The sequence below is a fragment of the Mesorhizobium sp. C264A genome (assembly GCF_040324515.1).
In the GTDB taxonomy this organism is placed as follows: domain Bacteria; phylum Pseudomonadota; class Alphaproteobacteria; order Rhizobiales; family Rhizobiaceae; genus Mesorhizobium.
Genome location: NZ_JAMYVY010000001.1, coordinates 3,151,795 through 3,609,595, shown reverse-complemented (window position 1 = coordinate 3,609,595; position 457,801 = coordinate 3,151,795). Strand labels below are relative to the sequence as shown.

Sequence of the window (457,801 nt, the reverse complement as noted above, 5' to 3'; positions counted from 1 at the left end):
ATGCCGGCCAGCATCTCGAACACCGTCGATACGAATTTCGGCGAAAGGCCGGCCGACGGTTCGTCGAGTACCAGCACCTTGGGATGGACGATCAGGGCGCGCGCGACGGCAAGCATCTGCCGCTGTCCGCCCGACAGATTGCCGGCGGCGGTGCGGCGCTGGCGGACGAGGTCGGGGAAGGCCGTGTACATTTCCTCGATGCGGGCAGGGATTTCGCGTCGTTCGAGGATGCCGCAGGCGACTTTCAGATTGTCCTCGACCGACATCAGCGGGAAGATGTTCTCCGTCTGCGGTACGAAGGCCAGGCCGAGCCGAACCATGGTGTGGGCGGGAGCAGCGGTTATGTCCTTGCCGTCCAGGAACACCGCGCCGCCGGTGATCGGGACAAGGCCGGCGATCGCCTTGATGAAGCTCGACTTGCCGGCGCCGTTGGGACCGAGCACGACGACGATCTCGCCCTTGCCGACGGTGATCGAGGCGCCGCGCACGATCGGCACGTCGGGCTCGTAGCCGGCTTCGAGGTTGCGCACGTCGAGGACCGTCTCACTCATGCTGGGCCTCCGAGATAGGCCTCGATGACGCGCGGGTCGCGGGCGACCTCTTCCGCAGTGCCTTTGCTGAGCAACTGGCCGCTCGCCATGACCAGCACGCGGTGGCAGAGCCGCGTCACCATGTCGATATTGTGCTCGATCAGCAGAAAGGTGATGCCGTGCGCGTTGATGTCGCGGATGCGGTCGATGATGATCTCGAGCAGCGTCGCGTTGACGCCGGCGGCCGGTTCGTCGAGCAGGATGATCGCCGGGTCGGCCATCATGACGCGGGCGAGTTCGAGCAGCTTGCGCTGGCCGCCGGAAAGCACGCGTGCCGGCTCGTGCGCGAGATGGGTGAGAGTGACCAACTCCAGCAGCTCGAGCGCCTTTGTCCTGGCAGCCCTTTCTTGTGCTGCGACCCGCCAAGGCGTGACGAAGTTGGCGAGCAATTTTTCGCCGGCTTGGCCCTGTGCCGCCAGCATGATGTTTTCGATCAACGTCAGATTGGGCAGCGGGCGTGGGATCTGGAAGGTGCGTCCAAGACCACGGCCGATACGCAGATGAGCGGCTTCGCCGGAGACGCGCGTGCCATTGAGCAGGATATCGCCGCTGGTTGGCAATATGCTGCCGGCGAGCAGGTCGAACATGGTCGTCTTGCCGGCTCCATTGGGTCCGATCAGGCCGAGGATTTCGCCCGCTTTGACATCAAACGAGACATCGCTGACGGCGACAAGACCGCCAAAACGCCTGACGACGTTTCGCGCCGTCAGTACCGGCGCACGGGTCTCCTGCCTTTGGCGCTGCGCTGCATCGCTCATCAAACCCTCTGGCCGAAGACGATCGTTGTCGCCTCCTGATTTTTGATTTGTGATCACACTTGCGTTGATCACGCTATTCGGCTTTAATTTCATTCGCAAGCCGAAAACGGGGCAAATGCCGGTAATGCAGAAGGCTGCCATCGACAAGAACAATGGGACGATCGCAGCCCAGCTTACGCCGGTCGGCCGCGAGACGGTGCAGGATCGCGTCTATTCCGAGTTGCGCCGTGCCCTGATCGGTGGCCTTTTCGAGCCGAACCAGGTGCTGACCATCCGCGGTCTTGCCGATGCGCTGGTCACCTCGACCATGCCGGTACGCGAAGCGCTCGGCCGGCTGATCACGGAAAAGGCACTGGAGGCGCTGCCCAACCGTTCCGTGCGCGTGCCGCCGATCACGCTGGAGCGCATCGACGACCTCCTGCGTGCCCGCTCACTCATCGAAGGCGAAGCGATCGCGCTTGCCGCCAGGCGCATGAGCCCGCGCCAGATCGCGTCGATCGAAGCCATGCTGGGCGAATGGGACGAGATGCGGGCCCTGAAGCACAAGAAGGATATCGATCGCGAAGCGACGCTCAACCAGAGCTTCCATTTTGAGATCTACCGCTGCTGCGGCTCGGCTGTGCTGATCCCGATGATCGAAAGCCTCTGGCTTCAATCGGGACCCTGCATCCGCGTCGCCATCTATGCCTTCTCCGAGGCCGGCGAGGTCGATACCGCGCACTATCACCGCGGCATTGTCGCGGCACTTGCCAAACAGGATGCGCAAGCGGCGCGCGAGGCGCTGGTAGCCGACATCAGCCGCCCCTTCGCCTTCCTGCGCGACAAACTTCAATCGGCGAAGGACTGACATGCCCAAGCCCGCCATCGGCATCACAGAACCACGCTCGAAGCTTTCCGTGACGGCGCTGCTATTGCCCGAAAAGGCGCCGGAGAATGCCGCCTTCCTGCTGGCGTATCTGGCGCAGCCACGCATCATCCCAGGCATCCATGCGATGTGGACAGGACCGGAAATCTCGTGCCCGGTTCCGTCAGCCGATCTCCACGGCCAGGCCTATGCCCAGTCTTTGCCACCGGAGAATGCAACGCTGACGCCGCAGCCCGGCGATATCGTGCTGTCCTATGTGCCGCCACGCGTGTGGGGCGGCAATCCCAATGCCATCTTCGATATCGGCCTGTACTACGGGCAGGGGGCGCGGCTGCTGTTCCCGATCGGCTGGCTGGCCGGCAGCGTGGTCGCGCAAGTGCTTGCCGGAGAGCGCGATCAGTTTGCCGCCGCCTGCGGCGTTATCCGCCGCAACGGCGCCTGTGACATCACCTTCAGCCTGGTGGAGGCCTGAATGGCCGACGACAGTTTCGAGCTCTTCGATCTGCGCGTCGAAGCGGTCATTCCCGAAGGCAAGCCGGTCTATTGCGGCGCCAGGGCCGGCGACTATTTCGAACTGAAGGGCGAAATGCTCTCGCTGCCGGCAGGGCAGGGTTTTTCGATCTATTCGATCTCGGCCGTGTTGCCGCTCCTGGCGGCAAAGCAGCGCCCGACGCATGCAAATGACTGGATGACCTCGGATGCCGAGATCGCCTGTCCCGATCCCAATTGCGCCAGCCGGCTCCGCATCGTCAGGCTTGCCAAGCGGCGGTTCAGCCATGCCGAAACCACGGCCGTGCCGCTGCCGAAGGAGACCGACAAGGGATGACCGCCAGGACCATCGAACTCAGCCCCGGCTATGCGATCTCGCGAGTCATCCGCGGTGGCTGGCAGCTTGCCGGCGGGCATGGCGCCGTCGACCGCAGCCAGGCGGTGACCGACCTCATCGCCACTTTCGATGCCGGCATCTGGACCTATGACTGCGCCGACATCTACACCGGCGTCGAGGAACTGATCGGCGCCGCGCGCCTGCGGCTGGCCGGCGAGCGCGGTCTCGATGTTGCGGCCAGGATGAAGGTGCACACCAAGCTGGTGCCGGACCTCGAACGACTGGCAGGCATCAGCCGCGACTACATCAGGGGCATCGTCGATCAGTCGCTTCGCAGGCTCAAGACCGAGCGGATCGACCTCGTGCAGTTTCACTGGTGGGATTATGACCAGCCTCGTTACGTCGAGGCGATGGGTTGGCTCGACGAGCTTCGGCTGGAAGGCAAGGTGCGCAATCTCGGCACCACCAATTTCGATACGCCGAGGCTAGCCGAAATCCTCTCCGCGGGCATCCCGCTGGTCAGCCAGCAACTGCAATATTCAGTGCTCGACCAGCGGCCGGCAAACAGCCTTGCGGGCCTTGCCGCTAAGAACGGTGTCCGCTTCCTCTGCTACGGCTCGGTGGCGGGCGGCTTCCTCAGCGACAAATGGCTTGGCGTGGCCGAGCCCTCCACGCCGCTCGAAAACCGCTCGCTGGTCAAATACAAGCTGATCATCGACGACTTCGGCGGCTGGGAGCTGTTCCAGTCCCTGCTCAAGGCGCTGAAAGCGGTCGGCGATCGCCACGGCGTCGACATCGCCACCATCGCCTCGGCATGGGTGCTCGAGCAGCCGCAGGTCGCGGCCGTCATTGTGGGTGCGCGCAACCAGGCACATGCGCTGGCCAATACGAAAATCATGGACGTCGCGCTCGACGCCGACGATCGCGCGCGGATTGCTGCCGCCATCGCACAAGGCACCGGCCTCGCGGGCGATGTCTACGCGCTGGAGCGCGACCGTCATGGCCGCCACGGCTCGATCATGCATTACAACCTCAATGCGGGGAAGAAATGAGCGGAGAGCCTTCCCTTTTTTCGCGTGCCAGCGCTGAAATCATCGACCTGCATCGCTTCTTCGTCGACTGGTTTGTCGCCGCGCGAGCCGACGCTGTGGAGTTCGGCCGCTTCGAGGCTGTCATGGGCGAAGGCCTCACCATGGTGGCGCCGAATGGCCAGATCCTCGATCGCGACGCGGTCGTAGATCATGTCCGGACAAGCCGCGCCACTTGCGACGACGGTTTTGCCATATCGATCGAGGACATCAGGCCGGGTTGGCAGGACGCGGACACGATCGTCATCTTCTACATCGAGGCGCAACTGCGCGCCGGCAAACACAGTCGCCGGCAGTCCAGTGCGGTCTTCACCACGAGTTCATCGGCACCAAACGGCGTCGAATGGCGGCATCTGCATGAGACCTGGCTGCAGGCGCCGGAAGGCTGAACAGGCAAAAGTTCAAACAAGAAAAGGGGAACGGCAATGAAGAAGACGATGCTTCAAATCACCACAGCACTGGCTCTCGTGACGATGGCCGGCGCCGCACACGCAGCGGACTGCAAGATCACCGTCGGCCTGGTCATGGAGCTCACCGGTCCGGCCGGCGAATACGGCCAGGCCGGGGCGAAGTCCGTCGAAATGGCCTTCCGCGACATCAATGAAGCCGGTGGCGTACGCGGCTGCGATCTCGCAACCGACACGCGCGACAGCCAGAGCCAGGGCAATATCGCGGTCGATGCCGCGACCCAGCTGGTACAGGTCAAGAAGGTGCCAGTGATCATCGGCGGCATCATCTCCTCCGTGTCGATCCCGATTTTGACCTCGGTCACCGGGCCGGCCAAGATCGTGCAGGTGTCGCCGGCTTCATCCTCGCCGACGCTGACCGCCCTTGGCCGCGACGGCAAGACCAACGGCATCTTCTTCCGCACCATCACGTCGGATGCGCTGCAAGGCGTGGCCGCCGCCAAATACGCCATCGACAAGGGTTTTAAGAAACTGTCGATCATCCACGTCAACAACGACTTCGGCGTCAACATGGTGGCGGAATTCTCGCGCGCCTACAAAGCGCTCGGCGGCACCATCGTCTCCGACACGCCCTACAACGAAAAGCAGTCGAGCTATGCCTCGGAGGTCACGGCGGCGATGGGAGGCGAACCGGACGGGCTTTACCTCGTCAGCACGCCGGTCGACGGCGCAACGGTTGCCCGCACCTGGATCTCGCAGGGCGGCGTGCAAAAATTCCTGCTCAATGACGGCATGAACAGCCCGGACTTCATCGAATCCGTCGGCGCCGATTATCTCAAGGATGCTTATGGCACCTCTTCCGGCACCAGCCCGACGGCCTCCACCGACTACTTCCTCAAAACTACAAGGAGTTTTCGGGTATCGAGCCGTCGAACCCGGCAGCCGACCGTTCCTATGATGCCGGCGCCATTGTCGGCCTCGCCATTGCCATTGCCGGCTCCGAGGATCCAGCCAAGATCAAGGATGCCATGTACAAGGCGGTCGATCCTGCCGGCACACCGATCTATGCCGGCAAGGACGAGTTCGCCAAGGCGCTCGGCCTGATCAAGGACGGCAAGCCGATCCGCTATGAAGGCGTCATCGGTCCGGTCAGCTTCGACAAATATGGCGACATCACCGGTCCGTTCCGGCTGTGGAAGATCGTCGACGGCAAGGTGACGACCGACGGTGAAATGACAACCGACGACGTCAACGCGCTGCAGGCGAAATTGCAGTAGGCGCCGGTACATTGTCCGGCGCGATCTCCGTTCGATCTCTGGGAGATCGACGCCGGACAAGCAGTCCAACATCGGCGCTAGTTACGCGGTCAAGCGCGAAATCAGCCGGGTCAATATAACGACAGGCGGCTGGCCGGGCATGAAGACCTGCGGATTGGAGAGGGCGCCGACGATATGACCCACATAGTCTGATTTGTCGTAGCCGATTGACGATATCGGGTAGGCGTCGAAATTGGTCAGGGACACATTGTCGAAGCCATAGAGGCGGAAGCGGCTGGGCCGGTTGTCGGGGAAATCCGCCCGGCAGACATCCAGAACAGCCATGGCCATCGCGTCGGACGTACAAAAGACCGCATCGGGACAGCCGCGTCCCGTCAGGCCGGCGGCTGCCGCATAGCCCGACTCGTAGGAATAGTCTCCCTGGACCGTCTGCAGCAGTTCAATTCCATGATGCCGGAACGCTTCGAGGTAGTGGCCGATGCGCAGCTGTTCGACCCGCGAGGACGAACGGCCGGTCAGCAGGCTGGCCGTGCGCGCGCGCTTGGCCGCCGCATCCGCCACGGCCTCGGCGATGCCGACGCCTTCATCGGGAATGATTGTGGGTGACAGATCGTCATGCAGTCCGTTCAGCATGATGACCAGGTCCGAGCGAAACATGCGCCGCACCGTCGCTGCATCGGCAAAGTCGGAGAACACCACGGCGGCATCGACATGATAGGCAACGCCGTTGCGCAGAAAATCCTCGACCCCTTCCGCCGAGCCGATGCGGATGAGGATGACCTGCTTGCCGATCGACTGGATTGCGTCGAGCAGACGGTCGAACAGGTCGAGATCTGAAAGGTCGTGAATGTGGTTGACCACGACGGCAACCAGATTGACGGTCTTGGTGGTCAGGCTTTGCGCCAGGAGATTGGGTTTGTAGCCGAGCTGCGCGGCGGCCTGCACGACACGTTCGCGTTTGTCCGCCGAGACCGGTCGCGGTCCGCTCGACAGCGCACGGCTGGCCGCGGCACGCGACACGCCTGCCAGCCGCGCGACATCGGCGATCGTTGCGACGGCGCCTCGAGTGTGCGCCGATCGGTTACCGGTAGTGGGTGTCACCACAGCGGGTTGAGCGCCGGAGGGTTGGAGTCCGGCCCCCACCACTTCTTGTAGGTCGTCTCATAGGTGCCCGACTGGATGAAGTCGGACACGAACATGTCGAGCCAGCGGACGAATTCGGGATCGCCCTTGGCGACCGCGATGCCGATCGGATCGTTGGAATAGAGGCCAGGCAGCGTCACCAGGCTCGGTGTCTTGGTCGCGAGGTAATCGAGCAGCGAGGAATCCTCGATCGCCGCATCGACGCGCTTCTGTTGCAGCTGCAGAACCCCGTCGGGCGCGAACTGGTCGACATAGACGAGCTCTGCTTCCGGCACGGCCGCCCTGAGGAAGGTTTCGCCCGTGGTGCCGCGGCCGACGACAACCTTCTTGCCGGCGAGCCCCTTGAGATCGGTTATCCCGGCATCCTTCTGGACGATGACGCGCAGCCCGGCCCGGTTGTAGGGGATGGTGAAGTTGACGGTCTTGGCCCGCTCGAGCGTTGCCGAGGTGTTTGCGACCGCGACATCGATCTGTCCCGACACCAGCATGGAAATACGGGCATCGCCCGAGACGTCGACGAACTCGACCGGCACCCCGAGCTTTTGCGCCAGAAGCGTCGCGACATCGACATCGTAGCCGACAGGGTTGTTTTGTGCATCGCGAAAGCCGATCGGCTCGCCGCCGAGCGATACGCCGATGCGAATGGTGCCGCGTGAGCGGATGTCGTCAATCATGCCGGCAAGGGCCGGAAAAGCCGAACCGGCCACGATGGCCAGCGCGGCGAAGGCACGCAGTACGGTTTTCATGGTTCCTCTCCTTATTTTCTAGTGACACGTCTTGCTGCCCGCAATTCGGGTGCGGGCATGGAATCCTTCCAGAGCCAGTAGCGGACCTCGCCCTCGCATCTGAAATTCACCACCTCGTGGTTCTGCTCGGCGTCGACGGCGTGGATGACCACTCCGGCCAGGAAGCCGGTGTCGAGTTCAGCCAGTTCCTCGACCGCCAGCGCGACCGCATCCGACAGGGATCGGCCAAGCTTCATGGCCAGCACGACGGTCCGTGCGGTGGCGCAGCGCATCGTCATCTCGCCGGTATGGGTGCACGCCGCCGCGCCATAGCGGCTGTCGGCGTAAAAGCCTGCGCCGGGAATGGGAGAATCGCCGAGCCGGCCCGGATATTTCCACGCCCAGCCCGAGGTCGAAGTCGCGGCATGGATGCCGCGCCGCGCATCCGCCGACAGGAAGACGGTGGTGTCGCGGACGCGCTCGGGATCGGTTATAGTACGGCTGAGCGGCGCCAGATCGATATCGGGGAATTTCGCCAGCTGTTGCGGTGTGAGTTCCTGTTGCAGCCGCTCCCACCAGACGCGCTTAGAGTCCTCGAACAAGACTTCGTCTTCGGCAAAACCGATTCCGCTGGCAAAGCGCCGCGCCCCTTCGCCGGTCAGCATCACATGCGGCAGGCGCTTCATCACCTGGTGCGCCAGGGCAGCGACCGCCAAGGTCCTTGGCACGGCGCCGACTGAACCGACCTCTCTTGTATTGCCGTCCATGACGCCGGCGTCGAACTCCATCTCGCCCAGCATGTTCGGCCAGCCGCCATAACCGACGCTGCGAACCTTGACCTCTTTCTCCACCATGCCGATGCCGGCAACCATCGCGTCCAGGCTGACGGCGCCATCGCGCAGCATTTGCACCGAGGTTTCGAATCCCGGCCATGCTTCGTTGTTGGCTAACAGCAGCATTCCTAGTCCTTGCGCATCTTGGAGAGAAACTGCGCAACCCGCGGCTGCGCCCGGCCGCCGTCCGCGGCGAAGAAACGATCCGTTGGCAGATCGACCACCAGCCTGCCCTTGTCGAGGAAGACGATGCGGTTGGAAATCTCGCGCGCGAATTCGATCTCGTGGGTGACGAACAGCATCGTCGTGCCTTGCGCGGCGAGCTTTGCCAGGATGGCCAGCACCTCGGAAGTCATTTCCGGGTCGAGCGCGCTGGTCACTTCATCGAGCAGCAGATAGCGCGGCTGCATGGCGAGCGCCCGGCAGATGCCGACACGCTGGCGCTGCCCGCCCGACAACTGCGCCGGGTAGGCGTTGGCCCGATCGGCGAGGCCGACGGACTCGAGCAGCTTGCGCGCCAGCGCCTCGGCCTCAGGGCGCGGCATCTTCAGCACCTCGATCGGGGCGAGCGTAATGTTCTGAAGCGCGCTCATATGCGGATAGAGGTTGAACAGCTGGAAGACGGTGCCTGAGCGCTTGCGCGCCTCGGCCAGCTCCTTCGGCTTGCTGACATCGAAATCGTCGACCGTGATGCGGCCCGACTTCAGCTTTTCGAGGCCGTTGATGCAACGGATCAGTGTCGACTTGCCGGACCCCGACGACCCGAGGATCGAGACCACTTCGCCGGGCGCGATCGTCAGGTCGACGCCGTCCAGCACAGTGACCTCGCCGAACGCTTTGTGCACGTTTTCGATCTTGAGCATGTTAAAGCCCCCGCCAGGCGCTGTGCGCCCGCAGGCGGTTTTCAAGACGCTCGCCAAGCAGGGCGACCAGCTTTGCCGCGCCATAGTAGAGCAGCCCGACGACGGTCCAGACCACGAACGGCTTCAAGGTTCGCATGTTGAGGATGTGGCCAATCTTGGTCAGGTCGACGACGCCGATGACAGAAATCAGCGACGTCACCTGAAGCTGGTTGACCAGCAGCGCGACGAGCGGGCCGACCGCGAAGGCGGCAGCCTGGGGCGAAACGATATGGCGCAGGACCTGCCACCGAGTCAGGCCGAAGACACGCGCGGCCTCGACCTGTTCGCGTTCGATCGACTCGATCGCCGAGACCGCGATGACATAGACGAATGCCGCGGTGTTCGCCGACAGAGTGATGGTCGCTGCGGTGACCGGCGTCACCCTTATATGCAACAGCGCCGGCAGGCCGAAGAACACCAGGAACAGCTGCACCAACACCGGCGAGTTCTTCAACAGCTCCGACAGGAAGGTGACGACCTGGGCCAGAACCGGCACACGGTAGAACCGCACCAACGCCCAGCTCAGGCCAATCAGCAGTCCGATCAGAGAGGTGACGAGAAACAGCGCGATGTTGGTGCCGAGACCTTGCGCCAGCAGGATCAGGTCGTAGGAGGTGAAGTCGCTGAACCGCATCAGTCGACCGCCTCCATCATGTCCCGATTGAGATTGCGGTGGAGCAGGGTGACGCCCAGCGAGACCAGATAGGTCAGGGCCGCGTAGGCGCAAAGCAGCACCACATAGACCTCGAAGGGCCGATAGGTCTGCGAGACGACGATCTGGGCTGAGCCGGTGAGCTCGTTCAGCGTGATGGTCGAAAGGATCGAGGATGTCAGGATCATGTTGATGAGCACGGATCCGAGCGGTCGCACGGAGGTGCGCAGCGCAATCGGCAGCACGATGCGGGTGAAGATCTTGCGCCTGGACAGGCCGCTCACTTCAGCGGCGTCGATGATGCCTTGGTCTATGGCGAGGATGCCGGCGCGAATGATGTCGGAGGCATAGGCGCCGCCGGCAATGGAAAGCGCCACGACGCCGGTGGTGAAGGCATCGATGTAAATGCCGAGCTCGGGCAGGCCGTAATAGAAGAAGAACAGCTGGACGATGAACGGCACATTGCGGAAGAGATCGACATAGACGAAGGCGATCCGTCGAAGCAGTGCCGAGGCGGAGGTGCGTGCGATCGCCACCAACGCGCCCATGACGACGCTTCCCACCAGCGACAGCGCGCAAGCCGCCGCCGTAAGTTCGGCGCCGCGCGCCAGAAAACCCAGATGCGGGAGCAGAATGGACAGATCGAAATGCACCGGCGGTCCCCAGTGAAACCGGTTTCACTCTTTTGGCTTTCGCCTCGTCTGTCAAGATGCAGGGTCTGGTTGCCGGCCTGTGGCTTGCATTCGTTGCGGTGATTCCGGTTCGCCCTCATGCGCGCTATGTCTCAAGCGCCGACAATTCGCCGCCGGCTTTCAACTCGACGACGCCGCCTATGCCAGCCGCGCGTCGCTGCGATGGCGGCTGGGGCGGCGCCCTCGGTTTTGCCGATCCCGGCGCCGGTGTCGGATTCGGCTACGTCACCGACCGCATGCTGGGTTTCGACGACATCGATCCACGCCGCAAGGTGTTGATGATGCCGTTTACGACGCGCTCTGACGTAGGGGCGTTATGTGCGGATATTCGGGTTCCACATGGCGTCCGGCACGATCACCAGCTTGCCGACGAAATCCTTGGCGATGAAGTCGGCCTGCGCCTTGTGGAAATCGGACAGTTTGTAGACGCCGCCAACCAAAGGCCGGATTTTCTTCGCTTCGATGTATCCAACGATGCGGCGGAAGTCGGCGCGCGTCCCCTGGCTCGATCCGTGCAGTTGCAGCTGCTTCAGATACATGGTCCGGAGATCGAGCTGCACAACCGGACCGGCAATCGCGCCGGCGGTGGTGTAGCGGCCTTCGGGCCTCAGGATGCGCAAGAGCTCGTTGAAGATCGCGCCGCCGACGAGATCGGCGACCACATCGATCGGCTGGCCGCCAGTGGCTTCATTCACGGCGGCGGGAAGATCGGCAACCCCACGGGTAATAACCGCTTCGGCGCCGATGTCGCGCACCGCCTGCTCCTTGCCCTTGCCGACGACGGCGTAGGGAATGGCGCCGCGCGCCCGCGCCAGCTGCACGATGCCGGAACCGACGCCGCCTGAGGCGCCCGTGACCAGCACGCGCTCGCCGGCTTTCAGCCCGGCGCGTTCCAGCATCTGCTCGCCGGTGAGGTAGGCGCAGCAGAAGGTGGCGAGTTCGACATCGCTCATCTTAGTATCGACGACATGCGCATTCTCGCCCGGCACCGTCTGGTATTCGGCGTACCCGCCATCGCGGCCGTGGCCCATATAGTCGATGTCGGCGAGGGAATCGTCGTCGCGGTTGTAGATCGAAAAATCGACCATCACCCGCTCGCCGATGCGATCGGGCGAGACGCCTTTGCCGACAGCAGCGATGGTGCCGACTGTGTCGGTGCCCTGGATACGCGGGAAGGTAAGCGTGTTGCCTTGCCGCCGCCATGTCGACACGGCGGCAGCGTCCTCCTCGGTTCCGTATGCGCCCTGGCGCACCCAGACATCGGTGTTGTTCATACCGCAGGCGCTGACCTTGACCAGCACTTCGCCGGCGGCAGGCACAGGCACTTTCACATCGGTGCGATAGACGATCTTTTCCGGTCCGCCATGCCCGGTGAGCAGCACGGCGGCCATGGTGGCGGGGAGGGTCTTGGTCATGGCATTCATGGTCGATCTCAGAGATTGGAAAACACGCTGTTGACGGCATCGGCGGTTTTCGAAACGACGATGTCGGCTTCCTCACGCGTCAGGCAGAGCGGCGGCGCGAAGCCAAGGATGTCGCCCTGCGGCATGGCGCGGCCGATGACACCGCTGGCGGCAAGTGCTGTCGCCAGTTGCGGCCCGATCTTGAGCGAGGCGTCGAAGAACACCCGGTCGTCCTTGTCGGCGACAAATTCGACCGCCGCCAGCATGCCATCGCCGCGCACGTCGCCGACGTGTCTGTGGCCGCCGACAGCCTTGGCGAGTTCGGCGCGGAAATAGGCGCCGGTCTCGTGGGCATTTGTCACCAGGTCCATCTCGTCGATCAGTTCGAGATTGGCGACGCCGGCGGCAACGCAGATCGGGTGCGCCGCATAGGTCCAGCCATGGCCGAGCGAGCCAAGCTTGTCGGAGCCCTGCACCAGCACCTGCCACATCTTGTCGGCAACGATGACGCCCGACAGCGGTGCATAGGCCGAGGTCAGGCCCTTGGCGATGGTGATCAGGTCCGGCTTGATGCCGTAATGGTCGGAGCCGAACATGGTGCCCAGACGGCCGAAGCCCGTCACCACCTCGTCGGCGACCAGCAGCACGTCATACTTCTTCAGCACCGCCTGGATCTTCTCCCAGTAGCCGGCCGGCGGCGGCACGATGCCGCCAGTACCGAGGATCGGCTCGCCGATGAAGGCGGCGACGGTTTCGGGACCTTCGGCCAGGATCGTCTCTTCAAGCTTGTCGGCGCAATGCTGCGAGAACTGCTCCTCGCTCATCGAGCGGTCGGCGCGGCGGAAATAGTAGGGCGCTTCGGTGTGCAGGACCGGCGCGCGCGGCAGGTCGAAGGCGTTGTGGAACAGGTCGAGCCCGGTCAGTGATCCCGTCATCACGCCCGAGCCGTGATAGCCGCGCCAGCGCGAGATGATCTTCTTCTTCTCCGGCCGTCCCAGCACATTGTTGTAGTACCAGATCAGCTTGATGTTGGTCTCGTTGGCATCCGAACCCGAGAGGCCGAAATAGACCCGCGACATGCCCTTCGGCGCGCGGTCGATGATCATCTTGGCCAGTGTGATCGAAGCCTCGGTGCCGTGGCCGACATAGGCGTGGTAATAGGCGAGGTTTTTCGCCTGGGTGGCGATCGCGTCCGCGATCTTCTGGCGGCCATAGCCGACATTAACGCAATAGAGGCCGGCAAAGGCATCGATGCTCTTCCTGCCATTGTTGTCCCATACCGTGACGCCCTCGCCGCCGGCCATGATGCGGGTCGGCGATTCACCCCGCGCATGAGTGCCCATATGGGTCGAGGGATGGAAGAAGTGGTCGCGATCCCAGGCGTTGAGTTCGTTGGATTGGTCGAGCATTTTTTTTACTCCTTGAGAGATGGCCGGACGGACTATGCGACGTCCAGACAGAGGTACTTCAGATCGGTGAAAGCTTCGAGCCCGTGGCGCGAGCCTTCGCGGCCTATGCCGGATTGCTTGACGCCGCCGAAGGGGATCGGCGCTCCGGTGATCTTGACGCGGTTGATGGCGACCATGCCGTAGTCGAGCGCGCGGCCCATACGTTGCTGGCGGGCGCCATTCTCGGTAACGACATAGGCGACGAGGCCATATTCTGTGGCGTTGGCACGGGCGATCACCTCGTCCTCACTGTCGAACGGCGTGACTGCGGCGACCGGCCCAAAGGTTTCCTCGCGCATGATCAGCGCTTCGTCGCTGACATCGGCCAGCAACGTCGGCTGGTAGAACAGCGGCCCGGCCTGATGCCGCTTGCCGCCGGTGAGGCAGCGCGCGCCATGGGCGACGGCATCGGCGACCTGTTCCTCGACCTTGGTCACGGCGCGCTCATGCATCAGCGGTCCGATATCGATCTTTTCGACAAGCCCATTGCCGGTCCGCAGCGCCTCGATGCGCGCGGCAAAGGCGGCGCAGAAGCGATCGTAGATCGGGCGCTGGACATAGATGCGGTTGGCGGCAAGGCAGTCCTGGCCTGACGTTGCAAACTTGGCATCGATGGCAATGCTCACTGCGTTGTCGACATCGGCGTCGGCAAAGACGATCAGCGGCGCATGGCCGCCAAGCTCCATCACCAGCCGCTTCATCGTCGGAGCACACTGTGCGGCGATCAACCGGCCGATCTCCGTCGAGCCGGTAAAACTCATGGCGCGGACGCGCGGGTCTTCGCACATGCGCCCGACGATCGTCGCTGCCTTGCCGGTGATGACGTTGAAGACACCGGCGGGCAGGCCGGCGCGCTCGCCGAGTTCAGCCAGCGCCAGCGCCGACAGCGGCGTCTCCGAGGATGGGTGTGCGACGATGGTGCAGCCGGCGGCGAGTGCGGCGGCCGCCTTGCGGGTCAGCATCGCCGCCGGAAAATTCCAGGGCGTGACGACGCCGACAACGACGAGCGGCTCGCGCCTCACCATCATCTCGGCATTCGGCAGATGGCTGGTGACGCTCTCGGCGTTAGGGCGCTTTGCCTCTTCGGCATACCATTCGACGAAGGAGGCGGCGTAGTCGATTTCGCCGAGCGATTCCTGCAGCGGCTTGCCCTGTTCCAGTGTCATCAGCAGGGCCAGATCATCCTTGGCTGCAATGATCAGCTCGAACCATTTTCGCAGAATTTTGGACCGCTCCTGCGGCAGCAACGAACGCCAAGCCGGAAAGGCACGTGCGGCGGCGTCGATTGCTTTGGTCGTCTGCCCGGCATCGAGCGCCGCGACAAATGCGACAGTGGTGCCGGTCGCCGGATCGGTAACCTCGAAACTCTTCGCCGCTCCGCTTGCCGTCCAGTGACCGTCGACATAGGCGAGCTCGCGCAGCAGCCGGCGGTCGGCGAGGAGATCAAGCGCTTCGTGGCGATGCGAGCGGGCGAAATGCGCGGACATGGTCGAGGCCTCCCGGTTCGGACTGATGCGGGAAGACTATCGGCCAGAAGCAGACAGAGAGGCTGTTTGCATGGCTTGAAGGAGAGAGAGTCTCTCTATTGTGCCGTCCCGACAGACATTCTCTCCGGGCTTATGCCGACGCCGGCAGCAGGTCGGCTATCGGCAGCACGATTTCGTCCTTCACCGTCTTGGTGACGATGTAGGTGAAGTAGCGGTCGATGCCGATCTCGCGCTCCAGCAGGTCGTCGACCAGCCGCTGATAGGCGTCGATGTCGCGCGTCATCACCTTGACCACATAGTCGACGCCGCCGCCCACCGACCAGCAGGCGACGATTTCGGGGATGTCGCGGATGACGCGTTCGAAGCGGTCGAAATCGGCCTGGCGATGGCTGGCCAGCGTCACCTCCATCAACACGGTGGCGACCGGCGCCACCACGCGCATGGCGATCCTGGCGTGGTAGCCCGAGACGATGCCTGCCTTCTCCAGCTTGCGCAGCCGCATCCAGCACGGCGTCGGCGACAGCCCGACCTGTTCGGCCAGCGCCAGCTTGGTGATGCGCCCGTCGCGCTGGATGGCGTCGAGTATCCTGAGGTCGACCGCGTCGAGTTTCGATGTCATCGGCGTCCGCTTTTTGTCGGCATCACCATGACGGCGCATTATTTCGATTGTCAATTGCACTGATTTCGATCTCTATTAAGTCATGACATCATGGCAACCCGACCCTGCGCTCATCCGCCGGCCAGCCTATCAAACGCTGGCCGACCAGTTCGCCCGCGCCATTCATGACGGGCGGCTGGCCAACGGCGCGCGGCTTCCAACGCATCGAAGGCTGGCAGACGATTTAAAACTGTCGGTGCAGACGGTCAGCCGCGCCTACGAAGAACTGATCCGGCGCGGCCTGATTTCGGGCGAGATCGGCCGTGGCAGCTTTGTCCAGACGCAGCGCCGCGACCCGGAGCCGCCCTATCTGCCGGAGCGCCTCGGCGAGGTCATCGATCTGTCAATCCTGAAGCCGGTCTGCGAGCCGATGCATTTGGAGCGGCTGAAGCAGGCGCTGGGCTGGCTGGCCGAAAACCTGCCATCCAGTTCGGCGTTGTCGTTCCGGCCCAACATGGTGTTCCCGCGTCACCGCGCGGTGGCTGTCGAATGGCTGAAACTGTGTGGGCTCGACACCTCCGCACAGAATATCAGCCTGACCAATGGCGCGACCGCCGGGATGACCGTGGCGCTGATGAGCGTTGCGCCGCCGGGATCGACTGTCGCCACCGAGGCCATCGGCCACCACACGCTGGTGCCGCTGGCGCGCTATCTCGGCTTCAACCTGGAAGGCCTGCCGATCGACGGCAATGGCCTGATCCCGGAGGCGTTGGACGAGGTCTGCCGGCTCACCGACATTCGCGCGGTATTCGTGCAACCGTCGGTGATCAACCCGACGGCGACGCTGATGGACGCTCGGCGGCGCGAAGAGATCGCCGCGGTCGCGCGCAAGCACGACATCGCCATCATCGAGAACGATGTGCTGGGTCCGCTGATCGAGGACCGGCCGCCGCCGGTCGCCGCCTTTGCGCCGGAGCGCACGCTCTACGTCACTTCCTTCACCAAGATCACCGTACCTGGCCTGCGCATCGGCTATCTCGCGGCGCCCGACCGCTATGTCGCCGCCGTTGCCAACCGGCATCTGGTGTCGAACTGGATGGCGACGCCGCTGGTGGCCGAGATCGCCACCAAATGGGTGACCGACGGCACGGCGATGGAACTCGTTCGCTGGCAGCGCGCGGCATTGCGCCGCCGCCAGGACATCGCAGCCGAGGTGCTGGGCGGGGTTGGTTATCGCGCCAGGCGCGACGGGCTGCATGTCTGGTTGCAACTGCCCGCGGACCGTGCCGAGGAAAGCTTCGTCGCCCAGGCCCGCCTGCAAGGCGTGGCGATCGCGCCCGGCACCTCCTTCCGCATCTCGGATGCGCCCTGGCATCCGGCGGTGCGCATCTCGCTCGGCTCGACCACCGAGGGGGAACTGCGCGCCGGCCTCGGCGTTGTCACCAAGTTGCTGCTTGGCGATCCGGAGCATCTGCTGCTCGCAATCTAAGCGGGAATTGCTCTGGAATCATGCAGTGCCGGAAATATTGTCATGATTTTATTTTCCCAATTGACATGATTTGGCGCGTTCCGCATCGTTAAGGGCACAGGCTTCTCCAGCAGGGGAAATTCATTTGTCCTCACCCATCATCAAGGTCGACGCCATTTCGAAGAGCTTCGGCTCGTTCAAGGTACTGGACGGCCTGTCGATGCAGGTCATGCCCGGCGAGAAGCTGGCGCTGATCGGCCCGTCCGGCTCGGGCAAGACGACGATCCTGCGAATCCTGATGACGCTGGAGAAGATCGACGGCGGCCATATCCAGATCGATGGCGAGCAGCTCTATCACATGGAGCGCAACGGCCAGCTGCTGCCCGCCGACGAGCGGCACCTGACCAAGATGCGGCAGAAGATCGGCATGGTCTTCCAGCTGTTCAATCTGTTTCCGCACAAATGCGTCATGGATAACGTCACGCTGGCGCCGATGCTGACCAAGGGCACGCCTCGCGCCGCCGCTGAAAAGCGGGCCATGGAACTGCTCGACATGGTCGGCATGGCCGACAAGGCGAAGTCGATGCCGGCGCAGCTGTCCGGCGGCCAGAAGCAGCGCGTGGCGATTGCCCGTGCGCTGGCATTGTCGCCGAAGATCATGCTGTTCGACGAGGTGACGTCGGCCCTCGATCCGGAGCTGGTCGAGGAGGTGATGAATGTCATGCGCAAGCTCGCCGCAGAGACCGACATGACCATGCTGCTGGTCACCCACGAGATGGGCTTTGCCCACGACTTCGCCGACCGCGTGCTGTTCTTCGACCGCGGCAAGATCGTCGAAGAGGGCAAACCAGACGAGATTTTCCGCCATCCAAAGCAGGAGCGCACGCAAGGCTTCCTGAAGAAGATCATCGCAGCCGGACATCGTGTCTGACCGCTTTGCGGGGCGGAAGACCGCCCCAGACAAAACCAAGAAGACAACAAGGAGTTGGGAACAATGAAGAAACTTGGCATTCTGGCCGGCGTCGCCGGTCTCGCACTGACGGCGGTGCTCGGCGCGTCGAGCACCGGTTCGGCCGATGACAGCAAGCTCGAGCAATTGAAGGCGCAGGGCTTTGCCCGCGTCGCGATCGCCAACGAGCCGCCCTATACGGCGGTCGCCGCCGACGGCAAAGTTTCGGGTGCGGCGCCCGACGTGGCGCGCGAGGTCTTCAGGCGTCTCGGTGTTGCCGACATCGTCGCTTCGATCTCCGAATATGGCGCGATGATCCCCGGCCTGCAGGCCGGCCGCTTCGACGTCGTCACCGCCGGCCTGTTCATGAAGCCGGAGCGTTGCGCGGCGGTCGTCTATTCCGAGCCGGTGCTGTGCGACGCCGAGGCGATGCTGGTGAAGAAGGGCAATCCGAAGGGCTTCAAGAGCTACGAGGACGTCGCCAAGGACACGTCAGCCACCATCGGCGCGCCCGGTGGCGGCACCGAGGAGAAGCTGGCGCTCAACGCCGGCGTGCCGCGCGAGCGCGTCATCGTCGTGCCGGACGGCCAGAGCGGCCTGAAGATGCTGCAGGACGGCCGCATCGACGCCTATTCGCTGCCCGTCCTGTCGATCAACGACCTCGTCAAGAAAGCCAACGATCCGAACCTCGAAGTCATCGCCCCGGTGGTCGGCGCCCCGGTCTATTGCGACGGCGCCGCCTTCAAGAAAGGCGATGAGGCCCTGCGCGATGCCTTCGATGTCGAGCTCGCCAAGCTGAAGAAATCCGGCGAGTTCGCCAAGATCATCGAGCCCTACGGCTTCTCGGCCGCAGCCGCGATGTCGACCACGCGGGACAAGCTCTGCGCGGCGAAATAGGGCCGTTTTGCCTTCTCCCCTTTCACGGGGAGAAGGTGGCCCGAAGGGCCGGATGATGGGCGGCGCCAGGTTCTGAGAATTTAGCGCTGCCCCTCATCTGCCTGCCCGTCCTCCGCAGCAGCTGCGCTGCAGCTACGGAGGGTAGACTGGCATCTTCTCTCCGTGAACGGGGAGAAGGAAGCTAACCGCCAACGTTGGAACCCGAATGACCCAGTGGTCCGGCTACCTCGGCCTGATATTGCAGGGAGCGCTTGTCACCATCGAGCTGACGCTGATGGGGTCGGTGCTCGCCCTGATCATGGCCTTCCTCGCCGGCATGGGCCGCGTGTCGCGCTTCTTTGCTCTGCGCTGGCTGGCAACCGTCTATATAGAATTCTTCCGCGGCACCTCGATCTTCGTGCAGCTGTTCTTTGCCTATTTCGTGTTGCCGTTGATCGGCCTCGAACTGACCCCGCTGCAGGCGGGTGTGCTGGCGCTGGGCCTCAATGTCGGCGCCTATGCGGCCGAGGTGGTACGCGGCGCCATCCAGTCGGTCGGCCGCGAACAATATGAGGCCTGCATCGCGCTCAACCTCGGCCGCTGGCAAGGCATGCGCCATGTCATCCTGCCGCAGGCGCTGCTGATCATGCTGCCGACCTTCGGCAACAATGCCATCGAACTGCTCAAGGCGACCTCCGTGGTGTCGCTGATCTCGCTCGCCGATCTCACCTTTCAGGCGCAGGTCGTGCGCTCGCAGACCGGTAACACGCTGGCGCCGTTCACCACCATCCTGATCATCTATTTCGCCCTGGCGCTGATCATCTCCTGGGGCGTGCGTTCATTGGAACGCCGCATGGCGCGCGGCCTCGACGGGGTGCGCGTCTGATGGATTGGGACTGGAACTTCGTCTGGGAGATCCTGCCGACGCTGATCCAGGGCGTGAAGATCACCATCCTGGCAACGCTGCTCGGCTCCGTGCTGGCCGCTGTCGTGGGTCTGGGCATCGCGCTAGCACGACGCTCGCCCAACAAGGCGCTGTCGCGCACCGTTGGTTGGGCGGCCGAATTCATCCGCGGCACGCCGCTTCTGGTGCAGCTCTATTTCATCTTCTACGTGCTGCCGGATTTCGGCATCCTGTTGCCGCCGCTGGTCGCCGGCGTTATCGGGCTCGGCCTGCACTACGGCACCTACACGGCGGAAGTCTATCGCGCCGGCATCGACAACGTGCCGCGCGGCCAGTGGGAGGCGGCCAAGGCCTGCAATCTGAGCGCCACGCAGACCTGGACCAACATCATCATTCCGCAAGCGATCCCACCGATGATCCCGGCGCTGGCCAATTATTTCATCGCGATGTTCAAGGAGACACCGCTGCTATCGGCAATCACCGTGCTGGAGCTGATGAACCAGGCAAAGAGCGTCGCCAACACCTACTATCGCTACATTGAGCCGATCACGCTGGTCGGCGCTTTCTTCCTCGTCATCAGCCTCTTCTCGGTCGTGCTGCTGCGCTGGCTGGAACATCGCTACGGCAAGATCGAAAGGTAATTCTCAAGATGAAACCGCTGCCCGAAATCAGGCTGATGCCGACAAGGCCGGCGCTCGATGCGCGCCCGCTGGAAAAGCGCGTCGGCCTGATCATCCTTGCCACCGACCACACCAGCGAACCGGATTTCCGCCGCATGGTGGCGAGCGAGCGCATCGGCGTCTATGTCGCGCGCATTCCCTACAAGAATCCGACGACGCCGGAAAACCTTCGCAAGATGCAGCCGGAGCTGGCGGCGGGCGCCGCGCTGATCCTGCCAGACGAGCCGCTCGACGCGATCTGCTACTCCTGCACCTCGGCCTCGGTGGTGATTGGCGACGCCGAGATCGAGGCGGCGATCCAGTCTGCCAAGCCGGGTGTTCCTGTGGTCACGCCGCCCATGGCAGGCGTGCGCGGGCTGAAGGCGCTGGGTGCCAAGAAGATCAGCATCCTCACCCCTTACACCGTAGAAACCTCCAGACCGATGGCGACGTATTTCGCCGAGCGCGGCTTTGAGATCGTCAGCTTCACCTGCCTCGGCTTCGAGGACGATCGCGAGATGGCGCGCATTGCGCCGGCAGCGATCGCCGACCTGGCTCGTGAGGCGACGAATGCGCAGGCCGATGCACTGTTCGTGTCCTGCACCGCATTGCGCGGAGCGCTCGCGGTTCCCGGGATGGAACAGGCGATCGACCGCCCGGTCGTCACCAGCAATCAGGCCAGCGCCTGGAATTGTTTGCGGTTGTGTGGCGACGGGACGTCGCATCCCGAATTTGGCCGTCTGATGACGCTGCCTTTGCCGCGCGATTGACGATCATGACGACAGTCACCCTTAACGATATTCGTGCCGCCCGGGAGCGAATTGCCGGCAAAATCGAACGCACGCCGACAGGGTTATCTCACAGCCTTTCCGAACGACTGGGCGTCCCTGTCCACCTCAAGCTTGAACACCGCCAGACCACCGGCAGCTTCAAGCTGCGCGGCGCCTCGAATGCCGTTGCTTCGCTGAGCACCGAGGAGAAGGCGCGCGGCGTGGTCGCGGCGTCGACCGGCAATCATGGCCGTGCGCTGGCCCATGCCGCGAAGCTGGAAGGCATGCGTGCGGTGATCTGCATGTCGCGGCTGGTGCCGGGCAACAAGCTCGACGAAATCCGTCGGCTTGGCGCGGATGTCCGCATCATCGGCAACAGCCAGGACGAGGCGCAGCAGGAGGTCGAGCGGCTGGTGGGGCAAGAGGGGCTGGTGATGTTGCCGCCCTTCGACCATCCCGCCATCGTCGCCGGGCAAGGCACGCTTGGACTGGAGATGATCGAGCAGGTCCCGGATGCCGCTCTCGTCCTGGTGCAGCTCTCCGGTGGTGGACTCGCCTCGGGCATCGCCGCCGCCGTCAAGGGCGTCAGCCCCGGGACAAAAATCATCGGCGTTTCGATGGCGCGCGGCGCGGCGATGAAGGCCAGCCTCGATGCCGGCCGTCCGGTCGAGGTCGAGGAGTTGCCGACACTGGCGGATTCGCTCGGCGGCGGCATCGGTCTCGACAACCGGCTGACCTTCGCCATGTGCCGCGATCTGCTCGACGACGTCATCCTGCTCAGCGAGGACGAGATCGCCGCCGGCATCCGCCATGCCTATGAACAAGAGCGCGAGATCGTCGAAGGCGCCAGTGCGGTCGGCATCGCTGCGCTACTCGCCGGCAAGGTCAGGGCGACCGGGCCGGTGGTCGTTCTTCTCTCGGGCCGCAATATCGACATGAACACGCATCGCAAGATCGTCTGCGGTGACGCAATCGCGGAGCGCGCGGCATGAAAACTCTCCCACGCCGAATTCCCGCCCACCCCCCTCTGTCCTGCCGGACATCTCCCCCGCAAGGGGGGAGATCGGCAGCTTCGATGCGGTCGCTGTTCTTGCTGCGCTGGAGATTGGCGAAGGCAGGAGTGCAGTCCAATCTCCCCCCTTGCGGGGGAGATGGCCGGCAGGCCAGAGGGGGGTGTGACGGAACACTATCCTTCGCAGTGCGCGCCTTCGCGGAGCGCGTCGCATGAGCCGGATGACGATCCTCACCGAGAAGGAACTGCGCACAATCGTGACGCTCGATCTCGACGCGGTCGCCTGCGTCGAAAACGCTTTCCGCGCGCTCGCCACATTGCCGGTGGCGATGCCGCCGATTCTGCGGTTGGACATTCACGAGCAGCGCGGCGAGGTGGATGTGAAGTCCGCCTATGTGCCAGGAATAGACGGTTTCGCCGTCAAGATAAGCTCGGGCTTCTTCCACAATCCGAAGCTCGGTCTGCCCAGCGGGGGCGGCATGATGGTGTTGCTCTCGGCAAGAACCGGTGTGGTCGAGGCGCTGCTGCTCGACAATGGCTATCTCACAGATGTCCGCACCGCTGCTGCCGGCGCCGTCGCGGCGAAGCATCTGTCGCGGCCGGATTCGTCCGTCGCCGCAATCTTCGGCGCCGGCGTGCAAGCCGGGCTGCAACTCGAAGCGCTCATGTTGGTGCGGCCGATCGCCGAGGCACGTATCTGGGCGCGCGATGCGGTCAAGGCGGAGACGGCCGCAGGCGCGCTGCGCGAAAAGCTCGGCATTCTCGTGCGCGCCGAGCCGGATGCAGCCAAAGCAACCATCGGCGCCGACATCATCGTCACCACCACGCCGTCGACCGAGCCGCTGATCAAGGCCGGCTTTGTCGTTGCCGGGCAGCACATCACCGCCATGGGCTCGGATGCCGAACACAAGAACGAGATCGCGCCGGCGATCCTGCGCATGGCCGATCTCTATGTCGCCGACAGCGCCAAGCAGACACGGCGTCTGGGAGAACTGCATCACGCCATCGCATCGGGCGTGATGGGAGCCGATGCCGCGGTCACCGAACTCGGCCAGATCATCGCCGGCGAACGGCACGGAAGGCGCTCACCCACCGACATCACCATGGCCGACCTCACCGGCACCGGCGTGCAGGATACGGCGATCGCCACGCTCGCTCGCAACCGGGCGCGGGCGGCCAATGCCGGAACCATTTTTGAAAGCTGATGCTGGCCAAAGCGTGATCCGGAAGTGCAACCCGGTTTTTCCCAGAGATCACGTTCAAACAAGAACGACGAGCCTGTTTCCAACAAAGTTGAAACAGGCTCCAGGCCCAACAAACGAGGACCAAGAACAATGCAGCCGAACCTAAAATTCTCGCGTGGCGAATTTGCGGATCGCCTCGCCAAGACGCGAAAAGCCATGGAGGGGAAAGGCGTCGATCTGCTTGTTGTCAGCGACCCATCCAACATGGCCTGGCTGACCGGCTATGATGGCTGGTCGTTCTATGTGCATCAGGCGGTGATCGTGCCACCATCGGGCGAGCCGGTCTGGTACGGCCGCGGCCAGGATGCCAATGGCGCCAAGCGCACCGCCTATCTCGCGCATGACAACATCGTCGGCTATGCCGACCACTACGTGCAGTCGACCGAGCGCCACCCGATGGATTTTTTGGCCAGAGTGCTCAGTGATCGCGGCTGGAGCAAGCTGACCATCGGCGTCGAGATGGACAATTACTGGTTCTCGGCTGCCGCCTTCGCCGCGTTGCAGAAGCACCTGCCCAACGCCCGCTTCGTCGACGCGACAGCGCTGGTCAATTGGCAGCGCGCGGTGAAGAGCCCGACTGAAATCGACTATATGCGCAAGGCGGCCCGCATCGTCGAAGCCATGCACCAGCGCATCGTCGACAAGATCCAGGTCGGCATGCGCAAATGCGATCTGGTCGCCGAGATCTACGATGCCGGCACGCGCGGCGTCGACGGCATCGGCGGCGACTATCCGGCGATCGTGCCGCTGCTGCCGTCGGGCGCCGACGCCTCGGCGCCGCATCTCACCTGGGACGACCAGCCGATGAAGTCGGGCGAGGGCACCTTCTTCGAGATCGCCGGCTGCTACAACCGCTACCATTGCCCGCTGTCGCGCACCGTCTTTCTCGGCAAGCCGACACAGGAATTCCTCGATGCCGAGAAGGCGACACTGGAAGGCATGGAGGCGGGGCTGGCGGCGGCAAAGCCCGGCAATGCCTGTGAGGACATCGCCAACGCCTTTTTCGCCGTGTTGAAGAAATATGGCATCGTCAAGGACAACCGCACCGGCTATTCCATCGGTCTCTCCTATCCGCCGGATTGGGGCGAACGCACCATGAGCCTGCGCCCCGGCGACCGCACCGAACTCAAGCCTGGCATGACCTTCCATTTCATGACCGGTCTCTGGCTGGAGACCATGGGACTGGAAATCACCGAATCCATCCTGATCACCGAAACCGGTGTAGAGTGCCTCGCCAATGTACCGCGCAAACTGGTGGTGAAGAATTGAGCCCGATGCCTAGCCTCCGCCCTTCCCCGATCGCCCCGACCGTCGATTTCGACAAGGACGGCGTGCAACATGGTTTCCTGCGCCTGCCCTACAGCCGCGACGACTCGGCGTGGGGCTCGGTGATGATCCCGATCTGCGTCATCCGCAACGGCAAGGGGCCGGCCGCGCTGCTCACCGGCGGCAACCATGGCGACGAGTATGAGGGGCCGCTGGCGCTCTACGATCTCGCCCGCACGCTCGATCCCAAACAGGTCAGCGGCACGGTGATCATCGTGCCGGCGATGAACTATCCGGCCTTCCGCGCCGGCACGCGGACGTCGCCGATCGACAAGGGCAATATGAACCGCAGCTTTCCCGGCCGTCCCGACGGCACGGTGACGGAAAAGATCGCCGACTATTTCCAGCGCGAATTGCTGCCCCGCGCCGACCTCGTCTTCGATTTCCACTCCGGCGGCAGGACGCTGGATTTCGTGCCCTTCTGTGCCGCCCACACGGTGCCCGACAAGGCGCTGGAGCAGAAAGCCTTCGACGCGGTCGCCGCGTTCTCGGCCCCGTTCTCGATGCGCATGATCGAGATTGACTCCGTCGGCATGTATGACACGGCGGCCGAGGAAATGGGCAAGGTCTTCGTCAGCACCGAGCTTGGCGGCGGCGGCACCTCGCGTGCCCAGACCGTGCGGATCGCGCGGCGCGGCATCAGCAATGTGCTGCGCCATGCCGGCATTGTTGATGGTGCGGTCGAGAAGGGCAGAACTCAGTGGCTCGACATGCCGTCAGGCGATTGTTTCTCCTTCGCCGAGGACGACGGCATGATCGAGACCATGGTCGATCTCGGCGAGCCTGTGAAAGAAGGCTCGGTGCTGGCGCGCATCCATTCCACTGGCCGCACCGGCATCGCTCCGCAGGAGATCAAGGCAAAAATGTCCGGCATTCTGGCGGCGCGGCATTTCCCCGGCCTGGTCAAAGCCGGTGACTGCGCCGCCGTCCTGGCCGTTGTGGTTTCATCGTGATTTCGCAGAGTACGCCGCGCGAATATCAGTCGGTCTGGATCCAGACCGACTTGGTCTCCAGATACTCGTGCAGATGCTCGATGCCGCCCTCGCGGCCATAACCCGACATCTTCATGCCGCCGAACGGCACCGCCGGGTCGATGGCATGGTACATGTTGACCCAGACCGAGCCGGCCTTGACCCGGCGCGCAAGCTTGTGCGCGGTGCCCAGATGCGTGGTGAAGATGCCGGCGGCCAGGCCATAGGGCGTCGCATTGGCACGCGCCACCGCTTCGTCGAGCGTGTCGAAGGGCATCGCCGAAATGACCGGGCCGAAAATCTCCTCGCGCGCGATGGTCATCTGGTCCGACACGGCGCCGAAGACCGTCGGCGCAATGAAGTTGCCGCCATCGTAGAGCTCGCCGGTCAGCCGCGAGCCACCGGCGACCAGTTCGGCGCCTTCGTCGCTGCCGGCCCTGATATAGCCCTCCACCTTGGCTGCCTGCCTGGCATTGATGAGCGGTCCGATTTCCGTCTCGGCCTCGATGCCATGGCCGATCCGCAGTCTGCCGGCGAAATCGGCGAGCCGTCGGACGAACTCGTCATGGATTTCGCGCGCCACGAACAGCCGCGAGCCTGCAATGCAGATCTGGCCCGAATGCACGAACACCGCCATCGCCGCGATCGGAACAGCCTTGTCGATGTCGGCGTCGCGGCAGACGATGATCGGCGACTTGCCGCCGAGTTCCAGCGAAACGCGCTTGAGGTTGGCCACGGTTGCCCGCGCGATGGCCTGGCCGGTCAGCGTCGATCCGGTGAAAACGATCTTGTTGACGTCTGGATGTTCGGCGAGCCGCGCACCGGCTTCGGCCCCGGTGCCGGTGACGACGTTGACGACGCCGTCGGGCACGCCGGCTTCCTGCATCAGTTGCGCGATCAGCAGCGGCGTCAGCGACGCATCCTCGGACGGTTTCAGCACGATGGTGCAGCCCGTCGCCAGCGCCGGCGCGATCTTCCAGATCGAGGCGGCGGTCGGCGCGTTCCAGGGAATGATCGCACCAACGACGCCCACCGGCTCGCGCCGGGTGAAGGTGACGATCTCGCCGGGAATCGAATTGTCGATCGTCTCGCCATGCAGCGCCGTCGCCATGCCGGCATAGAAGCGCAGCATGCCGATGACGCGGCGCCGGTTAGCGAGCGTGCGCGTGATCGGCAGCCCCATATCCAGCGTGTCGGAAACGCTGAGCTCTTCCCAATGCGTCTCGAAGAGATCGGCGATCCTGAGCAGCACGCACTGCCGCTCGTAGGGCGAGAATTTGGACCATGGGCCTTCGAAGGCCGCGCGCGCGGCGGCCACCGCCGAGTCGATATCGGCAGCCCCGCCGCGCGGCACTGTCGCCAGCACCTCGCCTGTTGCCGGATTGAGTGCCTGCATGCCGTGGCCGGACTGCGCCGCGACCCACTTGCCGCCAATGAACATCGGTCGGAATTCGCCATGGTACAACGCCGTGGCCTTCGCCTTCGGGTCGAAGTTCAGCGTCATCTCTTCCTCCTCGCAATTCCGTGGCGACTATTACTCCCGCCGCCGACCTCAAACAAGGAAAGCTAAAGGGCGCTCGGACAATCAGATTGCGCGGACTTCCCGATCACGCCAGCCGCTAGAGCGTGATCCAGAAAAGTGGGAAACGGTTTCGGAAAAGATCATGCTTCGACAAACGGCATCTAGAAAATCACCGGCATCTAGAAAAATCATCGCGAGTTGTCGGAGCGCGTCGCTGAAAGCTCAAGGAGGCAAGCCGATCATTGCCCACGGCGACCGCGATGCCGGCATTGCAGACGAGAGCGCAACAGGTAGTCGCCAGCCGCCACCCAGCGCTCACCCGTGGCCGGATCGATCGTGGCCGTTCCAGCCGGCTTCACCGTGACAGAGGTTTCGCGCGCCGCTTCGCTGCAATCGCTGTTGGATGACTGCACGCGGAAGCAAGATCGGTCGAGCGGCCTCGCGACTTGCAAACGTTGACAGATTGAGCCGCAACCGACGGTGCCTGGCATTCGATCGAGCACGCCGGTCCGTCACTCCGGAAAGCCGGCCTTTCGGAAGCCATCGACGAAATGGTCGAGCGTGGCCGTGTCGCGGAACGGCTCCGTCTCGACCCAGTGGCTGGTGGTGAAATGTGGGTTCGCGACAAGGAACAGGTCGACCTCGGCGCGCGCCTCATCGATCCGGCCGAGTTGCGCAAGGCTTGCCGCAAGGAAACGGCGCGAGCTTGTCCGATACGTCTCGTCCCGGCGCGTCGTCTCGACGGCGGCTTCATAGTCGCGCGCCGCATATTGCGCCTGGCCGAGCGTCAGGTAGTACCAGCTTGCCGGAAACGGGTTCAGCCGGAACGCCTTGCCGATATAGTCGAGGCCGTCCTCGACGCGCCCGGCCAGGACCGCGATGTCGGACAATGTCGCCCAGGCATCGGCCTCGTTCGGGTCGAGTTCGAACGCCTTGGCAAATCCCACATCCGCTTCGTCGAATCTGCGCTCATAGGCAAGCAGGTTGGCAAGCACCCAGTGGCAGCCGGCATCGTTGGGATCGATCGCCACAGCCTTGCGCGCCAGTTCCAGGGCAAGGCCGCGGGCAGGCTCAATGGGCTCTCCCCAATGCACCCATCCCATCCAGTGGTTCATGGCAAGCCAGCGATAGGCTTCGGCATAGTCCGGATCGAGCGCAAGCGCGCGCGTCAGCAACAGATGCGCTTCGCGCGCCGTCTCCGGCGAGACGTCGATCAGGTTGCGGGCCCGCACGCACAGATCGTAGGCCTCGAGATTTCGGGGCCGATTGCGCGGCAGCGGCGCGCGCAGCCGGCCAAGCAGCGCCTCGACGATCTTGGCCGTCACCTCGTCCTGAACGGCAAAGATATCTTCCAGGCCGCGATCGAAGCGGTCTGCCCATAAGTGCTCGCCGCTCAGCGCGTCGACCAGCTGGGCGTTGATGCGCACGCGCCCGGCGGCGCGTCTGGCGCTGCCCTCCAACAGATAGCGCACGCCAAGTTCCCTGGCGACCTCGCGCACATCCACCGCCTTGCCCTTGTAGGCAAAGGTCGAGTTGCGCGCGATGACGAACAGGCCGCCGATCCTCGACAGGTCGGTGATCAGGTCTTCGCTCAACCCGTCGGCAAAGGCTTCCTGCTCGGGGTCGTTGCTGAAATTGGCAAAGGGCAGCACGGCTATCGACGGTTTGGCGGGCAGCGGCAAAGCCTGTCGCTTCTCGTCGCCGAGCTGTTCGATGGCGCCGGCGAAGCGATAGCCGACGCGCGGAACGGTCGATATCCATTCTCCGCCGTTCGTGGCCGGACCCAGCAGCTTGCGCAATTGCGCAATCTGGACGGTGAGGTTGCCTTCCTCAACGGCGGTGCCTGGCCATGCCGCATCCATCAACTCGGCCTTGGCCACGATCTCGCCGGGCCGGGCGACGAGCGCCGCCAGCAGCTGCAGTCCGCGGTGGCCGGCGGCGACGGGAACTTGGTCCCGAAGGAGCGTTCCCGCACCCGGATCGAGCACGAACGGACCAAAGGCAAAGCGCGATCCCTGCATAACGCGCATCTATAGAGCAATTCCAGGAAAGGTGTGAAGGCGGTTTTCCCACGGGAAAGCGCAGAGCGCTTCACGGACGTATGGCGTCAAAACAAAGAGTTGAGCACCTCGTCGTTTCGATGAATCGGCGAGGTGCTCTAACTGCTTTGGAACTTTTGAGAACTATTTGGCCGCGCTTAATTACGGCGCCGTCCGCATGCGGCAGAATTCAACCTCTTTCAAGCCGAGGGCTGTCGCCCCTCAAACCGAATGGAGGTTGCCATGAACGATACCCTTGCTTCTGCTCGTGCAGCCTTGCCGGAAAAGGCGGTGTCATCGGGCCGGCGTCCGACGGGCCCGCGGGGCATGATCGCGGCCTGGCGCGAGCGGATACGCTTTCGCTGGGACCTCAAGCAGATGGCGGAGACCAATCCGCACCTGATCGACGATATCGGTCTGACCAGACGCCAGGTCGAGGCCGAAATCGTCAAACGCTTCTGGCAAGTGTGAGCTGATGTCGCGGATAAGACCCGCCCGCCTGTTTGGGCGTACCGCGGCGTTTTGCCGGCATTTGCACTTGCCGGAACGTGCCGATCCTGCTTCGAAGTCGGCATGAGCGCCGAAGACGCGACGTCACCGCCGGAGAACCACATCGCATGGGCCGCGATGGCCGGCATCATCGCGACAGTTACGGTGTTCGCCATAGCACAGGGGCTGACGTATCCGCTGCTCAGCTTCATCCTGGAACGGCAAGGGACGACACCGGGCCTTATCGGCCTCTCGGCCGCGATGACGCCTCTGGGTTTCATTATATCGTCGCTCTTCACGCCGGCGCTGGTCCGGCGGGTGGGCGCGGCGCGCTTTGCGGTTGTGTGTTCGATCCTGGCAGCAACCGTCCTGATCGCGATTGCCTGGACGCAGGATGTATGGGCCTGGATGCCGTTGCGCTTCCTGCTCGGCTTCTTTGCCAATCCGCTTTACGTGATCAGTGAAACCTGGCTGGTCTCGATCACACCCGCCGCACGCCGAGGCCGCATCATGGGCCTATACTCCTCCATCGTTTCCGCCGGCTTTGGCCTCGGCCCGCTGTCGCTAGGCTTGGTCGGCACGCAAGGATGGCCACCCTTCATCATCGGCAGCGCGGCCTTCCTTGTCTGCGGCCTGATCGTGCTTGCCGTCGCGCCACGCCTGCCCGACATGCCGCGTGAGGGCGAAGCGGTGTCGGTCGGCGGCTTCTTCGCGCTGGCGCCGCTGCTCTTGTTCGCAGTCTTCACGGCTGCCGCCTTCGAGCAAGTCCTGCTTTCGCTGTTCGCGGTCTATGGTGCCGCGCTCGGCAGCACTGAGCAGCGCATCGCTTCGCTCATCACCTGTTTCATCGCCGGCAATGCCGTGCTGCAGGTCGTGCTTGGGCGCGCCGCCGAACGGTTTGGCTCGAAGCCGATGATGCTGTTCTGTGTCCTGGCTTGCCTGGCCGGTTGTTTGCTGTTGCCCTTGCTCTTCGCTACATGGCTTGTCTGGCCGCTCTTCTTCGTCTGGGGCGGGGTCTCGTTCGGGATCTACACGCTGTCGCTGATCCAGCTCGGCGAGCGTTTCACCGGTCAAACCTTGATCGCCGGCAATGCCGCCTTCGCGTTCGTATGGGGGGTAGGCGGCATCGTCGGCTCACCCGTGGCCGGGCTGGCGATGCAACTGACCGGACATCAGGGACTGCCATTGTCGCTTGGCCTGCTGTGCTGCGTGCTGGTGGTGTTTCTGCTGGCGGAGTTACGGCGGGTTGACCGCGTTCAGGCGTAAGGCGTGCCTGCCATTGCGGCCTTCAGGCCGATGCTGCCCTTGACCCGCCTCGTCGCCGTCCTGGGTTTCTCGAAGCGTCCGATCCGCCTCGATGAACGCCACGGCCGCCAGGCGGGTGTCGGGGTCTGCAGCTTACGCCCGCCGCCTTCGGATAGTGCCACCATTAGGATATCCCAGCTCGTCGCGTTCGCTCTCGCTCGCGCCGACGCCGGCCCAGTCCGGACCAGCAATGTCTTCAGCTGCCATGTCTTCAAACCTCGATGTCAGGCGAAAACGCGGCCGCCGTAGAAACTCGGCGGCCGCCAATGGCGACGCTATATTCGCCCGAGAACAACCAGAATGATCACGATGATCAGCACCAGCCCGAGGCCACCGCCGCCATAGTAACCAGTGCCGTAGAACGGGCCGCCGCCGAGGCCGCTGAAGCCGCCGAGCAACGCGATGATCAGGATGATAATAAGAATGGTACCCAGGCCCATATGCCGTCTCCTTCGCTGCCGCGCCGTTCACGGCGCGGCTCGAAGAACTAAACTCCCAGCAAGCCTTCCTGTTCCCCGGCGATTTTCATCCGACGGCTAAGGAACGAAAGCCATCATGACGGCGTTTGCTGAGGTTCAGGCGCAAGCTGCGCGTGCATCGCGCGCCAGGCGGCGCGTAGAATTCAGAATTTACGCGGGATTGCCCTTTAGGCGGCCGGCCGCTCCTCCACCTGAACGCGCGGCAGGCGTGACGCCGGGCTTACGCTGGAAGGCGAGCTGAAACGTGTCGTCATCTGAAGCCGAATTGGTCGACGACGAGTTTTGGCCCCGCACCATTCCCAGTCGAGCTGAACCGGCAGCAGCTCACGTCGCCTTGCCGGCCGGCGCGCCTATGTCTTCCTCGGCAATATCGTCGAACGATGCGTAGTTCATGTTGTAGAGCCTGGCATAGAGGCCCTTGGCCGCCATCAGCTGCTCGTGATTTCCGCTCTCGACGATCTCGCCGTTCTGTAAGACGATGATGCGGTCGGCGCCGCGTATGGTCGCCAGCCGGTGCGCGATGACCAGCCCGGTGCGGCCTTCCAGCAGCGTGACCAGTGCCTTCTGGATCAGCATCTCGGTGTAGGAATCGATGCTCGCCGTCGCCTCGTCCAGCACCAGGATTTTCGCATCCGCCACCAGTGCGCGTGCAAAGCTGATCAGCTGGCGCTGGCCGAGGGACAGATTGCCGCCGCGCTGTTCGAGCTCGGTGTCGTAGCCGTCAGGCAAATGCTCGATGAAGTCGTGCGCGCCAACGGCTTGCGCGGCGCGCACAACCTCTTCGCTGGTAGCCGATGTCTTGTGGTAGCGGATGTTCTCCAGCACCGTGCCGGAAAACAGGAACGGCTCCTGCAGCACCATCGCCACCTGATCGCCGAGCGAATCCTGCGTCACGTCGCGCACATCGTGGCCGCCGACCCGCACCTCGCCCGACCAGACATCATAGAAGCGGTGCACCAGCGCCATGCAGCTCGACTTGCCCGAACCGGTGGGGCCGACAAGCGCAACCGTCTCGCCCGGATTGACGCGGAAGGAGATGTTTTTCAGCACCGGCTGGTTCTGCCGGTAGCCGAAGGTGACGTTCCTGAACTCGACCGAACCGTCCATGTCGCGCGTCAGCGTCACCGCGCCCTGTCTGTCGCTGACGTCGACCGGTACGTCGAGCACTTCGGAGATGCGTTGGCCCGACGCCATGGCGCGCTGCATGACCGAGTACTGCATGGTGAGCGAGCGGATCGGGTCGAAGAAGCGCTGGATATAGAACAGGAACGCCACCATGACGCCGATGTCGAGGCTGTGCGACAGCACCATCGAGCCGCCGACGACGATCACGGTTGCCATCGCAATGCCGGTCAGCGTGTCGACGATCGGCACCATCACCTGCGCATATTTGGCCGAGGTCAGGTGAGCCCTGAGATTGGCCAGCACCTTCTCGTCATAAAGGTCGAAATTGACGTGCTGGCGCTCCAGGCTCTGCACCGTGCGAACGCCATGGATGCCTTCGGCCAGCGCGCCATTGGCGATCGAGTTGGTCTCATGCGCGGCCATGAAGGCGATCTTGGCGCGCGGCAGCCAGAACAGGCGCACGATGAACAACGCCGGCATGGTCGACAGCGTCAGCAGACCGAGCCGGAAATCGAGCCACAACAGAACGCTGACGATGCCGAACAGCAGCACGATGTCGCCCACCGACATGACCGAGGTCTCGAGGAATTCCTGCATGGAATTGACGTCGCCCTGCAGGCGCGACATCAGCCGGCCCACCTCGGTCTTGTCCATGAAGCTCAGCGAGACGCGCTGCAGATGGCTGAACATGGCGCGGCGCAAATCCGACAGCACATTCTCGGCCACCTTGCCGACGACGCTTTCCTGGACATAGCTGGCGGCATAGTTGATCAGGATGATCAGGGCGAAGGCACCGATCGCCCAGTTCATGACGGAGCTGTCGGCCTTGCCCGCCGCCATGCCGTGGTCGATGGCGTAACGGATGACCAGCGGGATCGCCAATTGCGTCAGAGTGAACACCAAAACGGCGGCCACCGAGATGAAGATCCGGCCCTGGTACGGTCTCACGAAGCTCCAGATGCGGCGCACGATGCGCGGATCGTAGACCTTGCCGAAGACCTCTTCCTCGTCGCGGTGCGAACCGACGACGGCCCTGGTGGGCCGCCGGCTGGTGTCTTCTTTTTCGTCGTGACCCGGTGTCGACATTATGCGGCTCCCACCGCCACCGGCAAATCGTCGTCCGGCCGCAGCTGCAGGTCGTAAAGCGCGCGGTAGCGACCACCCAGCGCCAGCAATTCCTGGTGCGTGCCGCGCTCGGCGATGCGGCCATTCTCGATGAACAGGATCTGGTCGGCATGCATCAGCGAACTCAGCCGGTGCGAGATGATCAGCGTCACGCGGTCCTTGGCGAAGCGCTTCATCGCGGTGCGGATTCGCTGCTCGGTGCCGGCGTCGACAGCCGCGGTGGAATCGTCGAAGACCAGCACCGAAGGCCGCAGCATCAGGGTGCGGGCGATGGTCAGGCGCTGCCGCTGGCCCCCGGAAAGCGATGACCCGCGCTCGCCCACGACCGTGGTGTAGCCGGCCGGAAGCCCGATGATGTAATTGTGCAGCTGGGCGTATTCAGCCGCCTGCCCGATGCGGGTCTCGCGCGCCCACGGATTGCCATAGGCGATGTTGTTTTCGATCGAGGTGGTGAACAGGAAAGCGTCCTGCTGCACGACGCCGACCGCCTTGCGCAACGATTGCAGCGTGACCTCGCGTATATCCTGCCCGTCGATGGTGATCGCGCCTGACGTCACATCGTAGAAGCGCGGGATCAGATGCGCGATGGTCGACTTGCCGCTGCCCGGCGGGCCGACAATGCCGACGGTCTCGCCGGACCTGGCCTCGAAGGAAATGCCCGACAGCGCCGGCCGGCCGCCGGCGCCCGCGTAGCGGAAGCCGACATTGTCGAAGCGCAGCAAGCCTTCGGTGACCACGAGATCCTTGGCATCAGGCGCATCCTGAATGTCGAGTTCGGCGTCGAGCAGTTCGAACAGCCTTGTGCCGCAGGTCGAGGCGCGGGCGAACGAGTTGACCATCAGCCCGAGCTGGCGCACCGGCATCTGCAGGATGGTCATGAAGGTGAGGAACTGCGCCAGCGTGCCGACGCTGATCTGGCCCGCGATCACCTTCTGGCCACCGAACCACAGCACCAGGCCCATGGCCGCCAGGAAGGAAAAATTCATGGCGCTGGTGTTAGAGACGCGGATGTCGACGCGCTGGTCGGCAAGCTCCAGCGCCGACTTCTTGGCGCGGTCGAATTTTTCCAGCTCATGCCGCTGCGCCGCAAAGGCGCGCACGACGCGGATTCCGCCGAGGTTCTCGTCCATCACCCGGCTCAGCACTGACAGCCGCTCCTGCAGCGTCAGCCAGGTGCTGCGCAGCCTGAGCTGTGTGACCGAGGAGCGCCAGGCGACGAACGGCACGAAACTCAGACTGAGCAGCCCGAGCTCGAGATCGGTGCTGATCAGGAGATAGGAGCCGACGCCGATCAGCACGCCGAGCAGCACCACGCGCAATATGCCGGTGGAAAAGAACATGCGCACGCCGTCGAGGTCGAGCAGGCCAAGCGTAATCAGGTCGCCGGTATGCACCCGGTCATGGAAGGAGAAGCTCAGCCGCTGGATCTTCTCGTAGAAGGCCAGGCGCAGCTCATAGCCGGTGCGGTGGCCAACGGCCTCGCCATAATAATTCTGCGCCATGGTGAAGAGGCCGCGCAGAATGCTGACGACGAGCAAGGTGATCGCCGTCGTCCACAGCGCCTGCTCAGCCGCCGCGCCGCCGCCTCCAGCCATCACGCCTTGCGCCTGGTCGATGGCGTGGCCGAGCAGGCGCGGGATGAACAGCTGCAGCGTCGCGGCAATGAAGGTCGAGGCGATGGTGATCGCAACTTGCCAAGGATGGCGCAGCGTCATGCGCACGATGCGCAGCAGCGTGCTGAGGCCCTTGCCCCAGGACGCCTCCGCCACATGGGCAAACGATTTGCCGCGCATCGCTGCGCCGCGGGTTGCATCCATTGCCAAGGAAAATACCCAATCCGATCCGGACATTAGCCCAGACGAATGAAAACAGACTCAGTTTCAGATACCGCGATGGTACGCCTCCATTTTGACCGTTCAAGGGCCAATGGCGGTATCGCACTGTGCCTGAAATGAAAGTGAATACTCGGCATCGGCCCAGCTGGATTTGCCTGTGGGGTAGTCATGCCTTCACCAGGCTGATCGCACGTTTGGCTGCTCCATGCTCTACTCGCGACTCTCAGGTGGTTGATAGCAGTCCTTCAATTTTCCCCGATTTCTTCGCTATTTCTTCTTCGTATACTTTCCCCGCATGACGATGTGTGTCAGTATTTATTGTCGCTGGGGGGCGATAACGTGTCACGCATTTTCATCAGCCATTCGAGCCGCAACAATGCCGAGGCGCGTGCCATACGCGACTGGCTGATTTCCAATGGCTGGGACGACTATTTCCTCGATCTGGACCCGGAGTGCGGCATTGTCGCCGGCCAGCGCTGGGAGCGCGCACTGCACGAGGCGGCCAATCGCTGCCAGGCGGTGCTGTTCCTGGTCAGCGCGGCATGGTTGAAATCTGAATGGTGCGAGAAGGAGTTGATGCTCGCCCACAAGCTCGACAAGCCGATGTTCGGCGTCATTATCGATGACAAGGTGTCGATCGCCTCGCTGCCGCCCAAGCTGAAGGATTTTTGGCAGGCCAATGAGAATTGGTATAAAATTGCCTCCGACGATCTCGGTCGGTAGTAATCCGGCGTGCCAACGGAGGTGTTGGGGAGGTTGGAACGGGTTTTATAATGAAAGGCTCTGATGTCATTGAGGGCTATGGTTCGGGGATTGTTATTGTAACGTGCGCTCACGTTGTTAAGCAGTTGAATTAGTTGATGCATACTTTCCAAGCGTAGATGAAAGTAATGATGTAAAAATCGAAAGTATAGTTTTTCAGTCTCCGGCAAGTGATCTAGATATATCAATTTTACCTATAGAGCATGGCTTGCTGTTTGGAGCCGTAGCCATAGATGATGTAACGCCAGACAGAGAAGCTTCAGTTTCATTCGCGCCGGCAATGGACACTGATGGAAATTCGTAAAAAACGTCTCTGGCCATGGCCGGATATTGTGGGTGTTGAGCCTTCCATCGGATTCCAGCTTTCCATTATGCAGCCGCTTAAAAGTACTGCGATAGAAAGAAAATTGGGAGTCGACTTTCATCCACTATAGGTAGCCGACTTTGGTACACCTATGCTTCGGGCCCTGGCGCAAGTGGATCTCCCGTACGTAGCGACTACCCACCAGAATGGAGGCAAGGATATGGTCCATGACATACCCCTCAACTTAACCCGGGACGATTTCTCCGGAAGCCGTGTTGCCGCGAACCAGCTGCGAGCAAGCGCAGTGCCGGCAGGAGACGTACTGCGCTGCTTCAGATCGAGGGATATCTCGCAGCCCCTATGATTTCATTGCGGCTGACGGGCCGGCGGCGGACCGAATGACACAGGCAAGAGAGCCGTAGGGACGGGGAACAAGACAATGGACGACTACAAGGAACTCATCGAACAGGCAATTTCGGCCAATCGCAGGTATGATCTGAGGGAACTGCGAGAACTCTGCGAGCGGCTGGGGATGGCCCTGCCGGAGCCTTCGGACAGCGCGGGGGCGCTTGGCGCGGCGCTGATGAAAGAACTTCGGCGCAACCGCAGGTACGACCAGATACAGATGCTGGGCGAGGCGTTCATCAAGGCCGGTTACTGCACGCCGCGTATCTGGACCATCTATGCGCAAGCCCTGGTCGACCGCGGCAATCAGGTGGCCGCAATCGGCATTCTGGGAAATCTTGCTTTGGAGGCCTCGGCCGAGGAGTTCGCCAAGGAAGCGTCGGAGATTCACGGCATACGCGGGAGGGCATGGAAGGACATTGCCTATGAAGCGATAGGACAAAAGCGCCTCGATGTAGCAAAGAGAGCATTAAAGAGCTCCTACGAGTGCTACTCGAAAGGATTGGAAACCAATCCCGACGATGTCGGAATGCTGGCATGGCACGGGACGCAGATCGTTGCCGTGGCACACCTCGCTGAAAGCCACGAGCTGCGCCATGATTTCGGCTCGAAGACCGAGCTTGCCAAAGATATTCTGAAACGCATGGCAGCTGACTATCGCGGCGACGGCAACGATGACCCGTGGATCCCCACAGCGGCAGGCGAGATGTGCGTAGCGCTTCAGGACTATGCAGGGGCGCGTGATTGGTATCAAAAGGCGATCGGGTCCGAGCGCACCGACAATTTTACCCTTGCCAGCGCGCATCGGCAGCTTTCGCAAATATGGCGCATTGGCGAGATCGAGGAAGGCGCCATAATCGGAGGCCTCGTTCTGGACGCTCTCGTGGAGATGGGGGGAGGCTTCCATTTGACGAAAGGCAATGCCGACCAGCTTCAGGCCCTGATCGGCACAACGCCCCCGGTCTCACTCGTGGCGCTACGATTTGCGATGAAGTCGGCTGAATCGATCGCGATGATTCGTTCCGGCTTTGCCCCCCTTGGCACGGGCTTCCTCGTCTCCGCGGCCGACATTGGGCTCGACCCCGCAATCGGGCAGGTCGTGATAACCAACGCTCACGTGGTCAGCGATCCATCGCAGAGCGGGGCCGCATTGCCGGGAGATGTTCAGGTCACGTTCCAGCTTCAGCCCGGCAACAAGGTTTACACGGTGGCAAAGATTGTGAAGTGTCTTTCCGTAGGAACTCACGATTGCAGCGTGTTGAAGCTTAACAAAGACGTATCCGACATTGATCCCTTGGAAGTGGCGGACTTGCCATTGGTGATGCCGCCCGACCCGACCGCGGTCGTCATTGGCCATCCTTTGGGGCAGGAAATTTCTTTCTCGTTCCTCGACGGCCGGCTTGTGGCGTTCGAGCCCCTGGCGGAAGCAAAGCCGCAGCGCATGCACTATCGATCGCCGACTGACAATGGCAGCTCAGGCAGCCCGGTGTTCAATCGCAATTGGAAAGTCGTGGGCATCCATCACAAATATGTCGAGAACGCATCGCCGCTCGATGGCGAGGCGGGGGTTTATTCTGCAAATGAAGGCATCTCGATGGGATCGATTCGCCGGGCTTTGAAAGCCGGCCTGGGATAAGCGATCCGGTTGTCAGTTACGCGTATCCTGCCTTCCCCATTGTGGGGAAGCAAAACGGCCTTCACTCGACACGTTGCTTCACGAAATCGGGACTTCACGAAATCGGGACGGGCGTTGGCTGTCGTGGCGCTGGATCGGCGGCGGTTCGACACTGTGCTGAGCCTCAGCCGCGGCCAATGTGGTCGGCTGCGGGACCGAGCGCCGTGAGCAGCGCCTTGCCGCTTTCCAGCGTCGCATTCTCATGCGGCGCGCGGAGGTTGAGCCAGCGTTTGTCGCCGGAGCGCACCGCCAGCACGGCCTTCATTGCCGGGATCAGGCCTGCATCCTGGATCACCTTGCGGAACGCCCTGATCGCGGCGTCCGCTTCCGTGACGTCTTGGCCAGCGATCGTCGCGTCGTAGAGGGCGCGGATGGCCGCAGCGTTGAGATTGACGGTCGCGGAGATACAGCCCGCAGCACCACTGGCGAGCCCCTTGGTCAGTTGCGCCTCCGAGCTGGGGAACACCGCGACGTCGGGTGCGGCGGCAATCACCGCCGCCGTGTTGTTCCAGTCGCCGGCGCTATCCTTGTAGGCGACGACCGTCTCTGGAAACACCGCGCTCAACCGGGCGGTCAGGGCAGGGCTTACCGGCACGCCGGAGTTCTGCGGGATGTGGTAGAGAATCATCTTCAGCGCCGGGTTGGCCACCCGTTCGATCAGCTCGCTGTAGTAGCGCGCCTGGCCTTCATCCCCGGCGGCCGTGTAGAAGAATGATGGCAGCACCATCACGGCGGCGCAGCCGAGGCCGACCGCGTGCTTCGACAGTTCGACGGTTTCGGGCAGTGCGGTGACGCCGGTGCCGGGCATCATGCGCCCCGGCGAAATGCCTGATGCAACCAGCCATTCCAGCGCCTGCATGCGCTCGTCGAGCGAGAGCGACAGTGCCTCGCCCGTGGTGCCGAACGGCGACAGCAAATGGGCGCCCTGGCCCAGCACCCATTTGGCATGTGAGATCCACAGGTCACGGGCAATGCGGCCATCGTTCTCGAACGGCGTCAGGATCGGGGCGATGGTTCCTTGCGGGCGGGGCATGTCGGTCCTTCCATCGGTGCTGGAAATCAGCTTGGCATAGAGCATACGTGCGATGCGATCTGCCAGAGGCGATCTCTTGGGCCACCGCGCCGGCCGTGGGAAAACTTGCGGGTCATTGCCGCGAAATTCTGGCCCTTCGGTCTGCCGCAACCAGATGACGCCGGCGTCAATGGGTTGCAAATGGACCGGGGTTGCAAATGGACCAGGGTTGCAAGTGGACCAGCCAAGCCCGAAATGTCGAACAGAGACAGATCCGGAAACGGCATGCACCCACGATTGCTCAAGACCTTCCTCGCCGTGGCGCGGCACCGTAATATCACCCGTGCAGCGCGGGAGGTTCATCTGGCGCAGTCGAGCGTCAGCGACCAGATCCAGTCGCTGGAAAGCGAACTTGGCGTCGTCCTCTTCATCCGCTCGCGCCACGGCCTCGACCTGACGACGGCCGGCGACGCGCTGAAACCTTATGCGGAAGAGATTCTGCAACTGGCGGAGGAGGCGCGTATTGCGGTCGAGGCAACGACGGGAATGACCGCCGGAACGGTTACGGTCGGCGCGCTGGAGACGATTGCCACTGTCAAACTTCCGCAATGGCTGGCGGCCTTTCGAGGCGACCACCCGGAGATCGGTCTGCGGCTCAAAATCGCCGGCAGCGATGCCCTGCTGCGGCAGCTCGAAGAAGGCGAGATCGACGTCGCCTTCTGTTTCGACAAAGGCGGTCTGGACGAACGCCTGGCCCGGCGCACGATATCGGCCGAGCCGCTGGTCCTTGTCGCCTCACCCGAACATGCGCCCGCATCGGGGCAGAGCGACCTGGCCGCGCTCGCCGCGATGCGTTTCGTGGTGACGGAAAACCGGATGCGTCTACCGGCATCTGTTCGACACTGCCTTTGCCGAGATGGCAGCGCCAGAACTTGCCGCCGAAGTCGGCAGCATCGGCGCCATTGCGGGCCTGGTGGCGACTGGTGTCGGCATGGGCCTGGTGCCGCGGCTGGCCGTTGCCGACGCGCTCGATCGCGGCGAGATCGTCGAATTGCCGTGGCCGGGGTCGGCCCGCACGGCGTCGCTGGTCATGATCTGGCGCCGCCGGCGGGTTCAGCCGCCGGCGCTGAAACTGCTGGCGGCCGCGGCCAGGAATTTCGCTGCGCTCAGATCAGCCGGTGACCGCCCTCGACATGCAGAACCGTCCCTGTCGTAAAACCGTTGCCCATCAGAAAGGCGATGGCATCGGCAATGTCGTCCGGCTGTCCGACGCGGCCGACCGGCAGGCGCCTGGCCATTGCATCGAGCGTCTCGTCCTTCTTGTCGCCGGCCACAAAACTCCAGATCGGCGTGTCGACCCAGCCCGGCGAGACGGCGTTGACACGGACCGGCGCCAGCTCGACCGCCAGCGCCCGCACCAACCCTTCCAGCGCAGCGTTGACAGCGGCAACGACCGAGCCGCGCGCCGCCGGCCGGTAGGCGGCGATGCCTGAGGTGAAGGTGATGGAGCCGTTGGCCGAAAGCTGCGGCGCGCCATGCTTGGCGAGCAGCAGCGGCCCGTAGAATTTGCTTTCGACGACTCTCTGCGCCGCCTTCAGGTCGATCGCAGGCAATAACTCATAGGCGCCTTCGATATCGGCGGCGGTGCTGACGATATGGTCGAGCCGGCCAATCCGCCTGAACAGGTCAGCGACCTGATCCTCCCTTGCAATATCGGCCGCGACGGCGCTCAGACCGGCATGGTTCCGCAGCGCCTCGCCGGCACGCTTGAGCCTGGCTTCACTGCGGCCGACGATGATGACTTCGGCGCCTGAGTCCAGGCACCGCCTTGCCAACGCGAGCCCCATTCCGGAGCTGCCGCCGACGATAGCGATTTTCGATTTTGAGATGTCTGTGTCTGCCATGTTTCCGTTCCTGTCCTGAACCGCTCCGGAAGAGAGTTCGCAGGCCGGCGGCAGGAGTGGAAACGGAAGAAAGCGATAGTGCCATCGGAGACTCCGATGGCACTATCGTCGATAGGAACCGACGCGGGCCACTCCGTCGAGTGGCCCACCTGTCAATAGAAGTGCGCTCAATAGCCGACCGTAAAGCGCTGCTTGATATGCGCCGGCTTTTCGATCTCGTCGGCCATGACGATGGCGTAGTCCTCGAAGGAAATGCTGCTGCCCTTGTCGGACGTCAGCAGCGTGTCCTTGCCGATGCGGTATTTGCCGGTCCGCTCGCCGGCGACGAACAGCGCCGAAGGCGACAGCAAGGTCCAGTCGAGATCGTCGACCGTCCGCAGCGTGTCGAGGAAGTCGGCGCCCTTCTGCGCCTCGGCCTTGTAGATATCAGGGAAGGTCGGCGTGTCGACCAGGCGCTTGCCGGGCGCAACCTCAAGGCTGCCGGCGCCGCCGACGACGAGGTAGCGTTTGACGCCGGAAGCACGCACGGCTGCGATAAGCGTATCGGGATCGCTGTCGAGGAAATGAACCGAGGAGATCACCGCGTCATGACCCTTGATCAGGGCGGCAAGGCCATCCTTGTCGAAGACGTCGCCCTTCTTGGCAGTCACGCCCGGAAGTGCCGCGATCTTGTCTGGATGCCGGGCAATGGCGGTGATGCTGTGCCCGCGATCGGAGAGTTCCTTAAGCAGGCGGGAGCCGACCTGGCCGGACGCGCCGATAAGTGCGATTTTCATGGGGATTTTCCTTTCGTCTGGGGAGAATTTCATCTGGGGAGAATTTCTGGGACTACGCCGCCTCGATGTGAGCGACGAGATTGTCGTAGCTGCCGAACAGCGCGTTGGCGCCGATCAGGCGCGGCGCCGTTTGGCCGATCACCGCCAGCGCGGGAACGCCATTGGCATGCAGCCGATGGAACAACATCCGCCCGCGGCTGACCAGGTCGTGATGCTTCGCCAGAAACGGCTGCGTCGGCGCTTTCAAGAGCTTTGCCGCGTCGCTCATGCCGGCGTCGGTCAGTACCGCGGCGACGCCGTCAACCGTCACAATATCGCGGCCGTCGACATAGCGCGCATGCTGGATCGCCTTCAGTGCCGCAAGTTCCTTGCGCCAGTCGTCCAGCCCGGCGGCGTTGATGCCCATGGTGGCAGCGGAAGAATCGAGCAAGGTGCCGCTGACATTGAGCACATTGTCGAGATAGGCCTGGCTGAAGCGCTGTCCGCTCAGCCGCGCGATGCGCTGGTCATTGTCCCAGGCGTGGGCGGCAAAACCTGCATCCAGCGGCCGCGCGCCGGCACCGGAGAAAAGCCCCACCGGCAGCAGTTGGAGCGCGGTCCCGCCGGCGGCCAGTCGATCCAGCATCGGCGTGGCGCCATAGCACCAACCGCAGAGCGGGTCGAAAAGATAGGTTAGGGTTGCATTGGTCATGGCGGCCTCATTCTGTTGCCCGATAGATGACAGCTGGACCGCTTGCGAAAAATAGCGATCAATCATACAAACTGTCTGATAAAATCAGACAATGAGCGGCCTGTGACCGAACTCCTCAATCTCAATCGGCTCGTCTACTTCGCCACCGTGGTGGAGACCGGCTCGTTCACGGCCGCTGCCGACCGTCTCGATGTTGCCAAGGCTGTGGTCAGCCATCAGGTCGGCAAGCTCGAAGAAGAGCTTGGCGCTACGCTGTTGCGGCGCACGACCCGGCGCGTGACGGCGACCGAAGAGGGTCGTCTGTTCTATGACCGGACCGCGATCATCCTGCGCGAGGCGGAGGCAGCCTATGGCGACATTTCGCAGCGAGCGGCGCAGCCGACGGGGACGCTGCGGCTGACGGCGCCGCTCGATTATGGCGAGAAGGTCGTGGCGCCGACCATCGCCGCCTACATCAGAAAATACCCGAAAATGCGGGTCGAGACGATCTTCGACGATGCGGTCAGCAACCTGGTCGACGAGCAGATCGATCTTGGCATCCGCGTCGGCTGGCTTGCCGATTCCAGCAATCTGGCGCGGCGGCTGGGCAGCCTGCAGCAATTCGTCGTCGCCAGCCCGGAACTGGCCGCCAGGCTGCCTGGGGAAGCCAGCCCCAGGCAGGCGAAGTCGCTGCCCTGGGTCGGCAACGCCCAGTTGCGCGGGGTCGGCCAATGGCTGTTCTCGAGGGGCACGGAAACGGTGCTGGCCGAACTCAACCCCGTCGTCAGCTGCGACAAGACACCAGGCGTGCTGTCCTGCGTGCTGGCCGGCATCGGCCTCGGCATCTTTCCGGATTACAGTGTCGCCGACGACATTGCGCGCGGCCGGCTGGTGCGGGTGTTCGCGGACTGGACCTTGCCGTCCGGTGGCATCCATGCCGTCTTCCCGCCGGCGCGCTTCAGGCCGGCCAAGGTGCGCGCTTTCGTCGACCTCCTGGTTGCAGCCGAACGGCGGCGCGCGCGCAGTGCGGGCTGATTTCGGCACCGGCCGGCAATGCCGGCGAGGGAACCTTTGTTCGGCAGGCGCTTTTGGATATGCTGCGATTCCGAACCGTCAGAAGGGGTACTGCCGATGACCACCAAGATCTTTGCGACCTGCATGCTCGCTCTCGCTGTCGGCTGCAGCCTGTCCACAGCGGGTGTCGCCAAGGACAAGCATCGCCATCGTCAGCCAGAACCCGAACGCTACGTCCCCGCCATCGCGACCTCTTCTATGCCCTGTTCGGCGGCCCGCGCTACTATGATAAGATGCTGGTCACCACGGCTGCCGGCCCCTGCTCCTACGACAGGGTCGGGCCGGACGCGAATGCGCTGAACAAGGTCAACGATCACCATTGCGGGAAGTAGAACGGCCCCAAAGGCGGGGCTGTCCTGCGCCTGTCGCGGGTTCTACCGGATGCCGGCCACCGCGAACTCGATAGAGATAGCCGATGACCGTCGAAAAATGGTCTCCGTCCGAAAAGAAAGTCGCCCGCACTGCCTATGACGCAGCGCTGAAGGTGGCGCTCGACAAGACGTTGGCTGAACTCAAGAGCAGGGCCCACGTTGCGGCAACGCCTTCCGAAATATGGGATGTCGAAGACTTTCTGCGGCAGCAGCGACGGAAGATCGACCAGATGTTCGACTATCGCTATTCACAGCTAATACAGGTCTTCGCCAATCTCATCCGGCAAGGCTATCTCGAGGAGAATCTCCTTGTTGGCTTGTCGGAAGACAAGCGGCAAACGATCCGAAAATACGCCAGCTGGAATCGCGAAGGGTAGGGGTCCTCTTCGGGGGCCTTGGCGCTGCATTCAAACTGGACCATTCACCATCTTCGCGCGCGCCGCGCAGCTCGAGTTCAGCCATGGCGTGCCTCCGTGGCATCGGCGGTCGCGCCTCTGTCCTTGTCGTCCTGCGCCATCGCCAGCGGCGCACCCGGTTCGCCTTCCCACAGGATCAGGCTGGCGGCGCCGATCAGCCCGGCGCGGTCGCCGAGTTCAGCCTGCACGATCGGCACGTCGCGATAGGCCGGCATCGCCCGCTGCTGGATGACCGCTCTGATCGACGGTGCCAGAAGGTCGAACCCGTTGGAAAGGCCGCCACCCATGACAATCAGATCGGGCGAATAGAGATGCAAGAGATTGGTGAAGCCGATGCCCAGCCATTGTGCTTCCGCCTCGATCAGGTCGAGAGCGTTGGCGTCGCCGGCCTTGGCAGCCTCTACGACATGCCTGGCCGAGACGTCGCCGTCATTTGACAGCCGTCGTAAGAGCGAGCCGTCGCCCGGCGCGGTCAGTCGCGTGGCGCGGCGGCCGAGCGCGGTTCCGGAGGCAACGGCCTCGAAGCAGCCGATGGCGCCGCAAAAGCAGCGGTCGCCTTCACCGGTGATGGTCATGTGGCCGATCTCGGCCGCCAGTCCGCGCCTGCCGTGATAGATGTGGCCATCGGCGACGACGCCGCCGCCAATGCCGGTGGACACAGTCACGAACACCAGCGATCCGCTGCCACGTCCGGCGCCAAAACGCCATTCGCCGAGCGCCGCCGCATTGGCGTCGTTTTCCAGCCGCACCGGCAGCCCGAAATGCCGCCCCAGAATGTCGATCAGCGGCACATCATGCCAGCCGGCCAGCGTCGGCGGCGCAATGACGATCCCCGCCTTGGGGTCGAGCGGTCCCGGCGCACCGACGCCGATGCCGGCGACGTTTGCCTGCGGGTGTTCCTTAAGCAGCGTGCCTGCCAAAGCGACGATCTGGCCGATCACCGCCTCCGATCCCGCACCGGCAAGCGTCGGCGCCGAAGCATGAGCGACGATACGGCCATCGCTCTCGACCAGCGCACCGCGCAGCGCCGTGCCACCGAGATCGAAGGCGAGCGCAAGCTTGGTCATCAGGCGGCGACCTCCAGCCCGTGCAGCCAGGCCATGCGCCGGGCAAGGTCGGGATCGCCGAAGGCCAGCGAGCCCAGCACCACGGTCTCCGCACCTGCGGCGCGCAGCAGCGGCACGGTCTCGTGGCGGATGCCGCCATCGACGGCAAGCACGATGTCGGCCTCGCGGCCGGCTTTGCGCATCAGCGCGCGCGCCTCGATCAGGCGCGGACACGCCTGCTCCGACAGGCTCTGGCCCTTGACGCCGATGGAGGTGCCGAGCAGCGTCACGAACGCCACTTCCGCCAGGAAGGGCGTGACGGCCGCGACCGGTGTTTCCAGCCGCAGTACCACGCCGGCCTCGGCCCCGAGTTCATGCGCCAGTTTCACGGCGCGCAGGCCGGTCTCGCCGTTTTCGGCGTGCACGCTGATCAGGTCGGCGCCGGCCTCGATGAACTGGCGCGTCTGTTCTTCGACGATCTCGGCTTCGACCATCAAATGGACATGGATCGGCTTCGCGGTGAGCTTGGCGATGCGCGCCACCAGGTCCGGGAAGAACAGGAAGCCAGGGGTGAAGCGGGCGTCGGCGACGTCGATATGATGGACATCGGCATGGGTCTCGATGCGCTTCAAATCGCGCTCCATGTTGGCGAGGTCGGCCGACCACAGCGAGAACTCGCCGATCAGCCGGTTGCGCGGCAGGGCAGCGATCGCGGCGGGGCCGGACAGGGGCTTGTTCGTCGTCATCGTCTCAGGCTCCGTAGCTGCGCATGGTCTGGCGGTTGGTCTTGACCGCGCCGGCAGGGTCGGCGGCAGCGGTCTCGGACTCTTCCTCCAGCACCAGCCAGCCGTTGAAATGGGGCGCGGCACCAGCGATCTCGATCACCTTCGCCGCATCGCAGACACCCTTGCCAAGCATCGCCCATGTGCCATTCGCGTCGACATCCTTCAGATGCACATAGCGGATGCGATCGCGATAGGTGGTGAGCGTATCCGCCATGTCCTGGCCGCCGCGCAAGATGTGGCCGGTGTCCGGCACCCAGCCGACGAGCGAGGCGTCGACCAGCCCGAAGATGCGATCATAGTCGGCGCGGTCGAACAGCAGCGTGTTGTGATGCGAGCTTGGATGCACCGCGACCTGGACGCCGGCCTCGCGCCCGAGCTCGCCGGCTTTGTTGTAGACCTCGGCCGTGATGGCAAACTTGTCGTCGCGCGGCCCGTCGGAAACCATCGTGGCCGAGCCCATCGACACCAGCGCGCCGGGAAAGGCGGCGGCGAAGTCGATCCAGCGTTTGGCGGTCTCCAGGTCGGCGCCGATCTCATCCCTGAGCGTGAAACCGCTCTTGGAGCCGAAGGCGAAGGAGACGAGCGTCAGCCCGGATGACTTCAGCGCGGCGGCGAACTCCGTTGGCTTGCCGGCATAGCGGCCGATCATCGTGTCGGTGATCTCGATGCCGGCATAGCCGCCATCGGCGATCGCCTTGAGCAGATCGTCCGGGCCGCCGGCGAAGCGGTCGCCCAGCATTTCCCAGGTAAAGGTCTGGCAGCCGACTTTCAGGTCTTTCACGGTCATCCTTTCATTCCTTGATTCCACCTCGTTGGAGGGACATCCTACTTGACTGAGCCTGCGGTCATGCCGGCGAGGAAGAATCTCTGGGCAACCAGGTAGATGACCAGGAGCGGCAGCGAGCCGAGCACGCTCATCGCCATCATCTGGTTCCATTCGAAGGCGTGTTGCCCCATCAACAACTGGATGCCGATCGGGACGGTGCGCATGGACGTCGACTTCGTCAGTGTCAGCGCAAAGAGAAATTCGTTCCAGCACAACAGGAAGGTGTAGACCGACGTCGCCACGATACCAGGCAGTGAAATCGGGACGATCACCCGCCACAGTGCGGTCCAACTGGTGCCGCCGTCGACAGCCACCGCTTCATCGAGGTCGCGCGGCAAGGTGTTCAGATATCCCGTCATCAGCAGGATCGCATAGGGCAGCGTGAACACCAGGTAAGTCAGGATCAGCGCGACATAGGTGTCGAAGATGCCATACGAGACGACCAGCCCGAAGAACGGGATCAAAAGCGTGATCGGCGGGATCGTCTGCGTGCTGATGATGAGCGTGTTGAGGCTGCCCTTGCCGCGGAAATTGAAACGGCTGAACCCATAGGCTGCCAGCAAGGCGATCAGCACCGTCAGCACGGTCACCGCTCCGGCGACGAAGTAGCTGTTGAAGAAGAAGCGCAGCTTTACCGGATCACCAAGGATGGCCGCATACGCTTCCAGCGTGAAGGCCTTCGGCAGGACGGTTGGCGGCAGGGCGAAGATTTCGGTATTCGACTTGAACGAGCTGCTCAGCATCCAGTAGATCGGGAAGGCCGCGAACAAGAGGCCTGCGGCAAGCGCGACATGGAGCGCGGCGGTGATCAGCCTGTCTTTGGGCGTGTGCATTTTCCTCATGTGACTACCGAGCCTTTTGATAGCGGATGTAGAACAGCGTCAGGCCGAGAGAGATCAGCAGGATGACCACGGCGCTCGCCGAGGCCTGCGACAGGTTGTAGCTCGAAAACGCCAGCTTGTACGTGTAGGTGCTGAGGACCTCGGTCGAGTAGATCGGACCGCCACCCGTCGTTATCCAGATCAATGGAAAGACCTGCATGGTCCAGATGAAGTCGAGCAGCGAGATGCTGATGATGATCGGCATCAGCTGCGGAATGGTGATGAAGATCAGCTTCTGGTAGGCCTTCGCGCCGTCGATATCGGCGGCCTCGTAGAAATCCTTGGGAATGCCCTGCAAGCCTGCGAGCAGGCTGACCATGAAAAGCGGGTAGCCCGCCCAGATGTTGGCGAAGGTGACGGCGTGCAGCGCGGTCGCGGGCGAGGAAAACCACTCGACCTTGGAACCGATGATGCCGATCTGCATGAGAACACTGTTCACGACACCATTCGGCTCAAGCAGAAGGCGCCAGATCACCGCGATAATCACCGCGGTGAACAGCCAGGGCAGTATGTAGAGCACGCGCAGGATGTTGCGCAGCGTCGGATTGATGCGGTCGCTGTTCAGCATGAGTGCGAAGAGCATGCCGATGGTCATATGGAAGACGACACTCATGCAGGTGAAGTAGAGCGTGTGCCACAGCGAGGCCCAGAACACCGGATCGGCAAAGATCGCCTGGTAGTGTTTCAGTCCGGCAAAGGACGGGTCGCGACGCAGCACCGCGCTGTTCTGGAACGAATAGCCAATCACCGTCACCATCGGCAGCAGCATCAGAAGGCCGATTATGAGGAGCGATGGTGACAGATAGAGATAGGGTGCGACCGCTCGTTTCAGTCGATGGTGGGAGCGCTTCTGCCCGGTCATGTGCGACCCCTGGGATGTGCCTTCAAGAGGAAGGTGCGCTTCAAAAACAGGTCCATCTCAAATTGCCGATCCGTTGTTGACGGGTGGCCTGGCCGAGGCCGGGCCACCCGGTGGAAGATAGCAAACGGGCAATGGCCGCTCAGAATTTCGCCATCCAGCCCTTTTGAGCGTTGGTTGCGGCTTGTTCCGGAGACTGCTCGCCGGCAAGCATCTTCTGAGCCTCCACGTCGAACTGGGTCATCAGGTCTTCAGCCACCGGCAGGCCCGTGAACTCGTTGGCGAGATAGCCGGTCTTGAAGATTTCGAAAGCCTTGGCGAAAGCCTTGTCCGAGGTCACGAAATCGGGCTTGGCGTTGACGTTGCCCGGGAAGGCGTTTGCAAGCGACACGAGCTTGGCATTCACCTTCTCGCTCATCAGATATTGGACGAGCTTCCAGGCTTCATCCTGATGTTTCGAGGCGGCGGAGATGCCGATGCCCCAGGAGGCGTAGGGAAGGCCGCGCTTGCCGCTGTAGTCCGCCACGACCGGGACCGGGATCAGGTCGAAGTTCAGCTTGGGATTGCGTTTGCGGATGAGGTTCACATGCGCAAGCGAGTCGATCATCATTCCGACCCGATCGTTGACGAATTCCTCGACCTTCTCCTGCTCGGTCTTGGTGGCAATGCCGGGCGAGATGACGCCGGCGTCGTTCAGCGATTTGACGAAGGTGAGCATATCGACGACCGGCTTGCCCTCGAGAGCCGGCTTGCCTTCAACCATCATCGATTGACCCGAGGCCCAGACCCACGACATCAGGTCGTTCTGGACACCGGACGGCGTTTGCAGCGACAGCGGCAGCACCCAGCCATACTGGTTCTTGTCGGCATGGGTCATCTTCTTGGCGGCTTCGAGAAACTCCGCGCGGGTCGACGGCAGCTTGGTGACGCCTGCCTGGGCGGCGAGGTCCAGATTGACGAAGACCGGATAGACGAACGAAGCCACGGGAAACATCACCGCCTTGCCGTCCACCTTGATGATATCCGCGACCTGGGTCTTGTCGAACCCGCTCGCATCCATCATCGGGTTCATGTCGGCTAGCGCACCCTGCGCGTTCAGATTGTTCACCCAGGCGCCGTCGAGACCGACGACGTCGCTAAGCGTTCCGGTTGCGGCGCCGACCGAGATCTGGTCTCGCGTGGTCGCATAGGGACCGCTGACCAGCGTCACCTTGATGCCGGGGTTTGCAGCCTCGAAGTCGTTCATGATTGCCCTGAGCGATCCCGCCGGCAATTCGGGCTCCCACCATTGGGTGAATTCCAGCGTCGTGTCCGCCATGGCGCCGGTTGCACCAAGCAACCATGCGGCCGCGGCTATTTTCAGCATCGCGGGTCGTATCCGAAACATCATTTTCTCCTCCTTCTTCAAGATCGGCCGCACAATGCGGACGGTCGTCTGTTCATTCAGAAGCCTTCTTGTGTCTTCCGCAGGCACCTCGCTCCCGCCCGCGGTCTTCCGCAGATCTTCAGATCGCCAGATGCGTTTCGGGATCGAAGAAATGGAACTTGGCATCATCCACGGCCAACCGGATTTCCGAGCCGGAGCGGACGGCGCTGATCGGCTCGAACCTCGCCACCGCGTTCGACGCCAGGCCGAAATCGTCCACCGCATCCGGATCGCCGGAGTCCACCCGGACCGCGTCGATGTTCATGTGGACGATCTGTTCGGAGCCGAGTTCCTCGATCGAGGTCACCCTGGCCGGTATCGTCTGATACTTGCGACCGGATTCAAGGCTGCTGTCATAAAGATCCTCCGGTCTGATCCCGAACACGACCTTGCGCCCCGCATACGACCTCAAGGCCGGCCTGCGCACGAAGGCTGCATCCTGCAGCCGGACGGCGAAGTCGCGAAAAGCGAGCTCGCCGCCCTTCAGGGTCGCCTCGAAAAGGTTCATCGAAGGAGAGCCGATGAAGCCGGCAACGAAGGCGTTAACCGGCGATTCATAGAGCCTCTTGGGGGTGTCGACCTGCTGCAGCACACCGCCTTTCAGCACCGCGACCCTGTCGCCCATCGTCATCGCTTCGATCTGATCGTGGGTCACGTAAATGGTCGTGACGCCGAGCTGCTTTTGCAGGCTGGTGATTTCGGCGCGCATTTGCACACGCAGTTTCGCATCCAGATTGGAAAGCGGCTCGTCCATGAGAAAGGCGGCCGGCTCGCGCACCATGGCGCGGCCCATGGCAACCCGTTGACGCTGCCCGCCTGACAGGTTCGCGGGTTTGCTGTCCAGCAAAGACGTCAGCTGAAGAGTTTTGGCGATCTCGTCCACGCGCTTCTTGCGCTCGGCCTTCGGCTTGCCTGCCAGCCGCATCGAAAAGGCGATGTTTTCGGATACCGTCATATGCGGGTAGAGCGCGTAGCTCTGAAACACCATCGCGATGTCGCGGTCCTTGGGCGGCATGTCGACGACGTCGACCCCGCCGATCCGAAGGCTGCCGCTGGTGATGTCTTCCAACCCCGCGATCATTCGCAACGCCGTGGATTTGCCGCAGCCGGAAGGCCCGACGAGGATCAAGAACTCGCCGTCCTTGACCGACAGGTTCAACTGGTCGATTGCGCGAAAACTGTTCCCGTAGGTTTTGCAGATCTTCTCAAGAGTGACTTCTGCCATATTCCTCCCTCCACAAGTATAAGCCCTGATTTTTATGATTCTCCTGGGCCTGTGTTCGCCTGCGAAACGTTCGTCGGATCGTTTCAGGTCATGCTCCAGCATCCACATGCGCATTTTTCAGGTCGACTGCTGACGGCGCGTTCGCCGATGCCAGGAGTTGCGTGACCTGGTCCTCGGTCGGAAGCGCCTCGCGCCCGCCACGCCCCGTTATCGAAACGGCCGCCGCCGCGGCCGCGAATGCGATCCGGCCCGCGGTGTCGGCTCCTCGCGTCAACGCATGGGCATAGGCGCCATGAAAGCAGTCACCCGCGCCTGTGGAGTCGACGACCGCAACCCGGTGCGGGGGCAGGTGCCAGAGACCTGTCTCTTCACGGCCGCGATAGTACACACCCCTGCCCCCATCGGTCAGAACCACGGCGGATCGCGATGGCAACCACAAGGCATCGAGCATCTCGGCAGGCGATCGGCGCCCCGTGGCAGTCCGTGCAAAGCTAAGTGGAAGAATGAGATGGTCGCAGAGCGCGATCAGCCGCTCCGTGGCGGGGCCGCTGCTCCATTCGATATCGCCGAGGATCGCAAGGCCGAGATCGCGAGCCCGAGCCACGACATCCAGCGACCCGGTCGCATAGCTATCGACGATCAGGACGGTTGCGCGGCTGAGGATATCGTCCGGAAAGTCCGGAGCGGTGCCCAGCATCGCATCGTCGTCATACGCGATGAACCTTTCCCCGTCCGAGCCGACGGTGATCCGCGAGTGCACCGGGCGCGCGTCGGGATGGCGCGGCGCGAATGCGGTTTCAATACCGCTCGCCACGAGATCGAGCTGCACCGCGTCGTCCGCGGCACTGGCCAGCCATCCGACGAACCCGGCGGTTCCGCCGAGCCGCGCGACGGCGGCCAGCGCCGTCGCGACATTTCCCCCGAAGGCGCGGGTACTTTGCAGAACCTTACCCTTGCCCGCCGACAATGGCTGATCGACGTAGACTATGTCGTCGATCGCAATAGCGCCGAAGCCGAGGATCGAGGGGATGGTGGGCATCGTTCAGGCACCCGCCTTCGCCAGGGCGTCTTGCGCCGAAAGGCCGTCATGGATGACGCCGCGAAAGGCAAGCGCTGCCTTCTCCGGATCGCCGTGCCCCCAGAGATTGCGGCCGACCACGGCGCCGTGCGCGCCGGCACGGATGGCGTCCGCCGTCTGCTGAAGCGCGCCGAGCAGCGTATCGGTCTTTGGACCGCCCGCGATGACAACCGGCACCGGGCAGGTCCGGACGGTCTCCCGGAACGACTCGAAATCGCCGGTGTAGCCGATTTTGATCACGTCGACGCCGGACTCGTAACCGATGCGCGCCGCATAGGCGATCTCGTCGGGGGTGAAGACGATCTTTGCTCCGTCGGTGAAATTGCGAGGGTAGATATGCGCCACCACAGGCATGCCGTAGCGGGCCGCCGCATTCACCGAATCGGTCAGCCAGCGTATGTATTTGCCCTCCGTCGCGCCGCGCACCGGAATGGCCACAGCCAACGCATCGGCCCCCGCGCGCACCGCGTCCTCGGGCGTTGCGATCAACTCGCTGATGCGATCGTCCGCAGTGAAGCAGCCCGCCTGAATCACCAGGGAAGCTTTGCCCGCATATTGCGGCCACAGATGGCGCGCGGTGCCAGGCTGAATGCTGACATAGTCGGGTTTGCCCGCCATGACGCGTGCGAGCGCACCCGGCAGGTCGGCAAGGCCGCCTTTGCGCACGTCGCCATAGCCGACGAAGTGGTCGACCGCGCCGCCAAAGAGGTTCCCCGATGGATGCGAGAAGAGGCGCGCGAGACGCACCTTGGTTCCTAGGCTCATGAGTGCAAAATTCCCTGATCGGTTGATTTAAAAATGCTCAATCCAGTGTTTCCGAAAGAAAAAAGAAAAACAATCTTTCGAAAGCTTTCGAATCTGCATATTTCTCGGTAAGGTGAGCCAAGGCCAGGGCGATTGCCTGGCGCGGGAAGGCAAGGCAGGGCAATGTTGTCGGAGCAGAGACGCCAATCGATCCTGGGCGAGGTGCAACGCAGCGGACAGGTTCGCATCAAGGACCTGTCGGACGGGTTTGGCGTGTCGGAGGTCACCGTGCGCTCCGACCTCGAAATACTGGACCGCAAGGGACTGCTGACCAAGACCCGTGGAGGGGCGGTGACCCGGACCACCGATTCGACGACGGCCGCGTTCGCCCGCCGGATGCAAACGAACCTCGACGCAAAGAAGCGCATCGCCCGGGCGGCGCTGGACCTGTTCGAGGACAACCAATCGGTCATCTTCGACGGCGGCTCAACCTTGATGCAACTTGCCATGCAGTTACCGCCGCTCAGCAATGTCGTGGTCGCGGCCACGGCCATGAATATCGTGCAGCATCTTATGCATCGTCCTGGGCTCGACGTTCATATGATCGGCGGCCGGGTCTATCCCGACACGGTGAGCACGCTGATCACCGATGCCGATACGGCTCTCGGCGGCCTGGTAGCGCATCAGGTATTTGTTGGAGCGCATGCGATAGACTCGTCACTGGATGTGGTCGACGTGAACGAAGACATGGCGCGAACGAAGCGGAACCTCGTTCGCATGGCCCGGCGCGTTGTCCTGCTCGCCGATTCGAGCAAATGGGGCGTCAGCGGGACGTCCAAGGCATTTTCGCTGTCGGCCGTCGATGTGGTGATCACCGACGATGGCCTGCCCGGTCCAATACGCGGTGAGCTTGATAGGGTCGGGGCCAAGGTGATCTATGCCTGAAGCCGTCCCGGTCTCTGATGCGCGACGGAAGACGCGCATGACCCACGGGCTTCGCAGCGGCCGTCGGCCGTTTTTCATGCCGGTCATGTTCTCCTCCTCGCGCTGGCGGCCTCCCAATGCGCGCCAGAATTATCATAAGCTCTATAAAAATTTTACGCGCGTCAACATTTAAAATCCTGTATAGCGGATTGCGGGGGGGCGTGGGAACTGCAACGGTTCGTACAGCATGCCCTTGGCTTCGGAGGAAAGCTGGAAATGCACGGAAAGTCAGAGACAAAGCTCGGCATCGGTGTCATCGGCTGCGGCAACATCTCGATGACCTATCTGCGCAATGCAGCTCTCTTCGGTGGTGTCGAGCTACGCGCCTGCTCCGACATTTCCGCTGACATGGCCGAGCTACGCGCCAGCGAATACGGCATCCGAGCGATTGGCGTCGACACGCTGCTCGCCGACCCCGACATCGACCTCGTGCTGAACCTGACCATCCCGGCGGCGCATTTCGACATTTCGTTGTCAGCGCTCTCGGCGGGCAAGCATGTCTTCACCGAAAAGCCGCTGGCAACCTCTGCCGCCGACGGCCGCCGGCTTGTCGCCGAGGCGGCCAAGCGCGGCCTGCTGATCGGCTCGGCGCCGGACACATTCCTGGGTGCAGCCGGCCGCCGCGCGCGCCGGCTGATGGATGCCGGCGCCATCGGCAAGCCGGTGACCGGCACCGCTTTCATGATGGGGCGCGGCATGGAGCATTGGCATCCCAATCCGCAATTCTATTATCAGCCCGGCGGCGGTCCGGTGTTCGACATGGGTCCCTATTACCTGACCGTGCTGGTCAATCTGCTCGGGCCGGTCGAGCGCGTCATGGCGATGGCGACGCGCGGCCAGGAGGAGAGGCTGATCACGGCCGACGGGCCGTTCAAGAACACGACATTCAAGGTCGGCACGCCGACCAACATAATGTCGCTGCTCGAATTCCGCTCGGGCGCCACCGTCACCTTCGGCGCCTCATGGGATGTGTTCAAACACTCCAACCATCCGATCGAACTGCACGGGACCGAAGGCTCGCTCAGGCTGCCCGATCCCGACACGTTCGGCGGCACGGTCTCGCTGTCGGAACGTGGCGCCGACTGGGCCGATTTCGCCAGCGAGAGCGAACTCTACGGCGCCCGCAACTGGCCCTATTCCGCGCCCGACCGCGCCAATTACCGCATGCTCGGCGTCGCCGATCTGGCGCGCGCGCTGGCCGCGGGCAGAAAGCCGCGCGCCTCCGGTGAGCTGGCGCTGCATGTGCTTGAGATCATGGAGGCGATCCTGGCTTCGGGCGAAAGCCGTGGCTCGGTTGCCGTCAACGGCACGGTCGACCAGCCGCCGCTGCTTGGCGAAGAGGAAGCGGCAACCCTGCTTGCCTGACGGGAGGTTCGTCCGTGACATCGCCACCGTCCCTGCCGACACTCGATCCGGAGGCCCGGCATGTGCTCGAGCTCGGCAGCCAAGCCGGTGCGCCGCCGTTCGAAACGGGAACGCCAGAACAGGCGCGCCGTGCCTACAATGAAGGCTTCCCAAACCTGCAAGGCGAGCGTGAACCGGTCGCAGCACTCAGCGAGCGCATCATCGCCGGACCCGGCGATCCGCTGAGGCTCAGGATCTATCGCGGGCAGGGCGCGCCTTCGGCAGGCGCTCCGGCGCTGCTCTATCTCCATGGCGGCGGCTGGGTGATCGGCAATCTCGACTCGCATGACGAGATCTGCCGCTGGTTCGCCAACGAGGCAGGCGCTGTCGTCGTTTCCGTCGACTACCGGCTGGCGCCGGAACACAAATTCCCGGCGGCAATAGAGGATTGCCGAGCGGCACTTGCCTTCATGCAAAGCGCCGCGGACGAACTCGGCATCGACGCTGCCCGCATCGCGGTTGCCGGCGACAGCGCGGGCGGCAATCTCGCCACGGTGCTCGGCCTGCTCACGCGGGGGGACAAAAATCCGCCGGCAGCGCAGCTGCTGTTTTATCCCAACACCGATGCCGGGCAGACGACGGACAGCTATCGCCGCTTCGCCATAGGCTTTGGCCTGACCGCCTCGACCATGGCCTGGTTCCGCGACCATTATGTCCGCAATGCCGCCGACATCGGCGACTGGCGTACCTCACCGCTGAAGGCGGAAAGCCTCGCCGGTGCGCCGCCCACCTTCATCGCCATCGCCGGTCACGACATCCTCGCCGACGAAGGCGAGGCCTATGCCAGGCGTCTGCAGCAGGCCGGCGTGCCGGTCGTGCTGGAACACTGGCCCGGTCAGATCCACGGCTTCGTCTCGATGGGCCGTCACGGCCCGGCAGCGAGACAGGCGGTTGCCGCCGCCATTGCCGCGTGGCGCAGCTTCGATCCTGCCTTTGGAAAGGTTCAAGCGGACTGACGCATCACCAGGGCCGCGTCGAGGCTGACCTTTGGCGCGACGTTTGCCCTATCCTCGTTGAGCAAAGCGAGCAATGTCTCGACGCTGCGCCCCGCCATGGCGGCAAAATCCTGCGCGATGGTGGTCAGTGCGGGGCAGGTGTAGCGGCTCAGCGGATGGTCGTCATGGGCGGCGATACGCAGGTCGCAATCGGCCTTGCGGCCGATCTTCAGCCCTTTCGCGAAGGCTGCCGCCATCACGCCGAAAGCCAGGCGGTCATTCGCACACAGTATGGTCTTGCCGGGCAGACCCCCGGTCTTGCCCGGCAGGCCGCTGGCCCCGAGCATCTGTTCCATCTGCTCGTAGCCGATGCGCTCGAAATCCCATGTGTAGTCTCGGGTGTTGCCGATAACCACCGGCTCCTGGCCAAGCTGATGCATGGCGTCGACATAGCTGCTCAGCCGCTCCGGCGAATTGTGATTGACATGCGGGATATCGAAATAGACCGGGGCGTCGCCGGAGCGGCAGAGATAGTCGACGATGGTCGAGACACTCTGGGCATTGTTGTTGCCGACAAAGGGCGTGCCGCCTTCGAGATAGGTATCGAAATAGACGACCGGCATTGTCTGGGTCAGCTTCTCCAGCGTGCGCCGGTCCGAGCGCAAGCCGAGCGGCGCGATCAGCGCGCCCGAAACTTTCAGCGACAGGATGGTACGTGTCGCCTCCATTTCGAGCTCGGTCGAGCCATGCGAGGAGATGACGATCGGCCAGTAGCCCTCGTCGCGCAGCCGAAGTTCGATGCGGCTGACCATTTCGGAATAGAAGGGGTCGGTGACCGTCGGTACGACAATGCCGATGGCGCGGGTGCGCTTGCGGTTGAGGTTGCGGGCAAACAGATTGGGCTGGTAGTCGGATGAGCGCAACGCCTCTTCGATGCGCTTGCGCGTTGCCGGCTTGACGCTGGTCGGATCGTCGAAATATTTCGACAGCGTCGGCCTGGAGACGCCGCAGGAGCGGGCGAAATCCTCCATCGTCTTGTGCGTCATCGGCATTCAATCCCTCGTCTGGCACGCGCCAGAACCTCGGTCATCCCTTGACGCTGCCCAGGGTCCTGCAGCCGGCGCGTCCGCCACGCAACGGCGGACGAAATTTACAGGAAACGTCAGTGGGTTCAACGCGCAATGACAGATTATACCGTGCGTAAATTTGTTCAATTGACGCGAAAATTGTCCCGCATCAAAGTCTCGGTCACAAAGAGCGCTGAAACAGTCCAGGCACCATGACACAACAGATCGATCGGCTTCTTTCCCAGCTTTATCGTCGGCTCGATGCCGCCGCGATTGTGATCGGCGATGCTATCGATCCGCGCTACAGCGACGACCTCTCCGGCAAGGGCGGCGGCCAGCCCGAACTGGTCTTGCGTCCGCGCAACGCCGCCGACGTCGCCGAAATCCTGCGCATATGCAGTGGTATCGGCCAGAAGCTGGTCGTCCATGGCGGCCGCACCGGGCTGGCCGGCGGCGCGCGCGTGCAGCCGGGCGAAGCGGTGCTGTCGCTGGAGCGCATGACCGCGGTCGAAGCGCCCGACCGCGCCGCGGCAACCATCATCGCGGAAGCCGGCGCGCCGCTGCAAATGGTGCAGGAAGCGGCCGATGCGTCCGGCCTGATGTTCGGCGTCGATATCGGCGCGCGCGGCACGGCGACGGTCGGCGGCAACATCGCCACCAATGCTGGCGGCATTCGCGTGCTGCGCTACGGCATGTACCGCGCCCAGGTGCTGGGGCTGGAGGCCGTGCTTGCCGACGGCTCGATCCTGACTTCGTTGCGTGGCCTGGCCAAGGACAATTCGGGATACGATCTCAACCAGCTTTTCATTGGCAGCGAAGGCACGCTGGGCGTGGTTACTCGCGCCTGCCTGCGGCTGCATCCCAAGCCCGCCACCGAGGTTGCCGCCTTTTGCGCCCTTGGCTCGCTGGAGGCGGCGATTGCGTTGCTGGGGTTGCTCAAGCAGCGGCTCGGGCCCTTGCTTTCGGCCTATGAGGTAAACTTCTCGCCGCTCTACGGCGCCATGATTGCCGGCATGGCCGCGCCGGCGCCGCTGCCTGTCGGCGCGCCCGTCTATGTGCTGGCCGAGATCCAGGGCAGCCAGGCCGAGCTGGACGGCGAGCGTTTCGCTTCGGTGCTGATGCAGGCGGTCGAGGACGGCATCGTCGACGACGTGGTCGTCTCGCAGTCGCCACGCGAATTCCGTGCGCTATGGGATGTGCGCGAAGAGGCTAACCGATTCCTGTTTGCGATCGAGGGAATGCTCGGCGTCGACATTAGCATCCCGTTGGCGGCCATGGCGGATTTCCTGCGCAACGCCGAAGCCGCGATCCACGCCGTCGACAGCAGCGCCGAGATCTACGTCTTCGGCCATCTCGGCGACGGCAATCTGCACTATCAGGTCGACACCACGGAACCGGCGGCCGCCTATGAGATTATCTATCGCGGCGTGGCGGCATGCGGTGGCGCCGTCTCGGCCGAGCACGGCATCGGCCTCGACAAGAAGAAATGGCTGAACCTCGTGCGCAGCGACGCCGAGATATCGGCCATGCGCCGGCTGAAGGCGGCGTTCGATCCGCACAACATCCTCAATCCCGGGCGGATTTTCGATATCGTTCGATCGCCAGGAGGGATCTAACTTGCAGCTGGCGAGAGCAGCGCGTGGAAGTCGACCGTTCTCATCTGCTCGATGCCGTCCAGAGTCATATTTCCCGCGACATAGACGATGATCGCCAGACCGAGCCAGCCGATCCAGCGATACCTGGCAAGCAGCGCCGCCACCAGCGTCGAGGCGACCGCCATCAGAACCACCGACAGGATGAGACCGAACACCAGCGCATTCATGTCGTGGGCGGCGGCGCCCGCCACGGCCAGCACATTGTCCAGCGACATCGAGACATCGGCGACTACGATCTGCAGGATCGCGGTGCGCAGCGCCTTGGCCGGCCGCGCCGTCGCAAGTGCTGCGGCTTCAGTGTCGACGTCCTCGCCGTCGCCGGCCGAGCGCAACTCCTGGAACATGTTCCAGCACACCCAGAACAAAAGCATGCCGCCGACCAGCATGATGCCCGGAATTTCAAGCAGCTGCACCGCGATCACCGCAAAGACGATGCGGATCACCGCCGCCGCGGCAATGCCGGCGACGATCGCCTTCTGCCGCAACGCCTTGGCAAGGCCTGCGGCCGCCATGCCGATCACCACGACATTGTCGCCAGACAGCACAAGGTTGATGGTGATGACTTCCAGATAAGCGGCGACAGTCGTCTGGTCGAAACTCATAGAGCGGTCTCCCCGGAAGGCTCCGGCTGGTTGCGGCGGATCGGACCGATGTCTGCGCAAACGCGAAGACAGCTGATTTGAGTGCAGCCCGGCATTGAAACAAGACGCCAGCGCGGCCAATCGGTCCTCATCCACGGAATTCATCGCCGGGTCGTGATTTCCGACCAGAAATGCCCGCCCCAGAATGCCCATCATGGAAGGGAAGACAAAAGCGTTCCGCTTGCCTATCAATATTGCCGACCAAAGGAGAGACGAGCATGAGCAAGACGGCACTGATTTTCTGGGGCGGATGGGAGGGTCACACGCCGGCCCGCAGCGCCGCTGTCGTCAGCGAGATATTGACCGGGCATGGCTTCGAGGTGCGGATAGAAGAGGGCACATCCGCGCTCGCCGATCCGCAGCTCCCGGTCATCGATCTGATCGTGCCGGTGATCACCATGTCGACGATCGAGAAACCGGAGCTGCAAAACCTCACCGCCGCCGTCAGCGGCGGAACCGGCCTTGCCGGCTTCCACGGCACAATGGGCGACAGTTTTCGCAACGAGCCGAACTATCAGTTCATGACCGGCGGCCAATGGGTCGCGCACCCCGGCGACATCATCGACTACCGTGTCGACATCATCAGCGACGATCCGATCGTCAGGGGTATCGAGGGTTTCGCCTACCATTCCGAGCAGTATTACATGCATGTCGACCCGAGCAACGAGGTGCTGGCGACGACGACGTTCAGCGGTGAGCATCTCGACTTCATCGACGGCGTCGTCATGCCCGTGGTCTGGAAGCGCCGCTACGGCAAGGGCCGCGTCTTCTTCAGCGCGCTCGGCCACACCGCGGATGAGTTTTCCGTCCCGCAAATGCGCACCATCTTCGAGCGTGGGGTGCTGTGGGCCAGCCGGTAACCGGGGCCTGTCCGAGCAAGCAACGGCGATATCACGACTCCGCTACTCGCTAAGCCGCGGCTAACGCTCTATGCTGGCTGAGGTCACGGCGTTCGACCGCCGTCATCGCAACTGAAATGTGTTGTCACGGGGACATGCATGTTCGGGGTCGTCGGATTAGTAAGGCATGGAAAGCCGTCGCAGCGCTGGCGTCCGCCCGCTCTGGTGGTCGTGGTGTTCGGTCTGTTGCTGCTTGCGCCGCACGCGGCCAACGCGCAGCTGAACTGGACGCTCGATCCGGCGAATTCGACGCTCACCTATCAATCGGTGAAGAAGAACACCATTGTCGAAACCAACAAGATCAGGAACCTCTCGGGCACGCTGACATCGGATGGCGCCGCCAAGGTCACGTTCGACCTCAACTCGGTCGACACCGGTATCGACCTTCGCAATGTCCGCATGCGCTTCCTGTTCTTCGAAACCTTCAAATTCCCGACGGCGGAAGTGACGGCGAAAGTCGATCCCGCCGCTTTTGCCGATCTCGCCACCAAACGGCGCATGAGCGCGCATATCCCGTTTCGCCTGAGCCTGCACGGCGTCGACAAGGACCTTGAGGCCAATGTCGTGGTCACCATGATCACCGACAGCATGGTGTCGATCGCCTCGGAGGCGCCGGTCGCCGTGCATGTCGAGGATTTCGGCCTGTTGCCCAACATCGAAAAACTCCAGCAGGCGGCCAATGTCAGCAGCATCGTCCCGACGGCTTCGGTGTCGTTCGACTTCGTCTTCACCGCTGATGGCGCCAAGCCTGCGGCCACGCCTGCCGTCGCGGCCGCAGCCCCAGCCGACGCCGGGCCGGTCGCCACAGATGCAGGCAAGACGTCCTTCAGCGACGATGAATGCCTGAACAGGTTCGAGGTGCTGTCGCGCACCGGCGCCGTCTATTTTCGCCCAGCCAGCGCTCGGCTCGATGAAAAGAGCCGCCCACTGCTGGCCGAGGTGGTCGGCGTCGTCGGCAAATGTCCGAAACTGAAGGTCGAGGTTTCGGGCCATACCGATTCCGACGGCTCGCCGACGGCCAACAAGAACCTGTCGGAACGGCGCGCCAAGGCGGTCGCCGACGCGATCATCGCTGCGGGCATTCCATCGGCGCAGATCACGGCTTCCGGCTATGGCGAGGAAAAGCCGGTGGCGCCGAACGATACGCCGAAGAACAAGGCGCTGAACCGGCGGATCGAGTTCTCCGCCACGCCGCTCTCCAACTGAGCCGGTCCTTAACTGAGAAGGCCCGTCAACCGAAAAGGAACCCGGTGCGTTTGGACATCATTGCAAGTTGCGGCAACTTCATGCGCGGCATCGGCCTCGCCGTGCTGGCGCTTGCGTTGACCATGACCATTACCATGACCGCGGCCAGTGCCGAACGCCGCATCGCCCTGGTGCTCGGCAATTCCCATTACCGGAACGCGCCGGTGCTGCCCAATCCGGTGAACGATGCGCAGGCAATGTCCGATCGCCTGAAGGGGCTGGGCTTCGAAATCGTCTCCGGCCTCGATCTCACCAAGGCGCAGACGCAGGAAAAGATCGCGCAATTCGCGCGGCAGGTGCGTGGCGCCGATATCGCGCTGTTCTTCTATGCCGGTCATGGCCTGCAGGTCTCGGGCAGGAATTACCTGCTGCCTGTCGATGCGGCGCTGGAAGACGAGACCTCGCTCGACTTCGAAGCCGTGCAGGTGGACTTCATCCTGCGGCAGATGTCGCGCGAGACCAGCATCAGGCTGGTGTTCCTCGACGCCTGCCGCGACAACCCGCTCGCCGATGTGCTTGCCAAGGAGACTGGCGGCGACAGCACGGCAAGCAGCGGCCTTGCCGAAATACCGATCGAGAATGGCGGCGCCGGCACGCTGGTCGCCTTCGCTGCCAGTCCCAACCAGCTCGCCTATGACGGACCGGGCGAGCACTCGCCATTTTCGGCGGCGCTGCTTGCCCATATCGGCGAGGTCAACGTCTCGATCACCGAAGCGATGAACCGGGTTACGTCGGATGTGTTCAAGGCCACAGCCGGACGCCAGCAGCCCTGGGTCAACGTTTCGCTGACCACCGATGTCGTGCTTCACAAGGTCGATCTCAAGGCGCCGCTGATCGTCGGCGATTCCGGCGCGGCTGCGCCCGAAGGCGATACGCAGGCGCGCACCGGCGCGGCCGCCAATCCGCCGGGTACGGACGCCGGCGAGCAGGCGGTGGAACAGCTGCGTGAGGAAATTCCGAAGCTGGGCTCGGACGCGCCAGTCCTTTTCGACGTTCCGGTCAATTTCGGCGACCCGGCGATCGACGGCAAGAGCATCGCCCAACTCATCCAGGGCAAGCCGCACTTCAGTCCGGTCGAGGGCCTGGAAAAGTCCGTCTGGGACAACCAGTGCAGCAACTGTCATCAATGGACCGAGGAGCGGCTGTGCGACCAGGCCAAGACCTACGTCACCAATGACGTCTCGGTGTTGCGCCTGCAACACCCGCTGGGCACGCGCTTCAAGGTGGCACTCGGCAAATGGGCGCAAAACGGCTGCAAATGAGACCGCCAACAATGGGTTGGATCAGATTTCAATGAAATCTCATCACGATCCAGAGCAATCAGGCTCGGCGCAGCGCCTCGGTTTCGGCCAGATGGATGCCCATCTCGACAAAGGCGGTGAGCACGGAGAAACGGTCCGCCACCGCAACCCGCGCCAGTCCGGCCAGTATGCCGGCATTGACGGCATGCGCAGCCGGCAGCGGCCGCAGCCTCGACCCGTTGGCCTGCTCCGCCAGGCCATTGATATGCCGTTGCGCCGCGAGCGCGATCCAGCCGGCAGGCGTGTGCTGCTGCGTCATCGCCGCCCCGGCGACAGCCTCCCGGCGGCTTGCATTGTTGGGTTCGCCGACCCAGTCCTGGATCAGTGCCAGCGTTTCGAGGTCCTGCTCTTCGAGCAGTTCGGTCAGATGCCCCAGGCACTCATGGCCCCACCAGATTGCGGCCCGGTCAGGCAGGAGATAGGCGCAAAAGGTAATCGCTTCCTCGGGGATGCGCCCGGCCATCAGCCGGCGGCAGAACTCGATCGAGGGTTGGTCGGTCGGAACGGCCGTCATGTCCCGGGCGACAGCCGTGTTCGCGGCGAAGAGATCGCGTGCGGTCTGGAATCGAAGCCCGTTGACCATCGCTGCTGTTATCCTCCCCCAGCCCTCACTCAACCCGCCTGCGAGGCGCGGGTCAAGTCTGTCGACCACCACATGTCCATGACGTTGTTCACAGACAAACGCCTCACGGTTTGGTATATTCCACAGCCGACCGTGATCTCGACAGATCATTGTCGAACAGGAAGAGTTGGCCCGGATCCATGGATCGGGCCTGAGTGAAAATCGGATGCTCGAAACGGGAGTAACCGTTATGCAGCGGCACATTTCAGTCTTGGCATTGGCGACCGTGCTTTTCTCGACTCACGTCTATGCCGACCCACTTCAGAAATCGGAAGACATTGTGAAGTTCTTTGCCGGCACGATCGATCACGGCGCGGCACGCGGGATTTGTGTCGGCACCGAGGACGAGTGCAAGAGCAAGACCGGCCAGAAAGAAAAGCCTCCGGAGAAGACCGGCCTCGATATGCTGATCAATTTCAGCCTGGATTCGTCCGAGCTCGACGCCAAGGCGCGCAGCGAACTCGACGAATTCGCCAAGGCGCTGAAGGACGATCGGCTGAGCAAGCTGTCCTTCGTCGTCGAAGGGTATACCGACGCATCCGGCTCGGCGACCTACAATGAGGGGCTGTCGCAGCGCAGAGCGCAGTCGGTGACGGCCTTCCTCGAATCCAACGGCATTGAAGGCACCCGCATCAAGGCGGTCGGTCTCGGCGAGGCCAATCCCCGCAACCCCGACCCCTACGATCCCGTCAATCGCCGGGTCGAGATGCGGATCAAGGCGCAGTAGCGTCTTTCGACGCACGCCTCTCTGTAGATTTACCAACAACGCCGCGCGTCCAACGGACACGCGGCGTTGTTGTTGTTCGATGTGATCGATCAGTTCTTGAGCACGCCGCCGACCGCTACGCCGGTGCCGAAGATCAGCGCCTTGGTCAGGAAATCATTATTGTCCCGCGGCGGCGGCTCATCCTCGCGCACGACCTCGCGGTTGCGCCTTTTCTGCACGAACTGCTGTTGTCGGCGCGGCTTCTGGGCGTACTGCTTCTTGCGTGGCTTTTCCGCCACCGGCTTGAGCGTGCGGGCCTTCTGCACCACCTGTTTTCTCGGCTTGTCCACGCCGGCCTGGTCGGCCTCATGCTTGGCACGCACGGCCTCCATCATCGGATCCGTCTGGATAACCAGGAACGCCAGTTGCTCGCGCGTCAGGAAGGTGGTCGGAGGCAGCCCGTTCCCCTCTTGCCAGTCGCCGATCGCTTGCCTTGTCTTGGCGCCGATATTGCCGTCGACGCGGCCAAGCTCGTTGCCCAGCGCCTCGACGCGCAATTGCAGGTCGATGCGGCCCTGGCGATCGAGACCGATCGCGTTCTCCGTCGCCTCGGTGCCCAGCACCTTCTTCATGTCCTCCGAAATGCCGACCGAGGTGCGCACGGCAGAACCCGAGTTCGCTTCGTCGGCATCGAGCGCTGCCACCTGCCGTTCCTGGGCTTTCGGATCGTTCAGCGCATCGATGTTGAGCCGCGCCACCGTGGCGAAGCGGCCATTCGGGAACTGTTCGAGATAGGCTTCGTAGAATGGCGCGGTGTTGCGCTTCGAGGCCTCGTCCCACAGGCGCTGCTCGACTTCCCATGAAGGCGGTTCGCTGGTGACGAGAGCGGGGGCGGGCGCTGCCGCGGCGTTCGCGTCATCGGCGGCCGGTTTTGCCACCGGCACGGCTTCGGCGGCCGGTTTGCCAAGGAAAACCTCGCGGCCCAGCGATGCGTTGTGCCATGGCCGCTGGCGGCCTTGCGTGGTCTCGGCCACTTCGCCGCGCACCCGCGTCAGCGCGCTCTGGATCTCGACGCCGGGTTCGGTCAGGTGCCTGGCGAGCGCGGTCGAGTAGGGGCTGTCGACGCCGTTGCCGTCAAAGGCGATGGCGCCCGGGTCGGTGGCATAGGCAATCAGGATGCCGCCGGTGCCGACGCCCTCTGATTTAGGGTCGATCGGCGCCAGGCCGGTGCCCAGCGCGGTGGAGCGGGTCTTCGGCATCGCGGCCGCCAGCGTGCGTGCCAGCGGATTGTCGCGGCAGGCATCGAGGATGATGACGCCGACCGCCGGGTCGGGCGGCAATGCGGCCATGAAGTCGTCGATCTGGACGGTGCGGGTCTTGAGATAGGCAGGTGACGTCAGTTCGGCGTCGACCGGGATCAAAAAGTTCTTGCCGTCGACCTGCATGCCGTGGCCGGCATAGAAGATGACGGCGAGGTCGGCATCGTAGGACTGCTCGGTGAATTTGCTGATCAGGCTGTGCATGCCGGCATTGTCCTGGTCGACGCCCTCGATCACCTCGAAGCCGGCATTGCGCAGCGTCGATGCGATGAGATGCGCGTCATTGGCCGGATTGGGCAACTCGACGGAATGGACGTATTTGCTGTTGCCGATGACCAGCGCGACGCGTTTGACGCCACCGGCATCCGGCGCCGCCGCCTGGACGGTGCCAAGCGCGGTCAGCATTAACAGAAAAAATCCGCTCAAAAGGACGGCAAACGCTTTCATGGGATCGGCCCTCCGCCCCAATGGGGCGCGTTATTGATGGCTGTGCATGCTAAATTTCACCAGCGACTGTATCGCTTCTGCCAAAATGGCTGTTGGGCGTATGTGATCCCAGCCACAGTTTTGGTTCACAAGGACCCAAAAACCTTCCCAAATATCCGCAAACATACCATTCGCCGGCCTCAGAACCAATCGGCTTGGCGAAAGCCGGGGCGAACTGCCAGCTCTAGCCCGGCTCAAGAGTATTTTGGATCGAGCCGACCAGTGCCGTTATCGCCTGCTTGTATTTTTCGAACTCCGGCGATGTCTGGCGGACTTCCGTCGTCGTCTGCTGGCCCGCATCGGTGGTGGCGGGCGTCGGCAATTTGCGGCCCATCTTCCGTTCCGCCCAGTCGACGACGTAGCTGGCGGTCTTGCCGGCAAGAAACGGGTTGGCCTGGATAACGGACGAGCCGAGCACGGCGCTCAACTGCGCCGATCCCGGCGACGCCAGCACCTGATGGGCGCCTTCCATACCGAGGAAATGGCAGAGATAGAGCCGGCCGGCGGTGATCTGGTGGCCACGCGCCTTGAGATAGGCTTCGCCCTCGCGCGCCAGATTGCGCACCATCTCACGCGAGATGGTGGCGTCGTAGCGCAAAGCGAGCAGGTCTGCGGTCGACAGCGAGCGCGCCAGTTCGGGACGATAGGTGTTCATCATCCGGATCCAGGTCTTGGATATGAACTGGCCGGCGCCTGTCGCCGAAGACAGCGGGTTCTTGGCCCGCGCGCTACCGCCCGATTCGACGTGGACGATACGGTCGGTCAGCGTTTCGACGGCGGGATCGCTGGAAGTGACGGCGATTGCAGCGGTCACTGTTCCGAGCGGATCGATCGCCTGACCGCTCTGATAGAGTTCGAAATGCAAATGTGGCCCGGTCGACAGGCCGGTGGTGCCGATATAGCCGATAATGTCGCCGGCCTTCACCTTGGTGCCGACACCGCTGGCAATGGCGAATTTCGACATATGCGCGTAGCGCGTCTCGCGGCCGCCGCCATGGGCGATCTTGACCACATTGCCGTAGCCGCCGCCGTCGCCCTGGAAGATGATCTCGCCGTCGAAGGCTGCTGCGATCGGGGTCCCCACGGGTGCTGCCCAGTCGACGCCCTTGTGGATGCGAACAACGCCCAGGATCGGATGCTTGCGCGGCCCGAAGGTCGACGTCATGACACCGTTGACCGGCGTCACCATGCCGTTGGCCACCGTCAGCGAGCGCACCTGGTCATCGCCCGAGACGCAGGAAAACTGGCCGTTGCCCTGCTGGAAAACGAAACAATCCAAGCTCTTTTGCGTGCCTTGGATACCGACATAGAGCACCCGTCCGTCGGTCTCGTTCTTGCCGCGCGGCGTCTGCGAATAGATCAGCACAAGGCGCTGGTCCTCGCTGGCGAAAGCATCCAGATCCTGTCCGCGCGACAGATACATGATGGCTTCGCCGATGATGCCGCTCGGCACATTGTTGCGGGCCGCCGTCGAGTAGATCGCGTCGAGCAGGCGGTATTGCCGTTTCTGCGTGCCTTCGGTCTCGGCGCCCGAATAATTGAACAGGTCCTCGCGCACCCACGGGTCGACGCCCGACACGAAGGCGCCCGCCGCGTTGCGTGTCAGCGTGCCGACAAAGACGTTCCTGGCGTAGATCGAAACCTGCATCAGCGACATCGTCGTGGTCTCGCGCGTCGGCCTGAAGCCGCGCATCGCCACGACATAACCAGGCTGCAGGCCGTCCTTGTCGAACAGCGCCTTCAGCGCCTCGCCGGCAAGCTTTGCGTCGTCGGCGGAAAAATGCGCATCGAGCGCCACGCTGTCCAGGCTGCGGTCGTTGAGGATTTTCACGAAAATGTCCTCGGTCGCCTCGAAGCGCTGATATTCCGAGCTGACGCTGGCAACGCTGGTGTTGTTTTCGACCGGTGTCTTCTGAAAGGCGGGGAGTGCTGCTTCGCCCTCATCGATGGTCTCGCCCCAGCCGGCCTCGGGGTCATCGGCCGCCGTCGATGCACCCGGAGCGACCTGCGGGTCAGGAGCTGGGCCGGAGGCCGCCGGAGCCCCGTCCGCGCCGGGCGATGGCTTCAGATCGTTCTGCAGGTCATTCTGCGGATCGCTGGTTTCGGCGGGTGGCGCGACCGCGGTCTTCCGCTGCGCCTGGAAGAAGGCGAAATCCTCCTGCGTCGAGGGGATCGTCGTCATGAATTTTTCGCTGGCGCTCAGCATCACGTCGGAGAGAACCATGATCTGAGGGGAGATGCCGGCCTGGTCGAGCTCCGTCGGGCGCGGCATCCCGCGGCTCTTGGCGGCGCCCGCCTCCGGCGCCAGTGTGATCCACATCGGGTCGCCGGCAAGGTCGATGATGGCCGGCACGTAGACCGATGCGTCGGCCGGCACGTCGTCCGAGCCTTCGACGGCGTGCAGTTCCTCGTCTTCGTCGCCGAACGACCAGTAGTCGGCGGTAAGATAAAAGCCGGTGGCAATCGCGGCGAGGACGATTGTCGCCAGGCCAGCCGCCAGCCCGATCCAGATCCTGCGCCTGCGCAGCGCGGCGCGCGCCTGCTTCTTTGCCTTGAAGCTGGTGTCGATGCTGTGCGTCACGGTGCGCTTCCGGTCAGGAAGAAGGTCCAGCGCACCTGTTCCTGCGTGTCGACTTCGAGAAACTTCGCGGCGATATGGCCGCGCTGCCAGCATTCATCGATGCCGCGGATCGAAAACCGCCGCCGCTCGATGCACATGTCGGTGGAGCCTGCCAGAATGGCGTGGCCGAAGACATCCGTCGCGTAGATGTAGATGTAGCGGTTGGTCAGCTCCTCGCGGATGACGTTGACGCATTGATTGGCGCCGATGGTCCACCAGCCATCGGTCTGGTCGGCATCGTCGACCTTCTGGCCGACGGCAAGATTGACGACGTCGAGCGTCTGGTTGCAGACGGTGAATTCGGCGCGCGCCTGCCCGGTGGAAAGAAGCGCCAGCAACAGCGTCGCGACCGCGCTCGCGGCGAGCTTCACCCGCACGTTCCGGGCAAGCAGGACGGGATCACGGCGACGGCGTTGCATCGGCGTCGGTGCTACCCGCCGAGGCGGAAATATTTGGCGGTCGCCGAAAATGCCGAACTCCTGGCGCCGATCTCGTCGAGTATCCTGGGCAACAGCACCGAGGCCGGCGTCGGCGTTGTGAAGTCCGCCGCCTTAATGTCCTGCGGCCCGGTGATCACCATGATGATCTGCGGCAACGCCTTGCCTGCCGCCTTGTCGGCGGCGCCGAGCCCGATCGGGATCGAGAAGGTCGCCTTGTCGGCTTGTACGACAACATGGTCGTCGAGGTTGAAGGCGATGCCCCTGTGGTCGATCAGGAACACGCTCGACACCAGCCCGCCATGCGTCACCAGCGTGCCGTCGATCGGCGAGCCGTCCGGCACCGATGTCTGGTCGAGGACAAGCTGCGGCCTGTCGGCCGTGCTCGCGCCCATGAAACGCAGGAAGCCGGTGATCCCGCATTGCGGGGGCTGGATAAGGCGGACGCTGATATCCGGCTCGACATGAAACTTCGCCTGGAATTCCCCAAGCAACTGTTCGAAGGGTGGCACCGACGTGCCGAAGCCCTCGATCGCGACACCCTTGTCGGTGGCCGACGTCACCGTCGCATAAAAACAGTCACCACCATTGAAGGCGCGTACCCAGGTGGCCCGCTCCGCGGCCGCATCGGCCGGTGGCGGCACCTCCGGCTTGGGCACGTTCATGGCAATTTCGGGCTCTGCCGGCTTGTCGGCCTGCTCACCGCTGGCGATATCGGGCTGGCTTGGCTTGGGCTCCGCGGTCGGTTCAGGCGCCTGCGTGTCCGGCTTGGGCGCCTGCGCGGCCGGTTCAGGGGCCTGCGCCTTGGGCTCGGGCGCTTGAGCGGTGGGTTCCGGCGCCGGTGCTGTGGGCGTGGGTGCCTCGGCCATTGGTTCAGGTGTTTGCGTGGCAGGCGCTGTCGCCTTGGGCTCTACCGGCGGACTGACAGGCTCGGGGTTCTTCGCGGCATCGGACTGTGACGGGCCGGATGGCGGTTGCAGCGCGACGGTCTTGTCGGTTGGTGCGGCCGGCAGCGGGGCCGTAGCGCTCGACGCGACTGGCGGCGTCGGCTGCGGCTCGACCGGCGCTTTGGCCTGATCTTCAGCCGGAGTCTCCGCTGGTTGCGGCTTTGGCACCGTCTTCTCGACCGGCGCAGTGTCCGGAACGGGCTTGTCAGCGACGATCGGCTTTGTCAGTTCGGGTTGGAGCGGCTTGCCGGTGTCGGTGACGCGAGGCCGGTCTCCGAATCCCACGATACCCGATGCATAGAGCCCTCCAAGCGATACCACGGCCACCGCCGACAGCACCGCGATCGTCAGATTTCTGCCTGTAGTAGCACGCTTCGGTGGTGTGCTTGCTCGCTTGGGAGTTTCAGCAGCCGGTTTCGGCTGCGACAGGTGCGCCGGGCGCACGTGCGGCACGAAAGACGGCTCCGCCGTGCCGCTTGGCGGGGCCGAACCGAAGCCTTGGGCCGGCGAGTCCCCGATCTTCGAAACAGGCCCGGCGGTTTGCCCGGTTCGCGGCAGGCCGGGCCGGGGCGCAAGCGAGGCCGGCGGCAAGGTCGCGTCGCTGTCGTCGCGCGTCAACCGGGCGATTTCGGCCATGCTGGCCGGTCGATCATCCGGGTCAGGCTGCAGCATCGCTTCGACAATGTCCCTGAAATCGGCATCGATGCCGGAGAGATCAGGCACGGTCCGCCGTTTTTCGACGATCTCGTATTGCGAGCCGCCCATATCGATCGGCTTGCCGCGCAGCGCCGCCGCCAGCACCAGCCCTAGGCTGTAGATGTCGGACTGTTCGCTGACCTCGCCGCCATAGAGCCCGAGCTGCTCGGGGGAGACGTAATTGTATTTTCCGGCAAACTTGCCGCCGATCAGCGTCTCGCCACCGACCGCGGCCGATCGCGCAATGCCGAAATCGATGATCTTTGCCCGCTCGACCCGGCCGCCCGGCAGGATGATGTTGTCGGGCGACAGATCGCGGTGGATGGCGCCGGCCTGGTGCACGGCGCTCAGGCCCGAGGCCAGCCGGTGGCACAGTTTGCGCACATCCGGAGTCGCCATCGCCCCGCCGCGCATGACGTCGTACAGCGACTGGCCGTCGACGAATTCCATCGCCAGATAGGGCCGCCCGATGCCGGGATCTATGGTGAAGACGTGGTAGCGCACGACCGCGTCATGCGACAGATGGTTGAGGATCGAGGCTTCCTTGCGAAACAGCGACAGGATCGTCTGATCGCGGGCGAATTCCGGCAGCACGATCTTGATCGCGACATGATCGCCGGTCTGGATGTTGTGGCCGCGATAGACTTCGCCCATGCCGCCCGACGCGATGCGTTCGTCGAGCTCGTAGATGCCGCTGAGCTGCGTGCCGACGCTGGTATCCGCCATGTTGGGCAATAGCCGGGTCTTGTCGTCGGAGCTCATCGGTCGTGGCCTCCTGCTCGGGACAGGCCATTGCCTTTGTCTCTGATCTTGACCAGAACGATGGTGACGTTGTCGGTGCCGCCGCGCTCAAGCACCATGGAAAGCAGCTTTTCGCAGGCAGCCTGCGGCGCTGCCGAGAGCACTGCTGCCGCAATTTCCGCGTCGCTGACATGCGCCGTCAGCCCGTCCGTGCTGAGGATGAAGATGTCGCCGGCAAGGGTCTCTCCCTGCTGGAAGTCGATGGCGATTTCGTCGTTGACGCCGATGGCGCGGGTGATGACGTTGCGGCGCGGCCAGTTCTCCGCTTCGGCTGCGCTGATCGCGCCGCTGTCGAGCAGTTCCTGCACCTCGGTGTGGTCGCGCGAAATCTGCGAGATCGCGGCGTTGCGCACGAGATAGACGCGGCTGTCGCCCGACCACAGGCAGGCGAACCTGCCGTCCATGGCCAGCAGTGCGGCAACAGTGGAGCCGATGGTCACGCCGCGTGAGCGCGAAATCCGGCGGATCTCGGCATGCGCCCGGTTCAGCCGATCCTCGAAGCGGGCGCGCAGATCCGGCGCCGAACTGGCGATGCCGATCGTCGCCAGATGCTCGACAATGCTTGCCGAAGCGACTTCTCCGGCCTCGTGCCCGCCCATGCCGTCGGCCACCACCCAGAGGCCGATCCGCGGCTCGACCAGGAAGCTGTCCTCATTGTGGTCGCGCACGCAGCCCTTGTGGCTCACGCCGTAGCTCTCAAAGGCGGCATCGTTCACTTGCCTACGCTCCGCAACGCCTTGGCTGACGTGCCTGGCCAGTCTGCCACAGCCCCATTCATTAGAGTATCGAAATCTAAGCCGCTGATGACGGACCGTGTGGTGCCGCCGCTGTCTCTGCGTCCTGCAATCGCTGGTCCTGCCATGCAATTCCCCATCAGAAAGCCTTCGGACAGCTGAACGCGGAGAGCGCCGGCAGCGTGAACGGATTACCGTCCTCCCCGGTCTTGATCGTGTAGGCGACATCGCGCCCGCCGATGAGGAAATGCGCTTCGAGACTGTCGCCATTGGCGGTGACCTGCCCCTTGTCCAGCAATCGTTTCAACGCCCAGGGACCGTCGAACTTGATTGCGGACTCGCGGCCGGGCAGCTCCGGCGTCAGGCTGAGACTGGCCGAACCGGTCTTGCCCGGCCACGGAATCAGGCCCGGCGTGTTGCCGGCCTGGGTGGCCTGCAGCACCTGGCCGTCGATATTGAGCAGCGCCATGTCGGCATCGCCATGCAGCGACAGCGGCGTGAAGGTGATGTTGATCGACGGCACCGGCCCGCCGAGCGGAAAGAAAGCCGCGCGGATTTGTGCCGCGAGCTGAAAGTTCTTCAGCGTCGATTTCGCCAGATTGCGGCCGAACCTGGTGTCCTGCTTCCAGTCCCAGTCCTGGCCGCTCATGTCGACCAGCGACGCCAGGTTCTGCGCGAAGAACCGGTCGAGAACCCCGCCTGGAGAAAACAATCTGGCAAAATCCGCCATGGCGACATCGTCGGTACCGGCGGGGGCGAATGGAAAGCGCCTGGCAATCATCTCTTCGCACGGACGGCCGACGGTCTCCTCCAGCATCTCGTTGAGACGCGTGGTCGATGTTTCGGCGACGGTGCCCTCGAAATCGTCCGCCGCCGCGCTCACCATCCTGGCCAGCGCCTTCGGCAGCCGCGAGGCGTTGGCGCGTAGAGTCGATATCTGCAGCTGCAGATTGGCGTTGGCCTGGTCCGTCTGGGCGGGGACATCGGCGGCCAGCCGCACGCTCTGATAGATTTCGCGGAAATTCTGGGTCAGGGCGTCGAGCGGCCGCTGCCCCGGCGCCCCGGCCACCAAAGCCTGGAAAGACCGGAACTGGGCTTCGATGTTGGCGCCGGGATCCTTGTTCTGGGTGCTGACAAAGGCGGTCCCGGCCCTGCTCTGCGATTTGCGCGCCGCAATCTCGATGCCGATGCGGGCGAGGCCCTTGGCGCGCGCGGCGGTTTCCTGGTCGCTGTCTTGAGACGGCGCAGCCGGATTGCGCTCTTGCGTCAAAGCTGTTTCGCGCGCGATCGCCTCGAACAGCTGCATCAGCGGCGAACTCGGTGATCCCGCTGCGGACAGCGCCAGATATTGCGGTTTGTCGGCGGCCATTGCCTTGAACTTCAACCTGTCGAGCACCTCGTTCCACGCCGCCGCAAAGCCCTTGCCATAGCGATCGAGCAGCTCCGGGCCGAGCTTGAGCAATTCCTGGTCGAAACCGCCTTGCTCGCCGCTCGAGCCGATCACCCATTGATCGTCGACCAGCGCCTGCGCGCTCCTGGCAAGTTGCGCCAGATAGAAGTCGAAGCCGGCATGGGTGTAGAGACCGGGGACGCGAAGGCCGGCGAGATCGTTTCCGTCATTGCGCTCGAACAGCATCGGCGCTTCCGGGCCGGCTTGCGAGGCCACCGAAAAATCGTCCAGCGCCGCCGCATAGGTGGCCGACTGGATGAGAGCGGTGGCGCGATCGGCAAGGCTCATGCGGCCGAGCGAGCGCTGGGCGGATTCGACCAGCGTGCGGTTGAGTTCGAACGAGGGATCCTGGTCGTTGTCGAGCGCCAGCATGGCGCGCAAATGCTTCTCCAATTGCGCCCGGCCGTCGCGATTGTGGGCGCCGGGATAGCGGTTCTGTTCCCAGTCCCGTTTCAGCCAGGTGACGACCAGCTCGTCATCCACTTTCGGCGCCTTGCCGCCCAGCATCAGGTAAATCTTCAGCGGCTCGTACAGCGCCATCGGATCGGCCATCCTGGCCTCGATCGTGCGTTCGAGCTGGAACAGCAGGCGCGAGCGGAACATGCGCTCCAGCCCTTGCCGGTAGGCAGTCTCGGAAGCCGAAAGGATACGCTCGCGCTGGCTGAGGCCGAACGTCGCCGTGGCCGGCGTCGGCTGATCCTTGGTGTCATAGCCGGCTGGTAGGCCGCGCAGCGCATCTAGCGCACCGATGACGGTTTCGAGGTCGGCATCCGACACCGTCGTGCTGGCCAGCAGCGGCGCGGCTGTCGCGCGGTATTGGCCTGCCGCCTGGCCGGTCGCGGCGACCAGCGATTTGTTGGTCGTAAAGCTCAGGCCGAGAACGCCAAGCGCGGCGATCGCTATGGCCGCGATCGCTGTCAGGCCGGCGTAGCGGGCGATCGCAACGCGCCTGTCGGCCGCCCTGTCATAGGACACCCAGCCGGACTCGGCGAAAATGACGCGGCTCAACAGATCGTGCAGGAAGAAGCTTTTGCCGGTGCCGGAAAGATGCGCCTGGGCACTCCTGCCGAAACTGCGGCCTATGCTGCCCAGCAACTGGTCGATCGGCGTGCCTTCCTGCGTGCCGGAAGAAAAATACAGGCCGCGCAGGGGGGCGTTCAGCTGCTTGCGCGTCGGCTCGAAAACGCCCTCGAGGAAATGCACGATCCGGCCTTTCAGCGCGCCGAGCTGCGCGGCGAAGCCGAAAATGGCGATGCGCGCGACCGGATCGGTCTCCGCCTGCAGCCGCTCGCTCATCTCTTCGGTCAGGCGCTTCACCAGCGCGTCGAATTCGGCTGGCGCTTCCGCGACCATGTTCAGGCCGCGCTCGGCGGTCTGGAAGGTCGCGCCCCACACCTTGCGCCGGCGTGCTTCGTCGAAACCGCCGAAATATTCCATGAATCCGGAGACCAGGTCGGCCTTGGTGAACAGCACATAGACGGGAAAGCGGACCTTCAGGACCTCGTGGATTTCCTGCAGGCGGCTGCGGATCTCGGCGACACGGGCCGCCTGCTCGCCGTCCGGCATCAGATCGGCAAGGCTGATCGCCAGGATGACGCCATTGATCGGCTGACGCGTCCGGTGCCGCTTGAGCAGCGACAGGAACGCCAGCCAGCTTTTGCTGTCGGTCCGTGCATGGGAATCCTGCGTCGTGTAGCGCCCGGCCGTGTCGATCAGCACCGCCTCGTCGGTGAACCACCAGTCGCAATTGCGCGTACCGCCGACACCCGCCACCGGCTGCGCCTGGCCCGACCCGGCAAGCGGAAAGTTCAGGCCGGAATTGACCAGCGCGGTGGTCTTGCCGGCGCCCGGCGGGCCGATGACGATGTACCAGGGCACGTCGTAGAGGAAGTTGCGCTTGCCGCTCGATTGCCTGAGCGTCGCGACCGCTTCATTCATGCGAGCTTCCAGCACCTTTGCATCGCTGCCGTCATCCTCGGCGCTGGCCATGGCAGCCTCCAGCGCCTTCTGCGCCTTGCGCCTGCGCCAGAACCGGATTGCATAGATGATCGCCACCGTTCCGACGACGATGCCGATGATCGCTGCCCGCAGCCAGATGGGATCCAACGGCCGGGCGCCGGCAAAGCGGATTAACGGGCCGGCGTACCAGACCGCGGCGGCAAAGCCGGCGAGCGCGAGCGCGCTGAAGATGCGCAGCAGCCAGCCGGTCACAGCATCTCCTCCCGCGGGATCATTACATCGACACGGCGGTTTTTGGCGCGGCCCTCCGGCGTTGCATTGTCGGCGATGGGCTCGTCCTCGCCCTTGCCCTCGACCTTTGTCCGCGACGGATCGCTGAAATGCGCTGCGATCATCTTTTCCACCGACTGGGCACGTGCGACGGAGAGGTCGAAATTCGATTTGAAGGCGCTGGTCTTCTTCGGTTTGACGTTGTCGGTGTGGCCGACGATCCGGATCGGCCCGCGCTCCGCGTCGAGAGCCGCCGCGATGCTGGCGGCCACCGGCTCGAACTCCGGCTTGACCTCGGCTCGTCCCGACTGGAACAGCAGGGCGTTGCTGATTTCCACGATGATGAAATCACCCTTAGTGCCGACGCTGACGCCGCCGCCTTCGATCTCCTTGGCCAAGGCAGTGCGGATGCGATCGACCTGCGCAATCGTCGTTGGCGCTGCGACGACTTTCACCTCCTCGGTCAGCGGCACGAAACCGGTGCGCTCGATGGTGACCGGCGTCGCCGGATTGAGCGCCAGCAACTCGCCGGCAACAGCCTCGCCATCATGGGTGATGAGCACGCGCAGCGTGAAAAAGGCTGCGGTCAAAACTGCCGCGGTTGCAGCGGCTATGGCCCAGAGCGGAACCCGCCTGGAGCCTTGCGCCGATGTGACCGACAAGCCTTGCCAGCGCGGCGAGATGTCGTCGTCACCGAGGACGCGGAAATAGGCTGATGTCTCGTAGGCGTCGCGGCGGACCCGTTCGAGGCTCTCGCGCGGCTGGCCGCGATACTGGCCTTCGAAGCCAAGCGACAGGCAGACATGCATCAGCTCGATGAGATTGCGATGAGGTTCCGGCGTCGCCAGCACCGTGTTCAGCGCCTGGAAAAAACCGGCGCCGGTGGGTTTGACCTGGAAGAAGCGCTGCAGCATGGCGTGCTGCGCCCACGCATCCCGGCTGGAACCGGGCAGATTGGCGACGATATCGTCGGCGGTTTCGCAAAGCACATAGCTGGCGATGCGCGCATCCTCTTCCGAGGTATCGGTCCTGGCGATCTTGCGGTCGAAATCCTCGATCAGGCCGGCGACATGCTGCGCCAGCGGCTCGGCCGGTCTTTCGACAGCCATCAGCCGCAGATGCCCAAGCAGTATCAGCAAGGGCGCCGCGGCAGCGACGATCGGGTTGGCCGCGCCATAATCGACGGCATCGCTGGCGCCGAGCAGCGCATCCCATGGCGTTTTCCCCGCCGTCCCGGCTGAGCCGTGAACGGGCGGATCGGCCGGCGCGTTGGCGAAGGGCGTTCCCTGATAGATCACCGTCCCCGTGACGTCGGACGGCGGCTGGCGGCCGGCGTTGGGATCGAAAACCGTGGGTTCCGGGACGCTGGCAGGGGCGATCACCGTACTGCCGGGGGCCGGCGCATCGCGGGCGAGAACCGTCTTTTGCTTGCGGCCGGGATTGGGGCGGCTGGGGCGGATGACGGTTTTGCCGGTCGGATCGAAAGGATCATCCTTCGAGCTCATCGCCGATCCCTGCCTCTACGCCCGCGCGCCGCGACGCACAGCGCCATGTCCGCGCGAACGCGGACCGCAGGACGCTATCTCGCCGTGACATGACATGTGCCGCAGACCCCCGAGGTCGACCAACCGTACCCGCGTGCTCAATCGTCGTATGTGATCGTAGTCTCAGAAGGTTGCGATGGAAACCCGGCGCAATTTTGGTGGCCGGCCCGTGCTCGGGTCGCCTTCACGGTGTCTTCAGCGGTGCGCGGGCTTAGCCCTTGCCAGTCTTCTGCTTGGCGGCCTTGGCATAGGCTTCGCTGAAATAGGTGAGGAATATGTCCAGCATGCCGTTCTCGTGCGCTTCCTCCTTGGCCCGCCAGGTCGCGACCAGTGCGTCCCAGGCGCGCGTCTTCTTCGAGGCAAAGGAGGATGGCGGCAGTTTTTTCGCAATCGCCTCGGGCGACAGATCGTCAAGCAACCGCGACAGCGCTGCCTGCATGGCGGCGAAGGTGGCGAATTCATGCGTTTTGAGGTCGTGGAAAGCGTCTTCGATGCTATGCCGGGCATCGAGATAGCCGGCCCTGCGCCGCGCGAACATGATGTCGAGGATTTCGTCTGTCCCGGGCACGAACTTCAGCGGATTGTTGTCGGCGGAATTGATCATGGTGCGGTCGCTGGTCTTGGCCAGGACTTTCGCGGCGGCGCGCGCCTTCAACAGCAGCACCAGTTCGTCGACGACGATGCGCAGCACCGCGCCGATCTCGCCGGCCACCTCCTGCGGCTGGCGCAGCAAAAGCACCTCTGGCGGAATGCCGGCGCCGGCGGCAATCGCGCGCAGGATCTCGTCGGCTTGCTGCGGCCGGCTGGAGAGCGAAGCGGGCGGCGCGGTCGGTGACCGTGGCGATGCGGCATGGTCTGGAAAGGATCCAACGGGCATCTGCCGTTGCGTCGAACCATGGCCACCGAAGGCTGGGTTCCCGTCATCGATCGATACCGAGACGATATAGCGGCCGATCCGGAGCCGGTCACCTTGCGCCAACCGGTGCGGGTCGGTCAGGCGCTGGCTCGACCCGTTGACGAATGTGCCGTTGCGCGAGACGTCGTGGAGAAAAAAAGCGCCGCCTTCGTAGCGGATTTCGCAATGCCGGCCGGAGATGAACTTGTCCGGATCGGGCAAGGTCCAGGCACAGTTCTCCCGCCCAATCTCGAAGCCGCGGTCGCGCGATGCGTATCCGGGCGGCAGCCCGGCAGGCAGGACATCGACATTGCTGATCTGCAGACTGATGAACATGCGCTATGGACCGTCGACCGCTGCCGTTTCCATTGATCCGATGTGCCACAGTCTAGCAGCTTGCGGGCACAGCGGGAGAGCGGCGTTTCACACTGGCGAAAGCGGCGCAAACAGCAACGGCCTGCCGCTTGTCCTCTTTGGTCTGCCATAGAACATGTGGTAGGCTCAACATGGCTTGGGTGGCAAGTTGCGAAATATCCCTGAACGTGAGGTCGTTAACACAAGAAGGGCTTCGAACCTGCCACACTAGCGCTCAGGAGGGGCACGACCCATGCCGAGTGAACAACGCGCCGCGCTTGTGCAGACGCCGGTCGGCGCCGAGCTGTTGACCTTTACGCATCTCGTCGGCCGCGACGAGATCAGCCGCTGCCTTGCCTACACCGTTGGATTTGTCTCGACCAATGCCGATGTCGACCCGCTGAAGATGCTGGGCGGCACCGTTTCGATCGAAGGGGAGGCCGACCCCAAGCGCTGGTTCAGCGGCCTCATCGCCGAGTTTCGCCTTACCCGCATCGAAGATCGGCTGGCTCACTATGAGGCGGTCGTCAGGCCGTGGCTGTGGTTCCTCGGCAATACCACCGACTGCCGCATCTTCCAGGACAAGACTGCCGTCGAGATCGTGGAGGAGATTTTCTCCAAATATGGCGGCATCGCCAAGTTCGAGAAGCGCTTGCAGGGCTCCTATCCGCCGCGCGAATATTGCGTGCAGTACGACGAGAGCGACCTCGATTTCGTGCAGCGGCTGCTCGAGCATGAAGGCATAATGTACTTCTTCGAGCATGCCGAGGGTGAGCACACACTGATCCTGGCCGACGCCATGAGCAAGCTGAAGCCAGCGCCGGGCTATGAGACGGTGCTCTATCAGTTCGAAGGGCAGGGCTCGCGCCGCGACGTCGAGTACATCACCGACTGGATTCCAGGCAGCGCGGTGCGCCCCGGCGCCTATGCCCACACCGACTATGATTTCGAGAAGCCCGCCGCCGATTTGATGGCGAAGTCGGCACAGCCCTTCGGCCACAAGCAGGCTGCCGGCGAGAACTATCGCCACCCCGGCGCGCATCTGGAAGTCGGCCGCGGCGACAGCCTGGCGGCGATCAGGCGCGAAGAAATCCAGGCGGCGCATATGCGCATTGCCGCCGTCGGCACCGTGCGCGGCCTGTTCTCCGGCTGCACCTTCAAGCTCGACGGCTTTCCGCGCAAAGACCAGAACAAGGAGTATCTGGTCGTCAGCGCCGAATACCGGCTGTTCGATCCGGGCTACCGCGCCGGCGTCGACACCGATGGCGAGAATTTCAAGGTCGTGCTCGGCGTGGCGCCGACTTCAGTCGCCTATCGGCCACCGCGCATCACGACGCGGCCGATCATGCGCGGGCCACAGACGGCGACGGTCGTCGGTCCGTCCGGCGAGGAAATCTTCACCGACAAATATGCCAGGGTGAAGGTGCAGTTCCACTGGGACCGCCTGGGCAAGAAGGACCAGAAGAGCTCCTGCTTCGTGCGCGTGTCGCAGACCTGGGCCGGCAGCGGCTGGGGCTTCATCCAGATTCCCCGCATCGGCCAGGAAGTGATCGTCGATTTCATCGAAGGCAATCCGGATCTGCCGATCATCACCGGCCGGGTCTACAACGCCTCGCAGATGCCGCCCTACGGGCTGCCCGGCAACGCCACGCAGTCGGGCTGGAAATCCAACTCGTCGAAGGGCGGTGGCGGCTACAACGAGCTGATGTTCGAGGACAAGGCCGGCTCCGAACTGGTCAATTTCCAGGCGCAGAAGGACCATCACCTTCTGATCAAGAATGATCGCCAGAAGCTGGTCCAGCACGACCAGTCCGACCGCATAGACCACGACGCCAAGCACTCCGTCGGTCACAACCTCGACGAGGACGTCGGCAACAACAAGACGGTCAAGGTCGGTGTCGACCAGACCACCAATATCGGGTCGAACGACACCGAGACGGTGGGCAAGAACCGCTCACTGACGGTGGGGGTCGATGAGACGATCAACATCGGCTCGAACTCGACCGAGACGATCGGCGCCAATCACACGCAGACCGTGGCGATTGTGCAGACGGTGACTGTTGGCGCGGCGCGGGTCGATTCGGTCGGAGCATCCGAGACCCGAACTGTGGGCGGTCCGCAGACGAACACGATCGGTGCGACGCGGTCGGTCACCGTAGGTGCTGCGCAGAGCCACGATATCGGCGCGGCTGATAGCTGGAACATCGCGGCGGCGCAAAGCGTCAATGTTGGCGCCGATCAGAGTTTCACCATCGGCGGGGCACAGTCGTCGCAGATCGGCAAGGGCAGGTCGGCAAAAATCGCTGCGGACGACGCAACCGATGTCGGCGGCGGGCACGCGCTCAAGGTCGGCAAAGGCAGCGGAATCCAGATAGCCGAAGACAGTGTGATCAAGGTCGGCAAGAATCTGATGATCGAGGCGGCCGACTCGATCACGCTCAAATGCGGTTCGGCCTCGATCACGATGAAAAAGGATGGCACCATTGTCGCTGATGGGAAGGATATTACCCTCAAGGGCAGCGGCAAGATCACCGTCAAGGCCGACGGCGAGGTGATCGTTAAGGGCAGCACGATCAACAACAATTGAGGGCATCATCATGGAAGTGCTGGAGCGTATCGACGGCGTCGTGATCGGCCTGCTGATCGGCTTCCAAGGCGGGGCGCCGCTGGTTGTCTTCGTCGGCAATCCGCGCGAGACCGCGATAGCGGCGCGCAGCCTGACGGAGCTGGACGTTTCGGCCGTCGGATCCGAACTGGCTTTGCTCTTCGAGGGCGGCGACCCGGCGCGGCCGCTGGTGGTCGGGCGCATCGTCGATCCTGCGCCCCGCGGCAGGAGCCTCGAAGTCGTCCGCGACGGCGAACGTGTCGTCATCAACGGCGATGAGCGCATTGAACTGCGCTGCGGCCTGGCATCGATCATTCTGGAGAAGAATGGACGCGTGACCATTCGTGGCACCCAGTTGACCAGCCAGGCCAGTGGCACCAACCGCATCCGCGGCGGGGCCGTGCATCTTAACTGAGGCATTGCCGATGCACAGCATCGCGACCATTGCGGCGATCGTGGACCAACACGCCGAGGACGCGGCGTTCCTGTGGCTTCGACGTCGTCTGGAGATCGACGGTCCAATCCTCGACGAGACCGATATCGGCCGCATCGACCAGCGTCTCGAAGCCAATCTCGAAGGGCTCATGGCAGCCGGCAAGGCCGGTTGGGAAGCTGCTCAAGCGCGCTTCGCCGACTACGCCGAACCGGGCGAGATTTTCGTGCTTGGCACTCTGGCAATGCGTTGGAGCGATGCCAAATTGGTGACCTCTGCAATCGACGCGGGCGCAAGCCTAGGTGACGCCGGCATATCGAGCCTGTCTGCCGCGATCGCGCGCACGCCGGGCGAAAACCTGCGCCCGTTCGTGGCGCAGTGGCTGGACACGCGCGACGCGCGGCTGCGCTGTCTTGGGCTATCTGCGCTCTGGCATCATCGCGTCGATCCGGGACAGCGCCTGCATGATCTGGCCAGCCATTCCAATGCGAACGTGCGTTGGCGCGCCGTCCGGCTCGCCGGCGTGCTCAGGCGGCGCGACCTGCTTCCGGAAGTCCTGGCTGGGCTTGACGGCGAGACAACGAAAGAACGTCTTGCGGCCGCCTTCGCTGCTTGCCTGCTTGGCGAGGCTCGGTCCGCGCACTCGGTGATCGACAAGATCGTGCTGACGGAGACGGACCATGCGCAGGCGGCGATCGAGTTGCGCCTGCTGATGACGCCGCCGAAGGCCGGCAAGGCCTGGCTGCAATCACGTCTCGGACAGCCTGTCTTGCGCATCGCGGCCACGGCATCGATCGGGCTGCTCGGCGACCAAGCGGTGGTGCCGTGGCTGATCGAGAAGATGCGCGAGCCGGAACTGGCATCCGCAGCGGGTGCAGCACTTCGCGATCTGTTCGAGGTGGACTTCGGCGACACCGACCTTTTCGTTGCCGATCCAGCTGTTCTTGGCGAGGGCTTTGCCCAACTCGACGACAGCTCGCTGCCGGCCGCCGATCGCGTCGAAGCATGGTGGGACGAAGGGCGCGGCGGGCGCAACCATCGTCTGTTCCGTTCGATGCGCAGGCTCAGGGTGGATGCGTTGCGCGCGGCAATCGCCACGCCCGAGGCGCCGCTGGCAGACTGGCGCAGGACACGCAAGTTCCCGGCGTGGATGTGATCGCTTTCGCCGAGGGAAGGCTTGTCCCTCCGTTCAGCGTTGGCGGAGGTCGGTAAGCGCGATCGCCGACCGGTTGCCACCCTCGGATGCAAGCTCGCAGGCTGCGACGCGGCCCGGCGCGTAACCGCTTATAAAACTGTCGGCCGCCAGCATCAGAACAAGTGCCGCACTAGCGGCTCCAATGTCGCCGACCGTCATCGCAGGGTAGGCTGTCGGGAATATCTCGCGGTGCGTGCGGTAGAAGCGCGAGCGACCGACCAGTTGTTCGAGCCCGCTGTACCGTTCCCCGTTTCCATTGCTGACAAGGAACTCGATATCGGGTTCCTTGGGTCCGGACCCGCTGAAGGCAGCAAGCAGCGAAGCCACCATCGCACGGCCTTGACTCTGGCGTTCGGAAAGAACGCTGTCGATCTCTTGAGCCAGGCCCGCCCCGCAAATCATTGCAGCCGGCCCGCTCCCCGGCGCTCGCGTCAGGCGCACGAAGACAGCGCCCTCGCCAGGGACTGCCCCTTGAGCATTGTTTTCGGATTTCAGACGATTGGCTCGCATCAAGCGCGCAATGTCGGTCCCGTTGACGAGGCTGTCCACACCACCCAGCAGCACCTGCGCGACGGTCCCGGATTCTAGCATGTCGCCGGCATAGTCGAGCAGTCCGGCGCTGGCTGCGGCACCGCCGTCAAATACGCGCGAGCCGGCATTGAAGCGCAGGCCGCATCGCTCGAAAATGGCATTCAAAAGGCGCCCCCGCTCGACCTCTTCATACGCCGGATGGTCGCGGAAACTCTCCGGCAGCGCGAGCAGAACAGCGGTCTGGTCCGGCGTTGCCTTGTTGTCGAGCATCGCCTCCTTGAGAGCGCGGGCGCCCATGCTGGCGAGCCATACCCCGTCATTGCGTCGCAGGCCCGCCTTGGCTGGAATGCGTGCCACGATCTGTGTGGTGGGAAACGGCTCTGAAAGAGGCACCTCCTGAAATGCTGACAGGTTGGCGCGAATGGCTGAGATGGTCTGGCGCGCGTTCAATCCAGCAGGCGTGACGGCGCCACCAACCGAGATGTAGAGCGGCCGCTTCACGGCTGCCACGCCGAGCGATCGCGCAGGGCCCCGTCGCCGCCGAGAAGATTGAGATAGAGTTTTCGCTTGCGGCGCGCATTGATCCAAACAGGAGAAATGTGGCCGAAGGCGATTTCCCGCAGCGCCGGCACGTTGCGCCGGATTACCACTGCCAAACGAGCCTTAAGGGTCACGCGCTTCAAGTCAGGCTCGATGAGCACGGTGTCAGGCTTGAACGCGTTTTCTTCTACACGATCGTCATAAATGAGCCGAAGCGGGGCCGTGATGCGCGGCAGGCGGAAATCCCATCTGCCCGAAGCCGTCATGCCGATCACCGTGATATCCTCGCCGTTGCCGATGCCGGCCATCTGCTGATCGGCTGGGGCGCACATATAATGCCGCGTGTCGAAGTCTTTGGGAGCGAGCGGCCATTGGGATTCGAGCCAAGCCTTGTCGTAGGTTCCGGCGAAAGCCAGGCGCGGTTGCCAGCCCCGGCCAATCGTCCCGAATCCCGCCGGCCTCAGGGATTCCCCAGGTCGGGCTTGCGCTTCGCCCGGATACATGACGTTGGGCGCCTCGGTTCTGACCGCAGGATCTGCAGACCGGGCGTTATGGTACCCCACGCCGACTGGATTGCGCTGGTCCGTGCGCAAGTCTTCCAAAGTGCCGCCATAGGTGCGTTCATAGACGATCGGCATGGTCCGGAAAGGCGCCGGTGCGCTGTAGCCGCCGGAGTCGTAGATCCGGTCCCCGACGACCTGCAATACCTTGCGGATCGAGTTACCGACACGCAGGCCAACCTGCATCTCGCGTACCGGCCTTCCATCCGGCGCGTGCGCGACGCCATTCACGATCACCTCGGCGCCAGGCTTGACGGGCGCGATGTCCGCTTCGTAGCGGGTCGATGAAAGGGCCGGATCGCCAAAAGGCTCATCGCCAAAGATCACCGGCACCTGTTCGGCCGCTGGCTGGAATTCCTTTCCTTCATCCGTCGCCGTGAAACTTGCCGACAGCATAACAATCAGAGTTTCTTGGCCGTCAGCATTCAATTGGACGTGCGTCGCGGCGGCGAAGGGTGTCCTGTTTTCCAGCCAGACATCGAAGGCCATCGTTCAGCACCACCGGCCGTTTTCATCAAGCCCGATCGGCCAATAGGGCATGGCCGTCAGCAGTTCTACATATTCCTTGTTGCCTTCATCGACGACCCATTGCAGCAGGAACACCTCAGGCGCGAGGCGGTCGGCCGCGGGCAGCGTTTCCCCCACCGCAACGCATCGCAGCCAGTATTCCCGCACGAGCCACACCACCGCCGGATGATTCGCCGGGCCGGCCGCTGCATCATCCAGCTGGGCCGTGATCGCTTGATTGACGGTCAGGCCGCCATCGACCAGTTCGTCGAGGCCAGCTTCCCAGATCTCGGAAGCCACCTCGAACGTCTCCTGCAAGTCAGCGAGGTAGGCCTTGAACAGGGACCTATAGGCAGCAGAGGCCTCGCGGCGCGAAAGGCGGATTCCATGATCGGGACCGACAACGTCCTGGGGTGCGTTGAGAAGCCGGTTCAGGCCGAGTTCGACACTATGATCAATCCGCATTGCCATCTTCTTCTAGCCTCAGCACATTTCGAGAGATGGATCCTCGCCGATCGGGACATAGACGAAGTACTTGAAGTACTTGAATAGTTCCGTGTCGTATTCGGACATCATTTCGACCAGCAGCAGATTGGGCGGCACGGGACCGCTGGCGTCCGCTTCGTCGCCATCCTCACCCCAGTTCGATTCATCGTCCTCGTCGTCATCATCGGTCTGTCGGGCGTACCGTTCAAGGTTCAGGCCGTGAACCTTGAAGTAGTGCTTGCGGTAGATCGCCAGAATCCGTGGATGGGCCACCAGCCCGGCGGGCCAATGCAGATTGGCTATGTTCTCACCGGAGGCGTTCAGGCGCTGCTGCAGTGCGCCCCACCATTCCTCGATCGCCGGCATGACGGCGTGGAGCTCTGCGGTCCACGCATCGATTATCGCCGTATAGTCAGCGTCGAGATCGGCAAAACCCGTTGCACTCATCGCCTAGATCCCCCGAGCGTTCATGAACTTCCTAATCGCCTTGTTGTCCACCTTCGACTGCCGGCCCGGCTGGCTGTTGCTGTGGCTGGAGCAATGCGGCCTGACGTAAAGCGCTTTCATCGCATCCTTGAAGCCTTGTGGGACGATCTCTATATTGCATCCACCCGCGTACCACGCTGCCTTCTGCGTCGGCTGGTGATCGGCGATCAGCGGGGCTTCCTTCCCCGAAATTTGCCGGTTGACCTTCGCCTCCAGTCGCTTGATCGCGGTCTTGTTCTTGCCGGTCGTGCGTTTCTTCAACCTGTCAAGGTTACGTTTGCATTCCCAGCATGGCCGGTTCTGAACCTTGGCTTTCTGCGGGCCTGTTGGCTGGGTGTAATGATCGTCGTAGCAATAATCGGTCGTGCATTTCTTCTTCTCTTTCACCAGAAGAGCATTGCGGAAGTTGACCAAGGCGGCGGTATCGATGGTGTTCGGGAGTGGACTTGCCGTGTTCTGCTCCATGGTGTCGCCATGGCGGCAGACACCCTTACCCTCCACCTTGACGACGAACGACCAGAGCTTGAACACTCCCTTGCCCTTGATCTTGTGCGTTATGACCCCCGCGCCGAGGCCTTGGGTGGCCGGCTCGTTGCCGGTGCTGGTTGCAACCTCCGACGAGCTTTCGAGCGCGGTCGGATTGCCTTCGATCTTGACGCTCTTACTGCCTTTGGTGAGATCGCTGGAAGACAGCATGTTGACGTATGGAACCGGAACCGGGCCTGCCGGCGGGGAAGGCGGGCTCAAGCACACATCTCCCGGCGCCACGCCCTTGCCGCCGCTTCCTTTGTGGAAGAAGCCCATGCCTTCAGCAAAGACTGTGCTGCCCATCAGAGCTATTCCGTCTCAGGGCGCGGGGCGCGCATTTTCGGCAGGGCGTTGGCCGCCAGGTCGTGAATATCCGAGAACGCGAACTCATGCACCGACCAGTCGTCGAGCCAGAAGCCAATCCGGTTCGGATCGCCATGGCTGTTGCTGGGCGCGGCAAGGTTGGCCAAGCCTTCGGCTATCCAGGACTGCGTCCTCTGCAATTCGACCGCTTCATCAACGATTGACGCAACGCCGTCGAACCATGCATCGTCAGGTGCCGGTGTAGCCCCAATCCCGATGATCGCGAACGGATAGCGGCGTCCCACGCGGTCCTCGCTCATGCGCCATGCGCCGGCACAGGGCCGGTCGCCGAAAATGCCGCTCTTGACGATGAAGCGCCAAACACGCGAATCCAATTCCCCCTCGTCGGGCCTCTCACGCAACTCCATCGACATCCAGCGGTCCCAGCGGTCGATGAAGGTCCGCGGCAGGTTTACGGCGACGAAATCTCCGGTCGCCGGAATCTTGCCGAAGAAGCCGGTGTTCATATCTGCGGCGGACATGAGAATTTCTTGAACATCTGGAGGTTGTAGGGATTTTCGACGCTCGCCGCCTTGAGCTTGAAATCGGCGTACATGCCTTTCGTCCCCAGCCGCAGGCTGTAGACATCGGACAGCGACGTCCCGGTGAAGCGGCCGCCGCGCAGCATCCTCAGCCACGCCCAGCTTCCCGTCTCGTTGAGCATGATTTCGGGCGAGCCGTCGATCGGCTGGAAGGCGAGCGAGATAACGCCGGTGCCGTCCTTGCCGGGCCAGGTCATCGGCTGCGGCCGCGTCGCATTGTTGAAATAGACCAGGTTCTGGCCATCGAGGTTGAGCGTGACGCGGGTCACGTTGGGCGACAGGTCGGTCGGCTCCAGCGTGAACGCCATCACCGGGCCCTGACCGCCGGGAAAGAGATCGTCGCGGATGCGCCGCGCCTGCTCGAAGGCGGCGAGCGCCGATGGGTCGAGGCCGAAATCGGCACGCCATTTCCAAGGCTGCGCCGAGGTGTCCACATAGCTGATCAGATGGTCGTTGATGAAGCCGTCGATCATCCCTGCCGGTCCGAACAGGCGGGCGAAGTCGCGCACATTGACGTCGACGGCGCTGTCTGGGCTGAACGGATAGCGGTCGTTGAGCGCGGCCTGGCAGAAGGGCAGGATATCGGCGCGCCAGATGGCGTTGAGCTCGGAGGCCACGGCCTTCTGCGTCAACCCGCTGGTGTCGCCGGCAATGCCGCTCAGCCAGGTGTTGACCGGGTCGGGCAGGATCTGTGCCTGGCGGGCGACGGCGCCGGTCAGTTCGGCCAGCCCGCCCTGTTTCTTGATCGCGTCCTGCGGGTCGGGATTGGCGGTCACTGTTTGCAGCACATTGGACAGCGCCGTCAGCGCAACGACCGCGGCATCGAGCGCCGGCGGCTGGCCGTCGACCTCGGCAATCGTGCTCTTGAGCGGCTTGAAGTGTTCGGCCACCAGCGTGCCGGTCAGGTCGACTTCGCTGGCCGATCCTGCGCGCGGCAGCAGCTTGGCGCCAGTCTTGACGATCTTGCCCAGTTTGCCGAGTTTGCCCAGCAGTTTCGAGCCGCCCTTCGCCGCCGCCTTGTCGTCGGTCGGCGCCTCGTCCGAGCGGGTGAGGTCGACCTCCTGGACCACCGCCGTCAGCAGCCGCTTCAGCGCGGAATCGGCGCTGGAAAGGTCTTTCAGATTCTCGCTGGCAATGTTGAGGTCGCTGAGCGGCGCCAGCCGCATGTCGCGCAAAAAACTGTCCCACTGCGCGATGTAATCGTCATAGTAGAGCTTCAGGATATCTTCCGACAGCGCCGACACCGAGGTCTCGGAATTTTCCGAGCAACCGCCGGCAAACACCGCGCGGTCGAGTGCCGCCTGGGCGGCCACATCCTCGACCCGGTCGAGGATCGCGTCGTGGAAGCCGTCATAGGTGAAGGCGCCTGATATGCCGACGCGCAGCGTCTTGTCGGAGCGTCGCGAAAACACCTTGGCGCCGTTCGGCCCGGCGAAATTGGCGGGGATCCATTCCTTCAATCCGGCCACCGCCGGATCGGCCAGCAATTGCTTGTAGGCCCGCGCCGGCAGCGAGATCGTGCAGACCGTTTTCAGCGCTTCGGCGACCAGCGCCTGGTCGGGCGCGATGTAGCTGTCGTCGACCGCCATGCGCCGGATCGCGGCCAACTGGTGTTCTTCCGCATCGGCGGTCGGGAAGGGCGCGGCCGGCGCGAATTCGGGCAGGTCGTTCACCCACCAATTCTCGACGAAGTCGGAGTCCATCTGAGACAGGCCGATCATCATGCGGTAGGTCTTGAGCGCCCCCAGCATGAAGTCCGGATCGCGGATCTGCCGCCACATGGTCGCTTCGAGCAACGCCACCATCCGCGGCTCCAGCACGTTGCGCAGAGCGTGGTCATAGGTGTCGGTCTGCGCCCGCATCATCTCGGCCGAAGCCGATGGTCCGAGCAGGTCCTGTGCCTTGTTGGGAGGCGCAGTCCTGGCATTGGCGACTTCGTCCATGGCGGTCAGGGCAACGTCCATAGCCGGCTGCAGCACCGAGGCGGGCGTCGCGGCGGTCGACGTCAGCGGCGCCTGCAGTGCTTCGAACTGGCCGGCTTGCGCGGCGATGGCGTTGCGATTGTCGTAGTAGGACCAGGTGAACAGGCCGCCGGCGAGTATGGCCGCAGCCGCGCTGGCAGCGGCGGCACCGCGCCAGATCCAGCTGCGGCGGCGCTGCGCCAGCGGATCGAAGGTGCCGAGCCCGGCCTCCTTGAAGATCACCTCGGTCAAAAGGTTCTTGAGGAAGAAGCTGCGCTTCTCGAAGCGCTGCGTCGGCATCGTGCGTCGTGCCGGCAGGCCGAAGGAGGAGGCGAGCGCCGCGGTCAGCCGGTCGATCGGCGCGCCTTCCTGGGTCGCCGAGGTGAGATAGAGGCCGCGCAGCCAGGCTGCCTCCTCGTAGCGGCTCTCGCCGAACATCGCCTCGACCAGCACCTGGATCGGCTCGGACAGGCTTTGCAGCTGTGCGGGAAAGCGGAAGATCTCGGCCCGTTCGGCCAGCTTGTCCTCATCCTCCAGCCGCGGCACCAGCCGCTTTTCCAGCTCCCTCGACAGCGTCGTGATTTCGCCCGCGATCGCCTTGGCATCGACGCGCGCGTCGAGCGGGAAGGTCGTCCCCCATACCTGTTCGCGCGCCGCCGTCGACAGGCCGCCGAAGAAAGCCTCGAAGCCTCTGATCAGATCGGCCTTGGTCAGCATGAGATAGACCGGCAAGCGGATTTCCAGCCGCTCTTCGAGCTCGGCCAAGCGCCTGCGGATCTTGCGGCCATGCGCCTTGACGGCTTCGTCGCCCTCGGACAGCGCGTCGATCCCAAGCGCAACGATGACGCCGTTGAGCGCACGACGGCCACGATGCTTCTTCAACAGATCGAGGAAGCCCAGCCATTCCACGGCGTCGACATCGGGCTGGCTTTCCTGCTGGACATAGCGGCCAGCGGTGTCGATCATCACTGCGTTTTCGGAGAAGAACCAGTCGCAGTTACGGGTACCGCCGATGCCCTGCAGATCGTCGGTGAGGTCGATCGGAAAGTTGAGGCCGGATTGGCGCAAGGCCGTCGTCTTGCCGGTCGCCGGGGGGCCGACGATCACATACCACGGCATCTCGCGCAGGAACTTGCGGCCGCCGAGCTTGCGGCGCTTCAACTCGACCATGACGTCCTGGAACTTGGCGCCGACCGCGGCGACGTTTTCCTCGCCCGGGCTGAGCCGCTTTTCCTCGACCGGGGCGGAAATCTCGGCGACGAACATGCGGTTGGCGCGGATCGCGCGGCGCTGCGCGACGATCAGCCAAATCAGCCAGAAGATCACCAGAAGAGCGATGATGACGATGCGCACCGTCTGCGACGCCATCGGCACATAGTCGCCGACCCGTACGATCGGGCCGAATACCCAGATGATCAGCGACAGCAGCGCCAGGCCGATCAGCGTCCACAGGAAACGCGAAGTCAGGACCGCCCAGAGGAAGCGCAGGATGAACATGTCACAGCCTCTTTTCGACCAGCACTTCGACGCGGCGGTTCAAGGCCCGGCCTTCGCGTGTGCCGTCGTCGGCCACCGGATCGGTGGCGGCCCGGCCTTCGGAGCGCACGCGCTCCTTCGGCACGCCGTTCTGAATCAGAATATCGGCAATTTCCGCGGCGCGGGCTTCCGACAGCCGCTGGTTGGTGGACAGTGGGTTGGTCTTTTGCAAGGGAACGCCGTCGGTGTGGCCGACCACGGTGATATCGCCGATCAGCTCCTGGTTCTCGAGGATCACCCTGGCGACCGAGGCGATGAGCGGATCGAAGCCGTCTGTCAGCTGCGCGCGCGACGACTGGAAGAGTTCGGGATTGGAGGCCTGGATGACCAGCCGCGCCAGCGACACGCTCTCCGTGCCGCTCAGCGCTCTCTTGAGCTCGTCCGGCGCCGCCGCCTGGAATTCCGGCAGCAGCGCGAAATCCACGGCCACCGGCGGCGGCGCGTCGACCTTCGGCGAAGCGCGGGTGACATCCGTACGCGTCGGCGGCGGCAGTGCGCGCACCAGCGCCGAAAGCTCGACCGCCTGGCTGCTCAGGCTCATCGACAGGCCGATATGGATGGCTGTCGCGATCACCGCCGCTGCCGCAACCATCACCCAGATCGGCACGATGAAGCGCTGCGGTTCGTCGGAGGCGATCACGCCTTTCCAGTTGGGCGACAGCGGTGCGCCTTCGCCGTCGCTGTCGCGCAGGAAACGCGCGGCCGCCACACGCACGGCATTGAGCGAACGGTCGCCCGAGCGGCCCGGCACGCGATATTTGCCGCGGAAGCCGAGCGCCATGCAGTGATATTGCAGCTCCAGCATTTCGCGGTCGCGGTTGGGGTGGCGCTCCAGCTCTTCAAGACGGGCGAAGAATTGCGCGCCGGCGTCGACGTCGCCGCGCAGCATCACCACCAGCGGCTGGCGCGGCCAGGCGCTGGCCCCGCCCCACGGCGTATTCAGCGCCAGATCATCGAGCAACGCAGCCACCAGCCACGCCGCCTGGTCGGCTCGTTCGAGCGACGACCCTTGCGCCATCGTGGCGTCGCGGCAGCGCACGAGTTCTTCCAGCAGCCTGGTGCGCAGGGCTTCCGGGTTCTCCGGCGGCTGCGCGTTTTCGAGTTCGGGTGCAAATTCCAGCAGCGGCGAGAACGCGTTGACGAGCACGTTCGGATGCGCGCGCGCGGAGCGCTTCGCGGTGACGCCCGACGCCGGCAGCGGCATGGCGCGCGGCGTCGGCGCTCCGCTCAGCCGGATGCGCGTCCGCTCCCGATCCTCGGACAGTCCGAACGGATCGTCCCTGCTCATCATCTCACCTGTTGACCGAGTAGCAGTCGACCTGCGGTTCGCTGGGCAGCACGCCCGAAACGCCGATCACAAAACCCGGCGCTTCGAGCAGCGAGGCCCAGTGCTCGCTTTTCTGGTCCAGTTCGAGACACAGCCGGTCGCCGTCATAGGGAATTTCGCGCGGCTGCGAATGAAGGGGCTTCAGCGGAATGCCGGGCAGGCGTGATTTCCACAGCCCTTCGAATTCGCTGGCCGAGCCGACCGTCGCCTGGTTGACGAAAATCTTGCGCAAGGCATCCTCCGACAGTTCGGAGCCGATCCGCACCACGATGCGGCTCGCCACCAGAAGTTTCGGGTTGTCGATGCGGATCTTCCACACATTGGTGGCATGGCGCATGACCGGCAGGGCGCGCGATTTCGGCTCGATGTAGCGCAGGCTGAGGATCAGCGAACGCAGCGCATCGGCCAGCGCCGAATAGGCGGGTCCGGGCGCCATGTGGTCGTAGACAGGCAGTTCGCCGAGCCGCCTTGCGCTCGAACCGTAGGTCGCCATCGAGCCGGCAAGGCCGGCAAGTTCCATGTAGACCTCAGCCGGATGGAAAACGTCCTGCGCCAGCATGTGCGCCAGCCGCGGCCGCGCGGCGTTGACCAAATTGAGGATCAGAAGATCCTCGACGCTGCGGCCGGGGCCGCCCAGCACCATCTTGCCATGCGCCTCGGCGATCTGGTCGAGGCCGGTGACCACTTCCTGCAGCAGGCGGCTGTACCAGGACGCCGCGCCGATGACCAAGGTCGGCGGCAGGAAGGTGTCGTCCAGGGCCACGCCGCCATCGGCGCGCACGCCCTTGAGTTCGGCCACCGGCAGCGCGGTGTAGCCGCCGACGGCCGTGCCCGGCGCCAGCAACAGCGCCTGCGGCCGTGCGATCTCGATTTCCTCGGGATCGGAGCCGCCATGCACGGCGTCGCGCACCGACACGATCCGGCCGCGATAGCGCGCGCCGGACGGCTCGGCGTGAGCGGGGTCGAAGCCGACGCCGCCTGGCGGCTCGAGCGGCAGCGCTATCAGCACCGGTCCAGCGCCCATCTCCGGCGTCACCGCCAGCGGCCGCGGCGCATCCATCGTCTCGGGGATCGCGAACGGCGTCCCGTCTGGAAAGATGCCGCGTGCCGAGAGCACCGAGATCTGGCCGGCATCGAGCTGTGCCTGATCGAGCGTCAGCGTTCGAAAGCCGAACGTATGCAGATGCCCGGCCTGCAAGGCGCCGCGCACCGTCGCTTCGAAGAAGCGGTCCTGTTGCTGGAAATGCTGGGTGCGGAGGAACAGTCCCTCCGACCACAGCACCCTGTTTGCATCGCTCATGCCGGCACTCTCTGCTTCCTGCTCATCGTGTTGCGCGGCTTGCGGACTTTTGCCGCCAATGCATGTCGCTCAAAAGTGGTCACGGTTTTGAGAGAACGATGCATAAAAACAAAGACCTAAAGCGCGTCGCCTGGATCCGTTCAAACGCGACGCTCTCTAGGCGGAAATCCCGCTGCTGCCGAGCTTCACATTGACGGTGAACTTCGATCCCGGCGAAACCGATTTGGTCGTGCGCCAGTTGCGTCCGCCGGGTTCCCTGATCAGCGCGACGAAGCCGAGTGCTGCCACTTCCGGCTCGACCGTGATGGTCTTCGATGCGGTCTTGCCGGGTCCGACGGAAATCGTGTCGGAGCCGATGAGATCGCCGCCAAGTGCCGCGCCGGCGCCGCCCTGCAGGGCGAAGTAATCGGCCGAATTGAAAGCGCCGGTGCTTTTCAGCCGCAGGATCATTACAGTCACCGGCCTGTCGCCGCCGCCCGGTCCCGGGTTCATACCGGCGCCGCCGGCGAGGTTTACGGTGATGACGGATGGTTTGGGCGGGCCGCTCTGACACGCCGTCAGCAGTCCCGTCGCCCCGATGGCAAGGATAAATTCGCGTCTGTCGATCATGTCTCAGTCCTCCTCATATGCATCACGAAAATCAGCGCCGATTTCGCCCAGAAAACGCGTCTCGGCGCTGTGAGCGATTTCACGGTGGCGTTTCTGGTACAATTCCCAGAGCTTGGCGCCGCGCCCGCCGGTCAGCAGATTGCCGATCGCCGAACTCGACTTCAGTTCCTGCTCGATCGCCGCCGGATCGAAGCGGTCGATCATGCGCTTGAGCGCGCCCTGCACGCCGCGCCAGGCGCGAACGTGATGCTGCGCCAGATCGCGCACCGCATCCTGGATCGCCGCGTCGGCACCGAGGAAACCGGGGCTGCGCTCGGCCAGCATGGTCACCAGCGCATCGTCGACCGAGGGCAGGAATTTGAGCGGGTTGACCTCGGACGCGCCAACCACGGTCTGGGCGACGCGGGCGTTGCCCTTCTCTTCGGCGCGCTTGCGCAAAAGCTGCATCAACCCTTCCATCATCAGCCGGTATTCGCGGCCGAATTTTTCCATGTCGGCCACCGGATCGCCGCCGGGAAAATCGGCCTCGTCCATGCCCATGCCGCGCAGGAAAGCGGCGCGCAATTCCGCGTCCGACGGTCCGGCTGACGGCCGCGCCGCGGATTGGCGGACAGGAGCGCGTGGTGGCGGGGGAGGCGGTGGCTGCGGTGGCGATGGCTCGACCGCGCAGACTGGCAGATCCCAGGGCGCTGCAGAGGGGGCAGGCGAGGGCGCATCGGTTGCACCGCCATCCGTCACGCCGGCGTAGAGGCTGGTGGACCCGGCAGGGCCGAAACCAAACCCGTCATCGTAGGCCGGCAGCTTCTCAGGATTGGATCTGCTCGGCTCTCTCGACAGCGGCGCGGAGTCGAGGCCGAAGGGATCGTCGAACGATGGCTTGGCGCCGTTTCTGTCAGTGGGCTCGGCCACCGGCGTTGCCACAGGGTCGAGGCTGAACGGATCGTCGAACGCCTGCGAGCTGCGTTCATCGGACCGCGCACGCGCGAATGCGCCGGGCACCGGCTTTTCGAATGGATCGGGCAGGTTGGCAGGGCGTGGCCGTCCCGGCTCTTCTTCCGTGGTGGACGAAAAGAAATCGTCGCCGCCGAGGCTGACCGGCGCCCGCGACGCCGCCGGCTTACTGGCAGGCGCTGAAGGCCTGGAGGCCGGCGCCTCGGTCTTCGCTGTCTGCAAATCGACCCACACCACATAGTCGCCCAGTCGCAGTCGCATGCCGCTTTGCAGGCGCGCGGTATTTCCCGCGCCGAGCGGGCTGGCGGCATCGTCGATGAACAACCCGCTGCTGGAGGTATCGGTGACGAAATAGCCGCCCTGCTTGCTGGTGATCTTGCAGTGGGCGCGCGAGACGAACATGTCGGGATCGTTGATCTGCCAGTCGGCGTCGGCGCTGCGGCCGATTACCAGCTCGCCCTCGTCCAGCCGCGCCTGCCGCGTGACTTGCGCGCGTGGTCCCTGTTCGAGAGTCAGAAGCAGGCTCATGCCGCCACCTCTTCCCGCCAGCCGACGATGGTCCGCAACCGCATGTCGTCGGCGTCCCCCTTTTCGACCGGTCGCGCCAGCCAGGTGGTGCGGGCAAGCTGGACGGTGCCGAGCTTCGCCGGCGGCACTGCCTTTGCCGCAAGCACGATCCTGAGATCGACATCGATGGTCTCGCCGATCAGGTCGCGCACCGCCTGCTTCAACAGCTTCAGCCGCTCACCGCCCGGCAGGAAGGCCTTGTAATCGATATAGCTGAGCGCGCCGATGCGCAGCTCGATGCGGCTCTGCCGGCTGAAGCTGCGCGGGCCGATGGTGGCGCTGCGGCCGAGCGTGGCATAGCTGCCGGCAAGCCGCGTCTGCAGCGCCTTGGGGATGGTCATCCAGGCCGCGACGAACTCCTTCAGCACCACCGGCACTTTGAAGGCTTCGGCCAGGAACAGCGTCAGTCGCTCGGGGCCGTCGACTTGGGCAGCGAGCGAGGCGGCCTGGCGAAGTTTTACTGTATCGAGTTCGGCATCCTGCGTGCCCGGCAGCCCGATGCCGGCCATTGCTTCCAGCATGGAACGGACGCGGCCGCCGACACCGCGTTCGACCTGCACAGCCGGATGCGCATCCGCCCAGGCCCGATAGTAGAGCGCGATCATCCTGTGCTGCAGGATATTGACGAAATCGACGAAGGTCGTGTCGCTCGTCTGCCGCGCCTCGGCGCCGGCATACCAGCGTTGCGACAGGCGATCGAGCACCCAGCGCGTCAGATGCAGTGGCATCGGCCCTTCGGGTCCGAGCAGGCCGAGATTGTTGACCGTGACGCGTGCCGGCGACTTGTCCGTCGGCTCGCGGAAATCCACCACGTCCTGCACTGCGAAGGACAGCCGCACATTCTGGCCGAGCCTTGCCGGCTCGCGGTCCGGCCGGCCGGAATGGCCGAACAGGCCGCCTTGCCGTTCGAGCCGGCGCAGCAGTTCGAAAAAGTCGAAACTCTCGGACAGGGTTGCGGCTCGCTCTAGATCAGGTAGCGATTGCCGGGCGTCATCGGCCATGGCACATCCTCCTGTTTCTGGAGCAACCGCGTGCGCGTGCGCACGAACCCGTTAATGCCGGCATGGCGGGCAAACAGCCGCGACAGCAGGCCCGACAGCAGCAGAGTGCTCTGTCCCGCCAGCACCGACTGGTCGACATGCAGCGTCACTTCCGTGCCGCGGCCGAAGCACATCGGCCCTTCGATCGCCAGCCTTTCGATCACCGCGCGCGAGTCGATGCGCACGATCGAGCGCACATTGCGGGCGAGCCCGGGGTCGCCGCGCTCGGCATAGAGATCGAGCAGCGCGTGCAGCGGATCGACGCCGCGGCCTTCCTTGGCCAGACTGAGGAAGTTGAGCGCCAGCTGTGACACCAGCCGCCAGGCCAGGTCGTCGGCGCGCGACTCGCCGTCGGCGCCGTGCGGCAGCGCTGCCGGGATCGCCGGCTGCGGCGAACGCAGCGCGCCGAGCAGCCTGACCGATTCCACCGGGTCGCCCGCTTCCAGCGTCAGCGTTGGCGTGTCGTCGAGGATGGCAAGATCGCGGTTTGTGCACAGTGCCACGACGTCGACGCGCTTGAGCGGCCGGTTGGCCTGACTGTTGACTGGGCGCGAAACCGCCAGGAAGACGTCGTCGCCGGCATAGGAGGTCCGCGTCACGCCCTGGCGCCGCTCGTCCTCGGTCGGCCGGCGCGGCCGCCGCTCCGTCGAATAGACCCAGCCGCTGCCGCGATTTTGCCCAAGGCTGAAGAGTTCCGGTATCTCCGCGTCGGGTCCCTCGGCATCGGCGTCTTCGACGCGGATGACGCGGTAGATTTCAAAGTCGCGCGCCCGCGTGCGGTCGGCATGCAGCACCTGGCGCGTCTTGCGCTGGTCGAGCTCGACGATGTTGCACTCGCGCTCGAAGAGATTGATGATCGGGGTGGCGAAGAGATCGAAATCCGCCGGCGTCAGATCGGCGAGTTCGGGCACCGGACGCCGGAACAGGAAGATGATTTCGAGCCCGGCCTGGCATTTGCGCACGACCGGCAGCAAGCCGGTGACGCGCCCATAATGGAAGCGCTCGGGCATCATGAAATATTCGCGCAGCAGGCGGTAGCCTTCGAAGGTCGGCCGCGTGCGCGGCATCAGCGCCTCGGCATCGGCAATGCCGACCATCTCCGGCGGCGGTAGCGGCGACAATGGATTGGTCTTGCCTTCCGGTCGAGCGCCGACACCAGAGCAGACTCCGAAGATGGCGTCGAAGATCAGCGGCGCCTTGGTGCGGTTGGCGAAATAGAAGTCGAGCCGGTCGAGCGCCAGTTCGTCGAGCTTGCCTTTGCCGGTCCGCGCCAGCGTGATGCGAAGTGCCGCTTCGCCGGCCTTGCCGGCGATCGGGCCGATGCCGGCGGCGGCAAGCGCGCTGCGGTCCTGGAAATAGCCGACCGAACTGATCGCGATCGGAAACAGCGTCATGTCCTGCGCGGTGGTGAAGGTGCAGCGCGTCGACAGGCCGGCCTGCAGGCTGGAGACCAGCCGCGTGCCGCGCTTGACGACGTGGCCGGCAAGCATTGTCTGCACCTGCTGGCCGGGCTTCAGCACCACCATGGCGGTTGCCGGCGCCGGCGTGACGAGATCGGGATAAAGCACGTCGAGGATGCTGCGCGAAAACCGCGAGCGCTCGGCATCCACCTTCAGGCGCGTGCGCGCGGCGAGGAAGGCGACGCCGTCGAGCAGCCGCTCGACGTAGGGGTCGGGACACGGCACCGTATCCAGCGACAAATTGCGGGCAACCGCCGGATGCATGTCGGCGAACTCCGCCGCCAGCCCGCGTATGTGGGACAGTTCCTCCTCGTAATATTCTACGAAGACCCGGTCCATCTCTCAGGCTTCCCTGAACTCGGTGCGCGCCAGTCCGTTGTCGAGATTGATCGTCGTGCGCAGGCGCATGCGCTCGGGCGTCGGCGTCATGATCAGCACGGCGTCGATCTCGATCTTCAGGCCGGTCTTGTCGCCGAGGTTGACCGTGACTTTCGTCGCGCTCTCCTTCAGCCGCGGCTCGAATGCGGCGAGCACGGCGCGGATCACGCGTGCCAGAACATCGCGATCGAAGTCGCGCGACGACCGGCCGGAGAAGGACGGCACGCCATAATTGACAACGCTGCGGCGCACCTCCGGAAAGTCGGCCAGCGATGTCGGACGGTCGGTCATCTGCTCGGCCTCGAGATCGGATAGCAGCGGCGCGGATTCGAAACGCTCGGTGTTGAACAGCGCCTCGATGTCGCGCCGCACGGCCTCGCGCAGCACATCGGGCGACACCACGATGCCTCGGCTTTCAAGCTCGCCACGGTGCCGGTTCTGAAACGCCAGCCGGTGCAGCCGGCGCTTCTGATCGGGGTTCAATGCGTCATCGGCGTCGATGCGCCTCGGTCCGTCTGCCAGCAGCTCGTCCAGGCGCTCTGCGCCAAGCTCCTCCTGCAGAGCCTGCCTGAGCCCGTCTATCTCCGAGCTCAGGCCCGGCAGGTCGTTGACGAGGCGGTCCCACAGCGAAGGCTGTACCGCCTCGCGCTTGGCCCGTGAACCGCCCGCCTGTACCTTGTCGGCGGCAGGGCGCTTTGCTCGCCCCTCACTTGCCGACATAGACATCCATTTCGGCTTCGTCATTGTCGTCATAGACGAACTTGATCTTCTTGTAGGCGAAGGAGACTTCCTCCTGGATCAGGTCGGCTTCATCATCGGCCTGCGACATGTCGTATTCCATGATCGAGGCGTCGGTCAGGGTAACGACCAGATAGTCCTTGCTCTCGCCGTCGATGGTCCGCCGAGCGGAGAATTTGACCTCGTCCAGCGCCTTGTTTTCGAACAGGGCCTTGGCCAGATAGGGTGAGGCCTTGTCATAGTGCTTGGTGAACTTGATCATGCCCATCGACACGCGGCCTCGGCGCGAGAGGGAATTGGGGTCGTAGGGCGCGACCATCTTGTAATCGACGCCATGGATTTCGATCTCGTCGTCATGGCCGTCGCGTGTGCTGGGCCCCTTGATATCCGGAACTTTCAGAAAACCGTCGATCTTCATTGTGGGCATTTTCGTTCTCCACCGCTTTCAAACAAAGGTTTGGTTGCTGCAATCAGGTCTTCACGGACGGCAATTCCGACACCAGCCTAAGCGAGGCGTTGATGCCCTCCAGCTGGTAGTGCGGGCGCAGATAGAAGCGGGCGTTGTAGTAGCCCGGCCGGCCCTCCACGCTGTCGACCTGCACCTCGGCGGCGGCAAGCGGACGCTTGGCGCGCGCCTTGTCGTCGGCGAAGGCCGGGTTGGCCAGCACGTACCGGTTGATCCATTCGGTCAACCAGATCTGCATGTCGGTGCGTTCCTTGAACGAGCCGACCTTGTCGCGCGCAATCGCCTTGAGGTAGTGGGCGAAGCGCGAGACCGGGAACAGATAGGGCAGGTTGGCGGAGAGCCGCTCGTTGGACTGGGCGTCGGGGTCGACCAGGCGGCCCGCCCGCGTCTCGTCATCCTGCAGCGAATGGGCGCCGATAAAGGCCGCGAGATCGGTGTTCTTGCGGTGCAGGATCGGCATCAGCCCGAGCTTGGCCAGTTCCGCCTCGCGCCGGTCGTCGATGGCGACTTCCGTCGGGCATTTCATCGCGATCGAGCCGTCATCGGTCGGGAAGGAGTGCACCGGCAGGTTAAGCACAGTGCCGCCATTTTCGACGCCGCGGATCTGGGTGCCCCAGCCATAGAGCTTGTGGCTGCGGTTGATGTTGACGCCCATCGGGAAGGCAGCGTTCATCCAGACATATTTGTTGTGATCGCCCTGCACTTCCTCCTCGAAGGAGAAGCCCTTGACCGGGACTGTCTCCGAGCCGTAGGGCAGCCGCGCCAGCACGCGCGGCATGGTCAGCCCGATATAGCGCGCATCCTCGCTCTCGCGCAGCGATTGCCACGAGGCGTAGGCCGGGTTGGAGACGATCTGCTGCAGGTCCTGCGGGTTGGGCAGTTCCTGCCAGCTGTCCATGCGGAACAGCCGTGGCGAGGCGGCGGCGATGAACGGCGTGTGCGCCGAGGCGCAGATGCCGGAGATGTTGCGCAACAGGCCGACGTCGCGCGGGTGGTTGGAGAACTCGTAGGCGCCGATGACGCAGCCGATCGGTTCGCCGCCGAGCATCGAATACTCGTCGGTGTAGACTTTCTTGAAGATCGGGCTCTGGTCCCACATCTGGCCTTCATAGTCTTCGAGCGTATCGGCCAGCTGCTCCTTGGAAATGTTCATCACCCGGATCTTCAGCTTCTGATCCGTCTCGGTGTTGTTGATGAGGTACCAGAGGCCGCGCCAGGTGCCTTCCATCTGCCGCACTTCCGGCGCGTGCAGGATTTCGTTGACCTGGGTCGTCAGCATCTTGTCGATGCCGGCGATCAACGACTTGATCGACTTGATCGAGTTGGACGAAATCGTCGTCGTCTCGGAGCGCGACTGCGCCGCCAGAGCCAGGTTGCGAACCAGCTGCTGCAGCTTCTCGCTGTCGTCCTTCTTGACCTTGAAGTCCTTCTCCAAGAGCTGGCTGAATTCGCCGAGATCGACGGCCTCGGCCTCGGCGACGGATGCTGCGGTCTTTTGCTGTTCGGCCATGATCTATTCCTCACCCTTGTCGTCGGACAGCGCCTGGGCGGCGATCTGGCCAAGCAGCGGCTGGTTGTTCAGCAATTGGGCGATGCGCTTTTCGGCATCGACGCGGCCGTCCATGAAGCCGAGCAGCTCCTCGAGCTGGCGCCGCATCTTCAGGATTTCGGCCAGTTGCGGGACCTGTTCGGCGATCTTGTCGGGGGCGAAATCGCCCATCTTGGTGAAGGTCAGGTCGAGCGCCAGTTCTTCGTCGCGCTCCTGTCCCTCGGCCTGCGGCAGCGTGTTCTTCACCCGCGCCTTGACCCTGGGCCCCAGCGCTTCCATGAATTTGGGGAAGCGGTTGGCATCGGTCTCGACAAAGGAACGGTCGAGCACCGTCTTGGACGCTTCCCTGGTCTGCGATGCGCCCGACAGGTCGGCCATCACGCCCATGACGAACGGCAGTTCGATCGTCGTCGGGCTGCCGTAGGTTTCGACATCGTAGGCGATCTGCACGCGCGGGGCGCGATTTCGCTCGATGACCTTCGCTTTGCTTTCGGCTGGCATGTGTTGCTACCTTTCATCCTTCTGGGCAGTCTTCTTGGCGTCGGGAACGCCGGCGAGCAGCCGGAATTCCTTGAGCCCCGACGGGGCGAGGTCTTCCATCAGTTCAACGAAATCCATGTGCACCATCCTGCGCACCCGGCGGGCGAGATGCGGGATCGGACTCGACGGCTCGGTGCGGTCGTAGAACGCGACCACAAGGTCGAGGCACTTCACCACATCGTCGCGCGAGGAAATCCTGTCCGGGAGCCCCGCACCGGTCTCCGCGTAGCTTGCCATCGTCTCGGCTCCATGACCGTTTCTGACCGGCGCGGCCGGGCTTGCCGGGGGAGCAGCCGGGCTGGCCGCCCCCTTCGTCGCTGCCTCTTCCGTGGTCTCGACCGCCGTATTGCGTTCCAGCGTCGTCAGCACGCGCTGCAAAAACCGCTTCAGGTCCGGGACGGCAGCCCCGTTGCTGTCGAGGCGGGCATTCAGCGCCGCATCGACTGCGTCGAGCGCCTCGATCGCTGCGTGCGCCCCGGCGATGAGCGCCGTCATCTGTTCACCGGCATGGTCCTGATAGGCGGCACAACCGCTGCCCACCCGGTTCAGGAGCTGTCCGTGCGCGCTGACCAGCGCTGCCTTCTCCGTGGCATTCAATCCCGACGCCGCTTCCTGAAGCATGACGCGATCGTCGAGCGCACCCTGTTCGAGATCGCGTCCACTGATCGGCCCGATGGGACGCGGCGCGAAGAAGACCATCTGCCTGAGGTTCGCCAGCAGGCCTTCCTGGCCGTTCTGCAGGTCGGCCAGCGCGTTGAGGCGGCGCAGGGCGGCCTCGCGTGGTTGGGGGCTGGCCCGCAGCGCCGGGTGCATCGTCTCCCAATGCGTCTCGAAGGTCCTTGCAATCAGGGTCAGGCCCTGTGCCAGTCCGGCCAATCCCTCTTCATTGGCCAGCGCCCGGGCGACAATGACGAGCAGGCGCAGGTCGCGGCCATGCGAACGCAACTCCTCGGCCTTGCCGAGCACGGCAGGCCAGTCGACCGGAATGGTCGATTGCGCGGCTGGCTTGTTGCGCCCGTCATGGACGACCTTGACCTGCGGCTCCGTGAGCCGCTCCAGCTCATGAAAAGCCGGATCGTTGCGCAAGTCTTCGCCTGACGGATTTTCACCGTCCAGCGGAGCAAGCCAGAGTGCGAGATCGATCACAGATACCCCGGCGACCGGCTCTAAAACCGTACGTGACCCAACGTTAGCACACGGTTGCATATTCCCACAATTCGCCATCCGCTCAAAAGTTAACGAGCGCTAATGAATGTCGGTGCAACTGCGTCTCGGATGGCGCAATTCATGGCGTGCTTGGCCAACCTCGTATGTGAAGCGCATCGCATAGGATTAGAAAAATCGTGGTTGTCTGCATTTGGCGGCGCGGGACTCTCCACAAAGGGAAAAGGCCGGCTGCATCAAGCGCTTTGTCAAGCGGCTGCTTATGTGGCAGGCTGTCGACGGGGCAGATTGCAGGAGCACGTTCGATGGAACAGCGCCGGTCGTCGCAGGGGTTCAAACGCAAGGAACTGGTTGGCAAGCTCAATCCGGTCTGCCTGCGCGCCTTCAAGGCCGCCGCCGACAGCGCCAAGCTGCGCGGCAATCCTTACGTCGAACTCGTCCATTTCATAGAACAACTGGTGCTGTCCGAGCGTTCGGATGTGCAGATGATCATTGCCGATGCCGGCGTCGATGCCAGCCGGCTTACCAGCGACATGACCCGCGCCGTCGACAAGCTGCCCTACGGCGCCACCTCGATCGAGGAATTTTCCGACCACATCTTCCACGCCATCCAGGAGGCCTGGAACCTGGCGACGCTGGAATTCGGCATGGAGGAGGTCCGCAGCGCCCATATCGTGCTCGCCTGCCTGAAGACGCCGGTGCTGGAAGGCCTGGTGGCGAAGATCAGCGGCGAATTCGACAAGATCGACGCCGACGGGGTCATCGCCCGCTTTGCCGAGGTGGTGGACGGTTCGCTCGAAGCCGGCGCCACGGCAGCAGTGGCTCCCACCGCGGAGGCGCCGCGGCGAGCTCCGGGCGGGGACTCCGCGCTGGCCAAATACGCCACAGACCTCACCCAGCGCGCCCATGACGGCAAGATCGACCCGGTCGTCGGCAGAGACCCGGAGATCCGGCAGATCATTGATATCCTGATGCGGCGCCGGCAGAACAACCCGATCCTGACCGGCGAGGCCGGTGTCGGCAAGACCGCGGTGGTCGAGGGCTTTGCCCTGCGCATCGCCCAGGGCGACGTGCCGCCGCCGCTGCAAGGCATCAGCGTGCGCATGCTCGACGTCGGCCTGATGCAGGCCGGGGCCAGCGTCAAGGGCGAGTTCGAGAAGCGCCTGACGGCGGTCATCGACGAGGTCCAATCCTCCGAGACGCCGGTCATCCTGTTCATCGACGAGGCGCACACGCTGATCGGCGCCGGTGGTGCCGCCGGAACCGGCGACGCCGCCAATCTCTTGAAGCCGGCGCTGGCGCGCGGCGAATTGCGCACCATCGCCGCAACCACCTGGGCCGAATACAAGCAGCACATCGAAAAGGACCCGGCGCTGACCCGCCGTTTCCAGGTGGTCAAGATCGACGAGCCGTCGGAAGCGGTCGCCGTGCTCATGCTGCGCGGTGTAGCCGGCGTGCTCGAACAGCATCACGAAGTGCAGATCCTGGACGAGGCGATCGAGGCGGCGGTCGGCCTGTCGCATCGCTACATCCCGGCGCGGCAATTGCCCGACAAGGCGGTCAGCCTGCTCGACACCGCTTGCGCCAGGGTGGCGATCTCGCAGCATGCGACGCCGGCCGAGGTCGAGGACATTTTGCGGCGCCGCCAGGCGCTGGAAGTCGAAAGCGGCATCATCGGCCGCGAGGCAGCGATCGGCATCGAAGTAACTGACCGGCAGGCGCGGGTCGAGGCCGGGCTCACTGAGGCCGGGACCATGCTCGCCGCCGCCGAGGAGCGCTGGGAGCGCGAAAAGGCGCTGGTTGCCGAGATCCTCGAACTGCGCGCGCGGCTGCGCGGCGACGGCGTGCCGCTCGATGCGGTGGCGACAACCGAGGCCGATGCCGAACCGGCAGCGCCGGACGAAGAAAAGACCAAGGTGCCCAAGGCCGAGACGCCCAAGGCCGAAGCGTTCGAGACCGAAGCGCCGGCTGCCGAAGCTGCGCCAGATCCTGCCGCCGATCTGGCGCGGCTGCGTGAACTCATGGCCGAGCTTGCCACCGCGCAAGGCGAGACGCCGCTGATCCTGCCGTCGGTCGACCGCAATGCGGTCGCTGCCGTGGTCCAGGACTGGACCGGCATCCCGACGGGACGGATGCTGTCCAGCCAGACCGAAAAGGCGCTCAAGCTCGCCGACACTTTGTCCGAACGAGTCGTCGGCCAGGATCACGCCATGGAGATGATCGCCAAGCGCGTGCAGACCAGCCGCGCCGGGCTCGGAGCGCCGGAAAAGCCGGTCGGCGTGTTCCTGCTCTGCGGCCCCTCCGGTGTGGGCAAGACCGAGACGGCCCTGGCGCTGGCCGAGACGCTCTATGGCGGCGAGCAGAACCTGATCTCGATCAACATGTCCGAATTCCAGGAGGCGCACACCGTCTCGACGCTCAAGGGCGCACCGCCCGGCTATGTCGGCTACGGCAAGGGTGGCATTCTCACCGAGGCCGTGCGCCGAAAACCCTATTCGGTGATCCTGCTCGACGAGGTCGAGAAGGCGCATCCCGACGTCCACGAGATCTTTTTCCAGGTCTTCGACAAGGGCATGATGGATGACAGTGAGGGAAGGCGCATCGACTTCAAGAACACGCTGATCCTGCTGACGTCCAATGTCGGCTTCGAAGTCATCATGGAGCGGACCGGCAACGGCACGGTGAGGGCAGGGCTCGACGGCCTCGATGCTGCCCTGCGCGCTCCACTGCTGAAGGTGTTTCCAGCGGCCTTCCTCGGCCGCGTCGTGACCATCCCTTACTATCCGCTTTCGGATTCGATGATCGAGGCCATCACCCGCCATCAGTTCGGCAAGATCGCGCGGCGGCTGCGCGCCAGCCACGACGCCGAACTGGTGATCGGCGACGGCGTCATGGCGCTGGTCAAGGCGCGCTGCACCGAAATCGAGTCCGGTGGCCGCATGATCGACGCCATCCTCACCAACACGCTGTTGCCGGAACTCAGCCGCGGCGTGCTGAACCGGTCGCTCGACGGCCAGAAGATGACCAAGGTGACCGTCAGCGCTTCCACTGACGGGTTTGCCTATTCGTTCGAATAGTCAGGCCTGACTGCTCGGCTCCGTCTCGGCGGATCAGCTTGATGTCGGCGCCGGCTGCCCAGGCGCCGATATCCTCGCGCCGCAACGCCGCCGCCATCATGTCGGGAAACAGGTCCGGCGTGCAGGCGAAGACCGGTATGCCAAGTGCCGCGACCGAAGCCGACATCGCCGGATCATAGCCCGGCCGGCCCTGATCGGTCAGCGCCAACAGCACGATGACATTGACGCCGGACCGGACCAGCGCCGCAAGCCGCCGCAGCAAGTCCTGGCCGTTGCCGCCCTCATAGAGGTCGGTGATCAGCACGAAGTGGGATTTGGTCGGCCGCTCGATGCGGTCGGCGCAATAGGCGACCGCCTGGTTGATGTCGGTGCCGCCGCCGAGCTGCACGCCAAACAGCACCTCGACCGGGTCGCTGAGCTCTTCGGTCAGGTCGACGATGGCCGTGTCGAAACAGACCAGCTTGGTGCGCACGACCGGCAGCGACGCCATCACCGCGGCGAAAATCGAGGCGTAGATCACCGAACTCGCCATCGAGCCGGACTGGTCGACGCACAGCACCACTTCGTCGAGATCGACTAGCCGGCGTTGCTTGCGCATGAAGCCGACCAGTTTTTCCGGCACGACGGTTTTGTGCTCAGGCTGGTAGTGGCGAAGATTGGCCGAGATGGTGCGCGGCCAGTCGATGTCGCGTTGGCGCGGCCGGTTGGTGCGTCGCGACTTGTCGAGCGCGCCACGGATCGCCTCGGCGGTCTTCTGCTCCAGCCGCTGCATCAGCTTGGCAACGATGTCGGCGATAATGGTGCGGGCGATGTCCTTGGTCTTGGCCGGCATCACCGAACGCAGCGAGATCAGGTCGGCGACGAGGTTGACGTCGGCCTCGATCGCCTTGAGGAATTCCGGCTCCATCAGCATCTGCTTCAGGTTCAGCCGCTCGAAGGCATCCTTCTGGACGATCTGGACCACCTGGGCGGGAAAGAAGGAGCGGATATCGCCCATCCATTGCGCCACGCGTGGCGCCGAGCGGCCGAGCCCGCCGCGCCGCTTGCGCGGGTCGGCATCGGCATTGGCGCCGTCGCCGTAAAGCGCATCGAGCGCCGAAGACAGTTTTTTGTCATCACTGGAAAGGGCGGAGGAAGCCTCGTCATCGGCGCCGATCGCCAGCCGCCAGCGGCGCTCGCGCCCGCTATCGGAGGATGCTGGGCCGGGTTCGGGCACTTCGGCTTCGTCATCCATTGTCACACTCCGCCCGCCAGCAATGGCCCAAGCCGCTCCAGGTGACGGCGCCAGCCTTCGCCGCCATCCGGCGCCGGCGTCAGGCCGGCCGGCAACCTTGCGGTGCGGCCGAGCACGGCCTCGATCAACCGCTGCCGCTCCATCGAGTCCAGATTGGAGAAGACGCGGCGCAGCAATGGCAGATGCGCGATGAAAGCGTCCTCGTCGAGCGATTTCAGCCACCCATCGACGGCGCCGCGCAGGCCCTCGTCGTAGATCAGCCGCTGGCCGGCAGTGCTGAAGAAACCTTCGAAGAACCCCGCTGCCTGGGCGACCGGCGTCCCCGGCGACAGCCTGCGTCCGAGCAGCCCGGCGGCGTCCTCTGCCGACAGTTGGCCGGCTTCATAGAGCAGATGCGCGGCGCAGCCGGCGAGCAGCGCCGTCGAGCCCGGACCTTCCAGCACGCCGGTCAGGCCGTTGCGCCATGCATCGAGCACGCCTTCGCCGGGCTCGACCAGCCGGATGGCCGTGTCGGCCTTGCGCACAGCACCGACCAGCGTGGTGGCGGCCTGCTCGTCCAGGTCGCGCACCGCATAGGGCAGCGCGATCGCGCCTTCGACGATCAACCGTTCCAACAAACCGGACAGCCGGTTGGTTTCGGTCTTGCGCGCCTCGCCGTAACGGATGATGTCGGCAAGCGGCGGCACCGAGGCCAGCATCTCCAGGCATTCGCTGCTGTGCGCTGCGCGCGCCTCCAACGCTACAAGGCCGGCGCTCGCGGCCTCCGACAGATCCGCCGTAATGGCGCTCTGGACAAGGGCGGCAAGCGTGTCGAGGCTCGCGGCCGCACCGAGCATCTGGATCAGGCGGCCATTGGCGGCCTTTTCGATAGTCGGGCCGTAGATCAGGTTCTCGACCAGGCGCACGGCATATTCCGGCTCCCAGGCCAGCGTCCATTTTTCGCGAAAGGTGCCGCGGCTGCGGCCGGCGTCGGCCAGCCTGCCCCATTGCACGCCAAGCACGTCCAGCCGGTGCAGCAATGTCGAACGAAACAGTCCGCTTTCGCTGCGCAGATCGACCGACAGCTCGCGTTCCAGCGCCTCCGGCTTCAGCCGCGCCGCCTTCTGGTTGCGCTGCAGGTCCTCGATCAGCGGCGCCAGCGGCGTGTCGGGCGGAATCTCGCCGACATCCGCGCCCAAAAGCAGCTCGGCCTCGACCAGCGCCCACAGCACCGCTTCGCCGTTGAACAGCGCCGCGATCGCGGCATCGCGCAATTCCTCGAAGCCGGGCTTCGGCCGCTCGCGAATGGCAGCCAGTGTGCGCGCAAGCCGCTCGGCCTCGATCAGCGACGCGGTCGACACCAGATGGCCCTTCGCCCGCAGCACCGCCGCGATCGTCGCCAGCCACAGCGTCGCGGCGTCGCGCCGCCCTCGTGTGCGCCACAGATGCTTGCACCAGCCGGGCGCGACGACGCCAGCGCCATAACCATAGCCCAGCGCAAGACGCGGCCCGGTCCATGGCGCCCATGTCATGATGCTTTTGCGCCGGGCAATTCCCTTGATCAGCGCCTGGTCGTTCTTCTGCGTGTGCGCGGCCTGCAGGGCCGGCACATGCCATGCGCCGCAGACGACGGCGATCGGTCCGGCGAATTCCTTGCGCGCGGCGGCGATTTCCAATCGCATATGCGCTTCACGCTTGGCCTCGAACGGCGCGATCGCACCTTCGCCGTCGCGCAGCGTCGTCATCGCATCGGTGATGGCAGCGAAGATTGGACCCGGCTGCGGATTCTGCTCGATAATGTCGGCCCACCAGCTTTCGCCATCTTCATAGCCGGCGGCCGCAGCCAGCGTGCCGATCGGGTCGCGATGCGATGCGGGCTCGCCATCCTCACCGGTTTCGTCCTTGGGTTCGGGCTTGTCGGCGTCAGCCGTTTTGTCGGTGTCGTCGGTTGCCGGTGCCGCGAACCGTGCCGATGACGGCAGGTCGATGAACCGCAATGCCGCCTTGTTCTCCACCGCCCACACCGCCGCCTGGTATTCCGGCGAGAACTCGGCGAACGGCCAGAAACTTGTCGCGGCCGGATCGTCCTCGGGGTAGCAGAGCAGCGCCACCGGCGGCTGCATCTGCGGGCGCGCCAGCAATGGCAGCAGGGCGGACGCGTCGCTCGGCCCTTCGATCAGCACCGCGACCGGCTGCAAGTCCCGCAGCGCCTGCACCAGGCTGTCGGCGGAGCCCGGCCCGTGATGGCGGATGCCGAAATAGGCGACGTCGCTCATGACCTCAGATCGCTGCGTTCAGCGCCGCGTAATAGCCGGCATAGTCCGGCCGCTTCTTGAGCACCGTTTCGAGATATTCCTCCAGCACCACCTTGTCCTGCACCGGGTCCTTGACGATGGCGCCGACAAGGCTGGCGGCGAGGCCTTCGGCGCCGAGCTTGCCGCTGTCGAACCACGCCGCCTGGCTGAGGCCGCCGACCATGGTGGCGATCGCCTCGGCGGTCGAGAGCGAACCCGAAGGCGTCTTCAGCGTCACCTTGCCGTCGGCGGTTGCGCCCGAGCGCAGCTCGCGGAAAATGGTCAGCACGCGCGCAATCTCCTCGCCGACATTCTTCGGCACCGGCAGGTCGAGGCCGCCGGCCATCTCGTCGACCCGCTTGGAGACGATCGCCACCTCTTCGGCCATGTCTTCGGGCAGCGGCAGAACCACCACATTGAAGCGGCGTTTCAGCGCCGAGGACAGTTCGTTGACGCCCTTGTCGCGATTGTTGGCGGTGGCGATGATGTTGAAGCCGCGCTGGGCATAGAGCGAGGTGTTGAGCTCCGGGATCGGCATCATCTTTTCCGACAGCACGGTGATCAGCGTGTCCTGCACGTCCGAGCCCATGCGCGTCAGTTCCTCTAGCCGGCATAGCTTGCCGCTCTCCATGGCGCGGTAGAGCGGCGTCGGCACCAGCGCCTCCTGGCTCGGCCCTTTGGCCAAAAGCTGCGCATAGTTCCAGCCGTAGCGGATCTGGTTCTCGTCGGTGCCGGCCGTGCACTGCACGATCAGCGTCGAGTTGCCCATGATGGCGGCGGCGAGATGTTCCGACACCCAGGACTTGGCGGTGCCGGGAACGCCGAGCAACAGCAGCGCGCGGTCGGTAGCGAGTGTCGCCACCGCGGTTTCCATCAGCCGGCGGCGACCAACATATTTCGGCGATATCACGGTGCCGTCGCTTGCCTTGCCGCCGAGCAGATAGGTCAGCACGGCCTTCGGCGACAAGCTCCATCCGGCCGGCTTCTGGCGTTCGTCATTGCGCGCCAGCGCCTGCAGTTCAGCGGCATAGGCCTGCTCGACAGGGAGGCGGATGGCTGCGTTCATGGTGCTGTTCTCCGGATTGTCATGTTTTGGTTCCCGTCATTGCCGCGTTGAGGCGCAGGAAAACGAGCGAGGCTGCCGCCGGCAGCATGCCGGCCGCAACAATGTCGCCGATCAACCGTTCAGCGGTCTCCGCTGTGGCAAGAAAGCCTATCGTTTCCAGGGCGTGGTCCGCGCTTCGCTTCGCGGGCTCGTCGTTTCCCGCAACCATGGTGCGCAGTGCCGACAGCGCCTTGCCATTTGTCAAATCGTCCCATTCAAGCCAACTCGCTTCGGCGCCTTCGACCAGGTTGAGCGCTTCAAGATTTTGAGCGTCCTTCAGGATCTGCCTGATCAGGTTCCGCTTCCTGCCGCTGTCCAAACGCAACATGAGGTGGAAGACAAACAATGCCGACTTGCCACCTTCGGCGACAAGCGTATCCGCCAACAGCGCCACCGTGGCATCGCTGCCGGACACGGCGACCATCCGAACGAGAGACAGATCCGCTCTGTCATCGGCACCGAATTGCCATGCCCCGATGAAATCGGACTCTGTTTTGCCGAAATGCGCCGCAAGATCGACCAGGTAACAGCTTGCGAACAGGTCGACGCGACGACTTTCTTGCGCAGCCGATTTGAGTTTTGCCGGCGTGTATGTGGTGCGGCGGCGGATGAAGCCGGATTTGCCTTCTGTGATGAAGGCGGCGAGTTCGGCAACGGGGTCGTCGGCTCCGTCGTTGCCCGGCCGGCCATGCTCGCCCAGCCTTGCCAGCAGCCGGCCCGCCAGCTCCCGCACCTTGCCGGAGCGGTCGGTGGCCAGGCTTTTCAGGAATGGCGCGTCCGTGGGCGTCAGGTTGAAATGCATGAGTTCGATGAGCGCCAGCCGGACTTCAGCCGGCTCGCCCGTCGCCTTGGCTTCCATCAGGCTGCGGGCCGTGGCCGGATCGCGACGGCGCATCTCGGCCAACGCGATACGGCGCGCGGCGGGGTAAAAGTCATCCCAGTTCTGCGCCGTCAGCTGCTCCTGCGGGGCAATCTTCAGCCCCTCGACGCTGGCCTGCCAGTCGATCCACGGCGCATAGATGTCAGGGCTGTTCTGGTCTGATGCCGAAGGCATCCAGTCCATCGGATGCAGCACGTAGCCGCGGCTGGCGACGAGCGTCGCGACACGCGACTTGCGCTGCGCATCGGCGGCGTTCTTCAGGGCCGCCCGCAACAGCGGCCGCAACCGCTCCGGCAGCAGCGGCAGGCCAAGCCTCGGCAGCGGCGGGCGCCGCTTCAGCGACTTCGGCGCGGCTGGCCTTAAGCCCACATCGAGCGCCTGCGCCGCGATCGCCAGCAGACGTCGCTCCCGTTCGTCCGGGCTTGCGCCACCCGCGATCTCCTTCCATGCGGTTGGCGCCAGATCGAACGCGGTTCCGCCGGTGATCCAGCAGTCGCGCATCGTCGCCAGGCCGGTTAGTTCGAACTCGTTCATGACAGATCGAGCCTCCCGAAGCCGCTTTGCGCGGCCAGCAGATCGAGCCGCGCGCCGTTCCAAAGCGCTGCCGTGGCCCCGAGGTCGAGGCCAAGCACGGTCTGATCGACGGTCCCGCTAACAGGCAGGGCGATCCCTTGCGGGTCGTGCGCCGCTTGCCACCAGGCGGTGCCGCGCTCATCGAGCAGGATCGCGCCGGCAGGCAGCATCAGCGGGCTATCGGTCGACCAGGGCGCTGCGTCCTGGTGCGCCGCATGCGCCGCGAGCGGGTCCTTGACAGCGTCGAGGCCGAAATCCGGCCAGGCGCCCGACACGACGTCGCCCTTGCGCTCCGCCACCAAGGCCCGCAGTGGCTGGCGCGACGGGTAGAATACCAGGCGGGCGTGGAACCGGTCACCGGGCGTGAACGCCGCCGAGCGGCGGCCGGCCGAAGCCGGAAAGAAATCGAGCAGCAGCCCAAACTGCGGCGTCGGGCTTTTCAGATCGAGCAGCCAGGCCGAATGGCTGACGAGACCGTCGCGGCGGGTCTCGATCTTCTCGCCGACGACCTCCCAATGGCTGTCGACCTGCTTCGCGTCGGGACTGGACAGAACCTGGTCGCGGGTTTCGGACGCCGACACCAGTCGCTTCAGCTCGGGATCGTCGGGCGCCGAGCGCCAGGCTTTGGCCAGCAGCACCAGCTTGCCGAGTTCGCGGATCGCCGCGTCCGGCCGTTCCTCGCTGCGCAGCGCCATTAGCCGGGCCGGGATTTCGTCGATGCGTCCGGCAAGCGCCGTCGCCTTCATGTCGACAAGCCGCGCGGCAATGCGGCGGCAGCGCTCGCTGCTGGCGTCGGCAAAGGCGGAAAGGCCGAGCCGCAGCTGGTCGGCAATCCACTGGTCGAGTTCGTCCAGCGCGCCTGCCACCGCGGTGCGCGTATCTTCCGCCCGCTTGCGCTGCGCCGTCTCGCGGCGCTCCGTCGCGGCGGCGTCATCGACGGTGCTTTCCTCCGCCTGCGAGGCCTCGCCAATGCTCTTGCCAGACGCGCCCCTGCCAGGCTTTGCGTCGACCGGCGGGGGCGCAGTCTTCCTGCGCCGGCCAAGCCAGTCATTGACCCATTCCGGCGTTGTTTCGGCTGATGTGAAGCTGGCCGGCGCCGTGGCGGCGATCCACATCAGCGCCAGCGTGTGCTTGCAGGGAAATTTTCGCGACGGGCAGGTGCATTTGTAGCCGTGGTCGCCGGTGTCGACGACGGTGCGATAGGGGTTGGATCCCGAGCCCTGGCATTCGCCCCAGATCAGCGCCTGCTGCTCGTTCTTCTCCAGCCGCGGCCAGTTCGAGCGCTTGGTGAGCTTCGAGGCGGCGCTTAGCGACGCCTGATCGGGGGCCAGCGCCTCGATGGTTTTCAGTTCGAATTCCAAGCCGCGCCTCTCGTCACCCCAAATCAATGCCTGGCATCAATATAGGGTGCCGTTTGTGAAGGATTGTTGTGGCCCCGGCAAGACGAAGATAGCGCAGATCAGTACAGCGGCGTGGCCATATGCCGGGGCGTCGGCCATTGCGCCGTGATCTCGGGCTGCACAGGGCGCTCGAGATAGGTCGACAGCACGACATAGCTTCGCGTCGAGGTGACGCCGGGCGTTTCGTAGAGACGCGCCAGCAGGCCTTCGAGCGCCCTGGTGTCCTCGGTGCGGACCTTGAGCAGCATGCAGGTGTCGCCGGCCACCGAATGGATTTCCTCGACCTCAGGATATTGGGAGACGGCCATCAGCTCCGGTGTCTTGCCCCAGCCCTTGGTATCGATATGCACGAAGGTGAGCAGCGGCTTCTTCACCGCCTTCGGGTCGATGATCACAGCGGTGCCGCGGATGGCGCCGCTGCGCCGCAGGCGCTTGACCCGCTCATGCGCCGCAGGCGGCGAAAGGCAGACGCGTTCGCCAAGTTCGGCGTAGCTGATCGTCGCATCCTCGACCAGCACGCCTAATATTTTTCGGTCGATTGCGTCGAGCTCGCGGGGAGCTACCTTGTTCTGCAGAACCCCATCTGTTTCTTCGTCCATATCGAAATTCCTTGTTGTCGCGGAATTCAGTTCGGCCATTATGACCCGATGACGAACGCGCATCAAGCTGCAACGCTCCATCAGCCGATCCCGGCGCTGGCCTACCTCCTGACAGGCTGCATCGCCGTCATCGGCTCGAACTCGCTGGTCCTGGGTCCAATTGCTCCGGCAGTCGCCGCATCCTTCGGCACCAGCGTGCCGGCGGTGATGGCCGCGTCGGCTGCCTTCGGTCTCGGCACTTCCGCCAGCGCTTTGTTCCTCGCCCGCTATATCGACGGCGTCGGCGCCCGCCGCATGCTGCAGGGCGCTCTGCTGTTGCTGGCGGTCGGGCTTCTCGCCAGCGCGCTGGCGCCGACGGTGATCATGCTGGTCGCGGCCCAGGCCGTCGCCGGCATCGCTGCGGGCGTCGCCATGCCGGCCATCTATACCAGTGCAGCGGCAATTGCGCCGCCCGGCCGTGAAAGCGGCACGATCGGCGTCGTGCTGACCGGCTGGACGGTCTCCATGGTGGCCGGCGTGTCGCTGTCGGCCGTGCTTGCCGATCTCGTGCACTGGCGCGCCGTCTTCGCCGCCGTCGCGGTGCTTTCCGCCATTGCGCTTGCTGCCTTGTCGATGACCTCGCTCAGCGACGTCAGGAAGGGCGGCCCGGCGCCGTCGCCGTTCGTTGCGCTGGCCATTCCGGGGATCGTGCCGCTGCTCATCGCCTGCACCGCCTTCATGACCGCTTTTTACGGCGTCTACGGCTATCTCGGCGATCATCTGCACCAGGATCTGGGCGAGCCCGTCAGCGCCAATGCGCTGGCCGCGCTCGCCTATGGCGCCGGCTTCGGCGCCGCGGCCTTCCTCGACGGCGTCATCGACCGCATCGGCGCACGGCGCGTCATGCCTTTCGCCTATCTGCTGGTCGCCGTCGTCTATGTCGCGATCGCGCTCGCAAGCAGCAATTTCGTGCTGATCCTGGCTATGATCGCCATCTGGGGCCTTGCCAATCATTTCGGCCTGAACGTGCTGGTGATGCGCCTTACCGCGCTCGATCCGTCGCGCCGCGGCACCATCATGGGCCTGAACAGCTCGGTCACCTACCTCGCCGTCTTCATCGGCACCACCAGCTTCGGGCCGCTTTATTCGACATTCGGCTTTGCCATCTGCGCGATCGTTGCCGCCGTGCTGATGCTGGTTGCGGCAGCAGCGGGGTCATGGCGGTCGCCGCCGCCCATCAAGCCGTAAAGCTTGCGTCCTCATCCCGTCCTTCGCTAGAGCTTGGCTTGCCATGCGAGCCCCGCCCGGATGAAGACGACGCTTGAAACCACTGCCGACCCCTCGTCAGACGACCTCGCCTTCCTGGCCGAGCGGCTGACGGCGTTCAATGACGGCGATGTCGGCCCCTCCGGCCGCAAGCCGATCGCGGTCTTCGTTCGTGACGAGCACGGCGCTGTTGTCGCCGGCATTTCGGGATACACCGCCTGGGGCTGGCTCTATGTGCAATGGCTGTGGGTCGACGAACGCCTGCGCGGCCGGCATATGGCCGGCGACATGCTGGACGCTGCCGAGCGCGAAGCAGTCGCCCGGGGCTGCCAGAACGCCTGGATCGACACGTTCAATCCGACAGCGGCCAAAGTCTATGAGCGGCAAGGCTACCGGCGCTTCGGCGAACTGCCTGACTTCCCCATCGGCCGCAGCCGCATCTTCCTGCAGAAGAAGCTCTAACCTGCCAGCCGCCCGCCTTGCATCGGCCGCGGCACGCCGGTGGTGCTGGGAAAGCTGATCGGCAGGCCGCGCAGCACGCGCACGGCAAGGAAGGCAAAGCATTCGGCCTCCACCGCATCGCCTTTCCAGCCCAGTGTCTCGGCCTGCACCACCTCGACGTTGGCGCGCCTCGCCAGCATCGCCATCATCGTCGGGTTGCGGCGGCCGCCGCCACTGACCGCCAGCCGCTTCGGCCGGCGCGGCAACAAATCGAGCGCCTTGCCGACGGCCGAGACGGTGAAGGCCGTCAGCGTCGCCGCCCCATCCTCTGCGCTGAGGCCGTCGGCCATGGCGGCGCCGAAGTCGAAACGGTCGAGCGATTTCGGATAGGGCTTGGTCAGATACGGATGCTGGAGCAATTTGGCCAGCCGCACTTCATCGACGGTGCCGGCCGCGCCCAGTGCGCCGTCGCGGTCCATCTCGCCGAGGCCGTTTGCCTTGATGAAATCGTTGAGCGGTGCGTTGGCCGGGCCAGTGTCGAAGGCGACGATGTTGTCCTTGCCGTCCCACCAGGTGACGTTGCCGACACCGCCGAGATTGAGCACCGCCGTGTCGCCGCTGGCGTCGGCTTCCCTCAAAAGCGCCGCGTGGTAGGCAGCCGCCAGTGGTGCGCCCTGGCCGCCAGCGCGCACATCGTCCGAGCGGAAATCATAGGCGACCTTGGCGCCCAAAATGGAATGCATCAGCGCGCCATCGCCCAACTGGCGCGTATCGCCGCGCCGCCCGGGTTGCGGGGCACGATGCAGCACGGTTTGGCCGTGAAAACCGACCACGCCGATATCGCCCATGGTCAGGCCGTAGCTTTCGACAAGGTCCTTCACCGCCGCCGACTGCGCCCGCGTCAGCGCCTCCTCGGCTTCGGCAAAGATCGCCGGCTCCGGCCCGTCGAAATTCCACACCCGGGCCTGACGCAGCGTCTCCTCCAGCAAGGCACGGATCGCTGCGGGGTAGGGGGCCAGCGTATAGGTGCCGAAATCGGCGATCCGCTCGCCATCGGTCTTGATCAGCGCCACGTCGATATTGCCGTCAAGCACGGTGCCGGTCATCAGGCCGACGGCCCAGATTGGTTCCACGGTCGACTCCCTTGCGACACCGTTTGCGATTCCAACGCAATCACCTGTCGGACGGATTGTCTCGCCAGGCAAGACCCTGGCCGCGGTCGATTGCTCCGAACCTGCCGGCAGAGTTTTTCACCGAACAGCGAAAATCGAGCAACGCCGTTCTTGCGTCTCGCCGCTCAAGACGCCAGCTATGAGACGAACACGTCATCGCCAAGGAGAAACGACATGGCATCCGAAGTCGCAGTGATCGCCGGCGCGGGTGCGGGCCTGAGCGCCTCTTTGGCACGCCTTCTCACCACGGAAGGCTATCGTGTGGTGCTGGCCGCCCGCAACACGGCCAAACTCGCGGCGCTGGTCGGGGAAACCGGCGCGCTGGCCGTCGAAACCGACGTCGCCGATCCGGCCTCCGTCGCCGGCCTGTTTGACGCCGCCGACAAGCAAGGCCCGCTGGCCCTTGCCGTCTTCAATGCCAGCGGCCGCACGCGCGGCCCGATCGCCGAGGTCGATCCCGATGCGGTCAAACAAGCCTTGCTTGTCGGCGCCTATGGCGGCTTCCTGGTAGGCCAGCAAGCGGCGCGGCGGCTGCTTGCGCGCGGCTCCGGTTCGATTCTTTTCACCGGCGCCTCCGCCAGCATCAAGGGCTTTCCCAACTCCGCCGGCTTTGCCATGCCGAAATTCGGCCTGCGCGGTCTGGCTCAGTCGATGGCGCGCGAACTCTTCCCGAAGAACATCCATGTCGCCCATTTCATTATCGACGGCCAGATCGAGCCGGTCGGGACGAAGTCCGAGCGACCGGACAGCCAGCTGTCGCCCGATGCGATCGCGCAGACCTATCTCGCGACCCATCGCCAGCATCGCAGCGCCTGGAGCTTCGAGGTCGAGCTGCGGCCCTTTGTCGAGACATTCTGACCGGTCCGGCGTGACCGTTCTCGCAATTGCGAAATCTTTGAGAGAATATTCCCGGCTTCGTGTTTGAGAAGAAATGCGGTTCTTTGATCCGGCAAGCAGCATTGCCGATGATGTCGTCAAGGCTTGGTATTCCACCTCGCCGCAATGACTTCAGGATTACGAGGGATCGACAATGTCCGAACGCGGAAACGCTTCCAGCTCTCTTCTTTTTTCAGCCATCAGCCGGCGAGCTGCCCTTGCGGCACTTTTTACCTCGGCCGTCACGCTTGTCGGTCTGGCTCAGCCGACGCCGTCCTTCGCCGAGGACAAGAAGTCTATCAAGGTCGGCATCATCAGCGGCGAGGATGAGGATGTCTGGCGCGTCGTCGTCGCCCAGGCCGCCGAAAAAGGCCTGACCGTCGAGACCGTGGTGTTCAACGACTACACCCAGCCCAACGAGGCGCTCGAGCGCGGCGAGATCGACGCCAACGCCTTCCAGCACCAGCCCTATCTCGACAACCAGATCAAGACCCAAGGGTACCACATCGTGCGCGTCGGCTACACCGGCGTCTGGCCGATCGGCCTCTACTCCAAGAAATACACCAAGGTTGCCGACCTGCCCGAAGGCGCCGTCATCGGCCTGCCCAACGACCCCTCGAATGAGGGTCGCGCGTTGCGCGTTCTGCAGAACGAAGGCGTGATCAAGCTGAAGGACGGCACCGGCATCCTGGCGACCACCGCCGACATTGCCGAGAACCCTAAGAAGGTCGTCATCAAGGAACTGGACGCCGGCATTGTCGGGCGTTCGGTCGAGGATCTCGATGCGGCCGTCGTCAACACCGACTGGGCGCTGAAGAGCGGTCTCGGCCCGGATAACCGCATCGCCCAGGAGCCGGTGGCCGACAACCCCTACCGCAACTTCATCGCCGTGAAATCCGGCAACGAGAACGAGGGCTGGGTAAAGACGCTGGTCGCGTCCTACCAGAACGAGAAGGTCAAGGCCGAGTTCGACAAGGTCTACAAGGGCACCGGGATCAGCGCCTATTGATCGGCGCCTGGTTGTCAGGAGCAGGCGGCCCGCTGTTGAGCGGGCCGCCGTCGCATTTGTCGAGCGTCGAAACGGACAGTGAGATGAACCAGCACGTCACGGCCGAAGCATCCGGTCCGGTCAATATATCGGCCGGGCAGGAAGATGTCGTACGCCTGGTCGACCTCAAGCGCCGCTTCGGCGCGACGCCTGCGCTCGACGGCGTCTCGCTGACGGTGCGCAAGGGCGAGATCCTCGGCATCATCGGCCGCAGCGGCGCCGGCAAGTCGACGCTGATCCGCTGCCTCAACGGGCTGGAGCGGCCGGACTCCGGCGACGTCTTCATCGAGGGCCGCGAGATCGGCCGGCTCGGCGAGCGTGAATTGCAGCCGCTGCGGCGTCGCATCGGCATGATCTTCCAGCACTTCAATCTGCTGTCGGCCAAGACCGTGGAGGACAATGTCGCGCTGCCGCTGAAGATCGAGGGCCGCCCAAAGGCCGAACGGCTGGCGCGCGCCGCCGAATTGCTCGACCTCGTCGGCCTGTCGGAGAAGGCGAAGGCCTATCCGTCCTCGCTGTCGGGCGGCCAGAAGCAGCGCGTCGGCATCGCCAGGGCGCTGGCCGCGCGGCCGGCGCTGCTGCTGTCCGACGAGGCGACCTCAGCGCTCGATCCGGAGACGACGCGCTCCATCCTGGCCTTGCTGAAAGACATCAACCGGCAGCTCGGCCTCACCATCCTGCTCATCACCCACGAGATGGAGGTGATCCGCTCGATCGCCGACCGCGTCGCGGTGATCGATGCCGGCCGCATCGTCGAACAAGGCCCAGTGTGGTCGGTCTTTGCCGAGCCGCGTTCCGAAATCACCAGGAGCCTGCTCGGCGGCATCCGCCCGCAACTGCCGGCCGAGATTGCCGGCCGGCTTGCTCCCGGAGGCGGCGCCGAGCTCATCCTCAGGGTCGACGTCGCAGGTGAGGCCGCGCGCGGTCCGCTGCTGTCCGATCTTGCGGTGGCGGTGCCGGGGCGGTTCCGCCTCGTCCATGGTGGCATCGACCATGTCCAGCAGCAGCCGGTCGGCACGCTGTTCCTTGCGGTCGCGGGCAATGATCCGAAACATCTGTCGAAAGTAATCGCATTCCTGAAGGCCCGCGACGCGCGGGTGGAGGTGCTTGGCCATGTCGCCGGTTCTGTTTGAACTTCTGCTGCGTTCGATCTGGGAGACGGTCCTGATGACGGCGGCATCGGGCCTCATCTCGCTCGTCTTCGGGCTGCCGCTCGGCCTGGCATTGATTGCCACCGAGCGCGGCGGCATTGCCGAAAGCCTGTGGGTGAACCGCGCGCTCGGCGCCGTCATCAACGGCTTCCGCTCGGTGCCTTTCATCATCCTTCTGGTGGCGCTGATCCCGGTGACGCGGCTGATCGTCGGCACCTCGATCGGCACCTGGGCGGCGATCGTGCCGTTGTCGATTGCGGCGACGCCTTACTATGCCCGCATCGCCGAAGTGTCGCTGCGCGAGGTCGATCGCGGCCTGATCGAGGCGGCGCGCGCCATGGGCGGCAACCGCTGGACCATCATCCGCGAGGTGCTGGTGCCCGAAGCATTGCCCGGCATCGTCGCCGGTTTCACGGTGACGCTGGTAACGCTGATCGGTGCCTCGGCCATGGCCGGCGCCATCGGTGCCGGCGGGCTTGGCGACCTCGCCATCCGCTATGGCTACCAGCGTTTTGAGACCAGCGTCATGGTCGCCGTGGTCATTGTGCTGATCATCCTCGTTTGCGGCATCCAGTGGGTCGGTGACCGGCTGGTCGCCAGGCTGGACCGGCGCGGATGAGCGCCACGAACGTTATTTGCCGGCAGGCTGCCAAACGCAGCGCCGGCTTTCTCTATCGGCGCCGAGATTGGATTGCGCGTTGCTTTGATCGGACCGGCCTGCGTGCCACCGTGACAGCGGAACAAGGAGCTTGACCATGCCCAGGATCGTACCCGTGCTTGATCTCGGCCGTCTCGAACAGGGCGCTTCCGAGCGGCGAACGTTTCTCTTCGACCTGCGCACGGCCGCGCGCGATGTCGGCTTCTTCTATTTGACCGGCCACGGCATATCGGCTGCGGATACCGCAGAAGTGCTCGACGCCTCGCGCCGGTTCTTTGCCTTGCCGGAAGCCGACAAACTGGCGATCGAAATGGTGAAGTCCTCGCAGTTCCGCGGCTATACGCGCGCCGGCGGCGAGCTGACCAAAGGCAAGGCCGACTGGCGCGAACAGCTCGACATCGGCGTAGAACGCCCGGCCATCGAACAAGGCCCCGGCGTGCCCGCCTGGACGCGGCTGCAAGGGCCCAACCAGTGGCCGGCCACGCTGCCCGAGCTGAAGCCGGCGCTACTCGCATGGCAGGCCAAGGCGACGGCGGTGGCGATCCGGCTGCTCCGGGCCTTCGCTTTGTCGCTCGATCAGGCCGAGGACGCCTTCGATCCCGTCTACCGGGCCGAGCCCAACCATCGCATGAAGATCGTGCGCTACCCCGGCCGCGACGCCACCGGCGACAACCAGGGCGTCGGCGCGCACAAGGATGGCGGTTTCCTGACGCTTCTGTTGCAGGACGAGAGCAAGGGGCTGCAGGTCGAATATGACGGTGCCTGGGTCGACGTCGATCCGCTGCCCGACACGCTGGTGGTCAACATCGGCGAACTGCTCGAACTGGCGTCGAACGGCTATCTCCGGGCGACAGTCCACCGTGTGGTGACACCGCCGGCCGGCGTCGAGCGCGTCTCGGTCCCGTTCTTCTTCAGCGCCCGGCTCGACGCCACGATTCCGCTGCTCGACCTGCCCGAGGAACTGGCGGCCGAGGCGCGGGGCCCGGCCAGCGATCCCGACAATCCGCTGTTTCGCAATGTCGGCACCAATGTGCTGAAGAGCCGCCTGCGCTCGCATCCCGACGTGGCGCGCCGGCACTACGCCGATCTCCTGGAAACCGGCGCCTCACCGGCTGAAATCTTTCAAAACGAGATCGAAATTTCCGAATCTCGCGTTGTTTTAGAAAGCCGTTCGTCGCCATCTGCCGCGAATACGCGCATATAGGAATTATCGTTCGGCGGTTTCCTCCCATTCCACCGAGCGGTGTTCCCCTCTGAAGGTTCTTGACCTTCTTTTGGCCGGGCCGCTTTCGCGCCCGGCCTTTTTTATGTCAATAGCTCTTCTTTCTTCCCACAAGGGGAGAAGGAAGAGGCGCCAGGGACTTCACCCAAACTTCGGATCAAGGCTGCCCGACTTGTACCGCTTGGCCATCTCAGCTACCGGCAGCGGCTTGATCTTCTGGGCATTGCCGGCGGTGCCGAACTGCTCGAAGCGCTGCTTGCACAGCTTGCGCATCGCCCCCATCGCCGGCGTCAGATATTTGCGCGGATCGAACTCGCTCGGGTTTTCGGTCAGCACCTTGCGGATGGCGCCGGTCAGCGCCATGCGGTTGTCGGTGTCGATGTTGATCTTGCGCACGCCGTGCTTGATGCCGCGCTGGATCTCTTCCACCGGCACGCCCCAGGTCGGCTTCATCTGGCCGCCATATTTGTTGATGATCTCCTGCAGGTCCTCGGGCACCGAGGACGAGCCGTGCATGACCAGATGCATGTTGGGCAGGCGGCGGTGGATTTCCTCGATGACATTCATCGCCAGCACCGCGCCGTCCGGCTTGCGCGAGAATTTGTAGGCGCCGTGGCTGGTGCCCATGGCGACAGCCAGCGCATCGACATGGGTGTCCTTGACGAATTCGACCGCCTGCACTGGGTCGGTCAAGAGCTGGTCGTGGCTGATGGCGCCTTCGACGCCGTGGCCGTCTTCCTGCTCGCCGCCGCCGCTCTCAAGCGAACCGAGCACACCGATCTCGCCTTCCACCGACACGCCGCCCCAATGCGCCATGTCGACGACGCGCCGGGTGATTCCGGAATTGTAGGCATAGTCGGCCGGCGTCTTGCCGTCCTCTTTCAGCGAGCCGTCCATCATCACCGAGGTGAAGCCGTACTGGATGGCGGTGACGCAGGTGGCTTCGTTGTTGCCATGGTCGAGATGCATGCAGACCGGGATGTCGGGGTGGATTTCGACCAGCGCGTCGATCAGCTTGGCCAGCACCACATCATTGGCGTAGGCGCGGGCGCCGCGGCTTGCCTGCAGGATGACCGGCGACTTGGTCTCCTCGGCCGCCTCCATGATGGCGAGGCCCTGTTCCATATTGTTCATGTTGAAAGCGGGTACGCCGTAGCCGTACTCGGCGGCGTGGTCGAGCAATTGTCTCAGTGTTATGCGAGCCACCCAATAGTCTCCCGTATCTGGTTTCAAGCGCAACGTCGCGGGCCGGCCGATTGCCGGCCTAGATGCTTCTGGCCGGATTTCGCCAGAACCGCAACCGTCAGCGGCCATCGAGGCCGCAATTCTTGTTGCAGGGCTGAAATCCGGTAGCCAGCCGGTGAGGCGCTAATCTCCCCCATTGAGGGGGAGATGGCCGGCAGGTCAGAGGGGGTCGGTTCGACTGGAGCGCTAGCATCATCTGTCGGTGCTGGGAGGTCGCGTCAGGACGCGCCGACCCCCTCTGTCGCCTTTGGCGACATCTCCCCCTCAAGGGGGGAGATTATCCGCGTTCGGGGAACATCGCCTTCAAGCCTTCGCGCGAAGCCTTGGCCACACCGCGCTCGGTGATCAGCCCCGTCACCAGCCGTGCCGGCGTCACATCGAACGCCGGATTGGCCGCCGGCGTCGCTTCGGGCGAAACCCGAACCTGCGCGATCTTGCCGTCCGCCGTCTTGCCCCAGACCAGCGACACCTCGTCACCGGAGCGTTCCTCGATCGGGATTTCGGTGAGGCCATCACCCACCGTCCAGTCGATGGTCGGCGAGGGCAGAGCGACGTAGAAGGGCACCTCATTATCGGAGGCGGCGAGCGCCTTGAGATAGGTGCCGATCTTGTTGCAGACGTCGCCATTGGCCGTGGTGCGGTCGGTGCCCACGATCACCATGTCGACCGCGCCACGCTGCATCAGATGGCCGCCGGCATTGTCGACGATCAGCGTGTGCGGCACGCCGTGGCCGGCCATCTCCCAGGCGGTCAGCTGGGCGCCCTGGTTGCGCGGGCGCGTCTCGTCGACATAGACATGGACCGGAATGCCGGCCTCGACGGCGAGATAGATCGGCGACGTGGCGGTGCCGTAATCGACCGTCGCCAGCCAACCGGCGTTGCAGTGGGTGAGGATGTTGACCGGCTCGCCCGGCTTCTTGCGTGCCGCGATCTCCTTGATGATGGCAAGCCCGTTCTCGCCGATGGCGCGATTGAGATCGACATCCTCGTCGGCGATTTCGGCAGCGCGCTTATAGGCCGCCTCCGCGCGCTGTCCCAATACGATCGGCCTTAGGAACCGCCGCATCTCGTCCAGCGCCCAGCGTAGATTGATCGCAGTCGGCCGCGTCTTGTGCAGTGTCTCCCAGACCGCGTCGAGCGCTTCGTCAGACGGATCGTCCGCCATCTGGATGGCGACGCCGTAGGCCGCGGTGACGCCGATCAGCGGCGCGCCACGAACCCACATGTCACGGATCGCGGTGGCGATGCCGGCAACGCTCCCGATCGTCTCGACCCGGAACTCGTGCGGCAGCCAGCGCTGGTCGATGATCTCGACCGAACGCTGGTCGTCGCTCAGCCAGATGGTGCGGTAGTGGCGCTCGCCGACGTTCAAATCCTGCTCTCCCGTTCGATCAAAGCGGCCAGATTATTAACCTCGTCCATGCCGTGAATCTGGCGCCGGTTGACGGCGATGTGACGGCCGAATTTCAGCGCCTTGGCCTCGCAGGAGGCTCGCAGATCCTCGTCCTCGATGGTCTCGAAATCGGCATTGTGGGCGAGGCCGAGGATGCGCCGGTGCACCTCGATGCCGGCAAAGCCCAAGAGGTCGGTCCAGATCTGGTGCAGCACATGGTCGAGCGCCTGCTCCGAGGCGAGAATGTCGCCCTGATCCTCGAACAGGCTCTTCTGGTAAAGCATGCCGGTGCGCTCGGTGCGCCATAGATGCGAGAACTCGGCGCGGAACACCGTCCAGGTGTCGTTGGTCACCCCGAGCAGATAGGCACGCATGGCGTCACGCTTGCCCTTCTGTTCATGGCCGCGCTGCGAGAAGTAGGACATCCAGAAATTGGCGAGCAGCATGCCTACATCGAAGGCCATCGGACCGTAGAAGGCGAACTCCGGATCGATCATCCGCGTCTCGGTGTCGGTGACCATGATCGAGCCCGAATGCAGGTCGCCATGCAGCAGCGTCTCGGCGTTGGCGGCGAAGATATGCTTCAGCCGCTGCGCTTCGACCTTGAGGTCGCGGTCGGCGCGCAGTTCGGCAACCAGGCCGTCGAGCTGCGGCGAGGTGTGCCGGTTCAGCTTGGCATCGAAATATGGGTCGGAAAACACCAGGTCTTCGGTGATGCCGCAGAGCTCGACATTGTCGGCAAACAGCGCCAGGTCGGCCTTGCGGTCCTTGGTGGGCATGGAGAGATCAGAGCCGCGGAACAAAGTGCGGGCCATGAACAGGCCGATGTCGCGGGCGATATTTGGCAACTCGCGGCCGTCGATCAGGGCACGGCGCAGGATGATGTGCGGCGGCGCCAGATATTCCATGATGATCAGCGCCTGGGCTTCGTCAAAATGGAGGATCGCCGGCACCGAGCCCGGCGCGCGCGCCTCTTGCCGCGTCAGCGCGTGATACTCGAAGAAGGAGCGTTTGAGCGGCAACGGCCAGCTGTCGCCGACGAGGCGAACATAGGGCAGGGCCTGCTTGACCACGGCCGCACCCGAGCCGCCTTCGACGATGAAGACGAGGTTCAGATTGCCGTCGCCGACCTCGCGCACCTTCCAAGGGCCCTTGCCGATTTTGGCGCACAGCGCTTCGTTCGTACCGAGGCGCGTTGCAAGCGTCTCCACCGACAGTGCTTCAAACGGCAATTTCGCAGTCATTCCTCACCCTCCCGCTTGCTCGCTCCAATCATAGTGGAGCGATGGCGGTGAGGCCAAGCTAGGAAGCTGACTGGCAATTGTCAATCGAGTTGACAATTGATGACGTAGCCCATAGCGTCATCTTCAGGGAGGAACGAATGGGCAATGATGCCGTGTTCCGCGTGGACGGGCTGAGGAAATCCTTCGGCCATATCGAGGTGCTTGGCGGCGTCTCGCTCGAACTGCATGCCGGTGAGATCACCGTGCTGATGGGCGCCAACGGCGCCGGCAAGTCCACCCTCGTCAAGATCATCAGCGGCGTCTACGACCATGACGGCGGCATCATGCACCTCGCTGGCGGCAACTTTGTGCCGAACACGCCGGCAGAGGCGATCCGCGCCGGTGTCGTTACCGTGCACCAAAACATCAATGACGGCGTCGTCGCCGATCTCGATGTCGCCACCAATCTGACGCTCGACCGGCTGAGCGGCAAGGGCGCGCCGCTGCTGTTCAACCCCGGCCGGGTGCGCCGCGAAGCCAAAGCGGTGGCCGACCGCATGGGGCTCGCCATTGACCTCAAGGCCCGCATCAGCGACCTGTCGCTGGCCGATCGCCAGATGGTGGCCATCGCGCGCGCCATGGCGCACCAGCCGAAAGTGCTGATCCTCGACGAGCCGACCTCGTCGCTGTCCAGCGCCGAGGCCGACCGGCTGTTTGCGCTGCTCGACCGCTTGCGCGAGCAGGGCGTCGCCATCCTCTACATCTCGCATCGCATGTCGGATATCAGGCGGCTGGCCGACCGCATCGTCTCGATGCGCGATGGCGTCATCTCAGGCGTCTTCGACAGCAAGCCTCTCGACTATGAGGGCGCCGTTAACGCCATGCTCGGCCGCAAGATCCATCTTGACCGCATCGAAGCCAGGAGTTCTGCCGAGCCGATCCTGACCGTCGATGCCTTCCGCATCGCCCCTGGTGCCCGGCCATTCTCGCTGACTCTCGGCGACGGCGAGGTCGTTGCCATTACCGGCCTCGTCGGCGTCGGCAAGACCGCGCTCGCCGAGACGCTGTTCGGCTTGCGCAAACCGCTGTCCGGCACGATGACTTTATATGGCAAGCCCTATGCGCCCGCGTCGACCGGCGAAGCCATCGCCGCCGGCGTGTTTCTGGTCGCCAAGGACCGTGGCGAAAACGGCATCGTCGGCGGCTTCAACATCCAGGAAAACATCAGCCTGCCCTTCCACAAGCGCATGTCGCGCTTTTCAGTTCTCAAACGCGGCCTTGAACGCACTATTGCCCGCCGGCAGATCGAGGATCTCGGCATCGTCTGCCGCTCGGAGAAGGACGAGATGACCACTCTGTCGGGCGGCAACCAGCAGAAGGTGATGGTGGCCCGCTGGATGGCGCAGGACGCCCGATTGTTCATTCTCGACGAACCGTTCCAGGGCGTCGATATCTCCGCCAGGCGCGACATCGCCGCCAAGCTGAGGGCCAGCGCCAATGGCCGCGCCACGCTGCTGTTCGTCACCGAACTCGACGAGGCACTGGAGACGGCCGATCGCATATTGGTGATGTCCGAGCAGACCATCGTCGGCGAACACCGCAACGCCGATGTCGATCTCGACCGTCTGCTGGCCGAAGTCGCGGGCGGGCCGTTGCACAGTGCGGCCTGAGCCACGATGATTGAAGAACTGAAGGTTGGAATGGAGTGCACGGGTTTGAGTTGGGTATTGACGGCGGGCGCTGAATGACGCTGCGCGATTACGCCATCCGCTATGGGTTCATCGTGCTTCTGTTCGGGCTGATCGCGTATTTCGCCATCGCCGCCGACGGGTTCGTCTCGCCGCAAAGTGCCGTCTTCATTTTCCAGTCGGTCGCCATCACCGGCGTGCTGGCGCTGGGCGTCACCGCCACACTGGTTGTCGGCGGCTTCGATCTCTCGATCGGCTCGGTTGCCACATCGGCCATGATGGCGGCTGCCTATGTCATGGTGGTGCTGGAGCAGAACGTGGTCGTCGCTGTCCTCATCTGCCTGCTCATCGGCGCCCTTGTCGGCCTCATCAATGGCTGGCTGATCGTCTATATGCGCGTGCCCGATCTGCTGGCGACGCTCGGCATGATGTTCCTGCTCGTCGGCCTCCAGCGCATCCCGACTGAAGGACGCTCCATCGCCACCGGTATGACAATGCCGGACGGCTCGGTCGCCAACGGCAAATTCTCCGACGCCTTCCTGGCGCTCGGCCGCCACCGCTTCGACTTCTTCATCCCGAACCTCATTCCGGTCTCGGTGGTCGTGCTGATCGTGCTCGCCGTGCTGATCTGGTTCTTCCTCGAATACACACGCTTCGGCCGCATGATGTATGCCGTGGGCAGCAATGAACGGGCCGCCGAACTCGCCGGCGCGCCTGTCAAGGCATACAAAATCTGGGCCTACGTCATTTCAGGAGTTTTTGCCTCGATCGGCGGGATTTTGCTGGCCGCACGGCTTGGACGCGGTGACATCGCGTCGGGTAATAATCTGCTGCTCGATGCGGTTGCCGCGGCGCTGATCGGCTACGCGGTGCTCGGCGCCGCCAAGCCGAACGCCTTCGGCACCGCCATCGGCGCGCTGTTCGTCGGCATCCTGCTGCAAGGCCTGACGATGATGAACGCGCCTTACTACACGCAGGATTTCGTCAAGGGCGTGGTTCTCGTCGTCGCCCTTGTCTTTACCTTCGCCCTTTCCGGCCGGGGCAGGAGATAGAATGGCTGCCGGGACAGTTTTGGGTTCAACAAACGGAGGAAAGAACGTGAACATCACAAGACGACTTTTGGGGAAGGTCGCGCTCGGATTGGCCGGCGCAACAATGCTGATGCAGGTCCCGGCCTTTGCCGCCGACAAGCCGGCGCCGTTCGACAAGCCCGGCGTCAAGATCGCGCTGGTGCGCTATCTCTCGACCGGCGATTTCTTCCAGGCCTATCTCTCCGGCGTCGAGTCCCAGTCCAAGGCGCTCGGCATCGATCTGCGCGTGCTCGACAGCCGCCAGGACGCCGCCCTTCAATCCGACATGGTCGACCAGGCCATCGCACTCGGCGTGCAGGGCATCATCATCCAGCACGGCCTGACGGAATCGATGAAGGACGCCGCCCAGCGCGCGGTCGATGCCGGCATCAAGGTCGTCGCCTTCGACGTCAATGTCGAAAACCCCAAGATCCCGCAGATCGAACAGTCCGACAAGGACCTTGCGCGCCTGGCGCTCGAGCAGGCGGTCAAGGACAATGGCGAGAGCTGGAACGCCGGCTATGTCTATGTCGCTGGCATCGCGCCGCTCGACCGCCGCAACGAGACCTGGGTCGACGTGAAGAAGAAACATGCCGGCATCAAGGAAGTCGCGATGTTCGGCACGCTCGACAACCCGATCGCCAACTCGGTCGCCAACCAGGCGCGCTCGGTGCTGCAGGCGCATCCCGACATCAATGTGATGTTCGCGCCCTATGACGAGTTCGCCAAGGGTGTGAAGATCGCCGTCGACGAGGCGGGGCTGAACAAGAAGATCAAGATCTACTCCGCCGACATCTCTACCTCGGACATCGCGGCCATGCGCGAGACCGACAGCGCCTGGGCCGCCACCGCCGCCACCAACCCTGCCGTCGTCGGCCAGGTCTCGGTGCGCGCGCTGGCGCAGCTGCTCGCAGGTGAAGATCCCGGCCACAACGTCATCGTGCCGCCGACGCTGATCACCCAGAAGGACCTGATCGACAAGGACATCAAGAACATGGAGGACCTGTCGGCCAAGCTGCCGCAATTCGCCCATGCCGATGTCGCCATGCCGGCCTGGATGCCGAACCCGAACGCGAAGTAGGATCGGTCGTCTGATAGATGCGAAGGGCGGCTATTGGCCGCTCTTTTCATATTGATGGTAAGCCTGCCGGCCTACAACCAATGGTCTGGATCGCGCATCCCGAGGACAATCGCCACAGCGATAACACCATCGGGCTGCGGCTCGTAGATGATGATATAGCGGTCTTCGACGAGCACGCGGGCCGTTGCGCTTAACTCGGGCCGTGCGCTGCCCATCTTGGGGTGCTGCGCCGCCAGCTCCAGTCTTTCGAAAATGCGCATCAACAGTCTGTCTGCTGCCTTTTCATTGTCGGCGGCGATGGTGTGCCAGATGTCTCGCAAATCCTGCGAAGCGCGCGGTGTGAGCCGATGGCTAGCCACGGGCGCGGCGTTCTGCCTTCAGGCTGCGAATGAACTCGGTGTGGTCGACAGCCACTGGCTTGCCGCTGCCCATCCCGTCGGCATAGGCCCGCTTCAAGTGCTGGAGTTCGAGCGTGCGCAATTCCTCGCGCTGCTCCCATAAGCGCAGGGCGTCGCGGACAATCTCGCTGTTGGAAGCATAACCGCCACCTTCGATAGCGCTTTGCAGGCGAGCTATCTGCTGCGCGGTAAGGGATATGGTGAGGGTGCGCATAGGTTCGTTTTTCATACCCACATTATAATGCAGCCAACAAGATCTAACAATATCTGTTAGGAATCTGCCCCTGCATCATGACCGCCCGACGCGCACCAGCCACCGCGCCGTCCTCGCCATGCAGGCGTGCAGCACCGGAACACCATATTCGATGGCAGGCAGGTCATGCGGCGCCCTTGGCGGGATCGCCAGCATCCGCCATGCCCGCCCGGCGGCAGGCAAAGCTGCGTCCCATCAGAAGGTGTCGCCAGCGCGCCGTCCTTGAAATCGCTCAGCAGCCATTGGCCTTCGCGGGTGACGAAGGTGGGAACGGAGTCGTATTTCGCCGATCCAGAGTACGCATGACATGGTTGCCGAAAGCAGCGAAACCTCATGCTCGGCGGAGCGCCCGCCGAACAGCACGCCGACACGAAGTCTCTTCGCAGCCATCGACAACTCCACCAAGGATCAGGGTCGGAGCTCGCATGCGAAACACAAGGCGCGCCCTAAAGTGGTCGAGCAATAGGCCAAGGATTGGAGTGGATTTTGACCAGTTCGAGCAGTTTTTCAGCACGACCTGCAAAAGCAGTTCTCCGCCTGGAGTCCTTCAGGTGGGAGAGCGGTTCGTCGTTTTGGTGAACGATGAACCGCTCCAGGTCTATGTCTAGCGCAGCGCTGCGGCGATGTTGCCACCGTCGACCGTCGTCACATCGGCGGTGGTGCGTTCGGCCAATGCTTGGTGCAGGAAGGCCTGCGCCACGTCTTCTGCCGTCACCTCCTGTCCGAGCAGATTGCCCGACATGTATTCCTTCTCCGACACTCCGCGCGCGCCGGAACGGCTGGCGATCATGGCGTCGGTCAACAGGCCGGAGCGGATGCGGTCGGCGTTGACCGCATTGGAGCGGATGCCGTGCGCGCCGTAGTCGAGCGCATATTGCCGGGACAGGAATAGCGTCGCCGCCTTCGGCACACCATAGGCGCCGAATTTCGGACCCGGGTTGACCGCCTGCTTGGAGGTGTTGAACAACAACACACCGCCGGTGCCCTGTTCCAGCATGATGCGCACCGCGTTCTGCGCCGCCGACTGGTGGGCGAAGAAGTTGAGCTCGAAACTCTTGCGCAGCAGGGCATCGTCGAGCTCGCCGATGCGGCCTTCCCAGGCGGCACCGGCGTTGGAGACCAGAATGTCGACGCCGCCATAGACAGCGACAGCTTTGTCGAAGGCGGCGCGCATCTCGGCCGGGCTGGTGATGTCGGCGCCGACGCCGATCGAATTGTTGCCGGCTGCCTTTGCCGCCTCGGCCGCCCTGACCGCATCGAGATCGACGACGACGGCATGCGCGCCATTGGCGGCGAACAGTTTTGCCGTCGCTGCACCGATCGCGCCGGCGCCGCCGGTGATCAGCACCACCTGGCCGGTCAGCGGCTTCGGCTTGTTGGAGGCGAGCTTGGCCTGCTCAAGCGACCAGTACTCCAGCGGGAAGAGATCGGCCTTCGATAGAGGATGGAAACTGCCGACGGCCTCGGCGCCGCGCACCGCCTCGATCCACATCTCGCCGACGTCAGATGCGATCTTCGCATCCTTCAGCGTGCGGCCATGGCCGAACATGCCGAGGCCCGGCACCAGCGTCAGCCGCGGCATCGGGTCGAGCATGGTGCGCTCGACGTCGTCCAGCGCGTCATTGGTTTCGAAATAGGCGCGGTAGTCGTTGGCGAAGGCGTCGACATGGCTCTTGATGACGGCCTTGTAGTCGCCGGCCTTGTCGGCGTCTGGCGCCGGAACCGCCATCGGTCCGGTCTTGATGCGGATCGACAGATCGGGCGTCGACACGCCGCGTCCGGCATAGTCTGCAATGCCGGCTGAGTTGATGAAATCGACGATGGCGTCCGAAGTGCGGAAATCGCTGATCATGCGATCGAAGCGGCCTTCGCCACGCGATACCGCCACCGCGCCGCGCAGCATGGGCGCGATTGCCGCGGGCGTCGCCAGCTTTGCCGGCAGCGTGACCTTGGCCGGCTGCGGCTTGCCGTGCTTGGCGACATAGTCCTCGGCCACGTTCACATAGTGGATCATCCGGTCGTAAGCCTGCCTGGCATCGTCGCCGAAGGTGAAGATGCCATGCTTGTCGAGGATCAGGCCTTCGACGCTGGGGTCGGCGTCGTAGACATCGGCGGCCACCTTGGCGAGGTCGAAGCCGGGCTTGATATAGGGCACGTATCCCATCTTGTCGCCGAACATGGTCTTGATCAGCGGCTTGCTGTCCGCCTGGTCGACGATGGCGAGGATCGCGGTCGAATGCGTGTGGTCGACGAATTTATGCGGCAGGAAGGCGTGCAGCAGCGTCTCGACCGACGGATTGGGGGAGGCGGGGTCGATGAGGTTCGCCCGCTGCAGCGCCACCATGTCCTCGTCGGCGAGGCTGGCCAGCGCACGCGCCTTCAAAAGCGGGCCTAGCTTGACCGCCGGCAGGCCTTGCGGCTCGATCACACCCATGTCCCAGCCGCTGCCCTTGACGCACAGCACATCCCATTCGTCGCCGACGAAATCGGTGGCCTTGGTCTTGCAGGAGGTGTTGCCGCCGCCATGCAGCACCAGCCGCGGCTCGCCGCCGAGCAGCCGGGTCGTGTAGACGCGCAGCGCGAGGTCGCGGGCAACGCCCTTTTTCGCATAGTCGGCAACAAGTCTTTCCGCGTCGTCGTCATTCCAAAGGTTCTTCATGTCGCTATGTCCGCTTTGCTGTCTTGATGTTGCTGTGAACAGGAGTGCCGCGACGCCTTGATGACAATGCGCCGCTGCAAGGATTTCGTTTGTCAGGAAGCCTTTTTTGCCCCCGCGCTGGCTCCGGCATATTCGAGCAGCCGCCGCGCCATGCCGGCGCCGACGACCAGATGCGTGCAGAGTCCGCCGGCGAGTGCTGCGAGCAGCGGTTCGAACTTGCTGTCTTCCTGCACCACCATCAGCCGCTTTTCGATCTGGCGCAGTGACGACAGCGAGGCCGAGATGACGCGGCGGTTGTAGCTGCAGTCGAGCGCCTTGCCGGCGGCATCGATGATCTGGCCGGCAACGACGCCGGCGGCGCCCGCTTCGCGCAACAGCCCATCTCGCCGGGGCTGAGCGCGCCGCATTTGACGACATGGCTGTCGCCATCGACGGTGCCGACCGAATAGAGCGCCAGATCGCAGTTGGCAATATCGGCCAGTTGTTCGCGGATCACCGGTTCGGCGCGCAGCCCATGCGCCAGCAATTCCGTCGTCAGCACCAGCGGCGCGTAGAAATTGAGGCCCTTGGCGTTGAGCCGCCGGGCGATCTCCATCGTGCACTGGTCGGGACGGTAGGAGTAGGGCGCGCCGAGATTGCCGCAGAGCTGCACAACGGTGACGTCCTGCAGGTCGGCATAGGACATGACGTCGGCGATGGTGTAGACGGTGCGGCCCCAGGCGACGCCGATCCGGTCGCCCTTCTTGACCAGTTCGAGAAAGACGCCCGCCGCCAGCACCGCAACGTCCGTCGAAGGGTCGACGACATAGGCATTCTCCGGCGCGATCCACACCGCATCAAGCTTGAGCGCGTCCTCGAGCTGGCGCGCAAGCACGTCGTCGGTGAACAGCTGCGTCGAGGTCGAGATGTTGACGATGCCGGTCTCGCGCGCCTTGCGCAAATACATGGCGACCGAGGCGCGGGAGATGTTAAGCTGGCTGGCGACCTGGTCCTGGCGCAGGCCATGGGCATAATAGAGCCATGCGGCCTTGTGGATAAGCTGTTCTGCCGGTCGGATCGCCATGCCGTCTCCTCGGCTGACATTATTCACGGCTCTCGACAAAAGTCAAACTGGCGTGGGTACACGATACCTCTTTGCCCATCGAATCTGGACGATCATTGCGCCAAATGTGCCCGGTCGGGAATCGCCGATGGTGACGTGGCGGGAAGCTGTGGTTAGAAGTTCTCAACAATGAAAATTCGGGGAGCACGGGATGGGCAGTCCCTACGAGCAGGATCTCGGCAAGAACGCCGCCAACCATCAGCCGCTGACGCCGCTCACCTATCTGGAGCGGGCGGCAAGCACCTATCCCGATCATGTCGCCATCATCCATGGCAGCCAGCGCATCACCTATCGCACCTTCTGGCAGCGCTCGCTGAAGCTCGCCTCGGCTCTGTCGAAGCGCGGCATCGGCAAGGGTGATACGGTGACCGTCATGCTGTCCAACACGCCCCCCATGCTGGAGGCGCATTTCGGCGTGCCGATGGCCAAAGCGGTGCTGCATTCGCTCAACACAAGGCTCGATGCCGCCGTCATCGCGTTCCAGCTCGACCATGCCGAGACCAAGGTGCTCATCGTCGACCGCGAATTCGCTGCTGTCGTCAAACAGGCACTGGCACTGGCCAAGGTGAAGCCGCTGGTCATCGACTATGACGATCCCGACTATGCCGCCGATGCACCCTATCCCAAGGGCGAGCGCATCGGCGCGATCGACTATGAGGCGTTCGTCGCCGGCGGTGACCAGGGCTACGCCTGGTCGATGCCCGACGACGAATGGGACGCCATCTCGCTCAACTACACCTCCGGCACGACAGGCAATCCGAAGGGCGTCGTCTACCACCATCGCGGCGCTGCCCTGATGGCTTACACCAACACCATCCATGCCGGCATGGCCAAGCACGCCGTCTATCTGTGGACGCTGCCGATGTTCCACTGCAATGGTTGGTGCTTCCCATGGACGCTGGCCGTCCAGGCCGGCACCCATGTCTGCCTGCGCTGGGTGCGGCCGAAGCCGATCTACGATGCCATCGCCGACCACGGCGTCACACATCTTTGCGGTGCGCCGGTCGTCATGTCGGTGCTCATCAACGCCAGCGATGAGGACAAGCGCCACTTCCCGCAGACCGTTACCTTCAACACCGCTGCCGCGCCGCCGCCGGAAGCCGTGCTGTCAGGCATGGCCGACGCCGGCTTTGCCGTCACCCATCTCTACGGCCTGACCGAGACCTATGGCCCGGCGGTCGTCAACGAATGGCACACCGCCTGGGACGGTCTCGACAAGGGCGAACGCAGCGCCAGAAAGGCCAGGCAGGGCGTGCGCTATGCCGCACTCGAAGGCCTGACGGTGATGGACGCGGAGACGATGCAGAAGACCCCGGCCGACGGCGAGACCATCGGCGAGGTCATGTTCCGCGGCAACATTGTCATGAAGGGCTATCTGAAGAACAGGAAGGCGACCGACGAGGCTTTCGCCGGCGGCTGGTTCCACTCCGGCGACCTCGGCGTCATGCATCCCGACGGCTACATCCAGCTCAAGGACCGCTCCAAGGACATCATCATCTCCGGCGGCGAGAACATTTCATCGATCGAGGTCGAGGAAGCCCTCTACAAACACCCGTCCGTGGCGTCCTGCGGCGTCGTCGCCAAGGCAGACGACAAATGGGGCGAGGTGCCGGTCGCCTATGTCGAACTGAAGCCCGGCAAGGTGGCAAGCGAGGCCGAGATCATCGAACACTGCCGCGCGCTGCTCGCCCGCTTCAAGGTGCCGAAGGCGGTGATTTTTGCCGAGATCCCGAAGACATCGACGGGGAAGATCCAGAAGTTTCAGCTGCGGGAAATGGCGAAGGGATCTTAGTTCCAGAGCGCAACGGCACGCGCAAGGTCGAGTTCGCGCACACCCTCTGTCACCCTCTGTCACCAAATTATACGCGTACGTCGAATTCGCATTGACACTTCCCTCTTTTCGATTTACGACTGACGAAAGTTGAAATTCGTCACTTATAAATCGACAGAGAGCCATGTCCGAAGCCGCCAGCATAATGGCCGACTCCACCCGCCAGGAGAATGTCACCCGCATTCTCGACTGTGCCGAACGCCTGTTCCGGCACTATGGTTACGGCAAGACCAATGTCGCCGACATCGCCCGCGAACTCGGCATGTCGCCGGCCAATATCTACCGTTTCTTCGCATCCAAGGTCGAAATCCACCAGGCCGTTTGCGGCCGCATGCTCCTCGCCAGCTACAACATGGCCTACGAGATTTCCCGGTTGCCGATCAGCGCCGAGGAGCGGCTGCGCCGCTACGTGCATGCGCAGTACAAGATGACGCTGGAAGTCATGCTCGACGACCAGAAGGTCCACGAAATGGTCATCGTCGCGCTCGAGCGCGACTGGGGCGTCATCGACAAGCATATCGACAGCATTCACGACCTGTTTGCCGAGGTCATCCGCGAGGGCATCGAGGCCGGCGAGTTTGCCGACCAGGATCCGGTCATCGCATCGCGCTGCTTCGGCGCCGCCACCGTCATTCTGTGCCACCCGCAAATGGTGGCGCAGTGCCTTGCCAAGACCAATCGGGCGATGCCCGACGATCTCATCGATTACGCGATCAAGGCTCTGAAGTAATAGCCGCCGCCCGCCGGGCGCCGGTGTCGACCGTTCATCTCCAGTCGGGAGTACGAAAGTGTCTTTGTCCAGTTCCATCATCCGCAAGCTGCCGGTCGCCGGCCTGATCGTCGCCACGCTCGGGCTCGCCGCCTGCAGCCAGGAGAAGACCGAGGTCCAGGACATCATCCGTCCGGTCAAGGTGGTCGAGATCGGCCAGGCCGAAAAGAGTCGCGAACTCACCTATTCCGGCTCGGTGCGAGCCCGTACCGAAATGAACCTCGGCTTTCGCATCTCGGGCAAGGTCACTGAGCGTCTGGTCGACATCGGCCAGCATGTGACGACAGGCGATGTGCTAGCCCGTATCGATCCCACGGACTATGAGTTGTCGGTCAAGAGCGCCAAGGCCAGCCTCGACGCCGCCGAGCGGCAGGTCGAGACGGTCGATCTGTCCCGCAAGCGCGCCGAACAGCTTTTTGCCAAGAACTTCACCTCCAAGTCGCAGCTCGAACAGGCGACGCTGAGCTACAACCAGGCGGTAGCGACGCGCGATGCCGCCCGCTCTACCCTTGCCCAGGCGCAGAACCAGGTCGTCTACACCGATCTCAAGGCGAGCGAGAACGGCATCGTCACGGCGGTCTCGGCCGATGTCGGCCAGGTGGTCGGCGCCGGAACGCCTGTGATGACCGTTGCCGTCGACGGCGAAAAGGAAGTGCTGATCGCGGTTCCCGAAATGGACATCGCCGCCTTCAAGCCGGGAAAGGACGTCAAGGCCAGCTTCTGGTCCGATGACGCGCTGGCGCTCTCCGGCAAAGTGCGTGAAGTCGCCGGCAGCGCCGACCAGCAGTCGCGCACCTTTGCCGTCCGCGTCTCGCTGCCCGACGACCCGCGCGTGCTGCTCGGCATGACCGCCAACATCGAGGCCTCGGTGGCCAAGAAGCAGGAGATGGTGTCGATCCCGCTCAGCGCGCTTGCGGAAAAGGATGGTCGCAAGATTGTCTGGACCGTCGACCGCGCCGGCGAGACGGTGCACGAGCGCCTGGTCAAGGTTGCGGAGTTCACCGCCGACGGCGTCAGCGTCGCCGACGGGCTCAAGCCGGGGGATGTCGTCGTTGCCGCCGGCACCCAGTTCATGACCGAGAATCTCAAGGTCAAGCTGACCGGCGATGCGGTCCAGGCCGCCTCTGCGGAAGGCGATGCCGCAAAGGCCCTGCGCTGACCGCAGGCATGAAGCCGGCTTGATCGTCGCTTCGGCGAAAGGGCTGGGCAAGCGAATTCAGGGTTTCCGGGCGGCGAGCGCCCGATGGTCGAGACGCCAAGATCGAGTTCCCCCGCATCGATCCGCGCGTCCCACCGCGATGAGTGTCTCTCCGCTCGGAAAGCCTCGCCGCCCGGAAGCCAGCATCGGAATATTTTAGCTGCATGCAAAGCGCATGCGCGCACGATCAACGAATTGGACTGACGCCGATGACCACCACCGACAGCACTGAAAAGCAGCCTTTCAATCTTTCGCGCTGGGCCATCGGCCATCCCTCGATCGCGCGCTTCCTGTTCGGTCTGATCATCATTGCCGGCGCGCTCGGCCTGATGCGCATGGGCCAGAAGGAAGACCCCGATTTCACTTTCCGCGTCATGGTCGTCCAGGCGATCTGGCCGGGCTCCTCGATCCAGGAGATGGAAGACCAGGTCGTCAACAAGATCGAGCGCAAGCTGCAGGAAACGCCGCACCTCGACTTCGTCCGTTCCTACACCCGCGCCGGCAGCGCCATCATCACCGTCCAGATCAAGGGCGACACCAATGCAGAGGAGGTGAAGGACGCCTTCTACCAGGTGCGCAAGAAGGTTGGCGACATCTCCGGCGACCTGCCGGAAGGCCTGCTCGGGCCCTATTTCAACGACGAGTTCGGCGACACCTTCATCACCCTGCACTCGATCGGCGGCGACGGCTACAGCTATCCGGAGCTGAAGAAATTCGCCACCCAGGCTCGCGACATGCTGCTGACGACGCCGGGCGTCGAGAAGGCCGTCATCATCGGCGACCAGCCGGAGAAGCTTTATATCGACGTCTCGTCCAAGGCCCTGGCCGAACGCGGCCTGACGCTGACCGACCTGCAGAACGCCATCAAGGGCCAGAACAATGTCGATCCGGCGGGCTCCGTCGACACCGGCCTGCGCTCGGTGCGCATCTCGGTCGAGGGCGATGTCACCAGGGCTGCCGACATCAGGGAATTGCGCCTGCGCGCCGGTGGTCAGGTGACACGTCTTGGCGACATCGCCACCGTGAGTTCCGGTCTCGAAGATCCCTATCAGCGCAAGTACCGCTTCAACGGCCACGAAAGCGTCCAGGTCGGCGTCGTCATGGCCAAGGGTTTTAACGTCAGGGACGTGGGCACGGATGTCGAGGCGACCTACAAGCGCTTTGAGGAAGCGCTGCCCTACGGCGTTGCGGTCGACCAGATTTCCAACCAGCCCGAGGTTGTCAAGGACGCCGTCAACGAGTTCATGGAGGCGCTCGGCGAGGCGCTGCTGATCGTGCTTGCTGTCTCGCTGCTGTCGATCGGCTGGCGTTCCGGCCTGGTCATCGCCATTGCCATTCCGCTGGTGCTGGCCGCCACCTTCGCCATCATGTACGAGCTCGGCATCGATCTGCAGCGCATTTCGCTCGGCGCCCTGATCATCGCGCTCGGGCTGTTGGTCGACGACGCCATGATCGTCGTCGAGATGATGGAGCGCAAGCTGGAGGAGGGGCTGGTCAAGATCGAGGCGGCGAGCTTCGCCTATTCGTCGACCGCCTTCCCGATGCTGAGCGGCACGCTGATCACTATCGCCGGCTTCATCCCGGTTGGCTTCGCCGCCTCGACCGCAGGCGAATATGTGCGCACGCTGTTCTATGTCGTCGGCATCGCGCTGGTCGTGTCATGGTTCGTCGCCGTCTATTTCACGCCGTGGCTAGGCTACATGATCCTCAAGCAGCGCAAGCATGCCGGCAACCATCATGACGCCTTCGACACCGGCTTCTACCGGCGGCTGCGCGCCACGGTCGGCTGGGCGGTGCGCCACCGCATCATCGTTCTGGTGATGACGCTGGTCACCTTCGCCACCAGCCTGTGGGCGTTCCAGTTCATCCCACAAAACTTCTTCCCGCAATCCTCGCGGCCGGAAATCCTCGTCGATCTCTGGTTGCCTGAGGGAACCTCGATCAAGGAAGTCGAGACGCAGGCCAAGGCGTTGGAAGCCCGGATGATGGACGACAAGGACAAGCGCTTCATCGCCACCTATATCGGCGAAGGCGCGCCGCGCTTCTTCCTGCCGCTCGACCAGCAATTGCGCAATCCGAACTATGCGCAGCTTCTGGTGATGGCCAATGACGAACCGGCGCGCGAGCGGCTGATCCTCAAGCTGCGCTCAGTCCTGGCGCAGGATTTCCCCTCGATCCGTTCCAAGGTCGACCGTCTGTTCCTCGGCCCGCCGACCGGCTGGCCGGTGCAGATGCGCATCATGGGTCCGGACCGCCTGGAGGTGCGCCGCATCGCCGACCAGGTGAAGGCGAAATTCGCCGAAAATCCGCTGCTCGGCGCCGTCCATGATGACTGGCTGGAGCCGGTACCGGCGATGAAGCTGGTCATCGACCAGGACCGCGCCCGTGCGCTTGGCGTCACCTCGCAGCGCATCCGCCAGATGCTGCAGGCAGCGATGTCCGGCGCGCCGCTCGATGACTTCCGTGATGGCGAGGAGACGGTTTCCATCGTCGCCCGCGAACCGGACGCCAGCCGCAGCCTGCTGTCCTCGGTCGACTCGGTCTATATCCCGACCGATTTCGGCGGCTTCGTGCCGCTGTCGCAGGTGGCCAAGGTGGTGCCGGTGCTCGAGCAGGGCGTCGAATGGCGGCGCGACCGCCTGCCGACCATCTCGGTGCGCGCCACGCTGCCGGATGGCGTGCAGTCGAACGACGTCGTCACCAAGCTCTACAATGACATGCAGGGCATGCGCGCCGGCCTGGCGCCCGGCTACAAGATCGAGATCCAGGGCGGTGCGGAAGATTCCGCCGAAAGCCAGGCCTCGATTGCCGCCAAGGCGCCGATCATGCTGGCCGTCATCGTCGTGCTCCTGATGATCCAGCTGCAGCATTTCGGCAAGGCGATGCTCGTGCTGGCCACCGGTCCGCTCGGCATCATCGGTGCGGCGGCGGCTCTGTTGATCAGTGGCGCGCCGTTCGGCTTCGTCGCCATCCTCGGTGTCATCGCGCTGCTCGGCATCATCATGCGCAACTCGATTATCCTGGTCGACCAGATCGATCAGGACATCGCCAGGGGGATGGACCGATCGGAGGCCATCATCGGCTCGGCCGTGCGCCGTTTCCGGCCAATCGTGCTGACGGCGATGACGGCGGTGCTGGCGCTGATCCCAATCTCGCGTGCGATGTTCTGGGGACCGCTCGCCTACGCCATGATGGGCGGCATCCTCGTCGCCACCGTACTCACCATCCTGGTGCTGCCGGCAGGCTACGCGCTGTTCTTCGGCCGCGAGCCGAAGAAAGGCAGGAAGCCGGCTGATGAGGCGGTGCAGGACAATGATAGGCCGCCACTGGCGCTGGCCGCCGAGTAGGCGCTGCCGGCGCACAGGATCTTCCTTGGAAAATGCTGGAACGCCGTACGCTTGACGTGCGGCGTTCTGGCTTTCTCCTTGCCGGTGGCACCGAGCACCCAGGCAAGTATCTCAACACCATGCGGGTTCATCAAAATAGGTTGAACGGCCACCTGTATGAAAATGCTTCGCGGCGCCGGTTTTGCAAAACAGAATTCCTTTCCAGGACAACAAAGCCGTCCGATCCTGCTTACATATCGGAGCGGCAACGCTCATTCGCATCAGGTGATCATCCCATGGTAGACAATAAGCAATTGCGGCTCGGCGCCTTCATGCGTCCGGTCAGTCTTCACACCGGGGCCTGGCGCTATCCCGGCTCATATCCCGATGCCAACTTCAACTTCGCCCATCTGAAGCGCTTCGCGCAGACGCTTGAGGGGGCGAAGTTCGACGCCTTCTTCATGGCCGACCATCTGGCCGTTCTCAACATGCCGATCGAGGCGCTACGGCGCAGCCACACGGTGACCTCGTTCGAGCCGTTCACGCTGCTGTCGGCGCTCGCCGCCGTCACTGATCATATCGGCCTTATCGCCACCGCATCGACGACCTTCGACGCGCCCTATCACATTGCCCGTCGCTTCGCCTCGCTCGACCATATCAGCGGCGGCCGCGCCGGCTGGAACATCGTCACCACATCCAATCCCGACGCCGCGCTGAACTTCGGCCTCGATGAGCATGTCGAGCACGACGAGCGCTATCACAATGCGCGGGAATTCTACGATGTGGTGACCGGCCTCTGGGACAGCTTTGCCGACGACGCCTTCATCCGCGACGCCGAGAGCGGGCTCTATTTCGATCCCGCGAAGCTGCATGTGCTCGACCATAAGGGCGAGCATCTCTCGGTGCGCGGCCCGCTCAACATTGCGCGGCCGGTGCAGGGCTGGCCGGTCATCGTCCAGGCCGGCGCATCTGAGGCCGGGCGGCAGCTGGCAGCCGAAACGGCGGAGGTGATCTTCGCCGCCCATTCCGATCTGGCGTCCGGGCAGCGCTTCTTTGCCGATGTCAAAAGCCGGGCCGAGAAGCTCGGCCGTTCGCGCGACGACATCAAGATCCTGCCCGGCGCCTTCGTCATCGTCGGCGACAGCGTCGAGGAAGCACAGGCCAAACGCGCCAAGCTCGACAGCCTGGTCTATTACGAGAGCGGCATTGCCTCGCTGTCGATCGCGCTGGGGCACGACGCATCCGGCTTCGATCCCGACGCGCCCTTGCCCGAAATCCCCGAGACCAATGCCTCCAAGAGCGGCCGTGAGCGCGTCATCGAGCTGGCGCGCCGAGAGACTTTGACCGTCCGCCAGCTGGCGCAGCGGCTCGGCGGCTATTCCGGCCTTGCTTTCGTCGGCACGCCGAAAACCATCGCCGATTCGATGGAGGAATGGCTGTTTGCCGAAGGGTCAGACGGCTTCAACGTCATGTTCCCCTATCTGCCAGCCGGGCTCGACGACTTCGCCGAGAAGGTGGTGCCCGAGCTGCAGCGGCGAAAGCTCTTCCGGCGCGAGTATGAGGGCACCACCTTGCGCGAGAATCTCGGCCTGAAGCGGCCGCCGAACCGGTTCTTCGAAGGCTCCGAAGGGGCCATTCGCAAGGCCGGCTGACGTCCTGCCATAAAAAGAAACAGGCGCGCCGAAGCGCGCCCATTCTTTTCAAGCCATCACTTTCAGATGACGAAGTACCAGTTGGCGAGCAGCATCACCACCACGCCGGCGACCAGCGTCAGGTAGGGCAGCATGCCTGCCTTTTTGACCGAGAGGTCTGCGCCCGCCATGCCGAGGTCGGCCAGCATGTGGTCGGGGAACTTGCCCTTGTCTTGGACGTAGTGCCGGTAGCAGAACACCGGGATGATCAAGGCGGCTGTGATCAGGCCGGCCCAGAGCGCCATCGGGTTCCACACCTTGGCGCCGGCGCCCATGAAGATGGCGTTTACATAGGCGAAGATGGCGCCGAGGCCGAGCAGCCAGCTCGGCGCCTTCCAAGGCCGGTTGATGTGGCCGTTGTCGATGCGGTGGATCCAGCCGGCATTGAGGTTGAGGAAGTTGAAGATGATGTAGCCGCAGTTCGACACGGCGAGGATGAAGAAGAAGCTCGTCGCGTCGGCCGAGGCGATGGCCAGCACGATCAGGTTGAAGACGAGATCGGTCCACATGGCGCGCGTCGGCGCGCCATGCTCGTTGACGTGGCTGAGATAGCGCGGCAGCCAGCCATCGACCGAGCCCTGGTAGAGCGTGCGCGACGAGCCGGCCATTGCCGTCATGATGCACAGCACCAGCGCCAGGATCATCAGCATCACCAAGAGGCTGTGGATCAATGCGCCACCCCCGACCATGCCGGCCAGTGCATCGGCGACACCCGAGCCGTCGACGATCGGCGTCGCCAGCATGCCGTTGAGGCCCAGCACGCCCTGGAAGGTGAAGGGCACCAGGATGAACAGAAGCATGCAGAGCAGGCCGGAATAGAAAATCGCCTTGAACGTGTCGGTGCCCGGGTTCTTGAACTCCGATGTGTAGCAGACGGCGGTCTCGAAACCATAGGTCGACCATGCGGCGATGAACATGCCGCCCAGCACCAGCGTCCAGCCGGCAATGTTCCACGAGCCGGGCTCCGGCGCGTAAGCCGCCGCCAGCGGCACCAGCGGCGAAAAGTTCGCCCAGTTGATCTGGCCGGTGACGATCGGCACGACACCGACGATCAGCATCGGGATGATGACCAGGAGGCCGATATACTTCTGCACATTGGCGGTGCCGAGAATGCCGCGATGCTGGATCGAGAAGATGATCAGCATCAGCACCGCGCCGATGAAGAAAGTGGCATTGAGGGTGAAGGAGACAGGACCTAGCGTGTGGCTGAACAGCGTCCAGTTGCGGATCGCCGGCGTGGCCGCCGCGGTCACCGCGGCGATGGCGTCGGCAGGCACCGTTCCGGCATGCGCCGCGATATAGGCGACGACGTCCGGCGACGCCTCGGTGAACAGCGGCACCGGCGCCAGCGCGTTGAGAATATAGGCGGCGGCGATCGAGCAGCCCAGCGACAGCACCGGCGACCAGGCGAACCAGTTGCACCACACCGACAGCGGCGCGATGAACTTGGAATAACGCAGCCAGGCGGTGGCGCCGTAGATCGAGGCGCCGCCCGACTTGTTCGGGAACAGGCCGGCGATCTCGGCATAGGTGAAGGATTGCAGGAAGCCCATGATCATGGAAGCGATCCAGATCCCGAAGGCCAGCGTTCCCGTCGTTCCGGCAATGCCGCCGATCGAAAACAGGACAAGGGCAGGAACGCCGCTCGCCACCCAGAAGGCGCCGCGCCAGTCGATGTTGCGGAGCAGCTTGCCTTCAGCGGGCTGCTCCAGGGCAGTGGTAATCGTGCTCATCTGTCTGAATTCCCCATTTTGTGTTCCCGGCCGGTGATGCCTCGGCTTCGCGAAGCTTGTTCCCCGGTACATGACCGCACGACTCCAGTGTTTCCACTCAGTCGTATTTTTTTCTTAACAGTGAAGATTGATCCGGCGCGCTTTCACGTCAAGTGATTTGTGGCGTCGTGCACATCACGGTTGCGAAACGCTCGCTTTGTCCTTCTCCCCTTGTGGGGTGAGAAGCGGTCCGCGGTAGCGGACGGAAAGCCAATTGCTTTCGAGCTTCGAACGCCCTGAGCCTGCGAAGGGCCGGGGGTGCAACCCTCAGGATCGCGGCCTGGTCTTTTGCGGATCGTAGTGGGCGAAGGCCACGACGCGCGCCGGCAGCCGCTTGGCATGACCGTCGAGCTTGCCGATCTCCACCTCTGTGCCGATTGCCGCGTGGGTGACGTCAAGCCTCGCCAGAGCGATGTTTTTGTTCAGCACCGGCGAGCGCATGCCCGAGGTGACGACACCGATCTGGGCGCGGCCGATATGGACGCAATCCCCATGGCCGACGGCGACATTGCTGTCGATGTCGAGGCCAACGAGCTTGTGCTGCGGATGTTCCTTGCGCCTTATCAGAGCCTCGCGGCCGATGAAATCGTCGGTCTTGGCCTTCAACGGTACGGTGAAGCCAATGCCCGCCTCGAACGGGTCGGTCTGGTCGGAGAATTCGTAACCGGCGAAGATCAGCCCGGCTTCGATGCGCACCATGTCGAGTGCCTGCAGGCCCATCGGCTTCAGCCCGTGCGGCTGGCCGGCCTCCCAGATGGCATCGAACACTTTTTCGGCGTCGCGTGGGTGGCACCAGATTTCGTAGCCGAGCTCGCCGGTATAACCGGTGCGCGACACCACGACCGGAATGCCATTGCCGCCGCCGATGCGCGCGACAGCGAAGCGGAACCATTCGAGTTCGTCGATCGACGGTTGCAGCGGCGAGGTCCAGACCACCTCTCGCAAAATGTCACGGCTCTTCGGCCCTTGGACAGCGACATTGTGCATCTGATCGGTGGAGGAACGCACCAGCACGTTGAGGCCAAGCTTTTTCGCGGTGTCGCGCAGCCATTCGCCGGACAGGTCGTCGCCGCCGACCCAACGGAAATTGTCCTTGCCGAGCCGCAGCAGCGTGCCGTCGTCGATCATGCCGCCATGCTCGTAGCACATGGCGGAATAGACGACCTGGCCGACGCCGAGCTTCTTGACGTCGCGGGTCAGCGTGTATTGCAGCAGCGCCTCGGAATCCGGGCCGGTGACCTCGAACTTGCGCAACGGCGACAGGTCCATGATCACGGCATCCTGCCGGCAGGCCCAGTATTCGGCGATGGCGCCTTCCTTGGCGAAGGAATTGGCCAGCCAATAACCCCGGTATTCCACGAAGTTGCGGGTGTGCTTGGCGAAGCTTGAATGGAAGGCGGTCTCGCGGGTCATTTTCGGTTCCGAATCGGGCGTCATGCGTCTGGCGATCGCTCGCGAGAATTTGTGTTGGCCGGAATAGGTTCGCACATGGATGTCGGTCGGGTTCCAGCCATTGGCCGGTGTCGTGTCGTCGGGACAGGCGGAGGAGACGCAGACGATGTCGGTGAGCGCCCTGAGCAGGACATAGTCGCCGGCGCGCGACCACGGCTCATCCGACACCATGACGCCATGGGCGTCGATCGCCGTGTTGAAGAAGAAGTTGATCGCCATCCAGCCGGCACGTGGGGTGACACCCTTGTCGGCCAGCGCGCGGTTGAAATTCTCCGAGCAGTTGGTGTGGCCGGGATAGCCGATGTCGTCGTAATATTTGGCGGCACACGCCAGCGCGAACGCGTCATGCCGGCCGCATGTGTCCTGGATAACCTCGACCAACGGCTCCATGTCCTGGTCGTAATATTTCGAGTGAAGGCCGGGCATCGGGTAGCTCGACCCCATCAGCGTGCGCGTGGTCGTTACGTCGAGCGGATGGTCCAGCCCCTTGTCCAGCTTGCGCGCCGAGAAGCACTGGAAATCGGTGCACTGGCGGCCGTCGACATCGATGATCTGCAGGTAGTCGCCCGCCTTGACGAAATAGGGTTCGGCTGTCGCCGAATGGACGCGCAGATCGAGCACCGGATCGGCAAGCGGATCGGCCAGCTGCGACTTTGTCTTCAGGCGCACGGTGGCGCGGCGCACCATGACGGTGAGCGGCGTTGCCGTGTCGTGGCCGTCGACCAGCATCGGCCCGCTAGGCGCTGCAATCAGCAAGCCGCCATCGCGCGCGACGGTGAAGGCCTGCTCGGTGCCTGCCGGCGTGGCGCCGCCGAAGACGCGCACCGCCTTGGCCTGGTCAAGCTGCACCTGGCGGCGCTCGAGTCCGCGGCGCACGGAAGCGAGGCTATCGTCGCCCTCGGCCAATAGCGCCTTGATCCCGGCGGCATTGCTATTGGACTTTTCGCCGAAGATGGCGGGGTCGGTGGCGCCTGACTTGTCCCAGGCCAAAAGCTCGCAGGCCTGGCCGCCCTCGACATTGCGGATGGCAAATGTATCGCCGGCCTCGATATCGATCAGCACCGCGCCGTTACCGGGGGCCGCATACCGCTCCATGCCCGGCGGCAGCGCGATCTGGCCGGGCCGCAGGATGAGGCTTGGCCGGGGCGGCCCGGCTGTCACTGAAGGGTAGGGCGACTGGCTCATCTCAGCCTTGCGGTACGAGAAACAAGTTTGCCTGTGTGTAAAATTACTTTAGCTGCAAGAATAGCAGCGCAGTTGCGTTTGGCAAGGCTGGCTCCCCCTTCTCCCTCTGTGGGAGAAGGTGTCGCCGCAGGCGACGGATGAGGGGTGTTCCAGCGGTGAGACGTTGGCGTACCCTGGAACACCCCTCATCCGTCTCGGCACTAACGCGCCGATCTTCCTTCTCCCACAAGGGGAGAAGGAAGAAGCGCACAAGCGCTACGCCAAATCCTCGGAATGCCCGATCTCGACACCATACTCCGCCGCCGAATCCAGCATCGTGTGCCACAGACTTTCAGCAAATGTCGCAAACATCAGCACGTTGAACACCGCCTGCCCATCCGGCCGGTCATTCCCGCGCCAGAGCGTGACGCTGGTGTGATCCATCGAGGTCGCGGCAGCCGCCCCAACCAGAAATGCATCGGGATGCAGATCGATCGACGACAGCTTGCCCAGCATCGCCCGCGCCTTGGTACCGGAGATACTGATCAGCACTCGCGCATGCGACTGGTCCGATAGCGAAGCGGAAGACGCGAACGTCTGGGCGAGTGCTTCAGTCCCATGCTTGCCGCCCTTCAACAGCACGAAGAACTGGTCCGGTCCCGACCAGATCAGCGTCGCATCCGAAGTCTGCACCGCCTTGGGTGTCTCAGGAGCCGCAACACCGAAGCTTGCCTTCGCAGCGTTGGCCAAATCTCCCGCCTTGCCGCGCCGCGCCATCACCTGGATCAGGTCGAAATTGCGGATTTCGGTCAGCAACACGCCGACATTGCCGTTCGCGCCGTAAGGCCCGACAACAAGTGCCCGCTCGAGCGGGCTACGAACATCCCAGGAAAAATCAGCCACGCTGGCGCCCTCCATCGGGATCGTAGAAGACGGGATTGCAGAGCTCGACATCATAGTCTTCACCGCGCAGCGGATCATGCGCGTGGACGATCTCGCCGATGCGTTCGCGGCCGCGCTCGACAAGGCCGAGACCGACCCACTGGTCGAGCGTCGGCGAGAAGCAGACCGAGGTGACGTAGCCTTGGTCGTTATCAGGCCCGGGCGTCTGGCCCTTCGGGATGATGTGCGCGCCGGAGCGCAGGCGGCGCGCCTTGTCGATCGGCTTGATGCCGACCACGACCTGCCGGTCCGGCGCCACCAGCGCCTCGCGGCCGGCCATGACGCGACCGATGAAATCCTTCTTGGTCGACATCATCTTGCCGAGGCCGAGATCGGCGGCGGTCGTCATGCCGCTCAGTTCCGGTCCGGCGACATGGCCCTTTTCAACGCGCATGACGCCGAGGGCTTCTGTGCCATACGGCGTCACGCCGAACGGTTTTCCCGCCAGCATCAAATTGCGTGCCGTCGCTTCACCGTAACGCGCCGGCACCGAAATCTCGAACGCCATCTCGCCGGAGAAGGAGATGCGGAACAGCCGCGCCTTGATGCCGCCGCGCAAAGCGACTTCGCGCACGCCCATGAAGGGAAAACCTTCGTTCGAAAGGTCCTCGGCAGGGTCGACGATTTCCTTCAACAGGTCTCGCGTCCTTGGCCCGGCAATCGAGAACTGCGCCCACTGGTCGGAGACCGAGGTCAGTTGCACGTCGAGTTCGGGGAATAGCACCTGCCGGCAGAATTCGAGATGCTGCATCACCAGCCCGGCCTTCGCCGTGGTCGTGGTGAGGAAATAATGGTCCTCGGCCAGCCGCGAGGTCGTGCCGTCATCATAGACGAGGCCGTCCTCGCGCAGCATCAGCCCGTAGCGGGCTTTTCCCACGGCAAGGTTTGAGAAGGTGTTGATGTAGACGCGGTCGAGGAAGGCGCCGGCATCGGGGCCGTGCACATCGATCTTGCCCAGCGTCGAGACATCGCAGAAGCCGACGCCCGAGCGCACCGCCTTGACCTCGCGGGTGACCGATTCCAGCCAGTCCTTCTCGCCCGCGCGCGGATACCATTGCGCGCGCTTCCACAGGCCGGTGTCGACAAAGATCGCGCCTTGTTCGGCCGCCCAGTGATGCGACGGCGTCAGCCGCGTCGCATGGAAATTTTCGTCGCGATGGTGGCCGGCAAAGGCGCCGATGGCGACCGGCACGTACGGCGGGCGATAGATGGTCGTGCCGGTCTCGGGAATGGATTTGCCCGACACCGCCGCCATGATGGCGAGGCCGGCGACATTGGACGTCTTGCCCTGGTCGGTCGCCATGCCGAGCGTGGTGTAGCGCTTCAGATGCTCGACCGATTCAAAACCCTCGCGCTGCGCCAGCTCGATGTCGGACGCGGTGACGTCATGCTGCTGGTCTACAAAGGCCTTGCCTTTGCCGGCGACGTGCCAGAGCGGGGTCAGTGAGAAGGACTCGTCGCCGGCAACAGCTGCAGAGCCCGGATTGCCATTGCGTCCCGCGTCCCGCGCCGCTGCGGCGCCGGCCTCGAAACCTGCGCGCAGGCAGGCGCCTAGCCCGAAGTCGCCGTTAGCCGCACCTGCGGCGACCATACCGGGCGGCGCGCCGTCCGGCACGAAGGCGGCGATGTCGTCTCGCCATTTCGGCCGGCCGCGATGGTAAGAGGTGAGCCCGACCGCCGGATTCCAGCCGCCGGAAACGGCAAGCCCGTCGGCCTCGACCTCGGCGCGCGCGCCGCCGGTCAGCGACACCGCTATTTTTCTTACGCCGTCCTTGCCGCCGTCGACGCCGCTGACCGAACCATGCAGCACGGTGAAGCCGTTCATGGAAGCGAGAGAACGATGGGCAGGCGAGACGTCAGGCCGCGCGTCGATCACCGCCGCGATCTGCAGCCCGGCGCCGAGTGCCGTCTCGACCGTGCGCCAGCCATCCTCATTGTTGGTGAACAGCGCGATCCGCTTTGCCGGCGTCGCCGCATAACGTGTGACGTAGGTGCGGATGGCGGACGCCATCATCACGCCGGGCGTGTCATTGCCGGCAAAGACGATGGGACGCTCAATCGCGCCGGCGGCGACGACGCAGCGCTTGGCCACGATGCGCCACAGGCGCTGGCGCACCTGATGCTCGGGCGGCACCGGCAGATGATCGTTGACCCGCTCGATCGCGCCATAGGTACCGCCGTCATAGACGCCGAACAGGGTCGTGCGGGTCATGATGCGGACATCCGGCATCGAGCTGAGCTCGGCCAGTGTGCGCGACAGCCACTCCGCGGCCGGCAGACCGTCGATCGTGCCGCCATCCGACAACAGACGGCCGCCGGGCGCAAAATCTTCTTCGCACAGGATGACGCGCGCACCGCTGCGGCCTGCAGCGAGTGCGGCGGCGAGACCGGCCGGACCAGAGCCGGCGATCACCACATCGCAATGCGCCCAGGCCTTGTCGTAGTGATCCGGATCGGGGGTGACCGCCGCGCGACCCAGACCCGCGGCGCGTCGGATCGCCGGCTCGTAGACCATTTCCCAGAATTTTGCCGGCCACATGAAGGTTTTGTAGTAGAAGCCGGCGACGAAGATCGGTGCGAACAGCTGGTTCACCGACATCACATCGTGGCGCAGCGACGGCCAGCGGTTCTGGCTGGCCGCTTCGAGGCCTTCATAGAGTTCGGCCGTCGTGGCCTTGGTGTTGGCCTCGCGCCGTGCGCCGGTGCGCAGTTCGACCAGCGCGTTGGGTTCTTCCGAGCCCGCAGTCAGAATGCCGCGCGGACGATGGTATTTGAACGAGCGGCCGACCAGCTTGACGCCATTGGCGACCAGCGCCGACGCCAGCGTGTCGCCCTGGAAGCCGGAGAGGCTCTTGCCATCGAAGCGGAAGTTGAGCGGCGCCGAGCGGTCGATGAGACCGCCGGATGTGAGACGATGGGATTGGCTGGAACTCACGATGGCCGGCCTCTCATCGATCCAATGCCAGGCGGGACCGTCGCGCTCTTCACCCTCCCCCTTGTGGGGGGGGTCGCTGCGCAGCAGCGGGGTGGGGGTGCGGCACCGACCCCCACCCGGACCTGCGGTCCGACCTCCCCACAAGGGGGAGGTAGGGGGCTGGCGCTTTTCGCGACGGCTGTGGTCTCGACAGAATAGCTCATGTCTCCACCTGGCTCGCACCAGCCCCCGCCGCCGGTTCCACCGCCGAGATCTCGTGCGTCAGCGTGTTGCGGGTGACCTTCAGCCAGGCCCGGCAGCCACCGCCGTGATACCAGTTCTCTGCCATCACGCCGGCGATGTTGTCGCGCAGATAGACATAGTCGTAGACGGCATCTTCGCCGGCATCCGCCGCCGGCCGTACAGGCTTGGCATCGCCGAGATAGCTGAACTCGCCGAGTTCGCGTTCGCCGCAGAAAGGACAGGTGATACGCATCTTGTTCCGGCCGCCTCAATGCAGGTTCGGTTGGGCGCCTTGGCCCTTTTCGTCGATCATGGCGCCGCGCTGGAAGCGGTCGAGCCGAAACAGCGCCGCCTCCTTGTGCGTTTCGTCACGCGCCAGAAGATGGGCAAAGACGAAGCCGGAACCGGGCGTCGCCTTGAAGCCGCCATAACACCAGCCGGCGTTGAGGTAGAGCCCGTCGACCGGTGTCTTGTCGATGATCGGCGAGCCATCCATCGACATGTCCATGATACCGCCCCACTGGCGCAGAAGCCGCACGCGGCCGATCATCGGGATCAGCGCCATGCCGCCTTCGCAGACATCTTCCATGACAGGCAAATTGCCGCGCTGGGCGTAGGAATTGTAGCCATCGATGTCGCCGCCGAAGACCAGCCCGCCCTTGTCCGACTGGCTGACATAGAAATGCCCGGCGCCGAAGGTCATGACGCCGGGGATGAGCGGCTTGATCGCCTCCGAGACGAAAGCTTGCAGCACATGGCTTTCGATCGGCAGGCGCATGCCCGCCATCGCTGCGACACGCGACGATGACCCGGCGACTGCCATGCCGACCTTGCCGGCGCCGATCTTGCCGCGCGACGTCTCGACGCCAGTCACCTTGCCGTTGCCGTCCCGGACAAAGCCGGTGACCTCGCAGTTCTGGATGATGTCGACGCCGAGTTCGCTCGCCGCATGGGCATAGCCCCAGACCACCGCGTCATGCCGCGCGGTGCCGCCGCGGCGCTGCAGGAGGCCGCCCTGCACGGGAAAGCGCGCATGGTCGAAATTCAGGAACGGCAGCATCTTCTTCAGCGCCGCCTGGTCGAGCAGTTCGGCATCGATGCCATTGATGCGCATGGTGTTGCCGCGCCGCGCATAAGCGTCGCGCTGCGCATCGGAATGATAGAGGTTGAGGACGCCGCGCTGGCTGACCATGGCGTTATAGTTGAGGTCCTGCTCCATCCGCTCCCAAAGCTTCATCGAAAGCTCGTAGAAGCCGGTATTGCCGGGCAGGCCGTAATTGGAACGGATGATGGTGGTGTTGCGGCCGGCATTGCCGGAGCCGATCCAGCCCTTTTCCAGCACGGCGACGTTTCTGATGCCGAACTCGCTGGCGAGGAACCAGGCGGTGGCGAGCCCATGGCCGCCGCCGCCGATGATCACAACATCGTAGTGGTCCTTGGGCGCCGCATCGCGCCAGGTGCGCTGCCAGTTCTTGTGGCCGGAAAGGGCAGCACGGGCGAGCGAGAAGATCGAATATTTCATCAGGTCATTCCGAGGTCGCTCGCACCGCTAGGACGATTATATGTCCAGCGTGTGGTCGCGCTCCCATTGCGTGAAGTGCGAAGCATAGGAATTCCATTCCTGTTGCTTCAGCTTTAGATAAGCCGACGAGAATTCCTCACCCAGCGCCGCCTTGAGCGATTTGTCCTTGTCGTATTCGCGAAGCGCGTCGAGCAGGTTGAGCGGCAGCTTCGGCGCGCCCTTCACAGTGTGACCGTTCTGGTACATGTCGATGTCGTAGCGCTTGCCGGGATCGGCCTTGGAGCGGATGCCGTCGAGACCGGCGGCAATGATGACGGCCTGCAGCAGATAAGGGTTTGCGGCGCCGTCCGGCAACCGCAGCTCGAAGCGGCCGGGGCCGGGCACGCGCACCATGTGAGTGCGGTTGTTTCCGGTCCAGGTCACCGTGTTCGGCGCCCAGGTGGCGCCCGAAATGGTGCGCGGCGCGTTGATGCGTTTGTAGGAGTTCACCGTCGGGTTGGTGATGGCGGCCAGCGCCGAGGCATGTTTCATGATGCCGCCGAGGAAATTCTTGCCCTTGGCCGACAGGCCGAGTTCCATCGCGTTATCGGCAAAGACGTTGACCTTGCCGGCCTTGTCCCAGACCGAAATATGGGCGTGGCAGCCATTGCCGGTCAGGCCCTGGAAAGGCTTTGGCATGAAGGTCGCGCGCAGGCCGTGTTTCTCGGCCACCGACTTGACCATGAACTTGAAGAAGGAGTGCTTGTCGGCGGTGGCGAGCACATCGTCGAAAGCCCAGTTCATCTCGAACTGGCCGTTGGCGTCCTCATGGTCGTTCTGGTAGGGGCTCCAGCCCAGCGCCAACATGTGGTCGCAAATCTCGGCGATGACATCGTAGCGGCGCATCACCGCTTGCTGGTCGTAGCAGGGTTTTGAAGCCGTGTCGTATTTGTCGGAGATGACGCTGCCGTCCGGCGAGATCAGGAAGAACTCTGCCTCGACGCCAGTCTTGACATGCATGCCGTCAGTGGCGGCTTCCGCGATCAGCCGGCGCAGCGTGTTGCGCGGCGCCTGCTCGACTTCCTTGTCGTCCATGATGCAGTTGGCGGCGACCCAGGCGACATCGGGCTTCCACGGCAGCTGGATCACCGAATCCGGATCCGGCACCGCCAGCATATCAGGATGCGCCGGCGTGAGGTCGAGCCAGGTGGCGAAACCGGCGAAGCCGGCGCCGTCCTTCTGCATGTCGGCGATCGCCTGCGCCGGCACCAGCTTGGCGCGCTGGCCGCCGAACAGGTCGGTGTAGGAAATCATGAAATATTTGACGCCGTTCTCTTTGGCGAATGCGGCGAGATCGTTCCCCATTATAGTTCCTCGCTTATTTTGATGTGTTTTTTAGAAGCCGTTTTTCCCCGGTATCCAGTTGGTGCCGGCCAGCGGCACGCCAGCCATGGCGGCGGCTTCGATGGTGAGGGCTACGAGATCCTCGGGCTCGAGATTGTGCAGGCTGTTCTTGCCGCAGGCACGCGCAATGGTCTGCGCCTCCAGCGTTATCACCTTGAGGTAGTTCGCCAGCCGCCGTCCGGCGGCGATCGGATCGACCCGCTTCATCAGTTCGGGGTCCTGCGTGGTGATGCCCGCGGGGTCGCGACCCTCGTGCCAGTCGTCATAGGCGCCGGCGGTGGTGCCGAGCGCATTGTATTCGGCCTCCCAGCGCGGGTCGTTGTCGCCGAGCGCGACGAGCGCTGCCGTGCCGATCGACACCGCGTCGACGCCGAGCGCCAGCGCCTTGGCGACGTCGGCGCCATTGCGGATGCCGCCCGACACGATCAGCTGCACCTTGCGGTGCATGCCGAGATCCTGCAGCGCCTGCACCGCCGGCCTGATGCAGGCAAGCGTCGGCTGGCCGACATTTTCGATGAATACTTCCTGGGTGGCCGCCGTGCCGCCCTGCATGCCGTCGACGACGACGACATCGGCGCCGGCCTTCACCGCAAGTGCTGTGTCGTAATAGGGGCGGGCGCCGCCGACCTTGACGTAGATCGGCTTTTCCCAGTCGGTGATCTCGCGCAGCTCGAGGATCTTGATCTCGAGATCGTCCGGCCCGGTCCAGTCGGGATGGCGTGAGGCCGAGCGCTGGTCGATGCCCTTCGGCAGCGTGCGCATTTCGGCGACGCGGTCGGAAATCTTTTGTCCCAACAGCATGCCGCCGCCGCCGGGCTTGGCGCCCTGGCCGACAACGACTTCGATGGCGTCGGCACGGCGCAAATCCCTGGGGTTCATGCCGTAGCGTGACGGCAGGTACTGGTAGACCAGTTGCTTGGAATGGCCGCGCTCTTCCTCGGTCATGCCGCCGTCGCCCGTGGTGGTCGACGTGCCTGAGAGCGTAGCGCCACGGCCGAGCGCTTCCTTGGCCGGGCCGGACAGCGACCCGAAGCTCATGCCGGCAACGGTGATCGGGATTTTCAGCTCGATCGGCTTCTTGGCATAGCGCGAGCCCAGCACGACCGACGTGTCGCACCGCTCGCGATAGCCTTCCAGCGGATAGCGCGAGATCGAGGCGCCGAGGAACAAAAGGTCGTCGAAATGCGGCAGCTTGCGCTTGGCCCCGGCGCCCCTGATGTCATAGATGCCGGTCGCCGCGGCGCGGCGGATTTCGGAAAGCGTGTAGTCGTCGAAGGTCGCGGATTTGCGCGGCGTCGTCGGCGGGTTCTTGTAGGTCATGCTGCCTCAATACGCGTCGGCGTTGTCGATATTGAAATTGTAGAGCGTGCGCGCCGAGCCGTAGCGCTTGAATTCCGACGGCTTGACGCCGGTGACGCCGGCGCGGTCGAGCAGTCCCTGCAGCAGTTCGATATGCTCGGGCCGCATCTCCTTGGCGATGCAGTCGGCGCCCAGGCTTTCGACCTTGCCGCGCACGAACAGCCTCGCTTCGTAGATGGAATCGCCAAGTGCGTCGCCGGCATCGCCCAGCACCACCAGATTGCCGGACTGCGCCATGAAGGCCGACATGTGGCCGATATTGCCGTGCACGACGATGTCGATGCCCTTCATCGAGATGCCGCAGCGCGACGAGGCGTTGCCCTCGATGACGAGCAGCCCGCCCTTGCCGGTGGCGCCGGCATACTGGCTGGCGTCGCCCTTGATGACGATCGAGCCCGACATCATGTTTTCGCCGACGCCAGGTCCGGCCGAGCCGTGCACGGTGATGGCAGCGCCGTCATTCATCCCGGCGCAGTAGTAGCCGACGCTGCCGCGCACATCGATGCTGACAGGCTGGTCGACGCCGACCGCAACCGAATGGCTGCCCTTCGGGTGCAGCACTTCCCACGCCGTTTCGTTGGAGCCGGGCGTCAGATTGTGAAGCGCCTGGTTGAGCTCGCGCAGCGACGACACATCAAGATCGAAGACCCGGGACGCCTGGTCTTGCGCCGCCTTCGAAAGTTTGGTTGCCGGCATGGGCTCAATGCTCCCAGAAATAGACGGTTGCGGGTTCCGGCTCCCAGACCCTCGCATTGTCTATGCCGGGCAGCTTGGTCAGCGCCCGATATTCCGAGCCAAAGGCGACATACTGGTCGGTCTCGGCCATGACGGCGGGCTTGCAGGCGATCGGATCGCGCACCACGCCGAAACCGTTCTTGGTGCCGACGACGAAGGTGAAGAAGCCGTCGAGGTCGGACAGCGTGCCTTCCAGCGCCTCGCCGAGGTTCTTGCCATGCGCCATCTGCGAGGAGAGATAGGCGGCGGCGACCTCGGTGTCGTTCTCGGTCTCGAATTTCATGCCCTCCCGCACCAGCTCACGCCGCACATTGTTGTGGTTGGACAGCGAGCCATTGTGCACCAGGCACTGGTCGGCGCCGGTCGAGAACGGATGCGCGCCCATAGTGGTGACGGCCGATTCCGTCGCCATGCGGGTATGGCCGATGCCATGCGTGCCGGTCATCGAGCGGACGTCGAAGCGGTCGACGACCGCTTCCGGCAGACCGACTTCCTTGTAGATTTCCACCGCTTCGCCGGCGCCCATGATGCGCACGTCGGGGCGGATTGACTGCAGCGCTTCGCGCGCGGCATCGACCTTGTCGGGCGCGGTTCTCAACACTGCATGGGTGGACTTCACCGCTATGCTCACCGGCGCGCCGATGGCCTTCGCGAGTTCGGCGTCGAGGCCGCGGAAATCGCGCTCGGGCTTCGCGGACTGGATGGTGATCTTGGCTTCATTCCTGGAAGGCGCGCCATAGATGGCAATGCCGGCGCTGTCGGGGCCGCGATCGCTGAGCGATATCAGCATCTGCGACAGCATCGAGCCGAGCTGCGGCTCAAGCGACTTGTCTTTCAGAAAAAGTCCGACGATTCCACACATGTCAGCCTCCCGACGTTACCACTAGACGATGATGTATCGAATGCGTCGTGCGAATTCAATCGTATGAAAAAAATATTCCTGTAGTTACGTATCCGGCTCGATGCGGCCTTGTGAACTATCGCCGCCGTCGCGGGCGCTGTGAATCCATGTGGCGGTGCGGATGCGGGCTATTCTGTAGGCATCGAGGATCGACAGCGCATAGATCAGGAAGCCGCCGGCGTGGCGGCCGACGAAGCTGGCATCGGCCGGCGCGATCTTGGCCGTCACCCAGGCGAGGATCACCATGAAGAACAGGAACTGCAGGCCGCGCACGGGCACGCCCAGAATGACGTGGCCGCTGGCCGGTAAGACGATGGCAGCGCCGAGCACCAGATACGGGTTTGTCGGTGCGGGTGCGCTCATGCGACCTGCCTTTCCTGTCGGTTGATGGCATCGCGCAGCACTGAGGCCGAGGTCAGCAGTCTCTCGACCAGCGTTGGATCCAGCCTTGCGCCGCCGAATGCGGCCTGCCGGAACACGCCGTAGCGCGCCCGCTCGGCCTCGGCCAGCAGCCAGACGATGCGCACGCCGTTCGGGGTGATCAAGAGTTCCTTGGCGCGGCCTTCGGCAAAGATGTCGAGATGGCTGGCGATCAGGTTCTGCGGAAAGCGCGCCGCCCTGAGGTCGGTTCGCAGCACGGCTTCAGCCGGAAATCCCGGAGCCTTCGGCAGCGTATGCTGAAGATGATCGAAATTGGAGAAGGTCGTCGGCGAGCCCGGCCGCATCATCATGTCGAAGGTCGCCGGCACCGCAACCGGCTCTGTGATCGTGACACTCAACCATCGCGCCGGCAGCTTTCGCGTTGCCAGCGTGTCGACGATGGTGCGCAGCTGCACGCGCTGTCCGTTCCATGTGCCGGCCCAGGTGACAACGCCGGCTGTGCCATCGGAGACATCAACGGCATCTGTGATGACGGTCCGGATGCTGGCTGCCTCGGCTGCAAGATCAGCCTTGGCCTTTTTGCGGCTGGCGCGCGTATGCCAGGCGAGGTGCAGGACGAGAGCCACGGCGACCGCCCCGGCCAGCAATGCTGTCGTCACGTCAGACACCTCGTCACGCCATGCCCGCCCAGACCGGCAGGCCCTCTCCTGTCAATAGCCCTGCGGCTTCGGCCACGGCATGGTGAACTGGTCGCCGCGGCGCACATAGCGGTAACGGTAGAAGTGGAACCACAGCGAGATCAGGAAGTAGAAGGCGACCATGGCGATCAGCTGCGTGCCGTAGCCGAGGAAGATCGCAAAGAAGGTCACCACGCAGAGGCAAAACAGCACGATCGCCGGGATCGGGTGGAACGGGTGCGTATAGCCGCGGCGGATCGTGCCCAGCGGCCACTTTTTGCGGAACATCATGATGTTTATGCTCATGAAGGTGTATTGCAGCACGCCCGACAGGATTGAGAAGGTGATCGCCTGGTTGAGGTCGGCGATGAAGGCGAAGGCGAGCGCGATCGGCAACAGGAACAGGATCGAGCGATAGGGCGTGCGGTATTTCGGGTGCACGGCCGAGAACCATGTCGGCAGATAGCGGTCGCGTCCAAGCGAGAACCACGCGCGGGCCGCATCGTTGATACAGCCATTGGCCGACGCCAGTGCCGCGAGCAGCGTGGCGACGAACAACAGGTTTTCCAGCAGCGGGCTGCCGGTCAGCTTGCCGGCGTCCCACAAGGGATAATAGGTGATACCGAGGTACTCCCAGGGCATCAGCGAGGCGCAGACATACCAGGTCATGGCGGCGGCGATCAAAAGCGTGATCATGCCGGCCATGGTGCCGTAAGGCAGCGAACGCGCCGGCGAGCGCACTTCCTCGGCGGCCTGCGTGGTGCCTTCGATGCCGAGATAGTACCAGATGCCGAACTGGAAGGCCGCGATGACGCCGATCCAGCCATAGGGCAGCGCATTGCCGGGGGTGACCAGTTCGTTGAGCTTCAGCACAGCACCCTGCGTCCAGGGGCTGACCGAGAAGAACAGGATAACGATCGAGACATAGGCTATCGCCGTGATGACGAAGTTGACGTTGAGCGTCATCAGCACGCCGCGATAGTTCAGCCATGCCAGCACGACGATGGTGGCGGCAATGAAGGAGTTGTGGGTGAGCCCTTCGACGCCGGCCTTGGCGACGATGGTGTCGCCGAGCAGGATGGCGTCCGAAACCTCCAGCATGGTGTAGGCAAAGACCAGGAACAGCGCGACGTTGAAGGCCATCAGCGGCCCGACAATGTGCTTGGCCTGCGCGTATTGGCCGCCGGCGGCGGCAACCGTCGATGTCACCTCGGAGTCGATCATGGCGACCGAAGTGTACAAGAGCCCGACCACCCAGCAGACGATCAGCGCCGCCAGTGCGCCGCCCTTGTCGGCCGAGAAATTCCAGCCGGTGAATTCGCCGACCAGCACGATGCCGACGCCAAGCGCCCAGACATGGGCCGGGCCGAGCACGCGTAGCAGTGAAACCCTGTCGCCGTGTATTGCCGGTTCAAGCGTGATCGTCATTGTTCAATCCCCACTCAGATCCGGTGTTTTTCGGAAGCGGCTTCAAGCTCGCCTTCGCGCGAGGAAGTCAGCACCTCCTCGGAATAGGTCGTGTCGATCTTGAACCAGTCGTAGAGCATCCACAGCGCAAGCACGACCGAGATGCCCCACGATGCGTAAGAGAGTGCGACCCACATGAGCGTGCTTCCCCAAAATCTCTGGCGTTACTTGTCGTCGAACTTTTCGTTGATGACGTCGCGATATTCGCGGTCGGAGGCGCGGAACAGGAAGACGAAATAGCCGATCAGCACCGCCGCCATGATGATCAGCGTCGGCCAGTCGATGATGTAGTGGAAGCGGTTCTGGATGATGTCGTGCGCGGTCTCCGGCGTATAGCCGAGCTTTTCCCAGATCGAGGCCATGGTCGGGTTCTGTCCCAACGCTTCCCAGGTTTTGGCATCGAGCGCGTCGATGGATTTCGCCGCACCCGCCAGGCCGAGTTTCAATGGCAGCCACAGCGCCACGAAAATGGCGACCACGACGACCACGATATCGAAAATCTGCCCGGCCTTGCCTTGTTCCGGCGGCGTGTAGCGCGACATGACTTCTACCCCTCAGGACGTTCTGTTTTCAGGACTTGCGGTTGCGGGCCGCGTCGGCGTTCTTGATGTCGAGACCGTAGATGAAGTCCTTGTCTTCCTTGTAGTGATTGACCATCGCCAGGATGGCGGCCGTATTGAAGATCAGCACGGCGGCGGCAGCGATAGCGACGACGATCTTGATCCCGGTGTCCGGGATGTAGGGCCATGTCATGACAAGCACGAAGAGGATCGTCGCCCAAAGGCAGATGATCAGGAGCGCGGATCCGCGCAGGTCGGAACGGTACAGCGCTTCGATGCGCTGCTGCAGGTCTGACATCGGTTTCCCCTTTTCCAGCGCCCGACCCCGAATTGGCCGCCCGCTGCCCTCTTTCAACAGAGTGAAATTTTTTTCATAAATTCGGGCCGAATCCAGCAATTGTCAAGCCGATTTTACGTTGGGTTAACCGTTTGTCCCCAGCCGCGAATTTTGCCTGACAATGAAATTATTTGCTTCCGGGTATTGCGGCATCAGGACGTTTGCGATCAATATTCGACCAAATGCTCCCGCCTCGCGCAGGGAGCCGGGAACACAATAGAATTTTCGAACGGAGGATTTGCGGATGACGGCATCCTGGAGATTTTCGACCCTGGCGGATCGCCATCGCGCGTTAGGCTCGAAGCTCGAAGACTGGAGCGGCATGGGCACCGCCTGGACCTACGACAAGGACGCCGACGAGGAATACACCGCCATCCGCACCAGGGCCGGGCTGATGGATGTGTCGGGCCTGAAGAAGGTTCACATCACCGGGCCGCACGCCTCACACCTCATCGACCTGGCAACGACGCGCGACGTGGAGAAGATCTATCCCGGCAAGTCGGCCTATGCCTGCATGCTGAACGAGGCCGGAAAATTCACCGACGACTGCATCCTCTACCGCACCGGGCCGAACGCCTGGATGGTGGTGCACGGCTCCGGCACCGGCCATGAGGAATTGCAGCGCGCTTCCGTCGGCCGCGACGTATCGCTGCGCTTCGACGACAATCTGCACGACCTGTCGCTGCAGGGACCGACCGCGGTCGACTATCTCTCAAAGCATGTGCCGGGCATTCGCGACCTCAACTATTTCCATCATATGCAGACGCAGCTGTTCGGCTTTCCCGTCATGATCTCGCGCACCGGCTATACCGGCGAGCGCGGCTACGAGATATTCTGCCGCGGCCAGGACGCCGGCACGATCTGGGACAGGATCCTCGACGAGGGCAAGAGCGCCGGCATCATTCCGTGCCGCTTCACCACGCTCGATATGCTGCGCGTCGAAAGTTATTTGCTGTTTTATCCCTATGACAACTCGCAGAAATATCCGTTCGAGAACGAAGGCCCCGGCGACACGCTGTGGGAGCTCGGCCTCGACTTCACCGTCAGCCCCGGCAAGACCGGCTTTCGCGGCGCCGAAGAGCATTACCGCCTCAAGGGCAAGGAGCGCTTCAAGATCTACGGCGTGCTGCTCGACGGCAAGCAACCCGCGGATGAGGGCGCGCCGGTCTATCGCGACGGCAAAAAGGTGGGCGTGGTCACCTGCGCCATGTATTCGCCGCTGGTCGAGAAATCGATGGGCATCGCCCGCCTCGACGTCGACTGCGCGGTCAAGGACACCAAGCTCGAGATCCGCAACAAGAGCGGTTCGATCAGGGCGACGGCGCAGCCTCTGCCCTTCGACGATCCCAAAAAGACCAAGCGCACGGCGAAAGGCTGAGGCACAATCGACAGCGAGGGGTTTCGAGGTACGAAGTAGAGAATGGCAGCCAAAACGATCATCAGCCGGCCCATTTACGGAACCCTGTCCCCGCAGCCCGGCAAGCATCATCTTTTCGTGGCGGATGCGGAAGGCGCGCTGGCGATCGTCGATATGGCAAGGACGGCGCCCCCCGGCTTCTTCGACGGCGCCGAAATCGTCTTCATTCCCGGGGCCGACGGCAAGCACGTTGCCGCTCTTGAGGCACTGAAGTCCGCGCAATTTCATGTCGCGCCAACCTTCGCCAGCCTGCTGCCCCGGCTGAAGCAGACGCTTGCCAACGCGCATATGGGCCTGCGCCTCTATCTCGCCGGCACCGAAGGGCTGATCGGCCAGGCCATGCAGGTGGCGCTCGAAGCCGGCATCGATCATACCTCCATGCAGACCGAGCATCGCGGCTCATTGGCGCGGCGCATGCAGTGCGTGCATTGCAAAGGCATCACCGAAAATGTGACGACGCAGCCGGCCACCTGCGCGCATTGCGGCCTGCTGCTTCTGGTGCGCGATCATTATTCGCGACGGCTGGCAGCATTCCAGGGCGTCTGCATAAATGCCGAGGATCGCTCGGAGATCCCTCCCATAGAGGAGGTCTTCCCATGAGCACCGGCACCACCAAGCTCGATGTCGTCGTCAGCGACGTCGTCCCGGTCAACGAACTGGTGACGCGCTTCCATTTCCGCCGCCGTGACGGTGAGCTTTTGCCGACCTTTTCCGGCGGCGCCCATGTCGTGGTCGAGATGCGCGATGGCGACCGCACAAGGCTCAATCCCTATTCGCTGATGGGATCGCCGCTCGACACCCGCGAATACACCATCTCGGTGCGCCGCGACGATGTCGGCCGCGGCGGCTCGTTGTTCATGCACCGGAGCGTCAAGCCTGGCCTGGAGATGGTGGTCAGCTACCCCGTCAATCTGTTCTCGCTCGACCTCAGGGCAAAGAAGCATCTGATGCTTGCCGGCGGCATCGGGATCACGCCGTTCATGGCGCAGACCGCGCAGCTCGCCGGGTCCGGCGGCAATTTCGAGCTGCACTACACCTGCCGCACCGCCTCGCTCGGCACCTATGCCGATGTGCTGCAGGAGCGCTATGGCCGTCGCGTCCGGCTCTATCACGACGACCGCGACGAGCGCATCGAACTCGACCGTCTCTTGTCCTCGCAGCCGCTCGGCACCCATCTCTATGTCTGCGGCCCGGCCGGCATGATCAACTGGGTGCGCGAGCGCGCCACGGCTCTCGGCTGGCCGGCGGAGACCGTGCATTACGAGCATTTCGCGGCACCCCAGCCCGGCCTGCCGTTCGACGTCACACTTGCCGTCAGCGCCAAGTCCATCCGCGTCGGCGAGCAGCAGAGCCTGCTCGAAGCCATCGAGGCCGCCGGCGTCGATCCGCCCTATCTCTGCCGCGGCGGTGTCTGCGGCCAGTGCGAGACCAATGTCATCTCGCATGACGGCAAGTTCATCCACAACGACCACTGGCTCAGCGAGGAAGACCACCGTTCCGGCTGCAAGATCATGCCATGCGTGTCGCGCTTCGAAGGCAAGTCGCTGGTCCTGGAAAGATAGGAGGCGAGCTTGGGCATCACCTTTCGCAAGGAAACGTTTCGCGACGATTTCACCTTCAGGAACAGCCCGGAGCACATCAGGCGGTTTCCGTTCCCGTTCCACGAAGACGCCTACATGTATGCCGTCAACATCGAGCCGCATGTCGTCGGTCCCAAGGGCAGCGTGCTGGAAAACCTGATAGACGTCGACGAGCACTATGTCGCCGAGATGCAGGACCGCGCTTTGGTGCTGGCCGAGGATCCGCTGCGCTGCCAGTCGTTGCCGCACATGACGCTGGCCGGCTGGGACCTGCTCGAACTTTTGATGGAGCAACAGGCACTTGGCTATCCCGAGCATTTCACCCTGACCCGCGACGGCGACCGCTGGCGCTGGATCAACCGGCCGCTCGGTATCGACGACACCTTCACCTTCGGCGACACCTCGACACTGCCTTACGGGCCGATGGAGTACATCACCCGCCAGAGCCAGGGCGATTTCTGCATCCTCGATCAGCGCGACGGCAATCTGTGGATGGACGCCGGCATGGTCACCACCCAGGCCGACTGGTCGCTCGATTTCGACATCGGCATGAATTTCTTCGAATGGCACGCGCCGGTGCCGCTGGCGCATGAGAAGGGGATTTTCGTCAGGGCGCTGAAGTTCCTCACCAACATCCAGCAGGGCAAGCCGGCGCGGCGTCTCAACTGGACGATGACCATCAACCCGCGCCTCGACACCAGCCCGGAGAATTACCACAAATGGGGCCCGGACCGCGCGACGGTGACGCCCGAAAATGTCGGCGACAAGGTGCATCTGCGCGTCGAACTGCAAAGCTTCTGGCGCTTGCCGCGCTCGAACGGCATCGTCTTCCCGATCCGCTGCTATCTGATCAAGATGAACGAACTGGTGACACAGCCGAAATGGGCAAGGCGACTGCACCGGGTGATCCGGGATTTGCCGGAAGAGCTGGCCACCTACAAGGGCCTGACGCGGTATCGGCCGACGCTGCTCGAATGGCTGTCGAAGTTGGATGATGGCAGTGCGACGTCACCGGGGTTCGGGCCGGACTAAAGATGCCCACAAAGCTGCTGATCTCCCCCCAAGAGGGGGAGATGCCCGGCAGGGCAGAGGGGGGCGCCGTAGAGTGCCGGCCCCTTGCCCAATGTCCATCCCAGCGCTTCGGCGAAGCTCACGGCGCGCCGCTCAGCCCAGCCACAATCACGACATGCTGGCAGACATTGTCGATATCGCGAATGACATCGTCGTTCCAGAAGCGCAGGACCGTCCAGCCCAGAGCTTCAAACTTGGCGGTTCTTGCGGCGTCCGATTCCGACGTTTCGGCTTGGCCATGCTGGGAACCATCAAGCTCGATGATCAGCTTTTTGTCCGGGCACGCAAAATCGACGATATGGCCATCGATAGGCATCTGGCGCCGAAACTTCAGTCCCATCAGCCTGTGTGCCCTGATCTCGTTCCAAAGCTTGAGTTCGGCATCGGTCATCACCTTGCGCATCCTGCGGGCATTGCGGCGGTTGTTGGCGGAAACCAGATTATGCGTCATCGCGGTTCGCCCCCCTCTGTCCTGCCGGACATCTCCCCCTCAAGTGGGGAGATCGGATGTCACGTCGGCTTTCGCCGATCGCCGATGTTGCAAAGGGGGGGCCGTCGCGGAACTACTGATCTCCGCACGAGAGGATCAAGGGAAGATCGAACTCCTACCCCGCGCTCTGCGGATAGCAAATAATCGACAGATACCGCATCGGAAGTTTCGTCAGTTGCTCCGGCCCGTGCGGCGCGTCGGCGTCGAAGAACAGGCTGTCGCCCGGCTTCATCGGATAGAGGTTGCTGCCGTGCCGGTACACCACCTCGCCCTCCAGCATATAGAGGAATTCCATGCCCTCATGCTGGAAGGTCGGGAACACATCCGAATCCTCGGTCAGCGTAATCAGATAGGGCTCGACGACGACGCCGCTGGTGTTGGAGCCGATATGGCCGAGCAGATTGTATTGATGGCCGGCGCGGGTGCCGCGGCGTTCGACATCTAGCCCTTCGCCGGCCTTGACGAAGACGGCGCTGCGCTCTTCCTCGAATCGGCGGAAGAAGGCGGTGACGGGAACGCCGAGCGCCCTCGACAGCGCCTGCAGTGTGGTCAGCGACGGCGAGGTGATGCCGTTCTCGATCTTCGACAGCATGCCCAGCGAAATATCGGTGGCGACGGCGAGATCGGCAACGGTGATGCCGAGCTTCTTGCGGAAGGCGCGCACCTCGCGCCCGATCGCCACCTCCAGCACTTTTTCGCGCGTGTCGCGAATGGCGTGCGGATTCTGCGTCAGCGGCGCGCGGATGGTTTTTCCGTCCACGGAGGCCTTTGCCGGTGGCTTTGCCCTTGTCGAAGCAGTCTTGGAGTCGGAACTTGTCTTCGCCATCTCGCCCCCGAATCCCCATGATTATTTCACTCCAGGTGAACATATTCGGTGCCGATACAGAAACGCAACCGCGCAGCAAGCCCGTTAAGTCGAATGGTGTCCGAACAGATTTACGCCGTCATCCGTTTTTCCGGAAATCCGCTGGGGCGAAACGCGGTTTCTCCACAAGGCCTGTTGACAGCATCCAAGAGGCAATTACTGTCCTGTGAGTGAAATTTGTTTCGTAAGAGCAATTCCAAAAACCGAATGACACCGGGAGGCCTGCCATGAAAACGCGCGTTGCCGTCATTGGAGCGGGGCCATCCGGTCTGGCCCAGCTCAGGGCCTTCAAGTCGGCTGCCGACAAGGGCGCCGAGATCCCCGAAATCGTCTGCTTCGAAAAGCAGTCGGACTGGGGCGGCCTGTGGAACTACACCTGGCGCACCGGCCTCGACGAGCACGGCGATCCCGTCCACGGCTCGATGTACCGCTACCTCTGGTCGAACGGGCCAAAGGAATGCCTTGAATTCGCCGACTACACATTCGAGGAGCATTTCGGCCGTCCGATCGGCTCCTACCCGCCGCGCGCCGTTTTGTGGGACTACATCAAGGGCCGCGTCGAGAAATCAGGCCTGCGCAAATGGGTGCGCTTCAACAGCCCGGTGCGCATGGTGACCTTCTCGGACGAGACGAGAAAATTCACCGTCACCGCGCATGACCGCACCAACGACGTCACCTACTCAGAAGAGTTCGACAATGTCGTCGTTGCCTCAGGGCATTTCTCGGTTCCCAACGTTCCCTATTTCGAAGGCTTTTCGACCTTCAACGGCCGTATCCTGCACAGCCATGATTTTCGCGACGCCATGGAGTTCAAGGGCAAGGACATACTGATCATCGGCCGCTCCTATTCTGCCGAGGACATCGGCTCGCAATGCTACAAATACGGCGCCAGATCGATCACCTCCAGCTACCGCTCCAAGCCGATGGGGTTCAAATGGCCGGAGAACTGGAAGGAAGTGCCGCTGCTGCAGAAGGTCGTCGGCAAGACGGCGCACTTCAAGGATGGCACCACCAAGGACGTCGACGCCATCATCCTGTGCACCGGCTACCTGCATTCCTTCCCGTTCCTTACGGAAGAGCTGAAACTGAAGACCGCCAATCGCATGTGGCCGGACGGGCTCTATGAGGGCGTCGTGTGGGAGAAGAACCCGAAACTGTCCTATATCGGCATGCAGGACCAGTTCTACACTTTCAACATGTTCGACGCCCAGGCCTGGTTCGCCCGCGACGTCATCATGGGCCGTATCAAGCTGCCGTCGGTACAGGCGATGGCCGAGCACGGCGCCAAGTGGCGGGCACGCGAAGAGACGCTGGAAGACGCCGAGCAGATGATCTGGTTCCAGGGCGACTACACCAAGGAATTGATGGACCAGACCGACTATCCCGGCTTCGACGTCGAGGCGGTCAACCAGACCTTCATGGAATGGGAGCACCACAAGGCGGAAGACATTATGAGCTTTCGCGACCACGCCTATCGCTCGCTGATGACCGGCACCATGGCGCCATTGCACCATACGCCCTGGCTGCAGGCGCTGGACGACTCGATGGAAAGCTATCTCCAGGTGAAGGGCGTGGCGGCGGAATAGGTCGGCGGGATGCAAAACAATGCGCCGGCACCGGCCCAGTTTCAATTCAGAGGGTAGTCGGGAGCCGCATCGGTCTCCGTCACCTTGACCCAGACCAATTCGCTATAATAGGCGCCCTCCGGGCCGGTGCCGTACATAGACAGCCTGTCAGCCATCAGCAGATGTGTCATATCGTTGAGTGCCCGGCCGGTCGGCTCCTCGGGCCAGGCGAAGACGCCGTCGGTTTTGGCGCCGAACCTCACATCGGTGCATCCGAAATCGATCTCGACCTTCCACGACAGCAACGGCCTGATATCGCTGAGCGGCGGGCGCGGCGGATCGGGCTGCTCGAAGTGATGGTCGACCGAGACTCTCGTCGGCACTGCCGGCGTGATGCCTTTGGCTTTGAAGGAGGCGATGGCGTCGTCGCCAAATCGTGCGAGCAGGCCAGCGTGCCATAACCGGTAGGTCGCGCGGAAAAAGCCGCTGACCCGGATAGATTTGCCATCGTTGTTGAAGACGTTCACAGCGGCGTAGAAACGGCGCAGTCGTGGCGCCAGCGCCCGCCAGTCGCATTCGGCCGGTGTCCCCGGCGTCGCGATGAAATCGTCAAGCAGATCGCTGCCGCGCACATTGGCGTTCAGCACCGTGCAATCCTCACCATGGATATGCCAGTGCCGCCGGAGCTCGGCTGCTGCGATGCCAGGCTTGCGCAGCTCTTCCACCGAGGCGCGAACCCGAGCAATCGCGTAGGACGTAGCCGCATCCAACGTCTCAATCCCCGAAACCACATGCTCGCCGGTCTTGGCCATGTCGAAGACGACGACAGTAAAAGGCGGTTCGCGCTGATCGGGCATTCGGCAGCAAGCTCAGGCTGGTCGAGGATGAAGCAGCTTTCCGCGCGAAAATGCGTCAAAGTCAAGAGCTGGAGCGCGGCCTGCCATTTCCAGAAGAGGCGAACTCCAGAAGAGGCGAAACCGTCTATCCGAGCCGTGCTTGAGCTTTCGCGGCTCAGGGGTCGAAGACCGACCGCGATGATGTCGATGGCAGGTTGTTGCCAGCCCGCGACAATGCCGCGACTTTGGACAGTGCGATGAACACTTTCTGGCCGAGATCGCGTGTGCCGGCCACGGGGCAGGTGATGATCATCACTTCAATCCAGCGGATAGTCGGGAGGCGCCTCCGTCTCGGTCACCTTGGCGGTTAGTATCTCGCAGTCGTTGGCCCAGTCGGGGCCATCGCCGCGCATGGCCATCATGTCGGCCATCAGCAGGAACTGCATGGTTCTGAGCGCCCAGTCGGTGGGCTCTTGCGGCCAGGCGAAGATTCCGGCGGCGTCGCCGCCGAACTTCACGTCATGGCAGACGAAACCGACCTCGACCTTCCAGGATCGCAGCGTCACGCCTGGCGGCGGGTAGGGCGGGTCGGGAAGCTCGAAGTAATTGGCGACCATGAGCTTCGTCGGCTCCGCCGGCTCGATCCCCTTGGCCTTGAAGGCGGCATTGGCGTCGTCGCCAAAGCGCTCGAGCAGACCGTCTCGCGACAGCCTGAAGGTCGAGCGAAAGAAGCCGCCGGCCCAGACGGATTCGTTGTTGCCGTTGGAGATCAGCAGCGAGGCGCGGAAGCGGCGCAGCCTGGGCGCGAGAACTTGCCAGTTGCATTCGGCCGGCATCGACGGCATCGCAATGAAATCGTCGAGTAGATCGCTGCCGCGCACTCCGGCGTTCAGCACCGAACAGTCTTCGCCATAGAGGTGCCAGAGCTGGCGAAGCTCAGCAGTGGCGATGCCGGGCTTGCGCAACTCCTCCACCGAGGCGCGAACCCGCGCAATGGCGTAGGACGTCGCCGCCTCCAGCGTCTCAAACCCCGAGACTACGTGCTCCCCGTCCGGCTCGCCGGGCTTGGCCATGTCGAAGACGAGTACGGCAAAAGGCGGTTCGCCGGGATTGGACATTCAACAATTATCCTAGTCTTGCCCGCGCCTTCGCCGTCCAGGCATTGAACAGCCGGTCTGCGACGATGCCGATGAAAGCGATGGCGAGACCCGCGACAATGCCGCGTCCGGAATCGGCCTTGGACAGCGCGATGAAGACTTCCTGGCCGAGGTCGCGTGTGCCGACCATGGCGCAGATGATGATCATCGCCAGCGCCATCAGGATCGTCTGGTTGACGCCCAGCATGATTTCGGGAAGCGCCAGTGGCAATTGTACCCGAAAGAAGGTCTGGCGCGGCGTGCAGCCGGAAACCTTCGCCGCCTCGATCAGCGCCGGCGGCACTTGCCGGATGCCGTGATTGGTGTAGCGGATCGCCGGCACCACGGCGAAGGCGACCGTGGCGATCATGGCGGTGACGTCGCCGACCCGGAACAGCATCACCACGGGAATGATGAAGCAGAAGGACGGCAGCACCTGCAGCGTGTCGATGATGGGCGTGACGATCTTTTCGAAGCGGTCGCTGCGCGCGGCCATCAGGCCAATCGGGATGCCGATCAGGCAAGCGATGAAGGCCGAGATGCCGCAGAGATAAACCGTCGCCATGGTCTTTTCCCACAGGCCGGTGACGGCGCAGAAGGCGGTCAGCGCGGCGACGAGGGCGGCGAGACGCAGGCCACCGAACTGGTAGCCGGCGAGGCCGAGCAGGGCCACCGCGCCGAGCCACGGAAAGCCTTCGCAGAAGGCGCGCAGCGGGTTCAGTACATTGAGGATGAGCGCCACGCGAAACGCTTCGATCACGTCGAAGAAGTTGATCGTCACCCAGCTCACCGCCGCCTTCCACAGTGGCGCGGTGGTGAAGGTGATCTCCTTGGGCACCGCTGCGAACGCCGGTACGAACGGGCCGAGCAGCGTCGTCACGACCAGGATGGCGATGGCCAGCGACAGATTGGGATAGCGCCGCCAAAAGCTCTGGTTCGCCTGCTGTTGAACATGGCCCTTCGCCTGTTTGTGGGCGATGGCTTGGCTCAGCCGGTCGAGCCCGATTGCGAGTGCCACAATGGCGAGCCCGGCTTCCATCGCTTCGCCGACCTTCAGCGCACGCAACGCCAGCAGCACATCATAGCCGAGGCCGCCGGCGCCGATCATCGAGGCGATGATGACCATGTTGAGCGCCAGCATGATCACCTGGTTAACGCCGACCATCAGCGTCGGCCGCGCCGACGGCAGCAGCACGCGCCACAATTTCTGCCGCGCCGTGCAGCCGGCCATCTCTGAGAAATCGTCGATCTCTGACGGCACCCGCGACAGGCCGAGCATCGTCGCCCGCACCATCGGCGGCGTGGCGAAGATGGCGGTGGCGATCATCGCCGAGACCGGGCTGTTGCCGAACAGGAGCAGCATCGGGATGAGATAGGCGAAGGTCGGGATGGTCTGCATCAAATCAAGCGCTGGGGAGATGATCAGCCGCTCGGCCCATGGCTTGCGCCACGCCCAGATGCCGGCGAACAGGCCGGTGACGATGCAGAAGGGCACGGCGATGGAAATCAGTGCCAGTGTCAGCATGGCGCTGGTCCATTGGCCGAACAGCGCGGTGTAGAGGAAGCAGCCGCCGACCAGTAGGCCGAGTTTTCTACCGCCCACGGCGTGCCCGGCGATGAAGGCGGCTACGCAGACGCCGATCCAGGACAGGCGCGGCAGGAAATAGGCATCGGCACCGTGACCAATCTTGAAATTCTTGGCCAGCAGGTCGAGCGCGAAATCGAGGGGAACGCCGAGCACCGCGGTGATCGAGCGGGTCAGCCAGGACAAGTTCGACTTGATCCAGCGCATCAGCGCACTGACCCAGTCGGCGACGGGAACGACCGCATCGGCCGGATAGTCGACCGCCCATGGCAGCCTCTCCTGCAGCAGGAATACCACCAGCACGGCGGCCAGCGCCAGCGCCCAGACCAGCAGCCAGCGCTGAACCGGCGGCCTCGATTGGCTGGCGCTTGCCGTGACCGTCATGCGCCAGCTCTTTGCTTGTCGATGCCGGCCAGCAGTCCGATCACGGCTTGCGGCGTCACCTCGCCGATCGGCTTGCCGCTGCCGTTGACCACCGCGAACGGTTTTCCCGAAGCGACGATGCTGGCCGAGAAGCTGGCGATCCTGGCGTCGGGCGAAACCGTGCCGCCATGTTCGGCGCCATCGCAGGCACGCATCAGGCTGCGCGCCGAAATCACCTTGGCGCGGTCGACGTCTCTAGTGAACTCGGCGACATAGTCGGTCGCCGGATTGACTACCAGCTGTTCCGGCGTGCCGATCTGGATGACCTCGCCATCCTTCATGATGGCGATGCGGTCGGCGAGCCTGATCGCCTCGTCGAAATCATGGGTGATGAAGACGATGGTCTTGTGCAGCATGGTCTGCAGCCGCATCAGCTCGTCCTGCATCTCGCGGCGGATCAGCGGGTCGAGCGCCGAGAACGGCTCGTCGAGGAACCAGATCTCCGGCTTGGTCGCGAGGCTGCGGGCAATGCCGACGCGCTGCTGCTGGCCGCCGGAGAGTTCGCGCGGATAGAAATGCTCGCGGCCGCGTAAGCCCACGAGATCGATCACCTCCCGCGCTCTCGTTTCGCGCGTCGGTCGGTCCTGGCCCTGGATGCTCAGGGGAAAGGCAATGTTGTCGAGCACGTTAAGATGCGGCAGCAGCGCAAAATTCTGGAACACCATACCCATGCGATGACGCCGCAGTTCGATCAGCGCCGCATCGGAAATCTTGAGCAGGTCGTTGCCTTCGAATTCGACCTTGCCGTGGGTCGGCTCGACTAGCCGCGACATGCAGCGCACCAGCGTCGACTTGCCGGAGCCGGATAGCCCCATGATGATGAAGATCTCGCCCTGGCGTATTTCGAGATCGACGGCGCGCACCGCGCCGACCAGTCCGGCCGCGGCGATGTCGGCCATGCTGGCCTTGCCGTCACGCTCGCGGATGAAGCTGGCCGCGTTCGATCCGAACAGTTTCCAGACATTACGGCAGGCAAGCTTTATCGGCCGCACATCCTCCGGCGTGCCAGTTGCCTGCGGTTCAGTCGCTTCCGTCATCCAATGGTCCTTCTGGAAAATGGAGATAAGACCCGGCCGCTAGGGCCGGGTCCGGCTTCCAGTCAGGCGATCACTGCGCCCAGGCTTTCCAGTCGGCTTCGTGGGCGGCGATCCAGGCGGCGGCGACATCTTCGGGCGTCTTGCCGCCGAGGTCGATCTCGCCGCTCATCTTGTTGAGCTCATCGGTGTCGATCGTGTACGCCTTGGCCACCTTGTAGGCGACCGGCCATTTGTCCTTCATGCCGGACCAGGAGTATTTCCAGATTTCGCCATGCGGTTTGCCGCAATCATATTTGGCATCCGGGTTGGTGCCCCATTTCGGGTCGGTGTAGCACTCGGGCGCATACTCCGGGAATTCGACCCACTCGCCCTTGTACTTGGCCGGCGCCCAATGCGGCGAATAGATCCACAGCATGATCGGCGCCTTGCGCTGATAGGCCGAGTCCAACTCGGCGAACATCGCCGCGTCGGTGCCGGCATGGATGACGGTGAAGGGCAGTTTCAGCGCCTCGACGCGCTCGTCGTCAAAACCCTCCCAGGTTACCGGGCCGCCGAGATAGCGGCCCTTCGGCGCCGTCTCCGCTGTCGAGAACGCCTCGGCGCATTTCGGGTCCTTTAGCGCTTCCCAATTGGGCAGGCCGGGGCATTTCTCCTTCATATATTCGGGAAACCACCATTCCTCCTTGGCCTTCGGCCCGAGCTTGCCGAGCCGCTCGGTCTGGCTGGTGGCGTCTGAAGCCTTCATCGCCTCGCCGGCCGTCGTGTCCCAGAACTCCAGGCCGACATCGAGATCGCCATTGGTGAGACCGGTGGTCAGGCTGGAGAGGTAGTCGGCGGTCGGATATTCGACGGTATAGCCGAGCTTTTCGAGGATACCGCCAAGGATCTTGGCGTTGAGGTTGACGCTGGTCCAGTCGAACAGCGCGATCTTGATCGGGTCGTTGGATTCGGGTGCTGCTGCGTGGACCGGTGATGTAAGCGCACTTGCGGTGGCAAGCGCCAAGGCTCCCATTGATAGGTTCGAAATCACACTGCGAAATGACATGCTTGTTCTCCTGTCAAACCATGTGGAAATTTCTTGATCGTTCCCTTCTTGCGTCTTTTCTTGATTGTGTTGGAAAGGCGGGTCGTTACGCAAGCTCGTTCGCACCAAGCCAGTGCCGCGGCCGCAACTTGCGCAGGCGAAATGGTTGCTCGACTTGGTGTTTATGTGATGCCGGGCGGGCCCGCGTCATGGCATCGGATGGATTGCTGCGCGAGCAATCGTCAACGGATCGATCGCCGCTCCAGCGGCGCTCTCAGACGTGCGAGCCATCAAGGTCCCATGGTCTCGGCCGGCGAGCTCGCCAAGGCCGTTTCATGAGATGAAATTATATATACCAACCTTCATGCGGCGCAACGGCTGATGCCCTGTGCTGCGCCGAATTTCAGACTGGTCGATTGCCAACCGCCGGAGCGGACTTCACGACATGATCAGGCCGCCATCGACATTGATGGTTTGGCCGGTGATGTAGGTGGCGTCGTCGCTGGCGAGAAAGCTGACCAGGCCCGAAACATCCTCGCCGCTGCCGGCGCGGCCCATTGGAATGTTCTTCACCCATTCGGCCATCAGCTCGCCGGGCTTGTAGTCACCCATCAGCTTGCCCCACGCTGCGTCATTATAGGCCCACATGTCCGTGTCGATGATGCCGGGGCAGATGGCGTTGACGGTGATCTTTTCCTTGGCCACTTCCTTGGCCAGGCTCTGGGTAATGCCGACGACGCCGAACTTCGACGCCGCATAGTGCGGCGTGTAGATGAACCCCTGCCGCGCCTGGCCCGATGCCGTGTTGATCAGCCGGCCGCCATCGCCATGCTTGCGGATGCGGGCGATCGCTTCCTGACAGCACAGGAACACGCCCTTGGTGTTGACCGCCATCACCTTGTCCCACTCGGCCTCGGTCATCGCCTCGATCCGGGCGATGGTGATGACGCCGGCATTCTGCACCGAAATGTCGACGCGGCCGAATTCCTTCTCGGCGAGGTCGTAAAGCGCGGTGACCTCATCCTTCTTGGTCACGTCCATGCGCATCGACGCGACCTTGGCGCCCGCTGCTTTCAGGCCGGCGGCGACGTCCTCGACGCGGGCATCGATGGCGCTGACCACGACCGCGGCACCTTCCTCGGCGAAGCGCTTCGCCATCGCCGCGCCGATGCCACCGCTCGCGCCGGTGATGACCGCAGTCTTGCCTTCAAAACGCTTCTGCACTTTTCTTCTCCTACCAGCAGACAAAGCCGCCATCGACGATCAGGTCGATGCCGGTGACGTAACTCGCGGCGCGGCTGGCCAGGAACACGGTCGGGCCGACCATTTCTTCCGGCGTCGCCATGCGCCCCATGGGCGTGTCGCGTTCGAAGATCTTGATCTGTTCGGCGACCTCAGGCCGCTTGTTCATCGGCGTCAGCGTGTAGCCTGGGCTCACCACATTGACGCGCAGGCCGCGATCGGCCCATTCCATGGCGAGGCTTTTCGACATGTGGATGACGGCCGCCTTCGACGAATTGTAATGCGCCTGGGTCAGGCCGCGATTGACGATCGAACCCGACATGGAGGCTATGTTGATGATCGAGCCCTTGCGCCGCGTCAGCATGGCGCGCGCTTCGGCCTGGCAGGACAGGAACACGCCGCTGACATTCACGTCGTAGATTTTCTGCCACTTCTCCAGCGACAGCGTCTCGGCGGCCTCGGCTCCTGCAATGCCGGCATTGTTGACGGCGATGGTCAGCGCGCCGAGCTCCTTTTCCGTGCGCTCGACTGCGGTCGCCAGGTCGGCCTCCGACGTCACCGTCCCGGTCAGCACCACCGCCTTGCGGCCAAGCACGGCGATCCTGTGCGCGGTCTCATCCAGCCCGCCTTTCGAGGCATGGCCGAAACAGGCTATGTCGGCGCCGGCTTCGGCGAGCCCGATGGCAATGGCCTGGCCAATGCCGCTGCCGGCGCCTGTTACCAGCGCTACGTCGCCGCTAAGATCGAATAGTTTCATGTTGTTCCCCCTCCTGAAATGAAGGGGCGCCAGTCTTTGCTGGCGCCCCGCGCGGTCCGGTCCTTGGGAGGATACCACCTGCTGCGCTTTGTTCCGACTCCTGTCCTCAGCTCGTGGCGAGTTCCATCACCGCGACATTGCTGGCCTCGCTGCGGCCGAGAATGCCGCGCTGGCGGCCGCGGCTCAGCACCAGCACGCGGTGCGACAGCCCCAGCACCTCCTCGAGGTCGGAGCTGACCACCACCACCGCCATGCCGGAGCGGGCGAGGTCGGCGATCACGTCGTAAATAGCCGCACGCGCGCCGACATCGATGCCGCGCGTCGGTTCATCGAGGATGAACACCTTCGGCGGCCGCGACACCCATTTGGCAATGATCACCTTCTGCTGGTTGCCGCCGGAAAGCTTGCTGACCGCCTGGCCAGGTTTGCCCTTGACCCCGAGCCTTGCGATGCAGGCTTCGGCGAATTTCTGCACCGCCTTCGGAAACACCCAGCCCTTCGGCGCGACATGGTCGAAATTGCCGAACGCCAAATTCTCGCCGATGGTCTGGTCGAGCACGACGCCTTGCGCCTTGCGGTCTTCCGGCACCAGCACGACGCCGGCCTTGATGGCTGCCGCCGGCCCGCTGAGATGCACCGGTTTGCCGGCAACGCGCACCGAGCCCGACGAGATCGGATCGGCGCCGGCGATCGCCCGCACCAGTTCGGTGCGGCCGGCGCCGATCAACCCGGCAATGCCTAGGATCTCGCCTGCTTTGACCGAGAAGGAAACGTTGTTGAAACTTTTCTCCGGCGAAGACAGGTTGTCGACCTCGAGCAGCGTCTCCTCGCGCGGCGGCGACAGATGCGGGAACATCCGCTCGACCGAGCGGCCGACCATCTGCTCCACCACTGTGCGCACGGGAATATCGGCGCGCTCGTGGCGGGCGACGATGCGTCCGTCGCGCATCACCACCACGCGGTCGGCAATCTGCGCGATCTCGTCGAGACGATGGCTGATATAGATGAAGGACATGCCTTCCGCCTTGAGCTTGCGGATCTGCTGGAACAAAAGCTCCGTTTCCTCGCCGCCAAGCGCTGCGGTCGGTTCGTCGAAGATCAGCAATTCGGCATTCAGCGTCAGCGCCTTGGCGATCTCGACCTGCTGCTGGGCGGCGATGCGCAGCGTGCCCACCTTGCGCTCGGGCGAGACGTCGAGGCCAAGCCGCTTCAACTGCGCCGAGGCCTTGGCGTTCATCGCTGCGCGGTCGATGCGGCCGCCGCGCATCGGCAGGCGCCCGACATAGACATTCTCTGCCACCGACAGGTCCGGCAGCAACTTCAGTTCCTGGTGGATCATGCCGACGCCGGCATCGATGGCGGCGGCGGGCGAGGCGGGGGAATAGGGCTTCCCCCGCCAGATGATGGTGCCCGCGTCGGGCCGGGTCGAGCCGGCGATGATATTGGACACCGTCGACTTGCCGGCGCCGTTTTCGCCGAGCAGCGCCACAACCTCGCCCGGCCGCACCTCGAAGCTCGCATCGGCCAGGACCTGGACCGGTCCGTAGCTCTTGCAGAGGCCGTTGACGAAAAGCCCGTTGTGCGGGCTTTCGCTGTGGCGAGGATCAGGAGACATCGTGGCGCTCTCTCTAAGCGGTGCCGCAGGTTACGGGTGCTTGGCGATGAACTGCTCGACATTGTCCTTGGTGGTCAGCGTCGCATCCTGCAGCTGCTCGGCCGGAACGCTTTCGCCGGCCACCAGCTTGATCGCCGCATCAACGGCGAGCCGGCCCATGCCTTGCGTCTGCTGCGTCGCGGTGACGTCGAACACGCCGTCCTTCAGCGCCTTAAGTGCGGCCACGTCGCCATCGAAGCCGGCAACCCAGACCTTGTGGCCGGGATTGGCGACCTTGACCGCCTGTGCCGCGCCCAGCGCCAGCGCATCGGCCTGGCCGATGACGATGGAGACATCGGGATGCGACTGCAGCAGGTCCTGCGTCAGCTTGAAGCCTTCGTCCTGGTGCCAGCCTTCGCTCCACAATTCGCCGACCACCTTGATATCGGGATAGGCCTTGAGCGCTTCGCCGCAGCCCTTCGAGCGATCGACTTCCGGCGTGGTGCCCTTCTGGCCGTGGATGATGATCAGTTCGCCTTTGCCGCCGGCCTGCTTGGCGATGTAGTCGCACACCGCCTGCGCCGAGGCGACACTGTTGGTGGCGATGAAGGTGTCGCCGGGCGCGCCGTCGGCGTTGCGGTCGACATTGACGACCGGGATGCCGGCAGCCTTGGCGGTCTTGGTCGGCACGGTGGCGGCTGTGGCGCCGGCCGGAATGTAGATCAGCGCGTCGATGTTCTGCGTGATCAGATCCTGGACCTGGCTGACCTGGGTCGCTGAATCGCCCTTGGCGTCGACGGTGACGATCTCGATGCCCTTCTCCTTGCCGTAGGCTTCGACCGACTGCTTGATCTGGTTGAAGAAGTCGGCCTGCAAATTGGCCACGGCGAGGCCGAGTTTCTTGGCCTCCTTGGCCGAGGCCATGTCGGTCAGCCCGAGCATAGGAATGATGGCGGCAGCGGCGAGCAGCAGTGAACGTTTGGTCAGCATGTTTTTCCTCCGTTGATAGTCAAACTGTCCCGCCAGCGCATCGCGCCCCTTGGAACATCCCAGTTTCGGATCGACCGATCCGTCTATCGCCCGGACGCTCCGGGCGAATTCTCAATTGTGCCCCGTTCTCTATCGCGCCCTGCGCCGCCAGGTATCGCTGGCGACCGCCAGCGCGATCACCACGCCGATCACCACCTGCTGGATGAAGGGCGAGACGCCGAGCAGATTGAGCCCGTTGCGCAGCACGCCGATGATGAGCACGCCGACCGCGGTGCCGCCGATCGAGCCGACGCCGCCCGACAGGCTGGCGCCGCCGATCACCACCGCCGCGATGGTGTCGAGCTCATAGCCGAGGCCGGAACTCGGCTGCACCGAATCCAGCCGCGCGGCAAGCACAATGCCGGCAAGACCCGCAAGCACGCCGCAGATGGCGTAGACCCAGTTGGTCAGCGACTTCACCGGAATGCCGGAGAGCCGCGCCACCTCGGCGCTGCCGCCGATGGCGTAAAGGCTGCGGCCGGTGGCGCGGTAGTTGAGGAAGATGGCGAAGACGATCGCCAGCACCATCATCACCCCGACTGTGACCGACAGGAAGCCGAAATGGCGGATGATCGACAGGCTGGTGAACCAGTCGGGAAAGCCGACGATCTGCGAACCGTCGGTGATCATGTTGGCAAGGCCGCGCGCCACCGACATCATCGCCAGCGTCGCGATGAACGGCGGCAGCCGGGTGACGGTCACCAGCAGGCCGGACACCAGTCCGCAAAGGCCGGCGACGACCAGTGCTGCAACGACGCCGGCCGCAAGGCCGAGATTGAGATAGTCGGGATGGGAGACAAAGCCCATCACCATGGCGGCCAGCGCCAGCACCGAGCCGACCGAGAGATCGATGCCGCCGATCAGGATCACCAGCGTCATGCCGATTGCCATGATGCCGAGCACCGTGATCTGGTCGAGCACGTTGAGGATGTTGCGCACGGTGAGGAACGTGTCGGTGGTCAACGTCAGCGCCAGGCAAAGCAGCAGCAGCCCGATCAGCGGCCCCATGGTTCCGGCAAACAGCGCCGAAAGCTTCGCGGCCGTCGCACCTTGAGTGCCGGGCGCGGCTTTCAACTCGCCCGCCTTCGACTCGCTTGCATCATTGCTCACGGCCACTTCGTCTCCTCCGTCAGCGAAACGACGATGGCCTGCCGTCCGCTCTTGTTCACCAGGCACCTCCCTGTGAACAATTTATCTTTGATATGCAATTTTGTTCAGCTAAACTGTTCATTAGAAAATTGTCAAGAGCCGTTGCGCCATTCGGCGAAGGTTTGCGCCACCGGGCGGTTTGTCCTAGGGAAGGCCAGGGGGCGGCGCTTTGCGGAAAAGATTTCCGAAATCTGCCGCGGGAGAGCACGAGCATGGCGACCGTCGAAAATGAGAAGGCCTCGCGCTTCCCCGATGCCGAGCTGAAGGCCCGCGCTGCCTGGCATTACTATGTCGAGGGCCTAACGCAGGAGCGCATTTCCGAGATTCTTGGCGTCGGCCGCATCAAGGTGCACCGGATCCTGTCGGCTGCCCGCGAGGAAGGCATCGTGCAGTTCCGCATTCGCGACAGTGTCGTCGAATGTGTGCAGCTCGAGGAGAGCCTGAAGCAGCGCTTCGGGCTGAGCCAGGCGGTCGTGGTGCCGTCGGCCGCCGACCGCAGCAATGCGCCGCTGATGATCGGCCACGCGGCTGCCGCCTATCTCGCCGACAACGTCAATGCCGGCGACGTCATTGCGCTGGGCTGGGGTCGCACCCTGAAATTCGCCATCAACGAATTGCCGAGGCGGCCGATTGCCAGGACGACGGTCGTCTCGATGCTCGGCGGCCTCACCCACGCGCAGCCGCTCAACCCGACCGAAAGCGCCTGGGAGTTCGCCGAAAAGATCGGCGCTGAATGTTTCCTGCTGCCGGTGCCGGTCTATGCCGACAAGCCGGAACAGCGCGATGCCTTCATGAGCCAGCGCAGCGTTCAGGATGTGGTCTTCCGCGCGCGCCGCGCCAACATCGCCGTGCTCAGCGTCGGCTCGTTTTCCAAGGACAGCCCGATCGCCAATTACGGCTTCATCAAACCGAGCGAACTCGAGGAATTGCAGGCGGCCGGCGCGGTCGGCGACCTCTTGTGCCATTTCATCGACGCCGAGGGCCACTCTGTCGACCATGAGGTCAACCGCCGCGTCTGCGCCTATCCGCTGCAGGATCTGTCCGATATTCCGAGCATCATCCTGGTGTCAGGCGGTCAGGAGAAGGTCGCCGTCATGCGCGCCGCGCTCGCCAACACCAGGATTTCGGTGCTCATTACCGATGAGGATGCGGCCAAAGGCCTGCTCAACCGTTGAGCGCTGTCGGCGTCGGTCAGAATTCGCAGGGCTCCGGACGACTTTCGTCCGACCAGTCGGCCAGTGCGATCGGCACGAATTTTCCCGCGACCGGTTTGCCGTCGTCCAGGTCCTTTGAAGCGGTGCCTTTGCCGGTGAGAAAATTGATGTCGCAGCCGCCCAGCGTCGTCTCGACCGAGCCGTCGGCTTTCTGCACATTCCAGTCCCAGTCGCGACTGTAGCCGGCGACAAGGAATTTACCGCCGCGCCAGACGATGGTCAGCGTCGCATCCCATGATTTGTTGGCGCCGCAGCCGAAGCACGAGGTGACGACAAGCGATCCCTTGCCCTTGCTTTCGAGCCCGAGAATACGGTCCTGCGTCAGCGCCTTCTTGACGAAGTCAGGCTTGCGCGAAGGATCGAGCTTTCCTTCGCCGGCAGCCAGATAGATCGAGAGATCCGCCAGCCCGCTGTCGGAATCCGCCGCGATCGCGGCCCGATCCATCCTGCCGTCATTGTCCATGTCGAGCGTGACCTCGAAGGGCGGCTCGTCCTGCGCACGCGCCGTCATTGGAGCTGCCGCAAGCGCGACAATCCAAGGCAGGGCGGCAAGGTGAAATACTGCTTTCATGAGCCCGATGAGTCTAGCATTGGCCGGGCAGGACGCAAAATCGGCAAGCTGGGCAGGTTGGGCATGGGAGCCTCACGCAAGCAAACTGCGCTTGAACTCAGATCGCACCGAGCCGCGCGTGGATGTCGCGTGTCGCGTGATAGAGGTCGCGGTAGATCGACTTGCGCGCCCGGTAAGCCGGCACCAGCGTCATATCCGGATCGACACGCCTGGCCGGCGCCGCCGCCATTGCCTTGGCGGCGTCTTCCGCCGAGGCGAACCAGCCGATCGCCGAAGCCGCCAGCATGGCCGCGCCAAGGGCCGCCGCCTCGTTGACCGGCGACACGAACAGCGGCCGCTCCAGCACGCTGGCCATGATCTTCATCAGCAGCGCCGAATTGGTGCCGCCGCCGGCGGCAATCATCTCTCCCGGCTTGCCGCCGCTTTCGGCCTCCATCGCCTCGCTGGCGATGGCCTGCTCCAAAGCGATGCCTTCCAGCGTGGCGCGGAAGAGATGCCTGGGCTCATGGTCGAGCGACAGGCCAACAACGGCGCCGCGCGCCGCGCCATCCCAATAGGGGCTCATGACGCCGGCCCAATAGGGCATGACCAAAAGACCGTCGCCGCCGGCCGCAACATCGACCGCACCCTTCTCCAGTTCTGCCGCGGAAGACGCGCCGGTGGTGCGCACGATCCAGTCGACCAGTTGCATGCCCGAGCGCAGCACGGTTTCCAGCATGAAGCCGGAGCCGGTCGGCGAGACCAGCGTGCGAAACGCGTCCGATGTGGTGACCGTGCCGGAATAGCAGCCGCTGACGACGCCGGAGCCGAGCGAGAGATAGCTCCTGCCGGCACCATAGACGCCCATGCCGAGACCCATGGCCTGGCCATCGCCGGCGCCGGCGACAATTGGCGTGCCCGCTTTGAGGCCAGTCAGCTGGGCAATGCTTTCGGCAAGGCCGCCGCAGATTTCGCCTGGGCCGATCAGCGCCGGCAACTGCCGTGGCTGCAGCCCTGCAGCCGCGACAAGCTCAGGGTGCCATTCGCCTGTCGCGACATCGAGCAAGCCGAGCGGGTCGGCACTTGCCGTGCTGGTAACCAGCCGTGCGGTCAGCCGGTGAACGAAGAAGCCATGAACATCGACCAGGGCGGCGGCGTTGGCCAGCACCTGCGGCTGGTGTTCGGCCAGCCAGGCGATGGCATAGAGCGCCGGCGTCGGATCCGGCGGCTTGCCGCTCCAGTCGCGGATCGTCTCGCGGCCAAGCTCGGCCGACAGCCTGGCGACTTGAGGCCGGGCGCGCTCGTCAAGCCACAGGATCGCCGGGATGAGCGGCGTGCCGGCCTGATCGATCAGGGTGAAGGTCTCGCGCTGATGGGCCATGGCAATTGCCGCCACGCGCGCGGCGCCGACCTTGTCGGCAACCTGCTTCAGCGCACTGATAAGGGCTGCCCACCAATGTTCGGCATCCTGCTCGAAATGGCCGGGCTTAGGATTGGCCAGCGGATAGGCCTCGCGCGCCTGGAACAGCTCCGCGCCGTCGCCGGTGAAGGCGATCGCCTTCACCGCCGTCGTCGAGGCATCGATCCCGATAACGACATCGTCCATCACAGGGAGATCCCGAAGGTTCAGGCGGCGTTGGTCACAAACTGTCCATCCGACTGGTCTAGACGGCGGCGGATCTGCGTTATCACCATCGAATCGTCGGGTACACAATTTTCATAGGTAAGGAAGTCGCCGGTCTTGACCGGCTTGACCACCTTGGCGCGTTCGGCAATCCCGAGCGGCAGCGCGCCCTTGGCGCGGGCGTCCTCCCAGGTCATGGCGAAGCCGCGATAGTCGTTCTCGCCGATCATGCCGAGCGATTGGCCCGCGCCGAGATCGCTCTTGGCCACCGCCACCGCTTCGGCGACCGGATGGTCGAGGGGCTCCATGTCGGCGCGTTTGTAGACAACGGCGCGCGCCGCCGACAGTGGCACTTCAAGGCTTGTCAGGTGATAGGGACGGTAGATCGTGAAATAGGGGCCCTTGCCGACCTTGAGGTCGACCATGCGCTCCAGCACGCGCGGATGCCTCGTTTCGATGATGCAGAACACGCCGGGCGCCACGCCCTTGCCGATGGAATAGTCGACCACGCCCTTGCGGTGCAGCACGCCGCCATCCTCGCGCGGGCAAAGCACGCTGGCCAGTTCCTCCAGCGTCGCCGTCGGGCCGTGCATGCCCGGCACGTCGGGCACCAGCCCGGTGGCGTTGGCGATAGCCACCATCTCGATCGCCGTCTTGGAACCGTCGACGAACTCGACCAGCATGCGCGCATTCATGTTGCGCTCGGCCGCTTCCTTCTCGTAGTCGGCGGGCATGGCGTCGATCTTGAGCGGGTTGTTTTTGCCCTTGCCGGCGGCGATGATGTTGAAGCCGAGGCTCTTGGCGAAGCCGATGATCTCCAGCGTGCAGGCGGGTTCGTCGCCGGCCGCACCGGTGTAGACCACGCCGGCCTTGCGCGCTTCCTCCTTGAGGAAGCGGCCGATCGTAATGTCCGCCTCGACATTGAGCATGACGATGTGCTTGCCGTTCTTCATCACTTCGAGCGCAAACAGCGTGCCGATGTTGGGATTGCCTGTCGCGTCGATGATGACATCAATGCGGCCGGCCGCGGCCAGCGCATGCAGATCTTCGGTGACAGCGATCTTGCCGGCCTCGATGGCGCGGTCGATGGCAGAGGCGTTCGCAGCCTGGACGATGTCGGAGCGGTCATGGCCGGCGAGCAGTGCGGCATCGATCGCCGCTTGCGGGCGCACCTCGGAAATGGCACCGATCCGCATGCCCGGCATCAGCGCCACCTGGACGACGATGTCGGTGCCCATCTGCCCGGCGCCGGCGAGACCGATGGTGATGGGCCCTTGGGCTTCAGCGCGCTGCAGAAGTTCCGCTGCAAATTGCGGATGGGCCATATCGCTTCCTCCAGTCACGACGCGCCGCAGCGTCAAATCATCATTTTGAACATTCCTATTTCCATTTGAAAAATATTTCAACCCGCAAATCGGAGAATGGCTGCAGGACCAAATCTCCCACGGAGGATTCGTGGGGTGACAGCTTCATGCTGCGCTTGATCTCAGCCGATCTCTAGGAAAGGCTTGCCGAGCAGGTCGGGCACGACATCGATGCCGAGGCCGGGCCCGTCGGGAATGCCCATGTGGCTGCCGGTGACCGGTGGGGCGTTGGAGGCCGTGCGCACCGTCACCCACTCATGGAAGGCGATGGCATGCAGCCGGCGTTCTTCCGGCGTCGACAGCGACAGATGCGCCATCGCCGCCGTGTCGATCTCGGCGCCGCCCGTATCCTCGACGGTGATCATGAAACCGAGATCGACGGCGACGTCGCGGATTTGCCTTGTCCTGGTTACGCCGCCCAGCCGCGAAATCTTCAGCGTCAGCCCATCGGCGGCGCCCAGGCGATAGATTTCCACCATCGCCTCGAGCGAGATGACGCTCTCGTCCAGCACCATCGGCTTGTCGAGCATGCGGCGCACCGACATGTTCTCCTCGATCGTCGTGCAGGGCTGCTCGAACGTGTAGTCGATGCCGCGCGTTGCGTCGGCGAACTGCCGTGCCTGATAGGGCGTCCAGCCGGCATTGGCGTCGCAGAAAATCACCGTGCCTTTCGGCACGGCCGAAGCGACTGCGCTCACCCGCTCGATGTCGTCATGCACATTGCCGCCGACCTTGACCTGCAGCCGCCGGCAGCCTTCCGCGATGATCCTTTTGGCCAGTGCCGCCATCTGGTCGAGCGTGCCGTGGGTGACGACGCGGTAGGTCTCCGCCATGTCGCTCTCGCGGCCGCCAAGCATGGTCACCAGCGGCACGTCGGCGGCCCGGGCCGCCAGATCCCAGCAGGCCATGTCGAGCGCCGACTTGATGTAGGGATGGCCCTTGAACACCGTATCCATCAATCGGCCGATGCCGGCGAGGCCACGCGGGTCCTGGCCGATCAGGTGCGGCGCGATCTCGACCACGCCCGCGCGCGTTCCCGCCGGAAACGCGGCCGAATAGAAATTGCCGAGCGGCGCCATCTCGCCCCAGCCGGTCACGCCGCTGTCGGAGGTGATGGCGACGATCACCGCGTCGAAGCAGTCTGCAACCCGCCCCTTTGACATGCGGTAGGGCCCGTCCACGAAGGGCTGCACGACGCGATAGGCCTTGATGGTTTTGATCTGCACTTGTCTGTCCGTTGTCTCTAGGCGTTGAGGAGGGTCAGCCCTTCGATGTTCCGCTGATCGAGGCCACGCGCATAGGCAAGCAGCTCTTCGAAATCGAGGTCGATATGCTCGCGCGCATGGCGCTGGGCAGCGCGCATGTCGGCGCCCTTCAAGAGCCGCACATAGGTTTCGTGGAGATCTTCGGCCGGCACCGGCTCGTTGCGGGCCCGCTGGTGCAGGGCAAAGTACATCTGCAGCCGGCTGGTCAGCCGCTGCCAGGTTTCCAGCAGCACCGAATTGTCGGCCCATTCATAGATCAGCCCGTGCAATTGCAGTGCGGTCTCGATCTGGCGGGTGGTGTCGCGCGCGCGCGTTGCCTGCTTCACCGCTTCGTGGCGGCGGTCGAGTTCATCGAAGAAGCGCTGGTCGCGCAGCTTCCATGTCCGCTCGATGGCGAATTCATCGAGCACCTTGTTCAGCGAGTAGGCGTCGTCAATGTCCTTGGCGGTGACATCGATGACGAAGGTGCCGGCATAGGGAATGCTGGTCAGGATGCCTTCCTGCACCAGCTCGCGCATAGCTTCGCGCAAAGGCGCGCGGCTGACCCGCATCTGCTCGGCGATCCTCAGCTCGCTCAGCTTTTGGCCGGGTTCCAGCTGGCCGGTCAGGATCGCCCGCCGCAACAGCGCAACGATCTCGGCCCGGCGTGTCGTATCCGCGATCGGATTGAAGTCCAGCTTGGCCATTCCGTCACTCCAGCGAGAGCCGGAAACAGACAAGCAGATTGTCGACAATCCTACAATATGTCTGTTCCGGATTCTTGTGCCTTGCGGTTACCCCAAAAACGGCGTGCGGCGCTCCATAAAAAAACGGCGCCCTCGGCGTGGAAGCCGAAGGCGCCGCAGGACCGGGGCTGATGGGGGTTATCAGCTGGCCGGTTTCTCCTGGGGCAACGGCGAGATCGGCATTCCTGGTCCGATTTTCTGCAGATTGCCCGTTATCACCTGGTCGCCTTCGGCAACGCCGCTGAGGACCGCCACAAGGTCGCCGCTGGTCGCGCCAAGCGAGACGATGCGCTGGTCGACCGTGTTGCCCTTGCCGACGACATAGACATATTTGCCGAGCTGGCTCGAACCCAGCGCCACCTGCGGCACCATCAGCGCGTCGGGCAGCTGCTTGATGTGCAGCCGCACGCGGACATACTGGCCCGGCAGCAGCGAGAACTTCGCATTGCCGATGGTGGCGCGCGCCGTAATCGTGCCGGTCGAGTGGTCGACCGTGTTGTCGATGAAGGTGAGTTCGCCCTTCTGGCTGGCTTCGGTCTCGCCGGGCAGCAGCACCTCCACCTCGATCGGGCCGGCGGCCCGGGCCCGTTCGATTTCGGCCAGGTCCGTCTCGCTCGGATTGAAGGTGACGTAGATCGGGTCGAGCTGCACCAGCGTGTTCAGCACCGTACCGGCGACGCTGACCAGCGTGCCGACCGAAGCCTGGTTGCGGCCGACGCGGCCGGCAAACGGAGCGTGGATTTCGGCGTAGCTCAAATTGAGCTCGGCCGTGCGCACCGCCGCCTGGTTGACGGCAAGCGACGCTTCGGCCTGGCGCAAGGTGCTCGTACGCTGGTCGAACCCATCCTTGGCCAGATAGCCGCTCTTGGCGAGTTCGGAGCCGCGGCCGAGATTGGAGCGCGCATAGTCGAGGCTCGCCTGGTCGCGCTGCACTTCGGCCTTGGCCTGGTCGAGAGCCGCCTTGAAGTCGTCGGGCGAGATCTTGTAGAGCAGATCACCCTGGCGCACATCCGCGCCGTCCTCAGCCGTCTGCTCCTGCAGATAGCCGGGCACGCGGGCCTGCAAGGTGACGCTGCGGATCGCCTCGATGCGGGCGGCGTAGTCGAGGTAGATCGGGATCGTCTTCTTGACCACGCTCGTCACCGGCACCGGCATGACGAATGCCGCAGGTGCTGCCGTCGCTGCCGCCGTGCCGGCATTGAGGCTGAGATTGCCCATGTCGAGGAAGTGGACGCTTGCCACCGAGATCGCTCCCAGGGCGACGGCCGTTCCCAAAGCTATTTTCCATTTACGCATTTTGGTCTCCAATTCTATTCGGCTGCTTCGGCCAGGCGCATCGGCGCTGGTTCGGCAGTCGGTTCATTATTGTCCTGGTCATGAGCGGCGTTCAGTTCGCTGCGCACGCGGCCTTCGCGCAGCTGCTCGATGACCGCGTAGAAGACCGGCACGAACACCAGCGACAGGATGGTCGCCGCGACCATGCCGCCAAACACGGTGGTGCCGATCGACTGCCGGCTTGCCGCACCCGCACCCGTCGCAAACATCAGCGGCAGCACGCCGAGGATGAAGGCGAAGGCCGTCATCAGGATCGGCCGCAGCCTCAGCCGCGCGGCTTCCATCGCCGCGTCGACAATGCTCAAGCCTTCCTCGCGCCGCCGCCTTGCAAACTCGACGATCAGGATCGCGTTCTTGGCGGCGAGGCCGATCAGCATGACGAAGCCGATCTGCGAGTAGACGTCGATCTGCATGCCGCGCAGGAACAGGGCTGCGAAGGCGCCGAACAGGGCCAGTGGCACCGCCAGCAGCACGATGAACGGCATCGCCCAGCTCTCATACTGCATCGCCAGGATCAGGAAGACGAAGACGATGGCGAGGCCGAAGACGACCGACGCGATCGATCCTGCCTTGAGCTCCTGGAAGGTGATGCCGGTCCATTCGAAACCGAAATCCCTGGGCAAAGCGGTGGCGGCGGCCCGTTCCATCGCGGCAACCGCCTGGCCCGACGAGAAGCCGGGGGCTGCGCCGCCATTGATCGTGGCCGAGGCGTTGTTGTTGTAGTGCGGCACGGTTTCCGGGCCGACGAACGGCACCAGTTTGCCCAGTGTGCTCAGCGGCACCATGCCGCCGGAGGCGTTGCGCACATAGAGTCGCGAAAGGTCGCCTGCGTCGGCACGTGCATCCTTGTCGGCCTGGATGGTCACCCGGAAGGTGCGGCCGAACAGATTGAAGTCGTTGACGTAGAGCGAGCCGAGATAGATCTGCAGCGTGTTGAAGACGTCGGGCAGGTTGAGGCCGAGCAGTTTGGCCTTGCTGCGGTCGAGGTCGTAGTTGAACTGCGGCGTCGAGGTCGAGAACGGCGAGAACAGCTGCTGCGGATTGATTTCCGGCTGCTTGCGCGCCTCGGCGATCACGGCTTGCGTCGCGTCGTTGAGAGCTGAACTGCCGCGCCCGGTGAGATCCTCGACGACGAATTCGAAGCCGCCCGTGGTGCCGATACCCGGGATCGAAGGCGGATCGAAGGACAGCGCGAAGGCTTCCGGAATCTGCATCAGCTTGCCGCGCACGTCGGCGACGAGCTTCGACGCGCTCTGGTCGGGGCCGCGCTCTTCCCACGGCTTCAGGATGGCGAACTCGACAGCCGAGTTCGACTGCGCGGCACTGGTCAGGAAGTTCAGGCCGCTGATCGAGCCGACAATCTCGACGCCGGGCGTAGCTTGGAGGATGTCGCGCGCCTTCTGGGCTACCGCGTCGGTGCGCTCCAGCGAGGCGCCGTCAGGCAGCTGGATAACAACGAAGAAATAGCCCTGGTCCTCGACCGGAAGGAAGGTCGAGGGCAACTTCTGCCAGACGAAGTAGGTGGCCACCAGGCCTGCCGCGAACAAGCCGAGCATGATCCAGCGCAGCCGGATGAGGATACGCACGCCGTGCGCATAGGCATGCGACAGTCTGTCGAAGCCCGTGTTGAACCAGCGGAACGGGGCGAACTGCGTCTCGCCGCGATGGCGCAGGAAGGCGGCGCTCAGCGCCGGGCTGAGCGTCAGCGAGTTGAAGGCGGATATGCCGACCGAAATCGCCACCGTCAGCGCGAACTGATTGTAGAGCTTGCCGGAGACGCCGGGAATGAAGGCAACGGGCACGAAGACGGCCATCAGCACTGCGGTGGTGGCGATGATCGGTCCGGTGACCTCGGCCATCGCGGCCTTGGTCGCCGCCAGCGGTTTGAGGCCCGCCTCCAATTGTCGCTCGACATTTTCGACCACCACGATGGCGTCGTCGACGACGAGGCCGATGGCCAGCACCATGCCGAGCAGGGAGAGCATGTTGAGTGAGAAGCCCATCATTTCCATGACGACCATCGTCGCCACCAGCGACACCGGAATGGCGATGGTCGGGATGATCGTCGTGCGCCAGCTCTGCAGGAAGATGAACACCACGGCCACGACCAGCACCAGCGCTTCGCCAAGCGTGATCAGCACGTCATGCATCGATGCCGACACGAAGCGCGTGGTGTCGTAGTGCATGGCGTAGCTGACGCCCTTGGGGAAACGGGCCGACAGTTCCTGCATCTTGTCCTTGACGTGCTGCTGCAGATCGAGCGCGTTGGAACCCGGCATCTGATAGACGGCCAGCACCACCGTCGGGTCCTTGCCGAAGAAGGCCGACGACGAATATTGCAGTGCGCCGAGCTCGATGCGGGCGACGTCGCGCAGTCGCACCAGCGAGCCGGTGCCGGTGTTGGCGCGCACGACGATGTCGCCGAACTCCTTGGGGTCGCTCAGGCGGCCGACGGCGTTGACCTGCATCTCGAAGGCGGTGCCGGCGGGCGCCGGTGACTGGCCGATCTTGCCGGCCGCCACCTGGACGTTCTGCTCCGAGATGGCGTTCTGGACGTCGACAGCGGTGATGCCGAGATTGGCCAGCTTGTCCGGATCGAGCCAGACGCGCATCGAGTAGCGGCGCTCGCCGAATATCTGGACGTCGCCGACGCCAGGCAGCCGCTTCAGCGGATCGACGACCTGCAGATATGCGAGGTTGCTCAGCGCCACCGGATCGACCGAACTGTCGGGCGAGGTCAGGTTGACGATGAGGACGAAATTCGGGTTCTGCTTCTTGATCGTCACGCCGCCCTGGTTGACGATCGCCGGCAGCGACGAGGCCGCTTGCGAGACGCGGTTCTGGACGTCGACGGCCGCGGTGCTCAAGGAATAGCCGACATCGAAGGTGATGGTGATGGTCGAGGAGCCGTCATTGGAGCTCGACGACGACATGTAGGTCATACCTTCGACGCCGTTGATCTGCTGCTCCAGCGGCGTCGTCACCGTATCGGCGACCACTTGCGCACTGGCGCCCGGATAATGCGCGCTGACCACGACCTGCGGCGGCGTGATGTCGGGAAACTGCGAAACCGGCAAAAGGAAATAACAAATCGTCCCGGCGAGCACCATGATGATGGCGATGGCCGAGGCGAAGATCGGACGATGGATGAAAAAGTTTACCACGACACGCAAACCTCTTTAGAAGAACCGGCCTCTTTAAAAGAATTGGCAGACCGGGACAGCCGCCGGCCGCGCACCGAACCCGGGTCCTGCAAAAAATACGAAGACGGCGCCGCACCGCTGAGGCCCTGCTCATCGGCAACGGTCCTCAGCATCGCTTCGAAGGCGCGCGGATTGACGCGGTCCGCTTTCATCACCAGCCGGATCATCGGATCCCGGATGGCTTCATCGATGGTCAAATCCTTGCGCTGCGACATTGGAGCGTCTCCATTCCAGCGGCCCGCATCGGACGATCGCGAACCGGTTTTCATCTCTTCACCGGCGGAGCCGCATGACCTGCAATTTTCACCCTTTGTGATCTGGCAGGACCAGTTCACGGCCTTGTTATTGACGGAAGGCCACATAGGTGTTACCAGTAAGTAACATTCGGATAGTTACAGACCGGTAACACCCTAGTCAAGAGGTGAACCGAATTTTTAGGGAGACAAGGAGACTGCGATGGCAGACGGCATTACCGATCGCGTGCGCCCCCGGGATCGAATCCTGGAGACGGCGCAGGACATGTTTCACAAGCATGGCATCAAGGGCGTCGGTGTCGACGCCATCACGGAAGCCGCCGGCACCAACAAGATGACGCTCTACCGTCATTTTGAGTCGAAGGACGAACTGATCGTCCAATGCCTGCGCGCGTCGGCGGCTAAAGGCGCCGCGATGTGGGACCAATTCGAGGCTGAGCATCCCGGCGACAAGCTCGCCCAGTTGCATGCCTGGATTCGCATGGCCGCTGCTTGCCTGGCGGCTGACGGTCGCGGCTGCGACATGGCCAATGCCGCCGCCGAATTGACCGAGCCGGACCATCCCGCCAGGAGCGTGATCAAGGAGCTCAAGAGCGCTCAGCGCGATCGCCTCGTTGCGCTGTGCCGGGATGCGGGCATCGGTCAGGCCGAGCTTCTGGCCGATACGCTGTCGCTGCTGTTCGAAGGGGCGCGCGTCAGCGTGCAGACCATGGGCTGCCAGGGCCCCAGCACGCAGTTCGTGCGCATGGCTGAAGGCCTGATCAGCTCTTTCAGGGCGCGCTGAATTCCAGCTCACCGAGTTTGCAAGGCCCCCTCATCCGGCCGCTTCGCGGCTAGCTCCTCCCCGAGGGGAGAAGAGGCTGGCGCCGGCGCTGATGATCTCCTTTCGCTTTGGCGAGAGGTCGGATTGCAGCGAATTGCTCTTTGCAACTCGGTCTCGGCAATCCGGGTGAGGGCTTTGGATATGCCAAGTTTCATTTGGGAATGAAAAAAGCCCGCTGCCGGGAGGAGGTGGCAGCGGGCTCGATTTCGAACGAGATGCGGGAGGAGGTGCACCGCGCTCAGCGTCGGCATCGCATCTGGGAGGAGTAGATGGCCGACACCCAGATGAGTACGGGTTGCCCAATGATTCGGCAACAATGAAAGTTGCATGGCTGCTGTGCAGATTTGCGGCATCTACCCCGACTTGTCGTACAAATCGGAGAAACCGCCACGGCGCGACTTCACTGCACCGGCACGTTTTCCTTGAAGATCAGCCGTGGCTCGATGAACTTCTTCGTCAGGTATGGCGCGGCGGATGCGATCGAGCCAAGCAGGCGGATCACAGATTGCTCCGCGATCAGCCGCGCATTCTGGTCGATGACGACATCGGCGAGGTCGTCGACGAGATAGCCGCGCGTTTCCTTGGTCAGGTCGTGGCAGATGAAGACCGGCTTCTTCTTCGGCTTGGCCTCGAGCAGCGCTCTCGCTACACCTGAGCGCCCGGCGCCGACGCAGTAGATGCCGAGCAGTTCCGGCTCGTTGTGCAGCGCCTGCATCGTCGCGGTGTAGCTGCCCTCGGGTTCGTCATTGATCTCGACCGCACTCGAGACGGTGAGATTGGGGAACTCCTCTGTCAGTACCGACCGAAAACCCATTTCGCGCTCCTCGTGCCCGCGATAGGAACGCGAGCCGACGACCATCGCCAGATGACCCTGGCGGCCGTTGAGGAAGCGCCCCATCAACAGCGCCGCCGTGCGCCCGGCAACCCGGTTGTCGATGCCGACATAGGCCGAGCGCGGGGCGGCCGGAACATCCGAGACCAGCGTGACGAGGCGGATGCCGGCCTCGACCACATCGCGCAATATGTTGCGCGTTCGCGGATGATCGACGGCAATGACGCCGACGCCATTGGCCTTCAGTGACAGATTTTCGACCGCCGCCTGCAGTGCCGCCGGCGAGATGCCGCCAAGATTGTGGATCCGGCACGAGGCGACCAGCGGCAGGCGCGCCGCATAGTCCTCGATGTGCCCGGCGAGGTCGATCATGAAGCCGTTGGCGCCGATCGGCAGGAAGAATTCAAGATGCGCCGGCCGCGACGGCAGTGTCACCTGGTCGACCACGGGCAAATAGCCGAGCTGCTTGGCCGCTTCCATCACCCGCTGGCGGTTGGCGGCACTCGCGCCGGCCCGGTTGTTCAGCACCCGGTCGACGGTCGCGGTCGACAGGCCGCAGCTCCTGGCTATGTCGGCAACGGTGGCTTTCATGGCTGTAGTCATAGAGCATGATCCCGAAAAGTGGGAACCGGGTAACGTCATCCTGATCCAGGAGCGGATGCGTTTCCGTGCCAGACGGCGCGAAGACGGTTCAGCCGTGCGATGGCCCGCCTTCGATGATGGCGTCGCGGATCTCCTTGTCCGACATCCCGGTGATGATGCGTTCGACCTCGGCCACGCTGGTCTTCTTCGGGTCGATGTCGTCGGCCACCACCTTGCCCCGGCGCATGACGACGATGCGGTCAACCACCTGGAAGACATGGTGGATGTTGTGGGCGATGAAGATGCAGGAATGCCCGGAATCGCGCGCGTTGCGCACGAAGCTCAGCACGCCTTGCGTCTCGGCGACGCCGAGATTGTTGGTCGGCTCGTCGAGGATGATCAGGTCGCTGTCGAAGTGCATGGCGCGCGCGATGGCGACGGCCTGCCGCTCGCCGCCGGACAGGGAGCCGATCGGCGTCGTCGGCGGGATGTTCTTAGAGATGCCGACCTGTTTCAGCAGGTCGCGCGCGACATTGTTCATCGCCTCCTGGTCCATGCGGTTCAAAAAGCGCGGCGGTTTGATCGGCTCGCGGCCGAGGAACAGGTTGCGTGCGATCGACAGCTGCGTCACCAGTGCCGAATCCTGGTAGATCGTCTCGATGCCGTGCGCGATGGCGTCGCTGGTGCTGCGCAGATTGACCTTCTTGCCGCGGATGAAAATGTCGCCGCTGGTCAGCGGCACCGCCCCCGACAACACCTTGATCAGCGTCGATTTGCCGGCGCCATTGTCGCCGAGCAGGCCGACGATCTCCCTTTCGTTGACATGAAAATTGGCGTCTTCGAGCGCCTGCACGCGCCCGTAGGACTTTTTGATGTTGGACATGCGGATGAGCGGTTCAGCCATGGTTCTAGGTCCCTGCCTGATGCCGGCGTTCCAGCCATGAGTGCAGCGCCATCATGCCGAGGATGATGGCGCCGATGAAGATGTTGTAGGCCAGCCCGGGCACGCCGATCAGCACGATGCCGTTGCGCATGACGCGCAGGATGAGGATGCCGAGCACCGTGCCGATGATGGTGCCGCGCCCACCGGTCAGCGCCGTGCCGCCGATCACCACCATGGCGATGACTTCGAGCTCGTAGCCGGTGCCGCTGTTGGGGTTGGCGGCCGACGTGCGCAGCGACGAGATGACGCCGGCAAGCGAAGCCATCACCGACGACAGCACGAACAGGCCGATCTTGACGCCGCTGACGTTGACGCCGCGCGCCCTTGCGGCGCCTGGATTGCCGCCGGCTGCCTGGATCCAGTTGCCGGTCCGGCTTTGCGTCAGCACGTAGCCCAGTGCGATGGCCGCCGCGATGAACCAGAAGAGCGACATGTAGATGCGGAACGGGCCGATGAAGAAATCACCGACCAGCGCTTCGGCCAGCCAGCTGCCCTCGGCGCTCCACGTCCGCTGCGGAAAGCCGTCGGTGACGAACAGCGCGGTGCCGCGCACCACCAGCAGCATGCCGAGCGTCACCAGGAAGGATGGGATTTTCAGCTGCGTGACGAACCAGCCATTGACCAGGCCGATGAAGGCCGCGATCAGCAGCGCGGCGAGGAAGCCGACCTCCAGCGAGGTCAGGCCGCTGTTGAACAGCGTCCACATCAGCACCGGCGAAAAGCCGAACAGCGAGCCGACCGACAGATCGAATTCACCCGACGTCATCAACAGCGTCATCGCCAGCGCGATCAGCCCGAGCTCGACGGTGAAGGCCAGCGTGTTGGAGATGTTCTGCGGCGACAGGAAATCGTGGTTGATGCTCCAGAACACCGCGATTTCGACGATGAGCAGAACGAAGGGCCCGAATTCCGGCCTCGCGATCAGGCGTTGGATGAGCGAACGGTTTTCCACTGATAACCTGCGACAGGAAGGGGAAGGCTGAGCCCAGCGCGCAACGCGAAGGGCTCGGCGAAAAGACAGTCGCGACCGCGGCTGCGGCCGCGACTGTTGAAGGTCTGGGTTATTTGCCCGACAGGATGTCGTCGTAGACCTGCGCGGTGTCCTTTTCATAGAGCGCGCCGGTGATGACGTTGAAGCCCGGAGGAATGCCTGACGCCGCCATGTTGGCCAGCGACAGCGCGACGTAGCTGGTCGCCTGCGGGTCCTGCCACTGGCCGGCATTGACGTAGCCGGTCAGCACTTCCTGGGTGGTGTCGAGCGAGTTGCCCCAGCCGACGACCGGGATTTCGCCCGGCTTGATGCCGGCCTGGTCGAACACCCGCTTGATCGAGCCGGTGACCAGATCGCCGAGGCCGATGATTGCCTTGACCTTGGCCTTGTTGGCGGTGAGATAGTCGACCATGCGGTTGATGGCTTCGGCCTGGTCGAGGGTCGCTTCGGTGATCTCATAGGTGATCCCCAGCGGTTCGAAGACGCTCTTGATGCCTTCCTCTTCCTGGACGCCGTAGGTGGCGCCGGGGATTTCGACCGGCATCCAGACGAAGTCGCCCTTCTTCACCAGGCCCTTGTCGACCAGATATTGCGCCCAGTGCTTGCCGAAGGTGACGTTGTCGCCGCCGACATAGGCGTCGAAGCTTGCCTTGGGATCGGGCGTGTTGAAGTTGATGATCGGGATCTTGGCCGTGTTGGCTTCCTTGGCGATTTCGATCAGGCTGCCCGGATCGGGGCTGGTGGTGACGATGCCGTCGGCCTTTGCCGAGATCGCGGCGCGCACGGCCTCCTGCTGCGAGGCAACGTCGCCATTGTGGAACGAGGTGTTGACGGTGTTGCCGGTGTCCTTCGCCCATTGCTTGGCACCGGCCAGGAAGTAGGTCCAGACCGGGTCGGCCGGGCCGCCATGCGAAATCCAGTAGAACGTCTTGGCCTGTGCCGCCGCCGGAATGGCCAGCGCCACAATCAAGCCAAGCACGAGTAATCGTAGCCTCGTCAGCATTTGCTTTCCTCCCATGTTGAAAAACGACCTCCACGTCCGGCGATGACCCGGGCGATGCCCTTGATCCTCTCCTCCTGCCAGCGCCGACCCGGATGCGCAGAGCATCTTCTTTTGCGGCCGATGGCAAGCCTCCATCCGCCCAATGGATGGTGGCGCGATGCAACGCGCCATCAGCGATCCCATCAGATCGCATCAGTTAGAGAGCAATTCCAGGAAAAGTGTGAAACGGTTTTCCGCCCGGAATTGCGTCAAACCAAGAGATAGAGATATTCCCCGGCAAGCAGGCGGGGCTTAAACTCAGGCGCGCGGATTTTCCTGAAAGCGCTCGGCCTGGCGGTTGCGCAGCACCTTGGCCAGCCGGTCGAGCGCGAGCGCCAGCACCATCACCGCGCCGATCACGAAGGGGCTCCATGCGGCGTCGATGCCGAACAGGGTCACGCCGCTCAAGATGACCTGGACGATCAGCATGCCGATCACCGCACCGAAGACGGTGCCGCGCCCGCCGGAAAGCGAGGTGCCGCCGATGATCGCCGCGGCAATCGCCATCAGCACGAAACCGCCGCCTTGGTCGACGTCGGTAACGGGAGAGCCAAGCCACAGCGCGCCCGCCAGTCCCGAGACGATGCCCATCAGCACCAGCGTCTGCAGCCGCACAGCACCTGTCGGGATGCCGGCATAGAGCGCCGCCTGCGGATTGCTGCCGACGGCCTGGATCCGGTAGCCGAAGCGGCTGCGGTGAAGCACGAGGTGCATCACCACCGCCATTGCAACGAAGACAAAGACAGCCGTCGGCACAAGGCCGAACAGCTTGCCGTGAACGATCTCAAAGAAGTCGCCGCCTGGGCTGGCCGGAGCTGTCGCTTGCATCTTGACGGCCACCGCCGCCACGCCCCGGAACATTGCAAAGGTGCCCAGCGTAACGACGATGGCTGGCAGTCGCAGCGCCACCACCAGCAGGCCGTTGACGAGGCCGAGCCCGGCGCCGAGCAGCACGCCGGCAAGGGCGGCAAGCCACGGGTCGATGCCGGCGGCCAGAAGGAATGCGGTGAGAAGGGCCGCGAGATGGAATATCCAGCCGACGGAAAGGTCGATCTCGCGGAGTGCGAGCACGAACACCATGCCGATCGCCAGCATGCCGGGATACGCAGCGGTTTCCAGCAACGACAGCACATTGGCCTCATCGAGGAAATCCGGCCGGGCAAAGCCTGTAATCGCCACCAGGACAACGAGCCCGATGAGCGGCCTGAGTTCGACGGGCAGGTGAAGGCTGCGCTTCGGGTGGGCAGCCGAACCGGCAAGCTGTAGCATGGGATCCAATCGTGTCATGCCATGGCTCCCACGAGTTTCTTTTTCGGCCGCTCCGCCTCCGGCATCTCGCCGGTGGTGGTCAGTTGCAGCACTGTCCTTCGCTTCATCTCGGCGCCGGACAACTCGCCGGCGACCCGGCCGCGGTGGAAGACAAGGACGCGGTTGCTGAGGTTGGTCAGGTCGGACGGCTCGACCGAACGCAGCAAAACGATACAGCCATTGGCTGCCATCTGCCGGATCAGCGCATAGATCTTGCGCTTGGCAGCCGCCTCGATACCGCCAGCCGGATTGTCTAGGAGCAGCACTTGCGGCGCCGTCTCCAGCCATTTGGCGACTACGATCTTCTGCTGATCGCCGGCCAGCAGCGAATTCACCGGCGCGTCCGGCAGGCCCTTGATGCGCAGCGCATCGATCTGCCTTGCGGCGGCGGCGATCGCGGCCTTGGGCGAGTAGCGGCGCGACCCCCAGTTGCGGGCGCCGGTAGCGATGTTGCCTATGTTGAAGGCCAGCGACCGGTCGGGCATCAGGCCGTTGCACAGGCGGTTGGCCGGCACCAGGCCGATGCCGCGCCGCGCCGCTTCGGTCGGATTTCCAGGCAAGCCGTAGCCGTCGGGGAGCCGCACCCTGCCGCTTTGCGCCTTGCGCAGGCCAAACAGCATCTCGAACACGTCTTCAACGCCTGACCCCTCAAGCCCGGCCAAGCCGAGGATCTCGCCGGAGCGGGCGGTGAAGCTGACGCCGGAAATCCGGCCGCCGCTCAGACCCTCCACCGTAATCCGCGGCCTTATCGTGCTGGCATTGGCCGGCAGTGCAGGCGGGAACAGGCTGTCGCGCTGCTGGCCGATCATGGCGTCGATCACATCGGCTTCGCTCAACGCCGAGCGCTCACTTGTCAGCACGTCACGGCCGTTGCGCATCACGGTGACCTGGTCTGCGATCGCAAACACGTCCTCCAGCCGGTGCGAGACATAGAGCACGCTCGTGCCCTTGGCCTTGAGGTCTCTTAGTACGGTGAACAGGTGCTCGGTCTGGCGCCGGTCGAGCGCAGAATTCGGTTCATCGAGGATCAGCAGCCTCGGGCCTTCCAGAATTGCGCGGCCGAGTTCGACATATTGCCGTTCGCCCATGCCGAGTTGTCCCACAGGAGCGTGGACATCGACGTCGAGCTTGAGTTGCCGAAGCAAGGTGCGGCTGCGTGCCTCCATCTCGCGCCTGGAGACGAAGCCATTGCGCAACGGCTCGCGATTGACGAACAGATTGGCCAGCACCGAGCGGTCGGCAAACAGGCCGAGCCCCTGGTGGACGACTCCGAAGCTGTGCTTGCGTGCAGCGATCGGGCTGTCGACGGTGACGATCTGGTCGCCGACGCGGATGGTGCCGCTGTTGGGCCGGAGCACGCCGGCAAGCACCTTCACCAGCGTCGACTTTCCGGCGCCGCTTTCACCGACGACAGCATGGATGGTCCCCTGTCCGACAGACAGGTTCATATCCCTGAGCGCGACAACGCCGCCATAACGCATGGCGAGATTGCGCACCGATATCATCGGCAAACCGAGCATGCGATTCGGCCCCCACAGACCGCGCCCCGATCCTGGAGCGAATTTCCGATACAGTCACCCGGATTCCGCTAACAAACGGCTTACAGGGACCGGATACGAACGTTTATCGGCTATCCGTTCGTCCCGCTGCTCCGAAATCAGATCAGGTCGGCCTTGGCGAGGTCCCGCATGAGATGGCTGGCGCCGTAGGTCCAGTGCGGGCAATCGGGCGACAGAAGCACGCGGTTCACCAGCGCGCCGAATTTCTCCGACGAGATGGTGACGATGTCGCCGATCTTGTGGGTGAATCCCTTGCCCTTCTCGCCGCGATCCTTCGACGGCACGAACATGGTGCCGAGATAAAGCGCCAAGCCGTCGGGATACTGGTGGTGCGGCCCCATGGCGGCCGCGACCAGCTCTTCGGGCGAACGGCTGATCTCGGCCATCGAGCTCGCGCCCTCCAGCGAAAACCCGTCCTCGCCCTCGACCTGCAGCCGCACCGTGGCGCGCTTCACGTCGTCGATCGAAAATGTTGCGTCGAACAACCGGATGAAGGGCCCAAGCGAGGCCGAGGCATTGTTGTCCTTGGCCTTGCCGAGCAGCAGCGCCGAGCGTCCCTCGACGTCGCGCAGATTGACGTCGTTGCCGATGGTGGCGCCGACGATCCTGCCGGTGCTGGTGGCGATCATGGCGATCTCCGGCTCGGGGTTGTTCCAGGTCGACACCGGATGCAGCCCGACATCGGCGCCGAAGCCGACGGACGCCATCGGCTGGCATTTGGTAAAGATCTCGGCGTCGGGGCCGATGCCGACTTCCAGATATTGCGACCAGGCGCCGCGCTGGATGAGCTTGGCCTTGATCTCCATCGCCTCAGGCGAGCCGGGCTTCAGCTTCGACAGATCGTGGCCGATCAGCCCGGCAATGTCGGCGCGGATGGCGTCGGCCTTTTCCGCCGAACCGCGCGCCTGCTCCTCGATGACGCGTTCGAGCAGGCTGACCACGAAGGTCACGCCCGACGCCTTCACCGCCTGCAGGTCGACAGGCGAGACCAGATAGGGTTTTGCCGGGTCGCGGGTGGCCTGAAAACTGTTGGCGGCGATCGCGTCGAGCGAGCCGATCGGTTCGCCCTTGGCAGAGCGCACGTGTCCGGCCGGATCGGCCATCTCGCAGATGTCGCGCACTGTGGGTGCGGTGGTCGAGGTGACGTCGAAAACGATGCCGTCGCGCACGGTGACCACCAGCGGATGCGAGGCATCGCTTGCCCTCGCTCGGCCGATGAAGAGCCCGTCGGCGGGAAGCTGCGTTGGGTTCGTCATGGCTTACGGTCCTTTGATGATCGAGATGGCAGCTGGGCCGCTGCACTTTCACCGGATTCACGCCAAAGGTCTATCCCGTGGCGCAGGCAATTGTCGGTTCTGACATGAGGCCCGCTCTTTCAAAAAAATGAAACTGGCACTAGAATTTTCATTTTCCGCATACTCCAGGTGAAGCCTTGCCCGCACCGTTTTCCGTTCCGATCTGGCAGAAGCCGCAGACCGCATCCGCCTTCCAGTCGCTCGTCACTGCGCCGGTCGACGTTGCCATCGTCGGCGGCGGCTTCATGGGCCTGTCGACCGCCTTGCACGCAGCCCGGCTCGGTCTCGGTGTACAGGTGCTGGAGGCCGGCGAGATCGGCCAGGGTGCCTCGGGCCTCAATGGCGGCCAGGTCATTCCCGGCCTGAAATATGATCCCGAATGGCTGCTCGAGCATTTCGGCCCCGAGCGTGGCCAGGCGCTGGTCGATTTCGCCGCCTCCACGGCGGACGCGGTGTTCGACCTGATTCGCGGTGAAAAACTGGCGGTGCCGCTCACCCGCAAGGGCTGGATCCAGGCCGCGCATACCGAAACCGCATTGAAAGCGGCGGCGAACAGGGATCGTCAATGGCGGGCGCGTGGCGCCGATGTCCGGCTTCTGAATGAAAGCGAGATCGCCGATATGACCGGCGCGCAAGGCTATCTCGGCGGCTGGCTCGACCGCCGCGCCGGCATCATCGATCCGCTCGCCTATACAGTGGAACTGGCGCGCATCGCCGCCGCCGCCGGCGCCAGCATTGCCGAGCGGCAGAAGGTGGTGAAACTCCGCAAGGAGGCCGGCCTTTGGCGTGTCTCAACCGAAAGCGGCGCCGAGGTGCGGGCGAAAGCGGTTGTCCTGGCGACGAACGCCTATACCGATGGACTGCTTCCGGGCCTCGCGGAAACGATCGTGCCGCTGCATTCCTTCCAGGTCGCGACCGCGCCGCTGTCATCCAACCTTGCGGCGACGATCCTGCCGGAAGGGCAGGCGGTGTCCGACTCCAGGCGCATTCTCGTCTACTACCGCAAAACAGCCGACGGCCATCTGGTGCTTGGCGGCCGCGGCCGCATGGCGCGGCCGAGGAGCGAGGCCGACTGGGCGCATCTGCAGCACGCGCTGGTGCGGCTCTATCCGGCCTTGGCCCATATCTCGATCGAGAAACGCTGGTTCGGTCGTGTGGCGATGACGCCGGATCACCTGCCGCACATCCATGAGCCGGAAAAGGGCCTGCTCGCCGTAGTTGGTTGCCAGGGCAGGGGCGTCGGCCTGATGACCGCGCTGGGAAAACGCATGGCGGGCTACCTCGCGGGCGGCGATGTCAATCAATTGCCGTTCCCGCTGTCGCCGGTCCGGCCGATCCCGTTCCACGCCTTCCGCCAGGTCGGCGTCGCCGCGACCATCGCCTGGTACCGGATGCTCGACGCCTTCGAGCGCTGATTGGGCGCCGGTCGCCTAGGCCTCGTGGATTCAGCTTGACAGTTTCACAAATATGAAAAAAGCTAAGCCGATTTCATATTTCCGTTGAGCAGTCCGATGTCGAGCATCGTTGCAACAGGAGCGCCGGCAGGGTCGTCCCGAGGCTTCCGCTTCGCCATGTTGCTGCCGGGCGGGCTGGTCACCTTGTTCCTGATCCTGTTTGCCCTTGGCCTTGTGCTCTTCCTCTCACTTCGCGGCAATGACGGTTCGCTGCTCGGCGCCGGCTTCACGGCAGGCAACTTCATCGCCGTGGTCTCCGATCCGCTCTACTGGACGGTGACGCTGCGCTCGCTGGTGATCGCCGGCCTGGTGACGCTGGCGACCGTCGTCACCGCCTATCCCGTCGCCTACTATCTCGCTTTCTATGCCGGCCGCCGCCGCAGCCTGCTTTTGTTTCTGGTGACCCTGCCGTTCTGGACCAGCTATCTCCTGCGCGTCTTCGCCTGGAAGATCGTGCTCGCCTATAACGGCGTCTTGAACTCGGCGCTGATCGAAAGCGGCATCTGGTCGGAGCCGACGCTGGCCTTCCTCAACACGCCGGCGGCGGTGGTCGTCACGCTGGCGCATGCCTATGCGCCCTTCGCCATCCTGCCGATCTATGTGGCGCTGGACACCATCCCGAAATCACTGCTCGAAGCCGCCTCCGATCTCGGCGCCAGACCGTTCACGGCGTTTCGCCGCGTCGTCTTGCCCAATTCGATGCCGGGCGTTCTGGCGGCCGCCCTCGTCGTCTTTGTGCCGACGGTCGGCGACTATGTCACCCCGGCCATGGTCGGCGGTCCCGCCAGCACCATGATCGGCACATTGATCCAGTCGCAGTTCGGCAAGGCCAATGACTGGCCGTTCGGGGCGGCACTTTCAGTCTGCGTGATGCTGGTCATCCTCTGCGTGGTGCTGGTCGCACGCGGCGCCGACCGCAGATTCGGCAGCCGCACATGAGCGCCGCGCGGAGAGATGATGGCCGCGGCTGGCTCGGCGTCTATGTGCTTGCCTATCTCGTCTTCCTCTATCTGCCGGTGCTGTTGATCCCGCTGTTTTCCTTCAACAACTCCATCCAGGCCGCGTTTCCGCTGCAGGGCTTCACGCTCGAATGGTATGCCACGCTCTATGGCAATCCGGCGCTGTCCGGCGCGCTTTTGAACAGTCTCGTCATTGGCGTCGTGGCCGCCGCCGGCGCCACGCTCTGCGGCATCACCGTCTCCTATATGGACCTCTACGGTCGTTCGCCGCTCGCCGCCACCATCAGCGCCATCTCCAGGCTGCCGATCCTGATCCCCGGCGTCATCGTCGGCATATCGTTGCTGATCCTCGTCAATCTCATCGGCCTCGGCCCGTCGCGCATCGCCATCGTTCTCGGCCACATACTGGTGGCGCTGCCGACCACCGTGGTGATCATGCGCAGCCGGTTTGCCGCAATTCCGAAAACCATTCGCGAGGCCGCACTCGATCTCGGCGCTTCCGACTGGACGACCTTCCGGCGGGTGATGTTGCCGCTCTCGCTGCCGGCCATCGTCTCGGCCTTCATGCTGGCCTTTCTGATTTCCTTCGACGAGTTCATCGTCGTCTTCTTCCTCGCCGGCACCGAGCCGACGCTGCCGCTCTACATCTGGAGCCAACTGCGTTTTCCTCGCTCGCTGCCGACCGTGATGGCGCTGGGGACAGCTATCCTTGCTGTGTCCGTCATCATCGCCGGCATCGCCGAAATCCTGCGCCATCGCGGGCTGAGCACAGCCCGTCGGACGGCGCCCACCAGTCCAGCCTGAACCATAACAAAAGAGGAGAACCGAAATGGCATTCGACCCGAAATCAATTACTGGGCTGAAACCGATCACTGGCCCGAAATCGATCACTGCAAAGACAGCCCGCACCGGGCTTGCCGCGCTTGCAATCGTCCTGTCGTCGACTGTCGCCTTCGCCGCCGACAAGCTGCAATATTTCACTTGGTCCGGCTATGAACTGCCAGACTTCAACAAGAGCTTCCTGACGGCCCATCCCGATGGCGTCGAGGCCTCGATCTTCGGCGACGACGACGATGCCTTCACCAAGGTCAAGGCCGGCTTCCGCCCCGATATCGCCCATCCCTGCTACGACAAGGTGGCGCGCTGGAACAAGGAAGGCCTGCTGCAGCCGATCGATACCAAGCGCATCAAGAACTGGGATTCGATCTTCCCGGTGTTCAAGAACCTGCCCGACATCCAGGCCGGCGACGGCAAGGTCTGGATGGTGCCGTGGGATTGGGGCAACACCTCGATCCTCTACCGCACCGATCTGGTGAAGAACCCGGAAGCGAGCTGGAACCTTCTGTGGGACAAGCAATATGCCGGCCGCATGGCGACCATCGATGCCGTGCATGACACCCCGATCGTTGCCGCACTTCTGGCCGGCGTAAACCCCTTCGACATGACGCCCGAGCAGATGGACAAGGTGGCGGAAAAGTTGCGCGAGCAGCGTCCCCTCCTCTCCAACTACACCACCGACATGACCTCGGTCGAACAGGCGCTGGCCAGCGGCCAGCTGGTCGCCGCCATGACCTGGAACGCGTCGGCAACCTCGCTGAAGAAGCAGGGCGTGCCGGTCGAGTTCATGAAGCCGAAGGAGGGCATGCTGACCTGGGCCTGCGGCTTCGTCATGCTCAAGGACGCCAAAAACGTCGACCTCGCCTATGACTTCATCAACAGCCGGCTCGACGCCGACTCGGGTAAGTACCTGATCCAGGCCTACGGCTATGGCAGCTCGCTCAGCACCGCCTTCGCCGGCGTGGCGAAGGACGAACTGGACAAGCTGCAATTGCCGGCGGACCCGGAGGTGATGCTGAAGACCACCATCTTCACCGGCCCGATGAAGCAGAACGACGATGTGGCGAAGATGTTCGAGAAAGTGAAGGCGGGCGGCTGAGGGATCCATCGCCGACGGTTGCGCTGCCCCTCACCTGCCTGCCGGCATCCTCTCCCCGTATAGTGACGGGGAGAGGGGCGCTGTCACCAGCGATTTCGCAAATCGCAAACGTTGCAGAAATGGCGCCGAGTTTGCGACCAGCCGCTTTCTCCCCGTCACTATACGGGGAGAAATGTCCGGCAGGACAATGAGGGGCAGCGCCGACGGCAGGTAATTGTGACTAATCTCCTGAAGCCCGCGGGTCTTGCCGCCGCGCCAAAGACTGCAACAAGGACCAACTGATGGACATGCTTGAAGCGAAACCAAAGGCCGACGCCGACATTCGCGTCGGCCGGCGCGTGCGGGCGCTGCGGCTGGAGCGCAATTTGTCGTTGGCCGAGCTGGCAGCAAAAGCCGGCGTCTCCATCGGTGCGCTGAGCCAGATCGAGCGCGGCCTGTCTTCGCTGCGCGTCAAGGTGATCTGGCCGCTTGCGGCCGCGCTCGACATCGAGCCTTCGGCGCTGATCACCGACGGCAACGAAGCCGCCAACGATCTCTATTGCGTGCGCGCCGACAAAAGGCGGCAGCTCCCGGTCAAGTCGGAAGGCATCGCCAAGGCGCTGCTGTCGCCGCCGGGCGCGGCGCTGACCGGCCTCTTGGTGACCGTGGAAGCCGATGGCGGCACGGCGGAAGCCTATGCGCATATCGGTCACGAGTTCGGCTATGTCCTGTCGGGCGAGGTCGAACTGGTGGTGGACTCGACAAAATACGTGCTGAAGAGCGGCGACTCCTTTGCCTTCAAGAGCACGCTTCTGCACGCCTTCCGCAATCCCGGCACCGAGCCTTGCCAGATCCTCTGGGTCAACACCACCAAGCCGTCCGAGGTTCGCGATGGCGCCTGATGCGCTGGTACGCCTGGACACGGTCTCGAAGGTTTTCCCCGGCGGCATTGTCGGGCTCGACGCCGTCGATCTCGACATTATCAGCGGCGAGTTCATCACCCTGCTCGGGCCCTCGGGCTGCGGCAAGACCACCAGCCTGCGCGTCATTGCCGGTTTCGAAAGCCCCTCGGGCGGCAAGGTGCTGCTCGATGGTCGCGACATCACCGCGCTGAGGCCCTTCGAGCGTCCCGTCAACACCGTGTTCCAGGATTATGCGCTGTTCCCGCATATGAACGTCGCCGAGAATGTCGGCTTCGGCCTGTCGCTGCGCAAACTGTCCGGCGCCGAGCAGGCAAAGCGCGTCCGCGAAGCCCTCGACATGGTCGGCCTCGCCGACAAGCTCGGCGCCCGCGTTTCCGAACTGTCGGGTGGCCAGCGCCAGCGCGTCGCGCTCGCCCGCGCCATAGTCTGCGAGCCGCGCGTTCTGTTGCTCGATGAACCGCTGTCGGCGCTCGATGCGCATCTGCGCGAACAGATGCAGGTCGAACTGAAGCGGCTGCAGTCGCGGCTCGGCACCACCTTCGTCATGGTCACCCACGACCAGACCGAAGCGCTGTCGATCTCCGACCGCATCGTCGTCATGAACAAGGGCCGCATCGAGCAGATCGCGCCGCCGGCTACGCTTTACGACCGGCCGGCGACGAAATTCGTCGCAAGCTTTATCGGCACCATGAACCTCTTGCAATCGCGCTTCATCGGCCGCGACGGCGACCGCCTGCGCTTCGCCGCTGGCGGGCTTTCGCTGGAAGCAACATCTGAAACCGGCGACACACCCGGCGAAGGCACTGAGCGCACCATCGGCGTTCGCCCCGAGGACTTGCTGGCCACCACCGATGCCGCCGCCGGCACCGCGCCGGCGCGCGTCAACTCCATCGTCTTCCACGGCCGCACGCTGCGGCTGCATGCTGAGTTGGGGCAGGGATTGCCGGTGGTGATCGATGCGCCGCGCCAGGCCGAGGGCTTTCAATTCAGCGTCGGCGACGTGGCGCATATCAGCCTGCGCCGTGGTGCCAACTGCCCTATGCTGCCAAGCTGATCCAACCCAATCCCTTCATCGACGGTTGGATTTAACCTGCTGTGAAGATCGCCAAGGTGGAATTAAGTGTGAATTGACTCGCAAAGGAACATATTCCTACTTTGCGGGATGCCCGAACTAAGCACCCGACCGCGCCGAAATGTGCAAACCCTCTGCTTGGCGCATGAAGTCGGGCAGCTAATTCGTGTTCGATGTCGGAACTGCAACATCACTCGACACTATCTGCCTGGCGATCTCGCAAAGCTGGTTGGTGATATCCCCTTTTGGGATGTGGAGCGGCACATGCGGTGCGAGCGCTGCAAAGGTCGTGAGCTCGATGCAGGCATCATTCTGCCAAGCGCTGCTGAACGCCTTAAAATTCGCGTCAGACGTCTTGTCGAAATCCGCATGGTTCGCCGGGTAATCTGGCGAGACGACGATTGAGGAGAGCCGATTTCGGGCTAAAACAGAGACCCTTGGGCCGGGGCCCGTGGTGGGAACTTGATCTGTGTGGCTGGCTTCTCAACGATCACCAACGCGTCGTTGGGCGCCGTCCGCTGCAAATGCCGTGCTTCCGACCATGGCGCCGTCAGCCAAGCCTCGGTTTCCTCCGGCGTGGTGAGGATCACGGGCATAGCCTTCTCATGGATCGGCGCAATGAGAGCATTAGGCTTGGTGGTCATGAAGGCGTATAGCTCGAAGTCGCCGGGACCGTCCTTGACCTTTCGCACGCCCTGCCAAGACGTCCAGAAACCAGCGAAGAAGAACAACGGCCGGCTCTCGCCACGGGCAAACCAGTAATTTCGCTGGATTCCTGTTTCCGGGTCTTTATCGTTCGCCGCAGGGCTGGGCTCGGCAAAGCTGGTCACCGGCACGACACATCTGTGCTCGACGCCCACATATTGCTGCCAGTGCGAATATTGCGGATTGCGAACGTTGGTGGTGCCGTAGTCGGCCTTACCTTTCATGCGCTCGGGCGGCGTTGGCAAACCCCAAAGCAGTTTCGCCAGTTCACGCTCCCCATCCGCCCTGTTGCGAACGACAAGCCCAGGTTGATTGGGATAGACATCAAGCGAAGGTTCGAGGTTGCCGCTGATATCGCGCAATGTGCGGGTCCATTGGCGGACCGCCTCTTGCGTCGTCGTGATGTTGTAGAGGTTGCACATGCACCCAGCATTGCGGAATTGGCTTTTGTCTGCAACCGAAGTCGCTGTCCGACGCCGCCGCAATCGTCGTCACACAGCCGCGCTGTATCATCGTCCTGACACACCTTGTCAGCTGTCGTGCGGGTAAAGGTGGCGGGCCGGCAAGCGCTTCCCTACTTCAAACCAGTCTGAACAGGAGGAACACACATGACCATCGCGGATGTTGCCAAGGATTTCACCGAAATGCTCCAGCAGGGGGATCACCTGGGTGCTGGTGAAAAGTACAATGCCGATGATATCGTCAGCCTCGAAGCGATGGAGGGGCCGATGGCCATTGCCCGTGGCAAGGAAGCTCTCAGGCAAAAGGGCGAATGGTGGCAAGCGAACCACGAAGTCCATGGCGGCTCTGTCGAAGGCCCCTATGTCAACGGCGACCAGTTCGCGGTGCGCTTCAAGTTCGACATAACGCCCAAGGCCACCGGCGAACGGGTCACCATGGACGAGGTTGGCCTGTACACGGTCAAGAACGGCAAGATCACCGAAGAGCGCTTCTACTACTGAGCCCGGGTGCCGTAGGGTTCCGGCGCACTTCGCTGCACGACCCAAAAACCAGGCGGCCGGGACAAAGTCCTGGCCGCAGTGGGAAAAGCTCAAATGGTCTTCACATACTGCGCCAACTGATCGGCCACCGTGCCCCAGCCGTCGAAGAACCCCATCTCTTCATGATTGTTGCGGGTAGCCTCGTCGCGATGGATGGCCGTTGCCGTGTAGCGCGTGCCCTTGTCATCCGACTGAAGCGAAATGACTGCGGTGATGAAGGGCTCGCCGGAGGGCCGATAGCCCGGCAGCAGCGCATCGGTCCACACCAGCCGCTCGTTCGGCACGATCTCGAGATAGCAGCAATGGCGGTCGTTGACCTCCTTGCCGTCGGGTGATTGCATGCGCGTCCGGAACAGTCCGCCCGGACGAAGGTCGATCTCGCAATCGGTGATCAGCCAGGGCTTGGGCGTGAACCATTGCTTGACATGCTCCGGCACCGTCATCGCGCTCCACAAGAGTTCGCGCGGCGCGTCGAGCTTGCGCTCCAGCACAAGGTCCAGTCTGGGGTCGGGCTTGAAGGGATAGCTCACTTTTCTTGCTCCTTGAGGCTCATCACATAGGCGTCGAATTGATCGAGTCGGCGCTCCCACAGCGTGCGCTGTTCGGCCAGCCAGTTTTGGGCGAGCTGCAGCGGTTCGGGCGCCAGCTGATAGGTCCTGGTGCGGCCGATTTTTTCCGATCGCACCAGACCGCAGCCTTCCAGCACTTTCAGATGCTCGATGAAGGAAGGCAGCGCCATCTCGAAAGGCTGCGCCAACTCGCTGACCGAGGCCGGACTGCGGTTCAACCGCTCGACCACGCGCCGCCGCGTCGGGTCAGCCAGCGCGCGGAAGATGCCGTCGATCGGCGGGAGACTTGTAGTTGGGGCGTGGAGGCTTGGCATGGGCGATCCTGAGGTCCGTCGACGGGTATAGAAAGATACTTAGGAAAATTCCTTAGTATTGGCAAGCCCTAAAAATGGGCTGATGTGACCGGGGTGCTGGCAAAGCGGGAAGGACGGTTTTAGGCTGTCCGGCGGATTCGACCATCAGCCCAAGGGAAGTGCGTTTTGACGATCACCATGTACGGCATCACCACCTGCGACACGATCAGGAAGGCGCGCACCTGGCTGGAGGGCCACGATGTGCCTTACCGTTTTCACGACTACCGGGCCGAGGGGATAGAGGTGGGCAGACTGGATGGATGGATCGGCAAGGTTGGCTGGGAAAAGCTGCTCAACAAGGGCAGCACGACCTTCCGCGAACTGCCCGACAAGCACAAGCAAGGGCTCGACGAGAAGAAGGCCAGGAAGCTGATGCTGGCCAACCCGACGATGATCAAGCGCCCGGTGCTCGAGGTCGGGGATGAGATTTTGGTGGGGTTCAAGCCGGAGGCTTATGAAGGGGTGGTGAAGTAGCGTAGCCTCGCTTCGTCATCCTGTGGCGAAGCTAGGTTCGAAGCGACGCAGCGCAGACCATGGGATCCTGTCGGTCTCCTTCCCACCCCAAACATAGCATGGGAACAACACACAGGATCCTCGGGTCAGCCCGAGGATGACGAACGCGTGGAGGGCGATCGCTAATTGTGAAGGCTTTCGCTTGCGGCGTATGCAGCGGTTCGCTGTCTCTCAACCCGTCCCGCGCAAATACCCCGCCAACGCCACCGCATTGTTATGCGCCTCGTCATGCGCGCCATAAAGCAGCGTCACCTTGGCCTTGCCGAGCAAGCCACGCAGTTGCGCCACCGCTTCGCTATTCCCATCCAGTTCGACCGAATACCGCACCTGAAACTCCGCCCACCGCGCCGGCTCATGTCCGAACCACCTCCGCAATTCATCGCTCGGCGCGATGTCCTTCAGCCACAGCGTCAGCGCGGCATCCTCCTTGCTGACGCCGCGCGGCCAGATGCGATCGACCAGCACCCGCTGCCCGTCATCGGGCGCGGGTGCTTCGTAAATTCGCTTGACCGTCAGGTCGAAGGCCATCCGCCCCCTTTACGCCCACTCGCCCTTGCGCATCACCGGCACGCGGCGGCCATCCTTGTGCACGCCGTCTATGTCGATCTTGTCCGAGCCGATCATCCAGTCGATGTGGATAAAACTCTTGTTGCCGCCGCGCTGGGCGATTTCGTCCTGGCTGAGCGAGGCGCCGTCGACGAAGCATTTTGAATAGCACTGCCCGAGCGCGATGTGGCAGGCGGCGTTCTCGTCGAACAGCGTGTTGAAGAACAGCAGGCCGCTGGCCGAGATCGGCGAGGAATGCGGCACCAGCGCCACCTCGCCGAGCCGGCGCGAACCCTCGTCGGTGTCGAGCACTTTCTTCAGCACGTCCTCGCCCTTCGAAGCCTTGGCCTCGACGATCCTGCCCTCTTCGAAACGCACCGAGATATCGTCGATCAGCGTGCCCTGGTAGGACAGCGGCTTGGTCGAGGAGACATGGCCGGAGACGCGCCGTGCATGCGGCGTGGTGAAGACCTCCTCGGTCGGGATGTTCGGATTGCAGGTGACGCCGTTCTTGGCGGTCGAGGCGCCGCCCATCCATTCATGGCCATCGGCCAGCCCGACGGTGAGGTCGGTGCCCGGGCCGCTGAAATGCAGATCATGGAAATTGTGCTCGTTCAGCCACTTTGTGCGGCCGCGCAGCGCTGCATTGTGCGCCGTCCAGTTTGCGATCGGGTCTTCCACATCGACCCGTGATGCCGAAAAGATCGCATCGGCAAGCTTGACCACGGCGACATCGTCGGCATCGCCGGGGAAGACCTGCTTGGCCCAGGCGAGATCCGGGTAGGCGACGATGTTCCAGTTGATGTCGAAGCCGGTGATCTTTTCCAGCGCCGGCTGGTAGGCCATCGAGTTCGCCTTGTTGGCGCGCGCCACTTTCGCCGGGTCCTGCGCCGACAACAGCGACGGGTCCTCGCCGCGCACGGCAAGCCGCGCCGCATTGTTGGAAAAGGCCTTCGCCATGCCTTCATATATCCAGCCGGCGGCGCGGTCGAAGCCGGCATCCGCGCCGTAGCGGAAGCGCGCCAGCGTGATCTCGTCATCATTGAAGATCGGCGTTACCAGCCCGGCGCCCGCCTTGTAAGCGTGCTCGACGATGCGCCTGGTCAGCGGCAGGGCTGCGATCGACGAGGTCAGCACCAAATCCTGCCCCGGTTGCAATTGCAGCCCCACCTTGATGGCGACTTCCGCCAGCCTGTCGAGCTTCACCGGGTCGATGGTTGCGGAAACGCCGCGCGAATGTGTGGTCATGATCCTGCCTGCCTTGGTCTTGGAGGTGAAGCTTCCAACATAGATCGGCGCGGCTGTGCTTTCCAGCACCGTCGCGACGGACAGCCCTAGGCAGCGCTTTCCAGCGCGCTGAACTGCGCCACGGTCGCCGCGATTTCCTCGCGGATCCAGATCTTGAAATCGCGCACCTTGCGGCTTTCGGTCTTGGTCGCCGAGGTCACCAGCCAGTAGCCGAGGCCGCTCTGCGCCCGCACGCCGAAAGGCGCGACGAGGCGGCCGTCGGCCAGCGCATCGGCGGCCAGCAATTGCCAGCCGAGCATGACGCCATGGCCGGCGATCGCCGATTCCAGGCACAGCATCGGGTCGGTGAAACGCGCACCCTTGCGGAAGGTGACTGGTTCGACGTCAGCGGCTTTGAACCAGCTCTCCCAATTGATCATCGCCCGCTCGTCGGTGATGGCGCAGGTCTGCGCGAGGTCTTCGATCGATTTCAGTTTCTCGGCGATCACCGGCGCGCAGACCGGGAAAACTTCCTGCGCCAGAAGCAGCTCCGCCCGCCCGCCCGGCCATTTGCCGTCGCCGAGCCGGATGGCGATGTCTATGTCGGAGCGTTCGAGATCGGCGAGCCGCACCGAGGCGTCGATGCGCAACAGCACATTGGGATGCCGGTCGAAGTGACGTGACAGCCGCGGCAGCAGCCATTTCGAAGCGAAGGCCGGCGCCACCGACACCACCAGCGTGCACTGGCTCGCCTCGTCGGCCAGCGCCACCGCTTGCGCCAGCTCGCGAAAACCGGCGCCCAGTCGGGCGGAAAAAACCGTTCCGAATTCGGTCAGCACCAGCCCGCTTGCGGTGCGTTCGAACAGCGCCTGTCCGAGCTGCTTTTCAGTGCGGTTGATCTGCTGGCTGACGGCGCTGACCGAGACGTTGAGTTCGCCGGCCGCCGCCGCGAGCGAGCCGAGGCGGGCGACGGTTTCGACGGCGCGCAGGCCGTTGAGATGGACGCGGTTCAGCATAGCCATTTCAGTTTTTCTAAACCGGCGCGGCTGAAATCTCAATTGAAAGACAGCCCGACAAGGCAGATTTTAGTGGGACAGTCAGACCGAGGAGGCGAGGATGACGATCGTATCATTGTTCAAGATCTTAGCCGCTGCCGGCCTCCGGCCGGACCGCTATGATGGGATGCACGGCGGCGATGTCATCGACTGGGTTACCGACCCATTGTCGCATCCGGTGCTGGACACCATGTCGGAACGCGAACTCGGAGATATCCCGTTCCGGCTGACGGCGCGCCGCACCGCCTACGAGACCGGGGCGGTCGGCTGCGGCTGAGATGCGGGGGCGTTAGTCGCGCCCGCTGGCCCAACACAAAGCGGATTGTTTCATCGGTCGCCAATTCTATGGTGCGCTGCAATGAACGCCGCTCCATCACCCTTGGGCCTTGCTCTCGCTGGCATGATCGCCATGGCCGTCGCCATGGGCATTGGCCGTTTCGTCTACACGCCGATCCTGCCCGGAATGATGGAAGAACTGCATCTGTCGCCGGCCGATGCCGGCTGGATCGCGTCGGCCAATTATCTCGGCTACCTCGTCGGCGCGCTTGCGGCGGCAGGCGGCTGGGCGCATGGGCGCGAGCGCCTGCTGATGTTTGGCGGCCTTGCCGCCAGTGCTGCGCTCGCCGCCCTGATGGGGCTGAGCGAGACGATGACCGCCTTTGTCGTCCTCCGCTTCCTTGCCGGTCTCGCCAGCGCCTTCGTCATGGTGTTCATGGCCTCGATCGTCTTCGGTCACCTGGCAGCCGCCAACAGAAGCGACCTGCAGGCGCTGCATTTCGGCGGCGTCGGCCTCGGCATCGCGGCATCCTCAGCGCTGATGGCGGTTCTGGTCACCGAACATGCCGGCTGGGCTTCGGGCTGGCTGTGGTCGGCAGCGATTTCCGCCGGCGGCCTTGCGATGGTCGCCTTGCTCGCCGGCGGCACCGCACCTGGCCGCGGCGTGGCCGACCGCGAACCGGCACTGCCGAGGGACCGGTCGTTGGCAAAAGTCATCGTTGCCTACGGCCTGTTCGGCTTCGGCTATGTGGTGACGGCGACCTTCCTGGTCGCCATCGTGCGCCAGGGCGGCGGCGGCCGCGTCTTCGAGGCAAGCGTCTGGATGGTCACCGGCCTTGCCGGCTTTCCCTCGGTCTGGCTGTGGCAGAAGGTAGCGGCACGGATCGGGCTTTATACCGCCTATGCCGTGGGCTGCCTGGTCGAGGTGGTCGGCGTCACCGCCAGCGTCGCCATCGGCGGCACCGCCGGGCCGCTGCTGGCGGGCGTCCTGCTCGGCGGCACCTTCATCGCCATCACCGCGCTCGGCCTGCAGACGGCAAGGCAGCTCGTGCCGGAGGCGCCGCGCCGGATTTTTGCGCTGATGACCGCTTCCTTCGGCATCGGCCAGATCGTCGGCCCGATCGTCGCCGGACTGCTGGCGCAAGCCTCGGGCAACTTCTTCCTGGCCTCGATCGTCGCTGCTGGCGTATTGCTGGTATCTGCTGGGATCACCTGGTCGGCCGCGCCAAAATCGCCATGATTGTGGTCTTGCTCGATGCCGGGCATCGGGTACGGGCATTTGCTTTCCACCTAATGTGTGACTTTATGCCCGCCGAACCCCGCTGATTTGCGCACCGACCGAGGATTTCACCACAGTGTTCGTATCCTTCTTCCCGCAGCCGAAGCTGTTTTTCATCTCGGCCGTCGTCTGGACTGCGGTTCTCGTGGCAGCCTGGTTCCTCGGTGCTGACCAGCTTGGCGCGTTTCTCGGCTTGCCTCCGGCTCTTGCCGACGCGCCGCCCATCATAGGCGTCTCGGTGTTCTGGTCGCCTCCGTTCCTCTGGTTCTACATCTACTATGCGCTTGGCGTTTTGATATTCTATGGCTTCTGGCACTGGTATTCTCCGCACCCGTGGGACCAATGGTCTATCCTCGGCAGTTCGCTGCTCCTGTTCACGACCTACTTTCAGGTGCAGGTAAGCGTGGCGATCAACGCATGGTATGGACCATTCTGGGACCTCATTCAGGGCATCGTTAGCAAAACGGTCAAGGCAACCGAGGCTGATCTTTACGCTCAAATAATCACTTTCCTCGGTATCGCTCTTGTCGCGGTTACCGTGTTCGTTTTGACAAACTTCTTCGTCAGCCACTGGGTGTTTCGCTGGCGCACTGCGATGAACAATTACTACATGTCCTATTGGCCGAAGCTGCGCCATATTGAGGGCGCTGCACAGCGTGTGCAGGAAGACACGATGCGGTTTTCCAAGATAATGGAAGACCTTGGCACTAGCTTCGTCGATTCCATCATGACGCTTATCGCTTTCATGCCGATCCTGCTCAGTTATTCTAAGCATGTCACAGAGTTGCCATTGATCGGTCATGTTCCTCAGCCGCTGGTTTTGGCTGCGATCTTCTGGGCAGTCTTCGGTACAGTCATCATTGCGACCGCAGGCATCAAGCTTCCTGGCTTGCAGTTTCGTAACCAGCGCGTCGAGGCAGCATATCGCAAGGAACTCGTCTACGGTGAGGACGATCCGGCCCGGGCGCAGCCGCAGACCGTCGCGGAGCTGTTTGCGAGTGTGCGGCAAAACTACTTTCGCCTGTATTTCCACTATGTGTATTTCAACGTGGTCCGCTATCTTTATCTTCAGACCAACAACGTCTTCTCCTACTTCCTGATGGTGCCTTCCATGATCGCTGGAACGCTGACGCTGGGTCTCATCAACCAGGTCAGTTCAGCCTTCAGTCAGGTAACCAACTCATTCCAGTATCTCGTCAATTCTTGGTCGACGATTGTCGAGCTTCTGTCAGTTCACAAGCGCCTTCGCGCCTTCGAGGCGACGATTCGCGGCGAGCCGCTGCCCGACATTGACCGCCACTTCATGGAGCGTCAGGAACAGGCAAAGGAACCCGACCCGGCTTGATCCTATTTGCACAGACGGTTGGCGGCTCAGCCGCCCACCGCCGCCTGCCTCTCGCTACCACGTTGCCGCTGCACATAATCGCGAAAACTGATGCATTCGACGTCGGCTTTCACGCACGTCTCGTCGGCAAAGCGCTCCAGCGCGTTCCAGTAGGCGCCGTCATTCATCAGCGTGAAATGGAAGCTCAGCACCAGCGGGATGCGCTTGCCCTGATATTGCTTGTCGAAGGCGGCGCGGAACGCCTGGTAGGTCCGATCGCTGAACTCGGCTGCCTGGCTCGGCCGCTCGAAACCGCCGGATTGCCTGACATAGAGATTGTAGTCCATGGCGATCACCGGCCTTGAACTCGGGCCTTCCGGGATCTGTGGCAGCGAAAAGCGGGTCAAGCCGTCGCCGGTCGGCGGCTCGACCGGGCCGTTCGAGACGCCGCTGGCGTCATAGTGGTAGCCGGCTTCAGGCAGGGCCTCGTAGAGCCCTTTGCTGGTCGACAGATAGGGCGCGCGAAAGCCGACCACGGCATGGGCAATAGCGCGCCAGCCTGCGGGCTCGGGCGCAATGCCGTTGATTGCATAGGCGTTCTCCAGAATGCGCTCGAACGATGCGAATTCCTTCAGCCAGTCGGCCTTGCTCCAGTCCTTGCCGTCGAAATGGCCGCAGCCATGGCTGGCAATGTCATGGCCCTCCGACGCGGCGAGGCCGATCTGGTCGAGCCGGTCCGCGACTTCCTGTTTCGAGGCGGCGAAGCCGATGTTGGATTTGCCCGCGGACCTGGCCGGCGCGGTGTATTCGGCGCGTGTCTGCTGCGACAGCAGGAACACGCAGGAAAGGAAGTAGGTAAAATGCGCGCCGGTGCGCTTGGCTAGCGCCCGGCTGCGCTGCCATTGCGATATCTCACGGGCGCTGTCGAACGAGATGATGACGATCTGCTTCGGCTTTGCCGGGGATGGCGCCGCCGGCGGGTCGGCGTAAGCAACGCCCGCCGTGGCAAGCACAGCGGTGGAAAATGCGACAACGCGGGACAAACGTGGCATCGGCAATCTGGGCTTGATCTGGAGGCAGTCAAAGCCGGCTATCGGCAAAATGTGGCGTGGGTGCGATCAAAGTCGGCAGCTATGCGCCCGGCGATTAGCCGATTTTCCTGCCCAGCCCCTTCCATGCCCGCGAAATTTCGCTAAAACGCGGGCTCAAGAAGCGCCCCTGTTGGGGCAGCAATGGTTTTGATTGATGTCCGACGACAGTTTTATCCGCGAAGTCAACGACGAGATGCGCCGCGAAAAGGCGCAGGCGCTGTGGGATCGTTTCGGTCCGGCGCTGCTTGGCCTTGCTATCCTGGTGGTGCTCGGCACCGCTGCCTTCGTCGGCTACCGCTATTGGGATGAGACCCGCGCCAACCGCTCGGGCGATGCCTTCTCGCAGGCGCTGAAGCTTGCCAATGACGGCAAGAGCGACGAGGCGCTGACAGCGCTCGAACAACTGGAAAAGGATGGCTACGGCGCCTATCCACTGCTCGCCCGTATGCGCGCCGCAACCGTCAAGGCCGACAAGGGCGACTTTGCCGCCGCCGTTACGGATTTCGATGGCGTCGCCGCCGACACCGCCATTCCGCAGGGCATTCGCGACATGGCGCGCCTGCGGGCCGCCCTGCTGCTCGTCGATCACGGCTCCTTCGCCGACGTCTCCAGCCGCGTCGAGGCGCTGACCGCCGACAACAACACGCTGCGCCACACAGCGCGCGAAGCGCTCGGCCTTGCCGCCTGGAAGGAAGGCAAGACCCAGGATGCGCTGAAACTGTTCGACCAGATCGCCGCCGATGACGGCGCCCCGCGCAACGCGCGCCAGCGGGCGACGCTGATGTCGGAATTGATCCGCGGCTCGGGCGCGTCATGATACGCATCGCCCAAAGCCTGCCCTCGGGCCTGACCCAAGGGCGCGCTGCGGTTTGGGCGATGATATGGATAGCCGGATGAGCTTCAAAGTCGCCATTATCGGCCGGCCCAATGTCGGCAAATCGACGCTTTTCAACCGATTGGTGGGACGGAAGCTGGCGCTTGTCGACGACACGCCGGGCGTCACCCGCGACCGTCGCGTCCACGCGGCCAAACTCTACGATCTGCATTTCGATGTCATCGACACCGCCGGTTTCGAAGACGCCGCCGCCTCGACGTTGCCCGGCCGCATGCGCGCGCAGACCGAGATCGCGATCCGCGAAGCCGACCTGATCTTCTTCACCATCGACGCCAAGTCCGGGCTTTTGCCCGACGACCGCACCTTTGCCGAGATCGTGCGCAAGTCCGGCAAGCCGGTCGTGCTGGTCGCCAACAAGGCCGAGGCCAAGGGCGCCCAGGGCGGCATGCTGGAAGCCTGGGAACTGGGCTTGGGCGAGCCGATCCCAGTCTCGGCCGAGCATGGCCAGGGCATGCCCGATCTGCGCGACGCGGTGATCGAGGCGCTGGGCAAAGACCGCGCCTTCGGCGAGGAAGAGGCCGAAGCCGAAGACGAGGTCGCCGCCAGCGAGGTGCTGATCGGCGAGGACATCACCGATCCCGACGCTGAACCTGCCTATGACGACACCAAGCCGATGCGCATCGCCGTCGTCGGCCGTCCCAATGCCGGCAAGTCGACGCTGATCAACGCGCTGATCGGCGAGGAGCGGCTTTTGACCGGCCCGGAAGCCGGCATCACCCGCGATTCCATCTCGGTCGACTGGGACTGGCATGGCCGTCGCCTAAAACTGTTCGACACTGCCGGCATGCGCCGCAAGGCCAGGATCCACGAAAAGCTGGAAGTGATGTCGGTGCAGGACGGTCTGCGCGCCATCCGCTTTGCCGAGATCGTCATCATCGTGCTCGACGCCACCATCCCCTTCGAGAAGCAGGACCTCCAGATCGCCGACCTGATCATCCGCGAGGGCAGGGCGCCGGTCATCGCCTTCAACAAATGGGACCTGATCGACAATCCGCAGGAACTGCTGGCCGAATTGCGCGAAAAGACCACACGGCTTTTGCCGCAAGTGCGCGGCATCCAGGCGGTGACGGTTTCGGCCGAGACCGGGCGCAGCCTCGACAAGCTGATGGATGCCGTCATCAAGACGCACAAGGTGTGGAACAGCCGCGTTTCCACCGGCAAGCTCAACCGCTGGCTGGAAAGCATTCTTGCGCATCATCCGCCGCCCGCCGTCGCCGGACGCCGGCTCAAGGTAAAATACGTCACCCAGGCCAAGACGCGGCCGCCTGGCTTTGTCGTCCAGTGCTCGCGGCCGGATGCGATGCCGCAATCCTATGTCCGCTATCTCTCCAACAGCCTGCGCGAAGCCTTCGACATGCCTGGCGTGCCGATCCGGATAGCGCTGCGGACTTCGGACAACCCGTTCGCGGGGAGAGCGAACAAGCGTAAGTGAGCGGTGGCGGTTGGCGCGCGCTTTGCTCTTAGGAATCTTCCGCAATGTTGGCGGGACAGCACCCCCCTCTGCCCTGCCGGGCATCTCCCCCTCAAGGGCATAGGCGCTAAGATAGCTTTGGCATGGACTGAAATTTGCGCTTTCGTGGTGGTTCGCGCCAGCGATATCGCAAGGCATGGAGATTGTGGCGCAGGGCCGCCAAGGAAGGTTGAGTAAAGATGGTCGCGATCAGAGAGGCGACGATCTGGCGGGTTGCGCGCCACAGTAGCGGGCGCCCGTCGCTCAAGGGGGAGAGACACCCAACTCCTGCGAGAGGGGTTCGGTCACGAGCGCGATGAGGAAGTGGGCAAGGATCCAAGGCCTTGCGATCCTTGGGTCTTTGGCGGGAGGAGAGCGCAGCCCGATCAGGCTCTTCAGGCGCTTGAAGGCGAGTTCGATGCGCCAGCGCATGCGGTAGAGCTTGAGGACCGTATCGGCGGGAAACTCCTCCCGGTCAAGCGAGGTCACAAGCAGGACGAAGCCGGCCGCAATCAGCGTCTGCGGTTGAACCTTGTTGCCCTTGGCCCTGGCTTCCTTGTTGATTTTGCGCCGCGCTTCTTGTGCCGCGGCCTCGGATTTGCGCAAGGCGATCAGGCGCATCTTCACAGGCTCGCCCTTCTTGAGTGCCAGCCGGGCAGGCGTTTCGCAGACTTCCTCCCGGCAGTTCTCCAGGTAGCCGATGAGATCGAACGCCCTGCCGTTGGCGTCGAGCCATCGCGCGTTTTTCCACGACGCGCGCACAACAACATCGCCGCCTTGCGCCATCACCTTGGCGATCCGCTCGGCCTGCAGATAGGCGCGGTCACCGATGCGGATCTCGCCCGGCACCACCGGCACGCGGTCGATCAACTCGGCCTCGCTCTGGTCGGTGATCTCGATGAAGTCGAACTGCTCGCGCTCAAGCTCGAAGGCGCAGTGCATGCGCCAAAGACCATTGTTCTTCTTCTCATACGCACCGGCCTTGGCAACCGCTGTCGCATCGAGGATGCGAACCAGTCGGCCTTTGGCCAAACCTGCATCCTCGCGCTTCAAAAGGTGCCCAATCAACTGCTGCAGCCATGGTCCTGCATTGCGCAGCCGGCCAAGCAACGCCACGTCCGAAATGTCGGCTATCCCGCTCGCCGCCGCCCAGGCCACGACGCCCCGCATGCCAACCTTGCCAAGGCAGTAAGCCAGTGTCAGGCGCAACAGGTCGCTCGCCGACCTGACGCCGCGCGGGCGCAGGAACGCCTTCGTCTCGCGGGCACTTGCTGCGATCAACTCTTCGCCGCCCAGAAGCTCAATCGTCTCGGCCCAGCCGTCATCAACAAGCGATTCGTGTGTCATCGCAGTGTAGAATCACACCCGATTCCGCAGGGCAATACCTATCTTAGCGCCTATGCCCTCAAGGGGGGAGATTGGCAGCTTCTCTCTCGCACCTTTTCCCCAGCGTTTGTGATTGGCGAAAGCAAACGTGACAGCCAATCTCCCCACTTGAGGGGGAGATGTCCGGCAGGACAGAGGGGGGTGTGACGGAACGCGACACCGGGTGATCACCGCGTCTAAGCGACCTCTCTCAACCGCTCGTCCTGCGGCAGCGCCGCCACCGCCGCCTGCCACAATATATCCGCCAGCCGCGCCGCCACCGGGTCCAGTTCGGCGTCTTTCTGGTGCAGCACCAGCGCCATGGTCGGCAGCGCGGGTAAGCCCAGCGTTTGCGGCGCCATCGCCCTGACATTGGCCGGCAGGCCGATATCCGTGCGGATGGTCAGGCCGAGGCCGGCGGCGACCGCCGCCCAGATGCCGCCAAGGCTGGGGCTGGAGAAGGCCATCCGCCATGGCAGGCCGGCGCGGTCGAGCGTTTCCGTCGTCACCGTGCGCAGCAGGCATGGCGCTTCCAGTGCCACCAGCGGCAGTGCCTCGCCCTCGCGCAGCCTGGTCTCGATCAGCTTTGCCGGCCCGATCCAGCGCAATTGCGCGTCGCCGACATGCCGGCTGTAAGGCAGCGCCTGGCCGCTGTCCCAGGCCAGCGCAATGTCGAGATTGCCTGATGTGATCCGCTCGGCGAGTTCATAGCTGCGCCCGATCCGCGCCTCGATCTTGACCTTGGGGTGCGCGCGGGCGAAGCGTCCGAGCACCTCCGGCAGCACCGCCTCGCCGAAATCCTCCTGCAGGCCGAGCCTGACCCAGCCTTCCAGTTCCACGTCGTGGATGGCCGAGGCCGCCTCGTCGTTCAACTCGAGCAGCCGCCTGGCATAGCCGAGCATGGTTTCGCCGGCTTCGGTCAACGCCAGTCCGCGGCCCGACTTGCGGAAGATCGGCGTCGCCGCCTGGTCCTCCAGCTTCTTCAGTTGCGCGCTCACCGCCGAGGTCGAGCGTCCAAGCCGGTCGGCGGCTTTGGCGAAGCTGCCGAGTTCCATGCCGGTGACGAAGCTTCGGAGGACATCGAGGTCGAAGGTTACGCGGCGCATCACAACGATCCTGTTTTTCGGGAACAATTGTCAAAAACTTCCCGATATTCGGGATGAAGTTATGGCGGTAAAGACGAGGCGTCAAGGTCCCGAAAGGGCATCAACAGGAGTCCCGCCATGTCGATTGCCGACGCAAATTGTGAGCCAGGCCGGGTTGGCCGAGCCGCCGCCGTCACGTCGAAGGCTGAACGATTTCGCGCCAATCATCGCTGGAAGGTGCTTGGCATCGGCGTTGCCGCCAATGCCAGTTTCTCCGCCACCTTCGCCGGCATACCGGCGGCGGCGGTGTTTCTGCGGTCGGGCTATCACTTGAGCAATGGCAATCTCGGCCTGGTCCTCGGTCTTCTCGGACTGGGCGTTGCCTTGAGCGAACTGCCCTGGGGTCTGCTCACCGACCGCTGGGGCGATCGCGGCGTGCTATTGACCGGCCTTGGTGCGACAGCGGCGTGGCTCGCCCTGATGGCGTTGTTCATCGTGCCCTCAGTGACCTATGTGCCTGGCCTCGCAATGCTGGCCGCATGCCTTCTGGTCACCGGCCTGCTCGGCGGCAGCGTCAACGGTTCCAGCGGCCGCGCCATCATGGCCTGGTTCCACGAAGGCGAACGTGGCTTTGCCATGAGCATCAGGCAGACCGCGGTGCCGCTCGGCGGCGGGCTCGGCGCGCTGGTCCTGCCGTCGCTGGCATCGGTGCACGGTTTCGCGGCGGTCTTCGGGCTGCTGGCCGCCATGAACGCCGTCTCTGCGCTGTTTGCCTGGCGATGGCTGCACCAGCCGCCGGAACTGGACAATGCCGGCAGCATGGCCATGGCAAAGTCGGGCGGTCCGGCGCCGCTGCGCAATGTCGAGGTCTGGCGCATCGCCACCGCCATCGGCCTGCTCTGCTTTCCGCAAGTGGCGGTGCTCACCTTCGCCTCCGTCTTCCTGCACGATTTCGCCGGCATGGCCACGCTCACGATCAGCGCCAGCCTTGCCGCGGTGCAGACCGGCGCGATGGTGATGCGCGTCTGGAGCGGCCGCTTCACCGACCGCCATGGCAACCGCCGCTGGTTCCTGCGCCTCTGCAGCATGACGAGCGCGCTTGGCTTCGCGGCCGTCGGGCTGCTGGTCCTGGCGGCAGGAGCCACGCCAGACGCCCATGCCGCGTTGATCCCGGCGATCGACGTGCTGCTGGTCGTTGCCGGCATTTCGGTCTCCGCCTGGCATGGCGTCGCCTACACCGAACTCGCCACGCTTGCCGGCGCCAGCCGCGCCGGAACCGCGCTCGGTCTTGCCAACAGCTTCGTCTTCATCGCCTTCTTCGTGGTGCCGACCGCCATTCCGGCATTGCTGCTCATCTGGTCGTGGCCTGGCGTCTGGCTGGTGGGCGCGCTCTGCGCCTTGATTGCATGGCCAATTTTCCTGCGGCCGAACTGACGGGTTGCCGGTCGGCAAACGGCGTCCTATTTCGGGCCGCTTCGGAAAAACACGATCAACCGCGTTAACCCCGCATCAAGGTTAATGCTTCACTTTGGCTCTCCAGTGGCTCAGTGGCGTTTCTGGAGAGTTCCCCGTGCATCGACGTGTCCTGAAGCGGCTGGCCGCCGCCGCCGGTGAGAAAAAACGTTCCTTCGTATCGCCATTGGTCATCGGGCTCGGCATCTGGATCGGCTTTCCGACCGTCGTCGCCTACCAGGACATGGGCAGCTTGATTTCCGGCCTCGAAGCTTCGGGCACCCGCTGGAACTCTTATGTCGAGCGCTCCGTCGCCGGCTCGGTTCATGCCGCCGAAATGCCTTTCATCGATTCCGTCACCACCGGTTCGCTCTCGGGCTCGGGCGTGCGCCTGCCCGGCGTCGGCAAGGTCTCGTTTCGCGGCAAGGGCAATGTCGCCGGCATCACGCCCGACGAGGACCGCATCATGCGCGCCGACAAGAAGGGCCGCATCATCCAGGTCTCGCCGGTGGCGCCGCCGAAGAACTTCAATGCCGGCTCGATCTTTCAGCGCACGTCCTCGCTGCTGCGGCCGAGCATGGACAGCGGCCTGAAGCTCGCCTTCGCCAAGCCCGGCATCAAGGGCAAGGAAATCCAGATCGCCCAGGCCTTCCACACCAATGTGGACAAGAAGCCCGATCCCGGCGTGCCGGCCATGCTTGCCGCCCTCGTCAACAATGACAGACCGGACGTGCTGGCCACCGCCTATGCCCAGGCCGAACCAGATTACGCCAAGGCCTCGCCCTTCGAAGCGCTGCTGCAGGACGAGGAGCCGAGCAGCGGGCGCTTCATTCCGCCGATGGCCAAGGGCGATCATTCGTGGATCCAGAACCCGCTGCCGGCCAGCGTCTTCTCCACGAAGGAGCAGGCCTGCCTTGCCAACGGCATCTATTTCGAGGCGCGCGGCGAATCCGTGCGCGGCCAGGCCGCCGTCGCGCAGGTCATTCTGAACCGAGTCCGCAATCCGGCCTATCCGAACTCGATTTGCGGCGTCGTCTACCAGAACGACAACTGGCTGAACCGCTGCCAGTTCTCCTTCGCCTGCGACGGCCGCAAGAAGCGCATCGAGAGCCCCGCCCACTACAAGACCGCGCAGGACGTCGCGATGGCGGTCACCGCCGGCAAGATCTTCATTCCCGAAGTCGGCTCATCGACCCATTACTACGCCAACTATGTCCATCCGGGCTGGGCGCGCACGATGCAGAAGATGACCAAGATCGGCCTGCATATCTTCTACCGCACGTATGGCGGCGGCTGGAGCTGAGCCCTTCGGCTTGCCTGTCGCAAACGAACCGCAAAGGCCCTGGAAGCCGAAATCGGACAGCGGTCGCCGGACGGATTCGGGGCATGTGCCGACCCGATAGTGCCGGGCACGATGTCGCACCTCGCCAAGTGGTTGATTCCAATAGAAAAAATACATGGCTTTGAAGTCCCGCCCGTGGCTTGACGGGCGCAAACCCTCTAACTATGTTGCCGGCGACTTTAGAAGCGGACGGACGGTGACGGTCTGACCGGGCAGGGGGGTTACGATGGCCGACAAGAACGGGCCAGACGGAACCGGAGAAACCGGCCGCGGCAGCAAGCACGAGGCCGACATCCGCGACGAAGATCTCGAACGCCGCCGGCGTGAGCTTGGAGCATCGCTTGCGACAAGACGGCCGGATCAGCTCGAGGGGAATGACGGCGCGAAAGCGACGGCCGGATATGGCCAGGCGCTCAAGCTGTCCAGCGAGTTCATCGCCGGGATAGTGGTGGGTGTGGGCCTTGGCTGGTTTCTGGATCGCGTGGCGGGAACCTCGCCATGGGGTCTGGTCGTCGGCTTGTTGCTGGGCTTTGGCGCCGGCGTGCTCAATGTCCTGCGTTCGTCAGGTGTTGTGGCGGAATTCGGAAAAAGCGAGAAGTCGCACGATCCGAAAGAATGAAATGGCGCGCCGCCAATGGCGCACAAGGACACTTAAGGCCGCTCGCGGTTTTGACGGGGATGTAAATGGCTGCTGACAAGGTCGATCCGATCCACCAGTTCCAAATCGTCAAGCTGATTCCGATCAATATCGGAGGCTATGACCTGTCCTTCACCAATTCGTCCCTGTTCATGGTCGCGACCGTGCTCGTCGCATCGGCGTTTCTGTACCTCTCGACCTCCAGCCGCAGCCTTGTTCCCGGGCGCCTGCAGTCGGTTTCGGAAATGGGCTACGAGTTCGTCTCCAACATGCTGCGCGACGCCGCCGGAACGCAGGGCATGAAGTTCTTCCCCTTCGTGTTCTCGTTGTTCATGTTCGTACTGGTCGCCAACCTGCTTGGCCTTTTCCCGTACTTCTTCACCGTCACCAGCCACATCATCGTCACCTTCGGCCTCGCAGCCCTGGTGATCGGAACCGTCGTTGTCTACGGCTTCACGAAGCACGGTCTGGGTTTCCTCAAGCTCTTCGTGCCGCATGGCGTTCCGGTGTTCCTGCTGCCACTGGTGGTGCTGATCGAAGTGATCTCCTTCGTGTCGCGCCCGGTCAGCCTCTCGGTTCGTCTGTTCGCCAACATGCTGGCCGGCCACATCACACTGAAGGTGTTTTCGGGCTTCGTCGTCAGCCTGAGCGCGCTCGGCGCCGTCGGCGTTGCCGGTTCGGTGTTGCCGCTGGCCATGGCAGTCGCGCTGACCGCGCTGGAATTGCTGGTCGCTTTCCTGCAGGCCTACGTCTTTGCGGTGCTGACCTGCATGTATCTGAACGACGCCCTGCATCCCGGGCACTGACCTAGAATTTCCGGCATCTTTCGCCGGATGGAATTGCAACGAATTACAGATCCAAAGGAGTTTAAAATGGACGCAGAAGCAGCAAAGTACATCGGCGCCGGTATCGCTTGCCTGGGCATGGGCGGCGCGGGCATTGGCCTCGGCAACATCTTCGGCAGCTACCTGGCGGGCGCCCTGCGCAATCCGTCGGCCGCCGATGGCCAGTTCGGCCGCCTGATTTTCGGCTTCGCCGTGACCGAAGCTCTGGGCATTTTCTCGCTTCTCATCGCGCTTCTCGCCCTGTTCGGCTGAGCCCCTGTTCGGCCAATATCGGTCGGACGAGCATTGGGAAGAATTGGCTGGCCGCATTCCTGCGGCCATGCCTGATATCAGGGGATAGTCCATGTTCGTGACATCTGCGTTTGCGCAAGAGTCCGCACCCGCCGCTGAAGGCGCCCATACCGGTACGGAAGGCGGCACGCATTCCGGCGCCGGCGTGCCTGCCGAGGCGCACGGCACGTTCCCGCCATTCGATCCGGCGACGTTTCCGTCCCAGCTTCTGTGGCTGGCGATCACGTTCGGGCTGTTCTATCTGTTCCTGAAGAAGGTGGTGATGCCGCGCCTTGGCGGCATCATCGACGTCCGCAGCGATCGCATCACGCAGGACCTCGACCAGGCCGCCAGGCTGAAGGGCGAGGCCGACGCCGCCGTTGCCGCTTACGAGCAGGAACTTGCGGAAGCCAAGGCCAAGGCCAACGCGATAGGCCAGCAGGCCAACGACGCTGCCAAGGCTGAAGCCGAGGCTGCCCGCAAGAAGGTCGAGGCCGCCCTCGACAAGAAGCTCGGCGAGGCCGAGGCCAGCATTGCTTCCATCAAGGCCAACGCCATGAAGGAAGTCGGCACGATTGCCGAGGACACCGCTTCAGCCATCGTCGATGCGCTTGTCGGCGGCAAGACGAGCAAGGCCGAGATCTCGGCTGCGGTCAAATCCGTGGCCCGGTGAGGAGCACATCATGGACGCCACATCTCTCGCAACGCTTTGGGCAACAGTTGCCCTCGTCATTTTCCTCGGCGTTGCCGTTTACATCAAGGTGCCAGGCCTGATCGCCAAGTCGCTCGACGCCCGTGCGACCAAGATCAGCGACGAGCTTGCGGAAGCCCGCCGGTTGCGCGAAGAGGCCCAGCAACTGCTCGGCCAATACCAGAAGAAGCGCAAGGAAGCAGAGCAGGAGGCCGCAGCCATCGTCGCTGCCGCCAAGCGCGAGGCCGACATGCTTGCCGCCGAGGCGCACAAGAAGACCGAAGACTATGTCACCCGCCGCACCGCGCTTGCCGAGCAGAAGATCGGCCAGGCCGAGCGCGAAGCCGTCGCCGAAGTGCGCGCCAGCGCCGTCGACATCGCCGTCGAGGCGGCCCGCACGCTGCTTGCCGGCAAGATCGACGCCAAGGCCGGCGCCGACCTGTTCAAGTCCGCGCTGCAGGACGTGAAGGCCAGGCTGAACTGAGCGGGGTAACTCGCTGACATCAAGCCGCCCGGGCAACCTGGCGGCTTTTTTGTTGAGCGCGGACAATCTCCCCCCTTGAGGGGGAGATGTCGCCAAAGGCGACAGAGGGGGTCGGTGCGACCGGGCGCGACGCATTCTGCTGCGAAGAAGGGCTGGCGCTTCACGCGCGGCGACCCCCCTCTGGCCTGCCGGCCATCTCCCCCTCAAGGGGGGAGATTAGCTGTCCAACCCGACAAACCCTTCTTCCTCAACCACCTCAACTCCACCCAGCCTGAACGGCGCGAATGACGCCCGGTGCAGCCTTGCCACCGGACCATGCGCTTCGATCGCGGTGCGGTGCCGCACGGTGGCGTAGCCCATGTGGACTTCGAACCCGTAGCGTTCGTGGTGGCTGCCGCAGCCGCACATCATGCGGTCGCGCATCACCTTGGCGACGATCGAGGCGGCGGCGATCGATTGCGAGCGCTGGTCGCCCTTGATCAGCGCGCGGCCTTCGCAGAGGAGGCCCGGCGGCACATCGCGGCCATCGGCCAGCGCCAGCTTCGCCTGGATCGGCAGGCCGGCAAGGGCGCGGCGCATGGCTTCCAGGCTGGCCTTGAGGATATTGCTGCCGTCAATGCCTTCGGCGCTGACCGAGGCCATCGACACGCCGAGCGCTGACCCCAGGATTTTCAGGAACAGCGCCTCGCGCTGCAAATGGTTGAGCCGTTTGGAATCGTCTAGCCCGTCGGGAATGTTGGCGGGATCGAGGATCACCGCCGCCGCCACCACCGGCCCGGCCAGCGGACCGCGGCCGGCCTCGTCCATGCCTGCCACCGGCCACAGGCCTTCAGCCATCGCCTTCGTCTCGAAGGAGAAGTCGGGCTTTTCGACGATTTCTAAAAGAAGCGGAGAATCGGAACGCGCGCGAGCCATGTTGCGGCGAGGTTCGCATCGGCTCCGATTCTCCGCAAGTCCCTCCAGGGTCGAGTGGGGCAAGACCGGGAGGGCACCGTCTGCAGGCCGGGGGACAGGCCGGACGGGATTCTTGGGTCGCCTGCCAACCACGAGGGCAGGGCAGGCGCTACTCTCAGAGCAGCATCAGCTGCTCGGTCGCCTTGGCGGCGGCGACAAACTGGTCGGTTCGGAGGGTGCGCCGCTCGGCGTTGAGGCCGAGCCGCTTGGCCGTGATCTCGAAGCGCCGGCCGATCTGCCAGGCATAGGGGCCGGCGCCTTTCATCCGCTTGCCCCATTCCGAATCATAGTCCTTGCCGTCGCGCATCGAACGGATCAGCGACATCACGTGCCGGTAGCGGTCGGGATAATGGCGCAGCAGCCAGTCCTTGAAGATCGGCGCCACCTCGAGCGGCAGGCGCAGGATGACATAGCCGGCCTCGCGGGCGCCTGCGGCGCGTGCCGAATCGAGGATGCGCTCCATCTCCTGGTCGGTCAGGCCGGGAATGATCGGCGCCACCATGACAGAGGCCGGGATGCCGGCATCGGAAAGCTGCCGGATCGCCTCAAGCCGCTTGGTCGGCGTCGACGCGCGTGGCTCCATGGTGCGCGCCAGCATGCGGTCCATCGTCGTCACCGACAGCGCCACCTTGGCCAAGCCCCGTTCGGCCATGCGCGACAAGATGTCGATGTCGCGCGTCACCAGATGGGATTTGGTGACGATGCCGACCGGATGGCCGCGCGCCTCCAGCACTTCGAGGATCTCGCGCATGATCCGGTATTGTTTCTCGATCGGCTGGTAGGGATCGGTGTTGGTGCCGATCGCGATGGTGCGCGGCTGATAGCCATCCTTCGACAGTTCCTTGTCGAGCAGCCGCGCCGCATCCGGCTTGGCAAACAGCTTCGCTTCGAAATCCAGCCCCGGCGACAGGCCCATGAAGGAATGCGTCGGCCGGGCGAAACAATAGACGCAGCCATGCTCGCAGCCGCGATAGGGGTTGATCGAGCGGTCGAAGGAAATGTCGGGCGATTCGTTGCGGGTGATGATGGTGCGCGGCTTCTCGACCTGCACTTCGGTCTTGAACGGCGGCAATTCCTCCAGCGAATTCCAGCCGTCGTCGAACACATGCCGGCTGACCGGCTCGAACCGGCCGGACGGGTTGATGCCCGCGGAACGGCCGCGGTTGCGATCCGGACGGACGCGCATGCCGCTCTGTTCGATCATCGCATTGGCCATCTCGGCTCGCCCTGCTCCGAAAGCAGCAATGTCCGCACGCACGATATGTTCCATTTTGGCCCTTTCCCAAGGACTGTCGGCTGGCTGTCGAATCGCTCTGTTCATGAAAATAATCCTATTTCGCTGATGAGAACAAAGCAAGAACTTTTTCGTTGGGCCATGCAAAACTGGCGCTGCGCCGGGCTTTCCGCTATTCGGCTAAAAATGCTCAGCGTTCTCATCGAAACCCGGGATGACGAAGAAGGCCTTGCCCGCACGCTCGCCTCGTTGATCGGCGGCGCGGTCGAGGGCGTGGTGCGCGATGTCATCGTCTGCGACACCGGCTCGACCGACCAGACGCATCGGGTTGCCGATCATGCCGGCTGCCACTTCGTGGCCGGCGGCATTGCCGCGGGAATCAGGCAGGCGAAGGGTGACTGGCTGCTGTTTCTGGAACCCGGCGCAAGGCTGGCGGAGGGCTGGATCGACGACGTTGTCGCTCACACGGCGCGGCAAACCATGCCGGCGCGCTTTTGCCGTGCGCGCGGCAGCCGCACGCCGTTCCTGTCACGGGTGTTTTCGGGCAACCGGGCGCTGGCCGAAGGGCTGGTCATCAGCAAGCGCCAGGCCGCTGCCCTGTCGAAGAACGCGCACAGCGCCGAAGCCCTTGCGCGCGGTCTCGCCACCAGGCGGCTCGACGCCGAAATCTGGCTGGCGCCGAAGAAGTGATGTTTCTTCCTTTTCCCCGTTCACGGGGAGAAGGTGCCCGAAGGGCGGATGAGGGGCAGCGTCGGCGTCTCATCCGCATTGGCACGGTCGCAGCACCATCCCTCTTTTTCGCCGCAAAAAGCTATTGTGCATTGCACAAAAGCTGACGCGGGATTAGCATTCCGTTGATGCGGGATATCGGGGTTTGGGTAGTGCCGGAGCGGTAAGCAAGCGCCGCGTCGTCGTTGCTGCCGTTCATATCTGAGGACCCCGATGAACCTTTCGTCCCCTGACAAATCCGGCGCCCCCAGTCTGGAAGCCATTGCCCGCAACGGCAGCCTGCTCCGCCGCATTGCGGTGCGTATCCCGACCTATCTGTCCGACCTGCGCGAAAATCCCGCATGGCTGCCGATGTTCGTGCTTGCCCGCACCATGCCGGCGCGCAAGCTGCACTGGCTTGGCGCCAAAGCCGCGCGCCCCGCGCAGAGTGCCGGAGCGACGATGTTCAGGGGCGTCGACCTCAAGTCGATCGTCGCGGCGCTGCGCACCGATGGCCTGTTCTCCGGACTGGTCCTTCCGCAGGCAATCCACGAAGAGATCGCCAGCTTTGCTCAGAGCACGCCGTGCTTCGGCAATTTCGACCGCCGGCTCGAATTCATGCCCGGAGAACACGCAGAAGCCGAGAAGCGGTTCGGCCGCTCTTTGCTCAGCGGCCACTATTTCGAGCGCATCCTCGGCTGCAAGGCGGCACTCGCCATCCAGAACGACCCGCTGCTGCTCGACATCGCCCAGCACTATCTGGGCGGGCAGGCAAAGCTGATCACCACGCGTGTCTGGTGGAGCTTTCCGACCGGCGAGGCTTCCGACGCCGACAAGAACCTTGCCTCGCTCGGCAAATATCATTTCGATCTCGACGACTGGCGGATGCTGAAATTCTTCTTCTATCTGAAACCCTGCGATGCCGGCACCGGTCCGCATGTCTATGTCAAAGGCAGCCACAACAGGCGCAGTCTCAAGCACCAGCTGACGCTGCTGGTCGGCCATCCGGCGCAAGACGTGCTCAAGGTCTATGGCGACGACAGCCCGGTCACGCTGACCGGCGAGGCCGGCCTCGGCTTCGTCGAGGACCCGTTCGGCTTCCACATGGGCACCGTGCCGTCCACCACGCCACGGCTGATGATGGAGGTCGGCTTCGGCGTCTCGCCGCCCTCGCGCCGCCGCTTCCACGGCGAGCCGGTCATCCGCTGACGCCGGAGCGGATCTCGACCGGCATCCAGCGCGCTTGCCGCCGGGCAATGCGACCCTCTTTGTTCTCGGCATCATAGTCCATTGGGACCGGCTCGCGGTTGAACCGCGGCCGGTGATCCAGCGCATTGACGATGACGATCGCTCTCGGTTCGCCGTCGGTGGTCACAGCAGCGACATAGACGCCGCAGTCGCGGCAGATGAGATAATCGGCGGTGCGCAATCCGAACCGGTATCGGTGCAGCCGCGCCTCGTCCTCGACCGAGACGATCAATCGGCCCTGCGGATCGGCGGCGGCGCGCGAACCATGCCGGACACAGAACGCGCACTGGCAGGCGCGGATCTCCACCTCGGCCGGCTCGATTCCCGTTTCGAACGTCAGGTGGATGTTGCCGCAATGGCAGCCGCCGCGGTGCGCGCTCATTGGATCTCTTCCGTCTTGACTTGGCGACAGACTATCCGCCCGACGACCCGGAGGAAATGACCTCTCGAAGGCGCAGCCGCCATTCTGCCTGACAAAGGCAGCACTTGGCCGGCTTTGCCTTGGTTTACGAGGCGGCCTTGCCGCGCCGCAAATGCTCGTCCAGGCGCGGCATGATCTCGACGAAGTTGCAGGGCATGTGGCGGTAGTCGAGCTGCGGTTTCAGGATGCCGTCCCAGGCGTCCTTGCAGGCGCCGGGCGAGCCCGGCAGCACGAAGACGAAGGTGGCGTTGACGACGCCGCCCGTCGCCCGGCTCTGCACTGTCGAGGTGCCGATCTTGTCGTAGGAAATGCGGTGGAACACTTCGGAAAAGCCATCCATGCGCTTCTCGAAGATCGGCTCCAGCGCCTCCGGCGTCACGTCGCGGCCGGTAAAACCGGTGCCGCCGGTGGTGATGACGACATCGATGTCTTCGTCGCGCGACCAGCCCAGCACCTTGTCGCGGATTTTCTCCCGGTCGTCGGTGACGATGTCGCGCGCGGCCAGGACATGGCCGGCCTCGGCGATGCGATCAGCCAGCGTCTGGCCGGATTTGTCGTCGGCAAGGCTGCGCGTATCGGACACCGTCAGCACCGCGATGCGCACCGGGATGAACGGCCGGCTGTCGTCAATTTTGGCCATCGGCCCCCTCCGAAGCGATGCTTCGTGTCGCGGCGACAAACCACTCCGGTTCGCGACTGCGAATCTCGGCGGCGGCGCGCTTGGCGACATTGCCGGTCTCGAACAGCCCGAAGCATGTCGCGCCGGATCCCGACATGCGCGAGAATCCAGATCCGGCCCTGTTCAGCAGGGAAAGCGCTCTGCCGATGGGCGGCTGTATTGCTTGCGCCGGTTCCTCAAGATCGTTGCGGGTGATCTCCAGCCAATTGCGGACGCCGTGGAAATCGAAACCGCGCGGCAGCGGCGGCAGTCCTTCATTGTCGCGTTTTTCAAGTGCATTGAACACATCGGGCGTGGAGACGGCGACGCCGGGATTGACCAGCACCAAGGCCAGCGCAGGAAAATCCGCAATTGGCGACAGCTCATCGCCGACGCCACGCGCAACCAGCGGTTTTGCCGCAAGACACATCGGCACGTCGGCGCCGAGCGTGAGACCGATCCGGCTCAGTTCGGCCTCACCGATGTCGAGACCCCATGTCCTGATAAGACCGTGCAGAACGGCGGCCGCGTCGCTTGAGCCGCCGCCGACGCCGGATGCGATCGGCAGGTTCTTTTCCAGCCGGATGGCAACCGGCGGCGTGCTCTGCTGGCCGGCCTGCCTGCGCAGCGCCTCGCGCGCCTTCACCACCAGATTGCTGTCGTCGATCGGCACGGAAGTCGCGTAACGGCCCGATACGGAGAACCGGTCGGCGTCGGCAGGCTCGATCTCGACCCTGTCGCCGAAGCGGGTGAAAATGACCAGGCTCTCGAGCAGATGATACCCGTCGGCGCGCCTGCCGGTGACGTGCAGCGCCAGATTTATCTTGGCGGGCGCAAGCCACGTCCGGGCTGCGGCATCCAAACTGTCGGCTGCTGACGGGATGATGCTCAGTCCTTGGCCAGGCGGTATTCGCCTGTCTTGGGATCCTGGACCAGCGTGCCGTTGGTGCCGTTGGCTGCCTGCTTTTCGGTGCGCCGCACCTTGGCGGTCACACGTTCGGCCTCGCGGACGAAGGTGCGGTAGCCGAAATAAGCGGCTGCGCCGACAACTGCGAAGAAAATGATCTGTGGCATTTCAAAGCTCCTCCCTCGCAAGGCGGCAAGGCAGACTGTCAAACCCTCATGCTAGACGCTTTCCCTGCTTTTTCAAAGCCCGAAGCGCGCCCACAATGCGCGCTCTTCCGCCGCATCGATCACGCCGCTTGCGGCGGCGGCGGCAATATCGGGCGCTGAAAAGTTCGAGCCGAACAGGCCGATGCGGCCAAACAGGCCACGCGGCGCGGTGACCAGCCTGAGCTGGGTTTTCGCGCCGAAGCGGGTTTTCAGTACCGTGCGCATGTCGCTCAACGCATCGACGAGGCCAAGCTCCAGCCCTTTCTTGCCGGTCCAGAACAGGCCGGTGAACAGGTCCGGATCGTCCTTCAGCTTGGTGCCACGGCGTTCCCTGACCAGGTCGATGAAGGTCTCGTGCACTTCCAGCTGCAGCGCCTTCAGGCGCTCGACGTCTTCCCTCTTCTCCGGCTTGAACGGGTCGAGCACCGCCTTGTTCTGGCCGGCGGTGTGGACACGGCGCTCGACACCGATCTTCTTCATCAACTCGGGAAAGCCGAACGAGGCCGAGACGACACCAATCGAACCGACGATGGAGGACGGATCGGCAAAGATCTCGTCGCCGGCGACCGCGATCATGTAGCCGCCCGAGGCCGCCACATCCTCGACGAAGACCAGCACCTTCTTGTTCTTCTCGACCGCGAGGTCGCGGATGCGCTTGAAGATCAGCCGCGACTGCACCGGCGAGCCGCCAGGCGAATTGATCGAAATGGCGACGGCGGGCGCATCGAACAGGAACGCCTTTTCGATGAGGGCGGCGGTGGACGCCAAGGAGAGGCTCGGCCGGAACGGGCCGCCGCCGGCCATGATGGTGCCATGCAGCCTGATGACGGGAATGGTGACGACGCTGGATCGCCAGGATTTCGGTAGCAGGCGGTTGAAAAGGCGGTTCACGAGGTGGCTGTCTCCAAATGGCTTCAACGCATGTAGGGATTTGCCGGTCAACGGCAATGCTGCAATCCATCTCAGCCAACTGTGTGCCGGTTTTGCGGCAACGACACTGACGGGCCCAAATCAATCGCCAAACAGCGACGCCAGTCCGTTGTTGATCATCTCGGTTCGTTCCGACGGGCCGTCGCCCGTTTGCCCATGCAGCATCAAAGGCGGGCGGATCGACAGCTTGCCGCGCGCGCCGAGCGCTGCCCTAACGACAATGCGGATTGCGGCTGCTTCCGGGCGCGGATGCACGGCCAGCATCTCGGCGTCGCCGAAGCGGCCCGACAGCGCATGGAGGAGGTCGCCAAGCTGTTCCGGCCGCGCAATGACGGCCAGGCCCCCGCGCGGCTTGGCGACGGCAGCCGCACTTCGGATCCAGCTCTCGAACAGCCCGTCGTCCATGACATGCGCTTGCCGCCGCAGCGGATCTGGCGTGGCGCGGTCCTGCGCCGCGTTGAAGGGCGGGTTCATGATGACGAAATCGAAGGAATTGTCGGCAAGGCCGGCTTGCGTCCGCGCCCGGCCCGACAGCGTGACGTCGGCGGTCAGCACCGAGGCGCGATTGCCGAGATGCGCATTGCCGGGATGGGCGAGCGTGGTTGTGGCGAAGCCTGCCATCTCGGTCGACCGTTCGACGAGCACGACCTGCGCCTCTGGGCAGCGCGACAGCACGGCAAGACCCGCCGCACCGGCGCCGGCGCCGAAATCGGCGAGGCGTCCAGCAAAGCCGGATGGAACTGCTGCCGCCAGCATCATGGCATCCATCCCGGCGCGATGCCCTGTCCTGGGCTGGACCAGCCAGAAGCGGCCGCGATGGAAGGCATCGACCGTATGGGCCGGCGTATCGCTGGTAAGCGCGCTCGCTTCAGCCATTATGTCTGGCGGATTTCGTTCTCGATGCCGGCGTCTTTCAAGATGCGCCGCGCCTGATCGGCCTGGTCGGCATCGACCATGACGCGCTTCTGCAAAAGACCGATCGACCCTTCGAGAATGCTCATGTTCTGGTCGGCGACGAAGCAGGCAATCCCGGCATCGCGCATCAGCGATTCGACGAAGGAGATGATCACGGCATCGTTGGTGCGCACGAGTTCTATCATCGGACGAAGTTCGCAGGTTGCAGCGTTGATGTAAACGCTGGAGCATGGCGCCGAAAAGTGTGGAGCGGTTTTCGGGCAACGGCATGCGGTCGCTAAGGTTGACACGCCGTCACCGCAGCCGCGCCAATTCGCCTCTTGCCGTGCCCGTATGTGCCGCCCTAGAGTCCCAGGCGGGACCAGGGTGCCGTCGCACGCGTGATCAAAGACGGGAGTGTTTGTTGGTGGGTGTCGTTCTCAACATCGAAAACGGGAAGCGGGAACCCGCCTCCATCAAGGATCTCATCGACCTGACAGCAGCCGATATGGGGCGCGTCAACAAACTGATCCTGTCCAAGGCCGGCTCCGACGTCGAGATGATCCCGGAGGTCGCCAATCATCTGATCTCGTCGGGCGGCAAAAGGCTGCGTCCCATGCTGACGCTCGCGGCGGCCCAGATGTTCGGCTATTCCGGCGAGGGCCACGTCAAGCTCGCCACCGCGGTCGAGTTCATGCACACCGCCACGCTGCTCCATGACGACGTCGTCGACGAGAGCGGCATGCGGCGCGGCAAAAAGACTGCCCGCATGATCTGGGGCAACCAGGCGAGCGTGCTGGTCGGCGATTTCCTGCTCGGCCAGGCTTTTCGCATGATGGTCGATGTCGGTTCGCTGGAAGCGCTCGACATCCTGTCCAGCGCCGCCTCGATCATCGCCGAGGGCGAGGTGATGCAGCTGGCGGCCGCCAAGAACCTCGATACCACCGAGGACGAGCATTTCGCCGTCATCAAGGCCAAGACCGCGGCGCTGTTCTCGGCTGCCGCCGAGGTCGGTCCGGTCATCGCATCGGCGACGCGCAACGATCGCGCCGCATTGCGCTCCTACGGCATGAATCTCGGCCTTGCCTTCCAGCTCATCGACGATGCGCTGGATTATGGCGGCTCCAGCCAGGAGCTGGGCAAGAATGTCGGCGACGATTTCCGCGAAGGCAAGGTTACGCTGCCGGTCATCCTCGCCTACCGGCGCGGCACCAAGGCCGAGCGCACCTTCTGGAAGCGCGCCATCGAGGACAATGTCACCGACGATGCCGGACTGGAAAAGGCCATCGGCCTGATGACCCGCCATGGCGCCATTGCCGACACCATCGGACGCGCCCGCCATTTCGGCGAGATCGCCCGCGACGCGCTGGCGCCGCTGGAGGCGACGCCGCAGAAATCGGCGCTGATCGACGTCATCGACTTCTGCATCAGCCGGGTGAACTGACCCGCGCCTGGCGCCAAAGCAAGTTTGCACGCAAAATCGGGCAATCACCGCTCGACAATCGGTTGCGGCGCAAATTATCTATAAAACATGGCAAAGACCGCAGACGACACTATCGCCGTGCGCATCAGCAAGGTGCTGGCGGATCGCATCATATCGGGTGCGATCGAACCCGGCGCCCGGCTGCGGCAGGATCACATCGCCGAGGAATTCCAGACCAGCCATGTCCCGGTGCGCGAGGCCTTTCGGCGCCTGGAGGCGCAAGGGCTGGCGGCCAGTGAGCCCAGGCGGGGCGTACGCGTCGCTGCTTTCGATCTCGGCGAGGTAAGGGAAGTCGCCGAAATGCGGGCAGCGCTCGAAGTGTTGGCGCTGCGCCATGCCGCGCCGCATCTGACGGCTTCCATTCTCAATCTTGCCGAAGAAGCCACAAAGGCCGGCGACAAATCCCGCGATGTCCGCTCTTGGGAGGAGGCCAACCGCACCTTCCACCGGCTGATCCTGGCGCCCTGCGGCATGCCGCGGCTGATCGCGACCATCGACGATTTGCACGCAGCAAGCGCCCGCTTCCTGTTCGCCGCCTGGCGCTCGGAATGGGAAATCCGCACCGACCAGGATCATCGCGCGATCCTCAGCGCGCTGCGGCAAGGCAACACCGAATCGGCCGCCGCCACGCTTGGCCGGCACGTGCAGTGGATCGGCCAGAAACCAGTCAAGACCGCGTCGGGCAAGATGCGCGAAGCGTTTGCCATCGTCGGGTAGGGACGAAGGGACAAGTCGTCGGATTCCGCGCGTAGCGATCCTTCACACCCCCTCTGTCCTGCCGGACATCTCCCCCGCAAGCGGGGAGATCAACAGCTTTGCCGTTGCGTTAGTCCTGCAACGTCGGCCATTGCCGAAAGCAAAGGCGACATCCGATCTCCCCACTTGCGGGGGAGATGGCCGGCAGGCCAGAGGGGGTGCTGTCCCGCCAGCCTTTCCAAATGTCCTTTATTCGACACGCAAGCCCAAGCCTTTTTAGGGGTGAGGGTTGCCATTCCCGCGCAAATATGGATTCGATAATAGATCGAACAACAAAATTATCTATAATTTCAAACCAGCTAGGAAGCAACCATGACCGACATCGCCTTTTCGCCGTCCAAGCCGTCCTTCAGCCCGTTGCGCCTGCAAACCCGCTCGCATAGCTGGCAGGCCGCGGCCGTCGTCCTCGGTACGCTGTTTCTGGCGCTGTTGTCCCAGATCGAGGTGCCGATGGTGCCGGTGCCGGTCACCATGCAGACCTTCGCCGTGACGCTGGTCGGCGCACTTTATGGCTGGCGGCTTGGCGCCATGACCATCATCGCCTGGCTCGCCGAGGGCGCCGTGGGCTTTCCTGTCCTGTCCGGAGGGGCAGCGGGCGCGTCGTATTTCGTCGGGGCAACGGGCGGTTATCTCTTCGCCTTCCCGCTCGTCGGCGCGCTTGTCGGCTGGCTGGCCGAGCGCGGCTGGAACGGCAACCGCGTGCTGCTCGCCTTCGCCGGCATGGTCCTCGGCAACCTCGCCTGCCTGGTTCTCGGAACGGCCTGGCTCGCCGTCATGATCGGCCTCGAACAGGCCATCGCCTTCGGTTTCCTGCCGTTCCTCGTCGGCGGCCTGCTGAAATCGGCGCTCGGCGCCGCGACGCTCAAGCTGTTTTCCGGTAAGGCGGACCCGGCAGGAGCATGATCCCGAAAAATGAGTCCGGTTTTCGGAAGAGATCATGCTCAAACAAAAAGATGGAGCCCCATCCCGATACCATCGGGATGGAACAGGCTCCGCTGGCGCGTCCTGACCGATGACCGTCCGGCTGCGCTCCCACCATCTGCTTTGCCTGCTGACCTATGTCGGCAAAGGGTACAGCGCAGCCTTCGTCGCCAATTATGACGCGATCGCGAAACGTCTGGGCCGGGGCGAGGATATTCTGATCGTCTCCGGCCCCGACGACATCTGCCGGCCGCTGCTCGGCGAGGCCGAGCCCCACTGCTTGCGCGAAAGCGCCGCAGGCCGGGACGAGCTGGCAGCACGCGATGTCGGCAAGCTGCTGGCCCGGCCCATCGAGGCGGGCGTCCGTCTCAGCCTCGACGCGGCAACGCTTGCCGCCTTGCGCGCGGCCTTTTCAGCCGGCGTGACGCGCGAGGCCTGCCAGGGTTGCGAGTGGGCCGGCCTGTGCAGCACGATAGCGGAGGGCTTCTATCAGGATACGCGCGTCCAACGTCCATTTTAGTCCGGCCAGCCTCAAGTTCGAATAGACCCGCTCAAGAAGACCTGCCGGAACCCGTCCTACGATTGCCAACGAGGCCAGCGTAAGGTTCTGTCCGTCAATCGCGCTTCCTCGATCGCTGCCTGCGAAACCTGGTTGAGCCTGCGGATCCACAGGGCGGTCCAAACAATGCTCTATCCAGCGCAAGGAAGAACTTCGCGAGACGAGCCGCGGCATTTCCAGCAGTTCACCATCAGAACTTGTAGGCCAGCCCAATTCGAATATCGTTGGTTTTCAGATCCACGTCATAATCTTGAAAAAGGACGGCTCCGGCCCGCGTTGTCCCGAAGTCAGAGTAGCGGTATTCAACACGGCCGATAAGGCTGTCCGTGAATGCATAATCGGCGCCAACACCTACTGTCCAGCCGCTCAAAGTGTCGTTCAAGGCATGTTCTGTCCCAACGACAGTATTCCCCACGTCATAGTGAGCAAATGCACCGCCGGCCGTCACGAACGGCAGAAACCTATCGATGCTATAGCCGAGACGACCTCGTATCGAGCCGGTCCAATCGACTTTCCCATCGAAGTTTTGATCGGGAAACGAAATACCCGCAGCGCTTAGGAGCGGTGATAACCCGTGGACATCTGCGTAGTTGATGTCGCCCTCGATGCCGAGCACCAGGTTGTTACCCAACTGGTAATTGTAGCCTGCGTAGATACCTCCAACGAATCCGTCCGGGTCCATGGGGCCAGTAAATCCTGGAGATCCAGTGTCGCTATAGTCAGCTTTTGACTTCGCCCAATTGTAGCCGGCTTCTATGCCGATATAAGCCCCTGTCCAGTTGAACGAAGTGGCTGCCGGCATATCAAGCACGGTATCCGCTGAAATAGCTGAACCGGTAAGTGCCGCTACAAAACCCAAGGTCGCAAAAAGTGTTGCCCGCATAAATCCCTCCAAGCTGGGTATACTACGTACACTTCTCGATCTATTGCGTAACAAATATGACACAGTAGATGGAAAAGCATGGTCCCAACAGAAGCTGATACGTCATCGATTTCTTCATCAGCGCCACCTTTTTCAGCCGGTGTGACACGGGAGGTCTGCGGGGGCTGAGAGTGGGCGGGGCTGTGCAGTGCGATCGCAGAGAGCGGCTACCAAGGTGCGCTTGTGAATTTTCAGCTTAGTCCAGCCTGCTTCAAATTCGAATAAACTCGCTCGCGAAGGTCTGCCGGCACTCGTCCGACAATTGCGTCGAACGAGGTCAGTGTAAGCGTGCTGTCCATCAACCGCGCTTCCGCGATCGCCGCTGCCGCATCCTTGGTTCGACCCAGTGCAACCAGGGAAACGGCTAGCGCCAGCCTCGACCAGGTCTCGCGCGCATGCAGCGCGGTTGCACGGCGGGCAGCCATTTCGGCAGCTGTAAAATCGTTCAGCCAATAGTGACTGAACGATTGCAGGGTCATAAACATTGAGCCCAATGGATCCCTGGGGTTCAGCCGCATTGCCTGATCGACATATCGCAGGGCCTCGCCAGGTCTGCCCGCCCAGAAATGAAGCTGCGCCATACCGAAATAAGCTTGTGCGAAACTTGGGCTGAGATCGATCGCTTTCGACAGATGGCGCACGGCCCGTTCCTGGTCGCCGGTGAGTGTCAACAGGCGGCCGAGTACCACATGGCTGAATGCGTCGCTGCCGTCGAACGCGATCGCCGCTTCGGCCTCATGAATTCCGGCAGCCAAAGTCGTTTTGACATCCTCGGCGAAATGCCAGGTTACGGCCGCGAAGCAAACATAGGCGAGGCCGGCATGCGGCAGGCCGAAACCTGGTTCCAGCTCCAGGGCGCGTCGAAAATGCGTCTCTGCCTGTGCGTTGTCGCTTCGCGTGAACCGGAAGGCATGCCACATACCGCGATGAAACATCTCCCATACGTCGAGATTTTCCGGCCGTTTACGGGCCGCCCGTTCTCGTTCAGCAGCCCGCACTTCGGCATCGACATTGGCGATGATGCGCGACACCACCTCGTCCTGCACGTCGAAGACGTCTTCGGCCGCACGGTCATAGCGCTCCGCCCACACGCAGCGGTCGCCGGAGGTGTCGAGCAGTTGTACGGCGACGCGGAGTTGATTGCCGGCACGGCGCACGCCACCGCTGAGCACGTAACGGACATCGAGTTCGCTTGCTGCGACACGCGCCTCGACGGCCCCTTTTCCGTAGTCGAAAGTCGATTGTGGCGCGATGACGAGAAAGTCCTTCTGACGCGATAGCTCGGTGATGATGTCCTGCGACAGGCCACTTGCCAGGAAGTCTTGCTGGTCACCGCTCTTGCTGGCAAAGGACAGCACTGCAATCGAATGTCCGCGCGGTCGCTCGGTCGGCCATGTCGTCGCAATAGCCGCCTCGCCGCTGGCCTTGGGGGCGGGCGCATCCGCTGGACGGACGATCTCGCCCGTGGCCGTTCCGTTCGAAGCGATTTCGCGCGACAGCCTTACGGTTTCCAGCGAAGGTTCGACACCGAGTTCGCGCTTGAGCAGGTCGCGGCAATCTTGAAACTGCGCCAGCGCGCGCGACCGTTCACCTGCCTTGGCATGGAGCCGCATCAACAGCCTATGGCTTTCCTCGCGCAGATTGTCGATCGCCAGCAATCGCTGGCCTGCGGTTTGAGCCTCGGACATGTTCCCCGCGTCCACGAGCTTGATGGCGATCCGCTCGAGCACCGTCTGCGCGAGATTGCGGCACCGCGTCCGTTCGAATGTCAGCCAATCTGAGAAATCGGCGCTTGCGGTGAGGCGGCTCTCCAGAAACTCACCATAACTCCAGACAAACAACCCATTGTCTTCCATATCGGTGGGATTGCCGGCAAGGGCTGCAAGCTGGTCGGCATCGACGGCAACTGCCGCCGGGTCGAGAACGACGGAGTCGCGATCTCCGACAAGCGCTTGTGGCCCGAGTGCGCTGCGCAGCGACGACAGCGCCTTTCTAAGGCTGCCGCGCGCCTGTTCCTCGTTGCGCTCGCCCCAAAACAGTGCGGCAAGCTTGTCGCGCCCGTGTGGGCGCCCGGCGGGCATGGCCAGATAGGCCAGCAGCAATTCGCATTTGCGCGTCGGCAATTCGACCGGCTGTCCGCTGTTGCTGCGCAACTCGAAGCCACCGAGCAAGCGGAGATCGTGCGGCCCGGCTGTCACGGGTAGCCCGCTCGCGTCAGCTGCCGAGACCTTCGCCTCCACCGGCATTTCCCCTTTTTCGCGACGATTTCCCGAAGATTTCACGCTCCGCGAACGCCGGCTTCCCGTTCGTCCCCGATATACCGCCCATCGCGATCACGGTGGTCGCCAGCAAGGAATGGAGATGGACAATGAGCATGGATATCATGAAATCAAATGGCGCCCAAGCCGCCGCGCCAGGCGGTCTTTATCGTTTCGGTGGGTGGTTGAGATCGGTGGCGGAAGCGCGGGCCGGATTGCAGACGCGTCGCGCTATCGCGCTGCACGACATTCGCATACTCGACGGGTTCAGTGACCAGCAACTCATCGACATCGGCGTGAGCCGGTCCGACATCGTCGGCGCCGTCACCTCCGGCCATCGGTCAACGGACACCACTCGCACCGAAACCCATGGTGCCAGCAGCGATGACGACCATGAAAAAACAATCCCTTACCAGGATTTCACCCTCGAAATGGTGGTGAATATGTTCGATCGGCCCGCTGTGTCCGGCGATAGCGGCACAACGGACCGATCACAGCAAGCATCGGGCGCGCCTGCGGATGGCGTGTCGCCGGTACGCTCCATGTTCACGAAACGCCGCTGGCTTACTGGCTTCATGGTGGTGCTCGCCGCAATTGCCGGTGCAGTGGCGGTCTCCGCCGACGCCCATGCCGGCAAGAAAATTCAGGGCGCGAATCACGACTTCTCTCAGTTGATGAAGCGCCGTGGCACAGTGGCGATCGATGACTCCAAGATATTTCACGCGGCACCGCGCAGTAACATGCTGGTTGAGGCTCGACGTCTGGGCTTGAACCAAACGGCTGGGAAAATTGGTTGTCACGCCTTTGGCTGCAAGGCCAAGAAGCCAATCCTGAACAAGGATACAAAACTCCCATGCAAGGTCGTCGGCTGCAAACCCGGGAAGCCCGACGACGGCCATCATGGCCACCATAATGGTCACCATCATGGCCGTCACAACCACGATTTCTGGCTGCCGGGTGGTGTGACGATCGTTGCCTCGGACCATGGTGGCTGCAGCTACGAATTCTGGAAATGGAAAATGACCGGCTGGCGTTTCTGGCGGCACAGCTATCTCGCCTGTCGCGGCTGGAATGATCGCGCCGGCCGCACTCGCCGGCTTTACCTCCAGCCCGCTGGCTCAGGCCAGCGGGCTTTTGTCGCCGCGTCGAATACCCTGCGGCGATCAGGTTAGGATACAATCTCAAATCGCAGCGGTTGTTTTACCGCAACGTCCGGCGGCGCAATTTTCGGCCTTGAAGTTCGGCATAAATTAGCGCTTCTAGTGATCAATAATCGAGCGTGGGACATCGCAATGAAGAAAACCTATTCGAAGCCAACGCTTTCCAGGCGTGGTAAACTGTCAGCGGTAACAGCCGGCAACTCGAATTCTGTGCCGGACCCGACGTAAGGCCGAGATACTGCCGTTGCGAATGCTGCTCCGCCAATGGCACACCCGAGCTGGCTAGCTTTGACATCCGAACCATCCGCTATCCCATCGCGCGATGCTTTATAATCGGGTGACCCGATTGTGAATTCGGCCCGGATTGAAGCCTGACCCCAAAAAGGCCATGCTTTGTCAGGAAACATCGAGTCTATGGCTTCTCCGCGCCGACGCGGGATGGCGCTTGGCTGAAAGGGATACGATGCGGCAAGGACGTGCGCGCTGGCTCGCGGGGCTGGCAATTATGGCAGGGATGGCGATTTCTCCATTGCCTGCCTACGCCAAGGAATCGACCGACCCGGTCAAGATCACCTCCTTCTCGGGCGCCTATCTCGCCGCCCGCATCGCCGAAGGCGACAACGACCTCGACAATGCCATCGCTTATTACAAGCAGGCGCTCGCCTTCAATCCCGGCGACACCTCGCTGCAGCAAAGCCTGATGCTGTCGCTGATCGCGCAAGGCCGCTTCGAGGAATCGCTGGTCTATGCCGACAAGCTCAAGGCAGTTCCCGACGTCGAGCGCTTCTCGCGTCTGGCTCTGGCGGTCGATTCCTTCCACAAGAAGGATTTCACCAAGGCGCAGTACTGGCTCAAGCTGTCGCTCGAATCCGATCTCGACCGGCTGATTTCCGGCGTCATGTCCGGCTGGGCACAAGAGGGCGCCGGCGACCCCACCGGGGCGATGGCCTCGATCGACAAACTGCAGGGGCCTGACTGGTTCGGCCTGTTCAAGTCCTTCCACCGCGCGCTGATCGCCGATGCCGCAGGCCTGTCGGATAGGGCCGACGCGCTTTATGACGCGACCCTGACCGACGTCACGGCCGGCGGTGCCGCGCCCGAGACATGGATGCGCAACGCCCAGGCCTACGCGTCTTTCCTGGCGCGCAAGGGCAACAAGAACAAGGCGCTCTACGTGCTCGACAAGGCCGAGGCGTTCGCGCCTGGCAAGCTCGACATCCAGGCGCTTCGCGACAGGATCAGCAAGGGCGACAAGATCGAGCCCTTCGTCGCCAGTCCCTCCGAAGGCGCCGCTGAAATCCTGCTCGACCTCGCCATCGCGCTCAATCGCGGCGGCGGCGAGCCGTTCGTGCGCCTCTATCTGCAATATGCGCTCGCGCTCAAGCCCGACAGCGACGCCGCTTTGGTGCAGCTTGCCGCCGTTGCGGAGCAGCTGAAGGACGGCGAAGGCGCCATTGCGCTCTATAGCCGCATTCCAGCCTCCTCGCCGCTGAAGGAGCTTTCCGACCTGCAGCTCGGCCTCAACCTTGCCGATCTCAACCGTCACGACGAGGCGATCGCCCATCTCAAGGCATTCGTCGAAGCTCACCCCGATGACATGCGCGCCTATCTGGCGCTCGGCGGGGTCTATGCCTCGAAGGAGGATTTCCGCTCCGCCGCCACTCTCTACGACAAGGCGGTCGCGGTGCTGAAGACGCCGACCAATGCCAACTGGAACATCTACTATCAGCGCGGCATCGCCTATGAGCGGCTGAAGGAATGGCCCAAGGCCGAACCGAACTTCCTCAAGGCGCTGGAACTGTTCCCCGACCAGCCGCAGGTGCTGAACTATCTCGGTTATTCCTGGGTCGACATGAACATGAACCTCAAGGAAGGCCTGGCGATGATCCAGAAGGCCGTCGACCTCAGGCCGAGCGACGGCTACATTGTCGATTCGCTGGGCTGGGCCTATTTCCGCATGGGCCGGTTCGACGACGCCGTGCGCGAAATGGAGCGCGCCGTGTCGCTCAAGCCGGAAGATCCGGTGCTCAACGACCATCTCGGCGATGCCTATTGGCGCGTCGGCCGCAAGCTCGAAGCCACTTTCCAGTGGAACCAGGCGCGCGACCTGAAGCCGGATCCCGATGTGCTTGCCATTTTGCAGCAGAAGCTGATGAAGGGCCTGCCGCCGATCGAATCCAACACGGCGCAGGAAACCCCGAAGGTCAAGCCGGCCACCCCGCCAGCGCCGAAGGGGTGATCGGGCAATACTTCTGATGAAACGGGGCTCGCTGAGCCCCGTTTTTTCGGCTTGGCGTCTTAGAGCAATTCCAGGAAAGTGTGCGCGGTTTTCCGTTCGGAATTGCGACAGAAACAAAGAGATAGAGACGCCCTATCGCGATCGTCATTCTATGGCGGAGCAAGGAGCGAAGCGACGCGACCCAGACCCAGCGTTGGCGCTCATTCTAGAACAGCTTTCGGTAGACGACGAACCCCGAGAGATCGCCGATCTTGTCGTAGAGCTTCATCGCCGTGTGGTTGGTTTCGTGTGTCAGCCAGTAGACGCGGCTGGAGCCTGCGGTTTGCGCCCTGGTATAGACGTCTTCGATCAGTGCCCGGCCGACGCCCTTGCCGCGCGACGCCTCATTGGTGAAGAGATCCTGCAGATAGCAGTTCGGCGAAATCGCCGTCGTGGTGCGGTGGTAGAGATAGTGGACAAGGCCGAGAAGCTTGCCTTCGCTCTCGGCGACCAGCGCATGCATCGGCTCATAGGCATCGAAGAAGCGCGACCATGTCATTGCAGTGATGTCACCGGGCAAGGCGGTCTCGCCCGAGCGGCCGTAAAACGCATTGTAGCCGTCCCACAGCGGCAGCCATTGCTCGTAATCCTCTCGGGTGACGGGGCGTACGGTGAACTGGCCTTGCATGGCTGAACCTTTGTCGTTGAAGCTGGGCGAGCAAACGGCCACCGGCACCGTCCGGCAATGGGCCAGTCCGAAGCAAAGCGTTCAACCTCTCATCAAGGCGGCGATGGGCGCTGCCTTGACGCCTACCGGCCCGGCAACTAGGGAATGGCATCATTTCAGCGCTTTCCGAGGCCGCCGTGACGTCAGACAGTCCAGCCCATATGCATCCCAGCCGCTCGTTCCAGGGGCTGATCCTGACCCTGCACAATTACTGGGCCGCCTATGGCTGCGTCATCCTGCAGCCTTACGACATGGAAGTCGGCGCCGGCACCTTCCATCCGGCCACCACGCTGCGCGCGCTCGGGCCCAAGGGCTGGAACGCTGCCTATGTCCAGCCCTCGCGAAGGCCGAAAGACGGCCGCTACGGCGAAAACCCCAACCGGCTGCAGCATTATTACCAGTACCAGGTGATCCTGAAGCCCAACCCGCCGAACCTGCAGGAGCTCTATCTCGGCTCGCTCAAGGCGATCGGCGTCGATCCGTTGCTGCACGACATTCGCTTCGTCGAGGACGACTGGGCAAGCCCGACGCTTGGCGCCTGGGGGCTCGGCTGGGAGTGCTGGTGCGACGGCATGGAAGTGTCGCAGTTCACCTATTTCCAGCAGGTCTGCGGCATCGAATGCGCGCCGGTGGCGGGAGAACTGACCTACGGCCTGGAGCGGCTGGCCATGTATGTGCAGGGCGTCGACAATGTCTACGACCTCAACTTCAACGGCCGAGAAGGCGCCGAAAAAGTCACCTATGGCGATGTCTTCCTGCAGGCCGAGCAGGAATATTCCAGGCACAATTTCGAATATGCCAACACCGCCATGCTGCTCAGGCATTTCGAGGACGCCGAAGCCGAATGCAAGGCGCTGCTCGCGGCCGGCGCCCCGGCTTCGAACGACAATCTGCCGATGCACCGCATGGTCTTCCCGGCCTATGACCAGTGCATCAAGGCCAGCCACGTCTTCAACCTGCTCGACGCGCGCGGCGTGATTTCGGTGACCGAGCGGCAGAGCTACATCCTGCGGGTGCGCAATCTGGCGAAAGCCTGCGGCGAGGCATTTTTGCAGACCCAGGCCGGCGGGCTCGCCGCCTGAGGCTCACTTCATCATTTCGGGGGAAATGTTGATTGGCGCCGAGAACTGGCCAGACGATCCCGCCATGGTCCGCATAGCCTGCCGCACACCCGGCATCGAGAAGGCGCCATGCACCTGCGCGGCGAAACAGGCGCTGAGCGCGATGATCTGGAGAAGTCTCGATGCCGTTTTCATGGTCGTTCAGCCAATAGGTCCCTGCCTGAGCGTTGGTCGCTTCAGCGCTGCGTTTGGTTCATGGAAATCTTTGATCCAAGGACGGGCGGGCTGGTTGCGGCCCGACAGCGCCTTGAAAATTTTAGAAAATCGGCCCGGGCCGACGATCGGCAAGCGCAGAGGGTGACAGCGGCCAGCCGAGTTGCTATGCCCCGCCGACCATTGTCGCGCGAGCCTAACCATGCCGGATCTTTTGCTAGAACTTCGCTCCGAGGAAATCCCCGCCCGTATGCAGCGCAAGGCGGCGGGCGATCTCAGGAAGATGCTGACCGACGGTCTGGTCGAGGCGGGTCTGACCTATGACGCCGCGCGCGAATACTGGACGCCGCGGCGCCTGGCGCTCGATGTCAGGGGCCTGACCGCGCGCTCGAAGGATATCCACGAGGAGATCAAGGGGCCGTCGACGACGGCGCCGGAACAGGCGGTGCAGGGTTTTCTGCGCAAGGCAGGCCTTGCCTCGGTTGCCGAGGCGCATGTTCATTCCGATCCGAAGAAGGGAGATTTCTACGTCGCCCATATTTCGAAGCCGGGCAGGGCGGCGGAAGAAATCATCGCCGAACTGGTGCCGGCCATCATTCGCGGCTTCCCCTGGCCGACATCGATGCGCTGGGGGCCGGCTTCAGCCAAGCCCGGTTCGCTACGCTGGGTGCGGCCGCTGCAGACGATTCTGTGCACCTTCGGGCCGGAGACCGAGGAGCCGGTGGTGGTCGATTTCGAGATCGATGGCATCCGCTCGGGCAATATCACCTACGGCCATCGTTTCATGGCGCCGGGAGAAATCACCGTGCGCCGCTTCGACGATTACGTGACCAAGCTGGAAGCGGCCAAGGTCGTGCTCGATGGCGACCGCCGCAAGGAGATCATCCTTGCCGACGCCCGCAACCTCGCCTTCGCCAACGGGCTCGATCTGGTCGAGGACGAAGGGTTGTTGGAAGAAGTGTCGGGCCTGGTCGAATGGCCGGTGGTGCTGATGGGCGAATTCGAGCAGGCCTTTCTTGCCATACCGCCAGAAGTGGTCCGGCTGACCATCCGCGCCAATCAGAAATGCTTTGTCACCCGGCCGCAGGGCGACGGCGAAAACCTCTCCAACCGCTTCATCCTCACCGCCAACATCGAGGCCAAGGACGGCGGCAAGGAGGTCGCGCACGGCAACGGCAAGGTGGTGCGTGCCCGCCTGTCGGACGCGCTGTATTTCTGGAAGACCGACCAGGGCGATCTGCCGGATCTGGAGCAGCTCGAGGCGTCGGCGAAGAAATTCGGGCTCGATCTGAAAAAGCCGCTCGACCAGCGCATGGCCCGCCTCGACCATCTCAATGTCACCTTTCACGCCAAGCTCGGTACGCAAGGCGATCGGGTGGAGCGGATCAAGCGGCTGGCGCAGGAGCTGGCGCCAACAGTGGCGCAGTCGATCTCCCCCCTTGAGGGGGAGATGGCCGGCAGGCCAGAGGGGGTCGCTTCGGCTGCCGCGACGCCGTCCGGTCTCTCGAAGAAAGAGGGAGTTGGCACTCCACGCGAGACGACCCCCTCTGTCGCCTTCGGCGACATCTCCCCCTCAAGGGGGAGATTACCGCGCGCGCCGCTCGCGCCGCTGTGCTGGCCAAAGCTGACCTCACGACCGAAGCAGTGGGCGAGTTTCCGGAACTGCAAGGCGCCATGGGGCGCAAATACGCGCTGCTGCAGGGCGAGCATCCGTCCGTGGCCGCGGCGATTGAGGAGCACTACAAGCCGCAAGGTCCGTCGGATAGCGTGCCGACCAATCCGGTGTCGATTGCCGTCGCGCTGGCCGACAAAATCGATACGCTGGTCGGCTTCTGGGCCATTGATGAAAAGCCGACGGGGTCTAAGGACCCTTACGCGCTGAGAAGGGCCGCACTGGGCGTGGTGAGGATCCTGATCGAGAATGGGATCTCACTGCCGCTGACATCGCTCTTCGATAGTGCCTATCAAACGGCGAGTTATCCCGCGTCTAAGGCTGGACGGGCCTTTGGCCCCGACCTCCTCGCCTTCTTCCACGACCGCCTGAAAGTCTATCTCCGCGACCAGGGCGCTCGGCATGATCTCATTGACGCCGTGCTGGCAGGTGGTGGAAGCGCGCCAATCTCCCCCCTTGTGGGGGCGGCGAAGCCGACAGAGGGGGGCGCTGTCCCGCCGACCTCTCATTCTGGCGCGCCCCCCTCTGCCCTGCCGGGCATCTCCCCCACAAGGGGGGAGATCGGCCAATCGCACTCGGACGACCTCCTGCAGATCGTGCGCCGCGTCGAAGCTCTGGGGTCCTTCCTCGACACCGAGGACGGCAAGAACCTGCTCGCGGGCGCCAAGCGGGCGGCCAACATTCTGGCCGCCGAGGAGAAGAAGAAAACGGCCATCGCCGAAACCGTTGAGCCGGCGCTGTTTCGCGAGGAGGCCGAGAAATCGCTGTTTGCAGCGGTGAATCAGGCGGAGAGAGAAGCCGGCGAAGCGATTCAAAACGAAGACTTTTCCGCCGCCATGCTGGCGCTTAGCGTGTTGCGTGAACCGGTTGATTCATTCTTTGAACGCGTTCTCGTGAATGATGAGGACCAGGCCGTGCGCGCCAACCGCCTGGCGCTGCTGGCTCGCATCCGCACGGCCACCGATCAGGTCGCGGATTTTTCCAGGATAGCTGGCTAAAGGGCAGATAAGCCCGAATACGGCGACGACAAGGGCGGCGCTCGCACGCCGCCCTTCTTGTCCGGAACCAACGTGTCAGTCTCCGTCAGTCCTCCCGAGGTTGACGAAGTCAATCCTCCAAAATGCTGACACGCACGCTGTCTGAATAGACGTCGACCTGGATCAGCGGCTCGCCATTGACGATGGCGTTCCGTGTCGAGGAGCTCATCGCGCCACCGCGCTTCAGCATGCGTTCCAGATACGCGCGATCATCGTTGCTGCGGAACCAGTCATCGCCCTGGTCGTCGGCATCGCGCCGGTGGAACTTGTGCCAGTTGGCGCGGTCCTGCCGCACCATCTGTGCTGCGCTGCTCAGCTCATAGCCGTCGCTGGCATGGTGGTCGCGATCGGAAATGCGCGCGACGTAGGACCCTAGCTCGTCACCGGCCTGCGCGCCGCCGACACCTATAGGTGACGCCAGCAACAGGCCGGCAATAGTCAAAGATTTCGTCATGTTCATGATAACCCCTCGCTCTTCTAGAACCCGGCGCGCTCATGCCAAACCCGATTGGCGAAATTGGGGCCGCCGCCGCCAAGCCGATCGTGCGCCGGGCTGTCGATTGGCGTCAAGCGGCATGGATCGGCCGACTGTCTTGGCCGACTGTTTTGGCTGAATGGCCTACTCGGCTTTGCCGACGCCCTCGATCGGCTGCTGCGGTGTTGTTGCCGGCTGCGGCGCTGCCGGTTGCGACTCGGGCTTGCCGTTCGATGCCGTTGCAGTTCCGGCTGGTGCGGTCTCTGCCGTCGGCTCAGTTGCCGGCGCCGCGGCGCTCGCCCTGGCCGGAGCCGGCGCGGCGAAGGCGCCGCCGACGATGCCGCCGCGAATGATCATCGGATCCTGCCTAGGCTTTTCGGGGATCGCCGCGACCTTTTCATAAGTCACATCGGGCTGGGCATCGCCGAGCGCGACGATCGATGGCGTCGAGGCGGTCCTGACCGGTTCGGATCCGCCAACCTTGATGACCGATGGCGTCGAGGTCGAGACGCCGAGAAAGACGATCGACGAGGCGTGCGCCCCACCGGTCATCGCCGCCAGGGTGAAACCAAGCGCTCCAAGCACACGCATCGACATCGAAACCGTCCCCTTGCCCAACAAGCCGCCAGCCCTAACCCAAGTAGCCTTAACCCGAGTGGATTGATGCCGGCTTGCAGGGAAACATAGCATTTTAGGCATTGATAATTCGCCAACGCCGGCTTGCCCGAAAACCACTGCCGTATTAGAGCAATTCCAGGAAAAGTGAGTAGCGGTTTTCCGTCCGGAATTCCGCAAAAACAAATACTTAGAGCGTTTAAGCGAACAGCTGAACCGCTCTAATGCATGTCGCTCAAAAGTGGCCCCGGTTTTGAGAGAACGACATGCATCAAAACAAAGACCTAAAGCGCGTCGCATGAATCCGGTTCAGCGCGACGCGCTTTAGGTCCGGTGCCTGTGAGGTGAAGCGAGTGGCTGAGATACTATCCGTCGGCGAAGCGATGGAGCAGGCGTTGGCGCTGCTTGAGGGCGGCGACGTGGTCGCCATCCCGACGGAGACCGTCTATGGACTGGCCAGCGACGCGACCAATGGCGTCGGCGTCGCCCGCATCTTCGAAGCCAAGGGCCGGCCGCGCTTCAACCCGCTGATTGCCCATGTCGCCGATCTGGCGATGGCAGAGCGCATTGCGGCCTTCGATCCGCTGTCGAAACGGCTGGCCGAGGCGTTCTGGCCGGGGCCGCTGACGCTGGTGCTGCCGCTCCAACCCGGCAACGGCATCCATCCGCTGGTCACCGCCGGGCTGGACACGATCGCGCTGCGCATGCCGAGGGGCTTCGGCGGAGAGCTGATCGCCAGGCTCGGCCGGCCGCTGGCCGCGCCCAGCGCGAACTCTTCGGGCAAGATAAGCGCGACGACAGCGCAAGCCGTGGCGGCCGATCTCGGCGCCAAAATCCGGCTGGTGGTCGATGGCGGCGCCACCCCGGTCGGGCTGGAATCGACCATCGTCAAGGTCGAAGGCAACAGCGTGCGGCTGCTGAGGCCAGGCGGCATCGCTGCCGCCGATATCGAGGCCGTCACCGGCATTAAGCTGCAGCGCGGCGCGACAGCCGGCATTGAGGCGCCCGGCATGCTGGCGTCGCATTATGCGCCGCGCGCATCGGTGCGGCTCGATGCACAGAGTGTGGCTGAAGGCGAGGCCTTGCTGGCCTTTGGTGGCGACCGCGCCGAAGGCTGGCAAGCGGCGGCCGCCTTGCGCAACCTGTCCGCGTCAGGCGATTTGCGCGAAGCCGCAAGCAATCTGTTCGCGTATTTGCAGGAACTCGACCGCAGCGGTGCGGCGACGATCGCTGTCGAGCCGATCCCGTTCGATGGGCTTGGCGAGGCGATCAACGATCGGCTGTTTCGTGCCGCTGCCCCCCGTGACAAGCTCGACTGAGCGCCATAGTTTGCGCCGATGAACGACTCCCCCTTCGACCTCGATCCCGCTCTCATCGACCGCTTCACTGCCATTGTCGGCGAAAAATATGCACTGCGCGACCAAGCCGATATTGCGCCGTATCTTACCGAGCGGCGCGGGCTGTGGCACGGCAGGACGGCCTTGGTGCTGCGTCCCGGCAGCGTCGACGAGGTGAGCCGTATCATGCGGCTGGCGAGCGAGACGGGAACGCCGGTCGTGCCGCAAAGCGGCAACACCGGGCTGGTCGGCGCCCAGGTGCCTGACGCATCCGGCCGCGAGATCGTGCTTTCTTTGTCGCGGCTGAACCGCATTCGCGAGATCGACGTCTTCTCCAACACGGTAACAGTCGAGGCCGGCGTTATCCTGCAGACGCTGCAGGAAGCGGCCGATGCCACCGACCGGCTGTTTCCGCTGTCGCTCGCCGCGCAAGGGTCCTGCCAGATCGGCGGCAATCTCTCGTCCAATGCCGGCGGCACCGGCGTGCTTGCCTATGGCAATGCGCGCGAACTCTGCCTCGGCGTCGAAGTGGTGCTGCCGACCGGCGAGGTCTTCGACGATCTGCGCAAATTGAAGAAGGACAACACCGGCTACGATCTGAAGAACCTGTTCGTCGGCGCCGAAGGCACGCTCGGCATCATCACCGCAGCGGTGCTGAAACTGTTTCCCAAGCCCAAGGGGCGCGAAGTGGCCTTTGCCGGCCTGTCGTCGCCGGAAGCAGCGCTTTCGCTGTTCAGCCTGGCGATGGACCGGGCAGGGGCGGCACTCACCGCCTTCGAGCTGATCGGCCGGCGTCCGTATGATTTCACGCTGCGCCATGCGCAGGGCGTCACGCGGCCGCTGGCGCAGGATTGGCCATGGTATGTGTTGATGCAGGTGTCGTCGGGCCGTTCGGCCGAGGACGCCAGGGGGCTGATCGAAGAAGTGCTGTCGGCAGGCCTCCAGCAAGGCATCGTCGGCGACGCGGTGATCGCGGCCAGCCTGGCGCAGGGCGACGCGTTCTGGAACTTCCGCGAGGTGCTGCCGGATTCGCAAAAGCCCGAAGGTGCTTCGATCAAGCATGATATTTCGGTGCCGGTGGCATCCATCCCGGCGTTTATCGAAAAGGCGGCCGGTGCAGTGGCTTCGGTCAGTCCGCAGGCGCGCGTGGTCTGCTTCGGTCATATGGGCGACGGCAATCTGCACTACAACATCTCCCGGCCGGAGGGCGGTGACGACGAAGCGTTTCTCGGCCTCTACCACGCCATGAACCATGCCGTGCACGATGTCGTGCGCTCCTTCCACGGTTCGATCTCGGCCGAGCATGGCATCGGCCAGTTGAAGCGCGACGAACTGATCGCCACCGCGCCGCCAATGGCGATCGAACTGATGCGCCGGGTGAAGGCCGTCTTCGATCCGGCCGGCATCATGAATCCCGGTAAGGTTATCTGATCCTTTCAACATTTTGTGGCTGGTCTCATTCCGATAACCATCGCCTGAGATCAGCAAAATTTAACTGACTTTCTTAAGCCGGGCGGCAGAAGCTCGCGCTAATGTTTCACACAACGAGGCCGGGAAAACTGGCCCGGTGGGATCCGTGAAAGCGGCTCTCAGGAGAAACACAGGAAGGCAGCAGATGAACAGTGTATTGAAGCCCGTCTGGGCCGGGCGCAACATGCGCCTCGACCCATTCCGCCTGCCGCAAGTGGTGAGCTATGCCACGCGCGACGACTATGGCGACGTTACCTTCACCATCGACCAGCGCGGCGCCGTCATCCGCCGCACGCTCGAGATGAGCGGCGTGCCGGCGATCATCGCGCTGCCCGCCAACGCGTTTCGCGGCGTCGCCGCCCGCGCGATGGAGGATGCGCAAGGCAATGTCACGGTAACCCTCGAACTCCTGCACAACGACCCGATGCTGTCGGTGCCGCTGCTGGTGGCCGACGATCTCGACGACGTCGCCGCCGACTGGCGCGCCTGGGCCGATGCTTACCGGCTGCAGATGCTGCTGATCGAATCCGACGGCATTGCCCGCACGCTTGAGGAATCGCTCGGCGCCGCCATCAAGGCGCTGCCGGCCAAGGATCGCCGCAAGGGCCGGGTCTCGACCACGCGCCGCCCGCGCTTCCTCGCCCGCCGCAGGGCCGGCAATCTCGGGCTGAGACTGGTGATCGACGGCCAGGAGATTATTTCGAGAGAGTAGAGCGCTCTTCTCCTTCCCCCCTTGTGGGGGAAGGTGGATTGCCGCGAAGCGGCAAGACGGATGAGGGGTGTTCCAGGGAACGCCAACGCCTCACTCCGCTGGAGCACCCCTCATCCGTCTCGGCGCTGCGCGTCGATCCACCTTCTCCCACAAAGGGAGAAGGAAGAGGGAGCCTACACCAGCGGCTTTAGCGCCACCCACAGCGCACCGCCGATCAGGCCGATGAAGATCAACCAGCCGACCTGGTTGTTGGATTTGAACAGCCGCAGGCATTGATCGGGATCGTCGATATCCAGAACCGCTATCTGCCGCGCCATATGGGCGCCGGCGGCGATCAGCCCGGCCAGCGCCACCACCGGCGCCTGCGCCGAGGCGAAGGCGATGGCGAAGCAGACCAGCGTGCCGCCATAAAGCCCGACCAGCCAGGTCTTGGTGTTGTCGCCGAACAGCCGCGCCGTCGAGCGCACGCCGACGATGGCGTCGTCTTCCTTGTCCTGATGTGCATAGATGGTGTCGTAGCCGATCACCCACAGGATCGAGCCGATATAGAGCATGATGGCCGGGCCATCGAGATCGCCGAACTCGACCGCCCAGCCCATCAGTGCACCCCAGGAGAAGGCGAGCCCGAGCACCAATTGCGGCCAGTTGGTGAAGCGCTTCATGAAGGGATAGACGGCCACGATCACCAGCGAGGCGATGCCGAGCGGAATGGCGAAGTCGTTGAACTGCAACAGCACGACGAGGCTCAGCAAGGCCTGGATGACCAGGAATATCCAGGCCTGGCGGCGCGTCACCTTGCCGGCCGGCAGCGGCCGCGAACGGGTGCGCTCGACCTTGTTGTCGATGTCCTGGTCGACAATGTCGTTATAGGTGCAGCCGGCGCCGCGCATGGCGACGGCGCCGACGAAGAACAGGAACAGGAACCATGGCGACGGGAGCAATGTGAGCAGCGGGTCGCTTGCGCGCGGATAGGCGCTGGCCGCAAGCGCTGCCGACCACCAGCAGGGCCACAGCAGCAATTGCCAGCCGATCGGCCGGTCCCAGCGCGCAAGCTGCGCGTAAGGCCACAGCCAGCGCGGCAATATCTTGTAGACCCAATGGCCGCTCGGCGCGTCGGCGACGCGGCCCTGTGCGGCTTTCGACTGGATGGTTTCCATCGTGCTGGAGTGGCAGCAGCGGCGTGCGCCGTCAAGCGGCCGCATTGTCGCTCAGGCGGTGAAAATATCGTGGCTGGCAAACCATTCCTTCGCCACCTCCGTGAAGGCCAGCGCCGCCTTCGACAGCCTTTGCCTTGTGTCATGGGTGAGGATGATGCACTGCATCGGCAGCGGATCGGACAGCGGCTTGCAGACCAGCGGCAGCCCGTCATAACTCCTGTCGCCATAAGGCCTGGTGTAGCTCACCGCGACGCCGAAGCCGTTGGCGACCATGCTGCGCTGCAGTTCGAACGAACTCGCCGTCGATTGCGAGACCGGCGACAGGCCGCGGCTGAGGAACAGGTCCAGCATATGCTGCCAGCTATGCGGCTGGTCGGTGGTGATCAAGGGATGGGTCGCCAGCTCCGCCAGGCTGACGCTGGCCTGGCTGGCCAGCGCGTGGCCTTGCGGCAGAAGCGCGTGTGGCCGCAGCTCATGCAGCAGGGTGCGGGCGAAGTGCGAGGGCAGGCCGAGATCGTAGGTCAGGCCGAGATCGATTGCCGCATCGCCGAGCCGCCGGCCGAGCGTCTCGAAGGTCTCGTCGCGGACCACCACGGTGACCGCCGGGCAGCGTTGCGAAAAAGCGCGGATCAGCGCCGGCGCGAAATAAGGCGCCAGATCCTCGAAACAGCCGAGCACAAGTTCGCCGCCGACATCGGCGTCGCGCGTCCCGAGCCCAACCAGTTCGTCCGCTTCGGCCAGCACCTGCTTTGCCTTCGCCACCGCGCTGCGGCCGAACGAGGTCAGCGCGATGCCGCTGCCGCGCTGGCGCACGAATATTTTCTGGCCGAGCGTCGCTTCGACATTGTCGATCGCCACCGAGATCGAGGGTTGCGAGACGTTCAGCATCCGGGCGGCCACGGTGACGCTGCCGTGACGGGCAACAGTGACGAGGTAGCGCAACTGGGTGAGGGTCAGGTTCATAGAGTAAAGCTATAAGGGAGATGAGAAGTTATTATTTTACGCGATGTGCGGCGGCCGCGATAGTCGGTCATCGAAACAGGAGAGACATGACATGGCCGCCAGACATATCGATGCCGCAGCGATTGCCGACTACCAGCGCGACGGCGCGGTCTGCATACGCGGCGCCTTCAATGACTGGGTTGGCACCATCGCCGCCGGCATCGAGCGCAACATGCAAAACCGCAGCGCCACGGCCTCGGACATCGCCAACGGCAAGGGCAGCTTCTTCGACGATTACTGCAATTGGGAGCGCATTCCCGAATTCGTCGACGTGGTGCGCAATTCCCCGGCCGCGGAACTCGCGGCAGCGGCGATGCAGTCGCGCAGCGCCCAGTTCTTCCACGACCATGTGCTGGTCAAGGAACCGGGCACGCAAAAGCCGACGCCTTGGCACCAGGACATCCCGTATTACTTCGTCGATGGCACCCAGACCGTCAGCTTCTGGATTCCGATCGATCCGGTCAAGGAAGCGACGCTGCGGCTGATCGCCGGCTCGCACAAATGGGACAAGATGATCCTGCCGGTGCGCTGGCTCGATGACAGCAATTTCTATGCCGGCGAGGGCGATTATCTGCCCGTGCCGGATCCCGACAAGGACCCGTCGCTGAAGGTGCTCGAATGGGAGATGGAGCCGGGCGACGCCATCCTGTTCGACTTCCGCACCGCGCATGGTGCGCGCGGCAATCCGACCGCGGCGCGTCGCCGGGCGCTGTCGCTGCGCTGGGTCGGCGACGATGCGCGCTATGTCGAGCGCCCCGGCCGTACCTCGCCGCCCTATCCCGGCCATGACATGAAGCCCGGCCAGAAACTGCGCGAGGACTGGTTCCCGGTCGTCTTCCAGAGCTGATACCGGCCGGGGACGCCGTGCTCTCGGCGCGACGTTCCCGTGCGCAACCGGTATGGCGCAAGGTAAAACTCTTGACCCGCGCCGCCCGGGGCAATAGCGCAGTCCCTGTCGTGAAATGACAAGGGACATCGGCATGCGCGTTTTGTTAATCGGCTCCGGCGGCCGCGAACATGCCCTGGCCTGGAAGATCGCGGCCTCGCCGCTTTTGACCAGGCTCTATGCCGCGCCCGGCAATCCGGGCATCGCCCACGAGGCCGAACTGGTCAAGCTCGACATCGCCGACCGTGCCGCTGTTGCCAGCTTCTGCCAGGACAACGCGATCGATCTCGTCGTCGTCGGGCCGGAAGGGCCGCTGGTCGCCGGCATTGCCGACGATCTGCGTGAGCAGGGCATCCGCGTCTTCGGCCCGTCGAAGCGGGCAGCGCGGCTCGAAGGCTCGAAAGGTTTTACCAAGGACCTTTGCGCCAAATACGGCATCCCGACCGCCGCCTATGGCCGCTTCACCGATCTTGCCTCGGCGAAAGCCTATGTCGAAAAGGTCGGCGCGCCGATCGTCATCAAGGCCGACGGGCTTGCCGCCGGCAAGGGCGTCACCATCGCCATGACGCTGGACGAGGCGCGCGCCGCCCTCGATGCTTGTTTCGACGGCGCATTCGGTGACGCCGGCGCTGAGGTAGTAGTCGAGGAATTCATGACCGGCGAGGAGGCGAGTTTCTTCTGCCTGTGCGACGGCACGACCGCACTTCCCTTTGGCACCGCGCAGGACCACAAGCGCGTCGGCGATGGCGATACCGGCCCCAACACCGGCGGCATGGGCGCCTATTCGCCGGCGCCGGTGATGAGCCCCGAAATGGTCGAGCGCACCATGCGCGAGATCGTCGAGCCGACCATGCGCGGCATGGCCGAGCTTGGCGCGCCGTTCGCCGGTATTCTGTTTGCCGGGCTGATGATCACCGACAAGGGGCCGAAGCTGATCGAATACAACACCCGCTTCGGCGATCCCGAGTGTCAGGTGCTGATGATGCGGCTGAAGGACGATCTGCTGGTGCTGCTCAACGCCGCCGTCGACGGCCAGTTGGCGCACAGTTCGATCCGCTGGCGCGACGATGCCGCGCTGACCGTGGTGATGGCGGCACAGGGCTATCCCGGGACGCCGGAAAAAGGCTCGGTCATCCGCGGGCTGGAAGAGGCGGCCGGTGATGGTGTTGAGATTTTCCACGCCGGCACCGCCATCAATGGCGGCGCGCTGGTCGCCAATGGCGGCCGCGTGCTCAACATCACCGCGTCAGGCAAGACGGTCGGCGAAGCGCAGAGCCGCGCCTACGCCGCGCTCGACCGCATCGACTGGCCGCAAGGCTTCTGCCGCCGCGACATAGGCTGGCAGGCGGTGGCGCGGGAGAAAGCCAGCGCCACCTGAGCCTCAGCGCTCGCGAACGAGTTCCGTCGAAGCGGTGCTGACCGGGTCGGCGGCCTGCGAGAAGGCGGCCTCGAGCAGAGCCTCCGAACGATACGCAGTCCGCTTCCAGGCGACATACTCGGCAATGCCGAAGCGCGCGCGGCGCGGCACCGTCTTGACCACCGGCATGCGGAAGGCAGCGCGGAATGTCTGCCAGCGCGCGCCGAGCACCGCCACCATCTCCTCGACCGTCGGTGGCGTCGCCACATCGGCATAGGTGATGGTGACTTTTCCGGCGAGCCCGGCTGCGCGCGAGACTGGCACCGGTATCGAGGCGAGGTAGTCGGGCGGCACGTCGATCAGGCCGCCGAAGGGCCATTGCTGGCGCAGTGCCGCCGCGTCCATCGGCGCGACGTTGACGTCGATGTCGTTGGGCGTGCCGGCGACGCGGTAGGGGCAGCGCAGGCGCCCGCAATTGGCCTGCGCCGAGAACTGCCACAGCGCATAACCCTGCCAGTTGCCCATCGGAAAATGCACGTCGATGTCGGGCTTGTAGCGCGCATACCAGAGCGGCAGCCGCGACAGCAGACGGTATTGGTAGCGGTTGTCGGCGATGTACTGGGCGGTCTTGCCGTTGGTGTAGAGGATCGGGAAACGGCCGAGCCGCCGGTGCACCTGGCGCACGAATTCCTCGGCATCCTCGAGCGACATCCATTGCGAGGGGTCGTTGCCTTCGAGATCGAGGGCGAGCAGATCGTCAGGGGCTGGCTCGGCGAAATCGATGAAACTGTTGGCCTGCTCGAGCGGATTGCCGGGCGGGCAAGATGATAGGCGCCCCATTTCAGGCCGAGCGCCTTGGCCACCACCTTGCGCGTCTGAAACAGCTCGCGCGTCACCGCAAAGCGTTTCCACAATGTCTTGCAGAGTTTGACCGTAGGCTCGTCGCCGTAGCAGAAATAGGGCGGCGGCAGCCCGTCGGAGGCCTTGTTGATGAAGCCGACAATGCGCTTGTCGGTGGCAAGCTGCGCCCAGTCGATGGAATTGTATTCATAGGCGTCGACCACCAGCGCGCGGTCGCCATCCCGCCAAGGCTCGGAAAAGTCCGAGGCTGTAGCCGCTGACGTCAGCGCCATCATCGCCGCGAGAGCGATCGCTGAGCGGCGAAGAAGATGCGCCGGCGTTTTCAAACAGGGATCCTCGCTGACCAAACACCGATGGTGGACCGGTATGGTTAAGGAAGTGCTTTCGGGCAGGAGTCCTGTCGCTCTCGCGATTTCGTCATTCTATGGCGAAGCAAGGAGCGAAGCGACGCGGCGCGGACCATAGTATGCATTCCGCGACTTCGAAGCGTTGCCACGGCGCGGAATTCTGCACCGTTGCGCCCCTAGCGCGAGGTCGCGACATGGTACTCGGCATCCGCTACGCTCCCGCTCCACCTGTGGACGACGAAGTTCGATGAAAATCCGCGTGACAAAGTTTGACGTTTACGTAAAAAGAAGGTCGGAGGCCGCCCAGAGGCGGATGGTTTTGCATCGGCCCGGGTCCTAGGATCGAGCGGTCGGAGCAGCGGAGTAGAAAGCGGCATGTACAAGGCCCCGGTCGACGACATTTCGTTCACGCTCAAGCATGTCGCCGGGCTCAAACCGGCGCTCGACAGCGGCGCGTTCGGCGACCTCGGCGAAGACCTTGTCGACGCCATCCTGTCCGAGGCCGGCCGCTTCGCCAGCGAGGAAGTGGCGCCGCTCTACAAGATCGGCGACGAGCACGGCGCGGTGCTGAACGATGCAGCCGTGACCACGCCGCCCGGCTGGAGGGCGCTTTACCGCAGCTGGATCGACGGTGGCTGGAACGCGCTGTCCGGACCGGAAGAATTCGGTGGCCAGGGCCTGCCGACCATGCTCGGCGTTGCCGCGCTCGAAATGTGGAACTCCGCCGCCATGGCCTTCGGCATCGGCCCGACGCTGACCATGGGCGCGGTCGAGGCGCTCGACAAGCATGCTTCCCAGGCGCTCAAAGCAAGGTATCTGGCGAAGCTCGTTTCCGGCGATTGGATGGGGACGATGAACCTGACCGAGCCGCAGGCCGGTTCCGATCTCGCCGCTCTGCGCACCCGCGCCGAGCCTGCCGGCGACGGCACCTACCGCATCTTCGGCCAGAAGATCTTCATCACCTATGGCGAGCATGATTTCACCGACAACATCATCCATCTGGTGCTGGCGCGGCTGCCCGACGCACCGGCCGGCACGCGCGGCATTTCGCTGTTTTTGGTGCCGAAATTCCTGGTCAATGATGACGGCTCGCTCGGTGCCCGCAACGACGTCTTCTGTTCGGGCCTCGAGCACAAGCTCGGCATCCATGCCTCGCCAACCTGCACCATGATCTATGGCGACGGTTTTCAAGACGCGACCCCCGGCGCCATCGGCTGGCTGATCGGCGAGGAAAACAAGGGGCTCGCCTGCATGTTCACCATGATGAACAACGCGAGGCTTTGCGTCGGCATGCAGGGCGTGGCGGTGGCGGAAGCCGCGACACAGAAGGCGATCGCCTATGCCAATGAGCGCCGCCAGGGCAAGGCATCCGACTTTTCAGGCGCCGGGATGGCGCCGATCGTCCATCACCCCGACGTGCAGCGCAATCTCTTGACCATGAAGGCTTTGACCCAGATCGCCCGCGCCATCTCGTATTCCTGCGCCCACGCCATCGACTTCGCGCGTCTGTCGGCAGGCGAGGAGGCCGCGCATTGGCGCGATCGCGCCAATCTGCTGACGCCGCTGGCCAAGGCCTTTTCCACCGATATCGGCGTCGACGTTGCGTCGCTGGGTGTCCAGGTCCACGGCGGCATGGGCTTCATCGAGGAGACGGGCGCGGCCGCGCTCTATCGCGACGCCCGCATTGCGCCGATCTATGAAGGCACCAACGGCATCCAGGCGATCGACCTTGTAGCCCGCAAATTGCCGCTTGGCGGCGGCGAGCATGTGCATGGCTATATCGCCGAACTGGAGGCCATCGCTGACGAGGTGCGGACCTCGAACCTGCAGGGCTTCGGCCGCACCGCCGAAGCGCTTGACCAGGCGTTCGACGATCTCACCGAGGCGACGCGCTTCCTGCAGAAGCTGCTGGCCGACGGCCGTCTGGACGAAGCGCAAGCCGGTGCGACCCCCTATCTCAGGCTGATCTCGCTTGCTGCCGGCGGCGCTTATCTGGCGCGTGGCGGACTTGCCCAGCAGAGCCGCATCGCCCTTTGCCGCTTTTTCGCCGAAAACCTGCTCGGCGAAGTCAGCGCCTTGAAGGAACGCGTCATCGATGGCGCCGAGAGCCTCGCTGACGCCGGCAAGGCGCTGATAACGGCCTGAATACCAGAGCGCTCACCAGGGAAGAATGACCGTGACAGACCATATTCTCGTCGAGCGCCAGGGCGCCATCCAGATCATCCGCATGAACCGTCCCGACAAGAAGAACGCACTGACGCGCGCCATGTATGCGACAATGTCCAAGGCGCTGGCTGATGGCGATGCCGACCCGGCGGTCCGCGTCCATGTCTTCCTCGGTGTTTCAGGCGCCTTCTCTTCCGGCAACGATCTCGCCGATTTCCTGGTCATCGCCACCGGCGGTGAGGGCGGCAACGAGGTCTGGGACTTCCTGATGGCGCTGGCCAAAACGGAGAAGCCGATGGTCTCCGGCGTCGACGGCATTGCGGTCGGCATCGGCACCACGCTCAATTTGCATTGCGACCTGACTTTCGCCACGCCGCGCACGGTGTTCCGCACACCCTTCGTCGACCTCGGCCTGGTGCCGGAGGCGGGCTCCAGCCTGCTGGCGCCGCTCATCCTCGGCAGGCAGGGCGCCTTCGCCCTGCTTGGGCTCGGCGAAGGTTTTTCCGCCGAGCGCGCCAAGGCCGCCGGCCTGATCTATGAGGTGGTCGAGGAGGACCGGCTAGAAGCCGCGGTACTCGCAGCGGCCGGCGAGATCGCCGCCAAGCCGCCGCAGGCGCTGAAGATTGCGCGTGACCTGATGCGCGCCCCGCGCCACGAGCTTGTCGCCCGCATCAAGGTGGAGAGCGAGCATTTCTCCGAGCGGCTGAAGTCCGACGAAGCGCGCGCCGCATTGACGGCCTTCATGACGCGCAAGAAGGCATAGGCTCACGCCAAGCTGTATCCGACCTTGGCGGTGGCGGTAGGCGTCAGGGGAAAACCGCTCAAGGGTTGTCAAAGCGCTTCGGCCTGCACTATTTCTCGCTCGATCCTGGCGGCCAGGTGGAGAGGACATGACCCGAGAATTTGTCATCGATGCGCACAGCATCGAAGCCGGCGCCCGTTGACGGGTTGAACGCCGGGACATGCTTGCCGATTTTGCAAGGCCGCTCGGCCTGACGTTCAGGCTCTGGTGGCGCTTCTGGCCGCAGCTGATCGCCATGGTGCTGTTGGGCATTTTGGGCGGCGACCTGTTCATGCAGATCGCCGCGCGCGCCGCCTTCCTCAACCATATGGCGGGCTTGGCGCTGCTGACGCTCGTCGCCTTGACGCAGCTCATCGTCACCGTCGCCATGTTCCAGACCCTGCTTCCCGGCCTGCCGGCGATCCGCGCGGCGCAACAGGCCGCGCGGGACAAAGCCTCCGATAAGACGTCTCGCGAAGAACCGAGCAGCAGCGCCGCAAGGCTGGCGCGCATGGTCACTGTCGCGCTCCTGCCTTTCTTCGCCTATTACGCCGCCTGGGGCTTTCTTGGCGATTCGGTGCGGCAATATTCGCGCGTCACCCTCGACATGGCGCCGTTCGGCGAAGGCGCGGGTAATGTGCTGGATGTGCTGGATTCGCGCTGGCTCATATTTTCCGTCGTCATCTCCTGGCTGGTCAGGCGTTTTGCCCAGGCGATGCAGAAGCGCGGCGGCGCAAAGTCCTTCTGGCAAATCGTGGTCGTGATCTGCGAGACCAACTGGATCTTCGTCGGTCTGTACGTCATCTCGCGCTGGAAGGACGATATCGTCGGCTGGATCATGAGCCGCAACATCTTTTCCACGCTTCAGGCTGCGGCCGACGGCGTCGCCAATCCGGTTTCCGCCGCCTTTGCCGACCCGATGGTGCCAGTCGAAGTCACCTCGATCGATACGACAACAAAACTCATCGCGCTGTTCTTCTTCATGCTGCTGCCGGTGATCTGGCTGGTCATGACGGCGTTGATCTATGGCTATGATGTACGCGACGACAAGGAACTGCTGCGCGTGCACGACCGGGTCGAGCGCCTCGGCGCCCGCTATCGAAGCATCCCGAAGTTCATGCGCGACTTCGTCGAACACTTCATCTCCGGCTATCGCTCGCGCTATCTGCCGATCGCCAATGGCGTGCGCATCACGCTGAGCTCGGGTGTCGTGCTCATGCTCACGCTGATCGTCGGCTATCGTCTCATCGACTGGCTGGCGGCATGGGCGTGGCTCGGCGCGACGCGCATCGCCGGCCCGCACGATCTCGACATCTGGCAGGTGCTGTCCGAGGGCGTGTCGCTGCTGTTCGGCAGTGCCTTCCAGGACTCATCGACCGGTATTCTGGTCGAGCCGTTGCGCATCTGCTTCCTTGCGGCGATCCTCGAAACGGCATTTGCGCTGCCCAAGCGCCGGGCCAGCGAGGCTGCGCAGCCGGCTGGTCCGGCCGGTCCGGAAGGCGAGGCGCAGAATGCTTGAAACCGCCCGATCGCGGCTGAAAGCGTGGATTGCCGCCGGCATCGGCACGGCGGCGGCGATTGCCGTTGCCGGCGTGCTGGGCGCCTTCGGGGAAAGGCATGCGCAGGTGCCGGTTCTGGCTCCAGCCGGCCCGATCGAAACCGGGCAATGGCTGCTGCGGCCGGCGAAGGCCTATGTCAGCGCCCAGAAATATGTCTATGGCACGTTGCGCAAGCCCGGGACCAAAGCGCTGGTCTTCGAGGTCGACATGACCAACCGCACGGCCCAGTCGACGAAGGATTATTTCGAACTCTTCCAGGCAAGCCAGCCGGCTGTCGACCCGGCGACAAAACCGTACATCGTGCTGACGCGCGACGAGACGCTGTCGCCGGAACTGCACCCGGATATGCCGGAGCGCATGGCCTATATCTGGGAGCTGCCGGAAGGTGCTGCCGCTCCAGCCAGCCTCGACCTGACAGTCATCCGCAAAATCTACAAACAGCGCGACAACCTCTACGGCCTGCCCGGCTGGTTCAATCCGAGCCCGGTCGGCACGCTGACCATTCCTGTCGCGCCCGATGCTGGAGGCCAGCCATGATGCGCAGACTGGCCAATCTCGTCCTGCTGCTCGCCGCCGTAGCGCTCTGCTACGGCTTGCAGGTTTCGAAGCCGCACTATGCCGACCTGATTGGCCCGATCCCGGTACGGGGCAATGTTGGAGAGACAATCGTCGGCCGCAGCTTCGAGGTGCGCGCGGAAAAGCTGGAGTTTGCGCGCAAGCTCAAGGCCGACCGGTTCGGCGAGACCAAGGTGCTGACCACTGGCGGCGTGTGGGCGGTGGTGACCGTCGAGTTCGCGGCCAAGGCTGCGTCCACGATCGTCGCGGTCGCCTCATGGCGCGGACCAACGGGCTTGACCTACGACCACACCGAGCGGCTGTCGTTCATCAACAAAGGCATTCTCCCGGTAGCTGTCGACCCCGGCCTGCCGCGGAAGGCGAGGCTGGTCTTCGAGGTGAGGCCAGAGGAGGCCGGCAACGCGACGGTGCTGATTTCAAGCAAGCTGATGGCGGCGCTCGATTCGCAGGCCGAGATTTCGATCGGACCGGTCGCAGCCGGTTCCGACGGCCTGCCTGCCGGCACCGTCGGCACGCTCGATCTGGCGCAGCCGATCGATGGGCAACCGAAATGACGGCGCTGATTGAGGATAGAGGGCTGACGGAGAAAAAATGGCGCCGCCGCAGCCTTTGGGCGCTGCTTGTGCTCGTTCCCCTGACCCTGGCGGTGCAGGCCTATGACAGCGTCAAGGCGCTGCTCGGCGACAACGATCTGTTCGAGCGCCGCGTGGCCTGGGGCCAGAGCGCGCATTTCGGCGGCAGCGAGTGGAAGCTGACCGATCTGCGCGGCGCCTTCGGAATGAAGAACCTGCCGCCCGATTCCGTACCGGTGCTCGCGGATTTCGCGGTGACCATCGACGATCCCGACCTGCAGAACCTCTGGCTTGGCTGCAAGGTGATGCTGATCGATGCCGAGGGAAGGCGCTGGTCGCCGACATCGGCGGTAAGGCTGAACGCGCCGGACAATGTTCAGACCTGCATTTCCGCGATGTTTTCGGGCGCCAAGGCCGGGGACACGATCAAGCTGCGCGAGACATTCCTGGTGCCGAAGGACGTCACCAGGACTATACGACCAGCGGTCGGCGTTGCCAGCGAACGGCCGCATTTCCTGCTGTTCCAGATGGAGAAGGACTGATCTCCGGCGGCCCCGGCGATCCTCAGGGATAAAGCCGTGTCTTGTCCCAGCCGCCTTCGGCGTTGCGCGAAAAGACCAGCCGATCGTGCAGCCGGAATGGCCGGTCGTGCCAGAACTCGATCGCCTGCGGCACGATGCGGAAGCCCGACCAGTGCTTGGGCCGCGGGATTTCGCCGATAGGGTAGCGCGCCGTGTATTCGGCCACCGCCTTCTCCAGGGCAAAGCGGCTTTCCAGCGGCCGCGACTGTTTCGAAGCCCATGCGCCGATCCGGCTGCCGCGCGGCCGCGTCGCGTAATAGGCGTCGGCTTCAGCGTCGCTGACGATCTCCACCGGACCGCGTATGCGCACCTGGCGGCGCAGCGATTTCCAGTGGAAGCACATCGCCGCCTTCATGCTGCCAAGAATCTCGCGGCCCTTGGCGCTCTCGAAATTCGTGTAGAAGACAAAGCCGCTTTCATCGAAACCCTTGAGCAGCACCATCCGCACATCCGGCATGCCGTCGGCATCGACGGTTGCAAGTGCTACGCCGTTGGCGTCGTTGATTTCGCTTTTCTTGGCGTCCTCCAGCCACTCAGCAAAGAGCCGGAACGGCTCGGCGGCTTCGGTAAAGTCACTACTTGTTAACTCAGTGTCACTCATAGTTTTTCTCAAATTGTCTCGAGCTTCAGGAGGTTGCCGATTGTCGCGTATCGCGCAAGCTTTTGACAGCGGGCAATGGAGCGTTATCGCTTCGGCCAGTTCGAAAGCCGTGATCGTGATTATCGCACTGCCGCTTGCCGCCTGCGGCGCCGGCGGCTTCAGCCTGGAAAAGGCCGAGGTCGATCGTTCCATCGTCACCTCAAGCGCGCCGGCCAGGGTGACATCGACGGACGCCGACAGCGCTTCCGACCAGACCACGATCGGCAATGCGGTGTCTTCGGCCGACATCGAGGAGCTTCGCGGCCAGGCCGTGCCGTGGGCGAATGCCGACACCGGCTCGCGCGGCTCCATCACCGAACTCGCCGAAGTGCAGGACAACGGCCAAGACTGCCGCAGCTTTACCGCCTCGCGCGAAAGCTTCGACGGCGTCACTTTGTTCAAGGGCCAATTGTGCATCGCCGCGGCCGGCGGCTGGCACATGCAGGACTTCAAACCGCTCTGATTTTCCAGGGTTTGCGGGCGCCGCAATTTCAGCCTCGATAAGCCTGCGCGCCACTGGAATTTCTTCCTATGGGAGCGCATATAAGGGCCAACGTGGATTTAACTCATTTTCCAGGGCAGGACGCATGCGCGACCCCTATGAGGTGCTGGGCGTTGCCAAGAACGCATCGGCCAAGGACATAAAATCGGCCTACCGCAAGCTCGCCAAAAAGTATCATCCGGACCAGAATCCGAATGATCCCAAGGCCAAGGACCGTTTTGCCGCCGCCAATCAGGCCTATGAGGTCGTCGGCGACGAGAAGAACCGTGCGGCCTTCGACCGCGGCGAGATCGACGCCGACGGCAAGCCGAAATTCCAGGGCTTCGAGGGCGCAGCCGGCGGCGGCGATCCGTTCGGTGGCTTCCGCCGCCAGCAGGGCGCCGGCGGCCCGCGCTTCGAATTCCGATCCGGGCGTCCGGGCGGCGATCCGTTCGACGGCAACAGCGATATCTTCAGCCAGATCTTCGGCGACGCCTTTTCAGGCGCGCGTGGCGCCGGAACAGGCGACCGCCGCCAGCAGGCGACCGCCGCCGATCTCAACGTCACGCTCGACGTCACCATCGAGGAGATAGCGACCGCAGAAAAGGTGACGGCGATGTTCCCCGACGGCCGCAAGATTGCGGTCAAGCTGCCGGTCTATGTCGAGGACGGACAGACCATCCGGCTGAAGGGCCAGGGCGAGCAGGGGCCGGGACAGCCGGGCGATGCGCTGGTCAAGATCCGTATCCGCAGGCACCCGCGCTACCGCATCGAGGGCCGTGACCTGCATGCCGATCTGGAGGTAGCGTTGGCCGACGCGGTGCTGGGCGCCAAGGTGCCGGTCGACACGCCGACCGGCAGGCTGGCGGTCAACATTCCGGCCTGGTCGAGTTCCGATAAGGTGCTGCGCCTGAAGGGCAGGGGCTTGCCGGAAAAGGCCGGCGGCCATGGCGATCTCTACGCCCATGTCCGCATCATGCTGCCGGAAGGCGGCGACAGCGAACTCGAAGCGCTGATGCGCAGCCGCAAAGGCTGACGCGGCTCGACTTCGCTGGCTAACTGCCGGGCGCCACTTCCTCCATCCGCCGGATGGTTTCGCCGAAGCGGCGCAGCGCCTGCCGTACCGGGACATGCGGGCTCTCGATCTCCAGCAGGATCATCGTCTCGCTGCCGAGGAAGGCGGCGCTGACCAGGCTGGTCACTTCGGCGGCGGAGAATGGCCCGAGGCCGCCGAACCGCCGCTCCGCCTCTTGCGCCAGTCCGTCCAGCAGTTCGAACCAGCCGCGCAGGTCGCGGCGCACCGCCTTGGCGATTTCGGGGCTCGACAGGCTTGCCGCGATCATCTCGTGCAGGATCCGGACATAGCCGGACGCCAGATCATCGTCGAGGAAATCGCAAGCGCGCTCCCAGCGCTGCCACAGCGGCATCGGTGCCGCAAAAGTCTCCGCCTGGCGCTTCAGCAGGCCCTCGTTCAGATGGTCGAGCAGGGCCAGGAACAGCCGTTCCTTGGAGCCGAAATGGTAATGGATCTGGCTGAGCGGAACGCCGGCGATCTCGGCAACGCGGCGCGTCGACAGATCGGCATAACCGCCTCGATGGAGGCATAACTCGGCAGCCGAAATCAGTTCGGCGCGCGTGTCGCGCTTTTGCTTGTTCTGCGGCGGGGTAACGGCTTGGGCAGCGTCCGTCATGCGGCGTGGCTGCCGCTGGTAGCGGTGCAATCTGGGCGGATCATAGCTTCTCCTGTCGGGGGCTGGACGTCCCTCCACTCTATCTCGGTCGAGCGACCGATCAAGTTGACTCGTCAGAGAATTTATGGTTTTTGACACTGAATTCGGTCGACCGACCGAATCCTGATGCTTGCATGGAGGGGCAGTCATGGCGGGCGTAATCACCCTTATCTACGGCGTTGCCGCATACCTGATTTTTCTCGGTTCGTTTCTCTATGCGGTCGGTTTCGTCGGCAACATGGTCGTGCCGAAATCGATCGATTCCGGAGTCGCTGGAAGTCCGGTCGAAGCCGTCATCGGCAATGCACTGCTGCTCGGCCTTTTCGCCGCCCAGCACAGCATCATGGCGCGGCCGGTTTTCAAGCGCTGGTGGACACGGATTGTCCCGCACGCGGCCGAACGCAGCACCTATGTGCTTTTGGCCAGCCTCATCCTGCTGCTGCTCTACTGGCAATGGCGGCCGATTCCCGGTCTCGTCTGGACGGTCGAGAACCCGGTCTGGGTCGCCGTCATCCATGGCGTGTTCTGGCTCGGCTGGGCGGTATTGTTGACCAGCACCTTTCTGATCAACCATTTCGAACTGTTCGGCCTGCGCCAGGTTCTCGCCGCTTTGCGCAAGAGCGAACCGGCGCCGCCCGTGTTCAGGACGCCACTGTTCTACAAATGGGTCCGGCACCCGCTCTATGTCGGCTTCCTCCTGGCCTTCTGGGCGACGCCGTCCATGACATGGGGCCATCTCCTGTTCGCGGTGGGCAGCACCGGCTACATCTTGCTCGGCATCTTCCTCGAGGAACGCGATCTCGTCGCGATGTTCGGCGATCAGTACCGAAGCTACCGCAAGCAGGTGGGAATGCTCATTCCCTGGCGCAAAATGGCTGGATAGGGCCGATGCGTTGCCGGCCAGCCGATTCGGCTGGTCGGGCGGGCCTGGGCCATCAAGGCGCGCTGGCCGCAGTGAGGCGTTCAAATCTCACAACAACGATATTATCCCCCATTCGTTGTCACGCCGAGTGTCTGAATTGAACGCGCGCCCCGTCTGCGCTTGATGCGCCTTTCTGCCTGTGCGATAGGCACTCCAAAGCAGAAAATCTTTCGGAGAGCGCTGACATGGCGGGTGGACAGGGCCTTATGGCCGGCAAGCGCGGCCTTATACTGGGCGTCGCCAACAACAGATCGATTGCCTACGGCATCGCCAAGGCCTGCGTCGACCATGGCGCCGAGATCGCGCTGACCTATCAGGGCGAGGCGTTCAAGAAGCGCGTCGAGCCGCTGGCTGCGGAATTGGGCGCCTTTGTCGCCGGTCATTGCGATGTCACTGATCCGGCGAGCCTCGACGAGGTGTTTGCCAATGTCGCCAAGCATTGGGGCGGCAAGCTCGACTTCCTCGTCCATGCCATCGCCTTTTCCGACAAGGACGAGCTGACCGGACGCTATGTCGAGACGACGCGCGACAATTTCCTGCGCACCATGGACATTTCGGTCTATTCCTTCACCACCATCGCCAAGCGCGCCGAAGCGCTGATGACCGACGGCGGCTCGCTGCTGACGCTGACCTATTACGGCGCCGAAAAGGTCATGCCGCATTACAACGTCATGGGTGTCGCCAAGGCCGCGCTCGAAGCCAGCGTGCGCTATCTCGCCGTCGACCTCGGCGGCAAGAAGATCCGCGTCAACGCCATCTCGGCCGGGCCGATCAAGACCTTGGCTGCTTCGGGCATCGGCGACTTCCGCTACATCCTCAAGTGGAACGAATACAATTCGCCGCTGAAGCAGACCGTCACCCAGGAAGAAGTCGGCGATTCCGCCGTCTATTTCCTGTCGGACCTGTCGCGTGGCGTCACCGGCGAGGTGCACCATGTCGATTCCGGCTATCACGTCGTCGGCATGAAGGCGGTCGACGCGCCGGATATTTCGACCGTCAAGGAATAGTTCTGCCGCGGTTTCCGCCCGCCTGTCCTGATTTCCGGAAGACCTGATGGTTCCGCTCGTCTACATCGTGCGCCATGGCCAGACGCAGTGGAATGCCGAGTCGCGGCTGCAGGGCCAGGCCGACACCGATCTCAACGCGCTCGGCCGCGAGCAGGCGACCCGCAATGGACGGCGGCTGGCCGAACTGATCCAAAACCCTGAGGATTTCGACTTTGTCGCCAGCCCGATGAAGCGGACGCGCGAGACGATGCAGCGGCTGCGCTTGGCGATGCAGCTCGATCCCGATGCCTACTGCACCGACCCGCGTCTGGTCGAGGTGCACTTTGGCGACTGGCAGGGCTTTACCTATGCCGAACTCGACGCGCGAATGCCGGGCTCGGCGAAGGCGCGACGACGCAACAAATGGAATTTCCAGCCGCCGGGTGAGGGCGCCGAAAGCTACCAGATGCTGCTCGAACGGGTGAAGCCGTGGTTCGACGCGCTCGACCGCCAGACGGTCTGCGTCACGCATGGTGGCGTCGTGCGGACCCTGTTCAGGATGGTCGAAGGTGTTTCCGAACACGAAGCGGCAAACCTGGAAGTGCGGCAGGACCGGGTGCTCAGGCTGCAGGACGGGCGTCTGGATTGGCTTTAGGTTCGAGCAGATAAAAACAGGACGACCGTCCTGTTTATCCGGGCAGGGCTCCGCCGAGCGGCAAGGGCCTGTGCGATGTCGGTGTTACTCGGTGTCGGGCAGTTCCATGTCGGTGACGACGTTCTCGCCATTCGTCACGTCATAGGCAATGACGATATCCATGCCCGGTTTCAGCGAATCGAGATCGGTCTCGGCGTTGAGCTTGAAGGACTTACCGTCCTCCAGCGTCAGCGTCAGCGCGTCCTTGTCGACCTTCTTGATCAGGCCTTCGGTCTGGCCGGCATAGGCGGCGGTGGAAATCAGCAACATGGCGGCAGCAGCGCCAATCAGGGTACGCATCGTCGTCCTCTTTGTCATTGCGCCTGCACGGATGGCGGCGAGCTTTCAACGGGCGCATGGAAGAGAGCAGAAACCAACCGAATGTGTCAAAACTAAAACCGCCGGATCACAGTTTGACCGCTGTGGAAAACGCCAATAGAACGCACCTTTGATCCGGTCCGCTGCCGGGCAGGGCTAAAATTCATGTCTCACAACACATTCGGCCATCTCTTCCGCGTCACCACCTGGGGCGAAAGCCATGGCCCGTCGCTCGGCTGCGTGGTCGATGGCTGCCCGCCCGGCATCCGCTTCACGCGGCAAGAGATACAGGCCGAACTCGACAAGCGCCGTCCCGGCCAGTCGCGTTTTGTGACGCAGCGCCGCGAACCGGACGAGGTGAAGGTGCTGTCCGGCTTCATCCTCGACGAGAACGGCGAGACGATGATCACCACCGGCACGCCCGTCTCGATGCTGATCGAGAATGTCGACCAGCGCTCCAAGGACTATGGCGAGATCGCCCGCCAGTACCGCCCCGGCCATGCGGACTACACCTATGACGTCAAATACGGCCTGCGCGACCATCGCGGCGGCGGCCGTTCTTCGGCCCGTGAGACCGCCGCTCGCGTGGCGGCCGGCGCCTTGGCGCGCAAGGTGGTGCCCGGAATGGTGGTGCGCGGCGCACTGGTCTCGATGGGCGAGAAATCCATCGACCGCGCCAACTGGAACTGGAATTTCATCGGTGACGCCGAAAACCCGTTCTTCACCCCCGATCCGGCCTCGGTTCCGGTCTTCACCAGCTATCTCGACGGCATCCGCAAATCCGGCTCCTCGGTGGGCGCGGTTATTGAAATCATCGCCGACGGCGTGCCAGCCGGCCTTGGCGCGCCGATCTATGCCAAGCTCGACCAGGACATCGCGTCCGGCCTGATGTCGATCAACGCCGTCAAGGGCGTCGAGATCGGCAACGGCTTCGAGGCCGCGCGCATCACCGGCGAACAGAATGCCGACGAGATGCGCATCGGCAATGACGGCAAGCCGGTCTTCCTGTCCAACAATGCCGGCGGCATTCTGGGCGGCATCTCGACCGGCCAGGCGATCGTCGCCCGGTTCGCCGTCAAGCCGACCTCGTCGATCTTGACGCCGCGAAAATCCATCGACAAGGACGGCAACGACGTCGACGTCATGACCAAGGGCCGCCACGATCCCTGCGTCGGCATCCGTGCCGTGCCGATCGGCGAAGCCATGGTTGCCTGCGCCATCGCGGACCATTATCTGCGGCACCGGGGACAGACAGGCCAGGGATTAGGCAGTAGAGATTAGGCAATAGGCCAGCCCGTCCTTCCTTCCCTAACTCCTACTGCCCAACCCCTATTCCCTGCGAGCGAAGCGAGCCAATGCCATACGATCAGAAGAAAATCGTCGAAGCCATCCGCGCCTTCGAACGCGGCGAGATCGTCGTCGTCATGGACGATGACGGGCGTGAGAACGAGGGCGACCTGATCGTTGCCGCCGTGCATTGCAGCCCGGAGAAAATGGCCTTCATCATCCGTCACACCTCCGGCATCGTCTGCACGCCGATGCCGCGCGAGGAGGCCAAGCGGCTCAATCTGCAGCCGATGGTCGCCGACAATGATTCCGCCCACACCACGGCCTTTACCGTCAGCGTCGATTTCAAGCATGGCACCACCACCGGCATTTCGGCCGAGGACCGCACCCTGACCGTGCGCAACCTGGCCAACGGCAATGTCGGCGGTTCGGATTTCGTCCGGCCCGGCCACATCTTCCCGCTGATCGCTAGGGAAGGCGGCGTGCTGATGCGCTCGGGCCATACCGAAGCCGCGGTCGATCTCTGCAAGCTTGCCGGCCTGCCGCCGGTTGGCGTGATCTCGGAGTTGGTCAATGACGACGGCACCGTCAAGCGCGGCCCGCAGGTGGCGAGCTTTGCCGAGGAACACGGCCTCAAGCAGGTCTCGGTCGCCGACCTCATCGCCTACCGGCAGCGCAAGGAAACGCTGGTCGAACGCGTCGCCTGCTCCGAAATCGACACACTCGGCGGCAAGGCGCAGGTCTTCACCTACACGCTGCCTTGGGATTCCATGCACCATGTCGCGGTCGTTTTCGGCGACATCCGTGACGGCGAGGACGTCCCGGTGCGGCTGCATTCCGAGGATGTGGTGACCGACGTGTTCGGCACCAGCCACCGGCTCGACGCCATTATGAAGGCGATGGGCGAACGCAAGCGCGGCGTCATCGTTTACCTCCGAGAGGGTTCGGTCGGCGTCGCCCATCAGGAGCGCAACCGGCCGATGAGTGCCGACCGTGAGGACCACGAAGAGGCCCGCCGCCGTGAGAACGAGTGGCGAGAAATCGGCCTCGGCGCCCAGATCCTGAAGGACCTCGGCATTTCCTCGATCAACCTGATCGCCTCGCGCGAGCGCCACTATGTCGGGCTTGAAGGCTTTGGGATTCACATCGCGAAAACTGAGATTATCTAGTTTCTCAGGTGGATGGCGCGTCGGAAGGATTGCGCGGGCAGGTCACATGCGTTTGTGATTGGCCGAAGCCTTTCCGCGGTCGTCATCCTATGGCGAAGCAAGGAGCGAAGCGACGCAGCGCAGACATAGGACCCATGCCGCGACTTCGACGCGTTGCAACGGTGCAGAATTCTGCTCCGCTGCACCCTTCGGTCAAGGTAACGGAATGGGTCCTCGGGTCTGCGCTTCGCTTCGCGTCGCTCCGTGATGACGACGCCAGAGGCCTCACCTAATTCCGAACGTTTGCGGTGGTCTCCAAAGCGAACGTCAGGCCGCGTCCTTACTCCGCGGGAACGGCGGCCGCGTCGCATCCGTCCAGCTCGCATGTGTGGGTGGCCAGGCTGCGCTGGCCCAGCAACACCGTGACCAATGCGATGACGCCGGCCGCCACCGAGACCCAGAACCCGTTCCTGGCGCCGAACTCATCCACCACCGCGCCGGCGGCAAACGAACCCAGCGCCATGCCGATGCCGATGCCGGTCATCACCCAGGTGATGCCTTCGGTCAGCATCGCTTCCGGCACGTGCCGCTCGATCAGGCCGAAGGCGGTGATGAAGGTCGGCGAGATCGCCACGCCGCTGATGAAAACGGTCAGCGCCAGCAGCGGCACCGTGCCGGCGGTGAGCGGCAGCAGCGTGCCGAGCGCGACGAGGGCGACCGCGAGGGCCAACTGGCGCTGCAGCGGCGCTTTCATGTTGAGCGCACCGACGACGAGGCCGAGCACGAACGATCCCAGCGCATAGACGCCGATGACGAGGCTGGCGGCGCCCGGCTGGCCGAGTTCCTTGGTGATCGCCACCGTGCTCACTTCCGTCGTCGCGAAGGTGGCGCCGACGAAGATCAGGGCGAAGGTGATGATCTGCACCGGCCGCAAGCGGATTGCCGAGCCGCTGGAGACATGGTCCACCGGCCGCACTTGCGGTTCGGTCGAGCGTTGCAGGATGAAGGCGGTCGAGCCAAGGGCGAGGAACACCGTGCTCACCAGGACGCCGGCTTCGGGGAAGAGCGCGGCGCTCAAGCCTACCGACAGCGACGCGCCGGCGATATAGACCAGTTCGTCCGCAGCCGACTCGAAGGCGAATGCGGTGTTCATCTGCGGCCGGCCGCGGAAAATCTCTGTCCAGCGCGCGCGCACCATGGCCGGCATGCTGGGCATGGCGGCGGCCGCCAGCGCCGACACGAACAGCGTCCACACCGGCCAGTCCCGATTGGCTGCGGCAATCAGCACCGCGAAGGCGAGCACGGTGAGGATGGTGGTCGGAACCACGATCCGCGTCTGGCCAAGGCGATCGACCAGCCGTGATATCTGCGGCGCCACGAAAGCGTTGCTCAGCGCGAAAGTCGCCGAGACAGCTCCCGCCAGCCAGTATTCGCCACGTGTCTGCGAGAGCATGGCCACGATGCCGATCGGCGCCATGGCGATCGGCAGCCGCGCGAGGAAGCCCGCGGCGGCAAACCCCTTGGCTCCAGGGGCACGAAAGATTTCCGAGTATGGGTTTTGCATGGCTGGTTCCTCGACAAAGGCCAATTCGACAATTACATACGATGCGTATGAATATAGGTAGTCCATACGCCGCGTATGTCAATTAGCATACGAAGCGTATGTGAATAAGGCCAGAACCATGCACAGACCCCGCAAGGAGATGATTGCCGAAACGCGCGCCAAGCTGATCACGGCGGCCCGCCACGCTTTCGGCACGATCGGCTATGCCGAGGCCTCGATGGATGATTTCACCGCCTCGGCCGGGCTGACGCGCGGTGCGCTCTATCATCATTTCGGCGACAAGAAGGGCCTGCTGCAGGCCGTCATCGCCGAAATCGATGGCGAGATGGCCGTCCGCATCCATGAGATTGCGTCGCGGGCGCCAAGCCGCTGGCAGCGTTTCGTCGACGAATGCACGACCTATATCGAGATGGCGCTGGAGCCGGAAATCCAGCGCATCATGTTTCGCGACGGTCCGGCTGTGCTCGGCGATCCGGCGCAATGGCCGAACGCCAATGCCTGCGTCGGCTCGATGACCGATCATCTGACGGCTCTGCAGCAGGAGGGGGTGGTCGTCCCCGGCGTCGACCCCGAAACCGCCGCCCGGCTGATCAACGGCGCCAGCAGCCAGGCGGCGCAGCGCATCGCCAATTCGAACGACCCCGAAGCGACGTCGAAGACCGTGGTGGCAGCCTTCCAGCAGTTGCTCGAAGGCTTGCTTAAAAAGCAGGATCCGCAGCCGGCCTGAAATCTGGTCGGCCGAGACCCGGCATTTGCCGAGATTGACAATTCCCGGCCCGGGTTCATCCTCGCCGTCCATCTCTGAGGGGAGATTCGGGCGCATGTGGGATTTCGAAATCGGCAGGTCGGTGTCCATCATGATCAGGACATGGCCATTCATCGTCTTTCGCATGATCGTCTATTTCGGCATCACGCTCGCCTATATCGTGGCGACCGGCAGCGGCGCCTCGGTCGGCTATGGCGTCGGCCATATCTCCACCGATCCCGACGGGCCGCTTTCCTTTGCGCTCTGGGGCGGCATCGTCGGCATCGGCGTCGTTTCGATCGCGCTGTACTGGATCCGCGAATACATCCTCTATGTCGTCAAGGCCGGCCATATCGCCGTCATGGTGCATCTGATCGACGGCCGCGAGATTCCCAATGGCCAGGACCAGATCGCCTACGCCAAGGATGTGGTGAAGGAACGTTTCGCCGAGGCCAACATCCTTTTCGTGCTCGACCAGCTGGTCAAGGGCGCCATCCGCGCCATCACCGGCCTGATCGGCGGCATCGCCGCCTTCCTGCCCATTCCGGGCCTCGGCGGCCTGGTCGCTTTCATCAATACGGTGATCCGCCTGTCGCTGACCTATGTCGACGAGATCATCCTCGGCTACAATATCCGCATCAACTCGTCCTCACCGTTCGAAACCGCCCGGCAAGGCGTCGTGCTCTATGCCCAGAACGGCAAGACCATGGTCAAGAACGCCGTCTGGCTGGCGGTCATCATGTGGGGTGTGTCCTTCGTCATCTTCCTTTTGATGCTGGCGCCGGCCGCCGCCATCATGTGGTTCATACCGGGGCAGCTCGGCGGCTGGGCCTTCGTGCTCGCCATCCTCCTTGCCTGGGCCTTCAAGGCGGCTTTCATCGAACCCTTCGCCATCGCCTGCCTGATGCAGGTTTATTTCAAGACCATCGAAGGCCAGGTGCCGAACGCCGAATGGGACCAGCGGCTGGCCGAGGCGTCGTCCAAGTTCAGGGAACTCAGGGACAAGGCGGTGGCTTCCTTCGGCGGCTCGCGCTGGACGCAGCCCGCGCCCGGGGTGTAATCCCTGTTGAGCGTCGGGGCGGTGCGGCGTCAAACCATGGTCAAAGCGGCCGGGCGCGCCTATATCGGGTCATGGTCACCAGGCTCTATACCCATCCGATCTTCCTCGAACATCTGACGCCCCCCGGTCATCCGGAGCGGCCGGACCGCTTGCGCGCTATCGAGCGCGTGCTCGACGACGAGGCCTTCACCGCACTCGATCGGGTAACGGCGCCGCAAGGCGACGAGGCCACCATTCTCTACGCCCACCCCGAGGATTTCGTCGCCCGCGTCCGCGCCGCGATCCCTGAGAGCGGCATCGCCTCGATCGACGCCGACACCAGCGCCAGCCCGAAAAGCTGGCAGGCGGTGGTGACCGCCATCGGTGCCGCCAACGCCGCTGTCGACGACGTGTTCGAGGGCCGCGTCGCCAATGCCTTCGTCGCCTCACGTCCGCCAGGCCATCATGCCGAAAAGACCACGGCGATGGGCTTTTGCCTGTTCAACACCGCCGCAATCGCGGCCCGCTATGCGCAGAAGAAACACGGCGCCGAGCGTGTCGCCATCGTCGACTGGGACGTGCATCACGGCAACGGCACGCAGGACATTTTCTGGGATGATCCGTCGGTGCTCTATTGTTCGACGCACCAGATGCCGCTCTATCCCGGCACTGGCGCCAAGACCGAAACCGGCGCCGGCAACATCGTCAACGCCCCTCTGGCGCCGCAGACCGGCTCGGACATGTTTCGCGATGCCTTGCTGTCGCGCGTCCTGCCGGCGCTCGACGATTTCGCGCCCGATCTGATCATAATTTCCGCAGGCTTCGACGCTCACCATCGCGACCCGCTGGCCGAGATCAACCTCAGCGAGGACGATTTCGACTGGGCGACAGGCCAGTTGCTGGAACGCGCCGGGCGCCACAGCGGCAACCGGCTCGTCAGCCTGCTTGAGGGCGGCTACGATCTGCAGGGATTGGCATTTTCGGTCGCTGCCCATGTCGGGCGGCTGATGAAGGGATAAAGTATGGCTGGCGAAGCAAACGAAGACGTCAAGGCGATGAGCTTCGAGCAGGCACTCGACGCGCTGGAAAAGATTGTCGATGATCTGGAACGCGGCGACGTGCCGCTCGACCAGTCGATCAAGATCTATGAGCGCGGCGAGGCGCTGAAGGCCCATTGCGACCGGCTGCTGAAGGCCGCCGAAGACAAGGTCGAGAAGATCAGGCTGTCGCGTGATGGCAAACCGGTGGGAACGGAGCCGCTCGACGCGGAGTAGTGGAATGGGGCGGGCATAAAGCAGATAGGAGTTCAAGCATGTGCAGAAACATCAAGATCCTGTTCAATTTCGAGCCGCCGGCGACCCATGACGAGATCCGCGACGCCGCGCTTCAATTCGTGCGCAAACTGAGCGGAACGACGCGGCCCTCGCAGCGCAACCAGGCGGCCTTCGACCGTGCCGTCGAGGCGATCGCCGAATCGGCGCATGAATTGCTGCATTCGCTGGAAACCACGCATCATCCGCGCAATCGCGAAGAGGTGGCGGCCAAGGCAAAAGCCAAATCGGCGCTCCGCTTCGCCTGAGGACATCCAGATGAGTTTCTTCCCCGGCAAGGACCCTGAGCCTGGCGATGCCTTCGCCAGCGACCAGATCGAGTTGATGGTCATTCCGAATGCCAAGGATATTGGCGGCTTCCAGGTTCGCCGCGCTCTGCCGACGGCAAAGCGGCGGTTGGTCGGTCCCTTCATCTTCTTCGACCGCATGGGGCCGGCGATCTTGCGTGCCGGCCAGGCGATGGATGTGCGCCCGCACCCGCATATCGGGCTTTCCACCGTCACCTATCTGTTCGACGGCAATATCAGGCACCGCGATTCGCTCGGCACCGAGATGGTCATCCAGCCCGGCGACGTGAATTTGATGACCGCCGGCCGCGGTATCGTCCATTCCGAGCGCACGCCCGAAGAACTGCGCGGCGCGCCAATGTCGGTCTCCGGCCTGCAGACATGGCTGGCTTTGCCCGACGGCAAGGAGGAAGTGGCGCCGGTGTTCGAGAACACGGCCGCGCTCCTTCTGCCCGAGATCGACGCCGAAGGTGTTTCCGGCCGCGTGGTGATCGGCGATTTCCAGGGACTGCGCTCGCCGGTAAGAGCCGACACCGAGACGCTCTACGCCGATCTGAGGCTGGCGCCCGGCGCCAGCGTCAAAATTCCCGCCGACGCCGAGGAACGCGCCATCTACACGCTGGACGGCGATGTCTCGGTTTCGGGCGACCGTTTTCCGGCCGAACGGCTGCTGGTGTTCCGGCCTGGTGACGAGATCGTCGTGTCGTCCGAGCGCGGCGCCCATTTCATGCTCTTCGGGGGCGCTTCGCTCGGCTCTCCGCGCCACATCTGGTGGAACTTCGTCTCGTCGTCGAAGGAACGCATCGAACAGGCCAAGCAGGAATGGAAGACGGGCCGCTTCGATATCGTTCCTGGAGATGAGGAAGAGTTCATTCCGTTACCGGACAATTAACGTCAGCATCACCCGCGTCACTGACACGCATTTACATTCCGGCGACGCAGGCATATTTCGCCATGATCGACGCGCATTATAGCTGAGCAGGCCCTTTAACAGTGAACGCAACGCTGCATACGCCGCTTCTCGACAAGGTCCGCATTCCAGCCGACCTGAAGAAGCTTGACGAAAGCGAGCTGCCGCAGCTGGCCTCGGAGCTGCGCGCCGAGCTGATCGATGCCGTCTCGCATACGGGCGGGCATCTCGGCGCCGGCCTCGGTGTCGTCGAACTGACGGTGGCGCTGCACTATGTCTTCAACACGCCGGAAGACCGCGTGATCTGGGATGTCGGCCACCAGGCCTATCCACACAAGATCCTGACCGGCCGCCGCGACCGCATCCGAACGCTCAGGCAAGAAGGCGGCCTGTCCGGCTTCACCCGTCGCGCCGAGAGCGAATACGACCCGTTCGGCGCCGCGCACTCTTCGACCTCCATTTCCGCCGGCCTCGGCATGGCCATGGCGCGCGACCTCTCGGGCGGCCACAACAATGTCATTGCCGTCATCGGCGACGGCGCCATGTCCGCCGGCATGGCCTATGAAGCCATGAACAATGCCGGCGCGCTTGATGCCCGGCTGATCGTCATCCTCAACGACAACGACATGTCTATCGCGCCGCCGACCGGCGCCATGAGCGCCTATCTGGCGCGGCTCGCGTCGGGCAAGACCTATCTTGGCCTGCGCGATTTCGGCAAGAAGCTGACCTCCTATCTCGGCAAGCGCGCCGACCGCGCCATCAAGCGGGCGGTCGAGCATGCGCGCGGCTACGTCACCGGCGGCACGCTGTTCGAGGAGCTTGGCTTCTACCATATCGGCCCGATCGACGGCCACAATCTCGAGCATCTGATCCCGGTGCTGAAGAACGTCCGCGACCATGCCGACGGCCCGGTGCTGATCCATGTCGTGACCCAGAAGGGCAAGGGCTACGCGCCGGCCGAGGCCGCGGCCGACAAATATCACGGCGTCAACAAGTTCGACGTCATCACCGGCGCGCAGACCAAGGCCCCGGCCAATGCGCCGGCCTACACCAAGGTGTTCGCCGAGAGCCTGGTCCAGGAGGCCCGCCTGGACGACCGCATCGTCGCCGTCACCGCCGCCATGCCGAACGGCACCGGCCTCGATTTGTTCGGCGAAGCGTTTCCGACCCGGACCTTCGATGTCGGCATTGCCGAGCAACATGCCGTGACCTTCGCCGCCGGCCTCGCCAGCGAGGGCTACAAGCCCTTCGCCGCCATCTATTCGACCTTCCTGCAGCGCGCCTACGATCAGGTCGTCCATGATGTGGCGATCCAGAAACTGCCGGTGCGTTTCCCGATCGACCGCGCCGGTTTCGTCGGCGCCGACGGCGCCACTCATTGCGGCGCCTTCGACACCACCTTCCTGGCGACGCTGCCGGGCTTCGTGGTGATGGCGGCCGCCGACGAGGCGGAGCTTCGCCACATGGTGCGCACCGCCGGCTATTATGACGAAGGCCCGATCGCCTTCCGCTATCCGCGCGGCAATGGCGTCGGCGTCGACATGCCGGAGCGCGGCTCGGTGCTCGAAATTGGCAAGGGCCGCATCGTCAGGGAAGGCACCAAGGTGGCGCTTCTGTCCTTTGGCACCCGGCTGCAGGATTGCCTGCTGGCGGCCGAGGAACTCGGCGCGGCCGGATTGTCGACAACGGTTGCGGACGCCCGTTTCGCCAAGCCGCTCGACGAGGATTTGATCCGCCGTCTTGCCCGCTCGCACGAAGTGCTGGTGACGGTGGAAGAGGGCGCTGTCGGCGGTTTCGCCAGCCACGTGCTGCAGTTCCTCGCCCATGAAGGCTTGCTGGAAAGCGGTCTGAAAGTTCGGCCGCTGGTGCTGCCAGACGAGTTCACCGACCACGCCAAGCCGGAAAAAATGTATGCCGATGCCGGGCTCGACGCGGCCGGCATCGTGCGCACCGTGTTCGTCGCGCTCGGCCATTCCGCGCGCGCGCAGCGCGCCTGAATCAAACCTCACGCAGCTGAAGCAGTTGCCTGTGCAAGCTTAACACTTTGTTAACGCTTCTCTTTGGCGTTTCGCTTACCGTCTCTTTTGGCCGTTTTTCAACGCCGCCCTGCTAGAACTGCCTCTAGGCAGGGAGTTAAAAACAATGCGAACGCTTCTGTGCGGCGCGGCCCTTTTGGCCGTCATCGCCGCGCCGGCCATGGCCGAGACGCGCTATGACCGCAAGCTCGAACAGGCGGTGGCAGGCATCGTCGCCCGCAAGATGGGCGATATCAGGGGCGCTTTTTCCTACAAGCAGGTGCCGCAGCTTGTCGTCGTGCCGGACGCACCAGTCGTTGCTGTCGAGCGCCCGCGCAAGCAGGCTTCAGATGACGGAAGCGACGGCCTGATGCCGGCCGTTGAACGGCAGGTCTCACGGACGATCTTCTAAAACCACATATCGCGCACGCAGCGCCCATCGCGCGGCAGGTCGTCATAAGTGTCCAGCCCGTCGAAATGGTCGATCGGCAGGTCGGCGACCGCCTCCGGCGGTGCCAGCCTGACATTGACGGCGATCCGCGTGCGGCCGCTGTCGCTGCGGCGCAAACCGCGCCAGGCAAGCACACCAGGCACATGTCGGGCAAAACAGTATTTCCAGCGACGGCGTCTCCTTGCCAGCGCGGGTGTAGGACTGCACAGGCCCCACAAGCCGGATACGCTCGTCGACAAAGTCATAGGCCCAGAGTGTGCCATAGCGGCGGCAAAGCGTGCAATTGCAGGCCGTGATCGGGCCGGGATCGCCTTCCAGGGTCCAGTGGGCGGCGCCGCAATGGCAGGTTCCCGTCAGCATTCGTCTTCCTCCGCATTGCCTGAGCCTCTACATCTTGCCGGACTGGCTGCGCTATTCAACCGGGCGGACTGGCTTGCGGCCCGGGTCTCGACGTCCTCCTATGCCAATGTCCTTGCCTTCGCGGCCGGCTTTCGCCATGAAGGCCGATGAACTCCCCTCTGCCAGCCAGCACACGCCAGCGGCTCGACGAATTGCTCGTCCAGCGCGGCCTGTTTGCGAGCCGCTCGCGCGCCCGCGACGCGGTCGAGCGCGGCACCGTGACGGTCGACGGCGTGGTCGCCCGCAAGCCCGGCCAGACGGTTCTGCCGCACTGTCTCATCGTCATCGACGACCCGGCGCAGGGTTATGTCTCACGCGCGGCGCTGAAGCTGATCGCCGGGCTCGACCATTTCAGTCTCGATCCCGCGGGCAGTGAAGCCCTCGATATCGGCGCCTCGACAGGCGGCTTCACCCAGGTGCTGCTCGAACGCGGCGCGGCCCATGTCACTGCCATCGATGTCGGCCACGGCCAGATGCATCCCGGTGTCTCGTCCGACCCGCGCGTCACCGTGATCGAGGGCCTCAACGCTCGCGAGCTCGCGGCTGCCGATCTCGGCGGCCGTATCCCCGATTTCATCGTCTCCGATGTAAGCTTCATCTCGTTGAAACTGGCGATGCCACCGGCGTTGGCATTGGCACGGGACGGCGCTCGTGCGGTGTTTCTGGTCAAGCCGCAATTCGAGGCCGGCCGCGAGGCGATCGGCAAGGGCGGTCTTTTGAAAGACCCTTATGACGCCGCCCGTGTGGCCGGCTTGCTGCAGGAATGGCTCGAAGGCGTCCCTGGCTGGCGTACATTGGGCTTGCACATGTCGCCGATCGAAGGCGGGGACGGCAACCGCGAATTCCTGCTTGCCGGGATCAAGGATGCCGGGACCAAGGATGCCGGGACCAAGGACCGATGAGCACGGGCTTCACCATCAAGAGACTGGGTTCGCAGGGCGACGGCGTCGCCGAGACGGAAACCGGCGAGCTGTTCATTCCCTTCACCCTGCCCGGCGAGACCGTCACCGCCGCGCGCGAGAGGGATCGCGCCATGCTGATGGCGGTATTGGAGACGTCGCCGCTGCGTATCGATCCGGCCTGCCGGCATTTCACCGAATGTGGCGGCTGCGCCGTCCAGCATCTGCAAGCCGACGCTTACCAGCAATGGAAACGCGACAAGGTCGTGCATGCCTTGAAAGGCATTGCCGGCGACATCGGCGCCCTGGTGCCGTGTGCGCCACACACACGCCGCCGCGTCGTGCTTGCCGCCAGGCGCGCCGACACAGGCATGCTGCTTGGCTTCCATCGCCATCTGTCGCCGGAAATCATCCCCATCGAGGAATGTCCGATCTCGCTGCCGGAGATCGTTGCCGCGCTCGATCGCTTGAGGTCGGTCGCCGACCTGGTTTGCGCCACCACCAAATCGTTCCGGATGGCGGTCACTGTGACGGGCTCGGGGCTTGACGTCGCTGTCTATGAGTCGGGCAAGCTGGGCGAGAACCAGCGCCGGGTCGCCTCCAACTTCATCATGGCCAATGGCTTTGCCCGGCTTTCGATCGACGACGAGATTGTCATCGAGCCGAAAAAGCCGGTGGTCATGTTCGGCACCGTCGCTGTCGCCATACCGCCTGGCGCCTTCCTGCAGGCAACGCAAGCCGCCGAACAGACGATGGCCGATCTCGTTGGCGGACATCTGAAGCGTGCCAGGAAAGTCGCGGATCTTTTCGCCGGCTGCGGCAGCTTTGCGCTTCGGCTGGCGGCCAAATCCGAAGTCCACGCGGTCGAAGGCGACGCGGCAGCCCTTTCGGCGCTCGACCGCGGATCGCGCTTCGCCACCGGCCTGAAGCGGGTAACCGGCGAACGCCGCGACCTGTTCCGGCGGCCGCTGACGTTCAAGGAGCTGAATGCTTTCGATGGCGTCGTCTTCGACCCGCCGCGCGCCGGCGCCGAGGACCAGTCGAAGCAGATCGCCCGCTCGGATGTGCCGTTCGTCGCCGCCGTCTCCTGCAATCCGGTGACGCTGGCACGCGACCTGCGCATCCTGATTGACGGCGGCTACATCTTGAAGAGCGTCACGCCCATCGACCAGTTCCTGTGGTCGCCGCATGTCGAGGCAGTGGCGCTGCTGGAGAAGCCGAAACGGCGACGTTAATCCGCCGATTTTCACAAGGCCGTGCTTGAGTTTGCCGCCCCCCGCAAGACGTAGCCGGCTGGCAAACTAGCCTTCGCGAACGCTTTCGTACCCGGCCGCTTGTGCGGCCTTGATGAACTTACGGTCGAAGGACACAAATGCTAAGCAGTGCGAGGACTTGCCCAGATGGAGCGCATCGGCGAAATCCATTCCCGTCTCGGCTAGATCGACCGCGGAAGAGACCATCGCAGCATCCTCTATCTCGATAGTGGGAAGCCCGCCGAACACCCGCAGTGCATTGACGATCGAGGCCTGATCATAACCATAGCCGCTGCGCAGCACCCACTCAGCCTCCAGGATCACCGTGACGGCGACGAAAACGGGCTGACCGTCGATCAGCCGCCGGGCTCGCGGGGACTGCTCGGGATCGTCGTTCGTCAGATACCTGACGACAACGTTGGTATCAATCGCGAGCATGGCGCCGCCGTGCTTCAGCAAGGACGGCTGCGTCCATCTCCTCCAAGGTCTTCGGTCTGCCACTGTGCGGCAGGACACCAAACACATCTTCTGGTCGTGTCGGGGCAAAGGCAGGCGCCGGTCTCAAAAGTACACCGTCCGGTGTGTCTTCGACCTGCAGGCGCGTGCCCGCGCCCCAGTCCCTCCGTTTGCGGATAGCGCTGGGCAGGATGACTTGTCCCTTGGTCGAGACGGTCGTTATAAGCTTTTCTATTGCACCCATTGCGGTATTACCCTTGTGTAAGACAAAGGTAAGATATCCCTGTGAGGGGAACTATTCAAGCCCGCCGACGTCTCCTCGCTCAAACCCTGGTGCCGCCGACGGTCATCTGGTTCATCCTGAGATGCGGCTGGCCGACGCCGACCGGCACGCCTTGTCCGGCCTTGCCGCACATGCCGATGCCGGTGTCGAGTTTCATGTCGTTGCCGATCATCGAAACGCGGTGCATGGCGTCCGGTCCGTTGCCGATCAGCATGGCGCCCTTGATCGGCTGCGTCACCTTGCCATTTTCGATCATGTAGGCCTCGGTGCAGCCGAACACGAACTTGCCCGAGGTGATGTCAACCTGGCCGCCGCCGAAGGATACGGCATAGATGCCGTTCTTGACCGAGGCGATGATCTCGTCCGGCTCCATGTCGCCTGCGGTCATATAAGTGTTGGTCATGCGCGGCATCGGCTGGTGCGCATAGCCTTCGCGCCGGCCGTTTCCGGTGGCTTTCATGCCCATCAGCCGGGCGTTCTGGCGGTCCTGCATGTAGCCGACAAGCTTGCCGTCCTCGATCAGCACATTGCGGGCCGAAGGCGTGCCTTCATCGTCGACGGTCAGCGAACCCCGCCGCTCGGGCATGGTGCCGTCATCGACCACGGTAACGCCCTTGGCGGCGACCTGCTGGCCGAGCAGGCCGGCAAAGGCGGAGGTCTTCTTGCGGTTGAAGTCGCCCTCCAGCCCGTGGCCGACGGCTTCGTGCAGCATCACGCCCGGCCAGCCGCTGGACAAAACGATGTCGAACGTTCCGGCCGGCGCGGGAATGGCTTCGAGATTGACCAGCGCCTGCCTGAGGGCCTCCCTGGCAGCATGCTTCCAGGCGTCCTCGACCAGGAACTCGCCGAACGCCTTGCGCCCGCCCATGCCATAGGAGCCGCTTTCCTGGCGGTCGCCGTCGCCGACGACGACGGAAACGTTGATGCGGACCAGCGGGCGGATGTCGCGCACGATCTGGCCGTCGGCGCGCACGATCTCGACATGCTGCCAGGACGCCGCGAGCGAGGCCGTCACCTGGCGCACGCGCGGGTCCTCGGCGCGCAGCCATGCGTCGATTTCCTGCAACAGCTTGGCCTTGACCTCGAAGGAAGGCGAGGGGATCGGGTTCTCCTCGCCATAGAGATGGCGGTTGGTGCGCGCGGGAGCCGCGGCAAGCGTGCCGGAATAGCCGCCCTTGACGGTCGAGACCGCGTCGGCGGCGCGCAGCAGCGACGCCTCCGAAAGATCGCTGGAATGGGCGTAGCCGCTGGCCTCGCCGGCCACGGCGCGCAGGCCAAAACCCTGGTCGGTGTTGAAATTGGCGGTCTTCAGCCTGCCATTGTCGAACATCAGCGCTTCGCTCTCGCTGTATTCGAGGAAGAGTTCGCCGTCATCGGCGCCGTTCAGTGTGTCGGCGACGATCCGCTTGATGCGATCATCTGAAATGTCGAATTGGCCGGTCAGGCTGTTCATGGCAGGTCCGCTCACAGGAGGAATGGTGTTGCCACGATGTAGGCGCGAAGACGCGCCTGCACAATCCGCAATGACGATCCGCAGCAGGTAGGAGCGGGTAGCCCCGCCCCTGAACATGACATCCATCTTGAAGTTCGACCCGTCACCCGAAAAGGCCTTCACCCAGCGATATTTCTTGTTCCATTCATTGGCCTGGTCGGCCGTGAAGGGGTCGGTATAGCCCGAGGAGAACTGGATCGACTTGCACTTCTCATGGTTTTCGCAGCCATAGAAGTAGATGACATATTTCATGCCCTGAAGCCGGCCCGAGACCATCGGATCGCCCCGTCGTCCTTGTCCATCTTGGCCGAGCCATAGCCTTTCGCAAGCTCGAAAATGACGGCCGGATCGGGCGCCGTGATGATTTCGGAATCCTCGGCAAAGGCGACGGAAACGGCGCCGGTCAGGATTAGACCGGTCGACAAAAGCAAAGAACAAGCACGCATGATGACCCCCACAGCCAAAGATCAAACCCGTGGGAATTGTGAGGAAAGACGGTTTCGCAAGCATCAAGCTCAGGGCAGGGCGGCAAAACCGTCGGCGAAGCCCTTGAGGTCGACGGGGATGCCGATGCCTTCTTCCGGCGTCTGGAAGACGATGAAGGTGGCCGACGTCCCGGTCTTCAGCGTATCGAGCAGCGGCTTTTCGAGAATGACCTCGGCATAGCAGCCGTCTTGGAAGCAGCGCACGAAATAGGCGCGGCCAATATCCTTGCCGTCGACATTGAGGCCCAGGCCATTGGGCAGCAGAACGCCGAGCGGGGCCAGCACGCGCAGGATCTCGGCCTTGTTGTCGGCGGTGCGCAGGACGACGACGGACAGTCCCATTTCCGGGCGATCCTCGGCAACGACGTTCTGCATCATCACACATTGTTCCGAGGTGGCGCCGGCCGGCGTGTCGCAGATGATCGACCACGCGCCATGCGTTGACTTGACCGTGCCGCTGGGCTGCGCTGCATTGGCGACGCCGGTTGCGGACGAGCCGATACCGATCAGGGCGGCGAGAAAAACGACCTTCGCCCCGCTTCTCGAAAGCCAAGCGCTTTTCGAATGCCAGGCGCTCTTCGAATGCCAGGCGTTTCTCGAAAGCCAAGAGGTCATGACGGCTCCATTGCGAATCACGGCACTTTAAGCCGCGCCAAGGCCAAGTAAAGGATAGGGCGACCGCCGGTCAGCCCCGGCAGGCGCAATAATGCGCTTTTCCCTAGCAAATTCGCCCGAATTGCGACCGTCGGGCGCATTCCGGACACAAGCCCGCATAGCCTGTCTGTCGACGACCCGCGCGGGCCACGAGGCCGTCGAAACAGCGCGGCAGCACTTGCGCGCAAAAATGCCGCACGGTTTCGCCCGCTCCTTTCTTGCGGAGGGAAATAGAGTATGGTTTGAACCACCCTTGGGACTGTCCGGGATTCCCATCCCGGCATTGTTCGATATTCTTGCGTCGCGATCGCGAGGAACCGGGAGATGAAGAGGGCGATGAGAAAATTCCCAGCAAGCGCCAAATTGATGGCAACGGCAGGCGCCGCCGCCGCATTTTTCGCCGGTGCCTCCGCCCATGCGGCCCAGCCGCAGCCGTGGGAGATGACTTTTCAGCCGCCGGCGACAGACATGATGCGGCAGATCGAGTGGTTCGGGAACTACACGATGTGGTTCGTCGTCCCGATCACTGCTTTGGTTCTGGCGCTTCTCGCCTGGTGCATCTTCAGGTTCCGCGCCAGCAAAAACCCGGTCCCGTCCAAGACCAGCCACAACACGCTGATCGAGATCATCTGGACAGTCGGGCCGGTCGTCGTCCTGCTGTTCATCGCCATTCCCTCGTTCCAGTTGCTGACGGCGCAGTACACGCCGCCGGAAGAGGCCAAGCTGACCGTCAAGGTAACGGGCAATCAGTGGAACTGGGACTATGAGTACCAGACCGAGAACACGCTCTCCTTCAACTCGGCCATCCTGCAGGACGCCGACCGAGCCGCGATCGGCAAGGAAGACCGCAAGGTCTATCCGCGCCTGCTGGCGGTCGACAACGAGCTGGTCGTGCCGGTCAACACCATGACGCGCGTCCTGGTTACCGCAGCCGACGTGATCCATTCTTTTGCCGTTCCGGCCTTCGGCATCAAGATGGACGCGGTTCCCGGCCGCACCAACGAGACGTGGTTCAAGGCGGAAAAGGAAGGCATCTATTACGGCCAGTGCTCGCAGCTCTGCGGCAAGGACCATGCCTTCATGCCGATCGCCGTCCGCGTCGTATCCGATGCGCAGTACAAGACCTGGCTGGCAGCAGCCAAGACCGACCTCCCCGGCGCCAACAAGGCGCTGATGGCCGAGGTCGACGGTACCAACAAGGTAGCGGCCGCCGGCAATTGATGCCGCGGGTTAGCAAGAATTAGGGAACGGAGCCGACCATGTCAGAAGCTGCAGCTCACGACGACCACGACCACAAGCCCTATCATGGCTGGGTCCGGTGGGTGTACTCCACCAACCACAAGGACATCGGCACGCTCTACCTGATCTTTGCGATCTTCGCGGGCATCGTCGGCGGCGCGCTTTCGGTCGTCATCCGCATGGAGCTGCAGGAGCCGGGCATCCAGATCTTCACCGGTCTGGCGCAGATGGTCTACGGCATGAACGGCGATGCCGCCATCGACGGCGGCAAGAGCATGTACAACGCCTTTGGCACCGCGCACGCGCTGATCATGATCTTCTTCATGGTCATGCCGGCGCTGATCGGCGGCTTCGCCAACTGGATGGTGCCGATCATGATCGGCGCCCCCGACATGGCCTTCCCGCGCATGAACAACATTTCGTTCTGGCTGCTGCCGCCGGCCTTCCTGCTGCTCATCGCTTCGGCTTTCATGCCGAGCGCGCCCGGCGCCTATGGCGTTGGCGGCGGCTGGACGCTCTATCCGCCGCTGTCGACCTCCGGCCAGCCCGGGCCGGCCATGGATCTGGCGATCCTGTCGATCCACATTGCCGGCGCGTCCTCGATCCTCGGCGCCATCAACTTCATCACCACCATTTTCAACATGCGCGCGCCGGGCATGACGCTGCACAAGATGCCGCTATTTGCCTGGTCGGTTCTGATCACCGCCTTCCTGCTGCTATTGTCGCTTCCGGTTCTGGCCGGTGGCATCACCATGCTGCTTACCGACCGCAATTTCGGCACCACCTTCTTCGCCCCGGACGGCGGCGGCGATCCGATCCTGTTCCAGCATCTGTTCTGGTTCTTTGGTCACCCCGAAGTGTACATCCTGATCCTGCCGGGCTTCGGCATCATCAGCCACATCGTCTCGACCTTCTCGAAGAAGCCGGTGTTCGGCTATCTCGGCATGGCCTACGCCATGGTCGCGATCGGCGCCGTCGGCTTCATCGTCTGGGCGCACCACATGTACACGACCGGCCTGTCGCTCGACACGCAGCGCTACTTCGTCTTTGCCACCATGGTCATCGCCGTGCCGACAGGCGTGAAGATCTTCTCCTGGATCGCGACGATGTGGGGCGGCTCGATCTCGTTCAAGACGCCGATGCTGTGGGCGCTGGGCTTCATCTTCCTGTTCACGGTCGGCGGTGTCACCGGCGTCCAGCTCGCCAATGCCGGCCTCGACCGCTCGCTGCATGACACCTATTTCGTCATTGCCCACTTCCACTATGTGCTGTCGCTGGGTGCGGTCTTCGCCATCTTCGCCGGCTGGTACTACTGGTTCCCCAAGATGACCGGCTACATGTACTCGCCGGTGATCGCCAACACCCACTTCTGGGTCACCTTCGTCGGCGTCAATTTGATCTTCTTCCCGCAGCATTTCCTCGGCCTCGCCGGCATGCCGCGCCGCACCATCGATTATCCCGACGCGTTCGCCGGCTGGAACATGGTGTCGTCCTACGGCTCCTATATATCGGCCGTCGGCGTGGTGATCTTCCTCTATGGCGTGTTCGAGGCCTTCCAGAAGAAGCGCGTCGCCGGCGCCAATCCGTGGGGCGAGGGTGCGACGACGCTCGAATGGCAGCTGCCTTCGCCGCCGCCTTTCCACCAGTGGGAACAGCTGCCCAAGATCAAGTGAAGGCAGCCCGAATACGAAACCGCCGGCCCGCCGGCGGTTTTCGGCCAACGGAATGATTGGACTTATGTACGCATGGCCCTTGTCGACGACCCAATGATTGACGAAGCGGGCTTTCGCATGTCGGAAGCCACGTCGGGCGATTTCTTCGCCCTGCTGAAGCCGCGCGTCATGTCGCTGGTGGTGTTCACGGCCTTTGTCGGCATGGTCGCTGCACCCGTGACCATCAACCCGCTGCTGGCGGTGATCGCCATCCTGGCCATTGCCATCGGCGCCGGCGCCTCTGGTGCGCTCAACATGTGGTACGACGCCGACATCGACGCAGTAATGAGCCGGACCGCCGGCCGCCCGGTACCCTCCGGCCGCATCCTGCCCGGCGAAGCCCTGAGCTTCGGCCTTGTGCTTTCGGTGCTATCGGTGATGACGCTGGGCGTACTGGTCAACTGGCTGTCGGCGGCGCTGCTTGCCTTCACCATCTTCTTCTACGCCGTCGTCTACACGATGTGGCTGAAGCGCTCGACGCCGCAGAACATCGTCATCGGCGGTGCCGCCGGCGCCATCCCGCCGGTCATCGGCTGGGCCGCGGTGACCGGAACGGTGAGCCTGGAAAGCCTCGTCCTGTTCCTGATCATCTTCCTGTGGACGCCGCCGCACTTCTGGGCGCTGGCACTGTTCAAGTCCGACGACTACGCCAAGGCCGGCATCCCGATGATGCCGAACGTTGCCGGCCAGGCCTCGACCCGCCGCCAGATCTTTGCCTACGCCCTGATCCTGGCGCCGATCGGTGTGCTGCCCTGGGTGCTCGGTTTCACCACCGCCTTCTATGGCGTCGCATCAGTGGCTCTCGGCGCCGGCTTCGTCTGGTATGCCTGGAAAGTGCTGTGCATGACCGATAGCGACCGCGTCATGAAGCCGGCCAAGGCTCTGTTCGCCTATTCGCTGCTCTACCTCTTCGCCATCTTCGCCATCTATCTTGCCGACTGTGTCGTCGGTCGCGCTTTGGCCATCGGTGGAGCATGACCATGATCGACAAGAAGCTTGAACTGGTCACGCTGACCGAAAGCCAGAAGAAGGCGCGGCGCAACCGTTCGGCGGCGATCGGCGTCGCGCTGGCGATTCTGGTCGTCATCTTCTACGTCGCGACCATCGTGAAATTCGGCCATACCGGATGAGGCCGATGATGACCCGCCAGACCGTGACCGATCCCAGGAAGAAGAACACCAACCGCGTCGTCGCCGCCGTCTGCGTCGCCTTCTTCGGCGGCATGATCGGCATGGCCTACGCCGCGGTGCCGCTCTACAAGATGTTCTGCCAGGCCACCGGCTATGGCGGCACGACGCAGCGCGCCGAAAAGCAATATGCCGGCCGCATCCTCGACCGCGACATCACCGTGCGCTTCGACGCCAACACCAACGGCATTCCGTGGCAGTTCCAGCCGGTCGCCCGTTCGGTCACCATCAAGATCGGCGAGACCACGCAGGCGCATTACAGCGCCACCAACAAGTTCGACCGCGCCGTTACCGGCCGCGCCACCTTCAACGTGCAGCCGGAACTGGCGGGCCCCTACTTCAACAAGGTCGAGTGTTTCTGCTTCACCGACACGACGCTGAAGCCCGGCGAGACGCTGGACATGCCGGTCGTGTTCTATGTGGATCCCGATATCGTCAACGTGCCGGAACTGAAGGACTTGAAGACGATCACCCTGTCCTACACCATGTTCCCGGTCCAAAAGAACAAGCCGGTGGCGTCATCGACGCCGGACAGCAGCAGCAAAGTTTCAGATACCGAAGCAAATCTCGGGGGTTGATATGGCAGACGCGCACGCAAAACCACAACACGACTACCATCTCGTCAACCCGAGCCCATGGCCCTTCCTGGGGTCGATCGGCGCGCTGGTGACTGCAGTCGGCGGCGTCGCCCTGATGCAGTATCTCAAGAACGGCGATTTTCCGATTTTCGGCCACAACATCGCGAATCCATGGCTGTTCTTCATCGGCCTGGTCATCGTCCTCTACACGATGTTTGCCTGGTGGTCGGACACCATCAAGGAAGCGCATGAGGGCCACCACACGCGCGTCGTGTCGCTGCATCTGCGCTACGGCATGATCATGTTCATCGCTTCGGAAGTGATGTTCTTCGTTGCCTGGTTCTGGGCCTATTTCGATGCCAGCCTGTTTCCGAGCGAAGTGCAGAATTACGCCCGCACCGCTTTCACTGGCGGCGTCTGGCCGCCGAAGGGTCTCGAAGTCCTCGATCCCTTCCATCTGCCGCTCTACAACACCATCATCCTGCTTCTGTCGGGCACCACGGTGACATGGGCGCACCATTCGCTCATCCATGGCGACCGCAAGGGCCTGATCAACGGCCTGGTGCTGACCGTCGGCCTCGGCATGCTGTTCACCATGGTGCAGGCCTACGAGTACATGCACGCTCCGTTCGGCTTCAAGGATTCCATCTACGGCGCCACCTTCTTCATGGCGACCGGCTTCCATGGCTTCCACGTCATCATCGGCACCATCTTCCTGCTGGTCTGCCTGATCCGCGCCTGGAAAGGCGACTTCACGCCCAAGCAGCATTTCGGCTTCGAGGCGGCTGCCTGGTACTGGCACTTCGTCGACGTGGTCTGGCTGTTCCTGTTCGCATCGATCTACGTCTGGGGATCGGTCGGCGCGGTGATCGAAGGCCACTGACGGCTTTCACCGAACCGACAAATCAGAAGGGCGGTCGCGGCAACGCGGTCGCCTTTCTTCTTTTCGGCGCCCGTTAATGTCCAACGGAATCGGCTGGTCGGGCTGGCTGCTTCAAATGGTCGACTGGACCGATGGCTGCATTGGGGTTACCGACTGCGACATGGATGAAATCTGGACTATGGTGCCGGATGGAACGCTGATCGAAATCGAGCCGTAAAGCATGACTATCCATGAGTGAAGATAGGGCGATCTGGCCACCCATCGAGCCGATCTCGGCCGGCCTGCACGGACGCTGCCCGCGCTGCGGCGAAGGACGGCTGTTTTCCGGCTTCCTCACCGTCGGCAAGCGCTGCAACAATTGCGGCCTCGACTATTCCTACGCCGATGCCGGCGACGGCCCGGCGGTGTTCGTCATCCTGATCATCGGCTTCATCGTCGTCGGGCTGGCGCTGTGGGTGGAGGTGACGCTGAGCCCGCCGCTCTGGCTGCATTTCATCATCTGGATACCGCTGGCCGTGGGACTGTGCCTGACGGCGCTGAGGTTGATCAAGGGGGTGCTGCTGACGCTTCAATACGCCAACAAGGCGGCCGAAGGCCGCCTGGACCAGGGGCAATGAGCGAGGCGCTGACCAAGCCCGCCGGCCGCTCGCGGCCGAAGACGGCATTGCTGCTCGGCCTCGGCCTGGTGGTGTTCGTCATCCTGCTCGGGCTTGGCACATGGCAGGTGCAGCGCCTGTACTGGAAGGAAGCCCTTCTGCAGACCATCGACCAGCGCACCCATTCAGCGCCGCAGCCGCTGGCGGACGTCGAGAAGGAATTCGCCGCAACCGGTGATGTCGACTACACGCCGGTCACCGTCAGCGGGACGTTCCTGCACTCCGGCGAGCGGCATTTCTACGCCACCTGGGACGGCGACGCCGGCTTCAACGTCTATACCCCGCTGGCCCTCGACGATGGCCGCTATGTCCTGATCAACCGCGGCTTCGTTCCCTATGATCTCAAGGATGCCGCCAAGCGCCCGCAAGGGCAGGTGACCGGCAAGGTCACGGTCACCGGCCTGGCGCGCAACCCGCTGCCGGCCAAGCCGTCGATGATGCTGCCCGACAATGACATGGCCAAGAACATCTTCTATTGGAAGGATCGTGACGTCATGGCGGCGAGTGCCGGCCTGCCGGCCGGTGCCGTGCTGGTGCCGATCTTCATCGACGCCGACAAGACGCCGAACCCGGGCGGGCTGCCGGTCGGCGGCGTCACCATCATCGACCTGCCGAACTCTCATCTGCAATATGCCTTCACCTGGTATGGCCTGGCGGCGGCTCTTGCCGCGGTTCTGATCGTCAGGCTGCGCCGTCCGGCAAAGACTGAATGATCCAGAGCATCATCCCGAAAAGTGGGAACCGGTTTTCGGACAAGATCATGCTCCAACAAAGAGTTAGATCAGGCTGACCATTCAACCTGATCTCAACTGCCCTTGACAGGGCAGGGGTGCACACCTCATTTCGCGTCACGATACGATCAACCGATCTGGAATCATGCTGCAGACCGCCACAAAACCACCGCTGACGATCCGGCTCTGCCAGCCGCGCGGCTTTTGCGCCGGTGTCGACCGCGCGATCCAGATCGTCGTGCTGGCGTTGAAGAAATACGGCGCGCCGGTCTATGTCCGCCACGAGATCGTGCACAACCGCTATGTCGTCGAGGGCCTGCAAAGCCTTGGCGCGGTTTTCATCGAGGAACTCTCTGAAATCCCGGCCGAGCACCGCAAGTCGCCGGTTGTCTTCTCGGCCCACGGCGTGCCGAAATCGGTGCCGGCCGACGCCAAGGCACGCGAGCTCTTCTATCTCGACGCCACCTGCCCGCTGGTGTCCAAGGTGCACAAGCAGGCGATGCGCCATCAGCGGCTCGGCCGCCATGTGCTTCTGATCGGCCATGCCGGCCATCCCGAAGTGATCGGCACCATGGGCCAACTGGCTGAAGGCGCCGTCACGCTGATCGAGACCGAAGCCGACGCTGGGACCTTTGCCCCCGCCGACCCGGAAGCGCTCGGCTTCGTAAGCCAGACAACGTTGTCGGTCGAAGACACTGCCGGCATATTGCGGGTGCTGCAGGAGCGCTTCCCGCAACTGCATGCACCGGCCGCCGAATCGATCTGCTACGCCACCACCAACCGCCAGGAAGCGGTCAAGGAAACCGCCGCCGGCGCCGATCTCTATCTGATCGTCGGTGCGCCCAATTCCTCCAATTCGCGCCGTCTTGTCGAAGTGGCGGAGCGCGCCGGCGCCACCATGTCGCTTCTCGTACAGCGCGCCGCCGAAATTCCGTGGAATGACATCACAAATATATCGACGCTCGGCCTGTCTGCCGGCGCGTCGGCGCCGGAGATCATCGTCGACGAGATCATCGACGCCTTCCGCCAGCGCTTCGAGGTGAACATCGACCTGGCGATCACGGCCACCGAAACGGAGGATTTTCCAGTCATGCGGGTTCTGCGCGATGTCGAACTGACGCGGGCCGACATGGCCTTCGTCAACGGAGCCGCGTGAACAGCCCATGGCGGTCTACACCGACGTCAATGAGGGCGAACTCGGCGCGTTCCTGAGGGCATATCCAGTCGGCGAACTCTTGTCCTACAAGGGTATCGCCGAAGGCACGGAGAATTCGAATTTCCTGCTGCACACCTCAAGCGGCTCTTACATACTGACGCTCTACGAGAAGCGCGTCGACAAGGCCGACCTGCCGTTCTTCCTCGGCCTGATGGGCCATCTCGCCCGCAAAGGCATTTCCTGTCCGCTGCCGGTGACCGCGCATGACGGCACCGTCATCGGCACGCTGGCCGGCCGTCCCGCGGTCATCATCACCTTCCTCGAAGGCCTGTCGCTGCGGCGGCCGACAGCGGCGCATTGCGCGGAGGTCGGCAAGGCGCTCGCCGCCCTGCATCTCGCCGGCCAGGATTTTGCGATGACGCGTGACAACGCGCTCGCCATCGAGGGCTGGCGCAAACTCTGGAATGCCTCGCGCGACCGAGCCGACGAGGTCGAGCCGGGACTGGCGGCCGAGGTCGACGCGGATTTCGCGGATTTCGAACGCCATTGGCCGCAGGGCCTGCCGGCAGGCATCATCCATGCCGATCTGTTTCCCGACAATGTCTTCTTCCTCGGCGAGAAACTGTCCGGCCTCATCGACTTCTATTTCGCCTGCCACGACCTCTACGCCTATGACGTCGCCACCTGTCTCAACGCCTGGTGTTTCGAGAAGGATTTCTCCTTCAACCTGACCAAAGGCACGGCGCTGCTGGCCGGCTATCAGAGCGTGCGACCTTTGAGCGAGGGCGAGAAAGCAGCGCTGCCGATGCTTTCGCGCGGCTCGGCGCTGCGCTTCATGCTGACCCGGCTCTATGACTGGCTGACCGTTCCCGACGGCGGGCTGGTCATGAAGCGCGATCCGACCGAATATATCCGCCGCATGCGCTTCCACCGCGCGATCAAGTCGCCTTCGGAATACGGACTGACATGACCAAGCAGGTCGAAATCTTCACCGACGGTGCCTGCTCGGGCAATCCCGGTCCCGGCGGCTGGGGCGCCATCCTGCGCTTCAACGGCAAGACCAAGGAATTGTCGGGCGGCGAGGCCGAGACGACCAATAACCGTATGGAGCTGCTGGCCGCCATCTCGGCGCTGAATGCGCTGAAGGAGTCGTGCGCCGTCGAGCTTCACACCGACAGCAAATATGTCATGGACGGTATCTCCAAATGGATCCACGGCTGGAAGAAAAACGGCTGGAAGACCGCCGACAAGAAGCCGGTCAAGAACGGTGAACTGTGGCAGGCGCTGGATGAGGCCAATCGGCGCCACAAGGTGACCTGGAACTGGGTCAAGGGCCATGCCGGCCACACCGAGAACGAACGCGCCGACGAACTCGCAAGGGAAGGTATGGCGCCGTTCAAGAGGGGCTCAGCCAAACCTGCGGCGCCGAAAGTGGCGCTGAAGCCGGCGGCATCCGAGAAACAGCCGGCGCCACGGGCACGGCGCTCGACCCAAAGCTATTGAGCTCAAGCTATCGGCAAGGGGATCTCACTCATGCCGATCGTATACTACATCACCCATCCCCAGGTTCAGATCGATGCCAACGTTCCCGTGCCGCACTGGGGGCTGTCCGAGATCGGACGAGCGCGAGCATCAGCCATGCTCGATCAGCCATGGGTCGGATCGATCCGCCGTGTCGTCTCGTCGGCCGAGCGCAAGGCGATCGAAACCGCCGAGATCCTTGGCAAACACCTCGGCCTCGCGGTCGAGGTGAAGGAGCGCATGCATGAGAACGATCGGTCGGCAACCGGCTTCCTGCCGCCGCCGGAGTTCGAGGCGGTCGCCGACCAGTTCTTCGCCAATCCGCACAAAAGCATTCGCGGCTGGGAACGGGCCATCGACGCCCAGCAACGCATTGTCAGCGAGGTCGAAACGGTGCTGGGTGCTGCCGATGGCGGCGACATTGCCTTCGTCGGCCATGGCGGCGTCGGAACATTGCTGCTGCTCGCGCTCAGCGGCCGCGCAATCAGCCGCGAGGCGGATCAGCCGGCCGGCGGCGGCAATTACTTCGCCTATGATGTCGGCACGCGCCGCGTCGTCCACGGATGGCGGCCGATAGACAGTCTGGCGCCGCGCTAAAGCGGATGTCAGGAGATCATCGACACCGTAGCGGCGATGAAGCCGCGCGCGACCAGCGGATAGAACCTGTCCTCAGCGGATCAGCAGGGCCGTGCCGTAGAGGCCGAGCGCGAACACCGTGTGCGAGATCACATTGAAGGCGCGGATCTGCATCGCGTTGGGGCGCTTTGAGGCAGCCCAGCCGGCGCCCATGCCGGGCGCCAGCAGGAACCAGCCGGCGCCGATGGTGACCATGCCGAGGATGAAGGCCGGCAGGAAGGTCGGCGCGTCCAGCCATGCCGTGCCCACCAGCGCCACCAGGATGAAGCCGTAGACGATGCCGGTGACATAGTGGAAAGCCCAGCCCAGCGCCTGCTCATGCGCATAGGGTGCGGCTTGGGCGATATCGTTGTGGAAAACCTTGCCTTCCCTAAGGTGCCAGACCCAGCGGCCGGGCGGCCCCCAGTTCGGCCGCGGCTGGCTGAGCGCCAGATGCAGGAACAGCGCCCAAAGATCCATCAGCACCGTGGCGCCGATGCCAATCGCAATGCTGCGCCAGATGATGTCAAACATCGTCGATGTCCCCCAAAGCAGGCAATCCGGCTGGAAGCGCGTGGTCGTCAGGCCATGGCGTTCATGAGCCGACGCGGCCGCTGCGGTTTAGAGCTGGCTCAGAATGTGAGCGGCACCCGATGTGTCGACTCCTGGCTTGGTCTCGACATTGAGCGCCGTGACCTTGCCGTTGTCGACGACCATCGAGAAGCGCTTCGAGCGCAATCCCATGCCGCCGCTGGAATAGTCGGAGTCGAGGCCGATCGACTTGGCGAAGTCGCCATTGCCGTCGGCGAGATAGAGGATCTTGCCTTGACCGCCGGTGAAATTCGCCCAGGCGCCCATGACATGGACATCGTTGACCGACACGACGGCGATGGTGTCGACGCCGCGGGCCAGGATGGCATCGTGGTTCTCAAGATAGCCCGGCAGATGATTGTTGCTGCAGGTCGGCGTGAAGGCGCCTGGAACACCGAACAGCACGACCTTCTTGCCCGCGAAAATCTCGGCCGAGGTGATCACCTTGGCGCCGTCGGCGGTCATTTCCTTGAAGGTCGCATCGGGCAGTTTGTCGCCAACGGCAATCGTCATGATGGTCCTCGTGTGAAAAGCAGGGAAGGTTTCTTGCGATAGCGAAATCGGGCATCTCCCGCAACCGCCGACAAGGCCTGGATCAAGGGAAAGCCCGGATCGGGTTCGGTATCAGGGGAACGGCAGAACGCCCTCGACCGCGCCTTCGGCACTTGTCAGGGTGTAATACAACCCGCCATCGGTCGGTGTCGTCGACGGCCGGTCGAGGATCGGAATGGTAAATACCAGCCGGCCGTCCTTTTCGCTGCGTGCAGGCGCCCCGAACATATAATCGCGTCCCCCGGCGATGAATAAATCCGCCGCCTCCGGATCTCCGGGAAAAGTCGCCTCGACCATCAGCGTCTCATGGTCGCCCGGCAGCACCTTGATCCCGAAATCGGGCTTGGCAGGCGCGGGCAAGGTGGCGAGTGCAGCCTTCACCAGCGCCGCATCCTCGGCATTGTCGGGATCGGCGGCGGGATCGACGCTCAGCCGCGTCTGCACCGGAATACAGATCGTCTCGCAGATGCCAAGAAAGATGTCGGCATCGATGACGGCCGCATCCCCAGGCGACGACAAAGTGAATGTCACCGGCAGCGAGACCGGATGGTTGTAGCCGGCCCATTTGCCGTAGCCGTCGTCATGGCGCTGCGGCGGCGGGAAGGAAAACGCCGCATCGGTGATGTTGGTGCTGGCCGAAACGTCGATCTGCGGCGGCACGCCGGCGTCGCCCGGATCGCGCCAATAAGTTTTCCAGCCGGGCTTGAGCGCGATGTCGAGCACGCCCTGTATGCGACCGGCCTCGTCGGCCTTGCCTGTTGTCACCAGCCGCACCTTGCCGCCTTCGCTGTTGTACCATTCCGACGAGGAGGCGGCGGCGGGCAGGACTGCTCCGCATCCGATAGCAATACCGAGCAGCAGGATTTTCAAGCTTTGCATGGCGTTGATTTGATCGTCAGTTCATGGCCGCGCAATGTTTTCATGGCGCTCTGCGTATCATATTTGCGTGACCTTCGGGCAAGGAACAGTTGGCTTCAAGCAATCGGCCGAGTGAAGTTCGCAGTCAAGATTCCGTTGTTCCAACCGTTGGGCTTTGGCCGAATCGCACGCGGCGCATCTTTTCGGCGTCCCGGAAACGCGTTACGCTCCAGTCCATGGACTTGTTGCGCCACAAAAAGACAGCCGGTGGACGCGGCTTTCTTGACGACCAGTTCCTGATTGCCATGCCCGGCATGAAGGACGATCGCTTCACGCGCTCGGTCATCTACATCTGCGCGCACAGCGATGAAGGCGCCATGGGCCTGATCATCAACCAGACGCAGCAGATGCTGTTTCCCGATCTTCTGGTGCAGCTCGGCATCATGAACGAGCAGGAGGCGATCAGGCTGCCGGCGCAGGCTCGCGACTTCGTCGTGCGCAATGGCGGCCCCGTCGACCGCAGCCGCGGCTTCGTCCTGCACTCGGGCGACTACCGGGTGGAATCCTCGCTCACCGTCTCCGACGATATCTGCCTGACCGCGACGGTCGACATATTGCGCGCCATCTCGTCCGGCCGCGGCCCGCGGCGCGCATTGATGGCGCTCGGCTATTCCGGCTGGGGCGCCGGCCAGCTGGAAACCGAGATCGCCGAGAATGGCTGGCTGACCTGTCCGGCCACGCCGGAGCTGCTGTTCGACGCCGACATCGAGCGGAAGTACGACCGCATCCTGGCATCGATCGGGATTGATCTGGCGCATTTGAGCCTGGCCGCGGGGCACGCCTGAGGCCTCGCCTTCGCCGACGTTCCGCCGAACCTTCGCGACTAGCCGAAGCCGCCCGCCACTTTCGTCATCCTAGGGTCTGCGCTGCGTCGCTGCGCTCCTTGCTTCGCCCCAGGATGACGAAGGCGCGGTCGCTTCAGCTAATTTTCGGGGTTCATTCCAATGTAACCACGCGCCTGCACGACGCATGCCTCACCCATCACGCCTGCGTCATCGGGTACTGCTCTTTCAACGCCTTCAGCACCTGGTCGCCTGGCATCGGCGCGCCGAACATGAAGCTTTGCACATATTCGCAGCCCATCTGGCGCAATTCCAGCGCATCGCTTTCGTCGGAAATGCCCTCGGCCACCACCGACAGGCCGAGTTCATGCGCCATGTTGACCATGGATTTGAGCAGCACCGCCCGCTTCGGCGTCGCGTCGTCGACGAAGCTCTTGTCGATCTTGATGGTGTCGAAGGGGAAGCGGGTCAGATAGGCGAGCGAGGAATAGCCGGTGCCGAAATCGTCCAGCGACAGGCCGATGCCGAGCTGCTTGAGCTTGGTCAGCACATGCGAGGTTTGCTCTGGATTGTCCATGACCAGCGATTCGGTAAGTTCGAGCCGGAAGCAGCGCGGCTTCAGATTGGCGCGCGCGATGACCGAGCGGACATCGCTGACCAGGTCGCGGCGGATCAGCTGGCGACTGGACAGATTGACCGACACTGACAGCGGCGTGTCGCCGATCTGCTTTTGCCAACCGGCGAGGTCTTCGGCCGCCTGCTGCATGGCAAACAGCCCAAGCTGCACGATCAGGCCACAGCTTTCGGCGACCGGGATGAAATCGCCGGGCGGGATCATGCCGCGGCGCGGATGGTCCCAACGCAGCAGCGCTTCGAAGCCGGCAATGCTGCCGTCCTCCAGCCGCACGATCGGCTGGTAGGCAAGGGTGAATTCGCGCCGCTCGATGGCGCGGCGCAGATCGGATTCGAATTGCAGCCGGTCGGTGCCGACGGTGCGGAAGGCCGGCCGGAACGGCTCGATCCTGTCGCCGCCGAAGCGCTTGGCCTGGTGCATGGCAAGCTCGGCGTCCTTGACCATGTCTTCTGCCGAAGTCTGCGCCGAGGTCCAGGTGATCAGGCCGATCGAGGCGGTCAGCACGATCTCGCGCTTGGCGAAGGTGATCGGGTTGTTGATGGCGTGCTTGATGGCGTCTGCCACCGCCGCGATGCGGGAGGGTTCCTGTTCGGAGAGCAGCATCAGGGCGAACTGGTCACCGGCAAAGCGCGACAGCGAATCCTTCGGTTTCAACAGCCGGTGCAAGCGGCGCGCAATGGTGAGCAGGATGGTGTCGCCGGCCGAGATGCCAAGCCCGTCATTGACCTGCTTGAAACGGTCGATGTCGATGACGAAGACGGTGGGGCGCACCTTCTCTTCGGTGCGCGCGATCGAGATGATGGCTTCCAGCCGGTTCATCAGAAGTTCGCGGTTGGGCAGGCCGGTCAGATTGTCGTGAACGGCATCGTGCAGCAGCCTTTCCTCGGACTTTTTCTGCTCGGTAACGTCGACCATGGTGCCGACGCAGCGAATCACTTCGCCGTCCGAGCCGATCACCGGCCGCGCCCGAAGCAAGAACCAGTGGTAGTGCCCGTCGGCGCCGCGCAGGCGGAAATTCTGCGAGACCCGGCCGCGCCGATGTTCGAGCACCACGTCGAGCGTGGTGCGGAACGTGTCGCGGTCGTCGGCATGCAGCACCGGCAGCCAGTTGCGGGCAGCACCCCCAGGCTGTTGGGAGCGAGGCCAAGCTGGATGCTGACGTCGGGCTTGGTGACGACGCGGTCGCGCAGCACGTCCCAGTCCCACACCGTGTCGCCGGAGCCGGCGACGGCCAGCGCCTGGCGCTCGAGATCGGAGAACAGGCCCTGATGCAGCGCGCCGCCGGCAAAGGCATGCTGCATGACGGTGAAGCCGATCAAAAGGATGATCAGGATCAGCCCGCCGCCCAATGCCGGCTGGGCGATGTCGTTGTCGAGCATGCCGGTGATCGCCATCCACGACCCGCACAGCCATAGCAGCACCATCACCCAACTGGGCACCAGCATGATCGCACGGTCGTAACCACGAAGACCGAGCAGGATGATGAGGCCGAGCCCGGTCAGCGCGGTGGCGGCAAAGGACAGCCGGGCAATACCGGCGGCGACGGCCGGATCGATGATGGCCACACCCGCAATCAGCACCAGACCGAGGATCCAGACCAGCGCGCCATAGCTGAAATGGCCGTGCCACCGGTTGAGGTTGAGATAGGCGAACAGGAACACCACGAAGGTCGCCGCAAGCGCCACCTCCGTTCCCGCCCGCCACATCTGCTCGTTCCCGGGCGATATCTCTATGATCTTGTTTAGAAAGCCGAAATCGACGCAGATATAGGCAAGTACCGCCCACGCAAGTGCGGCTGTCGCCGGAAACATCGAGGTTCCCTTGACGACGAAAAGGATGGTCAGGAAGAGCGCCAGCAGCCCGGCGATGCCGATGACGATGCCGCGGAACAGCGTATAGGAATTGACCGAGTCCTTGTAGGCTTCCGGCTCCCATAGATAGACCTGCGGCAGCTTCGGCGAGGCGAGTTCGGCGATGAAGGTGATCACCGTTCCCGGGTTCAGCGTCACCCGGAACACGTCGGCGTCGGAGCTTGACTGGCGGTCGAGCGCGAAGCCCTCGCTGGGGGTGATCGCGGCGATGCGGGTGGCGCCGAGATCGGGCCAGAAGATGCCGGAATTCACCAGCCGGAAATGCGGCGCCACGATCAGCCGGTCGAGCTGCTGGTCGGTGGTGTTGGCGAGCGCGAACACCGCCCAGTCGCCGCTCGAGCGCGCGTCATTGGCCTCGACCTCGATGCGCCGGACGATGCCATCGGGGCCGGGTGCGGTCGACACCTGGAAGTTTTCGCCCTGGTTGCGGTAGATCTCGACGGCGCGCGACAGGTCGAGCGCGACATCGTCGCGGGCAATCTTGATCGGTTCGACGGCGAAGGCCGGGAGCGCCGCGCAAAGCGCGACGGCAGCCGCCAGAACAAAGGCCAACAGCGACCCGTTTCGCAGGAAATTCGTCAAAAATCAGTCCTTCGTTCCAGCGCCCGGCGGATCGTCCGCGATCCGGGCGTAGAGGTAGTGGTCCTGCCAGATGCCGTTGATCCTGAGGTAGGATCGCAGAAGTCCTTCGCGCCGGAATCCGGCTTTTTCAAGCACGCGGATCGACCGGACATTGTCGGGAATACAGGCAGCTTCGATCCGGTGCAACCTCAGCGTATCGAAGGCGAAGCGGCAGACCACCTTGACCGCGTCGGTCATCAGGCCGCGGCCGCCGAACCGCTCCCCGATCCAGTAGCCGACATGGCCGCTTTGCGAGACGCCGTGGCGGATATTGCCGAGCGTAATGCCGCCGGCAAGCTTGCCGCTCGCCTTCTCGAAGATGAAGAAGGCGATGGCGGTTCCCTGCGCATAGTCTTCGCGGTAGCGGCCGATGCGCAGCCGCCAGGCGGTGCGGTCGAGTTCATCGGGCGTCCAGCGCGGCTCCCACGGTTCGAGGAAGGCACGGCTTTCGCCGCGCACCGCTGACCATTCGCGATAGTCGTTGGTGTAGGGCACGCGCAGCATGACCCGGTCGCCTTTCAGTGCCGGCAGGTCACGGCGAAAGAAAGGGAGCGCGAACACCGGCGCTTGAAGGCTTAGACGGCGAGCTTGCGGGCCGTGGTGTGCGTGCCCGCAAGCGAATCGAGAATCGCCTCATAGGGCGCGAGCGTACCCACCGGTCCAACCGCGGTCAGCGTCGGCTTGGTCGAAAACAGCCGGGACGAAAGGTCGGTCAGCCGCTCGACGGTCAGCGCCGACAGCCGTTCCATCAACTCCTCCTTGGCGATCGGCCGGCCGAACAGAAGCAGCTGCCTGGCGATCTGCGAGGCGCGGCTGGCCGGGCTTTCAGCCGACATGATCAGGCCGGCGCGGTATTGCGCGCGGGCGCGGTCGAGCTCTTCCTGAAGGATATTCTCGCCGGCCTTCTGCAGCTCGTCGATAATGACCGGAACCAGTTCGGCAATGTCGCTCTGCCCGGTCGCGGCATGAACGCCGAAGATGCCGGTATCGGAAAAACCCCAGTGGAAGGCATAGACCGAATAGCACAGGCCACGCTTTTCGCGGACCTCCTGGAACAGCCGGGACGACATGCCGCCGCCGAGGATCATCGACAGCACCTGCGAAGCGTAGAAATCGCGCACATGATAGGCTCGGCCTTCGAAGCCGAGCACGATCTGCGCGTCCATCAGGTCGCGATCCTCGCGGAAATCGCCGCCGACATACTGCGCATATTGCGGCATCGTGCTGTCGGACTTGCTGCGGAAACCACCGAGCTGCTTTTCGACCTCGCGCACGAAATTGTCGTGCTTAATGTCGCCTGCCGCCACGATCACCATCTTCTCGGCGCCATACTGGCGCTCGATGAAATCATGCAGCTGTTTGGAGGTGAAGGATTTGACGGTTTCCGGCGTGCCGAGGATCGAGCGGCCGATCGTCTGGTGGCGGAAGGCGGTCTCGGTGAAACGGTCGAAGACGATGTCGTCGGGCGTGTCGTGCGCGGCGCCGATCTCCTGCAGGATCACATGCTGCTCGCGCTCCAGTTCCTCCGGGTCGAATTCGGACTCCTGCAGGATATCGGCAAGGATATCCACCGCCAGCGGCACATCGTCGGACAGCACCCTGGCGTAATAGGACGTCGTCTCGACTGATGTGGCGGCATTGATCTCGCCGCCGACATCCTCGATTTCCGAGGCGATCTCGAAGGCCGTCCGCCTTTTCGTACCCTTGAAGGCCATATGCTCGAGCAGATGGGCCATTCCGTGCTCGTCGTCACGCTCATTGCGGGCGCCGGACTTGACCCAGGCGCCAAGGGCAACGGATTCGAGGCTTGGAAGGGTTTCGGTGGCGACTGTCAGGCCGTTCGACAGACGGCTTACCTCAACACCCATATAGCAAGTACTCCCTAACGCGCTGCCCTTGAGTGGCGGCTCACGTAATCTTCCACCATTTTCAGGTCGGATGGAAGTACCGTGTACTTTTCGTCGGCTGACATCAAGGACCCCAGCCATGCGGGCAGGGCCGGCGACACGCCGCACGCGGCTTCGACGGCGGCCGGAAACTTGGCCGGGTGCGCCGTGCCCAGCACCACCATCGGCACTGCACCGTCGGCCTTGCCGGCGGCGACATGCACGGCCGCGGCCGTGTGCGGATCGAGCAGATAATTGCTGGATTCGAGCGTCGAGCGAATGGTGGCTGCAACCTCGTCCATATCGGCGCGTCCGGCGTCGAATTCGGACCGCATCCGGTCGATTTCCGCGGTTTCGACGGTGAAGGCGCCGGATTGCTTGAGGCCGGCCATGTAACGCCGCACCGTCTCTGCGTTACGGTCGCAGGCCTCGAACAGCAGCCGCTCGAAGTTCGACGATACCTGGATGTCCATCGACGGCGACGTCGTCGCAAACACACCCTTGGTGCGGTATTCACCGGTCGCGAAAGTGCGCGCCAATATGTCGTTGTCGTTGGTGGCGACGATCAGCCGCTCGATCGGCAGGCCCATCTTCTTGGCGGCGTAACCGGCGAAAATATCGCCGAAATTGCCGGTCGGCACGGTAAAGGAGACCGGCCTGTCCGGCGCGCCGAGCGAAAGCGCCGAGGAAAAATAATAGACGATCTGGGCCATGATGCGGGCCCAGTTGATAGAATTAACGCCCGATAGCCACACGCGATCACGAAAACCATGATCGTTGAACATATCCTTCAGCAGGCCCTGGCAATCGTCGAAATTGCCTTCGATGGCCAGGGCCTGGACGTTGGCGGCCGTCGATGTCGTCATCTGCCGCTGCTGCACCGGCGAGACGCGGCCATGCGGGAACATCACGAAAATGTCAGTTCGGTCGCGGCCGGCGAAGGCATCGATGGCGGCGCCACCAGTGTCACCCGAGGTTGCGCCGACGATGGTGGCGCGCTGGCCGCGCTCGGCCAGTACATGGTCCATCAGCCGGGCAAGCAGCTGCATGGCAACGTCCTTGAAGGCCAGCGTCGGACCGTGGAAGAGCTCGAGGATGAAGGTGTTGGCGCCGGTCTGCACCAGCGGGCAGACGGCCTGGTGGCGGAAGGTGGCATAGGCTTCGCGCACCAGGCGCTCGAAGACGGGTGCGGCGATCTCGCCGCCGAGGAACGGCGTCAGCACGCGGATGGCGAGATCCGCATAGGGCAGGCCGCGCATGGCGCGGATCTCGGCTGCCGAAATCTGCGGCCATGTCTGCGGCACATAAAGCCCGCCGTCGCGGGCCAGCCCCGCCAGCACCGCATCGGCAAATCCAAGCACGGGCGCATCCCCGCGGGTACTCACATAGCGCATCGTCAAAGGTCCATTGCTGCCGCCGGTTTCATCCACGGCAATTGGTTAATTTTCCGAGCCGGCTCAGTCGCATTTTTGCCGTGGCGTTGCTATACGTCACCAACTTTGCGAGAGGGAAGTGCAGTTTCATGGCGTTTCATAAATTCAACCGTCGCTTTGTCGCGGGTCTGGCGCTCACCGGCTTTATGCTTGCCGCCGCCGGTTGCCAATCGAGCGACAATGGCATCCTCAATCTCGGTTTCGGCAAGAAGACCGACCCGAATGCGCCAATACCGCCGCAGGATCCCAAGGTTCTCGCCAGCCAGTTGCAGGCCTACTGCCCGAAAGTGACGGTGCGTGACGGCACCGCGTACTTCAATACCTACGCCAAGGGCGCGCCGCAGCCGAAAAAGAAAAAGGCTGATGCGGCACAGGATGCCGAGGCCGCTGCCGCCGCGCAGACGGCGCCTGACGGCTCCATCGTAGATCCGAACAAGGATCCGGCCAAGATCATCTACCAGGCCTCGATCAGCGATGTGAGCCGCGATTGCAGCCGTGCCAACGGCCAGTTGACGATGAAGGTTGGGGTTGCCGGCAAGATCGTGCCGGGACCGCTGTTCGCCCCCGGCACCATCACCATGCCGATCCGCATTGCAGTCATGCACGGCCCCGACGTGCTTTATTCGCAAATTCACCCCTATCAGATCCAGGTCAGCGATCCCTCGACCGCCACCCAGTTCGTGTTCACCGATTCCAACGTCGTCGTGCCCGAACCCTCCGCCCGGGATTACACTGTCTATGCCGGCTATGACGATACTGCGCCGGCGGCGGCGGACAAGAAGTCCGGCAAGAAAAAGAAGCGCGCTCCCGCGACGAACTAAGCGCCTGGGCGCCGTCGCTGCTGCGACGGTGCCGGTCAACTCTTTGAAAGATCCAAACGATCCGATCCGAATCCTGCAGGTGTGCGCCTGCGGGCAGGTCGCGTCTGCCTTTAATCTCGATCCATTCCGCCAGCGCACTTGACTCATCCATAGCCCGGCGGTTATACGTCAATCAATAGCTCGCAGGTTATTGATCCCGATGCCAGACACCCACGATACTCTCTTCAGAACGCTTGCCGACCCGACGCGGCGGGCTATCTTCGAGCGCCTTTGCCGCCAAGGTGAGCAGACCGTAGGGGCGCTGACGGCGCAGTCCGGTGTCTCGCAACCGGCGGTGTCGAAGCATCTCGGCGTCCTGAAGCTGGCCGGCCTGGTGCGTGATCGCCACGCCGGACGCCAGACCCACTACAGCGCGCAGCCCGCGGCACTTGGTCCGCTGACCGACTGGACAGTTCAAATGACAGGATTCTGGGAGAGCCGCTTCGATGACCTCGAGAACCTGCTGAAAAGGATGGACCAGTGAGCAATCCCGAGCTGCGCACCGTCGTCGTCGAACGTGAAATATCCTGGCCGGCGGAGAAGATCTGGCGCGCGTTGACGCAGCCGCATCTGATGGAGGAATGGCTCATGAAGAACGATTTCAAGCCTGTCGTCGGCCACAGCTTCAATCTTCGCGGCGACTGGGGCGGCGTGCTCGATTGCGAGGTCCTCGCCGTCGAGCAAGGCAGGACGCTGTCCTACAGCTGGGATTTTGCGCATGAGGATGCCGCCTACAATCTGAAGAGCGTGGTGACGTTCACGCTCACGCCCACCAGCAAGGGGACCCATCTGCGCGTCGAGCAGTCGGGTTTCCATCCGAGCCAGAAGCAGGCCTATGGCGGAGCCAGGGCCGGGTGGCAGCAATTCCTCACCAAGCTGGAGCAGCTTCTGGCGAAGCCGGATTGAAGCCTGCCGGTACCATGCCCTGATCGCTGGGCCACCGAATGCAAAAAGGACAAATCGATGAAGATCAAGCTGACCAGCGTCTATGTGGACAACCAGGACAACGCACTGCGCTTCTACACCGACGTGCTGGGCTTTGCTGTGAAGGCCGACTTCAGCAATGGGCCTTTTCGTTGGCTGACCGTCATCTCACCCGATGAGCCCGAGGGAGCCGAGCTACAGTTGGCGCTCAACGACAACCCGGCCGCCAAGGCCTACCAGCAGGCCATCTTCAAGCAGGGGCAGCCCGCGCTCATGCTGTTCACCGACGACGTCAAGGGTGATTACGAGCGCATCAAGGGACGCGGCGGTGCGTTCGCCATGGCGCCGACAGAAGTGACCGGCTCGACCATCGCCCAGCTCAACGACAGCTGCGGCAATCTCATCCAGATCACCCAACTGGCGCGTTGGTAGGCGCTGGTTTCAAGAGGAAGTTGCAATGAACTTGAGCAAATGGATACGTCAAACCCATCGTTGGCTGTCGATCATCTTCACGCTGACCGTGGCAGCCAATTTCATCACCATGGCGTTCGGGCAACCTCCGGCCTGGGTGGTCTATTCGCCGCTGCTGCCGCTATTCCTGCTGCTGTTCAGCGGCCTCTATATGTTCGTGCTGCCTTACGTCGCGAAATCGCGTGGCGAGCAGGGCGCGCAAGGGTAAGACATGGCCAAGGCGCCGGGAAAATCGAAGGTCGCAAAACTGGCCCCAGACAAGCCGGAAAGGCCGGTCCTGCTTTCGGGCGGCAACCCGCAGATCCCGAAGGCCTATGGGGACGCTCCGGTGCAGGCATATATTGCTGCCATGCCGGGCTGGAAAAGCGATGTCGGGCGCCGGATCGACGCACTTATCGTCAGCGCCGTCCCCGGCGTCTACAAGGCGGTGAAGTGGAACTCACCGTTCTATGGCATCGAGGGCGAGGGTTGGTTCCTCAGCCTGCATTGCTTCACCAGATGCGTCAAAGTCGCCTTCTTTCGCGGCACGTCGCTCGATCCTGCGCCTCCCGGCTGTTCCAGGCAAAAGGAAGTGCGCTATCTCGACATCCATGAAGGCGAAGAGATCGACGAAGCCCGCTTCGCCTCCTGGGTGAAGCAGGCCAGCCGATTGCCCGGCGAGAAGATGTGAACGGAGGCAGACCATGAAGATCAGCATGTCGAGCATGGACGAGGGAGGCGCCTCTGCCTCCGAGCGGATAGATGCCCGAATCCGGGAGCTGGACGATTGGCGGGGCAAGACGTTGGCGAGCCTGCGCAAGACCATCCTCGACGCCGACCCGGAAATCATCGAGGAGTGGAAGTGGATGGGCAGCCCGGTATGGTCACGCGACGGCATGATCGCCGTCGGCAACGCTCACAAGGACAAGGTGAAGCTGACCTTTTCTCACGGCGCCAGCCTGCCGGATCCCAACAGGCTGTTCAACAACGGGCTCAACGGCAAGGTGTGGCGCGCCATCGATGTGTCGGAGGGCGACGAGATCGATGCGGATGCGCTGAAAGCGCTCGTCCGTGCCGCGATTGCCTACAACAGGGCAAAGAAGAAACCGGCCAAATCGGCCAAAGCCAAGGACTGATCGGTTCAGGCGTCCGACCACTCCGACAGAGCGGCAATCACACTTTTCAGTTCGGCCCAGCGGCGGATGACGGTTTCGGCGCCGGCTTCAGTCAGCACATCGGCATGGCCGGGATAGCTGTGCGCGGCGCCGGTGAAGCCGATCACGCGCATGCCGGCGGCCCTGGCGCCGGTGACGCCGTGCACCGAATCCTCGATGACGAAGGTGTTTGCCGGATTGGCGTTGAGTTGCTCCGCCGCAATCAGGAACACATCCGGCGCGGGCTTGGTTTTCTTGCTTGGTATTTCCAGCGCTGAAAAAATCCGGCCGGCGAAGAACGGCAGCAGGCCCACTTTCTCCAGCGTGAACTCGATCCGCTCCAAGCGTGAGTTCGAGCAGACGCAGCGCGGCGCGGTGACCGCGGCGACCGCCTCGCGCACGCCGTCGATGGCGCGCACGTCGCTGCGCAGTTTGCGGTCGACCAGCTCTTCGGCCCGGTCGATCATCGAGGCCTGGAACGGGATCGCGGACTTTGCCTCGACCCGCATCATGATGTCCTTGATGGTCAGTCCGGCATAGGTTTCGGCGTATTCCTCAGCCGAGATTTCATATCCGGCCAAGGTCAGCAATTCGGCCTCGACGCGGGCTGCGATGATTTCGGAATCGACGAGCACGCCGTCGCAATCGAAGATGACAAGGTCTGGCTGGGGCATGGCAATCCGAACGAGGGAGGGTGATGAGAGGCCCGGCAAGGCTCAAGCGGCGCGACATACACCAACGGGCCGGGCTGCGCAAATTGACGACGTCAGGGCTGCTTGGCCTGTTGCGTCCTTCACCGAATATTTACGCTGATCGGTAACCATAACGGGGAGTAAACAGTAACGCGTGCCTTGGGTGTAAAAATGTCTGCCGTGCGTCTTCTCGCCGACCTCTCCCACGCCCCCCAGCAATCCGAGTGGCTGGACACGATCCTCAAGGGCGATTGTGTCGCCGCGCTCGACCGGCTGCCGGAAAAATCCATCGACGTCATCTTCGCCGATCCGCCTTACAATCTGCAGCTCGACGGCGATTTGCACCGGCCCGACCAGTCCAAGGTCGACGCCGTCGACGACGACTGGGACCAGTTCGAGAGTTTCGAGGCCTATGACGCCTTCACCCGCGCCTGGCTCCTGGCGGCACGCCGCGTGCTGAAGCCGAATGGCACCATCTGGGTCATCGGCTCCTACCACAACATCTTCCGCGTCGGCGCCAAGATGCAGGATCTCGGCTTCTGGATCCTCAACGATGTCGTCTGGCGCAAGACCAACCCAATGCCGAATTTCCGCGGTCGCCGCTTCCAGAACGCGCATGAGACCATGATCTGGGCCTCGCGCGACCAGAAGGGCAAGGGCTACACCTTCAATTACGAAGCGATGAAGGCATCGAACGACGACATCCAGATGCGCTCCGACTGGCTGTTCCCGATCTGCACTGGCGGCGAGCGGCTGAAGAACGACAATGGCGACAAGCTGCATCCGACGCAGAAGCCGGAAGCGCTGCTCGCCCGCATCATGATGGCCTCGACCAAGCCGGGCGACATCGTGCTCGACCCGTTTTTCGGCTCCGGCACCACCGGCGCCGTGGCCAAGCGGCTTGGCCGCCATTTCGTCGGCATCGAGCGCGAACAGGCCTATATCGACGCCGCCAATGAGCGCATCGATGCGGTGCGGCCGCTGGAAAGCGCCGATCTCGCCGTGCTCACCGGCAAGCGCGCCGAGCCGCGCGTCGCCTTTGTCAGCCTCATCGATACCGGGCTTATGCAGCCCGGCGCCACGCTTTACGATGCCAAGAAGCGCTGGTCGGCCAAGGTACGCGCCGACGGCACGGTTGCCATCGGTGACAGCGCCGGCTCGATCCACAAGATCGGCGCCGAAGTGCAGGGCCTGGACGCCTGCAACGGCTGGACCTTCTGGCACTATGAGCGCTCGGGCGGCCTGACCCCGATCGACGAACTACGCCGCATCGCCAGGCTCGGCATGGAACGGGCAGGGGCCTGACGCTACCACATAAAGGTCGGCGCCCTACGGCGCCCCCCTCTGGCCTGCCGGCCATCTCCCCCACGAGGGGGGAGATCGCGCGCTTCATTGTTTTCGCCAACCTTCAACGTTGTAAGAAAGAGCCGTCGGCGAGGCTGCCAATCTCCCCCCTCGTGGGGGAGATGCCCGGCAGGGCAGAGGGGGGCGCCATAAAGCGCTACCTTCGACCCCTCTGCGTAGCTCAGGTCGCGATGCCATACCGCTCAAGGTCCGCCTTGAGCGTTTTTGCATCTGTGAACAGCACAGCATTCCAGCCGGCCACCCTGGCGCCATCGACATTTCTGGGGCTGTCGTCGATGAACAGCGTGGCTGACGGTTCGAGACCGAACGCGGCGACGTGATGGTCGTAGATGGCGCGGTCGGGCTTGATCTCACGGATATCGGCCGACACGGTCACGCCGCGCGGGCGGCTGAGGAAGTCGAAGCGCAGTCTTGCCTCGGCAAGCGTGTCGGCGGCGAAATTGGTCAGCATGGTCACGTCGTGGCCGCTCTCGATCAGGCCGAGCATAATGGCGACGCTGTCCTCATAGGCATGCGGCACCATGTCGTTCCAATAGCGTCGGAAATTGCGAATGTTTTCAGCATGATCCGGGTAATCCGCGATCAGCAGCGCTTCCGCCTCTTCCCACGTCCGGCCACGGTCCTGCTCGATGTTCCAGTCATGCGTGCAGACATTGTCGAAGAACCACTTGCGCTCTTCGGCATCGGGAATGAGGCGGCTGAACGGAATGTTCGGATCGTAGTGGAGCAAGACGCGGCCGATGTCGAACACGATATGGCGGATTTCAGTCATTTCTGGCCTTTCAAAGCGAATGCTAGTCAATGGGGCGGTGCTTTTTGGTTGCGCCCGGTATCGCTGCTTCGATGACCTTTTTCATGACCGTCGGCAGCGCTTCTCCGGAAATGTCATGGGCCAGCGACCAGAAATGCCCTTCCGGCGCATCACTTTTCACTTGAGCGTGAAAGACTTCGAGCTCGAGCGCGAAATGGGTGAAGACATGCGCGATCTCTCCAGCGCGCCGCCAGTCGGCAGGGAAGGGCGCTGCCTCCGAAGTGGTTGCACCGTCGATCCGCGCTGTCCAACCTGTGGTCGGCACCTCGGTCATGCCGCCGAGCAGGCCCTTGTCAGGCCGCTTGCGCAACAGGATGGCGCCGTCGCCGCGCTCGGCGACGAAGGCGGCACCCCGCCTGAGTGGTTTGTCGACCTTGGGCAGGCGGACCGGGAAGCGCTCGGGGTCGCCGGACAGGATGGCGCTGCAATCCTCGCGCACCGGGCACAGCATGCAGCGCGGCCGTCTTGGCGCGCAGATCGTAGCGCCGAGGTCCATCATCGCCTGGGCGAAATCGCCCGGCCTTGTCTGCGGAACCAGTCTTGCGACGAGCGCGCGGATTTCAGGCTTTGCCTCGCTGAGCGGCGTTGCGATCGAATAGAGCCGCGAGATGACACGTTCGACATTGCCGTCGACGACCGCCGCCGGACGGTCGAAGGCGATCGCCGCGATCGCCGCAGCCGTATAGGCGCCGATCCCCGGCAATTCCCTCAATCCCGTTTCGTTGTCGGGAAAACGGCCGCCCTGGCTCGCAACCAGATCGGCGCAGGCCTTGAGGTTGCGCGCCCGTGAATAATAGCCGAGCCCGGCCCAGGCCTTCATCACATCCTCGGCCGGCGCAGCCGCCAGCGCCTTCACATCAGGCCATTTCTCGACAAAGGCGCGAAAATAGGATTTTACCGCTTCGACCGTGGTCTGCTGCAGCATCACTTCCGAAAGCCAGATGCGATAGGGGTCCGGCCGTGCACCGCCGGCCGCGGCGTGCGGCGTGATCCGCCACGGCAGTTCGCGATGGTGCGCGTCGTACCAGGCAAGCAGACGCGCGGCGATCTCTCCCGATAGAGTTGGTCCGGATGCGGCCTTGCGGGTCTGTTCGTGCAGTGCCATTGATCGCGGGCTGGCTCTAGGCTGGTGAGGAGCGTGGCTGGAGAACGTACATGGCAGGGAGAACGCCTTACGGCAATCCCGTTCCGGTGAGCGATGTCGCGACCGCGATCCTCGACCCCGTGCTGCGCAAGCGGGCCGGCATTTCGATCGGGCTGGTGCAGTCATGGGAAGAGATCGCCGGCCCCAGGCTCGCCGGCCATTCGCGCCCCGAAAAAATCCAGTGGCCGCGCCGCATGCATGAGGACGATCCGTTCGAGCCGGCGGTGCTGGTCATCGCCTGCGAGGGCATGGCCGCGCTGCACCTACAGCACGAGACCGGCGAGATCATCAACCGCGTCAATGCCTTTCTCGGCTTCAACGCGATCGGCAGGATCCGGATCGTGCAAAAGCCGGTGCTGAGGGACAAAGCCCGGCCGAAACCGACGCCGAGAGCACTGACTTCTGTCGAAAAGGCCAAATTGTCCGATACCGTCGGCAAGATCGAGGATGAAGGCTTGCGCGCCTCGCTGGAGCGTCTTGGCGCCACAATTCTTGGCCAAAGGAAGCGGCCAAGGTAATCAACCGGTAATCAGTCGGTCATGAACGCGTCATCTATCTCGCGCATTCGTGATCCTGCATGTAGAGTTTGGCGATTGGAATGGGGACGGCGATGCCTTAATTCCCGCCAACTCTCGCCTTTTCTAGCCTTTGCGTTGCAAAATCAAACCACAGTCAGGTGATTCGCATGAACCGTAGCTTGTCCCGCAGAAACCTCCTGTCTTCGCTGGCCGTCATTCCGGCAGTGGCTATGCTCGCCGCATGCAGCGATTCAGGCGAGGATGCCAAAGCAGCGGATGTGAAGCCTGCGGCTCCCGCGGTGCCTGCTTCGACGCCTGCCACTCCGGCCGCCGTCAAGGTCCCGGAGTCTTCCGGCAATGTCGACATGGCCGAACTGCTGAAGCCCGGCGCTTTGCCCGACAAGCAGCTCGGCAAGGATGACGCCAAGGTCACCATCGTCGAATATGCTTCGATGACCTGCCCGCATTGTGCGCATTTCGCGGCGACCACCTTCCCTGAGTTGAAGACCAAATACATCGACACCGGCAAGGCGCGTTACATCCTGCGCGAATTCCCGTTCGATCCGAGCGCCGAGGCCGGTTTCATGCTGGCGCGCTGTTCGAAGGACAATTATTTCCCGATGGTCGACGTGCTGTTCAAGCAGCAGGCCAACTGGGTCGGCGTCAACAATACCAAGGATGCGCTGCTGCAGATCTCCAAGCTCGCCGGTTTTACACAGGAGTCCTTCGAGGCCTGCTTGACGGACCAGAAACTTCTGGACGATGTGAGATCGGTCCAGAAGCGCGGCGCCGATGAATTCAAGGTCGACTCGACGCCGACCTTCTTCATCAACGGGAAAACCTACAAAGGTGCGATGTCGATTGAGGAAATATCGGCCATCATCGACCCTCTGCTCTGACGTCCAGGCGGCGCCGGAGCGACTGCGCTTCGGCGTCAGCGCACCTTTGTGCCTTCCAGGCAGGCGCGAATGAAGTTTTCGCGCCTTCGCCTCCTCGGCTTCAAGTCCTTCGTCGAACCCGGCGAGTTCGTCATCGAACGTGGCCTGACCGGCATTGTCGGGCCGAATGGCTGCGGCAAGTCGAACCTTGTCGAGGCGATGCGCTGGGTGATGGGCGAAAGCTCATACAAGAACATGCGCGCGTCCGGCATGGACGACGTGATCTTTTCCGGCTCGGGAACGCGCCCGGCCCGCAACACCGCCGAAGTCACGCTGTTCCTCGACAATAGCGACCGGACCGCGCCCGCCGCCTTCAACGACGCCGATGAATTGCAAGTGTCGCGCCGCATCGAGCGCGAAGCCGGCTCGCTCTACCGCATCAACGGCAAGGAAGCCCGCGCCAAGGACGTGCAGCTTCTGTTCGCCGACCAGTCGACCGGCGCGCGCTCGCCTTCCATGGTCGGACAGGGCCGCATCGGCGAACTGATCCAGGCCAAGCCGCAGGCGCGCCGCGCGCTGCTCGAAGAGGCCGCCGGCATTTCCGGCCTGCACACGCGCCGTCACGAGGCCGAGCTTCGGCTGAAGGCGGCCGAACAGAATCTGGAACGGCTGGACGACGTCGTCGGCGAACTGGAAAGCCAGATCGAAAGCCTGAAGCGCCAGGCGCGCCAGGCATCGCGCTTCAAGAACCTGTCGGCCGATATCCGCAAGGCGGAAGCCACGCTCTTGCATCTGCGCTGGACCTTGGCCAAAACCCAGGAGGGCGATGCGCGGTCGGCATTGGCGGTTGCCACAGCTCTGGTCGGCGACCGCGCCGCCGCCCAGATGGCTGCCGCCCGTGAGCAAGGCATCGGTGCCCACCGGCTGCCCGATCTGCGCGATGCCGAGGCCGCCGCGGCTGCCGCCTTCCAGCGCCTGTCGATCGCCAAGGCGCAGATCGAGGAGGAGGCAGGCCGCATCCGCGCCCGCCAGGCCGAACTCGCGCGCCGGCTGCAGCAGCTCGACGGCGACATCGCCCGCGAGGAGCGCATGGTCCGCGACAATGCGGATATTCTTGAGCGCCTGCGCGAGGAAGAAGCCACGCTCAACTCAGACAATGCCGGCGCCGCCGAGCGCGAAGCCACGACGCGGGCCGCTTTCGAGCAGGCCGGCGCAACGCTTATAACAAGCGAAGCAAAGCTCGCGGCGCTGACCGCCGAACGAGCAGAGGCCGCCGCCTCGCGCAACCAGATCGAGCGCACGCTGCGCGACACCGCCGAACGCCGCGATCGCTTTGCCCGCCAGCTGGCCGATGTCGACCGCGAGCTATCGGAGATCGTCTCGAAAGTCGCCGGCCTGCCCGATCCCGCCGAGAAGCGCGCTTTGGTCGAGGACGCGCTCGCCCGGTTGGAGGAAGCCGAGGCCGGCGCCATTGCTGCCGAACAGGCGGTCGCCGAGGCGCGCGCCACCGAGAGTGCCGCCCGTCCGCCGCTGCAGGATGCCAGGGCCGAACTCGCCGGCATCGAGACCGAAGCCCGCACGCTGGCCAAGATCCTCAATGCCGCCAGCGGCGATCTTTTCCCGTCGGTACTGGAGCAACTCAGCGTCGAACGCGGCTATGAGACGGCCCTCGGTGCTGCGCTTGGCGAGGATCTCGACGTGCCGCTCGACCGCAGCGCGCCGGTGCATTGGGGCGAAAGCCAGGTTGAACCAGGCGATGCGGCTTTGCCGGAAGGCCTCAAGAGCCTCGCCAGCGTGGTGCGCGCGCCTTCGCAGCTTGCCCGCCGGTTGGCGCAGATCGGCATCGTCGATGCGGCGGACGGCAAACGCCTGCAGACGCTGCTTGCCCCCGGCCAGCGGCTGGTCAGCCGTGACGGCGCGCTGTGGCGTTGGGATGGCTTGACCGCCAGCGCCGATGCACCGACCGCGGCCGCGCAGAGGCTGGCGCAGAAGAACCGGCTGGCCGAGCTCGATGCCGAGGCGGTACAGGCGACGCAGATGATGCGCGAGGCCGAAGCCGCCCTTGCCCAGGCCGAACAGGCACTCCGCCAGGCGAGCGAGGCCGAACGCAATGCGCGCCAGGCCGGGCGCGATGCCCAGCACGGCCTGGACGCCGCCCGCAGCGCGCTGGCCGAGGCCGAAAAGGCCGGTGGCGAGCTGGCAAGCCGCCGCGCCGCCCTGGACGAGGCGCGCGCGCGAATCGTCGACAGCCATGAAGAAACGGCCGCCGCCTTCGCCGAGGCCGAAATGCTGCTGCAGGACGCCCCCGATCTCGGCGACCTGCAATTGCAGCTTGAACAATCCGCCGCCAATGTCAGCCGCGATCGCGCAACCTTGGCCGACGCGCGCGCCGTCCATGAAGGCCTGCGCCGCGAAGCCGAGGCGCGCACGCGCCGGCTCGACGCCATCGGCGCCGAGCGCAGCAACTGGTTGCAGCGGGCCGAAAACGCCTCGACGCAGATTGCCTCGCTGGGCGAGCGCAGGGCCGAGGCCGAGGCCGAGCGCGAAACGCTGGCCGACGCCCCCGACGAGATCGACGCCAGGCGGCGCGCGCTGCTGTCGCAGCTGACCGAGGCCGAGACCTTGCGCAAGGCGGCCGCCGACCGTTTGCAGGAGGCCGAGAACAACCAGGCCGAGCTGGACAAGGCCGCCACCGCGGCGATCCAGTCGCTGGCCGATTCCCGCGAAACCCGCGTCCGCGCCGAAGAGCGATTGACCGCCGCCGACGAGCGCCGGCTCGAGGTCGAGGCGCGCATCCAGGAAACGCTGAACACGCCGCCGCATCTGGTCATTCGCCATACTGGCCTGGAAGCCGACAGCCCGATGCCGGAAATGGCCGAGATCGAGCGCCAGCTCGACCGGCTGAAGGTTGAGCGCGAGCGGCTCGGCGCCGTCAATCTGCGCGCCGAGGAAGAGCAGAAGGAATTGTCGGACCGGCTGGAGACCATCGTCTCCGAGCGCGAGGACATCATCGAGGCGATCCGCAAGCTCAGGCAAGCGATCCAGAGCCTGAACCGCGAAGGCCGCGAACGGCTGCTTGCCGCTTTCGAGGTGGTCAACGGCCATTTCCAGCGGCTGTTCTCGCATCTGTTCGGTGGCGGCACGGCCGAATTGCAGCTGATCGAATCCGACGACCCGCTCGAAGCCGGGCTCGAAATCCTGGCCCGTCCGCCCGGCAAGAAGCCGCAGACCATGACGCTGCTGTCCGGCGGCGAGCAGGCACTGACGGCGATGTCGCTGATCTTTGCCGTGTTCCTGACCAATCCGGCGCCGATCTGCGTGCTCGACGAAGTCGACGCGCCGCTCGACGATCACAATGTCGAGCGCTTCTGCAACCTTATGGACGAAATGGCCGCGACCACCGAGACGCGCTTCGTCATCATCACCCACAACCCGATCACGATGGCGCGCATGAACCGCCTGTTCGGCGTGACCATGGCCGAGCAGGGCGTCAGCCAACTGGTGTCGGTCGATCTGCAGGCCGCCGAGGCGATGCGCGAGGCGAGCTGACGCAGCATGCTTTGTTGATTTCGTCGGCGATGGCCTCGATCCGACTGTTGCAACAGGACCGTCGCCCTTGCGACCTGCTTGCGACGCGCATTCTGTAAGGTTCGAAGAGAAGGAATTTAAGCGCCACCTGAGAGCGAACGCCAAAGCCCACATGCAAAGCGCCCGGCCAACGCGAAAGCGATGCCTACAAGGCGCAGATGGCAATAGGCTCCCACCGCAATTCAGCTGCCACGTTTATCGGAAGCCCAGGAAGCTCAGTATCGCAATCACGATAACGACTGCTCCGATGAGCCAGATTATGTTGTTCACCGTATCTCTCCCGAACTAGTTGCTGGGAGTGAACTCGTAAGAGCCTACTAATGTTCCCGCATTTTCTGCGTCGAAACAAAATGGCGGCCATCGCTTCGTCGATTGCCAGACCAAGGTCCGAACAGGGTATGACTGAAGTCCTGACGTCGGAGCCATAGGCCCGAAGGCGGGCAACCTATGCCTTCCCGATACATTGGAACCCGGCTGCCGAGCATGAGTCCCTTCATCGGTGGTCAATCGGGTGCCCGCCATTCCTGAGAGGTTAGCGGGCACCCGATCGTCGTGACACCGCCAAGCGGTGTTCGTTCAATAGAGAGGCTGACAGTGACCTTTGTCCAGAGATCTGTGCGTGACGGCGCCACCCGACCCGCAAACGACAACGACAGTCCTGCGGAAGTTTCTTCCGTTCTTGACCTCATACCATCGGCTGACGACGACAAGGTCGCTGAGCTTGTCAGGCGAACAGAGCGCCTGGCAATCGCAGTGGTTATCGGAATCGCGGTTCTGCTGATCTTGGCGCCGGTGGTTTACCTTGCACTTTCTTACGGGATCTGAGACCGCCCGACTTAGGCGATCTAAGATGGCCTGATTGGTCGTATTCTCGTAAATCTGAAAAGTTGTGCCGACAGTCCTCCTCGCAAGACAAGTGTTTCCCGTCACAGATCAGGAGATCGAACGCGACGACATAGAATGGTCGTGCGCAGCGCTCCTTTGTCGAGAGGCGTAACCCTGGTGGTCGGCTTGAAAGAGCGCCTTTACCAGAAGTTGCCAACAAGAGCTGTTGTCGCAATTCCTTCCTTCACACGCCGTGTTGCGCGGGAGCAGCCGTCACTGATCGCGCCCGTGGACCAACCACGCTACTCGGAACCAAAGGGATGGGACGCGGTTATCCCCGCGAAGGGATAATTAGCAGGTGGAGATATTACAATGAAAACAATGATCGTGAGCGCCTTGGCGCTGTTCATTGCCATGCCGACGATAGCTCCGGCAGCCGAAGCTGACGTGGTCATCACGACCCACCATCGACATCATCACAGGAGCGTAAAGGTCATCAATGACCAGGGTCAACGCCTTCATCACCGCAGACACGGCACGGTTGCCTTCTACGACCACGGCCGCAGACATCATCGCCGGGATACGGTCATCGTGACCGGCTCGATCGAGCGCAGCCATCATCGCTATTATCGACATCATCGGCATCATCCCGTCGTCATCCAGGACGACAACGATTACTGATCCTCTCCGCACGGCCCCGGCTCTGTCAACGGAGTCGGGGTCGCGTGGGAGTCAGATAGCTCCTGACGGCAGCCATCGACAAGGTCGGTAAATCATTGATTCCAAAGGCATGTGATTTGGCTGGGGCGCCAGGATTCGAACCTGGGAATGTCGGTACCAAAAACCGATGCCTTACCACTTGGCGACGCCCCAGCAAACGAGCTTTGCCCGCTGCGCGCGGCCTTATAGGACGAGCGGCACGAAAGCTCAATGCCGAGTTGGCCACTGTGCAAAACTGATCCACCGCTTGGCGCGGGGACGCGCTATTCGCCCCAGACCGCCAACTCGTTGCCAGCGGGATCGGTGAAATGGAACCGCCTGCCGCCCGGGAACGAGAATACGGCTTGACGATCGTGCCGCCGGCGCTTTCGACAACGTCGAGGGTGGCTTCCAGATCCTGCGAATAGAGCACCGGCAATGGTTTCGCCGGAGCCTCGCCTGCATCGGCCTGGAAGCCGCCATCGAGCCCTTCGCCGAAGGCTGAATAGGTCGGCCCGTAATCGGTGAACGACCACGAGAAGGCGGCGCTGTAGAAAGCCTTGACGCTGTCCAGCGTCGCGCCGGTCGCGGGCAGTTCGAGATAGTCGAGTTTTCCGTTGAGTTTCATCACGCTGCTCCCAAGTTGTTCCCTATATGTTCTATATCTTGGGCAGCGATACGGCAAGTCTTTTTGATGCGGCTTTCCTTAATCGATTGTAGTTGGCGCGCCTGGCCGGCCACGCCTTGCCTTTCGCACTGCAGCATAATAACGCTCGGGTCGGAGCGCGGGGGGAACCGGGTCTTGGCCCCGGGGTTCTAATCTTCCGAGAACTTGGAGGGCGAGCATGACCAAATGGGTCTACACCTTCGGCGATGGCGCCGCGGAAGGACGTGCGGGCGACCGCAACCTTCTCGGTGGCAAGGGCGCCAATCTGGCCGAGATGTGCAGTCTTGGCCTGCCCGTGCCGCCGGGCTTTACGCTCACCACCGAAGTCTGCAACGCCTATTACGCCAACGGCAACAGCTATCCGGCCGAGTTGCAGGCCGATGTCGTCAAGGCGCTGGACCATATCGGGCAACTGACCGGGCGCCGTTTCGGCGATCCGTCGAAGCTGCTTCTGGTCTCGGTCCGCTCCGGGGCCAGGGCCTCGATGCCGGGCATGATGGACACCGTGCTCAATCTCGGCCTCAATGACGAGACGGTCGAGGCGCTGGCAGCCGATTCCGGCGATGCCCGCTTTGCCTATGACAGCTACCGCCGCTTCATCCAGATGTATTCCGATGTCGTCATGGGTCTCGACCACGAAGTGTTCGAGGAAATCCTCGAGGACCAGAAGGCCAGCCTCGGCCACGAGCTCGACACCGAACTGACAGCGCAGGAATGGCAGAGCGTCATTGCCCTCTACAAGGCCAAGGTCGAGGAGGAGCTCGACAGGCCGTTTCCACAGGACCCGCACGAGCAGCTGTGGGGGGCGATCGGCGCGGTGTTTTCCAGCTGGATGAACAACCGCGCCATCACCTACCGGCGCCTGCACGACATCCCGGAAAGCTGGGGCACGGCGGTCAATGTCCAGGCCATGGTGTTCGGCAATATGGGCGAGACGTCAGCCACTGGCGTCGCCTTCACTCGCAACCCCTCGACCGGCGAAAAGATGCTCTACGGCGAGTTCCTGGTGAACGCGCAGGGCGAGGATGTCGTGGCCGGCATCCGCACGCCGCAGAACATCACCGAGGCGGCGCGCATTGCCGCTGGCTCCGACAAGCCGTCGCTGCAGAAACTGATGCCGGACGCGTTTCGCTCCTTCGTCGACATCTCCGACCGCCTGGAACAGCACTACCGCGATATGCAGGACCTCGAATTCACCATCGAGCGCGGCAAATTGTGGATGCTGCAGACGCGTTCCGGCAAACGCACCGCCAAGGCGGCGCTGAAGATCGCCGTCGAAATGGCGCGCGACAAGCTGATCACGACGGAGGAGGCGGTCGCCCGCATCGATCCGGCCTCGCTCGATCAGCTGTTGCATCCGACCATCGACCCCAAGGCCGCGCGCGATGTCATCGGCGTCGGCCTGCCGGCTTCTCCGGGCGCGGCGACCGGCGAGATTGTTTTCTCCTCGGGCGATGCCGAGGATCTGAAGACGCAAGGTCGCAAGGCAATCCTGGTGCGCATCGAAACCAGCCCCGAAGACATTCATGGGATGCATGCTTCGGAAGGCATCCTGACCACGCGCGGCGGCATGACCAGCCACGCCGCCGTGGTCGCGCGCGGCATGGGCAAGCCTTGCGTTTCGGGCGCCGGCTCGCTGCGTGTCGACTACAAGGCCGGCACGCTGATGTCGATGGGCCAGACCTTCCGCAAGGGCGACATCATCACCATCGATGGCAGCAACGGCCAGGTGCTGAAGGGCGCCGTGTCGATGCTGCAGCCGGAACTGTCGGGCGATTTCGCCGCCATCATGGAATGGGCCGATGCGGTGCGCCGCATGAAGGTGCGCACCAATGCCGAGACGCCGCTCGATGCGCGCATGGCGCGCTCCTTCGGCGCCGAAGGCATCGGCCTCTGCCGCACCGAGCACATGTTCTTCGACGGCGAGCGTATCGTCGCCATGCGCGAGATGATCCTGGCCGATACCGAGAAGGACCGCCGCACCGCGCTTGCCAAGCTGTTGCCGATGCAGCGCTCGGATTTCCTCGAACTGTTCGAGATCATGGCCGGCCTGCCGGTGACGATCCGGCTGCTCGATCCGCCGCTGCACGAATTCCTGCCCAAGACGGAAGCGGAGGTGGCGGAGGTCGCCGCCGCCATGAACGTCTCGCTCGACAAGCTCAGGCAGCGCACCGAAGCCTTGCACGAGTTCAACCCGATGCTCGGCCATCGCGGCTGCCGCCTCGCCGTCTCCTATCCCGAGATTGCCGAGATGCAGGCGCGCGCCATTTTCGAGGCAGCCGTCGAGGCCGGCAAGAAAGCCGGCGCGCTGGTCGTTCCCGAGATCATGGTGCCGCTGGTCGGCCTGGTGAAGGAGCTCGACTACGTCAAGGCGCGCATCGATGCGATCGCCAAGGCTGTCATGGACGAGACCGGCGTCAAGATCGACTATCTCACCGGCACGATGATCGAGCTTCCGCGCGCGGCGATCCGCGCCCACGTCATCGCCGCTACGGCCGAGTTCTTCTCCTTCGGCACCAACGATCTCACCCAGACCACCTTCGGCATCTCGCGCGACGATGCGGCGTCCTTCCTCGAGACCTATCGGCAGAAAGGAATCATCGAGCAGGACCCGTTCGTCTCGCTCGACATCGAGGGCGTCGGCGAACTGGTGCGCATGGCTGCGCAAAAAGGCAGGGCGACGCGGCCCGACATCAAGCTCGGCATATGCGGCGAACATGGCGGCGATCCGGCCTCGATCCGCTTCTGCGAAGAGGTCGGCCTCGACTATGTGTCGTGCTCTCCCTACCGGGTGCCGATCGCAAGATTGGCCGCAGCCCAAGCCGCGGTGCAGATTGCCAAAACAGCAGTGCCGCGCCCCAAAAAGAGCGCCGCGGCATCCTGATTTCGACATAGTCATTTCGGCAGCGATGAAACGGCCACCCTGGGTGGCCGTTTGGCGCTAAGCTTACGATTTTGTAAGCAAATTCACGCTGATGTGCGCGGCTCAACACGCAATCCCGACATCGTTTCTGCCCAATTTCACGGCCCCCCAACCCGCCCGGTGCCGAGAAAAAGATGTTACAGATTTCGCCCAGACCCTTCCGCTCGATCCTGATTATCCAGACCAAGTTCATCGGCGATGTTGTTCTGTCCTCCACGCTCGCCAAGAACCTGCAGCTCGAATATCCCGGTGTCAGGATCGTCTTTCTCTGCGAGGCGCGCCTCGCCAGTTTCGTGACCGCCCACGGCATCGCCTCGGAAGTCGTGACCTTCCGCCGCGCCGCCATGCGCGGCACCCCGCTGGAGCGTGGGCGCGAGCTCTATTCTATGATCAGCAAGCTGCGCCAATTCCGTTTCGACCTGACCATCGACCTCACCGATTCAAAGACATCGCGGCTCATCGTCAGGTTCCTCAACGCCAGCACCCGCATCGGCTACAATCCTCCGGAAAGGCCGCTGCGCTGGCATGAGCGCCAGCCCGCCAATGTCTTTGCCGAGCCGTTCGGTTTTGGCGAACGTCACTATCTCTACCGCTACCTTTCGCCGCTCGAGCCGCTCGGCGTCGGCCTGCGCGTGCGGGTGCCGTCGATTCGGCCATTGCCGATGGAGACGGCGAGGGCCCAGGCATTGCTGGACAAACACCATTTGCGGCCAAACGGCTTTGTCGCGGTGCATGCCGGCGCCAGTTTTCACGGCCGGCGCTGGCAGCATGAACGCTTTGCCGCCGTGTTCGACACGATTTCGCGCGAAACCGGACTGGATTTCGTACTCGTCGGAGGCCCTGACGAGCGCAAGCCGGCCGAGCAGATCCTCGCCAGTGCCGCGTCGATCGTCAACCTCGTCGGCGCGCTGTCGCTGGAAACGCTGCTGGCGGTGTTGCAGCAGGCGCGGCTGTTTGTCGGCAATGAGAGCGGCCCCATGCACATGGCAGCAGCGGCCGGAACGCCGGTTGTCGGCCTGTTCGGCCTGACCAGCCCGGCCGTCTGGGGACCGGTCGGCGTGCCCAGCCTCGCCTTGCAGCCATCCATGCCGTGCAATTGCGTGGCGGGCAGCCTGTGCAATCCGCTCGATCCCAGCAAGGCCTGCTGCGTCTGGCGCCTCGAGGTCGAACCGGTCGTCGCGGCCGTGCGCGAAGTCCTGTCACGCACGCATGTGGAACTGGAACACGCCGTCTGACGGTGCGCGGCGGTCACATTGTCGGGATATCAGCTTTCTCACGGCCACTATCCCAATTTCCGCCTTGTTGCGGGTCCTGGGATGCGGCTATGACAGCGCCGATTCTCAGACAAGACAGGCATCCCTTGCAAAAGCTGTTTTGCGCCTTGGCGCTATCTATCCTGGCCGTGTCCTCGGCCCAGGCCGCGCCGCTTGTCGAGCCGACGCTGCATCTGAAGGCTGAGGATGGTGGCAGTGGCAATGTCGGCCGCGTCGCGCTTACGCTCGACGCCTGCGGCGGCCAGACCGATACGAGGATCCTGTCGGCGCTGGTGGAGAACCGGATTCCGGCGACGATCTTCGTCACCGGCATCTGGCTGAAGCGCAACGCCGCCGTCGTCGAGATCATGCGCGCGCATCCGGACCTGTTCGAACTGGAAAACCATGGCGGCCATCACATCCCGGCCGTCGACACGCCGCGCAAGATCTATGGCATCCGCAGCGCCGGCAGCCCGGAAGCGGTGCGGGCCGAAGTCGAATCGGGCGCCGCCGCTCTCGCTGGCACCGGCGAGCCGGCGCCGAAATGGTTTCGCGGCGCGACCGCCGAATACAGTCCGTCGGCCATCGCTATGATCCGCAGGCTCGGCTTCAAGATCGCCGGCTTTTCGATCAACGGCGATGGCGGCTCGTTGCTTGGTGCAAAAGAAACCGCCCGGCGCATCGCCGCCGCCAAGGATGGCGATGTCATCATCGCCCACATCAACCAGCCGACCCACGCCGCCGGCGAGGGCGTCGTGCAAGGTCTGCTCGCGCTGAAGGCCAAGGGGCTGATGTTCGTGCGGCTGGATGACGCCGACGGTGTCGGCAACGACGGGACGACTGATTAGGATTGGGCGGCGGCAGGCAGTTTCATCGCCTTTGGACTGACGTCGCCGACGTTTGAGATTAGCCGAGGCCTCTAAACTTCGTCATCCCAGGATGAAACAGGAGCGAAGCTCCGTCGCGAAGACCCTGGGATGACGAAGCGAGCAACGGCGGCTTGAGTCGCTTGCTCAGGCCGGTGCTGCTTCGATATTGACCCTGTTGGGATAAAACGCGCCGTGGTCGCGAATCTCAGCCATTTCGTCGAAGGGCTGCTCATAGCCCCACATCGCGTCCTTGCCGGTCTCACCGGCCGGCAGCACGCTCCAGTAGCTGGCGTCGCCCTTGTAGGGGCAGTGGGTCGACAGGGTGGTTTTGCCGAGCTGGGTGAAGTCGATGTCTTCGAAGGGGATGTAGAATGCCTGGGGGTAGGGCGGTTCGGACAGAAGCTTCGCCCGCGTCGATGATGGCGATCACCGTATCGCCGGCACGCACGACCACGGTACCGCGATAGGGTTCGACGGTGATGACCTTGCCGGGATTGCTCTGAAAGCCGGGGGCGGGGTTGGCGATCTGGTCCATGCGGGGTTCTCCTTGTTCGATTGGGAGCACAGTCCGATTGAGAGCGTGCGGGATGCTTCCCATGTCTCTAAAATGTGTCTGGAGAACCCGTTGCGCAAGCCTTCGCCAGTAGCCCAGAGCTGGCCTTCCGATCACTAAAAACGATCCCGCGTGGAATGCTCAGGCTGCGGTCTTGAACACGTCCATGAGGCCGGCATAGGCCGCGGCAATACCGGCTACCGGGTTGGTGCTTCTTGACGTCGTCTCGACCTTCAGTGGGCCGCCGCCTGTCGGCAAGGTGAGCAGCAGGAACTGGCGATTGCCGCCATCGCCGATCGATGCGGCGGCGACATGCTGGCCTTCGCCTTCGTTCTGGACGCACATTTTGAACAGCAGCGTGCCGCCGACCGCTTCAAGGGCGCCGCCGACCACCTCGACAAATTCGTCTTCGGAGACCTTTTTGGCCTCCGGCACGAGATCGGCCAGACTTGCGGCAAGCGTGTCTTCAAGCTCTTTGTCGTCGAGTTGAATATCGTCCAACTGCACGTCTTGGGCCTCGCTGTCATCCAGCTGCCTGTCGTCGATCTGCCTGTAATCGATCTGCTTGCCGTCGATCTGCTTGCCGTCGAGCTGCGTGTCCATGCGAACCTCTTTCAGTCGCCAATCCGCACCCCTACCCCGTTAACGAACCTTAACGTCGACGATGGCCGGATTGTGGCGGTTTTCCCCGCCTTTCGATCACTGCTTGCTTCAGCCGTTAACGGTTGGAGACGTCATGGCTGGACAATCCGTCCGTTCGTCCCACAATGGAACAAAAGACGGGAAAAACGAGGAAGCAATGGGAGGAACCAGATGCTCGGACTGATGCAGGAATGGCCGCTGCTCTGCCACAAGCTGATCGACAATGCCGAGCGGCAGCACGGGACGCGCGAGATCGTCTCGCGCTCGATCGAAGGTCCTGTCGTTCGCACCACCTATGCTGAAGTTCATCGCCGCGCGCTCAAGGTCGCTCAACGGTTGGAGCGCGATGGCTTTGTGCTCGGCGACCGCATCGCGACCCTGGCCTGGAACACGGCGCGCCACATAGAGGCCTGGTACGGCATCATGGGCATCGGCGCCATCTACCATACGCTCAACCCGCGTTTGTTCCCCGAGCAGATCGTCTGGATCATGAACAATGCGCAGGATAGAGGGATCTTCGTCGACCTGACCTTCATGCCGCTGCTGGAAAAGATCGCCGGCGCGGTCAAATCGCTGAAAAAGGTGATCGTCCTGACCGACAAGGCGCATCTGCCTGAAACGACGCTGTCGAATGTGGTTGCCTATGAGGACTGGTTGAACGAGGCCGATGGCGACTTCGCCTGGAAGGTTTTCGGCGAAAACACCGCAGCCGGCATGTGCTACACCTCCGGCACGACGGGCGATCCCAAAGGTGTGCTCTACAGCCACCGCTCGAATGTGCTGCATGCCATGATTGCTGCCATGCCCGACGCCATGGGCCTCTCCGCGCGGGACACGATCCTCCCCGTCGTGCCGATGTTTCATGCCAATGCCTGGGGCCTTGGCCAGAGCGCGCCGATGATCGGCGCCAAGCTGGTCATGCCCGGTTGCAAGATGGACGGCGCCTCGATCTACGAGCTGCTCGACACCGAGAAGGTGACCTTCAGCGCCGCCGTGCCGACCGTCTGGATGATGCTGCTGCAGCATCTGGAAGACACCGGCAAGAAGCTTCCCTATCTCAGCAAAGTCGTCATCGGCGGCTCGTCCTGCCCGCGCGCCATCATCAGGAAATTCCAGGACAATTACGGTGTCGAAGTCATCCATGCCTGGGGCATGACCGAAATGTCACCGCTCGGCACGCTGTGCACCATGAAGCCGCAGTATCAAGCGCTCGAGGGCGAGGACCGGCTCGATATCCAGGGCAAGCAGGGCTACCCGCCCTTCGGGGTCGAGATGAAGGTGACGGATGACGACGACAAGGAACTGCCTTGGGACGGCAAGACCTTCGGCCGGCTGAAGGTGCGCGGTCCAGCCGTCGCCAGCGCCTATTATGGCGGCGTCGGAGCCGAGCAGTTCGACAAGGACGGCTGGTTCGACACTGGCGATGTCGCCCATATCGATTCCGGCGGCTACATGCAGATCACCGATCGCGCCAAGGACGTCATCAAGTCGGGCGGCGAGTGGATATCGACCATCGACCTGGAGAACCTCGCCGTCGGCCATCCCGATGTCGCCGAGGCCGCGGCGATCGGCGTCCATCATTCGAAATGGGGCGAGCGGCCCTTGCTGGTCGTGGTCGCCAAGCCCGGCAAGGAGCCGAGCAAGGCCGATATACTGGCGTTCATGGACGGCAAGGTGCCGAAATGGTGGATACCCGACGACGTCGCTTTCGTCAGTGAAATCCCGCACACCGCCACCGGCAAGATCCAGAAGATCACCTTGCGCAAGCAGTTCAGCGACTACCGCCTGCCGACGGATTGACCGGGACCGTGCGTTTCCTTGACCTTCAAGCTACCGGCCGCAAAAACGTTAGGGCAGGGGATGTTCAATTTGAGCATCCTTTGCTCTAAGCGTCTGTGCGGGTTGGGGCGGTGCTGAAGACAATGGAAATTGACGAGCGGCAGACATCGAAGGCGGCCGGCTGGTCGCGGCGCACGGGCGCTTTTGCCCTGGTCCTGCTGCTCACCGTGCTGGCCGGCCATCATTTCGAACTGGTCGAAACGCCGGCCTTCCTGTGGGTGCTGGCGATCGTCGCCTTGCTTGCCGCGTTCGCTTTGCTGTTTGCCGGCCTCGCTTTGTCCCGGCTGTGGCATTTCGGTGACCGTGGCGGCCGCGACCTCTCGGTCGGCGCCCTGCTGGCGCTGCTGGTGCTGACGCCCTACGGCTTTGCCACCTATTTGGCGGCGACCACGCCGCCCCTGAGGGACATTTCGACGGACCTCGACAATCCGCCGGTGCTCGAGACCAGCGACCGCACCAAGGACATGAACGTGCTCGCGCCGCCAACGCCTGGCGAAGTGCGCCTGCAGGCCGACGCCTATCCGCTGGTCACCGGGCACAGCTACAATCTGCCGTTCGAAACCGTCGTCGACGCCGTTGAAACCGTGCTCGACCGCCGCGATTGGCAACTTACTGCGCCATATCCGGTGACGGACGGTCAAGACGAGGTGACGATATCGGCCGTTGCCCGGAGCTTCGTCGTAGGCCTGCCCGCCGACGTCGCCATCCGGGTCAGCAATGATGGCGACACCATCGTCGTCGACATGCGCTCAGCCTCCCGCTACGGCCGCTACGACCTCGGCGACAATGCGGCGCGCATCGTCGGGTTCCTCGCCGAACTCGACCAGGAGGTTGCAGGGCAGGTGGGTGCCGCGCCGGCTGAGTAGTTTTACCCCACCGGCACAAAAACGCCGTCGATGGCCGGGTCACCCTGGGTAGCAACCAGGCCGCGCGCCACCAGGTCCTCGAGATGGGCAAGCACCGACAGGCCGGCGGCGCCATGCAGGCGCGGGTCGGTGTCCCGGTAGATAGCCTTGACCATGTCCGGGATCGTCCGGTCGCTGTCGCGGATCCGTTCGAGGATCGCCCGTTCGCGCATCTTGCGATGGGTCTTGAGGCCGCGCATGAAGCTGCGCGGCGCGGTCACCGGGCCGCCATGGCCGGGCAGCAGCAGGCGATCGCCGCGCGCGATCAGCCTGTCGAGCGAGGCCATGTAGTCGGCCATCGCTCCGTCCGGCGGCGCCACGATCGATGTCGCCCACGCCATCACATGGTCGGCTGAAAACAGGATGCCGGTGCCTTCGAGCGCAAATGCCGCGTGATTGGCGGTGTGGCCCGGCGTCAGCACCGTCCGGATCGTCCAGTCATCGCCCTCGACCAGCGCATTGTCGGGCAACGCGATCTCCGGGACGAAAACCGTGTCGGCGCTGGCGTCGAGCGGGTTGATCTCGCCGATCCGCAGCGGCCTTGCCGGGCGGTGCGGGCCTTCGGCCAGTACAATAGCGCCGGTGTGCGCTTTCAGCCGGGCGGCCAGCGGAGAATGGTCGCGATGCGTGTGGCTGACGAAGATATGGCTGACCGGCCGGTTTGCGATCACCTTGAGCAGCGTCTGGAAATGCGCCTCGTCATCGGGGCCGGGATCGATCACCGCCAGCGTATCGCGCCCGACGATGTAGCTGTTGGTGCCGTGAAAGGTGAACGGGCTGGGGTTTTTGGCGGTGACGCGCAAGACGTCCGGCGCAACGGTGACGCCCTCGCCATATGCCGGATCGAAGCTGGTGTCGAATTTGAGCGCCATGGCGGTGTCGTTGAATCTCTGTTCAGGAAGACGGCAAAACTGATTGCCGCATAACACGGAAGCCAATATAGAAAAACGCAAGGCCGCGATCTGCGGCAATCCGGATTGGGGAAGACCATGGCACTTGCAACGACGATGCGCCCGCTTGTTTCTCTCGCTTTGCCCCAGGAGGGCGCGCAGCGCCTGGCAACCCAGCTTTTGCTGGCGATCGCCGGAACGCTGCTTTTGACCCTGTCGGCCAAGACGAAAGTCGTGCTCGGGCCGGTCGACATCTCGCTGCAGACGCTGGCCGTCCTGCTGATCGCCACTGCATTTGGCCTGCGGCTTGGCGTCGCTACCCTGCTTCTCTACATGGCCGAAGGCGCCATGGGCTTCCCGGTCTTCCAAAGCACGCCTGAAAAGGGCATCGGCATCGCCTACATGATCGGCGGCACCGGCGGTTATCTCGCCGGCTTCGTCGTCATGGCGGCCATTGTCGGCTGGGCCGCCGACCGCGGCTGGGACCGCCACCCGATCAAGTTGTTCAACGCCATGCTGGTCGCCGAAATCGTCATGATGGCCATGGGCTTTGCCTGGCTGGCCACCCTCATCGGCGCGGAAAAGGCGTGGCAGTTCGGCGTTTTGCCGTTCGTCCTCGGCGACCTGATCAAGGTTGCGCTCGCCGCCAGCCTGGTGCCGGCGGTATGGTCGCTGCTGCCCAAGCAGCCCTGAAACCGGAGGTTTTTTCCACCGAATTTTACGTGAATAAAAGAATGTAAAATCGGGGTACGGCTTTTTACGGAGAGTACAGCTATCATAATGACATTAAAAGGAAAATACGGATTTTGCATGCTTTTTTGAAGTGACCCCGGACAAGTTTTTAGTCATGTGTCGGCATAGGGCCAAAAGTGGTTGCCGTGAGCTGGAAAAAACGTCGATCGCTCAACAGCGTCCGGTCGCCTAGGCAAGATCAAGATCGTCACTGAAATCAGACTTTATGGCGAGCTCATAATGCCGCGAGAGAGATATCGTGCCAAAGTTTTCCGACTACGACATCGACGCGCCTTGCGACTAAACATGGCCGGCAAGATCGCCTTTCCAGGTAGGTCATTGGGCATCAAAGATCTTCAGAGAGAACGAGAGCGGGCTCATCTTGCTACAGAATAATCGCTACAGAACGTTGCAAACGCCTTGGCGGGGGTGGTCGGTATGCCTAGACGTGAAAGGTGATGCCCCCACGGGTCCTTGCAGAAGCGAGGCCGCTTTCAGCGTCGGCGGCTGTCGAGTTGGTGATAAAGATCGGCATAGGACGTACCCATTCTGTCGGCGGTGAAGAGGCTGATGTAGCGGTCCCGCGCAGCGCGGCCCCATTTGGCCATGTCGACCGGTGAATCGACGAACCGGTTGACGGCTTCGGCAAGGCGCGCCGGGTTCGAAGGCGGAACCACCAGCCCGGTTATACCGGCTTCGTTCACATAGCTTGTGCCTGTTCCGATTTCGCACGAAATCATCGGCTTGCCGCACATCGCGGCCTCGACGAGCGAAAGCCCGTATGCTTCCGACCTTTGGTTCGAGGGAAAAACAAACCCGAGGCAGCTGTGAAGCAGCGCCATTTTGCGCGGCTCGGCAACGTCGCCAAGGAAAATCAGATTGTCGCGGCGCAGCGTTTCGGCCTGAGCCTTGAGTTGCCGCTCAATGGGCCCAGAGCCGGCGACGACGATCTTGCAGCGGATCCGGTCCGCGGCCTGGATCAGGACATCCAACCCCTTATAGTAGCGCAGGACACCGACGAACAGCACGAACGGTTCCGTGACTGTCGATCGGCACCAGTTGTTGTCGGCCTCGGTTGGCGCAGGATAGGCATTTTCGTCGATGCCGATGGGGATGATCTCCGACTTGGCCTTAAATGCCCTGAGGGCAGGGCTCGACTCCAGATAGTTCGGCGACGTCGCCACGATCGCATCGACGTCCCCAAGGAAACGCATCATCAACGGTCGGTAGAAAGGCAGGACGAGCCTCTGTTTGACGATGTCGGAATGATAAGTGACGACGCTCGGCTTGCCGTGGCGGGATTGAAAATGCACGATGTCCATGAACGGCCATGGAAAATGATAGTGGATCAGGTCGGCTTTGCCGGCGAGAGCCTTGAACGTGCGGAAAGCCTCCCGTGAAAACCCGGTCGAGGCCACTTCGAAATCCAGCCTGGCTTTTGTGACCATGTGTTCGTCCAGGCGCTGCGTGGCCTCGCGCGGATTGCGGCTCAGCGACAGCACTTCCGTTTCGATGCCGTGCCTTGCAGTGCTTTGCGCGATGGCATGGATCGTCCGCTCTATGCCGCCAAATGTATCCGGCCAGTAGGTCTTGAAGAAGTGCAGGACTTTCAAGCGAAGGTCTTTCGTCTCTGCCCGATGGCCTGCTCAAAAATGCCAAGCATGCCCTTGCCGTGATTTTCCCAGGTGAAGCGCTCCGCATTCCGGCGCGCGCCTGCCGCGATTTTTTGCCGAAATTGCGCGTCGACGCAAAGCCGGCCGAACGCGCTGGCCATTGCCTCGGGATCGTTGGGGTCGACAAGAATTGCACTGTCGCCAGCGACTTCCGGCATCGACGATGTGTTCGAGGTCAGCACCGGCTTGCCGAAAGACTGCGCCTCGACGATCGGAAAGCCAAAACCTTCATAGAGCGACGGCATCGCCAGAAAAAGGCAGTTTGAATAGAGCGTGGCAAGCGTTGCGTCGTCGACAAAGCCGGTGAAGATGACATTTTTCTCGAGCCCGGCAAGCCGCACCTCGTCGGCCAGGCTGGTCTGCTTCCAGCCGCTGCCGCCGACGATGACCAGATCGCAGTGCAGCCGCGTGCTTGCCGGCAACAAACCGTACGCGTTTATCAAATTGCGCAGGTTCTTTCTGGGTTCCAGCGTGCCGACGAACAGCGCGTAGGGGCTGGTGATGCCGAGAGGCTCTAGGCTTGAAAGGCCAGATGGAGCGGGCAGGGCGGTCGTACCTGGGGGGGCGGTCCTGATCGGCGATTTCAGCCAGGGAAACTCGGCCACCAAGTCAGTGGCCATAGCCGCCGAATCCGTAACCACGACATCGGCGCTCTTCAATGCCGGCTTCATCATGATGCGGTCGCCCATCCGGGTTTGGACGCGCATGGTTTCCGGCGCGTGCACCCAGACAAGATCATGAATGGTGACCACCCGAGCGATCCGCTCATCCAGTCGAAGGGGCAACCGGTGAGCCGGCCCCCAGAAGACATCCAGCCGGCCGCGCGCGGCCCATGAGGGCAGGATGGCTTGCCCCCACAGCACGCGCCCGGGCAGGGCTTTGAAGCTGGCAGTGCGCAAGACGACGCCGGGCGGCAACTCGTAGTTGGCGTTGATCTGGGCCGGAGCATAGACAGATACCTCGGCACCGAGCGCCGACAAGGCCTCGATCGACTTGTGGACAAACCTGCCGATTCCATCCGTGGCCGATCCGAGGTTCCTGCCGTCGATGCCGATTTTCAAGGGGGCTCCCGGAAGTGAACCAGACGAAGGATTCCAGACATTTGTACGGTGGAATCAGGGGGGGCAGGATCACAGCATAGCAGGTAACCTACCATGCGTACCGCTGACTGGTTGTGTGCGTCAAGTTCTGCAAAATGGGGCGATCATGAAACTGGTCATGCGGCTTGGCGTAGAGCGAGCTTCTTGTGCTCGCGCAGATCATCCATGTTGATATAGCGGTTGGCCTCCATCCAGTTTTCGTTGGTTTCGACGGCCAGCGCCCTGACCAGGCGCAGGCAGCTTTCGGCGTTCGGGAAGATGCGCACGACATAGGTGCGCCGGCGGATTTCCTCGTTGAGCCGTTCAAGCATGTTGGTGGACTTGAGGTGCTTGTGATGCTGACGCGGCAGCCGGAAGAAAGTCAGCGTCTGTTCTATGGCTTCTTCCGCCCAGGTGGTCAGCCGCGGGTAGCGGGCGGACCATTTGGACAGCCACGCGGCGAGATCGGCCTTGGCCTCGGCGAGATCGCGCCGGTCGTAGAGCCAGCGCAGTTCCTGCAGGCAGTCGTCGCCGTGCTTCCTGGGCAGGTGATCGAGCGCGTTCCTGAGGAAGTGGACGTAGCAGCGCTGCCATGCTGCTTCTGGGATCACCTCGCCGATCGCCGCGACCAGGCCGGCATGGTCGTCGGACACGGCCAGTTCGACGCCCTTGAGACCGCGTCGTTTCAAGCCGACGAGGAAGTCCTTCCAGGCCGAGCGGCTCTCGCGATTGGCCATCTCCACGGCCAGGATCTGCCGGCGCCCGTCCCAGTCGATGCCGACCGCGATCAGCACCGCCTGGCTCATCACGATGCCGGCTTCGCGCACTTTCTCGTAGCGGGCATCGAGAATGAGGTAGGGGAATGGCTCCTGAAGCGGTCGTTCGGCAAACGCCTTCAGGCTCTCGTCCAAGCGCTTGTTGATGGCCGAGATCGACGAAGCCGAGAACGCATGACCGCACAGCTCTTCCGTGATCGCCTTGACCTTGCGGGTCGACACGCCCTGCACATACATCTCCGCAAGCGTCGCAACCAAGGCCCGCTCGGAACGCTGGTAGCGCTCGAACAGCTCGGTGGAGAAGTGACCCGCCCGGTCCTGTGGAACCCGCAGCTCAAGCTTGCCCACCCGGGTGACCAGGGTGCGGCCGTAGTAACCCGAGCGATACCCAAGGCGCTCAGGCGTGCGTTCGCCCTTCGAAGCACCCAGCGCCTCCTCCATCTCGGCCTCGAGAACCTCCTGCATTACCGCACGGATCACTTCGTGCAGCCCCTCCGGGTTCGAAAGCAGAATGTCTTTGACGGCAGCGCTGGTCGATTTACCTTCTGTCTTGGTCATGGTGGCGTTCCTTCCAGGGAATCGGTGACGTTGAACATCACCAGCCTGCCATGACCGCCCTCTCTCAGCGAATTTGCAGAACTCTCAACACACTACCCGCTGACTCGGAAGAAGTCGCCCGCCTGTCGTAGTGGCAGGTTCGTGAAACCCCCATCCAACTGGCGGGTGCTGGCCTTGATGTTTTGATGCAAGCTTGCCAACAGGCGGAAGTTTTCAAATCGGGCTCGTATTACTGTTGCTGGCTAGTTCTGCACGATCAGAAGAACGCTCGTCGTCACATAGCCTTCGAAACGAAGCTTCAGATGCTGCAGTCCATTCTGATGATATGGTTGCAGATCGGCTTTGATATCATGCTCATGGGTGCCAACCGTCCAGATCGACCGTGGCCGAGCGGCATCCATTCTGCGCAAGTGGCGCCCCAAATCCAACAGGTCGCGCTCGCTATAGAGAACGCACCAACCATCCGCGATGGTGCCGTCATTTGCTGTCAGATTGAATTCGGTCGTATGAACGCCGATGCCGCCCTTTCAGTTTACCCTTGGATTCCATTACAAAGTCCATTCCGGCCTTCAGTGAACCTAGATGTTCCAGCGAGCAGACCGACCAGCAGAAGTCGAACGCCTCGTTTGGATGTGGGGCAACCGTCATGTCCACTGACATGAAAGACACATGGTCATCGAACTTGGCGCGGCCAAGTATTTCAGGCTTGTACAGTGCGTCAAGCGCGGCGGCGTGCTGACCAGTGTCAGACCATCCCTTTGACGCTTCGCCGGATGCAAGGTCGGAGGCAGTCACATAGACGTCATGCGACGCAAATAGGCTGGAGAGTGGTTCGCTCCCTCGCACCACCAAAGCTTGGTACGCTCGCTCAAGGCCGCTATTGCATGGCATTCCCACACTTTCCGATGGTAGGGAGTGGTGAGTTAGCTGCGACCATTTAGAAAAACACGACTGAGAGAAGTATTCCGCACGACACACAACAGATTTGAGCGTCAGAGTCCGCTACGCCGCTTGGTGTCTTCAGGCAACCGTGGATTACGACCACGATCGCAGGAAATTTGCTGAGTTCGGCCCCACGTTCTATATTCCGGGCTGTCACGCTCGTATCACCATGAGGCCGGCCCCAAAGGGGGGCGCCGCGGGATTAGCAACTGCCCGTTTCCTCCATTCAGCAATTGTATGTCCTACACTTACTCCTTGCGCTTTCCATTCCAGAACGATCGCATCCCTGCGCGCATCGCCGCCGGATATCGACGGGTCCGCGTTCACGAAAACGTCCCCGTTGCGAACGTCCACGACGCTATCTTCCCCGAGTGCGATTGGGCACCCCAGCATGGAGAACGTGAAATCGCGTGCATAACGAAATCGGCCGATTTCGGCATCGAAAGAGATCGTTTCCGCGCGGCGATCTCGGCTCGGATCAAGAAGAAGTTCGTTGATGGTCGTTATCAACTCTTGCTTCCTTGCATGATCCTTCCCGGTAACAAGCCCGGAGATATCGATCAGCAGATTAGGCACCCTTGCTGTACGGGGAATAGTCCTGTCGACGCATTCGGCAAACGTCACGAGGTCTTCGCCAGCGCGAGGCACTTCCGGCAGCGCCGCCACGGCGCCGAGCACATCTTGCACTGTTACCCCACCATAGACGGATTCGATGAAGTCCGCATACATGTCCGCGCAGAGCCGTGGCGAATGGCGCGTGGCCGCATAATTCTGCGCTCGTGTTGCGAGTGTCCTTCGCAGGCCGGCATCCCCATGTAGCCGGTCTAGGGCATCGGTGAGGGCCTCGTCGGTAAAAGCATCATCAAGCTGGATCACCGCTTCTGGATCGATCTCAGCCATCGATCCATTCGCGTTGATGATCGTAGGCAACCCCGCGTTCAGGCAATCAAGAACTGCGGCGGAAGTTTCACCGCGCGAATCTGTCCTTAATTGGACGGCGACATCGGCGGCGGCGAGGTACACCCTGTATGTCTCGTCGCTTACCCACCCCGTAATTCCAGTGAACCAGCTCTTTTTCTTTTCGAGGAGCGCGGCATATTCCGGCCACCCATTGCTACCGACAAACACAAGCTTGCATTGTTTGTCCCTAGACAGGGCGGACGCCGACAAGGCGTCCATCAGGCGATGGTTGAGCTTTGTCGGTGCTAGTATGCCGAAGCTGCAGACAACGAATGCATCCTCGTCGATGCCAAGTTCTTTTCGAGCTGCCTGTTTCGACAGGAGTTTCACAGCGGCGCGGGCGAGCGGGACGGTCCGCATATTGATCTGGGACGAAGCTCCGTAATACTCCCGGACCAGTTTCGCGGAATAGTTTGAATGGATGATCAGCCCGGAGGCATCCTCGATGGTCCTCTGACTACAAGGATACTTCTGGATCGTATCGACACTCGTTCGCAGGCGTTCCCAGATCGCGGGATATCCGTGCGAATGGAAGAGTTCCCGGTCCCACGCGTTCGCCATCCCTTCATGGACCTGTCGGTACGAATGGAGGCCGCTCAGGAAAAAATCGTGGAGCACGACGACGCCAGGAAATCTTCCGAGCAAGCCGATCATATGCTCATGAAACATCGAGTTGCCGAAATGGTACAGAATCCGATTATAGGAGGAGGCGTTTTTTTCGAACCATTGGATGCTGCGGACGGGAACGTTCGCCCGCACCCAGATATCTGACACGCCTTTCTGCGCAACGATCACATCGATGTCGTAGTGTCGCGCCAGTTCCGGAAGAAGCTCGACGCTGAAGCCTGCAATGCCGCTCCTTTCCGGCGGAAGCGGAGAGAAGTAGGCAAGTTTAGGTCTGGATTTTTGGCCGGGATCCGGCGCTCTCTTGGCAGTCGAGCGATGCAGCTCCTCAATCGCATCCAAGGCGCGAGACGCAGTGACCTCCCATGAGAAGAGCTTGGCGCGTTGCGCGCCATTTTCAATGAGCTTCGAGCGAAAGTTGGTGTCGGAAAGCGCCTCCGACATTTTGGCCGAGATGGCGTCGTCGGAGGTTGGGTCGAACATCGCCTCATTCCAGCCTATGACCTCCGGGATGCTCGATGAGTTGGCGCCAATCACGGCCGCGCCGCAGCGCATCGCCTCCAATATGGGCAATCCGAAACCTTCATAGGTGGATGAAAAAACAAACAAGGAGCACATGTTGTATAGCTGGACGAGATCGTCTTCTGGGACGTAGCCTGTCAACACAAGTTCATCGCTATCCAGCCCGAGACTGGAGGCAAGATGAGATAGCGTTGCCCTGCTATCCTCCTGAATACTGCAGACAATGGCCAGTTGATGGGCCTTGCGTATATCCGTTGGGAGTTTCGCAAAGGCTCGAATCAGCCCTTCGATATTCTTCCTGTAGTCAATTCCACCCGTATACATCACGAAGGGTCGAAACAGGCCGTGCCTTTTATTGATACGATCTCTATCAGTCTCCGAGAGATCCACGGTCCTGAAGTTATCATCCACAGCACTCGATATATTGACGACCCGCTCAGGCGGCAAAGAGAGCCATCTAATGGCATCGCGTTGCGTTGCCTCCGAAATCGCAAGCCATGCGTCGGCTCGCCGGAGATGATCGAGCTTTCTTTCGTACCAGGTCTCGATGCTGGGGTTCTGCAGATACGGAAAGCGATGGAGATAAGGAATCAGATCGAAAAGGATAACGGCAGTAGGAATGCGGGTCGTAACCTGCCCGATGCTGGTGACGGTGCTGCTGTCGAGCCCCTCGAATAGGCTGGATACGAGCAGGACGTCCGGCCGTAGGTTCGCCAGAAACGCTTCGCGCAATACTTCCGCCGATCTTCGCAGCCACGGATCTCCGTCAAATAGATCGGAGACTTTCTTCGGGGTATGCCAGACCTTGATGTTGTCCTGTGGCAACATCCCAGTGAACGCCGAACGGATATCCAAGACGAGATCAGTGTCTGCACCGTTCAGCGCAATCAGGATTTCGTGATCCCGGTCACTCTTGAGCACAGCTTGCGCGAATGCTAGCGTATATCTTCCTATGCCGCGCTTCGCACTCGACCCCTGCACCCCCTGCATATCGATAACGATGCGCATGCTAGTGACGCTCCTTCCGATGGGTTTCGAGCATTTCTAGTATCCGTTTGGATCGCGAACTAATTCGCTTGCTCACCCCTTCGGGAGCGACGTTTAGAAACACACCGGCAATGCCGGAGGGAGAGTAAGATGCTGGAACCGCCATCGCCATGGGGCCGGGATCCTGCACCGCCGCAGGACTAGCGATGAAACCGCGGGATCGCGCAAATGCCTGTAGATGGCGCAAGGTTTCAGGATACCTTCGCAGAAAAGCTATAATACGCCATTTTAGAGAGGGCCGGGCGAGCACAAGGCGAATGAAACGGGACAAGACGCCGGCTGCAATTCGTCTCGGCAGCGATGCCAAGCCGACTGCCCCGCCTTTCTTTACCGCGTGTCCTATAGCGCGATAGGGCCGCATTAGGCGCCAGGATCGACTCTGGTATATCTCCTGCGCGCGCCTGTCGAACTCGAGAGCCTTTGCTAATGCGGCGCGGATGGCCTCGCCGGCCGCCCTCCGTTCCACATCAAGCTTCTGTAAGTCCGCTCGAAAAGCCTCCTCAGCAGCCCTTCGCTCCAAATCGAGCTTCTGTAAGCCCGCTCGGGCAGCCCCCTCAGCAGCCCTTCGCTCCATATCAAGGTTCTGTAAGTCAACCTGGAGAGCGGCAAGCCTCGCATTCAGCGAACAGATTTCCGCATTCGCCGCATCCAAACCATTTTCGACCTCCGCCTTTTCCTCCTCCATGGCTTCCATGCGCTGCCTCAACGGCACAAGTAGGCCGGATTGGCTAAAGGCAGGAAAAACGAATTCGTCGAAGATATTCGGGCCTGGCCCGAATGAGGCCTTCAGTTCTGGATGCTCTTTACTGACATAAAAGCGGTTCAGGCCGTCGAAATAGACGAATTCATATCCGAGCCGCTTGAGATGGGGGTGCCATTCGTCATGGCTCTTTGCCGTCGACATCGGCAAGGTACTTTCTATCACCACAATCCAGGGGCGCACAGCGGAAGCCCCCCAGCTTTTAACGACGGCAGATTCCATGCCTTCGACGTCGATCTTGAGCCAGTGAACCTCCCTCCCGATCTGACGGTTCAACAGGTTCTGGAGGCTGAGGAGCGGAACCAATTGCTCCTTCATTTCGTATCCAGCTTCGATATGCCGCTTGGCAACGACAGGATCCCCGGTGCTAAGGCCCGTGCCCGGAAATTCATGGAGAGTCAGGAAACCTGTGTCCGTACCGATTGCTGCCTCGATCACCTCCTCGTCCGGTCGCGCATCGCGTATCTTGGCGGCGTATGCGGCCGTAGGTTCTATGTGTATCCCGCGCCAACCTTGCTCGTAAAACGAGAGACTGACGGAATCCACCACTGGATCCTGAGCGCCAATATCGATGTAAAATCCGCGCTCAATGGACTTGAGGGCGCGCCACAAGATCACGTCTTCGAAATTCTGCGCGTATGAGGTGAATATCATCAGAGCTCAGGAAACAGCGAAAGATGGGCATTGTTCAGCGACACATGCGGAAGCTCGATGCGGCGATCCTCTGAAAAGAAGCTCGCAGCAATCAGTCCGTCACCGCTGTATGACTGCTGCACGTCATGCTCGGCCAGGATGATGGCTCCCAAATCCAGCAATGCTTGCCTGCAATCGGCATGAGTGGTTTGCGAACCGGAAATGCTGCTATGGTGAGTCGATACAATCACAAATCGCAACTGCTCGCGTCCTACTGCTGCCGACATAGAGCGAATGAAAGGCAGTTCGGCCCCTTGTACGTCCATATGCAGCATTTCGATGATTCGCCCATTCGCCAATTTGGACACCGCTTCCATATCGAAGCATGGCACCGCGCGAATCTGCCCATCCGATTCACAACGCAGCTCAAGACTTTCGAGGCTCTCGCCGCCGACACAGCCCAGATGAAAATCGATGCGACTCTCCAAGCGATTTAGGCCCGCATTGTCATGACCCAATTGAAGATTGTTCGGATCAGGTTCGAGGCAGATCGCAGTCGAATTGGCAATTTCTTGCAGATACCAAAGAGTATAGTAGCACCAAAAGGAGCCAAGCTCGACGATCAGTGAATTGTGGCGCACGTAGCGTAAAATATGATGGAAGACGAGCTCTTCCTGCGGTTCATGATGCCCCCGAAGTGAACGGATAACCTGCGCCATCCAGTCACCATGATATCCACCCGCCTTTACTCGCAAGCCGTTGTGCATGATCTGAACTGGGCCGTTTGGCATATCCAGAATGCGCCCTGCCTCCTGAACTTTCGTGATACCGGCGCAGTCCATACAACTGCTTGTCATGATTGCTCGTTCAAGTCCGTTCACGTGGCCGCCCCTCGGATGACGAATTGCGCGTCAAGCGCTGACGTTCCGATGAAGAACGATTGGCTCGTATTGATCACATCGAACACCAGTGCATTGTCCTGCCATTCGTAGTTGTTCTCCAAATGGGTGTCTGAACTGGTGAGCGATGGCGAGAAGGAATAAGAACCTTGGCCAAGAGTACAGGTGAAGGGCAGCTGAAATTCAATCTCATCGCCTGCCTTGACATTCTCGACTGCCTGTTTCGTGTGCCAGGTGTTGGTACCCCAGACGACGTGACCGGTGCGGTCACGCAGCATAAGACCGAGCACTAGTCGAGAAACATCCGCCTCTGCTTTTGCTACCAGTCTCAACACTAGAAGCTGGCCTACGCTGGCGATCTTCACCGGCTCGCGGCTCTCCGCATCGAGAAGGTCCAGCGACGATGCTTTTACCTGAAACGTCCCTGACCTAGTGAACGTCCACCCGCCCTTTTCTCGCCGCTGCTCGACAGTCAGCGTCTTGTTCTCCTTTGTTGCGATTAAGGCGTTGTAGTAGTCGACGACCTCGTCAGGCTGCCCGTCCTTCAGTACTTGCCCCTTGTCCAACAGGATCACCCTGTCGCAGAGCGCTCTGACGTCGCCCAAGCTGTGGGTAACAAGAATAATCGACGTGCCAGCGGCCCTGAAACCGCGTATCCGGTCGAAGCTCTTGTGCTGGAAATAACTGTCTCCAACCGAAAGCACTTCGTCGACGATCAGCACCTCCGGCCGTTCGGCGGTGGCAAGAGCGAAGGCCAGGCGCGCCTGCATGCCGCTCGAATAAGTTCGCAATGGCTGATCGAAGAACTCTCCGATCTCGGCAAAATCCTCGATGTGCGGCATGAGTTCAGCCAGCCGTGCTTGTGAAAGGCCCATCAGCCCGCCGGCGTGAAAGGCGTTTTGCCGGCCGGTGAACTCTGGATTGAAGCCGAGCCCCAGTTCCAGGATAGCGCTTATGCGGCCGCCCACATGCGTCGTGCCTTCGGTCGGCCGCACCGTGCCAGTAATCAGCTTCAAGAGCGTACTCTTGCCGGCGCCATTCTGGCCGATCAGCCCTAGCGCCTCTCCGGCCGAGATGGAAAATGAAATGTCCTTGACCGGCCAGAATTCCTCGGTGGGTGTGATAGGCGCACCAAACCAGCCGGCAAACCTTTTGAGGTTGCTTTCATAGTTTGCATAGCGTTTTGACAAATGACTTACGGCTAGCACGGTCATGGTTACAACACGTCGATGAGTTCAGGGCTTGCTCGGCGAAAGAACACGATGGCAAAGCTCATGCTAATGATTCCTAGAATCGCCGGCATGATCAGGCTTTCCGGGTTTGGCCAACGGTTGAATAGTAGTGCATCCTGATAGATCGCCACCAACGGTGTGATCGGGTTTAGACTGAGCACAAGTTTGTACTTTTCCGAGAGGACATTTGCTGGATAGACAACCGGTGTCAGCCAGTACCAGAGGTTCAGCACGATTGTCATGACCTGCGCGATGTCCCGGATGAATACGTTCATCACGCCCAGGATGACGCCAAGGCCAAAACCGATGGCCGCAATCAGGACGATTCCAAGCGGTAACAGGACCAACGCGCGGCCTGGCAGGTGTCCGAGGAAGATGAAGATAATGAAAAGAGCGAGCAATAGCAGCAGGTGATTGATCAGCGCCGTGCCACCGACAATTATGGGCAGGCATAGCCGCGGAAAGGCAATCTTCTTCATCACCGGTGCTTGCTCGATAAAGACGGTCATGCTGCGCGTGAGTATCTCGCTAAACAGCGTCCATGCGGCCAAGCCGGACAGAAGATAGATCGGATAGGCCGCGGGGCTGTCCGTGTCTGGAAGCCGTGCCTTGAAGAGTTCTGAAAGCACGATCGAGAAGATCGCGGCCTGCGCGAGTGGGTGAAGGATGAACCAAAGGCCGCCCAGACGGGATCGTACGAAACGGCCCTTCAGATCACCTCTGATGGAGGAGACGATGAAATGGCGATATTGCCACAGGCTTCGGAACATTTGATCAACCTCTTGCGCGCTGCAGTGTCAGCGGGCGTTACATAGCTGGTGCCAATATCCGAAAACGTCGGCCATTGTCTGCTCGAATGGCACCAGAGGCTGCCAATTCAACTCGGCGCGTGCCTTTGACGCGTCACCTGACGCTACGGGAATGTCGTTCGGGCGGAGTTTTTCTGGGGCGGCACGCACTTCGATGTCGATGCCTGACTGCGCGACAAGCGCGTCAAGGATATCCCGGATTTTGCGGGGGTGTCCGGACGCGATATTGTAAACATGGCCCGGTCCGGCATCCAGATCCAGTATCGCGGAGTTCACATAGGCACGAACGACATCGCGAACATCGAGGAAATCGCGCTCCGCTTCCAGATTTCCCACGTGAATGACTGGTTCTCTTTTGTCCGATGCGATCTCGGCGACCTGGCGTGCGAAATCGGAGACCACGTAGCTGTCGGACTGGCCAGGGCCGGTGTGGTTGAAGGGGCGAAAGCGAATGGCGCGCAGACCGTCATAAGCCATCTGCCCGATCATCAGGTCTGCCGCAGCTTTGGTGGCGCCATAGACGGTCATCGGCCGGAGTGGCGCGCTTTCCGTCACCGGACCGTTCGCGCTCAGGAACGAAGCGCCATAGGCTTCCGAACTGCCGACATAAACGAACCGTGCCTTCGGCGCGTGGCGCATGACAGATTCGGCGAGGTTCATCGTTCCCGTTACATTGACGTCCCAGGCATGTCGCGGCGCATTGCGTGCATCGGAAGGCGCTGCCACCGCCGCCAAATGGAAAAGCACGGTGGGCTGTATCTCGCAAACAACACCGTCGACGGCACCCCGGTCCAACAAGTCGACCGCGTTTCGCTGTCCTTCGCCTTGACCAAGCGCGAACACCTTGCAGCCGGCAACTTCCCGCTGCAGCAACCCTACCAGTGCTCGGCCGACAAATCCACTTGCCCCGGTTATCAGGATGCGATGAATCAACCTATCGACCATAATGGCAAAAAAGCTCTCTGCTCAACTCAGCGTCTCGACGGGTTGGTGTGGCGTTCGAGATCGGCGTCTACCATTTCACGGATCATTTCTTCCAGCGTGATCGTCGCTTCCCAGCCTAGCTTCTGCTTTGCCTTTGCCGGATTTCCAAGCAGAGTTTCGACCTCGGCGGGCCTGAACAAGTCCGGGTCGATGACCAGATGGTCATCGACCTTGAGCCGCACATGCTCGAAGGCAATGCGGCACATGTCGCGCACGGTCGTCGTCCTGCCGGTGGCGACGACATAATCGTCCGGCTGGTCCTGCTGCACCATCAGCCACATGGCGCGGACATAGTCCTTCGAGTGACCCCAGTCGCGCTTGGCATCGATATTGCCGAGCCGCAACTCGCTGGACAGGCCCTTCTTGATTCGCGCAACCGCATCCGTAACCTTGCGGGTTACGAACTCAATGCCGCGAAGCGGTGATTCGTGATTGAACAGGATGCCGCTTGAGGCATGCAGGCCAAAACTCTCGCGGTAATTGATCGTTATCCAGTGGCCATAGAGCTTCGCTACGGCATAAGGGGAACGCGGGTGGAAGGGGGTGGTTTCCGACTGCATGGGTTCCTGGATGAGACCATACATCTCCGACGACGAAGCCTGATAGAAACGCGCCCCGGGCATCTCGAGGCGAAGCGCCTCCAGCACATTGGTCACACCTATTCCGGTGACGTTGCCGGTCAGGATCGGCTGCTGCCACGAGGATTTGACGAAGGATTGGGCGGCAAGATTGTAGACTTCGTCCGGCCTGATGTCGCGCATGGTCCGCGCCAGGCCGGACAGATCCGTCAGGTTACCGTCGACGATCCGGACGTCCTTCTCGATGCCAAGCCATTTCAGGCGCGTCGTGTTGACGTCGGCCGTGCTCGATCGCCGCGCCAGTCCGTGGACCTCGTAGCCTTTTTCGAGCAGGAGTTCCGCCAGATAGGCGCCGTCCTGCCCGGTAATGCCGGTTATCAAAGCTGTTTTGGTCATCAATGCTCTCGATGTGTCTTTTTCCCCAGCCCGTTTCCGATGATTGCCCGCCCCGCCTGCGAGCCAAATGAAGGGCCAAATGAAATGGATTGTCAGGTACGACCATATGCGTCGTCGAAGCGCACGATATCGTCCTCGCCGAGATACTCGCCGCTCTGGACCTCGATCATCACCAAGCCGATGGTGCCAGGATTCTCGAGGCGATGTTTGTGGCCGCAAGGGATATAGGTGGATTGATTGGTCGTCAGCAACAATTCTTGGTCACCGTTGACTATTTTCGCAGTGCCGCTGACCACGACCCAATGCTCGGAGCGGTGGTAGTGCATCTGCAGACTCAGGCGCCCGCCCGGCTTCACCTCGATACGCTTGATCTTGAAACGCTCACCCTCCTCCAGAATCGTGTAGGTGCCCCAGGGTCGGTGCACCGTGTTGTGAAGCAAATGCGCCTCATGTCCCGAAGCCTTGAGCACCTCGAAGAGCTTCTTGACGTCCTGGACGCGGTCACGGGATGCGACAAGCAATGCGTCCGGGGAATCGACGATCACCAGGCCGCTGATGCCGACCGTGCCAATCACTCGCTTATCCGAGCTTATGTAGCTGCCCACGGTGTCCACCATGTGAACATCGCCCCGAATCCTGTTACCGCTGCCGTCAGGGGCGACCAGTTCGGCCATTGCGTTCCATGATCCAATGTCATTCCATCCCATTTCGCAGGGGATGACAGCAAGATTAAGCGTTTTTTCCATCACCGCACGGTCGAGGGAGATACGCGGGGCCAAGGCGAAATGCTCGAATGAGAGTTCGATATTGGTAAAGCCTTCGCCGCGGCTGAAGCTACCGTTTTCGTAGCTATCGAGAACGGCGTCGATCACTGCGGGGCAATGCGAAGCCATCTCGTCGAGCATGACCTGCGCTTTGAAGCAGAAGATGCCGGCGTTCCAGAAGAAACGCTTGGACGCCACATAGGATTTGGCCGCCTCGATGTCCGGTTTCTCAACAAAACGGACGACCTTTTCGCCGTCGGCCTCGATGTAGCCGAATGCGGTGTCCGGCCTGTCCGGGCCTATACCCAGGGTTGCGATACGTCCCTGCTGCGCATGTTCGATGGCTCGGCTCATGGCGCTCAGAAATGCCGGCTGATCGCCAATCATATGATCCGCCGGAAATATGCACAGAATCGCATCGAGACCCTGTGTTGCCTTGGCATGGATGGTTGCCGCAGCCACCGCGGCGGCCGTATCCCGGCCCTCTGGCTCAAGCAGAAAAGTACGCGGCAGAGCGATAGTATCCAGTTCGTCGAAGTCGTCTTTCGTAAGAAAAAAATGATCCCTGGACGTCACGGTAACGAGCTCCACGACGTCCTGTACTGAAGCTGCGCGCAGCGCGGTATGCTGGATGAGTGAATGTCCATCCGCCACCCTCAGGAAAGGCTTAGGGTGTGATTGCCTCGAGGCCGGCCATAGCCGCGAACCAGCGCCACCGCTGATGATGACCGGAACCACTTTCATCAAATAACCTCTATTTCGTCTGTGGACGCGAATGCCTGCGCCCTCTTCAGCGTCAGCTCCACGATGGCTGTCGCCCTGTCGTAATTCGCCGCCTCCGCGTAGCAGCGCAACTCCGGGGCATTGCCGGACGGACGCAGATGTATGATTTCGCCTATGAGCGTTCGCGCTCTAAGTCCGTCGGTTTCGTCGACCTCGGCCACAGTCCCGAATGGGGACAGAAATTGCTGTAGCGCACCCCAGGTTGCGAGGTGATCCATCAATCGGCGCGAACTTTCCAGGGGAAAGTTCTGAAGGCGCTCGCTTGCGCACACCGGAAGGCTCCAAAGCCCGCACAAGTGCGACAGCTTTTTTCTTGTCGATGCCATCGTTCCGAGGACAGCCAAGATCGGAAGCAGCGAGTCCCGTGTTGGCAGTGCGGTCAATGTCTTCCCGGTCAGCTTGCAATCCGACCTCAAAAGAACACCGCCATTGGCCTCAAAGCCAACAATGATGCCGCCGGCACCGTTTGTCGCTTCCATGGCTTCGATGACAAATGGAGACCCAACCTTTGTCCTCAGGACCTCAAAACCGAAGGTTTTCGAAATGCCTGAGTTGGAGGTCACGGGCGTCACGACTGTGTCTGCCTTCAAGAACAAGGCCGTAGCGAGGCCAATCAGGTCGCCGCGAAACAGATCGCCGTTCTCGTCTACGGCAAGTGGCCGATCGGCGTCCGCATCGGTCGACACTATGGCGTCGAGATTGAATTCTCGAACCCAACCCTTGAATTTTGCCATTGTAGCTATGTCAACGGCCTCCGTATCAATGGGGACGAAATTTTCAGTTTTCCCGACGGGAACCACACTAGCGCCGAACGATTCAAGAACCTGTACCAACAGTTCCGCCGCGACTGAGCTGTGTTGATAGACCCCGAGTCTCATCCCGGAAAGGGAGCCCGGCTCGAGTACATCATTGGCGCGCTCTCGATAGGTCGCGATAGCCTCGTCATGACGTGTTGGCCAAACCGTTTCAGGACGAGGTGGCAAGCAGTATGCATCTGACTTTTCGGTCACGTAGCGCGTCATCGCGGCTTCGTCCGCCTTGTCGATTTCACCGTGCGGGCCATAGAACTTGATGCCATTGCGATCAGCGGGGATATGAGAACCGGTTACCATGAGAGCCGGTGCATCGTGTTTTTGAGCATAGAGGGCAAGAGCAGGCGTCGGGATGGCACCGCAATCAATCGGCTGAAACCCACTTCCGGCCAATGCCGCCATGCAGTTGTCGGCAATGGCCGGACTGCTGTCGCGTAAATCGCGGCCGACGAAGACGAGGCTATTCGACTGGACTCCGCTGGAAACCAAGCGCCAAGCGAAGGCCTCGGTATAAAGTCCGCTGGGTCTTCCAGCCAATTCCGAAGCCAGACCTCGAATACCGCTTGACCCAAATTTCATTATTCTACTTTTGCTGGTTGAAAGTCAGGCTCGTAATATTGCAGTAGGCTATGCTGTCAACCGCAAATTCGCTCGTGACCCTTTTCTGTTCCCCAGACCACAAGCACATTCCCGGTGGGGCGGCGAAATGGAACCGCCTGCCCCCGGGAAATGAAAAAGACCGCTTGACGTCGTGGCGCTGGGCGTTCTCAGCGGGGTTGCCACAGCGAGTTCTTCGTAAGAAATTCGAGCTAATTCTGTCCCAGCTGTCAGGTGATCACCAATTCAGGACCGAGATTGACAAGCCATTGCATGAAACCTAGCCACGAGCAACGGGCGTCAAGCTGGGGGCCTGGGCAATTCGAGGAGAGCTTGTTGAAAGGAATCATCCTTGCAGGAGGTAGCGGCGCGCGCCTGTATCCGCTTACACTAGCGATTTCTAAGCAAGTCCTGCCAATATACGACAAGCCGATGATTTTTTATCCGCTGAGCGTCTTGATGCTCGCCGGTATCCGCCAGATTTTGATCATTTCGACACCTCGCGACTTGCCGGTGTTTCGGGAGTTGCTGGGCGACGGTTCGGAATTCGGGGTCGAATTCTCCTATGCCGAGCAGGCGCAGCCCAACGGGCTTGCCGAGGCCTTCATCATCGGCCGCGACTTCATCGGCAAGGATAATGTGTCGATGATTCTCGGCGACAACATCTATTTCGGCGAGGGCCTGTCGCAGCTCTGCCGCACTGCTGCGCAGCGCCAAAGCGGCGCGTCGGTGTTCGCCTACCATGTCGAGGACCCGCAGCGCTACGGCGTGGTGTCGTTCGACAAGCTCAGCGGCACGGCTTTGACGATCGAGGAGAAGCCGCGGGAGCCGAAGTCCAACTGGGCGGTCACCGGCCTCTATTTCTACGACAATGAGGTCGTCGACATCGCGTCGACGATCAAGCCCTCGGCGCGTGGCGAACTCGAGATCACGGCGGTCAACAACGTCTATCTCGAGCGCGGGAAATTGCACGTGCATCAGCTCGGCCGCGGCTATGCCTGGCTCGACACCGGCACGCATGACAGCCTGCATGAAGCCTCTTCCTTCGTGCGCACGATCGAGCACCGCCAGGGGATCAAGATCGCCTGTCCTGAAGAAATCGCTTTCGAGCAGGGCTGGCTGACCGCCGACAAGGTGCTTGAGCGCGCCACGCGCCTGGGCAAGAACGAATACGCCGCCTATCTGCGCCGGCGTGTCGCCGAGCTGACGGAGACATAGAGTGCTGGAAGTCAGGCAGCTCGGTTTGGACGGCGTGCTGGAAATCGTGCCGAAGCGGCACGGCGATGCGCGCGGTTATTTCATCGAAACCTGGAATGCCGAGGCCTTTGCCGAGGCCGGCATCGATCTGCGTTTCGTCCAGGACAATCATTCCTATTCGGCTGCCGCAGGTGTCGTGCGGGGGCTTCACTATCAACTGCCTCCACGCGCGCAGGACAAGTTGCTGCGTGTGATCCGAGGCAAGATTCTCGACGTGGCGGTCGACATCCGCCGCAGCTCGAAAACCTTCGGAAAATGGGTCGCGCTCGAAATATCGGCCGAGAGAGGCAACCAGATCCTGGTGCCGAAGGGTTTCGCGCACGGTTTCGTCACGCTCGTGCCGGACACCGAGGTTCTGTATAAGGTCACCGACACCTATTCGCCGGCGCATGATCGCTCGATCCGTTTCGACGATTCTGATATCGGCATCGATTGGCCGTCGCCGGCCGGCGCCTTCGAGCTCTCGGCCAAGGACCTCAAGGCGTCGGCGCTTGCTGAGGCCGAGGTGTTCGCATGACGCGCGACGATGTGAGGAGAGCGCCATGAATTTTCTGGTGACAGGCGGTGCCGGCTTCATCGGCTCGGCCGTGTGCCGGCATTTGTGCGCCAATCCGGCCTACCATGTGACCAATCTCGACAAGCTCACCTATGCCGGCAATCTGGCCTCGCTGCGCACCATCGAGAATGCACACAACTACAAATTTGCGCAGGCCGACATCTGTGACGAGCGGGCGGTTCTCGACATCCTCCACCGCGACGAGATCGACGTCGTCATGAACCTCGCCGCCGAAAGCCATGTCGACCGCTCGATCGACGGACCCGGCGCCTTCATCGAGACCAACATCGTCGGCACCTACCGGGTGCTGAATTCGGCGCTCGAATATTGGCGCGGCCTTGACGAGGACAGGAAGGCGCGCTTCCGCTTCCACCATGTCTCGACCGACGAGGTGTTCGGCGATCTGCCCTTCGATGGCGGCATGTTCGTGGAGGAGACGCCTTACGCGCCATCCTCGCCCTATTCCGCCTCCAAGGCCGCATCCGACCATCTGGTGCGGGCCTGGCACGAGACGTACGGCCTGCCGGTCGTGCTCTCCAACTGTTCGAACAATTACGGGCCTTATCACTTCCCCGAAAAGCTGATCCCGCTGGTCATCCTCAACGCGCTCGACGAAAAGCCGCTGCCGGTCTACGGCGCTGGCGCCAATGTGCGCGACTGGCTGTTCGTCGAGGATCACGCCCGTGCTCTGGAACTGGTCGCCACAAAGGGCCAGCCCGGCGAAAGTTATAATGTCGGCGGCAATTCCGAGCGTACCAACCTTGGCGTCGTCGAGACGATCTGCGGCCTGCTCGACATCAGGCGTCCGCGCAGCGGCGGCAGGAGCTACCGCGATTTGATCAGCTTCGTGACCGATCGGCCCGGCCACGACCGCCGCTATGCAATCGATGCCTTCAAGATCGGCCGGGATCTCGGTTGGGCGCCGGCGGAGAGTTTCGACAGCGGCCTTGCAAGGACCGTCGACTGGTTCCTCGACAACAAATGGTGGTGGGGACCGATCCGCGAGCAGCGCTACGCCGGCGAGCGGCTGGGGCAAGTCCGGTCGCGCGGCCAGGTTGAAGGCAGGAAGGGCGCGGCGTGAGGCTGGTTGTCACTGGACGCGACGGTCAGGTCGCTGCCAGCCTGCTGGAGGCCGGGCAGAGGCGCGATGGCATCGAGGTCGTCACCCTCGGTCGCCCAGTGCTCGATCTGGCGCGGCCCGATACGGTGTTCGACGCACTCGCGGCAGCGCGGCCGGATATCGTGGTGTTGGCTGCCGCCTACACCGCGGTCGACCAGGCCGAGGACGAGCCCGATCTTGCCTTCGCTGTGAACGCCGTCGGCGCCGGCAAGGTCGCCGAGGCGGCCGCGAAGCTCGGCGTGCCCGTAATCCATCTGTCGACCGACTATGTCTTCGATGGCACCAAGGACGGCGCCTATGTCGAGACCGACGCCACCGCACCGCTCGGCGTCTACGGTGCCTCCAAGCTTGCCGGCGAGCTGGCCGTGGCCGCCGTCAATCCGCGCCATCTGATCCTGCGCACCGCCTGGGTCTACAGCCCGTTCGGCAAGAATTTCGTGAAAACCATGCTGCGGCTGGCCGGCGACCGCGACGAGATCGCCGTGGTCGCCGACCAATGGGGAAATCCGACATCCGCACTTGATATTGCCGACGCGATCCTGCATGCGGCGTCAATGCTGCGCGGTGACGTTGACGGCTACGGCATCTATCATCTCGCCGGTACCGGCGAGACCAACTGGAGCGGCTTTGCCCGGCATATACTCGACACAAGCGCACGGTATGGCAGGCCCACAGCGCGGGTGCGCGACATCGCGACCAGCGATTGTCCGACCAAAGCACGGCGCCCGGCCAATTCGCGGCTGGCGAGCGCGAAATTCGCAACGACTTTTGGATGGAATGCGCCGGATTGGCTGAAATCGGCGCAAGAGGTGGTCTTGTGTCTCCTTCGGCCTGTTTGACGATGCAGTTGCCCTTTGTGGGAACAAAGCGCTCGACCGGGACCTAAAGACAGCTATGTTTCCTTTCACTTCGACGAATTCCGAATTCCTGATCTCGCCGCTCCATCAGCACGATCGAGCACGTTCCATCATGGCTTGGCTAGTTCCGGACTCGCTCGACTTTTTTGCGAGAATCTCGCGAAAATATTAGCCGATTGACCGCTGAATGCCTTAACTAACAGTCCATGAAAAAAATATCTGGCGATCACTACAACTCCACGCTATGCGATACAAAGCGGCGGGGCTGGGGATTGGCACTCTAAACAGGTGATCGGTGACGGGTTTCCGTCGCTCTTGCACCACGTTAGTGTCCATGTCCTTGCGCCTGGAGTTCAGTACTACCCAATGACATCCTATGTAGAGGTCGTGTCCGGACTTCGGCCGAAGATGCGGCGCGCCATTATAATGATCCAGGATCTGGTCATGGTCCTGGTCGCGGTGGCGCTGAGTCTGGGGCTTTCGCAGTCGAGACTTTCATTCGACGCGCTCTCCACGGCCGGCCTGGCGTGCTGGGCAAGTATTGTTTTTCTCAGCCATATGCTGTTTCGCTATTGCGGCCTCTACAACACCGTGTGGCGTTTCGCCTCCACGCCGGACTTCTTCAACATCCTGAAGAGCTGCGCCATCCTGACCGTCACGCTCTATGTCGTCTCGCTAGCGGTTCGATCGTTTCAGCCGGTGACCGGCCTCAACGAGCGCCAGTTCATCGTCTTTTTCCTCGTCTCCTTCACCATCATATCGGCGCCTCGGCTCTATTACCGGTTCCTGCGCGACGGGGCGAGCTGGCGAATCCTGAGCCGCAACGCAAACAATGCGGCGATCAAACAAGCGCTGTTCGTCGGCAGGCTTGGCGAAGCAGACGTCATCATCCGCTTCACACGCACGGCCGAGCCGGCCGAATATTCCATCGCCGGAATCATGGCCATCGAGAACGGCGCGCCGTTGGGCACGCAGATCCAGGGCGTTCCGGTGGTGGCCGTGCGGCCCCGCCTGGTCGAGGTCCTCGAAGAATATGCAAGAGGCACAAAAAGCCTCGACATGCTGATTTTCGGCAATGGCACCGAACGCGAGATCGAGGAATATTCGGAACTGGTCCGTGTCGCCCGTCACAGCGGTATCGCCGTCGTCCAGTTCTCCGGCGTTTCGGAGCTCGGCCAGGGCGGAAAGCTGGTACTCGACGCTGTCGAGATGGAAACCATCCTGCGCCGCTCCACAGTTGCTTCCGATATGGAGCGGATCGGCGGCTTTATCGGTGGCAAGCGCGTCCTGGTCACCGGCGGCGCCGGCTCAATCGGTCGCATCCTGGTCAAGCGGTCACTGGAACTTGGCGCCGAGGCGGTTCTGGTCGCCGATATCTCGGAGTTCGGTATTTTCCAGCTCGACCAGCAGGTTGACGAAAAGGACCTTGTCCGGCTCAAGAGCCGCATCGTCGATGTCACAGACCGGCGCCAGATCACCCGCGTCGTCAGCGATTTCAAGCCCGACATCATCTTCCACGCCGCCGCGCTCAAACATGTGCCGCTGCTCGAGGAAAACTGGGAATCGGCGATCCAGACCAACATTTTGGGCACCCTCGTCTGCGCCGAGGTTGCCGCCAAATGCGGGGTGCCGCAGTTCCTGTTGATTTCCAGCGATAAGGCGGTCGATCCGACCTCGGTGCTCGGTATGACGAAACGCGCCGCCGAGCAGATCGTCTCTTCGCTGCACGAAACGCACGCCACCGGGCCCAGCGGTCGTCGCTCCGGCACCAAGTTCATCGCCGTGCGGTTCGGCAACGTCTTCGGCTCCAATGGCTCGGTCGCCACCATCTTCCAGGCGCAGATCGAGGCCGGCGGTCCGGTCACCATCACCGATCGCCGCATGACCCGCTACTTCATGACGGTGGCCGAAGCCGTCGACCTCGTCATCATGTCGGCGGCCGACGCCGAGCGGCGCCAGGGCAAGGACGACTACGCCATCTACATGCTCGACATGGGCAAGCCGGTGCCGATCCTCGAAGTCGCTGAAACCATGATCCGCATGGCCGGCAAAAGCCCCTACACCGACATTCCGATCCGTTTCACCGGGATCAGGCCGGGCGAGAAGCTTCACGAGGTGCTGCATGGCGGCAATGAGGAGATCGTCGCGCTGGATATCCCCAAGATCTTCGGCCTCAGAACCGATGTCGTGGGATGGTCCAAGGTCCAGGCGGCGCTGACATCGCTGCAGGCGGCCATGCGCGATCAGGACAAAGCCTCGGCGCTGGCCGTCATGGCCGGACTTCATCAGTCGGAAGAGCCTCCAAGTGACGCACGCCGGGAAACCGTCGCGAAAACAGTCGGGCAAGCAAGCTAGGAGTTTGATCCCAGGCTTTGATGGCGCATACTTTTCGTCCGAATCAAAGGATGCGCTATGGCCAGGTTCTTCATGGGAGCGCCACGACGACAGAGGCGATCCGTCGAGCGATACAGCATAGTCAAGAGAGCCTGAGGGCGCTGGCGAAGCGCTACGGCATCAATCAGAAGACGGTTAGGAAGTGGAGGAACCGGACGTCGGCCGCCGATCTTCCGACTGGCCCCAGAGATCCGAAGTCGACAGTGCTATCGACTGAGGAAGAGGCGGTCATCGTCGCCTTTCGGCGTTATACGCTGCTGCCACTGGACGATTGCCTCTATGCTCTCCAACCGACGATCCCGCATCTGTCGCGGTCATCCTTGCATCGCTGCCTGCAGCGTCACGGGATAGGCAGGTTGCCGGATGTCGAGGGCGACAAGCCGGCAAGGAAGAAGTTCAAGGCCTATCCAATCGGCTACTTCCATATCGACGTCGCCGAGGTCCGAACCGAGCAGGGCAAGCTGCATATGTTCGTGGCCATAGATCGGACCTCGAAGTTCGCTTTCGTCGAGCTGCACGAGAAGGCAACGACAGCGGTCTCCGCCGATTTCCTGCGCCATCTTCTTGATGCTGTCCCTTACAAGATCCACACAGTGCTTACCGACAACGGCATTCAGTTCACGACCCCAGGTGCCGGCGGCTCGGCCGTTCCGCTGATCAAGGAGGCCATGGCGGCGGGAGAAATCATATGGGCGCACGCCTTCGAACATACTTGCGCCAAGGCCGATATCGACCACCGAACGACAAAGCCAAGGCACCCATGGACCAACGGCCAGGTCGAACGCATGAACCGCACGATCAAGGATGCGACCGTCAAACGCTTCTACTACGAGAGCCATGACCAACTGCGCCAGCATCTCGCCGATTTCGTCTTAGCCTATAATTTCGGCCGTCGACTGAAGACCCTCAAGGGCCTCACGCCCTTTGAATACATCTGCAAAATCTGGACAAAAGAGCCCGAACGATTCAGGCTCGATCCAACCCATCAAACCTTGGGACTAAACATTTAGAGCCTGCCGCCAGCGGCTGCGATTGGGTCCGCCATGATCCGCGGCCATTACCGCGATATCGGCAGCATGAGGCAAATCTGATCGGGCCAACTTTGTCGTGCTTGCCTTGTGGGCCTATGGCCGCGTACTACCCGACCGTCATTTTGACTCCGGCGTTGGCCGGCATTGTTGTTTGAACCTGGGAGCATGCCGGCATGGCCGTGAAAGGACCGAAGCGCGCCTTCGATCTGGTCGTCGCGGCGGTTCTCTTGCCGCTGACGTCGCCTTTTGTCCTGCTTGCCATGCTTGCAATCAGGCTGTCGTCGCCTGGACCCGCGTTGTTTTCGCAAACCCGTGTCGGCCAGCACGGGGTGCCGTTTGCCTGCCACAAGCTGCGCACGATGGTTGTGGGAACGCCGTCTCTGCCCTCGCATCAGGCGCCGGCAATTTCCGTCACTGCCGTCGGCAAGGTGCTGCGGAAACTCAAGATCGACGAGCTGCCGCAGCTCTGGAACGTGCTCAAGGGCGAGATGAGCCTGGTCGGACCGCGGCCGTGCCTGCCCACGCAAACGGAATTGATCGATCGCCGCAGGCAATTGGGTGTGCTTGCGGCGCTTCCGGGCATTACCGGGCTCGCGCAGATGAAAGGCATCGACATGTCGGATCCGAAACTCTGCGCCGAAACGGATGCCGAATATCTCAGGGGGCCTCGATCGGACTCGACGTCAAAATCCTGCTTGGCACAATCTACCGGACCTGACGGGCCTGTCGTGCAAGTTCCTCAATCCGGCCGAGCGTGTCGGTTTCCGGCATCCAGCCTTCCGAGATCAGCAGTGACGGGTCGCAAATCTGTGTCGCCATGGAAGCGTCGTACGCTGCTTTTCTGCCAAGCAGTGTGGCGAACAGCCTGAATGGCCAGGCCGGCACAGGAACGAGCCGGGTCGGAACGTCGTATCCGTGCCTGAATGCAGTCAAGATTTCGAACATCGCAACGGGGGAAGCATCGCCCAGGACATAGGTCGGGCGCGGTGGCGTGGGACGAGTCAAAAGATGCGCCACGGCGCCAGCCACCGCGTCGCGCGATATCAGCGAACGAACTGCGGTGAAAGCGCCTAAGGGCAATGGTAAGGCAATGGCGGCAGCCCGCATCATTCCACGCAGGTTTCCCTTCATGCCTTCGCCATAGACCGGCGGCAGGCGCAGCGCCGTGGCATCGGAGGGCCTGGACGCATAGGCTTCCAGTGTCTTGATCTCGCCTTCGCGTTTCGAGCGCCCGTAGGCGCATTGCGGGGCAGGGAGCGTCGCCTCGCTGATCGTTCCGCTGAAACCGGGACCGGCTACTGCCCGGATCGACGACAGATAGATGAAGCGCCCGCTTGTCCGCGAGGCGGCCGCGCGCGCCAGCTGCGCGGTCAGTGTCGCGTTGGCTGCCATGAAGTCGGCTTCGCTCGCCTTGCGGTCATTGTTGAGCGCCGCACAGTGGACGACATGGGTGATATCTCGCATCAGCGCCTGGTATGCCTGAGCCGGTGCGTCGAAGTCCGGCAACAAAACCGCATCGCTCACGGGATCGAGCCGTTCCGGGTGGCGCGATGCCATGCGCACCCCGAACCCGGCTTCGCGCAGCTGGTTGACGACCTGCCTGCCGATGAAACCCGTCGCGCCTGTGACCAGCACTTTCACGGCCGGCTTGCCTGGGGCGCCGGGGCCGGTGCCTGTTGTTCCGGCAGCATTTGTTGCCGGCCCGATGCAAGATATGTCCCGGACACCAGGAACACCATCAGTGTGGCATCGAGGATGTCGTGGCCGACCAGAATGCCGGTCAGGCCGCCGATGAGGTAGGTGATCGCAGTGACGACAATCATCGTGGCGCCGAACCGCTCGATCGCGTCCGTGCTGGTGCGCAGCACGATGGCCGCGTTTCTCGCGGCAACGAAGAACACAGCCGCGAGCGTTACGGCTCCAAGCAGCCCGGCCTCCACCAATGCAGTCAGGAAGCCATTGTGAAAATGGCTGAAGCCCGTGGACGGCATGTGGAACTGATTGTGGAATCCATCCTTTATCAGCTCACGGCTTGCACCAATGCCGTGACCGAAAATCGGCATGTCGTGGAAGGCGCTCAGCCCAATCTGCCAAAGTGCTGCGCGCAAGCCGAGCGCGGTCGTGTGGTCGCCCTTCGTGGCGAGCGCATCCCAGTCGCTGAACAGGAAGGCCGCGCGCTCGGAAATGATGGGGAGACCAATGACCGCGATGACGATGCCGATCGCGCCCGCAATCAGCAAAAGCCGAATGGCGTTTCTGTTGTTGAGCTTGCGACGGTTGATCAGCAGGACCGCGATGCCGGCCACCAGCATCGCCAGCCAGATGATCCGCGACCCCGAATAGACAATGTCGACCGCGCCGGCCAGTGTCGCGCAGGCCAGCAACGCCCTGTTCTTTTCGACACCCGATAAGGCGCCTGCCAGGCACATCATCATGCTGAGGCAGGCGACGGTCGCGAACACGATCGGATTGCCGGCGCCGCCTTCGGCCCGTATGCCCAGCCCGTGATATTGCACGACCGCCAGCAGCAGGGCGCCAAAACAGGCGGCGGCGCTCGCCAGCACGACGATGCGCGTCAGCGTGGTTTTCTCGGTAATGCTCCAGGTCGCGTATGAGACAGGGAAAAACAGGAAGGTGATCAGCCCTGCCAGATGCGGCGCATCCCTGGCGATCGAATTGTTGACGATGGAGGCGAGCACGCTGGCTGCGCAATAGGCATAGATGGCCACCGTCATCGCGGTCATCGGCCGGTCGATGTTGAAACGCCGTCTTTTCAGCGCAAGCAGAAGCACCGACCACAGGCCGCCGCCATTGAACAAAAAGCTGACCGCCGATCCCAGTACCGGCGGGAAAAAGAAGCACAAAATGGAGAAGGTGACGTTGATCCGTGACGGCGAAACGTGCTGCTTGATGGCGGAGATCGGGGTCAATGCTCTGGTTCACAATGCGCTGGGTCGCGTGGCGACGGACAATGTTTGGCGGCGGCATTTGCGGCATGCCGCCCGGCGCAGGTTCAGGAGCCGGTATAGCGGCTGGGTGCGGTTTTCGAAAGTGCGACGAGGTCCGGCCGGCGTTTCTTTCGGTCCAGGCAAGATTTTTCCCGGCCTTTGAATGCTATCGCTCCGTCGGGCAGGAATTTTCGGATTCTAGGCTTTTCATGGAAAATTCGTTGCCGATCGGTGTGGCCGCCGGCCTTTCCAGCGTTGTTATATCAGGTGGCGATCTGCTAGAACGCCGGCACGAACCGATAGTGTCCAGCAGTGAAGCTTGAACCGGGCGGCTGAAAAGGACGCCCGATCCATCTGATGCAAGGTCTGGATTGCACGAGAGAACGCTCACAGTCCATGAACATCGCGCTTACGCACCTGCAGCGGCTCGAGGCCGAGTCCATCCACATCTTCCGTGAGGTTGCCGCCTCCTTCTCCAAGCCGGTGATGCTCTATTCCGTCGGCAAGGATTCCTCCGTGCTGATGCATCTGGCGATGAAGGCCTTCTATCCGGCCAAGCCGCCTTTCCCCTTCCTGCATGTCGACACCACCTGGAAGTTCCGCGAGATGATCGCCTTTCGCGACCAGATGGCGCAGAAGCTCGGCTTCGACCTGCTGGTCCACGTCAATGAAGACGGCGTGCGCGACGGTATCAACCCCTTTGACCATGGCTCGAACACCCACACCCATGTCATGAAGACGGTGGCGTTGCGCCAGGCGCTCGACAAATACGGCTTTGACGCTGCCTTCGGCGGGGCTCGGCGCGACGAGGAGAAGTCGCGCGCCAAGGAGCGCATCTTTTCCTTCCGCAACGCCCAGCATGTCTGGGACCCGAAGAACCAGCGGCCGGAGATGTGGAAGATCTTCAACACCCGCATCGCGCCGGGCGAATCGATCCGCGTGTTTCCGCTGTCGAACTGGACCGAGCTCGATATCTGGCAGTACATTCTGCAGGAAAACATCCCGATCGTGCCGCTCTATTTCGCCAAGGAGCGGCCGGTGGTCGAACGCGACGGCATGCTGATCATGAAGGATGACGATCGCATGCAATTGCGCCCCGGTGAGACGATGGAGAACCGTCTGGTGCGTTTCCGCACGCTCGGCTGTTATCCGCTGACCGGCGCCATCGAATCCGACGCGGACACGCTCGAAGCCATCGTCGGCGAGATGCTGACGGCGCGCACCTCCGAGCGCCAGGGCCGCCTCATCGACCGCGATGAAGCCGGCTCGATGGAAAAGAAGAAGCGCGAGGGATATTTCTGAGCATGCGCCATATCCTGGCCAAGAGCCTCGCTCCCACCGACGGCGTGCGCGAATACATGGCGGCGCAGGAGAAGAAGTCGCTGCTGCGCTTCCTCACCTGCGGCTCGGTCGACGACGGCAAGTCGACGCTGATCGGCCGTCTTCTGTCCGACACAAAGCAGATCTTCGAGGACCAGCTCGCCGCACTCGAGCGCGATTCCCGCAAGCACGGCACCACTGGCGACGACATCGACTTCGCGCTTCTGGTCGACGGCCTCGAGGCCGAGCGCGAGCAAGGCATCACCATCGACGTCGCCTACCGCTTCTTCGCCACGCCCAAGCGCAAGTTCATCGTCGCCGACACGCCCGGCCATGAACAGTACACCCGCAACATGGCGACCGGCGCATCGACTGCCGATCTCGCCATCGTGCTGATCGATGCGCGCCAGGCTGTGCTGCGCCAGACCCGGCGCCACTCGATCATCGCTTCGCTGCTCGGCATCCGCCATATCGTGCTTGCCGTCAACAAGATCGACCTCGTCGATTTCGACCAGGCGGTGTTCGACCGTATCGTCGAGGATTACCGGCAGTTCTCGCACGAGCTCGGCTTCCAGACGATCGTGCCGATCCCGATGTCGGCCCGCTATGGCGACAATGTCACCAGCCGCTCCGGCAAGACGGCGTGGTATTCCGGCCCGTCGCTGATCGAGCATCTCGAAACTATATCGGTCGACGAGGCCGCGGTCGAACTGCCGTTCCGGTTTCCGGTGCAGTATGTCAACCGGCCCAATCTCGACTTCCGCGGCTTTGCCGGCACCATCGCGTCCGGCTCCGTCGCGCAGGGCGACGAGGTGGTGGTCGCCAAATCCGGCAAGGCCTCGCGGGTCAAGCGCATCGTCGCGCAAGGCGGCGATCTTGCCCAGGCGGTGGCCGGCCAGGCCATCACCCTTGTGCTCGATGACGAGGTCGAGGTCTCCAGAGGCAACATGCTGGTGTCGCCGGCGGCACGGCCGCAGGTCGCCGACCAGTTCGCCGCCAACATCGTCTGGTTCGACGAGGCAGCGCTGCTGCCGGGACGCTCCTATATACTGCGCACCGAGACCGACCAGACCAGCGCCACCGTCACCGACCTGAAATACCGCGTCAACGTCAACGACTTCGCTCGCGAGGCGGCGAAGTCGCTCGAGATGAACGAAGTCGGCATCTGCAACATCTCGACCCGGGCGCCGATCGCCTTCGACACCTTCGCCGACAACCGCGATACCGGCGCCTTCATCCTGATCGACCGCATCACCAATGCCACGGTCGGCGCCGGCATGATCCTGCATACCTTGCGCCGCGCCGAAAACATCCACTGGCAGTCGCTCGATGTCGGCAAGCGTGGCCGTTCCGACTTGAAGAGCCAGCGTCCCGCCGTGTTCTGGTTCACCGGCCTTTCCGGTTCGGGCAAGTCGACCATCGCCAACCTGCTCGAGAAGAAGCTGTTCGCTTCCGGGCGCCACACCTACATTCTCGACGGCGACAATGTCCGCCACGGCCTCAACCGCGATCTCGGCTTCACCGACGCCGATCGGGTCGAAAACATCCGCCGTGTCGCCGAAGTGGCAAAGCTGATGGCCGATGCCGGGCTGATCGTCATCGTCTCCTTCATTTCCCCCTTCAGCGCCGAGCGGCGCATGGCCAGGGAGTTGATGGCCGACGGCGAGTTCGTCGAAGTGTTCGTCGATACGCCGTTCGAGGAATGCGCCCGACGCGACCCGAAAGGCCTTTACGCACGGGCGCTGAATGGCGAGATCAAGAACTTCACCGGCGTCGATTCCCCGTATGAAGCTCCCGAAAATCCCGAAATCCATCTCAAGACACTCGGCAAGACGGCCGAGGAGATGGTAGAGGCTCTGGAACACTGGCTGAATGAGCGCGACATTGCCGAAGACCAATATGACAGCGGCGGCGGCATCTGACGACGAAGTGATGCTCGACGTGTTCGAGCGCCTGGCGCTCGAAGCCGGACGCGAGGTGATGCGGGTCTTCAAGGCCGGCTGCGCGGTCGACAGCAAGTCGGACTCCTCGCCGGTCACGGAAGCCGACCGCGAGAGCGAGACGATCATCCTCGCCGGCCTGCGTGCGGCCTATCCCGATATTCCCTGCGTGGCCGAGGAAGAGGTCGCCGAAGGCATTGTGCCGCCCGATCTGGATGGCGCCTTCTTCCTGATCGATCCGCTCGATGGAACGAAGGAATTCGTCAACCGCCGGACCGATTTCACCGTCAACATCGCGCTTGTCCGGCACGGCGTGCCGGAGATCGGCGTCGTCTTCGCACCGTGCAGCGGGCGGTTCTTCTCTGGACGGCCGGGCTGGGCCGAAGCAATCGAGGTCGATGGCGACTTCCGTATCGTCGGCCGCCGGCGGATTTCGGTTAGGAGGGCGGTCACGCCGCTGGCGGTCGTTGCCAGCCGCTCGCACAACACCCCGGAGACCGAAGCCTTCATCAAGGATCTCGGCGCCGCCGAGATCGTCTCGGTCGGCTCATCGCTGAAATTCTGCCTGCTCGCCGCAGCCGAAGCCGACATCTATCCGCGCTTCGGCCGCACCATGGAATGGGACACGGCGGCCGGCGACGCCGTACTGCGCGCCGCCGGCGGCATGACGCGCACGCTGGACGGCGAGCCGCTCACCTATGGCAAGCGCAAACAGAGCGACGACGAGGATTTCGCCAACCCGCATTTTATTGCGAGCGGGAAGGCGGCGGACGCGGCGTAACTTACGCCGCCGCTACATGCGCCGAGTTCGAGCCAATGTAGTTGCGGATCGTCTCGATGATGCGGTCCTGGTCGGCTTCGCTGAGATAGGGATGCATCGGCAGGCACAGGATGCGCTTCGGCAGTTCCTCCGAAACCGCAAGCCCGGTCGGCGTGCGCGGATAGTCGCGATAGGCGACCTGCTCGTGCAGCGGCTTCACATAATAGATCACCGAAGGGATGCCCTTTTCGCCGAGATGCGCCCTCAACCCGTCGCGCTTCGGCGTCTCGATGGCGTATTGCGCCCAGGCCGAGCGGCCACCGCCCAGATTGCGTGACGCCTTGACGATGTCGCCGAGACCTTCGGCGTAGCGCTTGGCCACGACCTGGCGGGCGACCATCTCGTCTTCGAGGATGGCGAGTTTCTCGATCAGGATCGCCGCCTGGATGGTGTCGAGGCGTGAATTGATGCCGACGCGGACATTGTCATACTGCGTCCCGCCCTTACCGTGGAACGCAAACGAGCGCAGCTGGTCGGCCAGCGCGTCGTCATTGGTGAACATCGCGCCGCCATCGCCGTAGCAGCCCAGCGGCTTGGCCGGATAAAAGCTGGTCGAGCCGACATGGCCGAAGGCGCCGCACATTGTGCCGTCGGCCGAACCGCCGATCGACTGCGCCGCATCCTCGATCACCAGCAGCCCTTCGCGCCTGGCAATCGCCATGATCGCCTCGTAGTTGGCGGCAAGCCCAAACAAGTCGACGGGAATGATCGCCTTCGGCTTCAGCCGGCCTTCCTTCTTGATCATGGCGATCGCCGCCTCGAGGCTGGCGATGTCGATGTTGTAGGTCTCGGCCTCGACATCGACGAACACTGGTTCGGCCTTGGCAAGCGCCACCACTTCCGCCGTCGCGGCAAAGGTGAAGCTCGGCACGAACACCGCGTCGCCGGGGCCGATACCGGCGGCAAACAGCGGCAACAGCAGCGCGTCGGTGCCGTTGGCGCAGGCCACGACATGCTTGGTGCCGATATAGGCTGCGAGCTTGTTTTCGAATTCGGTGACTTGCGGTCCGAGGATATAGCGGCCTTCCTCGACGACATTGTCGATCGCGGCCTTCAGCCGGTCGCGGATACGTTCGCGCTGCGCGCCAAGATCGATGAACTGCATGTCGGCCTCAAAACGGTGTGGTGCGGGCTGCCCCGGGGACAATGACACGCACAGAAACAACAACTTAACCGGGCCGCTGGTACCAGAGTTGGGCCGGTCTAGAAAGCCGGACCGGCCGCGGGACGGGTTGTCTAGGTGTCGCAGCCTGTTACTTCAGGCTTTCCCTGCATTGCCGCAAGATGCCGGAAATCCGGGCTTCGCCGCCTATTAATCCGGCTGATCAGTCCGTCTTTCCGGCTCGCGGAAACATAAAGTGATCGGCTGCTTGCAGCGGCTGGCGGCGGACTAAGCGTGGATCAGGCGATTTCGTGCCGCCAGGGCGGGTTGGCGCCGGCCCGCGACACGGTCACCGCCGCCGCTTTGGCGCCGAGCGCCAGCGCCTGACGGATGGCGTCCTCCGAAAGGCCGCCGATCCCGGCCTTGGTGAGCAGGCCTTGCTCGTGCAGCGAGGCCAGAATGCCGGCATTGAAAGTGTCGCCGGCGCCGACCGTGTCGACCACCTCCACCTTATGCGGCATCACCGTGACCTTGTGTTCCCTGCTGTAGCCGACGGCACCTTCGCTGCCGTGGGTAACGACGATCAGCTTCGGGCCGCGATCCAGCCAGTTGCGGATGACGTCCTCATGCGAGCCGGCCTCGCCGAACCAGTGCAGATCCTCATCCGATAGCTTCACGATGTCGGCCATCGCCATCATCGAGCGGATGCGCCGGAGGTGCTTGGCTTTGTCGGGGATGAAGTTCGGCCGGATGTTGGGGTCGAGCATCATGACGCGGCGTTCGTGCTCGCGTTTCATGAATTCTTCGTAGGCAGCACCCGCCGGGTCCGAAATCAGGCTGATGGCGCCAAACAGCATGGCTTCGATCTCGGCGCCCAGTTTCGGCAGATCCTCTGTCGTCAGCATGCGCCCGGCGGTGTTTTCGTCGTAGAAAGTGTAGGTCGCCTGGCCGTTGGTGAGCCGCACGAAGGCGAGCGTGGTCGGGCGAGGGGAGGTGTGCGCATAGGTGGAGCTGACCTTGCTTGCGCCGAGCGCCTCGCGGAACTGGCCGCCGAACAGATCCGACGACAGGCCGGAAAAGAAGCCGGCGGGCGCGCCGAGGCGGCCAAGCGCGATCGCCGTGTTGAACACCGCGCCGCCGACATAGGGCGCAAAGGCCGGCTCGCCCTGTGTCGTGGTGCGCGGCAGCATGTCGATCAGGGCTTCGCCGCAGCAGAGGATCATGATTTCTTGTTCTCCGGCGGATAGATCACGCCCTTGCGGATGATGATGTTGGCGTAGAGCCGGGGTTCGCTGGTCCCGACGATCGCATATGCCGACCGGACGCGTGCATAGAAGTCGGCGCCCGCCAGCGCAACCACCTTGCGGCCCGGCGCGCGCCTGGTGCAGATCGTTTCGATTTCATGGTGGACCGGATCGGCGACCGAGGGATCGCCTTTTACCGAGGCACGAAACAGCGCTTCCGGCACGAAGTCGTCCACCGGCAGCACGCTCAAAATGGCGTCAAGCACCGGTATGAGGTGAAGACCGTCGGCGCGGATCAGCCGGTTTGCCTGTTCTTCCGCCGGATAGTTGCCGTCGACGAGCGCGATCTCGTCGCCATGGCCCATGGCGCGCAATGTCGCCAGAAGCTCCGGACCGAGCAGCGACGGAATACCGATCAGCATTCAGATGCTCCTGGAAATCGTGGTCGAACCGATGAGGAAGCGTTCGGACAGCGGCAGGCTGGCGCCGCCCAGCGCGCGGGCATGGATGCCGACGGTGCCTTCGCGCACCACCGGAAGCTTCAGCCCTTCGCCATCGATCGTACCGATCGCCTGCCTGATCGCATCGACGAGCCGGCGCCGGACAGCGAGCGGCATCCAGCCGTCGATCACCGCGGCCTCGAAATCGATCACCGAGGACGCCGATACGATGGCATAGGCCAGCGCCTGAGCGGCATTGGCGATCCAGTCGTCGAGCTCGTGACCGATCTCGCCCCAATCCTCAGGCGACGTCCACAGATGCGAAGCCTCGACGCCGCGTGCGTTAAGCGCCTTTTCCAGCATGGCGATCGAGGCGACGTCGATGAGCTGCGTCGGCTTGCCGTCCGGCCCCGGCACCGGCATCGAACCCAGCGCCCCGGCATTTCCGGTTGGCCCGCCGAACAGCCGGCCGTTGAGCACGATGCCGCCGCCGGCAAAGGCGCCGATATAGAAATAGACGAAGTCGCGCGCCCCGCCGGTCTGGCCGAACACCAGTTCGGCGCCGCAGGCGGAGGTGGCGTCATTCTGCAGATAGACCGGGAATTCGCACTGCGCCTGGATGTCGGCACGGATGTCGCGATGGCGCCATTCGTCCATGATGTCGCGCGGCGCGCCGGCGGTGTCGGCCCAGTTCCACAGTTCGAACGGCATGGCGATGCCGAGCCCGGCAATGCGCTTGTCCTGCGCAGGTGTCAGTTCGGCGCGCATCGTCTTCATGCCTTCGGTGACGAACTCAACCGTCTCGCGCGGCGCCGGATAGCGGTAGGAGTGCTGCAGCATGGAACGCACAGTTCCGAGGAAATCGATCAGCACCAGTTCGGCGCTGCGGCGGCCGATCTTGAGGCCGATGAAGAAGGCGCCTTCGGGGTTCAGCGCCATCGGGATGGAGGGCTGGCCGATCTTGCCGCGCAACGGCGCCTGGCGCAGCAGCAGGCTGTCTTCCTCCAGTTCGCGCATGATGACCGAGACGGTCTGCGCTGAAAGCCCGGTCATGCGCGCAATGTCTGATTTGGCCAAGCTGCCGTGCTGGCGAACCAACGACAGCACCAGCCGCTCATTGTGGTCGCGCATGCCGCTCTGGTTGGTGCCACGGTGGAGACGGCTGGCGGCCGCCTCGGGCGAACCGTGCCTCGCAATGCCGGTCTCCACCCTTGTTCCTTCCCTTGGTTTATTCTTACTGCTTTTGCGGCAGAATGAGTGAACCGCGCAAAGCTGTCAATAATAAATAAGAGTGATTTAATTATTGACAGGCGGCTCCCGCTGGTGTCATTTGAGGGCGCGTCCACACTGGGAGAACTTCAGTGGATGCGCTCAAGATGCCGGTTGGCGGCATCCGCATGGTTCCATGGGAGGAAGATCGTGACCAAAGCTTTATTGAAGTCCACCGTGTTCGCCGCGGCGGGCCTCGGCCTGATGGCGTTTGCTTCGACAGCATCGGCCGCCGGCGTCGGCGCCTGCCTGATCACCAAGACCGACACCAACCCCTTCTTCGTCAAGATGAAGGAGGGCGCGACCGCCAAGGCCAAGGAACTTGGCGTCGACCTCAAGACCTATGCCGGCAAGATCGACGGCGACAGCGAGAGCCAGGTGGCGGCGATCGAAAGCTGCATCGCCGACGGCGCCAAGGGCATCCTGATCACCGCGTCCGACACCAAGGGCATCGTGCCGACGGTGAAGAAGGCGCGTGACGCCGGCCTGCTGGTGATCGCGCTCGATACCCCGCTGGACCCGATCGATGCCGCCGACGCGACCTTCGCGACGGACAATCTGGAAGCCGGCAAGCTGATCGGCGCCTGGGCAGCCGCGACCCTCGGCGACAAGGCCAAGGACGCCAAGATCGGTTTCCTCGACCTGACCCCCTCACAGCCGACCGTGGATGTGCTGCGCGACCAGGGCTTCATGATGGGCTTCGGCATCGACGTGAAGGATCCCAACAAGATCGGCGATGAGGACGATGCCCGCATCGTCGGCCACGACGTCACCAACGGCAATGAAGAAGGCGGCCGCAAGGCGATGGAAAACCTTCTGCAGAAGGACAACTCCATCACCGTCATCCACACCATCAACGAGCCCGCCGCTGTCGGCGCCTACCAGGCGCTCAAGGCGGTCGGTCTCGAAAGCCAGGTGCTGATCGTCTCGGTCGATGGCGGCTGCCCCGGCGTGAAGTCGGTGACCGAAGGCGTCATTGGCGCCACCTCGCAGCAATACCCGCTGCAGATGGCGGCACTCGGCATCGAGGCGATCGCCGCCTTCGCCAAGGACGGCGCCAAGCCGAAGCCGACCGAAGGCAAGAACTTCTTCGACACCGGCGTCAACCTCGTCACCGACAAGCCGGCCAATGGCGTGAAGTCGATCGACACCAAGGAAGGCCTCGCCAAGTGCTGGGGCTGATGGCTGCCTGACAGCCAGCGGCAAGCTGACGGCCGGGGGCTTGATCCCCGGCCGCTTCGGGTGGACGATGCGTCACGCGAATAATCCCGGCAGCAGACCGGACAGGCGCGAGCGGGTATCGGCATGGAGCTGAAGCCCAGGGGAGGAAACATGGCTCAAGCACAGGAATTCGAGAAGGTTCTCTCGAGCAGCGACACAAGCGTTGCCGCCTTTGACGAGCACAAATCGGCCGTCAAGCGGATCCAGCATTTCCTGCACTCCACGCCGGCGGCGGTGCCGCTGATTGTGCTGGTCTTGTCGATCGTCATTTTCGGCATCGCCATTGGCGGGCGTTTCTTCTCATCCTATACGCTGACGCTGATCCTGCAGCAGATCGCCATCGTCGGCATCCTCGGTGCCGCGCAGACACTGGTCATCCTGACCGCCGGCATCGACCTGTCGATCGGCGTGATCATGGTGATTTCGGCCGTGATCATGGGCAATTGCGCGGTCAGCTACGGCATGCCGGCCGTGCTCGCAGTGCCCATCGGGCTTGCCGCCGGCGCAGCCTGCGGCCTGCTCAACGGCTTGCTGGTCGCCTACATGAAGCTGCCGCCGTTCATCGTCACGCTCGGCACCTGGAACATCGTCATGGCGACGAACTTCATCTATTCGGCCAATGAGACGATCCGCGATACCGACGTCGACGCCCAGGCGCCGCTGCTGCATCTCTTTGCCCTGAGTTTCAAGATCGGCACGGCGGTGCTGACACTGGGCGTCATCGCCACGGTCGTGCTCGTTTTGATCCTCTGGTACGTGCTCAATCACACCGCCTGGGGCCGCCATGTCTACGCCGTTGGCGATGATCAGGAGGCGGCGAAGCTGTCTGGCATCCAGACCAAGAAGGTGTTGATGACGGTCTACACCCTTGCCGGGTTGATCGCCGCTTTCGCTGCCTGGGTGTCCATCGGCCGCAACGGCTCGATCTCGCCGTCAGCCGCCGTCACCGACTACAACCTGCAGGCGATAACCGCGACGGTGATCGGCGGCATTTCACTGTTCGGCGGGCGCGGCTCAATTCTGGGCACGCTTTTCGGCGCGATGATCGTCGGCGTCGTCTCGATGGGCCTCAACATGCTGGGCGCCGATCCGCAATGGAAGGTGCTGCTCACCGGTGTGCTGATCATCGGCGCCGTGGCGATCGACCAATGGATCAGAAAGGTTTCGGCATGACCGTGGAACCCATCCTCACCGCGCGCGGCCTGATCAAGCGCTATGGCCGTGTCACCGCCCTCGACAATGCCGACTTCGACCTCTACCCCGGCGAAATCCTGGCCGTCATCGGAGACAATGGCGCCGGCAAATCATCGCTGATCAAGGCGATTTCCGGCGCCGCCGTGCCCGACGAAGGCGAGATCCGTCTTGAAGGCAAGGCTGTCGCTTTCAAATCGCCCATGGAGGCGCGCGAGGCGGGCATCGAGACGGTCTACCAAAACCTGGCTTTGTCGCCGGCCCTGTCGATCGCCGACAACATGTTCCTGGGCCGCGAGATCCGCAAACCCGGCTTCCTCGGCGACTGGCTTCGTATGCTCGACCGGCCCGCAATGGAAAAGCGCGCCCGCGACAAGCTCACCGAGCTTGGGCTGATGACCATCCAGAACATCAGCCAGGCGGTGGAAACGCTGTCGGGCGGCCAGCGCCAGGGCGTGGCGGTGGCGCGCGCCGCTGCTTTCGGCAGCCGCGTGGTGATCATGGACGAGCCGACCGCCGCACTCGGCGTCAAGGAGAGCCGCCGCGTGCTGGAACTGATCCTCGACGTCAAGAAACGAGGCCTGCCGATCGTGCTGATCTCGCACAATATGCCGCATGTCTTCGAGGTTGCCGACCGCATCCATATCCATCGGCTGGGTCGCCGCCTCTGCGTCATCGATCCCAAGCAATATACCATGTCCGACGCCGTCGCCTTCATGACGGGAGCGAAGGTTCCGCCGGAGGCTGCACTCGCTGCCTGATCCGCTCGACGGATAAATTGCCGCAGGGGAACTGGCGGCATGCTGGTCTAAATCGATTGAACGTATGTTGCGATGCACTAGGATAGGCTGGGACTGAGAGCGAAAGCCGGTATGATCGCAGCACGATCACGAGAGGCAGTATGACGCGAACAATGACAGCCAAAGCCCCCGATCTCGAAATACCCGATCCCAAGACGCTGGCCGACGAAGTCTTGCTGGCTCTCAAATACCGGGTCGGCAAAGGCACCTCCGTTGCCACGCAATATGATTGGCTGACAGCCTCGATCAAGGTCGTGCGCGACCGCATCGTCGATCACTGGATGCAGGCGACGCAGGAGGCCTACGCCCAGCAGGAAAAGCGCGTCTATTACCTGTCGCTCGAATTCCTCATCGGCCGGCTGATGCGCGATGCCTTCTCCAATCTCGGCCTGATGGACAATATGCGAGAAGCGCTCAAGTCGCTGGGCGTCGACCTCGACCTCATCGCCGGGCTCGAACCGGATGCAGCGCTCGGCAATGGCGGTCTCGGCCGGCTCGCCGCCTGCTTCATGGAAAGCATGGCGACCGTCGACATTCCCGCGCATGGCTACGGCATTCGCTACGCCAACGGCATGTTCCGCCAGGAGATCCATGACGGCTGGCAGGTCGAACTGCCCGAAACCTGGCTCGACCACGGCAACCCCTGGGAGTTCGAGCGCCGCGAACGCGCCTTCGAAGTCGGCTTCGGCGGCTCGGTGGAATCGATCACCTCCAAGGATGGCCGGCTCGAACGTCACGTCTGGAAGCCGACCGAGCATGTCCAGGCCGTCGCCTACGACACCCCGGTGGTTGGCTGGCGGGCCAACCGCGTCAACACGCTGCGGCTTTGGTCCGGCATGCCGGTCGATCCGATCCTGCTCGACAAGTTCAACGCCGGCGACCACATCGGCGCGCTGGCCGAAAGCAACAAGGCCGATGCCTTGTCGCGCGTGCTTTACCCCGCCGATTCCCACAAGGCCGGCCAGGAACTGCGGCTGCGGCAGGAATATTTCTTCTCCACCGCATCGCTGCAGGACATCGTCCAGCGCCATCTCAGCCAGTATGGCGATCTCGCCTCGCTGCCCGACAAGGCGGCGATCCATCTCAATGACACCCATCCGGCGATCGCCGTGCCAGAGCTGATGCGCCTGCTGATGGACGTCCATGGCATGGATTTCGACCAGGCCTGGGACATCACCAAGCGCACCTTCGGCTACACCAACCACACGCTGCTGCCAGAAGCGCTGGAAAGCTGGCCGGTGCCGCTGTTCGAACGGCTTTTGCCGCGCCACATGCAGATCGTCTACGCCATCAATGCTCAGGTGCTGCTTGAGGCCCGCGCCACCAACCAGTTTTCCAATGAGCAGATCAGCCGCATCTCGCTGATCCAGGAAAATGGCGACCGCCGCGTGCGCATGGGTAACCTGGCCTTTGTCGGCTCGCACTCGATCAATGGCGTGTCGGCGTTGCACACCGAACTGATGAAGGAGACGGTGTTTGCCGATCTCCACAAGCTCTATCCCGATCGCATCAACAACAAGACCAACGGCATCACGCCACGGCGCTGGCTGATCCAGTGCAATCCGGGCCTCACCGCGCTCACCCGCGCGGCGATCGGGGACCGTTTCCTCGACGACATCGACGCCATCAAGGGGCTCGAAGCCTTTGCCGGCGACGCCGCCTTCCGCGACAAGTTCGCCGCCGTCAAGCGCTCCAACAAGGTCAAGCTCGCCAATCTGGTCGCAGACCGGCTCGGCATCAAGCTCGACCCGTCGGCGCTGTTCGACATCCAGGTCAAGCGCATCCACGAATACAAGCGCCAGCTGCTCAACATCCTGGAAGCGATCGCGCTCTACGACCAGATCCGCTCGCATCCCGAGCAGGACTGGATGCCGCGCGTCAAATTCTTCGGCGGCAAAGCGGCGCCCAGCTACCACAATGCCAAGCTGATCATCAAACTGGCCAACGACGTCGCCAAGGTCATCAACAGCGACCCGTCGGTGCGCGGGCTGCTGAAAGTGGTGTTCGTGCCGAACTACAATGTCAGCCTGGCCGAGGTGATGATGCCGGCCGCCGACCTGTCCGAGCAGATTTCGACTGCCGGCATGGAGGCGTCGGGCACCGGCAACATGAAGTTCGCGCTGAACGGCGCCTTGACCATCGGTACGCTCGACGGCGCCAATGTCGAGATCAAGGAATGCGTTGGCGACGACAACATCTTCATCTTCGGCCTGAGCACGGCGGAAGTCGCCGAGCGGCGCAGCAATGGCTACAACCCGCGCGCCGTGATCGAGGGCTCCCCTGAATTGGCGCAGGCTGTCGCCGCAGTATCGTCGGGCGTGTTCTCGCCCGACCAGCCGGATCGCTACCGCGAGCTGGTCGACGGTCTCTACAACAGCGACTGGTTCATGGTGGCGGCGGATTTCGACGCCTATGCCGCCGCCCAGCGCGATGTCGACGCCGTCTGGCGCAACAGCCCCGATTGGTACGCGCGCGCTATCCGCAACGTTGCCCGGGTCGGCTGGTTCTCTTCCGATCGCACGATCCGCCAATATGCGAAAGAAATCTGGAACGTGCCCGCCTGATATGATTGCATGAGGCCACGACAATGGGTCTTGTGCACAAGAACTGGTTCCCAGGGAGGGACGCCGCCTGATGAAGAAACCGCGCGCGACCGCGACGACGAGCGGGTCGGACGGGCTGGCGTCAGCCGGCGATGTCGCCGCAATTGTTGCAGGCACGCATGGCGATCCTTTTGCAATCCTGGGCGTGCATGATGCCGGCAAGAGCCTGGTTGCCCGCTGCTTCGTCCCCAATGCCGAGTTCGTCACCGCATACACGCTGGCCGGCAAGAACGCCGGCGAACTCACGCGGCGCGACGACGCCGGTTTCTTCGAAGGCAGACTGTCGATCAAGAAGCGTCAGCCGCTGCGCTATCACGCCAAAAATGCCGGCGGCGACTGGTGGCTGACCGATCCCTATTCCTTCGGCCCGGTGCTCGGCCCGATGGACGACTACTATATCGCGCAAGGGTCGCACCTCAGGCTGTTCGACAAGCTCGGCGCCCATCTCCTCGACCATGAAGGCGCGTCGGGCGTCCATTTCGCCGTCTGGGCGCCCAATGCAAGGCGCGTCTCCGTGGTCGGCGACTTCAACGAATGGGACGGCCGCCGCCATACGATGCGCGACCGCCGCGACACCGGCATCTGGGAGCTGTTCATTCCCGATATCGGCGCCGGCCACCCCTACAAATACGAGATCATTGCCCCCGACGGCGTGCGCCTGCCGCTCAAGGCCGATCCGTTCGCCTTCAAGTCTGAACTGCGCCCGGCCACAGCATCCGTGACGGCGGTGCCGCCGGCGCATGAATGGGGCGACGAGGCGCATCGCAATTACTGGCGAAAGGCCGATCCGCGGCGCGAAGCCATATCGATCTACGAGGTCCATGCCGGTTCGTGGCAGCAGCACGATGATGGCAGCTTCCTGTCATGGGACGAACTCGCCAACCAGCTCATCCCCTATGCTGTCGAGACCGGCTTCACCCACATCGAGTTCCTGCCGATCTCCGAACATCCCTATGACCCGTCATGGGGTTATCAGACAACCGGACTTTATGCCCCTCGGCGCGATTCGGCGACCCCGACGGCTTCGCCCGTTTCGTCGACGGTGCGCACCGCGCCGGCGTCGGCGTCATCCTCGACTGGGTGCCGGCGCATTTCCCGGTCGACGCGCATGGCCTGGCCAATTTCGACGGCACAGCGCTTTATGAGCATGCCGATCCGCGCAAGGGTTTTCATCCCGACTGGAACACCGCGATCTACAATTTCGGCCGCCACGAGGTGGTGTCGTTCCTCGTCAATAACGCGCTGTTCTGGGCCGAGAAATACCATGTCGACGGTTTGCGCGTGGATGCGGTGGCCTCGATGCTCTACCTCGATTATTCGCGCAAGGCCGGCGAGTGGATCCCCAACGAGAAGGGCGGCCGCGAAAACCTTGAAGCAGTCTCCTTCCTGCAGAAGATGAACAAGGAGGTCTACGGCCACCATCCCGGCGTGATGACCATCGCCGAGGAATCGACTTCATGGCCGAAGGTCTCGGCGCCGGTGCATGAAGGCGGGCTGGGCTTCGGCTTCAAATGGAACATGGGCTTCATGCACGACACGCTGGAGTATTTCGCCAAGGAGCCGATCTTCCGCAAACATCACCACAACGACCTGACCTTCGGCCTGACCTACGCCTTCTCCGAGAATTTCGTGCTGCCGCTGTCCCATGACGAGGTCGTGCACGGCAAGGGCACGCTGCTCGGCAAGATGGCCGGCGACGACTGGCAGAAGTTCGCGACTTTGCGCGCCTTCTATGCCTTCATGTGGGGCTATCCCGGCAAGAAGCTGTTGTTCATGGGCCAGGAATTCGCCCAGGGCCGCGAGTGGAGCGAGGCGCGCGCGCTCGACTGGAACCTGCTCGACTTCCACCCGCATCGCGGCGTCTGGCAGACGGTGCGCGACCTCAACTATCTCTACCGCTCGCGCCCCGCGCTGCATGCGCGCGACTGCGAGCCGGACGGCTTCTCCTGGCTGATCGTCGACGACAAGGAAAATTCGGTCTTCGCCTGGCTGCGCAGCGCGCCCGGCGGCAACCCGATCGCCGTCATTTCCAACTTCACGCCAGTGCCGCGCGACAATTATCGCGTGCCATTGCCCAAGGTCGGCAAATGGCGCGAAATCATCAACACCGACGCTTCGGACTACGGTGGTTCGGGCAAGGGCAATGGCGGTGTGGTCGAAGCCAGGGCGGAAGGAGGAGGCATTTCGGCAACGATGCTTTTGCCGCCGCTGTCGACGATCATGCTTGAACTCGTTGCGGACTAGGTCCGTCAACTCGTTTCGGATTAGGTCCGTCGACTCGTTGCGGACCGGGCGATGCTCCAGACTGGTAATTTGGGAGGGTAAAGATGGCAGACTTGAAGAGAACCCAGCCGCTGGCGCGCGATGCCATGGCCTATGTGCTGGCCGGCGGCCGCGGCAGCCGGCTCAAGGAATTGACCGACCGCAGGGCCAAGCCGGCTGTCTATTTCGGCGGCAAGACGCGCATCATCGATTTCGCGCTGTCCAATGCGCTGAATTCCGGCATCCGCCGCCTCGGTGTCGCCACCCAGTACAAGGCGCATTCGCTGATCCGCCACCTGCAGCGCGGCTGGAACTTCCTGCGGCCGGAGCGAAACGAAAGCTTCGACATCCTGCCGGCCAGCCAGCGTGTCTCGGAAACGCAGTGGTATGAAGGCACCGCCGACGCCGTCTACCAGAACATCGACATCATCGAGGCCTATGGGCCCGAATACATGGTCATCCTGGCCGGCGACCATATCTACAAGATGGACTACGAGTTGATGCTGCGTCAGCACGTCGACGCCAATGCCGACGTCACCGTCGGTTGCCTCGAAGTGCCTCGCATGGAAGCGACCGGCTTCGGTGTCATGCATGTCGACGGGAAGGACAACATCATCGCGTTCGTCGAAAAGCCCGCCGACCCGCCCGGCATTCCCGACAAGCCGGAATTCGCGCTGGCTTCGATGGGTATCTATGTCTTCAAGACCAAGTTCCTGATGGAGCAGCTGCGCCGCGATGCCGCCGAGCCGGGTTCAAGCCGCGACTTCGGCAAGGACATCATCCCCTACATCGTCCAGCACGGTAAGGCGATCGCGCATCGCTTCGCCAAATCCTGCGTGCGCTCGACGGCCGAGAACGAGGCCTATTGGCGCGATGTCGGCACGGTCGATGCCTACTGGGAAGCCAATATCGACCTGACCGACATTACCCCCGAACTCGACCTCTACGACCGTGACTGGCCGATCTGGACCTATGCCGAATTGAAGCCGCCGGCAAAGTTCGTGCATGACGAGGATGGCCGGCGCGGTTCGGCCGTGTCCTCGCTGGTCTCAGGCGATTGCATCGTCTCGGGTGCTTCGCTGAAGCGCAGCCTGATCTTCACCGGCGCGCGCATCAACTCCTATTCGACGCTGGAAGAAGTCGTCATGCTGCCCGACGTTCATGTCGGCCGGAACGCAAAGTTGAAGCGCGTCGTCATCGACCACGGTGTAAGGATACCGGAAGGGCTGGTGGTTGGCGAAGACCCTGTTCTCGACGCCAAGCGTTTCCGGGTTTCGGAAAAGGGCATCTGCCTGGTCACGCAGGACATGATCGACAAGCTGAAGCTGTAAGACGGGGTACCATAAACGCATGCAGGTTCTGTCGGTCACGCCCGAGATATTCCCGCTGATCAAGACCGGCGGACTTGCCGACGTGACCGGCGCATTGCCGATCGCGCTGGCCGCCAGGGGCGTGACCATGCGCACGCTCATCCCCGGCTTTCCCCAGGTTATGGACGCCTTCAAGAAAAAGAAGGCTGTCTACCAATACCCGCTGCTGCAGGGCGGCAAGGCTTCGGTCCATGCCGTCAAGATCGCCGGGCTCGACCTGTTCGTGCTCGACGCGCCGCATCTCTACGACCGTCCCGGCAGCCCTTACGGCAATGCGGCCGGCGCCGATTGGCCCGACAATTGGCGGCGTTTTGCTGCGCTGAGCCAGGTCGGTGGCGATATCGCCGGCGGCGCCATTTCCGGCTACCAGCCGGATCTCGTCCACGCCCATGACTGGCAGTCGGCGATGACGCTGGCCTATATGCGCTACGGCAAGGCGGTCGGCGTGCCGTCGCTGATCACGGTTCACAACCTTGCCTTCCAGGGTCAGTTCGGCGCCGGCATTTTTGGCGAGCTCGGCTTGCCGGCCGCGGCGATGGCGCTCGACGGCGTAGAATATTATGGCGGCGTCGGCTTCCTCAAGGCCGGCCTGCAGGCGGCCTGGGCGATCACCACGGTGAGCCCCACCTATGCCCAGGAAATCCGCTCGCCGGAATTCGGCATGGGCCTCGACGGCCTGATCAACATGCGCTCTTCCGACCTCTACGGCATCGTCAACGGCATCGACACCGACATCTGGAACCCGGAGACCGACAAGCATCTGGTGTCGGCCTACTCCGCCGCGACGCTCAAGGCTCGGCTTCCCAACCGGGCGGTTGTCGAGGACCGCTTCAGCCTCGAGCGCGACGACAGTCCGATCGTCTGCGTCGTCAGCCGGCTGACCTGGCAGAAGGGCATGGACATACTGGCGGCTGTGGTCGACGGCGTCGTCGCCACCGGCGCGCGGCTGGCAATCCTCGGCTCAGGCGACGCCGGCCTGGAAGGCGCGCTGCTGGCTGCCACCGCCCGCCATCGCGGCCGTGTCGGCGTCGTCGTCGGCTATGACGAGGGGCTTTCCCACACCATGCAGGGCGGCTGCGACGCCATCGTCATCCCGTCGCGCTTCGAGCCTTGCGGGCTGACCCAGCTTTACGGCCTACGCTATGGCTGCGTGCCGGTCGTCGCCCGCACCGGCGGCCTTGCCGACACCATCATCGACGCCAATGAAGCAGCGATCTCGGCCGGTGTCGCCACCGGCTTCCAGTTCGCGCCCAATAATGGCGGCGCCATGCTGCACGCCATCCGCCGGCTGGTCGATGCGCATTCGAGCCCGGCCGTCTGGGAACAGATCCAGCGCCAGGGCATGAAGGCCGATGTCTCCTGGGACAAGAGCGCCGACAAATACGTTGAACTCTACCGCCTGCTGCTTTCGAAAAGGGTTGCCTGAAGCATGATCCGGACCGTCGCCACCAAACCCTATCTCGACCAGAAACCCGGCACGTCCGGCCTGCGCAAGAAGGTGCCTGTCTTTCAGCAGGAGCACTATGCCGAGAACTTCATCCAGTCGATCTTCGACGCGCTGGAGGGCTTTGAGGGCAAGACGCTGGTGATCGGCGGCGACGGCCGCTTCTACAACCGCGAGGTCATCCAGAACGCCATCGCCATGGCGGCGGCCAACGGCTTCGGCAAGGTGATGGTCGGGCAGGGCGGCATATTGTCGACGCCGGCGGCGTCGCATGTCATCCGCAAATACAAGACCTTCGGCGGCATCATCCTGTCGGCCAGTCACAATCCGGGCGGCCCGCACGAGGATTTCGGCATCAAGTACAATGCCGGCAATGGCGGCCCGGCGCCGGAAAAGCTGACCGACGCGATCTTCGAAAAGACCAGGACGATTTCGAGCTTCAAGACCGCCGACATCGACCAGATCGACATCGACAAGATCGGCACGGTGACCGCCGGCGGCATGGCGGTCGAGATTATCGACCCGGTCACCGACTATGCCGAATTGATGGAGAGCCTGTTCGACTTCGACGCCATCCGCGCCAATTTCAAATACGGCTTCCGCATGCGCTTCGACGCCATGCATGCGGTCACCGGGCCGTATGCCAAGGAAATCCTCGAGCGCCGGCTCGGCGCGGAGAATGGCACCTGCCGCAACTACAAGCCGCTGCCGGATTTTGGCGGCCATCACCCGGATCCGAACCTGGTCCACGCCAAGCATCTCTATGACGAGATGATGGGACCGGATGCGCCCGATTTCGGCGCCGCTTCCGACGGCGACGGCGACCGCAACTTGATCATCGGCAAGGGCATTTTCGTCACCCCGTCGGATTCGGTGGCCATGCTTGCCGCCAATGCGCAGTTGGCGCCGGGCTACAAGGACGGCCTCAAAGGCATCGCCCGCTCGATGCCGACCAGCGGCGCTGCCGACCGCGTCGCCGAAAAGCTCGGCATCGGCATCTACGAAACGCCGACCGGTTGGAAGTTCTTCGGCAATCTGCTCGATGCCGGCATGGCAACGATCTGCGGCGAGGAAAGCGCCGGCACCGGCTCGAACCATGTCCGCGAAAAGGACGGGCTGTGGGCGGTGCTGTTGTGGCTGAACATCCTGGCCGTGCGCGGCGAAAGCTGCAAGGACGTCGTCACCGAACATTGGGCGACCTACGGCCGCAATTACTATTCACGTCATGACTATGAGGAGGTCGAAACCGAGCGCGCCAACGCCCTGGTCGACGAGTTGCGCGCCAAGCTGACCTCGCTACCCGGCACCAGCGTGCGCGGCCTGAAGATCGCCAATGCCGACGACTTCGCCTATCACGATCCGGTCGACCGTTCGGTGAGCAAGAACCAGGGCATCCGCATCCTGTTCGAAGGCGGCTCGCGTGTCGTGTTTCGTTTGTCCGGCACCGGCACGTCGGGTGCTACGCTGCGCGTCTACATCGAGCGCTACGAGCCGGACAGAGCGCGGCATGATCTCGACACGCAAGAGGCGCTCGCCGACCTGATCGCGGCTGCCGATGATATCGCCGGGATCAAGAGCCACACCGGGCGCAACAAGCCGAGCGTGATTACTTGAGGGTGGTGACGTCTTTACCCTCCCCCTTGTGGGGAGGGTCGATCCGCGCAGCGGCTCGGGTTGGGGGTGCTCGTAAAGCGCTTTCCCCGCGCCGCCCCCACCCCGCTCACTTCGTTCGCGACCCTCCCCACAAGGGGAGGGTGGAGGATGCGCCGATGACCCAGCTCGGCGCAACGGTCACTCCCGAAGGCATCCGCTTCGCCGCCTGGTCGTCGTCCGCGCGGCGCCTGTGGGTGTCGATCTTCGACGACACCGGCGCCCGTGAAATCGACCGGCTCGAACTTCAGCCGGAAGGCGAGAGCGTCCATGCGCTGTTCGTCGCCGGCCTTGCCGCGGGTACGCGCTACGGCTTTCGCGCCGACGGCGAATATGCGCCGGAGCGCGGGCTGTGGTTCGATCCCGACAAGCTGCTCACTGATCCCTACGCTGTCGAGATAGACCGGCCCTACCAGCATCATTGGCGGCTTGCCGCCCGGCGCAACGAAGGCACCGATACCGCGCCGCTGATGCCGAAGACCGTCGCCCGCGCGCTGCCCAAGCCGCTGCCGGCCAAGGCGCCTTTGTTCCAGCCGGGCGGTCTGATCTACGAACTCAATGTCCGTTCCTTCACCAGACTGCATCCGGACGTGCCCCAAGCGCAGCGCGGCACCATTGCGGCACTTGCGCATCCGGCCATCCTCGAACACCTCAGAAAGATCGGCGTCTCCGCCGTTGAGCTAATGCCCGTGACGGCATGGATCGATGAGCGCCATCTACCGCCGCTCGGCCTCAGCAACGCATGGGGCTACAACCCAGTCACCTTCATGGCGCTCGATCCGCGGCTGGCGCCGGGCGGCCTCGCCGAGTTGCGCGATACTGTGGGGGTGCTGCGCAGGGTTGGCATTGGCACCATCCTCGATCTCGTCTTCAATCATACCGGCGAAAGTGACCGGCTCGGGCCGACGCTGTCGCTGCGCGGCCTCGACAATCAAGCCTACTACCGCAGCGAGCCGGACGGCAGGTTGGCCAACGATACCGGCACCGGCAATACCATTGCCTGCGACCATCCGGTCGTTCGCGACATGGTACTCGACACGCTGCGCCATTTCGTCCGCCATGCCGGCGTCGACGGTTTCCGCTTCGACCTGACGCCGGTCCTCGGCCGCGTCGCTGGCGTATTCGATCCGGCGGCGCCGTTGCTCGAGACCATCGCAACCGATCCCATGCTTGCCGACAGGGTGCTGATTGCCGAGCCGTGGGACATCGGCCCGAATGGCTATCAGCTCGGCAATTTCCGGCCGCCTTACCTCGAATGGAACGACCGCTACCGCGACGACGTCAGGCGCTTCTGGCGCGGCGATGCCGGCGCGGTCGGTGCGCTGGCGACAAGGCTCGCCGGCTCCTCCGATGTGTTCGGCAGGGAGGGCCAATCCGCCAGCCGCACGGTCAACTTCATCGCCGCACACGATGGCATGACGCTGGCCGATATCGTCGCCTATGAAGCCAAACACAACCAGGCCAATGGCGAGAAGAACCGCGACGGCCACAATGAGAACTTGTCCTGGAACAACGGCGTCGAGGGCGAAACCTCGGACAAGGCGATTGCCGAGGCCCGTTCCCATGATCGCTTCGCGCTGCTCGCCACTCTGTTTGCCTCGCGCGGCACCATCATGCTGACGGCGGGCGATGAATTCGGCCGCACGCAAGGGGGCAACAACAACGCCTATGCGCAGGACAACGCCATCACCTGGCTCGACTGGGCCGGGCGCGACGTCGGGCTGGAAGCCCATGTGTCCGCGCTCGCAGCTCTGCGCGGCGCGGTGCCGGCGCTTTCCGATACGCGCTTCCTGACCGGAGAGCCGCCGGCCGGTTCTGAAACGCCCGACGTCGCCTGGCTGACCGAGACCGGCGCGCCGCTCAGCGAAGCCGACTGGAACGATGGCTCGCGCCATCGCCTCGTCATGCTGCTCGGCGATGGCGGGGAAGGCCGCCTGGCTGTGATCGTCAATGGCGATCGCCGCCAATGCGTCTTCACGCTGCCCGCGCGGCAAGGGTTTGAATGGCAGCCGGCTGTTGAAGCGCAAGCGGTCGACCTCGCGTGGCCGCTGCCCGGCCGCAGTGTCAGTTTCATGATCGAGCGCCGGACCGCAAAGGCCCGCGCCAGGAAGGGTCCGTGATGGCCGACGACAATGCCCAGCCGGGACCCGAACAGAGCGCCGACTGGTGGCGCGGCTGCGTCATCTACCAGATCTATCCTCGCTCCTTCCAGGACACCACCGGCGACGGCAGCGGCGACCTCTCAGGCATCACGTCACGGCTGGCGCACGTCGCCTCGCTCGGCGTCGACGCCGTCTGGCTGTCGCCCTTCTTCAAATCGCCAATGGCCGATATGGGCTACGACGTCTCCGACTATCAGGCGGTCGATCCGATGTTCGGCACGCTCGACGACTTCGACGCGCTGGTTGCCGAGGCGCACAGGCTCGGCCTGAAGGTGATCATCGATCAGGTGTTGTCGCACTCCTCCGACAAGCACGAATGGTTTGTAGAGAGCCGTGCCAGCAAGGATAATCCCAAGGCTGACTGGTATGTCTGGGCCGACACCAGGCCGGACGGCAACGCGCCCAACAACTGGCTGTCGGTCTTCGGCGGCCCGGCCTGGGAGTGGGACGCGACCCGCCGGCAATACTACATGCACAATTTCCTCGCCTCGCAGCCGGACCTCAACTTCCACAATCCTGAGGTTCAAGACGCGTTGTTGCAGACGGTGCGGTTCTGGCTCGAGCGCGGCGTCGACGGCTTCCGCCTGGATACGGTCAACTACTATGTCCACGACCGCTGGCTGCGCAGCAATCCGCCGCTGGCGTCGAGCGTCGCCGGCACCAATGGCGAAACCAACACCTATCTCTTCCAGGAGCATCTGTTCGACAAGACGCAACCGGAAAACCTCGGTTTCCTCAGGCGCTTCCGCGCTTTGCTCGACGAATATGACGGCCGCGCCAGTGTCGGCGAGGTCGGCGACGAAGGCCGTTCGCTGCAGACGCTGGCCGCCTACACATCCGGCGGCGACAAGCTCAACATGTGCTACACCTTCGACCTGCTCGGTCAGCAATTCTCAGCCGCCCATGTGCGCGGCTGCGTCGAGGCCTTCGAGGCAGCTGTCGCCGACGGCTGGGTCTGCTGGGCATTCTCCAACCACGATGTCGTGCGCCATGTCAGCCGCTGGACGCGGCCGGGCGGCGATCCAGATGCGGTGGCGACATTCGCTATCGCTTTGCTCTCCTGCCTGCGGGGCTCGATCTGTCTCTACCAAGGCGAAGAGCTTGGGCTGGAGGAGGCGGAACTGACCTTCGAGGATCTGCGCGATCCCGTCGGCATCCGTTTCTGGCCGGGGGTAAAGGGCAGGGACGGCTGCCGCACACCGATGGTCTGGGAAGCGGGCGCCGACAATGCCGGTTTTTCCTCGGGAAAACCCTGGCTGCCGGTGCCGGAAAGCCACCGCGCTCGGGCGGTCGATATCCAGAACGCCGACGACAAGTCCGTGCTCGCCGGCTACCGGACGATGCTCGCCTTGCGCAAGGCGCATCTGGCGCTGGTCAAGGGCCCGATCCGCTTTCTCGATACCGACGGCGATGTCCTTGCCTTCATCCGGCAGGGCGAGGACGAGATATTGCTCTGCGTCTTCAATTTCGCCGACAAGCCGGCCGACTGGCGGCTGCCGCCGGATCTCCAACTTGTCGAGGCGATCGCTCTGGGTGGCGGTGCCGTCCTGCAGGAGGAGGGGCTGTTGCTGCCGGCCCTGGGCTGGTTTGTCGGCAAGGTAGGCTGATCTTTCAGGGACGCCGTCCGGCTTCAAAAAAGATCGTGTCCGCATGCAACCGTGCCGAGTGATCCGCGCAACGTCACCGGCGCCACGTTTTCCATTTTCGGGCTTCTTAGGTACTTTCGTTGAGCTTGGCCACGAACTGCATTCCTGGAATGTTTCCAGATGGTTGCGCTAATGACAACTGCTGAGGGCAAAACCCAAAATTACAGGACAACCACAAGCTGCACCCAATTGGATCTTGTAATATAGATTAGCTATGGCTGGTTTAAGGTGAGGATGCTCACTTAGCGTCAAGCAAGACTCGGTTGAAATAATATTTCCGTCTGTCTAGTCTCCTGCCACCAGCTGCCGGAACGGGAACCGGCGGCGCGCTCGAAGGGGCCAGAAATCGGTTCCGGGGCGTCAACACTCGTAAGGCGCAGCCGATGGGCAGCGCCACAGGGAGAGACTTCATGCTGAAAATATGCTGAAGGCGACGCTTGTCGCCGCGACCATGACCTTTGCCGCAGGCACGTTCCTGACGCCGGCCCTTGCCGAGACCGTCTATAACAGAGGCAGCGCCGCCGAAGCGGAGACGGTCGATCCGCACAAGACCTCGACCGTCTACGAAGCCGATATCATACGCGACCTGTTCCAGGGACTGGTCATGCACGATCAGAAGACGAACCTCATCCCGGGCGCCGCCGAAAGCTGGACGGTATCGGATGACGGCACCGTCTACACCTTCAAGCTGCGCAAGGACGGCTTGTGGTCGGATGGCAGCCCGGTGACGGCTGACGATTTCGTCTATTCCTTCCGTAGGCTGGAGGATCCAGCGACCGCCGCCGAATACGCTTCCATGCTCTATCCCGTGAAGAACGCCGAGGAAGTCAACACCAAGAAAGGCAAGCCCGAGGACATGGGCGTCAAGGCGATCGACGCCAACACCCTGGAAGTGACGCTGAAGGCGCCGACGCCATACTTCCTGGAGATGCTGACCCACCAGGCTACCTACCCGGTCAACAAGGCCTCGATCGACAAGCTCGGCGCCGACTGGATCAAGGCGGGCAATCTCGTTTCGAACGGCGCCTACACATTGGCCGAGTGGATTCCCAACGACCACATGAAGCTGGTCAAGAATCCGAAATTCTGGGATGCCGCGACCGTCAAGATGGACGTCGTCAGCTACATCCCGACCGAAGACCGCTCTTCGGCGATGAAGCGCTTCGAGGCAGGCGAACTCGACAGCTACGGCGACCTGCCGACCGAACAGCTCGCTGACCTCAAGACCAAGTTCGGCGATCAGGTCCGCGTCGGACCGTATCTCGGCACCTATTATTACGCGATCAAGACCGACAAGGCGCCCTGGGACAATGTCGAGCTGCGCAACGCCATCTCGATGGCGATCGACCGCGACTTCCTGGCCGAAAAGGTCTGGCAGAATTCCATGCTGCCCGGCTATTCGATGGTGCCTCCGGGCATCGCCGGCTACACGCCGGCAATGGCCAAATACGCCGACATGCCGCAGATCGACCGCGAGGACGCCGCCAAGAAGATCCTTGAGAAACTCGGCTATACGCCCGAGCATCCGCTGAAGATGGAGATCCGCTACAACACCTCGGAAAACCACAAGAACACCGCGGTTGCCATCCAGGAACAGTTGAAGCCGCTTGGCGTCGAGATCACGCTGCTCAACACCGATACCAAGACCCACTATTCCTTCCTCGAGCAGAAGGGCAACTACGACGTGGCGCGTGCCGCCTGGATCGCCGACTACAAGGATCCCGAGACCTTCCTCGGAATCACCCGCAAGGCCAGCGGCAACAACTATTCGAACTACGTCAGCCCGGCATATGAGGCGGCCATGGACAAGGCCGCGGCTGCCGGCGGCAAGCCGGAAGAGCGCATGAAGGACCTCACCGAGGCCGAGCGCATCCTTGTCGATGACGTCGGCAACATTCCGCTTCTCTACTACAGCTTCCACGATATCGTTTCCTCGAAGCTGCATGGCTTCGATGACAATGTGATGGACATCCATCCGTCCCGCTTCGTCTCCAAGGACTGATAATCATCCTTGACTGGACCGCCGCGCCCCATTTGGGCGCGGCGGACTGGTCGGTCATCGCACCGGTCCGAAAGTCGTGGTCGATTTTCGGCAAGCCCGGTGCGAAGATTTGGCGCCGGAGCGTGGCAATGCGTCCGCATGGACGTATGTCGCTCTGGCCGAAGCGGGGCGCCGATGCTGCGATACATCTTACGGCGGCTTCTGACCGCCATTCCGACGCTATTCGTCATCGTGACCATGGCGTTCTTCCTGATACGCGTCGCACCGGGCGGCCCCTTCAATCAGGAGCGGGGCCTCAGTCCCGAGATCAGGGCCAATCTGGAAGCACAGTTCGGCCTCGACGATCCGCTCTGGCTGCAATATGCCCACTATCTCGGCAATCTTCTGCGCGGCAATTTCGGGCCGAGCTACAATTTGCCTGACTTCACCGTCACCGAACTGTTTGCCAAGGGGCTGCCGATATCGGTCCAGCTCGGCACCTCGGCGCTGATCCTGGCGCTGCTGCTTGGTTCGGTGCTCGGCACCATCGCCGCGCTCAACCAGAACAAGCTTGGCGACTATACGGTGATTGCGCTGGCGACCGCCGGCAGCACTATCCCCACCTTCGTCATCGCTCCTGTGATTCAGCTGGTGTTCGGATTGACCTGGAAGCTGTTGCCGATCGGCGGCTGGGGTGATGGCGCATTGATCAACAAGATCGGCCCGGTGCTGACGCTGGCCTTGCCGCAGATCGCCATCGTTGCCCGCCTGATGCGCGGGTCGATGATCGAGAGCTTGCGTTCGCATCATATCCGAACGGCGCGTGCGCTCGGCCTCTCCGACTGGTCGGTGGTGGTCAAGCACGCGCTGCGCGGCGCCATCCTGCCGATCGTTTCCTTCACCGGCCCGGCAGCCGCGGCGCTGCTCACCGGTTCGGTCATCGTCGAGACCATCTTCTCCATTCCCGGTGTCGGCCGCTATTTCGTCGATGCCGCGCTCAACCGCGACTACACGCTGGTGATGGGGACCGTGGTGGTGATCGCGCTCTTCACCATCGTCTTCAACCTGATCGTCGACGTCATGTACGCGGTCGTCGACCCGAGGGTGCGCTATGACTGAGGGTGCGCTATGACCGACATCACAGCCGCCGCCGCTCCGCCGGCCGTCGTCGGCCGCTCGCTCTGGGGCGACGCATGGGCGCGCCTCAAAGCCAACCGCGCCGCCATGTTCAGCCTCTATTATCTGGCCTTCATTGGCGTCATCAGCATCTTCGGCCCCTGGTTCGTGCCGCATCAGTACACCACCATCTATGCCGACTATGTGCGCACGCCACCAAGTTTTTCAGCCTATCCGAAGCCGGACATGATCGAGACGGCGCTCAAGGATGCCATCAAGCGCATGCGCGTCGACATCAAGGAGTGGAAACTGGACGGCAGTCGCGTCACCGTCACCGTCACCTCGACCAAGCCGATCGACGACCGCAACATCCGATATCTCGACCGCTCCGATGCCTTCGACGATACCAAGATAGAGAGCAAATCGGCCGACGGGCTCGAATTGACGATGACTGCGTTGGTCAAACAGCAGTACTTCCTGTTCGGCACCGACAACACCGGTCGCGATCTGTTGTCGCGAACGCTGATGGCAGGGCGCATCTCGCTGGCCATCGGCCTGCTTGCCGGCATTGTCGCGGTGGTCATCGGCGTCCTCTACGGGGCGGCGGCCGGCTTTTCCGGCGGCAAGATCGACGAGGTGATGATGCGCATCGTCGACGTGCTCTATTCCTTGCCCTTCATTTTCTTTGTCATCATGCTGGTGGTGTTCTTCGGCCGCAATTTCGTGCTGATGTTCCTGGCGGTCGGGGCGGTGCTGTGGCTCGACATGGCGCGCATCGTGCGCGGCCAGGCGCTGTCGATCCGGCGGCAGGAGTATGTCCAGGCGGCCGAAGCCATGGGCGTCGGCCAGCGCGGCATCCTGCTGCGCCATGTCATCCCCAATCTGCTCGGACCAGTGGTGATCTACATGACGCTGCTGGTGCCGCAGGTCATCATCCTGGAAAGTTTCCTGTCCTTCCTCGGCCTTGGCGTGCAGGAACCGATGACCAGCTGGGGCGTGCTCATCTCCGTCGGCGCCAAGAACATCGGCACCGCCAACTGGCTGCTTTTGTTCCCCGCCTTCTTCCTCGTGTCGACGCTGTTTGCACTGAACTTCGTCGGCGACGGCCTGCGCGACGCGCTCGATCCGAGAGACCGATGAAGATGGGACCGATAAAGATGGGGACCGATAAGATGGGGACCGTTGCGATGGAAACGCCCGAAACGATCCTCAGCGTCAAAGACCTTCGCGTCCGCTTCCGCACGCTCGACGGCGCGGTCGAAGCGGTCAAGGGCATCAACATCCACGTCAAGGCAGGTGAAACCGTTGCCGTGGTCGGCGAATCCGGATCCGGCAAGAGCCAGACCATGATGGCGGCGATGAGCCTGCTGGCGTCCAACGGCGAGGCGACGGGTCACGTCGATTATCGCGGCCGCAACCTTTTGACCATGAGCAAGCCCGACCTCAACAAGGTGCGCGGCGCCAAGATCAGCATGATCTTCCAGGAGCCGATGACATCGCTCGATCCGCTCTATTCGATCGGCAACCAGCTGATCGAACCGATCCGCAAGCACCGCGGGCTGAACGCAGCCGAGGCACGGAACGAGGCGCTCAAGCTGCTGCGGCTTGTGCATATCCCCGATCCCGAGCGGCGGATGAAATCCTATCCGCACGAAATGTCGGGCGGCCAGCGCCAGCGCGTCATGATTGCCATGGCGCTCGCCAACGACCCCGACATCCTGATCGCCGACGAGCCGACGACGGCGCTCGACGTCACCATCCAGGCGCAGATCCTGGTGCTGCTCGCCGAACTGCAGCGCAAGCTCGGCATGGCCATCGTCTTTATCACCCACGATCTCGGCATCGTCCGGCGCTTTGCCGACCGCGTCTATGTCATGCGCTATGGCGAGGTGGTCGAGGAAGGCGAGGCGGAAGCACTTTTCGCCAACCCGCAGCATGCCTATACCAAAATGCTGCTGGCCGCCGAACCGACCGGCACCAAGGCGGCGCCGCCGCCCAGCGCTCCTGTGCTGCTGGAGGGCCGCAATGTCGAAGTGACCTTCAAGATCGGCGGCGGCTTCCTTGCCGGCGAACCGCTGCTGCTACGCGCCGTCGATCACATTTCGATCCGGCTGAAGCGCAACCAGACCATCGGTATCGTCGGCGAGTCCGGTTCGGGAAAATCGACGCTCGGCCGCGCACTTCTGCGCCTGTTGCCCAGCGACGGTGTCATCCGCTTCGGCGACCGTGACATCTCCACTGCCGACCGCCAGGCGATGCGGCCGCTGCGTCGTGAGATGCAACTCGTCTTCCAGGATCCGTTCGGCTCGCTGTCGCCGCGCATGACCGTCGGCCAGATCATCACCGAAGGCCTTCTGGTGCATGAGCCGAACCTGTCAGGCAAGCAACGCGATCAGCGCGCCGTCGAGGCCTTGCTCGAGGTCGGCCTCGATCCCAACGCACGCAACCGCTACCCGCACGAATTCTCCGGCGGCCAACGCCAGCGCATCGCCATCGCGCGTGCCGTGATCCTGAAGCCCAAACTGGTGGTGCTGGACGAGCCGACTTCGGCGCTCGACCGCTCGGTGCAGAAGCAGATCGTCGAATTGCTGCGCAAGCTGCAGGCCGACCACGAACTGTCCTACCTCTTCATCAGCCACGATCTCTCCGTGGTGCGCGCCATGGCCGACTACATCATCGTCATGAGGCAAGGCAAGATCGTCGAGGAAGGCCCGACGGAAGAGATCTTCAGCAACCCGCAGGCGGCCTACACGCAGACACTGATGGCTGCGGCGATCGATGTCACGCGCTTCAGGCTGAGTGCTTAAGGCGTGACGTTAAGCCGATAGTCAGGGTAGGGCCAGTTCGCTTAGCCCGCTGACCTAGGGCATCTGTTGGCTCTTGTCGCGACAATGGCCTCTTGCCGCTGCTTCAGCAGTTCGATTCTGGCCGTCTCACGCTTGGCCACTGCGCTCTTCACGCGCGTGCCGCCGAGCAGCCAGTTCGGCACGCTGGTGTTGGCGACCTTGCCGCGGGTGATGGCGGTTTGCGAGATGTCGCGCGCGGTATCGCCTACGGCGGTGTTGAGCTCGGCGCATGTCATGCTGTCGTATTTCGCCGGGTTCACCGCGCTGCCCAGCGATGAGCAGCCTGCCGCCAGGGACAAAGCGAGCAGCGCTGACAGCCGGCCTGCGCTTGAAATAAACAAATTCATCTTCCGCAAACCTCGTTCCGGCCGCTGTCTCGGCGGCATTCCCATTATCGAGGTAGCGCGGAAGGTTGTCGCGTCAAAACACCATGCTGACAGCGAACGCCGACGCGGCCGGTTTGCTCAAGCTATCTTGTGGGTCTGGGAAAAACAAACACCTAAGTGTCTGTTTTTTCTGGTCGGAGTGGCAGGATTTGAACCTACAACCCCCTCGTCCCGAACGAGTGGTCAGCTCTGATTTGTCATGCCGAGTCGCCTTATGTCCCGCTTCCATTCACGTTCGCTTGATGTCGGTCGTTCCTGTGCGGAAAACTGTGCGCGGCGGTGGGGATAAAGTCCCTTGTATAGAATTCACGCTGGACGCTGCATCCGATAGGCGACGGCCTTGACGACTTTGGCCGCCGCAACCTCTGCGACCCTAGAGATGATGGCCGCCCTGAGGCCGTGACGGTCCTCATGCCGCATCGACCGGCGCGAACCGATACTTTGGTGGAACGCGAGTTCGAGCTTAACGCCGCCGGCACGATCGTCCCCAGTATCATTCTCGCAGGTCCGACCGGTAAAGTTGCACTGAAAGCTTCTTCGACTGCTGGGGATCGATCCGAAAGCGGCGAATTTTGCCGGTCAATGGTCCCTCAACGAGAAAATTGGGCAACAAGGCGCAAGGAATAACAATCCGTGCCAGTAGCGCAAAAACTCGATAAAATTTAGCTAATGTCTGGTTGCCGAAGTACATGCTGTTCAATCTTCATATCCATCTTAAAGCTATCTGGAGTCAAAAATGTCGATATTTCCTATCGAAACTTAAGACTATAGAAGATTTCTACTGTAATTAAGTCACATGGCATAAAAAACCGGTTGAAGAATTTTGCGCATCTGGCCGTTCAATGGCTGCGATGATAACGCTACCGAATGAGGGAAAAAAACATACCGATCAACAACGTACAGTTGCTGCGAGGTGTGGCAGCGTGTCTCGTTGTACTATGTCATGCCACTTTCCTATGGGGTCCAACGCTGGAGTATCCGCGCAAGTTCAGCTTCGCGTGCGGATTTTCGGGCGTCGCTCTGTTCTTCGTCATATCAGGTTTCGTCATAGCGATGAAGGCCGCAGAGGGATTTGAGAAGAAGGGACGCATAATTGGCGCGTCCGAGTTCGCCTACAATCGGGTGACGCGAATCTATCCTCTCTATTGGATTGTCCTGCTCCCTGCCTCGGCGATTGCCGTCTTTACGACCGGGTCCGCAATGGAGAATGCAGGCTTGTCCTACGAACGCGTGTTCATGCTGCTTGACGGTAGTCCGGCCCTGGCGGTTGCGTGGACGCTGAAATACGAGATCTATTTCTACGCACTCATGACAGCTCTCATGATGGTTGGTTGGGGGAATTTGCGCCAAACCCTGCTTATTTTCGCTGTCGTCTACGCTGCGGTTCTGGCATTCGCCATGTTTATGTTGCTTCCGTGGTTTCTCACGTCGTCCTATTTTTTGGAATTTGTATTCGGAATGATGGTCTTCCTTGCCACCGACAGAGGCTGGAAGGTGCATGGTTTGATCGTTTCGTTGATTGGCGCGGCAGGCTTGGCCTATGGAACCTACGTAACCTTGGACGACCCATGGAGCTATAATTTTTCTAGGCCATTCCTTCTAGGCATTCCCTCGATGGTGTTGCTGTATGGGATGATCTGTCTTGAAAAACGGTGGCAAGCACCCAAGATTGCAACAGCAATAGGTGATGCATCCTATTCAATCTATCTTTGGCACTTTGCCATCTTGCACCCGATGTACATCCTAAAAGTTTGGGAATACCCCCAAGTATACACCTCACCCACAACAGTGGCCGCAACCGTTGTGTTGATGGTTCTTATCGGCATGATGTCATACCGCTTTATTGAGATTCCGCTGGCGAACTTGGCTCGCCGGCTTCGGATCTGGGTGTTTTCACCATCTCATGCGGTTCCGCTGCCTGCGGAATAGTGCACGACAATATCGTCCCCGAACGCGAAGGTTGATTCTAAGTGACGAACTGCTTCAGCGTCGACACGTAGGGCAGTAAGACATCGTCCCGGAATTGTGCCGGAAGCTTATCGGTAAAATTGCTGATCACAATAGCGGAGACGCAGGCATCCAGGACAAGGTTAGAGTGCAGTAGCTGCCAGCCGTCGCCATTGCCCACGCGGATCATGTTACCGGTGCCCTTTTCAACCCGGTAAACATAAGCGAAGTTCTGCAAGATCCAGTTGATGAAGTCGTTCGGAACGACTGTGCCAAAGCCTAGCTGGCACCACGAATTGAACTCCAGAACTACCACCGCTCTGTTCGCGTCTATGAGTCCCTTTGCCGTGTTTTCAGGGCAGAACCTTGAACACCCTCTTTGAGCACGGGCAATTCATAGCCTTCAAGGTCAATCTTGAGCAGGTCGAATTCGCGGATATCGGTCTGTTTCATGACGGTATCGAGCGTCATCATCGGCACCTATCAATTTTGCGGTCGTCGGCGTGGCGACCTTTTTCCTGATCAGCGGTCTAGTCATCCCGATTTCAATCAATCGGAGTTCAACAATCCGATTTCTCGCTGCTCGGCGCGGCATGTAGTATTCAAGGCCGATATGCTTGTCCACGCGACCGTATTCCTGCTCGACCCAATCAAAACCAAGTACCGGCACAGCCGGCACTGAGCATCACCCTGGCTTTGGGCATGCGCTTCAGGCGTTCGCCGCGCTCAGCGTGTAAGAGCTCGTTGATATCATCGAACATAAGGCCGGCCTCCTGGCCGAGACCCTATAACACGCGCCGCTCAATCGGCAACATTTCCCACAAACCTAGAGGCTCCCATGGACCGCAACTTCGCGCGTCCGCACGCTCTTTTGTTGCAAATCGGAAGGACTTCACGGGGAAGTTTCTCCAGGATAGCGTCGGGCGCATCAAGAAAGAGCGGCATGGGGCGTCCGCCGGCATATGGTTTTGTCGTGCTTTGAGGGTTGGGCGCGCGACTCGACGGAGGTCAAGAGGCGGTCTTCCATGTCGAGCGGGAATTCACGCGCTACGTCGTGAAGGCCGATTGGCGGTAGCTTCGGGTAGGGTTTCAGGTGGGAGCACTTTTCGGGAAATGCTAAAATGCTTGATTTGACTGGTCGGAGTGGCAGGATTTGAACCTGCGACCCCCTCGTCCCGAACGAGGTGCGCTACCAGGCTGCGCTACACTCCGTGACCAGACCGCGGGCTTATAGCTGCCACATACCGTTCCTGCAAGCGGCAATGGCAGTGCTTCTGTCGCATTTCGTTGGCTTTCGTCGGCATTCTCGCAAAGCCAGGATGTTCTGTTGGGATAAACCCGGCTTAAAGGCTTGTGTGCTAAGTCGCAGCCTCGATAGATCGTGTTTTCGCCATCTGGAGCTTTGCTGCCTTGCCCCTGAAAATCGTAGGCGACGCCCGGCCCAACAGCTTCGAATTCGAAACCGAAGCGCTGATCAAGGCGTCCGGCTTTCGCGAATACGACGCGCGCTGGTGGTTTGGCCATGCCGGTTCGACGCAACCGCCGGACCTGAACCTGATCGGCGTCCAAGCGTTGGGCATGGGCCTGGGCACTTTGATCCGCCGTCTTGGCGCGGGTCCCGACATCGTCACCGGGCATGATTTCCGTTCCTATTCGCTTGCCATCAAGCTGGCGCTGGTTTCCGGCCTGATGGCTGCGGGCGCAAAGGTGAAAGACATTGGCCTGGCGCTGTCGCCCATGGCCTATTTCGCCCAGTTCGCGCTCGACGCGCCTTCCGTCGCCATGGTCACGGCATCGCACAACGAGAATGGCTGGACCGGAGTCAAGATGGGTGCGGCGAGGCCGCTGACCTTCGGACCAGAGGAGATGAGCGCACTGAAACAGATCGTGCTGTCGAGCGACTTCGATCTCGCCGGCGGCGGCTGCTACGATTTCGTCGCCGGTTTTCGCGAGACCTATCTCGACGACCTGGTGAGCGACAAGCGCATCGCGCGAAAGCTGAAAGTCGTGGCGGCTTGCGGCAACGGCACCGCCGGCGCCTTCGCGCCGCAGGCGCTGGAGCGCATCGGCTGCGAGGTGATCCCGCTCGATGTCGAGCTCGACCACAGTTTTCCGCGCTATAACCCGAACCCGGAAGACATGCAGATGCTGCATGCCATCCGCGACAAGGTTCTGGAGACCGGCGCCGATGTCGGGCTGGGCTTCGACGGCGACGGCGACCGTTGCGGCGTGGTCGACAATGAGGGCAACGAGATCTTCGCCGACAAGGTCGGCGTCATGCTCGCGCGGGACATCTCCAGCCAGCATCCCGGCTCGACCTTCGTCGTCGATGTCAAATCGACCGGCCTGTTCAACACCGACAGCGTTTTGCGTGGCAACGGCGCGAAGACAGATTACTGGAAGACCGGCCATTCCTACATCAAGCGCCGCGTCGCCGAGCTTGGCGCCGTCGCCGGCTTCGAGAAGTCGGGCCATTTCTTCTTCAATCCGCCGATCGGCCGCGGCTATGATGACGGTCTCATCACCGCGATCGCCATTTGTGAGATGCTCGACCGCAACCCCACAAGTTCGATGGCCGATCTCTATCGCGCGCTGCCGCTGACCTTCGGCACGCCGACCATGTCGCCGCATTGCGCCGACGATGTGAAATACGGCGTGGTCGATCGGGTGGTGGCGGACTTCCAGGCGATGCAGCGCGCCGGCAAGACTTTTGCCGGCCAGAAGATCGCCGAGCTGATCACCGTCAACGGCGTGCGCGTCGTGGCCGAGGATGGCACCTGGGGGCTGGTGCGGGCGTCGTCGAACAAGCCGGAGCTTGTCGTGGTTGTCGAAAGCCCGGTATCGTCCGAGCGCCGCCGGCAGATGTTCGAGGCGGTCGACGCCGTGCTGCGCCGCAGCCCCGAAGTCGGCGCTTACAACCAGACGTTCTGATTGGACCTTTCATGAGCGAGCGCATCGTCAGTTTTGTCATGAGCGGCGGTGTCGGCTCGCGGCTGTGGCCGCTGTCACGCGAGGACAACCCGAAACAGTTCCACGATCTCTCCGGCGACGGCTCGATGCTGGCCAAGACCTTGCGCCGGCTGACGGCGCGGCCGGAAGGTGAGACGCCGATCTTCCTGATCGCCGCCGAGCGCCATGCCGAGCGTGTCCATGCCGACCTTGCCGGACTCGACCTCGCCGGCGGTGGCCCGCTGTTCGAGCCGACCGGGCGCAACACGGCTGCCGCCGTGGCGCTGGCCGCGCTGCGCACATTGTCGGAGTTCGGCGACAGCCTGGTGCTGGTGGTGCCGTCAGACCACGAAATCGCCACGCCCAAGCAGTTCTGGCAGAGCGTCGAGGCGGGCAGCCAGGCAGCGCTTGCCGGCCGTCTGGTGGTGTTCGGCATCAAGCCGGCGCAGCCCGAGACCGGCTATGGGTATATCGAAGTCGCAGCCGAAAGCGGCGGCGTCTTCGACGTGTCGCGCTTCGTCGAAAAGCCCGACCTCGCCACTGCGCAGAGCTATCTCAGTGCGGGCACCTTCTACTGGAACACCGGCATTTTCCTGTTTCGCGCCGGCGCCATGCGCGATGCCTTCGCCACCTTCCAACCCGACATCTGGCAGGCCACCGAAACCGCCTACAAGGCGGCAACGAGCGACCTGTCCGGCCTCTATATGCCGCTCGACCTCTACGCCGCCATCCCGTCGAACTCGATCGACTACGCCATCATGGAACGGGCCAAGGACATCACCATGGTGCCGGCCGGCTTCCGCTGGAACGACCTCGGCTCCTGGCAGTCGCTGCTTGATGTCGGCCCTGCCGACGCCAAGGGCAATGTCGTCGTCGGCGATGTCGTCGCCATCGATTGCGAGAACTCCTACATCCGCAGCGACGGCCGGCTTTTGTCGGCGATCGGCATGAAGGATGTCGCCATCGTCTCGACCGCGGACGCCACCTTCGTTGCCCCGGTCAGTCACAGTCAGCACGTCAAGAAGATCGTCGAGCAGCTGGAAAAATCGGGCCGTCTGGAAACCAGGTTCACCCCGGCGCATGACCGCGTCATCGAAAGCGGTGCCTGGCGGCGGCGCGTGCATCACTGGCTGTTCGAGGAGACCTTGCCGCTGTGGTCGACTTCAGGCGTCGATGAGCGTCATGGCGGCTTCCACGAGGCGCTCGGCTTCGACGGCGAGGCGCTGTTGAAGCCCAAGCGCATGCGCACGACGGCGAGGCAAGTCTACGCCTTCGCCGTTGCCAAGGCCCGCGGCTGGGACGGTCCAGCCGATCGCCTGATCTCCCATGGCATCGCCTTCATGGCCGGCAAGGGCCGCACGGACCGGGGCGGCTGGGTGCGCACGCTCAATGTCGACGGCTCCGTCGCCGACCCAACCGAGGATGCCTACGACCATTCCTGCGTGCTGCTGGCGCTGGCGCATCGCATATGTGCGGCGATCCGGATGCGCTGCGGCTGGGCCAGGAGACCTTCGTGTTCCTCGACGCGCATCTCGAGGACAGCCGCATGACCGGTTTCCTCGAGACGTCGGACGGGGAGGGCGAGCGGCGCTCCAACCCGCATATGCATCTGCTCGAGGCCTTCCTCGCCTGGTATGAGGCGACCGGCGACCGCACCTATCTGCGCCGCGCCGCGCGCATCATCGACCTCTTCCGCAGCCATTTCTTCGATGCCGAGAGCTGGACGCTGGGCGAATATTTCGATGCCGGATGGAAGCCGGCCGCCGGCGAGAAGGGCACATGGACCGAGCCCGGCCATCATTTCGAATGGGCCTCGCTGCTCACCGATTTCGTCGCCCGCAGCGGGCAGGGCGAGTTGAGCGATTTTGCCCGCAAGCTCTACGCCTCGGCCATCGCCAACGGCCTCAACCGCGCCACCGGCCTTGCCTATGGCGCCGTCTCAAGACAAGGCCTGCCGCTCGACCTTGTATCGCGCAGCTGGCCACAGGCCGAAGCGATCAAGGCGGCGATCGCGCTTGACGGGCCTGGTGGCCCCGACCTCAAGCCGGAGATCGAGGCGCGCGTCGGCCGCCTGTTCCGCTGGCACATCGATCCGGCCCCGCTCGGCCTGTGGATCGACCGCATCGACGAACGCGGCCGCTCCTTGGCATCGGACGTGCCGGCCAGCATCTTCTATCATCTGGTCTGCGCGCTGACGCAGTATCTTGATGGGACAGCGCAGAAGGGGTGAAGCGTTGGAGCTGCCAATCTCCCCCCTTGCGGGGGAGATGCCTGGCAAGGCAGAGGGGGGTGCTGTCCCGCCGACGTCTCAGCTAATCGAAGATCAGACCAAAGGTTGGCGATCCGTCACACCCCCCTCTGGCCTGCCGGCCATCTCCCCCGCAAGGGGGGAGATCAGCTGTCACTTCGCTTTCAACCCTCAATACGGGCTCGCCACGTCCCCGGTCTCGACATACACCGCCTTCAGCTGCGAATAGAGCGCTAAAGCCGCCAGCGAGTTCTCGCGCCCGATGCCGGATTGCTTCACCCCGCCGAACGGAATTTCCACCGGCGTCAGATTGTAGGCGTTGATCCAGCAGGTGCCGGCCTGCAGTTCGGCGATCACCCTATGAGCGCGCTGCAGGTCGCGGGTGAAGACGCCGGCGGCGAGGCCGAATTCGGTGTCGTTGGCGCGGTCGATCACCTCGTCCTCGCCGTCGAACTTCAGCACGCTCATCACCGGGCCGAAAATCTCCTCGCGCGCAATGCGCATCGTATCGGTGACACCGGTGAACACGGTTGGCTCTACAAAGAAGCCGCCATCGAACCCTTGCAGCGACGGCACGTTGCCACCGCAGGCGAGCGTTGCTCCATCCTGCCTGCCGGCCGCGATGTAGGAAACGACCTTATCCTGCTGCGCCTTGTTGATCAGCGGCCCCATCTGCGTCTCAGGATCGAGCGGATCGCCGATGCGGATCTTTTTCGTCCGCTCGACCAGCCGGTCGACGAAGCGGTCATGGATGCCGCTTTGTACGAAAACACGCGTGCCGTTGGAGCAGATCTGCCCGGTCGAATAGAAATTGCCGAGCATGGCGCCGCCGATGGCGTTTTCGAGATCGGCATCGTCGAACACGATCAGCGGCGACTTGCCGCCGAGTTCCATCGTCGCATGCTTCATCTTCGAACCGGCGAGCGACAGCACCTTGCGGCCGGTCGGCACCGAGCCGGTCACCGAAACCTTGGCAACGACATCATGGCCGACGAGGCCGGCGCCGACTTCGCCATAGCCTTGCACGACGTTGAACAGCCCGTCGGGCAGGCCCGCCTCTGAGTAGATCTCGGCCAGCGCCAGCGCCGACAGCGGCGTGTTCTCCGAAGGCTTGAATACCATGGCGTTGCCCATGGCGAGCGCCGGGGCGGATTTCCAGCCGGCGATCTGGATCGGATAGTTCCAGGCGCCGATGCCGACGCACACACCGAGCGCCTCGCGGCGCGTATAGGCAAAAGGTCCACCAAGATCGATCGCCTCGCCGTTGAAGGCGGCAACCGCGCCGCCGAAATATTCGAGGCAGTCGGCGGCCGATAGTGCATCCGCCACCAGCGTCTCCTGGATCGCTTTGCCGGTGTCGAGCGTCTCGATCCGCGCCAGATCGGCGTTGCGCGCGCGCAAAATGTCGGCGGCGCGGCGCAGGATGCGGCCACGCTCGACCGGCTTCATCCGCGCCCAGGCCGGTTGTGCGGCCCGCGCGGCTTCGATGGCGAGCTCCAGCACGTTCGGAGTCGCCGAATGCAAAGTGGCGATGACCTCACCGGTCGCCGGATAGATCACCGGCAGCGGCGCGCCGCCTTCGTCCTCGATGTAGCGGCCGTTGACATAGTGCGATGCCGTTGGCTGGGCGCGCATGCTGTTCTCCAGATGTATTCGCTATTGCGGAGCAGTCCGCCGGACAATGCCCTATCGATCCGCCACCTGCCAGCGCGGATTGATCCAGGGTTCCTGGTTGGACGGCGCCAGTGGCGTGCGGCCGAGAATGTGGTCGGAGGCCTTCTCGCCGGTCATGATCGACGGCGCGTTGAGGTTGCCGTTGGTCACCCGCGGGAAGATCGAGGAGTCGGCGACGCGCAGGCCGTCGACGCCGATGACCCGGCACTCCGGATCGACCACGCTCATGATGTCGTCGGCGCGGCCCATCTTGCAGGTGCCGCACGGGTGGTAGGCACTCTCGGCATGATCGCGGATGAAGGCGTCGAGATCCTCGTCCGACTGGACGTGCGAACCCGGCGAGATTTCCTTGCCGCGAAAGCCGTCAAAAGCCTTCTGGCGGAAGATCTCGCGGGTCAGCCGGATGCAGTGGCGGAACTCGGTCCAGTCGTCTGGATGCGACATGTAGTTGAAGCGGATGACCGGCGTCGCTTTCGGGTCGGGAGAGCGCAGCGTCACCGAGCCGCGCGACTTCGACCGCATCGGCCCGACATGGGCCTGGAAGCCATGAGCCCTCGCCGCCGCCTTGCCGTCATAGCGCACCGCAGCCGGGATGAAGTGATACTGGATGTCGGGGTAGTCGACGCCGGCCTGCGAGCGCACGAAGGCCGCGGCCTCGAAATGGTTGGTGGCACCGAGGCCGGTCTTGAAGAACAGCCACTGCGCCCCGATCAGAGCCTTGGAGAATGGGTCGAGAACCGAATTCAGCGTGATCGGCTGGGTCGATTCCTGCTGGATGTAGAGCTCCATATGATCCTGCAGATTGCGGCCGACACCGGGCCGGTCGGCCACGACCTGGATGCCGTTCTCCTTGAGATGCGCGGCCGGGCCGATACCGGATAGCATCAGGATCTTGGGCGAATTGATCGATGATGCGGCAACGATCACCTCACGTCGCGCCTTAACGACCTGAATCTGTTTGTGAGCTTCGATCTCGACGCCGACGGCGCGCTGATTCTCGATGATCACACGACGGGCGAAGCCTTTGATCACGCTGACATTTTGCCGCTTGAGCGCCGGCTTCAGATAGGCTGATGCGGCCGACCAGCGGCGGCCGCCGCGTATGGTCTGCTCCATCGGCCCGAAGCCTTCCTGCTTCGAACCATTGTAGTCGTCGGTCAGTTCGAACCCGGCTTGGCGGCCGGCCTCGACAAAGGCGCCGTAGAGCGGATTCTTGCGCGGGCCACGCTGGACGTGCAGCGGGCCGCCGTGGCCGCGCCAGCCGTCCTCGCCCCCGTCACTGTCCTCCATGCGCTTGAAATAGGGCAGCACGTCGGCGAAGCCCCAGCCGGCCGCCCCCTGTTCGGCCCAGTGGTCGAAGTCGCGTGCGTGGCCCCTGACATATACCATGCCGTTGATCGAGGACGAGCCGCCGATCACCTTGCCGCGTGGCGTCGCCAGCACGCGGCCGCCGAGATGCGGCTCTGGTTCGCTGGCAAAGCCCCAGTCGTAAAGGCTCATGTTGAGCGGGATCGACAGCGCCGACGGCATCTGGATCAGCGGCCCGATATCGGTGCCGCCGAACTCGATGACGATCACCGAATGCTTGCCGTCTTCCGACAGCCGGTAGGCCATGGCCGAGCCGGCCGAGCCGGAGCCGATGATGACGAAGTCTGCTTCAAGCATGGTTCACATGCGCCCATCGTTCATATGCGAAATAAAATCGGCGAGCGAGACATTGCCGCCGGTAGCCATGACCAGGACCGTTTTACCCGCCACATCCACCTTGCCGCCGAGCAGCGCCGCCAGAGAGGCGGCGCCCGATGGCTCGAGCACCAGCTTCATCCGTTCGAAGGCGATCTTCATTGCCCGCCGCACGGAGGCATCATCGACGGTGATGCCGCGCACGCCGGCGGTCTTGACCGCCGCAAACGGCGCGTCGCCCGGCCGCCGCGACATCAGCCCGTCGCAGATCGACTTCGGCGCGATCGGCATGGTCTCGACGGCGCCATGCGCTAGCGATGAACCCATGCCGTTGAAGCCTTCCGGTTCGACGCCGATGATCTCGGTTGCCGGCGACAGATAGTGGAAGGCGAGCGAGACGCCGCCGATCAGCCCACCACCGCCGACCGAGCAGAACAGAAGGTCGGCACTGGCGTCCTTTGCCTCGAGTTGTTCGAGCGCTTCGAGCCCGGCGCCGGCCTGGCCGGCAACGATCTCCGGATCGTCGAATGGATGCAGCAACGCCAGCCCTTCGGTCTCGGCAATCTCGCGGGCCTTGGCGGCTGCGACCTCCTCACGGGCGCGCTCGCCATGATCGGTCAGCACGACGCGCGCGCCATAACCTGCAGTGGCATCGCGCTTGGCGGCCGGCGCGTCGATCGGCATGACGATGGTGACGGGAATGCCGAGCGCCTGGCCGGCAGCCGCCAACCCTTGCGCGAAATTGCCGGAGGAGTAGGCGACGACGCCTTTTCTGGCCTCATCCGGCGACAGCCGCTTCAACCGCCAATAGGCCCCGCGCACCTTGAACGATCCCGCCCATTGCAGCGATTCCGGTTTGATAAAGACGCGGGCCGCACCCGTCTCCTTGGCCAAGGCTGTCGATTCCAGCAAAGGCGTGATCTGCGTCGCCTTCGACGTCACGGCATAGGCCTGTCTGAGATGCTCGAGGGAGGGGACAATTGTCATCATTCGCCTCGCGGAAAGCGTTTCTGTTCCTCGAGATTGTCGAGGTTCATGTGGTTGCGCATGTAGCGTTCCGACGCCTTCCGCAGTGGCTGGAACTCCCAGGGGTAATGCGTGCCGTTGCGCAGCGCGGGATAAACCACCCAGCGCCGCGCCTGGCTGACGCGCACCGCGGCATCGAATGCCGCCATGTCCCAGCGCGCTCGCACGGCTCCCGTGAAGGCCGCCACCAGATCGGCATGCGCCGGATCGGTGGCACGATTGGTGCGTTCTTGCGGATCGGCTTCGAGGTCGAACAGAAGCGGCGGGTCGATCTCGCAATGGATGAATTTGTAGCGGCCATCGCGGATCGCCACCAACGGCGCGTTGGAGCCCTCGGCGGCATATTCCATCAGCACCGGCGCGGTGCGCTGTCCGCCATCAAGCAACGGCAGCAGCGACTGGCCATCGGTCCACGGTGCGATCGCGGAGATGTCGATGCCGGCGAGATCGCACAGCGTCGGCGTCACGTCGAGGTTGGAGACCGGCGCCTCGATCAGCCCTGCAGGAATGCCTTTGCCGGCGATCATCAAAGGTACTCGCGCCGAGCCCTCGAAAAAATTCATCTTGAACCACAGGCCGCGCTCGCCAAGCATGTCGCCATGGTCGGAGCAGAACAGGATGATGGTGTCGTCCAGCATGCGCGTTCGCTCCAGCACTGACATCAACTCGCCGACCTTGTCGTCGAGATAGGAGATGTTGGCGTAGTAGCCGCGCCGCGAGCGGCGGATCTGCTCCGGCGTGATGTTGAAACTGTCGTAGTCGCTGGCCCGGTAAAGCCGTTGCGAATGCGGGTCCTGATGGGCATAGGGGATGAATCCCACCTCCGGCTCAAGCGCCGGACAGTCTTTATAGAATTCCCAATATTGCCGCCGTGCGACATAGGGGTCGTGCGGGTGGGTGAAGGAAACCGTCAGGCACCAGGGCCGGCTGGCCTCGTCCTCGGAGGTGCGGGCAAGATCGTAGAGTTTTTGCACCGCGTGGAAGGCGACCTCGTCGTCATACTCCATCTGGTTGGTGATCTCGGCAACGCCGGCGCCGGTGACCGAGCCCAGATTGTGATACCACCAGTCGATGCGCTCGCCGGGCTTGCGGTAATCCGGCGTCCAGCCGAAATCGGCGGGATAGATGTCGGTGGTCAGCCGCTCCTCGAAACCGTGCAACTGGTCCGGCCCGACGAAATGCATCTTGCCCGACAGGCAGGTGTAGTAGCCGGCGCTGCGCAGATGATGCGCATAGGTCGGGATCGAGGAAGCGAATTCGGCGGCGTTGTCATAGACCTGGGTGCGCGACGGCAATTGCCCGCTCATGAAAGCGGCGCGGCCCGGCGCGCAAAGCGGCGAGGCCGTGTAGTTGTTGCCGAAGCGCGCCGAGCGTGCGGCCAGCGCCTTGAGATGCGGCACATGCAGGAAGTCCGCCGGCCCGTCCGCAAACAGCGTGCCGTTGAGCTGATCGACCATGACGATCAGGATGTTGGGTCGCCTTGATATCACTGAGGCTGTCACTGTGTCTGTCGCCCGCCGAGTTTGATTTCGAGATAATCTTCGACCAGCGCGATCGCGGTTTGAGCATCCGGCACGCCGTCCTTCAGCGCGCGCCTGATGTACAGCCCGTCGATCATCGCCGCGACCGCTTCCGCCGCGCGGTCGGCTTCGTTGCGCGGCAGTATGCCGATTAGTCCGCTCATCAGGTTGGAATGCAGCCGCCGCGCATAGACCCTGAGCAGCCGGCGTAGGGCCGATGATTTCTGTGCCTCGACATAAAAGGCGAGCCAGGCCGCGATGGTTTCCGGCCGGAACTGGATGTCGGAGAAGTTGACGGCGACCACCGCCGAAACGCGTTCGCGCGGCGAGCCGGCGGATTGCAGGGCGCGCCGCATGTCGATGGTCAGCTCGGCCAGTATGTGCCGCATCGTCGCCAGAAGGAGCTCGTCCTTGGCGCCGAAATAGTGGTGGGCAAGGGCCGACGACACGCCCGCCCGTCCGGCGATCTCCGACATGGTCACATCAAGCGAGCCGCGCTCGCCGATCGCCGAGATCGTCGCGTCGATGAGCGCCTTGCGGCGCAACGGTTCCATTCCGACTTTCGGCATTGGGGAGATCCAGATTAAAACCGAAGATTATTTTTTATCGACGGATCAATCAATAAAAAACTCGCGCTCGGATCAATCGATCATGTCGCTCTGGCCCATCCTTTGGACTGGAAAACAGTTCACTGTTGAACAATATTAGAGGCTGATGCCGCGCTATGACATGTTAGGCTTGCGGCAAACGGAGGTTGCCATGACCGCATGCATCGTCGGATGGGCGCATTCGCGCTTCGGCAAGCTGGAAGGCGAGACGCTGGAAGGCCTGATCACCAAGGTCGCGGTCGACGCGCTCGACCATGCCGGCATCGGTCCGGACGAGGTCGACGAGATCGTGCTCGGCCACTTCAATGCCGGCTTTTCCCCACAGGATTTTACCGCCAGCCTCGTGTTGCAGGCCGACGACCGACTGCGCTTCAAGCCGGCGACGCGGGTCGAGAACGCCTGCGCCACGGGTTCGGCAGCGGTCCGCCAAGGCATCCGCGCCATCGACGCCAATGCCGCCCGCATCGTGCTGGTGGTCGGTGCCGAGCAGATGACGACGACCCCCGGCCCCGAGATCGGCAAGAACCTGCTCAAGGCTTCCTATCTGCCGGAGGAGGGCGACACGCCGGCCGGTTTCGCTGGCGTCTTCGGCAAGATCGCGCAGGCCTATTTCCAGCGTTATGGCGACCAGTCCGACGCGCTGGCGATGATCGCCGCCAAGAACCACAAGAACGGCGTCAACAATCCGTATGCGCAGATGCGCAAGGATTTCGGCTACGAGTTCTGCCGCCAGGAAAGCGAGAAAAACCCGTTCGTGGCCGGTCCGCTGAAGCGCACGGACTGTTCGCTGGTCTCCGACGGTGCTGCCGCCCTTGTGCTGACCGACACCTCGACGGCGTTGATGATGCGCCGCGCCGTCGCCTTCCGCGCCAACGAGCATGTCCAGGATTTCCTGCCGATGTCGAAGCGCGACATCCTGTCTTTCGAAGGCTGCGAGCAGGCCTGGAACCAGGCTTTGAAGAAGGCCGGCGTGACGCTCGACGACCTCTCCTTCGTCGAGACGCATGACTGCTTCACCATTGCCGAACTGATCGAATATGAGGCGATGGGCCTGGCCAAGCCGGGCGAGGGCGCCAGGCTGGCGCTAGACGGCACGACGGCAAAGGACGGCAGGCTGCCGGTCAATCCTTCGGGCGGGCTGAAGGCCAAGGGCCATCCGATCGGCGCCACCGGTGTGTCGATGCATGTGCTGACCGCCATGCAGTTGACCGGCGAGGCAGGCGGCATCCAGGTGCCGGGGGCAACGCTCGGCGGCATCTTCAACATGGGTGGCGCTGCCGTTGCCAACTACGTTTCAATCCTCGACCGGATCAGGTAGAAGCGGCCCGTATTTTTGGGGCGTGGTGATGACAAATCCGGTTCTGGTCGAGGTCTTGCGCGGCGCGATCGTCGAGAGCGCCCATCGCGGCGCTGTCGCAATCTTCGACGGTGACGGCAAGCCTGTCCTGGAGATCGGCCATACGGCGCGGCCGGTGTTTCCGCGCTCGGCGGTCAAGGCGATCCAGGCGCTGCCGCTGGTTGAAACGGGTGCTGCCGATGCGTACGGCTTCGGCGACCGCGAACTGGCGCTGGCCTGCGCTTCGCATTCGGGCGAACCCGCGCATGTCGAACTGGCGCAGGCGATGCTGGCCAAGGCCGGGCTCGACAAGTCGGCGCTGGAATGCGGCGCGCATTGGCCGTCGAGCCACGACGCGACGATCGCACTGGCCCGCACAGGCGTCTCGCCGAACGCACTGCACAACAATTGCTCGGGCAAGCATTCCGGATTTCTCTGCACCTGCGTGCACTCGGGGATTGCCCACCAAGGCTACGTCAAGGCAGGCCATGGTTTGCAGGAGATGGTGCGCGACGCCATGCAGGCGGTGACCGGCGCTGCCCACGATGCGGATCACCGGGCAACCGATGGCTGCTCGATCCCCACCTATGCCGTGCCGCTGAAAAGTTTTGCCCTTGGCTTTGCCCGCATGGCGACGGGCACGAGCTTTGGCCCTGAGCGTGCCAAGGCGGCCAAACGCCTGCTGTCTGCCTGCATGGCCGAGCCTTTCCTGGTCGCCGGCACCGGCAAGGCCGATGTGGCGCTGATGCAGGCCGCGCCCGGCCGCATATTCGTCAAGACGGGCGCCGAGGGTGTCTATTGCGCCGCCGTTCCGGAGCTTGGCCTCGGCATCGCGCTAAAATGTGATGACGGCGCCGGCCGCGCCGCCGAGGTGATGATTGCCGCTGTGCTGGCAAAACTTCTCAGCGCCGACGGCGCACTGGAGGCGAACCTTCTGGAGCGGGCCAATCCGCCGATCGAAAGCCGCATCGGCGCCAAGGTCGGCTCGCTGCGGCCGACGACGGCGCTCAGCTGACCCTGTTTCGCTCAACCGTCAGATGCGCATAGCCGCTTACGCTTGACCGCGCGAGGTCGCCGGTCGCCGGTTCGGCCCAGCGCTGGCCGATGATGGCGCCGTTCTTGGCGCCGTCGATGACGTTGTCGGAAATGATGGCGTTTCCAGCGCCTTCTACCACAGTGACGGCGATGCCGGTTCCGGCCTGACGGATGATGTTTCCCGTCGCCACAACATTGCGCATATAAGCGCCCCAGCCGATCTGCATGCCGTAGAGCGGCGCGTTCTCGATGACATTGCCCGAGACGGTGGTGTCGGCCTCGACGCTGATACCGACGCCGAAGCCCGGCGCGTCGGCGGGGTAGGGGCCGGTGGCCGAGAGGTTGCGCACGATGTTGTTCGAGCAGACACCCATACGGCCGCCGTCGTTGAAATTGACGATCGAGATGCCGTTAGCGGCACCATCGACGATGTTGTTGCCGATGATGGCGCCTTCGAAGGAGAATTCGGAATAGAGCGCCGTTTCGCCCGACCGCGAGCACGTGTTGCCGGTCATCTGCAGATTGCTGGAACTGTTGGCGCGGATCGCCGAGAAGGCGCAGTCCGAGACGAAGTTGCCGGTGAGCGAGACATTGCCGGCACGGAAGGCGTTGATGCCATTGCCGTTCTGCCCGGTGCCGCCGCCGCGCGCGCCGATCCGCTGCACGCGGTTGCCGCTGACCATCGTGCCGTCCTCGGCCTGCTGCCAGCGATGGACAAGAATGCCGCCATTGCCGCAGTCGGATACGGTGTTGTCGGATATCGCCAGGCCAGCGGCCTCGACGGAGTAGATGCCGGCGTCCGCAGCCCCCGAAATCTCGGAGCGCTCGATGCGGCCCGACGCATGCTCCAGCGCCAGCCCATGCTTGCCGCTGCCGGTGATCGTGCAATTGTCGATGACGAGATGGGCGACGCGGCGCAGGTCGAGCAGGCCTTGGGCATCGTCGGCCAACTCGCCGTTGGCGCCGTCGAAGACCAATGCGGTGAACTCTATATGCTCGGCCTGTTCGGCCGTCAGCAAATGGCCATTGCCGCCATAGAGGATGCGCGAGGCGCCCGGCACGCCCGAAAGCCTGACGCGGGCGGGCAGGGTCAGGTTGGACACGACATAGGTGCCCGGCGGCAGGAACACCGGCGCGTTGCGGTCGCTGGCCTCGGCTAGCATCCTGGCGAAGGCCTTGCTCTGGTCGTCCGGTGCGTCCGGCTCCACGCCAAGCTCGGCGGCGTTGATCGAGCGCGCACCGCCGTTTTCGCCAAGGCGTTGCCCACCGAAAGGCCGAGCACGGCAAAGCCGGCCGTCCCCTTCAGAAGCGTTCGTCTGTTCAACATCGGCACATCCCTTGCGATCATCCGGCTGATCGCAGGAATTGGGCCAGCCGCATCGGTCTCCGCTCGGCCATAGTCCGGCCAATGACCGGGTCCGGCAAGTGGCTTGTGCAGTCACGGAAGCGGGCCTAAGTTTATCCGATGAGCAGAGCTTTTACCCGCGAGGAAGACAGCGAAAACGCCATTGCCGGCATCGGCGAGCGGCCGATCAGCCAACACCGCAATCTGGTGACGGAGCGCGGCCTGGCGATGATCGAGGACAATCTGGCCGATCTGCGCGACATTTTGGCGAAAGCCGAGCGAAAAGCCGATCGCGAGCGCATTGCCGTTGTCTCGCGCGACCTGCGCTACTGGACAGCGCGCCGCGAAAGCGCCGAGCTTTCCGTGCCGGAACCGGGCAGCGACCAGGTGCGCTTCGGCATGGGTGTCACGCTGGAAGGCGATGACGGCAAGAGAGTGCACTGGAAGATAGTCGGCGAGGACGAGGCCGACCCCTCAAAGGGCAGCATCTCACACGTCTCGCCAATGGCCGTGGCGCTGTTCGGCAAGAAGGTCGGCGACGTCGCAAGCGTCAACGGCAAAGAATGGGAAATCCTCAAGCTGTCGGACGCCTGACGCCAGCTCACCCTATTTGCACAGCCAGCTTTCGCAACGCGGGCTCATACTTGGCCATGACATCGCGAGCAGCACGTATTTGCCGTTCGACGTCGTCACACGGCACCGGCCTTAGGATGATGCCGTCGTCGGTTTCGATGATCTGGAGTTCATCGCCCACTTGCAGGCTCAAGCTGTCGAGCGTTTCCCGCGGCAGGATTACAACGCCCGATCCGTCCTCAAGTCCGTGAATGATGGTGTTCATAGCTATACCATAGGTTGCGCCCGATATTGCAACGCAACTTTGATAAGCAGTGCAACTGTTTCAATCAGCCCGCCAGCAGCCGGTCCAGCAACCGATCCGCAGCCTCCGGGATAACCGTCCCTGGCGGGAAGATTTCCGCGGCACCCGCTTCCAGCACTGCGCCGTAATCCTGCGGCGGGATGACGCCGCCGGCGACGATCAGCATGTCGCTGCGGCCGAGCTTCTTCAGCGCGTCGCGTAGTTCGGGGATCAGCGTCAGGTGCCCCGCCGCCAGCGATGAGGCGCCGATGACATGGACGTCCTGCGCCACCGCCAGCCTGGCGATCTCGTCGGGTGTCTGGAACATCGCGCCGACCGTCACGTCGAAGCCGAGATCGGCGAAGGCCGTGGCGATCACCTTCTGGCCACGGTCGTGGCCGTCCTGTCCCATCTTTGCGACCAGGATGCGCGGCTTGCCGCCGGACTTCTTCTCGAAAGCTTCGAGCTTCTCCAGCAATCGGTCGACCGTCAGATTGTCGCCAAGCGCATTGCGATAAACGCCGGAGATCGTTTGCACCGAGGCGACGTGACGGCCAAAGACCTTTTCGAGCGCCAGCGAGATCTCGCCGACCGTGGCATTGGCGCGCGCGGCGCGGATGGCAAATTCCAGCAGGTTTTCGTTACCCTGCGCAGCGCGGGTCAGCGCATCGAGCGCGCTCTCGACCGCGCCGACATTGCGCGTGCCTTTCAGGTTCTGCAGCTTCGACAATTGCCGGGCCTTGACCTCGGCATTGTCGATCTTCAGCACGTCGACGTCGATTTCGTTCTCGGGGCGATGCGCGTTTACGCCAACCAGTATCTGCTCGCCGGAATCGATACGCGCCTGCGTGCGCGCCGCCGCTTCCTCGATGCGAAGTTTTGGAATGCCCTGTTCGGTTGCTGCCGCCATGCCGCCAAGCGCCTCGACCTCTTCGATATGGGCGAGCGCACGCGCCGCCAGATCGTGCGTCAGCCGTTCGATATAGGCCGAGCCGCCCCACGGATCGATGATGCAGGTGGTGCCGGATTCCTTCTGCAGGATCAACTGCGTGTTGCGGGCGATGCGCGCCGAGTGGTCGGTCGGCAGCGCCATCGCCTCGTCGAAGGAGTTGGTGTGCAGCGACTGGGTATGTCCCTGCGTCGCCGCCATCGCCTCGATCATGGTGCGGGTGATGTTGTTGTAGGGGTCCTGCGCCGTCAGCGACCAGCCGGAGGTCTGGCAATGGGTGCGCAGCGACAGCGAGCGTTCGTCGTTCGGTGCAAAATTCTTCTGCATCAGGGTCGCCCACAACAGGCGCGCCGCGCGGAGCTTGGCGATCTCCATGAAGAAGTTCATGCCGATCGCCCAGAAGAAGGAAAGCCGCGGGGCGAAACGGTCGATGTCGAGCCCGGCGGCGACGCCGGCGCGGGCATATTCGATGCCGTCGGCGATGGTGTAGGCGAGCTCCAGGTCCGCGGTCGCGCCGGCCTCCTGCATGTGATAGCCGGAGATCGAGATCGAATTGAACTTCGGCATGTGCTGGGAGGTATAGGAGAAGATGTCAGACACGATCCGCATCGAGGGCTTCGGCGGATAGATGTAGGTGTTGCGGACCATGAACTCCTTCAGAATGTCGTTCTGAATGGTGCCGGCGAGATCCTTCTGAGCAACGCCCTGTTCTTCGGCCGCGACGATATAGAGCGCCATGATCGGCAGCACCGCGCCGTTCATGGTCATCGACACCGTCATCTCGCCCAGCGGAATGCCGTCGAACAATTGCCGCATGTCGAGGATGGAATCGATGGCCACGCCCGCCATGCCGACATCGCCGGCAACGCGCGGATGGTCGCTGTCATAGCCGCGATGGGTGGGCAGATCGAAAGCGACCGAAAGGCCCTTTTGGCCGGCGGCGAGATTGCGCCGGTAGAAGGCGTTGGATTCCTCGGCCGTCGAGAAGCCGGCATATTGCCGGATCGTCCACGGCTGCTGGACATACATGGTCGGGTAGGGACCGCGCACGAAGGGCGGCATTCCCGGATAGGTGTCGAGATGCGGCAGCCCCTTGAGATCGCCCTGGCTGTAGAGATGCTTGACGGCAATACCTTCCGGCGTCAGCCGCTGGCCCTTGACCTCGACCGGCGCGCGCCGTGGCGCCGACCAGCCAATGTGGCTGAAATCCGGGATCACTGTGCGGCTCCGATTGCCTGGTCGATGCGGACCGGAAACAGCGCCTCGCACACCGCCACGCCCTCTGTGAAAGGCGGCCGCCGCTCAGCCGCCAGCGTCTCGACCGGGGCATCGTTTTTCAGCGGGTAAAGCGTGGTGCCGATGATTGCCCGTTCACCCGACCGGTAGGCCTCGGCGCGGCGCTCGGATGCTGCCTTGACGCGCTTCTGGATATGCCCTTGCTGCAGGCTTGCCAGAACGCCGCCTTCCGCTTCGATCCGCTGGAACTCTTCCCACGCCGCTTCGCACAGGCCCAGGGTCAGCGCCTCGACTGCGCCCGACCCAAATGCTGGGTCGGCGACATGGTCGATATGGCTTTCATTGGCCATGATCAACTGCGCATTGCGGGCGATGCGGCGGGCAAAGCCGGCCGGCAGCCCGAGGGCGACGGTGTGTGGCAGGATGGAGATCGAGTCCGCGCCGCCTGCTGCCGCTGCAAAGCTGGCGATGGTGGTGCGCAGGATGTTGGTTTCGGGATCCGCCGCCGTCATCATGCGGAACGACGTCTCGGCATGGATGTTGGCTGTCGATGCCGGGATGGAACAGGTTTCCTGGATGCGCGCCCACAGCCTGCGCAAGGCCCGGACCTTGGCCATCGACAGGAACTGGTCCTGGTCGACGCTCAGCGCAAAGCCGATATGGGGAGCGGCATAGACAAGCGGCTGGCGCGCATCCTCGAACATCCTGAGGTATGACACGGCGGAAGCGAGCATGGTGCCGAGTTCCTGCGCTTCCGTGGCGCCGGCATTGTGGAACACCCGCCCGTCGGCCTCCAGCAGCACACCCGGCACGCCCAGCGAGAAGAAATGCGCCAGCGATTGCGGCATCGATGCCTGCAACGCCTCGATCGACATGCGCAGCCGGCCGGTTCCGGCAAAGATTGCCGCCGGGTCGATGCCGAAGGAGAGGTTCAGCTTTGCCGGGTCGGAGCGGCGCTTGCTCAGGAACGCCACCAGCCAGTCGGCGACGGCACGGCTCCAGGGATGGGCGTCGATGCGGATCTGCGTGCGGTTGAGCGGTACGCCATCCAGCACCGTTTCCAGCGCCTGCGCCGTCCTTGGCAGGCCATAGCCGAACGCATTCGGAGCACCCTCGAAGACAAGCGACAATCCCGTCGCGCCTTGTGCCACATCGTCCAGGGCCTGCGCCTTGGCGCGGCCGATATCGGGATCGTCAATGCGCTGGCTGACGATCCAGGGCAATTTGGGGTTGGCGCGCACAAGCGGCTCGGCGCCGGCGGCGCGATCGTAGAGCGGTTCGATGCGAATCTGATCGTCGGTATGCGAGACCAGTTTTTCCTCGAAGGAGGCGCCGGCGAGCGCCTTTTCGGCCAAGGCCAGCCAACGCTGGCGCTCGACGTCAGCGGGTTCGATGCTCCTGGTCAAGGATCCGGCGCCCATCCATGTTCCTCGTTTTTATGCGGCCGCACCAGCGTCAGCCGTCCAGTCTACGGTTCCCTGCCAGATATCGCAATGCAATGCGCTTGCGCGGTTGGGATTCGCTTCCCTGACATAGGGCAGCCTGCGTGGACGAACCATGGAACGATTGCCAAACAGCGGCAAAATCCGCAAGTTCCAAAAACCGATTTGGAGGATTGGTTCAATTTAGACGATTGGCCCAATCTGGATGAATAGCCAACTGGATGGATAGCCCAATTGGAGAATAGCATTGTCGCTGCGCAATGGCCTGACTATACCCTGCGGCACGGCCACAGGCTTTTAACACATCAGTTTGCGGAGACATGGTCATATGGCTGACGACACCAGCATTTTCCTCGGCGCCAGCCGCAAGCCCGACGACAGCTATCAGCGCGCCGAACAGCTCTTGCTGCAATATGGGAACCGCCATGGCCTGATCACCGGCGCCACCGGCACCGGCAAGACAGTCAGCCTGCAGATCCTGGCCGAGGGGTTTTCCAATGCCGGCGTGCCTGTGTTCTGCGCCGATATCAAGGGCGACCTGTCCGGCATTGCCATGATGGGCAAGGCGCAGGATTTCCTGGTCAAGCGGGCCGAGCAGGTCAAGCTCGACCCTTACGACTTCCAGGAATTCCCGGTCATCTTCTGGGACCTGTTCGGCGAGCAGGGCCATCCGATCCGCGCCACCGTCTCGGAAATGGGGCCGCTGCTTCTGTCGCGGCTGATGAACCTCTCCGAAGCGCAGGAAGGCATCATGAACATCGCCTTCCGCATCGCCGATGAGGATGGCCTGCTGCTGCTCGACATGAAGGATCTGCAAGCACTGCTGGCCAACATCGCAGCGCGCGCCGACGAGATCAGCTCGCGCTACGGCAATGTCACCAAGCCGTCGGTCGGCGCAATCCAGCGCACGCTTCTGGTGCTGGAACAGCAGGGCGCGGCGCATTTCTTCGGCGAACCGGCTTTGCGCATCGCCGACATCATGCGCACCACCCGCGACGGCCGCGGCGCCATCAGCGTGCTCGCTGCCGACAGATTGATGATGAACCCCAGGCTCTACGCCACCTTCCTGCTCTGGCTGATGTCGGAGCTGTTCGAGGAATTGCCCGAGGTCGGCGATCCCGAAAGGCCGAAGCTGGTGTTCTTCTTCGACGAGGCGCATCTGCTTTTCGACGATGCGCCGAAGGTGCTGATCGACCGCGTCGAGCAGGTGGTTCGCTTGATCCGTTCGAAAGGCGTCGGTGTCTATTTCGTCACGCAGAACCCTTTGGACATCCCTGAAAAGGTTCTCGCCCAGCTCGGCAACCGTGTGCAGCACGCGCTGCGCGCCTATACGCCGCGTGAGCAGCAGGCGGTCAAGACCGCCGCCGACACCTTCCGGCCCAATCCCGATTTCGACTGCGCCACCGCCATCACCCAGCTCGGCACCGGCGAGGCGCTGGTCTCGACGCTGGAGGTCAAGGGCGTGCCGTCCATGGTGCAGCGGACATTGATCCGGCCGCCATCGTCTAGGCTTGGCCCGATCACAGCGGACGAGCGCCGCAAGCTGATCGACCAGAGCCCGGTCGCCGGCCAGTACGACCAGACCATCGACCGCGAATCGGCCTTCGAGATGCTGCAGAAGAAAGCCAGGGATGCGCAGGACGAGCAGGCGCAGCAGGCCGACAGCGGGCGCTCGCGCTGGACCATTCCGGGCTTCGGCAATGACGATCCGCCGCCGCAGCAATCAGGCGGTCGCCGCGCCCCTGCACCACGGCCGTCCAACCGCCAGACGGTGGCCGAAGCCGCGATCAAAGCGGTGGTGCGCTCGGTCGGCTCGTCGGTCGGCCGCGCGATCGTGCGCGGGATTCTGGGCAGCCTGTCCAGGGGGCGGTAAAAGGCATCAGCCCGCAAGAATGCCGCATGGCGGGCACCTAACCAAAACGGTTGCTCGGTCGGCCTCGTTCTCCCGGCCGGAGCGCAAAAACGCCGCCCTCGTTCGGATGCGCGTCAAGGTGCTCCGCCGTCATCGTGAAGCGCGCCGAGGTGACGAACAGCGTATCGAGTTTGGCGCCGCCAAAGGCGCAGCTTGTCGGCCAGGAGCAGGGTAGTTCGACGATCCGATCCAGTCGGCCGTCCTGCGCGATGCGAGCAAGGCAGCTGCCGCCGACGACCCGGCAGTTCCAGATGTAGCCTTCGGCGTCCATGCAGGAGCCGTCGGGCAGGCCCCGCTCGAAGGCCCCGAAAAACCGGCGCCGGTGTTCAAGCCGTGATGCGGTCCTGTCCCAAGCATAGCTGTAGAGTTCGTTCTTCATTGTGTCAGCGGTGATGAAGCGACCGTCCGGTGTCCATGCCATGGTGTTGGTGATGCCAAAGCGGTCGTCGGACAGGCGCGTCACGCGGCCGTCGGGAGCAACCCGAAACAGCTGCCCGGCCTCCTGCGTGATGGCGACGGGCGCATCATCCGGTCCGATGTTGTTGGCCATCGTGCCGACCCAGAATGACCCATCGGGCGCGATGACGCCTTCATTCAGCCGGATGTCGGGTCTGTCCGGCTCGATCGTCGCAATCGTTCGGAACTTCCCGCCGAAGTCCCACAAGGCAATCTCGTTCCTGAGGCCGACAATGGCGCCGCCATCGGTGCGCAGGCCGATCGAGGTGACCAGATCGGGTGTCTCCCAGGACTCGTGAACTGAGGTCAGCGGATCCAGTCTGTGGATCCTGCGGCCGATAATGTCGATCCAGACCAGCCGGTCGCAGCGGTCGTCCCAGATCAGGCTCTCGCCGACGACATCACGCGCATCGAAGAGCAGGCCAGCGTTCATATCGTCCATGCGGTTCCTCCAGACCAGCGCATCCAGAACACGCTTGACATATATCTTTCGGATGAATTATCAGCAACTGAATAACAACCTGTCATACAGGTTTAGGGAGAGACATGCAGGATCCGACGGAGACAGCGGCTGAGCCGAATCCCGGCCTTGTGAGCACGGCGATCCAGGCGATCACCCAGCACATTCGCTCGGAGGGCCTTGCGGCCGGCGATCCGCTGCCCAGCGAAGCGGCCATGACGCGCCAGCTCAATGTCTCGCGAACCGTCGTGCGCGAAGCGTTCCGGTCGCTTTCTGCAATGCGCCTGATCGACATGAGCGCCGGGCGCCGCGCCACCGTCGCCAAGCTCGACACCGGCGCCATGTCGATGGTGATCGAGCACGGCATCACCACGCAGCAGATCAGCGTGCATCAGGTCTATGATGTCAGACGCACGATCGAGATGCGCACCGTGGCGCTGGCGGCGCTCCGCCGCACCGAGGCGGAAGCCGCGGCAATCGCGCAATCCGCCAGGCTGATGCGTGAGAATTTCCAGCACCCTGAGATCGTCATGGAGCACGACATCGCCTTTCACGAGGCGATCGCGGCGGCCTCGCACAACCCGGTCTTCTCGCTGATCGTCACCGCCTCCAGCGGGGTCACGCGCCGCACCTGGGTGATCGGCTGGCGGACACGCCCCTCCAGCGAAGACCAGCTCAAGATGATCAAGGGGCACGAGGACATAGCCGAGGCGATCCTCAAGGGCGATCCGCGGCTCGCCGTCGAGCACATGGCGCAACATTTCGACAAGAGCGTCAAGGCGCTCCTCGACGCGGGAATCGCCTGACATGAAGATCACCGCGATCGAGACCATTCGCATCGAGGAGCGGCCCAACCTTCTCTGGGTCGAGGTCCATACCGACGAGGGCATCACCGGGCTCGGCGAGACCTTCTTCCTGTCGCGCACCGTCGAAGCGTATCTGCACGAATATGTCGCGCCACGCGTGATCGGCCGCGATCCGCTCGAGATCGACCTTTTATCCGCCGACCTTGTCGGCTATCTCGGCTTCCGCTCCAGCGGCGCGGAGGTGCGCGGAAATTCGGCCTTCGACATCGCGCTGTGGGACATTTTCGGCAAGGTCACAGGCCAGCCGATCGCTCAGCTTCTGGGTGGCTTCAGCCGTCGCTCCATCCGCACCTACAACACCTGCGCCGGCACCGAATACATCAAGGACGCCAAGGGCCAGACGACGGCCAATTACGGCATCGGCGCCGGGCGCGACTACGACGATCTCAACGGCTTCCTCAACCGCGCCGGCGAGTTGGCCGAGGAACTGCTCGAGGACGGCATCACTGCCATGAAGATCTGGCCGTTCGATCACGCCGCCGAAAAGACGCGTGGCAATGACATCTCGGCGGCCGACCTGAAATCGGCGCTGCAGCCGTTCGAGAAGATCCGCCGCGCCGTCGGCGACAAGATCGACATCATGGTCGAGTTCCATTCGATGTGGCAGCTTTTGCCGGCCATGAAGATCGCCGGCGCGCTGAAACCTTATGCCACTTATTGGCACGAGGACCCGATCCGCATGGACAGCCTCGGTGACTTGAAACGCTACGAGGCGGTGAGCCCGGCGCCGATCTCGGCCTCCGAGACACTGGGCAGCCGCTGGGCCTTCCGCGACCTGCTCGAAACCGGGGCTGCCGGCATCGTCATGCTCGACATCTCCTGGTGCGGCGGCCTGTCGGAGGCGCGCAAGATCGCCGCGATGGCGGAGGCCTGGCGACTGCCGGTCGCGCCACATGACTGCACCGGTCCGGTCGTGCTCGCCGCCTCGACGCATCTGTCGCTCAATGCGCCCAATGCGCTGGTGCAGGAGAGCGTGCGCGCCTTCTACCGCACCTGGTACCGGGACCTGGTGACGGCGCTGCCGGAAGTGAAGAACGGCATGATCACCGTGCCGCCTGGACCGGGCCTGGGGCTGGCGCTCAACCCCGACCTCGGCAAGGCCTACACCGTCCAGCGCCGCGTCTCCGACAAGACCGACATCTAGGAAATCCAAAGGGAGGAATTGAAATGAGAAAACTGACTGCAACACTTCTGCTTGGCGTCGCTATCTTCGGCGCCCAGACCGCCGCGCGTGCCAACGGGTTGAACATCGTCTTCACCCACCATTCGTCGGCATCGAACACCTTCTGGCAGGCGGTGAAGAAGGGTTTTGACGACGGCTGCGCCAAGGTCGAGGCCAGCTGCAACATGGTCTTCACCCAGACCGAGGGTTCGATCGAACAGCAGGTCGCCAACATGCGCGCGGCCCTTGCCGCCAAGCCCGACGCGCTGCTGACCTCGATCGTCGACGACCATGCTTTCGATGACGTCATCAAGGAGGCGCGCGATGCCGGCGTGCTCGTGATCGCCGTCAATGTCGACGACACCGAAGGCGCCAAGGGCAATGCGCGCCAGGCCTTCGTCGGGCAGGGCTTCAAGCCGGCGGGCTATTCGCTCGCCAAGGCTATATCCGAAAGCTTCCCGAAGGATGGCCCGATCAAGGTGCTGGTTGGCATCTCGGCGCCCGGCCAGAACTGGTCCGAGAGCCGTGGCGCCGGCGTGATGCAGTTCCTTGAGGAATACAAGGCCGCGCATGCCGACCGCGATGTGTCGTGGGAGCGCATCGACAGCGGCACCGACCTTGCCGTCACCTCCGACCGCGTCGGCGCCTATCTCAACGCCCATGCGGACACCACCGCCTATTTCGACACCGGATTCTGGTGCGCCGGTGTCGCCCGCGTGCTGCAGGATCGCGGCGTAGCGCCGGGCAAGGTCCTGCTCGGCGGTTTCGACCTGGTGCCCGAAGTGCTGCAGCAGATGCAGAAGGGCTACGTGCAGGCGCTGGTCGACCAGCAGCCCTACATGCAGGGCTTCATGCCGGTGATGGAGGCCTATCTCAACAAGAAGATCGGCCTGGCGCCTTCCGACATCGACACCGGCCAGGGCATCGTGCGGCCGAACGAAGCCGATGCGATCATGGCGCTTTCCGCCCAGGGAATGCGCTGACAGCGCAGCGCCGATGAGCGGTTTTGCATCGGCGGCGCCCGCGCGCCGCCGATGCCTCAACAGAAGTTCGAATTCCTGGAGCCTGACGTGAAGCGTCTGTTCAAGACCTATCTCGAAAAGCCGGAGCTGGCCGGTCTGATCCTGCTCTTGCTGCTGATCATCGTGTTCCAGATCCGCTCGCATGGCGTGTTCCTCAACCAGGACAATCTTCGCGGCATTCTCGGCATCCTGCCGGAGGCCGGCCTTGTTGCCATCGGCGTCACCATCCTGATGATCAGTGGCGAGTTCGACCTCTCCGTCGGCTCGGTGTTCGCGCTGATGCCGATGACGATGGCGGTGCTGATGGTGCACGACGCCCCGTTCCCGCTGGCGCTGCTCGCCGGACTGCTTGTCGCAGCCGCCATCGGCTTCATCAACGGCTACATCACCATCCGCTTCGCCATACCGAGCTTCATCACCACGCTCGGCATGCTGTTCATGGCGCGCTCGCTCACCGTCGTCGTTTCGGGCGGCTTCCCGCCGCTGCTGCCTGCCGACCTGCCGAACTGGCTGTTCACATCCTTCGTGGGCCCCGGCAACATGTTCCGCATGTCCTTCCTCTGGTTTGCCGGCATTGCGGTGCTGACCTCGCTGATGCTTTCGCGCACCAATTTCGGCAACTGGATCAAGGCCACCGGCGGCTTCCCGCCGGCCGCCGCCGCGATGGGGATCCCGACCACCAGGGTCAAGATCATCTGTTTCATGCTCTGTTCGATGCTCTCCGGCTTCGCCGGCATGCTGCAAGTGCTGCGGCTGGGCTCGCCCTTGCCTTCGATCGGCGAGGGCATGGAACTGCAGGCGGTGGCGTCCGCCGTCATTGGCGGCGCTTCGCTCGCCGGCGGTATCGGCACCGTGATGGGCGGCATCATCGGCACGACGCTTATCCGCGTCATCGACAACGGCCTCGTGCTCAGCCATGTCGACGCCAATTGGTTCAAGTTTGCCATCGGCTTCCTGACCATATTCGCCGTCGTCGCCAATGCTTGGATGCGCAAGCGCGCCAAGGCCATCAAGATGGAGGATTGAGCGATGGCCGACGCGATCATCTCCGTGCACAACCTTCACAAATGGTATTCCGGCGTCCATGCGCTGAAAGGGGTGACGCTCGACTTCACCCGGGGCGAGGCGCTTGGCCTGGTCGGGGACAATGGCGCCGGCAAATCGACCCTCATCAACATCCTCTCCGGCGTCCACACGGCGGACCAGGGCGAGATCAAGGTCGAGGGCAGGACTGTCCGCATCGCCAAGCCGCGCGATGCGATGGATCTCGGCATCGAGACGATCTACCAGTACAATTCCATGGTACCGACCATGTCGATCGCCAGGAACCTGTTCATCGGCCGCGAGCCGACCCGGTTTTCGGTCTTCGGCGTCGGCTTGCTCGATCAGAAGAAGATGGCCAGCGAAAGCATCCGCGCGATTGCCAATGTCGATCTGCACCTGCGCTCGCCGGATGCCCTTGTCGGCGAGCTTTCCGGCGGCCAGCGGCAGGGCGTCGCCATCGCCCGGGCCATGCATTTCAAGTCGAAGGTGATGATCCTCGACGAGCCGACCAACCATCTCTCCGTCAAGGAGACGAGGAAGGTGATCGGCTTCGTGCGTGGCCTGAAAGAGCAAGGCATCACCGGCGTCTTCATCAGCCACAACATGCATCATGTCTTCGAATGCTGCGACCGCGTCGTGGCGATGGCGCGCGGCGAAATCGTGCTGGACAAGCGGGTCGCGGAGACCTCGATCGGTGAAGTCCACGGCGTTCTGTAAGAGGTGGCGGCAATGAAAGCCCTTGCCGATCGCGTCGTGCTTCTGACCGGCGGCCTTGGCTCGCTCGGCCGTGCCCAGGCGGTGACGCTGGCGCGGGCCGGCGCGCGCGTGCTGGTGCTCGATCGCCCCGATAGCGAAGACGGGCCAGGGATTGCCTCGGAAATGGCCGTGCAGACAGGCGGCAACGTCGCCTTTGTCGGCTGCGACCTCAACCGGCTTGCGGAGGCGGAGGCTACGGTGGCGGCGCTGGCGGCGAGGGAAGGGGGCATCGACGTCTTGATCAACAACGCTGCCCTGATCATCAACCGGCCGTTCGAAGAATTCTCGCTGACCGAGTATGAGGATCAGATCCGTGTCAACTCTTCGGCCGCCTTCGCCTTGGCGCGGGCCTGCGCGCCGGCGATGAAGGCGAAGGCCTATGGCAAGATCGTCAATTTCTGCTCCATCACGCTCAACGGCCGCTGGGACGGCTACGTGCCCTATGTCGCGTCCAAGGGCGCGATGCTGGGTCTGACCAAATCGCTGGCGCGGGAGCTTGGGCCGCACGGCGTCCGGGTCAACGCCGTGTCCCCGGGCGCGGTTGTTTCGGAGGCCGAGGCGCGGGTGTTCGGCGACCGGCTGGCGCAATACAACGAGTGGATCCTGGAGAACCAGGGGCTCAAGATGCGCATCGAGCCGCATCACGTTGCCGATCTCGTACTGTTCCTCGCATCGCCCGCCTCGGACATGATCAGCGGCCAAAATATCGCCATCGACGGCGGTTGGTAAGGGATGGCCGGCCTCCTGGAACTGCGCGACGACCGCGCCCGTCTGGTCCTGGCGCCGCAAAAGGGCGCGGCGATCGCCCGCTTCGATGCACTGGTCGGCGGCGCAACGGTGCCGCTGCTCCGCCCCGACGATGGCACCGGCGCCTCCGGCTGCCAGCTTCTGGTTCCCTGGTCGAACCGCATCTCAGGCGGCGGTTTCGCCTTCGACGGCCGCTTCCATGCGATCGAGCCGAACGTGCCGGGGGAGGCCTTTCCAATCCATGGCGACGGCTTCCAGAGGGAGTGGCGGATTGCCAGCCACAGCGCCACCGAGGCAGAACTGGTCCTCGACGCCGGTGAAATCGGCCCCTACCGATATACGGCGCGGGTCGCCTATGCGCTGCATGACGGGGCCTTGGATGCCACGCTCACGGTGGAGAATCGCACCGGCATTCGCCTGCCTTACGGGCTCGGCTTTCATCCGTGGTTCCCGCGCAGCGCCGGAACGACGCTCGAGGCGAAGGCGGCGCGGGTCTGGCTGGAGGACAAGCATCATCTGCCGGTCGGCGTGGCGCCGGTGGCCGATTACCCCGCGTGGAATTTCTCGAACGCCTCCCTGTTGCCGCGAAGCTGGGTCAACAACGCCTTCGACGGCTGGGACCGCCGCGCCAGGATCACCCGGCCCGAGGACAGGATCGCCATCTCGCTCACCGCCTCGCCATTGCTCGACGTCTTCATCCTCTATTCGCCGTCGCAGGATGCCGATTTCTTCTGCTTCGAGCCGGTGTCGCATACCGTCGATGCGCATCACGGCAAAGGGCTGACCCCGCTTGAGCACGGCGCTACACTGAGTGCAAACATGCGCCTCGATTGGCGTTCCGCTGCTTCGCTCTGATGCGTCATGTGCACACCCACTCGCGGATCTTGCATTTTTGTCCGTTCCGCTCGCACGCCTGCAGTGTCAGGTCTTCGGCATCCCGGCGTGTTTGCGCCGTCTCGGCGCCCCAACTGGTCAGCCGCCCTTCCGGCTTCTCGCCTACGGCGAGGGCGCCGCAATGCTTGTAGGGAAAGCCGGTATTGTCGTCATCGTCCCAATGGCGATGATTGCGGAATACGCTGACCACGGCGCAGCTGCCGCCGCCGGCGTTCTGGCAATGCTTCAGCGCGATGTCCATCGCCTCCTGCCGCTTGTCGGCGCCCCAAAAGAAGCCGTGCTTCTCGTCGGGGCTCGAATAGGCGATCGCCGCCCAGATGCCTCTCTCCTCCTGGGCCGGCGGCTCGGGCACGTCCGCCGCCGGGGCGAGGTCCGCCGCGCCCAGCCGTCCGGCGCAAAGCAACAGCATACCGATCGCCGCAATGGCGGAATTCACCCTCATTGTACGCCTCCTTGTTTACCTGCTGCCGAGGCCACGGAAATGACGACGCAGCTGTTGCCGGTTGGCAGCAGCATCGCGTTGCCCCCTCCATTGGCCAGTTCATAGACGCTGATTTGTCCAAGATTGTTGGCGAGCTTGCTGTCTTTCGGAAGCAGGGCCGGAACATCGGCGCAATTGGCCGCGAATGGCGCCACCCTGACCATCGTACCTTCGCAAACGGATGCGGTGGGTGCCGCGAACACCAGGCCTGCCGCCGGGCCGCTGTAGCCCTGTGTGGCGTAGTTCATGCCGACCAGGGCTTCCACGAGGTGTTTGTCGGGGGCCTCGTTGTTCCAGATCGACTGGACGCTGTACGTCGTGCCGGTTGTCAGCATCTGCCCAAGGGCTGGGAAAATGTTGGAACAAGACTGCAAGCCTGCCTCTTTGGCGTGTTGCAGAAATGGTGTCTCGGCCAGGGCCGGATTGGGCTGGTTGGTCTCCGCGACCGCCGGCTGCGGCAATAAATTGTGGAGCAGGTCGTAGCGCATGGCCGCGAAGCCGGACGTGGCGACGACGGCAATGGCGAGCAACGAGAAGACAGCGGTCCTCGCGCGGTTTCGTTGCGGTCTGCTCCGGTCTTCGATGCCGACCCGGACAGCATCCTTTCCCTGGTTGCGGGACATTATCCGGTCATGGATCGATTGCTGGTTCATCGCGATTGCCTCGTCAATTGATCGCCGCAACGGCCGCGGCCAAGCCCTTGAGGGTCGCGGTTACGTTGATCGTCCTGCCATCCGTGGTCGGGAAGGAGATGACGGATGCCGCGGCCTTCGAAATCTGTTCGCGCATGATCGGACCAACCGGCAGCATGCCGACGCAGACGGCCTGATTGCATCCGTCGAGTTGAATTTTTATCGGCTCCTTGCGCCCCTCGAACGTCAGCGAGACAGGAGCGTCGCTCTTGGCGATCGGCGGGGCGCGCAAGATCATGTAGGGGTTGCCTTCCTTGGTGGCGGCAAGCGACCAGCTGAACGCAACCTGTCCTGCCTGGTCCTCGATGATCTGGGTGACATTGCAGACCTTTTGGCGCGCCTTCAGGTTCTCGTCGCAGATCAGCGTCCAGTTCTCGAACGGACGGGTGGTCCGTTGATATTCGCCAAGCTTCGCATCCGCAGGGATCGCTACGTCGGAAGGTTTTACCCTGTAGCCGGAAGGGATTGCTTCCTGCCCGGCCGCTAACGGGCCGGACAGGAGCATTGACGTCATGAATATCGCGACAGCAAGGACTGCCTGCCTGATCATGGCCGGGCTCTAGTTCAGCGTAAGGCTGACGCCCGCGCCGACACCCCAGTGTCCGCCTGCCGTCGTACCGGACAGGTTCGCTCGAACACGTCCTTCCTCGCTGGTGTAGCCGGCGCCGAAGGCCAGGGCGCCTTCACCGCGCCAATAGCCTCCGCCGGCGGCCACGCTCAGCTTGCCGGGACGATCGTCGTAGCGCAGCGAGCCGGCCGCCAAGCCGATTGCCGCAGCCTGGCGCGCCTCGCCCCTGACCTCTCCCATGTCCATGTTGAGCTGGCTGAGTTTGGAGTCCGCATACGCATTGGCTTGCTGCAGCGTGGTGGCCGCCACCTGGTTGGTGTAGTTCTTCGAATTGTCCAGGTTGAGTGCTAACCCGCTGTTGAACTGCTGAACATTGACCGCATCGGTGTTGGCAACGCCCGGCCCGACATTGTGGATGACCACCGGCGTGTTCGGGTCGCCGCCGGCAAGGGTAATCGAGTTGGACTTGTTGCCGTTCCCATCCTTGTCGTACTGGACGGCGAACTGATTCAGGTCGCCGACGCTACCCTGCATGGCTTCGACCGCCTGGTTGGTGGCGAAGAGCTGGCTGCCGTTGATGGCGTCGGTGGAGGTGCCGCTGATCCGGCCCGCCGCGACATTGGTGACGGTGCGCTCGTTGCCGACGGTGCCGACGCTGACCGTGCTCGTCGGAGCTGTTCCGGCGAAGGTATAGGCAACGCCGTTGATCGTGGTGCCGGTGGTGGCGACCGCCGCCGCCGTCGTCGAGCCCGCGCCGAGCGCGACGCTGCCCGGCTCGTTGGCCTTTGCGCCGGCGCCGAGCGCCACCGCCTGCGCTCCGTTGGTGGTCGCGTTGGTACCGAGGGCGATGCTGTCGGCCTGGTTGACCGTCGAATTCTGGCCGATCGCGATGCCTCCCGGCGCCGTCTGCTGCACGATGGCGCCATTGCCGATGCCGATGCCGTTGTCGCCATTGACGGTGGTGCGCGGACCGACCGCAACCGAATCGACGCCGACCGCAAGCGAATCCGCGGCCGTCGAATTGGCGTGGAAGTACAGGCTCCCCGTCACCGCGAACGAGCTCAGCGCGCCCTTCAACTGGCGAAGCGTGACCGCGTCCTGGTCCTGCGTGCCGTCGGCCACGTTGATGATCTGGCGGTAGGAGGTGGAGGTGCCGACCGAGACGGCGCCGAGCAGGCTCATGTCCGCGGTGTTGTAGGGAATGAGGCCGGTGCCGGAGAGGATCGATCCCGATACGGGTGCGACCGCCCGATCCGAAACCGAGCCGGCGCCGAGCGCCACGCCGCCGATGACGCTGGCCTGGGTGTCGCGGCCGAGCGCCAGCGTATTGTCGGCGCTCGCGGTCGCCTGGTAGCCCAGGGCGGAAGAGCCGATCCCTTGCGCGAAGGAGTCCGCGACGGCAAGCGTCCTGTCGTTGGTGCGCACATAGCGTATGCCGTCGCCATTGGCGTCGGTGTAGGCCAGCGAGGTGTCGCCGGTAATATTGCTGATCGAATTGCCGAGATTGGTGATGTCAGCAGTATTGGCAGCGATATCGGTGGTGTTCTGCGTCACCTGCTGGTTGGTCGCAAACAGCTGCGAGCCGTTGACCGCATCGGTCGAGGAGTTGCTCAACTGCCCGGCCGCGACGTTCTGGATCTGGCGTTCGGCGCCCACCGAGCCGACCGAGAATGCACCCGCGGGCGTCGCGCCGGCGAAGGTGTAGGCAACGCCGCCGATCGTGGTGCCGCCGACCGCCGTGGTCGCGGTCGACACCGCATTCGCGCCGATCGCCACGTCGCCGGCATTGTTGGCCACAGCATTCGGGCCGATGGCAACGGAATCCGTCCCCAGCGCCTGCGAATCCGCCAGCGTCGAATTGGCGTGGAAATACTTGATGCCGCCGCCCGTGCTGATGCTGTTGATCGTGTTGCCGAGATTGGTGATGTCGGCGGTGTTGGCGGCGATGTCGGTCGTATTCTGCGTCACCTGCTGGTTGGTGGCGAAGAGCTGCGAGCCGTTGATCGCGTCGGTCGACGAATTGCTGAGCCGGCCCGCCGCGACATTGGTGATGGTGCGTTCCGCGCCGACCGCGCCGACGCTGACGGTGCTTGCCGGCGTCGTGCCGGCGAAGTTGTAGGCGACGCCGCCGATCGTCGTGCCGGCGGTGCCGACCGCCGCGGCGGTTACCGAGCCCGAGCCGAGCGCCACGTCGCCGGCGTTGCTGGCATTGGCGAGGGCGCCCAGCGCGATTGCATTCTGGGCGCCGGCATTCGCTCCTACGCCGAGAGCGGTCGCTTGAAAGGCGGTTGCAAACGCGTTCTGGCCGATCGCGGTGCTGGACGTGGCTGTGGCATTGGCGTTGGCACCGACGGCGGTGCTGTATTGGCCCGAGGCCTTGGAGATGTATCCCATCGCCGTTGCGTCAAGCGCCGATGCGACGGCGCCGCTGCCGAAGGCCGAGGCGTTGGCGTCGGAGGCGCTCGAATTGGTGCCGGCCGCGATGGCGTTTGTCCCCGTCGCGGTCGCGACTGGTCCGATAGCAACGGAGTCCGTGCCCGTTGCGGACGAGTCCGCCGCCGTCGAATTGGCGTGGAAATACTTGATGCCGCCACCGGTGCTGATGCTGTTGATCGTGTTGCCGAGATTGGTGATGTCGGCGGTGTTGGCGGCGATCGCCGCCGTGTTCTGCGTCACCTGCTGGTTGGTCGCAAACAGCTGCGAGCCGTTGATCGCGTCGGTCGACGAGTTGCTGAGCCGGCCCGCCGCGACATTGGTGATGGTCCGCTCCGCGCCGAGCGCGCCGACGCTGACAGTGCTCGTCGGCGTCGTGCCGGCGAAGCTGTAGGCCGTGCCGCCGATCGTCGCGCCGCTGGTGCCGACCGCCGTCGCGGTCACCGAGCCCGAACCGAGCGCTACGTCGCCGGAGCTTGCCGTCGCCGTCGCGCCGTTGCCCAGCGCGACATTGCCGGCAAGGCCGGCTGCACCCGCCGTCGAGCCATTGCCCAGCGCCACGGAGCCTTGCCCGACGGCCTTGTTGTTGTTGCCGATGGCAACCGCGCCTGCGGCCTGGTTTGCGGCTGTGGCGGTTGCCGTGCCGTCGCTGTTGGCGATGTTGTTGGCGCCGCCGGTGAAGGCGCCGGTGCCGCTGGCATAGCTCGGATCGCCGATGGAGACCGCGCCGTTGCCGTAAGCCGTGTTGCCGGCGCCAATGGCGACAGCCTTGCCGCCCGTGGCCGTCGCGGCCGTGCCGATGGCAACCGCGTCGGCGGAATTGGCGACCGCAGCATTACCGATCGCCACGGCGTTGGTGGCACTGGCCTTGGAGCCGATGCCGAGCGCGGTGCTGGCAATCCCGCTAGCGGCGGCGCTGACACCGGCGGCAAGAGAATTGTCTCCCGTCGCATTCGCGCCGGACCCGAATGAGGAGGCGTTCGCGCCGCTGGCGACAGCCGTGTTGCCGATCGCTGTGCTGGCGGAGCCACTCGCAACCGAGGTAGCACCCATCGCCGTGGCGAAAGCGCCCGAAGAGAGCGAATTGGTACCGATCGCGATGCTGTTGGGCACAGCCGTGTTGGCCTGAACGCCCGCCTGCGCGCCCGTGCCGAATGCGATGGACTGGTTGCCCCATGCACTGGCTCCTCTACCCACCGCTGCGGCGTTCGTTCCCGTTGCTTTGGTCAGGACGCCAATGGCAAGGGCGTTTTGCTGATTTGCTGTGACATCCGTGCCAAGGGCGATGGCGCCTTGGGCCAAGGCCCCTGACCCCGCAACGGTGCGCGCGCCGATATTGATAGAGTTGATATCGGCCTGCATTGGCGTTGGTACCTTGGGCAAGGGAATCGATTCCGCTCTGGGTTGCTTGATATCCAAGCGCCATACCGCGCAGGCCACTAGCACTGGACTGATAGCCCATGGCGTATGCGTATTGGGCGCTGGCTACCGACCCGTAGCCAGTGGCGAACGCATAATTGTTGCTGGCCGTGGCGCCGACACCGACCGCGGTGGAGTTCGATCCCGAAGCGTGGGAGTTTGTGCCCAGTGCGCTGGCCCCGGCCGCAGTGGCGTCGGACTGAACGCCAATGGCTACCGTATTGATGTTGTTTGAAATCGCGCCGCCGCCGATCGCCACCGCGCCGCCGGTGCCTGTGGCCTGCGCATCCTGGCCGATTGCCACTGCGTATTGCGTTGACCCGACAGACCGGGTCCCGATCGCAACAGCATTGAGCTGAGAGGCCGTCGCGGCCGGGCCGATAGCGACTGAGCCACTGGCGGTCGCGGTGCCGCCGCCGGCGGCATACTGCGCGGACGCCGGGGTGGCGATGCTCCCGAATGCGATTGCACCCAGCGCCGCTGCCGCAATTCTGCCGCTGCCCAGCGTGCCAAGCCCCAGACATTTGCGTCGCATGCCGAGCACGCGGCACGCGTTGCGCAGCACCGCCATCAGGCGGCGCCGCACCGAGCGGCTGTCGGCCGCGCCCGCGATCCAGTTTCCGACAAAGCTTGAAGAAAGTTCGATCCTTCTCCGCCCCTCGACGCGTTTGGTCATGCTAGTTTTTCCTCGCAATTGCCGAGGCGCTCTGATGTGCCGCACCATTCGCCTCGGTGGCCAAAAAATCTTCGAAATTGCGCGTCTTCTCCCGCAACGAGAGACCGACCTTCGCGCCTTGTTTTTCAATCAGCTGATAGGCGCTCGCGACCCATGGCTGCGTCGGTTCTGGAACCGTATGCAGTGCAGCCTCCGTCCGTTCCGGCGGCAGGCTTACCGCCACCAGCGCGCGGCAGAGATCGAAATGAAATCCCGGATCGCCTTCACCACAAGCCGGAGAGGTCAGTCCAAGCACGAAACAGGCCAGGAGATGGTCGAGTTCCGCAGCGCTGATCCGGCTGGCGTATTGGCGTTGAAGTGCAGCCCAGGCCGCTTCGGCCTTAGGCGCGAAGACCTCGATTTCCGCGAATTGAATGTCCATGGGACAATCCGACATGCTGTATCATCTGGTTGCTCCCCCGCCCCAAATGACTTCCATCGCGACCATGAGCACATTCGCGGTGCAGGTATTTTGGAATAATCCGGAATCTTTGTAGGAAAATCCGGTATTTGGTCCCTGCGCGACGACTGTGACTGCTCTGCCACACAACCTTCGACTATACTGAAGATCAATCGAGGTATCGCCACGGACAATCATGCGCGCCGCAACAAGCGTTAACGTTGCAGCTTCACCTGCCTGGGGGTTCTGTTCCGGTATCTGGACATGGTGACTGTCAAGTGGCTCTGGTCCGAGAATCCACTGAGATGAGCGACTTCCGCAATCGACAGGTCGCTCTCGATGAGAAGTTTTTCGGCGAAATCGAGACGCAGCCGCAGCAGGTATTTGTGCGGCGGCTCGCCAAAAGTCTTGGTGAATGCCAGGATGAAATGGCTCGGCGACAGGCCACAGAGTGCGGCCAGCTCGGCCACCGCGATCTTGCTGGAAAAATTTACCTCCAGGAATTCCCGCACCCGCCGGGCGCTGCGGTTCGACAGACCGCCCTTTGGGGCTTGTGGCAACTTTCGCGCTCCTGCGTAGTTCCGAAGCAAATGGACGCCGAACATGGTGACCAACGAATCGACATAGAAGTCGTTTGGAGTTTCCCGATCCGTCAGTTCCGCCTTTAGCAACTGCGCGAGTTGCAGCGCCTGGAAGTCGACGGTCCCGTACGGCGGCGGTTGAAGCTCGGCATGGCCGGTGTCGAATTCACGCGTTGCCAGCTCGAAGAGACTCTCGGGGGTGAGCGCCACGATTGCGCTTTCCGTGGTGGATGACCGGGTCACCTTGCCGCCGAGATCGGCTGGGACGACCATGATCATACCGACGTCGCCGTCGTATTCGTGGACTTTGTCGCTGCCCAGCGATGCCGCTATCCCTGGTGAGGGGGCAAGCAGAACCGAAGCGAAATGTTCCGCCGCTTTGAATGTGTGTGATCCCGGCCGATGAACGACATGAGCCGCGCCGCCTCGAAACGTGACCAGGTAGCGCCCCGCGCTTTCCGGAATTCCGTCGAAGATGCGACGATCCGCGCGCCGCCGCTCTGTCCCGGCGCTTTCCTGGACGTTGCCTCTATGTTGCATCTTCGTCTCTGCCACTGCTGCGCCGATCAATCCAATCCTGTGCTATATCGAGGCGCCCAGAATTCACGTTTGCTCCTGGGCGTTCCTTCGAATCCTACAGATGCTGCTTTATATTGCAAAGAAGAATTTGAGCTCAAATGAAAATTTTACCAGGATTTTGACTATAAATTTACAGGTTTGAATTTTTAGCCAAGGCTACCTGACTATTTTCCGATCTTATCTTACCATTTTGCCTAGTTATTGTGCATAGTGTGCCGTCACAATCCAGCATTGTATTCCGAATATAGATCGCGCGGCCATTGCCAGAGCTGGTCGACTATCTGTCATTGTCACGGGATCCAGCAGCAGTTATCGCCCGAATCATGGCTTCTTTCCCTTGTGCTTCTTCATGGCGGTGGCCAAATGGCCTTGATCCGAAAATCCCGCGAGGTAGGCGACTTCGGCGATGGCGACCCTCCGGGAGCGATCCAGGGCTGCGGACAGAGCATGTCCCGCTCCCCCGCATGGTTGCTCTTCTGGGATCGGCATTTTCGGGGATTGTGTCGAGGGCGTGCCGATCGACCCGATCGGCGCCTGCGCTGCGTTCCTGAACCTCGCCCGCATTTTTCATTCAGCCTTGCCTCAGCCGCTTTGCCAGCCCATCGAAATTCCGTGCCGTTCAAACAGCCAACCCGGAAATCCGGACGGTAATTTGTATCCCCCATAGTCCTGCCCAAAGGCAGCGTAGCGCATCCCGCGGATAGAAAAAACATTGTAGGTGAAGAAAAAAGTTTGCGCGAGAAAAACATGGCCTGGCTTGGCCGGCGCTACGGAATTATCCGGCTCACGCAGGCCTGCTAAAGATTGCCTCGGCGTTTCTCGTACAGATCCCAGCACAGCTCGACCATGGCCAGAAGAACGTCTTCCTGGCTCCACCCGGCGGCAACCGCCGCCTCGACAATTCCGCGGACGAGCGGCAGCAATTGGCGCTCGCATTCGGCCGACAGGTTGGCCTCGGCGCCGTCGGCAGGCGGACTATCGAAATCAAATCCCACCATCGGCGTTCCCCCGCCATCAATGATCTAATGAAATGTATGTCTCTGCAATCATACTCCCGTCTAATATACATCAATCGGTAACGAAACACAGCAGCGTCGAGATTGACAGGGCATGGCCGCCCCGATTGCAGCGGCTCCATGGTTCGTCTGGACGTCTTTTTTGGCCTCCTGTTGCCGGCATTGCATATCTTGGATGCGAACCCCAGGCATTCGCGTAAAGCTATCGGGATCCTGGCGGGGGTTTGCCGCATGGAGCGGAACCTGCCGCTTCATGGCATCGATGAAGTCGATCAGGTCACCGGGCCGAGCAGGACCGAGCCATCCGGCACCCCGCCATCGATCGGGATGGCTCTGCGGTTTGCGCTCGCCGCCATCGGCTGGCCGATGTCGGACGTCACGATAACCGGGCTCTTCGACGGCACGCGGTCGTAGAGGTCGATGATGTCCTGATTTATCAGGCGCACGCAGCCTGACGAGACGGATTTGCCGATCGAGTTCCATTCCGGCGAGCCATGCAGGCGGTAGAGCGTGTCGACGTTGTCGTGGAACAGGTAGAGCGCGCGGGCGCCGAGCGGGTTCTTGAGGCCGCCGGGCATGCCGCCGTTCTTGGCGCTGTATTCTTCCAGTTCAGGCTGGCGGGCGACCATCTCATCGGGCGGCGTCCATTTCGGCCATTTCTGCTTCCACTGGACGACGGCGTCTCCCGACCATTCGAAGCCGGCGCGACCGAGGCCGACGCCGTAACGGATCGCTTGGCCGCCTTCGCGCACCAGATAGAGGAAATGGTTGGTCGTATCGACGATGATGGTGCCTGGCCGCTGGCCGGTCGGATCGGGAACAATCTGGCGTAGGAACTGCGGGTCCATCTTCTTGATCGGGATCGCTGGGAGCTCGAACCCGCTGTCGGAAATCGGGCCGTACATCGTCGCATAGTCGCCGAGCGGCGGCTCGTCATAGGTCGGCGGTGGCGGTTCGACCGGCGCCGGTGCCGGTCCGGTGGTGGTGCAGGCGGAGACCGCAATCGAGGCGGCACCAAGGGCTGCGGCATTCAGAAAGCCGCGACGGCTCAGGCGATAGGGGTCGATTTCGGTCTTCAACATGGTTGCCTTTTTTAAGTCTCGAATCGCAAGAAAGCGTGAATGCCTTCAAGCGCGCAGTGGTCGGCCTCTCCCAATGCCTGACGCGATAGGCGGTTCCGATTCTGGCCTGAGGGTGGACAAACAAAGGCGAAGCTGTGACCGCTCTGCCACTGTTGCTCGAAGGCAACAGAGTGATCAGCCGCCGGTCAGCAGGCCGTCAAGCGACGGCAGGATCAGCGCCGGCGGGAAATCCCGGTATTCCTCGGGCTGGTTGGCGCGGTTGATCCACACGGTGCGAAAGCCGAATTTGGTGGCGCCGGCGATGTCCCAGCGGTTGGACGACTGGAACGAGACGGCGCCCGGATAGAGCCGCCAGCCCGTCGCCACCATGTCGTAGGTCGACGGGTCGGTCTTGAAGCGCCTGACGGCGTCGACCGAAAAGATATCGTCCAGCACCTGGTCGAGGGCGGCCGACTTGACCGCCGCTTCCAGCATCTCGGGCGAGCCGTTGGACAGGATTGCGAGCTTGGCGCCGGATGCTTTCAGCGCCTTGAGCACGGCCGGCACTTCCGGATAGCAGTCGAGCCGCCAATAGGCTTCGAGCAGCTTGGCCTTCAGTCCCTTGTCGGCGGAGGGAACCTTGAGCAGGGCGAAATCGAGCGCCTGTTCGGTGAGCTGCCAGAAATCGGCATAGCCGCCCATCAGCGTGCGCACCCAGGAATATTCCAGCTGCTTGGCGCGCCAGATTTCCGAAAGCAGCGGGCCGTCGGGGCCGATCTCGCCGTCATGACGGCGCACGGCTGCGTGCACGTCGAACAACGTGCCATAGGCGTCGAAAACGTAAGCCGCGTAATGCATGGCGACAGTTTTGAGGGCAGGCGGCGCAAGGTGCAAGCATCGATTGTAGTCTTGATCGCTTTGTTGGGCGCTCTGGCCTCAACAAAAACCGCTCCATGCCGGTTGACGGCGCCGGTCAAAGCATCTTCCAATGCTTGGCACAGGCAGCTTTGAAGCGGAACCGAACAATGACACTGGCGACTGCGGCGCTATCGGCGACATGGACCTTCGTCGACGGCGACTGGTACGAAGGCAACGTCGCCATTCTGGGTCCGCGCAGCCACGCCATGTGGCTCGGCACCAGCGTCTTCGACGGCGCCCGCTGGTTCGAAGGCGTCGCCCCCGATCTCGAGCTGCATGCCGCTAGGGTGAACGCATCGGCGACCGCGCTCGGCCTCGCGCCGTCGATGAGCGCCGATGAGATCGTCGGCCTGACCTGGGACGGGCTGAAGAAGTTCGACGGCAAGACAGCGGTCTACATCAGGCCGATGTACTGGGCCGAGCATGGCGGCTATATGGGCGTGCCGGCCGATCCGGCCTCGACCCGTTTCTGCCTCTGCCTCTACGAATCGCCGATGATCTCGCCGACCGGCTTTTCGATCACCGTGTCGCCGTTCCGGCGGCCGACCATCGAGACCATGCCGACCAATGCCAAGGCCGGCTGCCTCTATCCCAACAATGGCCGCGCCATTCTCGAAGCCAAGGGACGCGGCTTCGACAATGCGCTGGTGCTGGACATGCTGGGCAATGTCGCCGAGACCGGAACCTCGAACATCTTCCTGGTCAAGGACAGCCACGTGTTGACGCCGGCGCCCAACGGCACCTTCCTGTCCGGCATCACCCGCTCGCGCACCATGACGCTGCTTGGCGATTACGGCTTCAAGACCACGGAGAAGATGCTGTCGGTGCGCGACTTTCTCGAAGCCGACGAGATATTTTCGACCGGAAATCATTCCAAGGTCGTGCCGATCACCCGCATCGAGGACCGCGATCTGCAGCCCGGGCCGGTGGCCAAGAAAGCGCGCGACCTCTATTGGGAATGGGCGCATTCGACTTCCGCCGGTTGAGCCGCTAAAAGGCAATTGGCGCTTCATTCCGGAGTTGTTCCAGATCAATGCAGCCCTATCTTAATCCGGTATCCGCACCGGATTTTTCCATGAGGAGTATGACCGATGGCTTTTGAATTGCCCGCCTTGCCCTACGACTACGAGGCCTTGCAGCCTTACATGTCGAAGGAGACGCTGGAGTATCACCACGACAAGCACCACAAGGCTTATGTCGACAACGGCAACAAGCTGGCCGCCGAAGTGGGCCTTGGCGATCTGTCGGTCGAAGAGGTGGTCAAGCAGTCGTTCGGCAAGAATGCCGGCCTCTTCAACAACGCAGCCCAGCACTACAACCACATCCATTTCTGGAAGTGGATGAAGAAGGGCGGCGGCGGCAACAAGCTTCCGGGCGCCCTACAGAAGGCTTTCGACGCCGACCTCGGCGGCTACGACAAGTTCAAGGCCGACTTCATCGCCGCCGGCACCACGCAGTTCGGTTCGGGCTGGGCCTGGGTCTCGGTCAAGGACGGCAAGCTGGCGATATCCAAGACGCCGAACGGCGAGAACCCGCTCGTCCATGGCGCATCGCCGATCCTCGGCGTCGATGTCTGGGAACATTCCTATTACATCGACTACCGCAACGCGCGGCCGAAATATCTCGAGGCCTTCGTCGACAGCCTCATCAACTGGGACCATGTCCTTGAAATGTACGAAGAGGCGAAAGCCTGATCGACCCAGAGAAGCCCCGGCATCGGGGCTTTTCTTTTTTTGCTGAAACAGGAGGTACACGGAAATTCGGCAGAATCCGGCCGGCGGACAGGGAATAATCCCGGCCCGCCCTCCGTTAACGTTAGGTCGCGACCCCCTCATCATCCTGGAGCCAATTGAATGAGAAAGCTTGTTATCGCCATCTCTATGCTCAGCCTCGCCGCCTCGGCGGCTTTTGCCGACCCGATCCTCGACCGACAGGGACTGATGAAGGAACGCGGCAAGATTGTCGGCGGCCTGTCGAAGATCGCCAAGGGCGAAGCGGACTTCGATGCCGCCGCCGTGCTGACGGCGCTGCAGGCGCTGCAGGTCAACGCGGAAAAGTTCGATGTCGACACGCTGTTCCCGGCCGGCAGCGACAGCGGTGATACCACCGCCTCGCCCAAAATCTGGAAAGACATGGCGGGCTTCAAATCGACCGAAGACAAGTACCTCGCCGACGTCAAGGCCGCAGTCGCCGCCGCACCCGCCGATGTCGATGCGCTGAAGGCGCAGATCGATACGCTCGGCAGTGATTGCGGCACCTGCCACAAGACCTATCGGGTGAAGAAGAGCTGATCCCGGTCAATGCCCTTGTGGAAAAAATTTGTCGGCGCCGCCCTTGTCCTGGGTGTCGTCGGTGCCGGCGCCGGCTGGCTGTTGTCGGCGCCGGTCAAGCTCGACACTGACACCCTGGCGCAGCTCGGCCCCGGCGACGCCGCCAGGGGCAAGCGCATTTTCAATGCCGGCGGCTGCACCTCCTGTCACGCCAAGCCAGGCTCGCAGGGTGACGCCCGTTTGCAACTGGTCGGCGGCCTCGAGCTCAAGACGCCGTTCGGCACCTTCGTGCCGCCCAACATCTCGCAGGATCCCAAGGACGGCATCGGCGCCTGGACGGTCGAGGACCTTGCCAACGCCATGCTGAAGGGCGTGTCGCCGTCGGGCGAGCATTTCTATCCGGCCTTCCCCTACGCATCCTACGCCCGCATGAAGCCGGCTGATATTGCCGATCTCTATGCGTTCCTGAAGACGCTGCCGGCGGTCGCCGGCAAGGCACCCGACAATTCCCTGAGTTTCCCCTTCAACATCCGCCGCGGCCTCGGCCTGTGGAAGCGGCTCTATCTCAGCAAGGAGCCGGTGATTGCCTTTGCCGATGGCACGCCTGATCCGGTACTCGCCGGCCGCTATCTGGTCGAGGGGCCTGGCCATTGCGGCGAATGCCACACGCCGCGCGACTTCACCGGCGCCACTAGGAAGAGCCAGTGGCTGGCTGGCGCGGCGGCAGCCGAAGGCAGCGGCGTCGTGCCGAACATCACATCGGGCGAGGGCGGGCTCGGTGACTGGTCGGAAGCCGACATCGCCAACTATCTCGAAACCGGTTTTACCCCCGATTTCGACTCGGTAGGCGGCGCCATGGTCGACGTGCAGCGCAACATGGCCGAACTGCCGCCGGGAGATCGCGCGGCAATAGCCGCCTATCTCAAGGCGGTGCCGCCGCATCCCAACGGCTACCCGGTGCGCAGCAAGCCGGCCAAGTGATCCCGGCTACAGGTGGCGATCTACAGGTGGCGATCGCCGAGGAAGTCGAAGCCCGTCTCGAAGAAATGGCTGTAATTGCAGGTCAGTTCCTCGCCGGGTGCGATGTCGCGCAAGGCATAGGTTTCCTCGGGCGAGGAGACATCGCAATTCGGTTCGTCGTCATGGTTCATGTAGCGGGCGTCGTCGGCTTCGAAGACGATGTAGTTCGGATCCCGGCGGTCTGGATAGGAATAACGGTCGAGATAGTTCTTCACCGGGCCGCTCTCGCCTTCATAGGTCTCGACGTCGATGATCCGGTCGAATCTGGGGTCGAGCTTCCAGACCAGCGTGCCCTTGGCAATGTGGTTCCTGGCGAAAACCCCGATGCCCTGGATCGGTGATTTCTCGAGATAGGTGTCGACGAGCAACATAGTGGCCCCTTTGCGTATGTCATGGTCTGGAAGGTGGCGCGCATGGGTAGCGCGCAGCCATTGCAAATGCGAGTGAAAATGAGCAGCCCGGAATTCAAAAGGTGACGACCGGCGCGCCTCGACGGGCGCGCTTTTCGCTTCGACATCAGCGCTGCTGCAAGGCCAGACGAACGCCTAACGCGCAGTAGATGCCGCCAACCACCTTGCCTTGCCATTTCACCACCGACGGATTGCGGCGCAGGAACGTGCCGAGCCGGCCCGCACTCACGGCAAAGACGACTGTGCTGAAAAGGCCGAGCAGAACAAAGATTATGCCCAGCGTCATCAGCTGGAGCATCACCGATCCGTTTTCAGGCCGCACGAACTGGGGCAGGAAGGCGAGGAAGAAAAGCGCCGTCTTTGGGTTAAGCACTTCGGTCAGGACAGCTTGACGAAACGCCTTGCTGGCGGAGATCGCGAGTGCGCCGGCAGTAGGGTCGGCCGGTATTCTCTCGATGATTGCGCGGATGCCGAGGTAAACGAGATACGCCGCGCCGATATATTTTACGACGCTGAACAGCGTTGCCGAAGTGGCGATGATCGCCGAAATGCCGACCATCGCCATGATGGTATGGAACACATCGCCAGCCGCGACGCCCGCGCCCGTCGCGACGCCGACCCTGGTTCCGGAACTCGTCGCTCGCGTGACCGTCAAAAGCGTGGCTGGGCCTGGAATAAACACAAAGCCAAGCACAACCGCTATGTAAGCCGTCAAGGTGGATAGATCGATCATTGCGACGCCTCCGTTGCATTCTCAGCCTTGCCCGTAACCTCGGGTTCGGGCTTGGCCGTAACCTTGAGCGCGAAGGAGTAGGTATAGGCGATCTCCTCCAGCCTTGAAAAGCGGCCGGAGGCGCCGGCATGGCCGGAATCCATGTTGATCTTGAACAGCACCGGATTGTCGCCGCTCTTGCGCTCGCGCAGCCGCGCCACCCATTTGGCCGGCTCCCAATAGGTGACGCGCGGATCGGTGAGGCCGGCCAGCGCCAGTATCGGCGGGTAGTCGTGATCGGCGACATTGTCATAGGGTGAGTAGGCGGCGATCGTTTGGTAATCTTCCGCCGACGCGATCGGGTTGCCCCATTCCGGCCACTCCGGTGGCGTCAGCGGCAAGCTTGCGTCGAGCATCGTGGTCAGCACGTCGACAAAGGGAACCTCGGCAACGATGGCGCCGAAACTATGCGGCGCCATGTTGGCGATCGCACCCATCAGCATGCCGCCGGCCGAGCCGCCTTGCGCGACGATGCGGTCGTGTTGGGTGTAACGCTCGGCGACGAGATGCTGCGCGACGGCGATGAAATCGGTGAACGTGTTCATCTTGTGCGCCCGCTTGCCGTCGTCATACCAGCCATAGCCCTTGTCCTTGCCGCCGCGGACATGGGCGATGGCAAAGACAAAGCCACGGTCGACCAGCGAGAACCAGTTGGTGTTGAACGCCGCCGGAATGGCAATGCCGTAAGAGCCGTAGCCGTAAAGCAGGCACGGTGCGGAGCCATCGAGCGGCGTGTCGCGGTGGTGCAGCAGCGAGACCGGCACCAGTTCGCCATCGGCGGCCGGCGCCATCAGCCGGCGCGTGACATAATGATCCGGATTGTGACCGGACGGCACTTCCTGGGTCTTCAGCAGCACACGCTCGCGGCTGCGCATATTGTAGTCGAAGACCTGCGCCGGGGTCGTCATCGACGAATAGGTGAAGCGCATGATCTCGGTGTCGTATTCATAGGACCCCGACAGGCCGAGCGAGAACGCCTCTTCGTCGAACGAGATCAGATGCTCCTCGCCGCTGCGGCGATCGCGAACGACGATGCGCGGCAGCCCTTCCTTGCGTTCGAGCCTGACCATATGATCCCTGAAGCCGACCACCGACAGGATCAGCCGGCCTGGCTCGTGCGCCACCAGCTCTTCCCAGTTGGCGCGAACCGGGTCATCAGCCGGCGCCGTCATGATCTTGAAGTCCTTGGCGCCGTCGGCATTGGTGAGGATGAAGAAGATGTCGCCGCCTTCTTCCAGATCATATTGCAGGCCGGTCTCGCGCTTTGCCACCAGCTTTGGCTCGGCGAAAGGCTCATCGGCGCGCATCAGGTGATATTCCGAGGTTTCGTGGTCGTTGATCCCGATCATGATCCATTCGTTGGAGCGCGTGCCGCCGACATCCATGAAGAAGCCGGGATCGGTTTCCTCATAAATCAGCCGGTCATTAAGGGGGCTGCCGCCGAGCGCGTGGAACAGCACCTTGGACGGGCGATGATTGTCGTCGAGCCTTGTGTAGAAGAAGCCGTCATCGGCGGCATTCCAGACGCCGCCACCACTGGTGGCCTCGATCTGGTCGCTCAGTTCCTTGCCGCTGGTGAGATCGCGCACGCGAAGTGTGAAGAATTCAGAGCCCTTGTCGTCGAACGCCCACAACAGCTTGCGGTGATCGGCCGAATGGTCGACGCCGCCGAGGCGGAAATAGGGCTTGCCCTCGGCTTCCGCGTCGCCATCGAGCAGGATCTGCTCATCGCCGCCATCGCGCGGCATGCGGAAATAGCGGGGCTGTTCGCCGCCAAGCTTGAAGGATGAGCCGTAAGCATAGGGGCCATCCTTCATCGGCACCGTGGAATCGTCTTCCTTGATGCGCCCCTTCATCTCGCCGAACAACTGCTTCCGAAGCTCTAGCGTATCGGCCATAAGCACTGCTTGATAGGCGTTTTCGGCTTCGAGATGGGCGCGGATGCGGCCCTCAAGCAGGGAAGGGTCCCTGAACATCGCCTGCCAGTTCTCGGCCCTCAGCCAGGCATAGTCATCTGTGCGGGTAATGCCGTGATGCGTGTCGAAGACGGGGTGTTTCTCGGGGCTCGGCGGGCTGGCGGTCGGAAAAGCTGAGGTCTTGGTCATTGCGTCTCACTGAAGAAATTACTTGAATGGCAAATGAACACGCCGATCAGCGCGGGTTCAAGGGCCGGGATGTATTGGTTGCGGCGGGCTCGGGAGATGAGCCAAAAGGAGAGGATGATGAATTTCCATATCAACACCGCTGCGGCTCTCGCCGTCGTCGCTTCGACCGTTCTGGCTTTCACCGGCCAGTCTCATGCAACCGCGTTCGCCGCTTGGCAAGTGGCTGGCGTGCCGTTCGGCGACACGCTCAACGTTCGCAAATATCCGTCCGGCACCTCGCAGAAGCAGGCCGCCTATCCCAACGGGACGATCCTGCAGATGACCGGCAAGTGCACCGGCGGCTTGAATCTTCTGGAGATCGCCGGCCAGCCGCACTGGAAGCAGAAACAGGCAATTCGCTATCAATGGTGTCAAGTTTGGCACGACCCGGCGCAAAACGGTGGTTTTGTTAGTGGCTGGGTCTATGGAAAATACCTCACGCCGTATTGAATCCGGTCAGACCGAAGATCTTCTTCGGCGGGTTTCGCCAACGCTTTGCAACTTGCGGTTTGGTACGAATCCGACAATCAGCTGCCCAAACCTTGAAGCATAGATCAAGCATCGCTGCCCACTTTATGAGTCCCTGCTGATTTAGCGATGGCGTGACCTTACGTCATGCTAGTCCTGGTCCGACCAGAAAATATCGCGAAGTTACAGAGTGCACGAAAGATTGAAGCTGAAGAGCGACTATTCGATGAATATCGTTGAATATAGCGCAAGATGCGAATTGACTTACTTTGTCTGTGGGCTCATTAAGATGCCCGGACGCGAATCCATGAAGCTCTTCCCGCGTGAAATTCGCGCCATGCCCGATCTTCCAAAAAGGGCGCAAACAGAAACATCCTTCGTTGGGGCCTAAACCATGGATATCGTCGAAACACCTTCCAGAAATAGCGATGCGCTGATCGAGCTGACCGCCGATGTGGTGGCAGCCTATGTCAGCAACAATCCCGTGCCGGTCGGCGAATTGCCGAACCTTATCGCTGATGTCCATGCCGCTCTCGGGCGCGTGGGCGGAGCAAGCGAACAGCCTCCGGCCGACAAGCAGAAGCCTGCGGTAAACCCGAAGCGCTCTGTTCATGACGATTACATCGTCTGCCTTGAAGATGGCAAGAAGTTCAAGTCGCTGAAGCGCCACCTGATGACCCATTACGGTCTGACGCCCGATGAATACCGCGAGAAGTGGAATCTCGACGCCAGCTATCCGATGGTTGCCCCTAACTATGCCGCTGCCCGTTCGCAGCTGGCCAAGAAGATGGGCCTCGGCCGCAAGCGCAAGGGGCGGTAACACCGGCTCCAATGGACAAGATCAACGGCGCCCCTTACGGCGCCGTTTTTGTTTCTAGAACAATTCCAGGAAAACTGCCGAGCGCTTTCCCTTGGAATTGCGTCGAAAGAAGAGAAGATAGAGCAATCAAGCAGTCTGCTTGAGAGCCATCTCGGCGTCCCGCTTGACGCGCTTGACCATCGAGCGCAGGCCATTGGCCCGCTGCGGCGACAGATGTTCGTCGAGGCCAAGCGACCTCAGCGTCGCCTCTGCGTCCGTTTCAAGGATCTGGCTGGCAGTCCGTCCCGAAAACAGCGCCAGCATGATGGCGACCAGACCGCGCACGATATGAGCGTCTGAATCGCCTGTGAAGGTGATGACCGGATCGGCGCCCGGCGCTCGGCTCGTGGTCAGCCAGACCTGGCTGACGCAGCCCGGCACCTTGTTGGCGGCGTTGCGTTCGGCGTCGGGAAATGGCGGCAGCGCTTCGCCGAGCTCGATCACATAGCGATAGCGGTCTTCCCACTCGTCGAGCAGGGAGAAGTCGTCGCGGATCGTCTGGATCGTCGTGGCCATTGCTCGCGATATAGTCATCCGCGGCTGCGGCGTCACGGAAAAAGAAGAAAAGCACCGCAGGCATCGAGAGGTCCGACCGGCCTGCGGTGTCGCTGTAGATACAGCTGAAACGGTGTTTAGTTCTTCGCCACCAGCTTGGCAGGTATGTTGACTGTCGCCGGCAGCACGATGTCCTTGGCGACGCTGCCGGTGGCCAGCGATGTATCGGGCGAGGTCTCGGCGCTCTTGTCGTCCAGCATGGCGGCGGCGATCTTGGCGGTTTCCTTGGCCCGGGCGCTGATCGTATGCATCGCCGACTTGCCGGTTTCGCAGACGTCCGGCTTGCGCTCGCAAATGCCCGCGATGTCGCCGACCGCTTCGCGCGCCGCAAAAAGCGCCTGGAACGGCCCGACGCTCTCGCGGCCATCCTCGTCGGGGCCGACGGTCAGCGGCAGCGCCAGCAACACCAGCGAAAACCAGAACGCCATTCTTATCAAAAAGCCCATCGATCTGCCCTCTCGTCCAATGACCGGATCATGCGTCCATGCGCAATGACCTCTTTATATCAGCGACAATGGCACATGAGGCGCAAAGGACGGCTTTCTTGCTCAGCGAAAATTTTCCTCAAATTTTAGGCAAATTCGAAGCGAGGCGTTTTGCAGTGCATTAGCCTCAAATGCCGGCAATTTTCTTAACCTTGCAGTAACCATCTAAGCGATTGTTGCGCATGGATATCTTCAGAAGAGCAGGCATGCCGGCTCAGGGTTTCGCAGCCACGGGCACGCCCTTTGCACATAACGCTCCGTTTACTATGGCCACAAATGGCGGTGCATTCCGGTGCCGGCGCTCCAATTTTTGCCGCAGCGCGCTCGTTGTTCCGGTCAGCCTTATTCATTCCTTAAACGCTGGATGCGAGTTTCAAACAAGCAAAAGCGACCTGCAAAGCAGGGCAGTCACGACCGGGTGCGAGTGCGTTGAGTTTGACAACTGCCAGATATATTGAACTGCCTGGCGCGCTGGCGGCCGGTTGCGAACGCATGGTCCATCCGGCCATCATCGGCCAGGGCGATCGCCTGCGCCAGCGCCGGTTCATCGGCATCATGCTTGCCGCTCCGTTCTTCGCCGCCGGTGCGGCGGTGACACTGGTCACCTCGGGCATGGGCGCCGCCGTCACCGTCGCAGCCATTTTCGCCGCCTTCGGTCTTTGCTGGTTCGCCGCCTTGCTGGTGGCGGCGTCAGGCAAGATGGCGCTGGCAGCCCAGGTTGCCCTTGCCGCCGGCGGTCTTGCGCTTGCCGGCGCCGTCGCGGCAGCAGGCGGCCTGGCGTCGCCGGTTGCGCTGCTGGCCCTGGCACTGCCATTCGAGGCCTGGTGGATCGGCGGTTCAAAGCGCGCGGCACTTTGGGGCGGCCTCTCGGCCTTGGCCGCAATGCTGCTGCAGCCCTTTGTCGCCTCTGTCGTCCCGCTCGGCGGGGCGCAAGTCGCGGCGTGGCACTGGCTGCTGCCGCTCGCCTGGGGCCTGACGCTGGTTCCCCGGCTCGCAGCCCTAGGCGATGCCGCACGCGCGCAGCCCGCGCTGCTTCCAAACGACCGCCTTGAAGACATGATCGACGCCGTTGTCCTGCATGTCGCCCGGCATGGCGAGGTCCTGGATGCCTCGGCCAAGGCGCGCACCATCCTGAAGCTGCCGCCGGAACTGCTTTTCGGCGCCGGGCTGTTCGACCGCATCCACCTGTCCGATCGCGTCGCTTATCTCAGCGCGCTTGCCGACATGCGCGATGGCGCCCTGGCGCGCCGGCTCGATCTTCGGGTAAGGCTGCCGCAGGACGGCAGCGCCTCGACGGCCGACAATTACCGGCCATTTCAGCTCGAACTGATGCGCGCCGAAGAGCAGCAGGAGACCTTCACTCTGCTGCTGCGCGAGAACGACGAAACTGCCGAATTGCGCGACGAGCTTGCTGCCGCCAATGAGGCCGCAGCGTCGGCCGAGGTGGCAAAGGGCCGCTTCCTGGCGGTCGTCAGCCATGAGCTTCGGACGCCGCTCAACGCCATCATCGGTTTTTCCGACATGCTGCTGCATGAGATGTTCGGCGGCTTCAAGGACCCGCGCCAGAAGGAGTATGTCAGCCTGGTGAAGGAGTCGGGCCAGCATCTGCTTGCCGTCGTCACCTCCATCCTTGATGTCTCGAGGATCGAGGCCGGCGCCTACGCGACCGAGCCCGAACCGTTCCGATTCATCGAAGCGGTCGAGATGTGCCAGTCGATGATGCAGCTGCAGGCGAATGCCAAGAACATCGATCTCCAGGCGCAGATTGCGCCGGACGCCGGGGAGATCAATGCCGACCGTCGTGCCGTGCAGCAGATCCTGATCAACCTCGTCTCCAATGCGGTCAAGTTCACGCCCGATGGCGGCAATGTCGTCGTCGGCGCCAAGCGGATCGGCTCGCGGCTGCATTTCTGGGTCAGGGACACCGGCATCGGCATCGCCGAGGAAGATTTTGTAAATCTCGGCAAGCCGTTCATGCAGATCCAGAACGACTATACGCGCCGCTTCGAGGGCACCGGGCTCGGCCTGTCGCTGGTCAAGGGCCTAGTGGCGCTGCACGACGGCACGATGTCGATCGAAAGCATGCCGGGCGAGGGGACGACGGTCACGATCAGCCTGCCGGTGAACGGGCCGAAGAGGAGCGCGACCGACAGGAACGGGGTGCTGCCGATGCCCGCGACCAGGACGAAAGGCGACGCGAAAGGGGACAGGAATGGCTCGCTCCGCAAAACAGCCTAAGGCGGTCAAGCGCCGCAGCGGCGCGTTCGAGGCCGGCGCGATTGCGCTGGGCGGCGCGATCTCGCGCAATCCGGTCCTGGTCGGCGGCTCGACCGCCTTCCTGGTGACGCTGTTCTACGTTTCCGCCAACGCGCTGTGGTACCAGCCGTTTCCGCATGCCGGCGCCTTCTTCGCCACCCGCAGCATCGAGGGTTTTCCGCACCCCGGCGCGGACGAACCCGAAACCACCATCAACATCCTGCGGCCCGGCCCGGCTCCGGTCAAAAGCGATCCGACCGTCGAGCAGGTCCAGGGCATCCTGAAGGATCTCGATTTCTACACGGGAACGGTCGACGGCATTTCCGGGCCGAATACCCAAAAGGCGATCCAGGCATACCAGCAGAAAGTTGGCCTGCCGGCCTCCGGTGAGATCGACGCCGTCCTGCTCGACCAGCTCGGCGCCAAGCAGACAACAGCTGGCAACCCGCATCCTGTGCCGAGGCCCGTGGATATGGCCGCCGCTCGAGTTGCCGCGCCCGAGGCCGCGCCTGCGCCCATCCCGGTTTCCGCGCCGGTATCCGCCCAGGCGCCCGATGCCCGCATCGTCAAGATCCAGGCCGGCCTGAAGGCATTCGGCAATGACGACATGCAGCTCGACGGCGTCGTCGGCGCCCGCACCAAGGCGGCGATCAAGGAATTCCAGTCGCTATTCGGCCTGCCGGAAACGGGCGAGCCCGACGAGGTCGTCTACGTCAAGATGCGCGAGATCGGCCTGACCAATTGAGTGGTCAAGACGACCGCTCGCGGATAGACGAAAATCCGGCTAAGACGCCGCGCATGTCCTCCGGAGCCTCGTCATGCGCGTAACCACCGAGTTTTGGGTGTCGGCCCTGCTGCGCCGTGTTTTCGGCGCCGGCGGCTTTGCGGCCGTCGTCAAGCGCGGCGCAACCGAGGCCGGCGCTGTCTTCGTGCTCTCCCGCGGCAGGCTGGGCGACGTCTCCCTGTTCGGCCCGGCGCCGCAGACGAGCTACGATTCGGACAAACCGGATGATCGCTTTTTCACGCTGCTCGGCGCCGGCGACGATGCCGCCGCGCTTGACGCCAGGCTTGAGCGGGAGAAAAAATTCGATCCCGACATCTGGGTGGTCGAGATCGAGGCCGCAACGGTTTCCGTCGAGGAGCTTCTCTCCGTCAAGACGCCTTGAGGCTGGCCGCTAAGCTGGCTTTGTCGTCCGGCGCTTGGTCGCCATTCGCGGCGACAGGGGTGTTGCCGCGCACCGCTCGCGACAATGTTTCGGCCTTCCAGCCGCGCACCTTGTCGAGCGCCGCCTCGTGGTGCAGCAGCCGGTAGCGGTCGAGGAAGATGCGGATCGCCTGCGGGTGCGGAAACTCCCGGGGGTAAACCGCGACCACGATCAGGAATGCCCTGTCCTCGCTGAGGTCGAGCGCCCGCAGCGCGGCGAGCAACGAGACATAGCTCGAATGCTCGGTCAGCGACCGCGCCGTGGAGAAGTCGATGTCGAGCGCGTCGGCAAGCGCGGTCTGAAAGAAGGCGGCGTTGCCGGTCAGCGCCGTCTCGCGCAGCTTGCTGTAAGTTGCTGAGCCGACGAAGGGATTGACCGATGTCGCCTCGCCCTCGGCGAGCATCATCGAGCGCAGGCGGCGCCTGGCGGTTTCGGCGGCGCTGCCGGGCAGTTTTGGTGCGCTGGGAGCGGCGGCAGCGGCTTCGGCACCGTTGCCCGCCACGTCGGCGATCGGCTCGGGCTGCCGCACGCGCACCAGGGTCGGCTTTTCCAGCGCCTTGATCAACTGCGCGATGGCCGGGTTCAAATCCTTGCGGCGGGCAATGGCGCGCGCATGCGGCAGGCCGTGGCGGCCGATCAACGCGATCAGGTCGATGTCGCCCAGCGCCCGCGAACGGACGAGCAAAGGCGCGCAGACATCGACCGGCTCCTCGCAAAGCCGCCGCACCAGGGCGGCCGGCGCATATTCGCATTCGGACAGGGCGGCGGCGACATAGCGGCGCGATTCGTCCGGCACGCTGTCGAACAGCGGCAGCGTCAGATCCTCGAGCTGGGCGATCTCGCGGCGCGACGGGCGGGTCAGCGAGCAGAACGCCGACACGGCGGCGCGAAACAGCCTTTCGGCTTTTCCCGATTCCGTCCGTATGGCGATTTGCCTGAAATCCGAAGCTGACACGGAAGATACGCCCGACACTCGACACAACCCGGACCATGCTCAACCGCAACTGTGTCGGTTTCGCGCTAGGCCTGGAACAAACATCAAATTAGCCGCGATCCGTTAGCGCTCCGTTAACCCTCTGCCGGCCTTAATCACATTTGGAGGCGTTGCGTTGTGCTCCGGGGCAACCGAGAGGAATACGCGAACCATGGGCATGGTACTGTCTTTCGTGCCGCGATCGGCACCAGTCAATCGAGCAGTTCAGGACACCGGTACGCCGGCGGCGGTGATCATTTTTCCCGGCGTCCGCTACGAGCATCCGCCATTGGCGGGCCAGGCGCGACCGGCGGACCAGCCGGGCACACCACGGACGCCTGTTCCGCACCACTGAATTTGCTGGTCGTCGGGGTGAGGTCAGTAGTCCTGCAGTTCGCAGGAGCTCTGGTCCAGGAACTGCGACACAACCGGCTTCCAGCTGTCGTCAGGCACCAAGGCGCGGATGACGAAGATGCCTTCCTCGATCGGCGCCTCGACGAAGATCGCCCCTTGCAGGTCTTCGGGAAGCTCCCTGCGCACGTCGATCATCTGTGCCGGCGTCAGCACCACGGTGTCCAGCTTGTTGCCGGTCGCCGTGCGGTCGTTGAATGAATAGAAATTGTGGCCGTTGCGGTCATAGACCGACACCGACCAGAACGGCACGCTGCCCGGCGCTTTGATCCGCACCACGCCTTCGGCAAGGTCGAAGCGGCAGGCGGCGGCGTAAAACAGCGGATCCACCGACTTCACCACCGGCGCGCCGCCCGCCTCGGCATCCAGCCTGGTCATCTTGTAGAGGTCGGACGCCATCGCCAGCCGTGACCAGGCATCGCGCTCGGTAAATTCCGGCACCAGCAAAAGCACCACGATGTGGACGATGCCGGCGCCGAGCAGGCCGAGCAGGATGGCGTGCAGCAACCTACGCATTGCAGCCAGCCTTGACGATCCGGGGCAGCGACACGTCGGAAAGGCCGGTGCTTGAGGCAATCGGCGTGTCGTAGAAGGTGAGCACGAAATACATCCGGCCAAAACCTTCGGTCAGAAGCCAGTTGCCGGGGGCCGGACGGTTGCCGACGGCGATGATCACCGAATTGTCGGGCTGACGCAGCACCTGGTAGGATTGCAGCGCCGCCAGCCTCGGCTTGCCGGTGTCGACCACGCCGAGCGATTGATCCGCGGCATAGAGCGTCCAGAACCGGGCGGTCGGGAAACTGCCTTCGATCCTGTAGTCGCATTGCCGCTGAAGCTCATCGCCGGCCGCATCGCGTTCGGCGATGAAGGACAAGCCTTCCGCCTTGCCGAGCGCCAGCACGCCCTCGCGCGCCACGCGCGCCTTCGAATAGGGGTCGGCATCTTGCGTGCCGATCTCGGGGAAGGCGGTCCATTGGCCGATGCTGATCGCGCCGACGCCGCTCTGCGCCTGCAGCGCATACCAGACGCTGCCGCCGCCGAGGCCGATGGCTATGGCAAGCGAAAGCAGCGTGAAAAAGGCGGTCTTGAGCATGAAGAACCGGGACGAGAGAATTATCGTTCGGGGATATAGCGGGGCAGGCCACAGAGCAAGCAGCGCTGTGGAATCAAAGCGCCGACAGGGTCTCCGGTGTCTGCGGCGAGCCGAGCACGGGCGCTGTCTGGAACACCTTGGTCATCTCGCGCAGCGTCTGTGTCGTGCGGCTGGACAACACCGCCGGGCGCTCGGCCGCGGCATCGGCGGCTGCCTGATCGGCGTTTTTCTTCTCCGCTTCCTCGGCTTTGGCCGCGATCTCTTCGTCGACGAAGGGCTTGTCTAGGCCGGGGATCGGCTTCAGGTCGATATTCTGGTGCGCGTAGACCATCAGCCGCTGCCACACCATCGCCGGCAGCGTGCCGCCGGTCATGTTGCGGGTCGGGGTGAAGTCGTCATTGCCGAGCCAGACGGCAGCCGTGTAATTGCCGGTGAAGCCGACGAACCAGGCGTCGCGGTAGGATTGCGTCGTCCCCGTCTTGCCAGCGACGACGATGTTGGGCAGCTGCGCGCGCCGCGCGGTGCCGATCGCCGGCACCGCAGCCAGCATGGTGTTCATGTATTTCAAAGCCTGTTCCGACAGAACCCGATGCGGCGCCGGCGCATCCTTGGCAAAGTCGTAGACGACATCGCCGGTGCGGGTGACGAGCTGGGTGATGCCGTGCCGCGAGCCGGCGAAGCCGTTCTGCGCGAACACGCTGTAGCCCGTCGCCTGGTCCATGACCGTCATGCCCGATGTGCCGAGCACCATGGTCTTGTGCGACTCCAGCGGCGATTCCACGCCGAATGATTCGGCCATCGCCTTGATCGGGCCGATGCCGAGATAGTCCTTGGCCAGCCGTACCGGCACGGTGTTGATCGATTTGGCGATCGCCGTGATCAGCGTCACATTGCCGGCCGAGCCGCCATTGTAATTGTGCGGTGACCAGCCGCCCCAACTGATCGGCCCGCCTGAGACGACGGAGTCCGGGGTGAACCCGTGCTCCATGGCGGTGGCGTAGACGTAAGGTTTGAACGAGGAGCCGGTCTGGCGCAGCGCCTTGGTGGCGCGGTTGAACTGGCTTGCGCCATAGTCGCGGCCGCCGACAATGGCGCGCACCGCGCCATTGGTCTCGATCACTACAACGGCGCCCTCGGTGACGTTGTATTCCTTGCCGAACTGGCGGAGATGGAATTCGACGGATTCCTCCGCCGCTTTCTGGATGTTGGCGTCGAAAGTGGTGTGTGCGACCAGCGAATGCTGGCCGGGCTTGGCGATCTTCTTGACCTCATCGAAGGCCCAGTCGAGGTAATAGTCCGGGCTCTTCTGCTCGCCGCGGTCGACGATCTCGGCTGGATGCAGCCTTGCCTGCAGCACCTGGCCTTCGGTCATGAAACCAGAATCGACGAGGTTCGACAGCACCACATTGGCGCGAGCACGGGCGGCGGGCAGGTTGATGTGCGGGGCGTATTTGGTCGGCGCCTTGAACAGGCCGGCCAGCATCGCCGCCTCGGCGAGGTTCAGATCCTTGACGCTCTTGCCGAAATAGAAATCCGCCGCCGCCTCGATGCCGAACGTGCCGCCGCCCATATAGGCGCGGTCGAGATAGAGCTGCAGGATCTCCTTCTTCGACAGATTGGCCTCCAGCCACAGCGACAGGAAGGCTTCCTTGATCTTGCGCTGGAAGGTACGCTCATTCGACAGGAACAGGTTCTTGGCCAGCTGCTGGGTGATGCTGGAGCCGCCCTGGACGACGGAATTGGCCCGCACATTCTCGAAGATGGCGCGCGACAGGCCGAGCACGTCGATGCCGTAGTGCTCGAAGAAGCGCCGGTCCTCGGTCGCCAGCACTGCTTTGATGACATGGTCCGGCATCTCGTCGACAGGCACGGAATCGCGCTGGATGATGCCGCGCTGGCCAATCTCGTTGCCGTAGCGGTCGAGGAAGGTGACGGCGAAATCGCCCTGACTGCGCCAGTCGCCGGTGGTGATCTGGAAGGCCGGCATCGCGAGTGCGAGCAGCACGACGACGCCGCCGGCGCCCATCGTAAAACCTTCGCTCAGCACCTCGATGATGCCGCGTCGCCAGCCGGTGACTCGGAAGCGCCGCGAAAAAATGGTTGCCGATTCCCAGAACTGGCCGGCCTTGAAGCCGATTTCGTAGAGCGAGGAATCGATCCAGGCGTCCACCGCCAGCAGTGCGGCGGCGATCGGACCTCTTCGTCTTGGACGTCGTTCTAAAGGACTGGCCATTCCCGAAACTCACCCAACCCACCTGATAACCGCAAGCGGGCAATTTCAGGGCGGGCATACCCGGCGAAGACTATTCTTCCATTTCAGCCCGGCTCACAAGGGCAGCCAGGCCACACCGCACGGTTTGTTGAGCGCCGCCCGGATCGTGACGCTGGAGGTCGACGCCGTCGATGCCGACGCCAGTGGCTTCGAGCCAGTCTGGCACAAGGGCGGCGCGTCGGCTTCGTCGCCTCAGCCGGCTATGGCTACACAATAGGCAAAAGCGTCGCGCTGACGTTGCTGGGCGACGAATTCGCCGGGGAGGGGACCGCGCTTTCGGTGCACATTGTCGGCGTCGAGCGGCCGGCGCGAATTATTCCGGCCTCGCCATACGACCCCGAGGGCAGGCGATGCGGCAATGAGGAGTTTTGGCCATGGTCGATGACATCATAAGGGAGACCAGGCGCGAGCGCCGGCGCGGGCACACCGGTGAGGCCGGCAGCGGGCCAAGCCGCCACCCGAACTATCGCTCGCTCAAGAACCCGTTCCTGCCGCAGCCGGTGTTTTCGGACGACCAGGTCGCGGCCATCCACGACACGGCGTTGCGCGTGCTGGAAGAGCTCGGCATCAAGGTGCTGCTGCCGGAGGCACGGGCGATCTACGCCAAAGCCGGTGCGCTGGTCGACGAGGACAGCCAGATGGTGCGCATCGGCCGCGATATTGTCACTGCGGCACTGGCCTCGGCGCCGAAATCCATCCGGGCGCTGGCGGGCAACCGTAGCCGCGATCTCATGCTGGAGCTCGGCTCGATGACGTTCCTGGCCGGAGCCGGGGCGCCCAACGTCACCGATCTCGAACGCGGACGGCGTCCGGGCACGCTCGCCGCTTTCGAAGAACTGACCAAGCTTGTTCAGAATTTCGACGTGCTGCATATGCTCGGCCCCTGGATCGAGCCGCAGGATGTCGACAACCATTTGCGCCACTATGCCGTCAACCGTGCGCAGCTGACCCTGTCGGACAAGTTCCCCTTCGTCTTCGCCCGCGGCACGCCGCAGGTCGAGGATGGGTTCGAGATGATCAGGCTGGCGCGCGGGCTCTCGCAGGACGAGTTCCTGGCCGGCGTCCATTGCTACACCGTGATCAACACCAATTCGCCGCGCCAGCTCGATATCCCGATGGCGCAAGGCATCATCGACTTCGCCAGGGCCGGCCAGGTCTCTGTCATCACGCCCTTCTGCCTGGCCGGCGCCATGGCGCCGATCACCGTCGCCGGCGCATTGACGCTGCAGCATGCCGAGGCGCTGGCTGGTCTCGCGCTGGCGCAGATGGTGCGGCCGGGCGCACCGGTGGTTTACGGATCCTTCTCCTCCAATGTCGACATGAAGTCCGGCGCACCGGCCTTCGGCACGCCCGAGCACGTCAAGGCGACGCTGGGCGCCGGCCAGCTGGCGCGCTTCACCGGCCTGCCTTGGCGGTCCGGCGGCGGCAGTGCGGCCAACATTTCCGATGTGCAGGCGGCGCACGAGACGCAGTTCGCGCTGTGGGGCTCGGTGCTTGCCGGCGCCACCGTCTGCATCCATGCCGCGGGCTGGCTGGAGGGTGGCCTCAGCGTCTCCTACGAGAAGCTGATCACCGATATCGAGGCATTGCAGACGGTTGCCGAACTCTGCGCTACGACCCCCGGCGACGAGGATTCGATCGGCTTCGAGGCGATCGCTGAAGTCCAGCCGGGCGGGCATTTCTTCTCCGCCGGCCACACCATGACGCGCTACCGCACCGCCTTCTACGAGCCGCTGGTCGCCGATTGGTCGAATTTCGGCAGCTGGACGCAGTCCGGTTCGAAGTCGGCCACCGAGCGCGCCACCGGCATCTGGAAGCGGACGCTGGCCGACTTCCAGCCGCCTGCGTCGGCCGTTGCCACATCCGATGTGCTCGACGAGTTCATTGCCCGCCGCACCGAAGAGGGCGGAGCGTTGCCGGTGTCGTGAGGTTGGCAGCCGTCACGTCGGCCGCTTGTCGCCGGTCTTCGACGGCTCGCGGCGAATCGGCCCGGCATCGGCCTGCCTGTGCTTGTCGGCGGCAATCCGGCGGATGCGATCGAAGCGGCTCTCCTCCGCCGGCTTGGTCGCGGATACAGCGTTTGGCTTCGGGGCGAATGTGATCATCTGTCGATCTCCCTGTCGTTGATGACAGTCTTGACTGACTGACGGAAATTCCTGGCTCGCCGGGGAAATGTCCCCGGCAGCCTGTTCTGATTTATGCCCGCCCAGATTCCAGCGGGCAATTTTCGGGCGATGGTCAGTAGCCGCCCATGCCGCCACCGCCGCCCGCAGGCGCCGCATCCTTGGCCGGAACGTCGGTGATCATCGCTTCGGCGGTGATCAGAAGGGCGGCGATCGAGCCGGCGTCCTGCAACGCGGTGCGCACCACTTTCGCCGGGTCGACGATGCCGGCCTTGATCATGTCGACATAGACCTCGTTCTGGGCGTCAAAGCCCTGATTCTGGTCCTTGCTGTCGGACAGCTTGCCGACGACGATCGAGCCTTCGACGCCGGAATTCTCGGCGATCTGGCGGATCGGCGCTTCAAGCGCCCTGAGCACGATCGAAATGCCGGCGGTCACATCGTCATTGGCGCCGGTCAGGCCGGCCAGAGCCGATCTTGCGCGCAGAAGCGCCACGCCACCGCCGGGCACGATGCCTTCTTCCACCGCCGCGCGCGTCGCATTCAGCGCGTCGTCGATGCGGTCCTTCTTTTCCTTCACTTCAGACTCGGTGACGCCGCCGACGCGGATCACGGCGACGCCGCCGGCGAGCTTGGCCAGCCGCTCCTGCAGCTTCTCCTTGTCATAGTCGGACGTGGTCTCCTCGATCTGGCCCTTGATCTGCGCGATGCGCGCCTGGATGGTCGCCTTGGTGCCGGCGCCGTCGATGATCGTGGTGGTGTCCTTCTCGATCAGTACGCGCTTGGCGCGGCCAAGCATCTCGATGGTGACGTTTTCGAGCTTGATGCCGAGATCCTCTGAAATCATCTGGCCCGATGTCAGCACGGCGATGTCTTCCAGCATCGCCTTGCGGCGATCGCCGAAGCCCGGCGCCTTGACGGCCGCGACCTTGAGGCCGCCGCGCAGCTTGTTGACGACCAGCGTCGCCAGCGCTTCGCCTTCGACGTCTTCCGAGATGATCAGCAGCGGCCTGCCGCTCTGCACCACTGCTTCGAGGATCGGCAGCATCGCCTGCAGATTGCCGAGCTTCTTCTCGTGGATGAGCACGTAAGGCTCTTCCAGTTCGACGCGCATCTTGTCGGCATTGGTGACGAAATAGGGTGAGAGATAGCCGCGGTCGAACTGCATGCCTTCGACGACGTCGAGTTCGGTGTCGGCGGTCTTGGCCTCCTCGACGGTGATGACGCCGTCATTGCCGACCTTGTCCATCGCCTTGGCGATCATGGCGCCGACGCTGGCATCGCCATTGGCGGCGATGGTGCCGACCTGCGCGATCTCGGCCGACGACTTGACCTTCTTGGCCTTCGCCTTGATGTCCTTGACCACGGCGGCGACAGCCTGGTCGATGCCACGCTTGAGGTCCATGGGGTTCATGCCCGCGGCAACCAGCTTGGCGCCTTCGCGCAGGATCGCTGCGGCCAGCACCGTGGCGGTGGTGGTGCCGTCACCGGCGAGGTCGTTGGTCTTCGAAGCCACTTCGCGCACCATCTGCGCGCCCATGTTCTCGAACTTGTCGGCAAGCTCGATTTCCTTGGCCACCGTCACACCGTCCTTGGTGATGCGCGGCGCGCCATAGGCCTTGTCGATGATGACGTTGCGACCCTTGGGGCCGAGCGTGACCTTCACCGCATTGGTGAGGATCTCGACGCCGCGCAACATGCGGTCGCGCGCGTCAGTGGCGAATTTGATTTCCTTGGCAGACATTTTTTTCAATCCCGTTGGTGTGGTGAAGCAAGCGGCTCGCCGGAGCCTGGCAAAGCCAGACCGGTCAAGCGGCCTTCTTGGCTTTGACGCTTTTCTCGGTGACGACCGTCCCGCTCTTTCCGATATTGGCCGTCTCGCTCTTGTCGATGACGCCCATAATGTCGGCTTCCTTCATGATCAGCAGGTCCTCGCCGTCGATCTTGACCTCGGTGCCCGACCATTTGCCGAACAGGATGAAGTCGCCGGCCTTGACTTCGAGCGGAACAAGCGCGCCGTTTTCGTCGCGTGCGCCCGGCCCAACGGCGATGACTTCGCCTTCCTGCGGCTTTTCCTTGGCATTGTCGGGAATGATGATGCCACCCTTGGATTTGACATCGCCTTCGGCGCGCCGGATGACGACGCGGTCGTGGAGTGGCCGAAACTTCATGAGAACTTCTTTCTGGGGCCGGCATAGGCGACCGCGCCGTTCTTATAGGCGTGTTGGCACTCGATAGATAGGAGTGCCAAAAATTATTCGTGGTCAAAATTAAATATTAAAAAGTATTATGATGTCTGCCGGGTTCGAAACGTCGCGAGGCGCCTAGATATTTCGAAAAATTGAATTTCGAGGCCAAAGCGACTATTTATATCGTAAGTTCGATTTCACAATTTCAGGCACGAAGGAGATTTAGGCGATGGCCGAAGGCAATCAGAGCATCATGGAAAAAGCTGAAGCCCGCTTCATGGACAAGCAGAAGAAGACGGCCGAGCGCAACAAGGCAACCTCCGACTACATGTCCGAAGCGAGGGCCAGGGAGATCAAGACAGCAAGGCTCAGGGAATTGCGCCTGGCCAAGGAAGAGGCCGACCGCGTCGCGGAAGCCTTGAACCCGACACCGAAGAAGAAGCGGGCGACAGTCAAGAAAGCCGCCGCCGCGCCGAAGGGGGGCACGTCATGAGCCTG

At 63.2% G+C, this 457,801-nt stretch carries 407 protein-coding genes, 2 tRNA genes and 16 pseudogenes (2 of these 425 running past the window's edge); 198 read left to right on the top strand and 227 right to left on the bottom strand.

Annotated elements, in window-relative coordinates; genetic code table 11:
- Together NKL04_RS17740 and NKL04_RS17735 are read right to left on the bottom strand one after the other, a co-directional pair.
- Positions 1-551 carry the 5' portion of an ABC transporter ATP-binding protein gene (locus NKL04_RS17740; protein ID WP_023699824.1) on the bottom strand. The gene continues 199 nt to the left of window position 1, outside the view, so only the first 551 of its 750 coding nucleotides appear in the window; the start codon lies at positions 549-551; its stop codon lies off the left edge, out of view.
- The gene (locus NKL04_RS17735) at positions 548-1,348 is read right to left on the bottom strand and encodes an ABC transporter ATP-binding protein (RefSeq protein ID WP_023699823.1); all 801 of its coding nucleotides are present in this window, start codon (positions 1,346-1,348) and stop codon (positions 548-550) included. The genes NKL04_RS17740 and NKL04_RS17735 overlap by 4 nt, the downstream gene beginning before the upstream one ends.
- Before the next feature lie 124 nt (positions 1,349-1,472).
- Between NKL04_RS17735 and NKL04_RS17730 the strand changes: the two genes are divergently transcribed.
- The 6 genes and pseudogenes from NKL04_RS17730 to NKL04_RS17705 all read left to right on the top strand — a co-directional run bounded on the left by NKL04_RS17730 (position 1,473) and on the right by NKL04_RS17705 (position 5,811).
- Positions 1,473-2,195 carry a GntR family transcriptional regulator gene (locus tag NKL04_RS17730; RefSeq protein WP_023699822.1) on the top strand — a complete coding sequence of 241 codons (723 nt, stop codon included), beginning with the start codon at positions 1,473-1,475 and terminating at the stop codon, positions 2,193-2,195.
- A 1-nt stretch (position 2,196) separates the two neighbouring features.
- A complete protein-coding gene (locus NKL04_RS17725; RefSeq protein ID WP_023667857.1) occupies positions 2,197-2,685 on the top strand; it encodes a DUF3830 family protein in 489 nt (162 codons plus the stop codon).
- Positions 2,686-3,039: a TIGR04076 family protein gene (locus NKL04_RS17720; RefSeq protein WP_023667858.1), complete on the top strand. Its 354-nt coding sequence runs from the start codon at positions 2,686-2,688 to the stop codon at positions 3,037-3,039.
- Complete coding sequence (locus tag NKL04_RS17715) at positions 3,036-4,091, top strand: aldo/keto reductase (RefSeq protein ID WP_023699821.1); 1,056 nt, start codon at positions 3,036-3,038, stop codon at positions 4,089-4,091. Before NKL04_RS17720 ends, NKL04_RS17715 begins: the two co-directional genes overlap by 4 nt.
- Complete coding sequence (locus NKL04_RS17710; protein WP_023667860.1) at positions 4,088-4,516, top strand: hypothetical protein; 429 nt, start codon at positions 4,088-4,090, stop codon at positions 4,514-4,516. The genes NKL04_RS17715 and NKL04_RS17710 overlap by 4 nt, the downstream gene beginning before the upstream one ends.
- A gap of 36 nt (positions 4,517-4,552) precedes the next feature.
- Positions 4,553-5,811: pseudogene (locus NKL04_RS17705) on the top strand (ABC transporter substrate-binding protein).
- Between the two features lie 81 nt (positions 5,812-5,892).
- Here the strand turns inward: NKL04_RS17705 and NKL04_RS17700 are convergent.
- From NKL04_RS17700 to NKL04_RS17655, 10 genes are all read right to left on the bottom strand, one after another.
- Positions 5,893-6,915, bottom strand: coding sequence for a LacI family DNA-binding transcriptional regulator (locus NKL04_RS17700; protein ID WP_245271343.1), 1,023 nt, complete (start codon positions 6,913-6,915; stop codon positions 5,893-5,895).
- The gene (locus NKL04_RS17695) at positions 6,909-7,700 is read right to left on the bottom strand and encodes a transporter substrate-binding domain-containing protein (protein WP_023699818.1); all 792 of its coding nucleotides are present in this window, start codon (positions 7,698-7,700) and stop codon (positions 6,909-6,911) included. Before NKL04_RS17695 ends, NKL04_RS17700 begins: the two co-directional genes overlap by 7 nt.
- An 11-nt stretch (positions 7,701-7,711) precedes the next feature.
- The gene (locus NKL04_RS17690) at positions 7,712-8,638 is read right to left on the bottom strand and encodes an isoaspartyl peptidase/L-asparaginase (RefSeq protein ID WP_023699817.1); all 927 of its coding nucleotides are present in this window, start codon (positions 8,636-8,638) and stop codon (positions 7,712-7,714) included.
- A gap of 2 nt (positions 8,639-8,640) precedes the next feature.
- Positions 8,641-9,375 (bottom strand): amino acid ABC transporter ATP-binding protein, encoded by a 735-nt coding sequence (locus NKL04_RS17685; protein ID WP_023699816.1) that lies wholly within the window; start codon positions 9,373-9,375, stop codon positions 8,641-8,643.
- Between the two features lies 1 nt (position 9,376).
- The gene (locus NKL04_RS17680; RefSeq protein ID WP_023667866.1) at positions 9,377-10,048 is read right to left on the bottom strand and encodes an amino acid ABC transporter permease; all 672 of its coding nucleotides are present in this window, start codon (positions 10,046-10,048) and stop codon (positions 9,377-9,379) included.
- A complete protein-coding gene (locus NKL04_RS17675; RefSeq protein ID WP_023699815.1) occupies positions 10,048-10,719 on the bottom strand; it encodes an amino acid ABC transporter permease in 672 nt (223 codons plus the stop codon). Before NKL04_RS17675 ends, NKL04_RS17680 begins: the two co-directional genes overlap by 1 nt.
- A gap of 353 nt (positions 10,720-11,072) precedes the next feature.
- Positions 11,073-12,182 (bottom strand): alcohol dehydrogenase family protein, encoded by a 1,110-nt coding sequence (locus NKL04_RS17670; RefSeq protein ID WP_023699814.1) that lies wholly within the window; start codon positions 12,180-12,182, stop codon positions 11,073-11,075.
- 8 nt (positions 12,183-12,190) lie between these two features.
- The gene (locus tag NKL04_RS17665) at positions 12,191-13,570 is read right to left on the bottom strand and encodes an aspartate aminotransferase family protein (RefSeq protein ID WP_023699813.1); all 1,380 of its coding nucleotides are present in this window, start codon (positions 13,568-13,570) and stop codon (positions 12,191-12,193) included.
- Between the two features lie 32 nt (positions 13,571-13,602).
- Entirely contained in the window at positions 13,603-15,096 is a 1,494-nt protein-coding gene (locus NKL04_RS17660; RefSeq protein ID WP_023699812.1) for an NAD-dependent succinate-semialdehyde dehydrogenase, read from the bottom strand.
- Positions 15,097-15,226: 130 nt separating this feature from the next.
- Complete coding sequence (locus tag NKL04_RS17655; RefSeq protein ID WP_023686966.1) at positions 15,227-15,715, bottom strand: Lrp/AsnC family transcriptional regulator; 489 nt, start codon at positions 15,713-15,715, stop codon at positions 15,227-15,229.
- An 82-nt stretch (positions 15,716-15,797) separates the two neighbouring features.
- Between NKL04_RS17655 and ehuR the strand changes: the two genes are divergently transcribed.
- The 10 genes from ehuR to doeB all read left to right on the top strand — a co-directional run bounded on the left by ehuR (position 15,798) and on the right by doeB (position 25,855).
- Positions 15,798-17,183: a MocR-like ectoine utilization transcription factor EhuR gene (gene ehuR / locus NKL04_RS17650; RefSeq protein ID WP_023682676.1), complete on the top strand. Its 1,386-nt coding sequence runs from the start codon at positions 15,798-15,800 to the stop codon at positions 17,181-17,183.
- Between the two features lie 124 nt (positions 17,184-17,307).
- Positions 17,308-18,093 carry an ectoine/hydroxyectoine ABC transporter ATP-binding protein EhuA gene (gene ehuA / locus NKL04_RS17645; protein ID WP_023682675.1) on the top strand — a complete coding sequence of 262 codons (786 nt, stop codon included), beginning with the start codon at positions 17,308-17,310 and terminating at the stop codon, positions 18,091-18,093.
- A gap of 63 nt (positions 18,094-18,156) precedes the next feature.
- Positions 18,157-19,008 carry an ectoine/hydroxyectoine ABC transporter substrate-binding protein EhuB gene (gene ehuB / locus NKL04_RS17640; protein ID WP_023699811.1) on the top strand — a complete coding sequence of 284 codons (852 nt, stop codon included), beginning with the start codon at positions 18,157-18,159 and terminating at the stop codon, positions 19,006-19,008.
- Between the two features lie 205 nt (positions 19,009-19,213).
- Complete coding sequence (gene ehuC, locus NKL04_RS17635) at positions 19,214-19,873, top strand: ectoine/hydroxyectoine ABC transporter permease subunit EhuC (protein WP_023682673.1); 660 nt, start codon at positions 19,214-19,216, stop codon at positions 19,871-19,873.
- Complete coding sequence (gene ehuD, locus NKL04_RS17630; protein WP_023709687.1) at positions 19,873-20,532, top strand: ectoine/hydroxyectoine ABC transporter permease subunit EhuD; 660 nt, start codon at positions 19,873-19,875, stop codon at positions 20,530-20,532. Before ehuC ends, ehuD begins: the two co-directional genes overlap by 1 nt.
- Before the next feature lie 8 nt (positions 20,533-20,540).
- On the top strand, positions 20,541-21,320 hold the full coding sequence (eutA, locus tag NKL04_RS17625) for an ectoine utilization protein EutA (protein ID WP_023682672.1): 780 nt from the start codon (positions 20,541-20,543) through the stop codon (positions 21,318-21,320).
- Positions 21,321-21,325: 5 nt separating this feature from the next.
- A complete protein-coding gene (eutB, locus tag NKL04_RS17620) occupies positions 21,326-22,312 on the top strand; it encodes a hydroxyectoine utilization dehydratase EutB (RefSeq protein ID WP_031209026.1) in 987 nt (328 codons plus the stop codon).
- 232 nt (positions 22,313-22,544) lie between these two features.
- The gene (locus NKL04_RS17615; RefSeq protein WP_352723895.1) at positions 22,545-23,537 is read left to right on the top strand and encodes a cyclodeaminase; all 993 of its coding nucleotides are present in this window, start codon (positions 22,545-22,547) and stop codon (positions 23,535-23,537) included.
- A 129-nt stretch (positions 23,538-23,666) separates the two neighbouring features.
- Positions 23,667-24,845: an ectoine hydrolase DoeA gene (gene doeA / locus NKL04_RS17610; protein WP_023699807.1), complete on the top strand. Its 1,179-nt coding sequence runs from the start codon at positions 23,667-23,669 to the stop codon at positions 24,843-24,845.
- A 5-nt stretch (positions 24,846-24,850) separates the two neighbouring features.
- Positions 24,851-25,855, top strand: coding sequence for a N(2)-acetyl-L-2,4-diaminobutanoate deacetylase DoeB (doeB, locus tag NKL04_RS17605; RefSeq protein ID WP_023699806.1), 1,005 nt, complete (start codon positions 24,851-24,853; stop codon positions 25,853-25,855).
- Between the two features lie 25 nt (positions 25,856-25,880).
- On the opposite strand, the gene NKL04_RS17600 is transcribed toward doeB, so the two are convergent.
- Both NKL04_RS17600 and NKL04_RS17595 read right to left on the bottom strand, forming a co-directional pair.
- Positions 25,881-27,377, bottom strand: a complete 1,497-nt coding sequence (locus NKL04_RS17600) for an aldehyde dehydrogenase family protein (protein WP_023699805.1) — start codon at positions 27,375-27,377, stop codon at positions 25,881-25,883.
- Positions 27,378-27,907: 530 nt separating this feature from the next.
- Positions 27,908-29,425 carry a winged helix-turn-helix domain-containing tetratricopeptide repeat protein gene (locus tag NKL04_RS17595; protein WP_031209025.1) on the bottom strand — a complete coding sequence of 506 codons (1,518 nt, stop codon included), beginning with the start codon at positions 29,423-29,425 and terminating at the stop codon, positions 27,908-27,910.
- 252 nt (positions 29,426-29,677) lie between these two features.
- On the opposite strand from NKL04_RS17595, the gene NKL04_RS17590 reads away from it, so the two are divergent.
- Together NKL04_RS17590 and NKL04_RS17585 are read left to right on the top strand one after the other, a co-directional pair.
- The gene (locus tag NKL04_RS17590; RefSeq protein WP_023729208.1) at positions 29,678-29,905 is read left to right on the top strand and encodes a DUF1127 domain-containing protein; all 228 of its coding nucleotides are present in this window, start codon (positions 29,678-29,680) and stop codon (positions 29,903-29,905) included.
- Positions 29,906-30,007: 102 nt separating this feature from the next.
- Entirely contained in the window at positions 30,008-31,189 is a 1,182-nt protein-coding gene (locus NKL04_RS17585; RefSeq protein ID WP_023699802.1) for an MFS transporter, read from the top strand.
- Here the strand turns inward: NKL04_RS17585 and NKL04_RS17580 are convergent.
- The 4 genes from NKL04_RS17580 to NKL04_RS17565 all read right to left on the bottom strand — a co-directional run bounded on the left by NKL04_RS17580 (position 31,180) and on the right by NKL04_RS17565 (position 35,750).
- Positions 31,180-31,353: a hypothetical protein gene (locus tag NKL04_RS17580; protein ID WP_156933728.1), complete on the bottom strand. Its 174-nt coding sequence runs from the start codon at positions 31,351-31,353 to the stop codon at positions 31,180-31,182. The two genes, NKL04_RS17585 and NKL04_RS17580, sit on opposite strands and share 10 nt — an antisense overlap.
- 150 nt (positions 31,354-31,503) lie before the next feature.
- Positions 31,504-31,668 (bottom strand): DUF3309 family protein, encoded by a 165-nt coding sequence (locus NKL04_RS17575; RefSeq protein ID WP_023667887.1) that lies wholly within the window; start codon positions 31,666-31,668, stop codon positions 31,504-31,506.
- Positions 31,669-32,031: 363 nt separating this feature from the next.
- Complete coding sequence (locus NKL04_RS17570; RefSeq protein WP_023699801.1) at positions 32,032-33,918, bottom strand: ABC transporter ATP-binding protein; 1,887 nt, start codon at positions 33,916-33,918, stop codon at positions 32,032-32,034.
- On the bottom strand, positions 33,918-35,750 hold the full coding sequence (locus tag NKL04_RS17565; protein ID WP_245271342.1) for an ABC transporter ATP-binding protein: 1,833 nt from the start codon (positions 35,748-35,750) through the stop codon (positions 33,918-33,920). Before NKL04_RS17565 ends, NKL04_RS17570 begins: the two co-directional genes overlap by 1 nt.
- A gap of 381 nt (positions 35,751-36,131) precedes the next feature.
- On the opposite strand from NKL04_RS17565, the gene NKL04_RS17560 reads away from it, so the two are divergent.
- Both NKL04_RS17560 and NKL04_RS17555 read left to right on the top strand, forming a co-directional pair.
- The gene (locus NKL04_RS17560; RefSeq protein ID WP_031209023.1) at positions 36,132-36,515 is read left to right on the top strand and encodes a toll/interleukin-1 receptor domain-containing protein; all 384 of its coding nucleotides are present in this window, start codon (positions 36,132-36,134) and stop codon (positions 36,513-36,515) included.
- Between the two features lie 782 nt (positions 36,516-37,297).
- Positions 37,298-38,899 (top strand): S1 family peptidase, encoded by a 1,602-nt coding sequence (locus tag NKL04_RS17555; protein WP_023699797.1) that lies wholly within the window; start codon positions 37,298-37,300, stop codon positions 38,897-38,899.
- A 163-nt stretch (positions 38,900-39,062) separates the two neighbouring features.
- On the opposite strand, the gene NKL04_RS17550 is transcribed toward NKL04_RS17555, so the two are convergent.
- Positions 39,063-39,971, bottom strand: coding sequence for a dihydrodipicolinate synthase family protein (locus NKL04_RS17550; RefSeq protein WP_032997174.1), 909 nt, complete (start codon positions 39,969-39,971; stop codon positions 39,063-39,065).
- A gap of 264 nt (positions 39,972-40,235) precedes the next feature.
- Between NKL04_RS17550 and NKL04_RS17545 the strand changes: the two are divergent.
- Positions 40,236-41,166, top strand: a pseudogene (locus NKL04_RS17545) (LysR family transcriptional regulator).
- Here the strand turns inward: NKL04_RS17545 and NKL04_RS17540 are convergent.
- The 3 genes from NKL04_RS17540 to NKL04_RS17530 form a co-directional block, all read right to left on the bottom strand.
- Positions 41,117-41,854, bottom strand: coding sequence for an SDR family oxidoreductase (locus NKL04_RS17540; RefSeq protein WP_023699794.1), 738 nt, complete (start codon positions 41,852-41,854; stop codon positions 41,117-41,119). The pseudogene NKL04_RS17545 and the gene NKL04_RS17540 overlap by 50 nt on opposite strands.
- A 167-nt stretch (positions 41,855-42,021) precedes the next feature.
- The gene (locus NKL04_RS17535; protein ID WP_023667893.1) at positions 42,022-42,630 is read right to left on the bottom strand and encodes an NAD(P)-dependent oxidoreductase; all 609 of its coding nucleotides are present in this window, start codon (positions 42,628-42,630) and stop codon (positions 42,022-42,024) included.
- Between the two features lie 52 nt (positions 42,631-42,682).
- Complete coding sequence (locus tag NKL04_RS17530; RefSeq protein ID WP_031209020.1) at positions 42,683-43,321, bottom strand: DsbA family protein; 639 nt, start codon at positions 43,319-43,321, stop codon at positions 42,683-42,685.
- 102 nt (positions 43,322-43,423) lie between these two features.
- Here NKL04_RS17530 and NKL04_RS17525 point away from each other — a divergent pair, with 102 nt between their 5' ends.
- Both NKL04_RS17525 and frp read left to right on the top strand, forming a co-directional pair.
- Positions 43,424-44,335, top strand: a complete 912-nt coding sequence (locus tag NKL04_RS17525; protein WP_023699792.1) for a LysR substrate-binding domain-containing protein — start codon at positions 43,424-43,426, stop codon at positions 44,333-44,335.
- A gap of 454 nt (positions 44,336-44,789) precedes the next feature.
- Complete coding sequence (frp, locus tag NKL04_RS17520) at positions 44,790-45,122, top strand: fluorescence recovery protein (protein ID WP_023699790.1); 333 nt, start codon at positions 44,790-44,792, stop codon at positions 45,120-45,122.
- A 77-nt stretch (positions 45,123-45,199) separates the two neighbouring features.
- Here frp and NKL04_RS17515 read toward each other — a convergent pair whose 3' ends face one another.
- The 9 genes from NKL04_RS17515 to NKL04_RS17475 form a co-directional block, all read right to left on the bottom strand.
- On the bottom strand, positions 45,200-46,228 hold the full coding sequence (locus NKL04_RS17515; protein WP_023699789.1) for an ROK family protein: 1,029 nt from the start codon (positions 46,226-46,228) through the stop codon (positions 45,200-45,202).
- Positions 46,228-46,953: a ribulose-phosphate 3-epimerase gene (locus tag NKL04_RS17510; protein WP_023699788.1), complete on the bottom strand. Its 726-nt coding sequence runs from the start codon at positions 46,951-46,953 to the stop codon at positions 46,228-46,230. Before NKL04_RS17510 ends, NKL04_RS17515 begins: the two co-directional genes overlap by 1 nt.
- A 4-nt stretch (positions 46,954-46,957) precedes the next feature.
- Complete coding sequence (locus NKL04_RS17505) at positions 46,958-47,779, bottom strand: sugar phosphate isomerase/epimerase family protein (protein WP_023699787.1); 822 nt, start codon at positions 47,777-47,779, stop codon at positions 46,958-46,960.
- 38 nt (positions 47,780-47,817) lie between these two features.
- Positions 47,818-48,660: a carbohydrate ABC transporter permease gene (locus tag NKL04_RS17500; RefSeq protein WP_031209018.1), complete on the bottom strand. Its 843-nt coding sequence runs from the start codon at positions 48,658-48,660 to the stop codon at positions 47,818-47,820.
- Positions 48,661-48,664: 4 nt separating this feature from the next.
- Positions 48,665-49,561 (bottom strand): carbohydrate ABC transporter permease, encoded by an 897-nt coding sequence (locus NKL04_RS17495; RefSeq protein ID WP_023699786.1) that lies wholly within the window; start codon positions 49,559-49,561, stop codon positions 48,665-48,667.
- A 139-nt stretch (positions 49,562-49,700) separates the two neighbouring features.
- Entirely contained in the window at positions 49,701-50,948 is a 1,248-nt protein-coding gene (locus tag NKL04_RS17490; RefSeq protein WP_023735657.1) for an ABC transporter substrate-binding protein, read from the bottom strand.
- Between the two features lie 115 nt (positions 50,949-51,063).
- A complete protein-coding gene (locus NKL04_RS17485; protein ID WP_023699784.1) occupies positions 51,064-52,209 on the bottom strand; it encodes an ABC transporter ATP-binding protein in 1,146 nt (381 codons plus the stop codon).
- Positions 52,210-52,297: 88 nt separating this feature from the next.
- Entirely contained in the window at positions 52,298-53,248 is a 951-nt protein-coding gene (locus NKL04_RS17480; protein WP_023699783.1) for a PfkB family carbohydrate kinase, read from the bottom strand.
- A gap of 3 nt (positions 53,249-53,251) precedes the next feature.
- Positions 53,252-54,052: a beta/alpha barrel domain-containing protein gene (locus tag NKL04_RS17475; RefSeq protein ID WP_023699782.1), complete on the bottom strand. Its 801-nt coding sequence runs from the start codon at positions 54,050-54,052 to the stop codon at positions 53,252-53,254.
- 162 nt (positions 54,053-54,214) lie between these two features.
- Between NKL04_RS17475 and NKL04_RS17470 the strand changes: the two genes are divergently transcribed.
- The 3 genes from NKL04_RS17470 (at position 54,215) to NKL04_RS17460 (ending at position 57,375) form a co-directional block, all read left to right on the top strand.
- Positions 54,215-54,976, top strand: a complete 762-nt coding sequence (locus NKL04_RS17470; RefSeq protein WP_023682641.1) for a DeoR/GlpR family DNA-binding transcription regulator — start codon at positions 54,215-54,217, stop codon at positions 54,974-54,976.
- Positions 54,977-55,231: 255 nt separating this feature from the next.
- Positions 55,232-56,380 (top strand): Gfo/Idh/MocA family protein, encoded by a 1,149-nt coding sequence (locus tag NKL04_RS17465; protein WP_023699779.1) that lies wholly within the window; start codon positions 55,232-55,234, stop codon positions 56,378-56,380.
- 14 nt (positions 56,381-56,394) lie between these two features.
- Complete coding sequence (locus tag NKL04_RS17460; RefSeq protein ID WP_023699778.1) at positions 56,395-57,375, top strand: alpha/beta hydrolase; 981 nt, start codon at positions 56,395-56,397, stop codon at positions 57,373-57,375.
- Here the strand turns inward: NKL04_RS17460 and NKL04_RS17455 are convergent.
- Positions 57,363-58,406 (bottom strand): LacI family DNA-binding transcriptional regulator, encoded by a 1,044-nt coding sequence (locus NKL04_RS17455; protein ID WP_023699777.1) that lies wholly within the window; start codon positions 58,404-58,406, stop codon positions 57,363-57,365. The two genes, NKL04_RS17460 and NKL04_RS17455, sit on opposite strands and share 13 nt — an antisense overlap.
- Positions 58,407-58,633: 227 nt before the next feature.
- On the opposite strand from NKL04_RS17455, the gene NKL04_RS17450 reads away from it, so the two are divergent.
- The gene (locus NKL04_RS17450) at positions 58,634-60,037 is read left to right on the top strand and encodes an FAD-binding oxidoreductase (RefSeq protein WP_023699776.1); all 1,404 of its coding nucleotides are present in this window, start codon (positions 58,634-58,636) and stop codon (positions 60,035-60,037) included.
- Here NKL04_RS17450 and NKL04_RS17445 read toward each other — a convergent pair.
- Positions 60,034-60,678, bottom strand: a complete 645-nt coding sequence (locus NKL04_RS17445) for a YjbE family putative metal transport protein (RefSeq protein WP_023699775.1) — start codon at positions 60,676-60,678, stop codon at positions 60,034-60,036. The two genes, NKL04_RS17450 and NKL04_RS17445, sit on opposite strands and share 4 nt — an antisense overlap.
- Positions 60,679-60,935: 257 nt before the next feature.
- Between NKL04_RS17445 and NKL04_RS17440 the strand changes: the two genes are divergently transcribed.
- The 3 genes from NKL04_RS17440 (at position 60,936) to NKL04_RS17430 (ending at position 64,123) form a co-directional block, all read left to right on the top strand.
- Entirely contained in the window at positions 60,936-61,577 is a 642-nt protein-coding gene (locus tag NKL04_RS17440; protein WP_023699774.1) for a ThuA domain-containing protein, read from the top strand.
- A gap of 138 nt (positions 61,578-61,715) precedes the next feature.
- Positions 61,716-62,822: an OmpA family protein gene (locus NKL04_RS17435; RefSeq protein ID WP_352723883.1), complete on the top strand. Its 1,107-nt coding sequence runs from the start codon at positions 61,716-61,718 to the stop codon at positions 62,820-62,822.
- A 44-nt stretch (positions 62,823-62,866) separates the two neighbouring features.
- Positions 62,867-64,123 (top strand): caspase family protein, encoded by a 1,257-nt coding sequence (locus NKL04_RS17430; RefSeq protein WP_031209013.1) that lies wholly within the window; start codon positions 62,867-62,869, stop codon positions 64,121-64,123.
- 58 nt (positions 64,124-64,181) lie between these two features.
- Here the strand turns inward: NKL04_RS17430 and NKL04_RS17425 are convergent, their stop codons facing one another.
- Positions 64,182-64,745: a DUF6931 family protein gene (locus tag NKL04_RS17425; protein WP_023699771.1), complete on the bottom strand. Its 564-nt coding sequence runs from the start codon at positions 64,743-64,745 to the stop codon at positions 64,182-64,184.
- 229 nt (positions 64,746-64,974) lie between these two features.
- On the opposite strand from NKL04_RS17425, the gene NKL04_RS17420 reads away from it, so the two are divergent.
- Entirely contained in the window at positions 64,975-65,511 is a 537-nt protein-coding gene (locus NKL04_RS17420) for an OmpA family protein (protein WP_023692200.1), read from the top strand.
- 89 nt (positions 65,512-65,600) lie between these two features.
- Here NKL04_RS17420 and NKL04_RS17415 read toward each other — a convergent pair whose 3' ends face one another.
- The 8 genes from NKL04_RS17415 to tagH (NKL04_RS17380) form a co-directional block, all read right to left on the bottom strand.
- Positions 65,601-67,214 (bottom strand): caspase family protein, encoded by a 1,614-nt coding sequence (locus NKL04_RS17415; RefSeq protein WP_023699770.1) that lies wholly within the window; start codon positions 67,212-67,214, stop codon positions 65,601-65,603.
- 265 nt (positions 67,215-67,479) lie between these two features.
- Positions 67,480-69,876 carry a M23 family metallopeptidase gene (locus NKL04_RS17410; RefSeq protein ID WP_023699769.1) on the bottom strand — a complete coding sequence of 799 codons (2,397 nt, stop codon included), beginning with the start codon at positions 69,874-69,876 and terminating at the stop codon, positions 67,480-67,482.
- A complete protein-coding gene (locus tag NKL04_RS17405) occupies positions 69,873-70,334 on the bottom strand; it encodes a DUF1036 domain-containing protein (protein WP_023667922.1) in 462 nt (153 codons plus the stop codon). The genes NKL04_RS17410 and NKL04_RS17405 overlap by 4 nt, the downstream gene beginning before the upstream one ends.
- 11 nt (positions 70,335-70,345) lie before the next feature.
- On the bottom strand, positions 70,346-72,757 hold the full coding sequence (locus tag NKL04_RS17400) for a serine/threonine-protein kinase (RefSeq protein ID WP_023699768.1): 2,412 nt from the start codon (positions 72,755-72,757) through the stop codon (positions 70,346-70,348).
- Positions 72,754-73,512 carry a PP2C family protein-serine/threonine phosphatase gene (locus NKL04_RS17395; protein ID WP_023699767.1) on the bottom strand — a complete coding sequence of 253 codons (759 nt, stop codon included), beginning with the start codon at positions 73,510-73,512 and terminating at the stop codon, positions 72,754-72,756. Before NKL04_RS17395 ends, NKL04_RS17400 begins: the two co-directional genes overlap by 4 nt.
- A 157-nt stretch (positions 73,513-73,669) precedes the next feature.
- Positions 73,670-77,191, bottom strand: coding sequence for a type VI secretion system membrane subunit TssM (gene tssM / locus NKL04_RS17390; protein WP_023699766.1), 3,522 nt, complete (start codon positions 77,189-77,191; stop codon positions 73,670-73,672).
- A complete protein-coding gene (tssL, locus tag NKL04_RS17385) occupies positions 77,188-78,714 on the bottom strand; it encodes a type VI secretion system protein TssL, long form (RefSeq protein ID WP_023699765.1) in 1,527 nt (508 codons plus the stop codon). The genes tssM (NKL04_RS17390) and tssL overlap by 4 nt, the downstream gene beginning before the upstream one ends.
- 250 nt (positions 78,715-78,964) lie before the next feature.
- Positions 78,965-79,984 (bottom strand): type VI secretion system-associated FHA domain protein TagH, encoded by a 1,020-nt coding sequence (gene tagH / locus NKL04_RS17380; protein WP_023687017.1) that lies wholly within the window; start codon positions 79,982-79,984, stop codon positions 78,965-78,967.
- 271 nt (positions 79,985-80,255) lie between these two features.
- On the opposite strand from tagH (NKL04_RS17380), the gene NKL04_RS17375 reads away from it, so the two are divergent.
- The 3 genes from NKL04_RS17375 to NKL04_RS17365 are packed head-to-tail and all read left to right on the top strand — an operon-like array spanning position 80,256 to position 84,196.
- Positions 80,256-82,589, top strand: a complete 2,334-nt coding sequence (locus NKL04_RS17375) for a type VI secretion system Vgr family protein (RefSeq protein WP_023699764.1) — start codon at positions 80,256-80,258, stop codon at positions 82,587-82,589.
- Between the two features lie 7 nt (positions 82,590-82,596).
- Positions 82,597-83,022, top strand: coding sequence for a DUF6484 domain-containing protein (locus NKL04_RS17370; protein ID WP_023682625.1), 426 nt, complete (start codon positions 82,597-82,599; stop codon positions 83,020-83,022).
- 10 nt (positions 83,023-83,032) lie between these two features.
- Positions 83,033-84,196 carry a hypothetical protein gene (locus NKL04_RS17365; protein WP_023699762.1) on the top strand — a complete coding sequence of 388 codons (1,164 nt, stop codon included), beginning with the start codon at positions 83,033-83,035 and terminating at the stop codon, positions 84,194-84,196.
- Between the two features lie 33 nt (positions 84,197-84,229).
- On the opposite strand, the gene NKL04_RS17360 is transcribed toward NKL04_RS17365, so the two are convergent.
- From NKL04_RS17360 to tssA, 18 genes are all read right to left on the bottom strand, one after another.
- Positions 84,230-85,276, bottom strand: a complete 1,047-nt coding sequence (locus NKL04_RS17360; RefSeq protein ID WP_023682623.1) for a hypothetical protein — start codon at positions 85,274-85,276, stop codon at positions 84,230-84,232.
- Positions 85,264-86,355 (bottom strand): DUF2169 family type VI secretion system accessory protein, encoded by a 1,092-nt coding sequence (locus NKL04_RS17355; protein ID WP_023682622.1) that lies wholly within the window; start codon positions 86,353-86,355, stop codon positions 85,264-85,266. Before NKL04_RS17355 ends, NKL04_RS17360 begins: the two co-directional genes overlap by 13 nt.
- Before the next feature lie 3 nt (positions 86,356-86,358).
- Positions 86,359-86,838 (bottom strand): hypothetical protein, encoded by a 480-nt coding sequence (locus tag NKL04_RS17350; protein WP_023682621.1) that lies wholly within the window; start codon positions 86,836-86,838, stop codon positions 86,359-86,361.
- Between the two features lie 18 nt (positions 86,839-86,856).
- Positions 86,857-87,306, bottom strand: a complete 450-nt coding sequence (locus NKL04_RS17345) for a hypothetical protein (protein ID WP_023682620.1) — start codon at positions 87,304-87,306, stop codon at positions 86,857-86,859.
- Positions 87,307-87,309: 3 nt separating this feature from the next.
- Positions 87,310-88,176: a DUF4150 domain-containing protein gene (locus tag NKL04_RS17340; protein ID WP_023682619.1), complete on the bottom strand. Its 867-nt coding sequence runs from the start codon at positions 88,174-88,176 to the stop codon at positions 87,310-87,312.
- Between the two features lie 5 nt (positions 88,177-88,181).
- On the bottom strand, positions 88,182-88,718 hold the full coding sequence (tagF, locus tag NKL04_RS17335) for a type VI secretion system-associated protein TagF (protein WP_023815184.1): 537 nt from the start codon (positions 88,716-88,718) through the stop codon (positions 88,182-88,184).
- Positions 88,700-92,236 (bottom strand): type VI secretion system membrane subunit TssM, encoded by a 3,537-nt coding sequence (gene tssM / locus NKL04_RS17330; RefSeq protein ID WP_023699760.1) that lies wholly within the window; start codon positions 92,234-92,236, stop codon positions 88,700-88,702. The genes tagF and tssM (NKL04_RS17330) overlap by 19 nt, the downstream gene beginning before the upstream one ends.
- A gap of 1 nt (position 92,237) precedes the next feature.
- Positions 92,238-93,563, bottom strand: coding sequence for a type IVB secretion system protein IcmH/DotU (icmH, locus tag NKL04_RS17325; RefSeq protein ID WP_023699759.1), 1,326 nt, complete (start codon positions 93,561-93,563; stop codon positions 92,238-92,240).
- Positions 93,564-93,567: 4 nt separating this feature from the next.
- The gene (tssK, locus tag NKL04_RS17320; RefSeq protein WP_023709959.1) at positions 93,568-94,902 is read right to left on the bottom strand and encodes a type VI secretion system baseplate subunit TssK; all 1,335 of its coding nucleotides are present in this window, start codon (positions 94,900-94,902) and stop codon (positions 93,568-93,570) included.
- Between the two features lie 156 nt (positions 94,903-95,058).
- Positions 95,059-95,511, bottom strand: a complete 453-nt coding sequence (gene tssJ, locus NKL04_RS17315) for a type VI secretion system lipoprotein TssJ (protein WP_023701542.1) — start codon at positions 95,509-95,511, stop codon at positions 95,059-95,061.
- A gap of 3 nt (positions 95,512-95,514) precedes the next feature.
- On the bottom strand, positions 95,515-96,990 hold the full coding sequence (gene tagH / locus NKL04_RS17310; RefSeq protein WP_023701541.1) for a type VI secretion system-associated FHA domain protein TagH: 1,476 nt from the start codon (positions 96,988-96,990) through the stop codon (positions 95,515-95,517).
- Positions 96,987-98,030 carry a type VI secretion system baseplate subunit TssG gene (gene tssG / locus NKL04_RS17305; protein WP_023673712.1) on the bottom strand — a complete coding sequence of 348 codons (1,044 nt, stop codon included), beginning with the start codon at positions 98,028-98,030 and terminating at the stop codon, positions 96,987-96,989. Before tssG ends, tagH (NKL04_RS17310) begins: the two co-directional genes overlap by 4 nt.
- A complete protein-coding gene (gene tssF, locus NKL04_RS17300; RefSeq protein ID WP_023701539.1) occupies positions 97,994-99,868 on the bottom strand; it encodes a type VI secretion system baseplate subunit TssF in 1,875 nt (624 codons plus the stop codon). The genes tssG and tssF overlap by 37 nt, the downstream gene beginning before the upstream one ends.
- 3 nt (positions 99,869-99,871) lie before the next feature.
- Positions 99,872-100,627: a type VI secretion system baseplate subunit TssE gene (tssE, locus tag NKL04_RS17295; protein WP_023701538.1), complete on the bottom strand. Its 756-nt coding sequence runs from the start codon at positions 100,625-100,627 to the stop codon at positions 99,872-99,874.
- Entirely contained in the window at positions 100,614-101,063 is a 450-nt protein-coding gene (locus tag NKL04_RS17290) for an Hcp family type VI secretion system effector (RefSeq protein ID WP_023673716.1), read from the bottom strand. Before NKL04_RS17290 ends, tssE begins: the two co-directional genes overlap by 14 nt.
- A 52-nt stretch (positions 101,064-101,115) precedes the next feature.
- A complete protein-coding gene (gene tssC, locus NKL04_RS17285; RefSeq protein WP_023682611.1) occupies positions 101,116-102,621 on the bottom strand; it encodes a type VI secretion system contractile sheath large subunit in 1,506 nt (501 codons plus the stop codon).
- A gap of 3 nt (positions 102,622-102,624) precedes the next feature.
- Positions 102,625-103,161, bottom strand: coding sequence for a type VI secretion system contractile sheath small subunit (gene tssB, locus NKL04_RS17280; protein ID WP_023673718.1), 537 nt, complete (start codon positions 103,159-103,161; stop codon positions 102,625-102,627).
- A 6-nt stretch (positions 103,162-103,167) separates the two neighbouring features.
- On the bottom strand, positions 103,168-104,346 hold the full coding sequence (gene tssA, locus NKL04_RS17275) for a type VI secretion system protein TssA (protein ID WP_023701537.1): 1,179 nt from the start codon (positions 104,344-104,346) through the stop codon (positions 103,168-103,170).
- 323 nt (positions 104,347-104,669) lie between these two features.
- On the opposite strand from tssA, the gene tssH reads away from it, so the two are divergent.
- On the top strand, positions 104,670-107,441 hold the full coding sequence (gene tssH, locus NKL04_RS17270) for a type VI secretion system ATPase TssH (protein ID WP_023701536.1): 2,772 nt from the start codon (positions 104,670-104,672) through the stop codon (positions 107,439-107,441).
- Here the strand turns inward: tssH and NKL04_RS17265 are convergent.
- The 6 genes from NKL04_RS17265 to NKL04_RS17240 all read right to left on the bottom strand — a co-directional run bounded on the left by NKL04_RS17265 (position 107,401) and on the right by NKL04_RS17240 (position 115,505).
- Positions 107,401-108,675, bottom strand: a complete 1,275-nt coding sequence (locus NKL04_RS17265) for a VWA domain-containing protein (RefSeq protein WP_023701535.1) — start codon at positions 108,673-108,675, stop codon at positions 107,401-107,403. The two genes, tssH and NKL04_RS17265, sit on opposite strands and share 41 nt — an antisense overlap.
- Before the next feature lie 2 nt (positions 108,676-108,677).
- Positions 108,678-110,930, bottom strand: a complete 2,253-nt coding sequence (locus NKL04_RS17260) for a DUF5682 family protein (RefSeq protein ID WP_023701534.1) — start codon at positions 110,928-110,930, stop codon at positions 108,678-108,680.
- Positions 110,931-110,934: 4 nt separating this feature from the next.
- Complete coding sequence (locus NKL04_RS17255) at positions 110,935-112,014, bottom strand: ATP-binding protein (protein ID WP_023701533.1); 1,080 nt, start codon at positions 112,012-112,014, stop codon at positions 110,935-110,937.
- Between the two features lie 19 nt (positions 112,015-112,033).
- Entirely contained in the window at positions 112,034-113,467 is a 1,434-nt protein-coding gene (locus tag NKL04_RS17250; protein ID WP_023701532.1) for a DUF5691 domain-containing protein, read from the bottom strand.
- Positions 113,464-114,867, bottom strand: coding sequence for an SWIM zinc finger family protein (locus NKL04_RS17245; protein WP_023701531.1), 1,404 nt, complete (start codon positions 114,865-114,867; stop codon positions 113,464-113,466). The genes NKL04_RS17250 and NKL04_RS17245 overlap by 4 nt, the downstream gene beginning before the upstream one ends.
- Before the next feature lie 98 nt (positions 114,868-114,965).
- Positions 114,966-115,505 carry an Lrp/AsnC family transcriptional regulator gene (locus NKL04_RS17240; RefSeq protein WP_023687041.1) on the bottom strand — a complete coding sequence of 180 codons (540 nt, stop codon included), beginning with the start codon at positions 115,503-115,505 and terminating at the stop codon, positions 114,966-114,968.
- Positions 115,506-115,553: 48 nt separating this feature from the next.
- Here NKL04_RS17240 and NKL04_RS17235 point away from each other — a divergent pair, with 48 nt between their 5' ends.
- Complete coding sequence (locus tag NKL04_RS17235; protein WP_023701530.1) at positions 115,554-116,732, top strand: MFS transporter; 1,179 nt, start codon at positions 115,554-115,556, stop codon at positions 116,730-116,732.
- A 60-nt stretch (positions 116,733-116,792) separates the two neighbouring features.
- Positions 116,793-117,212, top strand: coding sequence for a GNAT family N-acetyltransferase (locus NKL04_RS17230; protein ID WP_023701529.1), 420 nt, complete (start codon positions 116,793-116,795; stop codon positions 117,210-117,212).
- On the opposite strand, the gene NKL04_RS17225 is transcribed toward NKL04_RS17230, so the two are convergent.
- Positions 117,209-118,324: an anhydro-N-acetylmuramic acid kinase gene (locus tag NKL04_RS17225; RefSeq protein WP_023701528.1), complete on the bottom strand. Its 1,116-nt coding sequence runs from the start codon at positions 118,322-118,324 to the stop codon at positions 117,209-117,211. The genes NKL04_RS17230 and NKL04_RS17225 overlap by 4 nt on opposite strands.
- A gap of 213 nt (positions 118,325-118,537) precedes the next feature.
- On the opposite strand from NKL04_RS17225, the gene NKL04_RS17220 reads away from it, so the two are divergent.
- The 5 genes from NKL04_RS17220 to NKL04_RS17200 all read left to right on the top strand — a co-directional run bounded on the left by NKL04_RS17220 (position 118,538) and on the right by NKL04_RS17200 (position 123,300).
- Positions 118,538-119,221, top strand: coding sequence for an SDR family NAD(P)-dependent oxidoreductase (locus NKL04_RS17220; RefSeq protein ID WP_023701527.1), 684 nt, complete (start codon positions 118,538-118,540; stop codon positions 119,219-119,221).
- A gap of 172 nt (positions 119,222-119,393) precedes the next feature.
- Positions 119,394-120,248: a MetQ/NlpA family lipoprotein gene (locus NKL04_RS17215; protein ID WP_023701526.1), complete on the top strand. Its 855-nt coding sequence runs from the start codon at positions 119,394-119,396 to the stop codon at positions 120,246-120,248.
- Positions 120,249-120,331: 83 nt separating this feature from the next.
- Positions 120,332-121,420: a methionine ABC transporter ATP-binding protein gene (locus tag NKL04_RS17210; protein ID WP_023687042.1), complete on the top strand. Its 1,089-nt coding sequence runs from the start codon at positions 120,332-120,334 to the stop codon at positions 121,418-121,420.
- Entirely contained in the window at positions 121,401-122,057 is a 657-nt protein-coding gene (locus NKL04_RS17205; RefSeq protein WP_023668578.1) for a methionine ABC transporter permease, read from the top strand. The genes NKL04_RS17210 and NKL04_RS17205 overlap by 20 nt, the downstream gene beginning before the upstream one ends.
- A gap of 136 nt (positions 122,058-122,193) precedes the next feature.
- A complete protein-coding gene (locus NKL04_RS17200) occupies positions 122,194-123,300 on the top strand; it encodes an isopenicillin N synthase family dioxygenase (RefSeq protein ID WP_023701524.1) in 1,107 nt (368 codons plus the stop codon).
- 159 nt (positions 123,301-123,459) lie between these two features.
- On the opposite strand, the gene fba is transcribed toward NKL04_RS17200, so the two are convergent.
- The 3 genes from fba to mtnK form a co-directional block, all read right to left on the bottom strand.
- Complete coding sequence (gene fba, locus NKL04_RS17195; RefSeq protein ID WP_031209463.1) at positions 123,460-124,524, bottom strand: class II fructose-bisphosphate aldolase; 1,065 nt, start codon at positions 124,522-124,524, stop codon at positions 123,460-123,462.
- Positions 124,525-124,840: 316 nt separating this feature from the next.
- Positions 124,841-125,935, bottom strand: coding sequence for an S-methyl-5-thioribose-1-phosphate isomerase (mtnA, locus tag NKL04_RS17190; protein WP_023668575.1), 1,095 nt, complete (start codon positions 125,933-125,935; stop codon positions 124,841-124,843).
- Positions 125,932-127,200: an S-methyl-5-thioribose kinase gene (mtnK, locus tag NKL04_RS17185; RefSeq protein WP_023668574.1), complete on the bottom strand. Its 1,269-nt coding sequence runs from the start codon at positions 127,198-127,200 to the stop codon at positions 125,932-125,934. The genes mtnA and mtnK overlap by 4 nt, the downstream gene beginning before the upstream one ends.
- A gap of 137 nt (positions 127,201-127,337) precedes the next feature.
- Between mtnK and NKL04_RS17180 the strand changes: the two genes are divergently transcribed.
- From NKL04_RS17180 to NKL04_RS17170, 3 genes are all read left to right on the top strand, one after another.
- Entirely contained in the window at positions 127,338-128,849 is a 1,512-nt protein-coding gene (locus NKL04_RS17180) for a sugar ABC transporter ATP-binding protein (RefSeq protein WP_023701522.1), read from the top strand.
- A gap of 74 nt (positions 128,850-128,923) precedes the next feature.
- Positions 128,924-129,919 carry an ABC transporter permease gene (locus tag NKL04_RS17175; protein ID WP_023668572.1) on the top strand — a complete coding sequence of 332 codons (996 nt, stop codon included), beginning with the start codon at positions 128,924-128,926 and terminating at the stop codon, positions 129,917-129,919.
- Positions 129,920-129,965: 46 nt separating this feature from the next.
- A complete protein-coding gene (locus NKL04_RS17170; RefSeq protein WP_023692173.1) occupies positions 129,966-131,018 on the top strand; it encodes a substrate-binding domain-containing protein in 1,053 nt (350 codons plus the stop codon).
- Positions 131,019-131,089: 71 nt separating this feature from the next.
- On the opposite strand, the gene NKL04_RS17165 is transcribed toward NKL04_RS17170, so the two are convergent.
- The 5 genes and pseudogenes from NKL04_RS17165 to NKL04_RS17145 form a co-directional block, all read right to left on the bottom strand.
- Positions 131,090-131,377 carry a type II toxin-antitoxin system RelE/ParE family toxin gene (locus NKL04_RS17165; RefSeq protein WP_023701521.1) on the bottom strand — a complete coding sequence of 96 codons (288 nt, stop codon included), beginning with the start codon at positions 131,375-131,377 and terminating at the stop codon, positions 131,090-131,092.
- Entirely contained in the window at positions 131,370-131,630 is a 261-nt protein-coding gene (locus NKL04_RS17160) for a ribbon-helix-helix domain-containing protein (RefSeq protein WP_023704832.1), read from the bottom strand. Before NKL04_RS17160 ends, NKL04_RS17165 begins: the two co-directional genes overlap by 8 nt.
- A 94-nt stretch (positions 131,631-131,724) precedes the next feature.
- Positions 131,725-132,059, bottom strand: a pseudogene (locus NKL04_RS17155) (D-alanine--D-alanine ligase A); the annotation flags it as partial.
- Positions 132,060-132,273: 214 nt separating this feature from the next.
- Complete coding sequence (locus tag NKL04_RS17150) at positions 132,274-134,328, bottom strand: bifunctional aldolase/short-chain dehydrogenase (protein WP_352723879.1); 2,055 nt, start codon at positions 134,326-134,328, stop codon at positions 132,274-132,276.
- A gap of 92 nt (positions 134,329-134,420) precedes the next feature.
- Positions 134,421-135,391 (bottom strand): annotated as a pseudogene (locus tag NKL04_RS17145) (sugar-binding transcriptional regulator).
- Positions 135,392-135,581: 190 nt separating this feature from the next.
- On the opposite strand from NKL04_RS17145, the gene NKL04_RS17140 reads away from it, so the two are divergent.
- The 5 genes from NKL04_RS17140 to NKL04_RS17120 all read left to right on the top strand — a co-directional run bounded on the left by NKL04_RS17140 (position 135,582) and on the right by NKL04_RS17120 (position 144,206).
- On the top strand, positions 135,582-137,222 hold the full coding sequence (locus NKL04_RS17140) for an acyl-CoA synthetase (RefSeq protein ID WP_023701516.1): 1,641 nt from the start codon (positions 135,582-135,584) through the stop codon (positions 137,220-137,222).
- A 163-nt stretch (positions 137,223-137,385) separates the two neighbouring features.
- Complete coding sequence (locus tag NKL04_RS17135) at positions 137,386-137,991, top strand: TetR/AcrR family transcriptional regulator (RefSeq protein ID WP_023668564.1); 606 nt, start codon at positions 137,386-137,388, stop codon at positions 137,989-137,991.
- A 58-nt stretch (positions 137,992-138,049) separates the two neighbouring features.
- Entirely contained in the window at positions 138,050-139,189 is a 1,140-nt protein-coding gene (locus NKL04_RS17130) for an efflux RND transporter periplasmic adaptor subunit (RefSeq protein ID WP_023692166.1), read from the top strand.
- A gap of 248 nt (positions 139,190-139,437) precedes the next feature.
- Complete coding sequence (locus NKL04_RS17125; protein ID WP_023701515.1) at positions 139,438-142,575, top strand: efflux RND transporter permease subunit; 3,138 nt, start codon at positions 139,438-139,440, stop codon at positions 142,573-142,575.
- A 275-nt stretch (positions 142,576-142,850) separates the two neighbouring features.
- Complete coding sequence (locus tag NKL04_RS17120) at positions 142,851-144,206, top strand: LLM class flavin-dependent oxidoreductase (RefSeq protein ID WP_023701514.1); 1,356 nt, start codon at positions 142,851-142,853, stop codon at positions 144,204-144,206.
- Between the two features lie 62 nt (positions 144,207-144,268).
- Here NKL04_RS17120 and NKL04_RS17115 read toward each other — a convergent pair whose 3' ends face one another.
- The 16 genes from NKL04_RS17115 to NKL04_RS17040 all read right to left on the bottom strand — a co-directional run bounded on the left by NKL04_RS17115 (position 144,269) and on the right by NKL04_RS17040 (position 162,015).
- Complete coding sequence (locus NKL04_RS17115; protein ID WP_023684441.1) at positions 144,269-145,978, bottom strand: trimethylamine N-oxide permease; 1,710 nt, start codon at positions 145,976-145,978, stop codon at positions 144,269-144,271.
- 306 nt (positions 145,979-146,284) lie between these two features.
- The gene (locus tag NKL04_RS17110; RefSeq protein ID WP_023701513.1) at positions 146,285-148,654 is read right to left on the bottom strand and encodes a trimethylamine N-oxide demethylase; all 2,370 of its coding nucleotides are present in this window, start codon (positions 148,652-148,654) and stop codon (positions 146,285-146,287) included.
- A 255-nt stretch (positions 148,655-148,909) separates the two neighbouring features.
- Positions 148,910-149,536 carry a sarcosine oxidase subunit gamma gene (locus NKL04_RS17105; RefSeq protein ID WP_023687059.1) on the bottom strand — a complete coding sequence of 209 codons (627 nt, stop codon included), beginning with the start codon at positions 149,534-149,536 and terminating at the stop codon, positions 148,910-148,912.
- On the bottom strand, positions 149,529-152,510 hold the full coding sequence (locus NKL04_RS17100) for a sarcosine oxidase subunit alpha (protein ID WP_023701511.1): 2,982 nt from the start codon (positions 152,508-152,510) through the stop codon (positions 149,529-149,531). The genes NKL04_RS17105 and NKL04_RS17100 overlap by 8 nt, the downstream gene beginning before the upstream one ends.
- A 199-nt stretch (positions 152,511-152,709) precedes the next feature.
- Complete coding sequence (locus tag NKL04_RS17095; RefSeq protein ID WP_023684437.1) at positions 152,710-152,985, bottom strand: sarcosine oxidase subunit delta; 276 nt, start codon at positions 152,983-152,985, stop codon at positions 152,710-152,712.
- A gap of 15 nt (positions 152,986-153,000) precedes the next feature.
- Positions 153,001-154,254 (bottom strand): sarcosine oxidase subunit beta family protein, encoded by a 1,254-nt coding sequence (locus NKL04_RS17090; RefSeq protein WP_023668554.1) that lies wholly within the window; start codon positions 154,252-154,254, stop codon positions 153,001-153,003.
- 36 nt (positions 154,255-154,290) lie between these two features.
- Complete coding sequence (gene glnT, locus NKL04_RS17085) at positions 154,291-155,598, bottom strand: type III glutamate--ammonia ligase (RefSeq protein WP_023684436.1); 1,308 nt, start codon at positions 155,596-155,598, stop codon at positions 154,291-154,293.
- Between the two features lie 30 nt (positions 155,599-155,628).
- Positions 155,629-156,957 (bottom strand): FMN-binding glutamate synthase family protein, encoded by a 1,329-nt coding sequence (locus tag NKL04_RS17080; protein ID WP_023687061.1) that lies wholly within the window; start codon positions 156,955-156,957, stop codon positions 155,629-155,631.
- Between the two features lie 6 nt (positions 156,958-156,963).
- The gene (locus tag NKL04_RS17075) at positions 156,964-157,692 is read right to left on the bottom strand and encodes a GltB/FmdC/FwdC-like GXGXG domain-containing protein (RefSeq protein ID WP_023668551.1); all 729 of its coding nucleotides are present in this window, start codon (positions 157,690-157,692) and stop codon (positions 156,964-156,966) included.
- A 4-nt stretch (positions 157,693-157,696) separates the two neighbouring features.
- Complete coding sequence (locus tag NKL04_RS17070) at positions 157,697-158,593, bottom strand: class II glutamine amidotransferase (RefSeq protein WP_023668550.1); 897 nt, start codon at positions 158,591-158,593, stop codon at positions 157,697-157,699.
- An 84-nt stretch (positions 158,594-158,677) separates the two neighbouring features.
- A complete protein-coding gene (locus NKL04_RS17065) occupies positions 158,678-158,995 on the bottom strand; it encodes a hypothetical protein (protein ID WP_023668549.1) in 318 nt (105 codons plus the stop codon).
- Positions 158,992-159,681: a hypothetical protein gene (locus NKL04_RS17060; RefSeq protein WP_023704841.1), complete on the bottom strand. Its 690-nt coding sequence runs from the start codon at positions 159,679-159,681 to the stop codon at positions 158,992-158,994. Before NKL04_RS17060 ends, NKL04_RS17065 begins: the two co-directional genes overlap by 4 nt.
- Positions 159,682-159,723: 42 nt before the next feature.
- Positions 159,724-161,118 (bottom strand): APC family permease, encoded by a 1,395-nt coding sequence (locus tag NKL04_RS17055; protein ID WP_023668547.1) that lies wholly within the window; start codon positions 161,116-161,118, stop codon positions 159,724-159,726.
- A gap of 14 nt (positions 161,119-161,132) precedes the next feature.
- A complete protein-coding gene (locus NKL04_RS17050; RefSeq protein WP_023668546.1) occupies positions 161,133-161,294 on the bottom strand; it encodes a hypothetical protein in 162 nt (53 codons plus the stop codon).
- A gap of 27 nt (positions 161,295-161,321) precedes the next feature.
- Positions 161,322-161,699 (bottom strand): hypothetical protein, encoded by a 378-nt coding sequence (locus NKL04_RS17045; protein ID WP_023668545.1) that lies wholly within the window; start codon positions 161,697-161,699, stop codon positions 161,322-161,324.
- Between the two features lie 28 nt (positions 161,700-161,727).
- Positions 161,728-162,015, bottom strand: coding sequence for a hypothetical protein (locus NKL04_RS17040; protein WP_023668544.1), 288 nt, complete (start codon positions 162,013-162,015; stop codon positions 161,728-161,730).
- Between the two features lie 283 nt (positions 162,016-162,298).
- Between NKL04_RS17040 and NKL04_RS17035 the strand changes: the two genes are divergently transcribed.
- The 4 genes from NKL04_RS17035 to NKL04_RS17020 are packed head-to-tail and all read left to right on the top strand — an operon-like array spanning position 162,299 to position 166,083.
- Positions 162,299-163,432 (top strand): aminomethyl transferase family protein, encoded by a 1,134-nt coding sequence (locus NKL04_RS17035; RefSeq protein WP_023668543.1) that lies wholly within the window; start codon positions 162,299-162,301, stop codon positions 163,430-163,432.
- Positions 163,433-163,474: 42 nt separating this feature from the next.
- On the top strand, positions 163,475-164,071 hold the full coding sequence (locus NKL04_RS17030; RefSeq protein ID WP_023668542.1) for a dimethylamine monooxygenase subunit DmmA family protein: 597 nt from the start codon (positions 163,475-163,477) through the stop codon (positions 164,069-164,071).
- Entirely contained in the window at positions 164,068-165,033 is a 966-nt protein-coding gene (locus NKL04_RS17025; protein WP_023701510.1) for a PDR/VanB family oxidoreductase, read from the top strand. The genes NKL04_RS17030 and NKL04_RS17025 overlap by 4 nt, the downstream gene beginning before the upstream one ends.
- A gap of 9 nt (positions 165,034-165,042) precedes the next feature.
- The gene (locus NKL04_RS17020; protein WP_023701509.1) at positions 165,043-166,083 is read left to right on the top strand and encodes a heme-dependent oxidative N-demethylase family protein; all 1,041 of its coding nucleotides are present in this window, start codon (positions 165,043-165,045) and stop codon (positions 166,081-166,083) included.
- Positions 166,084-166,201: 118 nt separating this feature from the next.
- Here the strand turns inward: NKL04_RS17020 and NKL04_RS17015 are convergent, their stop codons facing one another.
- Together NKL04_RS17015 and NKL04_RS17010 are read right to left on the bottom strand one after the other, a co-directional pair.
- A complete protein-coding gene (locus NKL04_RS17015; RefSeq protein WP_023701508.1) occupies positions 166,202-166,573 on the bottom strand; it encodes an endonuclease domain-containing protein in 372 nt (123 codons plus the stop codon).
- Positions 166,574-166,727: 154 nt separating this feature from the next.
- Positions 166,728-167,438: a helix-turn-helix domain-containing protein gene (locus NKL04_RS17010; RefSeq protein WP_023687066.1), complete on the bottom strand. Its 711-nt coding sequence runs from the start codon at positions 167,436-167,438 to the stop codon at positions 166,728-166,730.
- Between the two features lie 266 nt (positions 167,439-167,704).
- Here NKL04_RS17010 and NKL04_RS17005 point away from each other — a divergent pair, with 266 nt between their 5' ends.
- Entirely contained in the window at positions 167,705-169,063 is a 1,359-nt protein-coding gene (locus tag NKL04_RS17005) for a trimethylamine monooxygenase (protein ID WP_023668538.1), read from the top strand.
- A 41-nt stretch (positions 169,064-169,104) separates the two neighbouring features.
- Here NKL04_RS17005 and NKL04_RS17000 read toward each other — a convergent pair whose 3' ends face one another.
- The 11 genes from NKL04_RS17000 to NKL04_RS16950 form a co-directional block, all read right to left on the bottom strand.
- Positions 169,105-169,899, bottom strand: a complete 795-nt coding sequence (locus tag NKL04_RS17000) for a hypothetical protein (protein ID WP_023701507.1) — start codon at positions 169,897-169,899, stop codon at positions 169,105-169,107.
- A gap of 154 nt (positions 169,900-170,053) precedes the next feature.
- Positions 170,054-170,191 carry a hypothetical protein gene (locus NKL04_RS16995; RefSeq protein ID WP_023696622.1) on the bottom strand — a complete coding sequence of 46 codons (138 nt, stop codon included), beginning with the start codon at positions 170,189-170,191 and terminating at the stop codon, positions 170,054-170,056.
- 4 nt (positions 170,192-170,195) lie between these two features.
- Entirely contained in the window at positions 170,196-170,996 is an 801-nt protein-coding gene (locus tag NKL04_RS16990; protein WP_023701506.1) for a hypothetical protein, read from the bottom strand.
- Positions 170,997-171,003: 7 nt separating this feature from the next.
- The gene (locus tag NKL04_RS16985) at positions 171,004-172,983 is read right to left on the bottom strand and encodes an ABC transporter permease (protein ID WP_023701505.1); all 1,980 of its coding nucleotides are present in this window, start codon (positions 172,981-172,983) and stop codon (positions 171,004-171,006) included.
- On the bottom strand, positions 172,980-174,059 hold the full coding sequence (locus NKL04_RS16980; RefSeq protein ID WP_023701504.1) for a quaternary amine ABC transporter ATP-binding protein: 1,080 nt from the start codon (positions 174,057-174,059) through the stop codon (positions 172,980-172,982). The genes NKL04_RS16985 and NKL04_RS16980 overlap by 4 nt, the downstream gene beginning before the upstream one ends.
- Before the next feature lie 70 nt (positions 174,060-174,129).
- Positions 174,130-175,104, bottom strand: a complete 975-nt coding sequence (locus NKL04_RS16975; protein ID WP_031209459.1) for an ABC transporter substrate-binding protein — start codon at positions 175,102-175,104, stop codon at positions 174,130-174,132.
- A gap of 417 nt (positions 175,105-175,521) precedes the next feature.
- The gene (locus NKL04_RS16970; RefSeq protein WP_050593576.1) at positions 175,522-176,340 is read right to left on the bottom strand and encodes an SDR family oxidoreductase; all 819 of its coding nucleotides are present in this window, start codon (positions 176,338-176,340) and stop codon (positions 175,522-175,524) included.
- A complete protein-coding gene (locus tag NKL04_RS16965) occupies positions 176,318-177,082 on the bottom strand; it encodes an SDR family oxidoreductase (RefSeq protein WP_023701501.1) in 765 nt (254 codons plus the stop codon). Before NKL04_RS16965 ends, NKL04_RS16970 begins: the two co-directional genes overlap by 23 nt.
- Positions 177,083-177,188: 106 nt before the next feature.
- Positions 177,189-178,697 (bottom strand): sugar ABC transporter ATP-binding protein, encoded by a 1,509-nt coding sequence (locus tag NKL04_RS16960; protein WP_352723876.1) that lies wholly within the window; start codon positions 178,695-178,697, stop codon positions 177,189-177,191.
- 30 nt (positions 178,698-178,727) lie between these two features.
- Positions 178,728-179,666 (bottom strand): sugar ABC transporter substrate-binding protein, encoded by a 939-nt coding sequence (locus tag NKL04_RS16955; protein ID WP_023668529.1) that lies wholly within the window; start codon positions 179,664-179,666, stop codon positions 178,728-178,730.
- Positions 179,667-179,795: 129 nt separating this feature from the next.
- A complete protein-coding gene (locus tag NKL04_RS16950; protein WP_050588086.1) occupies positions 179,796-180,779 on the bottom strand; it encodes an ABC transporter permease in 984 nt (327 codons plus the stop codon).
- 287 nt (positions 180,780-181,066) lie between these two features.
- Here NKL04_RS16950 and NKL04_RS16945 point away from each other — a divergent pair, with 287 nt between their 5' ends.
- Positions 181,067-182,029: a sugar-binding transcriptional regulator gene (locus NKL04_RS16945; RefSeq protein WP_023684411.1), complete on the top strand. Its 963-nt coding sequence runs from the start codon at positions 181,067-181,069 to the stop codon at positions 182,027-182,029.
- 16 nt (positions 182,030-182,045) lie between these two features.
- Here NKL04_RS16945 and NKL04_RS16940 read toward each other — a convergent pair whose 3' ends face one another.
- The 8 genes from NKL04_RS16940 to NKL04_RS16905 all read right to left on the bottom strand — a co-directional run bounded on the left by NKL04_RS16940 (position 182,046) and on the right by NKL04_RS16905 (position 192,349).
- Positions 182,046-182,579, bottom strand: coding sequence for a hypothetical protein (locus NKL04_RS16940; protein ID WP_023701499.1), 534 nt, complete (start codon positions 182,577-182,579; stop codon positions 182,046-182,048).
- A gap of 157 nt (positions 182,580-182,736) precedes the next feature.
- Positions 182,737-184,224: a xylulokinase gene (locus NKL04_RS16935; protein ID WP_023701498.1), complete on the bottom strand. Its 1,488-nt coding sequence runs from the start codon at positions 184,222-184,224 to the stop codon at positions 182,737-182,739.
- Positions 184,225-184,244: 20 nt separating this feature from the next.
- On the bottom strand, positions 184,245-185,567 hold the full coding sequence (locus tag NKL04_RS16930; RefSeq protein WP_023668524.1) for an NAD(P)H-dependent oxidoreductase: 1,323 nt from the start codon (positions 185,565-185,567) through the stop codon (positions 184,245-184,247).
- Between the two features lie 161 nt (positions 185,568-185,728).
- Entirely contained in the window at positions 185,729-186,832 is a 1,104-nt protein-coding gene (locus tag NKL04_RS16925) for a mandelate racemase/muconate lactonizing enzyme family protein (RefSeq protein ID WP_023687077.1), read from the bottom strand.
- Positions 186,833-186,849: 17 nt separating this feature from the next.
- The gene (locus NKL04_RS16920) at positions 186,850-187,557 is read right to left on the bottom strand and encodes a GntR family transcriptional regulator (RefSeq protein ID WP_023687078.1); all 708 of its coding nucleotides are present in this window, start codon (positions 187,555-187,557) and stop codon (positions 186,850-186,852) included.
- A 180-nt stretch (positions 187,558-187,737) separates the two neighbouring features.
- Positions 187,738-188,892: an efflux RND transporter periplasmic adaptor subunit gene (locus NKL04_RS16915; RefSeq protein ID WP_023804343.1), complete on the bottom strand. Its 1,155-nt coding sequence runs from the start codon at positions 188,890-188,892 to the stop codon at positions 187,738-187,740.
- 14 nt (positions 188,893-188,906) lie between these two features.
- Positions 188,907-192,095 (bottom strand): efflux RND transporter permease subunit, encoded by a 3,189-nt coding sequence (locus tag NKL04_RS16910; RefSeq protein WP_031209457.1) that lies wholly within the window; start codon positions 192,093-192,095, stop codon positions 188,907-188,909.
- The gene (locus tag NKL04_RS16905; protein ID WP_023692134.1) at positions 192,089-192,349 is read right to left on the bottom strand and encodes a hypothetical protein; all 261 of its coding nucleotides are present in this window, start codon (positions 192,347-192,349) and stop codon (positions 192,089-192,091) included. The genes NKL04_RS16910 and NKL04_RS16905 overlap by 7 nt, the downstream gene beginning before the upstream one ends.
- Positions 192,350-192,590: 241 nt before the next feature.
- Here NKL04_RS16905 and NKL04_RS16900 point away from each other — a divergent pair, with 241 nt between their 5' ends.
- Positions 192,591-193,172, top strand: a complete 582-nt coding sequence (locus NKL04_RS16900; RefSeq protein WP_023668517.1) for a TetR/AcrR family transcriptional regulator — start codon at positions 192,591-192,593, stop codon at positions 193,170-193,172.
- 439 nt (positions 193,173-193,611) lie between these two features.
- Here NKL04_RS16900 and NKL04_RS16895 read toward each other — a convergent pair whose 3' ends face one another.
- The 7 genes from NKL04_RS16895 to NKL04_RS16865 all read right to left on the bottom strand — a co-directional run bounded on the left by NKL04_RS16895 (position 193,612) and on the right by NKL04_RS16865 (position 201,724).
- Positions 193,612-194,634, bottom strand: coding sequence for a LacI family DNA-binding transcriptional regulator (locus NKL04_RS16895; RefSeq protein WP_023701492.1), 1,023 nt, complete (start codon positions 194,632-194,634; stop codon positions 193,612-193,614).
- Positions 194,635-194,734: 100 nt separating this feature from the next.
- Entirely contained in the window at positions 194,735-195,529 is a 795-nt protein-coding gene (locus tag NKL04_RS16890) for an ATP-binding cassette domain-containing protein (RefSeq protein ID WP_023668515.1), read from the bottom strand.
- A gap of 4 nt (positions 195,530-195,533) precedes the next feature.
- Complete coding sequence (locus NKL04_RS16885; protein ID WP_023668514.1) at positions 195,534-196,520, bottom strand: ABC transporter permease; 987 nt, start codon at positions 196,518-196,520, stop codon at positions 195,534-195,536.
- A 109-nt stretch (positions 196,521-196,629) separates the two neighbouring features.
- Positions 196,630-197,562 carry a substrate-binding domain-containing protein gene (locus NKL04_RS16880; protein WP_023692133.1) on the bottom strand — a complete coding sequence of 311 codons (933 nt, stop codon included), beginning with the start codon at positions 197,560-197,562 and terminating at the stop codon, positions 196,630-196,632.
- A 297-nt stretch (positions 197,563-197,859) separates the two neighbouring features.
- A complete protein-coding gene (locus NKL04_RS16875; RefSeq protein ID WP_198029313.1) occupies positions 197,860-198,888 on the bottom strand; it encodes an ABC transporter permease in 1,029 nt (342 codons plus the stop codon).
- Positions 198,885-200,429 carry a sugar ABC transporter ATP-binding protein gene (locus NKL04_RS16870; RefSeq protein ID WP_023701489.1) on the bottom strand — a complete coding sequence of 515 codons (1,545 nt, stop codon included), beginning with the start codon at positions 200,427-200,429 and terminating at the stop codon, positions 198,885-198,887. The genes NKL04_RS16875 and NKL04_RS16870 overlap by 4 nt, the downstream gene beginning before the upstream one ends.
- 137 nt (positions 200,430-200,566) lie before the next feature.
- Entirely contained in the window at positions 200,567-201,724 is a 1,158-nt protein-coding gene (locus NKL04_RS16865; protein ID WP_023701488.1) for a fumarylacetoacetate hydrolase family protein, read from the bottom strand.
- Positions 201,725-201,900: 176 nt separating this feature from the next.
- On the opposite strand from NKL04_RS16865, the gene NKL04_RS16860 reads away from it, so the two are divergent.
- From NKL04_RS16860 to NKL04_RS16835, 6 genes are all read left to right on the top strand, one after another.
- Positions 201,901-203,178, top strand: a complete 1,278-nt coding sequence (locus NKL04_RS16860) for an NAD(P)/FAD-dependent oxidoreductase (protein WP_352723874.1) — start codon at positions 201,901-201,903, stop codon at positions 203,176-203,178.
- 96 nt (positions 203,179-203,274) lie between these two features.
- Positions 203,275-204,156 (top strand): ABC transporter permease, encoded by an 882-nt coding sequence (locus NKL04_RS16855; RefSeq protein WP_031209453.1) that lies wholly within the window; start codon positions 203,275-203,277, stop codon positions 204,154-204,156.
- Entirely contained in the window at positions 204,153-204,980 is an 828-nt protein-coding gene (locus tag NKL04_RS16850) for an ABC transporter permease (protein ID WP_023709184.1), read from the top strand. Before NKL04_RS16855 ends, NKL04_RS16850 begins: the two co-directional genes overlap by 4 nt.
- A 25-nt stretch (positions 204,981-205,005) precedes the next feature.
- Positions 205,006-206,112 (top strand): ABC transporter substrate-binding protein, encoded by a 1,107-nt coding sequence (locus tag NKL04_RS16845; protein WP_352519958.1) that lies wholly within the window; start codon positions 205,006-205,008, stop codon positions 206,110-206,112.
- Positions 206,113-206,393: 281 nt separating this feature from the next.
- Entirely contained in the window at positions 206,394-206,993 is a 600-nt protein-coding gene (locus NKL04_RS16840) for a helix-turn-helix domain-containing protein (protein WP_023684396.1), read from the top strand.
- The gene (locus NKL04_RS16835) at positions 206,983-208,068 is read left to right on the top strand and encodes an ABC transporter ATP-binding protein (RefSeq protein WP_023701483.1); all 1,086 of its coding nucleotides are present in this window, start codon (positions 206,983-206,985) and stop codon (positions 208,066-208,068) included. Before NKL04_RS16840 ends, NKL04_RS16835 begins: the two co-directional genes overlap by 11 nt.
- 440 nt (positions 208,069-208,508) lie before the next feature.
- Here NKL04_RS16835 and NKL04_RS16830 read toward each other — a convergent pair whose 3' ends face one another.
- Complete coding sequence (locus NKL04_RS16830) at positions 208,509-209,213, bottom strand: SOS response-associated peptidase (protein ID WP_023701482.1); 705 nt, start codon at positions 209,211-209,213, stop codon at positions 208,509-208,511.
- A 186-nt stretch (positions 209,214-209,399) separates the two neighbouring features.
- Between NKL04_RS16830 and NKL04_RS16825 the strand changes: the two genes are divergently transcribed.
- Entirely contained in the window at positions 209,400-209,753 is a 354-nt protein-coding gene (locus tag NKL04_RS16825) for a nuclear transport factor 2 family protein (RefSeq protein ID WP_023668502.1), read from the top strand.
- An 89-nt stretch (positions 209,754-209,842) separates the two neighbouring features.
- Here NKL04_RS16825 and NKL04_RS16820 read toward each other — a convergent pair whose 3' ends face one another.
- Positions 209,843-210,322 carry an SRPBCC family protein gene (locus NKL04_RS16820; RefSeq protein WP_023668501.1) on the bottom strand — a complete coding sequence of 160 codons (480 nt, stop codon included), beginning with the start codon at positions 210,320-210,322 and terminating at the stop codon, positions 209,843-209,845.
- Positions 210,319-210,675, bottom strand: coding sequence for an ArsR/SmtB family transcription factor (locus NKL04_RS16815; RefSeq protein ID WP_023701481.1), 357 nt, complete (start codon positions 210,673-210,675; stop codon positions 210,319-210,321). The genes NKL04_RS16820 and NKL04_RS16815 overlap by 4 nt, the downstream gene beginning before the upstream one ends.
- A gap of 165 nt (positions 210,676-210,840) precedes the next feature.
- On the opposite strand from NKL04_RS16815, the gene NKL04_RS16810 reads away from it, so the two are divergent.
- Positions 210,841-211,188 (top strand): ArsC family reductase, encoded by a 348-nt coding sequence (locus NKL04_RS16810; RefSeq protein ID WP_023687095.1) that lies wholly within the window; start codon positions 210,841-210,843, stop codon positions 211,186-211,188.
- A gap of 210 nt (positions 211,189-211,398) precedes the next feature.
- Here NKL04_RS16810 and NKL04_RS16805 read toward each other — a convergent pair whose 3' ends face one another.
- The 3 genes from NKL04_RS16805 to NKL04_RS16795 all read right to left on the bottom strand — a co-directional run bounded on the left by NKL04_RS16805 (position 211,399) and on the right by NKL04_RS16795 (position 214,022).
- Positions 211,399-211,755 carry a DUF488 domain-containing protein gene (locus tag NKL04_RS16805; protein WP_023701480.1) on the bottom strand — a complete coding sequence of 119 codons (357 nt, stop codon included), beginning with the start codon at positions 211,753-211,755 and terminating at the stop codon, positions 211,399-211,401.
- Positions 211,756-211,764: 9 nt separating this feature from the next.
- A complete protein-coding gene (locus NKL04_RS16800) occupies positions 211,765-213,021 on the bottom strand; it encodes an aminopeptidase (protein WP_023738452.1) in 1,257 nt (418 codons plus the stop codon).
- Between the two features lie 86 nt (positions 213,022-213,107).
- Entirely contained in the window at positions 213,108-214,022 is a 915-nt protein-coding gene (locus tag NKL04_RS16795; protein WP_023729300.1) for a LysR substrate-binding domain-containing protein, read from the bottom strand.
- A 94-nt stretch (positions 214,023-214,116) separates the two neighbouring features.
- On the opposite strand from NKL04_RS16795, the gene NKL04_RS16790 reads away from it, so the two are divergent.
- The 3 genes from NKL04_RS16790 (at position 214,117) to sbmA (ending at position 216,955) form a co-directional block, all read left to right on the top strand.
- Entirely contained in the window at positions 214,117-214,332 is a 216-nt protein-coding gene (locus tag NKL04_RS16790; RefSeq protein ID WP_023668495.1) for a hypothetical protein, read from the top strand.
- A gap of 81 nt (positions 214,333-214,413) precedes the next feature.
- Positions 214,414-215,571: a YbfB/YjiJ family MFS transporter gene (locus NKL04_RS16785; protein ID WP_023740672.1), complete on the top strand. Its 1,158-nt coding sequence runs from the start codon at positions 214,414-214,416 to the stop codon at positions 215,569-215,571.
- Positions 215,572-215,686: 115 nt separating this feature from the next.
- The gene (gene sbmA, locus NKL04_RS16780) at positions 215,687-216,955 is read left to right on the top strand and encodes a peptide antibiotic transporter SbmA (protein WP_023687099.1); all 1,269 of its coding nucleotides are present in this window, start codon (positions 215,687-215,689) and stop codon (positions 216,953-216,955) included.
- Between the two features lie 26 nt (positions 216,956-216,981).
- On the opposite strand, the gene NKL04_RS16775 is transcribed toward sbmA, so the two are convergent.
- A complete protein-coding gene (locus tag NKL04_RS16775; RefSeq protein ID WP_023701476.1) occupies positions 216,982-217,986 on the bottom strand; it encodes a polysaccharide deacetylase family protein in 1,005 nt (334 codons plus the stop codon).
- 193 nt (positions 217,987-218,179) lie between these two features.
- Between NKL04_RS16775 and NKL04_RS16770 the strand changes: the two genes are divergently transcribed.
- Together NKL04_RS16770 and der are read left to right on the top strand one after the other, a co-directional pair.
- Entirely contained in the window at positions 218,180-218,842 is a 663-nt protein-coding gene (locus NKL04_RS16770; protein ID WP_023701475.1) for a tetratricopeptide repeat protein, read from the top strand.
- A gap of 76 nt (positions 218,843-218,918) precedes the next feature.
- Entirely contained in the window at positions 218,919-220,352 is a 1,434-nt protein-coding gene (gene der / locus NKL04_RS16765) for a ribosome biogenesis GTPase Der (RefSeq protein WP_352723873.1), read from the top strand.
- A 282-nt stretch (positions 220,353-220,634) separates the two neighbouring features.
- Here der and NKL04_RS16760 read toward each other — a convergent pair whose 3' ends face one another.
- Together NKL04_RS16760 and NKL04_RS16755 are read right to left on the bottom strand one after the other, a co-directional pair.
- A complete protein-coding gene (locus NKL04_RS16760; protein WP_023701472.1) occupies positions 220,635-221,717 on the bottom strand; it encodes a transposase in 1,083 nt (360 codons plus the stop codon).
- Between the two features lie 215 nt (positions 221,718-221,932).
- Entirely contained in the window at positions 221,933-222,841 is a 909-nt protein-coding gene (locus NKL04_RS16755) for a LysR substrate-binding domain-containing protein (protein ID WP_023687102.1), read from the bottom strand.
- Between the two features lie 117 nt (positions 222,842-222,958).
- Between NKL04_RS16755 and NKL04_RS16750 the strand changes: the two genes are divergently transcribed.
- From NKL04_RS16750 to NKL04_RS16720, 7 genes are all read left to right on the top strand, one after another.
- Positions 222,959-224,254, top strand: a complete 1,296-nt coding sequence (locus tag NKL04_RS16750) for an MFS transporter (protein WP_023702061.1) — start codon at positions 222,959-222,961, stop codon at positions 224,252-224,254.
- 136 nt (positions 224,255-224,390) lie between these two features.
- A complete protein-coding gene (locus NKL04_RS16745; RefSeq protein ID WP_023668487.1) occupies positions 224,391-225,575 on the top strand; it encodes a cell wall hydrolase in 1,185 nt (394 codons plus the stop codon).
- 265 nt (positions 225,576-225,840) lie between these two features.
- Complete coding sequence (locus tag NKL04_RS16740) at positions 225,841-226,233, top strand: AtpZ/AtpI family protein (protein ID WP_023668486.1); 393 nt, start codon at positions 225,841-225,843, stop codon at positions 226,231-226,233.
- A 65-nt stretch (positions 226,234-226,298) separates the two neighbouring features.
- The gene (locus NKL04_RS16735) at positions 226,299-227,057 is read left to right on the top strand and encodes a F0F1 ATP synthase subunit A (protein ID WP_023702060.1); all 759 of its coding nucleotides are present in this window, start codon (positions 226,299-226,301) and stop codon (positions 227,055-227,057) included.
- Positions 227,058-227,123: 66 nt separating this feature from the next.
- Positions 227,124-227,348, top strand: coding sequence for a F0F1 ATP synthase subunit C (locus NKL04_RS16730; protein ID WP_006206606.1), 225 nt, complete (start codon positions 227,124-227,126; stop codon positions 227,346-227,348).
- Between the two features lie 91 nt (positions 227,349-227,439).
- Positions 227,440-228,039 (top strand): F0F1 ATP synthase subunit B, encoded by a 600-nt coding sequence (locus tag NKL04_RS16725; protein WP_023668484.1) that lies wholly within the window; start codon positions 227,440-227,442, stop codon positions 228,037-228,039.
- A gap of 10 nt (positions 228,040-228,049) precedes the next feature.
- On the top strand, positions 228,050-228,541 hold the full coding sequence (locus tag NKL04_RS16720) for a F0F1 ATP synthase subunit B (RefSeq protein ID WP_023668483.1): 492 nt from the start codon (positions 228,050-228,052) through the stop codon (positions 228,539-228,541).
- 216 nt (positions 228,542-228,757) lie between these two features.
- Here the strand turns inward: NKL04_RS16720 and rnhB are convergent, their stop codons facing one another.
- Together rnhB and NKL04_RS16710 are read right to left on the bottom strand one after the other, a co-directional pair.
- On the bottom strand, positions 228,758-229,456 hold the full coding sequence (gene rnhB, locus NKL04_RS16715; RefSeq protein WP_023687104.1) for a ribonuclease HII: 699 nt from the start codon (positions 229,454-229,456) through the stop codon (positions 228,758-228,760).
- A gap of 154 nt (positions 229,457-229,610) precedes the next feature.
- A complete protein-coding gene (locus tag NKL04_RS16710; RefSeq protein WP_023684378.1) occupies positions 229,611-230,765 on the bottom strand; it encodes a PA0069 family radical SAM protein in 1,155 nt (384 codons plus the stop codon).
- Between the two features lie 150 nt (positions 230,766-230,915).
- On the opposite strand from NKL04_RS16710, the gene NKL04_RS16705 reads away from it, so the two are divergent.
- Together NKL04_RS16705 and NKL04_RS16700 are read left to right on the top strand one after the other, a co-directional pair.
- Positions 230,916-231,419, top strand: coding sequence for a glycosyltransferase (locus tag NKL04_RS16705; protein WP_023687105.1), 504 nt, complete (start codon positions 230,916-230,918; stop codon positions 231,417-231,419).
- A gap of 252 nt (positions 231,420-231,671) precedes the next feature.
- Entirely contained in the window at positions 231,672-232,646 is a 975-nt protein-coding gene (locus tag NKL04_RS16700; RefSeq protein WP_023687106.1) for a hypothetical protein, read from the top strand.
- Here the strand turns inward: NKL04_RS16700 and NKL04_RS16695 are convergent.
- The 7 genes from NKL04_RS16695 to NKL04_RS16665 all read right to left on the bottom strand — a co-directional run bounded on the left by NKL04_RS16695 (position 232,636) and on the right by NKL04_RS16665 (position 236,907).
- Positions 232,636-233,067: a GFA family protein gene (locus NKL04_RS16695; RefSeq protein WP_023687107.1), complete on the bottom strand. Its 432-nt coding sequence runs from the start codon at positions 233,065-233,067 to the stop codon at positions 232,636-232,638. The genes NKL04_RS16700 and NKL04_RS16695 overlap by 11 nt on opposite strands.
- A 124-nt stretch (positions 233,068-233,191) precedes the next feature.
- Complete coding sequence (gene moaB / locus NKL04_RS16690) at positions 233,192-233,746, bottom strand: molybdenum cofactor biosynthesis protein B (protein WP_023702059.1); 555 nt, start codon at positions 233,744-233,746, stop codon at positions 233,192-233,194.
- Positions 233,733-234,626, bottom strand: coding sequence for a 4-(cytidine 5'-diphospho)-2-C-methyl-D-erythritol kinase (locus NKL04_RS16685; RefSeq protein ID WP_023702058.1), 894 nt, complete (start codon positions 234,624-234,626; stop codon positions 233,733-233,735). The genes moaB and NKL04_RS16685 overlap by 14 nt, the downstream gene beginning before the upstream one ends.
- A 26-nt stretch (positions 234,627-234,652) precedes the next feature.
- Positions 234,653-234,838, bottom strand: coding sequence for a membrane protein (locus NKL04_RS16680; RefSeq protein ID WP_023668475.1), 186 nt, complete (start codon positions 234,836-234,838; stop codon positions 234,653-234,655).
- A 72-nt stretch (positions 234,839-234,910) separates the two neighbouring features.
- Positions 234,911-235,768, bottom strand: coding sequence for a S49 family peptidase (locus NKL04_RS16675; RefSeq protein ID WP_023702057.1), 858 nt, complete (start codon positions 235,766-235,768; stop codon positions 234,911-234,913).
- A 120-nt stretch (positions 235,769-235,888) separates the two neighbouring features.
- On the bottom strand, positions 235,889-236,683 hold the full coding sequence (locus tag NKL04_RS16670; protein WP_023702056.1) for a tRNA1(Val) (adenine(37)-N6)-methyltransferase: 795 nt from the start codon (positions 236,681-236,683) through the stop codon (positions 235,889-235,891).
- Complete coding sequence (locus NKL04_RS16665; protein WP_023692106.1) at positions 236,683-236,907, bottom strand: putative signal transducing protein; 225 nt, start codon at positions 236,905-236,907, stop codon at positions 236,683-236,685. The genes NKL04_RS16670 and NKL04_RS16665 overlap by 1 nt, the downstream gene beginning before the upstream one ends.
- A 221-nt stretch (positions 236,908-237,128) precedes the next feature.
- Between NKL04_RS16665 and NKL04_RS16660 the strand changes: the two genes are divergently transcribed.
- The 4 genes from NKL04_RS16660 to NKL04_RS16645 all read left to right on the top strand — a co-directional run bounded on the left by NKL04_RS16660 (position 237,129) and on the right by NKL04_RS16645 (position 240,381).
- Positions 237,129-238,145: a polyprenyl synthetase family protein gene (locus tag NKL04_RS16660; RefSeq protein ID WP_023668471.1), complete on the top strand. Its 1,017-nt coding sequence runs from the start codon at positions 237,129-237,131 to the stop codon at positions 238,143-238,145.
- Positions 238,146-238,232: 87 nt separating this feature from the next.
- Positions 238,233-238,901, top strand: coding sequence for a GntR family transcriptional regulator (locus tag NKL04_RS16655; RefSeq protein WP_023702055.1), 669 nt, complete (start codon positions 238,233-238,235; stop codon positions 238,899-238,901).
- 351 nt (positions 238,902-239,252) lie between these two features.
- Positions 239,253-239,843: a biotin transporter BioY gene (locus NKL04_RS16650; RefSeq protein WP_023702054.1), complete on the top strand. Its 591-nt coding sequence runs from the start codon at positions 239,253-239,255 to the stop codon at positions 239,841-239,843.
- Between the two features lie 109 nt (positions 239,844-239,952).
- On the top strand, positions 239,953-240,381 hold the full coding sequence (locus NKL04_RS16645; RefSeq protein ID WP_023702053.1) for a DUF1284 domain-containing protein: 429 nt from the start codon (positions 239,953-239,955) through the stop codon (positions 240,379-240,381).
- Between the two features lie 229 nt (positions 240,382-240,610).
- On the opposite strand, the gene NKL04_RS16640 is transcribed toward NKL04_RS16645, so the two are convergent.
- Together NKL04_RS16640 and NKL04_RS16635 are read right to left on the bottom strand one after the other, a co-directional pair.
- Positions 240,611-241,303: an outer membrane protein gene (locus tag NKL04_RS16640; protein ID WP_031209628.1), complete on the bottom strand. Its 693-nt coding sequence runs from the start codon at positions 241,301-241,303 to the stop codon at positions 240,611-240,613.
- Positions 241,304-241,533: 230 nt separating this feature from the next.
- Positions 241,534-243,198, bottom strand: a complete 1,665-nt coding sequence (locus NKL04_RS16635) for a BTAD domain-containing putative transcriptional regulator (RefSeq protein WP_198029323.1) — start codon at positions 243,196-243,198, stop codon at positions 241,534-241,536.
- Between the two features lie 512 nt (positions 243,199-243,710).
- Between NKL04_RS16635 and NKL04_RS16630 the strand changes: the two genes are divergently transcribed.
- The gene (locus NKL04_RS16630) at positions 243,711-244,772 is read left to right on the top strand and encodes a DUF1127 domain-containing protein (protein WP_023702050.1); all 1,062 of its coding nucleotides are present in this window, start codon (positions 243,711-243,713) and stop codon (positions 244,770-244,772) included.
- Positions 244,773-245,223: 451 nt separating this feature from the next.
- A complete protein-coding gene (locus tag NKL04_RS16625) occupies positions 245,224-246,999 on the top strand; it encodes a tetratricopeptide repeat protein (protein WP_031209626.1) in 1,776 nt (591 codons plus the stop codon).
- 205 nt (positions 247,000-247,204) lie between these two features.
- Here the strand turns inward: NKL04_RS16625 and NKL04_RS16620 are convergent, their stop codons facing one another.
- Positions 247,205-247,666, bottom strand: a complete 462-nt coding sequence (locus NKL04_RS16620) for a GNAT family N-acetyltransferase (protein WP_023687114.1) — start codon at positions 247,664-247,666, stop codon at positions 247,205-247,207.
- Positions 247,667-247,842: 176 nt separating this feature from the next.
- Here NKL04_RS16620 and NKL04_RS16615 point away from each other — a divergent pair, with 176 nt between their 5' ends.
- Positions 247,843-248,787, top strand: a complete 945-nt coding sequence (locus NKL04_RS16615) for a glycine--tRNA ligase subunit alpha (RefSeq protein ID WP_023687115.1) — start codon at positions 247,843-247,845, stop codon at positions 248,785-248,787.
- 3 nt (positions 248,788-248,790) lie between these two features.
- Here the strand turns inward: NKL04_RS16615 and NKL04_RS16610 are convergent, their stop codons facing one another.
- The gene (locus NKL04_RS16610; RefSeq protein ID WP_023702047.1) at positions 248,791-248,961 is read right to left on the bottom strand and encodes a hypothetical protein; all 171 of its coding nucleotides are present in this window, start codon (positions 248,959-248,961) and stop codon (positions 248,791-248,793) included.
- 220 nt (positions 248,962-249,181) lie between these two features.
- Here NKL04_RS16610 and NKL04_RS32110 point away from each other — a divergent pair.
- Positions 249,182-251,649: pseudogene (locus NKL04_RS32110) on the top strand (glycine--tRNA ligase subunit beta); the annotation flags it as partial.
- A gap of 109 nt (positions 251,650-251,758) precedes the next feature.
- Here the strand turns inward: NKL04_RS32110 and NKL04_RS16595 are convergent.
- Both NKL04_RS16595 and NKL04_RS16590 read right to left on the bottom strand, forming a co-directional pair.
- Positions 251,759-252,142, bottom strand: a complete 384-nt coding sequence (locus tag NKL04_RS16595) for a hypothetical protein (protein ID WP_245263941.1) — start codon at positions 252,140-252,142, stop codon at positions 251,759-251,761.
- Between the two features lie 165 nt (positions 252,143-252,307).
- Positions 252,308-252,760 (bottom strand): hypothetical protein, encoded by a 453-nt coding sequence (locus NKL04_RS16590; protein WP_023684360.1) that lies wholly within the window; start codon positions 252,758-252,760, stop codon positions 252,308-252,310.
- Positions 252,761-253,131: 371 nt separating this feature from the next.
- On the opposite strand from NKL04_RS16590, the gene NKL04_RS16585 reads away from it, so the two are divergent.
- From NKL04_RS16585 to NKL04_RS16575, 3 genes are all read left to right on the top strand, one after another.
- On the top strand, positions 253,132-254,097 hold the full coding sequence (locus NKL04_RS16585; protein ID WP_031209625.1) for an L-threonylcarbamoyladenylate synthase: 966 nt from the start codon (positions 253,132-253,134) through the stop codon (positions 254,095-254,097).
- Between the two features lie 18 nt (positions 254,098-254,115).
- Positions 254,116-255,546 (top strand): FAD-binding oxidoreductase, encoded by a 1,431-nt coding sequence (locus NKL04_RS16580; RefSeq protein ID WP_023702043.1) that lies wholly within the window; start codon positions 254,116-254,118, stop codon positions 255,544-255,546.
- 184 nt (positions 255,547-255,730) lie between these two features.
- Positions 255,731-256,297 carry a DUF6101 family protein gene (locus tag NKL04_RS16575; protein WP_023668457.1) on the top strand — a complete coding sequence of 189 codons (567 nt, stop codon included), beginning with the start codon at positions 255,731-255,733 and terminating at the stop codon, positions 256,295-256,297.
- 173 nt (positions 256,298-256,470) lie between these two features.
- On the opposite strand, the gene ubiA is transcribed toward NKL04_RS16575, so the two are convergent.
- Together ubiA and NKL04_RS16565 are read right to left on the bottom strand one after the other, a co-directional pair.
- Complete coding sequence (gene ubiA, locus NKL04_RS16570; RefSeq protein ID WP_031209624.1) at positions 256,471-257,454, bottom strand: 4-hydroxybenzoate octaprenyltransferase; 984 nt, start codon at positions 257,452-257,454, stop codon at positions 256,471-256,473.
- A gap of 51 nt (positions 257,455-257,505) precedes the next feature.
- The gene (locus NKL04_RS16565; protein WP_023702041.1) at positions 257,506-258,417 is read right to left on the bottom strand and encodes a LysR family transcriptional regulator; all 912 of its coding nucleotides are present in this window, start codon (positions 258,415-258,417) and stop codon (positions 257,506-257,508) included.
- 91 nt (positions 258,418-258,508) lie between these two features.
- On the opposite strand from NKL04_RS16565, the gene NKL04_RS16560 reads away from it, so the two are divergent.
- On the top strand, positions 258,509-259,303 hold the full coding sequence (locus NKL04_RS16560) for a phytanoyl-CoA dioxygenase family protein (RefSeq protein WP_023702040.1): 795 nt from the start codon (positions 258,509-258,511) through the stop codon (positions 259,301-259,303).
- A 133-nt stretch (positions 259,304-259,436) separates the two neighbouring features.
- A complete protein-coding gene (purD, locus tag NKL04_RS16555; RefSeq protein WP_023702039.1) occupies positions 259,437-260,720 on the top strand; it encodes a phosphoribosylamine--glycine ligase in 1,284 nt (427 codons plus the stop codon).
- A 3-nt stretch (positions 260,721-260,723) separates the two neighbouring features.
- On the opposite strand, the pseudogene NKL04_RS16550 reads toward purD, so the two are convergent.
- Positions 260,724-261,835: pseudogene (locus tag NKL04_RS16550) on the bottom strand (glycoside hydrolase family 25 protein).
- A 447-nt stretch (positions 261,836-262,282) separates the two neighbouring features.
- Between NKL04_RS16550 and NKL04_RS16545 the strand changes: the two are divergent.
- The 6 genes from NKL04_RS16545 to NKL04_RS16520 all read left to right on the top strand — a co-directional run bounded on the left by NKL04_RS16545 (position 262,283) and on the right by NKL04_RS16520 (position 268,103).
- A complete protein-coding gene (locus NKL04_RS16545; protein WP_352723865.1) occupies positions 262,283-264,052 on the top strand; it encodes an acyl-CoA dehydrogenase family protein in 1,770 nt (589 codons plus the stop codon).
- Positions 264,053-264,083: 31 nt separating this feature from the next.
- Positions 264,084-264,836: a crotonase/enoyl-CoA hydratase family protein gene (locus NKL04_RS16540; protein WP_031204362.1), complete on the top strand. Its 753-nt coding sequence runs from the start codon at positions 264,084-264,086 to the stop codon at positions 264,834-264,836.
- A 199-nt stretch (positions 264,837-265,035) separates the two neighbouring features.
- Positions 265,036-266,373, top strand: coding sequence for a hypothetical protein (locus NKL04_RS16535; protein ID WP_023702035.1), 1,338 nt, complete (start codon positions 265,036-265,038; stop codon positions 266,371-266,373).
- Positions 266,366-266,950, top strand: coding sequence for a hypothetical protein (locus NKL04_RS16530; protein WP_023702034.1), 585 nt, complete (start codon positions 266,366-266,368; stop codon positions 266,948-266,950). The genes NKL04_RS16535 and NKL04_RS16530 overlap by 8 nt, the downstream gene beginning before the upstream one ends.
- Positions 266,947-267,543: a hypothetical protein gene (locus tag NKL04_RS16525; protein ID WP_023685398.1), complete on the top strand. Its 597-nt coding sequence runs from the start codon at positions 266,947-266,949 to the stop codon at positions 267,541-267,543. The genes NKL04_RS16530 and NKL04_RS16525 overlap by 4 nt, the downstream gene beginning before the upstream one ends.
- Positions 267,540-268,103, top strand: coding sequence for a hypothetical protein (locus NKL04_RS16520; protein ID WP_023702033.1), 564 nt, complete (start codon positions 267,540-267,542; stop codon positions 268,101-268,103). The genes NKL04_RS16525 and NKL04_RS16520 overlap by 4 nt, the downstream gene beginning before the upstream one ends.
- 22 nt (positions 268,104-268,125) lie before the next feature.
- On the opposite strand, the gene pdxH is transcribed toward NKL04_RS16520, so the two are convergent.
- On the bottom strand, positions 268,126-268,755 hold the full coding sequence (gene pdxH / locus NKL04_RS16515; protein ID WP_081725434.1) for a pyridoxamine 5'-phosphate oxidase: 630 nt from the start codon (positions 268,753-268,755) through the stop codon (positions 268,126-268,128).
- 28 nt (positions 268,756-268,783) lie between these two features.
- Here pdxH and NKL04_RS16510 point away from each other — a divergent pair, with 28 nt between their 5' ends.
- Together NKL04_RS16510 and NKL04_RS16505 are read left to right on the top strand one after the other, a co-directional pair.
- Entirely contained in the window at positions 268,784-269,245 is a 462-nt protein-coding gene (locus NKL04_RS16510) for an RT0821/Lpp0805 family surface protein (RefSeq protein ID WP_023702032.1), read from the top strand.
- 124 nt (positions 269,246-269,369) lie between these two features.
- Positions 269,370-270,299: a DnaJ C-terminal domain-containing protein gene (locus tag NKL04_RS16505; RefSeq protein ID WP_023702031.1), complete on the top strand. Its 930-nt coding sequence runs from the start codon at positions 269,370-269,372 to the stop codon at positions 270,297-270,299.
- Between the two features lie 19 nt (positions 270,300-270,318).
- On the opposite strand, the gene NKL04_RS16500 is transcribed toward NKL04_RS16505, so the two are convergent.
- Positions 270,319-270,954 (bottom strand): TetR/AcrR family transcriptional regulator, encoded by a 636-nt coding sequence (locus tag NKL04_RS16500; protein ID WP_023685402.1) that lies wholly within the window; start codon positions 270,952-270,954, stop codon positions 270,319-270,321.
- Positions 270,955-271,141: 187 nt separating this feature from the next.
- Here NKL04_RS16500 and mddA point away from each other — a divergent pair, with 187 nt between their 5' ends.
- From mddA to NKL04_RS16485, 3 genes are all read left to right on the top strand, one after another.
- Complete coding sequence (gene mddA / locus NKL04_RS16495) at positions 271,142-271,876, top strand: methanethiol S-methyltransferase (RefSeq protein ID WP_023702030.1); 735 nt, start codon at positions 271,142-271,144, stop codon at positions 271,874-271,876.
- Positions 271,877-272,100: 224 nt separating this feature from the next.
- Positions 272,101-272,922 (top strand): enoyl-ACP reductase FabI, encoded by an 822-nt coding sequence (fabI, locus tag NKL04_RS16490; RefSeq protein WP_023727494.1) that lies wholly within the window; start codon positions 272,101-272,103, stop codon positions 272,920-272,922.
- 46 nt (positions 272,923-272,968) lie between these two features.
- Positions 272,969-273,556, top strand: coding sequence for a histidine phosphatase family protein (locus tag NKL04_RS16485; RefSeq protein ID WP_023702029.1), 588 nt, complete (start codon positions 272,969-272,971; stop codon positions 273,554-273,556).
- An 84-nt stretch (positions 273,557-273,640) separates the two neighbouring features.
- On the opposite strand, the gene NKL04_RS16480 is transcribed toward NKL04_RS16485, so the two are convergent.
- Positions 273,641-273,895: a DUF1344 domain-containing protein gene (locus tag NKL04_RS16480; protein ID WP_023685405.1), complete on the bottom strand. Its 255-nt coding sequence runs from the start codon at positions 273,893-273,895 to the stop codon at positions 273,641-273,643.
- 183 nt (positions 273,896-274,078) lie between these two features.
- On the opposite strand from NKL04_RS16480, the gene aroC reads away from it, so the two are divergent.
- Together aroC and ribB are read left to right on the top strand one after the other, a co-directional pair.
- The gene (gene aroC, locus NKL04_RS16475) at positions 274,079-275,194 is read left to right on the top strand and encodes a chorismate synthase (protein ID WP_352723863.1); all 1,116 of its coding nucleotides are present in this window, start codon (positions 274,079-274,081) and stop codon (positions 275,192-275,194) included.
- A 74-nt stretch (positions 275,195-275,268) separates the two neighbouring features.
- Positions 275,269-276,369 carry a 3,4-dihydroxy-2-butanone-4-phosphate synthase gene (gene ribB, locus NKL04_RS16470; protein ID WP_023668438.1) on the top strand — a complete coding sequence of 367 codons (1,101 nt, stop codon included), beginning with the start codon at positions 275,269-275,271 and terminating at the stop codon, positions 276,367-276,369.
- 319 nt (positions 276,370-276,688) lie between these two features.
- Here the strand turns inward: ribB and NKL04_RS16465 are convergent, their stop codons facing one another.
- Complete coding sequence (locus tag NKL04_RS16465; RefSeq protein WP_031209622.1) at positions 276,689-277,912, bottom strand: MFS transporter; 1,224 nt, start codon at positions 277,910-277,912, stop codon at positions 276,689-276,691.
- A 118-nt stretch (positions 277,913-278,030) separates the two neighbouring features.
- Between NKL04_RS16465 and NKL04_RS16460 the strand changes: the two genes are divergently transcribed.
- The 8 genes from NKL04_RS16460 to NKL04_RS16425 all read left to right on the top strand — a co-directional run bounded on the left by NKL04_RS16460 (position 278,031) and on the right by NKL04_RS16425 (position 284,651).
- A complete protein-coding gene (locus tag NKL04_RS16460) occupies positions 278,031-278,639 on the top strand; it encodes a TetR/AcrR family transcriptional regulator (RefSeq protein ID WP_031209621.1) in 609 nt (202 codons plus the stop codon).
- Positions 278,640-278,733: 94 nt separating this feature from the next.
- Entirely contained in the window at positions 278,734-279,717 is a 984-nt protein-coding gene (locus tag NKL04_RS16455) for a hypothetical protein (RefSeq protein WP_023702022.1), read from the top strand.
- A gap of 71 nt (positions 279,718-279,788) precedes the next feature.
- On the top strand, positions 279,789-280,715 hold the full coding sequence (locus tag NKL04_RS16450; protein WP_023702021.1) for a histone deacetylase family protein: 927 nt from the start codon (positions 279,789-279,791) through the stop codon (positions 280,713-280,715).
- A 3-nt stretch (positions 280,716-280,718) separates the two neighbouring features.
- Positions 280,719-280,970 carry an exodeoxyribonuclease VII small subunit gene (locus NKL04_RS16445; protein WP_023668433.1) on the top strand — a complete coding sequence of 84 codons (252 nt, stop codon included), beginning with the start codon at positions 280,719-280,721 and terminating at the stop codon, positions 280,968-280,970.
- A 38-nt stretch (positions 280,971-281,008) separates the two neighbouring features.
- Entirely contained in the window at positions 281,009-281,275 is a 267-nt protein-coding gene (locus tag NKL04_RS16440) for a DUF2277 domain-containing protein (protein ID WP_023702020.1), read from the top strand.
- Positions 281,276-281,285: 10 nt separating this feature from the next.
- Positions 281,286-282,206 carry a pirin family protein gene (locus NKL04_RS16435; RefSeq protein WP_023687141.1) on the top strand — a complete coding sequence of 307 codons (921 nt, stop codon included), beginning with the start codon at positions 281,286-281,288 and terminating at the stop codon, positions 282,204-282,206.
- Positions 282,207-282,307: 101 nt separating this feature from the next.
- Positions 282,308-284,221 (top strand): 1-deoxy-D-xylulose-5-phosphate synthase, encoded by a 1,914-nt coding sequence (gene dxs / locus NKL04_RS16430; RefSeq protein WP_023702019.1) that lies wholly within the window; start codon positions 282,308-282,310, stop codon positions 284,219-284,221.
- A gap of 145 nt (positions 284,222-284,366) precedes the next feature.
- Positions 284,367-284,651: a hypothetical protein gene (locus NKL04_RS16425; RefSeq protein WP_023668429.1), complete on the top strand. Its 285-nt coding sequence runs from the start codon at positions 284,367-284,369 to the stop codon at positions 284,649-284,651.
- Here the strand turns inward: NKL04_RS16425 and NKL04_RS16420 are convergent.
- Positions 284,648-285,050, bottom strand: a pseudogene (locus tag NKL04_RS16420) (GFA family protein). The gene NKL04_RS16425 and the pseudogene NKL04_RS16420 sit on opposite strands and share 4 nt — an antisense overlap.
- A 146-nt stretch (positions 285,051-285,196) precedes the next feature.
- On the opposite strand from NKL04_RS16420, the gene NKL04_RS16415 reads away from it, so the two are divergent.
- A complete protein-coding gene (locus NKL04_RS16415) occupies positions 285,197-285,991 on the top strand; it encodes a TlyA family RNA methyltransferase (protein ID WP_023702017.1) in 795 nt (264 codons plus the stop codon).
- Positions 285,988-287,223: a class I SAM-dependent RNA methyltransferase gene (locus tag NKL04_RS16410; protein ID WP_023668426.1), complete on the top strand. Its 1,236-nt coding sequence runs from the start codon at positions 285,988-285,990 to the stop codon at positions 287,221-287,223. The genes NKL04_RS16415 and NKL04_RS16410 overlap by 4 nt, the downstream gene beginning before the upstream one ends.
- Positions 287,224-287,289: 66 nt before the next feature.
- Here the strand turns inward: NKL04_RS16410 and NKL04_RS16405 are convergent, their stop codons facing one another.
- The 5 genes from NKL04_RS16405 to NKL04_RS16385 form a co-directional block, all read right to left on the bottom strand.
- Positions 287,290-287,679: a type II toxin-antitoxin system VapC family toxin gene (locus NKL04_RS16405; RefSeq protein WP_023727489.1), complete on the bottom strand. Its 390-nt coding sequence runs from the start codon at positions 287,677-287,679 to the stop codon at positions 287,290-287,292.
- Positions 287,666-287,941 (bottom strand): AbrB/MazE/SpoVT family DNA-binding domain-containing protein, encoded by a 276-nt coding sequence (locus NKL04_RS16400; RefSeq protein WP_081725433.1) that lies wholly within the window; start codon positions 287,939-287,941, stop codon positions 287,666-287,668. The genes NKL04_RS16405 and NKL04_RS16400 overlap by 14 nt, the downstream gene beginning before the upstream one ends.
- 79 nt (positions 287,942-288,020) lie before the next feature.
- Positions 288,021-289,724, bottom strand: a complete 1,704-nt coding sequence (gene tldD, locus NKL04_RS16395) for a metalloprotease TldD (RefSeq protein WP_023702015.1) — start codon at positions 289,722-289,724, stop codon at positions 288,021-288,023.
- Positions 289,721-289,918, bottom strand: a complete 198-nt coding sequence (locus NKL04_RS16390) for a hypothetical protein (protein ID WP_155923284.1) — start codon at positions 289,916-289,918, stop codon at positions 289,721-289,723. The genes tldD and NKL04_RS16390 overlap by 4 nt, the downstream gene beginning before the upstream one ends.
- Before the next feature lie 69 nt (positions 289,919-289,987).
- Entirely contained in the window at positions 289,988-290,572 is a 585-nt protein-coding gene (locus NKL04_RS16385) for an invasion associated locus B family protein (protein WP_023668422.1), read from the bottom strand.
- Positions 290,573-290,935: 363 nt separating this feature from the next.
- On the opposite strand from NKL04_RS16385, the gene coxB reads away from it, so the two are divergent.
- The 13 genes from coxB to NKL04_RS16320 all read left to right on the top strand — a co-directional run bounded on the left by coxB (position 290,936) and on the right by NKL04_RS16320 (position 300,871).
- Positions 290,936-291,832, top strand: coding sequence for a cytochrome c oxidase subunit II (coxB, locus tag NKL04_RS16380; RefSeq protein WP_050485823.1), 897 nt, complete (start codon positions 290,936-290,938; stop codon positions 291,830-291,832).
- 38 nt (positions 291,833-291,870) lie between these two features.
- Positions 291,871-293,523: a cytochrome c oxidase subunit I gene (gene ctaD / locus NKL04_RS16375; protein WP_023702013.1), complete on the top strand. Its 1,653-nt coding sequence runs from the start codon at positions 291,871-291,873 to the stop codon at positions 293,521-293,523.
- Between the two features lie 72 nt (positions 293,524-293,595).
- Positions 293,596-294,540: a heme o synthase gene (locus tag NKL04_RS16370; RefSeq protein WP_023668419.1), complete on the top strand. Its 945-nt coding sequence runs from the start codon at positions 293,596-293,598 to the stop codon at positions 294,538-294,540.
- Positions 294,537-294,692, top strand: coding sequence for a cytochrome c oxidase system small membrane protein (locus tag NKL04_RS16365; protein WP_023668418.1), 156 nt, complete (start codon positions 294,537-294,539; stop codon positions 294,690-294,692). Before NKL04_RS16370 ends, NKL04_RS16365 begins: the two co-directional genes overlap by 4 nt.
- A gap of 8 nt (positions 294,693-294,700) precedes the next feature.
- A complete protein-coding gene (locus NKL04_RS16360; protein WP_023692073.1) occupies positions 294,701-295,327 on the top strand; it encodes a cytochrome c oxidase assembly protein in 627 nt (208 codons plus the stop codon).
- A 1-nt stretch (position 295,328) separates the two neighbouring features.
- Entirely contained in the window at positions 295,329-296,210 is an 882-nt protein-coding gene (locus tag NKL04_RS16355; RefSeq protein ID WP_023668416.1) for a cytochrome c oxidase subunit 3, read from the top strand.
- A 76-nt stretch (positions 296,211-296,286) separates the two neighbouring features.
- Positions 296,287-296,427 (top strand): L,D-transpeptidase family protein, encoded by a 141-nt coding sequence (locus NKL04_RS16350; RefSeq protein ID WP_023702012.1) that lies wholly within the window; start codon positions 296,287-296,289, stop codon positions 296,425-296,427.
- A 13-nt stretch (positions 296,428-296,440) separates the two neighbouring features.
- Positions 296,441-296,827: a DUF983 domain-containing protein gene (locus NKL04_RS16345; RefSeq protein ID WP_023685423.1), complete on the top strand. Its 387-nt coding sequence runs from the start codon at positions 296,441-296,443 to the stop codon at positions 296,825-296,827.
- The gene (locus NKL04_RS16340) at positions 296,824-297,579 is read left to right on the top strand and encodes an SURF1 family protein (RefSeq protein ID WP_023702011.1); all 756 of its coding nucleotides are present in this window, start codon (positions 296,824-296,826) and stop codon (positions 297,577-297,579) included. The genes NKL04_RS16345 and NKL04_RS16340 overlap by 4 nt, the downstream gene beginning before the upstream one ends.
- Positions 297,580-297,742: 163 nt before the next feature.
- Positions 297,743-298,753 carry a 4-hydroxy-3-methylbut-2-enyl diphosphate reductase gene (gene ispH / locus NKL04_RS16335; protein ID WP_023692071.1) on the top strand — a complete coding sequence of 337 codons (1,011 nt, stop codon included), beginning with the start codon at positions 297,743-297,745 and terminating at the stop codon, positions 298,751-298,753.
- Positions 298,754-298,760: 7 nt separating this feature from the next.
- Entirely contained in the window at positions 298,761-299,723 is a 963-nt protein-coding gene (locus tag NKL04_RS16330; RefSeq protein ID WP_023702010.1) for a homoserine kinase, read from the top strand.
- On the top strand, positions 299,720-300,256 hold the full coding sequence (rnhA, locus tag NKL04_RS16325) for a ribonuclease HI (RefSeq protein ID WP_023702009.1): 537 nt from the start codon (positions 299,720-299,722) through the stop codon (positions 300,254-300,256). Before NKL04_RS16330 ends, rnhA begins: the two co-directional genes overlap by 4 nt.
- A gap of 30 nt (positions 300,257-300,286) precedes the next feature.
- Positions 300,287-300,871: a histidine phosphatase family protein gene (locus NKL04_RS16320; protein WP_023702008.1), complete on the top strand. Its 585-nt coding sequence runs from the start codon at positions 300,287-300,289 to the stop codon at positions 300,869-300,871.
- 72 nt (positions 300,872-300,943) lie between these two features.
- On the opposite strand, the gene NKL04_RS16315 is transcribed toward NKL04_RS16320, so the two are convergent.
- The 3 genes from NKL04_RS16315 to NKL04_RS16305 all read right to left on the bottom strand — a co-directional run bounded on the left by NKL04_RS16315 (position 300,944) and on the right by NKL04_RS16305 (position 302,911).
- Positions 300,944-301,423, bottom strand: a complete 480-nt coding sequence (locus NKL04_RS16315) for a DUF2938 domain-containing protein (protein WP_023702007.1) — start codon at positions 301,421-301,423, stop codon at positions 300,944-300,946.
- 87 nt (positions 301,424-301,510) lie between these two features.
- Positions 301,511-301,993, bottom strand: coding sequence for a peroxiredoxin (locus NKL04_RS16310; protein WP_023702006.1), 483 nt, complete (start codon positions 301,991-301,993; stop codon positions 301,511-301,513).
- A gap of 111 nt (positions 301,994-302,104) precedes the next feature.
- On the bottom strand, positions 302,105-302,911 hold the full coding sequence (locus NKL04_RS16305) for a protein-disulfide reductase DsbD domain-containing protein (RefSeq protein ID WP_023702005.1): 807 nt from the start codon (positions 302,909-302,911) through the stop codon (positions 302,105-302,107).
- A 215-nt stretch (positions 302,912-303,126) separates the two neighbouring features.
- Between NKL04_RS16305 and NKL04_RS16300 the strand changes: the two genes are divergently transcribed.
- Positions 303,127-303,735 carry a YqgE/AlgH family protein gene (locus NKL04_RS16300; protein ID WP_023668405.1) on the top strand — a complete coding sequence of 203 codons (609 nt, stop codon included), beginning with the start codon at positions 303,127-303,129 and terminating at the stop codon, positions 303,733-303,735.
- Positions 303,736-303,931: 196 nt separating this feature from the next.
- On the opposite strand, the pseudogene NKL04_RS16295 reads toward NKL04_RS16300, so the two are convergent.
- From NKL04_RS16295 to thrC, 4 genes and pseudogenes are all read right to left on the bottom strand, one after another.
- Positions 303,932-306,819, bottom strand: a pseudogene (locus NKL04_RS16295) (EAL domain-containing protein).
- Positions 306,820-306,822: 3 nt separating this feature from the next.
- The gene (locus tag NKL04_RS16290; RefSeq protein WP_023668403.1) at positions 306,823-307,419 is read right to left on the bottom strand and encodes a GNAT family N-acetyltransferase; all 597 of its coding nucleotides are present in this window, start codon (positions 307,417-307,419) and stop codon (positions 306,823-306,825) included.
- A gap of 14 nt (positions 307,420-307,433) precedes the next feature.
- Positions 307,434-308,726, bottom strand: a complete 1,293-nt coding sequence (locus NKL04_RS16285) for a M16 family metallopeptidase (protein WP_023668402.1) — start codon at positions 308,724-308,726, stop codon at positions 307,434-307,436.
- A gap of 14 nt (positions 308,727-308,740) precedes the next feature.
- The gene (thrC, locus tag NKL04_RS16280; protein ID WP_352723856.1) at positions 308,741-310,138 is read right to left on the bottom strand and encodes a threonine synthase; all 1,398 of its coding nucleotides are present in this window, start codon (positions 310,136-310,138) and stop codon (positions 308,741-308,743) included.
- A gap of 128 nt (positions 310,139-310,266) precedes the next feature.
- Between thrC and NKL04_RS16275 the strand changes: the two genes are divergently transcribed.
- From NKL04_RS16275 to NKL04_RS16245, 7 genes are all read left to right on the top strand, one after another.
- Positions 310,267-310,998: a hypothetical protein gene (locus tag NKL04_RS16275; RefSeq protein ID WP_023702000.1), complete on the top strand. Its 732-nt coding sequence runs from the start codon at positions 310,267-310,269 to the stop codon at positions 310,996-310,998.
- 199 nt (positions 310,999-311,197) lie between these two features.
- Complete coding sequence (locus tag NKL04_RS16270; protein ID WP_023701999.1) at positions 311,198-311,521, top strand: ArsR/SmtB family transcription factor; 324 nt, start codon at positions 311,198-311,200, stop codon at positions 311,519-311,521.
- A complete protein-coding gene (locus tag NKL04_RS16265) occupies positions 311,518-311,943 on the top strand; it encodes an SRPBCC family protein (protein WP_023701998.1) in 426 nt (141 codons plus the stop codon). Before NKL04_RS16270 ends, NKL04_RS16265 begins: the two co-directional genes overlap by 4 nt.
- 57 nt (positions 311,944-312,000) lie before the next feature.
- Positions 312,001-312,393, top strand: a complete 393-nt coding sequence (locus NKL04_RS16260; protein ID WP_023668397.1) for a VOC family protein — start codon at positions 312,001-312,003, stop codon at positions 312,391-312,393.
- Between the two features lie 25 nt (positions 312,394-312,418).
- Positions 312,419-312,640 carry a hypothetical protein gene (locus tag NKL04_RS16255; protein WP_023701997.1) on the top strand — a complete coding sequence of 74 codons (222 nt, stop codon included), beginning with the start codon at positions 312,419-312,421 and terminating at the stop codon, positions 312,638-312,640.
- A gap of 3 nt (positions 312,641-312,643) precedes the next feature.
- Positions 312,644-313,102 (top strand): DUF1801 domain-containing protein, encoded by a 459-nt coding sequence (locus NKL04_RS16250; RefSeq protein WP_023701996.1) that lies wholly within the window; start codon positions 312,644-312,646, stop codon positions 313,100-313,102.
- A 13-nt stretch (positions 313,103-313,115) separates the two neighbouring features.
- Positions 313,116-313,547, top strand: coding sequence for a DUF1801 domain-containing protein (locus NKL04_RS16245; protein ID WP_023701995.1), 432 nt, complete (start codon positions 313,116-313,118; stop codon positions 313,545-313,547).
- A 5-nt stretch (positions 313,548-313,552) separates the two neighbouring features.
- On the opposite strand, the gene NKL04_RS16240 is transcribed toward NKL04_RS16245, so the two are convergent.
- Positions 313,553-314,239, bottom strand: a complete 687-nt coding sequence (locus tag NKL04_RS16240) for an HAD family hydrolase (protein ID WP_023701994.1) — start codon at positions 314,237-314,239, stop codon at positions 313,553-313,555.
- Positions 314,240-314,428: 189 nt separating this feature from the next.
- On the opposite strand from NKL04_RS16240, the gene NKL04_RS16235 reads away from it, so the two are divergent.
- Complete coding sequence (locus tag NKL04_RS16235; RefSeq protein ID WP_023687165.1) at positions 314,429-315,562, top strand: site-specific DNA-methyltransferase; 1,134 nt, start codon at positions 314,429-314,431, stop codon at positions 315,560-315,562.
- Between the two features lie 220 nt (positions 315,563-315,782).
- Here the strand turns inward: NKL04_RS16235 and NKL04_RS16230 are convergent, their stop codons facing one another.
- A complete protein-coding gene (locus tag NKL04_RS16230; protein WP_023701993.1) occupies positions 315,783-316,394 on the bottom strand; it encodes an HAD family hydrolase in 612 nt (203 codons plus the stop codon).
- Positions 316,395-316,416: 22 nt separating this feature from the next.
- Positions 316,417-317,538 carry an A/G-specific adenine glycosylase gene (gene mutY / locus NKL04_RS16225; protein WP_023687167.1) on the bottom strand — a complete coding sequence of 374 codons (1,122 nt, stop codon included), beginning with the start codon at positions 317,536-317,538 and terminating at the stop codon, positions 316,417-316,419.
- Between the two features lie 50 nt (positions 317,539-317,588).
- On the opposite strand from mutY, the gene NKL04_RS16220 reads away from it, so the two are divergent.
- From NKL04_RS16220 to NKL04_RS16205, 4 genes are all read left to right on the top strand, one after another.
- Positions 317,589-318,095, top strand: coding sequence for a DUF721 domain-containing protein (locus tag NKL04_RS16220; RefSeq protein ID WP_031209617.1), 507 nt, complete (start codon positions 317,589-317,591; stop codon positions 318,093-318,095).
- A 167-nt stretch (positions 318,096-318,262) separates the two neighbouring features.
- Entirely contained in the window at positions 318,263-318,994 is a 732-nt protein-coding gene (locus tag NKL04_RS16215; RefSeq protein ID WP_023687169.1) for a DsbA family protein, read from the top strand.
- Between the two features lie 69 nt (positions 318,995-319,063).
- The gene (gene smc / locus NKL04_RS16210) at positions 319,064-322,522 is read left to right on the top strand and encodes a chromosome segregation protein SMC (protein ID WP_352723850.1); all 3,459 of its coding nucleotides are present in this window, start codon (positions 319,064-319,066) and stop codon (positions 322,520-322,522) included.
- A 1,236-nt stretch (positions 322,523-323,758) separates the two neighbouring features.
- Entirely contained in the window at positions 323,759-324,067 is a 309-nt protein-coding gene (locus NKL04_RS16205; RefSeq protein ID WP_023670691.1) for a hypothetical protein, read from the top strand.
- 117 nt (positions 324,068-324,184) lie between these two features.
- Here the strand turns inward: NKL04_RS16205 and NKL04_RS16200 are convergent.
- Together NKL04_RS16200 and NKL04_RS16195 are read right to left on the bottom strand one after the other, a co-directional pair.
- A tRNA-Gln gene (locus tag NKL04_RS16200) sits at positions 324,185-324,259 on the bottom strand.
- Positions 324,260-324,369: 110 nt separating this feature from the next.
- Positions 324,370-324,713, bottom strand: a pseudogene (locus NKL04_RS16195) (VOC family protein).
- Between the two features lie 217 nt (positions 324,714-324,930).
- Here NKL04_RS16195 and ppdK point away from each other — a divergent pair.
- From ppdK to NKL04_RS16180, 3 genes are all read left to right on the top strand, one after another.
- Positions 324,931-327,636, top strand: a complete 2,706-nt coding sequence (gene ppdK, locus NKL04_RS16190) for a pyruvate, phosphate dikinase (protein ID WP_023703201.1) — start codon at positions 324,931-324,933, stop codon at positions 327,634-327,636.
- A 173-nt stretch (positions 327,637-327,809) separates the two neighbouring features.
- Positions 327,810-328,910 carry a glycosyltransferase family 9 protein gene (locus NKL04_RS16185; protein WP_023703202.1) on the top strand — a complete coding sequence of 367 codons (1,101 nt, stop codon included), beginning with the start codon at positions 327,810-327,812 and terminating at the stop codon, positions 328,908-328,910.
- 89 nt (positions 328,911-328,999) lie between these two features.
- Positions 329,000-329,776 (top strand): polysaccharide deacetylase family protein, encoded by a 777-nt coding sequence (locus NKL04_RS16180; protein ID WP_050590348.1) that lies wholly within the window; start codon positions 329,000-329,002, stop codon positions 329,774-329,776.
- Positions 329,777-329,941: 165 nt separating this feature from the next.
- Here NKL04_RS16180 and NKL04_RS16175 read toward each other — a convergent pair.
- Positions 329,942-330,332, bottom strand: a pseudogene (locus tag NKL04_RS16175) (DUF427 domain-containing protein).
- A gap of 159 nt (positions 330,333-330,491) precedes the next feature.
- The gene (locus NKL04_RS16170) at positions 330,492-330,851 is read right to left on the bottom strand and encodes a hypothetical protein (protein ID WP_023670697.1); all 360 of its coding nucleotides are present in this window, start codon (positions 330,849-330,851) and stop codon (positions 330,492-330,494) included.
- Positions 330,852-331,163: 312 nt separating this feature from the next.
- Here NKL04_RS16170 and NKL04_RS16165 point away from each other — a divergent pair, with 312 nt between their 5' ends.
- On the top strand, positions 331,164-332,792 hold the full coding sequence (locus tag NKL04_RS16165) for a fatty-acid--CoA ligase (protein ID WP_023703205.1): 1,629 nt from the start codon (positions 331,164-331,166) through the stop codon (positions 332,790-332,792).
- Positions 332,793-332,914: 122 nt separating this feature from the next.
- Positions 332,915-333,697, top strand: coding sequence for a DUF1499 domain-containing protein (locus NKL04_RS16160; protein WP_023703206.1), 783 nt, complete (start codon positions 332,915-332,917; stop codon positions 333,695-333,697).
- A 2-nt stretch (positions 333,698-333,699) separates the two neighbouring features.
- On the opposite strand, the gene NKL04_RS16155 is transcribed toward NKL04_RS16160, so the two are convergent.
- On the bottom strand, positions 333,700-334,608 hold the full coding sequence (locus NKL04_RS16155; protein WP_023692735.1) for an MBL fold metallo-hydrolase: 909 nt from the start codon (positions 334,606-334,608) through the stop codon (positions 333,700-333,702).
- A 117-nt stretch (positions 334,609-334,725) separates the two neighbouring features.
- Here NKL04_RS16155 and NKL04_RS16150 point away from each other — a divergent pair, with 117 nt between their 5' ends.
- Positions 334,726-335,319 (top strand): biotin transporter BioY, encoded by a 594-nt coding sequence (locus NKL04_RS16150; RefSeq protein WP_023703207.1) that lies wholly within the window; start codon positions 334,726-334,728, stop codon positions 335,317-335,319.
- A 533-nt stretch (positions 335,320-335,852) separates the two neighbouring features.
- On the opposite strand, the gene NKL04_RS16145 is transcribed toward NKL04_RS16150, so the two are convergent.
- From NKL04_RS16145 to NKL04_RS16085, 13 genes and pseudogenes are all read right to left on the bottom strand, one after another.
- The gene (locus NKL04_RS16145) at positions 335,853-336,971 is read right to left on the bottom strand and encodes a glycosyltransferase (RefSeq protein ID WP_023703208.1); all 1,119 of its coding nucleotides are present in this window, start codon (positions 336,969-336,971) and stop codon (positions 335,853-335,855) included.
- The gene (locus tag NKL04_RS16140; RefSeq protein ID WP_023703209.1) at positions 336,968-338,092 is read right to left on the bottom strand and encodes a glycosyltransferase family 4 protein; all 1,125 of its coding nucleotides are present in this window, start codon (positions 338,090-338,092) and stop codon (positions 336,968-336,970) included. Before NKL04_RS16140 ends, NKL04_RS16145 begins: the two co-directional genes overlap by 4 nt.
- A gap of 155 nt (positions 338,093-338,247) precedes the next feature.
- Entirely contained in the window at positions 338,248-339,444 is a 1,197-nt protein-coding gene (locus NKL04_RS16135; protein WP_023700062.1) for an IS256 family transposase, read from the bottom strand.
- 477 nt (positions 339,445-339,921) lie between these two features.
- Positions 339,922-340,239: a class I SAM-dependent methyltransferase gene (locus NKL04_RS16130; RefSeq protein WP_156933386.1), complete on the bottom strand. Its 318-nt coding sequence runs from the start codon at positions 340,237-340,239 to the stop codon at positions 339,922-339,924.
- A gap of 300 nt (positions 340,240-340,539) precedes the next feature.
- On the bottom strand, positions 340,540-343,500 hold the full coding sequence (locus NKL04_RS16125) for a glycosyltransferase (RefSeq protein ID WP_023703175.1): 2,961 nt from the start codon (positions 343,498-343,500) through the stop codon (positions 340,540-340,542).
- 1 nt (position 343,501) lies between these two features.
- Positions 343,502-344,953: an FkbM family methyltransferase gene (locus NKL04_RS16120; RefSeq protein WP_023703174.1), complete on the bottom strand. Its 1,452-nt coding sequence runs from the start codon at positions 344,951-344,953 to the stop codon at positions 343,502-343,504.
- Positions 344,954-345,159: 206 nt separating this feature from the next.
- A pseudogene (locus NKL04_RS32105) lies at positions 345,160-345,651 on the bottom strand (FkbM family methyltransferase); the annotation flags it as partial.
- 158 nt (positions 345,652-345,809) lie between these two features.
- On the bottom strand, positions 345,810-347,045 hold the full coding sequence (locus NKL04_RS16110; protein ID WP_023703172.1) for an ABC transporter ATP-binding protein: 1,236 nt from the start codon (positions 347,043-347,045) through the stop codon (positions 345,810-345,812).
- A gap of 2 nt (positions 347,046-347,047) precedes the next feature.
- On the bottom strand, positions 347,048-347,833 hold the full coding sequence (locus NKL04_RS16105; RefSeq protein WP_023703171.1) for an ABC transporter permease: 786 nt from the start codon (positions 347,831-347,833) through the stop codon (positions 347,048-347,050).
- Positions 347,834-347,860: 27 nt separating this feature from the next.
- A complete protein-coding gene (locus NKL04_RS16100) occupies positions 347,861-348,805 on the bottom strand; it encodes a GDP-mannose 4,6-dehydratase (protein ID WP_245271491.1) in 945 nt (314 codons plus the stop codon).
- 38 nt (positions 348,806-348,843) lie between these two features.
- Complete coding sequence (gene gmd / locus NKL04_RS16095; protein WP_023703169.1) at positions 348,844-349,830, bottom strand: GDP-mannose 4,6-dehydratase; 987 nt, start codon at positions 349,828-349,830, stop codon at positions 348,844-348,846.
- A 92-nt stretch (positions 349,831-349,922) separates the two neighbouring features.
- Positions 349,923-351,338: a mannose-1-phosphate guanylyltransferase/mannose-6-phosphate isomerase gene (locus NKL04_RS16090; RefSeq protein WP_031209973.1), complete on the bottom strand. Its 1,416-nt coding sequence runs from the start codon at positions 351,336-351,338 to the stop codon at positions 349,923-349,925.
- Positions 351,338-352,768: a phosphomannomutase gene (locus tag NKL04_RS16085; protein WP_023703166.1), complete on the bottom strand. Its 1,431-nt coding sequence runs from the start codon at positions 352,766-352,768 to the stop codon at positions 351,338-351,340. The genes NKL04_RS16090 and NKL04_RS16085 overlap by 1 nt, the downstream gene beginning before the upstream one ends.
- A gap of 354 nt (positions 352,769-353,122) precedes the next feature.
- On the opposite strand from NKL04_RS16085, the gene rfbA reads away from it, so the two are divergent.
- The 7 genes and pseudogenes from rfbA (at position 353,123) to NKL04_RS16050 (ending at position 360,719) form a co-directional block, all read left to right on the top strand.
- On the top strand, positions 353,123-354,004 hold the full coding sequence (gene rfbA / locus NKL04_RS16080; protein WP_031209972.1) for a glucose-1-phosphate thymidylyltransferase RfbA: 882 nt from the start codon (positions 353,123-353,125) through the stop codon (positions 354,002-354,004).
- A gap of 1 nt (position 354,005) precedes the next feature.
- A complete protein-coding gene (gene rfbC, locus NKL04_RS16075; protein ID WP_023703164.1) occupies positions 354,006-354,560 on the top strand; it encodes a dTDP-4-dehydrorhamnose 3,5-epimerase in 555 nt (184 codons plus the stop codon).
- A gap of 25 nt (positions 354,561-354,585) precedes the next feature.
- The gene (gene rfbB, locus NKL04_RS16070; RefSeq protein ID WP_023703163.1) at positions 354,586-355,680 is read left to right on the top strand and encodes a dTDP-glucose 4,6-dehydratase; all 1,095 of its coding nucleotides are present in this window, start codon (positions 354,586-354,588) and stop codon (positions 355,678-355,680) included.
- Complete coding sequence (gene rfbD / locus NKL04_RS16065; protein ID WP_023703162.1) at positions 355,677-356,558, top strand: dTDP-4-dehydrorhamnose reductase; 882 nt, start codon at positions 355,677-355,679, stop codon at positions 356,556-356,558. The genes rfbB and rfbD overlap by 4 nt, the downstream gene beginning before the upstream one ends.
- A gap of 384 nt (positions 356,559-356,942) precedes the next feature.
- Positions 356,943-358,931 carry a nucleoside-diphosphate sugar epimerase/dehydratase gene (locus tag NKL04_RS16060; protein WP_031209970.1) on the top strand — a complete coding sequence of 663 codons (1,989 nt, stop codon included), beginning with the start codon at positions 356,943-356,945 and terminating at the stop codon, positions 358,929-358,931.
- Positions 358,932-358,981: 50 nt separating this feature from the next.
- Positions 358,982-359,980 (top strand): IS481 family transposase, encoded by a 999-nt coding sequence (locus NKL04_RS16055; protein WP_352723843.1) that lies wholly within the window; start codon positions 358,982-358,984, stop codon positions 359,978-359,980.
- Between the two features lie 194 nt (positions 359,981-360,174).
- Positions 360,175-360,719 (top strand): annotated as a pseudogene (locus NKL04_RS16050) (sugar transferase).
- Here the strand turns inward: NKL04_RS16050 and NKL04_RS16045 are convergent.
- Positions 360,707-361,642 (bottom strand): NAD-dependent epimerase/dehydratase family protein, encoded by a 936-nt coding sequence (locus tag NKL04_RS16045; protein WP_023670715.1) that lies wholly within the window; start codon positions 361,640-361,642, stop codon positions 360,707-360,709. The pseudogene NKL04_RS16050 and the gene NKL04_RS16045 sit on opposite strands and share 13 nt — an antisense overlap.
- Entirely contained in the window at positions 361,639-362,931 is a 1,293-nt protein-coding gene (locus tag NKL04_RS16040) for an O-antigen ligase family protein (protein ID WP_031209658.1), read from the bottom strand. The genes NKL04_RS16045 and NKL04_RS16040 overlap by 4 nt, the downstream gene beginning before the upstream one ends.
- A gap of 414 nt (positions 362,932-363,345) precedes the next feature.
- Between NKL04_RS16040 and cysD the strand changes: the two genes are divergently transcribed.
- The 3 genes from cysD to cysQ are packed head-to-tail and all read left to right on the top strand — an operon-like array spanning position 363,346 to position 366,990.
- Complete coding sequence (gene cysD, locus NKL04_RS16035) at positions 363,346-364,251, top strand: sulfate adenylyltransferase subunit CysD (protein ID WP_023670717.1); 906 nt, start codon at positions 363,346-363,348, stop codon at positions 364,249-364,251.
- A 2-nt stretch (positions 364,252-364,253) separates the two neighbouring features.
- Complete coding sequence (cysN, locus tag NKL04_RS16030; RefSeq protein ID WP_023684584.1) at positions 364,254-366,191, top strand: sulfate adenylyltransferase subunit CysN; 1,938 nt, start codon at positions 364,254-364,256, stop codon at positions 366,189-366,191.
- A gap of 10 nt (positions 366,192-366,201) precedes the next feature.
- Positions 366,202-366,990 (top strand): 3'(2'),5'-bisphosphate nucleotidase CysQ, encoded by a 789-nt coding sequence (cysQ, locus tag NKL04_RS16025; protein ID WP_031196090.1) that lies wholly within the window; start codon positions 366,202-366,204, stop codon positions 366,988-366,990.
- 1 nt (position 366,991) lies between these two features.
- Here cysQ and NKL04_RS16020 read toward each other — a convergent pair whose 3' ends face one another.
- From NKL04_RS16020 to NKL04_RS16005, 4 genes are all read right to left on the bottom strand, one after another.
- Complete coding sequence (locus NKL04_RS16020; RefSeq protein ID WP_023684583.1) at positions 366,992-368,134, bottom strand: DegT/DnrJ/EryC1/StrS family aminotransferase; 1,143 nt, start codon at positions 368,132-368,134, stop codon at positions 366,992-366,994.
- 296 nt (positions 368,135-368,430) lie between these two features.
- On the bottom strand, positions 368,431-369,354 hold the full coding sequence (locus NKL04_RS16015) for a carbohydrate kinase family protein (RefSeq protein WP_023684582.1): 924 nt from the start codon (positions 369,352-369,354) through the stop codon (positions 368,431-368,433).
- Positions 369,351-369,797: an RbsD/FucU family protein gene (locus NKL04_RS16010; RefSeq protein WP_023684581.1), complete on the bottom strand. Its 447-nt coding sequence runs from the start codon at positions 369,795-369,797 to the stop codon at positions 369,351-369,353. The genes NKL04_RS16015 and NKL04_RS16010 overlap by 4 nt, the downstream gene beginning before the upstream one ends.
- Complete coding sequence (locus tag NKL04_RS16005; RefSeq protein ID WP_023702241.1) at positions 369,798-371,024, bottom strand: ROK family transcriptional regulator; 1,227 nt, start codon at positions 371,022-371,024, stop codon at positions 369,798-369,800. It abuts the gene before it with no gap.
- A 264-nt stretch (positions 371,025-371,288) separates the two neighbouring features.
- Between NKL04_RS16005 and NKL04_RS16000 the strand changes: the two genes are divergently transcribed.
- The 14 genes and pseudogenes from NKL04_RS16000 (at position 371,289) to NKL04_RS15935 (ending at position 393,337) form a co-directional block, all read left to right on the top strand.
- Positions 371,289-372,266, top strand: a complete 978-nt coding sequence (locus tag NKL04_RS16000; RefSeq protein WP_081725578.1) for a sugar ABC transporter substrate-binding protein — start codon at positions 371,289-371,291, stop codon at positions 372,264-372,266.
- A 150-nt stretch (positions 372,267-372,416) separates the two neighbouring features.
- Positions 372,417-373,478 (top strand): ABC transporter permease, encoded by a 1,062-nt coding sequence (locus tag NKL04_RS15995; RefSeq protein WP_023670725.1) that lies wholly within the window; start codon positions 372,417-372,419, stop codon positions 373,476-373,478.
- Positions 373,475-374,257: an ATP-binding cassette domain-containing protein gene (locus tag NKL04_RS15990; RefSeq protein ID WP_023670726.1), complete on the top strand. Its 783-nt coding sequence runs from the start codon at positions 373,475-373,477 to the stop codon at positions 374,255-374,257. The genes NKL04_RS15995 and NKL04_RS15990 overlap by 4 nt, the downstream gene beginning before the upstream one ends.
- 140 nt (positions 374,258-374,397) lie before the next feature.
- Complete coding sequence (locus tag NKL04_RS15985) at positions 374,398-376,860, top strand: glycogen/starch/alpha-glucan phosphorylase (RefSeq protein WP_023687197.1); 2,463 nt, start codon at positions 374,398-374,400, stop codon at positions 376,858-376,860.
- Positions 376,861-376,930: 70 nt separating this feature from the next.
- A pseudogene (glgB, locus tag NKL04_RS15980) lies at positions 376,931-379,143 on the top strand (1,4-alpha-glucan branching protein GlgB).
- Between the two features lie 83 nt (positions 379,144-379,226).
- A complete protein-coding gene (gene glgC / locus NKL04_RS15975; protein WP_023670729.1) occupies positions 379,227-380,492 on the top strand; it encodes a glucose-1-phosphate adenylyltransferase in 1,266 nt (421 codons plus the stop codon).
- 19 nt (positions 380,493-380,511) lie between these two features.
- Complete coding sequence (glgA, locus tag NKL04_RS15970; RefSeq protein WP_023702239.1) at positions 380,512-381,957, top strand: glycogen synthase GlgA; 1,446 nt, start codon at positions 380,512-380,514, stop codon at positions 381,955-381,957.
- Between the two features lie 3 nt (positions 381,958-381,960).
- On the top strand, positions 381,961-383,589 hold the full coding sequence (locus NKL04_RS15965) for an alpha-D-glucose phosphate-specific phosphoglucomutase (RefSeq protein ID WP_023702238.1): 1,629 nt from the start codon (positions 381,961-381,963) through the stop codon (positions 383,587-383,589).
- Positions 383,590-383,744: 155 nt separating this feature from the next.
- The gene (gene glgX, locus NKL04_RS15960) at positions 383,745-385,745 is read left to right on the top strand and encodes a glycogen debranching protein GlgX (protein WP_023702237.1); all 2,001 of its coding nucleotides are present in this window, start codon (positions 383,745-383,747) and stop codon (positions 385,743-385,745) included.
- On the top strand, positions 385,745-387,394 hold the full coding sequence (gene bglA / locus NKL04_RS15955; protein ID WP_023702236.1) for a beta-galactosidase BglA: 1,650 nt from the start codon (positions 385,745-385,747) through the stop codon (positions 387,392-387,394). Before glgX ends, bglA begins: the two co-directional genes overlap by 1 nt.
- Before the next feature lie 460 nt (positions 387,395-387,854).
- Positions 387,855-389,183 (top strand): annotated as a pseudogene (locus NKL04_RS15950) (peptide ABC transporter substrate-binding protein); the annotation flags it as partial.
- Positions 389,184-389,609: 426 nt separating this feature from the next.
- Positions 389,610-390,533: an ABC transporter permease subunit gene (locus tag NKL04_RS15945; protein WP_023684574.1), complete on the top strand. Its 924-nt coding sequence runs from the start codon at positions 389,610-389,612 to the stop codon at positions 390,531-390,533.
- A gap of 9 nt (positions 390,534-390,542) precedes the next feature.
- Positions 390,543-391,670: an ABC transporter permease gene (locus NKL04_RS15940; RefSeq protein WP_023702234.1), complete on the top strand. Its 1,128-nt coding sequence runs from the start codon at positions 390,543-390,545 to the stop codon at positions 391,668-391,670.
- A 47-nt stretch (positions 391,671-391,717) separates the two neighbouring features.
- Entirely contained in the window at positions 391,718-393,337 is a 1,620-nt protein-coding gene (locus tag NKL04_RS15935) for an ABC transporter ATP-binding protein (protein ID WP_023702233.1), read from the top strand.
- A 41-nt stretch (positions 393,338-393,378) separates the two neighbouring features.
- On the opposite strand, the gene NKL04_RS15930 is transcribed toward NKL04_RS15935, so the two are convergent.
- Positions 393,379-393,723 (bottom strand): hypothetical protein, encoded by a 345-nt coding sequence (locus NKL04_RS15930; RefSeq protein ID WP_023702232.1) that lies wholly within the window; start codon positions 393,721-393,723, stop codon positions 393,379-393,381.
- Positions 393,724-394,255: 532 nt separating this feature from the next.
- The gene (locus NKL04_RS15925; RefSeq protein ID WP_156951501.1) at positions 394,256-394,462 is read right to left on the bottom strand and encodes a hypothetical protein; all 207 of its coding nucleotides are present in this window, start codon (positions 394,460-394,462) and stop codon (positions 394,256-394,258) included.
- Between the two features lie 167 nt (positions 394,463-394,629).
- On the opposite strand from NKL04_RS15925, the gene NKL04_RS15920 reads away from it, so the two are divergent.
- Positions 394,630-395,691, top strand: a complete 1,062-nt coding sequence (locus NKL04_RS15920; RefSeq protein WP_023702230.1) for an acyltransferase family protein — start codon at positions 394,630-394,632, stop codon at positions 395,689-395,691.
- Positions 395,692-395,728: 37 nt separating this feature from the next.
- On the opposite strand, the gene NKL04_RS15915 is transcribed toward NKL04_RS15920, so the two are convergent.
- The 3 genes from NKL04_RS15915 to NKL04_RS15905 all read right to left on the bottom strand — a co-directional run bounded on the left by NKL04_RS15915 (position 395,729) and on the right by NKL04_RS15905 (position 396,921).
- Positions 395,729-396,025, bottom strand: coding sequence for a hypothetical protein (locus NKL04_RS15915; RefSeq protein WP_023702229.1), 297 nt, complete (start codon positions 396,023-396,025; stop codon positions 395,729-395,731).
- Positions 396,026-396,039: 14 nt separating this feature from the next.
- Positions 396,040-396,180: an FkbM family methyltransferase gene (locus NKL04_RS15910; RefSeq protein WP_198024381.1), complete on the bottom strand. Its 141-nt coding sequence runs from the start codon at positions 396,178-396,180 to the stop codon at positions 396,040-396,042.
- 664 nt (positions 396,181-396,844) lie between these two features.
- A tRNA-Pro gene (locus NKL04_RS15905) sits at positions 396,845-396,921 on the bottom strand.
- 198 nt (positions 396,922-397,119) lie between these two features.
- On the opposite strand from NKL04_RS15905, the gene NKL04_RS15900 reads away from it, so the two are divergent.
- A complete protein-coding gene (locus NKL04_RS15900; protein ID WP_023702227.1) occupies positions 397,120-398,640 on the top strand; it encodes a phosphomannomutase/phosphoglucomutase in 1,521 nt (506 codons plus the stop codon).
- 11 nt (positions 398,641-398,651) lie between these two features.
- Positions 398,652-400,888, top strand: a pseudogene (locus NKL04_RS15895) (mannose-1-phosphate guanylyltransferase/mannose-6-phosphate isomerase).
- 189 nt (positions 400,889-401,077) lie between these two features.
- Here the strand turns inward: NKL04_RS15895 and betB are convergent.
- The 5 genes from betB to betI are packed head-to-tail and all read right to left on the bottom strand — an operon-like array spanning position 401,078 to position 407,378.
- On the bottom strand, positions 401,078-402,541 hold the full coding sequence (betB, locus tag NKL04_RS15890; RefSeq protein WP_023702226.1) for a betaine-aldehyde dehydrogenase: 1,464 nt from the start codon (positions 402,539-402,541) through the stop codon (positions 401,078-401,080).
- Positions 402,542-402,592: 51 nt separating this feature from the next.
- Positions 402,593-404,245 carry a choline dehydrogenase gene (gene betA / locus NKL04_RS15885; protein ID WP_023702225.1) on the bottom strand — a complete coding sequence of 551 codons (1,653 nt, stop codon included), beginning with the start codon at positions 404,243-404,245 and terminating at the stop codon, positions 402,593-402,595.
- Positions 404,246-404,248: 3 nt separating this feature from the next.
- Entirely contained in the window at positions 404,249-405,253 is a 1,005-nt protein-coding gene (locus tag NKL04_RS15880; RefSeq protein WP_023702224.1) for a threonine/serine dehydratase family protein, read from the bottom strand.
- Entirely contained in the window at positions 405,250-406,779 is a 1,530-nt protein-coding gene (betC, locus tag NKL04_RS15875; protein WP_023702223.1) for a choline-sulfatase, read from the bottom strand. The genes NKL04_RS15880 and betC overlap by 4 nt, the downstream gene beginning before the upstream one ends.
- Before the next feature lie 8 nt (positions 406,780-406,787).
- Positions 406,788-407,378 (bottom strand): choline-binding transcriptional repressor BetI, encoded by a 591-nt coding sequence (gene betI, locus NKL04_RS15870; protein ID WP_023670745.1) that lies wholly within the window; start codon positions 407,376-407,378, stop codon positions 406,788-406,790.
- Between the two features lie 190 nt (positions 407,379-407,568).
- On the opposite strand from betI, the gene NKL04_RS15865 reads away from it, so the two are divergent.
- Both NKL04_RS15865 and NKL04_RS15860 read left to right on the top strand, forming a co-directional pair.
- A complete protein-coding gene (locus NKL04_RS15865; protein WP_023684567.1) occupies positions 407,569-408,735 on the top strand; it encodes an acetyl-CoA acetyltransferase in 1,167 nt (388 codons plus the stop codon).
- Between the two features lie 28 nt (positions 408,736-408,763).
- On the top strand, positions 408,764-409,768 hold the full coding sequence (locus tag NKL04_RS15860) for an asparaginase (protein ID WP_023702222.1): 1,005 nt from the start codon (positions 408,764-408,766) through the stop codon (positions 409,766-409,768).
- On the opposite strand, the pseudogene NKL04_RS15855 reads toward NKL04_RS15860, so the two are convergent.
- Positions 409,761-411,115 (bottom strand): annotated as a pseudogene (locus NKL04_RS15855) (TIGR03808 family TAT-translocated repetitive protein). The gene NKL04_RS15860 and the pseudogene NKL04_RS15855 sit on opposite strands and share 8 nt — an antisense overlap.
- Before the next feature lie 138 nt (positions 411,116-411,253).
- On the opposite strand from NKL04_RS15855, the gene greA reads away from it, so the two are divergent.
- On the top strand, positions 411,254-411,727 hold the full coding sequence (gene greA, locus NKL04_RS15850; RefSeq protein ID WP_023702220.1) for a transcription elongation factor GreA: 474 nt from the start codon (positions 411,254-411,256) through the stop codon (positions 411,725-411,727).
- Positions 411,728-411,734: 7 nt separating this feature from the next.
- Here greA and NKL04_RS15845 read toward each other — a convergent pair whose 3' ends face one another.
- The 3 genes from NKL04_RS15845 to NKL04_RS15835 form a co-directional block, all read right to left on the bottom strand.
- The gene (locus NKL04_RS15845; RefSeq protein ID WP_023702219.1) at positions 411,735-411,971 is read right to left on the bottom strand and encodes an AbrB/MazE/SpoVT family DNA-binding domain-containing protein; all 237 of its coding nucleotides are present in this window, start codon (positions 411,969-411,971) and stop codon (positions 411,735-411,737) included.
- Positions 411,972-412,035: 64 nt separating this feature from the next.
- A complete protein-coding gene (gene scpA, locus NKL04_RS15840; protein ID WP_023684565.1) occupies positions 412,036-414,156 on the bottom strand; it encodes a methylmalonyl-CoA mutase in 2,121 nt (706 codons plus the stop codon).
- On the bottom strand, positions 414,153-415,595 hold the full coding sequence (locus NKL04_RS15835) for a methylmalonyl-CoA mutase subunit beta (protein ID WP_352514197.1): 1,443 nt from the start codon (positions 415,593-415,595) through the stop codon (positions 414,153-414,155). The genes scpA and NKL04_RS15835 overlap by 4 nt, the downstream gene beginning before the upstream one ends.
- A gap of 349 nt (positions 415,596-415,944) precedes the next feature.
- Here NKL04_RS15835 and NKL04_RS15830 point away from each other — a divergent pair, with 349 nt between their 5' ends.
- Positions 415,945-417,489 carry a helicase HerA-like C-terminal domain-containing protein gene (locus NKL04_RS15830; RefSeq protein ID WP_023702217.1) on the top strand — a complete coding sequence of 515 codons (1,545 nt, stop codon included), beginning with the start codon at positions 415,945-415,947 and terminating at the stop codon, positions 417,487-417,489.
- A 37-nt stretch (positions 417,490-417,526) separates the two neighbouring features.
- Here the strand turns inward: NKL04_RS15830 and NKL04_RS15825 are convergent, their stop codons facing one another.
- On the bottom strand, positions 417,527-418,426 hold the full coding sequence (locus NKL04_RS15825; protein WP_023702216.1) for an SMP-30/gluconolactonase/LRE family protein: 900 nt from the start codon (positions 418,424-418,426) through the stop codon (positions 417,527-417,529).
- 104 nt (positions 418,427-418,530) lie between these two features.
- On the opposite strand from NKL04_RS15825, the gene NKL04_RS15820 reads away from it, so the two are divergent.
- The 7 genes from NKL04_RS15820 (at position 418,531) to NKL04_RS15790 (ending at position 424,896) form a co-directional block, all read left to right on the top strand.
- Complete coding sequence (locus NKL04_RS15820) at positions 418,531-419,250, top strand: FadR/GntR family transcriptional regulator (RefSeq protein WP_023702215.1); 720 nt, start codon at positions 418,531-418,533, stop codon at positions 419,248-419,250.
- Position 419,251: 1 nt separating this feature from the next.
- Complete coding sequence (locus tag NKL04_RS15815; protein ID WP_023702214.1) at positions 419,252-420,454, top strand: mandelate racemase/muconate lactonizing enzyme family protein; 1,203 nt, start codon at positions 419,252-419,254, stop codon at positions 420,452-420,454.
- Positions 420,455-420,477: 23 nt separating this feature from the next.
- On the top strand, positions 420,478-421,455 hold the full coding sequence (locus NKL04_RS15810; RefSeq protein ID WP_023692778.1) for a sugar ABC transporter substrate-binding protein: 978 nt from the start codon (positions 420,478-420,480) through the stop codon (positions 421,453-421,455).
- Between the two features lie 87 nt (positions 421,456-421,542).
- A complete protein-coding gene (locus tag NKL04_RS15805; protein WP_023702213.1) occupies positions 421,543-422,520 on the top strand; it encodes an ABC transporter permease in 978 nt (325 codons plus the stop codon).
- Between the two features lie 3 nt (positions 422,521-422,523).
- Positions 422,524-423,255: an ATP-binding cassette domain-containing protein gene (locus tag NKL04_RS15800; RefSeq protein WP_023702212.1), complete on the top strand. Its 732-nt coding sequence runs from the start codon at positions 422,524-422,526 to the stop codon at positions 423,253-423,255.
- A 12-nt stretch (positions 423,256-423,267) separates the two neighbouring features.
- Entirely contained in the window at positions 423,268-424,023 is a 756-nt protein-coding gene (locus NKL04_RS15795; protein WP_023747504.1) for an SDR family oxidoreductase, read from the top strand.
- 3 nt (positions 424,024-424,026) lie between these two features.
- A complete protein-coding gene (locus tag NKL04_RS15790) occupies positions 424,027-424,896 on the top strand; it encodes an aldose 1-epimerase (RefSeq protein WP_023702211.1) in 870 nt (289 codons plus the stop codon).
- A 4-nt stretch (positions 424,897-424,900) separates the two neighbouring features.
- Here NKL04_RS15790 and NKL04_RS15785 read toward each other — a convergent pair whose 3' ends face one another.
- The 10 genes from NKL04_RS15785 to NKL04_RS15745 form a co-directional block, all read right to left on the bottom strand.
- Positions 424,901-425,377 carry a DUF4189 domain-containing protein gene (locus NKL04_RS15785; RefSeq protein WP_023687219.1) on the bottom strand — a complete coding sequence of 159 codons (477 nt, stop codon included), beginning with the start codon at positions 425,375-425,377 and terminating at the stop codon, positions 424,901-424,903.
- On the bottom strand, positions 425,374-426,069 hold the full coding sequence (locus tag NKL04_RS15780; RefSeq protein ID WP_023702210.1) for a hypothetical protein: 696 nt from the start codon (positions 426,067-426,069) through the stop codon (positions 425,374-425,376). The genes NKL04_RS15785 and NKL04_RS15780 overlap by 4 nt, the downstream gene beginning before the upstream one ends.
- 13 nt (positions 426,070-426,082) lie before the next feature.
- Positions 426,083-426,658, bottom strand: a complete 576-nt coding sequence (locus tag NKL04_RS15775; RefSeq protein ID WP_023702209.1) for an invasion associated locus B family protein — start codon at positions 426,656-426,658, stop codon at positions 426,083-426,085.
- 9 nt (positions 426,659-426,667) lie between these two features.
- The gene (locus tag NKL04_RS15770) at positions 426,668-430,222 is read right to left on the bottom strand and encodes a YadA-like family protein (protein WP_502903345.1); all 3,555 of its coding nucleotides are present in this window, start codon (positions 430,220-430,222) and stop codon (positions 426,668-426,670) included.
- 76 nt (positions 430,223-430,298) lie between these two features.
- A complete protein-coding gene (locus NKL04_RS32100; protein ID WP_198029326.1) occupies positions 430,299-431,204 on the bottom strand; it encodes a hypothetical protein in 906 nt (301 codons plus the stop codon).
- Between the two features lies 1 nt (position 431,205).
- Positions 431,206-431,625 carry a hypothetical protein gene (locus NKL04_RS15765; protein WP_023687221.1) on the bottom strand — a complete coding sequence of 140 codons (420 nt, stop codon included), beginning with the start codon at positions 431,623-431,625 and terminating at the stop codon, positions 431,206-431,208.
- Positions 431,626-431,858: 233 nt separating this feature from the next.
- Positions 431,859-432,794, bottom strand: coding sequence for a helix-turn-helix domain-containing protein (locus tag NKL04_RS15760; RefSeq protein ID WP_023752755.1), 936 nt, complete (start codon positions 432,792-432,794; stop codon positions 431,859-431,861).
- Positions 432,795-433,600: 806 nt separating this feature from the next.
- Positions 433,601-433,801, bottom strand: a complete 201-nt coding sequence (locus NKL04_RS15755; protein WP_023702206.1) for a hypothetical protein — start codon at positions 433,799-433,801, stop codon at positions 433,601-433,603.
- Between the two features lie 290 nt (positions 433,802-434,091).
- The gene (locus tag NKL04_RS15750; protein ID WP_023692792.1) at positions 434,092-434,901 is read right to left on the bottom strand and encodes a L,D-transpeptidase; all 810 of its coding nucleotides are present in this window, start codon (positions 434,899-434,901) and stop codon (positions 434,092-434,094) included.
- Positions 434,902-435,075: 174 nt separating this feature from the next.
- Positions 435,076-435,738 carry a haloacid dehalogenase type II gene (locus tag NKL04_RS15745; RefSeq protein WP_023702205.1) on the bottom strand — a complete coding sequence of 221 codons (663 nt, stop codon included), beginning with the start codon at positions 435,736-435,738 and terminating at the stop codon, positions 435,076-435,078.
- A 167-nt stretch (positions 435,739-435,905) separates the two neighbouring features.
- Here NKL04_RS15745 and NKL04_RS15740 point away from each other — a divergent pair, with 167 nt between their 5' ends.
- The 4 genes from NKL04_RS15740 (at position 435,906) to NKL04_RS15725 (ending at position 439,049) form a co-directional block, all read left to right on the top strand.
- Positions 435,906-436,784, top strand: a complete 879-nt coding sequence (locus NKL04_RS15740) for a branched-chain amino acid aminotransferase (protein ID WP_023673688.1) — start codon at positions 435,906-435,908, stop codon at positions 436,782-436,784.
- Between the two features lie 105 nt (positions 436,785-436,889).
- Positions 436,890-437,492, top strand: coding sequence for a superoxide dismutase (locus tag NKL04_RS15735; protein WP_023702204.1), 603 nt, complete (start codon positions 436,890-436,892; stop codon positions 437,490-437,492).
- A 159-nt stretch (positions 437,493-437,651) separates the two neighbouring features.
- A complete protein-coding gene (locus NKL04_RS15730) occupies positions 437,652-438,089 on the top strand; it encodes a c-type cytochrome (protein ID WP_023684552.1) in 438 nt (145 codons plus the stop codon).
- Positions 438,090-438,098: 9 nt separating this feature from the next.
- Positions 438,099-439,049, top strand: a complete 951-nt coding sequence (locus NKL04_RS15725) for a cytochrome c (RefSeq protein WP_023702203.1) — start codon at positions 438,099-438,101, stop codon at positions 439,047-439,049.
- Positions 439,050-439,069: 20 nt separating this feature from the next.
- On the opposite strand, the gene NKL04_RS15720 is transcribed toward NKL04_RS15725, so the two are convergent.
- From NKL04_RS15720 to NKL04_RS15710, 3 genes are all read right to left on the bottom strand, one after another.
- Entirely contained in the window at positions 439,070-439,459 is a 390-nt protein-coding gene (locus tag NKL04_RS15720) for an SET domain-containing protein (protein WP_023673684.1), read from the bottom strand.
- Positions 439,460-439,604: 145 nt separating this feature from the next.
- The gene (locus NKL04_RS15715; protein ID WP_023702202.1) at positions 439,605-440,231 is read right to left on the bottom strand and encodes a LysE family translocator; all 627 of its coding nucleotides are present in this window, start codon (positions 440,229-440,231) and stop codon (positions 439,605-439,607) included.
- Positions 440,228-442,375, bottom strand: a complete 2,148-nt coding sequence (locus tag NKL04_RS15710; RefSeq protein WP_023702201.1) for a S9 family peptidase — start codon at positions 442,373-442,375, stop codon at positions 440,228-440,230. The genes NKL04_RS15715 and NKL04_RS15710 overlap by 4 nt, the downstream gene beginning before the upstream one ends.
- A 114-nt stretch (positions 442,376-442,489) precedes the next feature.
- Here NKL04_RS15710 and NKL04_RS15705 point away from each other — a divergent pair, with 114 nt between their 5' ends.
- Positions 442,490-442,864, top strand: a complete 375-nt coding sequence (locus NKL04_RS15705) for an SH3 domain-containing protein (protein ID WP_023702200.1) — start codon at positions 442,490-442,492, stop codon at positions 442,862-442,864.
- A gap of 412 nt (positions 442,865-443,276) precedes the next feature.
- Positions 443,277-443,702 carry a Ros/MucR family transcriptional regulator gene (locus tag NKL04_RS15700; protein WP_023673680.1) on the top strand — a complete coding sequence of 142 codons (426 nt, stop codon included), beginning with the start codon at positions 443,277-443,279 and terminating at the stop codon, positions 443,700-443,702.
- Positions 443,703-443,828: 126 nt separating this feature from the next.
- Here NKL04_RS15700 and NKL04_RS15695 read toward each other — a convergent pair whose 3' ends face one another.
- Together NKL04_RS15695 and NKL04_RS15690 are read right to left on the bottom strand one after the other, a co-directional pair.
- Positions 443,829-444,257 (bottom strand): SufE family protein, encoded by a 429-nt coding sequence (locus NKL04_RS15695; RefSeq protein ID WP_023673679.1) that lies wholly within the window; start codon positions 444,255-444,257, stop codon positions 443,829-443,831.
- Positions 444,258-444,373: 116 nt separating this feature from the next.
- Positions 444,374-444,742 carry a DUF5330 domain-containing protein gene (locus NKL04_RS15690; protein ID WP_023684546.1) on the bottom strand — a complete coding sequence of 123 codons (369 nt, stop codon included), beginning with the start codon at positions 444,740-444,742 and terminating at the stop codon, positions 444,374-444,376.
- A gap of 531 nt (positions 444,743-445,273) precedes the next feature.
- On the opposite strand from NKL04_RS15690, the gene NKL04_RS15685 reads away from it, so the two are divergent.
- The 3 genes from NKL04_RS15685 to NKL04_RS15675 all read left to right on the top strand — a co-directional run bounded on the left by NKL04_RS15685 (position 445,274) and on the right by NKL04_RS15675 (position 448,203).
- Positions 445,274-447,019 (top strand): sensor histidine kinase, encoded by a 1,746-nt coding sequence (locus NKL04_RS15685; protein ID WP_023709816.1) that lies wholly within the window; start codon positions 445,274-445,276, stop codon positions 447,017-447,019.
- The gene (locus tag NKL04_RS15680; protein WP_023702199.1) at positions 446,994-447,782 is read left to right on the top strand and encodes a peptidoglycan-binding domain-containing protein; all 789 of its coding nucleotides are present in this window, start codon (positions 446,994-446,996) and stop codon (positions 447,780-447,782) included. Before NKL04_RS15685 ends, NKL04_RS15680 begins: the two co-directional genes overlap by 26 nt.
- A 73-nt stretch (positions 447,783-447,855) precedes the next feature.
- The gene (locus NKL04_RS15675; RefSeq protein ID WP_023670160.1) at positions 447,856-448,203 is read left to right on the top strand and encodes a DUF1491 family protein; all 348 of its coding nucleotides are present in this window, start codon (positions 447,856-447,858) and stop codon (positions 448,201-448,203) included.
- Here the strand turns inward: NKL04_RS15675 and NKL04_RS15670 are convergent.
- From NKL04_RS15670 to NKL04_RS15655, 4 genes are all read right to left on the bottom strand, one after another.
- The gene (locus tag NKL04_RS15670) at positions 448,190-449,197 is read right to left on the bottom strand and encodes a DUF2336 domain-containing protein (protein ID WP_023702198.1); all 1,008 of its coding nucleotides are present in this window, start codon (positions 449,195-449,197) and stop codon (positions 448,190-448,192) included. The two genes, NKL04_RS15675 and NKL04_RS15670, sit on opposite strands and share 14 nt — an antisense overlap.
- Positions 449,198-449,593: 396 nt before the next feature.
- A complete protein-coding gene (locus NKL04_RS15665) occupies positions 449,594-450,142 on the bottom strand; it encodes a DUF1254 domain-containing protein (protein WP_023702197.1) in 549 nt (182 codons plus the stop codon).
- The gene (locus tag NKL04_RS15660) at positions 450,135-450,719 is read right to left on the bottom strand and encodes a DUF1214 domain-containing protein (protein ID WP_023670163.1); all 585 of its coding nucleotides are present in this window, start codon (positions 450,717-450,719) and stop codon (positions 450,135-450,137) included. Before NKL04_RS15660 ends, NKL04_RS15665 begins: the two co-directional genes overlap by 8 nt.
- Before the next feature lie 73 nt (positions 450,720-450,792).
- Positions 450,793-452,952 carry a transglycosylase domain-containing protein gene (locus NKL04_RS15655; RefSeq protein ID WP_023687235.1) on the bottom strand — a complete coding sequence of 720 codons (2,160 nt, stop codon included), beginning with the start codon at positions 452,950-452,952 and terminating at the stop codon, positions 450,793-450,795.
- Positions 452,953-452,994: 42 nt separating this feature from the next.
- Here NKL04_RS15655 and NKL04_RS15650 point away from each other — a divergent pair, with 42 nt between their 5' ends.
- A complete protein-coding gene (locus NKL04_RS15650) occupies positions 452,995-453,384 on the top strand; it encodes a glycine cleavage T C-terminal barrel domain-containing protein (protein ID WP_348529210.1) in 390 nt (129 codons plus the stop codon).
- On the top strand, positions 453,366-454,919 hold the full coding sequence (locus NKL04_RS15645) for a trimethylamine methyltransferase family protein (RefSeq protein WP_023684538.1): 1,554 nt from the start codon (positions 453,366-453,368) through the stop codon (positions 454,917-454,919). The genes NKL04_RS15650 and NKL04_RS15645 overlap by 19 nt, the downstream gene beginning before the upstream one ends.
- Positions 454,920-454,931: 12 nt before the next feature.
- Here the strand turns inward: NKL04_RS15645 and NKL04_RS15640 are convergent, their stop codons facing one another.
- The 3 genes from NKL04_RS15640 to NKL04_RS15630 form a co-directional block, all read right to left on the bottom strand.
- Positions 454,932-455,096, bottom strand: coding sequence for a hypothetical protein (locus NKL04_RS15640; RefSeq protein WP_023687237.1), 165 nt, complete (start codon positions 455,094-455,096; stop codon positions 454,932-454,934).
- A gap of 133 nt (positions 455,097-455,229) precedes the next feature.
- Positions 455,230-456,858, bottom strand: a complete 1,629-nt coding sequence (gene groL, locus NKL04_RS15635; protein WP_023702196.1) for a chaperonin GroEL — start codon at positions 456,856-456,858, stop codon at positions 455,230-455,232.
- Positions 456,859-456,922: 64 nt separating this feature from the next.
- Positions 456,923-457,285: a co-chaperone GroES gene (locus NKL04_RS15630; RefSeq protein WP_352535137.1), complete on the bottom strand. Its 363-nt coding sequence runs from the start codon at positions 457,283-457,285 to the stop codon at positions 456,923-456,925.
- 247 nt (positions 457,286-457,532) lie between these two features.
- Here NKL04_RS15630 and NKL04_RS15625 point away from each other — a divergent pair, with 247 nt between their 5' ends.
- Both NKL04_RS15625 and NKL04_RS15620 read left to right on the top strand, forming a co-directional pair.
- A complete protein-coding gene (locus NKL04_RS15625; protein WP_023670169.1) occupies positions 457,533-457,796 on the top strand; it encodes a hypothetical protein in 264 nt (87 codons plus the stop codon).
- Positions 457,793-457,801 carry the start of a DUF1488 family protein gene (locus NKL04_RS15620; RefSeq protein ID WP_023702194.1) on the top strand. It continues 258 nt past the right edge of the window, so the window shows 9 of its 267 coding nt (coding positions 1-9); the start codon lies at positions 457,793-457,795; its stop codon lies off the right edge, out of view. Before NKL04_RS15625 ends, NKL04_RS15620 begins: the two co-directional genes overlap by 4 nt.

What these genes read in the sequence shown, in the direction of transcription:
- glgX (WP_023702237.1), top strand. Translation starts at nt 383,745, where the DNA reads ATGACCCAGCTCGGCGCAACGGTCACTCCCGAAGGCATCCGCTTCGCC.
- NKL04_RS17065 (WP_023668549.1), bottom strand. Translation starts at nt 158,995, where the DNA reads ATGAGCGCACCCGCACCGACAAACCCGTATCTGGTGCTCGGCGCTGCC.
- NKL04_RS16865 (WP_023701488.1), bottom strand. Translation starts at nt 201,724, where the DNA reads ATGACGAACCCAACGCAGCTTCCCGCCGACGGGCTCTTCATCGGCCGA.
- NKL04_RS17730 (WP_023699822.1), top strand. Translation starts at nt 1,473, where the DNA reads ATGCAGAAGGCTGCCATCGACAAGAACAATGGGACGATCGCAGCCCAG.
- NKL04_RS16650 (WP_023702054.1), top strand. Translation starts at nt 239,253, where the DNA reads ATGACCGACATCGCCTTTTCGCCGTCCAAGCCGTCCTTCAGCCCGTTG.
- NKL04_RS15920 (WP_023702230.1), top strand. Translation starts at nt 394,630, where the DNA reads ATGAGGGAAAAAAACATACCGATCAACAACGTACAGTTGCTGCGAGGT.
- tssG (WP_023673712.1), bottom strand. Translation starts at nt 98,030, where the DNA reads ATGGCCGATGACGCCCGGCAATCGCTACCTGATCTAGAGCGAGCCGCA.
- NKL04_RS15710 (WP_023702201.1), bottom strand. Translation starts at nt 442,375, where the DNA reads ATGACCAAGACCTCAGCTTTTCCGACCGCCAGCCCGCCGAGCCCCGAG.
- eutA (WP_023682672.1), top strand. Translation starts at nt 20,541, where the DNA reads ATGAAACCGCTGCCCGAAATCAGGCTGATGCCGACAAGGCCGGCGCTC.
- NKL04_RS16775 (WP_023701476.1), bottom strand. Translation starts at nt 217,986, where the DNA reads ATGCCACGTTTGTCCCGCGTTGTCGCATTTTCCACCGCTGTGCTTGCC.
- NKL04_RS17180 (WP_023701522.1), top strand. Translation starts at nt 127,338, where the DNA reads ATGGGCAATGATGCCGTGTTCCGCGTGGACGGGCTGAGGAAATCCTTC.
- NKL04_RS17425 (WP_023699771.1), bottom strand. Translation starts at nt 64,745, where the DNA reads ATGGTCAACGGGCTTCGATTCCAGACCGCACGCGATCTCTTCGCCGCG.
- NKL04_RS17530 (WP_031209020.1), bottom strand. Translation starts at nt 43,321, where the DNA reads ATGACCAATGCAACCCTAACCTATCTTTTCGACCCGCTCTGCGGTTGG.
- NKL04_RS16230 (WP_023701993.1), bottom strand. Translation starts at nt 316,394, where the DNA reads ATGACTGAAATCCGCCATATCGTGTTCGACATCGGCCGCGTCTTGCTC.
- NKL04_RS17720 (WP_023667858.1), top strand. Translation starts at nt 2,686, where the DNA reads ATGGCCGACGACAGTTTCGAGCTCTTCGATCTGCGCGTCGAAGCGGTC.
- rfbB (WP_023703163.1), top strand. Translation starts at nt 354,586, where the DNA reads ATGAATTTTCTGGTGACAGGCGGTGCCGGCTTCATCGGCTCGGCCGTG.
- NKL04_RS17695 (WP_023699818.1), bottom strand. Translation starts at nt 7,700, where the DNA reads ATGAAAACCGTACTGCGTGCCTTCGCCGCGCTGGCCATCGTGGCCGGT.
- NKL04_RS15765 (WP_023687221.1), bottom strand. Translation starts at nt 431,625, where the DNA reads ATGGACATTCAATTCGCGGAAATCGAGGTCTTCGCGCCTAAGGCCGAA.
- NKL04_RS16410 (WP_023668426.1), top strand. Translation starts at nt 285,988, where the DNA reads ATGAGCACGGGCTTCACCATCAAGAGACTGGGTTCGCAGGGCGACGGC.
- tssB (WP_023673718.1), bottom strand. Translation starts at nt 103,161, where the DNA reads ATGCCAGCCGAAAGCAAAGCGAAGGTCATCGAGCGAAATCGCGCCCCG.
- NKL04_RS17015 (WP_023701508.1), bottom strand. Translation starts at nt 166,573, where the DNA reads ATGACGCATAATCTGGTTTCCGCCAACAACCGCCGCAATGCCCGCAGG.
- NKL04_RS16450 (WP_023702021.1), top strand. Translation starts at nt 279,789, where the DNA reads ATGGTCACCAGGCTCTATACCCATCCGATCTTCCTCGAACATCTGACG.
- NKL04_RS17010 (WP_023687066.1), bottom strand. Translation starts at nt 167,438, where the DNA reads ATGGCGAAGACAAGTTCCGACTCCAAGACTGCTTCGACAAGGGCAAAG.
- thrC (WP_352723856.1), bottom strand. Translation starts at nt 310,138, where the DNA reads ATGCGCTATGTGAGTACCCGCGGGGATGCGCCCGTGCTTGGATTTGCC.
- mutY (WP_023687167.1), bottom strand. Translation starts at nt 317,538, where the DNA reads ATGGCACTGCACGAACAGACCCGCAAGGCCGCATCCGGACCAACTCTA.
- NKL04_RS17175 (WP_023668572.1), top strand. Translation starts at nt 128,924, where the DNA reads ATGACGCTGCGCGATTACGCCATCCGCTATGGGTTCATCGTGCTTCTG.
- purD (WP_023702039.1), top strand. Translation starts at nt 259,437, where the DNA reads ATGCGCGTTTTGTTAATCGGCTCCGGCGGCCGCGAACATGCCCTGGCC.
- NKL04_RS16155 (WP_023692735.1), bottom strand. Translation starts at nt 334,608, where the DNA reads ATGGCGCTCAAATTCGACACCAGCTTCGATCCGGCATATGGCGAGGGC.
- NKL04_RS15755 (WP_023702206.1), bottom strand. Translation starts at nt 433,801, where the DNA reads ATGGTGGGATTTGATTTCGATAGTCCGCCTGCCGACGGCGCCGAGGCC.
- NKL04_RS17505 (WP_023699787.1), bottom strand. Translation starts at nt 47,779, where the DNA reads ATGACCGTGAAAGACCTGAAAGTCGGCTGCCAGACCTTTACCTGGGAA.
- NKL04_RS17580 (WP_156933728.1), bottom strand. Translation starts at nt 31,353, where the DNA reads ATGGTGGCACTATCCGAAGGCGGCGGGCGTAAGCTGCAGACCCCGACA.
- NKL04_RS17690 (WP_023699817.1), bottom strand. Translation starts at nt 8,638, where the DNA reads ATGCTGCTGTTAGCCAACAACGAAGCATGGCCGGGATTCGAAACCTCG.
- NKL04_RS16970 (WP_050593576.1), bottom strand. Translation starts at nt 176,340, where the DNA reads ATGGCGGCTTTGTCTGCTGGTAGGAGAAGAAAAGTGCAGAAGCGTTTT.
- NKL04_RS16900 (WP_023668517.1), top strand. Translation starts at nt 192,591, where the DNA reads ATGGCAGACGGCATTACCGATCGCGTGCGCCCCCGGGATCGAATCCTG.
- NKL04_RS17735 (WP_023699823.1), bottom strand. Translation starts at nt 1,348, where the DNA reads ATGAGCGATGCAGCGCAGCGCCAAAGGCAGGAGACCCGTGCGCCGGTA.
- NKL04_RS15750 (WP_023692792.1), bottom strand. Translation starts at nt 434,901, where the DNA reads ATGTTGAAGACCGAAATCGACCCCTATCGCCTGAGCCGTCGCGGCTTT.
- NKL04_RS17655 (WP_023686966.1), bottom strand. Translation starts at nt 15,715, where the DNA reads ATGACATCGAAACTCGACGCGGTCGACCTCAGGATACTCGACGCCATC.
- NKL04_RS16305 (WP_023702005.1), bottom strand. Translation starts at nt 302,911, where the DNA reads ATGCAAAGCTTGAAAATCCTGCTGCTCGGTATTGCTATCGGATGCGGA.
- NKL04_RS16285 (WP_023668402.1), bottom strand. Translation starts at nt 308,726, where the DNA reads ATGGGTGTTGAGGTAAGCCGTCTGTCGAACGGCCTGACAGTCGCCACC.
- NKL04_RS17265 (WP_023701535.1), bottom strand. Translation starts at nt 108,675, where the DNA reads ATGGATGACGAAGCCGAAGTGCCCGAACCCGGCCCAGCATCCTCCGAT.
- NKL04_RS16055 (WP_352723843.1), top strand. Translation starts at nt 358,982, where the DNA reads ATGCGCTATGGCCAGGTTCTTCATGGGAGCGCCACGACGACAGAGGCG.
- NKL04_RS16505 (WP_023702031.1), top strand. Translation starts at nt 269,370, where the DNA reads ATGCGCGACCCCTATGAGGTGCTGGGCGTTGCCAAGAACGCATCGGCC.
- NKL04_RS15645 (WP_023684538.1), top strand. Translation starts at nt 453,366, where the DNA reads ATGGTCGATGACATCATAAGGGAGACCAGGCGCGAGCGCCGGCGCGGG.
- NKL04_RS16160 (WP_023703206.1), top strand. Translation starts at nt 332,915, where the DNA reads ATGGAAATTGACGAGCGGCAGACATCGAAGGCGGCCGGCTGGTCGCGG.
- NKL04_RS15675 (WP_023670160.1), top strand. Translation starts at nt 447,856, where the DNA reads ATGCGCGTAACCACCGAGTTTTGGGTGTCGGCCCTGCTGCGCCGTGTT.
- NKL04_RS17535 (WP_023667893.1), bottom strand. Translation starts at nt 42,630, where the DNA reads ATGAAAATCGCACTTATCGGCGCGTCCGGCCAGGTCGGCTCCCGCCTG.
- NKL04_RS16385 (WP_023668422.1), bottom strand. Translation starts at nt 290,572, where the DNA reads ATGACCTCTTGGCTTTCGAGAAACGCCTGGCATTCGAAGAGCGCCTGG.
- NKL04_RS16955 (WP_023668529.1), bottom strand. Translation starts at nt 179,666, where the DNA reads ATGCTGACCAAACGTTCACTGCTGCTCGCCGCTGCCGCCATCATTCCT.
- NKL04_RS15665 (WP_023702197.1), bottom strand. Translation starts at nt 450,142, where the DNA reads ATGCGTAGGTTGCTGCACGCCATCCTGCTCGGCCTGCTCGGCGCCGGC.
- tssE (WP_023701538.1), bottom strand. Translation starts at nt 100,627, where the DNA reads ATGTCGGCAAGTGAGGGGCGAGCAAAGCGCCCTGCCGCCGACAAGGTA.
- betI (WP_023670745.1), bottom strand. Translation starts at nt 407,378, where the DNA reads ATGCCGAAAGTCGGAATGGAACCGTTGCGCCGCAAGGCGCTCATCGAC.
- NKL04_RS15680 (WP_023702199.1), top strand. Translation starts at nt 446,994, where the DNA reads ATGGCTCGCTCCGCAAAACAGCCTAAGGCGGTCAAGCGCCGCAGCGGC.
- NKL04_RS17725 (WP_023667857.1), top strand. Translation starts at nt 2,197, where the DNA reads ATGCCCAAGCCCGCCATCGGCATCACAGAACCACGCTCGAAGCTTTCC.
- NKL04_RS17475 (WP_023699782.1), bottom strand. Translation starts at nt 54,052, where the DNA reads ATGAGCCTAGGAACCAAGGTGCGTCTCGCGCGCCTCTTCTCGCATCCA.
- tldD (WP_023702015.1), bottom strand. Translation starts at nt 289,724, where the DNA reads ATGAAATATGTCATCTACTTCTATGGCTGCGAAAACCATGAGAAGTGC.
- NKL04_RS17150 (WP_352723879.1), bottom strand. Translation starts at nt 134,328, where the DNA reads ATGAAGAACCTTTGGAATGACGACGACGCGGAAAGACTTGTTGCCGAC.
- ribB (WP_023668438.1), top strand. Translation starts at nt 275,269, where the DNA reads ATGCCATACGATCAGAAGAAAATCGTCGAAGCCATCCGCGCCTTCGAA.
- ispH (WP_023692071.1), top strand. Translation starts at nt 297,743, where the DNA reads ATGCTGCAGACCGCCACAAAACCACCGCTGACGATCCGGCTCTGCCAG.
- ppdK (WP_023703201.1), top strand. Translation starts at nt 324,931, where the DNA reads ATGACCAAATGGGTCTACACCTTCGGCGATGGCGCCGCGGAAGGACGT.
- NKL04_RS15660 (WP_023670163.1), bottom strand. Translation starts at nt 450,719, where the DNA reads ATGCTCAAGACCGCCTTTTTCACGCTGCTTTCGCTTGCCATAGCCATC.
- NKL04_RS15690 (WP_023684546.1), bottom strand. Translation starts at nt 444,742, where the DNA reads ATGGGCTTTTTGATAAGAATGGCGTTCTGGTTTTCGCTGGTGTTGCTG.
- NKL04_RS16755 (WP_023687102.1), bottom strand. Translation starts at nt 222,841, where the DNA reads ATGCGCCGCGTAACCTTCGACCTCGATGTCCTCCGAAGCTTCGTCACC.
- NKL04_RS16485 (WP_023702029.1), top strand. Translation starts at nt 272,969, where the DNA reads ATGGTTCCGCTCGTCTACATCGTGCGCCATGGCCAGACGCAGTGGAAT.
- NKL04_RS17710 (WP_023667860.1), top strand. Translation starts at nt 4,088, where the DNA reads ATGAGCGGAGAGCCTTCCCTTTTTTCGCGTGCCAGCGCTGAAATCATC.
- NKL04_RS16920 (WP_023687078.1), bottom strand. Translation starts at nt 187,557, where the DNA reads ATGGCCAAGCTGGACTTCAATCCGATCGCGGATACGACACGCCGGGCC.
- NKL04_RS17250 (WP_023701532.1), bottom strand. Translation starts at nt 113,467, where the DNA reads ATGAACGAGTTCGAACTAACCGGCCTGGCGACGATGCGCGACTGCTGG.
- NKL04_RS16300 (WP_023668405.1), top strand. Translation starts at nt 303,127, where the DNA reads ATGGACTTGTTGCGCCACAAAAAGACAGCCGGTGGACGCGGCTTTCTT.
- NKL04_RS16875 (WP_198029313.1), bottom strand. Translation starts at nt 198,888, where the DNA reads ATGACACGATTGGATCCCATGCTACAGCTTGCCGGTTCGGCTGCCCAC.
- NKL04_RS16965 (WP_023701501.1), bottom strand. Translation starts at nt 177,082, where the DNA reads ATGAAACTATTCGATCTTAGCGGCGACGTAGCGCTGGTAACAGGCGCC.
- NKL04_RS16185 (WP_023703202.1), top strand. Translation starts at nt 327,810, where the DNA reads ATGTTACAGATTTCGCCCAGACCCTTCCGCTCGATCCTGATTATCCAG.
- NKL04_RS17235 (WP_023701530.1), top strand. Translation starts at nt 115,554, where the DNA reads ATGACGAACGCGCATCAAGCTGCAACGCTCCATCAGCCGATCCCGGCG.
- NKL04_RS16135 (WP_023700062.1), bottom strand. Translation starts at nt 339,444, where the DNA reads ATGACCAAGACAGAAGGTAAATCGACCAGCGCTGCCGTCAAAGACATT.
- NKL04_RS16985 (WP_023701505.1), bottom strand. Translation starts at nt 172,983, where the DNA reads ATGACGGTCACGGCAAGCGCCAGCCAATCGAGGCCGCCGGTTCAGCGC.
- NKL04_RS16360 (WP_023692073.1), top strand. Translation starts at nt 294,701, where the DNA reads ATGACCCGCCAGACCGTGACCGATCCCAGGAAGAAGAACACCAACCGC.
- NKL04_RS17450 (WP_023699776.1), top strand. Translation starts at nt 58,634, where the DNA reads ATGACACAACAGATCGATCGGCTTCTTTCCCAGCTTTATCGTCGGCTC.
- NKL04_RS17260 (WP_023701534.1), bottom strand. Translation starts at nt 110,930, where the DNA reads ATGAGCGACGTCGCCTATTTCGGCATCCGCCATCACGGGCCGGGCTCC.
- NKL04_RS16845 (WP_352519958.1), top strand. Translation starts at nt 205,006, where the DNA reads ATGGCATTCGACCCGAAATCAATTACTGGGCTGAAACCGATCACTGGC.
- NKL04_RS16260 (WP_023668397.1), top strand. Translation starts at nt 312,001, where the DNA reads ATGAAGATCAAGCTGACCAGCGTCTATGTGGACAACCAGGACAACGCA.
- tssC (WP_023682611.1), bottom strand. Translation starts at nt 102,621, where the DNA reads ATGGCCGAACAGCAAAAGACCGCAGCATCCGTCGCCGAGGCCGAGGCC.
- NKL04_RS16670 (WP_023702056.1), bottom strand. Translation starts at nt 236,683, where the DNA reads ATGGCTGAAGCGAGCGCGCTTACCAGCGATACGCCGGCCCATACGGTC.
- NKL04_RS16850 (WP_023709184.1), top strand. Translation starts at nt 204,153, where the DNA reads ATGAGCGCCGCGCGGAGAGATGATGGCCGCGGCTGGCTCGGCGTCTAT.
- NKL04_RS15865 (WP_023684567.1), top strand. Translation starts at nt 407,569, where the DNA reads ATGACCGCATGCATCGTCGGATGGGCGCATTCGCGCTTCGGCAAGCTG.
- NKL04_RS16125 (WP_023703175.1), bottom strand. Translation starts at nt 343,500, where the DNA reads ATGCGCATCGTTATCGATATGCAGGGGGTGCAGGGGTCGAGTGCGAAG.
- NKL04_RS16995 (WP_023696622.1), bottom strand. Translation starts at nt 170,191, where the DNA reads ATGATCATCACCTGCCCCGTGGCCGGCACACGCGATCTCGGCCAGAAA.
- tssH (WP_023701536.1), top strand. Translation starts at nt 104,670, where the DNA reads ATGGAACAGCGCCGGTCGTCGCAGGGGTTCAAACGCAAGGAACTGGTT.
- NKL04_RS15990 (WP_023670726.1), top strand. Translation starts at nt 373,475, where the DNA reads ATGACCGTGGAACCCATCCTCACCGCGCGCGGCCTGATCAAGCGCTAT.
- NKL04_RS17210 (WP_023687042.1), top strand. Translation starts at nt 120,332, where the DNA reads ATGAACCAGCACGTCACGGCCGAAGCATCCGGTCCGGTCAATATATCG.
- NKL04_RS15835 (WP_352514197.1), bottom strand. Translation starts at nt 415,595, where the DNA reads ATGGGCGCCGGATCCTTGACCAGGAGCATCGAACCCGCTGACGTCGAG.
- cysD (WP_023670717.1), top strand. Translation starts at nt 363,346, where the DNA reads ATGAACATCGCGCTTACGCACCTGCAGCGGCTCGAGGCCGAGTCCATC.
- NKL04_RS17495 (WP_023699786.1), bottom strand. Translation starts at nt 49,561, where the DNA reads ATGACCGGGCAGAAGCGCTCCCACCATCGACTGAAACGAGCGGTCGCA.
- NKL04_RS16825 (WP_023668502.1), top strand. Translation starts at nt 209,400, where the DNA reads ATGACCATCGCGGATGTTGCCAAGGATTTCACCGAAATGCTCCAGCAG.
- NKL04_RS17120 (WP_023701514.1), top strand. Translation starts at nt 142,851, where the DNA reads ATGGTAGACAATAAGCAATTGCGGCTCGGCGCCTTCATGCGTCCGGTC.
- bglA (WP_023702236.1), top strand. Translation starts at nt 385,745, where the DNA reads ATGGCCGACGACAATGCCCAGCCGGGACCCGAACAGAGCGCCGACTGG.
- NKL04_RS16830 (WP_023701482.1), bottom strand. Translation starts at nt 209,213, where the DNA reads ATGTGCAACCTCTACAACATCACGACGACGCAAGAGGCGGTCCGCCAA.
- NKL04_RS17575 (WP_023667887.1), bottom strand. Translation starts at nt 31,668, where the DNA reads ATGGGCCTGGGTACCATTCTTATTATCATCCTGATCATCGCGTTGCTC.
- NKL04_RS17585 (WP_023699802.1), top strand. Translation starts at nt 30,008, where the DNA reads ATGAGCGCCGAAGACGCGACGTCACCGCCGGAGAACCACATCGCATGG.
- NKL04_RS16445 (WP_023668433.1), top strand. Translation starts at nt 280,719, where the DNA reads ATGGCTGGCGAAGCAAACGAAGACGTCAAGGCGATGAGCTTCGAGCAG.
- NKL04_RS17485 (WP_023699784.1), bottom strand. Translation starts at nt 52,209, where the DNA reads ATGGCAGAAGTCACTCTTGAGAAGATCTGCAAAACCTACGGGAACAGT.
- NKL04_RS15815 (WP_023702214.1), top strand. Translation starts at nt 419,252, where the DNA reads ATGAAGATCACCGCGATCGAGACCATTCGCATCGAGGAGCGGCCCAAC.
- NKL04_RS15740 (WP_023673688.1), top strand. Translation starts at nt 435,906, where the DNA reads ATGACACTGGCGACTGCGGCGCTATCGGCGACATGGACCTTCGTCGAC.
- NKL04_RS17515 (WP_023699789.1), bottom strand. Translation starts at nt 46,228, where the DNA reads ATGACCAAGCTTGCGCTCGCCTTCGATCTCGGTGGCACGGCGCTGCGC.
- NKL04_RS16645 (WP_023702053.1), top strand. Translation starts at nt 239,953, where the DNA reads ATGACCGTCCGGCTGCGCTCCCACCATCTGCTTTGCCTGCTGACCTAT.
- ehuC (WP_023682673.1), top strand. Translation starts at nt 19,214, where the DNA reads ATGACCCAGTGGTCCGGCTACCTCGGCCTGATATTGCAGGGAGCGCTT.
- NKL04_RS16750 (WP_023702061.1), top strand. Translation starts at nt 222,959, where the DNA reads ATGTCGATTGCCGACGCAAATTGTGAGCCAGGCCGGGTTGGCCGAGCC.
- NKL04_RS16945 (WP_023684411.1), top strand. Translation starts at nt 181,067, where the DNA reads ATGGCGACCGTCGAAAATGAGAAGGCCTCGCGCTTCCCCGATGCCGAG.
- glnT (WP_023684436.1), bottom strand. Translation starts at nt 155,598, where the DNA reads ATGGGGAACGATCTCGCCGCATTCGCCAAAGAGAACGGCGTCAAATAT.
- doeB (WP_023699806.1), top strand. Translation starts at nt 24,851, where the DNA reads ATGCCTAGCCTCCGCCCTTCCCCGATCGCCCCGACCGTCGATTTCGAC.
- NKL04_RS17670 (WP_023699814.1), bottom strand. Translation starts at nt 12,182, where the DNA reads ATGAATGCCATGACCAAGACCCTCCCCGCCACCATGGCCGCCGTGCTG.
- NKL04_RS16620 (WP_023687114.1), bottom strand. Translation starts at nt 247,666, where the DNA reads ATGCAAGGCCAGTTCACCGTACGCCCCGTCACCCGAGAGGATTACGAG.
- NKL04_RS17480 (WP_023699783.1), bottom strand. Translation starts at nt 53,248, where the DNA reads ATGCCCACCATCCCCTCGATCCTCGGCTTCGGCGCTATTGCGATCGAC.
- eutB (WP_031209026.1), top strand. Translation starts at nt 21,326, where the DNA reads ATGACGACAGTCACCCTTAACGATATTCGTGCCGCCCGGGAGCGAATT.
- NKL04_RS15830 (WP_023702217.1), top strand. Translation starts at nt 415,945, where the DNA reads ATGGCTGACGACACCAGCATTTTCCTCGGCGCCAGCCGCAAGCCCGAC.
- NKL04_RS16790 (WP_023668495.1), top strand. Translation starts at nt 214,117, where the DNA reads ATGACGATCGTATCATTGTTCAAGATCTTAGCCGCTGCCGGCCTCCGG.
- NKL04_RS16720 (WP_023668483.1), top strand. Translation starts at nt 228,050, where the DNA reads ATGGACGCCACATCTCTCGCAACGCTTTGGGCAACAGTTGCCCTCGTC.
- NKL04_RS15720 (WP_023673684.1), bottom strand. Translation starts at nt 439,459, where the DNA reads ATGTTGCTCGTCGACACCTATCTCGAGAAATCACCGATCCAGGGCATC.
- NKL04_RS15640 (WP_023687237.1), bottom strand. Translation starts at nt 455,096, where the DNA reads ATGATCACATTCGCCCCGAAGCCAAACGCTGTATCCGCGACCAAGCCG.
- NKL04_RS17365 (WP_023699762.1), top strand. Translation starts at nt 83,033, where the DNA reads ATGCACAGCATCGCGACCATTGCGGCGATCGTGGACCAACACGCCGAG.
- NKL04_RS17070 (WP_023668550.1), bottom strand. Translation starts at nt 158,593, where the DNA reads ATGTGTGGAATCGTCGGACTTTTTCTGAAAGACAAGTCGCTTGAGCCG.
- NKL04_RS17220 (WP_023701527.1), top strand. Translation starts at nt 118,538, where the DNA reads ATGGCATCCGAAGTCGCAGTGATCGCCGGCGCGGGTGCGGGCCTGAGC.
- tagF (WP_023815184.1), bottom strand. Translation starts at nt 88,718, where the DNA reads ATGTCCGCCGCAGATATGAACACCGGCTTCTTCGGCAAGATTCCGGCG.
- NKL04_RS16930 (WP_023668524.1), bottom strand. Translation starts at nt 185,567, where the DNA reads ATGGCCCATCCGCAATTTGCAGCGGAACTTCTGCAGCGCGCTGAAGCC.
- NKL04_RS15930 (WP_023702232.1), bottom strand. Translation starts at nt 393,723, where the DNA reads ATGAATTTGTTTATTTCAAGCGCAGGCCGGCTGTCAGCGCTGCTCGCT.
- NKL04_RS15715 (WP_023702202.1), bottom strand. Translation starts at nt 440,231, where the DNA reads ATGATCGATCTATCCACCTTGACGGCTTACATAGCGGTTGTGCTTGGC.
- NKL04_RS16760 (WP_023701472.1), bottom strand. Translation starts at nt 221,717, where the DNA reads ATGACACACGAATCGCTTGTTGATGACGGCTGGGCCGAGACGATTGAG.
- NKL04_RS15625 (WP_023670169.1), top strand. Translation starts at nt 457,533, where the DNA reads ATGGCCGAAGGCAATCAGAGCATCATGGAAAAAGCTGAAGCCCGCTTC.
- NKL04_RS17415 (WP_023699770.1), bottom strand. Translation starts at nt 67,214, where the DNA reads ATGCTGACCGCGCTTGGCACCGTCCAGGCGGCGGCGCCGGATGCCGGT.
- icmH (WP_023699759.1), bottom strand. Translation starts at nt 93,563, where the DNA reads ATGAGCAGGGACGATCCGTTCGGACTGTCCGAGGATCGGGAGCGGACG.
- NKL04_RS16460 (WP_031209621.1), top strand. Translation starts at nt 278,031, where the DNA reads ATGCACAGACCCCGCAAGGAGATGATTGCCGAAACGCGCGCCAAGCTG.
- NKL04_RS16245 (WP_023701995.1), top strand. Translation starts at nt 313,116, where the DNA reads ATGAAGATCAGCATGTCGAGCATGGACGAGGGAGGCGCCTCTGCCTCC.
- NKL04_RS15785 (WP_023687219.1), bottom strand. Translation starts at nt 425,377, where the DNA reads ATGAGGGTGAATTCCGCCATTGCGGCGATCGGTATGCTGTTGCTTTGC.
- der (WP_352723873.1), top strand. Translation starts at nt 218,919, where the DNA reads ATGAGCTTCAAAGTCGCCATTATCGGCCGGCCCAATGTCGGCAAATCG.
- NKL04_RS16165 (WP_023703205.1), top strand. Translation starts at nt 331,164, where the DNA reads ATGCTCGGACTGATGCAGGAATGGCCGCTGCTCTGCCACAAGCTGATC.
- tagH (WP_023687017.1), bottom strand. Translation starts at nt 79,984, where the DNA reads ATGTTCATCAGTCTGCAGATCAGCAATGTCGATGTCCTGCCTGCCGGG.
- NKL04_RS15935 (WP_023702233.1), top strand. Translation starts at nt 391,718, where the DNA reads ATGGAAACGCCCGAAACGATCCTCAGCGTCAAAGACCTTCGCGTCCGC.
- NKL04_RS16905 (WP_023692134.1), bottom strand. Translation starts at nt 192,349, where the DNA reads ATGTCGCAGCGCAAGGATTTGACCATCGATGAAGCCATCCGGGATCCG.
- NKL04_RS17025 (WP_023701510.1), top strand. Translation starts at nt 164,068, where the DNA reads ATGAGCACCGGCACCACCAAGCTCGATGTCGTCGTCAGCGACGTCGTC.
- NKL04_RS15995 (WP_023670725.1), top strand. Translation starts at nt 372,417, where the DNA reads ATGGCTCAAGCACAGGAATTCGAGAAGGTTCTCTCGAGCAGCGACACA.
- NKL04_RS16270 (WP_023701999.1), top strand. Translation starts at nt 311,198, where the DNA reads ATGCCAGACACCCACGATACTCTCTTCAGAACGCTTGCCGACCCGACG.
- NKL04_RS17000 (WP_023701507.1), bottom strand. Translation starts at nt 169,899, where the DNA reads ATGCCCGATCAGCGCGAACCGCCTTTTACTGTCGTCGTCTTCGACATG.
- NKL04_RS16740 (WP_023668486.1), top strand. Translation starts at nt 225,841, where the DNA reads ATGGCCGACAAGAACGGGCCAGACGGAACCGGAGAAACCGGCCGCGGC.
- NKL04_RS17215 (WP_023701526.1), top strand. Translation starts at nt 119,394, where the DNA reads ATGTCCGAACGCGGAAACGCTTCCAGCTCTCTTCTTTTTTCAGCCATC.
- NKL04_RS15810 (WP_023692778.1), top strand. Translation starts at nt 420,478, where the DNA reads ATGAGAAAACTGACTGCAACACTTCTGCTTGGCGTCGCTATCTTCGGC.
- glgC (WP_023670729.1), top strand. Translation starts at nt 379,227, where the DNA reads ATGGCAGACTTGAAGAGAACCCAGCCGCTGGCGCGCGATGCCATGGCC.
- NKL04_RS16990 (WP_023701506.1), bottom strand. Translation starts at nt 170,996, where the DNA reads ATGTCCAATCCCGGCGAACCGCCTTTTGCCGTACTCGTCTTCGACATG.
- NKL04_RS16010 (WP_023684581.1), bottom strand. Translation starts at nt 369,797, where the DNA reads ATGCTGATCGGTATTCCGTCGCTGCTCGGTCCGGAGCTTCTGGCGACA.
- NKL04_RS17660 (WP_023699812.1), bottom strand. Translation starts at nt 15,096, where the DNA reads ATGTCCGCGCATTTCGCCCGCTCGCATCGCCACGAAGCGCTTGATCTC.
- NKL04_RS17470 (WP_023682641.1), top strand. Translation starts at nt 54,215, where the DNA reads ATGTTGTCGGAGCAGAGACGCCAATCGATCCTGGGCGAGGTGCAACGC.
- NKL04_RS16610 (WP_023702047.1), bottom strand. Translation starts at nt 248,961, where the DNA reads ATGAAAACGGCATCGAGACTTCTCCAGATCATCGCGCTCAGCGCCTGT.
- NKL04_RS16215 (WP_023687169.1), top strand. Translation starts at nt 318,263, where the DNA reads ATGAACCGTAGCTTGTCCCGCAGAAACCTCCTGTCTTCGCTGGCCGTC.
- NKL04_RS16345 (WP_023685423.1), top strand. Translation starts at nt 296,441, where the DNA reads ATGAGTGAAGATAGGGCGATCTGGCCACCCATCGAGCCGATCTCGGCC.
- ubiA (WP_031209624.1), bottom strand. Translation starts at nt 257,454, where the DNA reads ATGGAAACCATCCAGTCGAAAGCCGCACAGGGCCGCGTCGCCGACGCG.
- NKL04_RS17665 (WP_023699813.1), bottom strand. Translation starts at nt 13,570, where the DNA reads ATGCTCGACCAATCCAACGAACTCAACGCCTGGGATCGCGACCACTTC.
- NKL04_RS17435 (WP_352723883.1), top strand. Translation starts at nt 61,716, where the DNA reads ATGTTCGGGGTCGTCGGATTAGTAAGGCATGGAAAGCCGTCGCAGCGC.
- NKL04_RS16895 (WP_023701492.1), bottom strand. Translation starts at nt 194,634, where the DNA reads ATGAAAGCCACCGTTGCCGACATAGCCAGGAGCTGCGGCCTGTCGACC.
- NKL04_RS17200 (WP_023701524.1), top strand. Translation starts at nt 122,194, where the DNA reads ATGCCCAGGATCGTACCCGTGCTTGATCTCGGCCGTCTCGAACAGGGC.
- NKL04_RS15725 (WP_023702203.1), top strand. Translation starts at nt 438,099, where the DNA reads ATGCCCTTGTGGAAAAAATTTGTCGGCGCCGCCCTTGTCCTGGGTGTC.
- rnhB (WP_023687104.1), bottom strand. Translation starts at nt 229,456, where the DNA reads ATGGCTCGCGCGCGTTCCGATTCTCCGCTTCTTTTAGAAATCGTCGAA.
- NKL04_RS17420 (WP_023692200.1), top strand. Translation starts at nt 64,975, where the DNA reads ATGCAGCGGCACATTTCAGTCTTGGCATTGGCGACCGTGCTTTTCTCG.
- tssF (WP_023701539.1), bottom strand. Translation starts at nt 99,868, where the DNA reads ATGGACCGGGTCTTCGTAGAATATTACGAGGAGGAACTGTCCCACATA.
- NKL04_RS15880 (WP_023702224.1), bottom strand. Translation starts at nt 405,253, where the DNA reads ATGATGACAATTGTCCCCTCCCTCGAGCATCTCAGACAGGCCTATGCC.
- tssJ (WP_023701542.1), bottom strand. Translation starts at nt 95,511, where the DNA reads ATGATCGACAGACGCGAATTTATCCTTGCCATCGGGGCGACGGGACTG.
- NKL04_RS15845 (WP_023702219.1), bottom strand. Translation starts at nt 411,971, where the DNA reads ATGAACACCATCATTCACGGACTTGAGGACGGATCGGGCGTTGTAATC.
- ehuR (WP_023682676.1), top strand. Translation starts at nt 15,798, where the DNA reads ATGACATCATGGCAACCCGACCCTGCGCTCATCCGCCGGCCAGCCTAT.
- ctaD (WP_023702013.1), top strand. Translation starts at nt 291,871, where the DNA reads ATGTCAGAAGCTGCAGCTCACGACGACCACGACCACAAGCCCTATCAT.
- NKL04_RS16440 (WP_023702020.1), top strand. Translation starts at nt 281,009, where the DNA reads ATGTGCAGAAACATCAAGATCCTGTTCAATTTCGAGCCGCCGGCGACC.
- NKL04_RS16480 (WP_023685405.1), bottom strand. Translation starts at nt 273,895, where the DNA reads ATGCGTACCCTGATTGGCGCTGCTGCCGCCATGTTGCTGATTTCCACC.
- NKL04_RS16890 (WP_023668515.1), bottom strand. Translation starts at nt 195,529, where the DNA reads ATGGCTGAACCGCTCATCCGCATGTCCAACATCAAAAAGTCCTACGGG.
- moaB (WP_023702059.1), bottom strand. Translation starts at nt 233,746, where the DNA reads ATGGCCAAAATTGACGACAGCCGGCCGTTCATCCCGGTGCGCATCGCG.
- NKL04_RS16640 (WP_031209628.1), bottom strand. Translation starts at nt 241,303, where the DNA reads ATGCGGGCAACACTTTTTGCGACCTTGGGTTTTGTAGCGGCACTTACC.
- NKL04_RS16795 (WP_023729300.1), bottom strand. Translation starts at nt 214,022, where the DNA reads ATGGCTATGCTGAACCGCGTCCATCTCAACGGCCTGCGCGCCGTCGAA.
- NKL04_RS15860 (WP_023702222.1), top strand. Translation starts at nt 408,764, where the DNA reads ATGACAAATCCGGTTCTGGTCGAGGTCTTGCGCGGCGCGATCGTCGAG.
- NKL04_RS16700 (WP_023687106.1), top strand. Translation starts at nt 231,672, where the DNA reads ATGAACCTTTCGTCCCCTGACAAATCCGGCGCCCCCAGTCTGGAAGCC.
- NKL04_RS16840 (WP_023684396.1), top strand. Translation starts at nt 206,394, where the DNA reads ATGGACATGCTTGAAGCGAAACCAAAGGCCGACGCCGACATTCGCGTC.
- NKL04_RS16980 (WP_023701504.1), bottom strand. Translation starts at nt 174,059, where the DNA reads ATGACGGAAGCGACTGAACCGCAGGCAACTGGCACGCCGGAGGATGTG.
- NKL04_RS17030 (WP_023668542.1), top strand. Translation starts at nt 163,475, where the DNA reads ATGGCAGCCAAAACGATCATCAGCCGGCCCATTTACGGAACCCTGTCC.
- NKL04_RS17230 (WP_023701529.1), top strand. Translation starts at nt 116,793, where the DNA reads ATGAAGACGACGCTTGAAACCACTGCCGACCCCTCGTCAGACGACCTC.
- NKL04_RS16835 (WP_023701483.1), top strand. Translation starts at nt 206,983, where the DNA reads ATGGCGCCTGATGCGCTGGTACGCCTGGACACGGTCTCGAAGGTTTTC.
- tssM (WP_023699760.1), bottom strand. Translation starts at nt 92,236, where the DNA reads ATGTTCATCCTGCGCTTCCTCTGGGCGGTCCTGACTTCGCGTTTCCTG.
- NKL04_RS17400 (WP_023699768.1), bottom strand. Translation starts at nt 72,757, where the DNA reads ATGAGCTCCGACGACAAGACCCGGCTATTGCCCAACATGGCGGATACC.
- NKL04_RS16595 (WP_245263941.1), bottom strand. Translation starts at nt 252,142, where the DNA reads ATGACGAAATCTTTGACTATTGCCGGCCTGTTGCTGGCGTCACCTATA.
- NKL04_RS17445 (WP_023699775.1), bottom strand. Translation starts at nt 60,678, where the DNA reads ATGAGTTTCGACCAGACGACTGTCGCCGCTTATCTGGAAGTCATCACC.
- ehuB (WP_023699811.1), top strand. Translation starts at nt 18,157, where the DNA reads ATGAAGAAACTTGGCATTCTGGCCGGCGTCGCCGGTCTCGCACTGACG.
- NKL04_RS17255 (WP_023701533.1), bottom strand. Translation starts at nt 112,014, where the DNA reads ATGAACGCAGCCATCCGCCTCCCTGTCGAGCAGGCCTATGCCGCTGAA.
- NKL04_RS15985 (WP_023687197.1), top strand. Translation starts at nt 374,398, where the DNA reads ATGACGCGAACAATGACAGCCAAAGCCCCCGATCTCGAAATACCCGAT.
- NKL04_RS16205 (WP_023670691.1), top strand. Translation starts at nt 323,759, where the DNA reads ATGAAAACAATGATCGTGAGCGCCTTGGCGCTGTTCATTGCCATGCCG.
- NKL04_RS16940 (WP_023701499.1), bottom strand. Translation starts at nt 182,579, where the DNA reads ATGACGGCGCGTGCGCAGGACGAGCCGCCCTTCGAGGTCACGCTCGAC.
- NKL04_RS16665 (WP_023692106.1), bottom strand. Translation starts at nt 236,907, where the DNA reads ATGATAGAACTCGTGCGCACCAACGATGCCGTGATCATCTCCTTCGTC.
- ehuD (WP_023709687.1), top strand. Translation starts at nt 19,873, where the DNA reads ATGGATTGGGACTGGAACTTCGTCTGGGAGATCCTGCCGACGCTGATC.
- NKL04_RS16400 (WP_081725433.1), bottom strand. Translation starts at nt 287,941, where the DNA reads ATGGGTGCAATAGAAAAGCTTATAACGACCGTCTCGACCAAGGGACAA.
- NKL04_RS17510 (WP_023699788.1), bottom strand. Translation starts at nt 46,953, where the DNA reads ATGACGACGAACAAGCCCCTGTCCGGCCCCGCCGCGATCGCTGCCCTG.
- NKL04_RS17570 (WP_023699801.1), bottom strand. Translation starts at nt 33,918, where the DNA reads ATGTCGACACCGGGTCACGACGAAAAAGAAGACACCAGCCGGCGGCCC.
- NKL04_RS17205 (WP_023668578.1), top strand. Translation starts at nt 121,401, where the DNA reads ATGTCGCCGGTTCTGTTTGAACTTCTGCTGCGTTCGATCTGGGAGACG.
- NKL04_RS16320 (WP_023702008.1), top strand. Translation starts at nt 300,287, where the DNA reads ATGCCGATCGTATACTACATCACCCATCCCCAGGTTCAGATCGATGCC.
- NKL04_RS16465 (WP_031209622.1), bottom strand. Translation starts at nt 277,912, where the DNA reads ATGCAAAACCCATACTCGGAAATCTTTCGTGCCCCTGGAGCCAAGGGG.
- NKL04_RS16935 (WP_023701498.1), bottom strand. Translation starts at nt 184,224, where the DNA reads ATGGACGATGTCGTTATCGGGATCGATGCCTCGACGACGGCGGTGAAG.
- NKL04_RS17240 (WP_023687041.1), bottom strand. Translation starts at nt 115,505, where the DNA reads ATGGACGAAGAAACAGATGGGGTTCTGCAGAACAAGGTAGCTCCCCGC.
- mtnK (WP_023668574.1), bottom strand. Translation starts at nt 127,200, where the DNA reads ATGACTGCGAAATTGCCGTTTGAAGCACTGTCGGTGGAGACGCTTGCA.
- greA (WP_023702220.1), top strand. Translation starts at nt 411,254, where the DNA reads ATGAGCAGAGCTTTTACCCGCGAGGAAGACAGCGAAAACGCCATTGCC.
- tagH (WP_023701541.1), bottom strand. Translation starts at nt 96,990, where the DNA reads ATGAGCCTGCTTCTGACTCTCGAACAGGGACCACGCGCGCAAGTCACG.
- NKL04_RS15940 (WP_023702234.1), top strand. Translation starts at nt 390,543, where the DNA reads ATGACCGACATCACAGCCGCCGCCGCTCCGCCGGCCGTCGTCGGCCGC.
- NKL04_RS17050 (WP_023668546.1), bottom strand. Translation starts at nt 161,294, where the DNA reads ATGTGGGTCGCACTCTCTTACGCATCGTGGGGCATCTCGGTCGTGCTT.
- tssK (WP_023709959.1), bottom strand. Translation starts at nt 94,902, where the DNA reads ATGAGCGATGCAAACAGGGTGCTGTGGTCGGAGGGACTGTTCCTCCGC.
- NKL04_RS16015 (WP_023684582.1), bottom strand. Translation starts at nt 369,354, where the DNA reads ATGATCCTCTGCTGCGGCGAAGCCCTGATCGACATGCTGCCGCGCACC.
- NKL04_RS16405 (WP_023727489.1), bottom strand. Translation starts at nt 287,679, where the DNA reads ATGCTCGCGATTGATACCAACGTTGTCGTCAGGTATCTGACGAACGAC.
- NKL04_RS15780 (WP_023702210.1), bottom strand. Translation starts at nt 426,069, where the DNA reads ATGAACCAGCAATCGATCCATGACCGGATAATGTCCCGCAACCAGGGA.
- NKL04_RS17110 (WP_023701513.1), bottom strand. Translation starts at nt 148,654, where the DNA reads ATGAGCCAGTCGCCCTACCCTTCAGTGACAGCCGGGCCGCCCCGGCCA.
- NKL04_RS16580 (WP_023702043.1), top strand. Translation starts at nt 254,116, where the DNA reads ATGAACGACTCCCCCTTCGACCTCGATCCCGCTCTCATCGACCGCTTC.
- NKL04_RS16525 (WP_023685398.1), top strand. Translation starts at nt 266,947, where the DNA reads ATGATGCGCAGACTGGCCAATCTCGTCCTGCTGCTCGCCGCCGTAGCG.
- NKL04_RS17615 (WP_352723895.1), top strand. Translation starts at nt 22,545, where the DNA reads ATGAGCCGGATGACGATCCTCACCGAGAAGGAACTGCGCACAATCGTG.
- NKL04_RS17340 (WP_023682619.1), bottom strand. Translation starts at nt 88,176, where the DNA reads ATGGGCAGCACAGTCTTTGCTGAAGGCATGGGCTTCTTCCACAAAGGA.
- NKL04_RS16370 (WP_023668419.1), top strand. Translation starts at nt 293,596, where the DNA reads ATGGCCCTTGTCGACGACCCAATGATTGACGAAGCGGGCTTTCGCATG.
- NKL04_RS16730 (WP_006206606.1), top strand. Translation starts at nt 227,124, where the DNA reads ATGGACGCAGAAGCAGCAAAGTACATCGGCGCCGGTATCGCTTGCCTG.
- coxB (WP_050485823.1), top strand. Translation starts at nt 290,936, where the DNA reads ATGAAGAGGGCGATGAGAAAATTCCCAGCAAGCGCCAAATTGATGGCA.
- NKL04_RS16725 (WP_023668484.1), top strand. Translation starts at nt 227,440, where the DNA reads ATGTTCGTGACATCTGCGTTTGCGCAAGAGTCCGCACCCGCCGCTGAA.
- NKL04_RS16150 (WP_023703207.1), top strand. Translation starts at nt 334,726, where the DNA reads ATGGCACTTGCAACGACGATGCGCCCGCTTGTTTCTCTCGCTTTGCCC.
- betA (WP_023702225.1), bottom strand. Translation starts at nt 404,245, where the DNA reads ATGCTTGAAGCAGACTTCGTCATCATCGGCTCCGGCTCGGCCGGCTCG.
- NKL04_RS17005 (WP_023668538.1), top strand. Translation starts at nt 167,705, where the DNA reads ATGAAAACGCGCGTTGCCGTCATTGGAGCGGGGCCATCCGGTCTGGCC.
- NKL04_RS16590 (WP_023684360.1), bottom strand. Translation starts at nt 252,760, where the DNA reads ATGTCGATGCGTGTGCTTGGAGCGCTTGGTTTCACCCTGGCGGCGATG.
- NKL04_RS17465 (WP_023699779.1), top strand. Translation starts at nt 55,232, where the DNA reads ATGCACGGAAAGTCAGAGACAAAGCTCGGCATCGGTGTCATCGGCTGC.
- NKL04_RS16560 (WP_023702040.1), top strand. Translation starts at nt 258,509, where the DNA reads ATGGCCGCCAGACATATCGATGCCGCAGCGATTGCCGACTACCAGCGC.
- NKL04_RS16105 (WP_023703171.1), bottom strand. Translation starts at nt 347,833, where the DNA reads ATGTTCCGAAGCCTGTGGCAATATCGCCATTTCATCGTCTCCTCCATC.
- NKL04_RS16435 (WP_023687141.1), top strand. Translation starts at nt 281,286, where the DNA reads ATGAGTTTCTTCCCCGGCAAGGACCCTGAGCCTGGCGATGCCTTCGCC.
- NKL04_RS16315 (WP_023702007.1), bottom strand. Translation starts at nt 301,423, where the DNA reads ATGTTTGACATCATCTGGCGCAGCATTGCGATTGGCATCGGCGCCACG.
- NKL04_RS15820 (WP_023702215.1), top strand. Translation starts at nt 418,531, where the DNA reads ATGCAGGATCCGACGGAGACAGCGGCTGAGCCGAATCCCGGCCTTGTG.
- NKL04_RS16455 (WP_023702022.1), top strand. Translation starts at nt 278,734, where the DNA reads ATGTGGGATTTCGAAATCGGCAGGTCGGTGTCCATCATGATCAGGACA.
- NKL04_RS16855 (WP_031209453.1), top strand. Translation starts at nt 203,275, where the DNA reads ATGTCGAGCATCGTTGCAACAGGAGCGCCGGCAGGGTCGTCCCGAGGC.
- NKL04_RS17160 (WP_023704832.1), bottom strand. Translation starts at nt 131,630, where the DNA reads ATGCGCACCCTCACCATATCCCTTACCGCGCAGCAGATAGCTCGCCTG.
- NKL04_RS17540 (WP_023699794.1), bottom strand. Translation starts at nt 41,854, where the DNA reads ATGGCAGACACAGACATCTCAAAATCGAAAATCGCTATCGTCGGCGGC.
- NKL04_RS16680 (WP_023668475.1), bottom strand. Translation starts at nt 234,838, where the DNA reads ATGCCACAGATCATTTTCTTCGCAGTTGTCGGCGCAGCCGCTTATTTC.
- NKL04_RS16770 (WP_023701475.1), top strand. Translation starts at nt 218,180, where the DNA reads ATGTCCGACGACAGTTTTATCCGCGAAGTCAACGACGAGATGCGCCGC.
- NKL04_RS16735 (WP_023702060.1), top strand. Translation starts at nt 226,299, where the DNA reads ATGGCTGCTGACAAGGTCGATCCGATCCACCAGTTCCAAATCGTCAAG.
- NKL04_RS17095 (WP_023684437.1), bottom strand. Translation starts at nt 152,985, where the DNA reads ATGCGTATCACCTGTCCTTTCTGCGGCGAACGCGAACTCGGCGAGTTC.
- smc (WP_352723850.1), top strand. Translation starts at nt 319,064, where the DNA reads ATGAAGTTTTCGCGCCTTCGCCTCCTCGGCTTCAAGTCCTTCGTCGAA.
- NKL04_RS16275 (WP_023702000.1), top strand. Translation starts at nt 310,267, where the DNA reads ATGGCGTTTCATAAATTCAACCGTCGCTTTGTCGCGGGTCTGGCGCTC.
- NKL04_RS16310 (WP_023702006.1), bottom strand. Translation starts at nt 301,993, where the DNA reads ATGACGATTGCCGTTGGCGACAAACTGCCCGATGCGACCTTCAAGGAA.
- NKL04_RS16975 (WP_031209459.1), bottom strand. Translation starts at nt 175,104, where the DNA reads ATGTCATTTCGCAGTGTGATTTCGAACCTATCAATGGGAGCCTTGGCG.
- betB (WP_023702226.1), bottom strand. Translation starts at nt 402,541, where the DNA reads ATGCGCGCCCAGCCAACGGCATCGCACTATGTCAACGGCCGCTACATC.
- NKL04_RS16060 (WP_031209970.1), top strand. Translation starts at nt 356,943, where the DNA reads ATGACATCCTATGTAGAGGTCGTGTCCGGACTTCGGCCGAAGATGCGG.
- NKL04_RS16535 (WP_023702035.1), top strand. Translation starts at nt 265,036, where the DNA reads ATGCTTGCCGATTTTGCAAGGCCGCTCGGCCTGACGTTCAGGCTCTGG.
- cysQ (WP_031196090.1), top strand. Translation starts at nt 366,202, where the DNA reads ATGCTCGACGTGTTCGAGCGCCTGGCGCTCGAAGCCGGACGCGAGGTG.
- NKL04_RS16655 (WP_023702055.1), top strand. Translation starts at nt 238,233, where the DNA reads ATGGCAAAGACCGCAGACGACACTATCGCCGTGCGCATCAGCAAGGTG.
- NKL04_RS16085 (WP_023703166.1), bottom strand. Translation starts at nt 352,768, where the DNA reads ATGAAATTTGGGTCAAGCGGTATTCGAGGTCTGGCTTCGGAATTGGCT.
- NKL04_RS15825 (WP_023702216.1), bottom strand. Translation starts at nt 418,426, where the DNA reads ATGGACGATATGAACGCTGGCCTGCTCTTCGATGCGCGTGATGTCGTC.
- NKL04_RS17595 (WP_031209025.1), bottom strand. Translation starts at nt 29,425, where the DNA reads ATGCGCGTTATGCAGGGATCGCGCTTTGCCTTTGGTCCGTTCGTGCTC.
- NKL04_RS16545 (WP_352723865.1), top strand. Translation starts at nt 262,283, where the DNA reads ATGTACAAGGCCCCGGTCGACGACATTTCGTTCACGCTCAAGCATGTC.
- NKL04_RS16390 (WP_155923284.1), bottom strand. Translation starts at nt 289,918, where the DNA reads ATGCGTGCTTGTTCTTTGCTTTTGTCGACCGGTCTAATCCTGACCGGC.
- NKL04_RS17590 (WP_023729208.1), top strand. Translation starts at nt 29,678, where the DNA reads ATGAACGATACCCTTGCTTCTGCTCGTGCAGCCTTGCCGGAAAAGGCG.
- NKL04_RS16220 (WP_031209617.1), top strand. Translation starts at nt 317,589, where the DNA reads ATGGCAGGGAGAACGCCTTACGGCAATCCCGTTCCGGTGAGCGATGTC.
- aroC (WP_352723863.1), top strand. Translation starts at nt 274,079, where the DNA reads ATGTCTCACAACACATTCGGCCATCTCTTCCGCGTCACCACCTGGGGC.
- NKL04_RS16500 (WP_023685402.1), bottom strand. Translation starts at nt 270,954, where the DNA reads ATGACGGACGCTGCCCAAGCCGTTACCCCGCCGCAGAACAAGCAAAAG.
- NKL04_RS16705 (WP_023687105.1), top strand. Translation starts at nt 230,916, where the DNA reads ATGCTCAGCGTTCTCATCGAAACCCGGGATGACGAAGAAGGCCTTGCC.
- NKL04_RS17045 (WP_023668545.1), bottom strand. Translation starts at nt 161,699, where the DNA reads ATGTCGCGCTACACGCCGCCGGAACAAGGCAAGGCCGGGCAGATTTTC.
- NKL04_RS17715 (WP_023699821.1), top strand. Translation starts at nt 3,036, where the DNA reads ATGACCGCCAGGACCATCGAACTCAGCCCCGGCTATGCGATCTCGCGA.
- doeA (WP_023699807.1), top strand. Translation starts at nt 23,667, where the DNA reads ATGCAGCCGAACCTAAAATTCTCGCGTGGCGAATTTGCGGATCGCCTC.
- NKL04_RS16710 (WP_023684378.1), bottom strand. Translation starts at nt 230,765, where the DNA reads ATGGAACATATCGTGCGTGCGGACATTGCTGCTTTCGGAGCAGGGCGA.
- NKL04_RS16340 (WP_023702011.1), top strand. Translation starts at nt 296,824, where the DNA reads ATGAGCGAGGCGCTGACCAAGCCCGCCGGCCGCTCGCGGCCGAAGACG.
- NKL04_RS16250 (WP_023701996.1), top strand. Translation starts at nt 312,644, where the DNA reads ATGGCCAAGGCGCCGGGAAAATCGAAGGTCGCAAAACTGGCCCCAGAC.
- groL (WP_023702196.1), bottom strand. Translation starts at nt 456,858, where the DNA reads ATGTCTGCCAAGGAAATCAAATTCGCCACTGACGCGCGCGACCGCATG.
- glgA (WP_023702239.1), top strand. Translation starts at nt 380,512, where the DNA reads ATGCAGGTTCTGTCGGTCACGCCCGAGATATTCCCGCTGATCAAGACC.
- NKL04_RS17080 (WP_023687061.1), bottom strand. Translation starts at nt 156,957, where the DNA reads ATGACCTACAAGAACCCGCCGACGACGCCGCGCAAATCCGCGACCTTC.
- NKL04_RS15945 (WP_023684574.1), top strand. Translation starts at nt 389,610, where the DNA reads ATGCTGCGATACATCTTACGGCGGCTTCTGACCGCCATTCCGACGCTA.
- NKL04_RS15705 (WP_023702200.1), top strand. Translation starts at nt 442,490, where the DNA reads ATGATGAATTTCCATATCAACACCGCTGCGGCTCTCGCCGTCGTCGCT.
- NKL04_RS15730 (WP_023684552.1), top strand. Translation starts at nt 437,652, where the DNA reads ATGAGAAAGCTTGTTATCGCCATCTCTATGCTCAGCCTCGCCGCCTCG.
- NKL04_RS16365 (WP_023668418.1), top strand. Translation starts at nt 294,537, where the DNA reads ATGACCATGATCGACAAGAAGCTTGAACTGGTCACGCTGACCGAAAGC.
- NKL04_RS17350 (WP_023682621.1), bottom strand. Translation starts at nt 86,838, where the DNA reads ATGCGGATTGATCATAGTGTCGAACTCGGCCTGAACCGGCTTCTCAAC.
- NKL04_RS17135 (WP_023668564.1), top strand. Translation starts at nt 137,386, where the DNA reads ATGTCCGAAGCCGCCAGCATAATGGCCGACTCCACCCGCCAGGAGAAT.
- NKL04_RS15795 (WP_023747504.1), top strand. Translation starts at nt 423,268, where the DNA reads ATGAAAGCCCTTGCCGATCGCGTCGTGCTTCTGACCGGCGGCCTTGGC.
- NKL04_RS16575 (WP_023668457.1), top strand. Translation starts at nt 255,731, where the DNA reads ATGAACAGTGTATTGAAGCCCGTCTGGGCCGGGCGCAACATGCGCCTC.
- NKL04_RS32100 (WP_198029326.1), bottom strand. Translation starts at nt 431,204, where the DNA reads ATGACCAAACGCGTCGAGGGGCGGAGAAGGATCGAACTTTCTTCAAGC.
- NKL04_RS15630 (WP_352535137.1), bottom strand. Translation starts at nt 457,285, where the DNA reads ATGAAGTTTCGGCCACTCCACGACCGCGTCGTCATCCGGCGCGCCGAA.
- NKL04_RS17375 (WP_023699764.1), top strand. Translation starts at nt 80,256, where the DNA reads ATGCCGAGTGAACAACGCGCCGCGCTTGTGCAGACGCCGGTCGGCGCC.
- NKL04_RS16110 (WP_023703172.1), bottom strand. Translation starts at nt 347,045, where the DNA reads ATGACCGTGCTAGCCGTAAGTCATTTGTCAAAACGCTATGCAAACTAT.
- NKL04_RS16240 (WP_023701994.1), bottom strand. Translation starts at nt 314,239, where the DNA reads ATGCCCCAGCCAGACCTTGTCATCTTCGATTGCGACGGCGTGCTCGTC.
- NKL04_RS17075 (WP_023668551.1), bottom strand. Translation starts at nt 157,692, where the DNA reads ATGCCGGCAACCAAACTTTCGAAGGCGGCGCAAGACCAGGCGTCCCGG.
- NKL04_RS17455 (WP_023699777.1), bottom strand. Translation starts at nt 58,406, where the DNA reads ATGCCGATGACGCACAAGACGATGGAGGATTTCGCCCGCTCCTGCGGC.
- rnhA (WP_023702009.1), top strand. Translation starts at nt 299,720, where the DNA reads ATGACCAAGCAGGTCGAAATCTTCACCGACGGTGCCTGCTCGGGCAAT.
- NKL04_RS15735 (WP_023702204.1), top strand. Translation starts at nt 436,890, where the DNA reads ATGGCTTTTGAATTGCCCGCCTTGCCCTACGACTACGAGGCCTTGCAG.
- NKL04_RS16120 (WP_023703174.1), bottom strand. Translation starts at nt 344,953, where the DNA reads ATGATATTCACCTCATACGCGCAGAATTTCGAAGACGTGATCTTGTGG.
- mddA (WP_023702030.1), top strand. Translation starts at nt 271,142, where the DNA reads ATGGCGGGCGTAATCACCCTTATCTACGGCGTTGCCGCATACCTGATT.
- NKL04_RS16255 (WP_023701997.1), top strand. Translation starts at nt 312,419, where the DNA reads ATGAACTTGAGCAAATGGATACGTCAAACCCATCGTTGGCTGTCGATC.
- NKL04_RS15910 (WP_198024381.1), bottom strand. Translation starts at nt 396,180, where the DNA reads ATGACGCTCGATACCGTCATGAAACAGACCGATATCCGCGAATTCGAC.
- NKL04_RS17600 (WP_023699805.1), bottom strand. Translation starts at nt 27,377, where the DNA reads ATGACGCTGAACTTCGACCCGAAGGCGAAGGCCACGGCGTTGTACCAT.
- NKL04_RS17440 (WP_023699774.1), top strand. Translation starts at nt 60,936, where the DNA reads ATGAGCAAGACGGCACTGATTTTCTGGGGCGGATGGGAGGGTCACACG.
- NKL04_RS16355 (WP_023668416.1), top strand. Translation starts at nt 295,329, where the DNA reads ATGGCAGACGCGCACGCAAAACCACAACACGACTACCATCTCGTCAAC.
- NKL04_RS16425 (WP_023668429.1), top strand. Translation starts at nt 284,367, where the DNA reads ATGCGAACGCTTCTGTGCGGCGCGGCCCTTTTGGCCGTCATCGCCGCG.
- NKL04_RS16695 (WP_023687107.1), bottom strand. Translation starts at nt 233,067, where the DNA reads ATGAGCGCGCACCGCGGCGGCTGCCATTGCGGCAACATCCACCTGACG.
- NKL04_RS15775 (WP_023702209.1), bottom strand. Translation starts at nt 426,658, where the DNA reads ATGATCAGGCAGGCAGTCCTTGCTGTCGCGATATTCATGACGTCAATG.
- NKL04_RS15655 (WP_023687235.1), bottom strand. Translation starts at nt 452,952, where the DNA reads ATGGCCAGTCCTTTAGAACGACGTCCAAGACGAAGAGGTCCGATCGCC.
- NKL04_RS16020 (WP_023684583.1), bottom strand. Translation starts at nt 368,134, where the DNA reads ATGCAGTTCATCGATCTTGGCGCGCAGCGCGAACGTATCCGCGACCGG.
- NKL04_RS17040 (WP_023668544.1), bottom strand. Translation starts at nt 162,015, where the DNA reads ATGTCAGACCTGCAGCAGCGCATCGAAGCGCTGTACCGTTCCGACCTG.
- NKL04_RS17140 (WP_023701516.1), top strand. Translation starts at nt 135,582, where the DNA reads ATGGGCAGTCCCTACGAGCAGGATCTCGGCAAGAACGCCGCCAACCAT.
- NKL04_RS16350 (WP_023702012.1), top strand. Translation starts at nt 296,287, where the DNA reads ATGTCCAACGGAATCGGCTGGTCGGGCTGGCTGCTTCAAATGGTCGAC.
- NKL04_RS16530 (WP_023702034.1), top strand. Translation starts at nt 266,366, where the DNA reads ATGCTTGAAACCGCCCGATCGCGGCTGAAAGCGTGGATTGCCGCCGGC.
- fabI (WP_023727494.1), top strand. Translation starts at nt 272,101, where the DNA reads ATGGCGGGTGGACAGGGCCTTATGGCCGGCAAGCGCGGCCTTATACTG.
- NKL04_RS17290 (WP_023673716.1), bottom strand. Translation starts at nt 101,063, where the DNA reads ATGAAGATCGACGGTTTTCTGAAAGTTCCGGATATCAAGGGGCCCAGC.
- NKL04_RS17565 (WP_245271342.1), bottom strand. Translation starts at nt 35,750, where the DNA reads ATGCGCGGCAAATCGTTTGCCCATGTGGCGGAGGCGTCCTGGGGCAAG.
- NKL04_RS15685 (WP_023709816.1), top strand. Translation starts at nt 445,274, where the DNA reads ATGGTCCATCCGGCCATCATCGGCCAGGGCGATCGCCTGCGCCAGCGC.
- NKL04_RS17125 (WP_023701515.1), top strand. Translation starts at nt 139,438, where the DNA reads ATGACCACCACCGACAGCACTGAAAAGCAGCCTTTCAATCTTTCGCGC.
- NKL04_RS16785 (WP_023740672.1), top strand. Translation starts at nt 214,414, where the DNA reads ATGAACGCCGCTCCATCACCCTTGGGCCTTGCTCTCGCTGGCATGATC.
- NKL04_RS17685 (WP_023699816.1), bottom strand. Translation starts at nt 9,375, where the DNA reads ATGCTCAAGATCGAAAACGTGCACAAAGCGTTCGGCGAGGTCACTGTG.
- NKL04_RS16630 (WP_023702050.1), top strand. Translation starts at nt 243,711, where the DNA reads ATGAGCATGGATATCATGAAATCAAATGGCGCCCAAGCCGCCGCGCCA.
- NKL04_RS16090 (WP_031209973.1), bottom strand. Translation starts at nt 351,338, where the DNA reads ATGAAAGTGGTTCCGGTCATCATCAGCGGTGGCGCTGGTTCGCGGCTA.
- frp (WP_023699790.1), top strand. Translation starts at nt 44,790, where the DNA reads ATGACCGTCGAAAAATGGTCTCCGTCCGAAAAGAAAGTCGCCCGCACT.
- NKL04_RS16815 (WP_023701481.1), bottom strand. Translation starts at nt 210,675, where the DNA reads ATGCCAAGCCTCCACGCCCCAACTACAAGTCTCCCGCCGATCGACGGC.
- NKL04_RS15800 (WP_023702212.1), top strand. Translation starts at nt 422,524, where the DNA reads ATGGCCGACGCGATCATCTCCGTGCACAACCTTCACAAATGGTATTCC.
- NKL04_RS17490 (WP_023735657.1), bottom strand. Translation starts at nt 50,948, where the DNA reads ATGATGTTTCGGATACGACCCGCGATGCTGAAAATAGCCGCGGCCGCA.
- NKL04_RS15790 (WP_023702211.1), top strand. Translation starts at nt 424,027, where the DNA reads ATGGCCGGCCTCCTGGAACTGCGCGACGACCGCGCCCGTCTGGTCCTG.
- NKL04_RS16565 (WP_023702041.1), bottom strand. Translation starts at nt 258,417, where the DNA reads ATGAACCTGACCCTCACCCAGTTGCGCTACCTCGTCACTGTTGCCCGT.
- NKL04_RS17345 (WP_023682620.1), bottom strand. Translation starts at nt 87,306, where the DNA reads ATGAGTGCAACGGGTTTTGCCGATCTCGACGCTGACTATACGGCGATA.
- NKL04_RS17405 (WP_023667922.1), bottom strand. Translation starts at nt 70,334, where the DNA reads ATGCAACGCCGTCGCCGTGATCCCGTCCTGCTTGCCCGGAACGTGCGG.
- NKL04_RS17555 (WP_023699797.1), top strand. Translation starts at nt 37,298, where the DNA reads ATGGACGACTACAAGGAACTCATCGAACAGGCAATTTCGGCCAATCGC.
- NKL04_RS16915 (WP_023804343.1), bottom strand. Translation starts at nt 188,892, where the DNA reads ATGCGTAAATGGAAAATAGCTTTGGGAACGGCCGTCGCCCTGGGAGCG.
- NKL04_RS16800 (WP_023738452.1), bottom strand. Translation starts at nt 213,021, where the DNA reads ATGACCACACATTCGCGCGGCGTTTCCGCAACCATCGACCCGGTGAAG.
- NKL04_RS17090 (WP_023668554.1), bottom strand. Translation starts at nt 154,254, where the DNA reads ATGAAATATTCGATCTTCTCGCTCGCCCGTGCTGCCCTTTCCGGCCAC.
- NKL04_RS17115 (WP_023684441.1), bottom strand. Translation starts at nt 145,978, where the DNA reads ATGAGCACGATTACCACTGCCCTGGAGCAGCCCGCTGAAGGCAAGCTG.
- NKL04_RS17355 (WP_023682622.1), bottom strand. Translation starts at nt 86,355, where the DNA reads ATGGCCTTCGATGTCTGGCTGGAAAACAGGACACCCTTCGCCGCCGCG.
- NKL04_RS17550 (WP_032997174.1), bottom strand. Translation starts at nt 39,971, where the DNA reads ATGCCCCGCCCGCAAGGAACCATCGCCCCGATCCTGACGCCGTTCGAG.
- cysN (WP_023684584.1), top strand. Translation starts at nt 364,254, where the DNA reads ATGCGCCATATCCTGGCCAAGAGCCTCGCTCCCACCGACGGCGTGCGC.
- NKL04_RS16330 (WP_023702010.1), top strand. Translation starts at nt 298,761, where the DNA reads ATGGCGGTCTACACCGACGTCAATGAGGGCGAACTCGGCGCGTTCCTG.
- NKL04_RS16520 (WP_023702033.1), top strand. Translation starts at nt 267,540, where the DNA reads ATGACGGCGCTGATTGAGGATAGAGGGCTGACGGAGAAAAAATGGCGC.
- NKL04_RS16960 (WP_352723876.1), bottom strand. Translation starts at nt 178,697, where the DNA reads ATGTCTCCTGATCCTCGCCACAGCGAAAGCCCGCACAACGGGCTTTTC.
- NKL04_RS17055 (WP_023668547.1), bottom strand. Translation starts at nt 161,118, where the DNA reads ATGACGATCACGCTTGAACCGGCAATACACGGCGACAGGGTTTCACTG.
- NKL04_RS16870 (WP_023701489.1), bottom strand. Translation starts at nt 200,429, where the DNA reads ATGCTCGGTTTGCCGATGATATCGGTGCGCAATCTCGCCATGCGTTAT.
- NKL04_RS16235 (WP_023687165.1), top strand. Translation starts at nt 314,429, where the DNA reads ATGTCTGCCGTGCGTCTTCTCGCCGACCTCTCCCACGCCCCCCAGCAA.
- gmd (WP_023703169.1), bottom strand. Translation starts at nt 349,830, where the DNA reads ATGACCAAAACAGCTTTGATAACCGGCATTACCGGGCAGGACGGCGCC.
- NKL04_RS16625 (WP_031209626.1), top strand. Translation starts at nt 245,224, where the DNA reads ATGCGGCAAGGACGTGCGCGCTGGCTCGCGGGGCTGGCAATTATGGCA.
- NKL04_RS16415 (WP_023702017.1), top strand. Translation starts at nt 285,197, where the DNA reads ATGAACTCCCCTCTGCCAGCCAGCACACGCCAGCGGCTCGACGAATTG.
- NKL04_RS16880 (WP_023692133.1), bottom strand. Translation starts at nt 197,562, where the DNA reads ATGCTGACGAGGCTACGATTACTCGTGCTTGGCTTGATTGTGGCGCTG.
- NKL04_RS17500 (WP_031209018.1), bottom strand. Translation starts at nt 48,660, where the DNA reads ATGAGGAAAATGCACACGCCCAAAGACAGGCTGATCACCGCCGCGCTC.
- NKL04_RS16180 (WP_050590348.1), top strand. Translation starts at nt 329,000, where the DNA reads ATGACAGCGCCGATTCTCAGACAAGACAGGCATCCCTTGCAAAAGCTG.
- NKL04_RS17680 (WP_023667866.1), bottom strand. Translation starts at nt 10,048, where the DNA reads ATGCGGTTCAGCGACTTCACCTCCTACGACCTGATCCTGCTGGCGCAA.
- NKL04_RS16805 (WP_023701480.1), bottom strand. Translation starts at nt 211,755, where the DNA reads ATGGCCTTCGACCTGACGGTCAAGCGAATTTACGAAGCACCCGCGCCC.
- NKL04_RS15695 (WP_023673679.1), bottom strand. Translation starts at nt 444,257, where the DNA reads ATGGCCACGACGATCCAGACGATCCGCGACGACTTCTCCCTGCTCGAC.
- NKL04_RS15745 (WP_023702205.1), bottom strand. Translation starts at nt 435,738, where the DNA reads ATGCATTACGCGGCTTACGTTTTCGACGCCTATGGCACGTTGTTCGAC.
- NKL04_RS16635 (WP_198029323.1), bottom strand. Translation starts at nt 243,198, where the DNA reads ATGGAAGACAATGGGTTGTTTGTCTGGAGTTATGGTGAGTTTCTGGAG.
- NKL04_RS16000 (WP_081725578.1), top strand. Translation starts at nt 371,289, where the DNA reads ATGGCGTTTGCTTCGACAGCATCGGCCGCCGGCGTCGGCGCCTGCCTG.
- NKL04_RS15700 (WP_023673680.1), top strand. Translation starts at nt 443,277, where the DNA reads ATGGATATCGTCGAAACACCTTCCAGAAATAGCGATGCGCTGATCGAG.
- tssL (WP_023699765.1), bottom strand. Translation starts at nt 78,714, where the DNA reads ATGAGCTCGAAGGATGATCCTTTCGATCCGACCGGCAAAACCGTCATC.
- NKL04_RS15965 (WP_023702238.1), top strand. Translation starts at nt 381,961, where the DNA reads ATGATCCGGACCGTCGCCACCAAACCCTATCTCGACCAGAAACCCGGC.
- NKL04_RS17035 (WP_023668543.1), top strand. Translation starts at nt 162,299, where the DNA reads ATGACGGCATCCTGGAGATTTTCGACCCTGGCGGATCGCCATCGCGCG.